410 protein-coding genes, 17 tRNA genes, 3 rRNA genes and 3 pseudogenes (2 of these 433 only partly in view) are annotated in these 456757 nt (G+C 66.1%); 268 read left to right on the top strand and 165 right to left on the bottom strand.

All coding sequences use genetic code 11. The features are described 5' to 3' along the window. The 12 genes from LXM88_RS17355 to upp form a co-directional block, all read right to left on the bottom strand. Positions 1-954, bottom strand: partial view of a PRC-barrel domain-containing protein gene (locus LXM88_RS17355; protein WP_262535273.1) — the 5' portion only. The gene continues 12 nt to the left of window position 1, outside the view; the window shows 954 of its 966 coding nt (coding positions 1-954); its start codon is at positions 952-954; the stop codon falls past the left edge of the window. 424 nt (positions 955-1378) lie between these two features. Continuing rightward, complete coding sequence (locus LXM88_RS17350; RefSeq protein WP_262535271.1) at positions 1379-2623, bottom strand: collagen-like triple helix repeat-containing protein; 1245 nt, start codon at positions 2621-2623, stop codon at positions 1379-1381. 479 nt (positions 2624-3102) lie between these two features. Further along, entirely contained in the window at positions 3103-3438 is a 336-nt protein-coding gene (locus LXM88_RS17345; RefSeq protein WP_034184839.1) for a YggL family protein, read from the bottom strand. A gap of 126 nt (positions 3439-3564) precedes the next feature. Next, positions 3565-5034 carry a ribonuclease G gene (gene rng / locus LXM88_RS17340; RefSeq protein WP_096471419.1) on the bottom strand — a complete coding sequence of 490 codons (1470 nt, stop codon included), beginning with the start codon at positions 5032-5034 and terminating at the stop codon, positions 3565-3567. An 8-nt stretch (positions 5035-5042) separates the two neighbouring features. Continuing rightward, a complete protein-coding gene (locus LXM88_RS17335) occupies positions 5043-5675 on the bottom strand; it encodes a Maf family protein (RefSeq protein WP_047898650.1) in 633 nt (210 codons plus the stop codon). A gap of 51 nt (positions 5676-5726) precedes the next feature. After that, positions 5727-6197 carry a 23S rRNA (pseudouridine(1915)-N(3))-methyltransferase RlmH gene (gene rlmH, locus LXM88_RS17330; RefSeq protein WP_006484265.1) on the bottom strand — a complete coding sequence of 157 codons (471 nt, stop codon included), beginning with the start codon at positions 6195-6197 and terminating at the stop codon, positions 5727-5729. 19 nt (positions 6198-6216) lie between these two features. After that, complete coding sequence (gene rsfS / locus LXM88_RS17325) at positions 6217-6663, bottom strand: ribosome silencing factor (RefSeq protein ID WP_047898649.1); 447 nt, start codon at positions 6661-6663, stop codon at positions 6217-6219. A gap of 4 nt (positions 6664-6667) precedes the next feature. After that, positions 6668-7396: a nicotinate-nucleotide adenylyltransferase gene (locus LXM88_RS17320; protein ID WP_262542866.1), complete on the bottom strand. Its 729-nt coding sequence runs from the start codon at positions 7394-7396 to the stop codon at positions 6668-6670. Positions 7397-7407: 11 nt separating this feature from the next. Then, entirely contained in the window at positions 7408-8331 is a 924-nt protein-coding gene (hemF, locus tag LXM88_RS17315; protein ID WP_262535254.1) for an oxygen-dependent coproporphyrinogen oxidase, read from the bottom strand. A gap of 118 nt (positions 8332-8449) precedes the next feature. Then, entirely contained in the window at positions 8450-9730 is a 1281-nt protein-coding gene (gene purD, locus LXM88_RS17310) for a phosphoribosylamine--glycine ligase (protein ID WP_131946540.1), read from the bottom strand. A 104-nt stretch (positions 9731-9834) separates the two neighbouring features. After that, positions 9835-10563: a YebC/PmpR family DNA-binding transcriptional regulator gene (locus LXM88_RS17305; protein WP_262535237.1), complete on the bottom strand. Its 729-nt coding sequence runs from the start codon at positions 10561-10563 to the stop codon at positions 9835-9837. A 221-nt stretch (positions 10564-10784) separates the two neighbouring features. Then, positions 10785-11435 (bottom strand): uracil phosphoribosyltransferase, encoded by a 651-nt coding sequence (gene upp / locus LXM88_RS17300; protein ID WP_034184848.1) that lies wholly within the window; start codon positions 11433-11435, stop codon positions 10785-10787. 221 nt (positions 11436-11656) lie between these two features. Here upp and LXM88_RS17295 point away from each other — a divergent pair, with 221 nt between their 5' ends. The 16 genes from LXM88_RS17295 to LXM88_RS17220 all read left to right on the top strand — a co-directional run bounded on the left by LXM88_RS17295 (position 11657) and on the right by LXM88_RS17220 (position 29118). Continuing rightward, positions 11657-12436: an SDR family oxidoreductase gene (locus tag LXM88_RS17295; protein ID WP_262535236.1), complete on the top strand. Its 780-nt coding sequence runs from the start codon at positions 11657-11659 to the stop codon at positions 12434-12436. Between the two features lie 53 nt (positions 12437-12489). Continuing rightward, a complete protein-coding gene (locus tag LXM88_RS17290; protein WP_262535234.1) occupies positions 12490-12882 on the top strand; it encodes a methylglyoxal synthase in 393 nt (130 codons plus the stop codon). Positions 12883-13058: 176 nt separating this feature from the next. Continuing rightward, on the top strand, positions 13059-14033 hold the full coding sequence (locus LXM88_RS17285; RefSeq protein WP_262535232.1) for a quinone oxidoreductase family protein: 975 nt from the start codon (positions 13059-13061) through the stop codon (positions 14031-14033). Positions 14034-14331: 298 nt separating this feature from the next. Further along, on the top strand, positions 14332-14424 hold the full coding sequence (gene kdpF / locus LXM88_RS17280; protein ID WP_006752209.1) for a K(+)-transporting ATPase subunit F: 93 nt from the start codon (positions 14332-14334) through the stop codon (positions 14422-14424). After that, entirely contained in the window at positions 14421-16226 is a 1806-nt protein-coding gene (gene kdpA, locus LXM88_RS17275; RefSeq protein WP_262535207.1) for a potassium-transporting ATPase subunit KdpA, read from the top strand. Before kdpF ends, kdpA begins: the two co-directional genes overlap by 4 nt. Before the next feature lie 54 nt (positions 16227-16280). Beyond that, positions 16281-18365 carry a potassium-transporting ATPase subunit KdpB gene (gene kdpB / locus LXM88_RS17270; protein WP_262535205.1) on the top strand — a complete coding sequence of 695 codons (2085 nt, stop codon included), beginning with the start codon at positions 16281-16283 and terminating at the stop codon, positions 18363-18365. 18 nt (positions 18366-18383) lie between these two features. Continuing rightward, positions 18384-18965 carry a potassium-transporting ATPase subunit KdpC gene (kdpC, locus tag LXM88_RS17265; protein ID WP_262535204.1) on the top strand — a complete coding sequence of 194 codons (582 nt, stop codon included), beginning with the start codon at positions 18384-18386 and terminating at the stop codon, positions 18963-18965. A gap of 161 nt (positions 18966-19126) precedes the next feature. Beyond that, complete coding sequence (locus tag LXM88_RS17260; RefSeq protein ID WP_262535203.1) at positions 19127-21970, top strand: DUF4118 domain-containing protein; 2844 nt, start codon at positions 19127-19129, stop codon at positions 21968-21970. After that, positions 21963-22661 (top strand): two-component system response regulator KdpE, encoded by a 699-nt coding sequence (kdpE, locus tag LXM88_RS17255; protein ID WP_027786844.1) that lies wholly within the window; start codon positions 21963-21965, stop codon positions 22659-22661. Before LXM88_RS17260 ends, kdpE begins: the two co-directional genes overlap by 8 nt. Positions 22662-22820: 159 nt before the next feature. Continuing rightward, positions 22821-23102 (top strand): DUF333 domain-containing protein, encoded by a 282-nt coding sequence (locus tag LXM88_RS17250; protein WP_262535196.1) that lies wholly within the window; start codon positions 22821-22823, stop codon positions 23100-23102. Between the two features lie 165 nt (positions 23103-23267). Then, a complete protein-coding gene (gene sugE / locus LXM88_RS17245) occupies positions 23268-23588 on the top strand; it encodes a quaternary ammonium compound efflux SMR transporter SugE (protein WP_006497024.1) in 321 nt (106 codons plus the stop codon). A gap of 395 nt (positions 23589-23983) precedes the next feature. Next, positions 23984-24601 (top strand): DUF4126 domain-containing protein, encoded by a 618-nt coding sequence (locus tag LXM88_RS17240; protein ID WP_048249428.1) that lies wholly within the window; start codon positions 23984-23986, stop codon positions 24599-24601. Positions 24602-24651: 50 nt separating this feature from the next. Further along, a complete protein-coding gene (locus LXM88_RS17235) occupies positions 24652-27213 on the top strand; it encodes an ABC transporter permease (RefSeq protein ID WP_262535179.1) in 2562 nt (853 codons plus the stop codon). Between the two features lie 43 nt (positions 27214-27256). Beyond that, the gene (locus LXM88_RS17230) at positions 27257-27667 is read left to right on the top strand and encodes a group II truncated hemoglobin (protein ID WP_262535178.1); all 411 of its coding nucleotides are present in this window, start codon (positions 27257-27259) and stop codon (positions 27665-27667) included. Between the two features lie 105 nt (positions 27668-27772). Further along, positions 27773-28504 (top strand): alanyl-tRNA editing protein, encoded by a 732-nt coding sequence (locus LXM88_RS17225; protein ID WP_262535177.1) that lies wholly within the window; start codon positions 27773-27775, stop codon positions 28502-28504. After that, complete coding sequence (locus LXM88_RS17220; protein ID WP_262535174.1) at positions 28501-29118, top strand: DUF924 family protein; 618 nt, start codon at positions 28501-28503, stop codon at positions 29116-29118. The genes LXM88_RS17225 and LXM88_RS17220 overlap by 4 nt, the downstream gene beginning before the upstream one ends. 190 nt (positions 29119-29308) lie before the next feature. Here LXM88_RS17220 and LXM88_RS17215 read toward each other — a convergent pair whose 3' ends face one another. The 11 genes from LXM88_RS17215 to LXM88_RS17165 form a co-directional block, all read right to left on the bottom strand. Next, entirely contained in the window at positions 29309-31201 is a 1893-nt protein-coding gene (locus LXM88_RS17215) for an ArnT family glycosyltransferase (protein ID WP_262535173.1), read from the bottom strand. Between the two features lie 226 nt (positions 31202-31427). Then, entirely contained in the window at positions 31428-32189 is a 762-nt protein-coding gene (locus LXM88_RS17210; protein ID WP_175919317.1) for an SDR family oxidoreductase, read from the bottom strand. 22 nt (positions 32190-32211) lie between these two features. Beyond that, a complete protein-coding gene (locus LXM88_RS17205; protein ID WP_262535170.1) occupies positions 32212-32793 on the bottom strand; it encodes a TIGR00730 family Rossman fold protein in 582 nt (193 codons plus the stop codon). After that, a complete protein-coding gene (locus tag LXM88_RS17200) occupies positions 32790-33548 on the bottom strand; it encodes a TetR/AcrR family transcriptional regulator (protein WP_096471400.1) in 759 nt (252 codons plus the stop codon). Before LXM88_RS17200 ends, LXM88_RS17205 begins: the two co-directional genes overlap by 4 nt. A gap of 213 nt (positions 33549-33761) precedes the next feature. Next, a complete protein-coding gene (locus LXM88_RS17195; protein ID WP_262535167.1) occupies positions 33762-34298 on the bottom strand; it encodes a diacylglycerol kinase in 537 nt (178 codons plus the stop codon). Continuing rightward, on the bottom strand, positions 34295-35329 hold the full coding sequence (locus tag LXM88_RS17190; protein WP_262535166.1) for a glycosyltransferase family 4 protein: 1035 nt from the start codon (positions 35327-35329) through the stop codon (positions 34295-34297). The genes LXM88_RS17195 and LXM88_RS17190 overlap by 4 nt, the downstream gene beginning before the upstream one ends. Positions 35330-35358: 29 nt before the next feature. Then, a complete protein-coding gene (locus LXM88_RS17185) occupies positions 35359-36297 on the bottom strand; it encodes a UDP-2,3-diacylglucosamine diphosphatase (protein WP_262535164.1) in 939 nt (312 codons plus the stop codon). A 222-nt stretch (positions 36298-36519) separates the two neighbouring features. Beyond that, the gene (locus LXM88_RS17180; RefSeq protein ID WP_096471397.1) at positions 36520-37026 is read right to left on the bottom strand and encodes an RDD family protein; all 507 of its coding nucleotides are present in this window, start codon (positions 37024-37026) and stop codon (positions 36520-36522) included. Positions 37027-37032: 6 nt separating this feature from the next. Further along, on the bottom strand, positions 37033-37788 hold the full coding sequence (locus LXM88_RS17175; protein WP_262535162.1) for a DUF3106 domain-containing protein: 756 nt from the start codon (positions 37786-37788) through the stop codon (positions 37033-37035). 26 nt (positions 37789-37814) lie between these two features. Next, on the bottom strand, positions 37815-38240 hold the full coding sequence (locus tag LXM88_RS17170; protein ID WP_262535161.1) for a DUF3619 family protein: 426 nt from the start codon (positions 38238-38240) through the stop codon (positions 37815-37817). Next, positions 38237-38800: an RNA polymerase sigma factor gene (locus LXM88_RS17165; protein WP_262542865.1), complete on the bottom strand. Its 564-nt coding sequence runs from the start codon at positions 38798-38800 to the stop codon at positions 38237-38239. The genes LXM88_RS17170 and LXM88_RS17165 overlap by 4 nt, the downstream gene beginning before the upstream one ends. Before the next feature lie 355 nt (positions 38801-39155). On the opposite strand from LXM88_RS17165, the gene LXM88_RS17160 reads away from it, so the two are divergent. From LXM88_RS17160 to LXM88_RS17135, 6 genes are all read left to right on the top strand, one after another. Next, the gene (locus LXM88_RS17160; RefSeq protein WP_262535159.1) at positions 39156-40919 is read left to right on the top strand and encodes an acetolactate synthase 3 catalytic subunit; all 1764 of its coding nucleotides are present in this window, start codon (positions 39156-39158) and stop codon (positions 40917-40919) included. 112 nt (positions 40920-41031) lie between these two features. After that, on the top strand, positions 41032-41523 hold the full coding sequence (gene ilvN, locus LXM88_RS17155) for an acetolactate synthase small subunit (RefSeq protein WP_006750445.1): 492 nt from the start codon (positions 41032-41034) through the stop codon (positions 41521-41523). Between the two features lie 104 nt (positions 41524-41627). Then, positions 41628-42644 carry a ketol-acid reductoisomerase gene (gene ilvC / locus LXM88_RS17150; RefSeq protein ID WP_034184875.1) on the top strand — a complete coding sequence of 339 codons (1017 nt, stop codon included), beginning with the start codon at positions 41628-41630 and terminating at the stop codon, positions 42642-42644. A 127-nt stretch (positions 42645-42771) separates the two neighbouring features. Then, positions 42772-43416 (top strand): phosphatidylserine decarboxylase, encoded by a 645-nt coding sequence (locus tag LXM88_RS17145; protein ID WP_262535153.1) that lies wholly within the window; start codon positions 42772-42774, stop codon positions 43414-43416. Positions 43417-43431: 15 nt separating this feature from the next. Then, a complete protein-coding gene (gene pssA / locus LXM88_RS17140; RefSeq protein ID WP_069747452.1) occupies positions 43432-44304 on the top strand; it encodes a CDP-diacylglycerol--serine O-phosphatidyltransferase in 873 nt (290 codons plus the stop codon). 317 nt (positions 44305-44621) lie between these two features. After that, complete coding sequence (locus LXM88_RS17135; RefSeq protein WP_047898617.1) at positions 44622-46166, top strand: 2-isopropylmalate synthase; 1545 nt, start codon at positions 44622-44624, stop codon at positions 46164-46166. A gap of 72 nt (positions 46167-46238) precedes the next feature. Here LXM88_RS17135 and LXM88_RS17130 read toward each other — a convergent pair whose 3' ends face one another. The 3 genes from LXM88_RS17130 to LXM88_RS17120 form a co-directional block, all read right to left on the bottom strand. Next, positions 46239-47789: a SulP family inorganic anion transporter gene (locus tag LXM88_RS17130; protein WP_262535151.1), complete on the bottom strand. Its 1551-nt coding sequence runs from the start codon at positions 47787-47789 to the stop codon at positions 46239-46241. A 39-nt stretch (positions 47790-47828) separates the two neighbouring features. Continuing rightward, complete coding sequence (locus tag LXM88_RS17125) at positions 47829-48470, bottom strand: carbonic anhydrase (RefSeq protein WP_262535150.1); 642 nt, start codon at positions 48468-48470, stop codon at positions 47829-47831. Positions 48471-48852: 382 nt separating this feature from the next. After that, the gene (locus LXM88_RS17120) at positions 48853-49365 is read right to left on the bottom strand and encodes a hypothetical protein (protein WP_262535149.1); all 513 of its coding nucleotides are present in this window, start codon (positions 49363-49365) and stop codon (positions 48853-48855) included. A 169-nt stretch (positions 49366-49534) separates the two neighbouring features. Between LXM88_RS17120 and LXM88_RS17115 the strand changes: the two genes are divergently transcribed. The 28 genes from LXM88_RS17115 (at position 49535) to LXM88_RS16980 (ending at position 76286) form a co-directional block, all read left to right on the top strand. Further along, positions 49535-50794: a branched-chain amino acid ABC transporter substrate-binding protein gene (locus tag LXM88_RS17115; protein ID WP_262535148.1), complete on the top strand. Its 1260-nt coding sequence runs from the start codon at positions 49535-49537 to the stop codon at positions 50792-50794. 106 nt (positions 50795-50900) lie between these two features. Further along, complete coding sequence (rpsO, locus tag LXM88_RS17110; RefSeq protein ID WP_006398792.1) at positions 50901-51170, top strand: 30S ribosomal protein S15; 270 nt, start codon at positions 50901-50903, stop codon at positions 51168-51170. A 290-nt stretch (positions 51171-51460) separates the two neighbouring features. Beyond that, entirely contained in the window at positions 51461-53608 is a 2148-nt protein-coding gene (gene pnp, locus LXM88_RS17105; protein WP_262535136.1) for a polyribonucleotide nucleotidyltransferase, read from the top strand. A gap of 156 nt (positions 53609-53764) precedes the next feature. After that, a complete protein-coding gene (locus LXM88_RS17100; protein ID WP_262535135.1) occupies positions 53765-54784 on the top strand; it encodes an NAD(P)H-quinone oxidoreductase in 1020 nt (339 codons plus the stop codon). 141 nt (positions 54785-54925) lie between these two features. After that, positions 54926-55681: a triose-phosphate isomerase gene (tpiA, locus tag LXM88_RS17095; RefSeq protein WP_262535133.1), complete on the top strand. Its 756-nt coding sequence runs from the start codon at positions 54926-54928 to the stop codon at positions 55679-55681. Between the two features lie 72 nt (positions 55682-55753). Further along, entirely contained in the window at positions 55754-56131 is a 378-nt protein-coding gene (secG, locus tag LXM88_RS17090) for a preprotein translocase subunit SecG (RefSeq protein WP_047898610.1), read from the top strand. A gap of 111 nt (positions 56132-56242) precedes the next feature. Then, a tRNA-Leu gene (locus LXM88_RS17085) sits at positions 56243-56327 on the top strand. Positions 56328-56480: 153 nt separating this feature from the next. Beyond that, the gene (locus tag LXM88_RS17080) at positions 56481-56840 is read left to right on the top strand and encodes an NADH-quinone oxidoreductase subunit A (RefSeq protein ID WP_006398798.1); all 360 of its coding nucleotides are present in this window, start codon (positions 56481-56483) and stop codon (positions 56838-56840) included. Between the two features lie 62 nt (positions 56841-56902). Then, entirely contained in the window at positions 56903-57382 is a 480-nt protein-coding gene (locus tag LXM88_RS17075) for a NuoB/complex I 20 kDa subunit family protein (protein WP_006398799.1), read from the top strand. Positions 57383-57403: 21 nt separating this feature from the next. After that, a complete protein-coding gene (locus LXM88_RS17070; RefSeq protein ID WP_174381175.1) occupies positions 57404-58006 on the top strand; it encodes an NADH-quinone oxidoreductase subunit C in 603 nt (200 codons plus the stop codon). Positions 58007-58015: 9 nt separating this feature from the next. Then, positions 58016-59269, top strand: a complete 1254-nt coding sequence (locus tag LXM88_RS17065) for an NADH-quinone oxidoreductase subunit D (RefSeq protein ID WP_059688502.1) — start codon at positions 58016-58018, stop codon at positions 59267-59269. 173 nt (positions 59270-59442) lie between these two features. After that, a complete protein-coding gene (gene nuoE / locus LXM88_RS17060) occupies positions 59443-59928 on the top strand; it encodes an NADH-quinone oxidoreductase subunit NuoE (RefSeq protein ID WP_006756903.1) in 486 nt (161 codons plus the stop codon). Beyond that, positions 59925-61235, top strand: coding sequence for an NADH-quinone oxidoreductase subunit NuoF (gene nuoF / locus LXM88_RS17055; RefSeq protein WP_034184889.1), 1311 nt, complete (start codon positions 59925-59927; stop codon positions 61233-61235). The genes nuoE and nuoF overlap by 4 nt, the downstream gene beginning before the upstream one ends. 82 nt (positions 61236-61317) lie before the next feature. Beyond that, positions 61318-63648, top strand: coding sequence for an NADH-quinone oxidoreductase subunit NuoG (nuoG, locus tag LXM88_RS17050; RefSeq protein WP_262535097.1), 2331 nt, complete (start codon positions 61318-61320; stop codon positions 63646-63648). After that, a complete protein-coding gene (nuoH, locus tag LXM88_RS17045; protein ID WP_047898607.1) occupies positions 63649-64716 on the top strand; it encodes an NADH-quinone oxidoreductase subunit NuoH in 1068 nt (355 codons plus the stop codon). It begins immediately after the preceding gene. Positions 64717-64728: 12 nt separating this feature from the next. Next, positions 64729-65217: an NADH-quinone oxidoreductase subunit NuoI gene (nuoI, locus tag LXM88_RS17040; protein WP_009691265.1), complete on the top strand. Its 489-nt coding sequence runs from the start codon at positions 64729-64731 to the stop codon at positions 65215-65217. A gap of 103 nt (positions 65218-65320) precedes the next feature. Next, positions 65321-65971: an NADH-quinone oxidoreductase subunit J gene (locus LXM88_RS17035; protein ID WP_047898606.1), complete on the top strand. Its 651-nt coding sequence runs from the start codon at positions 65321-65323 to the stop codon at positions 65969-65971. A 17-nt stretch (positions 65972-65988) separates the two neighbouring features. Continuing rightward, positions 65989-66294, top strand: a complete 306-nt coding sequence (gene nuoK, locus LXM88_RS17030; RefSeq protein WP_004185739.1) for an NADH-quinone oxidoreductase subunit NuoK — start codon at positions 65989-65991, stop codon at positions 66292-66294. Between the two features lie 17 nt (positions 66295-66311). Further along, entirely contained in the window at positions 66312-68366 is a 2055-nt protein-coding gene (nuoL, locus tag LXM88_RS17025; protein ID WP_262534676.1) for an NADH-quinone oxidoreductase subunit L, read from the top strand. Positions 68367-68384: 18 nt separating this feature from the next. Next, the gene (locus tag LXM88_RS17020) at positions 68385-69875 is read left to right on the top strand and encodes an NADH-quinone oxidoreductase subunit M (protein WP_047898604.1); all 1491 of its coding nucleotides are present in this window, start codon (positions 68385-68387) and stop codon (positions 69873-69875) included. A 39-nt stretch (positions 69876-69914) separates the two neighbouring features. After that, on the top strand, positions 69915-71369 hold the full coding sequence (gene nuoN / locus LXM88_RS17015; RefSeq protein ID WP_262542864.1) for an NADH-quinone oxidoreductase subunit NuoN: 1455 nt from the start codon (positions 69915-69917) through the stop codon (positions 71367-71369). Next, positions 71369-71665, top strand: a complete 297-nt coding sequence (locus tag LXM88_RS17010; RefSeq protein WP_096471383.1) for a DUF2818 family protein — start codon at positions 71369-71371, stop codon at positions 71663-71665. Before nuoN ends, LXM88_RS17010 begins: the two co-directional genes overlap by 1 nt. A 40-nt stretch (positions 71666-71705) precedes the next feature. Continuing rightward, positions 71706-72296, top strand: a complete 591-nt coding sequence (locus LXM88_RS17005; protein ID WP_262534671.1) for an NUDIX domain-containing protein — start codon at positions 71706-71708, stop codon at positions 72294-72296. Between the two features lie 136 nt (positions 72297-72432). After that, positions 72433-72855 carry a DUF1178 family protein gene (locus LXM88_RS17000; protein WP_006478278.1) on the top strand — a complete coding sequence of 141 codons (423 nt, stop codon included), beginning with the start codon at positions 72433-72435 and terminating at the stop codon, positions 72853-72855. Between the two features lie 104 nt (positions 72856-72959). Then, a complete protein-coding gene (locus LXM88_RS16995) occupies positions 72960-74156 on the top strand; it encodes an acyl-CoA dehydrogenase family protein (RefSeq protein ID WP_262534664.1) in 1197 nt (398 codons plus the stop codon). Positions 74157-74181: 25 nt separating this feature from the next. Beyond that, positions 74182-75315: an acyl-CoA dehydrogenase family protein gene (locus tag LXM88_RS16990; RefSeq protein WP_262534663.1), complete on the top strand. Its 1134-nt coding sequence runs from the start codon at positions 74182-74184 to the stop codon at positions 75313-75315. A 36-nt stretch (positions 75316-75351) separates the two neighbouring features. After that, the gene (locus LXM88_RS16985; protein WP_262534662.1) at positions 75352-75813 is read left to right on the top strand and encodes a MaoC family dehydratase; all 462 of its coding nucleotides are present in this window, start codon (positions 75352-75354) and stop codon (positions 75811-75813) included. After that, positions 75810-76286 (top strand): MaoC family dehydratase, encoded by a 477-nt coding sequence (locus LXM88_RS16980; RefSeq protein WP_262534661.1) that lies wholly within the window; start codon positions 75810-75812, stop codon positions 76284-76286. The genes LXM88_RS16985 and LXM88_RS16980 overlap by 4 nt, the downstream gene beginning before the upstream one ends. Before the next feature lie 47 nt (positions 76287-76333). On the opposite strand, the gene LXM88_RS16975 is transcribed toward LXM88_RS16980, so the two are convergent. Both LXM88_RS16975 and LXM88_RS16970 read right to left on the bottom strand, forming a co-directional pair. Next, positions 76334-77026 carry a glutathione binding-like protein gene (locus tag LXM88_RS16975; protein ID WP_262534660.1) on the bottom strand — a complete coding sequence of 231 codons (693 nt, stop codon included), beginning with the start codon at positions 77024-77026 and terminating at the stop codon, positions 76334-76336. 278 nt (positions 77027-77304) lie between these two features. Next, entirely contained in the window at positions 77305-78096 is a 792-nt protein-coding gene (locus LXM88_RS16970) for an oxepin-CoA hydrolase, alternative type (protein WP_262534658.1), read from the bottom strand. 202 nt (positions 78097-78298) lie between these two features. Here LXM88_RS16970 and LXM88_RS16965 point away from each other — a divergent pair, with 202 nt between their 5' ends. Continuing rightward, complete coding sequence (locus tag LXM88_RS16965) at positions 78299-78955, top strand: glutathione S-transferase family protein (protein WP_262534657.1); 657 nt, start codon at positions 78299-78301, stop codon at positions 78953-78955. A 44-nt stretch (positions 78956-78999) separates the two neighbouring features. Here the strand turns inward: LXM88_RS16965 and LXM88_RS16960 are convergent, their stop codons facing one another. Then, a complete protein-coding gene (locus LXM88_RS16960; protein ID WP_262534656.1) occupies positions 79000-80172 on the bottom strand; it encodes a pyridoxal phosphate-dependent aminotransferase in 1173 nt (390 codons plus the stop codon). Positions 80173-80205: 33 nt separating this feature from the next. Next, positions 80206-80703, bottom strand: a complete 498-nt coding sequence (locus tag LXM88_RS16955) for a putative toxin-antitoxin system toxin component, PIN family (protein ID WP_262534655.1) — start codon at positions 80701-80703, stop codon at positions 80206-80208. Between the two features lie 57 nt (positions 80704-80760). Here LXM88_RS16955 and yaaA point away from each other — a divergent pair, with 57 nt between their 5' ends. Together yaaA and LXM88_RS16945 are read left to right on the top strand one after the other, a co-directional pair. Next, positions 80761-81543 carry a peroxide stress protein YaaA gene (yaaA, locus tag LXM88_RS16950; RefSeq protein ID WP_174418245.1) on the top strand — a complete coding sequence of 261 codons (783 nt, stop codon included), beginning with the start codon at positions 80761-80763 and terminating at the stop codon, positions 81541-81543. 186 nt (positions 81544-81729) lie between these two features. Continuing rightward, a complete protein-coding gene (locus LXM88_RS16945) occupies positions 81730-82884 on the top strand; it encodes a M14 family metallopeptidase (protein WP_262534651.1) in 1155 nt (384 codons plus the stop codon). An 82-nt stretch (positions 82885-82966) separates the two neighbouring features. Here the strand turns inward: LXM88_RS16945 and LXM88_RS16940 are convergent, their stop codons facing one another. The 4 genes from LXM88_RS16940 to LXM88_RS16925 all read right to left on the bottom strand — a co-directional run bounded on the left by LXM88_RS16940 (position 82967) and on the right by LXM88_RS16925 (position 86775). Then, positions 82967-83620, bottom strand: coding sequence for a BspC domain-containing protein (locus LXM88_RS16940; protein WP_262534649.1), 654 nt, complete (start codon positions 83618-83620; stop codon positions 82967-82969). A gap of 139 nt (positions 83621-83759) precedes the next feature. Beyond that, positions 83760-84434 (bottom strand): energy-coupling factor ABC transporter permease, encoded by a 675-nt coding sequence (locus tag LXM88_RS16935; protein ID WP_262534647.1) that lies wholly within the window; start codon positions 84432-84434, stop codon positions 83760-83762. Positions 84435-84508: 74 nt separating this feature from the next. Beyond that, positions 84509-85345: a response regulator transcription factor gene (locus LXM88_RS16930; RefSeq protein ID WP_262534645.1), complete on the bottom strand. Its 837-nt coding sequence runs from the start codon at positions 85343-85345 to the stop codon at positions 84509-84511. A gap of 212 nt (positions 85346-85557) precedes the next feature. Beyond that, complete coding sequence (locus LXM88_RS16925) at positions 85558-86775, bottom strand: DUF2863 family protein (RefSeq protein ID WP_047898586.1); 1218 nt, start codon at positions 86773-86775, stop codon at positions 85558-85560. Positions 86776-87341: 566 nt separating this feature from the next. Here LXM88_RS16925 and LXM88_RS16920 point away from each other — a divergent pair. From LXM88_RS16920 to LXM88_RS16885, 8 genes are all read left to right on the top strand, one after another. Next, positions 87342-88872, top strand: a 16S ribosomal RNA gene (locus LXM88_RS16920). A gap of 63 nt (positions 88873-88935) precedes the next feature. After that, a tRNA-Ile gene (locus LXM88_RS16915) sits at positions 88936-89012 on the top strand. A gap of 92 nt (positions 89013-89104) precedes the next feature. Next, positions 89105-89180 (top strand) — tRNA-Ala (locus LXM88_RS16910). Between the two features lie 346 nt (positions 89181-89526). Further along, positions 89527-92407 (top strand): 23S ribosomal RNA (locus tag LXM88_RS16905). Positions 92408-92588: 181 nt separating this feature from the next. Then, positions 92589-92701, top strand: a 5S ribosomal RNA gene (gene rrf / locus LXM88_RS16900). The 16S, 23S and 5S rRNA genes sit together here with 2 tRNA genes alongside, the layout of an rRNA operon. A gap of 258 nt (positions 92702-92959) precedes the next feature. Next, the gene (gene cueR, locus LXM88_RS16895; protein WP_262534643.1) at positions 92960-93364 is read left to right on the top strand and encodes a Cu(I)-responsive transcriptional regulator; all 405 of its coding nucleotides are present in this window, start codon (positions 92960-92962) and stop codon (positions 93362-93364) included. 216 nt (positions 93365-93580) lie between these two features. Then, positions 93581-93727 (top strand): DUF3563 family protein, encoded by a 147-nt coding sequence (locus LXM88_RS16890; RefSeq protein WP_006478295.1) that lies wholly within the window; start codon positions 93581-93583, stop codon positions 93725-93727. 145 nt (positions 93728-93872) lie between these two features. Further along, positions 93873-94208: a hypothetical protein gene (locus tag LXM88_RS16885; protein ID WP_262534544.1), complete on the top strand. Its 336-nt coding sequence runs from the start codon at positions 93873-93875 to the stop codon at positions 94206-94208. A gap of 15 nt (positions 94209-94223) precedes the next feature. On the opposite strand, the gene LXM88_RS16880 is transcribed toward LXM88_RS16885, so the two are convergent. Together LXM88_RS16880 and LXM88_RS16875 are read right to left on the bottom strand one after the other, a co-directional pair. Further along, positions 94224-95069: a 23S rRNA (adenine(2030)-N(6))-methyltransferase RlmJ gene (locus LXM88_RS16880; RefSeq protein ID WP_174382326.1), complete on the bottom strand. Its 846-nt coding sequence runs from the start codon at positions 95067-95069 to the stop codon at positions 94224-94226. A gap of 111 nt (positions 95070-95180) precedes the next feature. Next, on the bottom strand, positions 95181-96152 hold the full coding sequence (locus LXM88_RS16875; protein ID WP_262534538.1) for a potassium channel beta subunit family protein: 972 nt from the start codon (positions 96150-96152) through the stop codon (positions 95181-95183). 164 nt (positions 96153-96316) lie between these two features. On the opposite strand from LXM88_RS16875, the gene LXM88_RS16870 reads away from it, so the two are divergent. After that, a complete protein-coding gene (locus LXM88_RS16870; protein ID WP_262534536.1) occupies positions 96317-97105 on the top strand; it encodes a 3-hydroxybutyrate dehydrogenase in 789 nt (262 codons plus the stop codon). A 122-nt stretch (positions 97106-97227) separates the two neighbouring features. Here LXM88_RS16870 and LXM88_RS16865 read toward each other — a convergent pair whose 3' ends face one another. Further along, entirely contained in the window at positions 97228-98427 is a 1200-nt protein-coding gene (locus tag LXM88_RS16865; protein WP_262534533.1) for an amino acid aminotransferase, read from the bottom strand. Positions 98428-98454: 27 nt separating this feature from the next. After that, positions 98455-98679: a hypothetical protein gene (locus LXM88_RS16860; protein WP_262534531.1), complete on the bottom strand. Its 225-nt coding sequence runs from the start codon at positions 98677-98679 to the stop codon at positions 98455-98457. Here LXM88_RS16860 and uvrB point away from each other — a divergent pair. The 5 genes from uvrB to LXM88_RS16835 all read left to right on the top strand — a co-directional run bounded on the left by uvrB (position 98678) and on the right by LXM88_RS16835 (position 104229). Then, on the top strand, positions 98678-100768 hold the full coding sequence (gene uvrB / locus LXM88_RS16855) for an excinuclease ABC subunit UvrB (RefSeq protein WP_262534528.1): 2091 nt from the start codon (positions 98678-98680) through the stop codon (positions 100766-100768). The two genes, LXM88_RS16860 and uvrB, sit on opposite strands and share 2 nt — an antisense overlap. Before the next feature lie 226 nt (positions 100769-100994). Further along, on the top strand, positions 100995-101546 hold the full coding sequence (locus LXM88_RS16850; protein ID WP_047898578.1) for an iron transporter: 552 nt from the start codon (positions 100995-100997) through the stop codon (positions 101544-101546). A 55-nt stretch (positions 101547-101601) separates the two neighbouring features. Beyond that, complete coding sequence (locus tag LXM88_RS16845) at positions 101602-101934, top strand: cupredoxin domain-containing protein (RefSeq protein WP_047898577.1); 333 nt, start codon at positions 101602-101604, stop codon at positions 101932-101934. A gap of 58 nt (positions 101935-101992) precedes the next feature. Then, complete coding sequence (locus LXM88_RS16840) at positions 101993-102835, top strand: FTR1 family iron permease (protein ID WP_262534517.1); 843 nt, start codon at positions 101993-101995, stop codon at positions 102833-102835. Continuing rightward, on the top strand, positions 102832-104229 hold the full coding sequence (locus LXM88_RS16835; protein ID WP_065499552.1) for a 4Fe-4S binding protein: 1398 nt from the start codon (positions 102832-102834) through the stop codon (positions 104227-104229). Before LXM88_RS16840 ends, LXM88_RS16835 begins: the two co-directional genes overlap by 4 nt. A gap of 312 nt (positions 104230-104541) precedes the next feature. On the opposite strand, the gene hemP is transcribed toward LXM88_RS16835, so the two are convergent. The 3 genes from hemP to LXM88_RS16820 all read right to left on the bottom strand — a co-directional run bounded on the left by hemP (position 104542) and on the right by LXM88_RS16820 (position 106380). Further along, positions 104542-104787 carry a hemin uptake protein HemP gene (gene hemP, locus LXM88_RS16830; protein ID WP_262534513.1) on the bottom strand — a complete coding sequence of 82 codons (246 nt, stop codon included), beginning with the start codon at positions 104785-104787 and terminating at the stop codon, positions 104542-104544. A 137-nt stretch (positions 104788-104924) separates the two neighbouring features. Beyond that, entirely contained in the window at positions 104925-105407 is a 483-nt protein-coding gene (locus LXM88_RS16825; RefSeq protein WP_262534510.1) for an SRPBCC family protein, read from the bottom strand. Between the two features lie 100 nt (positions 105408-105507). Continuing rightward, on the bottom strand, positions 105508-106380 hold the full coding sequence (locus LXM88_RS16820; protein ID WP_262534508.1) for a pirin family protein: 873 nt from the start codon (positions 106378-106380) through the stop codon (positions 105508-105510). 122 nt (positions 106381-106502) lie between these two features. Between LXM88_RS16820 and LXM88_RS16815 the strand changes: the two genes are divergently transcribed. Beyond that, positions 106503-107477: a LysR family transcriptional regulator gene (locus tag LXM88_RS16815; RefSeq protein WP_262534506.1), complete on the top strand. Its 975-nt coding sequence runs from the start codon at positions 106503-106505 to the stop codon at positions 107475-107477. A gap of 354 nt (positions 107478-107831) precedes the next feature. Here LXM88_RS16815 and LXM88_RS16810 read toward each other — a convergent pair whose 3' ends face one another. The 9 genes from LXM88_RS16810 to LXM88_RS16770 all read right to left on the bottom strand — a co-directional run bounded on the left by LXM88_RS16810 (position 107832) and on the right by LXM88_RS16770 (position 115124). Next, positions 107832-108260, bottom strand: coding sequence for an ExbD/TolR family protein (locus LXM88_RS16810; RefSeq protein ID WP_096471355.1), 429 nt, complete (start codon positions 108258-108260; stop codon positions 107832-107834). 13 nt (positions 108261-108273) lie between these two features. Then, positions 108274-109005 carry a MotA/TolQ/ExbB proton channel family protein gene (locus tag LXM88_RS16805; protein WP_262534502.1) on the bottom strand — a complete coding sequence of 244 codons (732 nt, stop codon included), beginning with the start codon at positions 109003-109005 and terminating at the stop codon, positions 108274-108276. 36 nt (positions 109006-109041) lie between these two features. After that, complete coding sequence (locus tag LXM88_RS16800; RefSeq protein WP_262534501.1) at positions 109042-109770, bottom strand: energy transducer TonB; 729 nt, start codon at positions 109768-109770, stop codon at positions 109042-109044. Positions 109771-109988: 218 nt separating this feature from the next. After that, positions 109989-110225, bottom strand: coding sequence for a (2Fe-2S)-binding protein (locus LXM88_RS16795; protein ID WP_039370093.1), 237 nt, complete (start codon positions 110223-110225; stop codon positions 109989-109991). 150 nt (positions 110226-110375) lie between these two features. Further along, a complete protein-coding gene (murI, locus tag LXM88_RS16790; protein WP_262534487.1) occupies positions 110376-111239 on the bottom strand; it encodes a glutamate racemase in 864 nt (287 codons plus the stop codon). A 25-nt stretch (positions 111240-111264) separates the two neighbouring features. Continuing rightward, positions 111265-111741 (bottom strand): bacterioferritin, encoded by a 477-nt coding sequence (gene bfr, locus LXM88_RS16785; protein WP_262534484.1) that lies wholly within the window; start codon positions 111739-111741, stop codon positions 111265-111267. Between the two features lie 193 nt (positions 111742-111934). Beyond that, entirely contained in the window at positions 111935-113458 is a 1524-nt protein-coding gene (locus tag LXM88_RS16780) for a fumarate hydratase (RefSeq protein WP_262534483.1), read from the bottom strand. 35 nt (positions 113459-113493) lie between these two features. After that, positions 113494-114102, bottom strand: a complete 609-nt coding sequence (locus tag LXM88_RS16775; protein ID WP_262534481.1) for a TIGR00645 family protein — start codon at positions 114100-114102, stop codon at positions 113494-113496. Between the two features lie 113 nt (positions 114103-114215). Beyond that, a complete protein-coding gene (locus tag LXM88_RS16770; protein ID WP_262534479.1) occupies positions 114216-115124 on the bottom strand; it encodes a DMT family transporter in 909 nt (302 codons plus the stop codon). A gap of 302 nt (positions 115125-115426) precedes the next feature. On the opposite strand from LXM88_RS16770, the gene acs reads away from it, so the two are divergent. The 3 genes from acs (at position 115427) to LXM88_RS16755 (ending at position 119858) form a co-directional block, all read left to right on the top strand. Next, positions 115427-117409: an acetate--CoA ligase gene (gene acs / locus LXM88_RS16765; protein ID WP_262534477.1), complete on the top strand. Its 1983-nt coding sequence runs from the start codon at positions 115427-115429 to the stop codon at positions 117407-117409. An 85-nt stretch (positions 117410-117494) separates the two neighbouring features. Then, positions 117495-117839, top strand: a complete 345-nt coding sequence (locus tag LXM88_RS16760) for a DUF4212 domain-containing protein (RefSeq protein WP_262534475.1) — start codon at positions 117495-117497, stop codon at positions 117837-117839. 3 nt (positions 117840-117842) lie between these two features. After that, entirely contained in the window at positions 117843-119858 is a 2016-nt protein-coding gene (locus LXM88_RS16755) for a sodium:solute symporter family protein (RefSeq protein WP_262534473.1), read from the top strand. Between the two features lie 311 nt (positions 119859-120169). On the opposite strand, the gene LXM88_RS16750 is transcribed toward LXM88_RS16755, so the two are convergent. Genes LXM88_RS16750 through LXM88_RS16735 form a run of 4 tightly spaced genes read right to left on the bottom strand, consistent with a single transcriptional unit; the run spans position 120170 to position 126430 of the window. After that, positions 120170-120421, bottom strand: a complete 252-nt coding sequence (locus LXM88_RS16750) for a PAAR domain-containing protein (RefSeq protein WP_262534470.1) — start codon at positions 120419-120421, stop codon at positions 120170-120172. 12 nt (positions 120422-120433) lie between these two features. After that, positions 120434-120970 carry a hypothetical protein gene (locus tag LXM88_RS16745; RefSeq protein WP_262534468.1) on the bottom strand — a complete coding sequence of 179 codons (537 nt, stop codon included), beginning with the start codon at positions 120968-120970 and terminating at the stop codon, positions 120434-120436. 9 nt (positions 120971-120979) lie between these two features. Continuing rightward, positions 120980-123862, bottom strand: coding sequence for an SH3 domain-containing protein (locus tag LXM88_RS16740; protein ID WP_262534466.1), 2883 nt, complete (start codon positions 123860-123862; stop codon positions 120980-120982). Between the two features lie 60 nt (positions 123863-123922). Further along, on the bottom strand, positions 123923-126430 hold the full coding sequence (locus LXM88_RS16735) for a type VI secretion system Vgr family protein (protein WP_262534464.1): 2508 nt from the start codon (positions 126428-126430) through the stop codon (positions 123923-123925). 655 nt (positions 126431-127085) lie between these two features. Between LXM88_RS16735 and LXM88_RS16730 the strand changes: the two genes are divergently transcribed. Then, positions 127086-127754: a hypothetical protein gene (locus tag LXM88_RS16730; protein ID WP_262534462.1), complete on the top strand. Its 669-nt coding sequence runs from the start codon at positions 127086-127088 to the stop codon at positions 127752-127754. A gap of 197 nt (positions 127755-127951) precedes the next feature. Here the strand turns inward: LXM88_RS16730 and LXM88_RS16725 are convergent, their stop codons facing one another. Together LXM88_RS16725 and LXM88_RS16720 are read right to left on the bottom strand one after the other, a co-directional pair. Continuing rightward, entirely contained in the window at positions 127952-129349 is a 1398-nt protein-coding gene (locus LXM88_RS16725) for an IS30 family transposase (RefSeq protein ID WP_262534460.1), read from the bottom strand. 246 nt (positions 129350-129595) lie between these two features. Further along, complete coding sequence (locus LXM88_RS16720; protein ID WP_262534457.1) at positions 129596-130294, bottom strand: hypothetical protein; 699 nt, start codon at positions 130292-130294, stop codon at positions 129596-129598. A gap of 865 nt (positions 130295-131159) precedes the next feature. On the opposite strand from LXM88_RS16720, the gene LXM88_RS16715 reads away from it, so the two are divergent. Beyond that, positions 131160-131411 (top strand): hypothetical protein, encoded by a 252-nt coding sequence (locus LXM88_RS16715; protein WP_262534455.1) that lies wholly within the window; start codon positions 131160-131162, stop codon positions 131409-131411. 68 nt (positions 131412-131479) lie between these two features. On the opposite strand, the gene LXM88_RS16710 is transcribed toward LXM88_RS16715, so the two are convergent. Continuing rightward, a tRNA-Ser gene (locus tag LXM88_RS16710) sits at positions 131480-131570 on the bottom strand. 336 nt (positions 131571-131906) lie between these two features. Between LXM88_RS16710 and LXM88_RS16705 the strand changes: the two genes are divergently transcribed. The 8 genes from LXM88_RS16705 to LXM88_RS16670 all read left to right on the top strand — a co-directional run bounded on the left by LXM88_RS16705 (position 131907) and on the right by LXM88_RS16670 (position 138679). Further along, the gene (locus tag LXM88_RS16705; RefSeq protein ID WP_262534453.1) at positions 131907-132536 is read left to right on the top strand and encodes a LysE family translocator; all 630 of its coding nucleotides are present in this window, start codon (positions 131907-131909) and stop codon (positions 132534-132536) included. 45 nt (positions 132537-132581) lie between these two features. Then, on the top strand, positions 132582-132998 hold the full coding sequence (locus tag LXM88_RS16700) for a hypothetical protein (protein ID WP_262534451.1): 417 nt from the start codon (positions 132582-132584) through the stop codon (positions 132996-132998). A 356-nt stretch (positions 132999-133354) separates the two neighbouring features. Next, positions 133355-134443: a toxic anion resistance protein gene (locus LXM88_RS16695; RefSeq protein ID WP_262534449.1), complete on the top strand. Its 1089-nt coding sequence runs from the start codon at positions 133355-133357 to the stop codon at positions 134441-134443. 10 nt (positions 134444-134453) lie between these two features. Continuing rightward, complete coding sequence (locus LXM88_RS16690; protein WP_262534446.1) at positions 134454-135194, top strand: VWA domain-containing protein; 741 nt, start codon at positions 134454-134456, stop codon at positions 135192-135194. 44 nt (positions 135195-135238) lie between these two features. After that, a complete protein-coding gene (locus tag LXM88_RS16685) occupies positions 135239-136255 on the top strand; it encodes a DUF475 domain-containing protein (protein WP_262534444.1) in 1017 nt (338 codons plus the stop codon). Between the two features lie 92 nt (positions 136256-136347). Then, the gene (locus LXM88_RS16680) at positions 136348-137004 is read left to right on the top strand and encodes a TerD family protein (RefSeq protein ID WP_262534442.1); all 657 of its coding nucleotides are present in this window, start codon (positions 136348-136350) and stop codon (positions 137002-137004) included. A 51-nt stretch (positions 137005-137055) separates the two neighbouring features. Next, complete coding sequence (locus LXM88_RS16675; protein WP_262534439.1) at positions 137056-137922, top strand: hypothetical protein; 867 nt, start codon at positions 137056-137058, stop codon at positions 137920-137922. A gap of 136 nt (positions 137923-138058) precedes the next feature. Then, positions 138059-138679 (top strand): HAD family hydrolase, encoded by a 621-nt coding sequence (locus LXM88_RS16670; RefSeq protein ID WP_262534437.1) that lies wholly within the window; start codon positions 138059-138061, stop codon positions 138677-138679. A gap of 24 nt (positions 138680-138703) precedes the next feature. On the opposite strand, the gene LXM88_RS16665 is transcribed toward LXM88_RS16670, so the two are convergent. Continuing rightward, positions 138704-139813: a fatty acid desaturase gene (locus LXM88_RS16665; protein WP_262534436.1), complete on the bottom strand. Its 1110-nt coding sequence runs from the start codon at positions 139811-139813 to the stop codon at positions 138704-138706. Between the two features lie 226 nt (positions 139814-140039). Here LXM88_RS16665 and LXM88_RS16660 point away from each other — a divergent pair, with 226 nt between their 5' ends. After that, the gene (locus LXM88_RS16660) at positions 140040-141077 is read left to right on the top strand and encodes an AraC family transcriptional regulator (protein WP_262534434.1); all 1038 of its coding nucleotides are present in this window, start codon (positions 140040-140042) and stop codon (positions 141075-141077) included. Between the two features lie 45 nt (positions 141078-141122). Here LXM88_RS16660 and LXM88_RS16655 read toward each other — a convergent pair whose 3' ends face one another. The 5 genes from LXM88_RS16655 to cysD all read right to left on the bottom strand — a co-directional run bounded on the left by LXM88_RS16655 (position 141123) and on the right by cysD (position 147952). Continuing rightward, positions 141123-142172, bottom strand: a complete 1050-nt coding sequence (locus LXM88_RS16655) for a lactonase family protein (RefSeq protein ID WP_262534432.1) — start codon at positions 142170-142172, stop codon at positions 141123-141125. Then, positions 142159-143526 carry an MFS transporter gene (locus LXM88_RS16650; RefSeq protein ID WP_262534430.1) on the bottom strand — a complete coding sequence of 456 codons (1368 nt, stop codon included), beginning with the start codon at positions 143524-143526 and terminating at the stop codon, positions 142159-142161. Before LXM88_RS16650 ends, LXM88_RS16655 begins: the two co-directional genes overlap by 14 nt. A 291-nt stretch (positions 143527-143817) precedes the next feature. After that, positions 143818-145005: a helix-turn-helix transcriptional regulator gene (locus LXM88_RS16645; RefSeq protein WP_262534427.1), complete on the bottom strand. Its 1188-nt coding sequence runs from the start codon at positions 145003-145005 to the stop codon at positions 143818-143820. Between the two features lie 131 nt (positions 145006-145136). After that, positions 145137-147056 carry a sulfate adenylyltransferase subunit CysN gene (gene cysN / locus LXM88_RS16640; protein ID WP_262534424.1) on the bottom strand — a complete coding sequence of 640 codons (1920 nt, stop codon included), beginning with the start codon at positions 147054-147056 and terminating at the stop codon, positions 145137-145139. Continuing rightward, entirely contained in the window at positions 147056-147952 is an 897-nt protein-coding gene (gene cysD / locus LXM88_RS16635) for a sulfate adenylyltransferase subunit CysD (RefSeq protein ID WP_262534421.1), read from the bottom strand. Before cysD ends, cysN begins: the two co-directional genes overlap by 1 nt. A 214-nt stretch (positions 147953-148166) precedes the next feature. Between cysD and LXM88_RS16630 the strand changes: the two genes are divergently transcribed. Genes LXM88_RS16630 through LXM88_RS16615 form a run of 4 tightly spaced genes read left to right on the top strand, consistent with a single transcriptional unit; the run spans position 148167 to position 152297 of the window. Further along, positions 148167-149276 (top strand): DUF1214 domain-containing protein, encoded by a 1110-nt coding sequence (locus LXM88_RS16630; protein WP_262534419.1) that lies wholly within the window; start codon positions 148167-148169, stop codon positions 149274-149276. Continuing rightward, complete coding sequence (locus LXM88_RS16625) at positions 149273-150466, top strand: sulfotransferase family protein (protein WP_262534417.1); 1194 nt, start codon at positions 149273-149275, stop codon at positions 150464-150466. The genes LXM88_RS16630 and LXM88_RS16625 overlap by 4 nt, the downstream gene beginning before the upstream one ends. A 41-nt stretch (positions 150467-150507) precedes the next feature. Further along, positions 150508-151299, top strand: coding sequence for an SDR family oxidoreductase (locus LXM88_RS16620; RefSeq protein ID WP_262534414.1), 792 nt, complete (start codon positions 150508-150510; stop codon positions 151297-151299). 17 nt (positions 151300-151316) lie between these two features. Next, entirely contained in the window at positions 151317-152297 is a 981-nt protein-coding gene (locus LXM88_RS16615; protein ID WP_262534412.1) for an acetyltransferase, read from the top strand. Between the two features lie 67 nt (positions 152298-152364). Here LXM88_RS16615 and LXM88_RS16610 read toward each other — a convergent pair whose 3' ends face one another. Continuing rightward, entirely contained in the window at positions 152365-152817 is a 453-nt protein-coding gene (locus tag LXM88_RS16610; RefSeq protein WP_262534410.1) for a nuclear transport factor 2 family protein, read from the bottom strand. A 13-nt stretch (positions 152818-152830) separates the two neighbouring features. Continuing rightward, positions 152831-153310 carry an SRPBCC domain-containing protein gene (locus LXM88_RS16605; protein ID WP_262534408.1) on the bottom strand — a complete coding sequence of 160 codons (480 nt, stop codon included), beginning with the start codon at positions 153308-153310 and terminating at the stop codon, positions 152831-152833. Positions 153311-153757: 447 nt separating this feature from the next. Between LXM88_RS16605 and LXM88_RS16600 the strand changes: the two are divergent. Beyond that, positions 153758-155225: pseudogene (locus LXM88_RS16600) on the top strand (cryptochrome/photolyase family protein). A 30-nt stretch (positions 155226-155255) separates the two neighbouring features. On the opposite strand, the gene LXM88_RS16595 reads toward LXM88_RS16600, so the two are convergent. The 3 genes from LXM88_RS16595 to LXM88_RS16585 all read right to left on the bottom strand — a co-directional run bounded on the left by LXM88_RS16595 (position 155256) and on the right by LXM88_RS16585 (position 157717). Further along, complete coding sequence (locus LXM88_RS16595) at positions 155256-155378, bottom strand: hypothetical protein (protein ID WP_262534406.1); 123 nt, start codon at positions 155376-155378, stop codon at positions 155256-155258. Next, entirely contained in the window at positions 155369-156601 is a 1233-nt protein-coding gene (locus LXM88_RS16590) for an MFS transporter (protein ID WP_262534404.1), read from the bottom strand. The genes LXM88_RS16595 and LXM88_RS16590 overlap by 10 nt, the downstream gene beginning before the upstream one ends. Before the next feature lie 174 nt (positions 156602-156775). Then, positions 156776-157717 (bottom strand): LysR substrate-binding domain-containing protein, encoded by a 942-nt coding sequence (locus LXM88_RS16585; protein ID WP_262534403.1) that lies wholly within the window; start codon positions 157715-157717, stop codon positions 156776-156778. Positions 157718-157893: 176 nt separating this feature from the next. On the opposite strand from LXM88_RS16585, the gene LXM88_RS16580 reads away from it, so the two are divergent. After that, the gene (locus LXM88_RS16580; RefSeq protein ID WP_262534400.1) at positions 157894-158934 is read left to right on the top strand and encodes an alpha/beta hydrolase family protein; all 1041 of its coding nucleotides are present in this window, start codon (positions 157894-157896) and stop codon (positions 158932-158934) included. 181 nt (positions 158935-159115) lie between these two features. Then, positions 159116-159871 carry a 4'-phosphopantetheinyl transferase family protein gene (locus tag LXM88_RS16575; RefSeq protein ID WP_262534397.1) on the top strand — a complete coding sequence of 252 codons (756 nt, stop codon included), beginning with the start codon at positions 159116-159118 and terminating at the stop codon, positions 159869-159871. 21 nt (positions 159872-159892) lie between these two features. Here the strand turns inward: LXM88_RS16575 and LXM88_RS16570 are convergent, their stop codons facing one another. Beyond that, entirely contained in the window at positions 159893-160813 is a 921-nt protein-coding gene (locus tag LXM88_RS16570) for a glutamate/aspartate ABC transporter substrate-binding protein (RefSeq protein WP_262534394.1), read from the bottom strand. Positions 160814-161029: 216 nt separating this feature from the next. Between LXM88_RS16570 and hutH the strand changes: the two genes are divergently transcribed. The 10 genes from hutH (at position 161030) to LXM88_RS16520 (ending at position 173551) form a co-directional block, all read left to right on the top strand. After that, positions 161030-162553, top strand: a complete 1524-nt coding sequence (gene hutH, locus LXM88_RS16565; RefSeq protein WP_129512537.1) for a histidine ammonia-lyase — start codon at positions 161030-161032, stop codon at positions 162551-162553. Between the two features lie 4 nt (positions 162554-162557). Beyond that, the gene (gene hutC / locus LXM88_RS16560; RefSeq protein WP_047898531.1) at positions 162558-163253 is read left to right on the top strand and encodes a histidine utilization repressor; all 696 of its coding nucleotides are present in this window, start codon (positions 162558-162560) and stop codon (positions 163251-163253) included. 39 nt (positions 163254-163292) lie between these two features. Then, the gene (gene hutU, locus LXM88_RS16555) at positions 163293-164981 is read left to right on the top strand and encodes a urocanate hydratase (protein WP_262534389.1); all 1689 of its coding nucleotides are present in this window, start codon (positions 163293-163295) and stop codon (positions 164979-164981) included. A gap of 2 nt (positions 164982-164983) precedes the next feature. Beyond that, positions 164984-165607: a HutD/Ves family protein gene (locus LXM88_RS16550; RefSeq protein WP_262534387.1), complete on the top strand. Its 624-nt coding sequence runs from the start codon at positions 164984-164986 to the stop codon at positions 165605-165607. A gap of 4 nt (positions 165608-165611) precedes the next feature. Beyond that, positions 165612-166835 carry an imidazolonepropionase gene (gene hutI, locus LXM88_RS16545; protein ID WP_262534386.1) on the top strand — a complete coding sequence of 408 codons (1224 nt, stop codon included), beginning with the start codon at positions 165612-165614 and terminating at the stop codon, positions 166833-166835. Positions 166836-166988: 153 nt separating this feature from the next. After that, entirely contained in the window at positions 166989-168365 is a 1377-nt protein-coding gene (locus LXM88_RS16540; protein ID WP_262534383.1) for a formimidoylglutamate deiminase, read from the top strand. A 59-nt stretch (positions 168366-168424) separates the two neighbouring features. Then, complete coding sequence (gene hutG, locus LXM88_RS16535; RefSeq protein WP_262534381.1) at positions 168425-169222, top strand: N-formylglutamate deformylase; 798 nt, start codon at positions 168425-168427, stop codon at positions 169220-169222. A 746-nt stretch (positions 169223-169968) separates the two neighbouring features. Then, positions 169969-170775 (top strand): gamma-glutamyl-gamma-aminobutyrate hydrolase family protein, encoded by an 807-nt coding sequence (locus tag LXM88_RS16530; protein WP_262534379.1) that lies wholly within the window; start codon positions 169969-169971, stop codon positions 170773-170775. A gap of 12 nt (positions 170776-170787) precedes the next feature. After that, a complete protein-coding gene (locus LXM88_RS16525; RefSeq protein ID WP_262534376.1) occupies positions 170788-172125 on the top strand; it encodes a glutamine synthetase family protein in 1338 nt (445 codons plus the stop codon). Between the two features lie 28 nt (positions 172126-172153). Further along, positions 172154-173551, top strand: coding sequence for an aspartate aminotransferase family protein (locus LXM88_RS16520; RefSeq protein WP_262534374.1), 1398 nt, complete (start codon positions 172154-172156; stop codon positions 173549-173551). A 211-nt stretch (positions 173552-173762) separates the two neighbouring features. On the opposite strand, the gene cysC is transcribed toward LXM88_RS16520, so the two are convergent. The 3 genes from cysC to LXM88_RS16505 form a co-directional block, all read right to left on the bottom strand. Further along, positions 173763-174305, bottom strand: coding sequence for an adenylyl-sulfate kinase (cysC, locus tag LXM88_RS16515; protein WP_262534372.1), 543 nt, complete (start codon positions 174303-174305; stop codon positions 173763-173765). A 649-nt stretch (positions 174306-174954) separates the two neighbouring features. Beyond that, positions 174955-175029 (bottom strand) — tRNA-Val (locus LXM88_RS16510). Positions 175030-175111: 82 nt separating this feature from the next. After that, positions 175112-175594, bottom strand: a complete 483-nt coding sequence (locus tag LXM88_RS16505; RefSeq protein ID WP_262534369.1) for an Lrp/AsnC family transcriptional regulator — start codon at positions 175592-175594, stop codon at positions 175112-175114. A 191-nt stretch (positions 175595-175785) separates the two neighbouring features. Between LXM88_RS16505 and LXM88_RS16500 the strand changes: the two genes are divergently transcribed. The 4 genes from LXM88_RS16500 (at position 175786) to LXM88_RS16485 (ending at position 180070) form a co-directional block, all read left to right on the top strand. Then, a complete protein-coding gene (locus tag LXM88_RS16500) occupies positions 175786-177000 on the top strand; it encodes an amino acid aminotransferase (protein WP_262534366.1) in 1215 nt (404 codons plus the stop codon). 31 nt (positions 177001-177031) lie between these two features. Then, the gene (locus tag LXM88_RS16495; RefSeq protein WP_262534365.1) at positions 177032-177442 is read left to right on the top strand and encodes a RidA family protein; all 411 of its coding nucleotides are present in this window, start codon (positions 177032-177034) and stop codon (positions 177440-177442) included. Positions 177443-177489: 47 nt separating this feature from the next. Beyond that, entirely contained in the window at positions 177490-178560 is a 1071-nt protein-coding gene (locus LXM88_RS16490) for a porin (RefSeq protein ID WP_412524109.1), read from the top strand. 91 nt (positions 178561-178651) lie between these two features. Continuing rightward, positions 178652-180070, top strand: coding sequence for an amino acid permease (locus LXM88_RS16485; RefSeq protein WP_262534363.1), 1419 nt, complete (start codon positions 178652-178654; stop codon positions 180068-180070). A gap of 33 nt (positions 180071-180103) precedes the next feature. Here the strand turns inward: LXM88_RS16485 and LXM88_RS16480 are convergent, their stop codons facing one another. Next, positions 180104-181006 (bottom strand): LysR family transcriptional regulator, encoded by a 903-nt coding sequence (locus LXM88_RS16480; RefSeq protein WP_262534361.1) that lies wholly within the window; start codon positions 181004-181006, stop codon positions 180104-180106. A 173-nt stretch (positions 181007-181179) separates the two neighbouring features. Here LXM88_RS16480 and LXM88_RS16475 point away from each other — a divergent pair, with 173 nt between their 5' ends. The 3 genes from LXM88_RS16475 to LXM88_RS16465 all read left to right on the top strand — a co-directional run bounded on the left by LXM88_RS16475 (position 181180) and on the right by LXM88_RS16465 (position 185650). Beyond that, complete coding sequence (locus LXM88_RS16475; protein WP_262534358.1) at positions 181180-182931, top strand: acyl-CoA dehydrogenase family protein; 1752 nt, start codon at positions 181180-181182, stop codon at positions 182929-182931. Then, a complete protein-coding gene (locus LXM88_RS16470) occupies positions 182928-184136 on the top strand; it encodes a CaiB/BaiF CoA transferase family protein (protein ID WP_262534356.1) in 1209 nt (402 codons plus the stop codon). The genes LXM88_RS16475 and LXM88_RS16470 overlap by 4 nt, the downstream gene beginning before the upstream one ends. 101 nt (positions 184137-184237) lie before the next feature. Then, entirely contained in the window at positions 184238-185650 is a 1413-nt protein-coding gene (locus tag LXM88_RS16465) for an MFS transporter (protein ID WP_262534355.1), read from the top strand. A 106-nt stretch (positions 185651-185756) separates the two neighbouring features. Here LXM88_RS16465 and LXM88_RS16460 read toward each other — a convergent pair whose 3' ends face one another. Beyond that, on the bottom strand, positions 185757-186032 hold the full coding sequence (locus LXM88_RS16460; protein ID WP_006478357.1) for an oxidative damage protection protein: 276 nt from the start codon (positions 186030-186032) through the stop codon (positions 185757-185759). A gap of 49 nt (positions 186033-186081) precedes the next feature. Beyond that, entirely contained in the window at positions 186082-187461 is a 1380-nt protein-coding gene (gene argA / locus LXM88_RS16455) for an amino-acid N-acetyltransferase (protein ID WP_262534309.1), read from the bottom strand. A 23-nt stretch (positions 187462-187484) separates the two neighbouring features. Here argA and hrpA point away from each other — a divergent pair, with 23 nt between their 5' ends. The 5 genes from hrpA to LXM88_RS16430 all read left to right on the top strand — a co-directional run bounded on the left by hrpA (position 187485) and on the right by LXM88_RS16430 (position 195599). After that, entirely contained in the window at positions 187485-191687 is a 4203-nt protein-coding gene (gene hrpA, locus LXM88_RS16450; protein WP_262534307.1) for an ATP-dependent RNA helicase HrpA, read from the top strand. Between the two features lie 180 nt (positions 191688-191867). After that, positions 191868-192857: a YVTN family beta-propeller repeat protein gene (locus LXM88_RS16445; RefSeq protein WP_262534305.1), complete on the top strand. Its 990-nt coding sequence runs from the start codon at positions 191868-191870 to the stop codon at positions 192855-192857. 16 nt (positions 192858-192873) lie between these two features. Continuing rightward, positions 192874-193848, top strand: coding sequence for a sterol desaturase family protein (locus LXM88_RS16440; protein WP_262534302.1), 975 nt, complete (start codon positions 192874-192876; stop codon positions 193846-193848). 111 nt (positions 193849-193959) lie between these two features. Next, positions 193960-194787 (top strand): EI24 domain-containing protein, encoded by an 828-nt coding sequence (locus tag LXM88_RS16435; protein WP_262534299.1) that lies wholly within the window; start codon positions 193960-193962, stop codon positions 194785-194787. Next, the gene (locus LXM88_RS16430; protein ID WP_262534297.1) at positions 194784-195599 is read left to right on the top strand and encodes a competence/damage-inducible protein A; all 816 of its coding nucleotides are present in this window, start codon (positions 194784-194786) and stop codon (positions 195597-195599) included. Before LXM88_RS16435 ends, LXM88_RS16430 begins: the two co-directional genes overlap by 4 nt. Before the next feature lie 103 nt (positions 195600-195702). On the opposite strand, the gene LXM88_RS16425 is transcribed toward LXM88_RS16430, so the two are convergent. Further along, positions 195703-196167, bottom strand: coding sequence for a rhodanese-like domain-containing protein (locus LXM88_RS16425; RefSeq protein ID WP_262534296.1), 465 nt, complete (start codon positions 196165-196167; stop codon positions 195703-195705). Between the two features lie 406 nt (positions 196168-196573). Between LXM88_RS16425 and glnA the strand changes: the two genes are divergently transcribed. The 4 genes from glnA (at position 196574) to LXM88_RS16405 (ending at position 203064) form a co-directional block, all read left to right on the top strand. Next, positions 196574-197989 carry a type I glutamate--ammonia ligase gene (gene glnA / locus LXM88_RS16420; protein ID WP_262534294.1) on the top strand — a complete coding sequence of 472 codons (1416 nt, stop codon included), beginning with the start codon at positions 196574-196576 and terminating at the stop codon, positions 197987-197989. A 161-nt stretch (positions 197990-198150) separates the two neighbouring features. Then, the gene (gene glnL, locus LXM88_RS16415; RefSeq protein WP_262534293.1) at positions 198151-199293 is read left to right on the top strand and encodes a nitrogen regulation protein NR(II); all 1143 of its coding nucleotides are present in this window, start codon (positions 198151-198153) and stop codon (positions 199291-199293) included. A 46-nt stretch (positions 199294-199339) separates the two neighbouring features. Beyond that, positions 199340-200857: a nitrogen regulation protein NR(I) gene (ntrC, locus tag LXM88_RS16410; RefSeq protein ID WP_262534291.1), complete on the top strand. Its 1518-nt coding sequence runs from the start codon at positions 199340-199342 to the stop codon at positions 200855-200857. 89 nt (positions 200858-200946) lie between these two features. Further along, positions 200947-203064, top strand: coding sequence for a prolyl oligopeptidase family serine peptidase (locus LXM88_RS16405; protein ID WP_262534289.1), 2118 nt, complete (start codon positions 200947-200949; stop codon positions 203062-203064). A 25-nt stretch (positions 203065-203089) separates the two neighbouring features. Here LXM88_RS16405 and xth read toward each other — a convergent pair whose 3' ends face one another. Next, the gene (gene xth / locus LXM88_RS16400; protein ID WP_262534287.1) at positions 203090-203866 is read right to left on the bottom strand and encodes an exodeoxyribonuclease III; all 777 of its coding nucleotides are present in this window, start codon (positions 203864-203866) and stop codon (positions 203090-203092) included. 183 nt (positions 203867-204049) lie between these two features. Between xth and LXM88_RS16395 the strand changes: the two genes are divergently transcribed. Beyond that, positions 204050-204126 (top strand) — tRNA-Met (locus LXM88_RS16395). Between the two features lie 107 nt (positions 204127-204233). Here the strand turns inward: LXM88_RS16395 and LXM88_RS16390 are convergent. Next, the gene (locus tag LXM88_RS16390; RefSeq protein ID WP_262534284.1) at positions 204234-204926 is read right to left on the bottom strand and encodes an aspartate/glutamate racemase family protein; all 693 of its coding nucleotides are present in this window, start codon (positions 204924-204926) and stop codon (positions 204234-204236) included. Positions 204927-205076: 150 nt separating this feature from the next. On the opposite strand from LXM88_RS16390, the gene dinB reads away from it, so the two are divergent. Continuing rightward, on the top strand, positions 205077-206240 hold the full coding sequence (gene dinB, locus LXM88_RS16385; RefSeq protein ID WP_262534282.1) for a DNA polymerase IV: 1164 nt from the start codon (positions 205077-205079) through the stop codon (positions 206238-206240). 58 nt (positions 206241-206298) lie between these two features. Here dinB and LXM88_RS16380 read toward each other — a convergent pair whose 3' ends face one another. From LXM88_RS16380 to fixL, 4 genes are all read right to left on the bottom strand, one after another. Continuing rightward, a complete protein-coding gene (locus tag LXM88_RS16380; RefSeq protein ID WP_262534279.1) occupies positions 206299-208386 on the bottom strand; it encodes a M3 family metallopeptidase in 2088 nt (695 codons plus the stop codon). Between the two features lie 255 nt (positions 208387-208641). Next, a complete protein-coding gene (gene folD, locus LXM88_RS16375; RefSeq protein ID WP_262534276.1) occupies positions 208642-209502 on the bottom strand; it encodes a bifunctional methylenetetrahydrofolate dehydrogenase/methenyltetrahydrofolate cyclohydrolase FolD in 861 nt (286 codons plus the stop codon). A gap of 227 nt (positions 209503-209729) precedes the next feature. Then, positions 209730-210368 (bottom strand): oxygen response regulator transcription factor FixJ, encoded by a 639-nt coding sequence (gene fixJ / locus LXM88_RS16370; RefSeq protein WP_006493245.1) that lies wholly within the window; start codon positions 210366-210368, stop codon positions 209730-209732. Continuing rightward, a complete protein-coding gene (fixL, locus tag LXM88_RS16365; protein WP_262534078.1) occupies positions 210365-212881 on the bottom strand; it encodes an oxygen sensor histidine kinase FixL in 2517 nt (838 codons plus the stop codon). The genes fixJ and fixL overlap by 4 nt, the downstream gene beginning before the upstream one ends. 273 nt (positions 212882-213154) lie before the next feature. On the opposite strand from fixL, the gene aceE reads away from it, so the two are divergent. The 3 genes from aceE to lpdA all read left to right on the top strand — a co-directional run bounded on the left by aceE (position 213155) and on the right by lpdA (position 219606). Then, the gene (gene aceE, locus LXM88_RS16360; RefSeq protein ID WP_262534076.1) at positions 213155-215851 is read left to right on the top strand and encodes a pyruvate dehydrogenase (acetyl-transferring), homodimeric type; all 2697 of its coding nucleotides are present in this window, start codon (positions 213155-213157) and stop codon (positions 215849-215851) included. A gap of 68 nt (positions 215852-215919) precedes the next feature. After that, positions 215920-217560, top strand: a complete 1641-nt coding sequence (gene aceF, locus LXM88_RS16355; protein WP_262534075.1) for a dihydrolipoyllysine-residue acetyltransferase — start codon at positions 215920-215922, stop codon at positions 217558-217560. A 279-nt stretch (positions 217561-217839) separates the two neighbouring features. Continuing rightward, positions 217840-219606 (top strand): dihydrolipoyl dehydrogenase, encoded by a 1767-nt coding sequence (lpdA, locus tag LXM88_RS16350; protein ID WP_262534072.1) that lies wholly within the window; start codon positions 217840-217842, stop codon positions 219604-219606. A 206-nt stretch (positions 219607-219812) separates the two neighbouring features. Here the strand turns inward: lpdA and LXM88_RS16345 are convergent, their stop codons facing one another. Then, positions 219813-220379 carry a phasin family protein gene (locus LXM88_RS16345; RefSeq protein ID WP_048248776.1) on the bottom strand — a complete coding sequence of 189 codons (567 nt, stop codon included), beginning with the start codon at positions 220377-220379 and terminating at the stop codon, positions 219813-219815. A gap of 653 nt (positions 220380-221032) precedes the next feature. On the opposite strand from LXM88_RS16345, the gene pbpG reads away from it, so the two are divergent. Next, positions 221033-222199, top strand: coding sequence for a D-alanyl-D-alanine endopeptidase (pbpG, locus tag LXM88_RS16340; RefSeq protein ID WP_262534070.1), 1167 nt, complete (start codon positions 221033-221035; stop codon positions 222197-222199). A gap of 105 nt (positions 222200-222304) precedes the next feature. On the opposite strand, the gene LXM88_RS16335 is transcribed toward pbpG, so the two are convergent. Further along, the gene (locus tag LXM88_RS16335; protein ID WP_262534067.1) at positions 222305-223114 is read right to left on the bottom strand and encodes an IclR family transcriptional regulator; all 810 of its coding nucleotides are present in this window, start codon (positions 223112-223114) and stop codon (positions 222305-222307) included. Between the two features lie 183 nt (positions 223115-223297). Here LXM88_RS16335 and LXM88_RS16330 point away from each other — a divergent pair, with 183 nt between their 5' ends. The 12 genes from LXM88_RS16330 (at position 223298) to iscX (ending at position 232422) form a co-directional block, all read left to right on the top strand. After that, a complete protein-coding gene (locus LXM88_RS16330; RefSeq protein WP_262534064.1) occupies positions 223298-224020 on the top strand; it encodes a (Fe-S)-binding protein in 723 nt (240 codons plus the stop codon). Between the two features lie 35 nt (positions 224021-224055). Then, positions 224056-225468, top strand: a complete 1413-nt coding sequence (locus tag LXM88_RS16325) for a lactate utilization protein B (RefSeq protein WP_262534062.1) — start codon at positions 224056-224058, stop codon at positions 225466-225468. A gap of 129 nt (positions 225469-225597) precedes the next feature. Beyond that, positions 225598-225825: a hypothetical protein gene (locus tag LXM88_RS16320; RefSeq protein WP_043190346.1), complete on the top strand. Its 228-nt coding sequence runs from the start codon at positions 225598-225600 to the stop codon at positions 225823-225825. 101 nt (positions 225826-225926) lie between these two features. Beyond that, complete coding sequence (locus LXM88_RS16315; protein WP_262534058.1) at positions 225927-226409, top strand: low molecular weight protein-tyrosine-phosphatase; 483 nt, start codon at positions 225927-225929, stop codon at positions 226407-226409. Positions 226410-226523: 114 nt separating this feature from the next. Beyond that, on the top strand, positions 226524-227063 hold the full coding sequence (gene iscR, locus LXM88_RS16310) for a Fe-S cluster assembly transcriptional regulator IscR (RefSeq protein ID WP_009691731.1): 540 nt from the start codon (positions 226524-226526) through the stop codon (positions 227061-227063). Between the two features lie 65 nt (positions 227064-227128). Continuing rightward, complete coding sequence (locus LXM88_RS16305) at positions 227129-228352, top strand: IscS subfamily cysteine desulfurase (RefSeq protein ID WP_262534041.1); 1224 nt, start codon at positions 227129-227131, stop codon at positions 228350-228352. 68 nt (positions 228353-228420) lie between these two features. Beyond that, positions 228421-228828: a Fe-S cluster assembly scaffold IscU gene (gene iscU, locus LXM88_RS16300; RefSeq protein WP_011352562.1), complete on the top strand. Its 408-nt coding sequence runs from the start codon at positions 228421-228423 to the stop codon at positions 228826-228828. 65 nt (positions 228829-228893) lie between these two features. Then, positions 228894-229217 carry an iron-sulfur cluster assembly protein IscA gene (iscA, locus tag LXM88_RS16295; RefSeq protein WP_011885413.1) on the top strand — a complete coding sequence of 108 codons (324 nt, stop codon included), beginning with the start codon at positions 228894-228896 and terminating at the stop codon, positions 229215-229217. 94 nt (positions 229218-229311) lie between these two features. Further along, positions 229312-229839: a Fe-S protein assembly co-chaperone HscB gene (gene hscB, locus LXM88_RS16290; RefSeq protein ID WP_096473039.1), complete on the top strand. Its 528-nt coding sequence runs from the start codon at positions 229312-229314 to the stop codon at positions 229837-229839. Between the two features lie 54 nt (positions 229840-229893). Beyond that, a complete protein-coding gene (gene hscA / locus LXM88_RS16285) occupies positions 229894-231762 on the top strand; it encodes a Fe-S protein assembly chaperone HscA (protein ID WP_262533983.1) in 1869 nt (622 codons plus the stop codon). A 91-nt stretch (positions 231763-231853) separates the two neighbouring features. Beyond that, entirely contained in the window at positions 231854-232195 is a 342-nt protein-coding gene (fdx, locus tag LXM88_RS16280) for an ISC system 2Fe-2S type ferredoxin (protein WP_047898490.1), read from the top strand. Positions 232196-232212: 17 nt separating this feature from the next. Continuing rightward, positions 232213-232422 carry a Fe-S cluster assembly protein IscX gene (gene iscX, locus LXM88_RS16275; RefSeq protein ID WP_034183561.1) on the top strand — a complete coding sequence of 70 codons (210 nt, stop codon included), beginning with the start codon at positions 232213-232215 and terminating at the stop codon, positions 232420-232422. Between the two features lie 122 nt (positions 232423-232544). Here iscX and LXM88_RS16270 read toward each other — a convergent pair whose 3' ends face one another. From LXM88_RS16270 to LXM88_RS16250, 5 genes are all read right to left on the bottom strand, one after another. Next, a complete protein-coding gene (locus LXM88_RS16270; RefSeq protein ID WP_262533981.1) occupies positions 232545-233285 on the bottom strand; it encodes a glycine zipper 2TM domain-containing protein in 741 nt (246 codons plus the stop codon). Between the two features lie 348 nt (positions 233286-233633). Then, a complete protein-coding gene (gene lysS, locus LXM88_RS16265) occupies positions 233634-235160 on the bottom strand; it encodes a lysine--tRNA ligase (RefSeq protein WP_262533979.1) in 1527 nt (508 codons plus the stop codon). A gap of 83 nt (positions 235161-235243) precedes the next feature. Further along, positions 235244-236348, bottom strand: a protein-coding gene (gene prfB, locus LXM88_RS16260; RefSeq protein WP_262533977.1) for a peptide chain release factor 2 whose coding sequence is annotated in 2 segments (ribosomal slippage) — positions 235244-236266 and positions 236268-236348 — 1104 coding nt in all. Because the reading frame shifts where the segments join, the coding sequence is not laid out codon by codon here. A 153-nt stretch (positions 236349-236501) separates the two neighbouring features. Beyond that, a complete protein-coding gene (gene recJ, locus LXM88_RS16255) occupies positions 236502-238199 on the bottom strand; it encodes a single-stranded-DNA-specific exonuclease RecJ (RefSeq protein WP_262533975.1) in 1698 nt (565 codons plus the stop codon). 14 nt (positions 238200-238213) lie between these two features. Next, a complete protein-coding gene (locus tag LXM88_RS16250) occupies positions 238214-239290 on the bottom strand; it encodes a regulator (RefSeq protein ID WP_262533972.1) in 1077 nt (358 codons plus the stop codon). Positions 239291-239440: 150 nt separating this feature from the next. Here LXM88_RS16250 and LXM88_RS16245 point away from each other — a divergent pair, with 150 nt between their 5' ends. The 9 genes from LXM88_RS16245 to ftsB all read left to right on the top strand — a co-directional run bounded on the left by LXM88_RS16245 (position 239441) and on the right by ftsB (position 250427). Further along, positions 239441-240694, top strand: coding sequence for a lipoprotein-releasing ABC transporter permease subunit (locus tag LXM88_RS16245; protein ID WP_262533970.1), 1254 nt, complete (start codon positions 239441-239443; stop codon positions 240692-240694). Next, positions 240687-241445, top strand: a complete 759-nt coding sequence (gene lolD, locus LXM88_RS16240; protein WP_412524108.1) for a lipoprotein-releasing ABC transporter ATP-binding protein LolD — start codon at positions 240687-240689, stop codon at positions 241443-241445. The genes LXM88_RS16245 and lolD overlap by 8 nt, the downstream gene beginning before the upstream one ends. A 64-nt stretch (positions 241446-241509) precedes the next feature. Beyond that, entirely contained in the window at positions 241510-242298 is a 789-nt protein-coding gene (locus LXM88_RS16235) for a TatD family hydrolase (protein WP_262533966.1), read from the top strand. 57 nt (positions 242299-242355) lie between these two features. After that, the gene (locus LXM88_RS16230) at positions 242356-244839 is read left to right on the top strand and encodes a DNA internalization-related competence protein ComEC/Rec2 (RefSeq protein ID WP_262533963.1); all 2484 of its coding nucleotides are present in this window, start codon (positions 242356-242358) and stop codon (positions 244837-244839) included. Between the two features lie 140 nt (positions 244840-244979). Then, positions 244980-245825: an alpha/beta fold hydrolase gene (locus LXM88_RS16225; RefSeq protein ID WP_262533961.1), complete on the top strand. Its 846-nt coding sequence runs from the start codon at positions 244980-244982 to the stop codon at positions 245823-245825. Positions 245826-246020: 195 nt separating this feature from the next. Then, entirely contained in the window at positions 246021-247679 is a 1659-nt protein-coding gene (locus tag LXM88_RS16220) for a CTP synthase (protein ID WP_262533958.1), read from the top strand. Beyond that, positions 247676-248530: a 3-deoxy-8-phosphooctulonate synthase gene (gene kdsA, locus LXM88_RS16215; RefSeq protein WP_262533955.1), complete on the top strand. Its 855-nt coding sequence runs from the start codon at positions 247676-247678 to the stop codon at positions 248528-248530. Before LXM88_RS16220 ends, kdsA begins: the two co-directional genes overlap by 4 nt. Positions 248531-248636: 106 nt before the next feature. Continuing rightward, positions 248637-249920: a phosphopyruvate hydratase gene (gene eno, locus LXM88_RS16210; RefSeq protein ID WP_011352544.1), complete on the top strand. Its 1284-nt coding sequence runs from the start codon at positions 248637-248639 to the stop codon at positions 249918-249920. An 81-nt stretch (positions 249921-250001) separates the two neighbouring features. Next, positions 250002-250427, top strand: coding sequence for a cell division protein FtsB (gene ftsB / locus LXM88_RS16205; protein WP_262533902.1), 426 nt, complete (start codon positions 250002-250004; stop codon positions 250425-250427). Between the two features lie 86 nt (positions 250428-250513). Here the strand turns inward: ftsB and LXM88_RS16200 are convergent, their stop codons facing one another. From LXM88_RS16200 to LXM88_RS16190, 3 genes are all read right to left on the bottom strand, one after another. Continuing rightward, positions 250514-250864 carry a hypothetical protein gene (locus LXM88_RS16200; protein ID WP_262533901.1) on the bottom strand — a complete coding sequence of 117 codons (351 nt, stop codon included), beginning with the start codon at positions 250862-250864 and terminating at the stop codon, positions 250514-250516. 134 nt (positions 250865-250998) lie between these two features. Then, the gene (gene hslO, locus LXM88_RS16195; RefSeq protein ID WP_262533899.1) at positions 250999-251949 is read right to left on the bottom strand and encodes an Hsp33 family molecular chaperone HslO; all 951 of its coding nucleotides are present in this window, start codon (positions 251947-251949) and stop codon (positions 250999-251001) included. Positions 251950-251973: 24 nt separating this feature from the next. Beyond that, a complete protein-coding gene (locus tag LXM88_RS16190; RefSeq protein ID WP_096471268.1) occupies positions 251974-252498 on the bottom strand; it encodes a gamma carbonic anhydrase family protein in 525 nt (174 codons plus the stop codon). Positions 252499-252641: 143 nt separating this feature from the next. Here LXM88_RS16190 and LXM88_RS16185 point away from each other — a divergent pair, with 143 nt between their 5' ends. From LXM88_RS16185 to LXM88_RS16140, 10 genes are all read left to right on the top strand, one after another. After that, positions 252642-253499 (top strand): ferritin-like domain-containing protein, encoded by an 858-nt coding sequence (locus LXM88_RS16185; protein WP_262533896.1) that lies wholly within the window; start codon positions 252642-252644, stop codon positions 253497-253499. A gap of 213 nt (positions 253500-253712) precedes the next feature. Next, the gene (locus LXM88_RS16180; protein WP_262533893.1) at positions 253713-254603 is read left to right on the top strand and encodes an alpha/beta fold hydrolase; all 891 of its coding nucleotides are present in this window, start codon (positions 253713-253715) and stop codon (positions 254601-254603) included. An 82-nt stretch (positions 254604-254685) separates the two neighbouring features. Next, positions 254686-255516 (top strand): 3',5'-nucleoside bisphosphate phosphatase, encoded by an 831-nt coding sequence (locus LXM88_RS16175; protein WP_262533890.1) that lies wholly within the window; start codon positions 254686-254688, stop codon positions 255514-255516. A gap of 72 nt (positions 255517-255588) precedes the next feature. Beyond that, on the top strand, positions 255589-256221 hold the full coding sequence (locus LXM88_RS16170) for an L-threonylcarbamoyladenylate synthase (protein ID WP_129512480.1): 633 nt from the start codon (positions 255589-255591) through the stop codon (positions 256219-256221). 48 nt (positions 256222-256269) lie between these two features. Further along, the gene (locus LXM88_RS16165) at positions 256270-256932 is read left to right on the top strand and encodes a site-2 protease family protein (RefSeq protein WP_262533885.1); all 663 of its coding nucleotides are present in this window, start codon (positions 256270-256272) and stop codon (positions 256930-256932) included. 8 nt (positions 256933-256940) lie between these two features. Further along, on the top strand, positions 256941-258143 hold the full coding sequence (locus tag LXM88_RS16160) for a tryptophan--tRNA ligase (protein ID WP_262533882.1): 1203 nt from the start codon (positions 256941-256943) through the stop codon (positions 258141-258143). A 9-nt stretch (positions 258144-258152) separates the two neighbouring features. Beyond that, entirely contained in the window at positions 258153-258755 is a 603-nt protein-coding gene (locus LXM88_RS16155) for a class I SAM-dependent methyltransferase (RefSeq protein ID WP_262533879.1), read from the top strand. Between the two features lie 46 nt (positions 258756-258801). Then, positions 258802-259707, top strand: coding sequence for a 4-hydroxy-tetrahydrodipicolinate synthase (dapA, locus tag LXM88_RS16150; protein WP_174380465.1), 906 nt, complete (start codon positions 258802-258804; stop codon positions 259705-259707). A gap of 111 nt (positions 259708-259818) precedes the next feature. Then, complete coding sequence (gene bamC / locus LXM88_RS16145) at positions 259819-260964, top strand: outer membrane protein assembly factor BamC (protein ID WP_262533875.1); 1146 nt, start codon at positions 259819-259821, stop codon at positions 260962-260964. A 4-nt stretch (positions 260965-260968) separates the two neighbouring features. Next, positions 260969-261745 carry an MBL fold metallo-hydrolase gene (locus tag LXM88_RS16140; protein WP_262533872.1) on the top strand — a complete coding sequence of 259 codons (777 nt, stop codon included), beginning with the start codon at positions 260969-260971 and terminating at the stop codon, positions 261743-261745. A 113-nt stretch (positions 261746-261858) separates the two neighbouring features. Here the strand turns inward: LXM88_RS16140 and LXM88_RS16135 are convergent, their stop codons facing one another. Genes LXM88_RS16135 through LXM88_RS16130 form a run of 3 tightly spaced genes read right to left on the bottom strand, consistent with a single transcriptional unit; the run spans position 261859 to position 263574 of the window. Continuing rightward, positions 261859-262122, bottom strand: coding sequence for a hypothetical protein (locus LXM88_RS16135; protein ID WP_034195863.1), 264 nt, complete (start codon positions 262120-262122; stop codon positions 261859-261861). Next, entirely contained in the window at positions 262052-262297 is a 246-nt protein-coding gene (locus LXM88_RS37110) for a hypothetical protein (protein WP_075122947.1), read from the bottom strand. The genes LXM88_RS16135 and LXM88_RS37110 overlap by 71 nt, the downstream gene beginning before the upstream one ends. A 56-nt stretch (positions 262298-262353) precedes the next feature. Then, positions 262354-263574 carry a cupin domain-containing protein gene (locus LXM88_RS16130; RefSeq protein WP_262533870.1) on the bottom strand — a complete coding sequence of 407 codons (1221 nt, stop codon included), beginning with the start codon at positions 263572-263574 and terminating at the stop codon, positions 262354-262356. 32 nt (positions 263575-263606) lie between these two features. Between LXM88_RS16130 and LXM88_RS16125 the strand changes: the two genes are divergently transcribed. After that, positions 263607-264149: an FKBP-type peptidyl-prolyl cis-trans isomerase gene (locus tag LXM88_RS16125; RefSeq protein ID WP_047898466.1), complete on the top strand. Its 543-nt coding sequence runs from the start codon at positions 263607-263609 to the stop codon at positions 264147-264149. On the opposite strand, the gene LXM88_RS16120 is transcribed toward LXM88_RS16125, so the two are convergent. The 4 genes from LXM88_RS16120 to LXM88_RS16105 all read right to left on the bottom strand — a co-directional run bounded on the left by LXM88_RS16120 (position 264129) and on the right by LXM88_RS16105 (position 271162). Beyond that, positions 264129-265400 carry a hypothetical protein gene (locus LXM88_RS16120; protein WP_262533867.1) on the bottom strand — a complete coding sequence of 424 codons (1272 nt, stop codon included), beginning with the start codon at positions 265398-265400 and terminating at the stop codon, positions 264129-264131. The two genes, LXM88_RS16125 and LXM88_RS16120, sit on opposite strands and share 21 nt — an antisense overlap. After that, a complete protein-coding gene (gene mutS / locus LXM88_RS16115; RefSeq protein WP_262533865.1) occupies positions 265381-268038 on the bottom strand; it encodes a DNA mismatch repair protein MutS in 2658 nt (885 codons plus the stop codon). The genes LXM88_RS16120 and mutS overlap by 20 nt, the downstream gene beginning before the upstream one ends. 208 nt (positions 268039-268246) lie before the next feature. Then, positions 268247-269869, bottom strand: coding sequence for an NAD(P)/FAD-dependent oxidoreductase (locus LXM88_RS16110; RefSeq protein ID WP_262533862.1), 1623 nt, complete (start codon positions 269867-269869; stop codon positions 268247-268249). 489 nt (positions 269870-270358) lie between these two features. Next, positions 270359-271162: an inositol monophosphatase family protein gene (locus LXM88_RS16105; RefSeq protein ID WP_047898462.1), complete on the bottom strand. Its 804-nt coding sequence runs from the start codon at positions 271160-271162 to the stop codon at positions 270359-270361. Between the two features lie 280 nt (positions 271163-271442). Here LXM88_RS16105 and LXM88_RS16100 point away from each other — a divergent pair, with 280 nt between their 5' ends. Both LXM88_RS16100 and cysE read left to right on the top strand, forming a co-directional pair. After that, positions 271443-272267 carry an RNA methyltransferase gene (locus LXM88_RS16100; protein WP_262533859.1) on the top strand — a complete coding sequence of 275 codons (825 nt, stop codon included), beginning with the start codon at positions 271443-271445 and terminating at the stop codon, positions 272265-272267. A gap of 291 nt (positions 272268-272558) precedes the next feature. Next, on the top strand, positions 272559-273332 hold the full coding sequence (cysE, locus tag LXM88_RS16095) for a serine O-acetyltransferase (RefSeq protein ID WP_047901015.1): 774 nt from the start codon (positions 272559-272561) through the stop codon (positions 273330-273332). Between the two features lie 52 nt (positions 273333-273384). On the opposite strand, the gene LXM88_RS16090 is transcribed toward cysE, so the two are convergent. The 4 genes from LXM88_RS16090 to LXM88_RS16075 form a co-directional block, all read right to left on the bottom strand. Then, entirely contained in the window at positions 273385-274185 is an 801-nt protein-coding gene (locus LXM88_RS16090) for a UDP-2,3-diacylglucosamine diphosphatase (RefSeq protein WP_262533857.1), read from the bottom strand. Positions 274186-274212: 27 nt separating this feature from the next. Then, positions 274213-274704 (bottom strand): peptidylprolyl isomerase, encoded by a 492-nt coding sequence (locus LXM88_RS16085; protein ID WP_006478428.1) that lies wholly within the window; start codon positions 274702-274704, stop codon positions 274213-274215. An 88-nt stretch (positions 274705-274792) separates the two neighbouring features. Further along, complete coding sequence (locus LXM88_RS16080; RefSeq protein WP_096471249.1) at positions 274793-275368, bottom strand: peptidylprolyl isomerase; 576 nt, start codon at positions 275366-275368, stop codon at positions 274793-274795. A 39-nt stretch (positions 275369-275407) separates the two neighbouring features. Then, a complete protein-coding gene (locus LXM88_RS16075) occupies positions 275408-276133 on the bottom strand; it encodes a tetratricopeptide repeat protein (protein ID WP_262533823.1) in 726 nt (241 codons plus the stop codon). 234 nt (positions 276134-276367) lie between these two features. On the opposite strand from LXM88_RS16075, the gene cysS reads away from it, so the two are divergent. The 7 genes from cysS to LXM88_RS16040 all read left to right on the top strand — a co-directional run bounded on the left by cysS (position 276368) and on the right by LXM88_RS16040 (position 284572). After that, positions 276368-277765 (top strand): cysteine--tRNA ligase, encoded by a 1398-nt coding sequence (cysS, locus tag LXM88_RS16070; protein ID WP_262533820.1) that lies wholly within the window; start codon positions 276368-276370, stop codon positions 277763-277765. A gap of 43 nt (positions 277766-277808) precedes the next feature. Then, positions 277809-278636, top strand: a complete 828-nt coding sequence (locus tag LXM88_RS16065) for a DNA-3-methyladenine glycosylase family protein (protein WP_262533818.1) — start codon at positions 277809-277811, stop codon at positions 278634-278636. 103 nt (positions 278637-278739) lie between these two features. Beyond that, a complete protein-coding gene (locus LXM88_RS16060; protein WP_262533816.1) occupies positions 278740-279711 on the top strand; it encodes an acetyl-CoA carboxylase carboxyltransferase subunit alpha in 972 nt (323 codons plus the stop codon). A gap of 46 nt (positions 279712-279757) precedes the next feature. Beyond that, on the top strand, positions 279758-281179 hold the full coding sequence (gene tilS, locus LXM88_RS16055; protein WP_262533813.1) for a tRNA lysidine(34) synthetase TilS: 1422 nt from the start codon (positions 279758-279760) through the stop codon (positions 281177-281179). Between the two features lie 343 nt (positions 281180-281522). Next, positions 281523-282773 (top strand): aspartate kinase, encoded by a 1251-nt coding sequence (locus tag LXM88_RS16050; RefSeq protein ID WP_262533809.1) that lies wholly within the window; start codon positions 281523-281525, stop codon positions 282771-282773. Between the two features lie 113 nt (positions 282774-282886). Continuing rightward, positions 282887-282980 (top strand) — tRNA-Ser (locus LXM88_RS16045). Between the two features lie 203 nt (positions 282981-283183). Beyond that, complete coding sequence (locus LXM88_RS16040; RefSeq protein ID WP_262533807.1) at positions 283184-284572, top strand: hypothetical protein; 1389 nt, start codon at positions 283184-283186, stop codon at positions 284570-284572. A 265-nt stretch (positions 284573-284837) separates the two neighbouring features. Here the strand turns inward: LXM88_RS16040 and LXM88_RS16035 are convergent, their stop codons facing one another. Then, complete coding sequence (locus tag LXM88_RS16035) at positions 284838-285077, bottom strand: hypothetical protein (RefSeq protein WP_262533806.1); 240 nt, start codon at positions 285075-285077, stop codon at positions 284838-284840. Here LXM88_RS16035 and LXM88_RS16030 point away from each other — a divergent pair. The 11 genes from LXM88_RS16030 (at position 285072) to LXM88_RS15980 (ending at position 298081) form a co-directional block, all read left to right on the top strand. Next, the gene (locus LXM88_RS16030) at positions 285072-286601 is read left to right on the top strand and encodes a complex I subunit 4 family protein (protein WP_262533805.1); all 1530 of its coding nucleotides are present in this window, start codon (positions 285072-285074) and stop codon (positions 286599-286601) included. The genes LXM88_RS16035 and LXM88_RS16030 overlap by 6 nt on opposite strands. Before the next feature lie 270 nt (positions 286602-286871). Next, entirely contained in the window at positions 286872-287759 is an 888-nt protein-coding gene (gene cyoA, locus LXM88_RS16025; RefSeq protein WP_262533802.1) for a ubiquinol oxidase subunit II, read from the top strand. A 3-nt stretch (positions 287760-287762) separates the two neighbouring features. Beyond that, on the top strand, positions 287763-289769 hold the full coding sequence (cyoB, locus tag LXM88_RS16020; RefSeq protein ID WP_262533800.1) for a cytochrome o ubiquinol oxidase subunit I: 2007 nt from the start codon (positions 287763-287765) through the stop codon (positions 289767-289769). Then, positions 289769-290377, top strand: coding sequence for a cytochrome o ubiquinol oxidase subunit III (cyoC, locus tag LXM88_RS16015; RefSeq protein ID WP_048248698.1), 609 nt, complete (start codon positions 289769-289771; stop codon positions 290375-290377). Before cyoB ends, cyoC begins: the two co-directional genes overlap by 1 nt. Then, entirely contained in the window at positions 290378-290710 is a 333-nt protein-coding gene (gene cyoD, locus LXM88_RS16010; RefSeq protein WP_114177420.1) for a cytochrome o ubiquinol oxidase subunit IV, read from the top strand. Between the two features lie 321 nt (positions 290711-291031). After that, positions 291032-291397: a hypothetical protein gene (locus LXM88_RS16005; RefSeq protein WP_262542861.1), complete on the top strand. Its 366-nt coding sequence runs from the start codon at positions 291032-291034 to the stop codon at positions 291395-291397. Between the two features lie 136 nt (positions 291398-291533). Next, a complete protein-coding gene (locus tag LXM88_RS16000) occupies positions 291534-293417 on the top strand; it encodes an extracellular solute-binding protein (protein ID WP_262533795.1) in 1884 nt (627 codons plus the stop codon). Between the two features lie 52 nt (positions 293418-293469). Beyond that, positions 293470-294513, top strand: coding sequence for a microcin C ABC transporter permease YejB (locus LXM88_RS15995; protein ID WP_262533793.1), 1044 nt, complete (start codon positions 293470-293472; stop codon positions 294511-294513). 48 nt (positions 294514-294561) lie between these two features. Then, positions 294562-295659 (top strand): ABC transporter permease, encoded by a 1098-nt coding sequence (locus tag LXM88_RS15990; RefSeq protein WP_262533791.1) that lies wholly within the window; start codon positions 294562-294564, stop codon positions 295657-295659. Then, positions 295656-297278, top strand: coding sequence for an ABC transporter ATP-binding protein (locus tag LXM88_RS15985; RefSeq protein WP_262533789.1), 1623 nt, complete (start codon positions 295656-295658; stop codon positions 297276-297278). Before LXM88_RS15990 ends, LXM88_RS15985 begins: the two co-directional genes overlap by 4 nt. A gap of 128 nt (positions 297279-297406) precedes the next feature. Then, the gene (locus LXM88_RS15980; protein WP_262533787.1) at positions 297407-298081 is read left to right on the top strand and encodes a C40 family peptidase; all 675 of its coding nucleotides are present in this window, start codon (positions 297407-297409) and stop codon (positions 298079-298081) included. A 156-nt stretch (positions 298082-298237) separates the two neighbouring features. Here LXM88_RS15980 and LXM88_RS15975 read toward each other — a convergent pair whose 3' ends face one another. Further along, positions 298238-299164 (bottom strand): patatin-like phospholipase family protein, encoded by a 927-nt coding sequence (locus tag LXM88_RS15975; RefSeq protein WP_047898442.1) that lies wholly within the window; start codon positions 299162-299164, stop codon positions 298238-298240. A gap of 280 nt (positions 299165-299444) precedes the next feature. Between LXM88_RS15975 and gltX the strand changes: the two genes are divergently transcribed. From gltX to LXM88_RS15930, 9 genes are all read left to right on the top strand, one after another. Continuing rightward, complete coding sequence (gene gltX, locus LXM88_RS15970; protein WP_262533784.1) at positions 299445-300854, top strand: glutamate--tRNA ligase; 1410 nt, start codon at positions 299445-299447, stop codon at positions 300852-300854. A gap of 127 nt (positions 300855-300981) precedes the next feature. Next, positions 300982-301057: transfer RNA gene (locus tag LXM88_RS15965), tRNA-Ala, on the top strand. A 140-nt stretch (positions 301058-301197) separates the two neighbouring features. Next, a tRNA-Glu gene (locus LXM88_RS15960) sits at positions 301198-301273 on the top strand. A gap of 78 nt (positions 301274-301351) precedes the next feature. Continuing rightward, positions 301352-301428: transfer RNA gene (locus LXM88_RS15955), tRNA-Asp, on the top strand. 63 nt (positions 301429-301491) lie between these two features. Further along, positions 301492-301567, top strand: a tRNA-Glu gene (locus LXM88_RS15950). A 78-nt stretch (positions 301568-301645) separates the two neighbouring features. Next, positions 301646-301722 (top strand) — tRNA-Asp (locus LXM88_RS15945). A 65-nt stretch (positions 301723-301787) separates the two neighbouring features. Next, positions 301788-301863, top strand: a tRNA-Glu gene (locus LXM88_RS15940). Between the two features lie 73 nt (positions 301864-301936). Further along, a tRNA-Asp gene (locus LXM88_RS15935) sits at positions 301937-302013 on the top strand. Positions 302014-302362: 349 nt separating this feature from the next. Beyond that, complete coding sequence (locus LXM88_RS15930) at positions 302363-302827, top strand: GNAT family N-acetyltransferase (RefSeq protein WP_262533781.1); 465 nt, start codon at positions 302363-302365, stop codon at positions 302825-302827. 26 nt (positions 302828-302853) lie between these two features. Here LXM88_RS15930 and LXM88_RS15925 read toward each other — a convergent pair whose 3' ends face one another. Then, the gene (locus tag LXM88_RS15925; RefSeq protein ID WP_262533779.1) at positions 302854-303732 is read right to left on the bottom strand and encodes an AraC family transcriptional regulator; all 879 of its coding nucleotides are present in this window, start codon (positions 303730-303732) and stop codon (positions 302854-302856) included. Between the two features lie 309 nt (positions 303733-304041). Here LXM88_RS15925 and LXM88_RS15920 point away from each other — a divergent pair, with 309 nt between their 5' ends. Further along, positions 304042-304455 carry a gamma-glutamylcyclotransferase family protein gene (locus LXM88_RS15920; RefSeq protein ID WP_262533777.1) on the top strand — a complete coding sequence of 138 codons (414 nt, stop codon included), beginning with the start codon at positions 304042-304044 and terminating at the stop codon, positions 304453-304455. 125 nt (positions 304456-304580) lie between these two features. Here the strand turns inward: LXM88_RS15920 and aceB are convergent, their stop codons facing one another. Beyond that, a complete protein-coding gene (gene aceB / locus LXM88_RS15915; protein WP_262533774.1) occupies positions 304581-306173 on the bottom strand; it encodes a malate synthase A in 1593 nt (530 codons plus the stop codon). A gap of 67 nt (positions 306174-306240) precedes the next feature. After that, a complete protein-coding gene (locus LXM88_RS15910; protein ID WP_262533771.1) occupies positions 306241-307002 on the bottom strand; it encodes a haloacid dehalogenase type II in 762 nt (253 codons plus the stop codon). 154 nt (positions 307003-307156) lie between these two features. Between LXM88_RS15910 and LXM88_RS15905 the strand changes: the two genes are divergently transcribed. Further along, positions 307157-308062 carry a LysR family transcriptional regulator gene (locus LXM88_RS15905; RefSeq protein WP_047898436.1) on the top strand — a complete coding sequence of 302 codons (906 nt, stop codon included), beginning with the start codon at positions 307157-307159 and terminating at the stop codon, positions 308060-308062. Positions 308063-308221: 159 nt separating this feature from the next. Further along, entirely contained in the window at positions 308222-308656 is a 435-nt protein-coding gene (locus LXM88_RS15900) for a universal stress protein (RefSeq protein WP_047901012.1), read from the top strand. Between the two features lie 222 nt (positions 308657-308878). Here LXM88_RS15900 and aceA read toward each other — a convergent pair whose 3' ends face one another. The 3 genes from aceA to LXM88_RS15885 form a co-directional block, all read right to left on the bottom strand. Beyond that, a complete protein-coding gene (aceA, locus tag LXM88_RS15895; RefSeq protein ID WP_262533765.1) occupies positions 308879-310186 on the bottom strand; it encodes an isocitrate lyase in 1308 nt (435 codons plus the stop codon). Between the two features lie 395 nt (positions 310187-310581). Next, entirely contained in the window at positions 310582-312123 is a 1542-nt protein-coding gene (locus LXM88_RS15890; RefSeq protein ID WP_262533762.1) for a DEAD/DEAH box helicase, read from the bottom strand. 359 nt (positions 312124-312482) lie between these two features. Further along, entirely contained in the window at positions 312483-312752 is a 270-nt protein-coding gene (locus tag LXM88_RS15885) for an acyl-CoA-binding protein (protein WP_262533759.1), read from the bottom strand. Positions 312753-312899: 147 nt separating this feature from the next. On the opposite strand from LXM88_RS15885, the gene tsaB reads away from it, so the two are divergent. Genes tsaB through LXM88_RS15865 form a run of 4 tightly spaced genes read left to right on the top strand, consistent with a single transcriptional unit; the run spans position 312900 to position 316186 of the window. Next, positions 312900-313667, top strand: coding sequence for a tRNA (adenosine(37)-N6)-threonylcarbamoyltransferase complex dimerization subunit type 1 TsaB (gene tsaB / locus LXM88_RS15880; RefSeq protein WP_262533757.1), 768 nt, complete (start codon positions 312900-312902; stop codon positions 313665-313667). Next, positions 313664-314164 (top strand): ribosomal protein S18-alanine N-acetyltransferase, encoded by a 501-nt coding sequence (gene rimI / locus LXM88_RS15875; protein ID WP_262533755.1) that lies wholly within the window; start codon positions 313664-313666, stop codon positions 314162-314164. The genes tsaB and rimI overlap by 4 nt, the downstream gene beginning before the upstream one ends. Further along, positions 314151-315224, top strand: coding sequence for a uracil-DNA glycosylase (locus tag LXM88_RS15870; protein WP_262533753.1), 1074 nt, complete (start codon positions 314151-314153; stop codon positions 315222-315224). Before rimI ends, LXM88_RS15870 begins: the two co-directional genes overlap by 14 nt. Continuing rightward, positions 315221-316186 (top strand): DUF1853 family protein, encoded by a 966-nt coding sequence (locus tag LXM88_RS15865; protein ID WP_262533751.1) that lies wholly within the window; start codon positions 315221-315223, stop codon positions 316184-316186. The genes LXM88_RS15870 and LXM88_RS15865 overlap by 4 nt, the downstream gene beginning before the upstream one ends. Positions 316187-316204: 18 nt before the next feature. Here LXM88_RS15865 and thiD read toward each other — a convergent pair whose 3' ends face one another. Further along, positions 316205-317014, bottom strand: coding sequence for a bifunctional hydroxymethylpyrimidine kinase/phosphomethylpyrimidine kinase (gene thiD / locus LXM88_RS15860; protein WP_262533748.1), 810 nt, complete (start codon positions 317012-317014; stop codon positions 316205-316207). 58 nt (positions 317015-317072) lie between these two features. Beyond that, the gene (gene lplT, locus LXM88_RS15855; protein ID WP_096471222.1) at positions 317073-318380 is read right to left on the bottom strand and encodes a lysophospholipid transporter LplT; all 1308 of its coding nucleotides are present in this window, start codon (positions 318378-318380) and stop codon (positions 317073-317075) included. Between the two features lie 218 nt (positions 318381-318598). On the opposite strand from lplT, the gene alr reads away from it, so the two are divergent. The 3 genes from alr to LXM88_RS15840 all read left to right on the top strand — a co-directional run bounded on the left by alr (position 318599) and on the right by LXM88_RS15840 (position 321470). Then, positions 318599-319669 (top strand): alanine racemase, encoded by a 1071-nt coding sequence (alr, locus tag LXM88_RS15850; RefSeq protein ID WP_262533744.1) that lies wholly within the window; start codon positions 318599-318601, stop codon positions 319667-319669. A gap of 11 nt (positions 319670-319680) precedes the next feature. After that, positions 319681-321057: a DNA repair protein RadA gene (radA, locus tag LXM88_RS15845; RefSeq protein WP_262533742.1), complete on the top strand. Its 1377-nt coding sequence runs from the start codon at positions 319681-319683 to the stop codon at positions 321055-321057. Between the two features lie 146 nt (positions 321058-321203). After that, positions 321204-321470 carry a DUF2866 domain-containing protein gene (locus tag LXM88_RS15840; RefSeq protein WP_262533740.1) on the top strand — a complete coding sequence of 89 codons (267 nt, stop codon included), beginning with the start codon at positions 321204-321206 and terminating at the stop codon, positions 321468-321470. A gap of 164 nt (positions 321471-321634) precedes the next feature. Here LXM88_RS15840 and LXM88_RS15835 read toward each other — a convergent pair whose 3' ends face one another. Then, positions 321635-323566: an ATP-binding cassette domain-containing protein gene (locus LXM88_RS15835; RefSeq protein WP_262533737.1), complete on the bottom strand. Its 1932-nt coding sequence runs from the start codon at positions 323564-323566 to the stop codon at positions 321635-321637. A gap of 136 nt (positions 323567-323702) precedes the next feature. Here LXM88_RS15835 and LXM88_RS15830 point away from each other — a divergent pair, with 136 nt between their 5' ends. Next, on the top strand, positions 323703-324182 hold the full coding sequence (locus tag LXM88_RS15830) for a glutathione peroxidase (protein WP_262533734.1): 480 nt from the start codon (positions 323703-323705) through the stop codon (positions 324180-324182). Positions 324183-324244: 62 nt separating this feature from the next. Here LXM88_RS15830 and cls read toward each other — a convergent pair whose 3' ends face one another. The 6 genes from cls to dapC all read right to left on the bottom strand — a co-directional run bounded on the left by cls (position 324245) and on the right by dapC (position 330428). Then, positions 324245-325693 carry a cardiolipin synthase gene (gene cls / locus LXM88_RS15825; protein WP_262533732.1) on the bottom strand — a complete coding sequence of 483 codons (1449 nt, stop codon included), beginning with the start codon at positions 325691-325693 and terminating at the stop codon, positions 324245-324247. A gap of 112 nt (positions 325694-325805) precedes the next feature. Beyond that, positions 325806-326714: a 50S ribosomal protein L3 N(5)-glutamine methyltransferase gene (prmB, locus tag LXM88_RS15820; RefSeq protein WP_174382554.1), complete on the bottom strand. Its 909-nt coding sequence runs from the start codon at positions 326712-326714 to the stop codon at positions 325806-325808. Positions 326715-326725: 11 nt separating this feature from the next. Then, positions 326726-327865 (bottom strand): succinyl-diaminopimelate desuccinylase, encoded by a 1140-nt coding sequence (gene dapE, locus LXM88_RS15815; protein WP_262533728.1) that lies wholly within the window; start codon positions 327863-327865, stop codon positions 326726-326728. Between the two features lie 90 nt (positions 327866-327955). Further along, positions 327956-328324 (bottom strand): ArsC family reductase, encoded by a 369-nt coding sequence (locus tag LXM88_RS15810; protein WP_096471214.1) that lies wholly within the window; start codon positions 328322-328324, stop codon positions 327956-327958. Then, positions 328324-329151, bottom strand: coding sequence for a 2,3,4,5-tetrahydropyridine-2,6-dicarboxylate N-succinyltransferase (gene dapD / locus LXM88_RS15805; protein ID WP_262533724.1), 828 nt, complete (start codon positions 329149-329151; stop codon positions 328324-328326). Before dapD ends, LXM88_RS15810 begins: the two co-directional genes overlap by 1 nt. A 44-nt stretch (positions 329152-329195) precedes the next feature. Continuing rightward, positions 329196-330428 carry a succinyldiaminopimelate transaminase gene (gene dapC / locus LXM88_RS15800; RefSeq protein WP_262533721.1) on the bottom strand — a complete coding sequence of 411 codons (1233 nt, stop codon included), beginning with the start codon at positions 330426-330428 and terminating at the stop codon, positions 329196-329198. A gap of 159 nt (positions 330429-330587) precedes the next feature. Here dapC and LXM88_RS15795 point away from each other — a divergent pair, with 159 nt between their 5' ends. From LXM88_RS15795 to def, 5 genes are all read left to right on the top strand, one after another. Next, entirely contained in the window at positions 330588-331529 is a 942-nt protein-coding gene (locus LXM88_RS15795; RefSeq protein WP_262533719.1) for a DMT family transporter, read from the top strand. 139 nt (positions 331530-331668) lie between these two features. Beyond that, positions 331669-335181, top strand: coding sequence for a chromosome segregation protein SMC (smc, locus tag LXM88_RS15790; RefSeq protein WP_262533717.1), 3513 nt, complete (start codon positions 331669-331671; stop codon positions 335179-335181). A gap of 85 nt (positions 335182-335266) precedes the next feature. Continuing rightward, entirely contained in the window at positions 335267-336550 is a 1284-nt protein-coding gene (locus LXM88_RS15785) for a cell division protein ZipA C-terminal FtsZ-binding domain-containing protein (protein WP_262533714.1), read from the top strand. Positions 336551-336716: 166 nt separating this feature from the next. Then, entirely contained in the window at positions 336717-338792 is a 2076-nt protein-coding gene (gene ligA / locus LXM88_RS15780; protein ID WP_262533712.1) for an NAD-dependent DNA ligase LigA, read from the top strand. Beyond that, entirely contained in the window at positions 338789-339322 is a 534-nt protein-coding gene (def, locus tag LXM88_RS15775) for a peptide deformylase (RefSeq protein ID WP_262533708.1), read from the top strand. The genes ligA and def overlap by 4 nt, the downstream gene beginning before the upstream one ends. Positions 339323-339428: 106 nt before the next feature. Here the strand turns inward: def and LXM88_RS15770 are convergent, their stop codons facing one another. The 3 genes from LXM88_RS15770 to map are packed head-to-tail and all read right to left on the bottom strand — an operon-like array spanning position 339429 to position 344853. Next, complete coding sequence (locus LXM88_RS15770; RefSeq protein ID WP_262533705.1) at positions 339429-341399, bottom strand: pseudouridine synthase; 1971 nt, start codon at positions 341397-341399, stop codon at positions 339429-339431. Positions 341400-341415: 16 nt separating this feature from the next. Beyond that, complete coding sequence (locus LXM88_RS15765; protein ID WP_262533702.1) at positions 341416-343992, bottom strand: [protein-PII] uridylyltransferase; 2577 nt, start codon at positions 343990-343992, stop codon at positions 341416-341418. A 45-nt stretch (positions 343993-344037) separates the two neighbouring features. Continuing rightward, entirely contained in the window at positions 344038-344853 is an 816-nt protein-coding gene (gene map / locus LXM88_RS15760) for a type I methionyl aminopeptidase (RefSeq protein ID WP_096471205.1), read from the bottom strand. 379 nt (positions 344854-345232) lie between these two features. Here map and rpsB point away from each other — a divergent pair, with 379 nt between their 5' ends. The 16 genes from rpsB (at position 345233) to LXM88_RS15680 (ending at position 361171) form a co-directional block, all read left to right on the top strand. Continuing rightward, on the top strand, positions 345233-345973 hold the full coding sequence (rpsB, locus tag LXM88_RS15755; RefSeq protein WP_011352461.1) for a 30S ribosomal protein S2: 741 nt from the start codon (positions 345233-345235) through the stop codon (positions 345971-345973). 162 nt (positions 345974-346135) lie between these two features. After that, a complete protein-coding gene (tsf, locus tag LXM88_RS15750) occupies positions 346136-347017 on the top strand; it encodes a translation elongation factor Ts (protein WP_034184758.1) in 882 nt (293 codons plus the stop codon). Between the two features lie 156 nt (positions 347018-347173). Beyond that, positions 347174-347887 (top strand): UMP kinase, encoded by a 714-nt coding sequence (pyrH, locus tag LXM88_RS15745; protein ID WP_006402648.1) that lies wholly within the window; start codon positions 347174-347176, stop codon positions 347885-347887. A gap of 91 nt (positions 347888-347978) precedes the next feature. Continuing rightward, positions 347979-348539 (top strand): ribosome recycling factor, encoded by a 561-nt coding sequence (gene frr, locus LXM88_RS15740; RefSeq protein WP_047901007.1) that lies wholly within the window; start codon positions 347979-347981, stop codon positions 348537-348539. Between the two features lie 47 nt (positions 348540-348586). Then, complete coding sequence (uppS, locus tag LXM88_RS15735; protein WP_262533575.1) at positions 348587-349369, top strand: polyprenyl diphosphate synthase; 783 nt, start codon at positions 348587-348589, stop codon at positions 349367-349369. Next, positions 349363-350184, top strand: a complete 822-nt coding sequence (locus LXM88_RS15730; protein ID WP_262533572.1) for a phosphatidate cytidylyltransferase — start codon at positions 349363-349365, stop codon at positions 350182-350184. The genes uppS and LXM88_RS15730 overlap by 7 nt, the downstream gene beginning before the upstream one ends. Positions 350185-350199: 15 nt before the next feature. After that, complete coding sequence (locus LXM88_RS15725) at positions 350200-351396, top strand: 1-deoxy-D-xylulose-5-phosphate reductoisomerase (RefSeq protein WP_262533570.1); 1197 nt, start codon at positions 350200-350202, stop codon at positions 351394-351396. Between the two features lie 11 nt (positions 351397-351407). Beyond that, complete coding sequence (rseP, locus tag LXM88_RS15720; RefSeq protein ID WP_262533568.1) at positions 351408-352793, top strand: RIP metalloprotease RseP; 1386 nt, start codon at positions 351408-351410, stop codon at positions 352791-352793. A 61-nt stretch (positions 352794-352854) separates the two neighbouring features. After that, positions 352855-355164, top strand: coding sequence for an outer membrane protein assembly factor BamA (bamA, locus tag LXM88_RS15715; RefSeq protein WP_047901003.1), 2310 nt, complete (start codon positions 352855-352857; stop codon positions 355162-355164). A 64-nt stretch (positions 355165-355228) separates the two neighbouring features. Further along, the gene (locus LXM88_RS15710; RefSeq protein WP_174390159.1) at positions 355229-355726 is read left to right on the top strand and encodes an OmpH family outer membrane protein; all 498 of its coding nucleotides are present in this window, start codon (positions 355229-355231) and stop codon (positions 355724-355726) included. Positions 355727-355742: 16 nt separating this feature from the next. Beyond that, entirely contained in the window at positions 355743-356852 is a 1110-nt protein-coding gene (lpxD, locus tag LXM88_RS15705; protein WP_262533562.1) for a UDP-3-O-(3-hydroxymyristoyl)glucosamine N-acyltransferase, read from the top strand. Between the two features lie 129 nt (positions 356853-356981). Beyond that, complete coding sequence (fabZ, locus tag LXM88_RS15700) at positions 356982-357449, top strand: 3-hydroxyacyl-ACP dehydratase FabZ (RefSeq protein WP_017331951.1); 468 nt, start codon at positions 356982-356984, stop codon at positions 357447-357449. A gap of 53 nt (positions 357450-357502) precedes the next feature. Next, positions 357503-358291: an acyl-ACP--UDP-N-acetylglucosamine O-acyltransferase gene (gene lpxA, locus LXM88_RS15695; RefSeq protein ID WP_262533550.1), complete on the top strand. Its 789-nt coding sequence runs from the start codon at positions 357503-357505 to the stop codon at positions 358289-358291. A gap of 3 nt (positions 358292-358294) precedes the next feature. Beyond that, on the top strand, positions 358295-359464 hold the full coding sequence (gene lpxB / locus LXM88_RS15690) for a lipid-A-disaccharide synthase (RefSeq protein WP_262533547.1): 1170 nt from the start codon (positions 358295-358297) through the stop codon (positions 359462-359464). Beyond that, a complete protein-coding gene (rnhB, locus tag LXM88_RS15685; RefSeq protein WP_262533545.1) occupies positions 359461-360114 on the top strand; it encodes a ribonuclease HII in 654 nt (217 codons plus the stop codon). The genes lpxB and rnhB overlap by 4 nt, the downstream gene beginning before the upstream one ends. 274 nt (positions 360115-360388) lie before the next feature. Further along, on the top strand, positions 360389-361171 hold the full coding sequence (locus LXM88_RS15680) for a TrmH family RNA methyltransferase (protein ID WP_262533542.1): 783 nt from the start codon (positions 360389-360391) through the stop codon (positions 361169-361171). Positions 361172-361247: 76 nt separating this feature from the next. On the opposite strand, the gene LXM88_RS15675 is transcribed toward LXM88_RS15680, so the two are convergent. Next, positions 361248-362611 (bottom strand): IS3 family transposase gene (locus LXM88_RS15675; RefSeq protein WP_262533540.1). Its coding sequence is split into 2 segments (ribosomal slippage): positions 361248-362134 and positions 362134-362611, totalling 1365 coding nucleotides; the frame shifts between segments, so codons are not numbered across the junction. A 109-nt stretch (positions 362612-362720) separates the two neighbouring features. Continuing rightward, a complete protein-coding gene (ppsR, locus tag LXM88_RS15670) occupies positions 362721-363536 on the bottom strand; it encodes a posphoenolpyruvate synthetase regulatory kinase/phosphorylase PpsR (protein WP_047900996.1) in 816 nt (271 codons plus the stop codon). Positions 363537-363911: 375 nt separating this feature from the next. Between ppsR and ppsA the strand changes: the two genes are divergently transcribed. The 3 genes from ppsA to LXM88_RS15655 all read left to right on the top strand — a co-directional run bounded on the left by ppsA (position 363912) and on the right by LXM88_RS15655 (position 367967). Then, positions 363912-366311: a phosphoenolpyruvate synthase gene (gene ppsA, locus LXM88_RS15665; RefSeq protein ID WP_262533537.1), complete on the top strand. Its 2400-nt coding sequence runs from the start codon at positions 363912-363914 to the stop codon at positions 366309-366311. 252 nt (positions 366312-366563) lie between these two features. Beyond that, positions 366564-366998 carry an NfeD family protein gene (locus LXM88_RS15660; protein ID WP_262533535.1) on the top strand — a complete coding sequence of 145 codons (435 nt, stop codon included), beginning with the start codon at positions 366564-366566 and terminating at the stop codon, positions 366996-366998. A 33-nt stretch (positions 366999-367031) separates the two neighbouring features. After that, entirely contained in the window at positions 367032-367967 is a 936-nt protein-coding gene (locus tag LXM88_RS15655) for an SPFH domain-containing protein (RefSeq protein WP_262533533.1), read from the top strand. A 250-nt stretch (positions 367968-368217) separates the two neighbouring features. Here LXM88_RS15655 and smpB read toward each other — a convergent pair whose 3' ends face one another. Beyond that, on the bottom strand, positions 368218-368664 hold the full coding sequence (smpB, locus tag LXM88_RS15650; RefSeq protein ID WP_006478511.1) for an SsrA-binding protein SmpB: 447 nt from the start codon (positions 368662-368664) through the stop codon (positions 368218-368220). A 98-nt stretch (positions 368665-368762) separates the two neighbouring features. Here smpB and LXM88_RS15645 point away from each other — a divergent pair, with 98 nt between their 5' ends. Next, positions 368763-369200 carry a type II toxin-antitoxin system RatA family toxin gene (locus LXM88_RS15645; protein ID WP_034181130.1) on the top strand — a complete coding sequence of 146 codons (438 nt, stop codon included), beginning with the start codon at positions 368763-368765 and terminating at the stop codon, positions 369198-369200. Positions 369201-369204: 4 nt separating this feature from the next. After that, positions 369205-369528 carry an RnfH family protein gene (locus LXM88_RS15640; RefSeq protein ID WP_262533501.1) on the top strand — a complete coding sequence of 108 codons (324 nt, stop codon included), beginning with the start codon at positions 369205-369207 and terminating at the stop codon, positions 369526-369528. Positions 369529-369582: 54 nt separating this feature from the next. Here LXM88_RS15640 and LXM88_RS15635 read toward each other — a convergent pair whose 3' ends face one another. The 3 genes from LXM88_RS15635 to LXM88_RS15625 form a co-directional block, all read right to left on the bottom strand. After that, a complete protein-coding gene (locus tag LXM88_RS15635; RefSeq protein WP_262533499.1) occupies positions 369583-370566 on the bottom strand; it encodes a DMT family transporter in 984 nt (327 codons plus the stop codon). 175 nt (positions 370567-370741) lie between these two features. After that, positions 370742-371428 carry a Vgb family protein gene (locus tag LXM88_RS15630; RefSeq protein ID WP_262533497.1) on the bottom strand — a complete coding sequence of 229 codons (687 nt, stop codon included), beginning with the start codon at positions 371426-371428 and terminating at the stop codon, positions 370742-370744. A 31-nt stretch (positions 371429-371459) separates the two neighbouring features. Further along, the gene (locus LXM88_RS15625) at positions 371460-372680 is read right to left on the bottom strand and encodes a helix-turn-helix domain-containing protein (RefSeq protein WP_262533494.1); all 1221 of its coding nucleotides are present in this window, start codon (positions 372678-372680) and stop codon (positions 371460-371462) included. Positions 372681-372794: 114 nt separating this feature from the next. Between LXM88_RS15625 and LXM88_RS15620 the strand changes: the two genes are divergently transcribed. After that, a complete protein-coding gene (locus LXM88_RS15620) occupies positions 372795-373559 on the top strand; it encodes a DUF899 domain-containing protein (RefSeq protein WP_262533491.1) in 765 nt (254 codons plus the stop codon). A 30-nt stretch (positions 373560-373589) separates the two neighbouring features. After that, positions 373590-374396, top strand: a complete 807-nt coding sequence (locus LXM88_RS15615) for a DUF2182 domain-containing protein (protein ID WP_262533489.1) — start codon at positions 373590-373592, stop codon at positions 374394-374396. A 67-nt stretch (positions 374397-374463) separates the two neighbouring features. On the opposite strand, the gene LXM88_RS15610 is transcribed toward LXM88_RS15615, so the two are convergent. Then, a complete protein-coding gene (locus LXM88_RS15610) occupies positions 374464-374688 on the bottom strand; it encodes a hypothetical protein (protein ID WP_262533486.1) in 225 nt (74 codons plus the stop codon). On the opposite strand from LXM88_RS15610, the gene guaB reads away from it, so the two are divergent. From guaB to LXM88_RS15585, 4 genes are all read left to right on the top strand, one after another. Next, positions 374687-376147 carry an IMP dehydrogenase gene (guaB, locus tag LXM88_RS15605; RefSeq protein ID WP_034188825.1) on the top strand — a complete coding sequence of 487 codons (1461 nt, stop codon included), beginning with the start codon at positions 374687-374689 and terminating at the stop codon, positions 376145-376147. The two genes, LXM88_RS15610 and guaB, sit on opposite strands and share 2 nt — an antisense overlap. Positions 376148-376153: 6 nt before the next feature. Beyond that, the gene (locus LXM88_RS15600) at positions 376154-376756 is read left to right on the top strand and encodes an alkaline shock response membrane anchor protein AmaP (RefSeq protein ID WP_262533483.1); all 603 of its coding nucleotides are present in this window, start codon (positions 376154-376156) and stop codon (positions 376754-376756) included. A gap of 107 nt (positions 376757-376863) precedes the next feature. After that, positions 376864-378483, top strand: coding sequence for a glutamine-hydrolyzing GMP synthase (gene guaA / locus LXM88_RS15595; protein WP_047900985.1), 1620 nt, complete (start codon positions 376864-376866; stop codon positions 378481-378483). Positions 378484-379222: 739 nt separating this feature from the next. After that, on the top strand, positions 379223-380578 hold the full coding sequence (locus tag LXM88_RS15585; RefSeq protein ID WP_262533479.1) for a glycosyl hydrolase family 18 protein: 1356 nt from the start codon (positions 379223-379225) through the stop codon (positions 380576-380578). A 117-nt stretch (positions 380579-380695) separates the two neighbouring features. Here the strand turns inward: LXM88_RS15585 and LXM88_RS15580 are convergent, their stop codons facing one another. Together LXM88_RS15580 and LXM88_RS15575 are read right to left on the bottom strand one after the other, a co-directional pair. Next, positions 380696-381313, bottom strand: a complete 618-nt coding sequence (locus tag LXM88_RS15580; protein WP_262542859.1) for a 3'-5' exonuclease — start codon at positions 381311-381313, stop codon at positions 380696-380698. 235 nt (positions 381314-381548) lie between these two features. Continuing rightward, positions 381549-382214 carry a DJ-1/PfpI family protein gene (locus tag LXM88_RS15575; RefSeq protein ID WP_262533476.1) on the bottom strand — a complete coding sequence of 222 codons (666 nt, stop codon included), beginning with the start codon at positions 382212-382214 and terminating at the stop codon, positions 381549-381551. A gap of 96 nt (positions 382215-382310) precedes the next feature. Here LXM88_RS15575 and LXM88_RS15570 point away from each other — a divergent pair, with 96 nt between their 5' ends. Continuing rightward, positions 382311-382865, top strand: a complete 555-nt coding sequence (locus tag LXM88_RS15570) for a TetR/AcrR family transcriptional regulator (RefSeq protein WP_262533473.1) — start codon at positions 382311-382313, stop codon at positions 382863-382865. A gap of 128 nt (positions 382866-382993) precedes the next feature. Here LXM88_RS15570 and LXM88_RS15565 read toward each other — a convergent pair whose 3' ends face one another. The 8 genes from LXM88_RS15565 to LXM88_RS15530 all read right to left on the bottom strand — a co-directional run bounded on the left by LXM88_RS15565 (position 382994) and on the right by LXM88_RS15530 (position 388735). Further along, positions 382994-383458: an acetyltransferase gene (locus tag LXM88_RS15565; protein WP_262533470.1), complete on the bottom strand. Its 465-nt coding sequence runs from the start codon at positions 383456-383458 to the stop codon at positions 382994-382996. A gap of 104 nt (positions 383459-383562) precedes the next feature. Beyond that, the gene (locus tag LXM88_RS15560) at positions 383563-384054 is read right to left on the bottom strand and encodes an NUDIX hydrolase (protein WP_262533469.1); all 492 of its coding nucleotides are present in this window, start codon (positions 384052-384054) and stop codon (positions 383563-383565) included. A gap of 48 nt (positions 384055-384102) precedes the next feature. Beyond that, positions 384103-384435 (bottom strand): NAD(P)-binding domain-containing protein, encoded by a 333-nt coding sequence (locus LXM88_RS15555; RefSeq protein ID WP_262533467.1) that lies wholly within the window; start codon positions 384433-384435, stop codon positions 384103-384105. Between the two features lie 97 nt (positions 384436-384532). Next, entirely contained in the window at positions 384533-384820 is a 288-nt protein-coding gene (locus tag LXM88_RS15550) for a DUF971 domain-containing protein (RefSeq protein ID WP_262533466.1), read from the bottom strand. Further along, positions 384817-385812: a HEAT repeat domain-containing protein gene (locus LXM88_RS15545; protein WP_262533463.1), complete on the bottom strand. Its 996-nt coding sequence runs from the start codon at positions 385810-385812 to the stop codon at positions 384817-384819. The genes LXM88_RS15550 and LXM88_RS15545 overlap by 4 nt, the downstream gene beginning before the upstream one ends. A 159-nt stretch (positions 385813-385971) precedes the next feature. Beyond that, the gene (locus tag LXM88_RS15540) at positions 385972-386217 is read right to left on the bottom strand and encodes a 4Fe-4S dicluster domain-containing protein (protein ID WP_262533460.1); all 246 of its coding nucleotides are present in this window, start codon (positions 386215-386217) and stop codon (positions 385972-385974) included. Positions 386218-386228: 11 nt separating this feature from the next. After that, positions 386229-387968, bottom strand: coding sequence for a fumarate reductase/succinate dehydrogenase flavoprotein subunit (locus LXM88_RS15535; protein ID WP_262533458.1), 1740 nt, complete (start codon positions 387966-387968; stop codon positions 386229-386231). Beyond that, a complete protein-coding gene (locus LXM88_RS15530; RefSeq protein WP_262533455.1) occupies positions 387965-388735 on the bottom strand; it encodes a GntR family transcriptional regulator in 771 nt (256 codons plus the stop codon). Before LXM88_RS15530 ends, LXM88_RS15535 begins: the two co-directional genes overlap by 4 nt. Positions 388736-389095: 360 nt before the next feature. Here LXM88_RS15530 and LXM88_RS15525 point away from each other — a divergent pair, with 360 nt between their 5' ends. The 13 genes from LXM88_RS15525 to LXM88_RS15465 all read left to right on the top strand — a co-directional run bounded on the left by LXM88_RS15525 (position 389096) and on the right by LXM88_RS15465 (position 400083). Further along, positions 389096-390307, top strand: coding sequence for an MFS transporter (locus tag LXM88_RS15525; RefSeq protein WP_262533452.1), 1212 nt, complete (start codon positions 389096-389098; stop codon positions 390305-390307). A gap of 280 nt (positions 390308-390587) precedes the next feature. After that, a complete protein-coding gene (locus tag LXM88_RS15520; protein WP_262533450.1) occupies positions 390588-390989 on the top strand; it encodes a DnaJ family domain-containing protein in 402 nt (133 codons plus the stop codon). After that, positions 390986-391594 carry a tRNA adenosine(34) deaminase TadA gene (tadA, locus tag LXM88_RS15515; RefSeq protein WP_262533448.1) on the top strand — a complete coding sequence of 203 codons (609 nt, stop codon included), beginning with the start codon at positions 390986-390988 and terminating at the stop codon, positions 391592-391594. Before LXM88_RS15520 ends, tadA begins: the two co-directional genes overlap by 4 nt. Positions 391595-391693: 99 nt before the next feature. Then, a complete protein-coding gene (gene ldcA / locus LXM88_RS15510; RefSeq protein ID WP_262533445.1) occupies positions 391694-392632 on the top strand; it encodes a muramoyltetrapeptide carboxypeptidase in 939 nt (312 codons plus the stop codon). Between the two features lie 307 nt (positions 392633-392939). Continuing rightward, entirely contained in the window at positions 392940-393644 is a 705-nt protein-coding gene (locus tag LXM88_RS15505) for a GntR family transcriptional regulator (protein ID WP_262533442.1), read from the top strand. Between the two features lie 149 nt (positions 393645-393793). Continuing rightward, positions 393794-395278, top strand: coding sequence for an NCS1 family nucleobase:cation symporter-1 (locus tag LXM88_RS15500; RefSeq protein ID WP_262533439.1), 1485 nt, complete (start codon positions 393794-393796; stop codon positions 395276-395278). 10 nt (positions 395279-395288) lie between these two features. Continuing rightward, entirely contained in the window at positions 395289-396080 is a 792-nt protein-coding gene (locus tag LXM88_RS15495; protein ID WP_262533437.1) for an aspartate/glutamate racemase family protein, read from the top strand. A gap of 148 nt (positions 396081-396228) precedes the next feature. Then, positions 396229-397182, top strand: a complete 954-nt coding sequence (gene puuE / locus LXM88_RS15490) for an allantoinase PuuE (RefSeq protein WP_262533434.1) — start codon at positions 396229-396231, stop codon at positions 397180-397182. After that, the gene (uraD, locus tag LXM88_RS15485) at positions 397179-397700 is read left to right on the top strand and encodes a 2-oxo-4-hydroxy-4-carboxy-5-ureidoimidazoline decarboxylase (protein WP_047900967.1); all 522 of its coding nucleotides are present in this window, start codon (positions 397179-397181) and stop codon (positions 397698-397700) included. Before puuE ends, uraD begins: the two co-directional genes overlap by 4 nt. A gap of 62 nt (positions 397701-397762) precedes the next feature. Continuing rightward, positions 397763-398776: an allantoicase gene (gene alc / locus LXM88_RS15480; RefSeq protein ID WP_262533429.1), complete on the top strand. Its 1014-nt coding sequence runs from the start codon at positions 397763-397765 to the stop codon at positions 398774-398776. Then, the gene (locus LXM88_RS15475; RefSeq protein ID WP_262533428.1) at positions 398773-399285 is read left to right on the top strand and encodes an ureidoglycolate lyase; all 513 of its coding nucleotides are present in this window, start codon (positions 398773-398775) and stop codon (positions 399283-399285) included. The genes alc and LXM88_RS15475 overlap by 4 nt, the downstream gene beginning before the upstream one ends. A gap of 118 nt (positions 399286-399403) precedes the next feature. Next, complete coding sequence (locus LXM88_RS15470) at positions 399404-399601, top strand: hypothetical protein (RefSeq protein ID WP_262533425.1); 198 nt, start codon at positions 399404-399406, stop codon at positions 399599-399601. Positions 399602-399672: 71 nt separating this feature from the next. Then, positions 399673-400083 (top strand): ACT domain-containing protein, encoded by a 411-nt coding sequence (locus LXM88_RS15465; RefSeq protein WP_262533422.1) that lies wholly within the window; start codon positions 399673-399675, stop codon positions 400081-400083. A gap of 91 nt (positions 400084-400174) precedes the next feature. Here the strand turns inward: LXM88_RS15465 and LXM88_RS15460 are convergent, their stop codons facing one another. Further along, on the bottom strand, positions 400175-401368 hold the full coding sequence (locus tag LXM88_RS15460) for a urate hydroxylase PuuD (RefSeq protein WP_174382098.1): 1194 nt from the start codon (positions 401366-401368) through the stop codon (positions 400175-400177). 54 nt (positions 401369-401422) lie between these two features. Beyond that, the gene (gene uraH, locus LXM88_RS15455; RefSeq protein ID WP_262533416.1) at positions 401423-401776 is read right to left on the bottom strand and encodes a hydroxyisourate hydrolase; all 354 of its coding nucleotides are present in this window, start codon (positions 401774-401776) and stop codon (positions 401423-401425) included. A gap of 519 nt (positions 401777-402295) precedes the next feature. Here uraH and LXM88_RS15450 point away from each other — a divergent pair. Beyond that, a complete protein-coding gene (locus LXM88_RS15450) occupies positions 402296-403708 on the top strand; it encodes an 8-oxoguanine deaminase (RefSeq protein ID WP_262533415.1) in 1413 nt (470 codons plus the stop codon). Between the two features lie 96 nt (positions 403709-403804). On the opposite strand, the gene LXM88_RS15445 is transcribed toward LXM88_RS15450, so the two are convergent. Next, positions 403805-404734, bottom strand: a complete 930-nt coding sequence (locus LXM88_RS15445) for a LysR substrate-binding domain-containing protein (protein ID WP_006478550.1) — start codon at positions 404732-404734, stop codon at positions 403805-403807. 222 nt (positions 404735-404956) lie between these two features. Continuing rightward, positions 404957-405166 carry a dodecin gene (locus tag LXM88_RS15440; RefSeq protein WP_021160372.1) on the bottom strand — a complete coding sequence of 70 codons (210 nt, stop codon included), beginning with the start codon at positions 405164-405166 and terminating at the stop codon, positions 404957-404959. A gap of 135 nt (positions 405167-405301) precedes the next feature. Between LXM88_RS15440 and LXM88_RS15435 the strand changes: the two genes are divergently transcribed. Beyond that, positions 405302-406195, top strand: coding sequence for an NAD(P)-dependent oxidoreductase (locus tag LXM88_RS15435; RefSeq protein ID WP_262533390.1), 894 nt, complete (start codon positions 405302-405304; stop codon positions 406193-406195). A 66-nt stretch (positions 406196-406261) separates the two neighbouring features. Here LXM88_RS15435 and LXM88_RS15430 read toward each other — a convergent pair whose 3' ends face one another. The 4 genes from LXM88_RS15430 to LXM88_RS15415 all read right to left on the bottom strand — a co-directional run bounded on the left by LXM88_RS15430 (position 406262) and on the right by LXM88_RS15415 (position 409632). Further along, positions 406262-406708, bottom strand: coding sequence for a hypothetical protein (locus LXM88_RS15430; protein ID WP_027784713.1), 447 nt, complete (start codon positions 406706-406708; stop codon positions 406262-406264). A 338-nt stretch (positions 406709-407046) separates the two neighbouring features. Beyond that, positions 407047-407478, bottom strand: coding sequence for a large conductance mechanosensitive channel protein MscL (mscL, locus tag LXM88_RS15425; RefSeq protein WP_048248527.1), 432 nt, complete (start codon positions 407476-407478; stop codon positions 407047-407049). A gap of 233 nt (positions 407479-407711) precedes the next feature. Next, complete coding sequence (locus LXM88_RS15420) at positions 407712-408872, bottom strand: tetratricopeptide repeat protein (RefSeq protein WP_262533385.1); 1161 nt, start codon at positions 408870-408872, stop codon at positions 407712-407714. A gap of 79 nt (positions 408873-408951) precedes the next feature. Then, the gene (locus LXM88_RS15415) at positions 408952-409632 is read right to left on the bottom strand and encodes a PspA/IM30 family protein (RefSeq protein ID WP_059233905.1); all 681 of its coding nucleotides are present in this window, start codon (positions 409630-409632) and stop codon (positions 408952-408954) included. Between the two features lie 442 nt (positions 409633-410074). Here LXM88_RS15415 and LXM88_RS15410 point away from each other — a divergent pair, with 442 nt between their 5' ends. Beyond that, the gene (locus LXM88_RS15410; protein WP_262533380.1) at positions 410075-412597 is read left to right on the top strand and encodes a penicillin-binding protein 1A; all 2523 of its coding nucleotides are present in this window, start codon (positions 410075-410077) and stop codon (positions 412595-412597) included. Between the two features lie 84 nt (positions 412598-412681). On the opposite strand, the gene LXM88_RS15405 is transcribed toward LXM88_RS15410, so the two are convergent. The 4 genes from LXM88_RS15405 to mfd all read right to left on the bottom strand — a co-directional run bounded on the left by LXM88_RS15405 (position 412682) and on the right by mfd (position 419171). Further along, complete coding sequence (locus LXM88_RS15405; RefSeq protein ID WP_262533377.1) at positions 412682-413152, bottom strand: DUF3574 domain-containing protein; 471 nt, start codon at positions 413150-413152, stop codon at positions 412682-412684. A gap of 154 nt (positions 413153-413306) precedes the next feature. Continuing rightward, entirely contained in the window at positions 413307-414326 is a 1020-nt protein-coding gene (locus LXM88_RS15400) for a threonine/serine dehydratase (RefSeq protein ID WP_262533375.1), read from the bottom strand. A 60-nt stretch (positions 414327-414386) separates the two neighbouring features. Continuing rightward, positions 414387-415607 (bottom strand): acetylornithine deacetylase, encoded by a 1221-nt coding sequence (argE, locus tag LXM88_RS15395; RefSeq protein WP_262533373.1) that lies wholly within the window; start codon positions 415605-415607, stop codon positions 414387-414389. A 93-nt stretch (positions 415608-415700) separates the two neighbouring features. Beyond that, entirely contained in the window at positions 415701-419171 is a 3471-nt protein-coding gene (gene mfd, locus LXM88_RS15390; protein ID WP_262533371.1) for a transcription-repair coupling factor, read from the bottom strand. 107 nt (positions 419172-419278) lie between these two features. On the opposite strand from mfd, the gene ispD reads away from it, so the two are divergent. Both ispD and ispF read left to right on the top strand, forming a co-directional pair. Further along, on the top strand, positions 419279-419989 hold the full coding sequence (gene ispD / locus LXM88_RS15385; RefSeq protein ID WP_047900948.1) for a 2-C-methyl-D-erythritol 4-phosphate cytidylyltransferase: 711 nt from the start codon (positions 419279-419281) through the stop codon (positions 419987-419989). Between the two features lie 28 nt (positions 419990-420017). Continuing rightward, on the top strand, positions 420018-420503 hold the full coding sequence (ispF, locus tag LXM88_RS15380; RefSeq protein ID WP_069745129.1) for a 2-C-methyl-D-erythritol 2,4-cyclodiphosphate synthase: 486 nt from the start codon (positions 420018-420020) through the stop codon (positions 420501-420503). Positions 420504-420661: 158 nt separating this feature from the next. On the opposite strand, the gene LXM88_RS15375 is transcribed toward ispF, so the two are convergent. The 4 genes from LXM88_RS15375 to ompR all read right to left on the bottom strand — a co-directional run bounded on the left by LXM88_RS15375 (position 420662) and on the right by ompR (position 424138). Next, positions 420662-421189, bottom strand: a complete 528-nt coding sequence (locus LXM88_RS15375; RefSeq protein ID WP_262533364.1) for a carboxymuconolactone decarboxylase family protein — start codon at positions 421187-421189, stop codon at positions 420662-420664. Positions 421190-421264: 75 nt separating this feature from the next. Continuing rightward, entirely contained in the window at positions 421265-421813 is a 549-nt protein-coding gene (locus LXM88_RS15370) for a peroxiredoxin (protein ID WP_262533361.1), read from the bottom strand. Positions 421814-422002: 189 nt separating this feature from the next. After that, positions 422003-423364: an ATP-binding protein gene (locus LXM88_RS15365; RefSeq protein ID WP_262533358.1), complete on the bottom strand. Its 1362-nt coding sequence runs from the start codon at positions 423362-423364 to the stop codon at positions 422003-422005. Positions 423365-423403: 39 nt separating this feature from the next. Next, positions 423404-424138, bottom strand: coding sequence for an osmolarity response regulator transcription factor OmpR (ompR, locus tag LXM88_RS15360; RefSeq protein WP_006478565.1), 735 nt, complete (start codon positions 424136-424138; stop codon positions 423404-423406). Positions 424139-424396: 258 nt separating this feature from the next. Between ompR and LXM88_RS15355 the strand changes: the two genes are divergently transcribed. From LXM88_RS15355 to LXM88_RS15345, 3 genes are all read left to right on the top strand, one after another. Beyond that, on the top strand, positions 424397-424675 hold the full coding sequence (locus LXM88_RS15355) for a hypothetical protein (protein WP_262542858.1): 279 nt from the start codon (positions 424397-424399) through the stop codon (positions 424673-424675). A gap of 133 nt (positions 424676-424808) precedes the next feature. Beyond that, positions 424809-426308 carry a DUF1800 domain-containing protein gene (locus LXM88_RS15350; protein ID WP_262532779.1) on the top strand — a complete coding sequence of 500 codons (1500 nt, stop codon included), beginning with the start codon at positions 424809-424811 and terminating at the stop codon, positions 426306-426308. Between the two features lie 67 nt (positions 426309-426375). Then, positions 426376-427596 (top strand): DUF1501 domain-containing protein, encoded by a 1221-nt coding sequence (locus LXM88_RS15345; protein ID WP_262532777.1) that lies wholly within the window; start codon positions 426376-426378, stop codon positions 427594-427596. Positions 427597-427606: 10 nt separating this feature from the next. On the opposite strand, the gene hpnD is transcribed toward LXM88_RS15345, so the two are convergent. Beyond that, entirely contained in the window at positions 427607-428440 is an 834-nt protein-coding gene (hpnD, locus tag LXM88_RS15340; RefSeq protein ID WP_262532775.1) for a presqualene diphosphate synthase HpnD, read from the bottom strand. Positions 428441-428677: 237 nt separating this feature from the next. Between hpnD and LXM88_RS15335 the strand changes: the two genes are divergently transcribed. From LXM88_RS15335 to LXM88_RS15300, 11 genes and pseudogenes are all read left to right on the top strand, one after another. Beyond that, positions 428678-428764, top strand: a tRNA-Leu gene (locus LXM88_RS15335). Between the two features lie 172 nt (positions 428765-428936). Continuing rightward, positions 428937-429230, top strand: a pseudogene (locus tag LXM88_RS15330) (Arm DNA-binding domain-containing protein); the annotation flags it as partial. Positions 429231-429233: 3 nt separating this feature from the next. Further along, positions 429234-429554, top strand: a pseudogene (locus tag LXM88_RS37290) (hypothetical protein); the annotation flags it as partial. Between the two features lie 112 nt (positions 429555-429666). Beyond that, entirely contained in the window at positions 429667-429888 is a 222-nt protein-coding gene (locus LXM88_RS37285) for a hypothetical protein (protein ID WP_412524107.1), read from the top strand. Between the two features lie 26 nt (positions 429889-429914). Beyond that, positions 429915-430061: a hypothetical protein gene (locus LXM88_RS37280; protein ID WP_412524106.1), complete on the top strand. Its 147-nt coding sequence runs from the start codon at positions 429915-429917 to the stop codon at positions 430059-430061. Between the two features lie 6 nt (positions 430062-430067). Next, the gene (locus tag LXM88_RS37275; protein WP_412524105.1) at positions 430068-430565 is read left to right on the top strand and encodes an IS1634 family transposase; all 498 of its coding nucleotides are present in this window, start codon (positions 430068-430070) and stop codon (positions 430563-430565) included. A gap of 604 nt (positions 430566-431169) precedes the next feature. Continuing rightward, positions 431170-432372: an amino acid aminotransferase gene (locus tag LXM88_RS15320; protein WP_262532774.1), complete on the top strand. Its 1203-nt coding sequence runs from the start codon at positions 431170-431172 to the stop codon at positions 432370-432372. 22 nt (positions 432373-432394) lie between these two features. Further along, a complete protein-coding gene (locus tag LXM88_RS15315) occupies positions 432395-433186 on the top strand; it encodes a class II aldolase/adducin family protein (protein ID WP_262532773.1) in 792 nt (263 codons plus the stop codon). 91 nt (positions 433187-433277) lie between these two features. Next, positions 433278-434858, top strand: a complete 1581-nt coding sequence (locus tag LXM88_RS15310; protein ID WP_262532772.1) for a flavin-containing monooxygenase — start codon at positions 433278-433280, stop codon at positions 434856-434858. A 277-nt stretch (positions 434859-435135) separates the two neighbouring features. Continuing rightward, positions 435136-436836: an MFS transporter gene (locus tag LXM88_RS15305; RefSeq protein ID WP_262532770.1), complete on the top strand. Its 1701-nt coding sequence runs from the start codon at positions 435136-435138 to the stop codon at positions 436834-436836. A 329-nt stretch (positions 436837-437165) separates the two neighbouring features. Next, positions 437166-437459 carry a hypothetical protein gene (locus LXM88_RS15300; RefSeq protein ID WP_318654678.1) on the top strand — a complete coding sequence of 98 codons (294 nt, stop codon included), beginning with the start codon at positions 437166-437168 and terminating at the stop codon, positions 437457-437459. 104 nt (positions 437460-437563) lie between these two features. On the opposite strand, the gene LXM88_RS15295 is transcribed toward LXM88_RS15300, so the two are convergent. The 4 genes from LXM88_RS15295 to LXM88_RS15280 all read right to left on the bottom strand — a co-directional run bounded on the left by LXM88_RS15295 (position 437564) and on the right by LXM88_RS15280 (position 441315). After that, on the bottom strand, positions 437564-437794 hold the full coding sequence (locus LXM88_RS15295; protein WP_262532766.1) for a hypothetical protein: 231 nt from the start codon (positions 437792-437794) through the stop codon (positions 437564-437566). A gap of 118 nt (positions 437795-437912) precedes the next feature. After that, a complete protein-coding gene (locus LXM88_RS15290) occupies positions 437913-439022 on the bottom strand; it encodes a class II histone deacetylase (protein WP_262532764.1) in 1110 nt (369 codons plus the stop codon). Positions 439023-439038: 16 nt separating this feature from the next. Further along, the gene (locus LXM88_RS15285) at positions 439039-440247 is read right to left on the bottom strand and encodes an MFS transporter (RefSeq protein WP_262532762.1); all 1209 of its coding nucleotides are present in this window, start codon (positions 440245-440247) and stop codon (positions 439039-439041) included. A 21-nt stretch (positions 440248-440268) separates the two neighbouring features. Then, positions 440269-441315: a porin gene (locus LXM88_RS15280; protein WP_262532760.1), complete on the bottom strand. Its 1047-nt coding sequence runs from the start codon at positions 441313-441315 to the stop codon at positions 440269-440271. A 302-nt stretch (positions 441316-441617) separates the two neighbouring features. Between LXM88_RS15280 and LXM88_RS15275 the strand changes: the two genes are divergently transcribed. Together LXM88_RS15275 and LXM88_RS15270 are read left to right on the top strand one after the other, a co-directional pair. After that, positions 441618-442763, top strand: coding sequence for a helix-turn-helix transcriptional regulator (locus tag LXM88_RS15275; protein ID WP_262532758.1), 1146 nt, complete (start codon positions 441618-441620; stop codon positions 442761-442763). 104 nt (positions 442764-442867) lie between these two features. Next, positions 442868-443866 (top strand): 2-dehydropantoate 2-reductase, encoded by a 999-nt coding sequence (locus LXM88_RS15270; RefSeq protein ID WP_262532756.1) that lies wholly within the window; start codon positions 442868-442870, stop codon positions 443864-443866. Positions 443867-444028: 162 nt separating this feature from the next. On the opposite strand, the gene LXM88_RS15265 is transcribed toward LXM88_RS15270, so the two are convergent. Further along, the gene (locus LXM88_RS15265; protein WP_262532754.1) at positions 444029-444478 is read right to left on the bottom strand and encodes a MarR family winged helix-turn-helix transcriptional regulator; all 450 of its coding nucleotides are present in this window, start codon (positions 444476-444478) and stop codon (positions 444029-444031) included. Positions 444479-444540: 62 nt separating this feature from the next. Beyond that, entirely contained in the window at positions 444541-445686 is a 1146-nt protein-coding gene (locus LXM88_RS15260) for a glycerate kinase (RefSeq protein ID WP_262532752.1), read from the bottom strand. 387 nt (positions 445687-446073) lie between these two features. Between LXM88_RS15260 and tig the strand changes: the two genes are divergently transcribed. From tig to LXM88_RS15225, 7 genes are all read left to right on the top strand, one after another. Continuing rightward, positions 446074-447420 (top strand): trigger factor, encoded by a 1347-nt coding sequence (gene tig, locus LXM88_RS15255; RefSeq protein WP_262532751.1) that lies wholly within the window; start codon positions 446074-446076, stop codon positions 447418-447420. A gap of 140 nt (positions 447421-447560) precedes the next feature. Further along, a complete protein-coding gene (clpP, locus tag LXM88_RS15250; protein WP_010092137.1) occupies positions 447561-448214 on the top strand; it encodes an ATP-dependent Clp endopeptidase proteolytic subunit ClpP in 654 nt (217 codons plus the stop codon). A gap of 164 nt (positions 448215-448378) precedes the next feature. Then, the gene (clpX, locus tag LXM88_RS15245; RefSeq protein ID WP_006489345.1) at positions 448379-449650 is read left to right on the top strand and encodes an ATP-dependent Clp protease ATP-binding subunit ClpX; all 1272 of its coding nucleotides are present in this window, start codon (positions 448379-448381) and stop codon (positions 449648-449650) included. 197 nt (positions 449651-449847) lie between these two features. Further along, positions 449848-452271, top strand: a complete 2424-nt coding sequence (lon, locus tag LXM88_RS15240) for an endopeptidase La (protein WP_262532616.1) — start codon at positions 449848-449850, stop codon at positions 452269-452271. Positions 452272-452477: 206 nt separating this feature from the next. Beyond that, positions 452478-452553: transfer RNA gene (locus LXM88_RS15235), tRNA-Val, on the top strand. A 23-nt stretch (positions 452554-452576) separates the two neighbouring features. Beyond that, positions 452577-452653 (top strand) — tRNA-Asp (locus LXM88_RS15230). A gap of 324 nt (positions 452654-452977) precedes the next feature. Further along, entirely contained in the window at positions 452978-454912 is a 1935-nt protein-coding gene (locus tag LXM88_RS15225; RefSeq protein ID WP_262532613.1) for a SurA N-terminal domain-containing protein, read from the top strand. A 75-nt stretch (positions 454913-454987) separates the two neighbouring features. On the opposite strand, the gene LXM88_RS15220 is transcribed toward LXM88_RS15225, so the two are convergent. Then, positions 454988-455662 (bottom strand): arylesterase, encoded by a 675-nt coding sequence (locus LXM88_RS15220; protein ID WP_262532611.1) that lies wholly within the window; start codon positions 455660-455662, stop codon positions 454988-454990. Here LXM88_RS15220 and LXM88_RS15215 point away from each other — a divergent pair. Beyond that, complete coding sequence (locus tag LXM88_RS15215) at positions 455661-456374, top strand: ABC transporter ATP-binding protein (RefSeq protein WP_047900927.1); 714 nt, start codon at positions 455661-455663, stop codon at positions 456372-456374. The two genes, LXM88_RS15220 and LXM88_RS15215, sit on opposite strands and share 2 nt — an antisense overlap. Before the next feature lie 60 nt (positions 456375-456434). On the opposite strand, the gene pgi is transcribed toward LXM88_RS15215, so the two are convergent. Beyond that, on the bottom strand, positions 456435-456757 hold the 3' end of the coding sequence (gene pgi / locus LXM88_RS15210) for a glucose-6-phosphate isomerase (RefSeq protein WP_262532609.1). It continues 1300 nt past the right edge of the window; 323 of the gene's 1623 nt are visible here — the last part of the coding sequence; its start codon lies beyond the right edge, outside the window; its stop codon occupies positions 456435-456437.

Here is a 456757-nt window from a genome sequence, read left to right as displayed (position 1 = left end):
ACTCGCAGACGAAGCCGGCATCGGGGCGGCAGGGGGCGGCGAGACCGCGACGATCGGCTTGTCGGCCGCGTAGGGCGGCGACGCCTTGATTTGCGCGTCGTTCAGGTCGAGTTGCGGATGCAGCGCCTTGTCGCGCGTGACGAAGCGCAGCGCGGCCCAGTTCGCGGCGATCGAGCGGCGATCGGTATTGACGAGCCCGCCGAGGTCGAGCACGACGGCCTGCGGTTGCGCGGCGCGGTCGATCAGCACGTCGACGATGCGGCCGATCTTCGTGCCGTTCGGGCGCTCGACATCGCTGTCGAGCATCGGCAGCCGCGTCGCGGGCGATGCCGCCGCGGAGCCCGACAGCGGCACGGCCTTCGGGCGCGCGGCGGGCGGCAGGTCGCCCGACGGCACGTCGAGCACGATCGGCTCCTGTTTGCCGCCCGGCGTAAAGCGGAATACGTTCCACGGGAAGACGACCTTGCGGTCGCCAACGCCCATGAAGCCCTGCAGGTTGACGATCATCTCGCGCGGCTTGCCGCTCGCGTCGGTGACCATGTCGACCGCGCGGCCGATCACCTTGCCGTTGCGGCGCGCGACTTCGCTGTCGAGCAGCGCATGGATCTGGGTGCGGTCGAGCGCACGCGTCGCGACGAGCGGCGCAGGCGGCGGGGGCGGCGGCGTAGGCGTTTCCGGGCGCTGCACGGGCTTCGGGCGCGTCACCTCGCGATGCGGCTTCTTCGGCGCTTCCGGTTCTTCCGGCTGTGTCGGCGCCGGCACGGGCGGCATCGTCAGCGGCTCGCCGGCGGTTTCCTCGACGGGCTCGACGAGCGCTTCGCTGATCGGCGCGGGCGGATTCTGGACCGGCAGCAGCCCGCAGCCGGACAGCAGCACGGCGGCGGCGAGAATCGGGAAGACCGTCGACGACGGAAACGACTTGCGGGATGCGGGAAACGGGAGTCCGCCGCTCATTGACACTCACTCCATGGGTCGGGGGCGGCCCGAGGGCACGCGGCTGGCGATGGATGGCGGGTGCGGGCGGCGCACCACGCGAGGTGAGAGTTTAACGTGTCTTGCTTTCAGGACCGATTTCGATGGCCGATTGGAGGCGGACTGTCGGGAAAAGGAAGGGATCGGAGGCGGGGCGGGGGATGCCGAAAGACGGTTGACGATGCGGCCGGGGCCGAGGCAGGGGCTGCGGCTGCGGCTTCGACTTCGACTTCGACTTCGACTTCGACTTCGACTTCGACTTCGACTTCGACTTCGACTTCGACTTCGACTTCGGCATCGGCATCGGCATCGGCATCGGCATCGGCATCGGCATCGGCTTCGGCTTCGGCTTTGGCTTCGGCGCCCGACCGTCGACGACGATGCGGGCGCCGCGCGTGCCGACTGCTTATTTGACCAGCGCGCCGAGCGTCGTCGTCACGGGCGCGAGCACGCCGCCGCCCGTCTTCGAGATCGCGCCGGTGCCGGTGCTGCCCGTCAGTCCCGCGACGGGCGCGCCGCCGGCCGCGCCCGACACCGCTCCCGTCACGGTGCCGACCGCCGACGTGAGCGCGCCTGCCGGGTTGCTGCCGCCCGCCGCGGCACCGAGCGCGCCCGTCGACAGGAGCCCCGTGACCGGCGCGAGCGGATTCGTCGCGGCGCCGCCACCGCCGAGCAGCGTCGTGCCCGCGGTCGCTACCGTGTTGCCGGTCGCCGTCACGACGTTGCCGACGCCGGTCGTCACCGGATTGCCGCCGGTTTTCGCGATCGTCGTGCCGGCGTTCGCGACGCCGTTGCCGATCGTCGTCACGAGGTTCGTGAGCGGCGCGCCGAGCGGCGTGCTCGACGCGACGGTCTGCGTGACCGACCCGACCGTCGACGTGATCGGCGTGATCGCCGAGCTGGCTGCGCCCGTGACCTGCGCGACGGGGCCGCTCGACAGCTGCGTGCCGAGCGTCGCGCCGCCGCCCGCGATCGTATTGCCGAGCATCGTGATCGCGCCGCCGACGGGCGACGTGACGGGCGCGAGTGGTGCCAGCGCCGACCCGCTTGCGCCGAGACTCGACACGACGCCGCCCGTCGCGGCGACCGCGTTGCCGAGGTTCGTGACCACGCCGCCCGTGCTCGCGACCGTCGTGCCGACCGGATTCGACGACGCGCCGAGCTGGCCGAGCCCGGACCCGACGCCGTTGCCGAGCGTCGTGACGGCCGCGCCGGCGTCCTGCACGACGGTGCCGAGCCCTTGCGTGGTCGCCGCGTTCGTGCCCGGCAGCGACTGGCCGGCGATCACCGTGCCGACGCCCGACACGGCGCCGCCCGCGGCCGTCACGATATTGCTCGACGAGTCGATCGTCTGGCCGAGCGCATTGGCCGAGGTGCCGGTGCCTGAGGTGCCGCCGGTGCCCGTGGTGCCCGTGGTGCCACCGGAGCCGCTGCCCGTGCTGCCGACGGTCGAGCCGGTCCCCGACCCGCTGCCGGAGCCGTTGCCGGAGCCGCCGGTCGTGGCCGCGGTATTGCCCGAACCCGATCCGCCGCCGGTGCCCTGGCTCAGCGAGCCGGAGCCGCCGCACGCGGACAGCGACATCAGCGCCGCAACGCCCGCCGCGATCATGATCATTCGGAGTCCTGCTTGATGGGTGTTCGGCGTATTCATGTCGTCCTCGTATCGATAGAAGGGTTGGGTCAGGCGGCCTTCGCGTGCGCCGACGTGTCGTCGCTACGATGGGGAAGCGGCTGGCGCATCGTTGGTTGTCTCCCTGATTGACCTGTCGCCGTGTCGCGTTTTTGCCTGTACCGGAAGCCGGAACACCTGTCGGGCGGGCGGTTTGCATTCTTTCGTATTGCTTGCCGATCGCGCCGGAAAACACCGGATTCCTGGCGATCAGAGTAGGTCCGCCAGCGTGAGACGTCCTTTAACGATCGTTAAATTGAAGTAAGCGTCCGATTCACTGCGGGAATCGGGGTAATCACGGTCGACGCGGCGCGAATCGTGTGAGTCGGTGCCGGTCGCGCCGGTGTCGGGCGACGGGGAAGGGGGAGCGGAAGAGTGTGCGGTGCACGCAGGCGCCGGCCCGGCCCGCCGTCGTGGCGGGCCGGCGCGGGCGCTGCCCGACGCAGGGAGATACCGGGAAGTCAGGCGTCCGGATACCACGCATCGGTGAATTCGCTGACCTTGACGTCGGTCAGTTCCGGCCGTGCGGCCAGCCAGCCGCGCACGATCTCGCGATCGGCGTCGGTCGTCGTGCCGCGCGGCGCGCCCGAAATCACGTAGGCGCCGATGCCTTCGTCCGCGGATGCGACCGTCAGCAGCCCGTTCGCTTCGACGAAGTCGATGAATGCGTCGATCAGTTCGCCGCGTTCGAGGTCGGTCATCTCGTTGCGGTAGTGCGCGGTCGCGTTGAACGCGAGTTCCTGGAATTCGCCGATGTGGAGTTTCTTGCGCTGGCGGCGGTTGTGGCCTTGGCTCATGGTGTGTGGTGAATACGAAAAGGGTAAGTGAAAGGGCGGCGGCGGGCGCTGGCGCGGGATGCGCGAGCGGCCCGGGCGCCGCGTCGAAGCGCCGCGCGGCGGTGCCGGCGGCGGATGGGCGGAACCTTACATCAGCACGATGTCGTACTGCTCCTGGCTCAGGTTCGACTCGACCTGCAGCGACACCGGCTTGCCGATGAAGTCGATCAGCATCGCGAGATGCTGCGACTCCTCGTCGAGGAACAGGTCGATCACCTGCTGCGCGGCGATCACGCGGAATTCGCGCGGGTTGAACTGCCGCGATTCGCGCAGGATCTCGCGCAGGATGTCGTAGCACACGGTGCGCGACGTCTTCACCTGGCCCTTGCCCTGGCAGGTCGGGCACGGCTCGCACAGCACGTGCGCGAGCGATTCGCGCGTGCGCTTGCGCGTCATCTCGACGAGCCCGAGCTGCGAGAAGGTATTGACCGTCACGCGCGTGCGGTCGCGCGACAGCGCCTTCTTCAGCTCGGACAGCACCGCGTCGCGATGCTCGGCGTTCTCCATGTCGATGAAGTCGATGATGATGATCCCGCCGAGGTTGCGCAGCCGCAGCTGCCGCGCAATCGTGTGCGCGGCCTCGAGGTTGGTCTTGAAGATCGTGTCGTCGAAGTTGCGTGCGCCGACGTAGCCGCCGGTGTTCACGTCGATCGTCGTCATCGCCTCCGTCTGGTCGATCATCAGGTAACCGCCCGACTTCAGGTCGACGCGGCGCGACAGCGCGCGCTGGATCTCCGTCTCGATGTTGTACAGGTCGAACAGCGGCCGCTCGCCCGTGTAGTGGTGCAGCTTCGGGCTCACGGCCGGCGTGAACTCGGACGCGAATTCGGACAGGCGCTGGTACGTCTCGCGCGAATCGACCTGGATGCGCGTCGTGTCGTCGTTCGCGAAATCGCGCAGCACGCGCTGCGCGAGATCGAGATCCTGGTACAGCAGGCTCGTCGCCGGCAGCCGCTGCGCAAGCCCCACGATCGTCGCCCACGTCTTGCGCAGGTACGTGACGTCGCCGGCCAGTTCGTCGGAGGTCGCGTCCTCGGCGATCGTGCGCACGATGTAGCCGCCTTTCTCGTCCGGCGGGATCACGGCCGTCAGGCGCGCGCGCACGGCCTCGCGTTCGGCTTCGCTCTCGATCTTCTGCGAGATGCCGATATGCGGCTCCTGCGGCAGGTAGACGAGCGTGCGGCCCGCGATGCTGACCTGCGTCGACAGCCGCGCGCCCTTCGTGCCGATCGGATCCTTGATCACCTGGACCATCAGCGTCTGGCCTTCGAACACGGTCTTCTCGATCGGCTGGTGCGGCGTGTTCGATTGCGGCTCGCCGGCGAGCCGTGGATGCCAGATGTCGGCGACGTGCAGGAATGCCGCGCGCTCGAGGCCGATGTCGATGAACGCCGACTGCATGCCGGGCAGCACGCGCACGACCTTGCCGAGATAGATGTTGCCGACCCGCCCGCGCGACAGCGTGCGCTCGACGTGAAGCTCCTGCACCGCGCCTTGCTGGACGAGTGCGACCCGCGTTTCCTGCGGCGTGAGGTTGATCAGGATTTCTTCGTTCATGGTGGGCTTCAGAAGGCGACACGCGCGGCGCGCAACAGCGCCGCGGTCTCAAAAAGGGGCAGACCCATGATACCCGAATGGGAACCGTCGATCCGCTCGATGAATTCGGCCGCGCGGCCCTGGATCGCGTACGCGCCGGCCTTGCCGAACGGCTCGCCCGTTTCGACGTAGCGTGCGTATGCGTCGCGCGATGCCGCCGCGAAGCGCACCGACGAGCGCGACAGCGCGGGCGGCAGCAGTTCACCGCCGGCATCGATCACGGCGACGGCGGTCAGCACCGCGTGTTCGCGGCCCGCGAGGCGCGTCAGCATCGTGAGTGCGTCATCGGCGTCCGCCGGCTTGCCGAGGATCGCGCCGTCGATCGTGACGGTTGTATCGGCAACCAGCACCGGCGCGGCCGGCTTGCCGCTCGCGACGAGGCGCGCACGCGCGGCTTCGGCCTTCGCGACGGTCACGCGTCGCACGTATGCATCGGCGGCTTCGCCGGGCAGTTCGGCCTCGAGCGCCTCGGCGTCCTCGTCGGGGCGCGGCAGCAGCAGCTCGAAGCGCACGCCGATCTGCTGCAGCAGCTCCTGGCGGCGCGGACTTTGCGAAGCGAGGTAAAGAGTCGGGAAAAGCGCGGGGGACGTGCTGGACGGCATGGTGTCGTTATCTCGGTGAGCGCGCGCGGCGCGCGTCTCGAGGACGACGCGTCATGCGCGGTGGTAGGGGTGATTCTGCGTGATGCTCCACGCACGGTAAAGCTGTTCGGCAAGCAGCACGCGTACCATCCCGTGCGGCAGCGTCATGCTCGAGATGCGCAGCAGCACGTCGGCGCGCGCTTTCAGTTCCGGATCGAGCCCGTCGGCGCCGCCGATCACGAATGCGACGTCGCGGCCGTCCTGCTGCCAGCCGGGCAGCGCCTGCGCGAGCTGCATCGTGGTCCAGTCGCGGCCGCGCTCGTCGAGCGCGACGAGGCGCGCGCCCTTCGGCAGTGCGGCCTCGATCTTCTGCCGCTCGGCCGCCATCACGCTTTCGGCGCTGCGGCCGCCCGAGCGCAGTTCGGGCTTGATCTCGCGCAGCTCGATGCGCAGTTCGGGCGGCATCCGCTTCGTGTATTCGTCGAAGCCGGATGCGATCCAGCCCGGCATCTTGTGGCCGACCGCGAGGATGAAAAGCTTCATCGGGACGATTCGTAACGACTTAGCGGCGGCGGGCGGCCGTCTTGCGCGCCGGGCGGGCCGGTGCTTCTTCCTCGTCGTCCTCGTCTTCGCTTGCGGTGGCGAACCCGTTCTGGCCCTTGCCGCCGCCGAGCTTCATCCGCACGGGCTTGTCGCCCCAGATTTCCTCGAGGTTGTAGTACTGGCGCAGGGCCGGCTGCAGGATGTGCACGATCGCGTCGCCGCAGTCGACGAGCACCCATTCGCCGGTTTCCTCGCCCTCGGAGCTGACGATGTCGCCGCCGGCTTCCTTGACCTTGTCGCGCACGCTCGATGCGAGGGCCTTGGTCTGGCGGTTGGAGGTGCCCGATGCGACGACCACGCGGTCGAACAGTTCGGTCAGGTGGCTGGTGTTGAACACCTTGATGTCTTGCGCCTTGACGTCTTCGAGGGCGTCGACGATCACGCGCTGCAGTTTGCGAATATCCATGGAATCAGGTGTGGTAGAGGCGATGTTGAAGAATATAGGCCCATACGGCGGCCGGCACATGCTCGGCCGACGCGTCGGGCATTTGCGCATGGCGCGCGATGCATTCGCGCAGGTGCGCGCGGATGTCGGTCGCGGCAATGTCGAACGCGAGGGTCGTGTCGATCAGCAGGCGGCCGGCCGGCGTGGCCTTCAGCACGTCGGCGCCCGCCTGCCGCGCGGTGATTTCCTGCGCGACGTCCGGCGGCGCCGCGCCGAGCTCGAAGCCCGGGCGCGTCGACGCGCAGATGTGCGCGTAGTTGAACAGCTTGCGCCAGTCGCGCCACGTATCGAGGCGCACGAGCTGGTCGGCGCCGATCAGCAGCGACAGCGACGCGTCGGGGCCGATCCGCTCGCGCCAGCGCGCCAGCGTGTCGACCGTATAGGTCGGGCCGGCGTGCTCGATCTCGTCGGTCGCGACGGTCACGGTCACGCCCGGCAGCACGAGCGAATCCGCGGCCGCGCGCGTCATCGCGAGCCGATGCTCGGCGGCCGACACGTCGCGTTTCTGGTACGGCTGCCCGGCGGGCAGCAGCACGAGCTCGGTCAGGGCGAGCCGCTCGGCGAACCGGCGCGCGAGCGCGAGGTGGCCGTCGTGGATCGGGTCGAAAGTGCCGCCCAGCAAGCCGATACGACGCGGCAGCGGGGCGGGGCGGGCGGTGGTGTCCAGAAACGCGTCCTTTTCTTGGGGCAGCAGGGCGTGCGGGCTCAGACCCAGTCGCGCGGCACGATGAAGTCGCTGTACAGGCGCGCTTCAGGCGTTCCCGGTTCGGGCTGCCAGTTGTAGCGCCAGTTCGCGACCGGCGGCATCGACATCAGGATCGACTCGGTCCGGCCGCCGCTTTGCAGGCCGAACAGCGTGCCACGGTCGAACACGAGGTTGAATTCGACGTAGCGGCCGCGACGGTAGGCCTGGAAGTCGCGCTCGCGCTCGCCGTACGGCAGGTCGGCGCGGCGCTCGACGATCGGCAGGTAGGCCTGCAGGAACGCGTCGCCGACGCTTTGCATCAGGTCAAACGAGCGTTCGAAACCGGGCTCGGAGAAATCGTCGAAGAAGATCCCGCCGATGCCGCGCATCTCGTTGCGGTGCTTCAGGAAGAAATACTCGTCGCACCATTTCTTGAAGCGCGGGTAGAGCTCGGCGCCGAACGGGTCGAGCGCATCCTTGCAGGTCTGGTGGAAATGCCGCGCGTCGTCCTCGAAACCGTAAACCGGTGTCAGATCCATGCCGCCGCCGAACCAGAACACGGGCTCCTCGCCCGGTTTCGTCGCGATCAGCATCCGCACGTTCATGTGCACGGTCGGGCAGTACGGATTGCGCGGGTGCAGCACGAGCGACACGCCGAGCGCCTCGAAGCCGCGGCCCGCGAGCTGCGGGCGCGCCGCGCTCGCCGACGGCGGCAGCGCGTCGCCCGAGACGTCCGAAAAGCCGATTCCCGCGCGTTCGAACACGCGGCCGCCTTCCAGGATCCGCGTGCAGCCGCCGCCGCGCAGGCGTTCGGCCGGCCCGCGCTGCCATGCGTCGGTCGCGAGCGGCGTGCCGTCGAGCGCGCCGAGCGCGTCGGCGATGCGTGCCTGCAGGCCCTGGAGGTACGTGCGCACCCGCGCCACGTCGTAGGTCGAATCGGTCATGTCTGGACTGGGTGCCCCCGCCCGAAGCGGGGGCCGTAAAAAAGGCTTCTGCCGGGCATTCTATCGAACCCCGGCAGAGGAGCGGACGCGCAGCCTTGCGGCGCGCCCGAAGCGATCGTCACACGCTCTTGCGGTTGAGTGCGCGGAAACCGATGTCGCGGCGGTACTGCATGCCTTCGAAATTGATCTGGTTGATCGTGTCGTACGCATGCTGCTGCGCTTCGCGCACCGAATCGGCGAGGCCGACCACGCACAGCACGCGGCCGCCGGACGTCACGAGCTTGTCGCCGTCGCCGAGCGTCGTGCCCGCATGGAACGTGACGGCCTGTTCGGTCTCGGCCGGAATCCCGTTGATGCGGTCGCCCTTGCGCGGCGCGTCCGGATAACCGTGCGCGGCCAGCACGACGCCGAGCGCGGTGCGGCGGTCCCAGTCGAGCTCGACCGTGTCGAGCGTGCCCGCGATCGCCTGCTCGACGACCTTCGAGAAATCGCTCTTCAGGCGCGCCATGATCGGCTGCGTTTCCGGGTCGCCCATCCGGCAGTTGAACTCGAGCGTGCGCGGATTGCCTTCCTTGTCGATCATCAGGCCCGCATACAGGAAGCCCGTGAAGCGGATGCCGTCCTTCTCCATCCCGCGCACGGTCGGCATGATGATCTCGCGCATCACGCGTGCGTGCATCTGCGGCGTGACGATCGGGGCGGGCGAATACGCGCCCATGCCGCCGGTGTTCGGGCCGCGGTCCTCGTCGAGCAGGCGCTTGTGGTCCTGGCTGGAAGCCAGCGCCAGCGCATGCTTGCCGTCGACCATCACGATGAAGCTCGCTTCCTCGCCGTCGAGGAATTCCTCGATCACGACGCGCGCGCCGGCATCGCCGAGCTTGTTGCCCGACAGCATCATGTCGACGGCGGCGTGCGCCTCTTCGAGCGTCATCGCGACGACGACACCCTTGCCGGCCGCGAGGCCGTCGGCCTTCACGACGATCGGCGCACCCTTCGCGTCGATGTACGCGTGGGCCGCGGCTGCATCGGAGAAGGTTTCGTAGTCGGCCGTCGGGATGCCGTGACGCTTCATGAACGCCTTCGCGAAATCCTTCGAGCTTTCGAGCTGCGCGGCTTCGCGGGTCGGGCCGAACACCTTCAGGCCGCGCGCGCGGAACAGGTTGACGATGCCGGCCGCGAGCGGTGCTTCCGGCCCGACGAGCGTGAACGCGACGCCTTCGCGCTCCGCGAAATCGGCGAGTTCGTCGAGCGACGTGATGTCGACGTTCTTCAGGCGCTCGTCCTGCGCCGTGCCGCCATTGCCGGGTGCGACGTAGACCATCTGGACGCGCGGCGACTGCGCGAGCTTCCACGCCAGCGCATGTTCGCGGCCGCCGGAGCCGACGACGAGTAGTTTCATGGGATTCCCCGCAGACTAGAAAACAGGGCGGCCGGCACGCTCAGGCGCGCCGGCCGCGGATTCGGTCGGGCCGCCGCCGCGACAGGAGCACGGCGGCCGGCATCTCATTCCTCGACGATGACGGCGTTCGTATACACGTCCTGCACGTCGTCGAGGTTCTCGAGCGCGTCCAGGAGCTTCTGCATCTTCGCCGCGTCGTCGCCGGTGAATTCGACTTCGTTCTGCGGCTTCATCGTCACTTCGGCGAGTTCGGCCTTGAAGCCGGCGGCTTCGAGCGCGTCCTTCACCGCCGAGAATGCCTGCCAGTCGCACAGCACTTCGATCGAGCCGTCGTCGTTCGTGTTCACGTCGTTCGCGCCGGCTTCGAGCGCGGCTTCCATCAGCGCGTCTTCCGACGTGCCGGGCGCGAACAGGAACTGGCCGACGTGATCGAACATGAACGCGACCGAGCCGTCGGTGCCCATGTTGCCGCCGAACTTCGAGAACGCGTGGCGGACTTCCGCGACCGTGCGGGTGCGGTTGTCGGTCAGCGTGTCGACGATGATCGCCGCGCCGCTGATGCCGTAGCCTTCGTAACGGATTTCCTCGTAGTTCGCGCCGTCCGCGCCGCCGACGCCGCGATCGATCGCGCGCTTGACGTTGTCCTTCGGCATGTTCGCGTCGGCCGCCTTGTCGACCGCGAGACGCAGGCGCGGGTTCGAACTGACGTCGCCGCCGCCGAGGCGGGCCGCAACCTGGATTTCCTTGATCAGGCGGGTCCAGATCTTGCCGCGCTTCGCGTCGGCCGCTGCCTTCTTATGCTTGATGTTGGCCCATTTCGAATGACCAGCCATACCTTTCTCCGTGCCCGGGCGCGCTGCGCGGGCGATTGTGCCAATGTGTCGTTGAATCGGCGGCCGTTTCGGCGGGCATGAAGCCGCGGGGCCGCGCGTGTCGAGTGGATCGGGATTTTATCACGCGGCGACCGTCGGATCGGGGCCGCCGCGCATGGCCGAACAGCCGGGCAGGCCGCCGCGGGATACCCGACGGCGCGCCGCGCAGCCGCGCAGGCAAGTCAGTTCTTGGTGCCGAACAGGCGGTCGCCCGCGTCGCCGAGGCCCGGCACGATGTACGCGTGCTCGTTCAGGTGCGAGTCGAGCGAAGCCACATACAGCTTCACGTCCGGATGCGCGTCCTGGAACACCTGCACGCCCTCGGGCGCGGCGACGAGCGCGACGAACATGATGTTCGCGGCCGGCACGTTGCGGCGCTTGAGCACGTCGACCGCATGCACGGCCGAATAGCCGGTCGCGACCATCGGGTCGCACAGGATGAAGATGCGGTCCTCGAGATCCGGCAGGCGCACGAGGTACTCGACCGGGCGGTGGTCTTCGGCGCGGTACACGCCGATGTGGCCGACGCGGGCGGACGGGACCAGGTCGAGCAGGCCGTCCGACATCCCGATGCCCGCGCGCAGCACGGGCACGATCGCGAGCTTCTTGCCCGCGATCACGGGCGCGTCGACCTCGACGAGCGGGGTTTCGACCCGTCGGGTCGTGATCGGCAGGTTGCGGGTGATCTCGTAGCCCATCAGCAGCGTGATCTCGCGCAGCAGCTCGCGGAACGTGCGCGTCGACGTGTCCTTGTCGCGCATGTGGGTGAGCTTGTGCTGGATCAGCGGGTGATCGAGGATGAAGAGATTCGGGAAACGGCTGTCCTGTTTCATGACGGGGGCGCCTTGGCGGCAAAAGGGGAACGGGGCGACGGCGGGCGCAACGCGGCCGTCGCTTATGGCCGCAATTTTACCAAGGCGCGTCGCATGATCCGGATATTATCGACGCCTCACGACAATCCGCACGCCGCGCCCGCCCGTTCGCCTGCCCGCCGGCGCGAAACGGGGCCGCACCGGGGGCCGCATCGGCGTGCGTCGCCACCAAGGAATCGACGATGGATCTCGGCATTGCAGGAAAGACCGCGCTCGTGTGCGCGGCAAGCAAGGGCCTCGGGCGCGGCTGCGCGGAAGCGCTGGCCGCCGAGGGCGTGAACCTCGTGATCGTCGCGCGTACGCGTGACACGCTCGAAGCCACCGCCGACGCGATCCGCGCGGCGTCCGGCGTGTCGGTCACGGCGGTCGCGTGCGACATCACGACGCCGGACGGGCGCGCGGCCGCGCTCGCCGCGTGCCCGCAGCCGGACATTCTCGTGAACAACGCGGGCGGCCCGCCGCCGGGCGACTTCCGCGACTTCTCGCACGAAGACTGGATCCGTGCGCTCGAGTCGAACATGCTGACGCCGATCGAGCTGATTCGCGCGACCATCGACGGGATGATCGCGCGCGGCTTCGGCCGGATCGTCAACATCACGAGTTCGGCCGTGAAGGCGCCGATCGACGTGCTCGCGCTGTCGAACGGCGCGCGCTCGGGGCTGACCGGCTTCGTCGCGGGGCTGTCGCGCAAGGTCGCCGGCCAGGGCGTGACGATCAACAGCCTGCTGCCGGGGCTGTTCGACACCGACCGGATCGCGACGACGCTCGCCGCGTCGGCACAGGCGCAGGGCGTGACGGTCGACGAAATGCGCGCGCGGCGCACCAAGGACATTCCGGCCGGCCGCCTCGGCACGCGCGAGGAATTCGGCGCGGCGTGCGCGTTCCTGTGCAGCGTGCATGCCGGCTATATCACCGGGCAGAACTGGCTGCTCGATGGCGGCGCGTATCCGGGCACGTTCTGACGCGCCCCTCGATTCACGATCACGACAACAACCGAACGACGAAGGAACTGGAGATGAGCAAACCCCGCATCGCACTGATTGCGCACGACGCGAAGAAGGACGAGATCGTCGCACTCGCGGGTCAATTCCGCGCGACGCTCGCGCAATGCCGGCTGGTCGCGACGGGCACGACGGGCGGCCGCATCGCGGCCGCGCACGGGCTGGAGGTCGAGCGCAAGCTGTCGGGGCCGCTCGGCGGCGACCTGCAGATCGGCGCGGAACTGGCCGAGGGCCGCATCGACATCGTCGTGTTCCTGCGCGATCCGATGACCGCGCAGCCGCACGACCCCGACATCACCGCGCTCGTGCGCGCGTGCGACGTGCACGACGTGCCGGTCGCGACCAATGTGGCGACCGCGCGGATGCTGCTCGACGATCTGGCGCGGAACATGCAGGACGTTTGCTAGGCGGGGCCGCGCTCGATTGCCCCTGCTGGCGGCAGGGCCATGCATGGACGGCGGCGACGCGCGAGAATCGTGCGTCGCGACGCGCACCTGCCGCCCGGTTTCCGCATGAATCGGCCGGCCTGCGCATCGGCGACCCGGATTTTTCCCTGACCGATTGACAGACGAGGAGCGAAACGATGCCGAAAGCAATCCGATACGACCAGGCAGGCGGCCCGGATGTGATGAAGTGGGTCGATGTCGAGGTCAGCGAGCCGCAGGCGGGCCAGGTCCGCGTCAAGCAGCATGCGGTCGGGCTCAACTATATCGACGTGTATTTCCGCACCGGCCTCTATCCGCAGCCGCTGCCCGCCGGGCTCGGGATGGAGGCGGCCGGCGAGGTGACGGCGGTCGGCGACGACGTGACCGCGTTCAAGCCCGGCGACCGCGTCGCCTATGTGTGGTCGTCGCCCGGCGCGTACGCGCAGGAGCGCGTGCTGCCCGCCGATCGCCTCGTCAAGCTGCCGGACTGCATCAGCTACGACGAAGCGGCGTCGGTGATGCTGCAGGGCCTGACCGCGCACTACCTGCTGCGCCGCACGTATCCGGTCAAGGCCGGCGACACGATCCTGATCCATGCCGCGGCGGGCGGCGTCGGCCTGCTGGTCTGCCAGTGGGCGAAGGCGCTCGGTGCGACCGTGATCGGCACGGTCGGCTCCGACGAGAAGGCCGAACTCGCGAAAGCGCACGGCTGCGACCACCCGATCGTCTACACGCGCGAGAACTTCACGCAGCGTGTGAGGGCAATCACGAACGATGCGCTCGTGCCGGTCGTCTACGATTCGATCGGCAAGGATACCTACGTCGGCTCGCTCGACAGCCTCGCGCCGCTCGGGCTGTTCGTGAGCTTCGGCAACGCGTCGGGCCCGCTGCCGCCGATCGACTCGAAGGAGTTCTCGTCGCGCGGCTCGCTGTTCTTCACGCGCCCGACGCTGTTCTCGTACATCGCGAAGCGCGCCGATCTCGAAGCCGCGGCCGCCGAGCTGTTCGACGTGCTGCTGTCGGGCAAGGTGAAGACGAGCATCAACCAGCGCTATCCGCTCGCGGAAGTCGGCCGCGCGCATGAGGATCTCGAAGCACGCAAGACCACCGGCTCGACGATCCTCGTTCCCTGACCATTCACTTCGTGCCGGCGCCATGCCGGCACGCGCCTTCGCGGGCGGCGCTGCGCCGCCGCCCGTCCTGTCTCCGGTTTCTCCCGCCTCGCGTTTACACGTTTTTTATATCCGCCCCGATACCTTTGACCCGTCCTTTACGTGCGTTCCCATAAGGTTCTAGTCGTCTGACTTCGACGACGGAGAACACAAAAATGGATGGGGTATTTATCGGCGCCCTGGTGCTTTTCACCGCGCTGATCCTCGGTTTGATTGCCGGTTGCGAGAAGCTCGTGCAATACGGTCGCGGGGGGCGAGCATGACCTGGATGCTTTGGCTGGCAGGCGCGTCCACCGCGCTGCTGTTCGCGTATCTCGTCTTTGCGCTGCTGCGCGCGGAGGACATCGAATGAACGCGAACAACCTGTTGCAATCGCTGTTGTTCATCGTCGTGCTGCTGGCGGCGGCCGTTCCGGTCGCGCGCTACCTGACGGCGGTGATGGACGGCAGCTCGCGCGTCGTGCGCGTGTTCGGGCCGCTCGAACGCGCGCTGTACCGCATCGCCGGCGTCGACGCCGGCACCGAGATGAACTGGAAGCAGTACGCGGTCGCGACGATCGCATTCAACGCGCTCGGCGCGCTGTTCCTCTACGGCCTGCTGCGCCTGCAGGGCTTCCTGCCCGGCAACCCGCAGCAGTTCGGCGCGATGACGGTCGACGGCGCGTTCAACACGGCCGTCAGCTTCGTCACCAACACGAACTGGCAGGACTACACACCGGAACAGACCGTCAGCTACCTGGCGCAGATGCTCGGCTTCACCGTGCAGAACTTCCTGTCGGCGGCGACCGGCATCGTCGTCGTGATCGCGCTGATCCGCGGCTTCGCGCGTCATACCGCGCAGACGATCGGCAACTTCTGGGTCGACCTCACGCGCGTGACGATGTACGTGCTCGTGCCGATGTCGATGATCATCGCCGCGCTGCTGATGAGCCAGGGCGTGATCCAGAACATGAAGTCGTACCAGGACGTGCCGGTGCTGCAGGCGAGCACCTATGCGGCGCCGAAGCTCGACGCGCAGGGCAACCCGGTGAAGGACGACAAGGGCAACCCGGTGACGGTGCCGACCCCGCTCACGAAGCAGACGCTCGCGATGGGCCCGGTCGCGTCGCAGGAAGCGATCAAGATGCTCGGCACCAACGGTGGCGGCTTCTTCAACGCGAACTCCGCGCATCCGTACGAGAACCCGACGCCGTTCGCGAACTTTCTGCAGATCTTCTCGATCCTGATCATCCCGGCCGCGCTGTGTCTCGTGTTCGGCCGCATGATCGGCGACCGCCGGCAGGGTATCGCGGTGCTCGCGGCGATGACGGTCGCGTTCGTGGTCGCGGTCGGCGTCGAGGTAAACGCCGAGCAGGGCGGCAACCCGACGCTCGTCGCGCTGCACGTCGACCAGTCGACGAGCGCGCTGCAGCCGGGCGGCAACATGGAAGGCAAGGAAACCCGCTTCGGGATCGCGCAGACCGGCATCTTCACGGTCGCGACGACGGCCGCGTCGTGCGGCGCGGTCGACACGATGCACGATTCGCTGACGCCGCTCGGCGGCCTCGTGCCGATGCTGCTGATGCAGCTCGGCGAGGTGATCTACGGCGGGGTCGGCTCGGGCCTCTACGGGATGCTCGTGTTCGCGCTGCTCGCGGTGTTCGTCGCCGGCCTGATGATCGGCCGCACGCCGGAATACGTCGGCAAGAAGATCGAGTCGTACGAGATGAAGATGGTGTCGATCGTCGTGCTGCTCACGCCGCTGCTGGTGCTGGTCGGCACGTCGATCGCCGTGCTCGCCGATGCGGGCAAGGCCGGCATCGCGAACCCGGGGCCGCACGGCTTCTCGGAAATCCTGTACGCGTTCAGCTCGGCCGCGAACAACAACGGCAGCGCGTTCGCGGGCCTGACGGTCGGCACGCCGTTCTACAACTGGATGACCGCGATCGCGATGTGGTTCGGCCGCTTCGGCACGATCGTGCCGGTGCTGGCGATCGCCGGCTCGCTCGCCGCGAAGAAGCGCATCGCGGCGACGAGCGGCACGCTGCCGACGCACGGTCCGCTGTTCGTCGTGCTGCTGCTCGGCACCGTGCTGCTGGTGGGCGCGCTGACCTACGTGCCGGCGCTTGCGCTCGGCCCTGGCGTCGAGCACCTGATGATGTGGCTGGGCGCGTGATGCGCGCCCGCATGGCGACACATTGAAAAGACTGAAGAGATTGAAGAGATCGCAATGACTCAACATTCCGCAACACGGTCCATGTTCGATCCGGCGCTGCTGCGCCCGGCGATCGTGGACTCGTTCAAGAAACTCACGCCGCGCACGCAGTTCCGCAACCCGGTGATGTTCTGCGTGTACGTCGGCAGCATCCTGACCACAATTCTGTGGATCGCGGCGCTCTCCGGCCAGGCCGAGGCGCCGTCGGGCTTCATCCTCGCGATCGCGCTGTGGCTGTGGTTCACGGTGCTGTTCGCAAACTTCGCCGAAGCGCTCGCCGAAGGGCGCTCGAAGGCGCAGGCCGCATCGCTGCGCAGCGCGAAGAAAGACGTGATGGCGAAGAAGCTCAACGAGCCGCATCCGAAGTCGCCGATCCGTATCACGACCGCAACCGAGCTGCGCAAGGGCGACGTCGTGCTCGTCGAGGCCGGCGACGTGATCCCGGCCGACGGCGAGGTCGTCGACGGCGTCGCGTCCGTCGACGAATCGGCGATCACCGGCGAATCCGCGCCGGTGATCCGCGAATCGGGCGGCGACTTCTCGTCGGTGACGGGCGGCACGCGCGTGCTGTCCGACTGGATCGTCGTGAAGGTCACCGCGAACCCCGGCGAGGCGTTCCTCGACCGGATGATCGCGATGGTCGAAGGCGCGAAGCGCAAGAAGACGCCGAACGAGATCGCGCTGACGATCCTGCTGGTGGCCTTGACGATCGTGATGTTGCTCGCGACCGCGACGCTGCTGCCGTTCTCGATGTTCTCGGTCGAAGCGATGAAAGCCGGCCACGTGGTGACGATCACCGCGCTCGTTGCGCTGCTCGTGTGCCTGATCCCGACGACGATCGGCGGCCTGCTGTCCGCGATCGGCGTGGCGGGGATGAGCCGGATGATGCAGGCGAACGTGATCGCGACGTCGGGCCGCGCGGTGGAAGCGGCCGGCGACGTCGACGTGCTGCTGCTCGACAAGACCGGCACGATCACGCTCGGCAACCGCCAGGCGTCGATGTTCGTGCCCGCGCCGGGCGTGACCGAGGAAGCGCTGGCCGATGCCGCGCAACTGTCGTCGCTCGCCGACGAAACGCCGGAAGGCCGCAGCATCGTCGTGCTCGCGAAGGAGCGCTTCAACATTCGCCAGCGCGACATGGCGCAGCTCCATGCGACGTTCCTCGGCTTCTCCGCGCAGACGCGGATGAGCGGCGTCGACCTTCCGGGCCGCGAAATCCGCAAGGGTGCGGCCGATGCGATCCGCCGCTATGTCGAGACGCACGGCAGCCGCTTCCCGGAAGAAGTGCGCCGCGCGGTCGACGAGGTCGCGCGCCGCGGCAGCACGCCGCTCGTCGTGGCCGACCTGCACGAGGGTGCGGCGCGCGTGCTCGGCGTGATCGAGTTGAAGGACATCGTGAAGGGCGGCATCAAGGAGCGCTTCGCGGAACTGCGCAAGATGGGCATCAAGACCGTGATGGTGACGGGCGACAACCGGCTGACGGCCGCGGCGATCGCGGCGGAAGCGGGTGTCGACGACTTCCTCGCGGAAGCGACGCCGGAAACCAAGCTCGCGACGATCCGCGAGCACCAGGCGGCGGGGCGCCTCGTCGCGATGACGGGCGACGGCACCAACGACGCGCCGGCGCTCGCGCAGGCCGACGTCGCGGTCGCGATGAACACGGGCACGCAGGCCGCGAAGGAAGCGGGCAACATGGTCGACCTCGACTCGAACCCGACGAAGCTGATCGAGATCGTCGAGATCGGCAAGCAGATGCTGATGACGCGCGGCTCGCTGACGACGTTCTCGATCGCGAACGACATCGCGAAGTACTTCGCGATCATCCCGGCCGCGTTCGTGACGACGTACCCGCAGCTGCGCGTGCTCGACATCATGCACCTGACGTCGCCGGCGTCCGCGATCCTGTCGGCGGTGATCTTCAACGCGCTGATCATCGTCGCGCTGATCCCGCTCGCGCTGAAGGGCGTCACGTACCGGCCGCTCGGCGCCGCGTCGCTGCTGCGCCGCAACCTGCTGGTCTACGGCCTCGGCGGCGTGCTGCTGCCGTTCCCGTTCATCAAGCTGATCGACATGACGCTCGCCGCACTCGGCTGGGCCTGAGGCCTTGAAGGAAACATCATGAAAACGTTGATTCGTCCGCTCGTCGTGATCTTTGTCGTGCTTGCCGCCGTGACGGGGCTTGCTTACCCGGCCGTGATGACCGTGTTCGGCCAGGCCGTGTTCCCGTCGCAGGCGAACGGCAGCCTGATCGAGAAGGACGGCAAGGCGGTCGGCTCCGCGCTGATCGGCCAGCAGTTCGATGCGCCGAAGTACTTCTGGGGCCGGCTGTCGGCCACGGCGCCGATGCCGTACAACGCGACCGGTTCCGGCGGCTCGAACCTCGGCCCGCTGAACCCGTCGCTCGCCGACCAGGTGAAGGGGCGCATCGCCGCGCTGCACGATGCCGGCACCGACATGTCGAAGCCGGTGCCGGTCGACCTCGTGACGGCGTCGGCGAGCGGCCTCGATCCGGAGATCACGCCGGCCGCCGCCGCGTACCAGGTCGAGCGTGTCGCGAAGGCGCGCAACCTGGCGCCCGACGCGGTCGCGCAGATCGTCGCCGCGAACACGACGGGCCGCCAGTTCGGCGTGCTCGGCGAATCGCGCGTGAACGTGCTGAAGCTGAACCTCGCGCTCGACGCGGCGCAGGCCGCGCACTGATCGCGCGGCGTCCGGGCTCCCGACAACCGGCGTCCGGCGCGGTCCGATCCGCGCCGGACGCGTATTTCTCGACGGCGCATGCGCCGTCTTTGCCTTTTGCGGCGATTTGGAACAACAATGCTCGTACTCGCGCGCATCCGTGCGCTTCGCTTTCCTGACGCATGAACCGTCCCGATCCAGACCAACTCCTCGACAAGCTGCAGCGAGACGAAGAAAAGCAGCGTCGCGGCCAGCTCAAGATCTTCTTCGGCGCATCGGCCGGCGTCGGCAAGACCTATGCGATGCTGCAGGCCGCGCGCCAGCGCCTGCAGGACGGCGTCGACGTCGTCGTCGGCATCGTCGAGACCCACGGCCGCAGCGAAACCGCCGCGCTGCTCGACGGCCTCGACGTGCTGCCGCTTGCGCGCATCGACTATCGCGGCCGCACGCTCGCCGAATTCGATCTCGATGGCGCGCTGGCGCGCCAGCCGCAACTGATCCTCGTCGACGAACTCGCGCACTCGAACGTGCAGGGTGCACGGCACCTGAAGCGCTGGCAGGACGTCTACGAACTGCTCGACGCGGGCATCGACGTATATACGACCGTCAACGTCCAGCACCTCGAAAGCCTGAACGACGTGGTCGGTGCGATCACCGGCATCCGCGTGTGGGAGACCGTGCCCGACCGCGTGTTCGACGCGGCCGACGAAGTCACGCTCGTCGACCTGCCGGCCGAGGAGCTGCTCGAGCGGATGCGCGACGGCAAGGTCTATCTCGCGCAGCAGGCCGAGCGCGCGGTGCGCAACTTCTTCCGCAAGGGCAACCTGATCGCGCTGCGCGAACTGGCGCTGCGGCGCACGGCCGACCGCGTCGACGCGCAGATGCGCGAATACCGTGCCGACCGTTCGATCCAGCGTATCTGGCAGGCGCGCGAGCGGTTGCTCGTGTGTGTCGGTCCGGGCGCCGAGGCACCGACGCTCGTGCGTGCTGCCGCACGGCTCGCCGCGAGCCTGAAGGCCGACTGGATCGCCGTGTATGTCGAGACGCCGCGCCTGCAGCGGCTGCCCGACGCGCAGCGGCAGCGCACGCTCGACGCGCTGAAGCTCGCGGCCGAGCTCGGCGCGGAAACCGCCACACTCGCCGGCGCCGACGCGGTCGCCGCGCTGATCGGCTATGCGAAGGTGCGCAACGTGTCGAAGATCGTCGCGGGCGGCTCGCCGAAGGTCGGGCTCATGCGCCGCGTCGCGCGGCCGTTCGGCGAGCAGCTTGCCGAACGCGCGGGCGACGTCGACCTGATGCTGATCCGTGCGTCCGCGAGCGACGAGGCGCGCGCGGCGCCGCTCGATCCGCGCGCGCGCGACTGGCGCGATGCGTTCGCGCAGTTCGGCACGCACCGTTCGCCGCCGCGGCACTACGTGTACGCGGCCGCGATCTGCGCGGCGATCACCGTCGTCGCAAACGTCGTGTCCGAGCGGCTCGACCTCACGAACCTCGTGATGCTGTACCTGCTCGGCGTCGTGTTCTCCGCGGTGCGGCTCGGGCGCGGCCCGGGCGTGCTGCAGTCGTTCCTGTCGGTGGCCGCATTCGACTTCTTCTTCGTGCCGCCGCGCATGTCGTTTTCGGTCAGCGACACGCAATACCTGCTGACCTTCTTCGGGATGCTGCTGACGTCGCTCGTGATCAGCCACCTGACGTCGACGCTGACGCGCCAGGCGAGCGTCGCGCAGCGCCGCGAGCGCCGCACCGGCGCGATCTACGCGATGGCGCGCGAGCTGGGCGCGGCGCTGACGACCGAGCAGATCGTCGAAATCGGCAGCCGCCACGTGGGCGAGGTATTCCGCGCGCGCGTCGCGTTCCTGCTGCCCGACAGCGCGGACAAGGTGCGCCAGAAGATCGAGGAGCCCGACGCGGCCGTCACGCTGACGGGCGCCGATCTCGACTGTGACGTCGGCCAGTGGGTGTACGACCAGCAGAAGCCGGCCGGCCGCGGCACCGACACGCTGCCCGCGACGGCCGCGCTGTACCTGCCGCTGAAGGCGCCGATGCGCACGCGCGGCGTGCTCGCGGTCGCGTCGCGCGAGCCGCGCGAACTCGAGGTGCCGGAGCAGCAGCGGATGCTCGACGCGTTCGCCGCGCAGATCGCGCTCGCGCTCGAACGCGTGCACTACGTCGAGATCGCGCGCGACGCGCTCGTCAACATGGAGTCCGAACGGCTGCGCAACTCGCTGCTGTCGGCGATCTCGCACGACCTGCGCACGCCGCTCACGACGATCGTCGGCTTCTCGTCGATGCTCGCGAACGGGCGTGCGGCCGCGCAGGGCGGTGATGCCGCGGCGGCCGAACGCTTTGCGCAGCGCGAGGGCGAGCTCGTCGACGCGATCCACGACGAGGCGCTGCGGATGACGGGCATCGTCACGAACCTGCTCGACATGGCGCGGCTGCAGGCCGGCAGCCTGCAGCTCAAGCGCCAGTGGTCGCTGCTCGAGGAAGCCGTCGGCGCCGCGCTTGCCGCATGCAAGCGCGTGCTCGCGCGCCATCCCGCACGGGTGTCGCTGCCGGCCGACCTGCCGCTGCTGCAGATGGACGCGGTGCTGATGGAGCGCCTGTTCACCAACCTGTTCGAGAACGCGGCGAAATACACGCCGCCCGATACGCCGATCGACATCGGCGCGGAGCGCGTGACCGACGACGGCCTGCCGTTCGTGCGCGTGCACGTCGACGATCACGGCCCGGGCCTGCCGGCCGGCATGGAAACGCGGATCTTCGACAAGTTCACGCGTGGCGAGAAGGAATCGGCGACGCCGGGCATCGGGCTCGGCCTCGCGATCTGCCGCGCGATCGTCGAGGCGCACGGCGGTAAAATCGGCGCGCTCAACCGCACCGCGCCCGACGGCCACGTGACGGGCGCGCGCTTCTGGTTCACGCTGCCGGTCGAGACGCCGCCGGCCGCGCCCGCCGTGCCCGACGACGAATCCGACGTGCCGGGCGCATCGTCCCCATCCGAGTCATTGCCAGACCATGAGTGAACCCAGCCTGACCGTCGTCCTGATCGAGGACGAAAAGCAGATCCGCCGCTTCGTGCGCGCCGCGCTCGAAGAGGAGGACATCGCCGTGTTCGAGGCCGAGACGGGCAAGCAGGGGCTGATCGACGCGGCGACGCGCAAGCCCGATCTCGTGATCGTCGACCTCGGGCTGCCCGACACCGACGGCCTCGACGTGATCCGCGAACTGCGCGGCTGGTCCGAGGTGCCGGTGATCGTGCTGTCGGCGCGCACGCAGGAAGAGGAGAAGGTCGCGGCGCTCGACGCGGGCGCCGACGACTACCTGACCAAGCCGTTCGGCGTGTCCGAGCTGCGCGCGCGGATCCGCGCGCAACTGCGCCGCCGCAACCAGGGCGGCGCGAACGAGTCGCCGAAGGTGAGCTTCGGCACCGTGACCGTCGATCTCGCGCTGCGCCAGGTGTGGCGAGACGGCGAGATCGTGCACCTGACGCCGCTCGAATACCGGCTGCTCGCGACGCTCGTGCGGCACGCGGGGCGTGTGCTCACGCACCGCCAGTTGCTGCGCGACGTGTGGGGGCCGTCGCACGTCGAGAGCCATCACTACCTGCGCATCTACATGGCGCACCTGCGCCAGAAGCTCGAGCGCGACCCGGCGCAGCCCGAGTACATCGTCACCGAAACGGGCGTCGGCTACCGGCTGGTCGGCGCCGCGTGACGGGCGTCGCGCGGCAGCGGCAGCCCCGGCTGGCGTGACGCCGCGCGCCGGCAGGGTTGCGTCGGTGCGACAGTTGCGCGGGCCTGCGCCGGCCTTGCACACCGGCCGCGGATTCCCCGTTATGCTGGCCGTTCCGCGAACAAAATCGAGGAGCGTGCAATGTCCGTCCGTCTGGCCGTCATCTGTGCGCTGGCGCTGACTGCGCCCGGCGCGTTCGCCCAACCGCTGCCGCCGGGGCAACAGCCGCCCGCCCAGGCCGCGCTCGCCAATCCCGCGTCGGTCAACTGCGAGAAGCTCGGCGGTCGCCACGTGATCCGCAGCCTGCCGCGTGGGCAGGTCGGGATGTGCATGTTCAAGGATGGCCGCGCGTGCGAGGAGTGGACGCTGTACCGCGACGACCGCTGCGTCGGCGGCGTCGTGCCGAAGCGCGTGTCGAACTGATGCCGAACTGATCGGGCCCGGCCGATCCTGCCCCGGATCGGCCGCCGCCCATGTGTCGCGTCCTGCGTGTCCGTAAGCCTCTTGTTATACTCGGCGCCGCCCGGGGACGACCCCGGGTCATTCGCTTCAACGGGGACGGCCCCATCCGATACGGAGTACGTCGAGATGGCGTGGGTATGGTTGTTGATTGCCGGTTTGCTGGAAGTGGCCTGGGCCGCCGGCCTGAAATCGTCGGACGGCTTCACGAAGCTCGGTCCGTCGGTGTTTACGATCGTGACGGCGCTGGCCAGCTTCGGGCTGCTCGCGGTCGCGATGCGCCAGTTGCCGCTCGGCACCGCATACGCGGTGTGGACGGGCATCGGCGCGGTCGGCGCGTTCGTGTTCGGCATCGTGATGATGGGCGAGGCGTTGACCGTCGCGCGCGTCGCGAGCGCTGCGCTGATCGTCGCCGGACTGGTCGGCCTCAAGCTGTCGTCGGCCGCCTGACGCCGGGTGCCCGGACGACGGGATCCCGGACGCACTGCGCCCGGGCACCACACTGCGGAATTGCGCCGGCTGCCCGGCAACGCACGTTCCCTTGTTTTGGAAAAAATCATTTGTGGGGCTGACCGCCAGAAGGGCCGGTCGCGGCGTCATGCTCCTCGCGAATACGTCGAGTATTCGCCGCGTCGCATTCCTTGCGCTCGGCCCGTCTGGTGGCCGGCGCAAGCCCGTTATTAGCGGGAACAGGTTCTAACCTGTCTATAATGGAACGCATTCGGGCCTGAATGCCGTTGTGCCGTTCGCGGCATGCGGCGCCGGTCGCCACGCGCCGCGCGGCCGGTCTGACCGACCCGATCCGATCGATCGGCAAAGCGCACGGAAAGTGCAAGGAGAGGGCCATGATCGAAGCCATTTCGCTCGGCGCGGGGCTCGCGTGGGCGAGCGGGCTGCGCCTGTACCTGACGGTGCTGATCGCCGGCGTGCTGGCGCGGGTCGGCTGGCTCCATCTGCCCGACACGCTGGCCGTCCTGATGTCGCCGTGGGTCATCGGCGCCGCGGCCGTGCTCGCCCTCACCGAATTCCTTGCCGACAAGATCCCCGCATTCGACTCGCTGTGGGATGCCGTGCACACCTTCATCCGCATCCCGGCCGGCGCCGTGCTCGCGGCCGGCGCCCTTGGCCATGCCGATCCGACCGTGCTGGCGGTCGCCGGGCTCGCCGGCGGTTCGCTCGCCGGTGCCGCACACGTGGCGAAGGCCGGTACGCGTGCGCTGATCAACCTGTCTCCCGAACCGATTTCGAACTGGGTCGCGTCGTCGACCGAGGACGGCCTCGTGGTCGGCGGGCTCGTGCTCGCGTTCTTCGTCCCGCTCGCGTTCCTCGTGCTGCTCGCGGCCTTCATCGCCGCTTCGGCCTGGGCGCTGCCGCGCCTGTGGCGCGGTGTGTCGGGCGGCTTTCGCGGGATGGCCAACCACATGGTGTCGCGGCTCAACTCGATCGGAGGGAAGCGCGATTGAAGGGGCGGCAACACGCGGCGCAGCCGCCGGCCGGGCAACCCGGCCATGACATGCCCGCGCATGCCGGCCGTTTCGGCTTGCGCGACCTGATCCGCCAGGCCGCACGGATGACCGCGCGCGACTGGCGCGCGGGCGAGCTGACGCTGCTCGTACTCGCGCTGGTGCTCGCGGTCGCGGCACTGACGAGCGTCGGCTTTCTTGCCGACCGGCTGCGCCAGGGGCTCGAGCGCGACGCGCGCCAGATGCTCGGCGCCGATTTCGTCGTGCGCGCCGACCGTCCCGTCGATCCGTCGTTCGACCGTCAGGCTCGTGCACTCGGCCTGCGTACCGCGACGACCGCGATCTTCCCGAGCATGATCGCGTCCGCCGCGGGCGGGCCGGCGACCGACGCTGCGCCTGCGCGCCTCGCGGCCGTGAAGGCCGTGTCGGCAGGGTATCCGCTGCGCGGCGCGGTCGAGATCCTGCCGGCCGGCGCCGCTGCCGCGCACAAGGCGGACGCGATTCCGGCGCCCGGCACCGTGTGGGCCGATCCCGCGCTGCTCGACGCGCTGCACCTGAAGGCGGGCGATACCGTCCGCGTCGGCCTGCGTACGTTCACGGTCGCCGCGTCGATCTCCCGCGAACTCGATCGCGGTTTTTCGTTCGTCAATTTTTCGCCGCGGCTGATGATGCGCGCGGACGAGCTCGCCGCGACGGGGCTCACCGGCTACGGCAGCCGCGTCACGTACCGGCTGCTGGTCGCCGGCGACCAGCAAGCCGTCACGCGCTTCGAAACCTATGCGCACGAGCGCGTCGACGGCGGGAAACTGCGCGGCGTCGGTCTCGAGTCGCTGCAGGAGGGCCAGCCGCAGGTGCGGCAGACGCTGGATCGCGCGCGCCAGTTCCTGACGCTCGTCGCACTGCTGACCGCGCTGCTCGCGGCGGTCGCGATCGCGATGGCCGCGCAGCGCTATATGCGGCGCCATCTCGACGGCTGCGCGACGATGCGCTGCCTCGGCGTGAGCCGCCGCACGCTCGGCGCGCTGTTCGCGCTCGAATTCGTCGGCATCGGGATCGTGTCGGGTGCTGCAGGCGCGGTGCTCGGCTACGGCGGCCACTGGGCATTGCTGGCCGCGCTCGGCGGACTGATCGAGGTCGTGCTGCCGCCGCCGACGCCGTGGCCGGCGCTGATCGGCGTGGGCGCCGCGCTGGTGCTGCTGCTCGGCTTCGCGCTGCCGCCGCTCGTGCCGCTCACGCGCGTGCCGCCGGTGCGCGTGCTGCGCCGCGAGTGGGGCGATGCGTCCCGCACCGCGTGGGCCGCGTATGCGGTTGGAGTCGTATTGTTCGCGGGGCTGCTGATCGCGGCCGCCGGCAACCTGAAGCTCGGCCTGATCGTCGCGGGCGGCTTCGCCGGCGCGCTGGTCGGTTTCGCGCTGGTCGCGCGGCTCGTGCTGTTCGCGGCCGCGCGGGCGGTGCGCAACGCGCGCGTGGCCGCGGGTGTCGGCTGGCGCTATGCGCTCGCGTCGCTGCACCGGCGCGGCACCGCGAGCGCGCTGCAGATCACCGCGCTCGCGCTCGGCCTGATGTGCCTGCTGCTGATCGCGATCACGCGCAACGACCTCGTCGCGGGCTGGCGGCAGTCGACGCCGCCCGATGCGCCGAACCAGTTCCTGATCGACATCCAGCCCGACCAGCGCGACGACGTCGCGGCCTATCTGGTCGCGCATGGCGTGCGCGATGCGGTGCCCGCGCCGATGGTGCGCGGCCGCCTCGTCGCGATCAACGGCAAGCCGGTGAACCCGGACACGTATCCGTCCGACGAGGCGCGCCGGCTCGTCGACCGCGAGTTCAACCTGTCGTACACGACCGAGCTGCCGTCCGACAACCGTGTCGTCGCGGGCGACTGGTTCGGCACCGCGGCCACGCCGCAGATCTCGATCGAGGCCGGACTCGCGAAGATACTGAACGTGAAGCCGGGCGACACGCTGCGCTTCGACGTGACGGGGCTGACGGTCGACGCGCCGATCACGAGCGTGCGCAAGCTCGACTGGGGCACATTCCGCGTCAACTTCTTCGTACTGATGCCGCCGCCGGTGCTGAAGGATTTCCCGGCCGTCTACCTCACGAGCTTCCATCTGCCCGCATCGGACGCCGCGCTGCTCGATCCGCTGATCGCGCGCTACCCGAACCTGACCGCGATCGACGTCGCGCCGATCCTCGCGCAGTTGCAGCGGATGATGCTGCAGGTGGTCGGCGCGGTGCAGTTCCTGTTTGCGTTCACGCTCGCGGCCGGCGTGCTCGTGCTGTACACGGCGCTTGCTGGCTCGCGTGACGAGCGGGTGCGCGAGGCCGCGCTGCTGCGCGCGCTCGGTGCGTCGCGCGCGCAGGTCAACGCGGTGCAGCGCGCGGAGTTCGTCGTGGTCGGCGTGCTGGCCGGCGCGCTGGCGTCGGCGGGCGCGATCGCGGTCGGCTGGGTGCTTGCGTCGCGCGTGTTCGACTTCCAGCTTGCCGTCGATCCGTGGCTCGTGCCGGCCGGCATCGCGGCCGGCATCGCGTGCGCCGGTGCGGCCGGCTGGCTGAGCCTGCATAATGTGTTGCGGCGCCCCGCGCTGCAGTCGCTGCGCGACGCATGAGCGTCGCCGGCGGTCCCGAAGATCCCGTTTTCCGACTATCCGTATGACCGATGTGAATGATGATGCGCCGTCGCAGCCGACGGCGTTCGAGCTCGTGGGCGGCGAAGCCCGCGTGCGCGAGATGGTGGACCGCTTCTACGACCTGATGGACCTCGAACCCGAGTTCGCGCAGATTCGCGCGGTGCACCCGGCGTCGCTCGACGGTTCGCGCGACAAGCTGTTCTGGTTCCTGTGCGGCTGGCTTGGCGGTCCCGACCACTACATCAGCCGGTTCGGCCATCCGCGCCTGCGCGCGCGGCACCTGCCGTTCCCGATCGCGTCGGTCGAGCGCGACCAGTGGCTGCGCTGCATGGCGTGGGCGATGGAGGATGTCGGGCTGCCCGAGCCGCTGCGTGAGCGGCTCATGCATTCGTTTTACGAAACGGCCGACTGGATGCGCAACCGGCCCGGTTGATCGACCGGTACGCTGCTGCCCGTGCGCGGGACGATCTGCGTCTGGGCGCGCACGGCGCGCGGCGCGACACTGGCCGTTTCCCCTCATCGATACGAGGCTCGCCCGATGACGACACAAGCGCTGTTTCGCGAAGACGCTTACCTCACGCAATGCGATGCGGTCGTCGAGGCTGTCGGCGACGACGGCATCCGGCTCGACCGCACCGTGTTCTATCCGCTCGGCGGCGGCCAGGCCGGCGACACCGGCACGCTGACCCTGCCCGACGGCAGCACGATCGAAATTGCCGATACGCGCAAGGCAAAGTTCGACGGCGCGACGCCCGACGACGCCGTGCACGTGCCGGCACCGGGGCAGGAGGCGCGCGTCGCGGCGCTCGTACCCGGCACGCGCGTGGTGGCGGCGATCGACTGGCTGCGCCGTTACCGGCACATGCGCCTGCATACGGCCGCGCACCTGATGTGCGCGGTGCTGCCGTACGCGGTCGACGGCTGCAGCGTGACGGCCGACTACGTGCGGCTCGATTTCGCGACGTCCGAAGCGATCGACCGCGACGACGTCGAGCGGCGCCTCGCCGGCCTGGTCGTCGGCGCGCATCCGGTCACGACCGAATGGATCACCGACGACGAGATGGCCGAGCGCCCCGAACTCGTGCGCACGATGAGCGTAAAGCCGCCGATGGGTCTCGGCCGCGTGCGGCTGCTGCGCATCGAGCAGGTCGATCTGCAGCCGTGCGGCGGCACGCATGTGCGCAACACGTCGGAGATCGGCGACCTGCGCGTCGCGAAACTTGAAAAGAAGAGCGCGCGCACGCGGCGCCTCGTACTGGAGTTTGCATGACGATCGACACCGGGGTGGCGGGCGCGGCGGCGCTGGATCCGCAAGCGCGGGAGATTCTGGATTTCTGGTTCGGCGAGCCGGGTTCGACCGAATTCGGGCGGGAACGCAAGGTCTGGTTCAACGGCGGCGCGGCGTTCGACGACGTGCTGCGCACGCGCTACGGCGCGCTGCTCGACGCCGCGTGCGACGGCGCATGCGATCACTGGGCCAGCTCGCCGTCGGGTGCGCTTGCATTGATCGTCGTGCTCGACCAGTTCTCGCGCAACATCCACCGCGGCACGCCGCGCGCGTTTGCCGCCGATCCGAAGGCCCTCGCGCTCGCACGCCGCGTCGTCGCGGCCGGCTGGGATGCGCAACTGCCGAGCGGCCATCACCGTGCGTTCGCGTACCTGCCGTTCGAACACGACGAATCGGCCGACAGCCAGCGCGAAGCCGTGCGCCTGTGCACGGGCATTCGCAACGAGGCAGGATGCGAGAGCTATCACCGCTTCGCGTTGCGGCATGCGGCCGTGGTCGAGCGCTTCGGCCGCTTTCCGCACCGGAACGCGATTCTCGGCCGGACGTCGACCGATGAGGAGACAGCGTTTCTTCGCGAACCCGGTTCGTCGTTCTGACGATCCGGGCGGTTGCGTGACTGAAGAGGGGAGGCGCGAGCCCGCAGATTCGCGCGGGTGCGCTGGCGGGCGGGGAAACCGGCTGGCGGTGCGCATCGCCCAGCGGTTGCGCACTGCTCAGGCGGCCGGTCTCGACCTTTGCCGGAGATGAATGCAGGCAGGACGGCGCGCCGCGCCGCGCCGCCCTGCGTCATTGCAGGTGCTGCTCGGGCGTGCGCACGTAGACGCGCAGCAGTTCCTCGTTGTCGCCCGGGCGCGCGCCCGTCCAGAACAGTTTCCATTCGCTGCCGGGCGCCGGATCGACGGCCCGCACACCCTGGACGATCATCCACGTGCAGCGTGTCGTCTTCGCGTCGTCGATCGGCGTGTGCTGGATGCCGGAGAAGTAGTACAGCATCGGCGCTTCCGATTCGCCGAGCCCGTGCAGGCTCGCCATGCAGTCGCCGTCGTTCCATTCGAGCGCGAGATGCGCGTTCAGGTCGTCGAACACCGAGCGGTAGCTTTTCGCGACGTCGAGCCACGGCAGCAGCAGCGTGTAGACGAGCCCCCACGCGACGAGCGCGCCGGCGCCCCACGACAGCGCGCCGCGCCAGAGGCCCGTCGTGCGCAGCTTCGGCAGCAGCGTCAGCCAGCCGACCGTCAGTGCGAGCGCACCGACCACGAGCGCGGGCTCGATCGGCATCGTCCAGTCGAGCGGCAGCCAGCGGCCGAGCGGCGCGAGATCCGCGCGCGACGCGGCCGGGTCGGCCATCACTGCCCAGATTGCCCAGGCGAGCGCGGCGGTGGTACCGAACAGCACGCGGCTGAAGTAATCCCACGCGAGATGCAGCGTGCGCGGAATGCGGTCGATCGCCTGCGCGGCGACCAGCGCGAGCGGTGCGAAAAACGGCAGGATGTAGAGCTGGCGCGACGTTGCGGACACTTGCAGCACCGCGAGCCCGATGCCGGTGAACAGCACCGGCAGCGCGATGCGCGGCGTGCGCCAGTCGCGCCACGCACCGCGCGCGAGCGCGACGATCGCGAGCGGCGTGACCGGGAAGCCGACGAGCAGGAACGCACGCAGGATGAAGAACGGCTTGTCGTTTTCCGCACCGAGTTCGGGGACGGAGAAACCGAAGAAACGGCCGACGTTGTTGTCCCAGAACCACGTCATGAACAGCGTCTCGGAGCGCAGGAACAGCGCGGTCGGCCAGATCAGCGCGAACGGCGCGAACACGAGCGCGGCGACGCCGAGCGCGCGCGCGAACGCGCGGGTGCGGCAGGCCGGGTAGAGCGCCAGCGCGCCGGCGAGCGTGGCCGCGAATACGAGCGGCACGAACAGCCCCTTCGTCATCAGCGCGATGCCGACGCCCGCGCCGAAGATCGGCGCAGCCCAGCGGCCCGACGGCCGGACCGGTAGCCCGTGCCGCATCTGCTGCGCGCGCGCGACGTGCTGCATCACGAGTTCGAGCAGCCCGCAGAAGCCCATTGCCGTACCGGCGAACAGCGCGACGTCCGTCATCATGTCGTGCATGTGCTTGATGACGACGAGTGTGCTCGCGCTCAGCACGACGGGACCGATCACGCGCAGGTCGAACCAGCTGTCCGCGCGGCTGGCGACGCGCGCCGAGCGTGCGATGAAGCCGAACGCGAGTGCCGCGAACAGCGCGCTCGCGAGCCGTGCCGCGTCGTGCAGCGGCATCACCCGCTGCAGCAGCCACGCGATGCTGGTCGCGACCCATGCGTAAAGCGGCGGCTTTTCCATGAATGGCAGGCCGGCATTGGTCGGCACGACGAAGTCGCCCGTCTCGAGCATGTGCTGGATGATGCCGAACGTGTAGGTTTCGTCCTGTTTCCACGGGTCGTGGCCGAGCACGCCGGGCAGCACATACGCGCAGACCAGGGCGGCGACGAGCAGCCACGCGCGCCAGCCGAGCAGGAGCGAACGGTCGCGCGTGGTGCTGGTTGCGGTGGTCGCGGCGACGACGGGCGTGCCGGCGGCGTCAAGCGTCGTGGTGAGGTTGGCGTCGGCGGTCGGGTGTGCGTGCGGGGCCGGAGCGGGCACGGACGTGCGTCGCCGGCTCGGCGCTGCGGTTCCAGGCATGGAAAGGATCTCGGGTCGAGTCGAGCCGGTTCGGCGACATGGGCCGGACCGATAAGGGCCACATCAGGGCGGCAAAGAACAGGCATTTATGACGCCTGTCTGAATGCCCGCTAGTAGATCACGGATCTATTACGGATGTTTACTGAAACCGTCACGAAATTGTAGAGATTTGTGGCGCTGTGACGACAGATTGCTTGTCGCGGCGGTTTTGATGTGCCGCGCGCGGTTACCGGCCGCCGCCGACGTCGAGCAGGGCGCCCGTCGTGTAGGACGCCGCGTCGCCGAGCAGCCAGACGATCGCTTCGGCGATCTCCTGCGCTTCGCCCGCGCGGCCGAGCGGCGTTTGCGCGCCGAGGCGGGCCGCACGGCCCGGCTGGCCGCCGCTCGCATGTATTTCGGTCTCGATCAGGCCCGGGCGTACCGCGTTGACGCGCACGCCGTGCGGGCCGAGTTCCTTCGCAAGGCCGATCGTCAGCGAGTCGACCGCGCCTTTCGAGCCCGCGTAGTCGACGTATTCGTTCGGCGAGCCGAGCCGGGATGCGATCGACGAGACGTTGACGATCGCGCCGCCCTGGCCGCCGCGGTCGGTGGACAGCCGGCGCGCGGCTTCGCGCGCGCACAGGTACGCGCCGAGCACGTTGGTGTCGAACATCCGCCGCAGCCGGTCGGCCGGCATGTCGGCGAGCGGCATCGACGGGGCGACGATGCCTGCGTTGTTGACGAGCGCGTCGAGGCGTCCGAATGCGGCCGCGACGGTGTCGAACATCGCGACGACGTCGGCTTCGTTCGCGACGTCGCCCGCGACGACGCAGGCACGGCCGCCCGCGTCGCGGACGGCTTGTGCGGTGAGTTCGGCTGCCGCTGCATCGCGCGCGTAGTTGATGCCGACGTCCCAGCCGCGTTCGGCCGCGAGCACGGCGGTCGCGCGGCCGATGCCGCGGCTCGCGCCGGTGATGAGGACGGCTTTGCGGCCGGACGGTGCGGTCATCGCGTGCGGTTCCCGGGGAGAGTTACTTCGCTGCGTCGGGCGCCCACTTGTCGCGGCCGGGCGGCTGGTAGCGGCGCAGCCGCTCGATCAGTTCGACGGGTTCCGAATCGACGCACAGCGCATCGAAATAGGCCGGCTGCATGAAGCCCTCGTCGACCGTATGGCGCAGCAGCGCGATCAACGGATCGTAGAACGAATCGATGTTGTAGAGCGCGACGGGCTTGCGGTGATAACCGAGCTGCGCCCACGTGTAGACCTCGAACAGCTCCTCGAGCGTGCCGGCACCGCCGGGCATCGCGACGAACGCGTCGGCGAGGTCGGCCATCATTTTCTTGCGGTGGTGCATGTCGGGCACGACGTGCAGTTCCGACAGCCCCGTATGGCCGACTTCCTTGTCGACGAGCAGTTCGGGGATCACGCCGACCGCACGGCCGCCGGCCGCCATCACTTCGTCGGCGATCACGCCCATCAGGCCGACCCGGCCGCCGCCGTACACGAGCGTGATGCCCGCATCGACGAGCGCGCGGCCGAATGCGCGCGCGGCGTCGGCATAGACGGGCCGCACGCCGGGCGACGAGCCGCAGTAAACGCAGACTGCCTTCATTGCTTGGAATCCTTGGCGGGAGCCTGCCCAACGGTGACCGGGCTGTCGGCGGGGCGCGGCGAGCCGTCGCGCGGCGGCAGGTAGTCGGTGAACTGGCGCTTCGGCAGCTTGCCGGAGACCAGGTCGTCGAACAACTGGCGCGAACGGCCGCGCAGGTACGGCGCCATCACGGAGATCACGTGCATGCTGACCTGGTGCAGTTCCTCGCGGATCGCGTCCTGGTCGTTGTACTTGCGCGGATGCATCACGTACTGATACGACAGCCAGTACGTCGAAATAACGGCCATGTTGGTCGCGATGACCTCGATCTCGGCGGGCGTCGCGACCATCTCGGCGTCGGACACGAGCAGCTCGCACATGTCGTGCGCGAAGCGCACCTTGTGGCTGATGATCTGCTTGAAGTGCGTCTCGAGCGTGCGGTTGCGGGCGAGCAGGTCGTTGAGGTCGCGATACAGGAACCGGTAGGTCCACATGAAATCGGCCATGTACTGCAGGTACGACCAGGTTTCGTCGATCGTCGGACGATGATCTTCGGGAAAGCGCAGCCGCCGTTCGATCTGCTGCTCGAACTGCGCGAAGATGCTGTTGATGATGTCGTCCTTGTTGCGGAAATGGTAGTACAGGTTGCCTGGACTGATTTCCATTTCCTCGGCGATCGTCGTGGTCGTGACGTTCGGCTCGCCGATCTCGTTGAAGAGTTTCAACGACAACTCGAGAATCCGTTCGCGGGTGCGGCGGGGAGGTTTCGCTTCCATGTCGTCCGGCCCTGTGTGTGCCGGACTGGCGGGCGCTGCAATCGATGCTGCGTGATTCGTCCGGCGCGGGTTGCTGTTCTATGTCTAGCGGACGATTATAAACCGGGGTTTCGCCACATCGGGCGCATTTCGTGATCGCGGCCCCGCGCGACGGATGGTGCAGCGCCGCACGCGGGCGGTGTGCAACGCGCCCGCAGGCAGCCGCCTGGAAGCCTAGAAGCCGAGCCAGTGCGCGACGACCGGGCCGAGCACGAAGCCCCAGGTCGTCACGCACGCGAACAGCGCGACCGTCACGGCCGCGCTGCCGAGGTCCTTCGCGCGCTTGGAGAGTTCGTGGCGCTCGAGCGAGATGCGGTCGATCGCGGCTTCGACGCTCGAGTTCAGCAGTTCGACGATCAGCACCAGCAGCACCGAGCCGATCAGCAGCGCGCGCGACGCAGCCGGCACCGGCGCGAATGCGCCGATCGGGAGCATCAGCGCGGCGAGCGTGAGCTCCTGGCGAAACGCGCTCTCTTCGCGGATCGCGACACGAAAGCCGTTCAACGAATGCTTGAGTGCGTACCATGCGCGCGTGATGCCGCGGTGGCGCTTGTACGGGTTCGGCGGCAGCGGCGTCAGTTGATCGTCGGGGCCGAGCGGTTCGGACGCGTGCGCGTCCGTGTCGCCATGCGGCTCTTCCTCGTCGAACGGGCGGTGCCGTTGCGGCGTCGCGGCGGGGGGCGGGGTCTTGTCGTTCAGGTCTCGTTTCAAACGGCGGCACCTTCGGCTGGCGAGTACGCGGTCTTCGGCAGCGGCTTCAGATGCGATGCGAACTGCTCGGATGCCGCGCGCCACGAGAAGCGTTCAGCCCACTCGCGCGCGGTCGTGCGTTCGATCTTCAGCGCTTCGAGGCAGGCTTCCTGCAGGTCCTCGTGCATCGCACCCGCGTCGCCGCCGCTGAGCACGTCGATCGGGCCCGTGACGGGATACGCGGCGACCGGCGTGCCGCAGGCGAGCGCCTCGAGCAGCACGAGGCCGAACGTGTCGGTGCGACTCGGGAACACGAACACGTCGGCCGCAGCATACACCTTCGCGAGCTCGGCCTGTGACAGCACGCCGAGATAGTTCGCCTCCGGGTAGCGCGACTTCAGTTCCGCGAGCGCGGGGCCTTCGCCCGCGACCCACTTCGAGCCGGGCAGGTCGAGGCGCAGGAACGCCTCGACGTTCTTTTCGATCGCGACACGGCCCACGTACAGGAAGATCGGCCGCGCGGTGTTGAGCACCTTCGACTCCATCGGGCGGAAGATGTCGAGATCGACGCCGCGCGTCCACAGCACGACGTTCGTGAAGCCGAACTTCTCGAGGTCTTCCTTGACGACCGGCGTCGGCGCCATCACCGCGAGCGACGGGCCGTGGAACCAGTGCAGGAAGCGGTAGGTCGCGGCCAGCGGGATGCCGAAGCGCGCCTGCACGTATTCCGGAAAGCGCGTGTGGTAAGCGGTCGTGTACGGCAGCTTGCGCGAGCGCGCATAGCGTCGCGCGGCGAGGCCGAGCGGGCCTTCGGTCGCAATGTGCAGCGCGTCGGGCCCGAACGCGTCGATCCGTGCGCGCAGCTTGCGGTACGGCAGGATCGACAGGCGGATCTCGGGGTAGGTCGGGCAGGGCACCGTGCGGAATTCCAGCGGCGTCAGCAGTTCGACGCGATGGCCGAGCGCCGTGAGTTCACGCGACGTGCTCTTCAGCGTGCGCACGACGCCGTTGACCTGCGGTTCCCACGCGTCGGTGACGATCATGATCTTCATCGCGGCAATGTCCTGTAAGTAGGGTTGTGTCAGGCAGTGGCCTTGGCCTTGCGCGACGTGGTCTCCGACGGCGCGGTGCGCATCACCGTCCAGTAGACGATCTTCAGTTCGCCTTCCATCGTTTCGACGAGCGCGGACAGGCTTTCGACCCAGTCGCCGTCATTGCAGTACAGCACGCCATCGATATCGCGAATCTCGGCCTTGTGGATGTGGCCGCACACGACGCCGTCGCAGCCGCGGCGGCGCGCCTCGTCGGTCATCACGGTCTCGAACTGCGAGATGAAGTTGACTGCGTTCTTGACCTGGTGCTTCAGGTACTGCGACAGCGACCAGTACTGGAAGCCGAGCCGGCTGCGGATCCGGTTGAACCAGCGGTTCAGCACGAGGATCAGCGTGTACAGCGTGTCGCCGAGGTACGCGAGCCATTTCGCGTGCTGGATCACGCCGTCGAACAGGTCGCCGTGCACGATCCACAAACGTTTGCCCGCGAGCGTCGTGTGGAACGCCTCGCCGCGCACCTGGATGTCGCCGAACGCGAGGTCGCAGAACTGCCGCGCGCCTTCGTCGTGGTTGCCGGGGATGTAGACGACCTGCGTGCCCTTGCGCGCCTTGCGCAGGATCTTCTGCACGACGTCATTGTGTGCCTGCGGCCAGTACCAGCCTTTCTTCAACTGCCAGCCGTCGATGATGTCGCCGACGAGGTACAGGTATTCCGAATCGTTGTGACGCAGGAAGTCGAGCAGGTACGGCGCCTGGCATCCGCTCGAACCGAGGTGGATGTCGGACAGCCAGATGGTGCGGTAGCGATGCGCGGACGGGTCGGGGTCGTCGTGCTGCGTAGTGTGTGCGGCAGGCGGCGCTTGCGACGCCAGGCCATCGGTTGCGGCCGCGCCGGACAGGAAGGCGGTGGCGGTGCGAGCGCCGAGCGGGTGACGGAAGAGGGAGGTCGCAGACGTTTTCTGGCCCATGCATGACTCGCCGGTTGACATTACCGGCATTCCGCCATGCGGGCGTGACTGTGCCGTGACAGTCACGAGACGTTCTTATTACGACCTATGCAGGGTGTTTAGCAGTGAATCAACGGGCGTTGCGTAATCTGCCGCACCGAACGGTCGGCGCTTGTCCGGCAGGCCGTCGGGCGAAGTGGCGGAGGCTTGGGCGGGCTGATTTCGTCTGGTGAATGCAGCGCATCAGCGCGGCATGGCGACGACGCGCGTGCGCGCGATCCGGTCGTGCGGAAACTGGCGGCCGGCATGCAGCCGCGCGGCGCCGGCCCATGCGACGATCCACGCGGCGGTGAGCGCCAGCGTGACCGGCACCGACAGGCCGAGGAGCGGATGCAGTGCGAGCGGCGGCAGGAACCACAGCCAGCCGAGCGCATAGCGGACGAGCGCGTGGCCGGCGCGCAGCGGCCGGCCGCTCGACGATTCGAGCCGCAGCCGCCAGGTCTTCATCGGCAGCGTCTGGCCGCCATGGGTCCAGAACCAGACGAAGTACGCGCCGACGACGAGCGCGATCCACGCGGCGAGCAGGTTGTGATGGACGAGGCCGTTGCGCTGCTGCGTTGCGAGGCTGAACGCGAGCCCCGCGAAGAACACGACGCCGAACAGCAGCACGCCTTCGTACAGCAGCGCGGCGAGGCGTCGCCGCACGGAAGGCGCGGCGGCCGGAGTCTCGGGTGCGCGGGCGTTCGCCACGGCCGCTCAGGAGCCCTTGAACAGCGAAGGCGCGTCGGCGGGCGACACCGGTGCCACCGCAGCGGGCACGGACGCGGCGCCGGCCGTCGACGACGCGGGCACCGGCGACACGGCGACGCCGATCGAGGCGGGCGCCGGTGCGGTGGCCGCACCGCTTGCCGGGTGATCGTGCGAATTGACGAGGCGGCGGACGTCACGGTCGGCGACGGTCGGCGGCGCGCTGACGACGCTCGGCCGACGGCGGCGCTCGGCCGCGGCAAGACGCTCCTTCTGCTCCTCGGGGAGTTGCTGGTAGGCCTTCCACGCGCGCTCGCGCGCCTGTGCGGAAAGCTCCTTCGCGCTCTGGTAGTTCTCGCGTGCGACGCGGCGCTGCTCGGGCGTCATCCGCGCCCATTCGGACATCCGGTCCTGCAGGCGCTTTTGGTCATCCGGCGTCAACTTCGCGAAACGTGATGCGATCTTCAGCCATTTACGCTTGCGGGCGTCGCTGAAGCCGTCCCACTGGTCGGCGAACGGCGCCAGTGCCGCGTGCTGCGCCGGCGTGAGGCGTGCCCACGACAGCGGGCCGTTGGCGGCCGGCAAGGGCAGCGGCGGGAGGTCGGTGGTCAGCCCGGTCGCGGCCGATGCGGGCGCGGCAGGGCTGCTGGCCGTGACGGACGTCGTCGCGGGTGACGGGTGGAATCGCGAATAGGTGGCGACGTAGGAAACGGCGATCGCGATCACGCATCCGAAAAATACGGCCAGGCCGCGCTTCTGACTCACCCGTGCGATCCCCTCGTTATTGTCTGTTAGTGAGCGCGCGAAAGATACGCGTTGAACCCGTGATCGAGATACGCGTTGAGCGGCAGGTCGTCGCTGAGCATCGCCGCGTCGATATCGGCGAGCTCGGCGGTGCGCTGCATGTCTTCCCAGTAGGCGATGCCGATGAGCCCCGCGAGCAGCAGCGCCAGCGGCCACGCGCGCAGCAGGCGGCGCGCAAACGATGCCTGCGGGCGGCTCGTGGGCGCCGGGCCGTAGGCGCCGGCCGCGCCGGCGAAGGCCGGCACGAACACCGGCGCGGTCGCGGGCTCGGGCTTCTTGCGCGCGAGCGCAGCCTGGCGGGCGACGGCCAGCCGATCGGTGGTCGCGGCAGGCAGTTCGGCCGCGCGCTCGTCCAGCGCGCGGCGCACCTTCAGCGCGAATTCGTGTTCTCGATTTGCGGGAGTGGAGCTCATAGCGTGATTCCTTTGGCCTTGAGCGCTTGCGCCAGGGTATGAGTGGCTCGTGAGCAGTGCGTCTTGACGCTGCCTTCGGAGCACCCCATTGCGGCGGCAGTCTCGGCGACATCCATATCTTCCCAATAACGCATCAGGAACGCTTCCCGTTGACGCGTCGGAAGTTTCTGGATTTCTTCGTCGATCAGGGCCAGAACCTGCTCTCTCTCGAGGCGGTGCTCGCTGCTCTCGACGCCCGCGTTGTCGTCCGCGGATTCGAGCGTTTCGAGGGGGTCGAAGTCTTCGTCGTCGGTGTTGTTCAGCGACGAGAAGAGCGTGACCCACGTGTTGCGGACCTTCTGCCGGCGAAACCAGTCGTGGATCGTGTTCTGCAGGATCCGCTGAAAAAGCAGCGGCAGTTCGGCCGCCGGCCGGTCGCCGTATTTCTCGGCCAGCTTGATCATCGCGTCCTGCACGATGTCGAGCGACGCGTCGTCGTCACGCACCGCGTACGCAGCCTGCTTGAACGCGCGCCTTTCGACGCCCGCCAGAAAGTCGGCGAGTTCCTTGTCTGATGCCATTCCGTGAAGGTATGCGCTGCGGACCGCTGCGTGGTGTAAAAGGTCGAAAAATTTCGTAAAACCCGCGGATGCTAACAAATTTTCGCGCTGCTTGGCACCGGATTGGGCGTCGCGCGTTGCGCGCGAGCCGCGGCGGCGGGGTGCCGGGCGACGCGCATGATGCGCTGCGGGATATTTTGCTTGACGACCCAATCGCGACCCGCTATCGTCAACGATTCGCAACATGAAGTGATGGTCTCATTTGAGGCTGGCCCAAGAAGCCCGCCCTTCAAACTGGACGCGCCGCTTGAACCCGAGCCACAAGCCCGGCAGAGAGCACCCGATCAATTTTTTGCCGAAAATTCGAAAGGTCAAAATGAACATGCCCAGCGCGGAATTCTCCACGTCGGAACCCCTTTCCCCTCCCGATAGCGACTCCATCGGCGCCACCGTGCTCATGAAGGCACTGGCCGACGAGAACGTCGAATTCATCTGGGGCTACCCCGGCGGCTCGGTTCTCTATATCTACGACGAGCTTTACAAGCAGGACAAGATTCAGCACGTGCTGGTGCGCCACGAACAGGCGGCCGTGCACGCAGCCGATGCGTATGCGCGTTCCACCGGCAATGTCGGCGTCTGCCTCGTGACGTCGGGCCCCGGCGTCACCAATGCGGTGACCGGCATCGCGACGGCGTACATGGATTCGATCCCGATGGTCGTGATCAGCGGCCAGGTGCCGACTGCCGCGATCGGCCAGGACGCATTCCAGGAATGCGACACCGTCGGCATCACGCGCCCGTGCGTGAAGCACAACTTCCTCGTGAAGGATGTGCGCGACCTCGCTGAAACCGTCAAGAAGGCGTTCTATATCGCCCGCACCGGCCGTCCGGGCCCGGTGCTGATCGACATCCCGAAGGACATCTCGAAGACGCCGTGCGAGTACGAGCCCGTCAAGAGCGTGTCGCTGCGTTCGTACAACCCCGTCACGAAAGGCCATTCGGGCCAGATCCGCAAGGCCGTGTCGCTGCTGCTGACGGCGAAGCGTCCCTACATCTATACGGGTGGCGGCATCATCCTCGCCGACGCGTCGCGCGAACTGAACCAGTTCGCGGACCTGCTCGGCTACCCGGTCACGAACACGCTGATGGGCCTCGGCGGCTATCGCGCGTCGGACAAGAAATTCCTCGGCATGCTCGGCATGCACGGCACCTACGAAGCGAACATGGCGATGCAGCACTGCGACGTGCTGATCGCGATCGGTGCCCGCTTCGACGACCGCGTGATCGGCGATCCGGCGCACTTCGCGTCGCGTCCGCGCAAGATCATCCACATCGACATCGACCCGTCGTCGATCTCGAAGCGCGTGAAGGTCGACATCCCGATCGTCGGCGACGTGAAGGAAGTGCTGAAGGAACTGATCGAGCAGCTGCAGACGGCCGAGCACGGCCCCGACACCGACGCGCTCGCGCAATGGTGGAAGGACATCGAGGGCTGGCGCTCGAAGGACTGCCTGAAGTTCGACCGCGAAAGCGAGATCATCAAGCCGCAGTACGTGGTCGAGAAGGCGTGGGAGCTGACGGACGGCAATGCGTTCGTGTGCTCGGACGTCGGCCAGCACCAGATGTGGGCCGCGCAGTTCTACCGATTCAACAAGCCGCGTCGCTGGATCAACTCCGGCGGCCTCGGCACGATGGGCTTCGGCCTGCCGGCAGCGATGGGCGTCAAGATGGCGCACCCGGACGACGACGTGCTGTGCATCACGGGCGAAGGCTCGATCCAGATGTGCATCCAGGAACTGTCGACCTGCCTGCAGTACGACACGCCCGTGAAGATCATTTCGCTGAACAACCGCTACCTCGGCATGGTTCGCCAGTGGCAGCAGATCGAATACAGCAAGCGCTATTCGCATTCGTACATGGATGCGCTGCCCGATTTCGTGAAGCTCGCCGAAGCGTACGGCCATGTCGGCATGCGGATCGAAAAGACCTCGGATGTGGAGCCGGCGCTGAAGGAAGCGCTGCGCCTGAAGGATCGCACCGTGTTTCTCGACTTCCAGACCGATCCGACCGAAAACGTCTGGCCGATGGTACAGGCCGGCAAGGGCATCACCGAGATGCTGCTCGGATCGGAAGATCTGTAACGGCGCGACGCGCGCTCAGGCCGGATGCGGCCGCCTTCACGAAGGGCGGTGCGGCACGCGGCGGCGCGCGGCGCGAGTGAATCGACACGGACACATTCTGGAAGAAGCGAACATGAGACACATCATTTCCGTCCTGCTGGAGAACGAACCGGGCGCGCTGTCGCGCGTGGTCGGTCTGTTTTCCGCACGCGGCTACAACATCGAAACCTTGACGGTGGCGCCGACCGAAGACCAATCGCTGTCGCGGCTCACCATCGTTTCCATTGGCTCCGACGACGTGATCGAACAGATCACGAAGCATCTGAACCGCCTGATCGAGGTGGTGAAAGTGGTGGACCTGACCGACGGTGCACACATCGAACGCGAGCTGATGCTGATCAAGGTACGTGCAGTGGGCAAGGAGCGCGAAGAAATGAAGCGGATGTCGGACATTTTCCGCGGCCGCATCATCGACGTGACCGAAAAGACCTACACGATCGAATTGACGGGCGCGAGCGACAAGCTCGACGCATTCATCCAGGGGCTGGACGCGAGCGCGATCCTCGAGACCGTGCGTACCGGCAGCTCCGGCATCGGACGCGGCGAGCGCATCCTGAAGGTTTGATGCCGAAATGCCAAAGAGGCACGCCGGGTGCGCCGTCATGTCCCGGCCCGCAGTACTCCATCCGAACGAATTGTTGAATTTTTGAATTAGCGAAGGAACCCATCATGAACGTTTTCTACGACAAAGACGCTGACCTCTCCCTCATCAAGGGCAAGCAAGTCACGATCATCGGCTACGGCTCGCAAGGCCATGCACACGCGCTGAACCTGAAGGAAAGCGGCGTGAACGTGACGGTCGGCCTGCGCAAGGGCGGCGCGTCGTGGAGCAAGGCCGAAAACGCCGGCCTGTCGGTCAAGGAAGTCGCGGAAGCGGTGAAGGGCGCAGACGTCGTGATGATGCTGCTGCCGGACGAGCAGATCGCCGACGTTTACGCGAAGGAAGTGCACGCGAACATCAAGCAGGGCGCGGCGCTGGCATTCGCGCACGGCTTCAACGTCCACTACGGCCAGGTGATCCCGCGCGCCGACCTCGACGTGATCATGATCGCGCCGAAGGCACCGGGCCACACCGTGCGCGGCACGTACTCGCAAGGTGGCGGCGTGCCGCACCTGATCGCGGTTGCGCAGAACAAGTCGGGCGCGGCACGCGACATCGCGCTGTCGTACGCGGCAGCGAACGGCGGCGGCCGTGCGGGCATCATCGAGACGAACTTCCGCGAAGAGACCGAAACCGACCTGTTCGGCGAGCAGGCCGTGCTGTGCGGCGGTACCGTCGAGCTGATCAAGGCCGGCTTCGAGACGCTGGTCGAAGCAGGCTACGCGCCGGAAATGGCGTACTTCGAGTGCCTGCACGAACTGAAGCTGATCGTCGACCTGATCTACGAAGGCGGCATCGCGAACATGAACTACTCGATCTCGAACAACGCCGAGTACGGCGAGTACGTGACGGGCCCGCGCGTCGTCACGGAAGAGACGAAGAAGGCGATGAAGCAGTGCCTGACCGACATCCAGACGGGCGAGTACGCGAAGAGCTTCATTCTCGAGAACAAGGCAGGCGCACCGACGCTGCAGTCGCGCCGTCGCCTGACGGCCGAGCACCAGATCGAGCAGGTCGGTGCGAAGCTGCGTGCGATGATGCCGTGGATCGCGAAGAACAAGCTCGTCGACCAGTCGAAGAACTAAGCACCGCGTGCTGTTCCGGCCCTTCGAGTGGAGGGTCGGCATCAAAAAGCCGTCCGAAGGCAGCAGTGCCCCGGGCGGCTTTTGTTATGCTACGGGCTTTGCAATTCACCGAACACAGAACGAATCCATGAACTATCCTCATCCGATCATCGCGCGCGAAGGCTGGCCGTTCATCGCGATTGCTGCCGTCATCGCGCTGTTGATCCACGCCGTCGGGGGCTTCGGCTTCGCGTGGCCGTTCTGGCTGCTGCTCGCCTTCGTCGTCCAGTTCTTCCGCGATCCGCAGCGCCCGATCCCGGCGCAGCCGAACGCGGTGCTGTGCCCGGCGGACGGCCGCATCGTCGCGGTCGAGACCGCGCAGGATCCGTACGCGAACCGCGAAGCGTTGAAGATCAGCGTGTTCATGAATGTCTTCAACGTCCATTCGCAGCGTTCGCCGGTCGATGGCGCGATCTCGAAGGTCGAGTACTTCCCGGGTGCGTTCCTGAACGCGGCGATCGACAAGGCGTCGACCGAGAACGAGCGCAATGCGGTCGTGATCCAGACGGCGAGCGGCAAGACCGTCACCGCCGTGCAGATCGCAGGCCTCGTCGCCCGCCGGATTCTCTGCTACGTACGCGCCGGCGAGCCGCTGTCGCGCGGCCAGCGCTACGGTTTCATCCGCTTCGGTTCGCGCGTCGACGTGTACCTGCCGATCGGCAGCCGCGCGAAGGTGTCGATCGGCGAGAAGGTCTACGCGTCGTCGACGATCCTCGCCGAGCTCGAACAGTAAGCGGCGGGGCGCACGATGGCCGCATTCAAACCACGTCGGCCGCGCAACGGCTCCGGCCAGACGCCACGCCCGTTCCGCCGCAACAAGGGGATGGCCGCCGATCCGGTACCCATCGAGAGCCGCCGCGCCGCGCGCCAGCGGTTCCTGAAGACGCGCGGCATCTACCTGCTGCCGAACGCGTTCACGACCGCCGCGCTGTTTTGCGGTTTCTTCGCGGTCGTGCAGGCGATGAACGTGCGTTTCGAGATCGCCGCGATCGCGATTTTCGTCGCGATGGTGCTCGACGGGATGGACGGGCGCGTCGCGCGCATGACGCATACGCAGAGCGCGTTCGGCGAGCAGTTCGACAGCCTGTCGGACATGGTGTCGTTCGGCGTCGCACCCGCGCTCGTGATGTACGAGTGGGTGCTGAAGGATCTCGGCCGCTGGGGCTGGCTCGCCGCATTCGTCTACTGCTCGGGCGCCGCGCTGCGCCTCGCGCGCTTCAATACGAACATCGGCGTCGTCGACAAACGCTTCTTCCAGGGGTTGCCGAGCCCGGCCGCCGCCGCGCTGATCGCCGGCTTCGTGTGGCTCGCGACCGACAACCGCGTGCCGATGAAGCTCGGCTGGCTGCCGTGGGTCGCGTTCGTGCTGACGATCTACGCGGGCGTGACGATGGTGTCGAACGCGCCGTTCTACAGTGGCAAGGCGCTTGACGTGCGGCACCGCGTGCCGTTCGCGGCGATCCTGCTCGTCGTCGTCGCGTTCGTGCTCGTGTCGTCCGACCCGCCGCTGATGCTGTTCTGCCTGTTCGTGCTGTACGGGTTGTCCGGCTACGTGTTCTGGGCTTACATGGCGATCCGCGGGCGCGCGAATCCGGCGCGCTCGTCGCAGCGCGATCACTGACCCGACGCGCGATTTGCCCCGAAACGGCGGCCTTGCGGCCGCCGTTTTCATTTGCCCCTTTTTAGAACGGTGCCGCTGGAACCCGGGGTGCCGTCCGATTGCGCGCCCAACGGAATGCCGCTATAGTCTTCGGCATGACTGCATTTTCCCGCCTCTCCCTCCTTCTAGCCGGTGCGCCGCTACGCGCGCTAGCGTCGGCGCGCCTGCCGCGCTGATCGTTCCCGCCCTCCGTCAAGCCTCGTCTGTTGTTGAGCGTCGCCAGCGGTGGCGCGATCTCATTACGTTTGACTTCCGTATAAAGAGCCCTGGAGCCCCCCATGACAGACAAGCTGATCATTTTCGATACGACGTTGCGTGACGGCGAGCAATCGCCCGGCGCGTCGATGACGAAGGAAGAGAAAATCCGCATCGCGAAGCATCTCGAGCGGATGAAGGTCGACGTGATCGAGGCCGGTTTCGCGGCCAGCTCGAACGGCGATTTCGACGCGATCCACACGATCGCCGGTCTCGTGAAGGACAGCACGATCTGCTCGCTGGCCCGGGCCAACGACAAGGACATCCAGCGCGCGGCCGATGCACTGAAGCCGGCCAACAGCTTCCGGATCCACACGTTCATCGCGACGTCGCCGCTGCACATGGAAAAGAAGCTGCGGATGACGCCCGACCAGGTGTTCGAGCAGGCGCGCCTCGCGGTGCGTTTCGCGCGCAAGTTCACCGACAACGTCGAATTTTCGCCGGAAGACGGCAGCCGCTCCGACCTGGACTTCCTGTGCCGCGTGCTGGAAGCCGTGATCGCCGAAGGCGCGACCACGATCAACATCGCCGACACGGTCGGCTACGGCGTGCCGGAACTGTACGGCAACCTCGTGAAGACGCTGCGCGAGCGCATTCCGAACTCGGACAAGGCGATCTTCTCCGTGCACTGCCACAACGATCTCGGGATGGCCGTCGCGAACTCGCTCGCCGGCGTGAAGATCGGCGGTGCGCGTCAGGTCGAATGCACGATCAACGGTCTCGGCGAGCGTGCGGGCAACACGTCGCTCGAGGAAATCGTGATGGCCGTGAAGACCCGCAAGGACTACTTCGGCCTCGACGTCGGCATCGACACGACGCAGATCGTGCCGACGTCGAAGCTCGTGTCGCAGATCACCGGTTTCGTCGTGCAGCCGAACAAGGCCGTGGTCGGCGCGAACGCGTTCGCGCACGCGTCGGGCATCCACCAGGACGGCGTGCTGAAGGCGCGCGACACCTACGAGATCATGCGCGCGGAAGATGTGGGCTGGTCCGCGAACAAGATCGTGCTCGGCAAGCTGTCGGGCCGCAATGCGTTCAAGCAGCGCCTGCAGGAACTCGGCGTGTCGCTCGACAGCGAAGCGGAACTGAACGCCGCGTTCATGCGCTTCAAGGATCTGGCCGACCGCAAGGCCGAGATCTTCGACGAGGACATCATCGCGATCGTGTCCGAGGAATCGGCATTCGCGCACGAGCAGGAACACTTCAAGTTCGTGTCGCTGTCGCAGCGTTCGGAGACGGGCGAGCAGCCGCAGGCGAAAATCGTGTTCGCGGTCGAAGGCAAGGAAGTGACCGGCGAGGCGCGCGGCAACGGTCCGGTCGACGCGACGTTCAACGCGATCGAAGGCGAAGTCGGCAGCGGTTCCGAATTGCTGCTGTACTCGGTGAACGCAATCACGACCGGCACGCAGGCGCAGGGCGAAGTGACCGTCCGGCTGTCGAAGAGCGGGCGGATCGTCAACGGCGTCGGTACCGATCCGGACATCGTCGCCGCGTCCGCCAAGGCGTACATCTCCGCGCTGAACAAGCTGCATTCGAAGGACGACAAGCTCAACCCGCAGCGCTCGTAAGCGCCGCGCGCTGCGCTTGATCGAAACGCCCCGTGCGGCCCTGCGCCGCCGGGGCGTTGTTTCATCTGCCGCTCATTCGGCGGCCGGCGCGCGGAACAGCCAGCGGCGCGTAGCCGCGCGGGGCACCGGGCTGCGTCGGCGGAACTCGACCGCGATCCCGCGCCGCGGCGCATCGGCGACGAACGCGTCGAGCAGTTCGAGCACGTCGTGATCGATGTAGTCGGCGCGCGTCGCGTCGATGATGACCGCTGCCCGGTCCGGAATGTGCCGCAGGTGGTGCTTGACCTGCACCTTGCCGAGAAACGACACGTCCTTGCGGAACGACAGCAGGAAGTGGTCGTCGTGCTGCGCGAGCGTGACGGGGCTCTTCAGGTTCGCGACGGCGACCGCCAGCACGCTGCATGCGAGGCCGAGCGCGATGCCGAACAGCAGGTCGACCGCCAGCACGCCGCCGATCGTCGCGGCGAACGGCACGAACGCGGCCGGCCCTTGCTTCATCACGGAGCGGAACAGCGCCGGTTTCGCGAGCTTGAAACCGGTGTGGATCAGGATCGCGGCGAGGCTCGCGAGCGGGATCAGGTTGATCAGGCCGGTGAGCGCGAACACGCTCGCGAGCAGCAGCATCCCGTGGACGATCGCCGACATCCGGCTCTGCGCGCCCGCATTGACGTTGACCGAGCTGCGCACGATCACCGACGTGATCGGCAGGCCGCCGAACGCGCCCGCGACGAGATTGCCGACGCCCTGGGCCTTCAGCTCCCGGTCGGGCTGGGTCGGCCGGCGCTTCGGATCGATCTGCTCGACCGCTTCGAGGCTCAGCAGCGTCTCGAGGCTCGCGACGACCGCGAGCGTGATCGCGACGCGCCACACGTCCGGATTGACGAGCTGCGCGAAGTTCGGCCCGAGCTCCGCGTGCTTGAGCGATGCCGCGAAGGCCGCGAACGATCCGAGTTCGGGCAACGTTACGCGATGGGCAGCGCCCGGCGCGACCGACGGTGAGACGAAGCCCAGCACGAGTGTGGCGCCGATGCCCAGCACGACGACCGCAAGCGGCGCGGGCACCGAGCGCACCAGCGTGAAGCGGCGCAGCGCCGGCGTGTCCCACGCGACCAGCAGCGCGAGCGACGCGAGCGCGATGGCCGTCGCGGCCCATGCGACCGGCAGGCCCGGCCAGTTCGCAAACGATTGCGCTGCCGAGCCGCCGATGCCGAACGCGAACGGAATCTGCTTCACGATCAGCAGCAGGCCGATCGCGGCGAGCATGCCCTTGATGACGGGCGACGGCACGTACGCGGCGAAGCGGCCGGCGCGCAGCATGCCGAACCCGAACTGCAGCACGCCGGACAGCAGCACCGCGAGCAGGAACGCGGAGAAGCTGCCGAGTTGCGCGATCCCTTCGACGACGATCACGACGAGCCCGGCGGCCGGCCCGCTGACGGACAACGACGAGCCGCTCAGCAGCGCGACGACGATGCCCCCGACGATGCCGGACACGAGCCCGGCGAACGGCTCGACGCCGGACGCATTGGCGATGCCGAGACAGAGCGGCAGTGCGACGAGGAAAACGACGATGCCGGCGACGATGTCGCGCGGCAGGGTGGACAGGCGCTCGTTCAGTTTCATGGTTGGGGCGATTTCATTGGCGTAAGGGGCGGGGGTGAATCAGCCGAGCGCGGCGGCCGTTGCGGCCCGCACGGGTTCGACGTCGGCGGGCAGTGTCGTGTAGCCGGAATCGAGTTCCAGCAGGCGGCCGTCGGCGAGCGAAAAGATCCAGCCGTGCACGAGCGGCGGCCGTTCCCGGCCGCGCACGATCGGCGACGCGCGCAGCAGCCGCACCTGTTCGAGCACGTTCAGCTCGGCGAGGCGGTCGGCGGCGGCCGTGTCGTCGAGCCCGTCGAGCGTGTCGCGATGGCGCCGCGCGAGCGCGCAGAGCGGTGCGATGCGGCGCGCGACGTGCGGCAGCTCGGACGGCGGCGGCAGCAGCGACGCGCGCACGCCGCCGCACCCGTAGTGCCCGCACACGATCACGTGGTCGACCTGCAGTACGCGCACCGCGTACTCGAGCACGCTGGCGGAATTGTCGTCGTCGGGATGGAACAGGTTCGCGATGTTGCGATGAACGAACAGCTCGCCGGGTGCGCAATGCGTGATGGTTTCGGCCGGCACGCGGCTGTCCGAGCAGCCGATCCACAGCACGCGCGGATTCTGGCCGCGCGCGAGCGCGTCGAAAAAGCCGGGCATGTGTTCGCGCGTCTCGCGGGCCCACGCGATGTTGGCAACCAGCATGCTCTTGGGGCGATTCATGAGGACTCCTTTATGACAATGGCAAATAAATTTCGGCCGAAATAGCGCAATAGGAATCTTTCTAAACTGAAAGGTTGAATTTGGACTGATATTAGGGGTATGCCCTAGCATTCCGGGTGGGTTGAAACAAATTGTTTCAAATTGGGTTGGCGTAGTGCATTGCGTGCACCAACCCAACGCATGACATGCACTGCGCCTGCCTGTTTTCACGCAAAGGCCCGCATGACGGGGATTTCAGCGTGCTGCCACCGGAATGTCATCGATCGGAAAAGATTTCCGTCATATTTTCTGAATTAATCGGGTGGCGGAAAAAAGGAAATGGCCATTCACGCAATAATTCGTGAATGGCCATTGTGAAAGTTGCGCGTAAATGCGTAATTGGTCAGAACAGGTTGCGGCGATCGGGATCGTGCAGCGGGTCCGGCGTTTTCTGCGTGATGCGCAGGATGCCCTGCGGATCGAAGTAGAAGCTGTACATCATGTACCAGACGTTGTCCTCGAGATACCGGTACGTCCACACCTCGCGCTTCATCAGCGGGAAGTAGGACGTCTCGACGGGGCGTCCGAAATTGACGAGGACATCGGTCTTCGTCCACTTGCCGATCTCCGCACGATAGAACTCGTTCGGCTGCAGCACCTGGCGCACGTTGACGATCTTGTGGGCCGCGTCGACGTCGGCCGCGACCGTGACCTCGCCCATCGGCTGGGTCGGCCACATCAGGCGCTTGCCGCCGCCGGGCAGGTCGTAGATCTCGCGCGGCGGGCCCATGCGCGCGACGATCGCCGACTCGTCCTGGCCGGCCTGGTATTGCTGCCACGGTTGCGCACAACCGGCCAGCAGCGCGGCGGCACAGGCGAACAGCACCGGCAGGCGCGCGGGAATGCGAATGCGCATGGGGATTCTCCAGAATACGGAAACAAGTCCCGTTGTATCACGGACGGCGAGCGACGGCACATCGTGCAGAAAAAATCGGTCCGGATCGCCGGCGCTGCCGCGCTTGCGGCCGGCAGGGGCGCCGGCCTATGATCCGCGCTTCTCGGGCAGATTGAAGGGCAGGTGGCCGATGCAGGGGTGGAAGCGGTGCGCGCTCGCGTTGAGCGCGGGGTGGATGCTGGTGTCGTCCGCGTTTGCCGGCGGCGAGCCGGTGCGGATCGCGCTGATCGAGGGGATGTCGGGCCCGTTCGCGAATGCGGGCGCGGCAGTCGAGCGCAACCTGCGCTTCGGCGTCGAGCAGGTCAACGCGGCAGGCGGCGTGAAGCTGCGCGACGGCGCGCATCCGCTCGAGCTCGTCGTGCTCGACAGCAAGGGCAGCCCGGAAGAGGCGCTCGTGCAGTTGCGCGCGGCCGCGGACCGGCATATCGGTTTCGTCGCGCAGGGCAACAGTTCGGCCGTCGCGGCCGCGCTCGTCGCGGCGCTCGACAAGCTGAACGCACGCGATCCGGACAACCGGATGCTGTTCCTCAACTATTCGGCCGACGATCCGGCGCTGACCGGCGCACGCTGCAGTTTCTGGCATTTCCGCTTCGACGCGCACGCGGGGATGCGGATGGCCGCGCTCGCGGACGTGATGGCGCGCGACCGCGCGCTGCGCAAGGTCTATCTGCTGAACCAGGACTACAGCTTCGGCCATGACGTCAGCACGCTCGCGCGGCAGGCGCTGGCCGCGCGGCGCCCGGACGTGACGATCGCCGGCGACGAATTCCACCCGATCGGCCGGATCAAGGATTTCTCGCCGTATATCGCGAAGATCCGCGCGAGCGGCGCGGACGCCGTCGTGACCGGCAACTGGGGCAACGACCTCACGCTGCTCGTGAAGGCGGCTCGCGAGCAGGGGCTGAATGCGAAGTTCTATACGTTCTACGGCAACAGCCTCGGCGCGCCGGCCGCGCTCGGCGATGCCGGGGTCGGGCGGGTCGTGGCCGTGGCGGACTGGCACCCGAACGCGGGCGGCGCGAAATCCGACGCGTTCTACCGGGCGTTCCGAACCCGTTTTCCGGCCGCGCAGGACGACTATCCGGTACGGCGGATGAGCCTGATGATCGAGATGCTGGCCGCCGCGATGAACCGCGCGGGGTCGGCCGACCCTGTCGCGGTCGCGCGTGCGCTCGAGGGCCTGTCGTTCGACGACGGTTTCCATGCGTCGCGGATGCGCGCACAGGATCATCAGTTGATCCAGCCCCTTTATGTGATGGAGATGGACAAGGCCGGCACGCCGGGCGTGCGCTTCGACAACGAGGGTTCTGGCTACGGTTTCCGGACGGTGCTCGCGGTGCCGGCGCAGCGCACGGAAATGCCGTCGACCTGTTCGATGACGCGCCCGTGACAGGGGCGGTAGGAACGGTGCGGAGTTGTGTTACAATGCCCGCCGGTTGTAAGTCACGGCACGGCCATTCTTCCGTGTCCGCCTGTTCAGTTAGAAAGGAAATCACATGTCTGTTGCAGATATCAAGAAGTCGGAAGTCGTTGCTCAGTTCGCCCGCGGTACCAACGACACGGGGTCGCCCGAAGTCCAGGTCGCACTGCTGACCGCACGTATCGTCGAACTGACGGGTCACTTCAAGACCCACGCGAAGGATCACCACAGCCGCCGCGGCCTGCTGCGCATGGTTAGCCGCCGCCGCAAGCTGCTCGACTACCTCAAGGGCAAGGATGCCGACCGTTACCGCGCGCTGATCGAGAAGCTGGGTCTGCGTAAGTAATCGAGGCGATTGCCGCCAGCAAGATGCCTGTGTCAGTCCGCTGATACAGGCATTTTGTTTTTGCGCGGTGCGTAGCGTCACACGCACCGCAGGCTGTCCGGCACTTGGCGCCGGATTGCCGGAACGGCTGATGCCGGAGTCGGGATTTGTGTCATTCCAGCGCGTCGCTGCACGAGCGCCGCGCTGGAATGGCATAAAAAACACACCTTGCTCCGGGTGATTCGGTCGCGACGCCGCCGCGCGGGATGGCCGGCGCGGCGAATGAAATGCATGAATTCAAAGGAGCAACCATGTCCATGTTCAACAAGGTCGTGAAGGAATTCCAGTGGGGCCAGCACAAGGTGCGCCTCGAAACCGGTGAAGTCGCCCGCCAGGCAAGCGGCGCCGTGATCGTCGACGTCGAAGACACCGTCGTGCTGGCAACCGTCGTCGGCGCGAAGTCGGCGAAGCCGGGTCAGGACTTCTTCCCGCTGACCGTCGACTACCTCGAAAAGACCTACTCGGCCGGCAAGATCCCGGGCGGCTTCTTCCGCCGCGAAGGCCGTCCGTCGGAGCACGAGACGCTGACGTCGCGCCTGATCGACCGTCCGCTGCGCCCGCTGTTCCCGGAAGGCTTCTACAACGAAGTCCAGGTCGTGATCCACGTGCTGTCCGTGAACCCGGAAATCCCGGCGGACATCCCCGCGCTGATCGGCGCATCGGCTGCGCTCGCCGTGTCGGGCCTGCCGTTCAACGGCCCGGTCGGTGCCGCACGCGTCGCGTACATCGACAACGCCTACGTGCTGAACCCGACGCGTGACCAGATCAAGGCATCGAGCCTCGACCTCGTCGTTGCGGGTACGGAACGCGCGGTGCTGATGGTCGAGTCGGAAGCCGACCAGCTGTCGGAAGACGTGATGCTGGGCGCCGTGGTGTTCGGCCACGAGCAGATGCAAGTGGCGATCGACGCGATCCACGAACTGGTGCGCGAAGGCGGCAAGCCCGAGTGGGACTGGCAGCCGGCGCCGAAGAACGAGGCGCTGATCGCACGCGTGACGGAACTGGCGCAGAACGACCTGCTCGCCGCTTACCAGCTCCGCGACAAGCAGGCTCGCTCGACGAAGCTGAAGGAAGTCTACTCGGCGACTTCGGCGAAGCTCGAGGAAGACGCGCAGGCGGCCGGCACGGCCGCGGCCGACAAGGCTACCGTCGGCAACGTCCTGTTCGACATCGAGGCAAAGATCGTCCGTTCGCAGATCCTGAACGGCGAGCCGCGCATCGACGGCCGCGACACGCGCACCGTGCGCCCGATCGAGATCCGCACCGGCGTGCTGCCGCGCACCCACGGCTCGGCGCTGTTCACGCGTGGCGAAACGCAGGCGCTGGTCGTCGCGACGCTCGGCACGAAGGGTGACGAGCAGATCATCGACGCGCTCGAAGGCGAGTACCGCGAGCGCTTCATGCTCCACTACAACATGCCCCCGTTCGCGACCGGCGAAACGGGCCGCGTCGGCTCGCCGAAGCGCCGCGAAATCGGCCACGGCCGCCTCGCGAAGCGCGCACTGGTCAAGTGCCTGCCGAGCGCCGACGAATTCGGCTACTCGATCCGCGTCGTGTCGGAAATCACCGAGTCGAACGGTTCGTCGTCGATGGCATCGGTGTGCGGCGGCTGCCTCGCGCTGATGGACGCCGGCGTGCCGATGAGGGCGCACGTCGCGGGCATCGCGATGGGCCTGATCCTCGAAGGCAACAAGTTCGCGGTGCTGACCGACATCCTCGGCGACGAAGATCACCTCGGCGACATGGACTTCAAGGTGGCCGGCACGGAGCAAGGCGTGACGGCACTGCAGATGGACATCAAGATCCAGGGCATCACGAAGGAAATCATGCAGGTCGCGCTCGCACAGGCGAAGGAAGGCCGCATGCACATCCTCGGCAAGATGACGTCGGCAGTCTCGGGTGCGAACACGCAACTGTCGGAATTCGCGCCGCGCATGATCACGATCAAGATCAACCCGGAAAAGATCCGCGACGTGATCGGCAAGGGCGGTTCGGTGATCCGCGCGCTGACGGAAGAAACGGGCACGACCATCGACATCTCCGACGACGGCGTCGTGACGATCGCGAGCACGAACAGCGACGGCATGGCCGAAGCGAAGAAGCGCATCGAGAACATCACGGCCGAGATCGAAGTCGGCCAGGTGTACGAAGGCACGGTGCTGAAGCTGCTCGATTTCGGCGCGATCGTGAACCTGCTGCCGGGCAAGGATGGCCTGCTGCACATCTCGGAAATCGTCAACGAGCGTGTGAAGGACATCAACGACTACCTGAAGGAAGGTCAGCAGGTCAAGGTCAAGGTGATCCAGACGGACGAGAAGGGTCGCGTGCGTCTGTCGGCAAAGGCGCTGCTGAATGAAGCAGCGGCGGCGTCGCAGTCGGACACGCCGCCGCAGCAGTAAGCGGACAGGCGGACCAACGGCCGGCAGTGCGAAAGCGCGCCGGCCGTTTTTTCTGTAACATCGTTGTGCGGCGCAGCAGCGCCGGCGAGGCGCCCGTGTCGCGCGTAGCGCGCGTAGGGCGCGCCATCCGATTCCGATCCTGGAGCCACCATCACCATGAAAGCCATCGAAATCACCGAATTCGGCGCACCCGACGTGCTGAAGCTTGCGGAGCGTCCGCGCCCCGAACCGAAGCGCGGCGAGGTGCTGATCAAGGTGGTGGCTTCCGGCGTGAACCGGCCCGACGTATTCCAGCGCAAGGGCGCCTACGCGCCGCCGCCGGGCGCGTCGGATCTGCCGGGCCTCGAGGTCGCGGGCGAGATCGTCGGCGGCGACCTGTCGGATGCCGCGCTGAACCCGTTCGGCCTGAAGCTCGGCGATCGCGTGTGCGCGCTGCTCGCGGGCGGCGGCTATGCCGAGTATGCGGTCGCGCCGCTGCCGCAATGCCTGCCGGTGCCCGACGGGCTCACCGATATCGAGGCCGCGTCGCTGCCCGAAACGTTCTTCACCGTGTGGAGCAACGTGTTCGACCGTGCGCAGCTCGGCGCGGGCGAGGGCGGAGAGCAGGAAACGCTGCTCGTGCAGGGCGGCTCGAGCGGTATCGGCGTGACGGCGATCCAGGTCGCGCACGCGCTCGGTTTTCGCGTGTTCGCGACGGCCGGCACCGCCGACAAGTGCCGTGCGTGCGAGGCGCTCGGCGCGGAGCGCGCAATCAACTACAAGACCGAAGACTTCGTCGAGGTCGTGAAGTCGCTGACGCACGATCGCGGCGTCGACGTGATCCTCGACATGGTGGCGGGCTCGTACGTGCCGCGCGAGCTGTCCGCGCTCGCGGACGGTGGTCGTCTCGTGCTGATCGCGCTGCTCGGCGGCGCGAAGGCCGACGTCAACCTGAGCGAGATCCTGCGGCGCCGGCTGACGGTGACGGGTTCGACGCTGCGGCCGCGTCCGGTCGAGTTCAAGGCACGCATCGCCGCGCAACTGAAGGCGCGCGTGTGGCCGCTGATTGCCGACGGCCGCATCAAGCCGGTGATCTATCGCGTGCTGCCGGCCGCGGATGCCGCCCAGGCGCATGCGCTGATGGAAAGCAGCGAGCACACCGGCAAGATCATGCTCGATTGGGGTACGAACGCGTGAAGGCCCGTGCGGCCGGGCTTGACATGCGCGGTTTGACCGGTTCAAGCCGCGCGCAGTAAAATCGCCGGTTTGCTTCGCCAGATCAAACCTGACGGCCGGTTTCCGGCGCGTTAATGACACAGCGGTGACGAGACAGACACGATGTCGAAACAGAGAACTAAGCGGGTGATCGGCAACTGGAAGATGCACGGCCGGCTGGCCGGCAACCAGGCGTTGCTGAACGAAGTGGTGCAGGGCGCGGGCGCGGTGGCGGCCGAAACGTCGGTCGGCGTGTGCGTGCCGTTCCCGTATCTCGCGCAGGTTCAGGCACAGCTCGACGGCGGCCGTGTCGCCTGGGGCGCGCAGGACGTGTCCGCGCACGAACAGGGCGCGTTCACCGGTGAAGTGGCGGCCGCGATGGTTGCGGAGTTCGGCGCGCGCTATGCGATCGTCGGCCACTCGGAGCGTCGCGCGTATCACGGCGAGCGTAACGAGACGGTCGCGGCGAAGGCGCAGCGTGCGCTCGCGGCCGGCCTCACGCCCGTCGTGTGCGTCGGCGAGACGCTCGACGAGCGCGAGTCGGGCGCGACCGAGCAGGTCGTCGGTGCGCAGCTCGACGCTGTGCTCGCCGTGCTGACGGCCGACGAGGCTGCACGCATCGTCGTCGCGTACGAGCCGGTCTGGGCGATCGGAACGGGCAAGAGCGCGACGTCGGCGCAGGCGCAGGACGTGCATGCGTTCCTGCGTGCGCGTCTCGCGGCGAAGGGTGCGGCAGACGTGTCCGTGCTGTACGGCGGCAGCGTGAAGCCGGACAACGCGGAAGAGCTGTTCTCGCAGCCGGACATCGACGGGGGCCTGATCGGCGGCGCGTCGCTGAAGGCGGAAGATTTCCTGGCGATCTGCCGGGCCGCGCGTTGAGCGGTCCGCGATCGAATTGAACCATGACGGCGGCCGGTCGATCCGGTCGCCCGATCCAATCGGGTGGGTGTGATGCTGTTATTCAAGACGCTGATTATTGTGGTGCAGGTGCTGTCTGCACTCGGTGTGATTGGTCTCGTGCTGCTGCAGCACGGCAAGGGTGCCGACATGGGCGCTGCATTCGGCAGCGGCGCGTCGGGCAGCCTGTTCGGTGCGACGGGCTCGGCGAACTTCCTGTCGCGCACGACGGGCATTCTCGCGACGATCTTCTTCGTCGCGACGCTCGCGCTGACGTACCTCGGTTCATACAAGTCGACGCCGTCGGCAGGCGTGCTCGGCGCGGCAGCGACCGCACCGGCATCGGCGCCTGCAGCGTCGGCACCGGCTGTTGCGGCATCCGCTGCAGCGGGTTCGGCTGCAAGCGCGCCGGGCCAGGATGTCCCGAAATAAAAAGTTAAATTTTTTGCGTTTGTGCGTTGAACAATTCCCGAAGCCGGGTTAGAATTTAATTCTTGAAGCGATTCGCGGGATACAAGCAGCACAACCCGAGTTGCATGCAGTGCCGACGTGGTGAAATTGGTAGACACGCTATCTTGAGGGGGTAGTGGCGAAAGCTGTGCGAGTTCGAGTCTCGCCGTCGGCACCAAAGTTACTCAATGCCAGCCGCTTCTAGTGGCTGGCATTTTTCATTTCTGGGGCGTGCTTGCGGTTGACTTGCGATCGCCTGCACTCCGAAATGATTCCTTCCGCCGGAAGTGGTATTCTCCGGACGCTCAGAACCAACCGATAGAGGATTGCCTTGAACCTCGCAGCCTATTACCCCGTCTTGTTGTTCCTCCTCGTGGGCACTGGTTTAGGTATAGCGCTGGTCAGCATCGGCAAGCTCCTTGGTCCCAACAAGCCGGACGTCGAGAAGAACGCACCGTACGAGTGCGGCTTCGAAGCCTTTGAAGACGCCCGGATGAAATTCGACGTCCGGTATTACCTCGTCGCCATCCTGTTCATCATCTTCGATCTCGAAACCGCATTCCTGTTTCCGTGGGGCGTCGCGCTCCGGGACATCGGCTGGCCGGGTTTCATCGCAATGATGATTTTTCTGCTCGAATTCCTGCTGGGCTTTGCCTATATCTGGAAGAAAGGCGGGCTCGACTGGGAGTGATGGGTTAATCGCCGGTTTGCATGGGCGGCCACGCTCGGTCGCTCGTCTGGAGTGGAAAGCAAATGAGTATCGAAGGGGTCTTGAAGGAAGGGTTTGTCACCACGACGGCTGACAAGCTGATCAACTGGACGCGTACCGGCTCGCTGTGGCCGATGACGTTCGGGCTCGCGTGTTGCGCCGTCGAGATGATGCATGCGGGCGCGGCCCGTTACGATCTGGATCGGTTCGGCGTCGTGTTTCGTCCGAGCCCGCGTCAATCGGACGTGATGATCGTCGCCGGCACGCTCTGCAACAAGATGGCGCCCGCACTGCGCCGCGTGTACGACCAGATGGCCGAGCCGCGCTGGGTGATCTCGATGGGGTCGTGCGCGAACGGCGGTGGTTACTACCACTACTCGTACTCGGTGGTCCGCGGCTGCGACCGGATCGTGCCGGTCGACGTCTACGTGCCGGGCTGTCCGCCCACGGCCGAGGCGCTGGTCTACGGCGTGATCCAGCTTCAGGCGAAGATCCGCCGCACCAATACCATCGCCCGTCAATAAAGCCCCGAGCGTCCCCTCAATATGGCAAGCAAAATCGAGACCCTCAAGGCAAACCTCGAAGCCGCGCTCGGCGCGCGCGTGGTGAGCCTCACCGAAGCAGTCGGTGAACTGACGCTCGTCGTGAAGGCGAGCGATTACCTCGAAGTCGCAAAGACGCTGCGCGACGATCCGAAGCTCCGTTTCGAGCAGCTGATCGACCTGTGCGGCGTCGACTACCAGACCTTCGGCGACGGCGCATACGACGGCCCGCGTTTCGCGGCCGTGTCGCACCTGCTGTCGGTCACGAACAACTGGCGCCTGCGCCTGCGTGCGTTCGCGCCGGACGACGACCTGCCGATCGTGGCATCGCTGGTCGACATCTGGACCTCGGCGAACTGGTACGAGCGCGAAGCGTTCGACCTGTACGGCATCGTGTTCGAAGGCCACCCCGACCTGCGCCGCATCCTCACCGACTACGGCTTCATCGGCCACCCGTTCCGCAAGGACTTCCCGGTGTCCGGTTATGTCGAAATGCGTTACGACCCGGAAGAGAAGCGGGTCGTGTACCAGCCGGTGACGATCGAGCCGCGCGAAATCACGCCGCGCGTGATCCGCGAGGATCGCTATGGCGGTCTGAAACATTAAGGGGGCGTCATGGCAGAAATCAAGAACTACACGCTCAACTTCGGCCCGCAGCACCCGGCAGCGCACGGCGTGCTGCGCCTCGTGCTCGAGCTCGACGGCGAAGTCATCCAGCGTGCCGATCCGCACATCGGTCTGCTGCACCGCGCGACCGAAAAGCTCGCGGAATCCAAGACCTTCATCCAGTCCGTGCCGTACATGGACCGTCTCGACTACGTGTCGATGATGGTCAACGAGCACGGCTATGTGCTCGCGATCGAAAAACTGCTCGGCATCGACGTGCCGGAGCGCGCACAGTACATCCGCGTGCTGTTCGACGAGATCACGCGCGTGCTGAACCACCTGATGTGGATCGGCGCACACGCACTCGACGTCGGCGCGATGGCGGTGTTCCTGTACGCATTCCGCGAACGCGAAGACCTGATGGACGTGTACGAAGCGGTGTCCGGCGCCCGGATGCACGCGGCGTACTACCGTCCGGGCGGCGTCTACCGCGATCTGCCTGACGCAATGCCGCAATACAAGGCGTCGAAGATTCGCAACGAGAAGGCGCTCGCGAGGATGAACGAAGCGCGCAGCGGCTCGGTGCTCGACTTCATCGACGATTTCTTCACGCGTTTCCCGAAGTGCGTCGACGAGTACGAAACGCTGCTCACCGACAACCGGATCTGGAAGCAGCGTCTGGTCGGGATCGGCGTGGTCAGCCCCGAACGTGCGCTGCAGATGGGCCTGACGGGCCCGATGCTGCGCGGCTCGGGCATCGCATGGGATCTGCGCAAGAAGCAGCCGTACGAAGTGTACGATCGCATGGATTTCGACGTGCCGGTCGGCGTGAACGGCGATTGCTACGACCGCTATCTGGTGCGCGTCGAAGAAATGCGCCAGTCGATCCGCATCGCGAAACAGTGTATTGAGTGGCTCCGCAAGAATCAGGGCCCGGTGATGACGGACAATCACAAGGTTGCACCGCCGTCGCGCGTCGGCATGAAGACCAACATGGAAGACTTGATTCACCACTTCAAGCTCTTCACCGAAGGTTTCCATGTGCCGGAAGGCGAAGCGTACGCGGCGGTCGAGCATCCGAAGGGTGAATTCGGCATCTACCTCGTGTCGGACGGCGCCAACAAGCCGTATCGCCTCAAGATTCGCGCACCGGGTTTCGCGCACCTGGCGTCGCTCGACGAAATGGCGCGCGGTCACATGATCGCCGACGCCGTCACGATCATCGGTACGCAGGACATCGTGTTCGGCGAGATCGATCGTTAATGGTTGCGCCGCCCGCGAGAGCGGGCGGCGAGCAGTAAGTCACACGCGATGCGCGCTGAACCGGCGCAGCTTCGCAAGCTGTCAACAGAGTGAGCGCCAGGTCTGCCGTCCATGCACCCCCAGTGTGCGGCAGGTTGTTCGTTCGGTAGGAATTGAAAGAGTCGTGTCTGAAAATGATCTCAGCTGAAGGCCTGAAGGAAATCGATCGAGCGTTGACGAAGTATCCCGCCGATCAGAAACAGTCCGCCGTGATGTCGGCGTTGGCCGTTGCTCAGGAAGAGCACGGCTGGCTGTCGCCCGAACTGATGCAGTTCGTTGCGGACTATCTCGGCATGCCGGCCGTCGCCGTGCAGGAAGTCGCGACGTTCTACACGATGTACGAGCTCAACCCGGTCGGCAAGCACAAGATCACGCTCTGCACGAACCTGCCGTGCCAGCTTGGCCCGCATGGCGGCGCGGAAGCGACTGCCGACTACCTGAAACAGAAGCTGGGCATCGGCTTCGGCGAGACCACGCCCGACGGCAAGTTTACGCTGAAGGAAGGCGAATGCATGGGCTCGTGCGGCGATGCGCCGGTGCTGCTGGTGAACAATCACAGAATGTGCAGCTTCATGAGCCGCGAGAAGATCGACCAGCTGCTTGAGGAGCTCTCGAAATGACGTCCCTCCACGACCGTCACATCAAACCGCTGATCCTCGCTGGTCTGAACGGCGAGAACTGGCATCTCGAAGACTACGTTGCGCGCGGCGGCTACAAGCAGCTGCGCCGGATTCTCGAAGAAAAGATTCCGCCCGAGCAGGTGATCGCCGACGTCAAGGCGTCTGGCCTGCGCGGCCGTGGCGGTGCGGGCTTCCCGACCGGCCTGAAGTGGAGCTTCATGCCGCGCCAGTTCCCGGGGCAGAAGTACCTCGTCTGCAACTCGGACGAAGGCGAGCCGGGCACGTTCAAGGATCGCGACATCCTGCGCTGGAACCCGCACGCGCTGATCGAAGGCATGGCCATCGGCGCGTACGCGATGGGCATCACCGTCGGCTACAACTACATCCACGGCGAAATCTTCGAAGTGTATCGACGCTTCGAGGCCGCGCTCGATGAAGCGCGCGCCGCAGGCTTCCTCGGCGACCACATCATGGGCTCCGAATTCTCGTTCCAGCTGCACGCGCACCACGGTTACGGCGCGTACATCTGCGGCGAGGAAACGGCGCTGCTCGAGTCGCTCGAAGGCAAGAAGGGCCAGCCGCGCTTCAAGCCGCCGTTCCCGGCGAGCTTCGGCGTGTACGGCAAGCCGACCACGATCAACAACACCGAGACGTTCGCCGCGGTGCCGTTCCTGCTGTCCATCGGGCCGCAGAATTACCTCGAGATCGGCAAGCCGAACAACGGCGGCACGAAGATTTTCTCGGTGTCGGGCGACGTCGAGCGTCCGGGCAACTACGAAGTGCCGCTCGGCACGCCGTTCGCGACGCTGATGGAGCTCGCCGGCGGGATGCGCGGCGGCAAGAAGATCAAGGCCGTGATTCCGGGCGGTTCGTCGGCACCGGTGATCCCGGGCGACATCATGATGCAGACCGATCTCGACTACGATTCGATCGCGAAGGCGGGCTCGATGCTCGGTTCCGGCGCGGTGATCGTGATGGACGAGACGCGCTGCATGGTGCGCTCGCTGCTGCGCCTGTCGTACTTCTACTACGAGGAATCGTGCGGCCAGTGCACGCCGTGCCGTGAAGGCACCGGCTGGCTGTATCGCGTCGTGAACCGTATCGAGCACGGCGAAGGTCGCCAGGAAGATCTGGACCTGCTGAACTCGGTTGCCGAGAACATCATGGGCCGCACGATCTGTGCGCTCGGCGATGCGGCGGCGATGCCGGTACGCGGGATGCTCAAGCACTACTGGGACGAATTCGCGTACCACGTCGAGCACAAGCACTGCATGGTCGGCGGCCACGCGCACGCGGCTGCGGCCTGAAGCGAACCCGGTTGCGGAATTTGAGCGCACGGTCGGGCGAAGGCGCGAACGGGCGGAAATAGGTTAAGGACCATTCACCATCATGGTTGAACTTGAAATAGACGGCAAGAAGGTCGAGGTGCCCGAAGGCAGCATGGTGATCCAGGCTGCGCACAAGGCGGATACGTACATTCCTCACTTCTGCTATCACAAGAAACTGTCGGTTGCGGCCAACTGCCGGATGTGTCTCGTCGAAGTCGAGAAGATGCCGAAGGCCGTGCCTGCCTGCGCGACGCCCGTGTCGGCCGGCATGATCGTCCACACGCAGTCCGACAAGGCTGTGAAGGCGCAGCAGTCGGTGATGGAATTCCTCCTCATCAATCACCCGCTCGATTGCCCGATCTGCGATCAGGGCGGCGAATGCCAGCTGCAGGATCTGGCGGTCGGCTACGGCAAGTCGTCGTCGCGCTACTCGGAAGAAAAGCGCGTGGTGTTCCACAAGAACGTGGGCCCGCTGATCTCGATGGAAGAAATGTCGCGCTGCATCCACTGCACGCGCTGCGTCCGCTTCGGCCAGGAAATCGCCGGCGTGATGGAGTTCGGCATGCTGGGCCGCGGCGAGCACTCGGAAATCACGACGTTCGTCGGCAAGACGGTCGACTCCGAGATGTCGGGCAACATGATCGACCTGTGCCCGGTCGGCGCGCTGACCAGCAAGCCGTTCCGCTACAGCGCCCGTACGTGGGAACTGTCGCGCCGCAAGTCGGTGAGCCCGCACGATTCCGTCGGCGCGAACCTCGTCGTGCAGGTGAAGAACAACCGCGTGATGCGCGTGCTGCCGTTCGAGAACGAAGCGATCAACGAATGCTGGATCTCGGACAAGGACCGCTTCTCGTACGAAGGCCTCAACAGCGAAGAGCGCCTGACGAAGCCGATGCTGAAGCAGGGCGGCCAGTGGATCGAAACCGACTGGCAGACCGCGCTCGAATACGTCGCGAAGGGCCTGAAGGGCATCGCCGCGGATCATGGCGCGAACGCGCTGGCGATGCTCGCGAGCGCGCACAGCACCGCTGAAGAGCTGTTCCTCGTGAAGCAGCTCGCCAACGAACTGAAGACGCCGAACGTCGATTTCCGTCTGCGCCAGCAGGATTTCTCGGCACCGGTCCAGGGCGCGCCGTGGCTCGGCCTGCCGATCGCCGACCTGTCGAACGTGGACGCCGCGTTCGTCGTCGGTTCGTTCCTGCGCCGCGACCACCCGCTGTTCGCCGCCCGCCTGCGCCAGGCCGCGAAGAACGGCGCGAAGCTGCACTTCCTGCACGCAACCGGTGACGACGCACTGATCCCGACCGCACAGCGCATCGTCGCCGCGCCGTCGGCATGGCTCGACGAGCTGGCCGGCATCGCCGCGGCCGTCGCGCAACTGCGCGGCGTCGCGCTGCCCGATACGCTCGCAGGCGTCGCGGCATCGCCGGCCGCACAGGCGGTCGCGCAGTCGCTCGCGAACGGCGAACGCCGCGCGGTGCTGCTCGGCAACGTCGCGGTCCGCCATCCGGAATTCGCGAAGCTGCACGCGGTCGCCCAATGGATCGCCGACAACACCGGCGCCACGTTCGGCTTCCTGACGGAAGCGGCGAACACGGTCGGCGCGCACGTCGTCGGCGCGCTGCCGGGCGAAGGCGGCCTGAATGCGCGCGAAGCGTTCGCGCAACCGCGCAAGGGCTACGTGCTGCTGAACGTCGAACCGGAATTCGACACCGCCGATCCGGCGCAGGCGCTTGCCGCGCTGAACCAGGCGGAGATGGTCGTCGTGATGTCGCCGTTCAAGCACGGCCTCGACTACGCCGATGTGCTGCTGCCGGTTGCGCCGTTCACGGAAACGGCCGGCACGTTCGTCAACGCGGAAGGCACCGTGCAGAGCTTCAACGGCGTCGTGCGCCCGCTCGGCGACACGCGTCCGGCGTGGAAGGTGCTGCGCGTGCTCGGCAGCCTGCTCGGCCTGCCGAATTTCGAATACGAGACGGCGGAAGAAGTGCGTGTCGCCGCGCTCGGCGACGCAGGCGTCGCGAGCCGACTGTCGAACCAGACGTCGGTCGCGCCGGCACGAGTCGCGGCGAATGCCGCGAACGGCGGCTTCGAGCGCCTGGCCGATGTACCGATCTATCACGCCGACGCGCTCGTGCGCCGCGCAGGTGCGCTGCACCTGACGGCCGCCGCGAAGGCGGCGAATGCCGCAGCCCTGCCGGCCGCGCTGTTCGACAAGCTGGGCTTGAAGGAAGGCGACGCCGTGCGCGTGCGCCAGGGCGAGCGTGCGGTGCAGTTGCCGGCCGTGCGCGACGCGAATCTTGCGGAGACGGTCGTTCGCGTGTCGGCGGCGACGCTTGCCGGCGCAGCGCTCGGCAGCCTGTCCGGTGAACTGGTGGTGGAGAAGGCGTAAATGAGCTTGTTCGATACGATCAACGCGGGCGGAGCCCAGCTTCTCGGCTTTGCGTGGCCGACGGTGTGGGCAATCGTGCGCATCCTCGTCGTCTCCGTCGTCATCCTGCTGTGCGTCGCGTACCTGATTCTGTGGGAACGCAAGCTGATCGGCTGGATGCACGTGCGTCTCGGTCCGAACCGCGTCGGCCCCGGCGGCTTGCTGCAGCCGATCGCCGACGTGCTGAAGCTGCTGCTGAAGGAAGTCATTCAGCCGAGCGCCGCCAGCCGCTGGCTGTACCTGATCGCGCCGGTCATGACCGTCGTGCCGGCGTTCGCGGTGTGGGCCGTGATCCCGTTCCAGGCCAAGGCCGTGCTCGCGAACATCAACGCGGGCCTGTTGTACGCGATGGCGATCTCGTCGATCGGCGTGTACGCGGTGATTCTCGCGGGCTGGGCGTCGAACTCGAAGTACGCGTTCCTCGGTGCGATGCGCGCCGCGGCGCAGATGGTCTCGTACGAAATCTCGATGGGCTTCGCGCTGGTGCTCGTGCTGATGACGGCCGGCAGCCTGAACATGTCGGAGATCGTCAACTCGCAGCAGCACGGCTTCTTCGCGGGCCACGGCGTGAACTTCCTGTCGTGGAACTGGCTGCCGCTTCTGCCGGCGTTCGTCGTCTACTTCATCTCGGGCATCGCCGAAACGAACCGTCACCCGTTCGACGTGGTGGAAGGGGAGTCGGAGATCGTCGCGGGTCACATGATCGATTACTCGGGCATGGCGTTCGCGCTGTTCTTCCTCGCCGAGTACATCAACATGATCGTGATCTCGGCGCTGGCTGCGACGCTGTTCCTCGGTGGCTGGGATGCACCGTTCGAGTTCCTGTCGTTCATTCCGGGCATCTTCTGGCTGGTGCTGAAGGTCTTCGCACTGCTGTCGGTGTTCATCTGGGTCCGCGCGACGTTCCCGCGCTACCGTTACGACCAGATCATGCGTCTGGGCTGGAAGGTGTTCCTGCCCGTCACGGTGATCTGGGTGGTCGTGGTCGGCTTCTGGATGATGTCGCCGCTCAACATCTGGGTGAAGTAATCGGACGAAATCATGACGGCAATCCAACACTTCTTTAAGACCTTCTTCCTGACCGAGCTGCTGAAGGGGCTCGCGCTGACCGGTCGTTACACGTTCAAGCGCAAGTTCACCGTGCAGTTCCCGGAAGAGAAGACCCCGATCTCGCCGCGTTTCCGCGGGCTGCATGCGCTGCGCCGCTACGAGAACGGCGAAGAGCGCTGCATCGCGTGCAAGCTGTGCGAGGCCGTGTGCCCCGCAATGGCGATCACGATCGAATCGGAAACGCGCGCGGACAACACGCGCCGCACGACGCGCTACGACATCGACCTGACGAAGTGCATCTTCTGCGGTTTCTGCGAAGAGAGCTGCCCGGTCGATTCGATCGTCGAGACGCAGATTCTCGAGTACCACGGCGAAAAGCGCGGCGACCTGTATTTCACGAAGGAAATGCTGCTCGCGGTGGGCGATCGCTACGAGAAGGACATCGCCGCGGCGAAGGCTGCCGACGCGCCGTATCGTTGATTGTGTTTGCAGTGCCGGCCCGAAGCACGGGCCGAGCCGCCGCGACGGGTGCGGGCGTCCCGCAAGCCGCGCCTGACTATGGCCTAACGATGAACCGGTAATCATGGAATTCACGACCGTACTGTTCTACATCTTCGCGCTGCTCCTGGTGGTATCAGGGCTGAAGGTGATCACTTCGCGCAACCCGGTGGCGTCTGCGCTTTTCCTTGTGCTGGCGTTCTTCAATGCCGCCGCGATCTGGATGCTGCTGGAAGCCGAGTTCCTCGCGATCCTGCTGGTGCTGGTGTACGTGGGCGCCGTGATGGTGCTGTTCCTGTTCGTCGTGATGATGCTGGACATCAACATCGATTACCTGCGCCGCGACTTCAAGCGTTTCGTACCGATGGCGACCGTGGTCGGCGCGATCATCGTGATCGAGACTGCGCTGATCCTGTGGCGCGGCTACGGCGACACGCAGACGGTGCATGCGATGGCGACGGGCGAGATGGCCAACTGGTCGAACACGCGACTGATCGGCAAGGTGATCTACACCGACTACATCTTCGCGTTTGAAATCGCCGGCCTCGTGCTGCTGGTCGCGATCATTGCCGCGATCGGGCTGACCGAGCGCAAGGGCAAGGACAGCAAGCGCCAGCGCGTGTCGGATCAGGTCAAGGTGCGCCGCAACGATCGCGTGCGCCTCGTGAAGATGGAAGCGGAAAAGCCGCAGCCGGAAACGGCGCAGAGCGAAGCCGGTACGAGCAACAACGGCTAAGCGGAGGAAAGAAAACCATGTTGACTCTTGCTCACTACCTCGTGCTCGGCGCGATCCTCTTTGCGATCGCGATCGTCGGGATCTTCCTGAACCGCCGCAACATCATCATCATCCTGATGGCGATCGAACTGATGCTGCTGGCGGTGAATACCAACTTCGTCGCGTTCTCGCACTACCTCGGCGATGTGCACGGCCAGATCTTCGTGTTCTTCGTGCTGACGGTCGCCGCAGCGGAAGCCGCGATCGGCCTCGCGATTCTGGTGACCCTGTTCCGTAAGCTCGACACGATCAATGTCGAGGATCTCGATCAGCTCAAAGGTTAATTTCAGGCAACGCTGTTATGTCAACGACACTCAATGAAAACCTGCTGCTGGCGATTCCGCTCGCTCCGCTGGCCGGCTCGCTGATTGCGGGGCTGTTCGGGAACGCAGTCGGGCGCAAGGGCGCACACCGGATCACGATCCTCGGCGTAATGATCGCGTTCCTCCTGTCGGCGAAAGTCTTCGTCGACGTGATGGGCGGCGCGAGCTTCAACGCGACCATCTACGAATGGATGCGGGTCGGCTCGCTGAAGCTCGAAGTCGGCTTCCTCGTCGATTCGATGACCGCGATGATGATGGTCGTCGTGACCTTCGTGTCGCTGATGGTGCACATCTACACGATCGGCTACATGTCGGAAGAAGACGGCTACCAGCGCTTCTTCTCGTACATCTCGCTGTTCACGTTCTCGATGCTGATGCTCGTGATGAGCAACAACTTCCTGCAGCTGTTCTTCGGCTGGGAAGCGGTGGGTCTGGTGTCGTACCTGCTGATCGGCTTCTACTTCACGCGTGAGAGCGCGATCTACGCGAACATGAAGGCGTTCCTCGTGAACCGCGTGGGCGACTTCGGCTTCCTGCTCGGCATCGGCCTGCTGCTCGCATTCGCCGGCTCGATGAACTACGGCGAAGTGTTCGCGAAGCGCGCGGAGCTCGCGAGCCTGCACTTCCCGGGCACCGACTGGGGCCTGCTGACCGTCGCCTGTATCTGCCTGTTCATCGGCGCGATGGGTAAATCGGCACAGTTCCCGCTGCACGTGTGGCTGCCGGACTCGATGGAAGGCCCGACCCCGATCTCGGCGCTGATTCACGCGGCGACGATGGTGACGGCCGGCATCTTCATGGTGTCGCGCATGTCGCCGCTGTTCGAGCTGTCGGACACCGCGCTGTCGTTCGTCACGGTGATCGGCGCGATCACGGCGCTGTTCATGGGCTTCCTCGGCATCATCCAGAACGACATCAAGCGCGTGGTCGCGTATTCGACGCTGTCGCAGCTCGGCTACATGACGGTCGCGCTCGGCGTGTCCGCGTACCCGGTCGCGCTGTTCCACCTGATGACGCACGCGTTCTTCAAGGCGCTGCTGTTCCTCGCCGCGGGCTCGGTGATCATCGGCATGCACCACGACCAGGACATCCGCAACATGGGCGGCCTGCGCAAGTACATGCCGATCACGTGGATCACGTCGCTGATCGGCTCGCTCGCACTGATCGGCACGCCGTTCTTCTCGGGCTTCTACTCGAAGGATTCGATCATCGAGGCCGTGAAGGAATCGCATCTCGCGGGTTCGGGCTTCGCGTACTTCGCAGTGGTCGCGAGCGTGTTCGTCACGGCGCTGTACTCGTTCCGCATGTACTTCCTCGTGTTCCACGGCGAAGAACGCTTCCGCAACCCGAAGCATCCTGAATCGCCGATGGGCATGGCGGCCGCGCACGGTCACGACGATCACGGCCACGGCCATGGTCACGACGACCACGCGCACGAACCGCACGAGACCCCGTGGGTCGTGTGGCTGCCGCTCGTGCTGCTCGCGATTCCGTCGGTCATCGTCGGTGCGATCGCGATCGGCCCGATGCTGTACGGCAGCTTCTTCGAACATGGCGTGGCATTCGACAAGGTGATCTTCATCGGCGAAAACCACCCGGGCCTCGAAGAGCTGGGCAAGGAATTCCACGGCTGGGCCGCGATGGGCCTGCACTCGCTGACGACGCTGCCGTTGTGGCTCGCAATCGCCGGCGTCGTGGTCGCGTGGTTCCTGTACCTGAAGCGTCCTGAGCTGCCTGCCGTGATCCGCCGCGCGTTCGGCCCGATCTACACGCTGCTCGACAACAAGTACTACATGGACAAGATCAACGAGGTGGTGTTTGCCAAGGGCTCGGTCGCGATCGGCCGCGGCCTGTGGAAAGAGGGCGATGTCGTGGTGATCGACGGCCTCGTCAACGGCAGCGCCCGGTTCATCGGCTGGTTCGCCAGCGTGATCCGCTTCCTCCAATCTGGTTACATCTATCACTACGCGTTCGCCATGATCATCGGCATGCTGGGGCTCCTGACCCTGTTTGTAACGCTCGGCGGCAAATAAGGCGAGGGGACAAGAACAATGCACGCTTTTCCGATTCTCAGTACCGCGATCTGGCTGCCGATCGTTTTCGGCCTCCTCGTGCTCGCGGTGGGTAACGACAAAAATCCGGGGCCGGCGCGCTGGCTCGCGCTGATCGGCTCGCTGCTCGGCCTCGCCGTGACGATTCCGCTCGTCACCGGCTTCGACGCGAGCACGGCCGCGCTGCAGTTCGTCGAGCAGTCGACGTGGATCGAGCGCTTCAACATCTCGTATCACCTCGGCGTCGACGGCATCTCGATGTGGTTCGTCGTGCTGACCGCGCTCATCACCGTGATCGTCGTGATCGCGGGCTGGGAAGTGATCACCGAGCACGTGTCGCAGTACCTCGCGGCATTCCTGATCCTGTCCGGGATCATGATCGGCGTGTTCTCGGCGGCCGACGGCCTGCTGTTCTACGTGTTCTTCGAGGCGACCCTGATCCCGATGTACATCATCATCGGCGTGTGGGGCGGCCCGAACCGCGTGTATGCGGCGTTCAAGTTCTTCCTGTACACGCTGGCCGGCTCGCTGCTGATGCTGGTCGCGCTGATCTACCTGTACACGGAGACGCACTCGTTCGACCTCGCGACGTGGCAGAACGCGAAGATCGCGATGACGCCACAGATCCTGCTGTTCATCGCGTTCTTCCTTGCGTTCGCGGTGAAGGTGCCGATGTGGCCGGTGCACACCTGGCTGCCGGACGCGCACGTGGAAGCGCCGACGGGCGGTTCGGTCGTGCTGGCCGCGATCATGCTGAAGCTCGGCGCGTACGGTTTCCTGCGCTTCTCGCTGCCGATCACGCCTGACGCGAGCCACTTCCTGGCGCCGGTCGTGATCACGCTGTCGCTGATCGCAGTGATCTACATCGGCCTCGTCGCGATGGTGCAGGCCGACATGAAGAAGCTGGTCGCGTATTCGTCGATCGCGCACATGGGTTTCGTCACGCTCGGCTTCTTCATCTTCAACCAGCTCGGCGTCGAAGGCGCGATCATCCAGATGATCTCGCACGGCTTCGTGTCGGGCGCGATGTTCCTGTGCATCGGCGTGCTGTACGACCGCGTGCACTCGCGCGAGATCGCCGATTACGGCGGCGTCGTCAACGTGATGCCGAAGTTCGCGGCATTCGCGATGCTGTTCTCGATGGCCAACTGCGGCCTGCCGGGTACGTCGGGTTTCGTCGGCGAGTTCATGGTGATTCTCGCGGCTGTCCAGTACAACTTCTGGATCGCATTCGGCGCGGCATTCACGCTGATCCTCGGCGCTGCATACACGCTGTGGATGTACAAGCGCGTGTACTTCGGCGCGGTCGCGAACGATCACGTCGCCAAGCTGAAGGACATCGGCCGTCGCGAATTCCTGATGCTGGCCGTGCTTGCCGCGTTCACGATGCTGATGGGCCTGTATCCGAAGCCTTTCACGGACGTGATGCACGTTTCCGTGGAAAACCTCCTCTCCCACGTCGCGCAGTCCAAGCTGCCGCTGGCCCAGTAATCGCGAGCGGAGGAACTCAAGATCATGCAAAACGCCCCTATGAATGTCCTGTTGCCTGACGCGCTGGTGATGGCCGCCATCGTCGTCGCATGGCTGAACGACACCTTTACAGGTGCTTCCGGCCGCCGCCTGACCTATCTGATCGCGGTCGTATCGTCGGTCGTCGCCGGCGTGTGGTTCGCGGTGCAGGCACTCGACCCGCAGCAGTACTACTTCTTCTCGAAGATGGTCGTCGTCGACTCGTTCGCGAGCATGATGAAGGCTGTCGTGTCGTTCGGTTTCGCGGTCTCGCTCGTTTATTCGCGCAAGTACCTCGAAGATCGCGACATGTTCCGCGGCGACGTGTTCCTGCTCGGCATGTTCTCGCTGCTCGGGCAGCTGGTCATGGTGTCGGGCAACAACTTCCTGACGCTGTACCTCGGCCTCGAACTGATGTCGCTGTCGCTGTATGCGGTCATCGCGCTGCGCCGCGACGCCCCGCAGTCGAGCGAAGCCGCGATGAAGTACTACGTGCTGGGCGCGCTCGCGTCGGGCTTCGTGCTGTACGGCATCTCGATGCTCTACGGTGCGACCGGCTCGCTCGAGCTGGGCGAGGTGTACAAGGCGGTCGGCGGCAACACCGACGCAGCCGTGCTGATGTTCGGCGTGATCTTCATCGTCGCCGGTATCGCGTTCAAGCTCGGCGCCGTGCCGTTCCATATGTGGGTGCCGGACGTCTACCAGGGCGCACCGACCGCGATGACGCTGTTCGTCGGCGGCGGCCCGAAGGTTGCCGCGTTCGCGTGGGGCCTGCGTTTCCTGGTGATGGGCCTGCTGCCGCTCGCACAGAACTGGCAGACCGCGCTGGTGATCCTCGCCGCGCTGTCGCTGATCGTCGGTAACATCACCGGTATCGTCCAGCGCAACATCAAGCGGATGCTCGCGTACTCGGCGATCTCGAACATGGGCTTCGTGCTGCTCGGCCTGCTGGCGGGCATCGTGAAGGGCGACGCGGCGGCACCGGCGAACGCATACAGCTCGGCGATGTTCTACGCGATCGTCTACCTGATCACGACGCTCGGCTCGTTCGGCGTGGTGATGCTGCTCGCGCGCCGCGACTTCGAAGCGGAAACGATCGACGACTTCAAGGGCCTCAACAAGCGCAGCCCGGTGTTCGCGTTCGTGATGATGGTCATGATGTTCTCGCTGGCAGGCATCCCGCCGACCGTCGGCTTCTACGCGAAGCTCGCCGTGCTCGAGGCAACCGTCAACGCGGGCCTCACGTGGCTGGCCGTGCTGGCCGTGATCACGTCGCTGTTCGGCGCGTTCTATTACCTGCGTATCGTGAAGCTGATGTACTTCGATGCACCGCAGGATTCGACGCCGATCTCGGGCGATATCTGCAAGCGCACGATCCTCGTGCTGAACGGCCTCGCGGTCGTCGTGCTCGGCCTGATCCCGAGCCCGCTGCTGACGGCCTGCCTGCAGGCGATCCGTCACACGCTGCCGCTGTAATGTCGGCAGCCGGCTGGTTTATCGTGCTGTTGGCGCTCGTGTGCGCCAACCTGCCGTTCCTGAACCAACGCCTCTTCGCCGTCGTGCCGTTCGGCACGGCGAAGAAGAGTGCGTGGGTGCGGATCGGCGAGCTGATCGTGCTGTACTTCATCGTCGGCGCGCTCGGCTTCTGGCTCGAGTCGCGCGCCGGCAACCGCTTCGAACAGGGCTGGCAGTTTTACGCGATCACGTTCAGTCTTTTCATCGTGTTCGCGTTTCCCGGCTTCACATTCCAGTATCTCGTCAAACGACGCTGACGGCTTCGGCCGTCCGTCGCGCTCAATCTTGGAGCCGCCGATGGCCGAACTACCCAATCACGACGCCGCACTGACCGAAACCTGCCTCGAAAGCGAGGCGATTTTCGAAGGCTCGTTCCTCAAGCTCAAGCGCGATACCGTTCGCTTGCCGGACGGCAAAAAGGCCACGCGCGAATACGTCCAGCACCCGGGCGCGGTGATGGTGATCCCGCTGTTCGACGACGGCCGCGTGCTGATGGAAAGCCAGTACCGCTACCCGATCGGCAAGGTGATGGCCGAATTCCCGGCCGGCAAGCTCGATCCGAACGAAGGCGCGCTTGCGTGCGCGATACGCGAACTGCGCGAAGAAACGGGTTACACGGCGCGCGAATACGTGTTCCTGGCCCGCATTCATCCGATCATTTCCTATTCGACCGAATTCATCGACCTGTACCTCGCGCGCGGGCTGACGGCCGGCGAGCGCAAGCTCGACGAAGGCGAATTCCTCGAAACCTTCATCGCCACGCAAGCCGACCTGCAGGAATGGGTGCGCACGGGCCAGATCTCCGACGTCAAGACGATCATCGGCACGATGTGGCTCGACAAGGTGCTGTCCGGCACCTGGCCGCTCGGGCCGGTCCTGACGCCCTGAGCGTGGCGTCAGCGGCGGGTGGGGCGCCGCGTTACAATCCAATGACGCGGCGCCTTCGCGTCGCTCGATCGGGATTTAGCACGATCGTTCACAAAAGCGCTTTTTGCGCTACACTCGTCACACGCCCTGATTCAGCATGAAGGTCCTCGATTTACAGTGCCCGCACGGTCATCGGTTCGAAGGCTGGTTCGCTTCCGCCGATGAATTCGAAGCGCAGTTGTCCCGCAAGCTGGTCGAATGTCCGGTGTGCGGGACGACCGAGGTCAACCGTCTGCCGTCGGCGCCGCGCCTGAACCTGTCGGGCGCGACGCAGGCGCAGCCGGCCGATCCGCGTGCGCTGCAGGCGCAGGTGATGCGCGCGCTGCGCGAGGTGCTGGAGAAGACCGAGAACGTGGGCGAGCGCTTCGCCGAGGAAGCGCGGCGCATCCATTACAACGAGGCGCCCGCACGCAGCATCCGTGGCGTCACGACGCCGGAAGATGCGCAATCCTTGGTCGAAGAAGGCATCGACGTGATGCCGCTGCCGATTCCCGCCGCGCTGAAAGAACCGCTGCAATGACGTACGCAGTGGGTCCTTGCCGGGCCGGACGGCCGCGGACTGCGTTTGCATGGGACCGGAGTAACCGCTAAAGCGCTAACTCCGTTCGACAGGAGACACTGCGCATGGATCTGGATTATTCCCCCGCCGACGACGCGTTCCGCGTCGACGTCCGCGCCTGGCTCGAGGCCAACCTGCCTCACGCACTGCGCGCCAAAGTACTCGATCACAAGCGACTCGACCGCGAGGATTTCGCGAGCTGGCACCGGATTCTCGGCCAGCGCGGCTGGTCCGCGCCTGCGTGGCCGGCAGAATACGGCGGCCCCGGCTGGAACGCGACGCAGCGGCACATCTGGGATGAGGAGTGCGCGCGGATCGGTGCGCCGACCGTGCTGCCGTTCGGCGTGTCGATGGTCGCGCCGGTGCTGATGAAATACGGCAGCGAAGCGCAGAAACGCCACTATCTGCCGCGCATTCTCGACGGCTCAGACTGGTGGTGCCAGGGTTACTCGGAGCCGGGTTCCGGGTCCGACCTCGCGTCGTTGCGCACGCGCGCCGAGCGCCACGGCGACCACTACGTCGTCAACGGCCAGAAGACCTGGACGACGCTCGGCCAGTACGCGGACATGATGTTCTGCCTCGTGCGCACCGATCCGGCCGCGAAGAAGCAGGAGGGCATCTCGTTCCTGCTGATCGACATGAAGACGCCCGGCATCACGGTGCGTCCGATCATCACGCTCGACGAAGACCACGAGGTCAACGAGGTGTTCTTCGAGGACGTGAAGGTGCCGGTCGAGAATCTCGTCGGCGACGAGAACCGCGGCTGGACCTACGCCAAATACCTGCTTGGTCATGAGCGCACCGGCATCGCACGTGTCGGCGCGTCGAAGCGCGAACTCGCGTTCCTGAAGCGCGTGGCGTCGAACCAGCGCAAGAACGGCAAGCCGCTGCTCGCCGACCCGGTGTTCGCCGCGAAGGTCGCGGCGCTCGAAGTCGAGCTGATGGCGCTCGAGGTGACGGTGCTGCGCGTCGTCAGCCGCGAGACGAGCGGCAAGGGGCCGGGCCCCGAGGCGTCGATGCTGAAGATCAAGGGCACCGAAGTGCAGCAGGCGCTCACCGAGCTGATGTTCGACGCGATCGGCCCGCTCGCCGCGCCGTTCGACGTACCGTTCCTCAACGGCCAGCGCGAGCACAGCATCGCCGGCGACGACGATGCGGCGCCGCTTGCCGCGTACTACTTCAATTACCGGAAGACGTCGATCTACGGCGGTTCGAACGAGATCCAGAAGAACATCATCGCGCAGATGATTCTGGGTCTGTGATCAGGGAACGGGAGCGGAGACGACCATGGATTTCAGCTTTACCGATGAGCAGCGGCAGTTCGCCGACGCGCTGCGCCGTTATCTCGACGAGCAATACGGTTTCGATGCGCGCCAGTCCATCGTGCACAGCGATACGGGCGTGTCGGACACGCAATGGAGCGCGTTCGTCGAACTGGGGTTGACCGCGTTGCCCGTGCCGGACGCACAGGGCGGTTTCGGCGGCGGCCCGGTCGACATGCTGGTTGTGATGCAGGAGCTCGGCCGCGCGCTCGTGATCGAGCCGTACGGGGCCACGGCGGTCGGCGTCGAGGCATTGCGCATCGCCGGCTCCGGCGCAGGCGACGATGCCGCGCTGCTGGAGGCGGTTGCGCAGGGGCAGAAGCGGCTGGCGGTCGCGTTCCACGAACCGCATGCGTGCTACGACCTGTTCGAACTCGATACGCTTGCACGCGAGCAGGGCGGCATCTACCGGCTGACCGGCACCAAGTCGGTCGTCCAGTACGGCGCACAGGCGCACGCGTGGATCGTGCCTGCGCGCGTCGACGGTGGCGGCATCGGCCTCTTTGTCGTCGAACACGATGCGGCGACCGCGAAGGTGGTCGACTACCGGACGATCGACGGCCAGCGCGCGGCGACGATCGAGTTCAACGAAACGCCGGCCCGACTGCTGACGGGCGGCGCGCGCGACGCGGCGGCGCTCGAGCAGATTGCCGATTACGCAACGTTCCTGCTGTGCGCGGAAGCGGTCGGCGCGCTCGACGAACTGAATCGCGCGACGGTCGAATACACGAAGACGCGCGAACAGTTCGGCGTGCCGATTGCGCGTTTCCAGGCGCTGCAGCACCGGATGGTCGACATGCTGATCCATGCCGAGCAGGCGCGTTCGCTGACCTATCTGGCCGCGGTGCGCTACGCGAGCGGCGATGCCGATGCGCGACGCAAGGCCGTATCGGCCGCCAAAGCGCGCGTCGGCGCGGCAGCACGCTTCGTCGGCCAGCAGGCCGTCCAGTTGCACGGCGGCATGGGTGTGACCAACGAGGTCGCCGCCGCACACCTGTTCAAGCGGCTGTCGATCATCGAGACGACGCTCGGCGACACCGATCATCATCTTGCCCGCATCGCGGCGCTGCCCGATTTCGCGCAGGCCGACGCGGCGTGAATGCGACGCGCGAGTACGCCAACAAGGAGACACAGAGTGGGCATCAGTTACGAAGACCTGGTGGTCGGCAGTACCACCGAAGTGGGCCGCTACACGTTCGAGTCCGACGACATCAAGGCGTTCGCGCAACGCTATGACCCGCAGCCGTTTCACCTCGACGAGGAAGCCGGGAAAGCATCGCATTTCGGCGGGCTCGTCGCGAGCGGCTGGCATACGTGTTCGGTGTTCATGAGCCTGCTCATCAAGAAGCTCGGGTCGGACTCGACCAGCATGGGCTCGCCCGGCATCGACTCGATCCGCTGGCTGAAGCCGGTGCGTTCCGGCGACACGATCACGATGTACCAGAAGGTCCACGACAAGCGTGTTTCGGAGAGCAAGCCCGATCGCGGCATCGTGTCGACGGAGTGGATCGGCGTGAACGGCGGCGGCGAGACGGTGATCACCGTGCACACCAAGGTGATCTTCGGGCTGCGCCATCCGGGAGGCCCGAACGCATGACCGACGTGACATTGCCGCTGATCGCATCGGCGCAGGCGCTGCACGCGCGGGTCGGCGAGGAGTCGCTCGCGAGCGGCTGGGTCGCGATCGACCAGCAACGTGTCGACGGCTTCGCCGACGCGACCGGCGATCATCAATGGATTCACATCGATCCCGAACGCGCGCGGCGCGATTCGCCGTTCGGCGGGCCGATCGCGCACGGGTTCCTGACGCTGTCGCTGATTCCTGCGTTGATGACCGACGCGATGCGCTTCGAGCAGAAGATGGGCGTGAACTACGGACTGAACCGCGTGCGGTTCCTGAAGCCGGTGCCGGTCGGTGCGCGCGTGCGCGCACTGTTCGCGGTGAAGGAAACCGCCGAGGCCGCGCAGGGCGGCGTGCAGGTGACGTGGTCGGTGTCGATGCAGGCTGAACGTACCGACGCGCCGCTGCTGGTCTGTGCGGCGGAATTCATCACGCTGCATTACTTCTGAAGCGCGGTGCGGCATGCACGGATGCCGCACCGCCCGTCACGTGCGTGTCAGTGCTTCGCGTATTGCGTCGCGCCGAACAGCACCTCGCGTGCCTTGTCGTCCTGCAGCGCCTTGCGCATCGACGCGAGCACTTCGACGCCGCGCTGCACGGCTGGTCGTGCGGCGATCGCCTCGTGCCAGCGCTTCACGTTCGGCAGTTCGTCGAGCACGATGCCCTGGTTTTGCCACGAGCGCGTCCACGGGAACGTCGCTATGTCTGCAATCGTGTACGCGTCGCCCGCGAGATATTCGGATTCGCCGAGGCGTTTGTCCATCACGTTGTACAGGCGCTTCGCTTCGTTCGTGTAGCGGTTGACCGCGTACTCGATCTTCTCCGGCGCGTACAGCCGGAAGTGGTGCGCCTGCCCGAGCATCGGGCCGACACCGCCCATCTGGAACATCAGCCACTCGAGCGTCGCATAGCGCGCGGCCGGATCGGTCGGCAGGAACTTGCCGGTCTTCTCCGCGAGGTAGATCAGGATCGCGCCCGATTCGAACAGCGAGATCGGCTTGGCGCCGGGACCTTCCGGATCGACGATCGCCGGGATCTTGTTGTTCGGGCTGATCTTCAGGAATTCGGGCTTGAACTGGTCGCCCGCGCCGATATCGACCGGAAGGGCACGATAGGCGAGGCCCGTTTCCTCGAGCATGATGTGCACCTTGTGGCCGTTCGGGGTCGCCCAGCTATAGACGTCGATCATCGTCAACTCCTTGGTTGCATGCGCGAAAACGGCGCAGGCAGCGCGCCGCGACAGGCGGCCATTAGAGCATGGATCAACGCGGGCTGCTGGCGACGGAAACGTGCGTGCGGAGGTGTACGCACGGCCGAGCGGGAGATCGTCGCCGATGTTGCGCGCGCGTTACGCCGACGTACTTTTCGTGCGTACTGCCACGCAAGTTCCGCCAACACGTGTGCGCGACGTCCGGCGTCCGGCGCCGGTGCGATCGTCGCCGGACGACCCTCGTCGGCCGAGGCGGATCAGCGCTTGTAGCGGGGCTGGCGTTTCTCGAGAAAGGCGGTGATGCCTTCGAGCCCGTCCGCATGATGCAGCGACGCGACGAAATGGTCGCGCTCGGTGCCGAGATGCGGTTCGAGCGGCTGCGTTGTCGCGTCGTCGAGCAGCGACTTGATGCGCGTGAGTGCGTTCGGCGAGATGCCGGCGAGTGCGTCGGCCCATTCCAGCGCGTCGGTCAACGCTGCGCCGGGCACGGCGAGCCGGTTGACCACGCCGAGCGCATGCAGGCGTTCGGCCGCGACCGGCTTGCCTTCGAACAGGATCTCGGCCGCGATCGCACGCGGCAGCGCGCGCGCGAGGAACCACGAACCGCCGCCATCGGGCGTCAGGCCCACGCGCGCGTACGACATCACGAACTTCGCGTCGTGCGCGGCGACGATCAGGTCGCACGCCAGCGCGAGCGAGAAGCCCGCGCCGGCCGCGGCGCCTTCGACCGCCGCGATCACCGGCTTGGTCGATTCGCGAATCGCCGTCACCCATGCGCCGAGCTGATCGATGCTGTCGGCCTGACAGGACGGATCCTTCGAGCGGTTGTCGAGCAGCCGGTTCAGGTTGCCGCCTGCGCAGAAGAAGCGATCTGCGCCCGTCAGCACGACCGCGCGAATCCCGGGATCGCGCTCGGCAGTCGCGAGCGCTTCGACACCGGCCGCGTACATGTCGGGATGCAGCGCGTTGCGCGCGCCGGGATTGGATAGCGTGAGGACGAGCGTCGAATCGCTCTCGGGCGGACGCGAGGCCAGCAGTTCAGCACTCATGCGAGCGTGTCTCCATCGGATGGCGACGCTGCGGCGCCGCGCGTGTCGTGTGGACAGGCAGCACTGCTGCCACAGCGGATGTAATGTTGTCGTGACGAACGCAAAACTTGCTTTAGACTAGCACGAACGTGCTTTTCAGCGCGACGAATCCCGATGCGGCCGGCGTCGTTGCGGCCGCGCTCCCGCAAGGAAGGAGACTCCGATGCTACAGCTGTGCGGTATTCCGTTGTCCAACTATTACAACAAGGTGAAGTTCGTCCTGCTCGAGCACGACATCCCGTTCGAAGAGTCGGTGTGCGGTTTGCCGATCAGCGATCCGGCCCAGCTCGCCGATTCTCCGCTCGGCAAGATTCCGTTCCTGAGGACCGAAGAGGGCGCGCTGTTCGAGTCGCAGGTAATCATCGAGTACCTGGCGGCGCGCTATCCCGAGAAAGCCATTTTTCCGGCGGAGCCGTTCGCGGCGGCGAAGGTGCGCGAACTGGTCGAAACGCTCGAGTTGTATCTCGAATGGATGGCGCGCGAGGTCTATACGGAAGCGTTTTTCGGCGGCAAGGTCAGCGACGGGATGAAGGCGCACGTCGAGAAGCGCCTGCCGCGTGCGATCGATGCGTTCAAGCAGATGACGCAGTTTTCGCCGTATGTGCTCGGCGCGTCGTTCAGCCTCGCGGACATCGCTGCATCGATCCATCTGCCGGTCATCGGGATGGCGACGAAGGCCGTGTTCGGACGCGATTTCCTGCTCGATGCGGGCATCGACTGGAAGGCTCACGCGAAGAAGGTCGGTGAGCGTGCTGCCGCGCAGCGCGTCGCGGCCGAACGCAAGGCGTATGTCGAGGCGACGAGCGCCGCGCGTTCCTGAGCGCGATTCTCCGGCCGGGCGGCGCGTGGCCGCCCGCGCGGGAGTTACAGGCGAGCGAGCCGTTCGAGTGCGGATGCGAGCGTGCTTTCCTGCTTCGCGAAGCAGAAACGTACGACTCCCGATTCGTGCGGCTCGTGATAGAACGCCGACACGGGAATGGCGGCCACGCCGATCTCCGACGTGAGCCACTGCGAGAATTCCGCTTCGGGCAGGTCGCTGATCGCCGAGTAATCGACACACTGGAAGTACGTGCCGGTGCACGGCAGCAGCTTGAAGCGCGTGCGCTCGAGGCCGGCGCGGAAGAAGTCGCGCTTCTTCTGGTAGAAGCCGGCGAGCGACAGGTACGGTGCCGGGTCGCTCAGGTAATCGGCGAGCCCGATCTGCATCGGCGTATTCACCGTGAATACGTTGAACTGGTGGACCTTGCGGAATTCCGCGGTCAGCGCGGCAGGCGCCGCGACATAGCCGACCTTCCAGCCCGTCACGTGATAGGTCTTGCCGAAGCTCGACACGATGAAGCTGCGTGCGGCGAGTTCCGGATAGCGCGCGACGCTCTCGTGGCGCGCGCCGTCGTAGACCATGTGCTCGTAGACCTCATCCGACAGGATCAGCACGTTGGTGCCGCGCACGATCTCTTCGAGCTTGCGCATGTCCGCCTCGCGCCACACGGTACCCGTCGGGTTATGCGGCGTGTTGATCAGGATCATGCGCGTTTTCGGCGTGATCGCGGCTGCGAGACGGTCGAACGGGATCGCGTAGTCGGGCGCCTCCAGCGTGACGAATACCGGCTTGCCGCCTGCGAGTTCGATCGACGGCAGATAGCTGTCATAGGTCGGTTCGACGACGATCACTTCGTCGCCCGGATGCACCGCGCACAGGATTGCCGTCAGTAGCGCCTGCGTCGCGCCGGCAGTCACCGTGATCTCGGTGGCCGGATCGTAGCGCCGGCCGTAGACGTGCGCGATCTTGTCGGCGATCGCTTCGCGCAGCGGTGCGACACCGGCCATCGGCGGATACTGGTTGTGCCCGTTGCGCATCGCGGTCGCGACCGCGTCGACGATGCGCGGATCGCAATCGAAATCCGGGAAGCCCTGGCCGAGGTTCACGGCGCCTTTTTCGGCGGCAAGCGCGCTCATGATCGTGAAGATCGTCGTGCCGACGTTCGGCAGGCGCGAGGGGAAAACGGGAGTCGTGGGCATGTCTGAAGGAGCGTTCATCGATACGGTCGAAATCGGGTGCCGCCGCGTGCGTCAGGCCGGCGTGGCAGTGGTGGTCGGTGCGGCGTCGAGCGCACAGGCCTCGGCAAACGGCGCGGGTTGCGCGATCCGGAAGCCGAAGTCGCGTGCGGTGCGCTTCGCGAGCTTCAGCAGCGCGCGGTCTTTCGAGACGAGCCACTCGGCCTGCGCGGCGCGGGCGAGTTCGAGAAACTTCTGGTCGTCGCGGTCCTTGCACTTCGGCAGCGGCGGCGCGTCGGCGTCGACGGGCGGCGGCTCGACGAGGCTCGCGAGGCGTGCGACGGTCGCGAGCGCGGCGGCCTTGTCGATCGCGCGCGTCTGGAACTGCGGATAATCGAGCACGTACTCGAGTTCGGTCAGGCAGCGGCTGTCGATCACGGCGGCAAGCGCGCCGCGTTCCAGAGCCGCCCGAATCGGGCGCGTAGCGGGGTCGTCGAATACGAGGATGTCGATCCAGACGTTCGAGTCGAGCACGACGCGGTGCGCGGCGAGCGGGGCGAGGGAGCTGGTCATTCGTTACAATCGGTGGTTTTCGTCTGACCGCAAGGCACGGCGTGCCAGCGAGCCTCTATGATAATCGTTCTCTCTCCCGCCAAATCCCTCGACTACGATACGCCCGCGCACGTCCAGTCTTACACGAAGCCTGCATTCGTCGACGACGCGTCCGAGCTGATCGACGGCCTGCGCAAGCTGTCGCCGCAGGATATTGCGACGCTGATGGATATCTCCGATCCGCTCGCGCGCCTGAACTTCCAGCGCTACGCGGACTGGTCGCCGACCTTTACGCCGGCCAATGCGAAACAGGCCGTGCTCGCGTTCAACGGCGACGTCTACGAAGGATTCGACGCGAAATCCCTGTCGTCCGCCGATCTCGACTATGCGCAGCAGCATGTGCGCGTACTGTCGGGCCTGTACGGGCTGCTGCGCCCGCTCGACCTGCTGCAGCCGTACCGGCTCGAGATGGGCACACGCTTCGCGAACGCGCGCGGCAAGGATCTGTACGCGTTCTGGGGCGATCGCATCACGCGGGCGCTGAACGAGCAGCTCGAGACGCGCAGCGGCGCGGCGCGCGTGCTGGTCAACTGCGCGTCGACCGAGTACTTCAAGTCGGTCAAGCCGAAGCTGCTGGCCGCACCCGTCATCACGCCGGTGTTCGAAGACTGGAAGGGCGGCCGCTACAAGATCATCAGCTTCCATGCGAAGCGTGCGCGTGGCCTGATGGCGCGCTTTATCGTCGAGAACCGTATTACCGAGCCGAAGGCGTTGAAGGAATTCGCGACGGAAGGCTATGCGTTCGACGCGGCTGCGTCGAACGATTCGACTTACGTATATCGCCGGCGAGTCGGCGAGTGACCATGCCGGCCGTTCACGAGATGGCCGGCGCATGCATGAGGCCGGGCAGGCGACACACCGCCCGTTCCGGTCGACAGCTTTGCATGGGACCGGAGTAAGTGCTGAAGCACTAACTCCGGTCGACAGCTTTGCATGGGACCGGAGTAAGTGCTGAAGCACTAACTCCGGTCGACACAGGAGAGACAGATGACCCTTTCGATCACCAGCAATTTCGACGCAGGCGCAATCGACGTCGTGTCGTGCGACAGCCCCGATGCGATTCGGCTGCGCGTGCGCGGCGACAGCCGCTCGGAATTCGCGCAGTGGTATTACTACCGCTTGACGGGCGCGCGCGGCGAGCGGTGCGTGATGACGTTCGAGAACGCGGCCGAATGTGCATATCCGTCCGGCTGGCGCAATTACAGCGCGGTGGCGAGCTACGACCGGGTCGACTGGTTCCGCGTGCCGACGACGTTCGACGGCAAGACGATGACCATCGACCATACGCCGGAGTTCGACAGCATCTACTACGCGTATTTCGAACCGTACTCGGAAGAGCGTCACGCCGCATTTCTCGGCGCGGTCCAGCAGTTGCCGCAGGCGAGCGTCGTCGAGCTCGGCCGCACGGTCGAAGGCCGCCCGATGTCGCTGCTGACGCTCGGCACGCCGGAAACCGACGGCGTGCCGAAGAAGAAGGTGTGGATCATCGCGCGCCAGCATCCGGGCGAGACGATGGCCGAGTGGTTCGTCGAAGGCCTCGTCAAGCGGCTGGCCGGATGGGGCGACTGGGCCGGTGATCCGGTCGCGCGCAAGCTCTACGATCGCGCGACGTTCTACATCGTCCCGAACATGAATCCGGACGGCAGCGTGCACGGCAACCTGCGCACCAATGCGGCAGGGGCGAACCTGAACCGCGAATGGATGACGCCCGATGCGGAGCGCAGTCCCGAGGTGCTGGCCGTGCGCGATGCGATCCACGCGATCGGTTGCGACATGTTCTTCGACATTCACGGTGACGAGGATCTGCCGTACGTGTTCGTTGCCGGTTCGGAAATGCTGCCGAGCTTTACCGAGCAGCAGGGCAAGGAGCAGACCGCATTCATCGACGCGTTCAAGGTCGCGAGCCCGGACTTCCAGACCGAGCATGGCTATGCAGCGAGCAAGTACAAGGAGGACGCGCTCAAGCTCGCGTCGAAGTACATCGGCCACCAGTTCGGCTGCCTGTCGCTGACGCTCGAGATGCCGTTCAAGGACAACGCGAACCTGCCCGACGAGCGTGTCGGCTGGAACGGAGAGCGCAGTGCAGCGCTCGGCGCAGCGATGCTGGCCGCGATCCTGGTACACGCCGACACGTTCGCGTAAGCGTATCGTCGTCGCATGAAAAAAGCCGGGGCATCTCTGGATGCCCCGGCTTTTTTGCTTCTGTCGTTGCCGCTGCGTCGGATCAGGACTTCTTCGCGGTTTTCTTCTTCACGGCTTTCGTCTGGCTGCCGGATTTCTTCGTTGCGACGGCCTTCTTGCCGGTGCGGCCCGATGCCTTCGCCTTTGCCTTGCCTCGGTGCGATTTGCCCTTGAACTTCTTCGTCGAGGACGTGGAGCGCTCGACGCGCGGCTTCAGCGGCGGAACGGGGTCGTTCCAGCTGAACGCGAGCATTTGCTGGCCGACATAGCCGCAACGGAATTTCAGCGGTGTCGGGTCGCTGCCGTCGCTGTGGACGCCGAGTCCGTCGACCGTGACGATATTGTCGACCTTCACGCGCTGCTTGCCCTGGTCGAACGAGTCGTTCCACGGCGTGATCGTTGCGTTGCCGCTGTCGAATGTGTTCGGCGCGAAGTCGACGCGGTCGAAGGCCGACGACGTGCTGGCGATGAAGCTGCCGTGCGCCGCACAATCGGCCGCGAGCGGATCGGCATGCATTTCGTTGACGAATTTGTTGATCAGTTCGGAGCGCTGGTCGAGCAGGTCGGCGAATACCGGTGTCGGAAGCGCAAGCGACAGGCCCGCGACACAGGCTGCCAGCTTGCCGAGCGCCCGGAGAATCCGGAGCGAGGCAGGTGAGCTGTCCATCTGGTTATTGGTGAGGAGCGAAAGAGACATCGGGCACGTATAGATGCCCGATGAAGAACAGGAGTTCAATCTTAGCGTAAAAAAGTTGTGCGACAGTAGATGGCCTATTCTCCCGCGCTGCGGAAGATGCCGCTGGCACGTACTGACGATGCCCCGATCCGAATGAATTTCAGGCGCGTGGGCCGCCGAGGCGATAGCGCCGGACGTCGAAGGTCGTGACCCACGCAGGGCGATAGACGGCGATGAGTGCCGTCGCCATGCCGGTGAACCACGCTTCGCCGAGCGCTAGCAGCGCAGTGTTCAACAGATAGCCGGCAGGAATCACGACAGGCACGCCATCCGCGAGGGCGAGCTGGACGCCGGCTGCCGCAGCGGCGACCGCGATGATCGCAATGGCCGGTGACAGGAATCCCTGGCCGATGATGAACGACGCGAGGTTGTGCGGCAGCCGTGCGAGCGCGGCGCGCTGCAGCAACGCCGACACGGCGACAGGCAGCGCACCGTAGATCAGATAGGTCAGGCCGATGCCCTGCCACGGCGCGTCGAAGATGATCGCGGCAACCGCCGTGACGGCGCCCATCGCAATCAGCGCGAGCGTCCAGTCGAACAGCGTGACGAGCAGCGTTGCGCCAAGCAGATGCATGACGATGCCATCATCGAGCCACGCATTCGAGGCCCAGAGGACCGCAATTGCGGTGACGAGCGCGAGCCACACGTGCTGGAGTGTGGCGTCCTGGAGGCGCACGAAGGGACGATTCCAGAGCGCGAGCGCGAGCAGGGCCACGGCGGCGATCCAGCCACCGATGCCAACCCAGAGCGGAAGCGGTGTGAAAAGAAAACCCATGCGTTCATATTACTCGTTGAGCATCAAAGGTGGGAATCCGCACATGTCGACCGTCGCAATATCGAGACTGTCTGCTAGCGCTCGCGCCGGAACCGTGCCCGCGGTTCGGCGGCGAGCGGCAGGTCCTGCGTGCCGGCATGCGCGGCAGGCAACGGGTACGGATGATCGTTCCGTTTCGTGCGCAGTGGAACCGGGCTGCGTTCGCCGATGGGCGGCTTGCGGGCGCGGTTGCGGTTCGCCAGCAGCACTTCGAGGTGCGGCGACAGCCAGCCGTTGTAGATCGCGACCGCGGCGGCGCGGTTGACGGCGCCAAGCTGCTGGAAGATGCTGGCGAGGTGAATTTTCACGGTGCCCTCGCTGATGCCGAGCGTACGGGCAATCATCTTGTTCGTGCTGCCCATGTGGACGAAGCGCATGATCTGCGCTTGCCTCGGCGACAACAGGCCGCTCGGGGGGCGGCGGGGCAGCGCTCCGGCGAGCGTCTGGAAATGAGCCTCGTGGCGCGCCGCAGCGACGGAGGGCAGCAGGCGGAGGGCGATCGGCGGGATGTAGTGCCCGCCCAGCAGCACCATCTCGAGCGCGCGTACGATCAGGTGCGGCCGCGTGGAATGCGGGATTACGCCTGCGACACCATAGTTGAAGAAGCGCTGGATGGCTTCCGGCGAGGCTTCGTCGATCAGCACGGCTGCGGGCGTTGGCGAGCAGGCGCTGCAGAGTGCCTGCAGTTCGCTCAGCCGGCCGACGTCCAGCCAGTCGATCGCGACGAGGTCGAAACGCTGGGTGCGCAGCAGCCGGCGCGCCTGGAATCCATCGGGCGCATCGTTGATGCTGGCGTGACGGTCGATCTGCCGCAACAGGGCCTTCAGTCCGTCACGCCGCTCGGCGTCTGAATTGAGCACCAGGAACCGCATATTCAACCTCCATAAGGGTGAGTCATTGATCTGCTGTCGGGTATGCGTTGGTCCAGATAATGACAAAGACCTTACACGATGTCTGCTTGGCTGAAAGGCTTAGGAAAAGTCCGAAATTTTCGGCGACGGAATATCGGGCAAGAAAAAAGCCGCTCCGGCGGGAACCGGGAGCGGCTTCGGGCGGGCAGGCCGTTCGGGCCTGCTGCGAGAGGTCAGTGGAAGTGCGGCTGGGCAGGCGATGCGTCTTCCGGCATTTCCGCATGGACGATTTCGCCGAGCGGATCTGCGTAGAGCGGTACGCCGCAGTCATCGCAGTATTCGGGTTCGAAGCGGCCCGCGTGCCGGCGGACGTCGGTTACGCCGCATTCCTTCAGCAGGCTCACGATTTCCTCGAGCGGTCCTTCGATCGGCGCCTCGCCCTCGAGTGTCGCGCTGTCGATCGACACGTCGCCGTTTTCACGGCCGTAAAGCGGCCATACGACGCCATAGATCACGTCGTTGCTCGCACGCCGCGTGAAGCCGACACGGTACTCGTCGATACGGCGTTCACCGAAGCCGGCGACCACCGCGCGCAGCTCCTGCGGTGCCGTACCAAGTGTGTCGAAAAGATAACGAATGGCGGTTCGCACCGTGTGTGGACGAATGCGTTCGTCCGCATCGCGGCAGGCGGAGTAGTACGCGTCCGGAAGCAGGCACTCGAACTCGCATCCGGGCAGCGCGATCGACAGATTCGGGCCGCCCTGGGCCGTCCACTGTTCGAGGCACTGACCGCGCTCGATCCGGCTGCCGCTTTCTTCTTCCTGCCAGCGGAACAGCGGCGCACCGGCGGGCGCGGCGACGACGGCGAGCAGGAAGCGCGGGTCGGCCAGGATCGGCGAGGTTTCGGGCAGGTCGCCGAAGCTGAGCTTGGGCGTGTGCTGGCCGATCGCCGCATGTGCGAGCTGCTGGGCAAGGCGGTAGGTCTCGACGTGATGCCGCGGCAACTGGTCGATGCTGTAGAGGAACGGTGCGAGCCCGACGAGCGTGCCGTTCGCAAGGACATGAGCCTGCAGGTGCGTTCGCAGTGCGTCGGCAACGTCGCCCTTGAGCGGGCCTGACGGAATCATGTAGCGCGTCCATGCGAGAACCGGGACGGCAACCAGCAGCGCATCGTATGGCTGGCCGTCGTGCTCGATCACCATCGACTCGCTGTGGGTCTCGGCCATGTCGGCGAGCGCGCCGTAGGCGTCGGGATGATTCTGTTGCAGATGGTCGAGCGCTGCGTCGAGCGTGGTCTGGTTGCCGTTGCGGACTATCTTGGCGAGCAGCGCGTCGAGCTTCGCTTCCCAGAAGCGATCCTCGATGCGGCTACCCGAGGCGAAGAGCGCAAGCGACAGACCAACCAGTTTGTCGGCATCGGGGGGGAGGCGTTTGGCGATTCGCTGGCGCATATTAAAGACGTATGTAGAAAGAGGCGAAGAACCTCATATTCTAGTCCGTTCTTTGCACCATAAGCGGTCTCGTGCCCTGGCATGGCCGGACGGCTGAATTGCGGCTCTTGCAAAAAAGTTTCTTCGAACCCCTTGCGCGATTGCCGCGGGGTGCATAGAATCACGCCTCTTTCGCGCTAACGGAAACGCGGCGCGGAAGAGGGGAAGCGAAGTCGGTGGTGTGCAGCAGTTGCCGCGCACGGCTGGCGCAGGAAGATGGACCCCGCAGTCGCAACGAAGTAGTTAAAAAGTTGTTGACGATCTGCGAAACACGGTTCATAATCTCGCTTCTCTGCTGCTGAAAACGCAGCGCTGCTGAGAAGCACGATGTTCCTCGCAGAAATGCTCTTTAAAAATTAACAGCCGATAAGTGTGGGCGCTTGATGGAAGCGAGCTGATCTTCGGATCAGATAGCGAAAGTATCAAGAGTCTCACACTAAAGTAAGTCAGGTTTATGAAGCAATTCATATTCCTGTCAGCTTTGAGTGAGCGACCGGTTCGAAAGAACCGAAAACAGTAACAGGTTTAAACTGAAGAGTTTGATCCTGGCTCAGATTGAACGCTGGCGGCATGCCTTACACATGCAAGTCGAACGGCAGCACGGGTGCTTGCACCTGGTGGCGAGTGGCGAACGGGTGAGTAATACATCGGAACATGTCCTGTAGTGGGGGATAGCCCGGCGAAAGCCGGATTAATACCGCATACGATCTACGGATGAAAGCGGGGGACCTTCGGGCCTCGCGCTATAGGGTTGGCCGATGGCTGATTAGCTAGTTGGTGGGGTAAAGGCCTACCAAGGCGACGATCAGTAGCTGGTCTGAGAGGACGACCAGCCACACTGGGACTGAGACACGGCCCAGACTCCTACGGGAGGCAGCAGTGGGGAATTTTGGACAATGGGCGAAAGCCTGATCCAGCAATGCCGCGTGTGTGAAGAAGGCCTTCGGGTTGTAAAGCACTTTTGTCCGGAAAGAAATCCTTGGTTCTAATATAGCCGGGGGATGACGGTACCGGAAGAATAAGCACCGGCTAACTACGTGCCAGCAGCCGCGGTAATACGTAGGGTGCGAGCGTTAATCGGAATTACTGGGCGTAAAGCGTGCGCAGGCGGTTTGCTAAGACCGATGTGAAATACCCGGGCTCAACCTGGGAACTGCATTGGTGACTGGCAGGCTAGAGTATGGCAGAGGGGGGTAGAATTCCACGTGTAGCAGTGAAATGCGTAGAGATGTGGAGGAATACCGATGGCGAAGGCAGCCCCCTGGGCCAATACTGACGCTCATGCACGAAAGCGTGGGGAGCAAACAGGATTAGATACCCTGGTAGTCCACGCCCTAAACGATGTCAACTAGTTGTTGGGGATTCATTTCCTTAGTAACGTAGCTAACGCGTGAAGTTGACCGCCTGGGGAGTACGGTCGCAAGATTAAAACTCAAAGGAATTGACGGGGACCCGCACAAGCGGTGGATGATGTGGATTAATTCGATGCAACGCGAAAAACCTTACCTACCCTTGACATGGTCGGAATCCTGCTGAGAGGGGAGTGCTCGAAAGAGAACCGATACACAGGTGCTGCATGGCTGTCGTCAGCTCGTGTCGTGAGATGTTGGGTTAAGTCCCGCAACGAGCGCAACCCTTGTCCTTAGTTGCTACGCAAGAGCACTCTAAGGAGACTGCCGGTGACAAACCGGAGGAAGGTGGGGATGACGTCAAGTCCTCATGGCCCTTATGGGTAGGGCTTCACACGTCATACAATGGTCGGAACAGAGGGTTGCCAACCCGCGAGGGGGAGCTAATCCCAGAAAACCGATCGTAGTCCGGATTGCACTCTGCAACTCGAGTGCATGAAGCTGGAATCGCTAGTAATCGCGGATCAGCATGCCGCGGTGAATACGTTCCCGGGTCTTGTACACACCGCCCGTCACACCATGGGAGTGGGTTTTACCAGAAGTGGCTAGTCTAACCGCAAGGAGGACGGTCACCACGGTAGGATTCATGACTGGGGTGAAGTCGTAACAAGGTAGCCGTATCGGAAGGTGCGGCTGGATCACCTCCTTTCCAGAGCTATCTCGCGAAGTTGAGCGCTCACGCTTATCGGCTGTAAATTAAAGACAGACTCAGGGGTCTGTAGCTCAGTCGGTTAGAGCACCGTCTTGATAAGGCGGGGGTCGTTGGTTCGAATCCAACCAGACCCACCATTGTCTTGTCTGGCGTGTCGATGATCGTTGGCGCTTTAGCGCTTACGAGTACCTCAAGCCGACAGGCTCATACCTGAGAATATTCTGTACATGGGGGCATAGCTCAGCTGGGAGAGCACCTGCTTTGCAAGCAGGGGGTCGTCGGTTCGATCCCGTCTGCCTCCACCAATCTTCAATGGGAAGCGTTTGGATCACACGAAAGTGACGTGTGAGACGAGCATTTGCCATTGGCGATTGAGCCAGTCAGAGTGATACGTAGTACGTATCGGCTGTCGTTCTTTAACAATCTGGAAGAAGTAAGTAATTTGGATAGCGGAAGCGTCTTGAGATGGACGTGGAAACTATCCGGGTTGTGATTGTATCGATGTATCTCAAGATGATTCGGGTCTACTCCCTTCGGGAGTGGGGCCAGCGTAAGCGCTAAAGCGCTAACGCCGGACCGACATCAATTGGAATACGGCACAACGCGAAAACTCAACCTGTAACGACTGTCGGAGAGACAGACTCGTTATAGGGTCAAGCGAACAAGTGCATGTGGTGGATGCCTTGGCGATCACAGGCGATGAAGGACGCGGTAGCCTGCGAAAAGCTACGGGGAGCTGGCAAACGAGCTTTGATCCGTAGATGTCCGAATGGGGAAACCCGGCCCTTTTGGGTCATCCTAGACTGAATACATAGGTCTAGTGAAGCGAACGCGGTGAACTGAAACATCTAAGTAACCGCAGGAAAAGAAATCAACCGAGATTCCCAAAGTAGTGGCGAGCGAAATGGGATGAGCCTTGCACTCTTTATTTATTGTTAGCCGAACGCTCTGGAAAGTGCGGCCATAGCAGGTGATAGCCCTGTAGGCGAAAACAGTATGAAAGAACTAGGTGTGCGACAAGTAGGGCGGGACACGTGAAATCCTGTCTGAAGATGGGGGGACCATCCTCCAAGGCTAAATACTCGTGATCGACCGATAGTGAACCAGTACCGTGAGGGAAAGGCGAAAAGAACCCCGGGAGGGGAGTGAAATAGATCCTGAAACCGCATGCATACAAACAGTCGGAGCCTCGTAAGGGGTGACGGCGTACCTTTTGTATAATGGGTCAGCGACTTACGTTCAGTAGCAAGCTTAACCGTATAGGGCAGGCGTAGCGAAAGCGAGTCCGAATAGGGCGTTCAGTTGCTGGGCGTAGACCCGAAACCAAGTGATCTATCCATGGCCAGGATGAAGGTGCGGTAACACGTACTGGAGGTCCGAACCCACTAACGTTGAAAAGTTAGGGGATGAGCTGTGGATAGGGGTGAAAGGCTAAACAAACTTGGAAATAGCTGGTTCTCTCCGAAAACTATTTAGGTAGTGCCTCGTGTCTCACCTTCGGGGGTAGAGCACTGTCATGGTTGGGGGGTCTATTGCAGATTACCCCGCCATAGCAAACTCCGAATACCGAAGAGTGCAATCACGGGAGACAGACATCGGGTGCTAACGTCCGGTGTCAAGAGGGAAACAACCCAGACCGCCAGCTAAGGTCCCCAAATATAGCTAAGTGGGAAACGAAGTGGGAAGGCTAAAACAGTCAGGAGGTTGGCTTAGAAGCAGCCACCCTTTAAAGAAAGCGTAATAGCTCACTGATCGAGTCGTCCTGCGCGGAAGATGTAACGGGGCTAAGCTATATACCGAAGCTGCGGATGCGAGCTATGCTCGCATGGTAGGAGAGCGTTCCGTAAGCCTGCGAAGGTGCGTTGAAAAGCGTGCTGGAGGTATCGGAAGTGCGAATGCTGACATGAGTAGCGATAAAGGGGGTGAAAGGCCCCCTCGCCGTAAGCCCAAGGTTTCCTACGCAACGTTCATCGGCGTAGGGTGAGTCGGCCCCTAAGGCGAGGCAGAAATGCGTAGCTGATGGGAAGCAGGTCAATATTCCTGCACCATTGTTAGATGCGATGGGGGGACGGATCGCGGAAGGTTGTCCGGGTGTTGGAAGTCCCGGTCGCTGCATTGGAGAAGGCACTTAGGCAAATCCGGGTGCGCAATTCAAGGGTGTGGCGCGAGCTCCTTAGGGAGCGAAGCAATTGGAAGTGGTTCCAAGAAAAGCCTCTAAGCTTCAGTCTAACGATGACCGTACCGCAAACCGACACAGGTGGGCGAGATGAGTATTCTAAGGCGCTTGAGAGAACTCGGGAGAAGGAACTCGGCAAATTGGTACCGTAACTTCGGGATAAGGTACGCCCTTGTAGCTTGACTGGCCTGCGCCAGGAGGGTGAAGGGGTTGCAATAAACTGGTGGCTGCGACTGTTTAATAAAAACACAGCACTCTGCAAACACGAAAGTGGACGTATAGGGTGTGACGCCTGCCCGGTGCCGGAAGATTAAATGATGGGGTGCAAGCTCTTGATTGAAGTCCCGGTAAACGGCGGCCGTAACTATAACGGTCCTAAGGTAGCGAAATTCCTTGTCGGGTAAGTTCCGACCTGCACGAATGGCGTAACGATGGCCACACTGTCTCCTCCCGAGACTCAGCGAAGTTGAAGTGTTTGTGATGATGCAATCTACCCGCGGCTAGACGGAAAGACCCCATGAACCTTTACTGTAGCTTTGCATTGGACTTTGAACCGATCTGTGTAGGATAGGTGGGAGGCTATGAAACCGGAACGCTAGTTTCGGTGGAGCCGTCCTTGAAATACCACCCTGGTTTGTTTGAGGTTCTAACCTTGGCCCGTGATCCGGGTCGGGGACAGTGCATGGTAGGCAGTTTGACTGGGGCGGTCTCCTCCCAAAGCGTAACGGAGGAGTACGAAGGTACGCTAGGTACGGTCGGAAATCGTGCTGATAGTGCAATGGCATAAGCGTGCTTAACTGCGAGACCGACAAGTCGAGCAGGTGCGAAAGCAGGTCATAGTGATCCGGTGGTTCTGTATGGAAGGGCCATCGCTCAACGGATAAAAGGTACTCTGGGATAACAGGCTGATACCGCCCAAGAGTTCATATCGACGGCGGTGTTTGGCACCTCGATGTCGGCTCATCTCATCCTGGGGCTGTAGCCGGTCCCAAGGGTATGGCTGTTCGCCATTTAAAGAGGTACGTGAGCTGGGTTTAAAACGTCGTGAGACAGTTTTGGTCCCTATCTGCCGTGGGCGTTGGATATTTGAAGGGGGCTGCTCCTAGTACGAGAGGACCGGAGTGGGACGAACCTCTGGTGTACCGGTTGTCACGCCAGTGGCATCGCCGGGTAGCTATGTTCGGAAGAGATAACCGCTGAAAGCATCTAAGCGGGAAACTCGCCTTAAGATGAGATATCCCTGGGGACTAGATCCCCTTGAAGGGTCGTTCGAGACCAGGACGTTGATAGGTCAGGTGTGTAAGCGCAGTAATGCGTTCAGCTAACTGATACTAATTGCCCGTAAGGCTTGATCCTATAACAAGTCTGTCTCGATGCCCGTTAGCGCTTCAGCGCTTACGGACATCGAGCGTCGAGTGCAGCGCACTCGACGTACGACGGTTGAGCAACCGCGTACGTGTGAGATACAGCTCACAACTCAAAATTACTGCTTCTTCCCGATTGGTCGTGCTGCGAAGCAGCGCGACAACCCTCTTTGCCTGATGACCATAGCGAGTCGGTCCCACCCCTTCCCATCCCGAACAGGACCGTGAAACGACTCTACGCCGATGATAGTGCGGATTCCCGTGTGAAAGTAGGTAATCGTCAGGCTCCCTAAGCCAGAAACCCCCGCCCGAAAGGCGGGGGTTTTTGCATTTCGGCGGCCGAAATGTCCGCGGGGCAAAGTAACAGTCCAGCGTGCTCTATCATCGCTTCCCACTGGCACAGGCCGGATCAGCCGTCTTCCATCCCTCTACCAGCGCCCACCGCGGAACGAAACCGCGCGATTTGATACGATCGAAATGTCGTCGGCGATTGCGTTCGTCGACGTTCATGTTCGAAACCGGAACTTGATGGAGAGGGCGGGGAATGAATATCGGCGACGCGTCGCGCGAATCCGGAGTCAGCGCAAAAATGATCCGGTACTACGAAGAGGTTGGCCTGCTTGCACCGAGCAAGCGTACTGACGCGGGCTACCGGATCTATGGCACGGACGAAATCCACACCCTGCGCTTTATCCGCCAGGCCCGGCGACTTGGCTTTCTCGTCGAGGACATCCGTAAGCTGCTGATGCTCTGGCAAGACCGCTCCCGCGCCAGCGCCGAGGTGAAGTCGATCGCCCTCGAGCACGTGGCCGAACTCGACAAGCGCATCGCGGAGCTGAGTGACATGCGCGATACGCTGGCGGACCTGGCGGCGCACTGTCACGGTGACGGACGGCCCGAATGCCCGATTTTGGCGCGCCTGGGCGACCCCGTCAGTGAACCAGATTAGTGCGTACACTCAAAGCTGGAAATGGGCGCCCGATCCAACATCTATAAAAATCAATGGGTTACGTGAAATCGACGGCCAGTCATTCCGGATTGGAATGGCTTCCATGCAAGTATTTCACTAGCATCTTGGTGCGGCGCCGTTATAATTCGGGAATACCCTATACGGGAAATCCCTGAATCTCGATTCGCCAGGGGTCCCCCTTCCTTGGAGAACATCATGATCGCCTACATCGTCGAAAAGCTGAGCAACTGGTTCGAATCCGCAGAACGTGAGCGCCGTGAGGCTTACCTCGCCACGTCGTCGGACATCGTCCAGCTCGAAAGCCGCATCCGCTCGCTCGAAACCAACGGCTACTCGCTGTAATCGAGTCACCGTCAGGTGCCGTGTGGCACCGAACGAAAAGCAAGCCCCGTATTGACGGGGCTTTGTTTTTTTGTGCGCCGGATCTGGCGAAATCGCCGACGCGGCGCTATGGTATGGGCCTGCTTTTCTCGTGAAGGACACGATCATGCGTTTGCGTCTCGATGTGCGTCGCCGTGCCCGCGCGCGTCTCGTTCTGGGCGCGGCCGTGCTTGTCCATGGCCTCGCGGCCGGTGCCGCGACTTCGTCCAAACCGCTGGTCCTCGATACGCAACGCGGCATCCAGGACGGCAAGGGCGGGTTGGTGCTGCAGACAGCACCGTTGTCGTCCGAGCCGATCGTCGAACCGGCGGGCATGCGGGCGCCGGCCGGGCAAGCGCCGAACACGTCGGTGCCGCTGTTCGTCGCGCCGTATATCAATGTGCCCGGCTGGGGCGCGCCGCCGGCCAACCAGCCGAGACTTGCGCCGAGGCCGCAGCCGTAACGGCCGGTCGCCGGATCAGTTGCCGCGCTGCTCGATCTGACAGCGGGCGCCGCTGTCCTGTCCGAGCATCTCGACCAGATAGGGCAGTGCCTCGTTCATGCTCTGGGCGAGCGTGTACGGCGGATTCAGGATGAACATCCCGCTGCCGTAGAGGCCCAGTCCATCGTCAGGCGGATTCGATACCGTCAGCGTCAGGTGCAGCCAGTTGTTCGGTTGCAGGCGCTTCAACTGCTCGGGAAAGCGCTGCGATTCCGTCCGCGTGACCTGCGGATACCAGATCGCATAACAGCCCGTCGCGAAACGCTTCAGGCATTCCGTCACGCAGCTAACCGTACGCGCGTAATCCTTCTTGTCCTCGTAGGACGGGTCGATCAGCACGAGTGCGCGTCGCGGCGGCGGCGGCAGCAGCGCCTTGATGCCTTCGAAGCCGTCACCGGCGAAGATCATCGCGCGTCGCCCCGCGTCGCGGAAGTTGTGGCGCAGCACGTCGATTTCCGTCGTGTGCATTTCGAACAGGCGCATCCGGTCCTGCTCGCGCATCGATCGCCATGCGATATACGGGGAACCCGGGTAGAAGCGCAGCTCGCCGTCGTCATTCAGCGCGCGGACTTCGTCCACATAATCGCCCAGCGCTTCCGGCAGGTTCTTGTCGTTCCACAGCCGGCCGATGCCGGTGTCGAATTCTGCCGTCTTTGCCGCGTAGCCGTCGCGCAGCGAATACACGCCGGCACCGGCATGCGTATCGATGTACCAGTACGACTTGTCTTTCTTGTTCAGGTAGCGCAGCAGTTGGACGACGACGGCGTGCTTGAGCACGTCCGCGTGGTTGCCTGCGTGAAAACCGTGACGATAACTGAGCATGGCGGGCTGCCTGAAACAGAAGGTGAATCGATAAAAGCGGTCGATCGGGCGCTGCCGTCAGGCAGGGCGCCGATGCGGCCGCGTATTGTACGCGAGTGGCCGTGAGTCGCCTTATTCGTATGCGTTGCCGACCACCTCCTCGATGCGTTGCTTCACATCCGGCGTCAGCTTCGCGGCGACGTCGAGCGCGCGCATGTTATCGCCGATCTGCTCGATCCGCGATGCACCGGTGATTACCGAACTCACGCGCGGATTCGCGAGCACCCATGCGATCGCGAGCTGGCCGGTGCTGCAACCGAGGTCGGCCGCGATCCCGCCGAGCCGTTCGACGATTTCGTTGCTGGCCTGATCGGTCAACCGGTCGCGCATCCAGTCGTAGCCCTGCAACTGCGCGCGGCTGCCGGGCGGCACGCCGTTGCGGTATTTGCCGGTGAGCAGGCCCGAGGCCAGCGGGCTCCAGGTCGTGAGACCAAGACCGTAGTCGTCGTAGAGCCGCGCATATTCCCGTTCGACCCGCGTGCGGTGGAACAGGTTGTACTGGGGTTGCTCGACGACCGGCTTGTGCAGGTGATGCCGATCGGCGATCTCGAACGCGGCGCGGATCTCGTCGGCGCTCCATTCCGACGTGCCCCAGTACAGCGCCTTGCCGCGCACGATCATGTCGCTCATCGCCCAGACGGTTTCCTCGATCGGCGTGTTCGGATCGGGGCGATGGCAATAGACGAGGTCGACATAGTCGAGCTGCAGGCGGCGCAGCGAGCCGTCGATCGCGTTCAGCAGGTATTTCCGGTTCAGCGTGTGATACTGGTTCGGTGCTTCCGCGAGCCCCCAGAAGAACTTCGTGGACACGATATAGCTGATGCGCGGCCAGTCGAGCGACTTGAGCGCCTGGCCCATGATTTCCTCGGATTTGCCGCCGGCGTACACCTCGGCGTTGTCGAAGAAATTGACACCCGCGTCGCGGGCCGCGGCGAGGCATTCGCGCGCCACTCGCTGGTCGACCTGGTTGCCGTAGGTGACCCACGAGCCGAGCGAGAGCGCGCTGATCTGCAGGCCGGAACGGCCTAGCCGTCGATAGTCCATGCGAATCTCCTGCGTGACGGAACCGACCTTAAGCTTAGACGTTTTGCGCGCGAACGGCGGGGCCGATCGTGCACAATGACGGCTGGCCCGCCGGTACAGTCGCGCGATGCAAGCGGATGCGGCGGGCGCGTGTTTTATCGATCCGATAACGGGAGGAGACGGACATGGCAGCAGATCTGAGCGGCAAGACCGCAGTCGTCACGGGCGCCGCGAGCGGCATCGGCAAGGAAATCGCGCTGGAGCTCGCGAAAGCGGGCGCGGCCGTCGCGATCGCCGACCTGAACCAGGACGGCGCAAATGCGGTCGCCGACGAGATCAACAAGGCAGGCGGCAAGGCGATCGGCGTCGCGATGGACGTGACGAACGAGGAAGCCGTGAACAGCGGCATCGACAAGGTCGCCGAAGCGTTCGGCTCGGTCGACATCCTCGTGTCGAACGCGGGCATCCAGATCGTCAACCCGATCGAGAACTACGCGTTCTCCGACTGGAAGAAGATGCAGGCGATCCACGTCGACGGCGCGTTCCTGACGACGAAGGCCGCGCTCAAGCACATGTACAAGGACGATCGCGGCGGCGTCGTGATCTACATGGGTTCGGTGCATTCGCACGAAGCGTCGCCGCTGAAGTCGGCGTACGTGACGGCCAAGCACGGCCTGCTCGGCCTCGCACGCGTGCTCGCGAAGGAAGGCGCGAAGCACAACGTGCGTTCGCACGTCGTGTGTCCGGGCTTCGTGCGCACGCCGCTGGTGGACAAGCAGATTCCCGAGCAGGCGAAGGAGCTCGGGATCAGCGAAGAGGAAGTGGTGAAGAAGGTGATGCTCGGCAACACGGTCGACGGCGTGTTCACGACGGTGCAGGACGTCGCGCAGACGGTGCTGTTCCTGTCGGCGTTCCCGAGCGCCGCGCTGACGGGCCAGTCGGTCGTCGTCAGCCACGGCTGGTTCATGCAGTAACGCGGGCGCGGGCGGTGTAGCCGCCCGCTGCGCAGGACGGCATAAAAAAACGCGCTCCGGGGAGCGCGTTTTTCATGTCGGCAGGGCGGGGCCGGTGACGGCTGCCGCCCGCTGGCGCCGAGTTACTTCAGCACGGCTGCGACGGCATTGGCGACCACGTCGAGGTTGCGCGTGTTCAGCGCTGCGACGCAGATCCGGCCCGTGCCGACCGCATAGATGCCGAACTCGTCGCGCAGGCGGTCGACTTGCGCCGAGGTCAGGCCCGAATACGAGAACATCCCGCGCTGCGCGTTGATGAAGCTGAAGTCGCGATCGACGCCGCTTGCCTTCAGGCGCTCGACGAGACCGTTGCGCATCGCGCGAATGCGATCGCGCATTTCGCCGAGTTCCTGCACCCACGAAGCGTGCAGTTCCGGCGAGGCGAGCACCGCTGCGACCACCGCGCCGCCATGGGTCGGCGGGTTCGAGTAGTTCGTGCGGATCACGCGCTTCAGTTGCGACAGCACGCGCGTGGCTTCTTCCTTGCTCGACGTGATGATCGACAGCGCGCCGACGCGCTCGCCGTACAGCGAGAACGACTTCGAGAACGACGACGATACGAACGCGTTCAGGTCGGCCGCGGCAAACAGACGCACGGCGGCCGCATCGGCTTCGATGTTCTCGCCGAAGCCCTGGTACGCCATGTCGAGGAACGGCACCAGGTTGCGCGCCTTCACGACGTCGACGACTTGTTGCCATTGCGCTTCGGTCAGGTCCACGCCGGTCGGGTTGTGGCAGCACGCGTGCAGCACGACGACCGTGCCCGCAGCATAGCCGTTCAGCGCCGACAGCATGCCTTCGAAGTTCACGCCGTTGGTGGCGGCGTCGTAATACGGGTACGCGACGACTTCGAAGCCGGCCGCTTCGAACAGCGCGCGGTGGTTTTCCCAGCTCGGATCGCTGATCGCGACCTTCACGTTCGGGTTCACGGTGCGCAGGAAATCGGCGCCGATCTTCAGTGCACCCGTGCCGCCCAGTGCCTGGGCCGTGACCACGCGGCCCGCTGCGATCAGCGGCGAATCGTTGCCGAGCAGCAGCTTCTGCACGGCCGCATCGTAGGCGGCGATCCCGTCGATCGGCAGGTAGCCGCGCGGCAGGCCGGCCTCGACACGCACCTTCTCCGCTTCGCGAACCGCGCGCAGCAGCGGAATCTTGCCTTCTTCGTTCGTGTACACGCCGACGCCGAGGTTGACCTTGGTCGGACGCGTATCGGCGTTGAAGGCTTCGTTCAGGCCCAGGATCGGGTCGCGGGGAGCAAGCTGGACAGCGGAGAAGAGCGACATGATGATTCGGCAGTAGTGAAAAGAGGGTCAGGCTTTCAGCCGGCGGGGCGGGCGCAGCGAACCGCGCGCCAACGGCGCGACGCCGGAAAGCGCAGCAGCCTGATATTGTAGCGAATTCGCGCTGGCGGGGGCGGGCGATTCGGCGGCGAATCGCGATTTCGGGCGGCCGTCGCGCGGCAGGAGCCGACAGCAGATCGCGCGGCCGCGAAGCGCTAGAATGGTTCCTTTGCCCTCGCTCCAGCCGCATTCCATGTCCGAACATCATGCCGAAGCCGGCGACGCGCTCGACGAATCCAAATTCGTTACCTTCGAAGGGTCGCCGTTCCAGCTGTATCAACCGTATCCGCCCGCAGGCGACCAGCCGACCGCGATCGAGACGCTCGTCGAAGGCATCGGCGACGGCCTTGCCTTCCAGACGCTGCTCGGCGTGACGGGTTCGGGCAAGACCTTCACGATGGCGAACACGATCGCGCGGCTCGGCCGCCCGGCGATCGTGTTCGCGCCGAACAAGACGCTCGCGGCACAGCTCTATGCCGAGTTCCGCGAGTTCTTTCCGCGCAACGCGGTCGAGTACTTCGTCTCGTACTACGACTACTACCAGCCTGAGGCGTACGTGCCGCAGCGCGACCTGTTCATCGAGAAGGATTCGTCGATCAACGAGCACATCGAGCAGATGCGGCTGTCGGCGACGAAGAGCCTGATGGAGCGTCGCGACGTGGTGATCGTCGCGACGGTGTCGGCGATCTACGGTATCGGCAACCCGTCCGAATACCATCAGATGATCCTGACGCTGCGCACCGGCGACAAGCTCGGCCAGCGCGACGTGATCGCGCGGCTGATCGCGATGCAGTACACGCGCAACGAGCAGGACTTTCAGCGCGGCACGTTCCGCGTGCGTGGCGACACGATCGACATCTTCCCGGCCGAACACGCGGAAATGGCCGTGCGCGTCGAGCTGTTCGACGACGAGGTCGAGACGCTGCACCTGTTCGACCCGCTGACCGGACGCGTGCGGCAGAAGATTCCGCGCTTCACCGTGTATCCGTCGTCGCACTACGTGACGCCGCGCGACACCGTGATGCGCGCGGTCGAGACGATCAAGGACGAATTGCGCGAACGCCTCGAGTTCTTTCACCGCGACGGCAAGCTCGTCGAGGCGCAGCGCCTCGAGCAGCGCACGCGCTTCGATCTCGAGATGCTGCAGGAGCTCGGCTTCTGCAAGGGCATCGAGAACTACTCGCGGCATTTCTCGGGCGCGGCGCCCGGCGACCCGCCGCCGACGCTTGTCGACTACCTGCCGCCCGATGCGCTGATGCTGCTCGACGAATCGCACGTGCTGATCGGCCAGCTGAACGGCATGTACAACGGCGACCGCGCGCGCAAGGAAAACCTCGTCAATTACGGGTTTCGCCTGCCGTCGGCGCTCGACAACCGGCCGCTCAAGTTCCCCGAGTTCGAACGCAAGATGCGCCAGGTCGTGTTCGTGTCGGCCACGCCGGCCGACTACGAGAAGCGCGTGACGGGGCAGATCGCGGAACAGGTCGTGCGGCCGACGGGGCTCGTCGATCCGGAAATCGAAGTGCGGCCGGCGAGTTCGCAGGTCGACGACGTGCTGACCGAGATCAACGCGCGCGTGAACGCCGGCGAGCGCGTGCTGATCACCGTGCTGACGAAGCGCATGGCCGAGCAACTCACCGAGTTTCTGGCCGACCATGGCGTCAAGGTGCGCTACCTGCACAGCGACATCGACACGGTCGAGCGGGTCGAGATCATCCGCGACCTGCGGCTCGGCACGTTCGACGTGCTGGTCGGGATCAACCTGCTGCGCGAGGGCCTCGACATTCCCGAAGTGTCGCTCGTCGCGATCCTCGATGCGGACAAGGAAGGCTTCCTGCGTGCCGAGCGCTCGCTGATCCAGACGATCGGCCGCGCCGCGCGGAACGTGAACGGCAAGGCGATCCTGTATGCCGACACGATGACCGAGTCGATGAAGCGCGCGATCGGCGAAACCGAGCGGCGCCGCGCGAAGCAGATCGCGCACAACGAGAAAATGGGCATTACGCCGCGCGGCGTCGTGAAGCGCATCAAGGACATCATCGACGGCGTCTACAACGCCGACGAAGCGCGTGCGGAACTGAAGGAGGCGCAGCAGCGCGCGAAATTCGAGGACATGTCGGAAAAGCAGCTCGCGAAGGAAATCAAGCGTCTCGAGAAGCAGATGGCCGACTACGCGAAGAACCTCGAGTTCGAGAAGGCCGCCGCGACGCGTGACCAGCTAGCGCTACTGCGCGAGCGCGTGTTCGGTGCAAACGTCGGCGACCACATCAACGGCGGCCGGTAATTCTTTCCAAACGTCACCAAAACCTGTCAGTAACGGGTCTGTAAGCCTTGTCGGATCAGGGGTTTACACGGTATCCGGTTTGTTCCGGAACAGGTTCGGTGCTAAACTCCGCAATTATTGAGAATTGTTCGCATTAACGTTCTTCATTGCGTTAGTGTTTCCAGCGAGCCGCCCGGCGGCGGCCCGCATGTCGTCAAGATAGTCAGACAAATAACAAGGAGTGTCCATGTTGGGTTCTTCGTTCATCCGCACGACGGTTGCGGTAGCTGCGGCGCTTGCCGCGATGTCGGCCTCGGCTGCCGAATATCCGATCGGCAAGCAGCAGATCCAGGGCGGCATGGAAATCGGCGCGGTGTACCTGCAGCCGATCACGATGGACCCGGAAGGGATGATGCGCAAGGCGTCGGATTCCGACATCCACCTCGAAGCCGACATCCATGCGGTCAAGAACAACCCGACGGGTTTCGCGGAAGGCGACTGGATGCCGTACCTGCAGGTCACGTACAAGCTGACGAAGCAGGGCGACACGAAGTGGAAGGCCGAGGGCGACCTGATGGGCATGGTGGCAAGCGACGGTCCGCACTACGGCGACAACGTGAAGCTGAACGGCCCGGGCAAATATCACCTGACGATGGTCGTCAAGCCGCCGATGCAGTCGGGCCACATGGCATTCGGCCGTCACGTCGACAAGGAAACGGGCGTGGGCGCATGGTTCAAGCCCGTTACGCTCGAATACGACTTCCCGTTCGCCGGCATCGGCAAGAAGGGCGGTTACTGATCGGTGGCATCACGAACGGCGCGCTTCGGCGCGCCGTCGGCGTAGAGAACCCAGAATGAAAATTCCCCAGAAAATCGTTGCCGCAGCCGCTGCGTTGTGGCTTGCGGGCGCGGCATACGCTGCCGATCTGCCGACGTTCAAGCTCGAGATGGCGGACGGCAAGCTGAATCCCGCCCGCATCGAAGTGCCGGCCGGCCAGCGTTTCAAGATCGAGATCAAGAACACCGGCAAGGGCGCCGCCGAGTTCGAGAGCGTGCAACTGCGCAAGGAGAAGGTGCTCGCGCCGGGCGCCGATTCGTTCGTGGTCGTCGCTCCGCTGTCGCCGGGCGAATACAAGTTTTTCGACGATTTCCACCAGCAGGCGCAGGGCGTGATCGTCGCGAAGTAACGCGTTTTATCTGCGCGCGGGCACACCTGTCCGTTGCTCCGCGCGTCAGGAGGTATCGATGGGTCAGATCTTGTTCATCGTCTGGCGGGAGAGCGTCGAAGCGCTGCTCGTCGTCGGCATTCTCTATGCATGGCTGAAAAACGGCGACGACGACGCGCGCCGCGGCCTGCCGTTTCTCTGGGCCGGCGTCGGTGTCGGCTTGCTGATGGCGGTCGGCCTCGGTGCCGCGCTGGTCGGTTTCACCGAAGTGCTGTCCGGCGACGCGCAGGACTATTTCCAGACCGCCATGGTACTGATCGCATGCGTGCTGATCGTGCAGATGGTGCTGTGGATGCGCCGGCACGGCCGCACGCTGAAGCGCGACATGGAGCAATCGCTGCAGCAGAGCACGCGCGATTCGAACTGGTGGGGCGTCGCCGTGCTGGTCGCGCTCGCGATCGCGCGCGAAGGCAGCGAGACGGTGATCTTCCTTTACGGCCTCGGTTTCGGCCAGTCGGGCCACGTCGACGGCAACCAGATGCTCGCGGTCGTGATCGGCCTCGGTCTCGCGTTCCTCACGTTCTACCTGCTGCAGCTCGGCGGCAAGGTCTTCTCGTGGCGGCATTTCTTCCGCGTCACCGAAGTGATGCTGCTGTTCCTCGGCGCAGGCCTGTTCCAGACCGGCGTCGACAAGCTGATCGACAAGGAAATCCTGCCGCTCGGCATTTCGCAGGTGTGGGACACGTCCGCGATCCTCGATGATTCGGGCACGTTCGGCTCGCTCGTCGCGACGCTGACCGGCTATCGCGCACACCCGGCACTGACCAACCTGGTTGCCTATGCGGCGTACTGGGCGGTCATCTGGCTGCTGATGAAGCGCGCGAGCCGTCGTCCGGCCGTTGCCGCAGGCCGCGCGGCATGAGCGTTGTCGCCGCAGCCAAGCCGGGCTGGCTCGCGCAGGCCGGCCAGTGGATGCAGCGCCACGGTGCGCTGATCCGCGGCATCCAGTGGATCGTCGTCGCCGTCTACGCGTTCCTGATCATCGTGCCGGCGGTGTTGCCGCTGCCGGACGATTCCGCGCATCTGTGGAGCAACCTCACGCTGATCGCGCAATTCGCGTTCTGGGGCATCTGGTGGCCGTTCGTGCTGCTGTCGATGGTGATGCTCGGCCGCGTCTGGTGCGGCGTGCTGTGCCCGGAAGGCGCACTCACCGAATACGCGAGCAAGTTCGGCCGCGGTGGCCCGATTCCGCGCTGGATCCGGTGGGGCGGCTGGCCGTTCGTCGCGTTCGGGATCACGACGATCTACGGGCAGATGGTGAGCGTGTACCAGTACCCGCTCGCGGTGCTGTTCGTGCTCGGCGGCTCGACCGTCGGCGCGATCGTGATCGGCGTGCTGTACGGCCGCGAGAAGCGCGTGTGGTGCAAGTACCTGTGCCCGGTCAACGGCGTGTTCGGGCTGCTCGCGCGGCTCGCGCCGATGCGCTACAAGGTCGACGAGGATGCGTGGCGCCGTTCGTACAAGAACGGCGAGCACGGCCATCGCGTGATTCCGATCAACTGCGCGCCGCTCGTGCCGTTGCGCAGCATGAAGGGCGCGGCATCGTGCCATATGTGCGGCCGCTGCAGCGGGCATCGCGACGCGATCTCGCTGTCGTTGCGCTCGCCGTCCGACGAGGTCGTGAACCTCGGCGCGCAGCAGGCGAGCCCGTGGGATACCGCGCTGATCCTGTACGGTCTGCTCGGCGTCGCGATCGGCGCGTTCCACTGGACCGTCAGCCCGTGGTTCGTGCAGATCAAGCAGTGGCTCGCGGGCTGGCTGATCGATCGCGACATCACGTGGCCGCTCGAAACCAACGCGCCGTGGTTCCTGCTGACGCATTATCCGGACCGCAACGACGTGTTCTCCTGGCTCGACGGCGGGCTGATCGTCAGCTACATCGTCGGCACGGGGCTCGTGTACGGCACGGCGCTGCTGGTGCTGCTGGCCGGCGCCACGCTGATGCTCGGCCGCTTCGATCGCGTGCGGCTGCATCATCTCGCGCAGGCGCTGATCCCGATCGCGGGTGCGGGCGTGTTCCTCGGGCTGTCGGCGACGACGCTGTCGTTGCTGCGGGCCGAGCATGTGCCGCTCGGCTGGGCGACCGACGTACGCATCGCGATCCTGGTCGGCGCCAACGCCTGGAGTGCGTGGCTCGCGTGGAAAGTGACCGGGCGCTATGCGGCCTGGCCGCGCCGGCTCGCGGCATTTGCGTGGTTCGCCGTCGGGCTTGCGGTCGTCGACAGCGCATGGTGGTTGATGTTCTGGGGTTTCTGACGCGGTTGTGTGCAGCTTCGGCTGCCGTGCGAAGCCACTGAGCAACAAGCACGGTTCAGCGTTCGGCATGCATTGAGCGACAACGAACACGGGCGGCATGCGTCACGCATTGGCCGCCCAAACAAAAAAGCGACACGTCCTTCGACGTGTCGCTTTTTTTCTTCCTTGTGCGAGAACCAAAAAAGTGGCTTGGCTTGCTGCAACGGCTGCTTGAGTGTGTTTGCACGAAGGGGTCTAGATCTCGCGTGCAAGCCGTTCCGCTGGCTAATGCCCAACACCTCTCAGGGAGGTGGTCCCCACAATACTCTGTCGTTACTTCGTCAGGATCAGCTTGCCGAGCCGTGTGGCGCGCAACTGATAAGTCTCTCCGTTATGCGCGATGCTGATGTGGCTGTGGCCTTGCAGCAGCGAATCGCTGTTGACGACCCGCGTGCCTGCATCGCGGTTGCCGGTGGGCTTCGCCGGCGTCGTGACCGCTGCCGTCTTTTGACGGCTGTTGCCTGCGGTGCCGGTCGTGCGGTGCAAGGTCAGCGTGGTCGGGCGCATGGTGTCGGTCATTCGGTTGATCGGTGACTGTCGATACGATGGAATGAATTCTAAATGATAACTATTCCCATTTACAAAAACTCTTTATCGATCGAAATGGCGGACTTGATAGTTTGAGTCAAAGGGCGGCCCGCAGGCCGCCGCCGGATTCAGTGCAGCGGATCGGGGTCCTTGCGGCCCTGCGCGTATTCGCGGATCAGGCGGACCGTGTCGATATCCGACGTGCGGTACGCTTCCTTGACGATCCCGTGCGTCTGCCGAGCTTCTTCGCTGTCGTCCGAGACGGTCAGCGTCGTGCGGTATTCGAAACGCAGGAACAGTTCGTGGTCGTCGCGCTCCTCGATCGTCATCGTCAGCGACCCGCCGATCTCGCCATCGGCCGCACGGATGTCGTAGCGGACCTGCTGGTTCGGCGTGAACGTGACGTGGTCGCGTACGGTCGCGTGGCCGTAGTGCAGCTCACGTTCGAGCGTCGTTTCCGTCCGTTCGTGGACGACGCAGCTATCGAGGCCGAGCACGAACAGTTGCGGCTGTTCGGCACGCAGCACGAGGCCTTCCCAGAGCTGGTCGCGGGTGAGGGTCGGCACGGCCGGATCGTCGGAGTTGATCTGGATCAGGTGTTCGAAGTTCAAGGGGGCGGATTCCTTCTGGTGGTGGGCGGCCACATGGTTCAAGAAGTTATTGTGACGCAAAACCATCCGTTTCGCGGTACCTGCCGCCCCCGATCGGGCGTCAGGCCTCGATGCGGCCCATGCGGCCGGTCTGGTAGTCGACGACCGCCTGCCGGATCTCTTCCTCGGTATTCATCACGAACGGGCCGTAGCGGACGATCGGCTCGTTGAGCGGCACGCCGCCGATCAGCAGCAGGTCGAGCGGCGTATCGCCGGCGGCGAACGTGACCGTGTCGCCGTCGTCCGCGTAGACGATCATGTGCCGTGCGTCGACAGCCTGCCTGTCGGGCCCGTAGAGGCCCGTTCCGTCGATCGGATAGGCAAACACGCGATAGCCGGCCGGAACGGGCTGCGTGACCGTCGCGCCGGGCTCCAGCGTGAAATGCTGGTAGAGGATCGGTGTGCGTGTCTCGATCGCGGCCCGGACACCGAACGCTTCGCCGGCGATGACGCGCACGCGCGCGCGGCCGTCCGGCGACGTCGCGCTCGGAATACGGTCGGCCGGGATCTCCTGGTAGCGCGGCGCAATCAGCTTGTCGCGGCGCGGCAGGTTGACCCATAGCTGGAAGCCATGGGAGCGGCCGCCCGCCTGCGCGAACGCCGGATCGGGCATCTCGCTGTGCACGACGCCGGAGCCGGCCGTCATCCACTGCACGTCGCCGGGGCCGAGCGTGCCGGCATGGCCGGACGAGTCGCGATGGCAGAAGCGCCCGTCGAGTGCGTAGGTCACGGTCTCGAAGCCGCGATGCGGATGATCGGGCGCGCCCACGGCCTCGCCGGGGGCGTAGTCGACGGGCCCCATTTCGTCGAGCAGCAGGAACGGATCGAAATCCATCAGCAGCCGGGTCGGGAACGGGCGGTGAACCACGAAGCCGCCGCCTTCGGTCGTGCGAAGCGCGGGGTACGTGCGGTCAAGCGAGCGAGCGGTCGTCATCGGGAAGCCCTCGAAATCATCGGAATAGCGTTATTTTTGAAACATAGCGCTATTATATTGGGCGTTTAACCGTTCGATTTGCGGCGGTTCGCAATGGATTGTTCTGAAATTGGAACGATGACATGAGTATCGATGCACACAACCTGAACGACCTGATGTACTTTTCGCAGGTCGTCGAACATGGCGGTTTCTCGGCAGCGGAGCGCGTGCTGGGCATCTCGAAATCGCGCCTGTCGCGGCGCCTGACCGAGCTCGAGGCGGCGCTCGGCGTGCGTCTGCTGCAGCGCTCGACGCGCAAGCTCGCGCTGACCGAGGCGGGGGAGCTGTTTTACCAGCATTGCCAGGCGATGCTGGCCGAAGCGCAGGCCGCGATGAATGCGGTGCAGCAGTTGCGCGCGTCGCCGCGCGGCTCGGTGCGTGTCAGCGTGCCCGTCACGCTGTCGCAGACGATGCTGTCGCGCATCCTGCCCGAATTCCTGCGTCGTTATCCCGAGGTGAAGGTGCACGTTCGTGTGACGAACCGCGTGATCGACCTGTTCGAGGATTCGATCGACGTCGCGCTGCGCGTGCGCTCGGAGCCGCCGCAGAACGCCAACATCGTCGTGCGGCCGCTGTGGCGTACCGAACAGATGCTGGTCGGCGCACCGAGCCTGCTGAGCCAGAATGCGCCGCCGCTGGTGCCGGACGACCTGACTTATTTCGAGACGCTCGATACGCCGAGCGTCGACGGGCGGCACGTATTCAACCTGATCGCGCCGGACGGTACGCGTCACGTGCACGAGCACGACCCGCGGCTCGTGACGGCCGACCTGATGACGATCCGCGAGGCCGTGCTCGATGGCCTCGGCATCGCGGCGCTGCCGGAGATGATGTACGGCAACGCGCTGCGCGCGGGCCAACTGTCGCCCGTGATGCCCGGCTGGACGCTGCCGGTGCCGCAACTGTATGCGGTGTTCGTGTCGCGGCAGGGGATGCCGCCCGCGGTGCGTGCGTTCGTCGACTACCTGGTCGAGAAGCTCGATCACGGCGCATACAAGGAGCAGGGGTGCCCCGAGCGTGTGAAGAAGGAGGCGGCGGCCGATGCTTCGGCGACCTGAACACGTCGCGCACGATGACGCAAATTTGTTTTGTCATTGAAGCGTCGCCGGCAATCGCAAGTTTCAATCGCCGAAACCTTGAATGCGCGGGCGGGCGGGCCTATATTGAAATCCCATTTCGTGAAGGAAGTTCTGAGCGAAATCAGGTGGCCGCATATATTGCGAGCCAGATAGGGCAGAACGCGCAGTCCGTGCAGACCACGGCAGAGTCGCATTTGCGTTGCTCGAGGCGCAACCGATACCGCCAAAGAGCCCGCCGCCCGAAGGCGCCCGCGTGCGCATGAAAAAAGGCCTTCATCTGGCGATGAAGGCCTTTTACTTTGTGTGGCCGGCAACGCGCGAAACGCGCGTGCGTTACTTCGCTTTCGCGCCCGGCTCCGTCACGAAGCCGAGCTTCGTCAGGCCGCCGGCCTGCGCATCCGACATCACTTCGGCCACATGCTCGTATGCAACCTTGCGGTCCGCACGCAGGTGCAACTCCGGCTGCGGCGTGCGTTTCGCCGCTTCCGCGATGCGCGCCTGCAACTGTTCGCGCGTGACCGTGTGGTCGTCCCACAGGATCGTGCCGTCGCCCTGGATCGCGACGTCGACCGTCTGCGGCTTTTCTTCGACGGGCTGGCTGCTGGCGTGCGGCAGGTCGATCTTCACCGCATGCTGCATCGCCGGGATCGTCACGAGGAAAATGATCAGGAGTACGAGCATGACGTCGACGAGCGGCGTCATGTTGATCTCGCTCATCACGGCATCGTCGTCATCGTCGCTGAATCCGGTGTTCATTGCCATGGTTCACCCCGTCTCAGCTGGCGCGCGTCGCGAGACGCAGGCCGTCGCGCGTCGACGACGATGCGAGGCTCGCGCCCGTCACGAAGTATGCGTGCAGGCCGTGCGCGAAGCGGCGCAGCTTGCTGACGACACCCTTGTTCGCGCGGGTCAGTGCGTTGTAGCCGAGCACGGCCGGGATCGCGACGAACAGGCCGAAGGCCGTCATGATCAGCGATTCGCCGACCGGGCCCGCGACCTGGTCGATCGACGTCTGGCCGGTTGCACCGATCACGAGCAGTGCGTGGTAGATCCCCCAGACCGTGCCGAACAGGCCGACGAACGGTGCCGTGCTGCCGATCGACGCGAGGATCGCAAGACCGCTCTGCATGCGCGAGATGCCCTCGTCCATCGTGTCCTTCAGGCAGCGTGTGACCCAGTCCGACACATCCATGCGGTCGTGCAGGTGCGGTTGCGTCTGGTGGTGGTGATCGGCGGCTTCCTTGCCCGACAGCGCGAGCGCGAGGAACGGGTTGTCGTTCGGCGTCGATGCGGCGAGGCCGAGCTTCTTGATGCCGTCGTCGAAATTGTCCGAATGCCAGAACGCCTGTTCGGCATTCTTCGTGAGGCGGTTCAGGCGAATCACGTTCCAGCCCTTGACGACGATCACGATCCACGACAGGACCGACATCACGAGCAGCGTGATCGCAATGGCGCGCGTGACGAAATCACCTTGCGCCCAGACGTGCGCGATACCGTAGCTTTGCATTTTTTTGTTTCCTTTGAATCTACCGAATGAGACGGGTTAATCGTCGAGCGTGAAGTTGAAGGGCAGCGTATGGGCGGCTCGGATCGCCTGGCCGTTCTCGATATACGGCGGACAGGTGCTGGCGCGCGTCGCATCGAGTGCGGCTTCGTCGAGACGCGGGTAGCCGCTGCTCTTCTGCAACTGGACACTCTCGATCTTGCCCGTCACGCCGATGATGAAGTGAACATAGGCCGTGCCCGTTTCGCCTCGGCGGCGCGACATCGACGGATAGGTGGGCTTCACGAAGTTGCAGCTGAGCGCCGTTACGTTCTTCGGCGCGCTGACCTGCATCGTCTCGCGCGCCGGGCCGGGTGCGGTGGCCGGTGCGGCAGGAGCCGGCGCGGCGGGAGCAGGTGTCGGATCGGCGGCTGCCGGTGCAGGTGTCGGCGAAGGCGATTGCGCGACCGGCTGGGGCGTCGGCTTGACCGCCTGCTGCACCGGCTTCGGCTCGACCTTCGGTTTCACGCGCGGCGCGGGCTTCGGCGGCGCGGGCTGCGCCGCCGATTGGACCGCGACCGGCTGCGCAGCGGGCGCAGGCGGGATGAGCTGCGCGGTGATCGACTGGACCTCGATCTCCTTCGGCGGCAGCGCGTTGCGATGGAGCCAGGCGGCCGTCAGCATGATCGCGTGTGCGGCAAGCACACCGGCCGCGACGACGATCACTCTGGGATTCATACGTGGTGCAGCCGGCAAGACGCCGGCAGGAGCGGAATGCGAAGCCTGCATGTTAGTTTGAAAGAACGATGTCGCACCCGGGGCGCGGCGGGTGAATCGGCATCACTTGCGGAAGATCAGCAGCGAGATGCAAACGGTGGTCACGAATCCGATCAGCAATTCCATCACAGGCTCCTTGGCAGGTAAGCCGCTGGCTCGCGCAGACGGTGGCTTGCTGACGGTCAAAACAAAAAATGCGGCCGGGGCCGCATGCGCACGCTCGGCGCCGGTCAGGCGGCCTTGCGTTCGTAGAACGTGACCGGGATCGGGTGAGCGTGATGCTCGACACCGCACCGGCTCGCGCAGACCCCTTGCTCGGCCATGAGGTCGCGTACGGACTCCTCGCACTTGCCGCAGCACGTGGCCACGCCGAGCTCGAACTGGAGTTCATCGAAAGAATTGACGCCCTCTGCGAGGGACGCGCGAATCTTGCGATCGGAAACAGACTTGCACACGCAGACGATCATGATGAGTTGCGATAGCTAACGTTAATGCGAATTATTATCATTAATTTTGCGGACGTTGACAAGCCTGGGTCGGGCTTTTTTTAAGGTCATCGGACCCTTGAAACGGCGGGGGCGGCGGAGCCGCGTCGGGAGAGGGTGTGCCGGCCCGCGTCAGGCGGTCGCGCAGGCGCGCGCGTTCGGCGAGGAAATGGTGACGGATTCGACCGGCGCATCGAGGCCGAGCAGCGTCGACGCGAGTGCCTGCAACTGCCGGCCGTCGCCGGTCGAGCAGAAGCGGGGCGGTGCGACAGGCGTGCCGGCGGGCGCGCGCAGGCCGTGCTGGTCGAGCACGCGCACGAGCTGGCGTGCGATCGCGTCGCTCGTGTCGATGATCGCCATGCGGTCGCCGACAATGTCACGAATCGTTGCGGTGAGGAACGGGTAGTGCGTGCAGCCGAGGACGACCGTATCGGCTCCGTCGTCGAGCATCGGCTGCAGATAGCTGTCGAGCAGAGCGCGCAGCGCGGGCGAGCCCGTGTCGCCGCTCTCGATTGCCTGCACGAGCCCGTGGCCCGGCTGGCAGATGAAGCGGCAGCCGGCGCCATGACGTTCGAGCAGCGCCTGGAAGCGCGCGCTGCGCAGCGTTGCCTGGGTGGCGAGCACGCCGGCGACGCCGCTCGCGGATTGCTGGACGGCCGGCTTGATGCCCGGCTCGACGCCGACGAGCGGGATCGCGAGATGCTCGCGTACCGCCGCGATCGACTGGGCGGTCGCCGTATTGCAGGCGACGACGAGCGCCTTCGCACCCTGCCGGACAAACCACTCGCCGATCGCGAGCGTGCGTTCGGTGATGAATGCGTCGTCGCGTTCGCCGTACGGGATGTAGCGCGTATCGGCCGTATAGACGAACGACTCGCCGGGCAGGTGCGCGCGCACGGCACGCAGCACCGACAGGCCGCCGAGCCCCGAATCGAAGATTCCGACAGGGGCGGCGGCGCGCATCGCGGTAGCGGCTGGCTGGTTCGTCATCGTCATGCGGACGGCGCGGCGGGCGGGGCGATTACTCGGCCGAACCCATCATCGTTTGCTGGTAGTTCTGCAGGCCGACCTTGCCGATCAGGTCGATCTGCGTTTCCAGCCAGTCGATGTGCTCTTCGGTGTCGTCGAGGATCTTTTCGAAGATCTCGCGCGACACGTAGTCGCGAACCGATTCGCAGTAGGCGATCGCTTCCTTGCACGTGGCCTGCGAGATCTGCTCGAGCTTCAGGTCGCACTTCAGGATTTCTTCGGTCTCTTCGCCGACGAGCAGCTTGTGCAGGTCCTGCAGGTTCGGCAGGCCGTCGAGCATGAACACGCGCTCGATCAGCCAGTCGGCGTGCTTCATTTCGCCGATCGACTCGTCGTACTCGTGCTTGCCGAGCTTTTCGAGGCCCCAATGCTTGTACATGCGCGCATGCAGGAAGTACTGGTTGATCGCCGTGAGTTCATTCTTCAGTTGGGCGTTCAGATATTCGATGACTTTCTTGTCGCCTTGCATGGCTGTTCCTTGTTCAGTGGGGCTTCAGAAACCGAACGATAATCGCTCGAACGAGAAAAGCCAAGCCTAGAAGCCTTGCCGGGCCTGCCTTTTGCGTGTAATGAGAATCAGCCTCGAATAACCGGCTGAACGCGATAACGAGAACGAGAAGCAAAAAGGCCGGACTCCCGTCCGGCCTTTCGTGCGATCGCGTTTAAGCGGCTGCGACCGGGATCTTGCCGATCTTCGCCTGCCACTCTTTCGGACCGGTCTGGTGCACCGACGTGCCCGACGAATCGACGGCAACCGTCACCGGCATGTCCTGCACGTCGAACTCGTAGATCGCTTCCATGCCGAGGTCTTCGAACGCGAGCACCTTCGCGCCGCGGATCGCCTTCGACACGAGGTAGGCCGCGCCGCCGACCGCCATCAGGTAGGCCGCCTTGTGCTTCTTGATCGCGTCGATCGCGACCGGGCCGCGCTCGGCCTTGCCGACCATCGAGATCAGGCCCGTTTGCGCGAGCATCGTCTCGGTGAACTTGTCCATGCGGGTGGCCGTCGTCGGGCCGGCCGGGCCGACTACTTCGTCGCGCACCGGGTCGACCGGGCCGACGTAGTAGATCACGCGGTTCGTGAAGTCGACCGGCAGCTTCTCGCCCTTCGCGAGCATGTCGGCGATGCGCTTGTGCGCGGCGTCGCGGCCGGTGAGCATCTTGCCCGACAGCAGCAGCGTCTGGCCCGGCGCCCAGCTCGCGACTTCTTCCGGCGTCAGCGTGTTCAGGTCGACGCGCTTGCTGGTTTCCGTGTTCGGTTCCCACTGGACCTTCGGCCAGGCGTCGAGCGACGGCGCTTCAAGCTTGGCCGGGCCCGAGCCGTCGAGCACGAAGTGCGCGTGGCGCGTGGCCGCGCAGTTCGGGATCAGCGCGACCGGCTTCGATGCCGCGTGCGTCGGCGCTGCCATGATCTTCACGTCGAGCACGGTCGCCAGGCCGCCGAGGCCCTGCGCGCCGATGCCGAGCGCGTTGACCTTCTCGTGCAGCTCGACGCGCAGTTCCTCGACCCAGTCCTGCGGGCCGCGCGCGATGATTTCCTGGATGTCGATCGGCTCCATCAGCGATTCCTTCGCCATCAGCATCGCCTTCTCGGCGGTGCCGCCGATGCCGATCCCGAGCATGCCGGGCGGGCACCAGCCCGCGCCCATCGTCGGGACGGTCTTCAGCACCCAGTCGACGATCGAGTCGGACGGGTTCAGCATCACGAACTTCGACTTGTTCTCCGAGCCGCCGCCCTTCGCCGCGACCTGCACGTCGACCTTGTCGCCCGGCACGATCTCGTAGTGGATCACGGCCGGCGTGTTGTCCTTCGTGTTCTTGCGGGCGCCTTCCGGCGGGTTGACGATCGACGCGCGCAGCACGTTGTCCGGGTGCGTGTAACCGCGGCGCACGCCTTCATTGATCATGTCGGTGAGGCCCATCGTCGCGCCGTCCCAGCGCACGTCCATGCCGACCTTCACGAAGATCGTGACGATGCCGGTGTCCTGGCAGATCGGGCGCTTGCCTTCCGCGCACATGCGGCTGTTCGTGAGGATCTGCGCGATCGCGTCCTTCGCGGCCGGGCTCTCTTCCAGCTCGTACGCGCGGCCGAGGGCCTGGATGTAGTCGAGCGGATGGTAGTAGCTGATGTACTGCAGCGAATCCGCGATGCTCTGGATCAGGTCTTCCTGTTTGATGACGGTCATGGCTGAGACTCTGTGAGGACTGTGGGGAATGCGTTTTATGCGTTGACGGCTACTTCGGCCGGCTTGCGGGACGCGGCCACGGCGGGCGCATGCGTCTCGTGGAAATGGGCGGGATGCGTGTGGGTCGTCAGGCGGTCGACCCACGCCATCACGAGCGCCGATACGAGGAACGACACGTGGATGATCACCTGCCACATGATCGCGTGCGTCGTGTGCTGGTCGGGGTTGATGAAGGTCTTCAGCAGGTGGATCGACGAAATGCTGATCAGCGCCATCGACAGCTTGACCTTCAGCACGCCCGCGTTCACGTGGTCGAGCCATTCGGGCTCGTCGGGGTGGCCCTCGATGCCGAGGCGCGACACGAACGTTTCGTAACCGCCGACGATCACCATGATCAGCAGGTTCGAGATCATCACCACGTCGATCAGGCCGAGCACCGCGAGCATCACGCTGATTTCGTCGAGGCCGGCCGCATGCGACAGCAGATGCCAGACTTCCTTCAGGAACAGGAACACGTAGACGGCCTGCGCGACGATCAGGCCGAGGTACAGCGGAACCTGGAGCCAGCGGCTCATGAAAATCAGGGCGGGAAGCGGGCGAAGCGGGCGACGGGCGGGGCGGCCGGGCGAATGCGGGGCGGACATGATGGCGGTGCGGGCGCGGTGCGCAGGTATCGGGGGTAATCTTGAAAAGGCGCGCTATTGTAACGCGTCGGCCGGCGCGACTGCAGCGACGCGCCGGCACGGCCGGGGACCGATCAGGATGCGGCCGCCGGCACGCGTTTCACGCGCAGGCTCGCGAGCACGATGCCGGCGACGACGCACGCGAGTGCGATGCCGTGCGCCAGCGTCGGGCGCTCGCCGAGGAACACGATCCCGTAAGCGGCCGCGGCGATCGGCAGCACCGCGCTGAACACGCCGGCGAGGCTGCCCGGCACGTGCCGGATGCCCTTCATCCACAGCCAGAACGAGAAGATGCTGGCCGACAGCCCGTACCAGACGACGAGCGCCCACGTGCCGGCCGGCACGCTCGCGTAATCGAAGTGCCACAGCGCGGTCGCACCGAGCGGCAGCATCAGGAGCAGGCCGAACAGGTGCGTGTACGCGCAGATGTCGATCGGCGCGAGCGTCTGCGTGAGCCGGCGCGACAGGATCACGTAGATCGATTCGCAGCACACCGCGCCGAGGATCAGCAGGTTGCCGGTCAGCGAGCCGGATGCGTCGCCGTGGGCGCCGTGCGCTGCCGCGCTGCCGTTGGCGAGGTTGATCGTCACGACGCCGGCGATCGCCAGCGCGATCGACACGAGCGCACGGCCGTTCGGTTTTTCGCGCAGGATCAGCCATGCGAACAGCGCGACGATCGCCGGGATCGTGCTCGTGATGACGCCGGCCGCCACCGCGCTCGTGCGCTGCACGCCGTTGAGCATCAGCAGCGTGAACATGAAGGTGCCGAAGAACGCCTGCAGGAACAGGTTCAGCCATTCGCCGCGCTTGACCTTGCGCATCTTCACGGGGCTGAACAGCGGCCACAGCACGGCGATCGCGATCACGAAGCGCAGCGTGGCGAGGATGGCGACGGGAACGAATGCAACGATGGATTTACCGATACCGACGTTGCTGCCGACGAACAGCATCGACAGGATGAGAAAGAGGGCGTAGCGGTTCAAGCTGGAATCCGGGGGGCGAGTTCAGTTAGGATTGTAGGGTCGCGGTCGTTTCAGCGTAAAGCGCCGCCCGGCGTGCGAAACGGCCATGCCGCGTAAGTGACGGGTAAGTTGGAGCGCTTATCGTGGAAACTGCCGCGCCGCGCGCTCATCGTCGCGCGGCGTGGTGCGGTGCAACATCGCGCGCAGCCTTCGCGGCTGCGTGCGGGTGGTGGGAGACAGCGGCGCATGTGCGCCGGCCAAGATGCGCGGCGCGCACGATCGCGCCGCCATGCAGAGGATTCATGTTCACCAAGGGGTAGTCGATGTCTGCGATTGAATCGGTTCTTCACGAAACCCGCCAGTTTGCGCCGCCCGCGGCGCTCGAGCAGGCGGCGACCATTTCCGGCATGCCGGCCTATCGCGCGCTCGCCGCCGAGGCCGAGCGCGATTACGAAGGCTTCTGGGCGCGTCTCGCGCGCGAGGGCCTCGCGTGGCACAAGCCGTTCACGAACGTGCTCGACGAGAGCAACGCGCCGTTCTACAAGTGGTTCGACGACGGCGAGCTGAACGCGTCGTACAACTGCCTCGACCGTCACGTCGAAGCCGGCAACGGCGAGCGCGTCGCGGTGATCTTCGAAGCCGACGACGGCACCGTCACGCGCGTCACCTATGCCGATCTGCTGGCACGCGTGTCGCGCTTCGCGAACGCGCTGAAGAAGCGCGGGATCGGCAAGGGCGATCGTGTCGTCATCTATATCCCGATGTCGATCGAAGGCATCGTCGCGATGCAGGCCTGCGCACGCATCGGCGCGACGCATTCGGTCGTGTTCGGCGGCTTCTCCGCGAAATCGCTGAACGAGCGGCTCGTCGACGTCGGCGCGGTCGCGCTCATCACGGCCGACGAGCAGGCGCGCGGCGGCAAGACGCTGCCGCTCAAGAGCATCGCCGACGAGGCGATCGCGATGGGCGGCTGCGAGGCGGTGAAGAGCGTGATCGTCTATCGCCGCACCGGCGGCAAGATCGACTGGCATGCGGGCCGCGACCTGTGGATGCACGAGATCGCGGACGGCGAGTCGGATCGCTGCGAGCCGGAATGGGTCGGCGCCGAGCATCCGCTGTTCATCCTGTATACGTCGGGCTCGACCGGCAAGCCGAAGGGCGTGCAGCACAGCACCGGCGGCTACCTGCTGTGGGCCGCGCAGACGATGAAGTGGACCTTCGACTGGAAGCCGACCGACGTGTTCTGGTGCACGGCCGACATCGGCTGGGTCACCGGTCACACGTACATCACGTACGGCCCGCTCGCGTGCGGCGGCACGCAGGTCGTGTTCGAGGGCGTGCCGACCTATCCTGACGCCGGACGCTTCTGGAAGATGATCGGCGACCACAAGGTCACCGTGTTCTACACCGCGCCGACCGCGATTCGTTCGCTGATCAAGGCCGCCGAAGCCGACGACAAGGTCCACCCGAAGAGCCATGACCTGTCGAGCCTGCGCATCATCGGCACGGTCGGCGAGCCGATCAATCCGGAAGCGTGGATGTGGTACCACAAGCACGTCGGCCAGGAACGCTGCCCGATCGTCGATACGTGGTGGCAGACCGAGACGGGCGGCCACATGATCACGCCGCTGCCGGGCGCGACGCCGACTGTGCCCGGTTCGTGCACGCTGCCGCTGCCGGGCATCATGGCCGCGGTGGTCGACGAGACCGGCCAGGACGTGCCGAACGGGCAAGGCGGCATCCTCGTCGTCAAGCGCCCGTGGCCGGCGATGATCCGCACGATCTGGGGCGACCCGGAGCGCTTCAAGAAGAGTTATTACCCGGAAGAACTCGGCGGCACGCTCTATCTCGCCGGCGACGGCACCGTGCGCGACAAGGACACCGGCTACTTCACGATCATGGGCCGCATCGACGACGTGCTGAACGTGTCGGGCCACCGGCTCGGCACGATGGAGATCGAGTCGGCGCTGGTGTCGCACGAGCTCGTGGCCGAGGCGGCGGTGGTCGGCCGTCCGGACGACACGACGGGCGAGGCGGTCGTCGCGTTCGTCGTGCTGAAGCGTTCGCGTCCGGAGGGCGAGGAAGCGGCGGCACTCGCGAAGACGCTGCGCGACTGGGTCGGCAAGCAGATCGGGCCGATCGCGAAGCCGAAGGACATCCGCTTCGGCGACAACCTGCCGAAGACGCGCTCGGGCAAGATCATGCGCCGCCTGCTGCGCTCGCTCGCGAAGGGCGAGGCGATCACGCAGGACACGTCCACGCTCGAGAACCCGGCCATCCTCGATCAGCTCACCGAAGTGCGCTGATCTCACCTGTCGTGCGCCACGCGCGCATGAGCCCCTGCGCGGCAATCCCGATTGTCCGCGCAGGGGCTTTTTGCTAAATAACGGCATGACCGTTCCGACCCGTCCGGCGCCTGTCGCACCGCCGCCCGTTCCCGAACTGCTTGCGCGCGCCCACGCGCGCTACTGGCGTTTCAATGTCGCGTTGATCGCGGTGCTGATGGCGATCGGATTCTCGGTGTCGTTCATCGTGCCGTTCTTCGGGCCCGCGCTCGCCGGGGTCCGGTTCGCCGGCTTCAGCCTGCCGTTCTATGTCGGCGCGCAGGGCGCGATTCTCGTGTATCTCGTGCTGATCGCCGTCTACATCGGCTTGATGCAACGCGCGGACCGTACGCTACGCCGCGCGTACGACGACCATGCGGCGCGCAGCGATCATGCGCATGGCGAGCGCTGATTCATGCTGACGCATCGACTGATACGCGCATACGCGCTCTACACGCTGGGTTTTCTCGGGTTCGTGCTGCTGATGTGGCGGATCGAACGCGCGACCGGCTCCGGCGTCTGGATCGGCTATGTGTTCCTGTTCGTGCCGATCGCCGTGTATGCGGTGATCGGGCTGCTGTCGCGCACGTCCGATCTCGTCGAGTACTACGTGGCCGGGCGGCGCGTGCCGTCGGCGTTCAACGGGATGGCGACGGCGGCCGACTGGCTGTCGGCCGCGTCGTTCATCGGCCTGGCCGGATCGCTGTACTCCACCGGCTACGACGCGCTGGCGTACATGATGGGCTGGACCGGCGGGTTCTGCCTCGTCGCTTTCCTGCTCGCGCCTTATGTGCGCAAGCTCGCGCGCTACACGATTCCCGACTTTCTCGGCACGCGTTTCTCGAGCACGGCCGTGCGCGCGCTGGCGGCCGGCGCGGCGATCCTGTGTTCGTTCGTGTATCTGGTCGCGCAGATCCAGGGGATCGGCTTGATCGCGACGCGCTTCATCGGCGTCGATTTCGCGATCGGCATCTTCTGCGGGCTTGCGGGCATTCTCGTGTGTTCGTTTCTCGGCGGGATGCGCGCGGTCACGTGGACGCAGGTCGCGCAGTACATCATCCTGATCAGCGCGATCCTGATTCCGGTGTCGCTGATCGCGATGAAGAACGGGCTCGGCCCCGTGCCGCAGTTCAATTACGGCAAGCTGATGGAGCGCGTCGCGGCGCGCGAGGCGCAGGTGCGCGACGCGTCCAACGAGCAGAAGGTGCGCGATGCGTATCGTCGGCAAGCGGCGGACGTCCAGACGCGGCTCGACCGGTTGCCGGCATCCTATGCGGACGCGCGTCGGCATCTCGCCGACCAGCTTGCCGACCTGCGGCGCCACAACGGGCCGCTGCGCGAGATCAGCCAGCGCGAGCGCGAGCTGGCCGACTTTCCGCGCGATCCGGCGGCGGCGCGCGTCGCTTGGACGCAGGTGCGAGACGACCTGCTCGCGCGCGCCGAGCCGCCGGTGCCGATGCACGAGCCGTTTCCCGCCGCGAGCGACGACGAGCGCAAGCCGCGCGAGCGGAATTTCCTCGCGCTGCTGCTGTGCCTGTCGCTCGGCACCGCGAGCCTGCCGCACATCCTGACGCGCTACAACACGACCACGTCGGTTGCGTCGGCGCGGCGCTCGGTCGGCTGGACGCTGTTCTTCATCGCGCTGTTCTACCTGAGCGTGCCGGTGCTCGCGGTGCTGATCAAGTACGAGATCCTCGCGAATCTCGTCGGGCGGCCGTTCGCCGAATTGCCGGCGTGGGTCACGCAGTGGCATCACTTCGAGCCGGACCTGATCAGCGTCGTCGAGGTGATTCGCGACGGCATCGTGCACTGGTCGGAAATCCAGATGCAGCCGGACATGGTCGTGCTGGCCGCGCCGGAGATCGCGGGGCTGCCGTATGTCGTGTCGGGGCTGATCGCGGCGGGGGCGCTGGCCGCGGCGCTGTCGACCGCGGATGGCTTGCTGCTGACGATCGCGAACGCACTGTCGCACGACGTCTATTACTGCATGGTCGCGCCGGACGCGTCGAGCCAGCGGCGCGTGACGATCTCGAAGGTGCTGCTGCTCGGCGTCGCGCTGTTCGCGTCGTATGTCGCGTCGCTCAATACGGGGAAGATTCTGTTTCTCGTCGGCGCGGCGTTCTCGCTGGCGGCATCGAGCTTCTTTCCGGTGCTCGTGCTCGGCGTGTTCTGGAAGCGCACGACGACACGCGGCGCGATCGCCGGGATGGTGACGGGGCTCGCGGTGTGCGTGTACTACATCGTGTCGACCTATCCGTTCTTCACGCAGCTGACGGGGTTCGCGGGGCACACGTGGTTCGGGATCGAGCCGATCAGTTCGGGCGTGTTCGGCGTGCCGGCGGGGTTTGTGGTGGCGATTGCGGTGAGTTTGTGCGATCGGCGGCCGGATGAATATACGCGGGCGTTGGTGGATTACATCAGGCATCCGTGAGGTGGGAAGCGGGTGGGGGGGGCAGGCGCCTGAGGCTTGCTCCCGACGGGAAGAAACGTGACCGTTCGCGCACCGAGACCGATATTGACTCAATACGTCGCGCCACTCGCGAGCTAGTCACGAATCTTTGCGAGACGACTATCACCGGATGTCATAAAGACTGCGCCCGTTACCAATTAAAAATCGCGTGCCGTCCAACAACCCGGCACGGGTGCCGGGCCGGGTACGCAGTGCTACATAATTGTGAGCGCTGATTTCGACACGTAACCGAAGATGGTTGTCGACACGGTGCGGCCTGTTCGATCTCAGGATCAAACGAGACTTGAGATCAGGTGGCAGCCGCACGTGGCGCGATGGCCGTGCCGTGCGATCGGAATGCCGTCGTCCGTCATCGACGGATCGCCTTCGACGATGATGTTGGGCGACACGTCGGGATGCTGCGGGCACGACACGCGATCGCCCTTGCGAGCGACGTAGCGGCCGTCAAAGCGCATCGTCGTGGAACCCGTTTCGACCTTGCCGCCGTGATCGGTGTCGTCACCAACGCGGATTAAATTCATCATAGGAAGTCCCGTTTAAGGGTACATATATTCGGTATGATGTCCGACGAATTTGTCGCCAACAAATTCGAAACAGAAATTTCCTTCCTCAAACGATCTGTAGACCAGCATCGCACCACTAATGCATACTTTGTTGCTCTTTATGGAATAGCTGATCTTTCCTTCATCTTTGGCAGCCGGTCGGCCATGCATAAATCCAGAAAATGCATCGATCGGAAGTGGATACACTATCCCAGTTTGAGTGTCGATTGCGACAACTGACCTTTGGTGATAATTTTTGAATTCAGGGTAGGCCAAAAGAATATAGTGCTCGTTAAAGTTCGGTGCTTGCGTTTTGAGTGTATCGTTGTACGTGGCGACGTGCTTGTCGTCGCAAAAATCAACAGGGCTGTACTGGAAGGAACATTTTGTTAAATCTGATGTTGCGTAAGAAATTTTCACGTCTGTGTATGGATGATTTTTTACGCTATCTGTCTTCGGTTGCTTGGCAAAAATTCCAAACGACGAAATTGCGAGGGTGGCCAAAAAAGTCGAAATAAATATTTTTTTCATGTCGATTGCCTATCTTGAATTTTGGATTTCTTCAAGAATTTCTCGTAGTTTTCCAGTAGAGGTCATGCTGGCTTTATTGGCCGCGCCTTCGTTTTGAAAGTAGGTCAGCGTTCCATCTGACAGGACTTTCTCTTTCGTTCCATCTGGATGTTTTTTAACCTTGTTCGTAGGATATCCATTGGGTACAGCGATTGACGCCCACTCTTGGGATGCGGAGAACACGGCATCGTCGATAGTTCCTTTTCCATTTTTTACAAATGCAGACAGTCGGCCGCCGCCAGCCTTGTTAAATAGGTAATCGCGAAACATCCGCTCCTGCATGTCGGCATCGTACTTTTCATCTCCACTCAGAGATAAGCTAGATTTTCCGGCGCTAAGTGTAGGGAAAATGGTTTGGTATTTTCCGGTGGCAAACAATCGATTTGGATTGGTTCCCGGTAGGGGTTCGGTTGCAAGAATTTCGTTGATAGTCTTTCCCGTAACGGGGCCGCCGGGTCCCCCGTGTATGTAAGAATGACCGACATGACCGCCCGGAACATCTTTCGTTCCGGTGTTATAGGCGTCATATCCTCCCTCGCCACTCGCAATAATATCGCCGATCTTCTTTATAAGTTCGTCCAATGCGGTGCTGCTACTTACTTTGAAATTTCCGACGATTCCAATCGGATGGAAATGCCATGGGCTCGGTTCCTTGGGGAAACCTTCTACGCTGGTGACTTGCTCCCACCACTGCAATTTTCCGATCCGCTCGATCTCAGTCTTCCACAGCCACAGCAGCTTCTTCATCAACGGCGACAACGCTTCCCACTTACCCAGCCCACCGCCCCATTCGCTTTCACACCGCACGACGAGGTGGGAGAGGGCTTCTGCCATCCACGGCGTTTCCTGCGCGTGCTTCAACTCCTGCGCTGTCACCTTTCCGTCGTGATTCGCGTCAATCGCCTTCTCGAGCCTTGTGATGAGCGGGCTCGCATTGACCGTTGCGGCGCTCGCCTCGAATTCGGTTTTGCTTTCATCGGCCAGAAATTGCTCGGCGACATGGATGTAGCGCTTGAGCATGTCGATCGGCATGATGCTGCTGTTGTCGATCAGTTCGAAGCCCGGCCAATCCCACGGACCGCACATTTGCACGAGCGGGTGGTCCTGCTCGCACACCCATCCGTTGCGAGTACTTCCATCCTTGGTGCCGATCGTCACGTAGTACCAGCGGCGCCCCTTATCATCTTTCGCGATGCTTCCCGCACCGTTCTTCTCCAGGTCGACGCTCCGGAATACGTCGCGGAAATCTGCGCCGGGCCCCTTCGCGTTTGAGAAGCTCAACGGAAAATCCTTCCAGCCCGGCACGATTGCGGTTGCCGTTGTATTGGCGAGGCTGCTATCGACCCAAACGGGCGCACCGGCGTCGTTGAATACCGGCTTCGTGTGGCGGCCGCCATGTACGGGCGCGGCTGTTTTGGGTTGTACCTTGACCCACTTGCCCTTTGCGTCGGCGGCGAAAGGTACAAGTTTGGTGCCGGGCTGCAGTTTCTGGTCCGGTTCCGGCAGATCGTTTACGAGCCGCGCGCCCGGCGAGATTTCCAGAAATGCTTTGGATGCCGGTAACTGCTTTGCCCGCTCGCGGCTCTTCGCGATGAATGCTTCGAGTTCGGGGCCGGCGAAGACTTCCAGATGCAGCAGTGGCCGGGTTGGCTTCGCTGGCAACAGTTTCGCGTCCGGATAGCGCAGATAGTGGCCGAGCTGGCCGATTACGTCTCCGGCTTTCACCCCATACGGTTGTTTCAGCACAACGACAGTATCCAGTGGCTTCGGGGCGACAATCGGGTCCAGTTCTTTCACGAAGACATACCCGTACGGCGCGTGCGGCGACACCGGCTGGCCGACGACTGCCGCAGCCGGCGTACCAGACTTGATCGCCTTGATCTTCGCCCAGCCCGGGTTCGCCTTTGCCTGTTCGTCCGTGTCTGAGACGGTCAACTCCGCACCTTGCGGCAAGATGCCGAGAATCTTGCTCTTGCCGTTCGGCAGCTCACGGATGCGGAGGCCCGTGACCGGGGGAGGGAGCGATGTTGTGTCTTTCGTGTCTTCTTCCGGTTCGGGCACCTTCTTGAAATCGCTCTGGATGAACTCTCCGAGTACATCGCGATTGATCGTGTCACGCAATGATGGCACGGGCACCTTTGGCAGCGGGACCTCTTGCTTGTCTTTCGCCTTGTCGCCGACCCGATAGTAACGGTCGCCCTCCCAATACGGCATTGGCCCCATGTTCAGCTTGAAGCGGTCGACCTGAGCGACTTTCGCCTGTTCTGCTGCCGACTGGTAGCTGTTCCAGTCCATCGTGTGCATGTACAGGCTGAAGAGCGTCAGCGTCTCGTTCTGCGCCGGTTTGCTTGTACTTGGCGCGGGTATCGGCGTCGCTGCGGCCGTGGACGAGGTCGCCGGTTGCTTAGCGGAATCCTTGGCCGGGTCCGGCTTCGGTGGAGGTGGCGGCGGCAATTGCAGCCGGTGGCGGACCAGCACGAAACCCGTCGAATACAGCGCGTGCCGTCCGTCCTGGTAGTCCTGTTCCGGATACTTGCTATCGAGTCGGTACGCGACGACTTCGCCGTCGGCGATCGCACGGATACCGTCGCCTTGCTTCAGCTGAGCGCTGGTGTTCTGGTCGAAGTGGATGCCGCCGTGCCACATGCCGTTCGCGCCAAGCGGATAGAACCCGTCTTCGGCGGCGGCCAGCGCCTTCATGTAGGTCATGGGGTTAGCCGGGTCGTCCTTGCCGGCAGGCGTGAACGGAAAGGCCCAGTTCAGCGGCGTGTAAGGTGGCGTCGCGGGTGTGCTTGGTGCGGCTGCGGGCTTGGCCGGCGCGGCAGGCTTCGGGGAAGGGTGGCTTTTGCTCATGTTTCTCGGAATCTCTCGTTTCTCGTTTTTCTTGCTGCTCGGACAATGCCCGGCGCTACATTAGCCAGAGAACAGCGAGCCGCGCCCGCCGTCGGTCGAGACCGGCGTTGCTTGCAAAGGATCGCGAATCGTCCCACTCGCACCGCTCGGCTTGTCCCAATTCCCGCATTTTTCCAGAATCTGTCCGGTCGTCACGTTCTCGATCAAACCGCCCTTGATGCTGATGTACGAGCCGCCGGCGCCGATCCACACTTCCTTCGCGGCGGTGAGAATCAACCTCCCGTCTGCGCTTTCGATCTTCACATCCTGCAGACCCACCAGAGAGGCCGGGCCACTTTGAGCCTGAATGTCCACCGGACCCTTCGCCGCAAAAATCTTGATCCCGAGGTTCTGGGCAAACAGGCTGATCTTGTCGAGCACACTTACCAACAACGACTTGCCGGCCGCCAGATTGACGTTCTTGCCGGCCACCATGTTCGTATGCTGATTCGCCGTGACGTGCACCGATTGCTGCGTCGACGCAGCGATGCCTTCGGGGCTCGACAGCAGCATCACCGGCTTCGAAAAGCCGTTCGCATTGCCGGTGCCGCCACCGGCCGTGCGGCCGCCGCTGGTCGAACCTGCGACGGTGCGTTGCGTCGAGTCGGTGAACGACTTCAGCGCGTTCTGGCCGTCTTGGAGGCTTTCGGCGCGATTCGTTTCGCTGGCTTTCGACACGGTTTCGAATACGGCTTCCGCGCCTGCGAGTGGCTCGGTTGCAGCCGTCACGTTCAGCGGCTGCGCGGTAGCCGGCTGTGTCGACACATACAGCCCCTGTTCGGCGCGCACGGCGCCGTGTGCGCCGGACTTCAGGTCGAAACCGCTGCCGAGGAATGCGCCGCGCGTGTTGTCGGACTGCTCGACCAGGTAACCCAAATGTAAGTGAGAGCTGTAGCTCGATGAGTAAAGGTGGACCCGGTTCTGAGCGCTCGAGTCGTCCATCACGAGCTGGTTGAAGCCGTCGCCGCCGTATTCGCGGGACCGTAAGCCGGACAGCAGGCCATGCGTGTGCCATACCGGCATCGTCGCGCCCCCATGCAGCCTCGAGATGATGACGGGGCGATCACAGTCCCCATTTACGAAACCCAAAAGGACCTGATCGTCCTTGCGCAGCGGGAAGTAGCCGCCGCGTTTTGAGCCGGCGTCGGGCATCGCCGCGCGAATCCACGGCGTCGACTTCGTATTGGGAGCATTCCGGCTGTTCGTTGTCCGGACCCGCACGCGGTTGCCTTCATCCGTGTGGATTTCCTCGTCGCTGTCCGTCACGACAATCGCCGTCTGCAGGTGCATCTCCGGCTTCTCATGCTCGAACGGGCTCCGGAACGGCGTGCGGCGACGCTGCGCCTCGATCTCGACCTGGAGGAATCCGACGCCGCCGTCACGGTGACTGACCGCCGCGCCGGCTCCGGCCGCCTGTGCCTGCTCGATCTCGCCACGCAGGCTACGCGGAAACCGCGCGAGTGTGTCGAGGCCGGGCAGGTTATTCTGAATCAGCCAGTCGCTCGCGATGATCGAGATCTCGCGGTCTTCGTCCGGCAGCGTGTCGAAGACCGGGTGTCCCGTCACCTTGAACCAGTAGCCGGGCAATGCGTAGCGCGGACTTCCGACCGCGAAATAGCGCTTCGCCCGCGAGGCCCATTCCTCGGTGCGGATGTTGGCCTGTTGCTGTCCAATGTCCGATGCCGCCCACGTCTGCGAACCGGTATAAAGGTAATCCTCGCCCTGTCCGGGTAGCTCGTCCAGATTTGCCGCGGGTGTACTGACCTGCTTGTCGAGGTCCGGTCGCTTGTAGTCGGCCGTGCCGAGCGTCAGCGTCGCGCTTTGCGCGTCCTGCTGTTCGCTCAATTGCGTCAGCCCGTCGAATTCCTCGTTCGATCCTGCATGGCTGAACTTCATCTCCGATTTCGGCAGTGACGGCCCGAAATACAGGTCGTCCATCATGACGACCTTGTGCGACTTGCCATCCTTCGCGAAATCGAAGCGCGGAAACACGCCGACTTCCTCGAGACTCCGTTGCACGAAATTCCAGTCGGTTTCCCACTGCACACGGTGAGAATACGAGCGCATCGCCGCGCGCAATTCCAGCCCATAGTTGCCGGAAGCCTGCGGATGCTTGTCGAATACGTCGGTGAGAATCTGCCAGCCGCTGGCTTCCTGCCAGTCGCGCCGGTCGCTGCTGAGCTTGAGGAAGCTTAACCAGGAGGCGAAGCGGAGCTGAAAATACGACAGCGCCCCGTCACTTCCCAAGCGGCGAACCTGCTGCACGTAACCGTGAATTGGCAGATAGCCACTGTCCGTCTGCCGAATCCAGAGCGTGACGGATTGCAGCATCAGGGCGCTGAGCTTGATCTTGTCACCGACAACCGACGATGCATCGACGATCACCTCGAAATTGCGCCCGAGCCGCGCGTTGATCTTGACGTACAACGGTACGAGCCAGTCGTCCCCGAGCGGCGTATCGAGTTTGACGATGCGATCGAACTGCGCATAGCCGCCGCGCAGCACCTTCAGCAAGACTTCCCCGCTCATGCGTTCACCCCGTTTCGTGCTGAACGCGTCCGACCGCAACTAAGACAACTAAAAGCCGGAACTGCGTATGTGTCACAATTAAAAATTACAAATAAATAACTTATATATTAAATTAAGCCTTCAGCCGAATGCCGGAGCCGACCAAAGAGGGAGGTCGCGGAATATCGCTCGAATGATCATACCAAAGTCAGTTCGGTACAATAAAGGCGCGGTGACGATTCTTGACGGTTTGCTCGATGCTACCGAAGCACCGATGAAGGGCGTGTCGCCAGCGAAGAAACTCTATCCATCGAGCAGATGACAGAATCCATCTAGACTCACAACTTGCGCACGCCGGGGGACCCCCTCCACGCTGTAGCTCGTGCGGCCGCAAGGCAAAGCCCACAAGGGGTATGCCTTGACAATCTCGACTACTTCGAACACTGTCGTCGCGCAGGGGAACGGGCTCGCCACGAGTTTTTCATTCACGTTTCCTGTGCCGCTCGCCTCCGAGTTAGTCGTCTATTACGCAGACGCGACCGGTAACGTCACGCTTCTCAACCCGGGTAGCTACAGGGTTACCGGTATCGGCTCGGTAGTCGGCGGCGCCGCGCAACGGGTGCGCGTTCGCCGACGATACAATCTCCAGTGACGATTTTCGCCCCTGGGAGTTCGCGTGGAAAACTTTCCGATTACAGCTGCGGAAGGGTGGTTTGATATCAACGGTGTGCCCGATGCCGCTGTTGTCGTTGGGCTGAAGGACAAGCGCGCCCGTCGACTGGCCGATTTGTTTCTGCACAAGGACGATCTCGAGTTCGCCGCCGAATGCCTGGAGCGTATCGCGACTAAGCCGGAGCGCCCGGATCTCGACGATTTCCTGAAAGAGGCACTGTGGCGTACCGCAGTCATTCACTTCTTCAAGTGCTTCGGCGATGGCGCTCGTTTTCGCCTTGCTCGGGACGCCGTGTATAAGACCGAGCCGCCCGAGGCGAAGATTGTTTTCGATCACATGAAGGATCTGCGGAACAAGCATTTCGTGCACGACGAAAACAGCTACCTGCAGTGTCGCCCGACGGCTGTCCTTAATGACGGGTCAAAGCGCTACAAGGTCGAAAAGATCGTCTGCGTGGCGATCCGAAGCGCAACCCTTCATCAGGATTCGTTTACCAATCTGCGCCTTCTGGTAACCAAGGCCTTGGAGTGGGTCGTCGCAGAGTTCGATTCGCTGGCTGACGCGATCACTGCGGAACTTGAGTCACTCGATTATGTAACGCTGGCAGCAATGCCGGCACCGCAGGTGACCATCCCATCTCACGAGGAAGCCGGGGTGACCCGCAAAGCCTAGCCAATCAGAATTTCTCCGGACCGCTGGTGATTTGAGGGAAGACAATGACACGACCCCAAATCCTCGTCCTGCTGTGCCGCATCGAGTGGCGGGACATGTTCGCCGACCTGCGCGCAAACGGAGTGTCGGGCTACCGACATGATGAACGTCATGCTCATCAGCCGCTCGACAGTCCAATCGTGGGAGACTGGGCGCATTCAACCGGTCGTCGCAACACTGCATTTTTGAACGGATTTTAGGTACTCGTCCAGTGCTTCCGCAGGCGTCTTCCAGCCGAGAGTTTTCCGCGGCCTGGTGTTCAGTGTATTGGCAACTGCCTGGATCTCTTGAGCACTCCATCGGGATAGGTCAGTGCCCTTCGGGAAGTATTGTCGTAGAAGGCCATTCGTGTTTTCGTTCGTACCGCGCTGCCATGGACTATGCGGGTCGGCGAAGAAGACTTTCACGCCGGACTCAATCGTGAAGCGGGCGTGATCGGACAGCTCCTTACCGCGATCCCAGGTCAATGATCGCCACAGCTGGGCAGGCAGGTCCGCCACGGTCTTCTTGAGCGCGTTGGCCATCGTGACAGCTCCGTAGCCGGCCAGTGGGGGCCCATTTTTCGTGCGCGGAATCTGCCCATGGCCTTTTTCCCGAGGTAGGTGCACGAGCATTGTGAAACGGCTTGATCTTTCCACCAGTGTCCCAATGGCGGATCGGTTCAGGCCGATGAGCAGGTCGCCTTCCCAATGGCCCGGCACAGCACGATCCTCCGCCTCTGCAGGCCGGCTGGAAATCATCACATCCTCGCTGACATGCGCCCAAGCCTTCGCACGCGCTCTCGCTCGAGGAACGCGCAACGCGCGCCCGGTGCGCAGACAGCCCACCAACTCACGCTTGAGCGCACCGCGCCCTTGAATATAGAGCGCTTGGTAAATCGCTTCGTGAGAGATGCGCATAGATTCATCGTCAGGGAAATCTACCTGCAGTCGATTGGCAATTTGCTCGGGTGACCAGCCGTTGACCCACGTTCGGTCACCGCGATGCGGTTTATTTCGTCCCTTGAACGGCGCCTGCCTCGGTCCGGCAATTTCACGACCATCAGCGTCATATACTTTGCCCTCCAAGCGTTCCTGTACATATTGACGCAGCCGTGCATTAGTCGCCAGCTTCGATGGCTTTGGTCGTTTAGCGAATCGTTCCGCCTTCCACTGCGCGACTGAAGCACGATACTCGAGGTACCCGCCACGGGTCGCAGCATTGCGCGTGAGTTCTCGCGAAACGGTTGATGGACTGCGTCCGATACGGCGAGCGATTTCGCGCACCCCGAGGCCTTGGACAGAAAGCAATGCTATCTCTTCTCGCTCAGCGAACGACAAGTATCGACCCGCAATAGGTTTCGACATGAATAGTGGCATACCGCCACGATAGCGGAACCAGCGCGAACCTACCGCTTGAGACACGCTGACCGCCTCCGCTGCTTTCTCACTTGTAATGCCAGTCGCGATCTGTTGCCAGAACCGACGCTCGATCTCATGTCCAAGTGATGGTGCGCCCGGTGAATACATCGCCTCACGTCCTGTCAACCGATACACCTGCTTCGCACTGCGTCTCATGCAACACCTCCTCGATCAAAGGTGTTGCGACGACCGGTTGAATGCGCCCTGGAAGCGAGCCCGGCTGCGCCATAGCCGCGGCCATCCTGGAGGCGCATCGCCGGTTCTGCGACGTGGAGCGCACGGGGCAGTGAAGACTTGCAGCGCAAGTATTTGGACGTAAGAGCATCGCAAACGCCGGGCATGCTGATTCGTTTCGAGTATGACCCGCAGTTGGGCTGACTGCATGGTGCCCAGCCGCCTCGACTATTCAGCAAACTCGCTTGCCGGTGGCTTCGATCCGGCAAGCAAAACCGCTGCGTTCGGTCCCGGATGCGGGTGTGGACTCCAACCGAAAGCTGGCGACTGAGGCGGAAACGTCTCCGTCACAGTTAATTTAATGCCCGCAGTCGCAAGGACTCTGCGTACTCGTTCAATTTCACTAGACTCGGGTGAGTCGGTGAACGGCGGTCCCATGCCGACCACAAGTCCATGCATAGGGGTTCCAACGTGAAATGAGGCGTACCCGGTATGCCATCCGGCTTCAGTGAAGGCATCTCTGAGCTGTTTCGCATACTCGGAGGCTTCGTTGTCGCTAGCGACGTGTGGCACCCAAATTTTTTGTGGCCCCTCGACTTTGGCAGCCATTATGAGCGCTGCGCGCTGATCGTCGGTGAGATTGCGTGGGGCAGTACGCTCACGCAGCTGTGCCGTTTCGTGCCGGGCGCTCTCCAGTTCAGCTTGCGACGCTCGTTCGCGAATCCGGCCGACGGCAAAGGTGACACACATCGCGAGAGCTGTTACTAGGCTGAGTAGTCCGGCGACCATCGCACTTGCCTGCGCAAAAGTCGCGATGCATGTACAGAATGCCGCAGTAATGGCTATTCCATTGGCGACGCGCCATATCCATTCCGTAACCGCTGGCCGGATACCGCTCTTAAGGTTGAGCGACTTGTCGACTGTCATATTGCTTACTATATTGTGATTTATCGCCACATGTCACCACGGGACGTTACAGAATCGCAACAACTCAGCACGACTAGGTGGTCTCGCAAATCGACTCAGAGTCGAGCGAATGGCGGAGGGCCATGTTCGATGGAGTCTGGCCTGAAGTTTGCCTGTCTTTCGGGAAATTGCAAATTGATATGGATCACGAAGTCAGAATAAAGCACGCCCCCTAGACGGCCGGAATTGTCTAACTTAGTCTAGGTGAATTCGGAAGTGCGTCTTGCCTGCCGCTGGCGGGCTGTGGAGAAGCGCATGGGACACGATCGAGCGTCGTTAGTGAAAGTAACGATCAAACGAGAAGACGGAATGCTCTTTGCAAAGAGTGCAGACCTAGAGGGGCTGTTTGTTTGCGCTGCGACAAACGAACAGCTATCGAAACGACTTATGCAAGCTATTGCGAAGTTGGCCTCCTTTACGTCAGGTGTCGACGTCCGAGTTGACCCGGTCTTGGAGGGGGGCGCCACGGCTAGCGATCGCCCGGTCGATAAATTCATCGTTCACTACGCCACAGCATGAACCCGAACCGCCTTCGTTCGCGTGAGGAGGTGTTTCACGAACTGTCCACCGTGCGGGGATGTCGACGCTTGTTCGATGCCGCGGACGAGCACGGATTCTGGGTAACATCCGACGGTTTTCCATTCGTAGTTCCGGAGTTGGAGCCAGACGAGCAGTGCCCGGAACTCTCATTGAGCGAGATTTTGGATAGACTCGACAGTCGGAACGCGCACGGTACAGGTACCACCGATTCGTAGTACATCAGGGAGGCTAACCAGGTCGCTTGGTGGGATCAGTACGCCGAACAACAATGTGTTGCGGGGAAACGATGACGACCAAATCCTTGGGGATGGTCGGCTACGCGTTTGCCGTATGCATGGTCGTGCTCTACCTGTATGTGCTCGCCCATGACATCTATACGCGTGCCTTTGGACATTTCGCTTTCGACTTCGTTTTCCCACCAGCGGAGGTTGTGTATGCGCTCGGGCTTATTCTCTGTTCAAGCGCCGGCGATTCTCGAGTGTTGTTCGTAGACAACGCACCCAAAGCTGGTTTCCCCGGGCAGTCTCACGGCCACTAGATGACGTGTAGATACCGGCGTGGATAGAAACGAAAAACGGGCCGAGAGGCCCGTCTTTGCTGGTGTCCTGGCGGAGAGAGGGGGATTCGAACCCCCGATAGGCGATTAACCTATACACGCTTTCCAGGCGTGCGACTTAAACCACTCATCCATCTCTCCGGAAGACCGAGAGTATAGCAAACTCTGGCTGCAGCCCGCCACTCCCTTGCACGCCGGTCAGAAATCCATCGTCATCGACAACCACACCGACCGCGGATTGTCCTGCGTCGGCTACCTGCCGATCGTCGACAACCAGTACGACTTGTTTGCGACATTACGCGCGGTCCCGCGCCTGGACCGACGTTGCGCAGCCACCGAGCGGGCATCGGAATGAACGTGCGATCATTGCCCGTCCGCATTCGTCGTAACAAATCGAGCTTGCCGGATTCGACCCGCGTGGCCGACCAAGACCATGCAATCCATCCACACCGCTCCCTTCAGAATGAACGTTACGCCATGTCGCTCTCCGCCTTGCTTGCCTTTGCCCTGATCCTGTCCGTCGGCGTCGCGACGCCCGGCCCGACGGTGTTGCTTGCTATGAGCAACGGCTCGCGGTACGGATTGCGTCACGCGATGATCGGCATGCTCGGCGCCGTCACGGCCGATGTCGTGCTCGTCGCGCTGGTCGGGCTCGGTCTTGGCGTGCTGCTCGACGCGTCGGAAACGGCGTTCGTGACGCTGAAGCTGCTCGGCGCGGCGTGGCTCGCGTATGTCGGCATCCGGATGCTGATGTCGAGCGGCCGTTCCACCGCGACGCAGGAACTCGAGCACCCCACGCCCGATCGCCGGACCGCGTTCCTGAAGAGCTTTTTCGTCGCGATGAGCAACCCGAAGTACTACCTGTTCATGTCCGCGCTGCTGCCGCAGTTCGTCGACCGGTCGCACGCGATCGCGCCGCAATACGCGATCCTCGCGGCGACGATCGTCGCGATCGACGTCGTCGGGATGACCGGCTACGCGCTGCTCGGCGTGCATTCGGTGCGCGTATGGAAAGCGGCCGGGGAGAAGTGGCTGAACCGGGTCAGCGGGTCGCTGCTGCTGATGCTCGCGGGGTATGTCGCGCTGTATCGCAAGACCGCGAACTGACGCGGCGATGCACGGGGAAAGCGGCAGGCTGACGCCGGCGCGGCGATGAAACCGGTCGATCGCTTTACGCTCGAAACGCACGACGGTCCGTACGAATCCTGGCCGTCACGCACGCACGTGCTCGTAGGCGGCGTGCGCGCCGGTCTCGCCGTTTCCGGCTACGTGTTGCTGCGCCAGTTCGAGACGCCGGCCGCGTATCTGCTCGTCACTGACTACGACTGCCCGTTCGAGGAAGCCGTTACGTTCACGCTCGTGTCGAAGGATCCGCTGAAGCTGCGCGCGCAGCGCACGGTCGGCGCGATGTACGCGTCGTGCCATCTGGACGACATTACATGGTCCGACGACCGGCATTTCAGCGCGACGTTCGTTGATATCGACGGGCGCTGGGATTTCACGATTCGTAACCGATCCGTGCCGTTCATCCTGCCTCGGCTCGGCATGCATCGCGTACGGGATCGGTAGTGCGCGATCGGCTGCCGCGAGCGCCTCATGCGTGCGTGCGGGCCGTCTGAAATCCGCCCAAGCCGGCGGTTTCATTTTTCTTTCGCATTGATCAGACCTGTAAGTTTCGACGCGCCCTGAACTTGCGTGGCCCATGCACATGGCGGCAGGAGCGGCAACGTTCGGACATCGCGTCCGCGCGAAACATTACAAAATGAATGGAAATTGAAAGAATTCATTCCCTTGACGCAATGCGCCCGAGCCATTTATTGTCCGTCTGCCGCCCGTGAGAGAGCACGGCGGTTATCGCGGATGCGTGCCTCGCGCGCGCGACGACAACACGTAGCAAAAAGCAGAAAAGGAAACGTGGTAGCCACATGAAGCCGCTATTCGATGACAAGAAATCCGATGCGGTCAGCGATCGTCCTTCCACCCCGTCTTTGACACCCGTCGCAGTGCCTGCCGCAGCCGTCGTGCCGGCAGTACAGCCGACGGAGCACGCGCGCCTGATTACCGTCGACGAGATCGACCAGCTCGGCGCGACGCAGGGCACGCGGATCGCCGCCTTCTCCCAGCAGATTCTCGCGAGCGTCCGCGCGTCGGATGCCGACCGGTTCGGCGACAAGCTCAACGAACTGATCGCGACCGCGAAGGGGCTCGACCCGCGCGGCGCCGACAAGGGCGGGCTGCTCACGCAGGTCACGCGGCTGTTCCGCTCGACCAAGGAGAAGCTGCTGTCGCAGTACGAGTCGGTGAGCAAACGGATGGACACGCTCGTCGTCGAACTCGAGAACCATGCACAGCGCCAGAAGGCCGGCATCGACGAGCTCGAGCGGATGTACAACGACAACTACGCGCTGCACCAGGAGCTCGCGCAGTCGAAGGCGCACGGCGAAACGGCGCTCGCGACGCTGCGCGCGCATCTCGCGGCCGGCCAGCAGCAGGCGGACGACGCGTTCGGCGCGCAGCGCCTGCTCGACGTGAAGCGCAAGGTCGACGCGCTCGAAAGCAAGCTCGACGACCTCGACCGCGCGATGCTGATGTCGAAGCAGCTCGCGCCGCAGATCCGGATGGAGCAGGACCAGAAACGCACGCTGACGTCGAAGTTCATGACGATCAAGACCGTGCTGATCCCCGCGTGGACCAACGCGTTCGCGCTCTACCTCGAGCAGCTCAGCACGAAGCGCGCGGCGGCGCTCGCGAACGCGACGTACGACGCGGCCGACGAGGCGATTCGCGCGCAGGCCGACCTGAATCGCCAGAACGCGCAGGAAGTCGCGAAGCTCGGCCAGCGCCCGGTGATCTCGACCGACACGTTCGAATACGCGCAGCAGCAGCTGTTCGGCGCGTTCGACGACATCACGCAGATCATCGCCGACGGCAAGCGCCAGCGCGAGCAGGATGCGCCGCGCCTGCGCCAGCTCGAACAGGACCTGATCACCCGATTCGCTCCGAAGCACAATTAAGGAACACCGCATGATTACGCTTGAGAAACGCGCGGCGAAGGTCGCGATCGTCCTCGAAAAACGCCAGATCCTGAAGCCGCCCGTCGTGCGCGTCGGCGCGGCGCTCGACATCTCGGGTTCCGCGAAGCCGCTTTACCAGTCGGGCGTGATCCAGGACACGCACGACCGGATCCTCGGCATCGCGCTGAAGTTCGACGACAACGGCGAAGTCGATACGTGGACCTTCACCGAAGGCTACGACCGCCTGCCGACCGCGACGCCGGACAACTACGGCTCGTACATCTCCGATCACGTGCTCGAAGCGCGGATCGACAAGTGGGGCGGCACGCAGTACGCGCCGGTGATGAACGACATCGTCGACTTCTTCTTCCGCGCGCCGGAGCCGAAGCGCGAAGCAAAGCGCGGCTTCCTGAGCCGGCTGTTCGGCGGCGCGGACGAAACACCCGCGCCGGCCGCATCCGCACCGGCGAACGGCCATCTGCCCGCATGGGTGCTGTTCGTCACCGACGGCCAGAACCCGAAGAACGACCGCAAACGCGTGCGCCAGTTGCTGGCCGAGTCGCAGCACTTCCCGGTGTACTGGTCGCTCGTCGGCGTCGGCGATCCGGACGAATTCGGCTTCCTCGCGGAAGTCGCGGACGAGATGCCGAACGTCGGCTTCCTGCATCTCGAATCGCTCGACGTCAGCGACGAACAGATCTACGAACAGTTGATCACGCAGGAATTCTGCGACTGGGTGCGCGCGAAGTAAGCGCAGCCCGCACGCTCATTTTTCAGAACTCGATTACTCCCATCATGTTGAAAGACTTCAAGATCCCGCTGTCGCTCACGGTGCTCGCGCTGATCGCGGCCTATCTCCTCGGCGGCGTGAAGGACATGCTGATCGTCGCGGTCCTGTGTGTGCTCGAAATTTCGCTGTCGCTCGACAACGCGGTCGTCAACGCATCGGTGCTCAAGAACTGGTCGGAGAAGTGGCGCAACCGCTTCATGGTGTTCGGCCTGCCGGTTGCCGTGTTCGGCATGCGGCTCGTGTTCCCGCTGCTGATCGTCGCGGTGATCGGCCACATCGGCCTGTGGGACGCGCTGACGCTCGCGATCGAATCGCCGGAGAAGTACGCGGCGGTGCTGACGTCCGCGCATCACGAGGTGTCGGCGTTCGGCGGCGCTTTCCTGCTGATGGTGTTCTTCAAGTTCATGCTCGACACCGAGAAGGACGAGCACTGGATCGGTTTCCTCGAAGGCCCGATGCGCCATCTCGGCCGCATCACGGCGCTGGAAGTGGCGCTGACGCTCGCGATCGTGATCGTCGCGTCGTTCTACGTGCCGGCGGCCGAGCAGGTCAGCTTCCTGCTCGCGGGCGCGTTCGGCGTGATCGGCTTCGTGATCGCGCACGGCGTCGGCGACCTGGTCGGCGGCGAGGACACCGGCACGCGCGTGGTGCGCGAAGGCGTCGCGGGCTTCATGTATCTCGAAGTGCTCGATTCGTCGTTCAGCTTCGACGGCGTGATCGGTGCGTTCGCGCTGTCGAACAACATCTTCCTGATCGCGCTCGGCCTTGGCGTCGGCGCGGCCTACATCCGGGAGATGACGCTCGTGCTGCTGAAGAAGGGCACGCTCGCGCAATATCGCTTTCTCGAACACGGTGCGTTCTGGGCGATCGGTGCGCTCGCAACGATCATGTTCCTCGGCGTGAAGTTCGAGGTCCCCGAAGTCGTCACGGGCCTGATCGGCGCGGCGATGATCGCGGCGGCCGTGTGGTCGTCGATCGTCGTGCAACGCAAGGAAGAGCGGACCGCGATGGCGGGCAAGTAATACACGCGGCACGGAAACCATCAACGAGGGGCCGCGCAGGGCGGCCCGGCATTGCCGCCGGCGCAAAGGCGGTTCCAGCAGAAGAGGTTCAGATGATCAATTTGTCGAAAGGCGGTCGCGTCAACCTGTCGAAGGAAGCGCCCGGCACGCAGAAATTCCGCATCGGTCTCGGTTGGGACGCGAACGCGACGGACACGGGCACGGATTTCGATCTCGACGTGTCGGTGTTCCTGTGCAAGTACGATGCGCAGACCAACCCGAAGCTGATCTCCGATCAGCACTTCGTGTTCTACAACAGCGAAGTGCGCACGATGGACCGCCAGGAAACCTTCATCCAGCCGGGCGACGATTTCCCGAAGCGCGGGATGCCGGCGTCGAAGTGCATGGGCGTCGTGCATAGCGGCGACAACCGCACGGGCAGCGGCGGCGGCGACGACGAAGTGATCTTCATCGACATGACGAAGCTTGCGGCCGACGTCGAGGAAATCTCGGTGGTCGTGACGATCGACCAGGCCGAAGCGCGCCGCCAGAATTTCGGGCAGGTCCGCAACAGCTATATCCAGATCGCCGACGAGGTGTCGGGCGCGGTGATCGCGAAGTACGCGCTCGAGGAAGACTTCTCGATGGAGACGTCGGTGCAGGTCGGCAGCTTCTATCGCCGCGACGGCCACTTCATGTTCAAGGCGGTCGGCGCCGGCTACAACCGTGGCCTCGGCGACTTCGTGCGCGCGTACGGCGGCGCGGTCTGACTGGCGACAGCCCGGCGTGCGGATAACCGCCGCGCCGGGCAGGATGCAGCGATGACGAATCCGTCCGACGAGCCGAAGCGGCTCGAGTTCGATACGACGCCCGAGCGCACGCCCGGGCGTCTTGCGTTCGACGCGCCGGCTGCTGCTGGTGTGCCTGTCGCGCGTGCGCCGGAGCGACCGGCGCCGCAGGCGCTCGACCTCGGGCCGGCGCCCGAAAAATCCGCGCACACGGCGCCCGCCGATGCGGTCGGACGCGCGGTGTTCGGCGAATCGAACCACCCGCTGCTCGAATCGTGCTTCCGCGCCGCGCAGGGCAGCTTCCCGAATCTCTATCCCGACTATGCGCCGCGCATCGAGCGGCACATCCGGCAACTGGTGCCGCTCAAGCTCGCGACGGTCGCAACGATCGGCGATGGCGCGCTGGAGACGGCGGGCAACCTCGTCGAAGCCGTCGCGGCGACGACGCGCGAATTCAACGAACTCGGCGCGGCCGACATGATGGCCGGCATGCTCGCGCAGGCGACGCGCAAGGCCGGCATGTTCGAACGCTGGTTCGGCGCGGCGGCTGGCCACGTCGACTACCGTGCGGCGCTCGGCGCGCTCAAGCAGTCGCTCAGCTTCTTCCCGCGCCGGACCGAGGAGCTTGCCGCGAAGGTCCGCCATGCGGAAGAAAACCTCGTGGTCGTGCTCGCTGCGCTGAGTGCGGTGGCGGACGTCGTGCGCGTGCCGGACGATGCGGGCGTCGAGCGCACGCTGTTCGACCGCCGCAACATCGTCGGGCAGGCCGTCCAGCAGATCAGGATGCAGCCCGCGCAACTGCGCGGGCTCGACGAGCGCGTGACCGACCTGCTGTCGCGCGCCGACCACCTGATGAACGTCGTGCTGCCGGCGGCGCTGGCGGCGCGGCCGCAGCGCTGAGCGAACGTCACGACGACCACGCGCGCTTCGGCGCTCGTGGTCGTTGCCCGGACCATGCGACGTCGCACCATTTCGCGCGTACTGCCGCGAGTCTGCTATCTTCCCGGGCATCTCATCGCTTTCCCGCCGATTCTCCATGACTGACCGCATCGTCGCCGCATTCGATTTCGACGGCACCATCACGACCACCGACAGCTTCCGCCATTTCGTCCGCTATGCGGTCGGCACGCCGCGCTTCGCGTGGGCCGGGCTGCGCGCGCTGCCGTGGATCGTCGCGATGAAGGCCGGGCTGCTGTCGCGTGGCGACGCGAAGGCGAAGTTCGCGTCGTTCGCGTTCGGGCCGGTGCGCGAGGACGCGCTCGACGCGCAGGCGCGCATGTTCGTCGACACGTACCTGCCGCGCTTCGTGCGTCCGGAAATGCTTGAGCGCATTCGCGAGCATCAGGCGCGCGGGCATGAAGTCGTGCTGGTCAGCGCGTCGCCGTCGCTGTATCTGGAGAAGTGGGCGAAGACGGCCGGCTTCGATGCGGTGCTCGCAACGCGGCTTGCGTTCGAGCGCGGCACGTTCGCCGGGCGGCTCGACGGCGAGAACTGCTGGGGGCCGCAGAAGGTCGTGCGGCTGCGCGGGTGGTGGGGCAACCGGCCGCCGAAGCAGTTGTTCGCGTATGGCGACAGCCGCGGCGACAAGGAAATGGCCGAACTCGCGAACTGGTCGTGGATCCGCGGGCAGGGGGCGATGCCGCCGATCGGCGATTGATGCGGCGCGCTGCCGACGCCGGTATTACGCGTCGGCCTGCGCGTTGCGCGTGCCGTGAGACGAGCGATAAGCACCCCAGCGATTCGCACGCGCAAACGTGCCGACGTCGTTGAAGCGCACGCCCACTTCGCGCAGCGCCGCATGCGCGGTTCGCGCGGTCAGTTGCCGGATATAGAACGGATCGCGCACCACGAAGTGATGGATCGCGTGCGTGCTGCCGAAATTGAAGCAGAACAACTGGAACGGCAGCATCCACCACGGGTTGAGCACCTGCGTCTGCTGGATCACGTTGCGCGAATCGATGTCACCGAAGTAATGCATGTTCGAGCTGACGAAGTTGATGCAGAAGCTGCGCACGAAGTTCGGCCCGAGCCATACCACCGCGAGAAAATCGACGACACTCATCGCACGCTCGACGAGGGCCGGCACCGTCACTGTATGGCCGAACGCATGCAGCGCGAACAGGCCGACGTGATAGACGATGAACGCGTGCCACAGCGCGTAATACACGTGACCGACCGGCATGTACGACGACACCTGCTCGACGCGCAACTGCATGCGCTCGGCCGGATCCTGCACCGGCTGCGCGGCCACATACTGCTTCACCTTGCGGCGCATCGCGGCCGGCCGCAGCACGACGGAGAGCATCCCGTCCGCGATCATCAGCAGGCGCTTCACGCCCCAGCGCTCGCCGTTGGTGATGCCGAATTCCTCCAGATCCGATTCGCCGCCCGACACCTTGTGGTGATGCAGATGCATGCGCCGCCGCGTCCACGGGTTGATCGTGCCGGGCCGCGTGAGCCAGCACAGTGCCATCATCAGGTGATAGGCCCACGGCGTTTTCTTGAAGTACATCAGGTGGATCAGGTCGTGCTCGAGCTCGTGAATCAGCGACGTGACGAACGCGGCGAGCGGCAGCGCGACGTACCACGCGATCGTGCCGCGCGCATACAGCCACGCGATCGCGAGCATCGCGGCGACCGACACGGCCATCACGGTCGCGCCGACGAGGTTCTGGTTGTCGAGCAGCGGAAAGCGCGCGCGGATCGCATCGCTCGCGGCGTTGACCTCGCGGCGTACGTACGCGACCTTGTCTGCGTCGTGGCGAAAGGCGGTTCGTGCAGGTTGGCTCATCGACCGGAATCCGTGCGGAAAGAGTGGGGCGTTATGCCGATGTCACAAGCATAGGCGTGCGCCGCAGCGCACGCGAGGGCCGCCGATGCCAATGGTGGTGTCATTTCGGGCCATGATGGCGGACGCACGGGCGCTCGATGTTGCGCCGCGCGGCTAGAGTGCCGCTGCGGTGTCATTGCGGGCCAGCGACGCTACAATCCGCCGAAACCGCTCCGGAGTCCGCCGCATGGCCCTGTCCGTCCCGGATGCCGCGCGCCAGTTGAACAAGGCGACGGTGTCGTCCGCGTATGCGCTGTTCATGCTGATGCTGGCCGAGGAGCGCGGCATCGATGGCGGCCGTATTCTCGCGGGCTCGGGCGTCGAGCGCGAGCGGCTCGCGCAGCCCGATGCGCGCATCACGCCGCTGCAACAGGCGGCGATCGTGTTCAACCTGCTCGACGCGACGGACGACCCGTCGATCGCGATCGAGATCGGCCTGCGCAGCAGTCTGACGAAAGCGGGGCTGATCGGCTTCGGGCTGATGAGTTGCGCGACGCTCGGCGAGGCGATAGGGCTCGGCATCCGTTACCTGCCGACGCGCGTGCCGTTCTTCTCGGTGCGGCTCGCACAACTCGACGGGATCGTCGACATCGACGTGCTCGAAGCGTTTCCGCTTGGCCGACTTCGTCAGTTCGCAGTCGAGAACTTCCTGGTCGAGACCGCGATCCTGTTCAATTCGCTGCTGTATCCGACGCCGGGGCGCACGCTGCAGTCGCGCGCCGAACTCCACTTCGCATGGCCCGAGCCGCCGTGGTTCGAGCGTTATCGCGCGCGGCTGCCGCGCTGCCATTTCGATGCAAGCGCGAACCGCATCCGCTGCGACGCCGCGCTGCTCGACGAGCCGATCGGCACCGCGAACGCGCAGACCGCGCAGATGATCGTCCAGCAATGCGAGGCAGAACTTGCGCGGCTCGGTTATGCGGAGAGCGTCGTCGAACGCGTGCGCAACCTGCTGATCTGCGGCGATGGCGGATATCCGTCGGTCGACGACGTCGCGCGCGAACTGCATGTATCGGCGCGCACGCTCAAGCGCAAGCTCGCCGAATACGGCGCGACCTATTCGGCACTGCTCGACGAGATCCGGCTGCGCGACGCGCTGCGGCTGCTCGAGGGCACGCGCTTGCCGGTCGACGAGATCGCGGCGCGTGTCGGTTATACGGACCGCGCCAACTTCACGCGCGCGTTCAAGCGCTGGACGGGTGTTGCGCCGAGCGAGCGGCGCTGAGCCTCGGTTCGAACCGGCTGTTGCAGCACGCCCGGCGTTGCTTCGTCAGACGATCGCGACCCAGTTCGCGCCGCGCCCGCCCGGCACGCGCGCGTGCGGCAACAGCGCGCCGTCATCCGGTGCGATCGCATAGACCGACACATGTTCGGACTGCTCGCCGCACGCGACGAGCCAGCGCCCCGACGGATCGATCGCGAACCCGCGCGGCTGTGTCTCGGTGGCCGTCGCGTGCGCGGGCTCGAACGTGCCGTCGGCGGTGCGGCGATAGCAGAGCAGTTGGCTCGACGTGCGTTCGCTGACATACGCGAAACGCTCGTCGGGCGTCAGATGCAGGTCGGCGGCCCACACCGAAGGTTCGGCGGGCGCGGGCGGACGCGCATGGCCTTGCGCAAGCCCGGCGACGGCCGGGTGACGCGCGCTCGCGTGCGCGTCGCCGAGGCGGCCGCTGTCGGGATCGCGCGTGAAGGTGGCGAGCGTGCCCTGGAATTCGCTGACGACAATGAGCGCGCGGCCGTCGCACGCGAATCGCAGGTGACGCGGGCCGAAGCCGGCCGGCACGCGCGACTCGCCGTGTTCGACCAAACGCAGGCCGGCCGCATCCTCGACGAGCGCGAAGCTGAACACGCGGTCCGAGCCGAGCGAACTGACGTACGCGAAACGATTGTCCGGCGACACGATCACCGCATGCGCGTTCGCGATGCCGCCGGCCACCTGCAGCGGCGTACCGTCGCCGTCGCGCACGCGCGCGGCGTCGTAGAGGCTCAGCGAATTCCCGCCGTACGACGCGCCGAGCAGCCAGCGGCCGCTGCGGTCGAGCGACAGGTACGCGTGGCTCGCGTCGATGGCGGTCGTGCCGATGCGCGCGAGCGCGCCGGTGGCCGTGGCGACGCGGAACGCGACGATCGTCGGCTGCTCGCCGCGCGTCGCGACGTAGAGCCGTGCGCGGTCGGCCTGCACGGCGATCGGCATCGCGACGTCGGCGGCCGGGTAGCGGGCGAGCGGTGCGAGCGTGCCGTCGACCGCGAGGGAGAACGTGGCGAGGTCGCCGTCGGCGGCATTCGAGACGACGACGGTCAGGCGGTCAGTGTTCGGCATGGCGGAGCATCGTAGCGTTCGTGAAGGACTCGTCGGCCGGCAGGCCGCGCGGCGGATCGCTGCGCCGGTGCGTGCGCGCGAACAGCGCGGCGACCGCGGCGACGAGGGACGCGATCGCGAGCGCATACAGCCCGCCCGTGATCGAACCCGTATGTTGCTTCAGATAGCCGAAGGCCGTCGGCGCGACGAAGCCGCCGAGGTTGCCGACGGAGTTGATCAGCGCGATCACGGCCGCGACCACGCGCGTGTCGAGATAACCTTGCGGGATCGGCCAGAACAGCGACGACGCGGCCTTGAAGCCCAACGCGGCGAAGCAGATCGACGCGAACGACCACACGGGATCGTGCGACGTCGACGCGAACAGCCCGCATGCGGCGAGCACGAACGCGACTGCGAGCCAGCGTTGCGGATGCTTCCACTTCGACGACAGTACCGCGAAGCCGTACATCGCGCCGATCGCGATCATCCACGGAATCGTGTTGTACAGGCCGACCTGGAAATCGGTGAGGCCGCCCATCTTGCGGATGATCGTCGGCAGCCAGAACGTGGCCGCGTAGATCGTCAGCTGGATCGAGAAGTACAGGAAGCAGAACAGCATGATCTGCGGATCGCGCAGCAGCGCGGTGGCGCGCACGGGTACGTTCGAGCGCACGTCGCGCGCCGCGCGTTCCGCATCGAGCGCCGTTTCGAGCGCCGCGCGTTCGTCGGCCGTGAGCCACGTCGCGTCGCGGATGTGCGATTTCAGCAGCAGCCAGCTCGCGCCGCACAGCACGACCGAGAACAGCCCTTCGATCAGGAACATCCATTGCCAGCCTTCGAGGCCGAAGCCGTGGATCGACAGCAGTGCGCCGGTGACGGGCCCGGACAGTACCGACGCGAACGCGGAGCCGCCGAGGAAGATCGCCATCGCCTTGCCGCGCTCCTGCGGCGGCAGCCATTGCGACAGGTACAGCACGACGCCGGGGAAGAAGCCGGCCTCGGCCGCGCCGAGCAGGAAGCGCAGCACGTAGAACGACGTGTCGTTCCACACGAACGCCATCGCGGCCGCGACGATGCCCCACGTCGCCATGATCCGCGCTAGCCACACGCGTGCGCCGTAGCGCTGCATCAGCAGGTTCGACGGTACCTCGAACAGCGCATATCCGACGAAGAACAGCCCGGCGCCGAGCCCGTACGCGGCCGCGCCGATGCCGATCGACGCTTCGAGATGCCGATCGACGAAACCGACGTTCACGCGGTCGATGTAGTTCGCGATGAACATGATCAGCACGAGCGGCAGCACGTGCCACTTCACTTTCGAGACGGCGGACGCGAGCGGGTCGCGGCCGGGCAGGGCGGGCGAGGGCGGGTTCAACGGTGTCTCCGGTCGGGCGGCGGACGGGGCGGCAGCCCGCGTCGGCGTCTGGGTGGCGGTTTATGTAGTATGTCGTCGTATGACATGTTACGCCTGAGCACGTGTGAAGACGTCGCGGGTTTACCCGGAAATTTCCTAAATATTGGCGAATTTCACAAGATCGATCAGCGAGTCGATCATGTCTGATGACGTATGACGTCAAATGAGATCGCATCGATCACCGGGTGCCCGGCCGCGATCCGCGCCGCGCGTCGGCCGCGCAGGCCGTCCGGCGGCGGCCGTTGCGGCCCGTTACGCCATCGACACGACGCTGTTGAGCAGCGTCTTCACGAGCACGGCCTGCCGCGTCGCGCCCGTTTTCGCGAAGATGCCGCGCAGGTGCGCGCGCGCGGTGTTCTTCGTGATGCCCGTCGCGGTGGCCGCCTCGTCGAGCGTCAGCCCGTCGACGAGCAGCAGCGCGATTTCGGTTTCCATCGGCGTGAGCCGGAACAGCCGGTGCAGCATGTCGCGCGACGTCTGCGGCGACGCCGCCGGATCGCGGACGAACACCGCGACGGCGGGACGGTGCTGGCGGTCCTCGGCGCCGCGGTAGGGCGCGAGCGGGCGCAGCAGCACGCTCAACGGCATCGCGCCGCCGGGGCGCGACAGCGTGGTGGCTTCGATGCGCGCGAGCGCGCCTGCGCGGAAATGCTCGAGCGCGGCCTGCAGCGCCTTTTGCAGCCGGCGCTCGTCGAGCGGGCACGATGCGTGGAGTCGCTCCTGGCGCATGCACAGCCCGTCCTGCTGGTCGATCAGCCGCTCGGCGATGCGGTTGCGCTTGATCACGCGGCCGTCCTCGTCGACGATCGCGGTGCCGACGTCGAGCCGGTCGACGGTGCCTGCATACAGCGCGCGTTCGGCGTCGAGCACGTCGAGCGCCGCGTGCAGCTCGACCGCGCGCTGCAGGTGCGGCAGCAGCGTCGCGACCTGCGCGCGCTCGGCCGCGTCGAAATCGCGGCCGCCGTGCGCGCGGCTCACGAAGAACGCGCACTCGACGCCGCGTTCGCCGCGCAGGTTCGCGCCGAGGATGTAGCGCAGGTCGAGCGGCTGCAGGTACTGCCGGTAGAAGTCGTGCGCGCGCCACGCGGTTTCGCCGAACAGCCGGTCGGCCGTGAAGACCTGGCCGGGCGGGTGGTCGAGAAACGGGCACAGCGCATAGAACTGCTCGCTGTACGACGGCTCGCCGGGCAGCAGCGGGCCGTGCGTCGATGCGTTGATGATGAGCCCGTGCCGCGAGCCGCCCGGATTGCGCAGCACGAGCGTCGTGAAGCTCGCGTCGAGCCGCTCGCGGACCGCTTCGAGAAAGCCGGCCCACGGGGTTGCTTCCGACGGGCCCTGGTAGACGAGCCCGAGCCACGCGCTGAGTTCGCGCGCGGTCCACGCCGCGTCGTCGAAACCGTCGTGCGTGGCCGTATCGCCGGGCGCCAGCGCGATCCGCATGCTCGTGTTCTCCTTGGTCCGGATGAAGTGTTCCCGGACCAGCATACCGGCCGGCCGGCGGCCCGCGTCATCCGAACGGAGTAGGGTGACGCGGGCATGCGGGCAACCGCCGGGCTGCCCGCATGCGGCGCTTACGCCGCGCGTTCGCGCAGCAGGTACGCGACGATGCGGTCCGCCGCCGCTTCCGGCGACTCGGCCACCGTGTCGACGCGCAACTCGGGCTGCGCGGGCGGCTCGTACGGCGAGTCGATGCCCGTGAAGTGCTTCAGCTCGCCGCGTCGCGCCTTCTTGTACAGGCCCTTCGGATCGCGTTCCTCGGCGATCGCGAGCGGCGTGTCGACGAACACTTCGACGAACTCGTCGGGGCCGACCAGCGCACGCGCCATGTCGCGTTCCGCGCGGAACGGCGAGATGAACGACACGAGCGTGATGAGCCCCGCGTCGAGCATCAGCCGCGCGACTTCGGCGACGCGCCGGATGTTCTCCACGCGATCGGCCTCGGTGAAGCCGAGATCGCGATTGAGCCCATGCCGCACGTTGTCGCCGTCGAGCAGGTACGTGTGCCGGCCGAGCGCGTGCAGCCGCTTCTCGACGAGGTTCGCGATCGTCGACTTGCCGGCGCCCGACAGCCCAGTCAGCCACACGATGCGCGGCGTCTGCGCCTTCTGTACCGCACGCGCGTCGCGATCGACGTCGACGGCCTGCCAGTGCACGTTGTGCGCGCGGCGCAGCGCGAAGTGCAGCATCCCGGCGCCGACCGTGTCGTTGGTGAAGCGGTCGATCACGATGAAGCCGCCCGTATGACGGTTCACGTCGTACGGATCGAACGCGACGGGCCGGTCGAAGCTCAGGTTGCACACGCCGATCTCGTTGAGCGCGAGCGTACGCGCGGCGAGATGCTCGCGCGTATTCACGTCGATCTTGTACTTCGGCGTCGCGCAGGTCGCGCCGACCGTCTGCGTGCCGAGCTTCACGAGATACGGGCGGCCGGGCAGCAGCGGCTCGTCGTGCATCCACACGAGCGTCGCCTCGAACTGGTCGGCCACTTCGGGCGGCGCGTCCGCGCACGCGATCACGTCGCCGCGGCTGATGTCGATCTCGTCGGCGAGCGTGAGCGTCACCGCGTCGCCGGCGCGCGCGAGGCCGCTTTCGCCGCTCTGTGTGATCACCGTCGCGACCCGGCTCTCCTTGCCGGACGGCAGCACGCGCACGCGCTCGCCGACGCGGATCTCGCCCGATGCAATGCTGCCCGCGTAGCCGCGGAAGTTCAGGTGAGGGCGGTTGACCCACTGAACCGGCAGCCGGAACGGCTCGTCGCGCGTCACGCGCGCGGCGAGCGGCAGATTGTCGAGATGCTGCATCAGCGTCGGGCCCGCATACCACGGCATCCGCGCGCTCGGCACGATCACGTTGTCGCCGCGCAGCGCCGACATCGGGATGCTGACGATCTCCGCCAGCCCGAGCTCGGCCGCGAACGCGCGATAGTCGGCGTCGATGCGGTCGAACACGGCCTGGTCGTAGTCGACGAGATCCATCTTGTTGATCGCGAGCACGACACGCTTGATGCCGATCAGCGCGACGAGATGGCTGTGGCGGCGCGTCTGCGTGAGCACGCCCTTGCGCGCATCGATCAGGATCACTGCGAGATCGGCGGTCGATGCGCCGGTGATCATGTTGCGCGTGTACTGCTCGTGGCCGGGCGTGTCGGCGACGATGAACTTGCGTCGCGCGGTCGCGAAGAAGCGGTACGCGACGTCGATCGTGATCCCTTGCTCGCGCTCGGCCGACAGGCCATCGACGAGCAGTGCGAAATCGAGTTCGCCGCCCTGCGTGCCGACCTTCTTCGAATCGGCCTCGAGCTGCGTGAGCTGGTCGTCGAACAGCATGTTCGATTCGTAGAGCAGGCGGCCGATCAGCGTGCTCTTGCCGTCGTCGACGCTGCCGCACGTGATGAAGCGCAGCAGGTCCTTGGTTTGCGCGTCGTCGGCGGCGGCGGACGCGGCTGAGTTGCGGCGCGCGAGCGCGTCGGGCGCGGTGAGTACGTGTGCCATCAGAAATATCCCTCCTGTTTCTTCTTTTCCATCGAACCGGCCGAATCGCTGTCGATCAGGCGCCCCTGGCGCTCGGACGTGCGTGTCTCGCGCATCTCCTGCAGGATGTCGTCGAGCGTCGTCGCATCGCTGTCGATCGCGCCCGTCAGCGGATAGCAGCCGAGCGTGCGAAAGCGCACCTTGCGCATCTGCGGCACTTCGCCTTCGCGCAATGGCAAACGTTCGTCGTCGACCATGATCAGCGCGCCGTCCCGTTCGACGACAGGGCGTTCCTTCGCGAAGTAAAGCGGCACGATCGGGATGTCGTGAAGCTGGATGTACTGCCAGATGTCGAGTTCGGTCCAGTTCGAGATCGGGAACACGCGCAGGCTTTCGCCCTTGCGCTTGCGCGCGTTGTACAGCGACCAGAGTTCGGGACGCTGGCGCTTCGGGTCCCAGCGGTGCTGTTCGGAGCGCAGCGACACGATGCGCTCCTTCGCGCGCGATTTCTCCTCGTCGCGGCGCGCACCGCCGAACGCGGCGTCGAAGCCGTAGTGATCGAGCGCCTGCTTGAGCCCCTGCGTCTTCCACACGTCGGTGTGCACGGCCGAGCCATGCGTGAACGGATTGATGTCGTTCGCGACGCCGTCGGGGTTGATGTGCACGCGCAGGTCGAGGCCGAGCCGTGCAGCCGTCTCGTCGCGAAACGCGATCATCTCGCGGAACTTCCAGGTCGTATCGACGTGCAGCAGCGGAAAGGGCGGCTTCGCCGGGTAGAACGCCTTCATCGCGAGATGCAGCATGACCGAGCTGTCCTTGCCGATCGAATACAGCATCACCGGGTTCTCGCTCTCCGCGACCACCTCGCGCATGATGTGGATGCTTTCGGCCTCCAGCCGCTCCAAGTGGGTCAACATCGTTCGTCTCCTTGTTTCATGCCGGCGCCGCGCGACATGTGCGGCGTTTCGTGCATGACGCCAACGGTATCGAGCGAGGGGCATGCCGCTCTTCGTCCGGGTGGACTAAACGGCCGTGCGGCGGCGCAGCGGATCTTTCCTTAGTCCACCCGGACGAAGTGGCGCGCGACGCAGGCGCTTAAGGTGAGCGCTCGACCATCGGCGGAGACGACACATGACGGACGACACACGTGCCACGCAATTGCTTTCGGGCCAGACCTGGGCCGATTTCTGCGACACCCTGAAACGCAGCGGACAGCAGATCCTGCGCGCCGAGGCGCCGGACGATCCGCTGACGCGCGCGGAAGGGTTCCGCTACCTGAGCAGGCTGATGCGCATCGCGCTGGAAATGCACGTCGAGTTCGCGGACGGCGCATGGCCCGGCTTCTTCTCGCCGTCGCACGAGACCGCGAAGATCGGCGCCGACAATCCCGACAACCTGTACCAGTACGCGCGCGTCGACGGACGCTGCGAATATCGCGTGACGGGGCGGCGCGGCACGGTCGCGTACCTGAGCTTCGGCACGCAGAAGGGCGGCTACGAGACCGACGGCAAGATGCTGCAGACTGGCTTTCTCGATGCGAAGCAGCTCGAGATCGCGCCGGACGGCAGCTTCGAGATCGTGCTGAGCGAAACGCCGCGCGCGGGCAACTGGGTGCGCATGGAGTCCGGCACCAACGCGTTGCTGGTGCGCCAGACCTTCCTCGACCGGCGTGCGGAGACGCCCGCGCAACTGAAGATCGAGCGCATCGGCGCGCAGGATCGCCCGGCGCCGCTCGACCCGCTCGTGCTGCAGGGGGGCCTCACGCGCGCCGCGCAGTTCGTCGAGCAAACGTCGAAGCTGTTCGCCGACTGGGCCGCGAGCTACCGGTCGCACGTCAATGCGCTGCCGCCCGCCGACCAGGCGCTGTGCCAGTCGGTCGGCGGCGACCCGAACATCTACTACTACCACTCGTGCTGGTCGCTGGCCGACGACGAAGCGCTCGTGATCGACGTCGACACGGTGCCCGACTGCGATTTCTGGAACGTGCAGCTCAACAACTACTGGATGGAGTCGCTCGACTACCGGCACTTCGACATCTGCGTGAACAAGCACAGCGCGCGGCTGAATGCCGACGGCGGCGTGACGGTGGTCGTCGCGGCAGCGCGGCCGGGCGACGCGAACTGGCTCGATACGGCCGGGCATCGCACGGGCACGATCTGCTGGCGCTGGGTCGGCGCCGCGCAACCCGTGCATCCGCGCACGCGCGTCGTCAAGCTTGCGACGCTGAAGGAGGCCGCATGAACGCGCCGCTCGACCGGATCCGCACGCTGCTCGCCGCCGACGGGCTGATCGCCGAGGCCGTATCGCGCACGGGCGGGCTCACCGCGTTTGGCGACGGGCCGTATCGCGACGCGCTCGACGTGATGTGCGCGTCGCTGATCGACGAAGCGAAGCTGTCCGCGCGCGGCGCGGAGATGATGCGCGAGAAGCTCGTCGGCCAGCTCGTGAACCGGCTCGTCGTCGAGGATTACTTCCGGCGTTTTCCGGAGATCGCGGACATCGCGATCGACGATCCGCTCGTGATCGTCGGCCTGCCTCGCACGGGCACGACGCTGTTGCAGCGGCTGCTGGCGGTCGACCCGCGCTTTCATTCGGCTGCATGGTGGGAAACGCGTTACCCGGCGCCGCTCGCCGGCGAGACGCTCGACGCGCCGGCCGTGCGTATCGCACGCGCGCAGGCCGAGGTCGCGACGATGATCGACTGCATCCCGCAGATCCTGACGATCCATCCGCTCGACGCGATGCTCGCCGACGAGGAGTTCATGCTGATGGAGCACTCGTTCGTGTGTGCGATGGATTCGTACGCGAACGTGCCGCGCTATACGGCATGGCTCGCGCGGCAGGATCTCACGCCGGTCTACACGTACCTGAAGCGGATGCTGCAGTTCCTGCAGTGGCAGAAGGCGCGGCGCGGTGTCGCGCCGGCCGAGCGCTGGCTGCTGAAGACGCCGCAGCACCTGCATGCGCTCGACGTGCTGTGCCGCGTGTTCCCGCGCGCGCGGGTCGTGCTCACGCACCGCGATCCGGCGCAGACGATTCCGTCGATGGCGAGCATGGCGCACACGCTGTGGCAGATGTATGCGGACGATCCGGATCCGCTCGCCGTCGGCGCGCAATGGAACACCGGGATGGCGCGCGCGATCGGCGCGGCGATGGCGGCGCGCGACGCGTTGCCGGCCGACCGGTTCCTCGACGTGCGTTTCGAGGACACCGTAGCGAATCCGCTCGGCGTCGCGGAAGCCGTGTACGCGTTCGCCGGCATGTCGCTCGATGCGCGGCAGCGCGCGGCGATGACGGACTGGATGGCGCGCAACGGCCGCGACAAGCGCGCCGCGCACGACTATTCGATCGCGCGCTTTGGCTTCACCGATGCGCAGCTCGCGCGCGACTTCGCCGCATATCGCGCGCGGCACCTGCGGGCGGCCGGCTGACGGCCGCACCCGCGAGACGAACGACAACCAGGAGACACCCCATGTTGCTGAAGGACAAGATCGTCGTGATTTCCGGGATCGGCCCGGGCCTCGGTGTGAAGCTCGCCGTCGAGGCCGCGCGCGAGGGCGCGCGTGGCGTGGTCGTCGCGGCGCGCACGAAGGAGAAGCTCGACGATGCCGAAGCGCGGATCCGCGCACTCGGCGTCGATTGCGACGTGCTGAAGGTGAAGACCGACATCACGGATCGCGCGCAATGCCGGCAACTCGCGACACAGGCGGTCGAGCGCTTCGGCCGGATCGACGCGCTCGTGAACAGCGCATTCGTGCACGGCACGTTTCCGGAGCCGGTCGAGCAAGCCGATCTCGATGGCTGGCGCGCGGTGTTCGACACCAACGTGTTCGGCACGATGGCGCTCACGCAGGAAGTCGTGCCGCACATGAAGCGCGAGCAGCGCGGCGCGATCGTGATGATCAACACGCAGGCGACCCGCAAGCCTTTTGCAGGGGAAGGCGGCTACGCTGTATCGAAGGGGGCGCTCGCCGTTGCGGCAAAATACCTGGCGCGCGAACTCGGCGTGCACGGCATCCGCGCAAACAGCATCCACATGGGCTGGATGTGGGGCGTGCCGACGCAGACGTATTTCCGGCAGGCAGCGGCCGAATACGGGATGACGGAAGAACAGATCATCGCGCCGATCGCGTCGAACATCGCGCTCGCGAAGCTGCCGACCGACGACGATTGCGCGCGCGCGGCGCTGTTTCTCGCGTCCGACTACGCGAACGCGGTGACGGGCGCGACGCTCGACGCGAACGGCGGCGATTTCATGCCCTGACGATGGAGCAAAGGATCATGCAGGACAACCACGACGCGCGGCATTTTTTCGCGTTCAACGGCGACGCGGACGGCCTGTGCGCGCTTCAACAACTGCGGCTCGCGGAAGGTGTGATCGGCACGCTCGTGACCGGCGTGAAGCGCGACATCAAGCTGCTCGAGCGGATCGATGCACGCGCGGGCGACATCGTCACCGTGCTCGACGTGTCGCACGACCAGAACCGCGACGCGTGCGCGCGGCTGCTGCGCGACGGCGCGACGGTCCGCTATTTCGACCACCACTTCGCGGGCGAGCTGCCCGACGATCCGCGTTTCGGCGCGCATATCGACACGGCGGCCGACGTCTGCACGAGCGCGCTCGTGAACCGCTATCTCGGCGGCCGGCATGTGCGCTGGGCGATCGTCGCGGCCTTCGGCGACGAACTGCCGGCGCTCGGCGACGCGCTCGCACGCGAGCACGGGATCGACGAAGCCGAGCGCTGCACGCTCGCCGAACTCGGGCTCTACCTGAACTACAACGCGTACGGCGATTGCGTCGGCGACCTGCACTTCGATCCGGCGGCGCTCGCCGACGCGATGCTGCCGTGCGTCGATCCGCTCGATTTCGTGCGCGGGACCGCCGTGTTCGCCGCGCTGCGCGACGGCTACCGCGACGACATGGCGCGCGCGTGCGCGCTCGCGCCGCTGCGCGAGGTGCCGGGTGCGACGCTGGTGCGGATGCCTGATCAACCGTGGGCGCGGCGCGCGACGGGGATGCTCGCGAACGAACGGATGCGCAACGCGCCGCATGTGGCGCTCGCGGTGCTGTCGCCGCGCGCCGATGGCGGGCTCGTCGTCAGCGTGCGCGTGCCCGATGGTCGGCCGCTCGGTGCCGACGAGTTCTGCCGCGGCTTTGCGACCGGCGGCGGGCGCAAGCGCGCGGGCGGCATCAACCATCTGCCGGAAACCGAGTTCGACGCATTCGCCGCGCGTTTCGAAGCGGCGTTCCGGCTCGATTGAAGCTGCGCCTCCACGACGCGCGCCGTGCAGCCATCGCACGGCGCGCGTCGTGGCCAGGTCGACCGGATCAGCCGGTCGCGCCCGCGAGCGCGGCCGGCACGTTGTGGCCGTAGCAGCGCTCCTCGACACGCTCGGCGATGCGCCAGCCCTGCGCGGTGCGCACGAACCGGTCGACGTACCACAGCCCGAGAAACATCACCTGCGTGCCGCCGTCCGGCAGCGCGACTTCCATCGGATTGAAGCAGATCGTGCGGCCGCGCGCGGTGTCGCCGTCGAGCCGGATCGACAGGTTGCCGACCATGTGCTGGTACTGCGGAAACTGCGGCAACACGGAGCGCAGCCACGCCTTCACGTCCGGATAACGGCCGGCGATGCCGCCCATCGCGCGATAGTCGATCGCCGCGTCGGGCGTGAAGACGGTATCGAGCGCGTCGAAGTCGCGCGTGTCGATCGCGCTCGAATACGCGACGACCAGCTCGTGGATGTCGTGATGGTCGGACAGCGTTTGCAGATCGGGCATCGGCCGCTCCCGGTCACGCGCTGTTGTGCCGGCGTGCCGCATGCAGCGCTTCCGCGCGCTGCTTCACGTCGCGCGCACACTGGTCGAAGCCCTGTTTCACCCACGCGCCGTGGTTCTGCATGATCGTGTCCGCGTTGACGCCGAGGAACTGGTCGGTCGTGAAGTAGCGGCAGCGCTCCGGGCCGTCGGCGTCGATGTACTGGTCGCGGCGCGCGGCGTCCTTGTTGGCGTCGGTCGGGCGCTGCTCCCACGACAGCAGGCGCTCGGGCTCATAGGCGACGAGGATCTCGCTGACGGGAATCACGGTCTCCGTGCCCGGGATGCGAATCTGCATGTGCACGAAATCGCCGAGCTTGCCGGTCGTTTCGAAGCCGACGCAAAACGTGTTCCATTCGCCGTAGCGCGGGAAGTCGGTCAGCACTTCCCACACGACGGAAGCCGGCGCGTCGATGTCGACGGCGATCGAGGTGACGAGATTCGAGGGTTTGGTCATGGAGGTCTGTCGGGTGAGGCTGCGCGCGCCCGGGTGGCTGGGCGCCGCGGCGGTCGGAAGGATTCGCGCCGGCGTCGGCCGGCGCGCGTGGCGGGTGCGGATCGGTGCGCGCGGTGCCGGTAGCAGCCGGCACGTGCCGCGCATCGCGGGGCACCCGACATCGAGCGTAGGCCGGCGGATGCGGCGAAGAATCGTCGGAATGGACTAAGGCGTTTCACCGGGCGTGCGACGCAGCGTGATTGCCACGACCGTCATCGGTGTCGGCACGTCGAGAGTCAGCACGTCGGCAGGTCGCACGTCCGCACGTTGGCAGGTCGGCAGGTCGCGCGTCCGCACGTCAGCAGGTCGGCACGTCGACACGTCGACACGTCGAGCGTCGAGCGTCGACACCGCGCGGCGCAGCCGCGACAATACGCATCCCATTACGCTTCCCGCATCGAGGTGCCAGTGCCCGCCAAGTCGTCCGTTGCTCCCGCTATCGTCTGGTTCCGCGACGATCTGCGCGTGACCGACCAGCCTGCGCTGACACGCGCGGTCGAATCGGGCCGGCCGCTCGTCTGCGCGTTCGTCGACGACACGGGCGCCGGCGCGGGGCGTCCGCCGGGCGGCGCGGCGCGCTGGTGGCTGCACGGGTCGCTGGCAGGGCTCGACGCCGCGCTCGCGCGTCATGGCGGGCGGTTGCTGCTGTTGCGCGGCGACGCGCAGCGCGAGATCGAGCGCGCCGTGCACGACACGGGCGCGGCGGCCGTGTACTGGAACCGCCGCTATGCACAGCCGCAGCGCGATGCCGATGCGACGCTGAAGGCGTCGCTCAAGGCGCGCGGCGTCGCGGTCGAGAGCAGCAACGGCAGCCTGCTGAACGAGCCATGGGAGGTGTTGACGGGCAGCGGTGCGCCGTACCAGGTGTTCACTGCGTACTGGCGCGCGGCGCGCCGCGACCGCACGGTCGCCGCGCCGCTGCCGGAACCGGAACGGATCGTGTTTCAACCGTGGCCGGAAGCCGTGCGCGACCGCGCGCTGGCGCTCGACGCGCTCGCGTTGCGCTCGCCCGTGCCGGACTGGGCCGGCGGCCTGCGCGACGCGTGGCTTGCGCCCGACGAGGCCGGTGCGCACGAACGGCTCGACGCGTTCCTGACGGCGTCGCTCGCCGGTTATGCGGAGGCGCGCGATCGTCCCGACCGTCCCGCGACGAGCCGGCTGTCGCCGTTCCTGCGCTTCGGCAATGTATCGCCGCGACAGGTGTGGCACGCGGTGCAGGGTGCCGCGAATGCAGGCGGCGCGGCGTATGCGGCGGATGCCGACAAGTTCCTGAGCGAGCTCGGCTGGCGCGAATTCAGCTACGCGCTGCTGTATCACTTCCCGGCGCTCGCGACCGACAACTTCCGCGCGCAATTCGACGCGATGCCGTGGCGTGACGATGCCGCGGCGCTGCGTGCGTGGCAGCGCGGCCGGACCGGCTATCCGCTCGTCGATGCGGGCCTGCGCGAGCTGTGGACGACGGGCTGGATGCACAACCGTGTGCGGATGGTCGTCGCGTCGTTCCTCGTCAAGCACCTGCTGATCGACTGGCGCGCGGGCGAAGCGTGGTTCTGGGACACGCTGGTCGACGCCGACCCCGCGAACAACGCGGCGAGCTGGCAGTGGGTGGCCGGCTGCGGCGCCGTATTTCCGCATCTTCAACCCGGTCGCGCAGGGCCGGAAGTTCGACCCGGACGGCACGTACGTGCGGCGCTGGGTGCCCGAACTCGCGGGCCTCGACACCGCGTCGATCCACGCGCCGTGGGAAGCGTCGCCGCTGCAGCTCGACGCGGCCGGCGTGCGACTCGGCGTCGACTATCCGGCACCGCTCGTCGATCACGCCGCCGCGCGCGCTCGCGCGCTCGATGCGCTGGCCACGTTGCCGAAACGTCGCTGACGGTCTGCCTGCGCGGTGCGGCTTGCCGCGTCAGTTGCAGAACGCGACGTGTTCGAGCAGCGCGTACGCGATGCCCGAATCGAAGTAGGCCGCACCGCACCACGCGACGAACGCGAGCGTGCCGGCCGCCAGCGCCGCGCGGATCATGCCCATGCCGCGTTGCCCGACGCCGGACGCGCGATGCGCGCGTCGTCGATCGGCAGGTGCAGGAGCGCCGCGAGCACGCCGAGCGCGATCGAGCCGATCCACAGCGGCAGGTACGAATGCGTCGCGTCGTACACGATCGCACCGAGCCAGACGCCGAAGAAGCTGCCGAGCTGGTGCCCGAAGAACACGAAGCCGAACAGCGTCGCGATGTAGCGCACGCCGAACACCTGCGAGATCACGCCGTTCGTCAGCGGCACCGTGCCGAGCCACGTGAACCCCATCACGGCCGCGAACACGTAGACGCTCGCGGGCGACAGCGGCGCGGCGACGAACGCGGCCATCGCGAGCGCGCGCACGAGGTACAGCACCGACAGCACGTACTTGCGCCGCAGCAGCCCGCCGAGGTGGCCGCACGCATAGGTGCCGGCCACGTTGGTCAATGCGATCAGCGCGAGCGCGACGCTCGCGTGGCGCGCCGGCAGCCCGTGGTCGAGCAAGTAGGCGGGCAGGTGCGTTGCGATGAACGCGAGCTGGAAGCCGCACGCGAAGAAGCCGGCGTTCAGCAGCCAGAAGCCGCGGTGCGCGAATGCCTCGCGCACCGCTTCGCCGATCGACTGGTCGGGGCCGGCGGCGGCGCCGGCCGCCTGCGCGGGCCGGTCGCGCAGCAGCACGGCGAGCGGCGCGAGCAGCGCCGCGACGAGCGCCAGCGCGACGAACGCGTGCCGCCAGCCGATCCCGCCGATCAGTTCCTGCGCGACGGGCACCATGCAGAACTGGCCGAGCCCGCCGATCGCGCCGGCAACGCCGAGCGCCCAGCCGCGCCGGTCGGGCGGAAACAGGCGGCTCAGCGCGCCGTAGATCGATGCGAACGCCGAGCCCGACAGCGCGATGCCGATCACGAGCCCGGCGCCGACGGTGAATATGCCGGTCGACGCCGCGTGCGCCATCGTGACGAGCCCGGCCGCGTACAACAGCATCCCGGCGACGATCACGCGCACCGAGCCGAAGCGATCGGCGACCATCCCCGTGAACGGCTGCGCGACACCCCAGATCAGGTTCTGCAGCGCCAGTGCGAGCCCGAACGCTTCGCGCGACCAGCCGTGGTCGAGCGATACGGGCGCGAGGAACAGGCCCTGCACGTGGCGGATGCCGAGCGCGGCGCCCATGATCAGGCCGCCCGCCAGCACGGGCAGCCAGCGGCGTCGGACTTCCTGCTCGATCGGGGTCATGCGTGTCTCCGGATGAAGGCGCGCGGCGAAACGGCCGCGCTCGATCCGATTAGACGATCGGGCCCGGCGTCGCTCAAGCGATCATTCGGTCAGGTTGGCATGCGTGAGAGGAATGCGACGGCGTGCGGCCGGGCGACGCGGCAGGTCGTGGTCACGGTCATCCGGAAAGCCGGCTTACGCAGACGCCATGTCGTGCGCATGCATCGCGGCATCGCATTCGGCAGCTTCGACGAGCATCCAGTCGCGCACGTCGGCCACTTCGCGGCGCGGGGCCGGATCGTGCTGGAACAGCCAGTAGCCGTACGCATCGGACAGCGCCTGCGTGTGCGGCCCGAGCACCGCGAGCCGCCCGTCCGCGAGCATCGGCGCGACGAGTGCAAGCCGCCCGAGCGCGACACCCTGGCCCGCGATCGCGGCCTGGATCACCTGGTCGTACTGGTTGAAGCGCAGCACGCCTTTCGGGCGCGCGTCGCCGAGCCCGGCCGCCTGCAGGTGCGTGCGCCACTGCAATTGCGGCTGCGGCGGCCCGTCGAATTCGAGCAGCACATGGTCGGCGATCGCGGCCACGGTCGTGACCGGCCGCGCGGCCAGCGCGGGATGCGCGACCGGCACGACGATCTCGTCGAACAGGTGCAACGCGCCGGCCGGCGCGCGATCGCGCGGGCAATAGCGGATGCCGAGGTCGATGCCTTCGGTGCGCAAATCGAGTACCTTGTCGTTCGCGGCGACGCGCAGGTCGATCTCCGGCAGGCGTGCCTGCAGCCGCCCGAGCCGCGGCAGCAGCCACAGCGCGGTGACGCCGATGCTCGCGGTGATCGTGACGGGCTGGCGCTCGCGCGCGGCGGCGAGCGACGCGACGGTGTCCTGCAGGCTGTGCAGCGCTGCATCCGCGACGCGGAACAGCCGCTCGCCTTCCGGCGTGAACGCGATCTTCCGGTAGCCGCGCTGCAGCAGCGCGACGCCGAGATGCGCTTCGAGCGCGTGCACCTGGCGGCTGACCGCCGACTGCGTGACGCACAGGTCCTGCGCGGCGAGCGTGATGCTCATGCGGCGGCCGACCGCGACGAAACCGCGGACCAGGTCGAGCGACGGGAGACGGACGAGAGGCGTTGACATGCGCGTGACTCATGCGAACGGAGCAGCAAGATTGGTTGAGAACGCGGCACGCGTCAAGTTCAATGGAGGCTGGCCGATGGGCGCGGGCGGCGGCTCGCGGCGGCCCGGATCGCGAAGCATGGGGCCGGAGTAAGCGCTGAAGCGCCAACTCCGGCCGACAGGAGACAGGGGACAGGATGACGATTTCGAACGAAGGAAGCGGGGCGGCGCAGGGCAGTCGTGCGGCGGGCGCATTGCCGCCCGAGCCCGTGACGCTGCGCGCGGCCGACGGTTATGCGTTGCGCGGCCACGTGTGGCGCCATCGCGGCGGCGGCGCGGCGCGGCCCGTGACGGTCGTCAATTGCGCGACGTCGGTGCGCTGCGACTATTACTTCCGTTTCGCGGCCTGGCTGTTCGCGCAGGGGCGCGACGTGCTCGTCTACGACTATCGCGGCATCGGCGGGTCGCGCCCGGCGCAACTCGCGAAGCTGCGCGCGAACTGGCTCGACTGGGGGCGGCTCGATTGCGAAGCCGCGCTGCAATACGCGCGCGATGCGTTTCCGGGCCAGCCGCTCGACGTCGTCGCGCACAGTATCGGCGGCTGCCTGCTCGGGCTCGCGGCGTCGAACGTGCACGTGCGGCATGCGGTGACTGTCGGCGCGCAGTATGCGTACTGGCGCGATTACCTGCCGGCCGAGCGGCGCGGCATGTGGTGGAAGTGGCATGTCGCGATGCCGGCGCTCGCGGCCGTGTTCGGCTATGTGCCCGCGAAGCGGCTCGGCTGGATGGAGGACACGCCGCGCGGTGTCGCGCTGTCGTGGGCGCGTTCGCAGCCGCGTTTCGAGGACGGCTACATCGGCGGCGTGCTCGACGAAGGCGCCGTGAGCCGCGCGGCGTTGCCGGCCCGCTTCGCGGGGCTGTCGGCGCCGATGCTCGCGATCGGCGTCGACGACGACGCGTTCGGCACGGTCGACGCGATCGAGCGGCTGGTCGGCTACTACACGGGCAGCGACGTCTCGCACCTGCGGATCGCGCCGGCCGACGTCGGCGTCGATGCGATCGGGCATTTCGCGTTTTTCCACAGCCGCTTCACCGACACGCTGTGGCCCGTCGCGCTGTACTGGCTGCAACACGGCGTGCTGCCGGCCGATGCGCCGGGCGTCGTGCACGCACTTCATCCGGCGTCGCGCGCCCGGGTGGCGGGTAGCGGCGTGCCGGGCGTGGCCGCGAACGGGTGAAGCGGGGCGGCAGCGCAATGCGGCGCGCGCGGTGCGCTGCCGTGCGCGGCCTTCGAATGTCGCTCGCGAAGAATCCCGCGTTCGGCGCGAGCGCGTCGATACGCGCACGCACCGGTTCGTGCGCCGGCGCGATCGATTAACATCGGACGTTTCATTCCACAGCACAGGCTGCCGCGTGCCGATGTCCATTCCATCCGATTCCGCTGCCCCGGTCGAAACACCCCGTGCGTGGCGCGTGCATGCGCTCGACGTGCCGGCCGCCGCGTCCCGCGCCGGCGTGCGGATCGCGCGCATCGATTTCGACTGGCGCGTGCCGCTGGCGTCGCCCGCCTATGCGGCGCTCAGCGATGACGAGCGGGCGCGGGCCGCACGCTTCTTGCGGCACGAGGATGCGGTGCGCAGCGCCGCGACACGCGCCGCGCTGCGCGACGTGCTCGGCGAGGCTCTCGGTGTCGCGCCGCACGCGGTCGCGATCGTCGTCGACGAATCGGGGCGGCCGTCGCCGGCCCCCGCACATGGCACGACGCTCGATTTCAACGTGTCGCACGCGGGCGATCACGCGCTGCTCGCGTGGGCGCCTGCGGGCCGCGTCGGCGTCGACATCGAATCCTGCCATCGCACGGCCGACTGGCATGCGCTGACACGCGAAGTCTGCGCACCGGCCGAGGCCGCGTATCTCGACGGCCTGCCGCCCGACGCGCGCGCGGACGCATTCATGCGGGTCTGGTCCGCGAAGGAGGCGCTGCTCAAGGCGCTCGGCACCGGCATCGTCGGCGGGCTGCGCGCGTTCGCGGTCGTGCCGCCGCGCGATCCGGCGACCCCCGCGACGACGATCGTCGAGCCGGCCGCGCCCGCCGCCGGCGTCGCGGCGTTCGACGCGGCGTGGGTCGACGCGGCGCCCGGCTACGCGGCGTGCGTCGCGTGGACGCGCGCGTGAGCCGGTGTCAACGAGCGGCGCTTATTCGAGCGGCGTGTCGTTCGGCGCCGCATAGCGCGTCCTGATCACGTCGCTCATCGGGAAGTCGAACGCCAGCCCCTTCGGCGGCACCGGCTTCATGAACCACTTGTCGTACAGCGCGTTGATCTCGCCGCTTTTCATCAGTTGCACGAGCACGCCGTCGACGAGCGCCTTGAACTGCGGATCGTCCTTGCGCAGCATGAACCCGTAGGCTTCCGACGATTGCGGCGTGCCGACGATCTGCCAGTCGCCCGGTTTCGCGGCGAGCTGGCGCGCACCCGCGAGCAGTACGTCGTCCATCATGTACGCGACCGCGCGGCCCGATTCGAGCGTGAGGCGTCCTTCGCCGTAGTCCTTCGCGCTGATGATCTGCATGTTCATCTTCTTTTCCTCGTTCATCTTGCGCAGCAGGCGTTCGGACGTCGTGCCCTGGTTCGTCACGACCGTCTTGCCGGCGAGATCGGGGAAGTCGCGGATGCCCGACGTCGTGCGCGTGAGCAGGCGCGTCGTCGCGACGAAGAACGTGGTCGAGAACGCCACCTGCGCGTGACGCGCGGCGAGGTTGGTCGTCACGCCGCATTCGAGATCGACGGTGCCGTTCTGCACCAGCGGGATGCGGTTCTGCGACGTGACGGGGATGAAGCGCACCTGCAGGTCGGGCTTGCCGGTGCGCGCCTTCACCGCGGCGATCACGCGATCGCACAGGTCCTGCGAGAAGCCGATCACCTTGCCGCTCGCGTCGACGTAGGAGAACGGCACCGACGTCTCGCGATGGCCGATCGAGATCAGGTTGCCCTGCCGGATCTTCTCGAGCGTGCCCGACAGCGGCTCGGCGGCGAGCGACGCGCCGCACGCGAGCGCGCACGTGGCGACGAGCAGGCTGCGGCGGAACAGGGCGGCGAACCGGGGCGGGATGTTCATGACGGGGATCTCCTTGTCGAGTGGTGATCCGTATGTTGCCAAATACAAAATAATTGCAACATATGTTAATGCTCGGGCCCCGCTGGCCGATCCGGTGGGCCGGGCCGGGCATCAGGGAAACTCCTGAGTCGAAATCGGTGAAAAACGGGTTGTCTAGACAAGTTCGGGTGGCTACACTTCAATCCATTCCGAACTTGTCTAGACAGGATTGCTCACATGATTACGTTGACCCCCGGCCACCTGACCCTCCCGCAACTGCGCCAGATCGCACGCGAATCCGTGCAACTGACGCTCGACCCGGCCAGCTTCGCGAAGATCGACGCCGGCGCGAAGGCCGTCGCCGACATCGCCGCGAAGGGCGAGCCGGCCTACGGCATCAACACGGGCTTCGGCCGCCTGGCCAGCACGCACATCCCGCACGACCAGCTCGAGCTGCTGCAGAAGAACCTCGTGCTGTCGCACGCGGTCGGCGTCGGCGCGCCGATGGAGCGTTCGTCGGTGCGCCTGCTGATGGCGCTGAAGCTGTCGAGCCTCGGCCGCGGCCACTCGGGCATCCGTCGCGAAGTGATGGATGCGCTGATCACGCTGTTCAACGCGGACGTGCTGCCGCTGATCCCGGTGAAGGGCTCGGTCGGCGCATCGGGCGACCTCGCGCCGCTCGCGCACATGTCGGCCGTGCTGCTCGGCGTCGGCGAAGTGTTCATCCGCGGCGAGCGCGCGAGCGCGCTCGACGGTCTGCGCGTCGCGGGCCTCGCGCCGCTGACGCTGCAGGCGAAGGAAGGCCTCGCGCTGCTGAACGGCACGCAGGCATCGACCGCGCTGGCGCTCGACAACATGTTCTCGATCGAAGACCTGTACCGCACCGGGCTTGTCGCCGGCGCGCTGTCGGTCGACGCGGCGGCCGGCTCGGTGAAGCCGTTCGATGCGCGCATCCACGAACTGCGCGGCCATCAAGGCCAGATCGATGCGGCAGCGGCCTACCGCGACCTGCTCGAAGGCTCGCCGATCAACCAGTCGCACCGCGACTGCGACAAGGTGCAGGATCCGTACAGCCTGCGCTGCCAGCCGCAGGTGATGGGCGCGTGCCTGGACCAGATGCGCCATGCGGCCAACGTGCTGCTGATCGAGGCGAACGCGGTGTCGGACAACCCGCTGATCTTCCCGGATACCGGCGAAGTGCTGTCGGGCGGCAACTTCCACGCGGAACCCGTCGCGTTCGCGGCCGACAACCTCGCGCTGGCCGCAGCGGAAATCGGCGCGCTGGCCGAGCGCCGCATCGCGCTGCTGATCGACGCGACGCTGTCGGGCCTGCCCCCGTTCCTCGTGCGGGACGGCGGCGTGAACTCGGGCTTCATGATCGCCCACGTGACGGCCGCTGCCCTCGCGTCGGAAAACAAGACGCTCGCGCACCCGGCGTCGGTCGATTCGCTGCCGACTTCCGCGAACCAGGAAGACCACGTGTCGATGGCGACGTTCGCCGCGCGCAAGCTCGCCGACATCGCGGACAACACCAAGCACATCCTCGCGATCGAACTGCTGGCCGCTGCGCAAGGCGTCGACCTGCGCGCGCCGTATCACACGAGCCCGAAGCTGGCGCCCGTGATGGAAACGATCCGCGGCAAGGTCGCGCACTACGAGCTCGACCACTACTTCGCACCGGACATCGCGGCGATCGCGAAGCTCGTCGGCGAGCGTGCGTTCGCGAAGGTTGCACCGTTCTCGTTCGCATCGGAACAGTAAGCCCATGAGCGCGCCGGTCTACCAGGAGATCAAGGATTTCATCCTGGGCCGCATCCACGCCGGCGAGTGGGAGGAGGGCGACCAGGTGCCGTCCGAGAACGAGCTGGCGCGCGAGTTCAAGGTCGCGCGCATGACCGTCAACCGCGCGCTGCGCGAGTTGACGGCCGAGCAGGTGCTCACGCGGATGAAGGGCGCGGGCACCTACGTCGCGCGGCCGAAGTACGAGTCGACGCTGGTGGCGATCCGCAGTATCTCGGAGGAGGTCGGCGCGCGCGGGCATGCGTATCACGCCAGCGTGCTCGGCCTCGACACGATCCGCGCCGACGAGGCGCTCGCCGACGAGATGCAGGTGGCCGTGCGCGCGAAGCTGTTTCATTCGCAGGTGCTGCACTTCGAGAACGACGAGCCGGTGCAGCTCGAAGAACGATGGGTGAATCCGGCGGTCGCGCCGGATTACGCCGAGCAGGATTTCACGAACACGACGCCGAACCTGTACCTGATGCGCGCGGCTCCGCTGCAGCGCGTCGAGTACCGGATCGAAGCGGCGGCCCCGGCGCCGGAGCGGCGCGAGCAGCTGCGGATGGACGACGTCGAGCCGTGTCTGGTTTTACATCGGCGCACCTGGTCGCAGGGCGTCGTCGCCTCGGTGGCGAATCTGTGGCACCCCGGCAGCCGTTATCGCTTCACCGGGCATTTCTGATTCCTATTTGATATTCATTTTCCTTCGGGAGCAGTCGTCATGAACCATCCGAAACACATCGATCCCCGTCTCGATCCGACGCGCACGATCCGCGCGCCGCGCGGCAGCGAGAAAACCTGCAAGACCTGGCTGGCAGAAGCGGCTTACCGGATGATCCAGAACAACCTGGATCCGGAAGTCGCCGAGCATCCGCATGCGCTCGTCGTGTACGGCGGCATCGGCCGCGCGGCGCGCAACTGGGAATGCTACGACCAGATCCTCGCGTCGCTGAAGGATCTCGAAGAGAACGAGACGCTGCTGATTCAATCGGGCAAGCCGGTCGGTGTGTTCCGCACGCACAAGGATGCGCCGCGCGTGCTGCTCGCGAACTCGAACCTCGTGCCGCACTGGGCCAACTGGGATCACTTCCACGAGCTCGACCGCAAGGGCCTGATGATGTACGGCCAGATGACCGCCGGCAGCTGGATCTACATCGGCAGCCAGGGCATCGTGCAGGGCACCTACGAAACGTTCTTCTCGGTCGCGAACCAGCACTTCAACGGCGATCCGTCGGGCCGCTGGATCCTGACGGGCGGCCTCGGCGGGATGGGCGGCGCGCAGCCGCTCGCCGCGACGATGGCAGGCTTCTCGATGATCGCGGTCGAATGCGACGAGACCCGCATCGACTTCCGCCTGAAGACGCGCTACGTCGACAAGAAGGCGACGACGCTCGACGAAGCGCTCGGCATGATCGAGGAGGCGAAGCGCGACGGCAAGCCGGTGTCGATCGGCCTGCTGGGCAACGCGGCCGACGTGTTCGCGGAACTCGTCGAGCGCGGCATTACGCCGGACTGCGTGACCGACCAGACGAGCGCGCACGACCCGATCAACGGCTACCTGCCGCAGGGCTGGACCGTCGCGCAATGGCGCGAAGCGCAGAAGGTCGATCCGCAGAGCATCGTGAAGGTCGCGAAGCAATCGATGGCCGTCCAGGTGCGCGCGATGCTGGCGCTGCAGGAACGCGGCGCGGCGACGCTCGACTACGGCAACAACATTCGCCAGATGGCGCTGGAAATGGGCGTCGAGAACGCGTTCGACTTCCCGGGCTTCGTGCCGGCGTACATCCGCCCGCTGTTCTGCGAAGGCAAGGGCCCGTTCCGCTGGGTCGCGCTGTCCGGCGATCCGGAAGACATCTACAAGACCGACCAGAAGGTGAAGGAGCTGATCCCCGACGATCCGCACCTGCACAACTGGCTCGACATGGCGCGTGAGCGCATCGCGTTCCAGGGCCTGCCGGCACGGATCTGCTGGGTCGGCGTGAAGGATCGCTATCGCCTCGGCCAGGCGTTCAACGAAATGGTGAAGAACGGCGAACTGAAGGCGCCGATCGTGATCGGCCGCGACCACCTCGACACGGGTTCGGTCGCAAGCCCGAACCGCGAGACGGAATCGATGAAGGACGGTTCGGACGCGGTCAGCGACTGGCCGCTGCTGAACGCACTGCTGAATACGGCAGGCGGCGCATCGTGGGTGTCGCTGCACCATGGCGGCGGCGTCGGCATGGGCTTCTCGCAGCACTCGGGCGTCGTGATCGTCGCCGACGGTACGGCTGAAGCGCACGAGCGTCTCGGTCGCGTGCTGCTGAACGACCCGGCGACGGGCGTGATGCGCCATGCGGATGCAGGTTACGAACTCGCGCAGCAGACGGCCCGCGAAGCCGGCCTGAAGCTGCCGATGCTCGGCCGCTGAGCATGACGGCGCTTGCTCAGGCGCCGGCAGACGCGACGCTGGCCGCCGCGCTGATCCGCGCGGCGGATCTCGTCGCGTCGCCGTGGAAGAATGGCGGCGGCGTGACGCGCGAGATCGGCGCTTTTCCTCCCGGCGCCGCGCTCGATGCATTCGCGTGGCGCGTGAGCGTCGCGGACGTCGGCACGGCCGGGCCGTTCTCGCGTTTCGACGGGGTCGACCGCACGCTCGTGCTGCTGTCCGGCGCGGGCATGACGCTTGCCGAAGCGGGCGGTGCACGCCACGTGCTCGATACGCCGCTGGCGCGCGCGGATTTCGCGGGCGAGACGGCGATCGACGCGACGCTGCATGACGGCGCGACGCGCGACTTCAACCTGATGACGCGCCGTTCGGCTGCGCGCGGCGCGCTCGACGTATGGCGCTCGGGTGCGCACCGCATGGAGCGCGCCGATACCGTGCTGCTGTTTTGCGCGGCCGGTGCGGTCGGCGTTGAAATCGACGGCGCGCACTACGCACTGGAAGAAATGGACACGCTGCGGCTCGATGGGCCGCGGCGTGCGTTTGACGTCGTCGTGAGCGGGGGCGGCGCGCTGCTGGCCGTTTCGCTCGCCGTCGGCGAACGAGACTGAACGCATGAAACCGACTGTCTGGCATCACCTGAGGCTGTGTCCGCACGGCCATCCCGACGAGACGATCGACGATGCGGCGATCGCGGTCGACGAAACCGGCACGATCGTCTGGCTCGGCGCGTTGTCCGCGCTGCCGCACGGTTATGCGCACTGGCAGCGCGAGGATCTGCACGGCGCGTGGGTGACGCCGGGCCTCGTCGATTGCCATACGCACCTCGTGTACGGCGGCACGCGTGCCGACGAATTCGCGCAGCGCCTCGCGGGCGTCAGCTACGAGGAAATCGCGCGGCAGGGCGGCGGGATCGTGTCGACGGTGCGCGCGACGCGCGCGGCCGACGAGACGACGCTGTTCGTGCAGGCCGCCGCGCGCCTGCAGCCGCTGCTCGCCGAAGGCGTGACCGCGATCGAGATCAAGTCGGGCTACGGGCTCGACCTCGCGACCGAACGCAAGATGCTGCGCGTCGCGCGCCAGCTCGGCGAGCGCTTCCCGGTCACCGTCTACACGACCTTCCTCGGCGCGCACGCGCTGCCGCCCGAATACGCGGGCCGTGCGGATGCGTACATCGACGAAGTGTGCGAACGGATGCTGCCGGCGCTGGCCGACGAGGGGCTCGTCGACGCGGTCGACGTGTTCTGCGAACGCATCGGCTTTTCGCTCGCGCAGACCGAGCGCGTGTTCGAGGCCGCGACGCGGCGCGGGCTGCCCGTGAAGCTGCATGCGGAGCAACTGTCGAACGCGGGCGGCACGGCGCTTGCCGCGCGCTACCGCGCGCTGTCTGCCGACCACCTCGAATTTCTCGACGAAGCCGGCATCGAGGCGATGAAGGCGGCCGGTACGGTCGCCGTGCTGCTGCCCGGCGCGTACTACTTCATCCGCGAAACGCAATTGCCGCCGATCGCGCTGCTGCGCAAGCACGGCGTGCCGATCGCGCTCGCGACCGATCACAACCCGGGCACGTCGCCGCTCGAATCGCTGCTGCTGACGTTGAACATGGGCTGCACGCTGTTCCGCATGACGGTGCCCGAGGTGCTGCAGGGCGTCACGCGCCATGCGGCCGCGGCGCTCGGCCGCGCGGATCGGCACGGTGCGCTCGAGGTCGGCCGCCAGGCCGACTTCGCCGCATGGTCGGTCGGCTCGCTGTCGGAGCTTGCTTACTGGATCGGCCGGCCGCTGTGCGAGCAGGTCGTGCGCGGCGGCACGACCGTGTTTCGCCGGACGAACGGATAGTTTTGCGTGGGACCGGACCGAGCGCTGAAGCGTGCTGCGGTCCGGTCGACTGCAACGGGGCATGAGCAGGCGCCGATGCGCCGGCCCCTGCCAACCGTGGAATGGGACCAGACCAAACGCTGCGGCGTCGATTCTGGTCGATAAGGAATCGCAATGACCGACACCCTGTTGTTCGCGGACCATGCCTACCTGCCCGATGGCTGGCGCCGCAACGTGCTGCTGCGCTGGGACGCGGCCGGCACGCTGACCGAAGTGACGCCCGACACCGACGCGCCGGCAGGCGTCGCGCGCGCGGCCGGCCCGGTGCTGCCCGGCATGCCGAACCTGCACTCGCATGCGTTCCAGCGCGCGATGGCCGGGCTCACCGAATACCGCGCGAATCCCGCCGACAGCTTCTGGAGCTGGCGCGACCTGATGTACCGATTCGCGCTGAAGATCACGCCCGACGCGCTCGCGGCGATCGCACGCTGGCTGTATGTCGAGATGCTCAAGTGCGGCTACACGTCGGTGTGCGAATTCCACTACGTGCATCATGCGCAGGACGGTTCGCGCTACCCGCAGATCGCGGAACTCGGCACGCGCGTGATCGACGCCGCGCGCTCGGCCGGCATCGGCATCACGATGCTGCCCGTGTCATACCAGTTCGCCGGCTTCGGCAACAAGCCGCCGCGCGACGACCAGCGCCGTTTCATCAACACGCCCGAGGGCCTGCTCGAACTGCTCGACGTCATGCGTCGCGCCGCACCCGAGCATGGCGGTCTGCGCTACGGCGTCGCGCCGCACTCGCTGCGCGCGGTGTCCGAGAACGGGCTGCGTGCGCTGCTCGACGGGCTGCCCGACGACGCGCCCGTGCATATCCATATCGCCGAGCAGACGGCCGAAGTCGACGACTGCGTTCGTGCATACGGCGCACGGCCCGTACAATGGCTGCTCGATCGTTTCGACGTCGATGCGCGCTGGTGCCTCGTGCACGCGACGCACGTCGACGCGGCCGAAACGGCAGCGCTCGCGAAGCGTCGCGCGGTCGCCGGCCTGTGCCTGACGACCGAAGCGAACCTCGGCGACGGCGTGTTCCCGGCGGTCGACTATCTCGCGCAGGGCGGCGTGATCGGCGTCGGCTCGGACAGCCACGCGTCGGTCGACTGGCGCGCCGAGCTGCGCCTGCTCGAATACGGGCAGCGGCTCGTGCACCGCGCGCGCAACGTGCTGGCGAGCGACACGCAGGCGCATGTCGCCGATCGCCTGTTCGATGCGTCGCTCGCAGGCGGCGCGCAGGCCAGCGGGCGGCACGTCGGTGCGCTGCGCGAAGGCTGCCGCGCCGACTGGCTCGTGCTCGATCCCGATCATCCGGCGATCGCCGAACACGGCAGCGCGTCGTGGCTGTCGGGCATCGTGTTCGCCGAGCACGGCGAGACGCCCGTGCTCGACGTCTACACGGGCGGCGAGCGCGTCGTGAGCGGCCGCCGCCATCGCGACGAAGCCGTCGCGTATGCCGACTACCGCGCCGCGCTGGCGCAACTGCTGCGCTGACGCGCGGCAACCGGCGCACGCCGCACGCGTGCGCCGGCAGACTCTTACGGTGATGCGACATGACTGAACAACCGGCTGTATTCACGCTGAAGCAGGGCACGCTGCCGCTGCTGATCTCGATTCCGCACGCAGGCACGCACATCCCCGACGACATTGCCGCGACGATGACGCCCGACGCACGCTTCGTCGACGATTGCGACTGGCATCTCGAACGGCTGTACGGGTTCGCGGCAAGCCTCGGCGCATCGATCCTCGTGCCGTCGCATGCGCGTTACGTCGTCGACCTGAACCGTCCGCCCGACAACGAGAACCTGTATCCGGGGCAGGACACGACGGGGCTCGTGCCGGTCGATACGTTCGACAAGGCGCCGCTGTATCCGGCGAACGCGCTGCCCGGCAACGACGAGATCATGCGTCGCCGCGACCGCTACTGGCGTCCGTATCACGACGCGCTGCAGGGCGAAGTCGCGCGCCTGAAGCGCGAGCACGGCCGCGTGCTCGTGTGGGAAGCGCATTCGATCCGCTCGCACGTGCCGCGCTTCTTCGAAGGCCGCCTGCCGGACTTCAACTTCGGCACGTCGAGCGGCGCGAGCGCCGCGCCGGGCCTCGCGGAGGCGCTGGCCGGGCGCGTGCTCGCGCATGGCGGCTATACGGCCGTCGCGAACGGTCGCTTCAAGGGCGGCTACATCACGCGTCACTACGGCGTGCCCGACACCGGCGTCGAAGCCGTGCAGCTCGAGCTGTCGCAGATCACCTACATGGAAGAGACGCGTCCGTACGCGTACGACGAAGAGCGTGCGGCGCGGATCGTGCCGCTGCTGCAGACGCTCGTCGAAACGGCGCTCGCGCATCGCTGAGCACGGGCCGCCCGCTTGCGGCGGCGCGGCGGAGCAACGGGCGGCAGCCCGCCGGCGTACAGCGTGCGTGCCGGCGCAATGCACGACACGGCATCGATCCCGGCGATCGATGCCGTTTTTTTTCGTCTGATCGATATCGTCATCGGCACCTGAAAATTTGACGCAATTTTTAGGTGATATAAGCTGAATGTCAGGAAGTCGTCACGCGCGCACCGGCGGTGCAGCCGTCGATCATGGCCGCACCGCGCCGGAATCCGTCGCGAGACACCTTGCCGACGTGTCGCCGCGCGGCATTGCCGCATGCGCGTCATCGCGACACGTGTCCTGCATTCATCAGTCAGTCGAGTACGATCGTGAAAGCCGCCAGCCCTTCGATACGCCGGACGCGAAGTCCGTCGGCGGGCGCGCCGCCTCAGGCCGGGCCGATCCGGCATGCTGATCGCGGCACGTGTGCCGCCCCGTTACGCGAGCCTCGTCTCTTCGCCATTTCCCATCGCGGCCTGCGCCGCCTCAATCTCGTGACCGCGCGCGTGTTCAGCGCGGTGCAGTGCGACGGCAGCGCATCGTTGTTGCCCTAGCGTCGTTTTCCGCTTTCGTCCCGGGCCGCACCGCCGGTTGCCGCATCGTCCGCGCGGCAGGATCGCGCATGCCCATGCGTCGCATCGTGGCGCGTGTGTGCGGCGCAACCGCGGACCCTTGTCGTCCCGCGCGCGAACGTGTTGCGCGCGATCATCGGAGAGACGCCCATGCATGCGCGCCCGATCGTAGCCGTCACCGCCGACCGCATCCTGCGCGGTGCGCATCCGAACCACGCGGCGGGCGAGAAGTACCTTGTCGCGCTCGTCGACGGCACCGGCGCGCTTGCGTTCGTGCTGCCCGCGCTCGGCGTGCGCCAGCCGGCCGACGCGATCGTCGCGGCGGTCGACGGGCTGCTGTTTACCGGCAGCTACTCGAACGTCGAGCCGCATCATTACGGCGGTGCCGCGAGTGTGCCCGACACGCTGCACGATCCGGCGCGCGATGCGACCGCGCTGCCGCTGATCCGCGCGGCGATCGACGCGGGCGTGCCGGTGCTCGCGATCTGCCGCGGCATGCAGGAGCTGAACGTCGCGTACGGCGGCACGCTGCATCAGCGGCTGCACGCGACGACCGGCTTCGACGACCATCGCGAGCGGCCGGCCGATCCGCTCGAACGGCAGTACGGCCCCGCGCACGTCGTGCAGCTCGCGCCGGGCGGCCTGCTGCAGCGGGTCGCGCGCGGCGCGCACGAAGCGACGGTCAATTCGCTGCACGACCAGGGCATCGCGCGTCTCGGCGCGGGGCTCGTCGCCGAAGCGAGCGCGCCCGACGGACTGGTCGAGGCCATCAGCGTGCGCGGCGCGCGCGCGTTCGCGCTCGGCGTGCAGTGGCATCCCGAATGGCGCTTCGCGGAACAGCCGCTGTCGCGCGACATCTTCGCGGCATTCGGCGCGGCGTGCCGCGCGCGCATGACGCACCGCATTCATGCGGCCGGCGGCGCGATGCCGTCGCCGGCCGCATCCGACGTCGACTGAACGAGGCCGATCATGCAACCCGAACTGAGCGAATTCCTGCGTCAGCACCGCATCACCGAGGTCGAGGCGATCATTCCCGACATGGCCGGCATCGCACGCGGCAAGATCATTCCGCGCAACAAATTCGAGTCCGGCGAATCGATGCGCCTGCCGCAGGCGGTGATGGTGCAGACCGTCACCGGCGACTATCCGGAGGACGGCTCGCTGACCGGCGTGACCGATCCCGACATGGTGTGCGTGCCCGATCCGTCGACGATCTGCCTGATCCCGTGGGCCGTCGACCCGACCGCGCAGGTGATCCACGACTGCGTGCACTTCGACGGCTCGCCGGTCGAGATCTCGCCGCGCTACGTGCTGCGCCGCGTGCTCGACCTGTACAAGGAGAAGGGCTGGAAACCCGTCGTCGCACCCGAACTCGAGTTCTACCTCGTCGACATGAACGCCGATCCGGACCTGCCGCTGCGTCCGCCGGTCGGCCGTACGGGGCGCGCGGAGACCGGCCGCCAGTCGTATTCGATCGAGGCCGTCAATGAGTTCGATCCGCTGTTCGAGGACATCTACGAGTACTGCGAGATGCAGGGCCTCGATATCGAGACGCTGATCCACGAGGTCGGCGCCGCGCAGATGGAGATCAACTTCGTGCACGGCGACGCGCTGCCGCTGGCCGACCAGGTGTTCCTGTTCAAGCGCACGGTGCGCGAGGCGGCGCTGCGGCACAACATGTATGCAACATTCATGGCCAAGCCGATGGAAGACGAACCCGGTTCCGCGATGCATATCCATCAGAGCCTGGCCGATGTGCACACCGGGCGCAACCTGTTCGCCGACCAGGATGGTGTTGTTTCGCCGCTGTTTCACAGCTATCTCGCGGGGCTGCAGAAGTACACGCCGGCGCTGATGCCGATCTTCGCGCCGTACATCAACTCGTACCGCCGGCTGTCGCGCTTCATGGCCGCGCCGATCAACGTGCAGTGGGGCTACGACAACCGTACGGTCGGCTTCCGCATCCCGCAGTCGAGCCCCGTGGCGCGCCGCATCGAGAACCGGATTCCCGGCGTCGACTGCAACCCGTACCTCGCGTTTGCGGCGACGCTCGCGGCCGGCTATCTCGGGATGACGCAGCAGCTCGCGCCGACCGAGCCGATCGCATCGGACGGCTACGACCTGCCGTACCAGCTGCCGCGCAATCTCGAGGAGGGCATCTCGCTGATGGCTGCATGCGAGCCGCTCGCCGGCATCCTCGGCGACAAGTTCGTGAAGGCCTACCTGGCGCTGAAGGAAACCGAATATGAAGCGTTCTTCCGCGTGATCAGTTCGTGGGAACGCAGGCATCTGCTGCTGCACGTGTGAGCGTGCGGCACGGTTTTACGGAGGAAACATGATCGATCGAAACGAAGCCGTTTCACCGCGACCGGCCGCGCACGCGACCGCCGAATACCGCGCGCTCGACGCCGCGCACCATATCCACCCGTTCTCGGACATGGGCGCGCTGAACCGCGCGGGCAGCCGCGTGATCGTGAAGGCCGACGGCGTCTACCTGTGGGACTCGGACGGCAACAAGGTGATCGACGGGATGGCCGGTCTCTGGTGCGTGAACGTCGGCTACGGCCGCAAGGAACTCGCCGATGCCGCGTATCGCCAGCTGCAGGAACTGCCGTTCTACAACACGTTCTTCAAGACGACGCACCCGCCGGTGATCGAGCTTTCCGCGATGCTCGCGGAAGTGACGCCCGCCGGCTTCAACCACTTCTTCTATTGCAACAGCGGCTCGGAAGGCAACGACACCGTGCTGCGCCTCGTGCACCAATACTGGCGCGTGCAGGGCAAGCCGCAGAAGAAATACGTGATCTCGCGCAGGAACGGCTACCACGGCTCGACGATCGCGGGCGGCACGCTCGGCGGGATGGGCTACATGCACGAGCAGATGCCGTCGAAGGTCGAGCACATCGTGCACATCGACCAGCCGTACTTCTTCGGCGAAGCGCAGCCGGGCGAGACGCCCGAGGCGTTCGGCCTCGCGCGTGCGCAGCAGCTCGAAGCGAAGATCCTCGAACTCGGCGCGGAGAACGTCGCGGCATTCATCGGCGAGCCGTTCCAGGGCGCGGGCGGCGTGATCTTCCCGCCGTCGACGTACTGGCCGGAAATCCAGCGGATCTGCCGCAAGTACGACATCCTGCTGGCCGCCGACGAGGTGATCGGCGGCTTCGGTCGCACCGGCGAATGGTTCGCACACCAGCACTTCGGCTTCGAGCCGGACCTGATCACGATGGCGAAGGGCCTCACGTCGGGTTATGTGCCGATGGGTGCGGTCGGGATTCACGAGCGGGTGGCGCGGCCGATCATCGACAACGGCGAATTCAACCACGGCCTCACGTACTCGGGCCATCCGGTCGCCGCGGCCGTCGCGGTCGCGAACCTGAAGCTGCTGCGCGACGAAGGGATCGTCGAGCGCGTGAAGAACGACATCGGGCCGTATTTCCAGCGCCAGCTGCGCGACGCGCTGGGCGACCATCCGATCGTCGGGGAGATAACGGGAGCGGGGCTGGTCGCCGGCGTTCAGCTTGCGCGCGACCGCGGCCGGCGCGAGCGGTTTGGCGCGGATGTCGATATCGGCACGATCTGCCGCGACTTCTGCTTCAGCGGCAACCTGATCATGCGCGCGACCGGCGACCGGATGCTGCTGTCGCCGCCGCTCGTGATCCGCGAAGCCGAGGTCGACGAGATCGTCGACAAGGCGCGGCGTGCGTTCGACGCGACGGCGGAGCGGGTGGGGTAGTCGCGCAACGATTTACGCGCTGCCGCAATCAATGCGGCAGCGCGGTGCGCCATGTTCGACCGGGATTCAATGAATTCCGGCGGACCGGACCGGCGTGAGGTTCCGGCCGATGCTGCCCGGTGCTCCCGGCACCGGGCGGCCTTGGCGGCAGGCCCGATCGCCGGAAGGCGAGTTGCGCGTTGCCTGGGCGTGAAATAGCGATGGGCCGGGATTACGCGTGCGTGAATCGCTGCCGCTCGAAATCCATGACGAGCGCGACGGAAGACGCGATATCCATCGTTCCCGTTTCAACGATGAGATCGGGAGCGATTGGTATTTCGTATGGATCCGAGATGCCGGTGAATTGCGTCGTCTGACCGGTGATCGCTTTTGCGTAAAGCCGCTTCGGATCACGTGCGGAACACGTTGCAATATCGGTTTTCAAGTAGACCTCGACGAACCGATCCGGGCCGATGATTTGTCGCGCCCGCTGTCGGTCGACCTCGTAAGGCGAGATCAGGGCGACGATTACGGTAAAACCCTGGGCATTGAGCAGTTTCGCGATTTCGGCGGTGCGACGACAGTTCTCGGTACGATCTTCTCGCGTGAAGCCGAGATCGGGAGAAACGCCCGCCCGCAATTCGTCGCCGTCGAGTATGCACGTCGGAATATTGCGCGCGCGCAACCGCCTGGCAATTTCGCGCGAGAGGGTTGACTTGCCGGCGCCGCTCAGACCGGTAAGCCACAGGGTGTAGTCGTTCTTCTCTGGTGCCATGGGTGTGCAATCTCTATCACCAGTTCACCATCGCAAGTCATGATTCCGTGCCCAAATGCGATGCCGATTCGGCTGGCTGTTTATATGGTGAAACGATTCTATGCATCCGGATTTCTACAAATGTTACATAAAAATTACCAAAAATTACGTTGGCAATTTTCTTTCTTTCGCGCTGAAAGTTTGGTAGCGGTTTGAATGAAAGATCTGAACTCTGTGCGGGTGTCGGACGGGTCGATGGCGCCGACCTGACGATGCTTGTTCGGCGAAGAAACAGGGTGTTTTGCGACGGATGAGCGATTTGTCTGACTTGTGTCGCCGATACAAGCTATTGATGTTTGGCGCATTGCGCGGCATCAGTGGCCAAACAATATTTACGAGAGGTCATGCTCGAAGAGAATTTCGATTGGCGGTATCTCGCGATTGTCGGGAAATCGCACGGCTTCATCAAGTTTGCCGGGCCGGCAGTGGTATCCCGCAGGTCCATAAGGGCGCCGGCAATAGAATAGCAGGGAGCCTGCTGATCGAGTTCGAAGCAGGGGATGCGTGCCGGAGAGGAGGGGCGATGCCCTTATCGGGGCGAGCGGGCAGTGAATGCCGGGCACCAAAACGAAAAGGGCCTGCGTCGTGAGACGCAGGCCCTTGAATTCTTTGGTGGGCGGTACTGGGATCGAACCAGTGACCCCTGCCGTGTGAAGGCAGTGCTCTACCGCTGAGCTAACCGCCCAAAGAAGCTGAAATTATGTCAGAGCTTTTGGGGTTCGTAAAGCCCTTTCTGCAAATTTTTTTCAGACCCGCGCAATGATCGGTCAGCCGGCCGTCGATGGCTCGACGAGATCGAGGATCGATCCGTCGCGCTTGAGCGTCGCGAGCACGATGCTCGAATTGATCGACATCACGCCCGCCGCGCGGTGCAGCCGGTTGATCACGAAGTCCGAGTAGTGATCGAGGTCGCGCGCGCGCACCGTCAGCACGTAGTTCGAGCCGCCCGTCACGATCTGCGCCGCGATGACTTCCGGCCACTGCTGGATCGCGTCGACGAACCGGTCGTGCCACTCGGGCACGTCCGGCCGCATCGACACATGCACGAGCGCCTCGAACGCGACGCCGACCTTCTTCGGCTCGATCGTGCAGCGATACCCCGCAATGGCGCCGCGTTCCTCGAGCAGCTTCACGCGCCGCAGGCATGCCGACGGCGACAGTGCGACCGCGTTCGCGAGGTCCTGATTGCTGATGCGTCCGTCACGCTCGAGGTGCCGGAGGATCCGCATGTCGGTTCGATCCAGAGTCATTTCGCAGAATCCGGTGAGTTTTTAGATGGGAGCCGCAGACTCTACTGCAATCGCGCCGGTTCGTCATCGAAAAGTGAAGCTCATTCTATTTCGTCCTCGATAACATGCGCCCCATGCCTCGACTGCACGGCCCGACGCAACGCGATGCCGCCGGCCCTGCCGCCGCCTTCAACCTTCACGGTCATTCCGCCATGTACGAACACATTCCCGCCTATCCGGGCGATCCGATCCTGTCGCTGTTCCAGGCGTTCCAGCAGGATGCGCATCCGCACAAGGTCAACCTGAGCATCGGCCTCTATTACGACGATGCGGGCCGGATTCCGGTGCTGGAAAGCACGCGCATCGCGGCCGGGCGCTTGCGCGACGCCGGCGCGTCGCATACGTATCTGCCGATGGAAGGGCTCGCCGCGTACCGGCAGGGCGTGCAGCGACTCGTGTTCGGCGACGATTGCGCGGCGCTCGCACAAGGGCGCATCGCGACGCTGCAGACGCTCGGCGGATCGGGCGCGATCCGGCTCGGCGCGGAATTCGTGAAGCGCTATTTCCCCGACAGCGCGATCTGGATCAGCGACCCGACGTGGGACAACCACCGCGTGATCTTTTCGGCGGCCGGCCTCGACGTGCACACGTATCCGTACTACGACGAAGCACGCAACGGCATCCGCGTCGACGCGATGCTGGCGACACTCGACGCGTTGCCGGCGCGCAGCGTCGTGCTGCTGCAGCCGTGCTGCCACAACCCGACGGGGCTCGACCTCGACCGCGACGCGTGGCGCGCGGTGATCGACGTGCTCGCGCGGCGCGGGCTGATTCCGTTCCTCGACATGGCGTACCAGGGTTTCGGCGACGGTCTCGCCGACGACGCATGGGCCGTGCGCGCGATCGTCGATGCGGGGCTGCCTGCGATCGTCGGCAACTCGTTCTCGAAGAACTTCTCGCTGTACGGCGAGCGCGTCGGCGGATTGTCGATCGTCTGCGCGAACGCGGGCGAGGCCGCGACGGTGCTGAGCCAGTTGCAGGCCGGCGTGCGCCGCACTTACTCGAGCCCGCCGCTGTTCGGTGCGCAGCTCGTGTCGACCGTGCTGAACGACGACGCGCTGCGCGCGCGCTGGGAAGACGAAGTCGCGCAGGTGCGCACGCGCATCAAGCGGATGCGCGGCGAACTGAAGGCGCGGCTCGATGCGCGCTTGCCGGGCCGCGCGTTCGACGCGCTCGTCGCGCAGCGCGGGATGTTCAGCTACACGGGCATCGCCGCGGCCGACGTCGACCGGCTGCGCGCATCGCACGGCGTCTATCTGCTGCGCTCGGGCCGCCTGTGCATCGCGGGCCTGAACGATGCGAACGTCGACCATGTCGCGAACGCGATCGCCGACGTGCTCGGCGGTGCGTCGCGCCAGGCCGCCTGAGCTTCCCGACCCCGATCCGAAGGAGTACACGATGGCTGAAACGATCCCGGTCGACTTGCCGCAACTCGCGCAACCGTTCTCGTGGGCGACCCGCGCGGGCGGACTGATGTTTACCGGTCACGGGCCGGTCGATGCGTCGGGCGCGATCGTCGGCGACACGATGGCCGAGCAGGCGCGCATCACGCTCGCGAATCTCGCGAAGGCCGTCGCGGCGGCCGGTGCGACGATGGACGATGTCGCGCAGGTGCTCGTCTACCTGTCCGACGTGAAGGCGATGCCCGAATTCGACGCCGAATACCGGCGTCACTTCCGCGAACCGTATCCGAACCGAACGTGCGTCGGCGTGCAGGGGTTCGCGCATCCGGCGATGCGTGTCGAACTCGTCGCGTATGTCGCGCTGCCCGCAGCGCGCACCTGGCAGGAACACCGCGTTGTGCGGTGAGTAGTCACCACGATCATCAAGAAACGACAACAGGACTGGAGGAGAACATGAGGAAGATCTATCGATTCGCACTGCCAATGATGGCGGGCGCGCTCACTGCGAGCGGTGCAATGGCGCAGAGCAGCGTGACGCTGTATGGCATCGTCGACCAGAGCATCCGCTACACGACGCATGCCGACGCGTCGAACGATGCAAGCGTGCAGATGACCAACGGCGCGATCACGAACAGCCGCTGGGGGCTGAAGGGCAGCGAGGCGCTCGGCGGCGGGCTGAAGGCGATCTTCCGGCTCGAGAGCGGCTTCGAGCCGCAGAACGGGCAGCTCGACGGCGCGCTGTTCGGCCGCTACGCGTATGTCGGCGTCGCGAGCGACTGGGGCACCGTGAAGCTCGGCCGCCGGGCGACCGAGGCGTTCAACCTGTTCGGCGATCTCGATCCGCTGACGGTCGGCAACTATACGGCCAACATGTGGCCGTACTTCCTCACGCAAGGCCGCGCGAGCAACGTCGTCAGCTACGACGGCACGTTCGGCGGGCTGAACGTCGGCGCGAGCTACGGCTTCGGCGGCGTCGCGGGCAGCCTCGGCGCGAACGCGTACTGGGGCACGCACGTGTCGTACACGCAGGGCGGCCTGATGGTCGGCGCGACGTACCAGCAGGTGCGCGACCTGAACAGCCGCGCGCAGCAGGCCTGGGGCGCGGGCGCGCGCTACGCGTTCGGCGCGGCGACGCTGTACGCGGGTTATCTCGGCGGCATCGACCGCACGGGCGTGCTCGACCAGGCGCTGCTGAACGCGCCGGGCCGCCAGGTGAGCTACGGTTCGTTCGCGGACAACCCGCGCCGCGACGCGATCTTCTACACGGGCGCGAGCGTCAAGGTCACGCCGGCCGTGTCGGTGACGGGCGTCGCGTATTACGACGACATCCGCAACGTCAACGGCATCGCCGGCAACGGCGGCAAGCGCTATACGGGCGTGCTCGAGGCGGAGTACGCGCTGTCGAAGGCGACCCAGGTCTACGCGACGGTCGACTACAACCGCGTGACCGGCGGCGCGTTCACCGAAATGCCCGGGCGCGGCAACCAGACGGGCGTCGCGGCCGGCCTGCGTCACCTGTTCTGAACCCGCGGCGCGCGGCGGCCGGCCGGTCCGGCGCCGGCCCGCGCGCCGCCGGCGTTTCGACCGGACAATCGCTTTCGAACGAGGTCATTCAATGCAACCTGAAGGGCAATTCCAGCACATCGCGGCGCGCGAACAAGGCCTGCGCCGCACGCTTTCCGCACGGCAGATGGCGATGATCGCGATCGGCGGCGCCATCGGCACCGGTCTCTTTCTCGGCAGCGGCTTCGCGATCGGCTTCGCGGGCCCGAGCGTGCTCGTCAGCTATGCGATCGGCGCATTCATCTCGCTGCTGCTGATGGGCTGTCTCGCCGAGATGACGGTCGCGCACCCGACATCGGGTTCGTTCGGCGCGTACGCCGAACATTACGTGAGTCCGTGGGCCGGGTTTCTCGTGCGCTACGCGTACTGGGCGTGCATCGTGCTCGCGGTCGGCACCGAGGTCACCGCGATCGCGCTGTACATGAAGTACTGGTTCCCCGGCGCGCCGGGCTGGCTGTGGATCGTCGGTTTCTCGGCGCTGCTGGTGTTCGTCAACGCACGCAGCGTCGACGTGTTCGGCGCGGTCGAATACGGCTTCTCGGTCGTGAAGATCGCGGCGATCGTCGGCTTCATCGTGCTCGGCGCGTATGTCGTGTTCGGCAATCCGGGGCTGGTCGGCGACGGCGCGGCGCGCGCGGGCTTCCACCATTACACGGGTCACGGCGGCTTCTTTCCGAAAGGACTGTGGGGGACGTGGGTCGCGGTGATCGTGTCGATCTTCAGCTACCTGAGCATCGAGATGATCGCGGTCGCAGCCGGCGAAGCGGAGGATCCCGAGCGTGCGGTCACGCGTGCGTTCCGCTCGACGATCGTGCGGCTGGTGCTGTTCTACCTCGTCACGCTCGCGCTGATGCTCGCGATCGTCCCGTGGACGGCGGCGGGGCGCGACGAAAGCCCGTTCGTGAAGGTGATGGAGGCGATCCACCTGCCGGGCGCGGCCGGGCTGATCAACTTCGTCGTGCTGGTCGCCGCGCTGTCCGCGATGAACAGCCAGCTCTACATCACGACGCGGATGATGTTCAGCCTGTCGCGCGCGGGGCATGCGCCGAAGGCGCTCGGCGAAGTGAACGCGCGCGGCGTGCCGTTCGGTGCGCTGATGCTGTCGACGCTCGGCATTGCGCTCGCGACGGTGCTGAGCGTGCTGTATCCGGACGCGTCGTTCACGATCATGATGGCGGTGTCGATGTTCGGCGCGCTGTTCACTTGGATGATGATCTTCGTCACGCACTACTGCTTCCGGCGGCGTCGCGCGGCGCTCGGCCTGCCGGCGCCGGCATTCCGGATGCGCGGCTTCCCGCTGCTGACGCTGCTCGGCGCGGGCCTGATGCTCGCGGTGATGGTGACAACCTACTTCACGGCCGAGTTCCACATGACGCTGATCTTCGGCATTCCGTTCCTGATCGCGCTGTCGGTCGTGTACGCGGTGTGGTATCGGCGTGCACGGCCGGTGCTGCAGCCGGAAGCGAAGTAGAGAAGTAGCGAAGGAGCGGCGGCTGCCTCGTGCTCAGCCCGCGAGCGCGGGCAGCGCGTCGATCGACGCGCGCACGTAGTCGGCGAAGCGCAGCGCCACCGGTTCGGCGGTGCCGCTGCGCTTCAGCGCGAGCGTGCGCGATTCGAGCGATGCATCCTTCAGCGGCCGGAACGCGAGCCGGTCGCTTTTCACCTGCTGGAGCACGCGCGGCACCAGCGCGATGCCCATCCCGAACTCGATCATCGACAGGATCGTCTGCCACAGCCGCGCCTCGTGGCGGATCAGCGGGTTGAATCCCGCGTTCACGCACTGCGCGATGATCAGGTCGTGATAGTGCGGCGCCGCTTCGCGCGGAAACAGGATGAACGGTTCCGCCGCGAGCGCGGCGAGCGCGACCTGCCTGCGCCGCGCGAGCGGATGCGCGGCCGGCAGGCAGCAGACGAACGGTTCCGCATAGACGGGCACCGATTCGACCTCGGGCGGGAAGCGGCCCCAGTGCGCATAGCCGAGATCGATCTGGCCGCGCTGGACCGCCTGCACCTGCGCCTGCGTGTTCATCTCGCTCAGCACGACCTCCACGCCCGGGTAGTCGGCCTCGAAGCGCCGCACCGCATCGGGCAGCCCGCGATACAGCATCGAATGGACGAAGCCGATCCGCAGCCGGCCCGCGAGGCCCGACGCGGAACGCACCGTCAGGCGCTCCGCCTCGGCGGCCTGCAGCAGCAGCCGGCGCGCTTCGCCGAGCAGCACCTCGCCCGCGTTGGTCAGCGCGACGGTCTTGTTGGTACGCGAGAAGAGCTGCACGCCGAGCGCATCCTCGAACTTGCGGATGTCGAAACTCAGCGCCGGCTGCGAGATGAACAGGCGTTTTGCCGCGCGCCCGAAATGCAGTTCCTCGGCGACCGCCACGAAGTAGCGCAACTGCCTCAGTTCCATGGTGCCTCCTCCCGGCGTCGGCATCGATAAGCGATATCTATCGTACCGGATAAATCCTGTATTGGACGCTTATCGATCGCGCGCCTACGCTCTGCGGAAGCCTTTGCACAGGACTGGCCGGGTGCCGCGGCGCCCGCTCCGGCCGATCTGCAGGCAACCCAGGAGACGCACGCATGAACGACACCCCCCGCACGCCGGATACCGGCGCATCCAACATCCCCGACAGCCGGGGCATCGATTTCTTCATCGCCGATCCAGACCTCGGCGCGCTGCTGAAGCTGCATCTCGGCGACGCGCCTTATGCCGAACTCGAGCCGCAGCTCCGTGCGCTCGGCGCGCGCGTGTCGGGCGAGCTCGACGAATGGGCGTCGCGCGCGGACAAGCATCCACCCATGCTCGAGCACCGCAACCGGCGCGGCGAGGCCGTGCAGCGGATCGACAAGGATCCCGCGTATGTCGCGCTCGAACGCGTCGCGTATTCGGAGCTCGGGCTCGCGTCGCTGAGCCACCGGCCCGAATCCGTGCCGCCGCTCGTCAAGTACGCGCTGACGTTCCTGTTCGTGCAGGCGGAATTCGGGCTGTGCTGCCCGGTCAGCATGACCGATTCGCTGACGCGCACGCTGCGCCGCTTCGGCGATCCGGCGCTCGTCGCGCGCTACCTGCCGATGCTTGCGTCGCGCGACTTCGACACGCTGTACCAGGGCGCGATGTTCATGACCGAGCAGGCGGCCGGCTCCGACGTCGGCGGCATCGCGACGCGCGCGTCGCGCGACACCGACGCGCACGGCGAGACCGTCTGGCGCCTGACCGGCGACAAGTGGTTCTGCTCGAACGCGGATGCCGATCTCGCGATGGTGCTCGCGCGGCCCGACGGCGCGCCGGACGGCATCAAGGGCCTCGCGCTGTTCCTGCTGCCGAAGACGCTGCCGGACGGCACGCGCAACCGTTACCGGATCGTGCGTTTGAAGGACAAGCTCGGCAGCCGTTCGATGGCGAGCGGCGAGATCGCGCTCGAAGGCGCGCAGGCCTACCTGATCGGCGAGATCGGCCGCGGCTTTCACCAGATGGCCGACATGATCAACATGTCGCGGCTGTCGAACGGCGTGCGCGCGGCCGGGCTGATGCGGCGCGCGCTGAACGAGGCGCTGCACGTCGCCGCGCATCGCGAGGCGTTCGGCCGCAAGCTGATCGAGATGCCGCTGATGCAGCGCCAGTTGATGAAGATGCTGCTGCCGGCCGAGGCCGCGCGCGCGATGTTCATGCAGATCGCGCTGCTGCTGCCGCAGGCCGACGCGGGCGACGAGCAGGCCGCGCGCTGCGTGCGGATCCTGACGCCGCTGATCAAGTTCCGTGCGTGCCGCGATGCGCGCCGCGTGACGGGCGACGCGATGGAAGTGCGCGGCGGCACCGGCTACATCGAGGAGTGGAGCGACGCGCGGGTCGTGCGCGATGCGCATCTCGGCTCGATCTGGGAAGGCACCAGCAACATCGTCGCGCTCGACGTCGCGCGGGCCGCGCAGCGCGAGCACGCGCTCGACGCGCTGCGCGCGTTCCTCGGCGACCGGCTCGGCGCGGCGCCGCTGCCCGACGCGAGCCGCGCGGCGCTGCGGCGCGTTCTCGCGCGCGCATGCGATGCGCTCGAGCGGGTCGCGGCGGAAGGCGACGACGCGCGCGTGCGGCAGGCTGCCTCTGCGCTGTACTACACGAGCGCGGCCGTGCTGATGGCCTGCGAGGGCGTGCGGCTCGCGCCGGATTTCCGGCGCCTCGCGCTCGCGCACCTGATCGTGCGCCACAAGCTGCTGCCGGTCGATCCGCTCGCGCCGGCGTCGCGCGACGACGAATCGGCCGCATTCGACGCGCTGCTGCGCGGCACGCCGATCGCGCTCGACACGGCGCTCGACCTGCTGCCGGAGGTCGAGCGATGAACGCGACGCGTGGCGCACTGGACGGCCTGAAGGTCGTCGACCTGAGCCGCGTGCTCGGCGGCCCGTACTGCACGCAGGCGCTCGCCGACCACGGCGCGACGGTGATCAAGATCGAGCCGCCGGACGGCGACGAAACACGCGGCTGGGGGCCGCCGTTCCTCGGCGATACCGCGTGGTACTTCATGGGCGTCAACCGCAACAAGGAAGGGCTCGCGCTCGACCTGTCGCGCGACGAAGGGCGCGCGATCCTGTGGCGCCTGCTCGACGAGGCCGACGTGCTCGTCGAGAACTTCAAGCCCGGCACGCTCGCGCGCTGGGGGATGGACTATGCGCGCGACCTGCAGCCGCGCTTCCCGCGCCTGATCCACTGCGCGGTGACGGGCTTCGGCGCGGACGGCCCGCTCGGCGGGCTGCCCGGCTACGACGCGGTGATCCAGGCGATGGCGGGGCTGATGAGCGTGAACGGCGAGCGAGACGGCGACGCGACGCGTATCGGCCTGCCGATCGTCGACATGGTCACGGGGCTCAACGCGCTCGCGGGCATCCTGCTGGCGCTCGCGGAGCGCGAGAAGAGCGGGCGCGGGCAGTCGGTCGACATCGCGCTGTACGACTGCGGCGTGTCGCTGCTGCACCCGCACTTGCCGAATTTCTTCGGCTCGGGGCACGTGCCGGCGCGCAGCGGCAACGCGCACCCGAACATCGCACCGTACGACAGCTACCGCACGGCGACCGTGCCGATCTTCGTCGCGGTCGGCAACGACCGGCAGTTCGCGCGGCTCGTCGCACATCTCGGCGCGCCGGAGCTCGCGGCCGATCCGCGCTTCGTCGACAACCGCAGCCGCTGCGCGCACCGGCCCGAGCTGAAGGCCGAACTGGAAGCGCGGCTCGCCGTGCACGCGTGCGAGCCGCTCGCGCGCGACCTGATGGCGGCCGGCGTGCCGTGCGGGCCGGTGCGAACGGTGGCCGACGTCGCGCACGATCCGCATGCGCTGCACCGGAACCTGTTCGTCGAGATCGGTGCGTATCGCGGCACCGCGTCGCCGGTGAAGCTGTCGCGTACGCCGGCCACCTACCGAACGCCGCCGCCCGCGCTTGGCCACGACACGCGCGCGGTGCTCGATCGGCTCGGCGTCGATCGCGCGCTTCAGCAGCAACTGCTCGATGCCGGCGTGCTGAAAACGGCACCCGGCCAGGCGCCCGGCTAGGCGCCGCCAACCGACACAACGCCGCCGGCCGGCGGCGTTATGCCGGCCACCCGGGAAAGGCGCGCGGCAGTCGCGCCCCCGATCACACACTGGAGACATCGATGAGCCGTCCGCAATCCCCGCCCGCCGCGCATCCGCGGCCTGGCCGCGCCGCCTTCGCGGCGTTCGTCGGCACCACGATCGAGTGGTACGACTTCTACATCTACGGCACAGCCGCGGCGCTCGTGTTCGGCAAGGTGTTCTTTTCGAGCACGATGGACCCCGGCGTCGCGACGCTGCTCGCGTTCGTCACGTTCTGGGCCGGCTTCGCCGCGCGGCCGCTCGGCGGGATCGTGTTCGGGCATCTCGGCGATCGCGTCGGCCGCAAGACCGCGCTCGTGATCACGCTGGTGATGATGGGCCTCGCGACGACCGGCATCGGCCTGCTGCCCGGTTACGCGCAGATCGGCGTATGGGCGCCGGCCGGCCTCGTCGTGCTGCGTGTGCTGCAGGGCATCGCGGTCGGCGGCGAGTGGGGCGGCGCGGTGCTGATCGCGAGCGAGAACGCGCCGAAGCACAAGAGCATCCTGTACGCGGCGTTCGCGCAGCAGGGCTCGCCCACCGGCAACCTGCTCGCGACGGCCGCGTTCTTCGCGCTGAGCGCATTGCCGACGCCGTCTTTCCTGATGTGGGGCTGGCGCATTCCGTTCCTGCTGTCGGCCGTGCTCGTGATCATCGGCATGGTGATCCGGCTGAAGCTCGAGGAATCGGTCGACATGCAGCGCGTGCTCGCTCGCAAGCGCACGGTGAAACTGCCGCTGCGCGACGTCGTGCGCGATCACTGGGTGGTCGTGCTGCTCGCGGCCGGCACGCTGCCGGTGATCAACGTCACGTACTTCCGCAGCACGTTCGCGCTGTCGTGGGCGACGAAGGAGCTCGGCTACGCGCAGGGCACGTTCCTCGGCATCCTGTCGATCTCGCTCGTCGTGCAGTTCCTGTTGCAGCCGGTCGGCGCGTGGTTCGTGTCGAAGGTCGACATGCGTCGCGCGATGTGCTGGATCCTGATTCCGGAAATCGTGCTGATGCCGGTGATGTTCCATGCGCTCGCGACGCGCTCGTACTGGGTGGCCGTCGCGGGCATGTGCGTCTCGACGATTCCGTCCGCGATGTTCTACGGCGCGGTCGGCGGCGTGCTCGCACGCGTGTTTCCGGCCAACATCCGCTACACGGGCCTGTCGCTCGCGTATCAGCTGAGCGCGCTCGTCGTCGGCGGCGGCACGCCCGTGCTCGCGCAGGCGATCCTCAACGCGACGGGCAGCATTGTCGGCGTCGCGGTTGCGTCGGGGCTTTACGCGCTCGTGTCGCTCGTCTGCATGCTGGCGCTGCTGAACCGCACCGGGTATCGCGCCGACGAACTGTCGACCGCCGAGCGCACCGATGCCGCGGAATGGGGTACCGAAGGCGGAGGTGTCGAAAACGCGGCCGGCGGGGCGCAGCAGCCGGGCGACGGCGGTGCGTTGAAACCGGCGGGTTGAATCGCACCGATCGCGCGACCCCAAAAGGAAAACGGCACCGTGCGATACACGGTGCCGTTTTTCGGATCACGCGGCCGGCAGGCCGCCGGCTTCGCGCATCACGGCATCAGCCTTCCGTCGGCGGCACGTAGCCGGACGCCTGGTCCGCGCCGTCGCCGAAGAAGTACTTTTCGGTCTGCTTCATCAGGTACTGGCGTGCACGCGGGTCTGCCATGTTCAGGCGGTTTTCGTTGATCAGCATCGTCTGCTGCTTGAGCCAGCCCTGCCATGCTTCCTTCGAGACGCTTTCATAGATGCGCTTGCCGAGTTCGCCCGGCAGCGGCGGGAAATCGAGACCTTCGGCTTCCTTGCCGAGCTTCGCGCATTGAATCATACGGGCCATCGTGTACTTCTCCTGTAATCGGACTGGGGGAGGGCAGTCGTGCCTGCGCTCAGAGCTGCTTCATCAGCACGAGCGACTTGCGCTGCCAGTTATAGAGCTTGCGGCGGTCTTCCGGCAGGTCGTCGACGCTGACCTTGACGAAGCCGCGCTTGAGGAACCAGTGCTCGGTGCGCGTCGTGAGCACGAAGATGTGCGTGAGGCCGCGCGCGCGGGCGCGCTGCTCGATGCGCTTGAGCAGGCGCTCGCCGTCGCCCGAGCCCTGCGCTTCCGGCGCGACCGTCAGGCATGCCATCTCGCCGATCTTCTCCAGCGGATACGGATAGAGCGCCGCGCAGCCGAACAGCACGCCATCGTGCTCGATCACCGAGAAGTGGTCGATGTCGCGCTCGATCTGGTGGCGGCCGCGCCGCACCAGCGTGCCGTCCGTCTCGAGCGGCTCGATCAGCGACAGGATGCCGCCGACGTCGTCCGGCGTCGCTTCGCGCAGGCTCTCGAGGTTCTCGTACGAGATCATCGTGCCGACACCGTCGTGCAGGAACAGTTCCAGCAGCATGCTGCCGTCGAGCGATTGCGGGATCAGGTGCGCACGGGTCACGCCGCCACGGCAAGCGCGGATCGCGTGCTTCAGGAAGAACGCGTCGTCGCCTTGCAGGTCACCGGAATCGAGCAGGTCGGCGGCCGAATCGAGCGACATTTCGCGGATCAGCTCGCCTTGGTCGTCGACGATGCCGGGGCCGTCGGTCAGGAACACGATCTTGTCGGCGCGCAGCGCGATCGCGGCGGCCGACGCGACGTCTTCCATCGACAGGTTGAACGCCTCGCCGGTCGGCGAGAACCCGAGCGGCGACAGCAGCACGAGCTTGCGGCTCGCGAGCGAATGACGGATCGATTCGGCGTCGATCTTGCGCACGATGCCCGTATGCGCGAAATCGACCCCGTCGAGAATCCCCACCGGCCGTGCGGTCACGAAGTTGCCCGACACGACGCTGATGTGCGCGTGCGCCATCGGCGAGTTCGGCAGACCCTGGCTGATCGCGGCCTCGATGTCGAGACGCACTTCGCCGGCGGCTTCCTTCGCGGATTCGAGCGCGCGCGCATCGGTGATGCGCAGGCCGTGCGAAAACTCGGATTCGACACCATGCAGGCTCAGCTGCTCCTCGACCTGCGGGCGCGAGCCGTGCACGAGCACGATCTGGATGCCCATCGCCTGCAGCAGCGCGATGTCGGACACGAGCGCGTTCAGCAGCCCCTGCTGCACCACCTCGCCGCCGAACCCCACGACGAACGTGCTGTTGCGGAACTTGTGGATATAGGGCGCGACGGAGCGCATCCAGTCGACGAACTGCGCGTGGCTGGCGGCCGAATCGTCGGCAGCCGGCGGCGTCGCGGCGCCGGTCTGGGCGGGAGGGAGGTCGGTTTGGGAATTCATGGGCGGGATTATAATGCGCCCCCATGTCGAATGTACCTAAAAGTCCCGCGCCGACGCGGGCCAAAGCGCCGTCGGCCCGGCACCCGGATGGTGCGGCCGATGCGCGCCAGCAGCAGGGCCAGCCGCCGCGCCAGCAGCAGGACAAGCAGGCGGGCCAGCCGCCGCGCGGGCCGCGCGGCGACGAACGCCGCAGCGATGCGCGCCAGCCGGCCGCGGCAACCGATGCAACGCGCGCAGCAGAGGCACGCACCCCGCGCCGCGAGCGTCCGCCGCGCGCCGCCGTCGCCCCGAATCCCGTTCCGCCGATCACGTACCCCGAAAGCCTGCCGGTGTCCGGCAAGCGCGACGAAATCGCGCGCGCGATCGCCGGTCACCAGGTTGTCATCGTCTGCGGCGAAACGGGCTCGGGCAAGACCACGCAGTTGCCGAAGATCTGTCTCGATCTCGGCCGCGGCCTCGGCGCCGGCGGCACGGGCCTGATCGGCCATACGCAGCCGCGGCGTCTCGCCGCGTCGTCGACCGGCCGCCGGATCGCCGAGGAACTCGGCACGCCGTTCGGCGAGGTGGTCGGCTACAAGGTGCGCTTTACCGACAACCTCGCGCCGGGCGCGTCCGTGAAGCTGATGACGGACGGCATCCTGCTCGCCGAGACGCAGACCGACCCGCTGCTGAAGGCGTACGACACGCTGATCATCGACGAGGCGCACGAGCGCAGCCTGAACATCGACTTCCTGCTCGGCTACCTGAAGGAAATCCTGCCGAGGCGGCCGGACCTGAAGCTGATCGTCACGTCCGCGACGATCGACGCCGACCGCTTCGCGCGCCATTTCGGCACCGACGAGCGCCCGGCGCCCGTGATCGAAGTGAGCGGGCGGCTGTATCCGGTCGAGATGCGCTACCGCCCGGTGGCCGAGGATCGCCCGGCCGTGAAGCATGCCGAGGGCACGGCCGGCCGTGACCGCGTGAAGACCGCGCGCGAAGCCGAGCGCGACCTGATGGACGCGATCGTCGACGCGGTCGACGAGCTGTGCCGCGAGGGCCCCGGCGACGTGCTGGTGTTCCTGCCCGGCGAGCGCGAGATCCGCGAGGCGGCCGAGGCGCTGCGCAAGCACCATCCGCCGCACACCGAGATCCTGCCGCTGTTCGCGCGGCTCTCGGCGGCCGACCAGGACAAGGTGTTCAAGGCGTCGAACGCGCGCCGCATCGTGCTCGCGACCAACGTGGCCGAGACGTCGCTGACGGTGCCGGGCATCCGCTACGTCGTCGACACCGGTCTCGCGCGCGTGAAACGCTATTCGTACCGGAACAAGGTCGAGCAACTGCAGGTCGAGTCGATCTCGCAGGCCGCGGCGAACCAGCGCGCGGGCCGCTGCGGCCGCGTGGCCGACGGCGTCTGCATCCGCTTGTACGAGGAAAGCGACTATCAGGCGCGCGTGCGCTTCACCGATCCGGAAATCCTGCGCTCGTCGCTCGCGTCGGTGATCCTGCGGATGAAGTCGCTGCACCTGACCGCGATCGAATCGTTCCCGTTCCTCGAACCGCCGCCCGGCCGCGCGATCGCGGACGGCTACCAGTTGCTCAACGAGCTCGGTGCGGTCGACGACGACAACGCGCTGACGCCGCTCGGCCGCGAACTCGCACGGCTGCCGCTCGACCCGCGCGTGGGACGGATGATTCTTGCCGCGCGCGACCAGCAGTCGCTGCGCGAGGTGCTGATCATCGCGAGCGCGCTGTCGGTGCAGGATCCGCGCGACCGGCCGATCGAAGCGCAGGAGCAGGCCGACCAGGCGCACCGCCGGTTCGCCGACGAGCGTTCCGAATTCCTGCAGTGGCTGAAGATCTGGGCGTGGTTCGAAGAGGCCGTCGCGCACAAGAAGTCGAACCGGCAGCTCATTGACGCGTGCCGGCAGAACTTCCTGTCGCATTTGCGGCTGCGCGAGTGGCGCGATGTCCATTCGCAATTGCTGACTGTCGTGCGCGAACACGGCTGGCGGCTCAACGAAGTCGAGGCGACCTACGAACAGGTCCATCTGGCCCTGTTGACGGGCCTGCTCGGCAACCTGGGCCTGAAGGCCGACGACGATCCGCACTATCTCGGCGCGCGCGGGATCAAGTTCTACCTGTGGCCGGGCTCGGTGCTCGCGAAGAAGGCCGGCCGCTGGGTGATGGCGGCCGAGCTCGTCGAGACGAGCCGGCTGTACGCGCGCTGCCTCGCGAAGATCGAGCCCGAATGGGTCGAGAAGATCGGCGCGCACCTGCTGAAGAAATCGCTGTCGGAGCCGCACTGGGAAAAGCGCCCGGCGCAGGTCAGCGCGTACGAGCGCGCGACGCTGTACGGGCTGCCGATCTATCACCGCCGGCGCGTCGCGTTCGGCAAGCAGGATCCGGCGCGCGCGCGCGAGCTGTTCATCCGCGGCGCGCTGGTCGAAGGCGAGTTCGACACGAAGCTCGCGTTCTTCGCGCACAACCGCAAGCTGCTCGCCGACATCGAGCAGCTCGAGCACAAGTCGCGCCGGCAGGACGTGCTGGTCGACGACGAGCTGATCTACGCGTTCTACGACCAGGCGATTCCGGAAGGGATCCACACGGGCGTCGCGTTCGAGCGCTGGTATCGCGACGAGGTGAAGCAGGGCGGCCAGCCCGAAGACAAGCTGCGGCTGCTGTACCTGTCGCGCGACGACCTGATGCGCCACGAGGCGGCCGGCGTGACGACCGAGCTGTTCCCGAAGCGCGCGACGATGGCCGGCGTCGAGATGGCGCTCACGTACCACTTCGAACCCGGCACGCCGCGCGACGGCGTGACGCTCGCGGTGCCGCTGTACGCGCTGAACCAGGTCGACGCGCGCCGCTGCGAGTGGCTCGTGCCGGGGATGCTGAAGGAAAAGGTGCAACTGCTGCTGAAGTCGCTGCCGCAGAAGCTGCGCCGCCACTGCGTGCCGCTGCCCGAGTACGCGGCCGGCTTCGTCGAGCGGATGGGGCGCGAGCGCTTCGGCGCGGGCGGGCTCGTCGAGGCGCTGATCGCCGACGTGCGCGGCGAGACGCAGGTCGCGATGAAGACGGCCGACTTCAAGCTCGAGACGCTGCCCGCGCATCTGTTCATGAACTTCAAGGTGATCGACGAGCACGGCCGCCAGCTCGCGATGGGGCGCAATCTCGCGCAGCTTCGCCAGGAGCTCGGCGCGCAGGCGCAGCAGCAGTTCCAGAAGATCGCGGCGGCGTCGACGATCTCGCCCGGCGGCGAGGCCGATGCCGGGCCGGCAGCCGGCACGGCGCCGGCGCCGGTCGCCACGGCCGGTGCCGCCGGGCGTGGCGCGAAGGCCGGCAAGGGCGCGGCGCCGCAGACGGCCGCTCCGGCGGAAGCCGGCGCGACGGCGCTGTACGAGAACCTGACGACGTGGAATTTCGGCAAGCTCCCCGAGTTGCTGGAGATCCGCCGGCGCGGCCAGACGCTGTACGGCTACCCGGCGCTCGTCGATCGCGGCACGCATTGCGACGTCGAGGTGTTCGATTCGCCGGAAGAGGCCGCGCGCATCCACCGCGCCGGCCTGCGGCGGCTGTTCGCGCTGCAGCTGAAGGAGCCGATCAAGTTCCTCGAAAAGAACCTGCCGGGCCTGCGCGAGATGGCGATGCAGTACATGTCGCTCGGCACGCAGGACGAGTTGCGCGACCAGTTGATCGACACGGCGCTCGACCGCGCGTGCCTGCAGGATCCGCTGCCCGACGACGACGCGAGCTTCCACGCGCGGCGCGACGAGGGCCGCAGCCGCCTGAACCTGCTCGCGCAGGAAATCGCGCGGCTCGTCGGGCAGATCCTGGCCGAGTACGCGGGGCTCGCGAAGAAACTCGCGCAGGCCAAGCCGTTCGCGCAGGCGCACGCGGATCTGCAGCAGCAGCTCGCCGCGCTGGTCGGCAAGCGCTTCGTGATCGATACGCCTTACGTGCAGCTTGCGCACTTCCCGCGCTACCTGAAGGGCATCGCGCTGCGGATCGACAAGCTGAAGGCCGATTCGGCGCGCGACGCGAAGCAGTCCGCGGACCTGTTGCCGCTCGCCCAGCAGTACCAGCGCGCGGTGTCGCAGCGCGGCGGCGTCGCCGACCCGCGGCTCGCGGAATTCCGCTGGCTGCTCGAGGAACTGCGAATTTCGCTGTTCGCGCAGGAACTGCGCACGCCGATGCCGGTCTCTGTCAAGCGCCTGCACAAGGTCTGGGAGTCGATGCAGCGCTAGCGCAACATCGGTTTTCCGGGTCAGCACCGGCGGCCGGCCCCGGCCGGCCGCACGGCGTATGCCGCGCCGGCCTGTCCGGCCGTTGCGGCGTGCGTCGAAGTGGCGCAACGGCGGTTTACGTCAACCGGCGAGGCTGGTTGAACGTTTTACAATGACGGTTGTTCCACGACGTGAGTCTTCATGCGCACTTTCCTTTCCCTCGGCCGCACGCTCGCGCTGGCCGCCGCCGTGCTGGCGCCCGCCGCACACGCGAATAACGTGATCGTCCTCAATTCGGCCGAAGCGACGCTTTCCCTGATCGACCAGCAGACCCGCGAGGTCGTCGGCACGATGCCGACCGGCAAGGAACCGCACCACCTGATGGCGACGCCCGACAATTCGTCGCTGATCGTCGCGAATTCGGTCTCGAACAGCCTGATGTTCGTCGATCCGAAGACGGGCAAGCTGCAACGCACGGTCGAAGGCATCGAGGATCCGTACCAGCTCGGCTTCTCGCCCGATCACAAGTGGTTCGTGTCGACCGGGCTGCGCCTCGATCGCCTCGACATCTACAGCTACGACGGCCGTGACGTGAAGATCGCGAAGCGCCTGCCGCTCGCGGTGATGCCGAGCCACCTCGCGTTTACGAAGGACAGCAAGACGGTGCTCGTGTCGCTGCAGGTGTCCGGCGAGATCGCGGCGGTCGACCTCGCTACCCAGACGGTCAAGTGGAAGATGCCGGTCGGCAAGGTGCCGGCGGGCCTGTGGCTCACGCCGGACGACAAATTCCTGCTCGTCGGGATGACTGGAGCGGATTACGTCGCGGTCGTCGACTGGCGCAACCAGAAGGTCGTCAAGCAGATCTACACGGGCAAGGGCGCGCACAACTTCCGCTCGCTCGCCGACGGCACGCACGTCGCGATCACGAATCGGGTCGCGAACACGATCAGCATCATCGACGAGAACACGCTCACCAACGTCGGCGACATCACCGGCCTGCTGCCGGGCCCCGACGACATGGAGCTGTCCGCCGACAAGAAGACGTTGTGGGTCACGTTCCGCTTCGCGAAGAAGGTCGGGATCATCGACCTCGCGTCACGCAAGCTGGTGCAGACGATCGCAGTCGGCCGCTCGCCGCACGGCATCTACTTCTACGACCGCGCGCCGTGGAAGGCGGCGAACGGCGCGTGACGGGCGGAGGCGAACGATGCTGCACCTGATCGATGCGTTCGTGTCGGACATCCAGACCTGGCTGTACGTCGATGTCGTGCAGCCGCTCCTCTTCAAGTTCAACCTGATGGACTATGACGAGGACACCTACGACGCGCTGTACTGGGTGATCATCGGCGCGCTGCAGATGGTGCTGATGTTCGCGCTGCTGCGCCCGCTCGAGGCGCTGCTGCCGGTCGAGCGCTGGAAGAACCGCCGCGCGGTGCGCGTCGACGTGATCTACACGGCGATCTCGAAGCTCGGCATCTACACGCTGTTCTTCTTCTTCGCGCTGCAGCCGGTATTCGACAGCTTCCAGGCATGGCTGCGCCTGCACGGCGTCGCGAACGTCAACCTCGACTATCTGTGGCCGGGCGTGACGTCGCAGCCGATCGTCGCGTTCGCGATCTATCTCGTCGTGCTCGACTTCGCCGGCTACTGGTATCACCGCTGGCAGCACAAGTTCGGCATCTGGTGGGAGCTGCACGCCGTGCACCACAGCCAGCGGCAGATGTCGCTGTGGTGCGACGACCGCAACCACCTGCTCGACGACGTGCTGCAGTCGTGCTTTTTTGCGTCGATCGCGCTCGTGATCGGCGTGACGCCGTCGCAGTTCGTCGTGCTGACCGCGTTCACGAACTTCATGCAGAGCATTCAGCACACGAATGCACGGCTGTCGTTCGGCTGGCTCGGCGAGCGCCTGCTCGTCAGCCCGATCTTCCACCGGCGTCACCATGCGGTCGGCTACGGCCACGAAGGCACCAAGTACGGCTGCAACTTCGGCGTGCTGTTCCCGTGGTGGGACATGATGTTCGGCACCGCGTCGTGGAACCGCACGGTCGAGCCGACCGGCATCCGCGAGCAGGTCGAAGGCGTGTCCTACGGCGAAGGCTTCTGGGCGCAGCACGGCCTCGCGTTCGTGCGGATCTTCCGGCGCCTGTTCCCCGCGAAGCGCGGCGCGGCGTCGGCCTGACCCGGCCACACTCCCGTTGAGCGACTCTCCCACGCGGCCCGCATGCGCTTTGGCGCATGCGGGCCGCGTGGTTTATCCTTTCCCCGTTTTTCTCCGTCGATACAGGCTCGCATGAACGATTTGCTGCGTTCCTTCATCCGGGCATTGGCGAGCGCATTGCATCCGCGCATGCTCTGGCTCACCCTGATGCCGTTCCTCGTCTCGGCCGTCCTGTGGGGCGTCTTGCTGTGGTTCTCGTGGCAGACGCTGCTGGACCTCGCGCGCGGCGCGCTCGACGGCTTCGTGCTGACGGCCGCGCTGTATCGCGCGTTCGACATGATCGGCATGTCGCAGCTGCATGCGGTCGTCGCGCCGTTCGTGGTCGTGTCGCTCGCGATCCCGCTGATCGTGCTGACCGTGCTGCTGCTGATTGCGACGATTTCGATGCCGGTCGTGATCAAGCACCTGTCGAACCGGCAGTTCGCGGCGCTCGAGGCGAAGCGGGGCGGCACCTTCTTCGGCAGCGTGTTCAATTCGCTGGGGGCGGCACTGGCCGGCGTGGTCGTGCTCGTCGTCACGATCCCGCTGTGGCTGATCCCGCCGTTCTTCGCGCTGCTGCCGCCGGTGATCTGGGGCTGGCTCACGTACCGCGTGATGACCTACGACGCGCTCGCGCTGCACGCGAGCCGCGACGAGCGCCGTGCGCTCGTGCGGCAGCACCGCTGGCCGCTGATCGGCATCGGCGTCGCGACCGGGCTGCTCGGCACCGTGCCGACCTTCGTGTGGGTATCGTCGGTCTGGATGATGGTGCTGTTTCCGTTCGTCGCAGCGGCCATGATCTGGGTTTACGCTTTCATCCTCGTCTTCTCGGCGCTGTGGTTCGGGCACTATTGCCTGCGCGCGCTGGAGGACCTGCGCGCGAGCGTGCGCGCCACCGCAATCGACATGGGGCAGGCATGAGCATCGGCATCATCATCATCGGCGACGAAATCCTCTCGGGCCGCCGGCAGGACAAGCATCTGGCGAAGGTCATCGAGCTGCTCGGCGCGCGCGGCCTCGCGCTCGACTGGGCCGAATACGTCGGCGACGATCCCGCGCGCATCACGGCGACGCTCGCGCGCGCGATCGCGTCGGGCGACATCGTGTTCTCGACGGGCGGCATCGGCGCGACGCCGGACGACCACACGCGCCAGTGCGCGGCCGCCGCGCTCGGCGTGCCGCTCGAACTGCATCCGGAAGCGAAGGTGCTGATCTCGGAGCGGATCCGGGAAACCCACGGCGATCCGGCCACGCCGGTCGACTTCGATTCGCCGGAGAACCAGCACCGCTTCAACATGGGCGTGTTCCCGGTCGGCGCGACGATCATCCCGAACGGCTATAACCGGATTCCGGGCTTCTCGGTCGGCGATCTGCACTTCGTGCCGGGCTTCCCGGTGATGGCCTGGCCAATGATCGAATGGGTGCTCGATACGAAATACGCCGACCTGCATCACGCGACGCCGCATGCGGAGCGCTCGTTGTACGTGTTCGAACTGCCGGAATCGACGCTCACGCCGTTGATGGAGCGCATCGAGCGCGACTTTCCGGGCGTGCGGGTGTTCAGCCTGCCGAGCGTCGGCGACGCGGAGCGCGGCGGCATCTATGCGCGCCGTCACATCGACCTCGGCGTGAAGGGCGAGCCGGAGGCGGTCGCGGCCGCGTTCGTGAAGCTGCGCGAAGGCGTGCACCTGCTCGGCGGCGACGTCGTCGAGCCCGACACGCCGCGCGCCTGACTCTCCGCACAAAAGCAACGGGCCGCGCAACGCGGCCCGTCATCGGCATGTCATCGCCCGGCTCGACGATGGGGTTGTCGCAACCGGTCGGGAGTGAGCGCCGTCAGGCGCCGATCCACGGCAGTTTGCGGAAGCACCAGCCGTCGACCGTCTTGCGGTGGCCTTCGGCGTCCTTTGCACCCTCGAAGCCTTCGAGCAGGTCGAACGCCTTCGTGAAGCCGGCCTGCGACGACGCGACCGCGGCGAGCTTCGAGCGCGCGGCGCTGCGGCACAGGAACAGTACGGGGGTATCGGGCGCGATGGCCGCTTTCAGTTCGGCGACGAATTCGGCGTTCGGCACGCCGCCCGGGTAGCGCGTCCATTCGAGGTGCAGGTACTGGCCGTCGCCAACGAGCGGGCGGCCGATCCAGTCGAGCTCGGCGCGGGTGCGCACGTCGACGAGGCGCGCCGACGGGTCGAGCTGCAGCAGTTCGAATGCCTCGACCGGCAGCAGTGCGCCGGCGTAGTTGAGCGCGCCTTGTGCGCGGCGTTCGTCGGCCTTCGCGTAAAGCTGGTCGAGCGTACTCATGGCGGGGAGTCTCCTTGTCGTTCAAACAAACATTCTAGCGCGGCGTCGCGGCACGGACGTCCGCATGCGGCACGGTGCACGCACTGCACCCGCTTTCACCAAAAGAGTGCAGAATGACGTGCATGCACCACAATGATTCCGCGAGCGCGGCGCATCGCGATGATTGCACCACTGCGGTGCGATCGGTTGGCGGCCTGAGCGGCACCGGGCCCCGGAATTGCGCAGCACAGCCCCGTCGCGGCGAGCGCCGGCGCGATTCGCGCCGGTCTTGCACAGAGGTGGCACGGAAGCTGCTTTATAGGTTTCGGTCGAATCGGGGCGCGCTGCGCCAAAGCAAGACCCCGATCAGCTCGATAAACGAGGCGGTTCCCAGTCCGCCGGAATTGTTCAATCAGGAGAAGAGGTTATGAGTAAAACCGTCGCCGACGTCATGCAGCTCGTGAAGGACGAGGACGTCAAGTTTGTCGATTTCCGCTTCACGGATACGCGCGGCAAGGAACAGCACGTGTCGGTGCCGGTTTCGGCGTTTGACGAAGACAAGTTCGAAAGCGGTCATGCATTCGACGGTTCGTCGATCGCGGGCTGGAAGGGCATCGAGGCGTCGGACATGCTGCTCATGCCGGACCCGACCGCCGCATTCGTCGACCCGTTCTATGAAGAGTCGACCCTCGTGCTGACCTGCGACGTGGTCGAGCCGGCCGACGGCAAGGGCTACGAGCGCGATCCGCGTTCGCTCGCGAAGCGCGGCGAAGCGTACCTGAAGAGCACGGGCATCGGCGACACGGCCTACTTCGGTCCGGAACCGGAATTCTTCATTTTCGACTCGGTCCAGTGGAACACGGACATGTCGGGCTGCTTCGTGAAGATCAACTCGGAAGAAGCACCGTGGTCGGCAGGCAAGGAATTCGAAGGCGGCAACACGGGCCACCGTCCGGGCACGAAGGGCGGCTACTTCCCGGTCGCGCCGGTCGACACGTTCCAGGACATCCGTTCGGAAATGTGCCTGCTGCTCGAACAGCTCGGCATCCCGGTCGAAGTGCATCACCACGAAGTGGCAGGCCAGGGCCAGAACGAAATCGGCACGAAGTTCTCGACGCTCGTGCAGCGCGCCGACTGGACGCAATGGTCGAAGTACATCATCCATAACGTCGCTCACTCGTACGGCAAGACGGCGACGTTCATGCCGAAGCCGGTCGTCGGCGACAACGGTTCGGGCATGCACGTTCACCAGTCGATCTGGAAGGACGGCCAGAACCTGTTCGCGGGCAACGGCTACGCCGGCCTGTCGGAACTGGCGCTGTTCTACATCGGCGGCATCATCAAGCACGCCCGTGCACTGAACGCGATCACGAACCCGACGACGAACTCGTACAAGCGTCTGGTCCCGCACTTCGAGGCACCGGTCAAGCTGGCCTACTCGGCACGCAACCGTTCGGCATCGATCCGCATTCCGCACGTGTCGAACCCGAAGGGCCGCCGTATCGAAACGCGCTTCCCGGATCCGATGGCGAACCCGTACCTGTGCTTCACGGCGCTGATGATGGCCGGCCTCGACGGGATCCAGAACAAGATCCATCCGGGCGAAGCAGCCGACAAGAACCTGTACGACCTGCCGCCGGAAGAGGATGCAAAGATCCCGACCGTCTGCGCAGGCCTCGACCAGGCACTCGAAGCGCTCGACAAGGATCGCGAGTTCCTGACGCGCGGCGGCGTGTTCACGGACGGCATGCTCGACGCGTACCTCGCGCTGAAGGAGCAGGAGCTGGCGAAGTTCCGCATGACGACGCACCCGATCGAGTTCGAGATGTACTACTCGCTGTAATCGGCGATGGCGCTTCGATTCAGCGCCGATTTGCCGGTTCGTTCCCGTCGCGCAGGCTGCGGCGGGAACGGCGGAGTCTGAAAGGGGACGGCGTCCAGCCGTCCCTTTTTTGTTCCGGTGATTTTCATTTTCTGGCCCGTTGAGGCGCGACAAGCACGCAGATGGTTCTGAAGAATCTGATCAAGGCGAAAACGGGGCAGCCCGAGCGACTGACGGACGACGAGCGGCTCTCGCGGTCGGGCCTGCTTGCGGGGCTGGAAGCGTTGCCGACGGTCGTGATCGTGCTCGACCGCAAGACGCTGCGGATCGCGTTCGCGAACCCGTCGGCGGAGGCGATGCTCGACATCTCGCGCCGGCAGCTCGCGCAGCGGCCGTGGGGCGAGATTTTTCCGAACGCGAACGAGCTCGCGTCGACGATCACCGCGATCGGCGAGGAGCGCTTTCACGCGACGCATCTCGATACCGTGCTCGACAGGCCCGGCCGCGAACCGCTGCACGTGCACGCGATCGTCGGCTTCCTCGAGACCGCGCCCGATTTCGTGCTCGTCGAGCTGTTCGAGAACGAGCGGCAGTCGCGCACCGATCGCGAGGAGCGCATCCACGACCTGACCGCGGTCAACAAGCAACTGATCCGCAACCTCGCGCACGAGATCAAGAACCCGCTCGGCGGAATTCGCGGCGCTGCCCAGCTGCTCGAATTCGAGCTCGGCGAGCGCGAGCGCGGCGAGTTGCGCGAATACACGCAGGTGATCATCAAGGAATCCGACCGCCTGCAGACGCTCGTCGACCGGTTGCTCGAGCCGCACCGGCATCCGCACATCGTCGGCGACGTGAACATTCATGAAGTGTGCGAACGCGTGCGCGCGGTGATGCTCGCGGAATTCCCGCGCGGGCTCACGATCGAGCGCGACTACGACGTGAGCGTGCCGGATTTGCGCGGCGACAAGGAGCAACTGATCCAGGCGCTCCTCAACATCGTGCGCAATGCCGCGCAGGCGCTGCGCGAGCGGATCGCGCAGGGCGACGCGAAGATCGAGTTGCGCACCCGCATCGCGCGCAAGATCACGATCGCGAAGCGCCTGTACAAGCTGGCACTGGACTTGCACGTGATCGACAACGGGCCCGGCATTCCGGAAGAGATCCGCGACCGGATTTTCTACCCGCTCGTGTCCGGGCGCGAAGACGGCAGCGGCCTCGGCCTCACGCTCGCGCAGACGTTCGTGCAGCAGCACGACGGGATGATCGAGGTCGAGAGCCGGCCCGGACGTACCGAATTTCAGATTCTGCTGCCGCTCGACCATTGAGCGGTAACAGCACGATTCACCGGATTCACCCATACCTGACCGACCTATGAAGCCGATCTGGATAGTAGACGACGACCAATCGATCCGCTGGGTGCTTGAAAAGGCACTCGCCCGGGACAGCTTCGCGACGAAGAGCTTCGCGAACGTGCGCGATGCGCTGGCCGCGCTCGACCACGAGACACCGCAGGTGCTCGTGTCCGACATCCGGATGCCGGGCGGCTCGGGCCTCGAGTTGCTGCAGGCGATGCACGAGCGGCTGCCGGGCCTGCCCGTCATCATCATGACCGCGTTCTCCGATCTCGACAGCGCCGTCGCCGCGTTCCAGGGCGGCGCGTTCGAATATCTCGCGAAGCCGTTCGATGTCGACAAGGCGGTCGAGCTGATCCGCCGCGCGGTCGAGGAAAGCCTGCGCGGCGGCGCGCCGCAGGACGAGCGCGTGGCCGAGGCGCCCGAGATGCTCGGCCAGGCGCCCGCAATGCAGGACATGTTCCGCGCGATCGGCCGCCTGTCGCATTCGGCGGCGACCGTGCTGATCACGGGCGAGTCGGGCACCGGCAAGGAGCTCGTCGCACGTGCGCTGCACCGTCACAGCCCGCGCGCGAACGGGCCGTTCATCGCGCTGAACACCGCGGCGATTCCGAAGGACTTGCTCGAATCCGAGCTGTTCGGCCATGAGCGCGGTGCGTTCACCGGCGCGCAGACGACGCGGCAGGGCCGCTTCGAGCAAGCCGAGAACGGCACGCTGTTCCTCGACGAAATCGGCGACATGCCGTTCGACCTGCAGACACGCCTGCTGCGCGTGCTGTCGGACGGGCAGTTCTATCGGGTCGGCGGGCACAACCCGTTGCGCGCGAACGTGCGCGTGATCGCCGCGACGCACCAGAATCTCGAATCGCGCGTGCGACAGGGGCTGTTCCGCGAGGATCTTTATCACCGGCTCAACGTGATCCGGCTGCGCCTGCCGCCGCTGCGCGAACGCAGCGAGGACATCGCGCTGCTCACGCGCCACTTCCTGCAGAAGAGCGCGCGCGATCTCGGCGTCGAGCCGAAGCGCGTGTCCGACGATGCGCTGGCGTACCTGACGTCGCTGGCGTTTCCCGGCAACGTGCGGCAGCTCGAGAACCTCGCGAACTGGCTGACCGTGATGGCGCCCGCGCAGACGGTCGAGATCAAGGATCTGCCGCCCGACCTCGTGCCGGCCGGTGCGCCGGTGGTCGCGACGGGCGACGGTGCGGATGCGCGCGGCAGCGGCGGCGATGCGGCGCTCGCGCAACCGGCGATCGGGGCGGCACCGATGGCGTCCGCGCCTGTCGCGGCCGCGCCGAACGGCGGCGCGCCGGCCGGCTATCCGCTGTGGGAGCACGGGCTGCGCACCGAAGTCGCGCGGCTGTTGCGCGAGAACTCGACCGACGTGATGGACGAGCTCGCGCGCCGCTTCGAAGCGGCCGTGATTCGCGAGGCGCTCGACTTCACGCGCGGCCGCAAGGTCGAGGCTGCGGAGCGGCTCGGCATCGGCCGCAACACGATCACGCGCAAGATCCAGGAACTCCATCTGGAGCCCTGAGCACGATTTGCGGCATGCGCGGGCATCGCGCATGCCGCGATCGGACATAATCGCGGTTTGCCCGTCGTTTCCCAATCCGCCGATCCGCAATGTCCGACTCCTTCCGCTGGCCCGCCGGGGCCGACCCGTTCCGTTTTCTCGAAGCGCTCGACAGCAAGCGCGCCCGCACGTGGGTCGACGAGCAGAACGCGCGCACGCGCGCCGCGCTGCGTGACGACGACGCGTATCGCGCGCTCACGGCGCGTCTTGCCAAAGCGTATCTGCCGCGCGAACGCCCGGTGATTCCGACCCGCTGGCGCGACTGGGCCTACGACCTGTGGCAGGACGATCTCCATCCGAAGGGACTGTGGCGCCGCACGCGCTGGGACGACTGGCGTGCCGGCCAGCCGGTGTGGGAAACGCTGCTCGACGTCGACGCGCTCGGCGCCGAGGAGGGCGAGTCGTGGGTGTTCGAGCAGGACGCGATCCTGTATCCGGACGGCGATCGCGCGCTGCTGTCGCTGTCGCCGGGCGGCGCCGACGCGGTCGTCGTGCGCGAGTTCGATCTCGTCGAACGCCGTTTCGTCGACGGCGGTTTCACGATCGACGAGCCGGGGCATCACACGATCGGCTGGATCGACCGCGACACCGTCTACGTGAGCTGGGATCGCGGCGAAGCGCATGCGACCGCGGCCGGCTATCCCTATGACGCGCGGCGCTGGGTGCGCGGCACGCCGCTTGCGGACGCGCCCGTCGTATTCCGCGGCGAACCCGACGACATCAGCGCGGGTGCGGGGTTCGATCCGATCGATCAGCGCCACGTCGCGTGGCGCAGCGTCGATTTCTTCGACGCGCATGCTTACCGGCTGACGGACGCGGGCGAGTGGGCGCGTTACGACGTGCCGACGCATGTCGAGGTCGGGTTCTGGGAAGGCTGGCTCGTGCTGGAGCCGCGCCTCGACTGGGATTGCGATGGCATGCGCCATGCGGGCGGCTCGCTGCTGGCGATCCGCGAGCAGGCGTTCCTGGCCGGGGCGCGCGAACTCACGACGCTGTTCGCGCCGCAACCGTCGACGTCCGCCTGCACGTGGACGAACACGCGAACGATGCTGATCGCGAGCTGGCTCGACGACGTGCACAACCGCACGATGCTGTGGCAGCCGCGGCAGGCCGACGACGGCACGTGGACGTGGGACGCGCGGCCGTTCGACTGGCCGGGCGACGCGCAGATCGACGTCGAGCCTGTCGAGTCGACGTTGAACGACGAGGTCTACGTCGACGTCGACACCTATCTCGATCCGCCCGAATGCTGGCTGGCCGATCTTGCCGATCGAGCGGCCGATGCGCCGTCGCGCCGCGTGCTGCTGGACCGGCCGCCGGTGCAGTTCGATGCGGCCGGGCTCGTCGTGCGCCGTGCCAGCGCGCGCTCGCGCGACGGCACGGTGGTGCCGTACACGCTGATCGGGCCGCGTGATGCACTTGACGCACTCGATGCGCCCGATGGCGCCGCGCGCGTCGCGCGGCCGTGCCTGCTGTCGGGCTACGGCGGCTTTGCGATCCCGAACCTGCCGGGCTACAGCGATGCATTCGGCATCGGGTGGCTCGAACGCGGCGGCGTCATGGCGTTCGCGCACATCCGCGGCGGCGGCGAGTTCGGGCCGCGCTGGCACGTCGACGCGCAGCGCGAACACCGGCAGCGTTCGTTCGACGACTTCATCGCGGTGGCCGAGGACCTGGTCGCGACCGGCGTGACGAGCGCCGCGCAGCTCGGGATCGAGGGCGGCAGCAACGGCGGGCTGCTGGTCGCCGCGTGCATGATGCAGCGGCCGGAACTGTTCGGGGCGGTGCTGTGCCGCGTGCCGCTGCTCGACATGCGCCGCTATCCGAAGCTGCACGCGGGCGCCGCGTGGCTCGACGAATACGGCGACCCGGACGATCCGCACGAGGGCGCGGCGCTGGCCGCGTATTCGCCGTATCACCGCGTGCGCGAAGGCGTCGCGTATCCGCCGCTACTGTTGACGACGTCGACGCGCGACGACCGCGTGCATCCCGCGCATGCGCGCAAGATGGCCGCGCGCATGCATGCGCTCGGTCACGAACGGGTGTGGTACTGGGAGAACACCGACGGCGGCCACGGCAGTGCCGACGATCTGGAACGCGCCGAATCCGACGCGGCCGAATTCGGGTTCCTGTGGGCCCATCTCGGGCCGGCACCCGCGCGGCGCTGAACGCGCGCGGGCTGCTACTGCACGATCAGCCGACGACTGCGACGACGGGCGTGTGGTCGGACGGCTGTTCCCACGTGCGCGGCGTGCGGTCGACTTCGCACGACGCGCAGGTAGCGGCGAGCGCCGGCGACAGCAGGATGTGGTCGATGCGCAGCCCCGCGTTGCGGCGGAACGCCATCATCCGGTAGTCCCACCACGTGAAGATCTTCTCCGGCTGTTCGAAGCGTCGGAACGCATCGACGAAACCGAGCTCGATCAGCTTCGCGAAGTGCGCGCGCTCCTGCGGCGACACGAGGTTCTGGCCTTCCCATTTCGCGGGATCGTGCACGTCGCGGTCTTCCGGCGCGATGTTGTAGTCGCCGAGCAGCGCGAGCTTCGGGTAGCGCTGCAGCTCGGTGCTCAGCCATGCGTGCAGCGCGTCGAGCCACTGCATCTTGTAGACGAACTTGTCGGAGTCGGGCGCCTGGCCGTTCGGGAAATAGGCGGACACGATGCGCACGCCGTCGACTGTCGCGGCGACCACGCGCTGCTGCGGATCGTCGAAGCCGGGGATGTTGCGCACGACGTCCGCTTCGTCGACGGACAGCGTATCGCGCGCGAGGATCGCGACGCCGTTGTAGGTCTTCTGGCCCGTGAACCAGCTGCGGTAGCCGGCCGCTTCGAGATCGGCGCGCGGGAATTTCTCGTCCGGCAGCTTCAGTTCCTGCAGGCACAGCACGTCGGTGCCGCTTTGCGCGAGCCAGTCGAGCACGTGCTGCTTGCGGACGTTGAGCGAGTTGACGTTCCAGGTGGCGATTTTCATGAACGGGAGTGTGCGTGCGGCGTGAATGCGAAGGCCGCCATCTTACCGCGAGCACGCGGCGCGAACGCGTGCGATGCGCGACGCGGCGGAGGCGTCACGCATCGCTACATGGGGGTGGTGAAAAGAAATTGTGACAAAAGTGTTGACGTGAGTACTTCATCACCCTATAATTTATTTCTCTGACGCGGGGTGGAGCAGTCTGGCAGCTCGTCGGGCTCATAACCCGAAGGTCGTAGGTTCAAATCCTACCCCCGCAACCAAGCACACCAGACGATGTGCAGCGCATATGACCGATGCGCGCTTCGTCGACAGGAACCCGGCCTCGTGCCGGGTTTTTTGTTTTCTGCGCGCGTATCGTTGCGTGTCGCTACTGCGCAGCCCACTCCACGGCCGCCTTCGCATGCAGCGCGGTCGTGTCGAATACCGGCAGCGGCGAATCGTCCGCGCCGATCAGCAGCGTGATTTCCGTGCAGCCGAGGATCACGGCCTGCGCGCCGCGCTTCGCCAGTCCTTCGATGATCGTCACGTACGTCGCGCGCGATTCGGGCGAGATGACGCCGTGACACAGCTCGTCGTAGATGATCCGGTGCACGTCGTCGCGCCCGCGCTCGTCCGGTACGAGCACCTCCATCCCGAACTTCCCGCGCAGCCGTTCCGCATAGAACGGCAACTCCATCGTATAGCGCGTGCCGAGCAGCGCGACGCGCTCGACGCCCGCGTCGCGCAGCGCGGTGCCGGTCGGATCGGCGATGTGCAGGAACGGCAGCGTCACCGCGGCTTCGATCGCGTCGTGCACGCGGTGCATCGTATTGGTCGTCAGCACGACGAGATCGGCGCCGGCCGCTTCGAGCTGCCGCGCGGCGCCGGCCATCCGTTCGCCGAGTGCGGCCCAGTCGTGCGTACGCTGCAGCGCTTCGATCTCCGCGAAATCGACCGTCACCAGCACGCTCTTCGCATTGTGATGCCCGCCATGCAGCGCCTTCGAGTGCCGGTTGATCATCCGGTAGTACTCGGCCGACGATTCCCAGCTCATTCCGCCGATCAGTCCGATCGTCTTCATTCGTCACCTTTGCGTTTCGTGTGTCGCGGCAGACGAGTATAGGTGCCGCTGCCCGCGCCCGGCCGGTACGATCCGTGCAAAGCGGGCCGGTACGGCGCAGCCGGGCCGGGCGGCCGATGGCGGGCGCACGCGACAGTTGAAACCGGCACTGTGTTTTTGTACAGTATCGGCACCGTGAACCCGACCACCATTCCGCCTGCCGATCCGCACGCGCCGCTGCCAGGCGATGCGCTGCCGCGCATGCGCAAGATCATTCATTGCGATTGCGACTGCTTCTACGCATCGGTCGAGATGCGCGACGACCCGTCGCTGCGCAACCGGCCGCTCGCGGTCGGCGGCCGGCCGGACCAGCGCGGCGTGATCGCGACCTGCAACTACGAGGCGCGGCGCTATGGCGTGCATTCGGCGATGTCGTCGGCGCTGGCGATGCGCAAGTGTCCGGACCTGCTGATCCTGCCGTCCGCGATGGACAAGTACCGCGCGGCGTCGCGGCAGATCATGGCGATCTATCGCGACTACACGCCCGACGTCGAGCCGCTGTCGCTCGACGAGGCGTACCTCGACGTCACCGGGTCCGAGCGATGCCAGGGCAGCGCGACGCTGATTGCGCGGGAGATCCGCCAGCGCGTGCACGACACCGTCGGCGTGACGGTGTCGGCCGGCGTCGCGCCGAACAAGTTCATCGCGAAGATCGCCTCCGACTGGAACAAGCCCGACGGCCTGTTCGTCGTGCGGCCGCACGAGATCGACGCGTTCGTCGCGGCGCTGCCGGTGCGCAAGCTGCACGGCGTCGGCAAGGTGACGGCCACGCGGCTCGACCGGCTCGGCATCCAGACCTGCGCGCAATTGCGCGACTGGCCGCTGATCGACCTGCACCGCGAATTCGGCGCGTTCGGGCGGCGGCTCTACGAACTGTCGCGCGGGATCGACGAGCGGCCCGTGCAGGCCGACCAGGAACGCAAGTCGGTCAGCGTCGAGACGACCTATGTGACCGACCTGACGACGCTCGAGCAATGCGCGGACGAAATCCGCCGCCTCGTCGTGCAGCTCGATGCGCGGATCGAGCGTGCGGGCGCAGTGCGCTCGATCCGCAAGCTGTACGTGAAGATCCGCTTCGCCGATTTCCAGCGCACGACGGTCGAGTGCGTGGCCGACGCGACGAATGCCGATACGGCCGTCACGCTGCTCGCGAAGGGGCTGCAGCGGCGCGCGCAGGCCGTGCGGCTGCTCGGCGTCGGCGTGCGCATCGACGAGGACACGGCCGAGCGTCACGGGCAGTTCTCGCTGTTCGACGACGAATCGCCCGCACCATGAAAAAAGGCACCGCCGAAGCGGTGCCTGTCGATGCAGCCCGAGGGGCGGGGCGGCGCGCTCAGTGCGCGGGCGCGGCCATCCCGTTGTGGCGCAGCAGCGCATCGATTTCCGGTTCGCGGCCGCGGAACGCCTTGAACGAATCCATCGCCGGCCGGCTGCCGCCGACCTCGAGGATTTCGCGGCGATAGCGCGTGCCGGTCGCCGCGTCGAGCACGCTGCCGCTCGCGGCGGCCGCTTCCTCGAATGCCGCGTATGCGTCTGCCGACAGCACTTCGGCCCACTTGTAGCTGTAGTAGCCGGCCGCATAACCGCCCGCGAAGATATGGCTGAACGTGTTCGGCCAGCGCGAGAACGCCGCCTGCGGGATCACGTGATAGCGCTCGTTGATTTCGCGCGCGAATGCGGTCACGCCGGTTGCGCCCGCCGGGTCGAAGTCGACGTGCAGCAGCATGTCGAACATCGAGAACACGATCTGGCGCAGCGTGCCGAGCCCGCTCTGGAAATTCTTCGCGGCGATCATCTTGTCGAACAGCTCGCGCGGCAGCGTGGCGCCAGTGTCGACGTGCGACGACATCGACGACAGCACGTCCCATTCCCAGCAGAAGTTTTCCATGAACTGCGACGGCAGCTCGACCGCATCCCATTCGACGCCGTTGATGCCCGACACGCCGAGTTCGTCGACGCGCGTGAGCATGTGATGCAGCCCGTGGCCGAACTCATGGAACAGCGTGATGACTTCGTCGTGCGTGAAGCACGCGGGCTTGCCGCCGACCGGCGCCGAGAAGTTGCAGGTCAGGTAGGCGACCGGCGTCTGCACGGTGCTGCCGCGCTTCGCGCGCGAACGCGCGTCGTCCATCCATGCGCCGCCGCGCTTGCCTTCGCGCGCATACAGGTCGAGATAGAACTGCGCGACGAGCGAGCCGTCGCGATTCTCGACGCGGAAGAAGCGCACGTCCTTGTGCCATACCGGCGCGTCGTCCGGCTTGATCCGCACGCCGAACAGCGTCTCGGTGACGGTGAACAGGCCCTTCAGCACGGCCGGCTCCGGGAAGTACTGCTTGACCTCGTTTTCCGAGAACGCGTAGCGCTGCTCGCGCAGCTTTTCGGCCGCGTACGCGACGTCCCACGGCGCGAGTTCGGCGAGGCCGAGTTCCTTCGCGGCGAACGCGCGCAGTTCGTCCCAGTCCTTGTCCGCGTGCGGGCGCGCGCGCGTCGCGAGGTCCTCGAGGAACGCGATCACCTGCTGCGGCGATTCGGCCATCTTCGGCGCGAGCGACACTTCGGCGAAGTTGCGGTAGCCGAGCATCTGCGCCTCTTCGCGGCGCAGCTTCAGCTCGTCGGCGACGATCGCCGTGTTGTCCCACTCGGCCTTGCCGTCGCCGTACTGCGGGCCCAGTTCCGACGCGCGCGTCGCATACGCGCGGTAGAGCGTCTCGCGCAGCGTGCGGTCGTTCGCGTACTGCAGCACCGGGAAGTACGACGGGAAGTGCAGCGTGAATTTCCAGCCGTCCTTGCCGTCCTTCTGCGCGGCTTCGCGGGCGGCCTCGATCGCGTCGCCGGGCAGGCCGGCCAGCTCGGCCTCGTCCTGCACGAAGTACGCGTACGCGTTAGTCGCGTCGAGCACGTGGTCGGAGAATGCCTTCGACAGCGCGGCCTGCTGTTCCTGCAGTTCCGCGAAGCGCGGCTTCCGGTCCTCCGGCAACTCGGCGCCCGACAGGCGGAAATCGCGCAGCGCGTTGTCGAGGATCTTCTTGCGCTCGGCGGACAACGTCGCGTATTCGGCGCTCGCGGCGATCGCCTTGTACTTCTCGTACAGCGCGAGATTCTGGCCGACGCTCGACCAGAACTCGGTCACGCGCGGCAGGTTCTCGCCGTACGCGGCTCGCAGTTCGGGCGTATCGGCGACCGCGTTCAGATGGCCGACGACACCCCACGCACGGCCGAGCGGCTCCGTCGCCTGCTCGACCGTCTCGACGACGGCGGCCCAGGTCGCCGGCGTCGCGGGCGCGCTCGCGGCGTCGACCGCGCGACCGGCCGCGTCGAGCAGCGTATCGAGCGCGGGCGTCACGTGTTCCGGGCGGATTTCGCCGAAGCGGGGCAGGCCGGTGAAGTCGAGGAGCGGATTGGTGTTGGCGCTGGCGGACATAAGACTCCCTGTCTGTTGCCGGATGAACCGGGATGAAAAGGGTAACGGCGGCTGGGCGCGATGGCGCCCGATACCGACATTATTGGGGCGCATCGTGCGCTTTCCAATCGTTAGTTTCTAACGGCGCGATTGACGCAAGGTCGGATGCGGGGCGGAAAGTCGTCGGGCAACGTGCGGCCGGCGTGGTGATGCCGGCGCGATGCGGCTGGCGAGACGCCGGCGCACGGAACCGCGCGCCGGCTGGACGGGCAGGGGTCAGGCGGCCACGGCGGCGGCGCGCTCGGCGGCTTCGATCGTGTTGATCAGCAGCATCGTGATGGTCATCGGGCCGACGCCGCCCGGCACCGGCGTGATGTGGCCGGCGACTTCCTTCACGCCCGCGAAGTCGACGTCGCCGCACAGCTTGCCCGCGTCGTCGCGGTTCATGCCGACATCGATCACCGTCGCGCCGGGCTTCACCATGTCGGCCGTCAGGATGTTGCGCTTGCCGACCGCGGCGACCACGATGTCGGCCTGCCGCGTGTGCGCGGCGAGGTCGCGCGTCTTGCTGTGGCAGATCGTCACGGTCGCGCCGGCTTCGAGGAGCAGCATCGCCATCGGCTTGCCGACGATGTTCGAGCGGCCGATCACGACCGCGTTCGCGCCCTGCAGCGCGATGTCGTGCGCGGCGAACATCTTCATCACGCCGTACGGCGTGCACGGGCGGAACAGCGGCTTGCCGGTCATCAGCGCGCCGGCGTTCGCGACGTGAAAGCCGTCGACGTCCTTCTCCGGTGCGATCGCCTCGATCACCTTGTGGCTGTCGATGTGCGCGGGCAGCGGCAACTGGACGAGGATGCCGTGGATCTTCGGGTCGCGGTTCAGTGCGTCGATACGCGCGAGCAGGTCGGCTTCCGACAGCGTGGCCGGGTACGTATCCTTCAGCGAGAAGAAACCGTTGTCCTCGCACGCCTTGATCTTGTTGCGCACGTAGACTTCGCTCGCCGGGTTTTCGCCGACGAGGATCACCGCGAGACCGGGCTGGTGGCCGCGTGCGGTCAGGGCGGCGGCGCGTTCGGCGGCCTGCGCGCGCAAGGTCTTCGAAAGGGCGTTGCCGTCGATGAGGAGGGCTGTCATGTGGTGGGTCCTGCCGGGAAGTTGGAATGCGGGCGTACGGCACCTGAAGCGCCGCAGCAAAGCACGCAATTATACCGTTCGCCTGCTGCCGTCCGACAGCGAATCAGCAGGAAGCGTCATGACCGCGGCGCTCGCGCGCCGGGAGGAAAGGCCGCCGCCGCGCGAGTGGGCCGCATCGCGCGGGGCGGCCGGGCCGGGCGGGCAGTGCCGCCGCGGCCGGCGAACGCTCAGGCCTGTTTCTTCGACAGCGCGAGGCGCAGCAGGTCGGCCACCGTGTTGACGTTGAGCTTTTCCATGATGTTCGCGCGGTGCGCTTCGACCGTCTTGATGCTGATGCCGAGGTCGTCGGCGATCTGCTTGTTCAGGCGGCCCGCAATGATCCGTTCGAGCACCTGCTGCTCGCGCGCGGTCAGCTTCGACAGGCGTTCGCTCGCGGCACGCTGTTCCTGGACGCTCTTGCTCTCGCTTCGGGCCTTGTCGAGCATCCGCTCGACGAGCTTGCGCAGCTCCGCTTCGTCGAACGGTTTCTCGATAAAGTCCATCGCACCCTTTTTCATCGTCGAGACGGCCATGGGCACATCGCCGTGACCCGTGACGAAGATGATCGGCAGCGCGGCATTGTCGGCGATCAGGCGTTCCTGCAGTTCGAGACCGCTCATGCCCGACATCCGCACGTCGAGGATCAGGCATGCGATCTGTCCGGCCTGCTGCGCAGGCTGGTACGCATCGAGGAATTGCTCGGCGCTCGAGAAGCATTGCACGCGATAGCCGTTCGCCTCCAGCAGCCAGCGCAGCGAGTCCCGTACGGCCTCGTCGTCGTCGACGACAAAGACGGTTTCCTGAGTGGTGGTGACAGGGCTATTCATAGTTCTCCCGTTACGGTATGTGATGCCGATGCCTCGCGCCCCCCTTGGCCGAGATCAGCGGGTTCCCCAATGGGCAGACTGCAGTGGAACGTCGCGCCGGAAATGCGGCCATCCGGCTCGACGTTGTTGACCACCCACAGACGCCCCCGATGCGATTCGATGATCGAACGGCAGATGTTCAGCCCCATGCCCATGCCATCGGACTTGGTGCTGTAAAACGGTTCGAACAGGCGTTCGGCGGTCGCTTCGTCGACGCCCGGACCCTGGTCGATCACGCGGATGTCGACGAATCCCGCATCGATGTCGGCGACGACGCGGATCACGCCGTCCGCCGACGCCGGCTTCACGTCGGCCATCGCCTCGGCCGCGTTCTTCATCAGGTTCATCAGCACCTGCTCGATCAGCACGGGGTCGACATAAATAATAGGCATTCTTGCGAGGATTTCCGTGACGATCCGGATCCTGCGCTTCCTGGCCTCGATTTCGGCGAGCCCGACCGCGTCGGCGACGATGTCCGCGACGCGCGCCGGCTGGCGCTTCGGCTCGCTGCGCTTCACGAATTCGCGGATCCGCTTGACGATCATCCCCGCGCGCAGCGCCTGCTGCGCGGTCTTTTCCAGCGCGGGCTGCAGCGTCTCGGGCGTGCCGCGGCCGCTCTTGACGAGCGCGAGCGTGCCCGAGCAGTAGTTGTTGATCGCGGCGAGCGGCTGATTCAATTCGTGAGCAATCGACGACGCCATTTCACCCATCGTCATCAATCGGCTCGTGAACTGCAGCTTCTCTTCCTGCTGGTGCGCGAGTTCCTGCGCCTTCTTGCGGGTCGTGATGTCGGTCGCGATCTGCATCTGCGCGAGATGGCCGTCCACCCACTGGATGTACTGGCGGCGCACTTCGAACCACTTCTGGATGCTCTCGACGTACACCTCCTGCGCATCGGCGGTGCTGCTCGTCAGTGCGGCGGCCGGCAGGCCCGCGAACGCGTCGACCATGTCGATCGAGTCGGACGATGCCTGTGCGCGGTCGAAGCCGCCGCCCGACAGCTCGAGATGGCCGTCCGGGCGGATCCCGAACAGGTGGCGGTAGTAGCGGTTCGCGAACAGCAGCTCGGCTTCGTCGGCGGCCAGCACCGACACCGCGGCGTCGAGGCTTTCGAGCACCGTCGTGAAGCGCTCGTGCGCGGCCGCGAGTTCCTCGCGCGCGCGCTTCGGCTCGGTGATGTCGGTCATCGACGACATCCAGCCGGTCTGGCGGCCGGAGCTGTCGATCAGCGGCGATACGTACAGGCGCGCGTGGAACAGCGTGCCGTTCTTGCGCCGCACGCGCAGCTCGAAGCCCGAGCTCGGCGCCTTGCCGCGCAGCGTCATGTCGAGCTGGCGCTGCATTTCCGGGTAGGCGTCGCGCGGCCAGTACGGGAACGGCGCGACCTTGCCGACGAGGTCGCTCTCGTCCCAGCCGGTCATCCGGCAGAACGCGGGGTTCACGTGCGTGATGCGGCCGTGCATGTCGAGCACGCGCATGCCGATCAGCACCGAGTTTTCCATCGCGCGGCGGAAGAACGCTTCCGCGTACAGCGCCTGCTGCGCCTCGAAGCGCTGGCGCGTGTGCTTCCACAGGCTCCAGAGGCTCCACAGCACGAAGCACGACAGCCCCGCGACGAGCCACACGAGCGTGTTGTTGGTCAGGTTCGTGAGCTGCGGGAACGCGTACACGCGCACGGTCAGCCCCTGGCCGGGCGGGTCGAGCGGCAGGTCGTAGTGCGAGTCGCGCGGCAGGCGCGGGCGCGTCGACGTGGACGACAGCTCGTGGTTGTTCGCGTCGGTGATCGAGATCTTGTACTTCGACGACAGCTCCTGCGGGATGTCGTGCTTCAGGATGCCTTCGACCGAGAACACCGCGGCGATCGAGCCGAGGTACTCGCGGTCGCCGCGCATCACGGGCGTCTGCAGCGTGATGAAGCCGTTGCCGAAGTCGTCGTACATCAGCGGCGAATAGGCCTGGCGGCGCGTGCTGCGCGCTTCGTCGTAGGCGCCGCGCACGGCGTCCTGCATCTGCGCGTCGCCGGGCTTCGCGAGCCGCTGGCCGAGCAGCGGCGGATGCACGGTCGGCCAGCGCTGCACGCCGGGCGCCGTGTACCAGTTCAGGTAGAGGATTTCCGGATGCGTCTGCATCACGTCCGCGACGGCCATCTGGAACGCGTTCTGGTCGAGGCGGCCCGACGCGAGATCGCGCGACAGCGCCTGAAGCTGTTCCTGCGCGCCCGTCATCGACAGGCGGATCTGCTGCTGCGCCCACGCGACGTTACGGAAGAGGGTGTCTTCCTGTTGCTGCTGTTCGCGGCGATTGAGGCTCCACAGGATGAGGCTCATCACCACCAGGAACACCAGGATCGACAGCAGCGGCGTCAGCAAATAGGAATTGGACCACCACGGTCCGTGGTGCCAACGGGACGGCTGCGACTCCGCCGGCGGGCCCGACGGTCGCGCCGAGCGTGCGAAAAGCCGATCGGTCAACATGGCAGGATTGTAGCGCAGCGCAATACATGGAAAACCTATACCGCATATGTTGAACGGAAACGGATTTATGCTGCCGGGACGCGCCGCGGAGCCCCGAAACAAGGGTGCAGCGCAGCAATATTCCGTATTGCGAGAAAAGATCTCACAATTCGAAAATTTTGTTGCGCAGGCCCGCGCACGCTCATTACAATCCGCTGGAGCTTGCCCGCAGCCGGTCGCGTCGCGTCGTCTGCACGAGAGCGATCCTCACATTCCAGGACCCAGGAGACGAGAATGTCCGCTGTACCGAACGAAGTGATGAAATATGTCGCCGCCGAACGTGACGACGACCCGCAAGAAACCGTTGAGTGGCTCGAGTCGCTCGATGGCGTGATCTCCTCCGTGGGCACCGGCCGCGCGCACTACCTGATCGAAAAGCAGATCGAATTCGCGCGCATGCACGGCGAACACCTGCCGTTCTCCGCGAATACCCCGTACATCAACACGATCCCGGTCGAAGCCCAGGCGAAGATTCCGGGCGACCAGGATCTCGAGCACCGCATCCGTTCGTACACGCGCTGGAACGCGCTGGCGATGGTGCTGCGCGCGGGCAAGGACACGAACGTCGGCGGCCACATCGCATCGTTCGCATCGGCCGCGACGCTCTATGACGTCGGCTACAACCACTTCTGGCACGCGCCGTCCGAGAACCACGGCGGCGATCTCGTGTTCGTGCAGGGCCACTCGTCACCGGGCGTGTACTCGCGCGCGTTCCTGCTCGGCCGCCTGACCGAGAACCAGCTCGACAACTTCCGCCAGGAAGTCGGCGGCAACGGCATCTCGTCGTATCCGCACCCGTGGCTGATGCCGGACTTCTGGCAGTTCCCGACCGTGTCGATGGGCCTGGGCCCGATCATGGCGATCTACCAGGCACGCTTCATGAAGTACATCGAAGCGCGCGGCATCGCGAAGACGCAGGGCCGCAAGGTGTGGGCGTTCCTCGGCGACGGCGAGACGGACGAACCGGAATCGCTCGGCGCGATCGGGATGGCGAGCCGCGAGAAGCTCGACAACCTCGTGTTCGTGATCAACTGCAACCTGCAGCGTCTCGACGGCCCGGTGCGCGGCAACGGCAAGATCATCCAGGAACTGGAATCGGAATTCCGCGGCGCCGGCTGGAACGTGATCAAGGTCATCTGGGGCAGCCGCTGGGATGCGCTGTTCGCACGCGACAAGACGGGCGCGCTGATGCGCCGCATGATGGAAGTCGTCGACGGCGAATACCAGACGTACAAGTCGGAGTCGGGCGCGTTCGTCCGCGAGCACTTCTTCAACACGCCTGAGCTGAAGGCGCTGGTCGCCGACTGGTCGGACGACGACATCTGGGCGCTGAACCGCGGCGGCCACGATCCGCACAAGATCTACGCGGCGTTCCACGAGGCCAGCAACACGAAGGACGCGCCGACCGTCATCCTCGCGAAGACCATCAAGGGCTACGGGATGGGCGAGTCGGGCCAGGCGATGAACATCACGCACCAGCAGAAGAAGCTGCCGGTCGAGCAACTGAAGAAGTTCCGCGACCAGTTCCGCCTGCCGATCACCGACGAACAGATCGCCGACGTGCCGTACCTGAAGTTCGAGGAAGGCTCGAAGGAACTCGAATACATGCGCAAGCAGCGCATGGACCTCGGCGGCTACCTGCCGCAGCGCCGCGAGAAGGCGACCTCGCTGCCGGTGCCGGCGCTCGACGCGTTCGAGCCGCTCTTGAAGGGCACGGGCGAAGGCCGCGAGATCTCGACGACGATGGCGTTCGTGCGGATCCTGAACATCCTGCTGAAGGACAAGGCGCTCGGCAAGCGCGTCGTGCCGATCGTCCCGGACGAGTCGCGCACGTTCGGCATGGAAGGCCTGTTCCGCCAGATCGGCATCTGGAACCAGCAGGGCCAGAAGTACGTGCCGGAAGATTCCGACCAGCTGATGTTCTACAAGGAATCGGAAACCGGCCAGATCCTGCAGGAAGGCATCAACGAAGCGGGCGGCATGTGCGACTGGATCGCGGCGGCGACGTCGTACTCGACGCACGGCGAGATCATGGTGCCGTTCTACATCTTCTACTCGATGTTCGGCTTCCAGCGGATCGGCGACCTCGCATGGGCCGCGGGCGACATGCGTTCGCGCGGCTTCCTGCTCGGCGGTACCGCGGGCCGCACGACGCTGAACGGCGAAGGCCTGCAGCACGAAGACGGCCACTCGCTCCTGTGGGCGGCATCGGTGCCGAACTGCGTGAGCTACGACCCGACCTTCGGCTACGAACTGGCCGTGATCATCCAGGACGGCCTGCGCCGCATGGTGCAGGACCAGGAAGACGTGTACTACTACATCACGGTGATGAACGAGAACTACGAGCACCCGGCGATCCCGCAGGGCGAGCAAGTGGCGGCCGACATCATCAAGGGCATGTACGCGTTCAGGAAGGCCGACGCCGACAAGAAGGCGCCGCGCGTCCAGCTGCTCGGCGCGGGCACGATCTTCAACGAAGTGATCGCTGCGGCCGACCTGCTGAAGAACGACTGGGGCGTCGCCGCCGACCTGTGGAGCGTGCCGAGCTTCACCGAGCTCGCGCGCGAAGGCCACGAGATCGAGCGCTGGAACCTGCTCCATCCGACCGAGGAGCGTCGCCTGTCGCACGTGCAGAAGTGCCTGAAGGACACGCAGGGCCCGGTCATCGCATCGACCGACTATGTCCGTGCGCTGGTCGACCAGATCCGCGGCCAGATCGATCGCCGCTTCGTCGTGCTGGGCACCGACGGCTACGGCCGTTCGGACACGCGCGAGAACCTGCGCCACTTCTTCGAGGTCGACCGTCACTGGGTCACCGTCGCCGCGCTCAACGCGCTGGCCGACGAAGGCACGATCGAGCGCAAGGTGGTCGCTGACGCGATCGCCAAGTACAACCTCGATCCGTCCAAGCCCAACCCGATGACCGTTTAACGCACACGCCGTGTGATGCCGCGCGCCGCTTCCGCGAGAGGCGCGCGCGGCCATGGAGACAGAAACAGATGAGTCAAGCGATCGAAGTGAAGGTGCCGGATATCGGCGATTACAAGGACGTGCCGGTGATCGAGATCGGCGTGAAGGTCGGCGACACGGTCGAGCCCGAGCAGTCGCTCGTCACGCTCGAGTCGGACAAGGCGACGATGGACGTGCCGAGCCCGGTAGGTGGCGTCGTGAAGGAAATCAAGGTCAAGGTCGGCGATTCCGTGTCGGAAGGCACGCTGATCATCCTGCTCGAAGGCGGCGCTGCCGCACAGCCGAACGGCGCGGCCGCGCCGGCAGCAGCACCGGCTCCGGCGGCAGCGCCGGCCGCGGCTGCACCGGCTGCCGCACCGGCAGCGGCCGTCGGCACGCTCGAAGTGAAGGTGCCCGACATCGGCGACTACAAGGACGTCCCGGTGATCGAGATCGGCGTGAAGGTCGGCGACACGGTCGAGAAGGAGCAGTCGCTCGTCACGCTCGAATCGGACAAGGCGACGATGGACGTGCCGAGCCCGGCTGCCGGCGTCGTGAAGGACATCAAGGTGAAGGTCGGCGATTCGGTGTCGGAAGGCACGCTGATCGTGCTGCTCGAAGCCGCCGGCGCGCCGGCTGCCGCACCGCAGGCGAGCGCACCGGCACCGGCCGCTGCCGCGCCGGCTCCGGCGCCTGCCGCCGCACCCGCGAAGGCTGCACCGGCACCGGCTGCTGCCGCCGCCCCGGCTGCCGCGCCGTCGGGCGAATACCGCGCAAGCCACGCATCGCCGTCGGTACGCAAGTTCGCGCGCGAACTCGGCGTCGAAGTCGCACGCGTGCAGGGTTCGGGTCCGAAGGGCCGCATCACGAAGGAAGACGTCACGGGCTTCGTGAAGGGCGTGATGACGGGCCAGCGCGCAGCGCCGGTCGCAGCAGCCGCGCCGGCAGGCGGCGGCGAGCTGAACCTGCTGCCGTGGCCGAAGGTCGACTTCTCGAAGTTCGGCCCGTTCGAGGCGAAGCCGCTGTCGCGCATCAAGAAGATCTCGGGCGCGAACCTGCATCGCAACTGGGTGATGATCCCGCACGTCACGAACAACGACGAAGCGGACATCACCGAACTCGAGGCGCTGCGCGTCCAGCTGAACAAGGAGCACGAGAAGGCGGGCGTGAAGTTCACGATGCTCGCGTTCGTGATCAAGGCGGTCGTTGCCGCGCTGAAGAAATTCCCGACCTTCAACGCGAGCCTCGACGGCGACAACCTCGTGTTCAAGCAGTACTTCCACGTCGGTTTCGCTGCCGATACGCCGAACGGCCTCGTCGTGCCGGTGATCCGCGATGCGGACAAGAAGGGCCTCGTCGACATCGCGAAGGAAATGAGCGACCTGTCGAAGGCCGCGCGCGACGGCAAGCTGAAGCCGGACCAGATGCAGGGCGGCTGCTTCTCGATCTCGTCGCTCGGCGGGATCGGCGGGACGAACTTCACGCCGATCATCAACGCGCCGGAAGTGGCGATCCTCGGGTTGTCGCGCGGCCAGATGAAGCCGGTGTGGGACGGCAAGCAGTTCGTGCCGCGTCTCATGCTGCCGCTGTCGCTGTCGTATGACCATCGCGTGATCGATGGTGCGGAAGCCGCGCGGTTCAATGCGTATCTCGGCGCGTTGCTCGGCGATTTCCGTCGCATCATTCTTTGATGAGCGGGGAGGTTGCTCGCGGGGGCGTGGGTTTCTTGTCGGTTATCCACGCTTCGTCGTTGAACTGGCTTTCTTGACGGTCTGCCGGCGTCGCCCCTGCGCGGGGCGGCGGTCACTTTTCTTTGTCTTCCAAAGAAAAGTAACCAAAAGAAAGGCGCGTCCTTGGGCGGACGGCAAAGGTGGTTCTGCCCAGGTTCGTGTTCCGTTCTTTCGCGGCCGTCATCGGGTCATCGCGGGTTGCTCCCCCTCTGTCTGCAGCTAATCAAGAAGGGGACAGTAATGAGTCTCATCGAAGTCAAGGTTCCGGATATCGGCGATTTCAGCGGCGTCGATGTCATCGAAGTCAACGTGAAGCCGGGCGACGTGATCGAAAAAGAGCAGACGCTCATCACGCTCGAATCGGACAAAGCCTCCATGGAAGTGCCCAGCGACGTCGCCGGCACCGTCAAGGAAATCAAGGTAAAAGCCGGCGAGAAAGTCTCGCAAGGCACCGTCATCGCCATCGTCGAAGCAGCGGCAGGCGCCGCCGCACCCGCGAAAGCACCCGAACCGGCCAAGCCCGCAGCGGCTGCTCCGGCACCGGCCGCAGCCGCTCCGGTGGCAGCGCCGCAAGCCGGCAGCTACGCCGGCGCAGTCGACATCGAATGCGACATGCTCGTGCTCGGCGCCGGCCCCGGCGGCTATTCGGCCGCGTTCCGCGCAGCCGATCTCGGCATGAAGACGGTGCTCGTCGAACGCTACTCGACGCTCGGCGGCGTGTGCCTGAACGTGGGCTGCATCCCGTCGAAGGCGCTGCTGCACACGGCGCTCGTCGTCGAAGAAGCCGCGGCGCTCGCGTCGCACGGCATCACGTTCGGCAAGCCGCAGGTCGATCTCGACAAGCTGCGCGACTTCAAGGGCGGCGTCGTCAAGAAGCTGACGACGGGCCTCGCCGGCATGGCGAAGGCGCGCAAGGTCGAAGTCGTCACGGGCGTCGGCGCATTCGTCGATCCGTATCACATGGAAGTGCAGGGCGAAAACGGCAAGAAGGTCGTCAGGTTCAAGCAGGCAATCATCGCCGCGGGCTCGCAGGCAGTGAAGCTGCCGTTCATGCCGGAAGACCCGCGCGTCGTCGATTCGACGGGCGCGCTCGAACTGCGCCAGCTGCCGAAGCGCTTGCTCGTGATCGGCGGCGGCATCATCGGCCTCGAAATGGCGACGGTGTACGCGACGCTCGGTGCCGAGATCGACGTCGTCGAAATGATGGACGGCCTGATGATGGGCGCGGACCGCGATCTCGTGAAGGTCTGGGAAAAGTACAACGCGAAGCGCTTCGGCAACGTGATGTTGAAGACCAAGACGGTCGGCGCGGAAGCGAAGGAAGACGGCATCTACGTGAAGTTCGAGGGCGAGAAGGCGCCGGCGGAAGCGCAGCGCTACGACCTCGTGCTCGTCGCGGTGGGCCGCAGCCCGAACGGCAAGAAGATCGGCGCCGACAAGGCAGGCGTCGCCGTCACGGATCGCGGCTTCATCGACGTCGACAAGCAGATGCGCACGAACGTCCCGCACATCTTCGCGATCGGCGACGTCGTCGGCCAGCCGATGCTCGCGCACAAGGCCGTGCATGAGGGCCACGTCGCAGCGGAAGCCGCGCACGGCGAGAAGGCGTATTTCGACGCACTGCAGATCCCGTCGGTGGCGTACACCGATCCGGAAGTGGCGTGGGCCGGCAAGACGGAAGACCAGTGCAAGGCCGAAGGCATCAAGTACGGCAAGGCCGTGTTCCCGTGGGCCGCTTCGGGCCGCGCGATCGCGAACGGCCGCGACGAAGGCTTCACGAAGCTGATCTTCGACGAGGAAACCCATCGCGTGATCGGCGGTGCAATCGTCGGCCTGAACGCGGGCGACCTGATCAGCGAAGTGTGCCTCGCCGTCGAGATGGGCGCGGACGCGGAAGACATCGGCAAGACGATCCATCCGCACCCGACGCTCGGCGAATCGGTCGGCATGGCCGCCGAACTGTACGAAGGCGTCTGTACGGACCTGCCGCCGCAACGCAAGAAGTAACGCGACCGGCACGGCCGGCCATGCGCCGGCCATGAAAGAACGCCGCCGCCCGGGCAAGCCGGGCGGCGGCGTTTTCTTTTGCTCGCGGCCGGCGCGGCGATCGAACGGCTGTTCGAGCGTAGCGAGCGGCTGCCGGTTCGCGCAGTTTCCGGCGCCAGAAACGAAAAAGCCGCGCTGCGCGCGGCTCTTTCAGGAGCAGGGGACGCTTACGCGGCCGGCTTGCTCGTACGACGCGCAGCAGCGGCAGTCGCAGCCTTCGTGGCGACGGCAGCAGCGGCGTTGAAGTTCGTTTCGGCGATCTCGACGGCTTGCTTCGCAGCCTTCTGAACCGTTTCGTACGTGGTGTTCGCAGCGTTCAGTGCCGACTTCAGTGCGGCGACAGCCGTTTCCGAACCGGCCGGGGCGTTCTTCGCGACGTTGTCGACGAGTGCCTGGACCTTCTTGTTCTGCTCTTCGAATTGCGCTTCAGCAACCTTCGCGAACTCGGCTTGCGTCGACGACGCGATTTCGTACAGGTGACGGCCGTACGACAGCACCTTTTCCGCGACCGGCTGCGACAGGCTCGCTTGCAGCGCGATCAGTTCCTGTGCGTCCTTCACCGACAGCAGACGCTGGGCGTTTTCCTGGCCCTCGGCCAGCGTCGACTTCACGACCTGCAGGTTCAATTCGATCAGCTTTTCGACGCCTTCGAACGCCTTGGTCGTCAGACCGAACAGGCTTTCGAGGTTGGCTTTCTGTGCGGCGGCGATTTGCTCGGGGGTCAGCAAGGACATGTCAAGCTCCTGAAAAGCGATCGCGTCGATCGCAGGGTAAGGGGCACTACGAAGGGGAACCTCGGATGCGCGTGCTTTGTGCAACGCAGCAATGAAGCCTATTTTAGGGCAGAGAAAACGGATGTCAAGTATTTTTTGTGCGTTGCACAATCGCGACAAATTATCGATAAAACAACAAGTTATCGCGATCGATCGGAATCGGTTTCACGCGAGTTCCCAAATGGTGCGCACGGCCGCAGGGCAGGCACGGCGCACCATGTTCAAGCACAGGTAAACCTGACAGGCCTGTGGAACGTTATCCTTCTGTTCCTGTCGAAAACGCGCCGTTTCGATGCGCGTGCCGTGGCGACGTGCCGCCGCCACGGTCGACGTCGGAGTGCCTGGCACACCGAGCGCCGGATACGTAGTTTCCCCGCTTTAAATTGCCTCCAAAGTGACGTTATCTCAATTAACCGTGTGGTAATCGGGAGACGGGTGCTGTCGGGCAGCGCATCCCATGGATTTTTTCGATGGGAGCGGGAGGGTCGATTGGTCAGAGGTTGGCCGACCCTTACATTCCGGTTTAACGACGATCGGTAAGTGCCTAATATTGCTCTTTTTTTCAGCTTTAACTACACTTGCGGAAACCTCCCGCCCGCTTTGTCCAGACCCCAATGAAAGCCGAATCGTTTTCACCGCGCAGATTGTTGCAGAGCATGACGCTCGGCACGGCTGTGTCGGTCGCCGTCGCGTTGCTCGCGACGACCGCGTCCGTCGCGCCCGCTGACGCCTTTGCCGCCACTGCGAAGACCCAACAAGCCGCCAAGAAAAAGGCCGCCGCTCCTGCTTCGTCCGCGAAGAAGAAGTCGGTCAAGGCAGCATCCAGCCAATCCGCCAAGGTCGCCGCGGCCGATGCGCCGCGCGCGAAAGCGTCGCGAAAACGCATGACGCTCGCGGCGGGCGTGCACGGCGGCCACCGCGGCGCGATGCGCCAGGTCGCGTTCCAGCCGCGCCGGCAGAGCGTCGGCCAGGCGTTCGGCCTGCACGACACGCCGGACGCGCTCGCGCTGCGTTCGAGCGTCGCGTACGTCGTCGACCAGAATTCCGGCGAGTCGCTGTTCGACAAGAACTCGCAAGCCGTCGTGCCGATCGCGTCGATCTCGAAGTTGATGACCGCGATGGTCGTGCTCGACTCGAAGTCGCCGATGACCGACCAGATCGAAGTCACCGACGAAGACCGCGACTACGAGAAGGGCACCGGCTCGCGCCTGTCGGTCGGCTCGGTGCTGTCGCGCGAAGACATGCTGCATATCGCGCTGATGGCGTCGGAAAACCGCGCGGCCGCCGCGCTGTCGCGTTATTACCCGGGTGGCCGTCCGGCGTTCATCGCCGCGATGAACGCGAAGGCGAAGGCGCTCGGCATGGCCGATACGCATTTCGAGAATTCGACCGGGCTGTCGAGCTCGAACGTGTCGAGCGCGCGCGATCTGGTGAAGATGGTCAATGCCGCGTATCAATACCCGATGATTCGCCAGTTCTCGACCGATCGCAGCTACGAGGTGTACACGGGCAAGCGCAATCTCGCGTACAACAGCACGAACGCGCTGATCCGCGGCAACGGCTCGTGGGACATCGGCCTGCAGAAGACGGGCTTCATCAACGAAGCAGGCGAGTGCCTCGTGATGCAGGCGACGATCCACGGCCGGCCGATGGTGATTGTGCTGCTCGATTCGTTCGGCAAGTATTCGCGTTTCGCCGACGCGGCGCGCCTGCGCAACTGGCTCGATGCCGGCGGCGGCGAGCGCCTGACGGCGGCCAACACGCCGAACGGCGGTACCTGATCGCACCTGCGGCAGTTCGCCGCCCCGTCGATTGGCTGCAAGCAAAAAGCCCCGCGATCGCGGGGCTTTTTTTCGTTCGGGAGAACCGGGGCCGGTGAAGGCGGCTTATGCCTGCCGCTGCAACCCGTCCGCATCCTTCGCGGGCGCCGGCCGGTAGCCGAGCGATTCCGAGATGGTGAGCGCCGTGCGGCTCAACTGGCCGAGCCACGCGTCCTGCAGGCGATCGGCCGGTGCCGACAGCGACAGGCCCGCGACGAGCTTGCCCGAATCGTCGTAGATGCCGGCCGCGATACAGCGCACGCCGAGCTCCAGCTCCTCGTTGTCGCGTGCGCACGATTGCTGGCGGACGATCGTCAGCTCGCGCTCGAGCTTCGCGATATCGGTGATGCTGTTCTGCGTATGGCCGGACAGCCCCGTGCGCGTCGCGTAGGCGCGCACGCGCGACGTTTCGTCGGCCGCCAGGAACAGCTTGCCGACCGACGTGAGGTGCAGCGGCGCGCGTCCGCCGATTGCACGGACGACCTGCATCCCGGAACGCTCCGAATACGCGCGCTCGATATAGACGATCTCGTCGCCCTGGCGCACCGACAGGTTCACGGTCTGCCCGGTGAGGCGGTGCAGCTCGCGCATCGGATTCAGCGCCGCGTCGCGCACCGACAGGCGCGCCTTCACGAGGTTGCCGAGCTCGAGCAGCCGCATGCCGAGGCGGTACGTGCCGGGATCGGAGCGGTCGACGAGACGGCAGGTCACCATGTCGTTGAGGATGCGGTGCGCGGTCGACGGGTGCAGCTCCGTGCGCTGCGCAAGCTCCTTCAGGCTGACTGGGTCGCTGTGCGCGGCGAGCGCGTCCAGCAGCCGCATCATGCGTTCGATCACCTGGATCGACGTTTTTGAATCCGGGGTGGGTTGGCTCATGTCGGGGGAGGAATCGGTTGACGCGTCAAGCGGAGTTGGGCCGATTGTATCTCGTATTGTGAAAAAAGCGAACGCCGTTCGAGGAAGTCCTCGTTTCGCGCAGTGCGGGCTTGCGCGCGCGCCGGCGTTGGTCTTGCCGGCCAAACGGCGGATAATGAGAGCCGTTTTCTCGAAGGAGCACGTATGCGAGTCGGTTTGTTCGTGACCTGCCTGGTCGATCTGATGCGCCCCGAAATCGGTTTCTCGGCGCTCAAGCTGATTCGCGACGCCGGCTACGAGGTGATCGTGCCGCCCGCGCAGACCTGCTGCGGCCAGCCGGCCTACAACTCCGGTGATCGTGCGCTCGCGCGCGATCTCGCGGAAAAGACGCTGCGCGAGTTCGAGCAATTCGATTACGTCGTCGCGCCGTCGGGTTCATGCGGCGGGATGATACGCACGCACTACGGCGACCTGTTCCGCGACGACCCCGAACTGATGGGGCGCTACGCGCGGCTCCAGCCGAAAGTCTACGAACTGACCGATTTCCTCGCGAACGTCGCCAGGGTCTCGCTCGAACCGGGCGAGTTCACCGGGCCCGTTACCTATCACGACTCGTGCTCGGGCCTGCGCGAACTCGGCGTGAAGGCGCAGCCGCGCGCGCTGCTCGCGCAGCGCGGCATCGCGGTCACCGAGATGAAGGACTGCGAGCACTGCTGCGGCTTCGGCGGCACGTTCGCGGTCAAGTACGGCGACATCTCGGCGGCCATCGCGGACGAGAAGTGCGCGAACGTGCGTGCGTCGGGCGCGGGCGCCGTCGTGCTCGGCGATCTCGGCTGCATGCTGAACATCGAAGGGCGGTTGCGCCGCACCGGCGACCGCGACACGCGCGTGCTGCACGTCGCGCAGGTGCTGGCGGGCGACGTCTGACGCCCGGTTCCGCTCACTTTTCCCCCGATACCGCGATGCAAGTCCAATCGATGCATTTCAAGGCGCGCGCCGGCCAGAAGCTGGCCGACCAGCGCCTGCAGCAGAACCTGAAGAAGCTGTCGACGAAGTTCGTGTCCGCGCGCGCCGACGCGATGACCGCGATCGACTTCCCGGCCACGCGCGCCGCGCTCAAGGCGCGCCGCAACCGCGCGCTGGAGAACCTGGACGTGTGGCTCGACGCATTCGAGCGCGAGGCGACGCGGCGCGGCACGACGGTGCTGTTCGCCGAAACGACCGCGGATGCCGCGCGGCTCGTGGCCGACATCGCGCGCCGGCACGACGTGAAGAAGGTCATCAAGACCAAGTCGATGGTGTCCGAGGAAATGCGCCTGAACGCGGTGCTCGCGGAGATGGGCGTGCAGTCGATCGAGACGGATCTCGGCGAATACATCCTGCAGATCAACGACAACGAGCCGCCGAGCCACATCATCGCGCCCGTCGTGCACAAGGACAAGGAAGAGATTGCCGACCTGTTCGCGCGCACGCATCACCGCGAGCGGCTCACCGAGATTCCGGACATGACGCGCGAGGCGCGCGAGGTGCTGCGCCCGCATTTCATGTCGGCCGACATGGGCGTGACGGGCGGCAACTTCGTGATCGCCGAGACGGGCTCGGTCGCGATCGTGACGAACGAAGGGAACGAGGGGATGTGCACGGTGATGCCGCGCGTGCATGTCGCGGTGACGGGCATCGAGAAGGTGCTGCCGACACTCGAAGATCTGGCGACCGCGATGCGCCTGTTGCCGCGCTCGGCGACGGGGCAGAAGACGTCGAACTATTTCTCGCTGCTGACCGGGCCGCGCGGCCCGGGCGACGAGGACGGCCCCGAACACAACTACGTGGTGCTCGTCGACGGCGGTCGCACCGGCCTGATCGGCGGCGAGTTCCAGGAGATGCTGCGCTGCATCCGCTGCGGCGCGTGCATGAACCACTGCCCGGTTTACCAGAAGGTCGGCGGCCATGCGTACGGCTGGGTCTACCCGGGGCCGATGGGGTCGGTGCTGACGCCGAGCTACGTCGGGCTCGAGCGCACGCTCGACCTGCCGCAGGCCGCGACGCTGTGCGGCGAATGCGACAGCGTGTGCCCGGTCGGGATTCCGTTGTCGCACCTGTTGCGCACGCTGCGCGAGAAGCAGGTCGAGCGGCACCTGCGGCCGTGGCGCGAGCGGGCTGCGCTCGCCGCATGGGGCTTCGTCGCGCGGCGGCCGATGCTGTACGCGCTGACGACCAAGCTCGCGGTGCGCGTCCTCGAACGGCTCGGCGGCAGCGGCGGCATGCTGCGGCGCCTGCCGATGATGGGCGGCTGGATGGACACGCGCGACATGCCGACGCCGACCGGGCGCACGTTCCGCGAACTGTACGCGGCATCGCAAAGCCACCTCGGCTGAAGACTGTTCATCCGGCGACAACAGTGCGTTCGCTATTTGTATATTTATCTCGATAGATGCGGTCTATAGAATCCTGTCTGTAGTCCCCGGAATTGGGTTTCGGGGTACGAGGTCAAGGAGGTCCGCATCATGAGAAAGACAATATCGATGTACTGGCCGCTGGCAATCGTCGTCCCGCTGGCTGCGGCTGCCTATCTGCATGCGATGGCCGATGCGCCGTCGCGCGGCCCGCTGGCGGTTCACCAGGCGTCTGCCGAACTGGCGCGCGCGGTGTCGTTCGGTCTGGTCGGCGACGCGGCGAAGCCGCTGCCGGCGGCATCCGGCGACGTCGTGCTCGCCGCGCCGAAGGCGCTGTAATGCACGGCGCCGTCGCTTTGCGCGGCGGCGCGATTTCGGGCGCCTTTGTATAATGGCGCGTTCTGCTCCCACGCGGTCCGCCGCGGCTTTCCGATAGTGCGATGACCCGCGTTGCGATCTGTTTCGTCTGTCTCGGCAACATCTGCCGTTCGCCCACCGCGGAAGGCGTGATGCGTCACCAGGTCGACGCGGCCGCGCTGGCGGATCGGATCGCGATCGATTCGGCCGGCACCGGCGACTGGCATGTGGGCGAGCCGCCCGATACGCGTGCGCAGGTGGCCGCGCGCAGCCGCGGCTACGACCTGTCGACGCTGCGGGCGCGGCAGGTGAGTGCGGTGGATTTCGAGCGTTTCGACCTGCTGCTGGCGATGGACGAAGCGAATCTCGCGGAACTGCATCGCCGCTGCCCGCCGCAGCATCGCGACAAGGTGCGCCTGCTGATGGAATTCGCGCCGGACTCGGTCGAAACCGAAGTGGCCGATCCCTATTTCGGCGGTGCGCAGGGCTTCGAGCAGGTGCTCGATCAGGTCGAACGCGCGTGCGCGGGCCTGCTGGAGACGCTTCGGGCCCGCACGGAGCGCTGATCGCGCGGTATTCAGCGATCTGCGAATACCCTATCAAAGGCATGGATACTTGACTAAATTCGTCAAATATTTATACTTGACCAAAATCGTCAAGATTGCAGTCCCCTAGACACCATGAGACTCACCACCAAAGGCCGTTTCGCCGTCACGGCGATGATTGACTTGGCACTGCGCCAGGAGCAGGGCCCGGTGACGCTTGCAGGCATCAGCCAGCGCCAGCGGATTTCGCTCTCGTATCTCGAACAGCTGTTCGGCAAGCTGCGCAGGCATGAAATCGTCGAATCCGTGCGCGGCCCGGGCGGCGGCTACAACCTCGCGCGTCGCGCGCAGGACGTCACCGTTGCCGACATCATCATCGCGGTCGATGAACCGCTCGACGCCACTCAATGCGGCGGCAAAGGCACGTGCGACGGCTCGAAGCAGCCCGACGGCCATTGCATGACGCACGAGCTGTGGTCGACCCTGAACCAGAAGATGGTCGAATACCTCGACTCCGTGTCGCTGCAGGATCTCGTCGATCAGCAGCGTGCACGCGAGGGCGCACCCGCGGTGCTGCGCGACCGGCGCACGCCGGAGCCCGTCGCCGCACCGGCCGAGCCCGTGCGCACGATGCCGCTTGGCCCCAATTCGGTGTTCAACATCGCGAGTTCGTGAGCGCGAAGGCGCCCGCCATACCCCATAACGCACATAGTCCCTGCACAGAATACCCGGAGCGACAGATGACCCAAGAGACTCTCCACCTGCCCATCTATATGGATTACAGCGCGACGACGCCTGTTGATCCGCGCGTGGTCGACAAGATGGTGCCGTACCTGCGCGAGCAGTTCGGCAACCCGGCGTCGCGCAGCCACGCTTACGGCTGGGATGCAGAGCGTGCGGTCGAGGAAGCGCGCGAGCAGGTGGCCGCGCTCGTGAACGCGGATCCGCGCGAGATCATCTGGACGTCCGGCGCAACGGAATCGGACAACCTCGCGATCAAGGGTGCCGCGAACTTCTACAAGGGCAAGGGCAAGCACATCATCACGGTGAAGACCGAGCACAAGGCCGTGCTCGACACGTGCCGCGAGCTCGAGCGCGACGGTTTCGAAGTCACCTACCTCGACGTGAAGGACGACGGCCTGATCGACCTCGACGCGTTCAAGGCCGCGCTGCGCCCCGACACGATCCTCGTGTCGGTGATGCACGTGAACAACGAGATCGGCGTGATCCAGGACATCGAGACGATCGGTGAAATCTGCCGCGAGAAGGGCATCATCTTCCACGTCGATGCGGCGCAGTCGACCGGCAAGGTCGGGATCGACCTCGCAAAGCTGAAGGTCGACCTGATGTCGTTCTCGGCGCACAAGACCTACGGCCCGAAGGGCATCGGCGCGCTGTACGTGCGCCGCAAGCCGCGCGTGCGCATCGAGGCGCAGATGCACGGCGGCGGCCACGAGCGCGGGATGCGTTCGGGCACGCTGGCGACGCACCAGATCGTCGGCATGGGCGAAGCGTTCCGCATCGCCCGCGAAGAAATGGCGACCGAGAACGAGCGCGTCCGCATGCTGCGCGACAAGCTGCTGCGCGGCCTGTCGCAGATCGAGGAAACGTACGTGAACGGCGACATGGAGCACCGTGTCCCGCACAACCTCAACATCAGTTTCAACTTCGTCGAAGGCGAGTCGCTGATCATGGCGATCAAGGACGTCGCGGTGTCGTCGGGCTCCGCCTGCACGTCGGCGTCGCTGGAGCCGTCGTACGTGCTGCGTGCGCTCGGCCGCAACGACGAACTGGCACACAGCTCGATCCGCTTCACGGTCGGCCGCTTCACGACGGAGCAGGAAGTCGACTTCGTGATCAATCTGCTGAACGGCAAGATCGCGAAGCTGCGCGAACTGTCGCCGCTCTGGGAGATGCACCAGGAAGGCATCGACCTGTCGACGATCGAATGGGCCGCTCACTAAGCGCCACACTGAACATAGCCGCGGGCGGATTCGCGCACGCAGACGTAACGAGTCAAGGAGTCTGAGTCATGTCTTACAGCAACAAGGTTCTGGATCACTACGAAAACCCGCGCAACGTCGGTTCGTTCGCGAAGGACGACGACACGGTCGGCACGGGCATGGTCGGCGCGCCGGCCTGCGGCGACGTGATGAAGCTGCAGATCCGCGTCGGCGCGGACGGCGTGATCGAAGACGCGAAGTTCAAGACCTACGGGTGCGGTTCGGCGATCGCGTCGAGCTCGCTCGTGACCGAATGGGTGAAGGGCAAGACGCTCGACGAAGCACTGTCGATCAAGAACACGCAGATCGCCGAAGAGCTCGCGCTGCCGCCGGTGAAGATTCACTGCTCGATCCTCGCGGAAGACGCGATCAAGGCAGCCGTGGCCGACTACAAGAAGCGCCACGACACGACGGAAGGCGATCAGGCAGCAGCCTGAGCGGCATCGAGCGGCTTCAGAAGGAAACGCGGCGGGCCCCGGTGGCGCGTCGCGGCAAGGACATCATGGCAATTACACTGACCGAAAAAGCAGCACAGCACGTCCAGAAATACCTCGTCCGTCGCGGCAAGGGTGTGGGCCTGCGGCTTGGCGTTCGCACGACCGGGTGCTCGGGGCTCGCGTACAAGCTCGAGTATGTCGACGAGCTGGCTCCCGAGGATCAGGTGTTCGAGAGCCATGGCGTGAAGGTCGTCGTCGATCCGAAGAGCCTCGCGTATATCGACGGCACCGAACTCGATTTCGCCCGCGAAGGCCTGAACGAAGGGTTCAAGTTCAACAACCCGAATGTGAAGGACGAGTGCGGCTGCGGCGAATCGTTCCGCGTGTGACGCGGATCTCCGCGCAATGCGGGCAATAGGCGGCACGGGCCGCCTTTTTAATGTGCGGCGTTTGCCGCGCGACGAACCGGAATTGAACGCGACGATGGTCTCGCTGAAAGACAGCCACTTCGACCTGTTTCACCTGCCGGCGCAATTCGCGCTCGACGAAGCGACGCTCGACGCCGCCTACCGGACGGTGCAGACGCAGGTGCATCCGGACCGCTTCGCGGCGGCCGGCGACGCGCAAAAGCGCATCGCGATGCAATGGGCAACCCGCGCGAACGAGGCGTACCGCACGCTGCGCGATCCGCTGAAGCGCGCGTCCTATCTGCTGTCGCTGCGCGGCGTCGATATCGGTGCGGAAAACAACACCGCGATGGAGCCTGCGTTCCTGATGCAGCAGATGGAGTGGCGCGAGGGCATCGAGGATGCCGCGGCCGCCCGCAACGTCGACGCGCTCGACGCGCTGCTCGCCGAGTTGCGCGACGAGAAGCGCGTGCGCGTCGAACGCCTCGGCACGCTGCTCGACAGCGGCGCCGATCAGGCGGCCGCCGAGGCCGTGCGCCAGTTGATGTTCATCGAACGGGTCGCGTCGGAAGTGGGCACGCAGATCGAGCGCCTCGAAACTTAACCGCGTGCCTTGCGGCACGCGCAGCAAACGGGCCGAGCGCCCGAACGAACCAAGATGGCTTTACTGCAAATTTCCGAACCGGGCATGGCGCCGGCGCCGCACCAGCGGCGACTCGCCGTCGGGATCGATCTCGGCACGACGAACTCGCTCGTCGCGGCCGTGCGCAACAGCGTGGCCGAAGTGCTGCCGGACGAAGCGGGCCGCGTGCTGCTGCCGTCGGTGGTCCGTTATCTCGAGAAGGGCGGCCGCCGCATCGGCCACGAAGCGAAGGAGCAGGCCGCGGCCGATCCGCGCAACACGATCGTGTCGGTCAAGCGCTTCATGGGCCGCGGCAAGGCCGAGGTCGAAGGCGCGGCGAACGCGCCGTACGAATTCGTCGAGGCGCCGGGCATGGTGCAGATCCGGACCGTCGACGGCGTGAAGAGCCCGGTCGAAGTGTCGGCCGAGATTCTCGCGACGCTGCGCTATCGCGCCGAGGATTCGCTCGGCGACGATCTGGTCGGCGCGGTGATCACGGTGCCCGCGTATTTCGACGAAGCGCAGCGCCAGGCGACCAAGGATGCTGCGCGCCTCGCGGGCCTCAACGTGCTGCGCCTGCTGAACGAACCGACGGCCGCGGCGATTGCCTACGGCCTCGACAACGCGGCCGAAGGCCTCTATGCGGTGTACGACCTCGGCGGCGGCACGTTCGACCTGTCGATCCTGAAGCTGACGAAGGGCGTGTTCGAAGTGCTGGCCGCGGGCGGCGATTCCGCGCTCGGCGGCGACGACTTCGATCACGCGCTGTTCGATCACGTGCTCGCGCAGGCCGGCATCGACGCGAAGACGCTCGCACCCGAGGACGTGCGCCTGCTGCTGGACCGTGTGCGCGTGCTGAAGGAGGCGCTGTCGTCCGCGCCGCAGGCGTCGCTCGACGTGACGCTGTCGGGCGGCGCGCACGTCGTGCAGACGATCTCGCACGACACGTTCGCTTCGCTCGTCGAGCCGCTCGTACAGCGCACGCTCACGCCGACCCGCAAGGCGCTGCGCGACGCGCAGGTGACGCCGGCCGACATCAAGGGTGTCGTGCTGGTCGGCGGCGCGACGCGCATGCCGGTAATCCGTGACGCGGTCGCGAAGCATTTCGGCCAGCCGCCGCTCGTGAACCTCGATCCGGACCAGGTCGTCGCGCTCGGCGCGGCGATCCAGGCCGACCTGCTCGCGGGCAATCGCGGCACCGGCGACGACTGGCTGCTGCTCGACGTGATTCCGCTGTCGCTCGGCGTCGAGACGATGGGCGGCCTGGTCGAGAAGATCATTCCGCGCAACTCGACGATTCCGATCGCTCGCGCGCAGGAATTCACGACCTTCAAGGACGGCCAGACCGCGATGGCGATCCACGTCGTGCAGGGCGAGCGCGAGCTCGTCGCCGACTGCCGGTCGCTCGCGCGCTTCGAGCTGCGCGGCATTCCGCCGATGACGGCCGGCGCCGCGCGCATACGCGTGACCTATCAGGTCGACGCGGACGGCCTGCTGTCGGTGTTCGCACGCGAACAACTGTCGGGCGTCGAGGCATCGGTCGTCGTGAAGCCGTCGTACGGCCTCGCCGACGACGATATCGCGAAGATGCTCGAGGACAGCTTCAAGACCGCCGAAATCGACATGCGCTTACGCGCGCTGCGCGAAGCGCAGGTCGAGGCCCAGCGGATGCTCGAGGCGACGCAGGCCGCGCTGGCGGCCGACGCCGAACTGCTCGATGCGGACGAACGTACGCAGATCGACGCGCTCGCCGCGGCGCTGCGCGCGGTTGCGCAGGGCGACGATACGAATGCGATCGAAGCGGCGACCAAGACGCTGGCCGACGGCACCGACGAATTCGCGGCGCGCCGGATGGACAAGAGCATCAAGCGCGCACTGTCGGGCCGCCGGCTCGACGAGATCTGAACTCACGAACTGCGCAGCGGCCGGCGACGACGGCCCGCGCGATAATGAACCGTGCGGCGCCTGTCGCCGCACCCTGACTGACGGAACGGACATGCCTCAACTGGTGGTGCTGCCTCACGTCGAACTGTGCCCGGATGGCGCAGTGATCGACGCGACGCCCGGCAAGAGTATCTGCGACAACCTGCTCGATCACGGGATCGAGATCGAGCATGCATGCGAGAAGTCGTGCGCGTGCACGACGTGCCACGTGGTGATCCGCGAGGGCTTCAACGATCTGACGCCGTCCGAGGAGGACGAGGACGATCTGCTGGACAAGGCGTGGGGCCTCGAGCCGACGTCGCGCCTGTCGTGCCAGGCGATCGTGAACGAAGATTCGGACCTGGTGGTCGAGATTCCGAAGTACTCGATCAACCACGCGAAGGAAAATCACTGACCAACCGGAGGCAGGCGATGAAATGGACCGATTCGCGCGAACTAGCCATTGCGCTGGCGGACAAGTACCCGGACATCGACCCGCAGCGGATCAACTTCGTCGACCTGCGCCAGTGGGTACTTGAACTCGACGGCTTCGACGACGATCCGAAGCATTCCGGCGAGAAGATCCTCGAGGCGATCCAGGCGCACTGGATCGACGAATCGGACTTCGACGACGAAGACTGAGCACGGCGTGCGCCGCACTGGTGCACGCGGCTCCCATGAGAAAACGGCTCGTGAGCGATCGCTCACGAGCCGTTTTCGTTTTCAGGTCGCTTGCCCGCGCACGACACGCGGGCAGGGCGCGCTTACGCGCCGACCAGCGTGCCGTTCTCGATCCGCACGCGCTGGCCCTGGCCGAACGGCGGCGGGTTGTGGTACGTGAACGTACGCGTCGCGCCGCTTTCCATCTGCACTTGCACCTGATAGTCGGTTTCCGCGCGTACCTGCTTCTCGACCTGGTTGCCGGCGAGACCGCCGCCCAGCGCGCCGATGATCGTCATCGCGGTGCGGCCGTTACCGCGGCCGAACTGGTTGCCGAGCAGGCCGCCGGCCGCTGCACCGCCAACGGCGCCGATCCCCGAGCTCTGGCCCGGCGTGCGCGTCTGCGTGATCGCGACGACCGTGCCGCAAGTCTGGCAATAGGTTTGCGCAGGCGCCGACGGCTGTTGCTGTGCGTATTGCGGCGGCTGCGGTGCCGTCGTGTGGCGGCGGTGCGTCGGCGCCGGGCGCGGCGCGGGCTTCGGTTCGGCCTGCGCGATCGCCTTCTGCTGCGCGGCGGCTTGTGCGGCGGCCTGTTCGGCTGCCTGCTGCTGGGCTTGCGCGGCCAGCGCGGCGCTGGCGGCTGCGGCGGTATCGACGGCCGGCTGCGACGCGATCAGCGCGGCCTGGGTCTGGCCGTTCTGTTCGTTGCTGCTGCTGGCCTTCGGGAAGACGCCCGTGATCGCTGCCGTCGCCGCCAGGCTGGCGACGATGACGGCGCCCGCTGCAGTGGCGATCAGCGGGTGGAGGCGTTGCTTTTGCGGCGTGGTCTGATTCTGGTTGTCCATTTTGTTCTCCGATGTCGATCCGGATCGGCATGTCGGCGCCGGGCCGGATCCCACGCTTCGGGATCGAGCAGACTCGGCGTTCCGGCGCCTCGTTCTGGTCCCGTGGTCATGCGTGGTGACGCAAACGGAGTGTCGTCCAGTGGCGAGCGGTGCGCCGTATCAAGGTGTAACGAATTGCAGCGGAGCGCGGGCGATCGTTACCGGGAAAACCCGGGGCAGGCCGTCGCGACGAGGGAATAAAACGGGGCTGGATCGAAAGCCGGCGGACGCCGGCTGGCGGGATTTACGCGTCGTTACAAAGCTGACGCGTGTACGCCGCAGCGCGCGGCGCACACGCGGGTAGGGCTGTCAGTCTTCGCGGCGCAGATGCGGGAACAGCAGCACGTCGCGGATCGTCGGGCTGTCGGTCAGCAGCATCACGAGGCGGTCGATGCCGATCCCGCAGCCGCCGGTCGGGGGCATCCCGTATTCGAGCGCGCGGATGTAGTCGGCGTCGAAGAACATCGCTTCCTCGTCGCCCGCATCCTTCTGCTCGACCTGCTTCTTGAAGCGTGCGGCCTGGTCTTCCGGATCGTTCAGCTCCGAGAAGCCGTTCGCGATCTCGCGGCCGGTCATGAACAGCTCGAAACGCTCGGTGATGCCCGGCACCGTATCCGATGCACGTGCGAGCGGCGACACCTCGATCGGGTAGTCGATGATGAACGTCGGTTCCCAGAGGTGCGCTTCGGCCGTTTCCTCGAACAGCGCGAGCTGCAGTGCGCCGGTGCCCGCGTTCAGGAACGCCGGTTGCGCGACGTCGACGCCGAAGCGCTTCAGTTCGGTGCGCAGGAACGCGTCGTCGGAGAGCTGGCCGTCGGTGTACTGCGGCGCGTACTTCTGGATCGCCTGCGTGATCGTCAGGCGATGGAACGGCTTCGCGAGGTCGAGTTCGCGGCCTTGATACTGGATCGTCGCGGTGCCGAGCGCATCGATCGCCGCCTGGCGGATCAGTTGCTCGGTGAAGTCCATCAGCCAGCGATAGTCGGTGTACGCGGCGTAGAACTCCATCATCGTGAATTCCGGATTGTGGCGCGGCGACACGCCTTCGTTCCGGAAGTTGCGGTTGATCTCGAACACGCGCTCGAAGCCGCCGACGATCAGGCGCTTCAGGTACAGCTCCGGCGCGATGCGCAGGAACATCTGCATGTCGAGCGCGTTGTGATGCGTGACGAACGGCTTCGCGGCCGCGCCGCCCGGGATCGGGTGCAGCATCGGCGTCTCGACTTCCATGAAGTCGGCCGAATCCATGAACTTGCGGATCGACGCGATCGTCTTGGTACGCGCGCGGAACGTGTCGCGCGTTTCCGGCGTGACGATCAGGTCGACGTAGCGCTGGCGGTAGCGCATTTCCTGGTCGGACAGGCCGTGGAACTTGTCCGGCAGCGGACGCAGCGCCTTCGACAGCAGGCGCAGTTCCTTGCACTGGACCGACAGCTCGCCCTTGTTGGTGCGGAACAGCACGCCGCGCGCGGCGACGATGTCGCCGAGGTCCCACTTCTTGAACGCGTCGTAGGTTTCCGCGCCGACGTCGTTCGGCGTCACGAAGAACTGGATCTGGCCCGACCCGTCCTGCACCGTCGCGAAGCTCGCCTTGCCCATCACGCGCTTGAGCATCATGCGGCCGGCGACCGACACCTCGACCGGGTTCGCTTCGAGCGCCGCCTTGTCCGAGTCGGCGAATTTCACCTGCAGATCGGCTGCGTGGTGGGTCGGCCGGAAGTCGTTCGGGTAGGCGACGCCTTGCTCGCGCAACGCGCGCAGCTTCTCGCGGCGCTCGGAAATGATCTGGTTTTCGTCCGCTGCGACGGCGGGCTGCGTTTGAGTCGGTTCGGTCATGATGGTCGGAATTCGGAATGGGTGCGGCAACGCAAACGGGAAGGGCAAGGATGGCGCGACCTGGCCAGGCCGCGCCGCGGCGCTTACACGCCCTGTTTGAGGCTCGCGCTGATGAAGTCGTCGAGATCGCCGTCGAGCACCGCGCGCGTGTTGCTCATTTCGACGTTCGTGCGCAGGTCCTTCACGCGGCTCTGGTCGAGCACGTACGAGCGGATCTGGTGGCCCCAGCCCACATCGGTCTTGCTCGATTCGAGCTTGTCCTGCTCGGCCTGGCGTTTGCGCATCTCGACTTCGTACAGGCGCGACTTCAGCATCGCCATCGCTTCCGCGCGGTTGCGGTGCTGCGAGCGGTCGTTCTGGCACTGCACGACGATGCCGGTCGGCATGTGCGTGATCCGCACCGCGGAGTCGGTCTTGTTGATGTGCTGGCCGCCGGCGCCCGATGCGCGGTACGTGTCGATGCGCAGGTCGGCCGGGTTGATCTCGACTTCGATCGAGTCGTCGATTTCCGGATAGACGAACACCGACGAGAACGACGTGTGGCGGCCGCCCGACGAATCGAACGGCGACTTGCGCACGAGACGGTGGATGCCCGTTTCGGTGCGCAGGAAGCCGTATGCGTATTCGCCCGAGACCTTGACTGTCGCGTTCTTGATGCCGGCGACGTCGCCGTCGGACTCTTCGAGCACTTCGGCCTTGAAGCCCTTGCGTTCGCAATAGCGCAGGTACTGGCGCAGCAGCATCGACGCCCAGTCGCACGCTTCGGTGCCGCCGGCGCCGGCCTGGATGTCGATGAAGCAGTTGTTCGGGTCGGCCGGGTTCGAGAACATCCGGCGGAACTCGATGTCGCCGACGCGCGCTTCGAGTTTCGCGGCGTCGTCTTCCGATGCGACGAGGGTGTCTTCGTCGCCTTCCTCGCGAGCCATCTCGAACAGGTCGAGCGCGTCGCGCAGGTCGCTATCGAGCACCGTCAGCGTCGTGACGACACCGTCGAGCAGCTTCTTCTCGCGACCGAGTGCCTGGGCGTTCTTCGAATCGTTCCAGACGTTCGGGTCTTCGAGTTCCTTGTTGACTTCGATCAGACGCGCAGCTTTGGCGTCGTAGTCAAAGATACCCCCGGAGCTCGCCCGCGCGGTTGCGCAGGTCGAGCAGGGAGCTTTCGATCGCGTTGAGACGTTCCGCTTCCATGATCGCTCGCTATTCTTGCTTCGTAAAAAAGCGGAATTATAGCCGATCGGCGGAGTTGCCCGGTGACGCGAACAGTGCTCGCGCGCGCGCCGCAGCCCCGTTCGGTGCGGCAATGCATGCATCGGCGGGCGCCGCGGGCCGGACGGCCCGCGCTCAGCCGGCCGCGTGCTCGACGATCAACTGGACGCGCGTGACGCCGTTCCACGTGTCGGCGACGAGGCGATACGCGATCAGCGCACTCGCCGGCAGCGGCTCGGTATGGTTGAACCAGATCGCGTTGAGGCGCTGGCGGCCGCGCGCAAGCTGCAGCTTCAGGTGCTTTTCCTTCACGAGCGACTGCGATACGACGTCGAATTCGCCCGAGAAAAGCGGGGCCGGAAAACCTTGCCCCCAGACGGCCTCGTCGAGCAGCCCGACGAACTGCGGCGTGAAGTACGCGTCCTCGAGTTCGCCGTCGGTCTCGATCACGCGGGCGAGCGCATCGTCGGACAGCCATTCGCGCGCGACGGCCTCGAACGCGGCCGCGAAGCGCGGCACGTTCTCGGTGTCGAGCGTGAGGCCGGCCGCCATCGCATGGCCGCCGAACGCGACGATCAGGTCCGGTTCGCGTTTCGACACGAGGTCGAGTGCGTCGCGCAGGTGGAAGCCGGCGATCGACCGGCCCGATCCCTTGACCCGCTTGCCTTCGTCGTCGGCGTGCGCGAACGTGAACGACGGGCGGTGGAATTTTTCCTTGAGCCGCCCGGCGACGATGCCGATCACGCCCTGGTGCCACTCGGGGTTGAACAGCGTGATCGTGCACGCGTCGGCCGGGTCCACGTCGGCGAGATCGGCGAGCGCCTGCTGCTGCATGCCGGCCTCGATCTCGCGGCGCTCGCGGTTCATCACGTCGAGCTGCTGCGCCAGATCCCACGCGCGGCCGATGTCGTCGGTGATCAGGCACTCGATGCCGAGCGACATGTCGGACAGCCGCCCCGCGGCGTTGAGCCTGGGGCCGAGGCCGAAACCGAGATCGAAGCCCGACGCGGTGCGCGCTTCGCGCGCGGCGGCGCGGAACAGCGCGGCGACGCCCGGCTGCATGCGGCCGTTGCGGATGCGCTGCAGCCCTTGTGCGACGAGCACGCGGTTGTTGCCGTCGAGCCGCACGACGTCGGCGACGGTGCCGAGCGCGACGAGGTCGAGCAGGCCGTCGAGGCGCGGCTCGGCTTCCTTGCTTGCGAATGCGCCGCGGCGGCGCAGCTCGGCGCGCAGCGCAAGCAGCACATAGAACATCACGCCGACCCCGGCGAGGTGCTTGCTCGGGAACACGCAGCCGGGCTGGTTCGGGTTGACGATCGCGCGGGCGGCGGGCAGCGCGTCGCCGGGCAGGTGGTGGTCGGTCACGAGCACGTCGATGCCGCGCGCGTTCGCGGCTTCGACACCTGCGACGCTTGCGATCCCGTTGTCGACGGTGATCAGCAGGTCGGGCTTGCGCGCGGCCGCGAGCGCGACGATCTCGGGCGTGAGGCCGTAGCCGTATTCGAAGCGGTTCGGCACCAGGTAGTCGATCTGCGCGCCGAACATCCGCAGGCCGCGCACCGCAACCGCGCACGCGGTCGCGCCGTCGCAGTCGTAGTCGGCGACGACGAGCAGGCGCCGCTTGTCGGCGATCGCGTCGGCAAGCAGCGATGCCGCGTCCGCGCAGCCTTTCAGCTCGGTGGGCGGGACGAGGCGCGCAAGCGCGGTCTCGATGTCGGTCGGGGACTGCACGCCGCGCGACGCGTACAGGCGCGCGAGGACGGGATGCAGGCCGTGGCGCGCGAGCACTTCGGCGTCGGCGGGCGCGACGGGGCGGGTAACGATCCGGGTCATTCGGGGTCTGCTGGTTATTCGAACAGGGAGGCGAGCGCACGGCGGCGCCAGAACTTGCGCAGGTCGCCGCGCGTCGCGTGCAGCGTCACGGAGCTCGTGTCGCCGCACAGCGTGAAGTCGACGCTGGCGAGCGCGCCGTTCTGCAGTGCGGCGAGCGCCGGCGCGAACCAGTCGCGCTCGAGCGCGGCGAGCCCGTCGTGCCAGCGCGCCCAGTCCTGTTCGATGAAGGGGGTGGTCAACGCCGGCAGTTCGACGAGCGTCGCGCCATCGGCGGCCGACAGCGCGCCGAACGTGGCGGGCGGGGTGCCGGCTTCGGCTTGCGCGGCGCGCGCGAGGCCGAGCGCGGCGGACGACGCGGACAGCACGCGCGCGAACGGCTTGCCGACCGGCTTCAGCGTGCCCTGTGCATGGAACCAGATCGAATTGACGGTCGGCAGGCCACGCGCCTCGCGGGCTTCGTTGACCGGATGCTCGAACCACGCCATCTGCACTTCGTTCTGCAGTTTCATCCACATCCGCGAGCGTTCGCCCGTGTGCGCCTCGTGCGGCAGCCAGATCTCGATGTTGCGGCCGCTTGCGCGCAGCGGCGCGGCGCCGGCGAGCCGCGCGAGCTGTTCGCTCGACAGGTACCAGCGCGCGGGGTTCGGCGCTTCGAGTCGCACGCCGAGCTCCTCGATCAGCGGCCGCGCGACCGCGAGCAGCGCCGCCGCGTCGCCGTCGTCGAGCGCGAGGGCCGCCGGGTCGACGAGCACCAGGTGGTCGTGCGCGATTTCGACGTGCACCGGCTCGACGCATGCCCATGCGTGCGCGCCGGGTTCGCCGCCGTCCGCCAGCAACATGTAGGGCGCGAGCGGCGCTTCGTCCGCGGCGTTGCCCCGGGTCGCGCCGAACTGGCGGGCCAGCCAGCGCTCGTGCGGCAGCGTGCGCTGGAAGTCTTCGCCGGCTACGCGCTCGACGAGGCTCGCGCGGGCGAGCAACTTTTCGAGCGCGGGGCTGTCCAGCGTGTGCAGGGACGAGGCCGCATCGGCCGCCGACGGCAGCGCGAACGGAACGAGAAAATGGAGGCGTCGGTCGTGCATGATGGTGCGCATTGTATGGCAAACTGCGCGCGTGATCGGGCCGGCAGACGGCCCGTTCGCGTCCGGCGGCCGTTTTTTGACCGTGCCCTGGCCGGCGGCCGCCGCCGGGCGGCGGTCCGGCCCCGGGGCGCCTCCCCGCCGTAACCAGCAGAAAGGATTCGCTTGAAACTTCCGTACGAATGGCAGATCGGCTGGCGCTATACGCGCGCCGGCAAACGCACGACCGGCAACGGCTTCATTTCCTTCATCGCCCTCGTATCCATGCTCGGGATCGCGCTTGGCGTCGCGGCGCTGATCGTCGTGCTGTCGGTGATGAACGGCTTCCAGAAGGAAGTGCGCGACCGCATGCTGTCGGTGCTCGCGCACGTCGAGGTGTTCTCGCCGACGGGTTCGATGCCCAACTGGCAACTGACCGCGCAGGAAGCGCGCCGCAATCCGTCGGTGGTCGGCGCGGCGCCGTACGTCGACGCGCAGGCGCTGCTCACGCGCCAGGACGCGGTGAGCGGCGTGATGCTGCGCGGCGTCGAGCCGGCGCTCGAGCCGCAGGTGTCGGACATCGGCAAGGACATGAAGGCCGGACAGCTCGGCGCGCTCGTGCCGGGCCAGTTCGGCATCGTGCTCGGCGACGCGCTCGCCGGCAACCTCGGCGTGACGGTCGGCGACAAGGTCACGCTCGTCGCGCCCGAAGGCTCGATCACGCCGGCCGGGATGATGCCGCGCCTGAAGCAGTTCACGGTCGTCGGCGTGTTCGAGTCCGGCCACTACGAATACGACAGCACGCTCGCGATGATCAACATCCGCGATGCCGAGGCGCTGTTCCGGATGGCCGCGCCGACCGGCGTGCGGCTGCGGCTGACCGACATGCAGAAGGCGCCGCAGGTCGCGGTCGAGTTGTCGCATACGCTGTCGGGCAGCCTGTACATCCGCGACTGGACGCAGCAGAACAAGACGTGGTTCTCGGCCGTGCAGATCGAGAAGCGGATGATGTTCATCATCCTGACGCTGATCATCGCGGTGGCCGCGTTCAACCTCGTGTCGTCGCTCGTGATGACGGTGACCAATAAACAGGCCGACATCGCGATCCTGCGCACGCTCGGCGCGCAGCCGGGGTCGATCATGAAGATCTTCGTCGTGCAGGGCGTGACGATCGGCTTCGTCGGCACGGCGTCGGGCGTCGCGCTTGGCTGCCTGATCGCGTGGAGCATCCCGTGGCTGATCCCGATGATCGAGCACCTGTTCGGCGTGCAGTTCCTGCCGCCGTCCGTGTACTTCATCAGCGAACTGCCGTCCGAGCTGGTTGCGAGCGACGTGATCCGGATCGGGCTGATTGCGTTCGTGCTGTCGGCCGTCGCGACGCTCTATCCGAGCTGGCGCGGCGCGAAGGTGAAGCCGGCGGAGGCGCTCCGCTATGAATGACCGCGCGACCGCATTCGCGGATTCAAAACAACACAACAGACAGGATTCGGCAGGTATGCAGGATTACGTGCTTCAGGCGCGCGGGATCACGAAGGCGTTCGTGCAGGGCGGCTTCAATGTGCAGGTGCTCAACAACACCGAGCTGACGGTGCGGCGCGGCGAGAAGCTCGCGGTCGTCGGCGCGTCGGGTTCCGGCAAGAGCACGCTGCTGCACGTGCTGGGCGGGCTCGACGAGCCGAGCGCCGGCGAAGTGTCGCTGCTCGGCAAGCCGTTTACGCAACTCGCCGAGCGCGAGCGCAACGAATTGCGCAACCGCGCGCTCGGCTTCGTCTACCAGTTCCATCACCTGCTGCCCGAGTTCACTGCGCTCGACAACGTCGCGATGCCGCTGCGCATCCGCCGGATGACGACCGAGGACGCGCGTGCGGAGGCCCAGGCGATGCTCGAGCGCGTCGGTCTCGGCCCGCGTGCGAAGCACCGGCCGGGTGAGTTGTCGGGCGGCGAGCGGCAGCGTGTCGCGATCGCGCGCGCGCTGGTCACGAAGCCCGCGTGCGTGCTCGCCGACGAGCCGACCGGCAACCTCGACGGCACCACGGCAGACACGGTGTTCAACCTGATGCTCGAACTGTCCGAGACGCTCGAAACGAGCTTCGTGATCGTCACTCACGATCCCGATCTTGCCGCGCGCTGCGACCGCATCATGCGGTTGCGTGACGGCGTGCTGCACGAGGAGCCGGCGCTGCCGGTGTAAGCGAACGCCCCTGCTCGCGCTGCCGGGTTCGTCCCGGCGCGGTGCAAGGGGACAGGAAACCGTCATGTGGATCGATACGCACTGCCATCTCGACGCCGCCGAGTTCGACGCCGACCGTGAAGCGGTCGCGCAGGCGGCGCGCGCGGCCGGCGTGTCGCGCATCGTGATCCCGAGCATCGGGCGCGACAACTTCACGACAGTGCGCGAACTCGCGCAGCGCACGCCGGGCGCGGCCTACGCGCTCGGCATCCATCCGATGTATACGCCGCACGCGCGCGACGAGGACCTCGACCGGCTGCGCATGGAGATCGAAGCGAGCCTCGACGATCCGCGCTTCGTCGCGATCGGCGAGATCGGCCTCGACTATTTCGTACCGGGGCTCGACGAAGGCCGGCAGCAGTTCTTCTACCAGGGACAGCTCAAGCTGGCGCGCGAATTCGACCTGCCCGTGCTCTGCCACGTGCGCAAGTCGCAGGACCGCGTGCTTGCGGGGCTGCGCCGTTTCAACGTGCGGCGCGGCATCGCGCATGCATTCAACGGCAGTTTCCAGCAGGCCGAAGCGTATCTCGCGCAAGGGCTGCATCTCGGCTTCGGCGGCAACGTGACGTTCACGCGCGCGTTGCAGATCCGCCGGCTTGCTGCGGAATTGCCGCTCGACGCGATCGTCGTCGAGACGGACGCACCCGACATCGCGCCCGAATGGGCGTACAAATCCCGCAACACGCCCGACCAGGTGCCGCGCATCGGCGACGTGCTCGCCGAACTGCGCGGTCTGGACGCCAGTTCACTCGGTCTATCCACTTCGGCCAACGCGCTCGCCGCGCTGCCGCGACTCGCCCTTTCGTCCGCATAATCGTTGCCGGTAGGCGCCGCGTTCGTCAGGGCGGCGCCCGGTCGACGAGGAGGCGGAATGCGCGTGTGGTGGATCGCGTTCGCGCTCGGCGTCGTCGTGCTGCAGCGGCAGGCGGCGTTGCCGGGTGCGATCGCATGGACGATCGGTGCGGTCGTGCTCGCGGGCTGTGCGGTGCTGGGTGCGTGGTGCATGCGCCGCCGGCACACGCGCACGACCGTCGCACTCGGATGGATGCTGTGCGCGCTCGCGGCCTGCGTGGCGGGGTTCGGTTATGCGGCGGCGCGGGCCGAATGGCGGCTGCGCGACGGCTTGCCCGTCGAGTGGGAAGGGCGCGATATCGTCGTCACCGGCGTGATCCGGGGGCTGCCCGTCGTCGACGAGACGGGTGCGCGGCTGCTGCTCGCTGTCGAGTCGAACGATGCGGGGCTGGCCCGTTTTCCGCCATTGATCCGGCTGTCGTTGCGCGCATATGGCACATCCGCGACCCGCGACCCGCTTCCCGACCTGCGTGCCGCGCAGCGCTGGCGCTTCGTCGTGCGCCTGAAGCGCCCGCACGCCGAGGCCAATGCCGGCGTGCGCGACAGCGAGGCGGCGTGGCTCGCCGCCGGCATTCGCGCGATCGGTTATGTCAGCGCGCCGCGGCGGTCGGTATTGCTCGATGCGCACGCATCGGGTTGGCGTGCATCGATCGATCGGCTGCGCGATGCGCTGCGCGCACGCATCGGCGAGACGCTCGATGTCGACGCCGGCCATCGCGGCATCGTCGCCGCGCTCGCGATCGGCGACCAGTCCGGTATCGACGGCGACGACTGGCGCGTGCTGCGCAACACGGGTACGAGCCACCTGGTCGCGATTTCCGGCCTGCACGTCGGGCTGGTTGGCGCGATTGCGGGCGGGCTCGTGTCGATGGTCTGGCGCCGGCTGCGCTGGCGTGCGCGAGCCGCGACGCTCGTGTTGCCGGCGCCGTACGCGGCATCGCTTGCCGCGCTGGCCGCGGCGGCCGGCTATGCGGCGCTGGCAGGCTTCAACGTGCCGGCGCAGCGCGCGTGGTGGATGATCGCGGCCGGCGGCATCGCATATCTGGCCGGGCGCAGCGTACCGACGTCGGCGGTGCTGTGCGCGGCGCTCGGCGGCGTGCTGCTCGCCGATCCGTGGGCCGTGCTGTCGGCCGGGTTCTGGCTGTCGTTCGGGGCGGTCGCCGTGATCCTGTTGACCGTCGCGGGCTGGCGCGCGACGCGTGAGGTCGACGCGGAAGGGGAAGAGCGCGGCGATACGGTCGACCTGTCGAGCCGATTGCGCACGTGGAGCACGCGCGCCGCGCGCCGTATCGCGGAAGCCGTGCGCGTGCAGTACGCGGTTACGATCGGTCTGGCGCCACTGACGGCGGCGTGGTTCGCGCAGATTTCGCTGTCGGGCCCGTTCGGCAATGCGTTCGCGATTCCGTGGGTGAGCACGGTCGTGACGCCGGTCGTGCTGGCCGGCATCGCGCTGCCCGCACCGCTCGATGCGTATGCGTTCCAGCTTGCGCATGCGGCGCTCGAACCGATGATGACGTTGCTCGGGCACCTCGCCGACTGGCCGGCCGGCGTGTTTTGGCTGCGGATGCCCGACTGGCCGGTGCTGGCGCTTGCGTGCGTGGGCGTTGCCTGGGTGCTGATGCCACGCGGCTGGCCGTTGCGCTGGGCGGCGCCGCTCACGTGGCTGCCGCTCGTTGCGCCGGCAGCCGATGCGCCGCCGCCAGGCGGTTTCCGGCTGACCGTGCTCGACGTCGGGCAGGGCGCGTCGGTGCTGGTGGAGACCGCGCGCCGAACCTTGCTGTTCGATGCGGGGCCGGGCGCGGAGTCGACGCATGCCGGTGCGCGGATCGTCGCGCCGGCACTGCGTGCGCGCGGCATCGCGGCGATCGATTCGCTCGTGCTCAGTCACGCGGACGCCGATCACGCGGGCGGCGCACCGGCCGTCTATGCGGCCGCCGACGTGCGCCAGCTGCTGGCCGGCATTCCACCGGACAGCCGGCTGTGGCGCGACGCGACGGCCGCCGGCGTCGCCGACCGGCTGCCGTGCGTGGCCGGGCAGCGCTGGATCTGGGACGGTGTTGTGTTCACGATGCTCTGGCCGTCGGGCGGCCCGGGCCCGGGTGCGTCGAACGGGCAGTCGTGCGTGCTGCGCATCGACGCGGGCGCTACGTCCGCGCTGCTGACCGGCGACATCGAAGCACGCGCCGAACGCCAGCTCGTGGACACCGCGCGCGACGCGCTGGCCGCGCAGATCCTGGTCGTTCCGCACCACGGCAGCCGCACGTCGTCGGTCGAGCCTTTCCTCGATTCGGTCGGGCCGCGCGTCGCGGTATTTCCTGTAGGCTATCGCAATCGCTTCGGGCATCCGCACCGGACCGTCCTCGCACGCTACGAGGCACGCGGGATTCCGCTGCCGCGCACCGATCGCGACGGCGCCGTGCGGTTCGACGTCGCACCGGCCGACGGCGGGTTTGCGTTCGAGCGGTATCGCGACGTACGGCGACGGTACTGGATGGACCGTTGACCGGCGCGAGGGCCGGTCTTATATAAAGAATGCACCGGGCCCGCGCAACGTGCCGAAGCGGCGGCCCGGCAGAATGCAACGCATCGGACGGGAACGAGTGCCAAAGCACTGACTCCCGTCGACAAAGGAGACATCGGCGTTTGAAGGACATCCTCCACTTCTCGCATGCGAACGGCTTTCCGGCGTCGACGTACCGCACGATCTTCGCCGAACTGGCTGACGACTACGAGCTGCGCTACATCGAACGGATCGGCCACGACCGCCGCTACCCGGTGACGCGCGACTGGCCGCATCTCGTCGAGCAGCTGCTCGACGACATCGGCAGCCGCTACGAGCGTCCCGTGTGGCTCGTCGGCCATTCGCTCGGCGGCTACCTGTCGCTGATGGCCGCGCTGAGGAAGCCGCAATGGGTGCGCGGCGTCGTGATGATCGATTCGCCGATCATCGCGGGCTGGCGTGCCGGCGCGTTGCGCGCGAGCCAGTGGGCAGGGCTCGACGAGCGGCTGTCGCCGGCCGCCGCGACGCGCAACCGGCGCACGCACTGGGTGAGCCGCGACGAAGTCTGGCGGCACTTCCGCGAGAAGCCCGCGTTCGCGCGCTGGGACGAACGGATGCTGGCCGACTACATCGACTACGGCATTCCGCAGGCCGGTGCCGACGGCGAGCGCGCGCTCGCGTTCGACCGGCAGGTCGAATACCTGATCTACCGGACGCTGCCGCACACGCTTGGCCCGCGGCTCGCGCACGGCGCGCCGGTGCCGCTCGGTTTTCTCGCCGGCACGCGTTCGCGCGAGGTGCGGCAGGTCGGGCTCGATGCGACGCGCCGTGCGACGCGCGGCCGCGTCGAGTGGCTCGAGGGCAGCCATCTGTTCCCGATGGAGCGGCCGCTCGAGACTGCCCGCGCATTGCAGCGGATGCTGAATTCGCTGAAGGCGGAGGAGGGCGGGGTGTCGCAGGGCGCCGCGCCGCTCGCGAAGCGCGCCTGACGCTGCCGTCCGGCGCCCCGGCATGCGCCGCGGCGCGCGGTTGCGCCGGGCGGCCGGTTCGCCCTCGGCGCGCACGGCGTGCAGGGCCGGCGCGGGTCCGCCCGAAGGGGCGCGATCATCACGTGTCATCCCGGCAATTGCTGAGAAAAGGGCGGGCTTTACGGTATAATCCGTTTTTCCCGCGAGCATCCAGCGATGACCAAATATGTTTTCGTCACCGGCGGCGTAGTTTCTTCCCTTGGCAAGGGTATTGCCGCCGCTTCCCTCGCCGCGATCCTCGAATCGCGCGGTCTGAAAGTCACCCTCCTCAAACTCGATCCGTACATCAACGTCGACCCCGGCACGATGAGCCCGTTCCAGCACGGGGAAGTGTTCGTGACGGAAGACGGGGCGGAGACGGACCTCGACCTCGGCCACTATGAGCGCTTCATCAGCACGAAGATGCGCAAGGCCAACAACTTCACGACCGGCCAGATCTACGAATCGGTGATCCGCAAGGAACGCCGCGGCGACTATCTCGGCAAGACCGTGCAGGTCATTCCGCACATCACGAACGAGATCCAGGCGTTCATCGAGCGCGGGGCCGCATCGGCCACCTGCGGCGAGCCGGATGTCGCGATCGTCGAGATCGGCGGCACGGTCGGCGACATCGAGTCGCTGCCGTTCCTCGAAGCCGCGCGCCAGATGAGCCTGCGCCTCGGCCGCAACAGCGCGTGCTTCGTGCACCTGACGCTGGTGCCGTACGTCGCGACGGCCGGCGAGCTGAAGACGAAGCCGACCCAGCACAGCGTGCAGAAGCTGCGCGAGATCGGCATCCTGCCGCACGTGCTGCTGTGCCGCGCGGATCGCCGCATCCCCGACGACGAATCGAAGAAGATCTCGATGTTCTCGAACGTGCCGGAAGACGCCGTGATCTCGGTGTGGGACGCCGACAGCATCTACAAGATTCCGCAGATGCTGCACGACCAAGGCCTCGACAAGATCATCTGCGACGAGCTGAAGCTGTCGCCGCACGATGCCGACCTGAGCATGTGGTCGGAGCTCGTCGAGAAGCTGGAGAACCCGAAGCACGAAGTGACGATCGGCATGGTCGGCAAGTACGTCGACCTGACCGAGTCGTACAAGTCGCTGATCGAGGCGCTGCGCCACGCGTCGCTGCACACGTCGACCAAGGTCAACATCGAGTACATCGACTCGGAAGAGATCGAGACGAACGGCGTCGACAGTCTGAAGCACCTCGACGCGGTGCTGGTCCCGGGCGGTTTCGGCCGTCGCGGCACCGAAGGCAAGATCGCGGCGATCCGCTATGCGCGCGAGTCGAAGGTGCCGTATCTCGGCATCTGCCTCGGCATGCAGCTCGCGGTGATCGAGTTCGCGCGCGACGTCGTCGGCCTGAAGCAGGCGAACAGCACGGAGTTCGATCCGGACACGCCGGAACGCGTGGTCGCGCTGATCACCGAGTGGTACGACCGCGACGGCAAGGTCGAGACGCGCACCGAGGAATCCGATCTCGGCGGCACGATGCGCCTCGGCTCGCAGCGCTGCCCGATCAAGCCCGGCACGATGGCGGAAGAAATCTATGGCAAGGACGTGAACGAGCGTCATCGCCACCGTTATGAAGTCAATAACCGCTTCGTGCCCCAGCTCGAAAGCGGCGGCCTTATCATCAGCGCGCGTACCCCGAGCGAGGATCTGCCGGAAATGATGGAACTGCCGCGCTCGATGCACCCGTGGTTCGTCGGCGTGCAGTTCCACCCGGAATTCACGTCCACGCCGCGTGACGGTCATCCCCTGTTCAAGTCGTTCGTCGAAGCCGCGCTGGGCAACAAGCAGGCGCGCGGAGTGAAAGCATGAAGCTGTGCGATTTCGAGGTCGGTCTCGACAAGCCTTTTTTCCTGATCGCGGGTACCTGCGTCGTCGAATCGGAGCAAATGACGATCGACACGGCGGGCCGCCTGAAGGAAATCTGCGAGAAGCTGAACGTTCCGTTCATCTACAAGTCGTCGTACGACAAGGCGAATCGCAGCTCGGGCAAGTCGTTTCGCGGCCTCGGAATGGACGAGGGCCTGCGGATCCTGTCCGAGGTGAAGCGCCAGCTCGGCCTGCCGGTGCTGACCGACGTGCATTCGATCGACGAGATCGAGCAGGTCGCGTCGGTCGTCGACGTGCTGCAGACGCCCGCGTTCCTGTGCCGCCAGACCGATTTCATCCAGGCGTGCGCGCGCTCGGGCAAGCCGGTCAACATCAAGAAGGGCCAGTTCCTCGCGCCGCACGACATGAAGAACGTGATCGACAAGGCGCGCGACGCCGCACGTGAAGCGGGGCTGTCGGAAGACCGCTTCATGGCGTGCGAACGCGGCGTCTCGTTCGGCTACAACAATCTCGTGTCGGACATGCGGTCGCTCGCGATCATGCGCGAAACGAACGCGCCGGTCGTATTCGACGCGACCCACTCGGTGCAGTTGCCGGGCGGGCAGGGCACGAGCTCGGGCGGCCAGCGCGAATTCGTGCCCGTGCTCGCGCGTGCGGCGGTCGCGACGGGGGTTGCGGGCCTCTTCATGGAAACGCACCCGAATCCGGCCGAGGCGAAGTCGGACGGCCCGAACGCGGTGCCGCTGAACCGGATGGGCGCGCTGCTGGAGACGCTCGTCACGCTCGACCAGGCGGTGAAGCGCAATCCGTTCCTGGAAAACGATTTCAATTAAAGATCGAATGAACCTTGCGACGGCTTCGCGCGTCAGTAGCGGAAGCGGTTCCGGCACGCACGCCGTCGCAGTTTGAAGAATCCATCGTCATTCTCAGAGGAAACCCATGAGTGCAATCGTAGATATCATCGGCCGCGAGATTCTGGATTCGCGCGGCAACCCCACCGTCGAATGCGACGTGCTGCTCGAATCGGGCACGATGGGCCGCGCGGCGGTGCCGTCGGGCGCGTCCACCGGCTCGCGTGAAGCGATCGAACTGCGCGACGGCGAAGCCGGCCGCTACAACGGCAAGGGCGTGCTGAAGGCAGTCGAGCACATCAACACCGAAATCTCCGAAGCCATCATGGGCCTCGACGCGTCGGAACAGGCGTTCCTCGACAAGACGCTGCTCGAACTGGACGGCACCGACAACAAGTCGCGCCTCGGCGCGAACGCGATGCTGGCCGTGTCGATGGCCGTCGCGAAGGCTGCCGCCGAAGAGGCAGGCCTGCCGCTGTACCGCTACTTCGGCGGTTCGGGCGCGATGCAACTGCCGGTGCCGATGATGAACATCGTCAACGGCGGCGCGCACGCGAACAACAGCCTCGACATCCAGGAATTCATGATCGTCCCGGTCAGCCAGCCGACGTTCCGTGAAGCCCTGCGTTGCGGCGCGGAAGTGTTCCACGCACTGAAGAAGATCCTGAGCGACCGCGGCATGAGCACGGCAGTCGGCGACGAAGGCGGCTTCGCGCCGAACTTCGGCAGCAACGACGAGTGCCTGTCGACGATCCTGCAGGCAATCGAGAAGGCCGGCTACCGTGCGGGCGAAGACGTGCTGCTCGCGCTCGACTGCGCGGCATCCGAGTTCTACCACGACGGCAAGTACCAGCTCGCGGGCGAAGGCCTGCAACTGTCGTCGGCCGAATTCACCGACTACCTCGCGACGCTCGCCGACAAGTTCCCGATCGTGTCGATCGAGGACGGCATGCACGAAAGCGACTGGGAAGGCTGGAAGCTGCTGACCGACCGCCTCGGCAAGAAGGTGCAGCTCGTCGGCGACGACCTGTTCGTCACGAACACGCGCATCCTGAAGGAAGGCATCGAGAAGGGCATCGCGAACTCGATCCTGATCAAGATCAACCAGATTGGTACGCTGACCGAAACGTTCGCGGCGATCGAAATGGCGAAGCGCGCGGGCTATACGGCCGTGATCTCGCACCGCTCGGGCGAAACGGAAGATTCGACGATCGCGGACATCGCGGTCGGCCTGAACGCCGGTCAGATCAAGACGGGTTCGCTGTCGCGCAGCGATCGCATCTCGAAGTACAACCAGCTGCTGCGCATCGAGGAAGATCTCGGCGACATCGCGAGCTACCCGGGCAAATCGGCTTTCTATAACCTGCGCTAACGCGCTAATATCGGGTTCGTCATATCGACGCCGCTCTGTGCACGTGCGCGGAGCGGCGCTTCTTATATCTGCGTCTCTTACATGCGGCTTGTCACTGTCGTCCTGATTGCCTTGCTGGCGCTCATTCAGTACCCCCTATGGTGGGGACACGGCGGCTGGCTGCGGGTGCATGAATTGCGTCAGCAGCTCGGCGACCAGCTCCAGAAGAATGCGGACGAGAAGCTGCGCAACGAGCGGACCGCAGGCGAAGTGCAGGATCTGCAGGGCGGTACCGCGGCCATCGAGGAGCGCGCGCGCTACGAGATGGGCATGGTGAAGGACGGCGAAGTATTCGTGCAGTTCGTGTCGCCGAATGCACCGGCGGTGCCGCTGAACAACACGCCTTCGAACACGTCGACGCGCGGTGCCGTGTCCGCGGCGCCGGTGCGTGTCGTGCCGAATCCGCAGTCGATGGCGAAGCCGTCGCGGCATCATGGCGGCGACAAGGGCAAGGCCGCACATCACTGAGTGCGGCAGTTCGAACCCATTGAAAAAGCGCGGGAAATGCCGCGCTTTTTTATTTCCTGACGGTATTCAATCGGCCGGGCGACTGCTCACCACCACCAGCCCGGGTAGCCGTAGCTGATACCCGTTCCCCAGCGATTCCCCCATCCGCCGTAGTACCCGCCGTAAACCGTCACGGGCGGCGGCGAGTAATAGGCCCACGCGCGCGCGGCCGCTTCGGCCGCCAGCGCGTTGTCCTGTTCGCGCAGCACCTGCCGGTCGATCTCGTCGTAGCGCTTGCGTTCGGCGCTCGACAGCGCGGGCGGCTGGCCGCCCGACGCACCCGGTTCGGGCAGGCGGCTCAGGATCGTGGAGGACGGCGGCGGCATCGCGCAGCCGGCGAGCGCGAGCGTGCCGGCGGCAACGCTCGTCAGGACGAAGGTGCGAAACGGACGATTCATGTGTTTCTCCTGCAGCGCGCCGACGGCGGGAAGCGGCTTGCGCCGAAGGCCGAGCCTCCGGCGCCTGAGCCATGCGCGCGACGCTTGTGCGCATTATGCGCCCGTGCCCGGACAGCGGGCATCGGGCGTGACGCTCAGTGACGCTGGCCGGTCGCCGGCGCGATGCCGGTCTCGACGCCGGGTGCCGCGAACAACTGCGCGACGTCGACGGGATCGAATTCGTAGCGCTGGTTGCAGAACTCGCAGTGGATCTCGACATGGCCGCGCTCGACGATCACGCTGTCGACTTCGTCGCGGCCGAGCATGCGCAGCATCGCACCGACCTTCTCGCGCGAGCATGAGCACTGAAAGCGCGTGCCGGCCGGCTCGAAGTGCTGCACGTTCTCCTGCCAGAACAGCCGGCGGAACACGACTTCCGGTTCGACCTCGAGCAGCTCCTGCGCGGACAGCGTGCCGCCGAGCGTGCAGACGCGCTCCCACGTGTCGAGATCGGTTTCGGCGTTGCGCGGCACGATGCCGCCATCGCCCGGCAGCTTCTGCAGCAGCATGCCGACCGCACGGTCGCGATCGGCCGCGAGCCACAGCCGCGTGTCGAGCTGCTCCGAGTGGTGCATGTAGTGCTCGAGCACCTGCGACACCGATTCGAGCGGGCCGTCGAGGCCGTTCAGCGGCACGATGCCCTGGTACGGCTGCTGGCCCGGCAGCTTGTCGGCCGGGTCGAGCGTGATCACGCAGCGGCCGTGGCCGCTCGCGTTGACGAGCGATGCGAAACTCGTGTCGTCGCCGATCGTCTGTGCCGCGTCGCCGGAGAACTTCGCGGTGGCCCGCATCGTCAGATCCGAACCGCACTGGACGACCAGCATCTGGACCGGCCCGTCGCCGAAGATCTGCATGATCAGGGTGCCGTGGAATTTCAGGTTCGCGGACAGCAGCGCGCATGCGGCCATCATCTCGCCGAGCACCGTGCGCACGGGGGCAGGGTAGTCGCGGCGGGCGAGCACTTCCTGCCACGTATTGCGCAGCGAAACGATCTCGCCGCGCACGGGCGCCGCATTGAACATGAATTTCTGTAACTGGTCGCTCACTCTTCTTCCTTGAAATCGCGCGAATCACCCGATCCGCACGAGTTGCTCCTTGAAATGCGCGCGCCGCTCGACATACGTCTTCGCGTTTGCGCGCAGCCGCGCGATGTCTTCCGCCGACAACTCGCGCACGACTTTCGCCGGTGCGCCGAGAATCAGCGAATTGTCCGGGAACGTCTTGCCTTCCGTCACGACCGCGCCGGCACCAACCAGACAGTTGCGGCCGATGACCGCTCCATTCAAGACCACCGCCTGAATCCCGATCAGCGAACCTTCGCCGATCGTGCAGCCGTGCAGCATCGCCTGGTGCCCGATCGTCACGTTTGCGGCAATCGTCAGCGGAAAACCGGGGTCCGTGTGCAGTACCGCGCCTTCCTGGACATTGCTGCCCGCGCCGACGGCGATCGTCTCGTTGTCGCCGCGTATCGTCGCGCCGAACCAGACGCTCGCGTTTTCCTCGAGCACGACCTTGCCGATGATGGCCGCCGTATCGGCGACGAATACGCTTTCGTGGATCGTCGGGGCCGTATCGCCCAGCTTGTAGATCGTCACGGAGTCTCCTTGTCTCTTCGATGATGGGCGCCGGTAAAATGGCGCGTCCGGTTTGCCCGGCGCATGGCGCCGCGGAACAATCGCATATTGTAAACCGTCGCGTGCATATGCTCCCGCGATGCGCACGCAAGGTGTCCCCGTTTATGAGCATGGAGTCTTCTTCTTTCGGTCAGGCGCCCGCCTGCGTGCGCCGCGCCGCGCTCGATGCGCTGCGTGCGTCCGGGCCTGCCGCCAAGGCCGCGCAGGTGCGTGCGCTGTACGACGCGTTGCTGGCCGGGCAGGCTGCGATCGCGCCGTCGCTCGAACTGTGCGAACCGGTCGATCTGCCCGGGCGCCCGGCGCGTCCGGCGCTCGTCGAGCCGCGTCAGCTCGAGCGACGCAGCATGCGTTCGCCCGAAGGGCGCGCGGTGCTGCTGCACGCGCTCGCCCACATCGAATTCAACGCGATCAATCTGGCGCTCGACGCAGTCTGGCGCTTCGCGGGCCAGCCGGACGCGTTTTATGCGGACTGGCTGAAGGTCGCGGCCGAGGAGGCCTATCACTTCACGCTGCTGTCCGACCGGCTGGCGGCATTCGGGCATGCGTACGGCGATTTTCCCGCGCACAACGGGCTTTGGGAGATGTGCGAGCGGACCAAGGGCGATGTGCTTGCGCGCATGGCGCTCGTGCCGCGCACGCTCGAGGCCCGCGGGCTCGACGCATCGCCGCCGATCCGCGCGCGGCTCGTGCAGGCGGGCGACGATGCGTCGGCCGCGATCCTCGACGTGATCCTGCGCGACGAGGTCGGCCACGTCGCGATCGGCAACCGCTGGTTCCGGCATCTGTGCGACGAAAGCGGCCGCGATCCGGTGCCGGCCTATCGTCAACTCGCCGAGCAATACCATGCGCCGCGGCTGCGCGGCCCGTTCAACTTCGAGGCGCGTCGCGATGCCGGGTTCGAGCAGGCCGAACTCGACGAACTGGCCGCGCAGGACGCAGCGGACGGCAACGCGGCGCGTTAGCCGGATCGCGTTCGGCTGCGTATCGGTTGTCGCCGTACGCGTGCCGCCGGCCGGCCCGCTCGCCCGGCGGATGGCGTTTCCCGGCGGGACGCGCGGCCGGTCCGGCCGACTCTCGCGCCACCGCGCCGCTAGAGCGGTGCCTCGACTGCCGAGCGCCTGAACGGAAGTGTCGCCGCTATAATCGAACGACCATTCTTTTTTCTGGCGGCTGCAATGAGTGCCTCGAGTTCTGTTTCCGATTTCGTCACGGTGCGCGGCGTGAAGCTGCATGTGCGGCGCTGGGGCCGGCCCGATGCGCCGACGCTGTTCATGCTGCACGGCTGGATGGACGTCGCGGCGTCGTTCCAGTTCGTCGTCGACGCACTCGCGGGCGACTGGCAGGTGATCGCACCCGATGCGCGCGGCTTCGGGCTGTCCGACTGGCCGGTCGCACGGCAGGGCGGCGGCCACTACTGGTTTCACGAATACCTGGGCGACCTCGATGCGCTCGTCGACCACTATGCGCCGACCGGCGAAGTCAACCTGGTCGGGCACAGCATGGGCGCGAACGTCGTGTGCCTGTACGCGGGCGCGCGGCCGGAACGCGTGCGGCGCGTGGTCGATCTCGAGGGTTTCGGGCTCGCGCCCGCGCGGGCCGAGCAGGCGCCGCGCCGGCTGCGCGGCTGGCTGGACGAGCTGCGCGAGCCGCCCGCGCTGCGGCCTTACGCGTCCCTCGACGACGTGGCCGCGCGCCTGACCAAGACCAATCCGCGGCTCGACCCGCAGCGCGCCGCATTCCTCGCCGCGCACTGGTCGAAGCGCGGCGACGACGGTCTTTACCACCTGCTGGCCGACCCCGCACACAAGATGCCGGGCCCGCTGCTGTACCGGCTCGACGAGGTGATGGCGACCTGGACGCAGGTGCGCGCGAAGGTGCTGCACGTCGAGGCCGTCAATTCGCCGACGCTTGCGCACCTCGCCGGCGACATCCCGCTGCCGGAATTCAAGGCGCGTTTCAACGCGTTCCCCGACTGGCGCGAAAAGCTCGTCGAAGATGCCGGCCACATGGTGCATCACGACCAGCCCGAGCAGATCGCGGCGCTGATCGAGGCGTTCTGCGCGTAGGCGCGCGGGAGCGGCGGCGGGGCAGGCGGGCGGCGCAATTGCCGCGTTGCAGTAGAATGAAGCCTTACCTGCCATGCCTACAATGAACGCTGATCTCCACTGCCATTCGAATGTTTCCGACGGGTTGCTGTCGCCTGCCGATGTCGCGCGCCGTGCCCATGCCGGCGGCGTGACCCTGTGGGCGCTGACCGACCACGACGAGATCGGCGGCCAGGCGGCGGCGCGCAGCGAGGCGGAAGCGCTCGGCATGCGTTACCTGAGCGGCGTCGAGATTTCGGTCACGTGGGCATCGCGCACCGTGCACATCGTCGGCCTGAACATCGATCCCGCGAACCCGGCGCTCGTCGACGGCCTGTACCGCACGCGCCACGGCCGCGCGGCGCGCGCGCTGGCGATCGGCGCGCAGCTCGAGACGCTCGGCATCCCCGGCGCGTACGAAGGCGCGCTGAAGTTCGTATCGAATCCCGACCTGATCTCGCGCACGCACTTCGCGCGTTTTCTGATCGAAAGCGGCCACGCAGAATCGACGTCCGACGTGTTCGACCGCCTGCTCGGCGACGGCAAGCCCGGGTTCGTCCCGCATCGCTGGGCGACGCTGTCCGACGCGGTCGGGTGGATCCGCGCGGCGGGCGGCGAGGCCGTGGTCGCGCATCCGGGCCGTTATCGCTATACGCCCGTCGAATTCGACGCGTTCTTCGGCGAGTTCATCGATCTGGGCGGCCGCGCGATCGAGGTCGTCACGGGCAGCCACACGCCCGACCAATACCGCGAATACGCGGATGTTGCCCGCCGCTTCGGCTTCGAAGTGTCGCGCGGCTCGGATTTCCATGCGCCGGGCGAAGGCCGCGTCGAGCTCGGCGGCTTGCCGCCGCTGCCGTCCGACCTGACACCGGTCTGGGAGCGCTGGCTCTGACACCGGGCGGCTGCCCGCCGCCCGCGCCGTGACCGGCGCGCGCGCCTGATATCTCCCTCTTTACGTACTTCCATGTCCCAGTTCTTCAGGATTCATCCGGATAATCCGCAGCCGCGCCTGATCAAGCAGGCCGTGGAAATCGTCAGCAAGGGCGGCGTGATCGCGATGCCGACCGATTCGAGCTATGCGCTCGCGTGCCATCTCGACGACAAGGATGCGGTCGAGCGCGTGCGCCGGATTCGCGGCCTCGACGAGAAGCAGCATCTGTCGCTGCTCGTGCGCGACCTGTCGGAGCTCGCCAACTTCGCGATGGTCGACAACCGCCAGTACCGGCAGATCAAGTCGGTGACGCCGGGCCCGTACGTATTCATCCTGCAGGCGACGAAAGAAGTGCCGCGCCGGTTGTCGCACCCGTCGCGCAAGACGATCGGGCTGCGCGTGCCCGATCACGCGATCACGCTCGCGCTGCTGGAATCGCTCGGCCAGCCGCTGCTCGGCACGACGCTGATCCTGCCGCCGGACGACGAACCGCTCAACGATCCCGACGACATCCGTGCGCGGCTCGAGAAGCAGGTCGACCTCGTGATCGACGGCGGCGCGTGCCCGCGCGAGCCGTCGACGGTGATCGACCTGACCGGCGACGAGCCGGAACTCGTACGCGCGGGGCGCGGCGCGCTCGAACCGTTCGGACTCTCGGCCGCGTAAGCGCGCCGTTCCATTCTTGCGCGAGTGCGCTTGTTACAATAACGCGATATGGATGCTTCCCTGATACAGACCATCGCCGTCTACGCGCTGCCCGTGATCTTCGCGATCACGTTGCACGAGGCCGCGCACGGCTACGCCGCCCGCCTGCTCGGCGACAACACCGCCTACGTGATGGGGCGCGTGTCGTTCAATCCGATGCGCCACATCGATCCGATCGGCACGATCGCGATCCCGCTCGCGATGTATTTCCTGACGGGCGGCGCGTTCCTGTTCGGCTATGCGAAGCCGGTGCCGGTTTCGTTCGGCAACCTGCGCGATCCGCGCTGGGGCAGCCTGTGGGTAGCGCTCGCGGGCCCGGCCTGCAACTTCGTGCAGGCGCTGATCTGGGGCCTGCTGACCCTCGTGCTGCCCGCGGTCGGCATCGACGAGCCGTTCTTCACGCGGATGGCGTTTGCCGGCGTCAGCGCGAACCTCGTGCTCGGCGTGCTGAACCTGTTTCCGCTGCCGCCGCTCGACGGCGGCCGTATCCTGGCGGCGCTGCTGCCGCCGAAGCAATCGATCGCGCTGTCGCGCATCGAGCCGTACGGTTTCTTCATCGTCCTCGCGCTGGTCGCGACGGGCGTGCTGACGAACTTCTGGCTGCGCCCGCTCGTCAACGTCGGCTACGCCGTGCTGAGCGCCATCCTGTCTCCATTCGCCTCGCTTCTCTAACGACAATCATGTTCCCAGAACGTATTTTCTCCGGCATGCGACCCACCGGGTCGCTGCACCTCGGTCATTACCACGGCGTGCTGAAAAACTGGGTGAAACTGCAGTCCGAGTACCCGTGCTTCTTCTGCGTCGTCGACTGGCATGCGCTGACGACGCACTACGAGACTCCCGAGGTCATCGAGAAGAACGTGTGGGACGTGCTGATCGACTGGCTGGCGTCCGGCATCGATCCGGCGCAGGCGACGCTGTTCATCCAGAGCAAGGTTCCCGAGCACGCGGAGCTCGCGCTGCTGCTCGGCATGAGCACGCCGCTCGGCTGGCTCGAACGCGTGCCGACCTACAAGGAGCAGATGGAGAAGCTGAAGGACAAGGATCTGTCGACCTACGGCTTCCTCGGCTACCCGGTGCTGATGGCGGCCGACATCCTGCTGTATCGCGGTTCGCTCGTGCCGGTCGGCGAGGATCAGGTGCCGCACGTCGAGATGACGCGCGAGATCGCGCGCCGCTTCAACTACCTGTACGGTCGCGAGCCCGGTTTCGAGGAGAAGGCGCTCGACGCTGCGAAGAAGCTCGGCGGCAAGCGCGCGAAGCTCTATCACGAACTGCGCAACGCGTATCAGCAGGAAGGCGACGACGAGGCGCTCGAACAGGCGCGTGCGATGCTGCAGGAATCCCAGAGCCTTTCGATGAGCGACCGCGAGCGCCTGTTCGGCTATCTCGAAGGCGCGCGCAAGATCATCCTCGTCGAGCCGCAGGCGATGCTGACCGAAGCGTCCCGGATGCCGGGCCTCGACGGGCAGAAGATGTCCAAGTCGTACGGCAACACGATCGGCCTGCGTGAAGACGCCGAGACGATCACGAAGAAGGTCCGCACGATGCCGACCGATCCGGCGCGCGTGCGCCGCACCGATCCGGGCGACCCCGACAAGTGCCCGGTGTGGCAACTGCACCAGGTCTATACGGACGAAGCGACGCACGAGTGGGTGCAGAAGGGCTGCCGCTCGGCGGGCATCGGCTGCCTCGACTGCAAGCAGCCGGTCATCGAAGGCATCCTGCGCGAACAGCAGCCGATGCTCGAGCGCGCGCAGAAGTACATGGACGATCCGTCGCTGCTGCGCGCGATCGTCGCCGACGGTTGCGACAAGGCGCGCAAGTACGCGACGGAAACGATGCGCGACGTGCGCGACGCGATGGGCCTGTCGTACAACTGATCCGACTGCATGAGCGAATCCGTCATCGCCGCCGCGGGCGGCCACGTCGCACAGGCCGAGCCGTCGCGCTGGGTCGCGCAATGGTCGCGGCTCGTGCCGGCCGGCGGCGCGGTGCTTGACGTCGCCGCGGGCGGCGGACGCCATGCGCGCTGGTTCGCGTCGCATGGGCATCCGGTGGTCGCGCTCGACCGCGACCCGGCCGCGCTGGCCGTGTTGCGCTCGATCGCGGGCGTCGATGCCCGCGACGCCGATCTCGAAGGCGCGCCGTGGCCGCTGCCGGCCGGCGAGCGGTTTTCGGCCGTGATCGTCACCCATTATTTGCATCGCCCGCTCTGGCCCCATCTGCTCGATGCGGTGGCCCCGGGCGGCGTGCTCATCTACGAAACTTTCGCGCAAGGAAACGAAACGGTCGGCAAACCGTCCAACCCCGCGTTCCTGCTCGCCCCGGGCGAGCTGCTGGACGCCGTGCACGGCCGCCTGCGGGTGGTCGCGTACGAGGACGGTTTCGTCGCCGCGCCGCGCGAGGCGTTCGTCCAGCGTCTCTGCGCAGTGCGCGAGGGCGCGACCCCGAAGGCGGGGGCGGGAATTCCACGTTACGAACTGCCCGGCTAATCCGCTACAATCTCAACGTTTACCGGTACACAATCAATCGCGTTTCATGGCTAACGGCACCCAAGACGGCATTCAAATCCGCGGCAGCATCCCCGCGATCGTCACCCCGATGCTCGAAGACGGCAGTCTCGACCTGCCGGCGTTTCGCAAACTGATCGACTGGCACATCGCGGAAGGCACCGATGCGCTCGTCGTGGTCGGTACGAGCGGCGAGTCGGCAACGCTCAACGTCGAAGAGCACATCCTGATGATCCGCACGGCGGTCGAGCATGCGGCGAAACGCATTCCGATCATCGCGGGCGCGGGCGGCAACTCGACCGCCGAGGCGATCGAACTGACGAAGCACGCGAAGGCTGTCGGCGCGGATGCGACGCTGCAGGTCGTGCCGTACTACAACAAGCCGACGCAGGAAGGCATGTACCGTCACTTCAAGGCGATCGCCGAAGCGGTCGACCTGCCGGTGATCCTGTACAACGTGCCGGGCCGCACGGTCGCGGACATGGCGAACGAGACGATGCTGCGTCTCGCGCAGGTGCCGGGCATCATCGGCGTGAAGGAAGCGACGGGCAACATCGATCGTGCCGCGCACCTGATCAAGGCTGCGCCGAAGCACTTCGCAATTTACAGCGGCGACGATCCGACGGCGATCGCGCTGATGCTGCTCGGCGGCCACGGCAACATCTCGGTGACGGCGAACGTTGCGCCGCGCGCGATGAGCGAGCTGTGCCGCGCGGCGCTGGCCGGCGACGTGCAGACGGCCCGCGAGCTGCACATGAAGCTGCTGTCGCTGCACAAGAACCTGTTCATCGAGGCGAACCCGATTCCGGTGAAGTGGGCGCTGCAGGCGATGGGCAAGATGCAGGGCGGCATCCGGCTGCCGCTCACCGCGCTCGACGAGCGCTGCCACGATGCCGTGCGTTCGGCCCTCGTCGAGGCCGGCGTTCTCGCCTGATGCCGACGCGGCCGCGCCCTGCGGCCGCCGGCTCGACCCCTGATCAACCCGCACCGGCCGGCTCCGTCCGGCGCCGCTCCTGACGAGCGTTCAAGCAAGACGAAGGATTTCATGAAACGTTTCGCCATTTCCTCTCGCGCCATCCAGATGTCGGTGGTGGCGCTGGCGCTGGGCGCGCTCGCCGGCTGCGATACGCTGAACGACTACCTGGCCCCCGATCGGGTCAACTACAAGAACACCGGTTCGGCGCCGCCGCTCGCGGTGCCGAGCGATCTGAAGCCGGTGCCGACGACCCAGCAGTTCGTCGCGCCGCCGACCAACGCGGGGCTCGGAACGCTGCCGCCGCGGGTCACGACGCAGGCCGGCAACGCGACCGACGGTATCCCGAGCGCGCAGGATCCGCTCGGCATGCACATCGAGCGCGACGGCGATCGCCGCTGGCTCGTCGTCGATGGCCGGACGCCCGAGCAGTTGTGGCCGATCCTGAAGGAGTTCTGGCAGGAGAACGGCTTCTCGCTGAAGACCGATGCGCCGTCGACGGGCATCATGGCCACCGACTGGGCCGAGAACCGCGCGAACATTCCCGACGACTGGTTCCGCCGCACGATCGGCAAGGTCATCGATTTCGCGTACTCGTCCGGCACGCGCGACCGTTTCCGTACGCTCGTGAACCGCACGTCGGACGGCAACACCGACATCTCGATCACGCATAGCGCGATGGAAGAAATGATGGTCGGCCCGCAGGGCGGCACGTCGTCGCGCTGGGAAGAGCGTCCGCGCAACCCGGTGCTCGAAGCCGTGTTCCTGTCGAAGCTGATGCAGAAGTTCGGCCTGACCGACGCGCAGGCGAAGCAGTTGCTGACCGATGCGCGTCCCGCGACGGCGCCGGCGCAGGTCAGCGACACGAGCAGCGGCGGCGCGACGCTGCAACTGGCCGAGTCGTTCGATCGTGCCTGGCTGCGCGTGGGCCTCGCGCTCGACCGTACCAACTTCACGGTCGACAATCGCGACCGCGAGAAGGGCGTGTATACCGTGCGCTATGCGAATTCGATGGAAGAGCTCAAGCGCGACGGCCTGTTCGGCAAGCTGTTCTACGGCGGTCCCGCGGCGGCGAAGCCGGGCAAGGAATTCATGGTCAACGTGCGTGCGCAAGGCAACGGCGGCACGCAGGTCGCGGTGGTCGGCGCAAACGGCCAGGTCGACAACTCGTCGGACGCGCAGCGGATCATTTCGCTGCTGCACGCGCAGTTGAACTGAGCGCGTGCGATTCGCCAGCCTCGGAAGCGGCAGCGAAGGCAACGCGCTGGTCGTCGAGGCCTCGAGCGGCACGACGACCACCCGCGTGCTGCTCGACTGCGGCTTTTCTGCCAAGGAGGTCGAGCGCCGGCTCGGCCGACTGAATCTCGGCATCGATGATCTCGATGCGATCCTCATCACCCATGAACACAGCGACCACGTCGGCAGTGCGCTGACGCTTGCCCGGCGCGCGTCGCTGCCGCTCTACATGAGCTGGGGCACCGCGCGCGCGGTAGGCGCGGACGAGGCCGATGTCGATCTCCACGTGCTGTGGGGCGACGAGACGGCCTCGATAGGCGATCTGGCCGTGATGCCCTATACGGTCCCTCACGATGCGCGGGAACCGCTCCAGTTCGTCTTTATGGACGGCTGCCGCCGGCTCGGCGTGCTGACGGACGTCGGGATGGCCACGCCGCACATTACGGCCGTCCTGAGCGGCTGTGACGCGCTGGTGCTCGAATCCAACCACGACACCGCGATGCTGGCCGCGAGCCGCTATCCGCAATCGCTGAAGGCGCGGATCGGCGGCAACCACGGTCACCTGAGCAATGACGCGGCGGCCGACATTCTCGCGTCGCTTGAGCGCAGCCGCCTCCAGCACCTGGTCGCGGCGCATCTGAGCCAGCAGAACAACCTGCCGGAACTGGCCCGCCAGGCGTTTGCCGGCGTGCTGGGGACGAGCGGGGATGAGGTGGTCGTGGCCACGCAGGACGCGGGGTTCGACTGGCTGATGCTCGGCTGAGCGGGGCAGGGCCGCTGCGGCGGCCCGGTGCGACTGCCGGGCGATCGATCCGGAAACCGCAGACGTAAAAAAACCGGCCCTCGGGCCGGTTTTTTTTCAGCTGATGCTGAGGCTTACTGGCTTGCGCCCGAAGCCGGAGCAGCCGTCGCTGCCGAAGCAGCCGACGCCACTGCAGCAGCAGCGTCGCTCGCAGCAGCCGTTGCCGACGAAGCAGCGGCAGCAGCGTCGCTCGCTGCACCAGCAACTGCCGAAGCAGCCGTCGAAGCAGCAGCAGCCGCGTCGCTTGCAGCCGACGAAGCAGCTTGATCAGCGCTCTTGTTGCAAGCAGCCAGTGCAACAGCAGCCAACAGGGAAGCTACGAGGAGGGATTTCTTCATGATCACGTCCTTTTATGGTTAAAGGTAAGCAACAGCGCGAAACAATACCGGTAATGTGCTCCAACACCGACCTGGGCCGCTGGTGGAGATGCACTTCTAGAGCGTGAATCTTCCCTACGGCTTGGGCGGAAATTATATGCACTTTCCTATCGACCGTCGACAAATGCGGGGTCAATACGTTGTCTTTCCCATACAGAATTTGATCTGTACGGGCATACGGGGCGACTCACACTAATTCCGGTCTCCGACCCGTATCCAGCCCGCACGATACCACTCGTGCAATAAAGCTGTCATCGAGGGAGCCCGGGATAGTGTTACAAACCGTTTCGCCTCCATCTGGCGTTGATTGGCCAGTTCGGGCAGCCATTCGCCGGCTTGCTCGAGCGGTCCTTCCTCGCCATTAATGAAGTACGAGCGCGCGTTATACATCAATGCGGCCCTTCTGTCGAGCGACACACCTCGGCGCGACGCTTGCGCGATGAACGCGGCTTCCGACAGCGGACGCGCCGGCGGGTCGAATACGACGTTCGGCTTGGGCTCGCTCAGGTAGCAGCCGAGGAATTCGGCGACGTCGCGCTTGCGCCAGCGGATGGCGTCGACGATCTCGGCGACGCGCTCGACCATCGCCGGAGGCAGTTGCGCGGGCGTATCGACGGCCGGCTGCTTCGGATCGCGGTAGAGATCGTCGCCGCCCCCGTCGCGCAGGCCGCCGCGCTCCGCGAGGTAGTACAGGAACTGGGCGCCCAGTTCGCCCGCGGACGGGGCCCGGAAGCCGATCGAGCAGGTCATGCATTCGCCTTCGGCGACGCCGTCGTGCGCGATGTGCGGCGGCAGGTACAGCATGTCGCCGGGCTCCAGCACCCATTCGTCGCTCGGCTCGAAGTTTTCGAGGATCTTCAGCGGCACGTCCGGCTGCAGCGACAGGTCCTTCTGCGCACCGACGCGCCAGCGGCGCCGGCCTTCGACTTGCAGCAGGAATACGTCATACGAATCGAAGTGCGGGCCGACGCCGCCGCCGTCGGTCGCATACGAGATCATCAGGTCGTCCAGCCGCGCGTCGGGGACGAAGCGGAAGCGGTCGAGCAGCGCGCGCGCCGCGTCGACGTGCAGGTCGAGCCCCTGCACGAGCAGGGTCCAGGACTTGCGCGTGGCGGCCGGCAGCGAGCCGGGCTCGAACGGGCCGTGCGACAGTTGCCACTTGTTACGAAAATGGGTGATCAGTCGCGATTCCGCGTCATAGTCGGATGCGAGCTCGAACAGCGCATCGCGCGTGACGGGCGACGCAACGCCGGGGATCGCCTGGCGGATCAGGAGCGGCTTTTTCTGCCAGTAATCGCGCATGAATTGCGCGGGCGTGAGACCGCCGAGCAGCGGTGTGGGAAGATCGGAAGGCGGCGCGCCGAGCGGGGCGGCAGCGGCATCCCGCGGTTCGGCTTGAGACCGGTTGCGCATCGTATAATGAGACTTGTATTTGGGAGAATTGGATGAAAATCGCAAAAAACACCGTCGTGTCGGTCACTTACAAGCTGTCGGATGCACAGGGCAATCTGATCGAGGAAAGCGACGAGCCGATGGTCTATCTGCACGGCGGCTATGATGGCACGTTCCCCAAGATCGAGGAACAGCTCGACGGGCAGGAGCCGGGTTACCAGGCGCAGATTCAGCTCGAGCCGCAGGACGCGTTCGGCGACTACGATCCCGAACTCGTGAAGATCGAGCCGCGCGATCGTTTCCCCGAGCCGCTCGAAGTCGGCATGCAGTTCGAAGGCACGCCGGAAGACGGCGACGAGGAAGTCGATTCGCTGATCTATACGGTCACCGACGTCGCCGAAGACAAGGTCGTGCTCGACGGCAATCACCCGCTGGCAGGCATGGCGCTGCGTTTCGCACTCACGGTGAAGGACGTTCGCGAAGCAACCGAAGACGAAATCGAGCACGAGCACGCGCATGGCGCGGAAGGGCTCGAGATCGTCGACGAGGACGAAGACGAAGACGGCGAAGCGCCGTCAGGGCGCACCCTGCACTGAGCTCGCAGGCAGGCCGGGCGCCGGCCCCGATGCAGGGGGCGGTGCCGGCCACGACGCGCCGCCTGGTGCGGCGCCGTCACCCTGCAGCGGCGGCGCGACCGACGACGAGTCGGGCAGCGCCGGCAACGCGGGGATTTCCGGCATCTGCGGCAGCGGGACATCGTCGTGCGGTACGAGCGGCAGCGCGGGCGGCACCGGCAGGTTCTTCGGCACCTCCTGCAGGCTCACGTTGAAGATCGTCTGCCGTGCCGGCGATACGCTCACCTTGACCCACTGATTCACCGGATGGCGCGGTCCGATCGCGACACGCGTCACGTTTCCTACCAGTTCGCCATCGTCGGCCCGCAGCGGGCGATCGATCAGAAAGCCGTTGGCAAGCGGTTCGCCGCTCGCGTGCATCACCAGTATCGGGCCGCGGAACGTCGCCGCCGCCTTCACCAGCGTTCGTTTCAACTCACGAAAGCCGTCACGCACGCGCGGCCGGTTGAAACGCAGCCATGCGAACCGTTCCGAGCGTTCATGGCGTTCGAATTGCGGATCGCCTTCGAAAATCACCACCATTGCACGCGCGTCGCGCCGCTTCGCGTATTCGGCCGCGTGGTCGATCCAGAACCCGTTCGCGATCACGCGATCCTCGAATTCGCCGTTGCGGCCGCCGGCCGTCAGGAAGTGGTTGTTCGGCGCTGGCGCGTTGAGCGCGACATAGACGATGTCGTCGCGCATCCAGCGTGCGTTTTCGCGATACGGCCGGAACCGGGCGATTTCGCTTTCCCGCGTGATCTGCAGTGCGCCGGGGTCCGGCAGCGCCGAATCGGCGAGCAGCGTCTGCCGCAGGAAGTCGAGCCGTTCGACCGGATCGTAGCCGCCGCCGGCCACGGTGTTGCACGTCACCCAGTCATCGTGGCCGGGGATGAATACGAGCGGCACGCGCGCGGCGTCCAGGATCGCGCCGCGCTGCGAATACAGCGCATCGCGGCACGCTTCCTTCGAGCCCTTGAGATCGCCCGCATAGACGACGAAGGCCAGGTTGCGCTCGCGCGCGATCGAATCGAGCAGTCGCTGGGTCGCCGGTTCGTCCGCCGGTACGTTGATGACGCCCGACACGACTGCGAACGAGTAGGGCGCGGTGGCACGCTTCGGCGGCGCTGCCAGCGCGCCTGCCTGCGCGAGCGCGAGCACCGCCGCGCCGAGCGCGACGGCGGCGCGCGCCGGCAGGCGCCGCGGGATGCGCTTACGCGTGCCCGTCGGCATCGTGCGACCGGACCAGCGTGCGCAGTTCGTACAACAGGTCGAGCGCTTCGCGCGGCTTGAGATCGTCGGGATCGATGTCGCGCAGCTTCTCGAGCGCCGGATGCGGCGTGTCGGGCAGCGCAGGCGCGTCCGCGCATTCGAGATCGTCGGCGACCACCGGCTGCGCGCTGAACAGGTCGAGTTGCGGCGTGTGCTGTACCGCCGACTGCTGTTCGAGATAGGCGAGGTGCTTGCGTGCGGCGCGGATCACGGGCGCCGGGACGCCCGCGAGCTGCGCGACCTGCAGGCCGTAGCTCTGGTTCGCCGGGCCTTCGTTGACCGCGTGCAGGAACACGATGCCATGGCCGTGCTCGACGGCCGACAGGTGGACGTTGGCCGCTTGCGGGAATTCGGCCGGCAGTTGCGTCAGCTCGAAGTAGTGCGTCGCGAACAGCGTGTAGCAGGCGTTGTGCGCCAGCAGGTGGCGCGCGATGGCCCACGCGAGCGCGAGGCCGTCGAACGTCGACGTGCCGCGGCCGATCTCGTCCATCAGCACGAGGCTTTGCGGGGTCGCGTCGTTGAGGATCGCCGCGGCCTCGGTCATCTCGACCATGAACGTCGAGCGGCCGCCCGCGAGATCGTCGGCCGCGCCAATGCGCGTGAAGATCCGGTCGATCGGACCGAAGCATGCCGACTTCGCCGGCACGTAGCTGCCGACGTAAGCCATCAGCGCGATCAGCGCGGTCTGCCGCATGAACGTCGACTTACCGCCCATGTTCGGACCGGTGATCAGCAGCAGCTTGCGCTCGGTGCCGAACCGGCAGTCGTTCGCGATGAACTGCTCGACCTGCGCTTCGACGACCGGGTGGCGGCCCTGTTCGATTTCGATGCCGATCTCGTCGGTGAAGGTCGGTGCGACCCAGTCGAGCGCGCGCGCGCGTTCGGCGAAGGCGGCGAGCAGGTCGAGTTCGGCGAGTGCAGACGCGACGCGCTGGCACTCGGGGATGAACGGCAGCAGCGCCTGCAGCACCGTGTCGTACAGCGCGCGCTCACGCGCCAGCGCGCGTTCCTGAGCGGACAGCGCCTTGTCCTCGAAAGTCTTCAGCTCGGGCGTGATGTAGCGCTCGGCGTTCTTCAGCGTCTGGCGGCGCCGGTAGTCGTCGGGCACCTTGTCGGTCTGGCCGCGCGTGACCTCGATGTAGAAGCCGTGCACCTTGTTGTATTCGACGCGCAGGTTCGCGATGCCGGTGCGCGTGCGTTCGCGCGCTTCGAGATCGATCAGGAACTGCCCGCAGTTCTCCGAGATGTCGCGCAACTCGTCGAGCTCGGCGTCGTAGCCGCGCGCGATCACGCCGCCGTCGCGCACCATGGCGGCCGGCTCGGGCGCAATCGCGCTCGTCAGCAGGTCGAGGCATTCGGCGGGCGGCGCGAGTGCTGCGTCGACACGGGTGAGCGCGTCCGCATTCGCGACGATCGCGCTGATGCGCTCGCGCAGCGCCGGCAACGCGGCGAACGTATCGCGCAGGCTCGACAGGTCGCGCGGGCGCGCGGACAGCAGCGCGAGACGCCCGGTGATCCGCTCGACGTCGGCGATCTGGCGCAGTGCGCTGCGCAGCGCATCGAGGCTGGCATTCGCGGGCGCATCGAGCAGCGCGCCGATCGCCTGCTGACGCGACTGCGCGGCGACCGACGCACGCGGCGGGTGATGCAGCCAGTGACGCAGCAGGCGGCTGCCCATCGTCGTGCAGCAGGTGTCGAGCAGCGAGTACAGCGTCGGCGACTCGGTGCCGCGCAGCGTCTCGGTCAGTTCGAGGTTGCGGCGCGTGGCCGGATCGAGCCCGATGTATTCGGTTTCGTTCTCGACCTTCAGGCTGCGCACGTGCCGCAGTTGCTGGCCTTGCGTGGCCGCTGCGTAGAGCAGCAGCGCGCCCGCGGCGCCGCAGGCGCTCGTCAACGAATGCGCACCGAAACCGTCGAGACTCGCGACATCGAGCTGGTCGCACAGGCGTTGCGTGCCCGATGCGATGTCGAAGTGCCACGCAGGCACGCGCTTGGTTGCGCCCGTGCCTGCCGGTACGGCGTCGGTTGCGCCGTCCGCCGTCAGGATTTCGGCCGGCCGGATGCGCTCGAGCGCGGCGCCGAGCTGCTCGGGTTCGATTTCGGCGAGCCGCAGCGCACCACTTGCGAGGTTGAGCCACGCGAGGCCGATGTTGACCGCGACGCCGCGCTTGTTGTGGCCGGTGCACATCGCGAGCAGGTAGACGTCGTTCTTGTCGGACAGCAGCGCGGCATCGGTCAGCGTGCCGGGCGTGACGACGCGCACGACCTTGCGCTCGACGGGGCCTTTCGACGTGGCCGGATCGCCGATCTGCTCGCAGATCGCGACCGATTCGCCCATTTTCACGAGCTTCGCCAGATACTGCTCGACCGCGTGATGCGGCACGCCGGCCATCTTGATCGGCGTGCCGGCTGTGGCGCCGCGCTGCGTGAGGGTCAGGTCGAGCAGGCGCGAGGCCTTTTCCGCATCTTCGAAAAACAGCTCGTAGAAGTCGCCCATCCGGTAGAACACGAGCGTGTCGGGATGGTCGGCCTTGATGCGCAGGTACTGCTGCATCATCGGGGTGTGGCCAGCAAAGGCTTCGGGCGACAGCGTGGTCATAGGTCAGGCATCAGGTTGTTGCTTTGGTTGCCCGAGTTTACCAGTGGCTTCTGCATGCACGCGCGAAGTTCGCCGTTCGGCCAGGTGCCGGAGATCGCGGCCGGCGGCTGCCGGCCCCATCCGATGCGTCCGCCGCGCACTCGGGCGGACCTGCGAAAGCCGGCGTCACCCGGCTCACGGCGCTTCGCGCGCCGATCCTGTCCGAACGTCAGGACGCGTTAGCCGACGTCATGCTGAGCGCCACCGCTTGCGCGACTTCGATGCCGTCGATGGCCGCCGAATAGATGCCGCCCGCATATCCGGCGCCTTCGCCGGCCGGATACAGGCCTTCGACGTTCATGCTCTGGTAGTCGTCCTTGCGTCGAATCCGGATCGGTGACGACGTGCGCGTCTCCACGCCGGTAAGCACCGCGTCGTGCATCGCGAAGCCCGCGATCTTCTTGTCGATCTGCGGCAATGCTTCGCGGATCGCTTCGATCACGTAGTCCGGCAGCGCGGTGCTGAGATCGGTCGGATTCACGCCCGGCTTGTACGACGGCTCCACGGAGCCGAGTGACGTCGACGGCCGGCCCGCGATGAAGTCGCCGACCAGCTGGCCCGGCGCGCGGTAATCGCCGCCGCCGAGTTCGAACGCGCGCTCTTCCCATTTGCGCTGGAACGCGATGCCCGCCAGCGGGCCGCCGGGATAGTCGTCCGGCGTGATGCCGACGACGATGCCCGCATTCGCGTTGCGCTCGGCACGGGAATACTGGCTCATGCCGTTGGTGACCACGCGGCCCGGCTCCGAGGTCGCTGCGACGACCGTGCCGCCGGGACACATGCAGAAGCTGTAGACGGCCCGTCCATTGCTGCAGTGGTGAACCACCTTGTAGTCGGCCGCGCCGAGCTGCTTGTGGCCCGCAAACTTGCCGAAGCGGCTGCGATCGATCAGCCCCTGCGGATGTTCGATGCGGAAACCCAGCGAAAACGGCTTGGCTTCGATATATACGCCGCGATCGTGCAGCATCTGGAAGGTATCGCGCGCGCTGTGGCCCACGGCCAGCACCACGTGGTCGCAGCGGAGCGTTTCGCCGTTCGACAGCGTCAGCGAGCGCACCTTGCCCTGATCGATTTCGATGTCGTCGACGCGGGTTTCGAAGCGCACTTCACCACCCAGTTCATGGATGGATGCGCGCATTTTTTCCACCATGCTGACGAGCCGGAACGTGCCGATGTGCGGCCGGCTCAGATACAGGATGTCTTCCGGTGCGCCCGCCTTGACGAATTCGTCGAGCACCTTGCGGCCATAGTGGTTGGGATCCTTGATCTGGCTGTACAGCTTGCCGTCGGAGAACGTCCCGGCGCCGCCTTCGCCGAACTGCACGTTGGATTCGGGGTTGAGCACGCTCTTGCGCCACAGGCCGAAGGTGTCCTTGGTGCGCTCGCGCACGGCCTTGCCGCGTTCGAGGATGATGGGGCGGAATCCCATCTGCGCGAGGATCAGTCCTGCGAACAGGCCGCACGGCCCCATGCCGATCACGACCGGGCGCAGGAAATCGGCGTGCTCCGGGGCCTTTGCGACGAAGTGGTACGCCATGTCGGGCGTCACGCCGCAATGCGGCTTGCCGGCGAGTTGCTTCAGCGCGGCGGCTTCGTCCTTGACTTCGACGTCGACGATATACGTCAGCTTGATGTCGGAGCGCTTGCGTGCATCGTGCGCGCGGCGGAACACGGTGTAACGGAGGAGCCCGTCTGCCGCCACCCCGAGTTCCGCGAGACGTGCGCGAATCGCGGCTTCGAGCGCGCTTTCGGGATGGTCGAGGGGGAGTTTAACTTCGCTTAGCCGTAACATGGGTACTCGGATGCGGTTGCCACGGAGCCGTGGCGGTGTTGAGACGGGCGGGGGCCGGCATGCGGGTGGCGGCGTCGTTCGCTACGCGGGTTTCCCGGATGCAAACCGTTCATCGCTGGATCAAGCTGTAAAAGGGGCGGCACACCGACCGGGCCCGACAAAGCGGGCAACGCCAGGATCGGAGCGTGAAGCGACCGTTGCGGGGGGAAGATTGTCCACCCCCGAACAATCGGACGGCGAAAGTCGCTCCATCATGGCGGTGCCGGCGAGCGGCTGGTTCGAAAGCCGCGCCAGGCGTGCGTCGCCGCCGGTGTCGTTCATGCCGGCCAACATAGCACATCGATATCGGTGCCACGCAAAAATGCGGCCGCCAGAGGAACAGGGCGGTAGCGACGTGCTGCACAAGCAGCATCGCGTTGCCGACGGCCCGTGCCGCACGAAGCGGACCGGGCTGTCGCAGCGCGCCGCACGGGTGGGCGCGGCCTGCGTTTATTCCGCCGCCGGATGCACGCGGGTGTAGCGATTCAGGATCGGGATCATCTGCGCGTAGATCTTCGGGTTCGCGGCGACGATCTCGTGGCGATGCAGGAAATCGGCATCGCCCGTGTAGTTGCCGACGAGGCCGCCGGCCTCGGTGATCAGCAGGCTGCCCGCCGCCATGTCCCACACGTTGATGCCCTGCTCGAAGAACGCGTCGAGGCGACCGGCCGCGACGTTCGCGAGATCGAGTGCCGCCGCGCCCGGGCGGCGCAGGCCCGTGCAGGCCTGCGTCATTTCGGTGAAGAGGCGTGCGTACGCGTCGAGACCGTCCTTCTCGCGGAACGGGAAGCCCGTACCGACCAGTGCGTCCGACAGGCGGTCGCGGCGGCCGACGCGGATGCGGCGATCGTTCAGGTACGCGCCGCGACCACGCGTGGCCGTGAACAGGTCGTTTTTGTTCGGATCGTAGACGACGGCCTGCGTGACGACGCCCTTGTGCTCGAGCGCGATCGATACGCAGTAGTACGGGAAGCCGTGGATGAAGTTGGTCGTGCCGTCGAGCGGATCGATGATCCACTTGAACTCGGATTCGTTCTCCGATTCGCCCGACTCTTCCGCGAGGATCGCGTGGTCGGGGTAGGCGGTCTTCAGCGTCTCGATGATCGCCTCTTCGGCGGCCTTGTCCACTTCGGTGACGAAGTCGTTCTGCTGCTTCTTGCGGATCTCGATCAGGTCGAGATCGAGGGACGCGCGATTGATGATCTGTCCGGCGCGGCGCGCAGCCTTGACAGCAATATTGAGCATGGGATGCATGAGCCTGGATCCTGTAGCCGGCGGCACGGGCCGCCACGAAGTGGAACAACCGTCCGGAACGGCGCAAGCGTGCCGGGCGAGGTGAGACGCGAATTGACAAAGAGCGGGGTACGACCCGCGCCGCACGGAGTGCGACGCGTAAAGGCATGATTTTACCCGATTTTTGGCGGTTTCAGGCGACCGGAATGGGGGGAAACCCCCACCGTCCGTCCGGACGAGTGGGTTTGCCGGGGCGATGGCGCTACCATACGGCCATTCTGATGAACCGAGTCGTATCGTAGTGGAAACCCCGCAGAACACCGCCGCGCCGTCCGAATCTGGCGCGGCCACATCCCGGCCGCCTTGCGGCGGCTTCACGTCCACCCGCTTCGTGCTCGTCGAGCCGAGCCATCCCGGCAATGTCGGGGCGGCTGCCCGCGCGCTGAAGACGATGGGCTTCTCGCGCCTCGTGCTGGTCGCGCCCCGCGTGCCGCACGTGCAGAGCGACCCCGAGGCGATCGCGATGGCCAGCGGCGCGGACGACGTCCTCGCGTCCGCGCATGTCGTGCCGACGCTCGGCGACGCGCTGTCCGGCGTCCACTGGTCGATCGCGCTGACCGCGCGCACGCGCGAATACGGGCCGCCGCGCTTGGCGCCTCGAGCGGCCGCCACGCAGGCGTGCGCGCAGGTCGGCGCGGGCGACATCGCGCTTGTGTTCGGCAACGAGCGCACCGGCCTCGCGAACGAGCATGTCGAGCAGTGCAGCGCGCTTGCGCACATCCCGGCGAACCCTGCTTACAGCTCGCTGAACCTTGCACAGGCCGTACAGGTGCTCGCGTACGAGTTGCGCGTCGCGTTTCTCGAACAGGCGAGCGAGCCGTCGCCGCAACCGTCGGCCGAGGCCGGCACGCTCGCGCAGAGCGACGAGATCGAGCGGATGTACGTGCACCTCGAGAACGCGCTGATCGCGCTCGATTTCCTCGACCCGCGCAATCCGAAGAAGCTGATGCCGCGGCTGCGGCGCCTGTTTGCGCGCACGGGCCTCGAGCGCGAGGAGGTCAACATCCTGCGCGGCGTCGCGAAGCACATCCTGCTGAAATCGGGCAAGCCCGACGGCGACGCGTAAGCGGCCGGCGCGCCGGCAAGCGGGCGTTCGGGGGCAGCGCTCCGGGAGTGCGCTTTGTCGGCGTTCGGAAACGCCGGGCCCCGAGCGTTTCCGGCCGACCGAACATCCCGCAAACACCGAGACAGCAAGCCTCCCGCCCGAATACCCGCGCGGGCGGCGGGGTGAACGCGCGACCTCGTGCGGCCGTGCGCGACTGGCCCTACAATCGCCGGACGTCATAAGCAAATTACCCGGCGCGATAACGGCCGGTCATTGCCGGCGGTGCGCGCCGGCCTTTTTCCCGATCAGATCATGTTCACGAGACTGCGCGAAGACGTTGCAACGATTCGCGAGCGGGATCCCGCCGCTCGCAGTGCCTGGGAAGTGCTGACCTGTTATCCGGGGCTGCATGCGCTCGTGCTGCACCGTTTCGCGCATGCCTGCTGGCGCGCGAAGCGCTACTGGCTTGCACGTTTCGCGTCGCAGGCCGGACGGTTCCTGACGGGTATCGAAATCCACCCCGGTGCGACGATCGGCCGGCGCGTGTTCATCGATCACGGCATGGGTGTCGTGATCGGCGAGACGGCGATCGTCGGCGACGACTGCACGATCTATCAGGGCGTGACGCTGGGCGGCACGTCGCTCACGCGCGGCGCGAAGCGCCACCCGACGCTCGAGGCCGGCGTGATCGTCGGCGCGGGCGCGAAGGTGCTGGGCGGTTTCACGGTCGGCGCGGGCGCGAAGATCGGCTCGAACGCGGTCGTCGTGAAGCCGGTGCCGGCGGGCGGCACGGCGGTCGGCAATCCGGCGCGCATCGTGATGCCGGCGCAGCCGAAGCCGCAACCGGAACGCGCGGCGTTCTGCGCATACGGGATCACGCCGAACGCCGACGATCCGATGTCGCTCGCGATTCACGGCCTGATCGATCACGCGGCGAAGGAAAGCCGCCGCGTCGACGAGATCGTCGCAGCGCTCGAGCGGCTCGGCACGCATCTGGAAACGCTGCAGGGCGCCGATGCGGCGCGCCTCGACCTGCGCAGGCTGTCGGCGGTGCTGGAAGGAAAGACGGTCGAGCGCCAGGCGTAAGGCGACGTCCACCGCCGGCTGCCGGTCGGTACGACGGCAGCGGCGGGTGGCGTCAGTCGAGCGGCATCGCGTGGATGCCTTCCGCGTCGACGCGCAGGTAGCCGCCGCGCGGCTTGCCGTGGTCGAGATCCCAGTCGGGCAGCACCCAGCGTATGCCGCCCGGTTCGGCGTGGCTCGCCGGGCGGTGCGTGTGGCCGTGAATGATCACGGCCGCGCGGCTCTTCTTGAACAACGCGGCCACGCCTTCGCGCGTGACATCGTAGATCGCCGAAGCGGGGCGCATCCGGCCTGCTTCGCTGTTCGAGCGCATGCGTTGCGCGAGCGCGCGGCGCCAGCGGAGCGGCCACGCGAGAAACAGCCATTGCGCGACGCGGTTGCGCGCGAAGCGCCGGAATACCTGGTAGCCGCGATCGGCCGTGCATTGCGCGTCGCCGTGCGCGAGCACGATGCGCTGGCCGAACGCCATGATCAGCGAAGGGTCGGGCAGCAGCATCGCGCCGGCTGCCTTCATGAAGCGCCGGCCGAGCAGGAAATCGCGGTTGCCGTGCATCACGTAGAGCGCGATCCCGCGTTCCGAGAGCGTGTGCATCAGCGCGGCCATGCGTGCCGCGAACGGATCGTCGTCGAGGATGTCGTCGCCGATCCAGTATTCGAACAGGTCGCCGAGGATGAACACCGAGTCGGCGCTGTCGGCGGTGTATTTCACGAAATGCTCGAACGCGGCGACCGTCTTCGGAATCGCTTCGCTCAGGTGCAGATCGGAGAGAAACAGGAACGGGCGTGCGGCTTGCGCGTATTCGCGCTCGCCCGGCACGCCCGCGGAGACGCTTCGCGGCGGACTCTCCTGCAACATCGAAGTGCCTCCGTTACTTGCTGCGCGTCAGACTACGACGGCCTTCTCGATCACGACGTCGTCGGTCGGCACGTCCTGGTGGAAGCCGGCGTTGCCCGTCTTGACGCCCTTGATCTTGTCGACCACGTCCTGGCCTTCGACGACCTTGCCGAACACCGCGTAGCCCCAGCCCTGCGGCGTCGGCGACGAGTGGTTCAGGAAGTCGTTGTCGTTCACGTTGATGAAGAACTGGGCCGTTGCCGAGTGCGGATCGTTCGTGCGTGCCATCGCGACCGTGTAGTTGTCGTTCTTCAGGCCGTTGTTCGCCTCGTTGTCGATCGGCGCGTCGGTCGGCTTCTGCTTCAGGCCCGGCTCGAAGCCGCCGCCCTGGATCATGAAGCCGTTGATCACGCGATGGAACACGGTGCCGTCGTAGTGGCCCTTCTTCACGTAGTTCAGGAAGTTCTCGACCGTCTTCGGTGCCTTCGCGGCGTCGAGCTCGAGCTTGATCACGCCGTGGTTCGTATGCAGTTCAACCATGATGAATTCCTTCGGTGAGGCGGTTTAAATGGCACGCGGCCGGTCGTGCGACGCGGCCGCGTGAGTCGCCGGACGTGCCGGCAGGTTCTTACTTCGAGACGATGCTGGCCGATTCGATCACGATCGGTTGCGCGGGCACGTCCTGCATCGGGCCGCGCGAGGTCGTCGCCACGCCTTCGATCTTCTTCACGACGTCGAGACCCGACACGACCTTGCCGAACACTGCATAGCCGTTGCCGTCCGGGTTCGGGTAGTCGAGGCCGTTGTTGTCGACCGTGTTGATGAAGAACTGCGCGGTGGCCGAGTTCGGGTCGCTCGTGCGCGCCATCGCGATCGTGCCCGTCAGGTTCTTCAGACCATTGCGGCTCTCGAGCGGGATCGGCGCGCGGGTCGGCTTTTCCTCGAAGTTGGTCTTGTAGCCGCCGCCCTGGATCATGAAGCCCTTGATCACGCGATGGAAGATCGTGCCGTTGTACTGGCCGGCCTTCACGTAATCGAGGAAGTTGGCGACCGATTTCGGCGCCTTCTCCGGGTAGAGCTCGACGCGGATGTCGCCCTGCGAGGTCTTCAGCTGCACCACGGGGTGCGCGGTGGCCGTTTGCGCGAACGCGGGCGCGGTCGCGAGAAGGGCGGCGCCGCCAAGCGCCAGCAACAGACGTTTCATTGCGATCCTCAGGTTGGGAAGGAAAGGGGGCCGCGCCGCTTATTGCGACGGCGGCGCGACGTACGGCGCCGCCAGTGCGCCCGACGGACCGCTGAACTGGAACGTCGGCGACATCGGCAGCGTGGTGGTGCTCACGTTCGCGGCTGCGCGTTCGGAGTAGTCGCGCGTGGCCGGCGTGACCGCTCGGGCATTCGGCGCGGCCTTCGGCGGCGACACGATCTTCTGCAGGTCGGCGAGACGTTGCGCGGTCGCGCCGCTCGTGCGGCCGAGCGATTGCGCACGCTTGTACGATTCGGCCGCGAGGCGCAGGTACAGGTCGCCGAGGTTCTCGTACGCGAGCGAGTAGCTCGGGTTCGATTGCGTCGCCGTGACGAGCGCGGTGCGCGCTTCGTCGTAGCGGCCGTGCTTCGCGTAGAGCGCCGCGAGGTTGTTGTACGGCTCGGGCAGTTCGGGGTACGCCTGCGTGATCGCGACGAACTGCTGGATCGCGTCGTCGTCGCGGTTCAGGCGGGCCAGCACGGTGCCGCGCTTGAACTGCGCCTGCACGTCGTGCGGGTTCGACGCGATGCGCGCGTCGAGTTGCGCGAGCGCCTGCTTCCACTGCTTGCCGGCGATCGACGCGTCGATTTCGGGGGTGCCGTCGGCGGTGGCCGGGGCCTTCTGCGCATGCGCTGCGGGGGCCGCGAACAGCGTCAGCGCGACGCCCATGACGGTGGTCGCTACGAGGGTCGCAGCGCTCGGCGCGCGGCCGCGATGAGGTTTCATAGGCGTAAATCGGAATGTTATACTCCGAGCCATTCTAACAAAACGTCTGCGCGTTCCGGCGAGCCGCAGGCAGTCTTTCTTAGCCTCTCGTGGCCGTCACCGCTGTGCTTGCAGCCTGACCGCCCCATGTGATAGCGAGGACGCTCGGCCTGGCGCCGCAGCAGATGGTCCATCCGTTTCGCATGCTGGGCGAGCCTCGCCAGGGCGGTTTCCTTCGGCTCACGGTTCATCTCTATGGAATCACTGCGCATCTACAACACGCTCGCGCGTGACAAGCAAGTTTTCGTGCCGCGCCAGTCCGGCGAAGTGCGGATGTACGTATGCGGGATCACCGTCTACGACTATTGTCACGTGGGCCACGCGCGCATGCTGGTCGTGTTCGACCTCGTCCAGCGCTGGCTGCGTGCGATCGGCTACCGGGTCACGTACGTGCGCAACATCACCGACATCGACGACAAGATCATCCGCCGCGCGGTCGAGAACGGCGAGACGATCAAGTCGCTGACCGACCGCTTCATCGGCGCGATGCATGAGGATGAAGGTGCGCTCGGCATCCAGCGGCCCGACATCGAGCCGCGCGCGACGCAATTCATTCCGCAGATGCTCGGCATGATCGAGACGCTCGAGACGAACGGCTATGCGTACCAGGCGACCGACGGCGACGTCAATTACTCGGTGCGCAAGTTCGCGAACTACGGGAAGCTGTCGGGCAAGTCGCTCGACGATCTGCGCGCGGGCGAGCGTGTCGCCGCGAACGACGCGAAGGAAGATCCGCTCGATTTCGTGCTGTGGAAGCGCGCAAAGCCGGAAGATCCGGAAGGCGCGTCGTGGGCGTCGAAGTACGGGATGGGCCGCCCGGGCTGGCACATCGAGTGCTCGGCGATGGGCTGCACGCTGCTCGGCGATCATTTCGACATCCATGGCGGCGGACAGGATCTGCAGTTCCCGCACCACGAGAACGAGATCGCACAGAGCGAAGGCGCGACCGGCCAGACGTTCGTCAATTACTGGCTGCACAACGGCTTCGTGCAGGTCGACAACGAGAAGATGTCGAAATCGCTCGGCAACTTCTTCACGATCCGCGAAGTGCTCGAACGATACGACGCCGAAGTCATGCGCTTCTTCATCGTGCGCACGCACTACCGGTCGCCGCTCAATTACAGCGACGTGCATCTCGACGATGCGCGCGCGTCGCTCACGCGCCTCTACACCGCGCTGAAGGATGTCGAGGCCGACACGCTCGCGCTCGACTGGAACGAGTCGCACGCGCAGCGTTTCGCGGCCGCGATGAACGACGACTTCAACACGCCCGTCGCGGTGGCCACGCTGTTCGAGCTGGCGGGCGAGGTGAATCGCACGCGCGACGCATCGCTCGCGCGGCAACTGAAACAGCTGGCAGGCCTGCTCGGCCTGCTGGGCCGCGAACCGCGCGCGTTCCTGCAGCAGGCGTCCGGCGCCGCGCAGGCGGGCGGGTTCGCTGCCGACGAGATCGAAGCGAAGATCGCCGCGCGCGTCGCGGCGAAGCAAGCGAAAGACTATGCCGAAGCGGACCGGATCCGGGCGGAACTGCTCGAGGCCGGCATCGCACTTGAAGACAAACCGGGCGGATCGACCGAATGGCGTCGCGTATGAGCGCGGTGCGTTCCACTGACCGATCCGTCAGGTAGGAGGCAAGATGGCAACGGCCAGAAAAGCGCCGGTCAGGCGCGCGACCCCGGTCGCCGCGCGTCCGGCAGCCAAGCGCGTGCCGGCGGCGAAGGCGGACGCGTCGCGTGCCGCGCCGAACGGCGCGCTCAACGGTCATGCGCAGCCGGCGGCCGCGCTGCCGGCCGCCGACGCGGCCCGCAAGACGCGTGTGTCCGAAGCGGACGGCGAGGAGGTCGTCGTGCGTCCTGCGTACTGGGACAAGGCGTGCGCCGACCTCGTCAAGCGCGACCGGATCCTGAAGAAACTGATTCCGAAGTTCGGTCCCGCGCATCTCGTGAAGCGCGGCGACCCGTTCGTCACGCTCGCGCGCTCGGTCGTCGGCCAGCAGATTTCGGTGCCGTCCGCGCAGTCGCTGTGGGCGCGCATCGAGGATGCCTGTCCGAAACTCGCGCCGCAGCCGGTGATCCGGCTCGGCGCGGACAAGCTGATCGCGTGCGGGCTGTCGAAGCGCAAGACGGAATACATCCTTGATCTTGCGCAACATTTCGTGTCGGGCGCGCTGCACGTCGACAAATGGACGTCGATGGACGACGAGGACGTGATCGCGGAACTCACGCAGATCCGCGGCATCAGCCGCTGGACGGCAGAGATGTTCCTGATCTTCAACTTGTCGCGGCCCGATGTGCTGCCGCTCGACGACCCGGGCCTGATCCGCGCGATCAGCGTCAATTACTTCAGCGGGGAACCCGTCACGCGCAGCGAGGCGCGTGAAGTCGCGGCCAACTGGGAACCGTGGCGCACCGTCGCGACCTGGTACATGTGGCGCAGCCTCGATGCGCCCGACGCCGACGCCTGAGCGTCGGCTATCGGGTTTTAACTATCAATAGTTGAGAGCCGGTTTTGAGTGTCGCCCGCGCGGGTAGAATACGCGCTGCCGCAAGACCCAAGGATTCGAACACATGAAGACCACGTTTCTGGATTTCGAACAGCCGATCGCCGAACTTGAAGCCAAGATCGAAGAGCTGCGATTCGTGCAGGACGACTCGGCTGTCGATATTTCGGAAGAAATCGAGCGGCTGTCGAAGAAAAGCCAGCAACTGACGAAGGACCTCTACGCGAACCTGTCGCCGTGGCAGGTTTCGCAGATCGCACGGCACCCGCAGCGTCCGTACACGCTCGATTACGTTGCGGAACTGTTTACCGATTTTCACGAACTGCACGGCGACCGCGCATTCGCGGACGATCTGTCGATCGTCGGCGGTCTCGCGCGCTTCGGCGGCCATCCGTGCATGGTGATCGGTCACCAGAAGGGCCGCGACACGAAGGAGCGCGCCGCGCGCAACTTCGGGATGCCGCGTCCGGAAGGCTATCGCAAGGCCGAACGCCTGATGCGTCTCGCCGAGAAGTTCGGGCTGCCGATCTTCACGTTCGTCGACACGCCGGGCGCGTACCCGGGCATCGGCGCGGAAGAGCGCGGCCAGTCGGAGGCGATCGGCCGCAACCTGTACGTGATGGCCGAGCTGAAGACGCCGATCATCACGACGGTGATCGGCGAGGGCGGTTCGGGCGGCGCGCTCGCGATCGCCGTGGCCGACACGGTGATGATGCTGCAGTTCTCGACCTACTCGGTGATCTCGCCGGAAGGCTGCGCGTCGATCCTGTGGAAAAGCGCTGCGAAGGCGCCGGAAGCCGCGGAAGCGCTGGGCCTGACCGCGCACCGCCTGAAGGCGCTCGGCCTGATCGACAAGATCATCAACGAGCCGCTCGGCGGCGCGCATCGCGATCCGAAGGGCATGGCGGCGCTGCTGCGCCGCGCGCTCGCCGATTCGCTGCGCCAGTTCCAGGGCATGAGCATCGATGCGGTGCGCGAGCGCCGCCTTGAACGCCTGATGGCCTACGGCAAGTTCAAGGAAACCACGCCGGGCGCATGACCGGCCGCGTGTTCAATCCGCGCGCCGCTGCGCGCGCGCCCCTCTCGTGATCCCACCGACCGAATTCTCCGCCGACCGCGTCGTACTCGACGCGGTCGGCGTTGCGCTTTCCGGCATGCCGTCCGATGCACGCATCGCGATCGCGTACAGCGGCGGCCTCGATTCGACGGTGCTGCTCGACGCGGCCGTGCGGGTCGCGGGCGCATCGCGTTGCGTCGCGCTGCACGTGCATCACGGCCTGAGCGCGAACGCCGACGCGTGGGTCGCGCATGCCGAAGCGGAAGCGGCACGGCTCGGCGTCGAGTTCGAGTCGATGCGCGTCGACGTGCCGCGCGACAGCGGTCTCGGTATCGAGGCGACTGCCCGCGAGCGTCGTTACGCCGCGCTCGACGCGATGTGCGAGCGCCACGGCGCGACCGCGCTGTGGCTCGCGCAGCACGCGGACGACCAGGCCGAGACCGTGCTGCTGCAACTGCTGCGCGGCGCGGGGATCGCGGGGCTCGCCGCCATGGCGCCGCGCTACCGTCCCGACGGCGTGAGTGTCGAGCGCGTGCGTCCGTTGCTGCGATTGTTGCGCGCGCAACTCGAGCGCTATGCGACGCAGCACGCGCTCGGATGGATCGACGACGAATCGAACAGCGACACGCGCTACGCGCGCAATGCGCTGCGCATCGACGTGCTGCCGGTGCTGGCCGTGCATTTCCCGGGCTTTCGCGACGCGCTCGGTCGCGCGGCCCAGCATGCGGCCGCAGCACAGCGGCTGCTCGACGATCTGGCCGAACTGGATTTCGCGGTCGCCGCACGCGATGACGGGCGTGCGCTGTCGCGCGAGTCGCTGGTCACGTTCGACGACACGCGCGGCGCGAACCTGCTGCGCTTCTGGATGCGCCGGCTCGGTTTGCCGGGTGCGTCGGCCGCCCGGCTCGCCAACATGATGAGGCAGTTGCGCGCCGCGCACGACGCGCATGCGCTGCGCGTCGATCACGCGGGGCAGTGCCTGCGGCTCTACCGCGACGTCGTCTACTGGGAAGCGGGCGACAGCGCCGAACCGGCCGACGACGGCACGGGTACGCCGCACCCGGAGGCGGCGCTCGCGTGGGACGGGCAGGAAGTCTGGCACCTGCCGGGATGGCGCGGCACGTTCGTGTTCGCGCCGGCCGACGCGGGCAGCGCCGGCGCGGTGCCGGAGGCGCTGCTGCGCGGCGCACGGCTCGCCGCGCGCGCCCGGGCGGGCGGCGAGCGGATGCGCACGTCGCCGGGCGGCCCGGGCCGGACGCTGAAGAACCTGTTCCAGGAGCGTGGCGTGCCGGCATGGCAGCGCGACGTGCCGCTGCTGTTCGCGGGCGAGCGGCTGATCTACGTGCCGCGGCTGGGCGTGAACTGCGACGGCGAGTTGTTCGACAACGGGCCGTCCGGCGGCGGCGTGTGGCGCCGGATCGAATGGCGTCCCGACCTGCTGATCGCGTAACGGCGGGCAGGCTTCCGGCGGCGCGATGGCGCGCCCATTTTCACCATTCGGTAAACAGCGCCGGAACGCCCGTGGACACGGCGGGCGGCTTGTCAAGCGGGCTTCTATCGGGTACGCTCGGTCGTTTGCTCGGCTCGATTTTTGAGCGATTTGTGCAGGTTTCCCGCGTGACGTACCCGGTTTGCGCGGCCTGATCGGCCTTCCGGGCAAATTCCGTCACGCTTGCGCGTTGCGTCCCAGCCGTCCCCCTCGTCGTCCGTCCACAGCCACAAGCCGCGTGACCGAACGGCAACCCGGCCTGCCCAGCGCGCCCGTGCGGTTTCTCCTCCAGTTCAGAACGACAATGGCACTCATCGTACACAAATACGGCGGCACTTCGATGGGCTCGGTCGAGCGCATCAAGAACGTCGCGAAACGCGTCGCAAAATGGCATCAGGCCGGGCACCAGATGGTGGTCGTGCCTTCGGCGATGTCCGGCGAAACCAACCGTCTGCTCGGTCTTGCGAAAGAGATTTCGAGCCAGCCGAGCCCGCGTGAGCTCGACATGATCGCGTCGACCGGCGAGCAGGTCAGCGTCGGCCTGCTGTCGATCGCGCTGCAGGAAATCGGCGTCGAGGCCGTGAGCTACGCCGGCTGGCAAGTACCGATCAAGACCGACAGCGCGTACACGAAAGCGCGCATCCACTCGATCGACGACGAGCGCGTGAAGGCCGATCTGAATGCAGGCAAGGTCGTGATCATCACGGGCTTCCAGGGCGTCGATCCGGACGGCCACATCACGACGCTGGGCCGCGGCGGCTCGGACACGTCGGCGGTGGCGGTCGCGGCTGCGCTGGGTGCCGAAGAGTGCCTGATCTACACGGACGTCGATGGCGTCTACACGACCGATCCGCGTGTCGTCGAAGAGGCGCGACGCCTCGATCGCGTGACGTTCGAAGAGATGCTGGAGATGGCCAGCCTCGGTTCGAAGGTCCTGCAGATCCGCTCGGTCGAATTCGCCGGCAAATACCAGGTGAAGACGCGCGTGCTGTCGAGCCTGACCGATCCGCTGATTGCGCTCGACGAAGAAATGCGCTCGGGCACCCTGATTACTTTTGAAGAAGACGAGACCATGGAAAAGGCAGTCATTTCCGGCATCGCGTTCCAGCGCGACGAAGCACGCATTGCTGTGATGGGCGTGCCCGACAAGCCGGGCATCGCGTATCAGATCCTCGGCCCGGTCGCCGATGCGAACGTCGACGTCGACATGATCATCCAGAACCAGAGCGTCGAAGGCAAAACCGACTTCACGTTCACGGTCGGCCGCGGCGACTACCAGAAGGCGATGGACATCCTCACCAACCAGGTGAAGGGCCACGTGAACGCCGAGCAGGTGCAGGGCGACCCGAAGGTGTCGAAGGTGTCGGTCGTCGGCGTCGGCATGCGTTCGCACGTGGGCGTCGCGAGCAAGATGTTCCGCACGCTGTCGGAAGAGGGCATCAACATCCAGATGATCTCGACGTCCGAAATCAAGATTTCGGTGCTGATCGACGAGAAATACATGGAGCTGGCCGTCCGCGCGCTGCACAAGGCATTCGAACTCGACCAGGCATGATGAAATTTTCGTGATGCGATGACGAAATTGCATCACGGAAATTGACGCGCGGTTCGAAACCCTATACTATCTCGTTCTCGTCGCACTGCCTCCCTGGTGCGAGCGAAAGTTTGGGAGACGTGGCCGAGAGGTCGAAGGCACTCCCCTGCTAAGGGAGCATCTGGGCCAAAACCTGGATCGAGGGTTCGAATCCCTCCGTCTCCGCCAAAAGCGGTGACAAAGCCCCGCAAGTTCTCGGACTTGCGGGGCTTTTTCTTTTTCCGCTACGTCACGCGCAAGACATTCGATGGCTGCCACCGGATCTCGTTCGCGGACGGGCTCGGTCGGCGCAGCCGATCAGACAATGAGTGCTCGACTTGAGCAGCGGTAATGCGCTACATATCGCGTATCGATTGGCGCGACTCAAGGTGATGCTCTTGGCAAGCCCGCATTCAGTTCTGACTGTTCTCTCTCATCGACCTGTCGACGGACTGGTCGACAACCACGAGCGTTACGCGCGGCAGCACGGCTACCGCCATGCGACGGTCGACGGCATGCACGTGTACGGCGAGCGCCAGCAGGTCCTGCACAAGTACCACGCGATCATCGCGCAGCTCGTCGCGATGGAGCCGGGCGCATTGCTGCTCGTGCTCGATCCGTTCTCCGTCGTGTTCGATCCGCACGCGCTGCCGGATGTCGCGCACGGTTACGACGCAATCGTCACCACGCAAACGTCGAAGTCGGCACTGCCCGCCGCTAGCGGGATGATCTTCCGCAACGTGCCGGACGTGCGCGAGCGGTTGCGCAAGCTGGCGGTCGAACTGGGCAAGTGGGCGATGCATCTTCCGGAGCGGCACCACGCGTGCGAGGCGACGCTGCTCGAGGAGTACTTTCCGCCGCTGCCGTTCGACGTGCCGCTCGCCAATGGCCATTTCGCGTCGGCCCAGACGGTCTGGAGCGACGGGATCGCGATCGATTCGATCGCCGGCGCCCGGCCGCTCGTGGCGCACCAGGCGCCTGAGTGGCGGCAGGTGGAGGGCGTCTGGGTGCCGGCTGCCGACTATGACTTCCGCTATGTGGTGGCGCTCGTCGACGACGCCGAACGGTACCAGCGCGGCGATCCCCCGCACGCGATGGACGACTGGCGTGCCGCGCAGCAGCGAACGCGCGACGCGGAGCGGCATGTGAATCCGCACGCGCGTGTTGCGTTCGTGAGCCTGCATACGTCGCATATCGCCGGCTACGGCGACCTGCACGAAGAGAACTTCGTTCGCTACTGCACTCGGCATGGCTATGCGTACCACGCGTATCGCGAGGCGCCCGCATTCCTGCCGGGCGGCATCGATGCGAACTGGGCGAAGCTGCATCTGATTCGCGAACACCTGCCGCATCACGCGTTCGTGTTCTGGGTCGATGCGGACATCCTCGCGATCGATCAGAGTCAGGCCATCGATGGCTTGATCGACGGCCGCGACTTCGTGATTGGTACCGATCACACGGCCTGGGCGATCAACTCGTGCATGATCGGCGTGCGCAACGTCGCGCCGATGCGCGAACTGGTCGAGCGCATCTGCGCGCGCATCGAGAATTTCGGCGATCGTTCGTCGGTCTACGCGAGCGGCGGCGACCAGCAGGCGATTTATGTGGAACTGCTGCAGTCCGGCATGATCGATGCGCACCATATCGTCGATGCGATGACGCTTGCGTCATCGCCGGTCTATGCGACGCGCGACAGCCGCTTCGTCCATTTTCCCGCGCAACACGGCCACTATCGCGCGGTGACGATGCGCATATGGGACCGTCTGAGTCACCAGCGTTAGCGGCCGGGAGCATGAAGGACAGCGGTGCTTGCGGCGACGCCGATCGGTGGAATGGTCATTCGCCCGACTTGTTTCGAGCAACGCAAATTGAAATAAAAATGAAGGGAATGGTGTAAGGCTGGAGGCGCTGCGCGATCACCATCCAGCGCGGCTTCAATCATCTTGTTCCGGCCCTCGGAAATGATGCGTCGGCGTCAAAATTGCGGCACTGCGTCGATTCTCGCGACGGACCTCACCGCGCAATACAAAAAATTACTCATAAAAATCAGCACTCTGCGTCCGCGCCGAAAATCGATGCGCTGCTGCGCTGCAAAAAATAATCGATCGCCTTATGCTGGTTAACCCGATTGCGCTTGAGCGACATCAAGCTTTGCCTTGATGCCGCTTTACATTTTGCCAACATTGGCGATTCACGAAATCTATCTGTCGATTTGATTTCGTTTCTTTCGTCTCGCCTGTCACCGATGCAGTGCGCGACCTTCCTCAAGGCCTTGTTGACATGCATGATTTCTCCTTCCTGAGCCTGGCTATCTGGGTTCCGATCGTGTTTGGCGCGTGCCTGCTGCGCGCCGGCTCCGACCATCATCCACGCCGCACGCGACTGATCGCGCTCGCCGGCGCGCTGGCTGGGCTAGCGGCTGTCGTCCCGCTGGTCGCCGGTTTCGACGCGCATTCAGCCGCGATGCAGTTCGTCGAAAGCCGCAACTGGCTGGCGGCGTTCAATTCGGGATGGCGGGTCGGCATCGACGGCGCGTCGCTGTGGCTCGTCGTGCTGACCGCATTCACGACGCTCGTGGTGGTGGTCGCGTCGTGGGAGTCGGTCACGGTGCGCGTCGCGCAGTACTACGCGTCGTTCCTGATCCTGTCGGGGCTGATGGTCGGCGTGTTCGTCGCACAGGACGGGCTGCTGTTCTTCATCTTCTTCGAGGCGACGCTGATCCCGCTTTACCTGCTGATCGGCACGTGGGGGCGCGAGCGCCGCGTGTACGCAGCCGTGAAGTTCTTCTTCATTTCGTTCGCCGGCTCGCTGTTGCTGCTGATGGCGATGCTGTACCTGTACGCGCAGTCGCATACGTTCGACATGGCCGTGTGGCGCACGCTGCAGCTCGGTTTCGCACCGCAGTTGCTGGTGTTCCTCGGCTTCTTCGCCGCGTTTGCGGTCAAGGTGCCGATGTGGCCGGTTCACACGTGGCTGAGCGACGTGTACACGGACGGCCCGACGGGCGCCGCGCTGATGCTCGCGATGCTCAAGCTCGGCGGCTACGGGTTCCTGCGCTTCGCGCTGCCGATCACGCCCGACGCAAGCCACTTCTTCGCGCCGGCCGTGATCGCGCTGTCGCTGTTCGCGATCGTCTATGCGAGCCTGATCGCGCTCGCGCAGACCGATCTAGGCAAGCTGCTCGCGTACTCGACGGTCGCGCACATGGGCATCGTCACGCTCGGGCTGTTCCTGTTCAACCGGATCGGCGTCGAAGGCGCGATCGTGCAGCTCGTGTCGTACGGCTTCGTCGCGGGCGCGATGCTGCTGTGCGTGAACGTGCTGGTCGATCGCACGAAGCAGCGCGAGATCGCCGCGTACGGCGGCGTAGCAGGGGTGATGCCGCGTTTCGCGACCTTCACGCTGCTGTTCGCGATGGCCAACGTCGGCCTGCCGGGCACGTCGGGATTCGTCGGCGAGTTCATGGTCATCATGGGCGCGATCCGTTTCAACTTCTGGATCGGCGCAATCGCGGCGCTGACGCTGATCCTCAGCGCGTCGTACACGCTGTGGATGCTCAAGCGCGTGGTGTTCGGCAAGGTCGCGAGCCAGCGGATCGCGAAGCTCGCCGACCTGAACCGTCGCGAGATCGTGATGTTCGCGTCGCTCGCGCTGATCGTGCTGGCGATCGGCATCGATCCGAAACCGTTCACCGACGCGATCGATCCGACCGTCGGCAAGCTGATCGACGAAGCCAGCCATTCGAAGGTGCCGGCAGGGGACGGCCCCGTGCAGCCGCAGCCGTCGTACATGGCATCGACGCACGGCTGAGCGCAGCACGCCGCGCGAACGGGCCGCATCGCACGGCGATGCGGTCGTTGCGCGCACATCGATCGCGGTCCGGCACATGCGACGCCGGGCCCGCTTCCGGCTGCGTGAAATTGCTCCGCGACAATGTGTCTCACGGCAGATCTTGCAATGATGATTTGCCGCATCCACCGGTTTTTCATCGCACCTGCGCGACGTATGATTCGGCCACTTTCGTGGATCGAATGCGCATCGGGCATACGCAAACGGATTCAATGACTCTCGGGCTGTGTGATGAAAACAAGAGCTTCAAGAGGCTGGTCGGCGCTGATATCAATCGGCGCGGCACTGGGCCTGTCAGGCTGTAATTTAGATGTACTAAATCCGAAAGGAAGCGTGGGCGCCGCCGAAAAGGCGCTGATCGCGACGTCCACCTGGGCGATGCTGATCGTCGTCGTGCCGGTGATCCTGCTGACGCTGTGGTTCGCGTGGCGTTACCGCGCGTCGAACCGCAACGCAACCTACGCGCCGAACTGGTCGCACTCGACCGCGATCGAAGTCGTGATCTGGACGGTGCCGACACTGATCATCCTGTTCCTCGGCGTGCTCACGTGGAAGACCACGCACGAGCTCGACCCGTACAAGCCGCTCGAGTCGTCGGTGAAGCCGATCGACGTCGAGGTCGTCGCGCTCGACTGGAAGTGGCTGTTCATCTATCCGGAACTCGGCATCGCGTCGGTCAACCAGCTCGCGATCCCGGTCGGCACGCCGGTGAATTTCCGCATCACGTCGGATTCGGTGATGAACTCGTTCTTCATCCCGCAGCTCGGCGGCCAGGTCTACGCGATGGCCGGCATGCAGACTCGCCTGCACCTGATCGCCGACGAGCCCGGCGACTACGCGGGCACGTCAGCCAACTTCAGCGGCCGCGGCTTCTCCGACATGAAGTTCCGCACGCTCGCCGAGCCGCGCGAACAGTTCGATGCATGGGTGCAGAAGGTGAAGGCGTCGCCGGACCGGCTCGACGCGACCGTGTACGGCACCGTCGCGCAGCCGAGCGAGAAGGCGCCCGTGCGCTACTTCTCGTCGGTCGATCCGCGGCTCTTCCACAACATCATCGCGAAATACAACGATGGCCACGTCCTCGACCTGAAGGACGCCGCCTGCGGCACGAAGGGGTAACGCATGTTCGGCAAACTCACACTCTCGGCGATCCCGTTCGATCAGCCCATCATCATGGTGGCCGGCGCCTTCATGGGGCTGGCCGTGCTGGGCATTCTCGCCGCGCTGACGATCACCGGCCGGTGGAAATGGCTGTGGACGGAATGGCTGACGACGGTCGACCACAAGAAACTCGGCGTGATGTACATCATCGTCGCGCTGATCATGCTGCTGCGCGGCTTCGCCGACGCGATCATGATGCGCATGCAGCTCGCGCTCGCGTACAACGCGCCCGGCTATCTGCCGCCGCACCACTATGACCAGATCTTCACGGCACACGGCGTGATCATGATCTTCTTCATGGCGATGGTGTTCATGGTCGGCCTGATGAACCTGATCGTGCCGCTGCAGATCGGCGCGCGCGACGTCGCATTCCCGTTCATCAACTCGCTGAGCTTCTGGATGACGGCGGTCAGCGCGATCCTGATCAACATCTCGCTCGTGATCGGCGAATTCGCGCAGACGGGCTGGCTCGCGTACCCGCCGCTGTCGGAGCTGCAGTACAGCCCGGGGGTAGGGGTCGACTACTACCTGTGGGCGCTGCAGATCTCGGGCGTCGGCACGCTGCTGACCGGCGTGAACTTCTTCGTGACGATCATCAAGATGCGCGCGCCGGGCATGACGCTGATGAAGATGCCGGTGTTCACGTGGACGGCGCTCTGCACGAATGTGCTGATCATGGCGTCGTTCCCGATCCTGACTGCGACGCTCGCGCTGCTCGGCCTCGACCGTTACCTCGGCATGCACTTCTTCACGAACGAAGCCGGCGGCAACGCGATGCTGTACCTGAACCTGATCTGGGCGTGGGGCCACCCGGAGGTATACATCCTGATCCTGCCGGCGTTCGGCATCTTCTCGGAAGTCATCGCGACGTTCGCGAAGAAGCCGCTGTTCGGCTACAAGACGATGGTGTACGCGACCTGCGCGATCATGGTGCTGTCGTTCCTCGTGTGGCTGCATCACTTCTTCACGATGGGCTCGGGTGCGAACGTGAACGCGTTCTTCGGCATCATGACGATGATCATCGCGATCCCGACCGGCGTGAAGGTGTTCAACTGGCTGTTCACGATGTATCGCGGCCGGATCGAATTCACGACGCCCGTGCTGTGGACGATCGGCTTCATGGTCACGTTCACGCTCGGCGGCATGACCGGCGTGATGATGGCGATTCCCGGCGCGGACTTCGTGCTGCACAACAGCCTGTTCCTGATCGCGCACTTCCATAACGTGATCATCGGCGGCGTGCTGTTCGGCTATCTCGCGGGCTTCAACTACTGGTTCCCGAAGGCGTTCGGCTTCAAGCTGAACGAGAAGCTCGGCAAGGCCGCGTTCTGGTTCTGGCAGGTCGGCTTCTACGTCGCGTTCGTGCCGCTCTATGTGCTCGGCTTCATGGGCATGACGCGCCGGCTCAACCACTACGACAACCCCGCATGGCACCCGTGGCTGCTGGTTGCCGCGTTCGGCGCCGTGTTGATCGCGATCGGCATCGCGTGCCAGTTGCTGCAGCTCGTGGTCAGCATCCGCAATCGCAACCTGCCGGAATACCGCGACACGACGGGCGATCCGTGGGGCGGCCGCACGCTGGAGTGGGCAACCTCGTCGCCGCCGGCCGACTACAACTTCGCGGTGATTCCGCAAGTGCGCACGCTCGACGCGTACGCGGACATGAAGGCGCGCGGCGAAGGCCGGCCGAACCCGGCGTCGATCCGCGACATCCATATGCCGTCGAATACCTGCGCGGGCCTCGTGGTCGCGATCTTCAGCCTGGTGCTCGGCTTCGCGCTGGTGTGGCACATCTGGTGGATGGCGATCGGCGGGCTCGTCGGGATCGTCGCGACGCTGGTGATCTACAGCTCGCGCGATAACGACGGTTATTACATCCCCGCGTCGACGGTGCGGAAGATCGAAGACAAGCAGCCGACCAAGCGCGTGGCCACGCGTGTCGACGACGTGGAACTGGAGGCCAACTGATGTTGCAGAAAACCTTGAGCGCGACCCTGCTCGAGCACGACGACCATCCGCCGTCGCATTCGGTGTTCGGGTTCTGGCTGTACCTGATGACCGACTGCGTGATCTTCGCGGCGCTGTTCGCGACGTTCGCGGTGCTAGGCCACCAGTATGCGGGCGGGCCGACCGCGAAAGACCTGTTCGACATTCCGGGCGTCGCGGTGGAAACCGCCGCGCTGCTGCTGTCGAGCATCACGTACGGTTTCGCGATGCTCGCTGCGTACAAGCAGCGGCGCGGCGCGCTGCTCGCGTGGCTCGCCGTGACGTTCGTGCTCGGCGCGGCGTTTCTCGCGATGGAGCTGCGCGAGTTCTCGCACCTGATCGCGGAAGGCGCCGGCCCGCAGCGCAGCGCGTTCCTGTCGGCGTTCTTCACGCTGGTCGGCACGCACGGGCTGCACGTGACGGCCGGCCTGCTGTGGATGATCGTGCTCGCCGGGCAGATCGTGTTCCGCGGCGGCGACCTGACCGATCGCGACCTGCGGCGCCTGACGTGCCTGAGCCTTTTCTGGCACTTCCTCGACATCGTGTGGATCTGCGTGTTTTCCTTTGTCTATCTCGCGAGCGTGATCTAAATGGCCCATACGCATTCGTCTCAACTCGAAGAAGGGCACGGCAGTGTCGGCGGCTACGTCGCCGGCTTCATCCTGTCGGTGCTGCTCACGGCCGCGTCGTTCGGCCTCGTGATGGGCGGCGTGCTGTCGCCGCATGCGTCGCTGATCGCGCTCGCCGTGCTCGCGTTCGTGCAGATCGTCGTGCACCTCGTGTACTTCCTGCACATGAACGGTTCGTCGGGCCAGCGCTGGAACGTGATGGCATTCAGCTACACGGTGCTGACCGCGGCGATCCTGATCGTCGGCACGCTATGGGTGATGCACAACGTCAGCATGAACATGATGTCGCGCTGAGCGGTGTCGCGGCGCCGGGTTCGATATCCGCGCGCGTTGATGAAGAAAAGGCGGCACAGGTGCCGCCTTTTTGTTTTATTGCAGTGTGCGCCGCGCAAGGCGGTCGACGGCGAGACGACGGTGAGTGCATCGGGGCGCACGAGCGCGAGCCGGACAGGTTTCGGCAGCCGGCGAGGGCAGGGCCGGCGCCGATTGTTACAAGACGTTAGCGCACGCTTCCCGTTGCGATGCCGCGCATCAGTTCTTACAAACGTGAAATATGCGGAGACGACGCTTGCCGTTATAGTCGAATCACACATGACACAACCAGAAGAGGAATCCATGAAGACCTTGCGTGTTGCCTCGCTCTTGACCGGTATGACGGCCTTGCTCGTGTCGGGCGCAGCAATGGCGGGAGTCAATGTCGGGATCAACGTCGGCGTGCCGGCACCGGTTTACGTCGCGCCCGCGCCCGTGTATGTGCCGCCGCCTCCGCCGCCGGTCATCTATCAGCCGGCGCCCGTGTATGCACCTGCACCCGTCTATATGCCGGGGCCGGCGATCGTGATCGGCTGGCATGGAGACCGCTACTGGGACGGCCGTCGCTACTGGGGCCGCGACGACTGGTATCGCCATCATGGCCGCGGCTGGGGCGGCGATCGTGATCGTGGTCACTGGGATAATGGCCGCCACAACGGCTGGCGCTGATCGACACGTGGCGCACGCGTGATGCGTGCGTCCGCTGATGAAGAAACCGCCCGCGTGGCGGTTTTCTTTTGGCTCGAAGGATTGAATGGGTAGAATCGTCCCACGTTACACCCCTCATTCGACCGACAGGGCCTCTATGACGAAGGGTTCGCCCCGGGCCGCCGCTGCGCGCGTCCGCTTCGCCGCGCTGCGTGCCGCAAGGGCCGCCGGCCGCGTTGCCGCGGTGTTTGCGTTGCAGGCTGCGCTGGCCGCGACGGCCGCGCACGCCGCCTACGCCATTGCGCAGTACGGCGAGCCGAAATATCCGCCGGGCTTCAAGCATTTCGACTACGTCAACCCCGATGCGCCGAAGGACGGCACGCTCGTGCTCGCGAACCCGAACCGGCTGACGTCGTTCGACAAGTTCAATCCGTTCACGATGCGAGGCAACCCCGCGCCGGGCATCGACATGCTGTTCGAGAGCCTGACGACGGGCAGCTCGGACGAACCGGCATCCGCGTACGGGCTGCTTGCCGACGATATCGACATCGCGCCCGATCGCCGTTCGGTCACGTTCCACCTGAATCCTCGCGCACGCTTCTCGAACGGCGATCGCGTCACCGCCGACGACGTCAAGTTTTCGTTCGACACGCTGAAGAGCAAGCTGGCCGCGCCGCAGTTCGGCGCGTATTTCGCGGAGATCGCGAAGGCCGTGGCCGTCGACCCGGCCACCGTGCGCTTCGAATTCCGCAGCGCGAATCGCGAGCTGCCGCTGATCGCCGGCGGCGTGCCGGTGTTCTCGCGCAAGTGGGGCTTGCGCGCGGACGGCTCGCGCATCCCGTTCGACCAGCTCGCGTTCGAGCAGCCGATCGGCAGCGGTCCGTACCTGATCGAGCGTTACGACAACGGCCGCACGATCACCTACCGGCGCAATCCCGCGTACTGGGGCGCCGACCTGCCGGTGCGGATCGGCACCCACAACTTCGAGCGGATCGTCTACAAGCTGTACGGCGACGGCGTCGCGAGGCTCGAGGCGTTCAAGGCCGGCGAATACGACGTGCTGGTCGAGTACATCGCGCGCAACTGGACGCGGCGCGACGTCGGCAAGCGCTTCGACAACGGCGAGCTCGTCAAGCGCGAATTCCGCCAGCACAACGGCGCGGGCATGCAGGGCTTCTTCATGAACCTGCGCCGGCCGCTGTTCCGCGACGTGCGGGTGCGCCAGGCGCTCGACCTCGCATTCGACTTCGAATGGCTGAACCGGCAACTGTTCTACAGCGCGTACACGCGTCTCGACAGCTATTTCGCCGACACCGACCTGCAGGCGACCGGCACGCCGGGTGCCGGCGAACTGAAGCTGCTGGAGCCGCTGCGCGCGCAGCTCGATCCGGCCGTGTTCGGCCCGATGGTCACGCAGCCGGCCACGAATCCGCCGGGCTCGCTGCGCGCGAACCTGCTGAAGGCGCGCGAGCTGCTCGCGCAGGCCGGCTGGACCTATCGCGACGGTGCGCTGCGCAATGCGAAGGGCGAGCCGTTCACGTTCGAGATCCTCGACGATGCGGGCGGCGCGATGGAAGGCGTCGTGACCGCGTACCAGCGCAATCTGACGAAGCTCGGCATCGACGCACGCTTTCGTACGGCCGATTACGCGCTGCTGCAAAAGCGGCTCGATGCGTTCGACTACGACATGACGACGATCCGCTTGCCGGGCGTGCAGGTGCCGGGCGCCGAGCAGTACTCGCGTTACGCGAGCAAGTTCGCCGACGAGCCGGGCTCCGACAACATCACCGGGCTGAAGTCGCCGGCCGTCGACGCACTGCTGCACGCGCTCGGCACCGCGCAGTCGCGCGACGAGCTGCTCGACGCGACGCACGCGCTCGACCGCGTGCTGATGCACGGCTACTACGCGGTCCCGCAGTGGTACAGCACGACGCACCGGATCGCGTACAAGCGCACGCTCGCCTATCCGCAGACGCTGCCGCTGTACTATTCGGCCGAGGGCTGGGTCGTGTCGACCTGGTGGGCGAAGCCCGCTCACTGACCCGCGCCGGCCCTTCGTCCAACCCAGCCTACCGATCACGAGTCGACGCCCTATGTGGAGCTACATCCTCAAACGCCTGCTGCTGATGATCCCGACGCTCATCGGCGTGCTGACCCTCACGTTCGCGGTGATCCAGTTCGTGCCGGGCGGCCCGGTCGAGCAGGCCGTGCAGGAATTGCGCAAGGGCGCGACGGAGCAGGGCGCGGTGCCGTTCGGGATGCGTGCACACACCGGCGTCGACGCGCAGCAGCTCGCGCAACTCAAGGCGCTGTACGGTTTCGACAAGCCACCGCTCGAGCGCTACTGGCTGATGCTGAAGCGCTTTGCGCGCTTCGATCTCGGCGACAGCTACTTCCGCCACCAGAGCGTGTGGTCGCTGGTCGTGCAGAAGCTGCCCGTGTCGATCAGCATCGGGCTCTGGACGTTCTTCCTCACGTACCTGATATCGGTGCCGCTCGGCATCGCGAAGGCGGTGCGCAACGGTTCGCCGTTCGATGTCGCGACGAGCCTGGTCGTGCTCGTCGGTTATGCGATCCCGGGCTTCGTGCTCGGCGTGCTGCTGCTCGTGCTCTTCGGCGGCGGCTCGTTCTGGCAGCTCTTTCCGCTGCGCGGGCTCACGTCGGACAATTTCGCCGGGCTGTCGCTCGTCGGCAAGGTGCTCGACTACCTGTGGCACATCGCGCTGCCGATCACGGCGTCGGTCGTCGGCAGCTTCGCGGTCATCACGATGCTCACGAAGAATGCGTTCCTCGACCAGATCCGCCGGCAATACGTGCTGACCGCGCGCGCCAAGGGGCTCTCCGAGCGCAGCGTGCTGTGGAAGCATGTGTTCCGCAACGCGATGCTGCCGCTGATCGTCGGCTTCCCGGCCGCGTTCATCGGCGCGTTCTTCACCGGCAGCCTGCTGATCGAGACGCTGTTCTCGCTCGACGGCCTCGGGCTGCTGTCGTACGAATCGGTCGTGCGGCGCGACTATCCGGTCGTGCTCGGCACGCTGTACCTGTTTACGCTGATCGGGCTCGCGACCAAGCTGATCTCCGACCTCTGCTATGTGTGGGTCGACCCGCGCATTCAATTCGACAACCTGGAGCGCTGACATGAAACAGTCCGTCCGCATGCCCGGCGTTACCGGGCGAGGGTCGCGATGAACCGGGCCGTCGTGTCGTCCCGCATCGACGCCGCGCGTGCGCGTGTGTCGCCGTCGCCCGCGCGCCGCGTGTGGCAGCGCTTCACGCAGCAGCGCCTCGGCTACTGGAGCTTCGTGATCTTCGTCGTCGCCTTTGCCGCGAGCCTCGCGGCGCCGCTGTGGTCGAACGACAAGCCGCTCGTCGTGCGCTACGACGGCCAGTATTACTTCCCGCTGTTCCATGCGTACCCGGAGACGACCTTCGGCGGCGATTTCCCGACGCCGGCCGACTATCTCGATCCGTACGTCCGCAAGCGGCTCGAGGCGCCCGGCAACTTCGTCGTCTACCCGCCGAACCGCTATTACTACGACACGCTGAACTACTTCTCGAGCGTGCCGAACCCGGCGCCGCCGTCGCGCCAGAACTGGCTCGGCACCGACGCGCAGGGGCGCGACCTGCTCGCACGGCTCGTGTACGGGTTCCGCATCTCGGTCGAGTTCGGGCTGATCCTGACCGTGATCGGCACGCTGCTCGGGATCGCCGCCGGTGCCGTGCAGGGCTTCTTCGGCGGACGCATCGACATCGTCGGGCAGCGGCTGATCGAGATCTGGAGCTCGCTGCCCGAGCTGTACCTGCTGATCATCTTCGCGTCGATCTTCGAGCCGAGCTTCCTGCTGCTGATCGTGCTGCTGTCGCTGTTCGGCTGGATCGGGCTGGCCGACTACGTGCGCGCGGAATTCCTGCGCAACCGCACGCAGGACTACGTGCGCGCGGCGCGCGCGATGGGGCTCACGAACTGGCAGATCATCTGGCGCCACGTGCTGCCGAACAGTCTCACGCCGGTGATCACGTTCCTGCCGTTCCGGATGAGCGGCGCGATCCTCGCGCTGACGAGCCTCGATTTCCTCGGGCTCGGCGTGCCGCCGCCGACACCGAGCCTCGGCGAGCTGCTCGCGCAGGGCAAGGGCAACCTCGATGCATGGTGGATCTCGCTGTCGACGTTCGGCGTGCTGGTCGCGACGCTGCTGCTGCTGACCTTCATGGGCGACGCGCTGCGCAACGCGCTCGACACGCGGATCGCCGATTCCGTGCGTGCGGCGGGAGGCCAGCGATGAGCGAAACGGTCGTATCGACGCACGACGAGCCGCTGCTGTCGCTCGAACGTCTGCATGTGCGCTTCGGCGACACGGTCGCGGTGGAGGACGTGACGCTCGCGATCGGCCGCGGCGAACGTGTTGCGCTCGTCGGCGAGTCGGGGTCGGGCAAGAGCGTGACCGCGCTGTCGATCCTGCGGCTGCTGCGCGACGCCGACGTGAGCGGCGCGATCCGCTTCGCGGGGCAGGACCTCGCGGGCAAGAGCGAGCGCGAGATGCGCGGGCTGCGCGGCTCGGACATCGCGATGATCTTCCAGGAGCCGATGACGGCGCTCAACCCGCTGTACACGATCGGCGTGCAGATCGGCGAGACGATCGTGCTGCACGACGGCGTGTCGGCGGTCGAGGCACGCAAGCGCGCGATCGCGCTGCTCGCGCGCACGGGCATCGCGGAACCCGACAAGCGCGTCGACAGCTACCCGCACCAGTTGTCGGGCGGTCAGCGGCAGCGCGCGATGATCGCGATGGCGCTCGCGTGCCGGCCGCGCCTGTTGCTGGCCGACGAGCCGACCACCGCGCTCGACGTGACGATCCGCGCGCAGATCGTCGACCTGCTGCTGGAACTGCAGCGCGAGGAGGCGGAAAAGCGCGGGATGGCGATCCTGCTGATCACGCATGACCTGAATCTGGTGCGCCACTTTGCCGATCGCGTCGCGGTGATGGAGCACGGCCGGCTCGTCGAGAGCGGGCCGGTCGAGCGGATCTTCGCGGAACCCGAGCATCCGTATACGCAGCGGCTGCTGAACAGCCGGCCGCAACGCGCGGTCGCGCCCGTGATGCCGATCGCGCCCGTCGTGCTCGACGCGCGCCACGTGAGCGTGCAGTTCGCGCGCAAGCGGCCGGGCTTCGCGGGCTGGTTCGGCACGGTGCCCGTGACGGCCGTCGCGGACGTGTCGGTGTCGGTGCGGCAGGGCGAGACGCTCGGCATCGTCGGCGAATCGGGGTCCGGGAAATCGACGCTCGCGATGGCGCTGCTCGGGCTGCAGAAGACGGTCGGCGGCGAGATCGAATTCCAGGGGCGCGCGCTGTCGACTTATCGCGGCCGCGAACAGACGGCGCTGCGTTCGAACATGCAGGTCGTCTTTCAGGATCCGTTCAGTTCGCTTTCGCCGCGTCACACGATCGAGCGGATCGTCGGCGAGGGGCTCGAGCTGCATCGCCCCGAAATGACGCCCGATGCGCGCCGCGCAAAGTCGCTCGCGGTGCTGCGCGAAGTCGGCCTCGACCGCACGGTGCTGCACCGTTATCCGCACGAATTCTCGGGCGGGCAGCGCCAGCGGATCGCGATCGCGCGTGCGCTGGTGCTGGAGCCGCGCATCCTGATCCTCGACGAGCCGACTTCCGCGCTCGACGTGTCGATCCAGCAGCAGGTGCTGAAACTGCTCGCGAATTTGCAACAGAAATACAACCTCGGCTATGTGTTCATCAGCCACGACCTCGAGGTGATCGGCGCGATGGCGCACCGCGTCGCGGTGATGCAGGACGGCGCCGTCGTCGAGTCGGGAGACGTGTCCGACATCTTCACCAGACCGTCACATCCTTACACACAAAAGCTGTTGAAAGCGGTCTGGAAAGCGTGATAGGCGTCCAATGGTCTGACCATCTCGATTGTATTTTTTAATTTGTTTTGACAAACGATTACGCGCTGGCTAGTATCGACCGAAATTTTCCGCCAATCAGCTGATTTTTAAGCACATTCCATCGACCAATGCAGCATCGATCCCTGACCCAGGCATGCGCGCGCACCATCGCCGGGCTGTTCATCGGCGCCCTGTTCGCAGCAGCTCCCGGCGCGTTCGCCGACGAAGTCAGCAGTTTTAACCAGAATGTCACGAATTCGACTCAGATCGGGTCGGGTTCCTCCCTCCAGCAGACCAGCGCCCAGCCGTCGAGCGGCGGTGCGAAGTCGTTTCTCGCCGGCATGGCAGGCAAGGCAGGCGACGTCGTCGTCGGCGCGCTGAACATGATCGGCGTGCGTTATCGCTGGGGCGGCAACTCGCCGGATTCGGGCCTCGACTGCAGCGGCTTCGTCCGCTACGTGTTCCAGGACACGCTCGGCATGTCGCTGCCGCGTCGTGCGGAAGAGATGAGCCGCGTCGGCGAGAAGGTGAGCATGAGCAACCTCAAGCCGGGCGACCTCGTGTTCTTCAACACGATGCGCCGCACGTTCTCGCACGTCGGCATCTATATCGGCGACAACAAGTTCGTGCACTCGCCGTCGACGGGCAGCACCGTTCGCGTCGACGATCTCGACAGCGGCTACTGGGAAAAGCGTTTCACCGGCGCGCGCCGGATCGAATCGGAATTCCCGATGAAGGCTGAAGATCTGCGTCAGCGCGTGCGCGCGACGCTCGGCGACGATTCAGCGAACGGCAGCAACTGACGTTCGCCGGTCAGTCGGACCGGATAAAAAAACCCTGTCACCGAAAGGCGGCAGGGTTTTTTGTTTTTGGGGCTCGCGCTGGCGACGACGCGGAAGTCGTTCCGCCGGTCGCGGGGCGGCGGAGCCTGCCGTCGCGTCCCGCGAATGGCGTGCTTGTTACGCGGCAGCCGTGCCGCGCGCCGCCGCGAGCTTGCGCTGCAGTTCCGGCATGATGCGCGCGACGGCTTCCTCGCCCGCGAGGATCGCCGCGTTGCGCTGGTTGAAGTCGCTGCCGCCCATGGCCGCGAGGTTCGGGCGAATCACGACGTCCGCGTATTTGTCGAGTTCGTAGGTCTTGATCGTCTGGCCCATGATCGTGAAGGTCTGCAGCAGCATCTCGATCGGGTTGTTGGTTGCCGCGCCGTCCGGCCGGGCCGAGATGTCGACCGCGATCACGAAGCTCGCGCCCATCTTGCGCGCGTACGACGCGGGCACCGGGCTCACGAGGCCGCCGTCGACGTATTCGCGGTTGCCGATCTTCACCGGTTCGAACACCGACGGCACGCTGCACGACGCGCGTACCGCGAGCCCCGTGTTGCCTTGCTGGAACAGGATCGGCTGGCCGCTCTGCAGATCCGTCGCGACGATGCCGAGCGGTTTCGCCATCTTCTCGATCGGCCGGTTGTTGAGTGTCTTGTTCAGGAAGTTCTGCAGTGCGACACCCTGCAAGAGGCCGCGCGAGCGAAACGGCAGCGCCCAGTCGCTGATCGCCGCCTGGTCCATGTCGAGCGCGATCTTGTTGATCTGCAGCGCGCTCATGCCCGACGCATAGAGTGCGCCGACCACCGAGCCGGCGCTCGTGCCCGCGACGATCTCGATCGGGATGCCGCGCGCCTCGAGCGCCTTCAGCACGCCGATGTGCGAGAAGCCGCGCGCGGCGCCGCCGCCGAGCGCGATGCCGATCTTCACGGGCTTCTCGTTCGGCTGCGCGGGGTTGGATGCGTTGTCGGGGCGGGACTTGCCGCCGAACGACGTACAGGCGGCGAGGCTGGCGGACGCGCACGCGATCGTGAAGTGGCGGCGCGACAGGCGAGGGGACGACATCGAATGGTTCTCCGGCGGCTTGGCGGCGGGTTACACGGCCCGCGGCGGCGATAGGTTCCGAGCGGCCGCGCGGCAGGTTCCGTGCGGCCGGCGCCGCGCCGGTTGGCGGCCGCGGCGCGCACATCATAAAGCAAGCGGCGCGCTTGGCGCGATGTCCGTCGCGAGTATAATTCCGGCTTCTTTTCCGTTCCGGGCGTCGCGGGCCCCGTTGCTGTCCGGGCTGCCGCCGTCGATCCCGCGTCGAATCATTCATGCGCCCCAGGCGTTCGAGTTACCGTTTATGACCCGTCCTGTCCGTACCCGCTTCGCGCCGAGTCCCACCGGCTTCATCCACCTCGGCAACATCCGCTCCGCGCTCTATCCGTGGGCGTTCGCCCGCAAGATGAAGGGCACGTTCGTGCTGCGCATCGAGGATACCGACGTCGAGCGCTCGTCGCAGGAAGCGGTCGATGCGATCCTCGAAGGGATGCAGTGGCTCGGCCTGGATTTCGATGAAGGCCCGATCTACCAGATGCAGCGGATGGACCGCTATCGCGAGGTGCTTGCGCAGATGCTCGAGAAGGGCCTCGCGTACCCGTGCTACATGTCGGCCGAGGAACTCGACGCGCTGCGCGAACGCCAGCGCGAGGCCGGCCTGAAGCCGCGCTACGACGGCACGTGGCGCCCGGAGCCCGGCAAGGTGCTGCCGGAGCCGCCGGCTGGCGTGAAGCCCGTGCTGCGCTTCCGCAATCCGCTGACCGGCACGGTCGTGTGGGAAGACGCGGTGAAGGGGCGCGTCGAGATCTCGAACGAGGAACTCGACGACCTCGTGATCGCGCGCCCGGACGGAACGCCGATCTACAACTTCTGCGTGGTGGTGGACGACATGGACATGGGCATCACGCACGTGATCCGCGGCGACGACCATGTGAACAACACGCCGCGCCAGATCAACATCCTGAATGCGCTCGGCGGCGAAGCGCCCGTCTATGCGCACCTGCCGACCGTGCTGAACGAGCAGGGCGAGAAGATGAGCAAGCGGCACGGCGCGATGAGCGTGATGGCGTATCGCGACGCGGGCTTCCTGCCTGAAGCGGTCGTCAACTATCTTGCACGCCTCGGCTGGTCGCACGGCGACGCGGAAATCTTTTCGCGCGAGCAGTTCGTCGAATGGTTCGATCTCGAGCATCTCGGCAAGTCGCCCGCGCAGTACGACCACAGCAAGCTGAGCTGGCTGAACGCGCATTACATCAAGGAAGCCGACAATGCGCGCCTCGCCGCGCTCGCGAAGCCGTTCCTCGACGCGCTCGGCATCGACGACGCGGCGCTTGCGACGGGCCCGGCGCTCGACGTCGTGGTCGGCCTGATGAAGGATCGCGCGACGACGGTCAAGGAGATCGCGGAAGGCGCCGCGATGTTCTACCGCGTGCCAGCACCGGAAGCCGACGCGCTTGCGCAGCACGTGACCGATGCGGTGCGGCCGGCGCTGGCCGATCTCGTCGTTGCGCTGAAGGCGGCCGACTGGACCAAGGAAGCGGTGTCCGCTGCGCTGAAGGCGACGCTCGGCGCGCACAAGCTGAAGATGCCGCAACTCGCGATGCCGGTGCGCCTGCTGGTGGCGGGCACCACGCATACGCCGTCGATCGATGCGGTGCTCGTGCTGTTCGGCCGCGACGTCGTGGTGTCGCGCATCGAGGCCGCGCTGGCCTGAGTTCGTGCGTGAGCGAAGCTGTCTGCGCGTGAGATCGCGGCAGCTTCGCAAAAAATTTCGCTCGAATCGCAAAAAGGGTATTTACAAGTTCAAAGTCGGTCCATATAATCTCATTTCTGTTCTGCAAGGGGGTATAGCTCAGCTGGGAGAGCGCTTGCATGGCATGCAAGAGGTCAGCGGTTCGATCCCGCTTACCTCCACCAACAGAACAAATTGGATTGATTTGCGAAGCAGCGGTAGTAGTAATAAATGCTTCACAGAATGATCTAAAGCAGTTAGAATTCCGGCCTTCGCTGTTGATGAGAAGTGAATAGCGAAAGTCAGACAGATCTGAAAAGATTATGTCCCCTTCGTCTAGAGGCCTAGGACATCACCCTTTCACGGTGAGTACAGGGGTTCGAATCCCCTAGGGGACGCCAGATTCAGCGGCGTTTCGTAGAAGTGTCGCGAGGCTTGCAGGAACGTAACCGACGTCCTGCGGGTTGGGTAAGAAAGCTGGAGCGGTAGTTCAGTCGGTTAGAATACCGGCCTGTCACGCCGGGGGTCGCGGGTTCGAGTCCCGTCCGCTCCGCCAGAACGAAGCCCGTTCAAGACGTTTTTGAGCGGGCTTTTGCATTAAGGATGTAAGCAGTACGTTGTCCCCTTCGTCTAGAGGCCTAGGACATCACCCTTTCACGGTGAGTACAGGGGTTCGAATCCCCTAGGGGACGCCAGATTCAGCGGCGTTTCGTAGAAGTGTCGCAACGCTTGCAGGGCGTGAACGATGTCCTGCAAGTGGGGTAAGGAAAGCTGGAGCGGTAGTTCAGTTGGTTAGAATACCGGCCTGTCACGCCGGGGGTCGCGGGTTCGAGCCCCGTCCGCTCCGCCAGAACGAAGCCCGTTCAAAGAACGTTTTTGAACGGGCTTTTGCATTAAGGATGTAAGCAGTACGTTGTCCCCTTCGTCTAGAGGCCTAGGACATCACCCTTTCACGGTGAGTACAGGGGTTCGAATCCCCTAGGGGACGCCAGATTTCGGCGTCGTTCGAACAAACGATGCGCCGGCAGGAAGCAACCGACGCCTGCCAGGCAAGCAGCAAGACTGGAGCGGTAGTTCAGTCGGTTAGAATACCGGCCTGTCACGCCGGGGGTCGCGGGTTCGAGTCCCGTCCGCTCCGCCAGAAAATGAAGAAGCCCGCCTTGTGCGGGCTTTTTCATTTGCGTTTCCGGTTGCGCCCGCGTGCGGGCGCGTGACCGCGGAGTGGAGGAAGCCGCCTGCGCGGCTTCCGGCGGGACTCGAAGGGCTGCGCTTGCAAGCGCAGCCGCGGCCTGCGGAATGTAGGCGAGTCCCGTCCGCTCCGCCAAAAATGAAGAAGCCCGCCTCGTGCGGGCTTTTTCATTCGCGTTTCCGGCTGCGCCCGTCGCACACATCGATCCGGGTATCGGGCGCCACACCGCTACGAGAAATTCGCGATTGCATCCGCACGCGACTGCGCTATCGTGGCGGGATGCGTTCTTGATCCCTGCGCGATGCTCGATCCGACCGACCTGCGACTCCTGTATCAGCTCCGGCCCGCGGAGCCCGGCGATTTCCCGTTTGCCGAAGCGCTGACGCACGGCAACATGGGCGGCTACTACAAGCGCCATGGGCTCGTGTGGCGCAGCGACCTGTTCTATGCGAGCTGGCGCGAATCCGAAAACTTCATCCTCGAAGCCGACGGCGAGCGCATCGGCGTGCTGCGCGTGACCGAGGAAGGCGATTCGCTGCATATCCGCGACGTCCAGATCGCGGCCGGCCATCGCGGGCAGGGCGCCGGTACCTACATGCTCGACATGTCGCACCGCTGGGCGCGAGCGCGCGGGCTGCACGAACTGCAGTTGCGTGTGTTCGTCGACAATCCCGCCGCGCGTCTCTATCGGCGCATGGGCTACCAGGTAGCCGGCCCGCGGCTCGCGCAACTCGGCTCGATCCGCCACATGGTGCGGCCGGTCTGAAGGTCTGACGATCCGGAGCGCAGCGGTCAGCGGACGGTGTCGATCGCGTCGTCGTCTGGCGATTCGTCGTCCGCAGTGCGACCTTCCGCGCCGCGGTGCTCGTAGCCGCGCAGCATGAACGCGCGCGGGCTTTCGCCGAATGCGCGGCGGAACATCGCCGAGAACGCGCTCTGGCTCTGGTAGCCGAGTTCGCGCGCGATATGCGACAGCGGGCGCCCCTGGTTCAGCAGCGGGATCGCCCGCGCCAGCAGCGCCTGCTGGCGCCACTGCGAAAAGCTCACGCCCAGTTCCTGCTTGAACAGCCGCGAAATCGTGCGTGTACTCGCGCCGACCTCGCTCGCCCAATGTTCGAGCGATTCCGCATGCGCGGGTTGCGCGAGTACCGATTCGCACAGCATGCGTAGGCGTTTCTCGTCGGGCATCGGCACCGCAAGCGGCAACGGCTCCGCATGGCTCAGCTCGTCGAGCACGAGCCCGCACAGCAGGCGCTCGCGCGCGGTGCTGAGATCGCGGGCATCGAGGGCGACGATCAGTTCGCGCAGCAATCCCGTCACTTCGACCACGCGGCATGCGTCGAGCCCGTCCGGCACGATCGACTCGTCGATATACAGCGTGCGCAAATACGCTTCCTCGACGATCACGACCTCGTGCGTCACGCGCGGCGGCACCCAGATCGCGCGGGACGGCGGCACCATCCACGTCGTGCCGGTCGTCGCGACGCGCAGCACGCCGCGCGACGCGTACGCGAGCTGCGCCCATGCATGCGTGTGCAGCGGGATGCGGCGGCCGGCGTCGACCTGCCGCGCACGCACGCGCATCGGATGGACGGCGGTCGGCGCGAATTCGGGCGGGATGTCGATGACGTCGTATGGGTTCGATACGTCGGCTTGGACGGGCGGATTCATGGACGGTTCGGGCGGCGCGGCGGCGATGCCGTTATTTTAGAAGGTGCCGCGCAAGCGCATGCGGCGGTTTATCTCGCGATCATGCCGTGGTCAAATGAACTTTGTATGGGGCCGGGCGAATTCGGCGTGACTGCCTGGTGCCGTGCGATTGCCGGTCAGAACCATCGGGCCGATCGCGTGGTCTATCGATACGTGCGCGTTTCGCACGCATCGCGTACGAGGTGCGCACGCACTGGCGGTGTGCTCGTCAGCGCGGTCATGCTGACCTGGCACGGCAAGGCAACACACGAATCGAAGAGGAGAACCACGATGCGCTACGTATTCGTCTACGGCACCCTGAGAGCCGGAGAGACCAACGACATCAGTCATGCGGCCGCACGGCACGGAATCGCCGCGCCGACGCTGCTTGGCGCGGTCGCGCTGCCGGGCGAACTGTACGATTTCGGCACGTATCCGGGGATGATCGTCGGGCCGGCCGGCAAGTCGCTGGTCTGGGGCGACGTCTACGAGGTCGACGAGCAGCTCGTTCCCGTGCTCGACGAGATCGAGCGCGTCTATCCGGGCGTCGACACGCTGTTCAAGCCGGAAGAGGTGACCGTCGAGCTCGGCGGTCGCCAGTACGCATGCCTGTATTATCCGGTCGCCGCGCATGTGGCAGACGGGCATCCGCGCATCGCGTCGGGCGACTGGGTCCAGCACCGGCGCGAGCGGGCAGCTGCCTGAGCGTCCGCGCGGCAGCGGGTCTTGCCGCAAAAGAAAAGCGCCCCGCGGGGCGCTTTTTTCATGCGGCGGCCGCGTGCGAACGGCGACGGCGCGTGGCCGGCCGCCGATCGCAGCGGGCAGCTTCGTCAGATTTCCTCGTACAGCGGCAGCGTCAGGAATTCGGTGAAACCTTCCGACGTCGACATCTTCTCGAAGATCGCCGCGGCGCGCTCGTACGGCTGCGTGTTGCCGCCGACCGACCGCTTCACGTTGTCGAGCTCGACCTTCGCGAATTCGCGCACGAGTTCGGCCGTGACCTTGCGGCCATCGTCGAGCACGCCCTTCGGCGAGCGGATCCACTGCCACACCTGCGAACGGGAAATCTCGGCGGTGGCCGCGTCTTCCATCAGGTTGTGGATCGGCACGCAGCCGTTGCCGTCGAGCCACGCACCGAGGTAGTGGATGCCGACGTTGATGTTGTTGCGCAGGCCGGCTTCGGTGATCGGTGCTTCAGGCTGGAAGTCGAGCAGGTTCTTGCCTTCGACCTGCACGTCGTCGCGCTGCTTCGCGATCTGGTTCGGCCGGTCGCCGAGCACCTTGACGAACTCTTCCATCGCGATCGGCACGAGGCCCGGGTGCGCGACCCAGCCGCCGTCGTAGCCGTCGGTCGCGTCGCGCTGCTTGTCCGAGCGCACGCCGCCCATGGCCTTGTCGTTCGCTTCCGGATCGTTCTTGATCGGGATCAGCGCGCTCATCCCGCCGATCGCCGGCGCGTTGCGCTTGTGGCAGGTCTTCAGCAGCAGCAGCGCGTACGCGCGCATGAACGGCACCGTCATCGTGATCTTCGAACGGTCGGCGAGGCAGAACTCGCGGTCGTTCTTGAACTTCTTGATCGCCGAGAAGATGTAGTCCCAGCGGCCGGCGTTCAGGCCCGAGCTGTGCTCGCGCAGTTCGTACAGGATCTCGTCCATCTCGAACGCGGCGAGGATCGTCTCGATCAGCACCGTCGCGCGGATCGTGCCGCGCGGCACGCCGACCGCTTCCTGCGCGGCGACGAAGATGTCGTTCCACAGGCGCGCTTCGAGATGGCTTTCCATCTTCGGCAGGTAGAAGTACGGGCCCGAGCCGCGCGCGATCAGTTCCTTCGCGTTGTGGAACAGGAACAGCGCGAAATCGAAGATGCCGCCGGACACGCGCTGGCCGTCGACCGTCACGTGCTTCTCGTCGAGGTGCCAGCCGCGCGGACGCACGATCAGCGTCGCGACCTTGTCGTTCAGCTGGTACGACTTGCCGTTCTGCTCGAGCGAGATCGTGCGGCGCACCGCGTCCTTCAGGTTGATCTGGCCGTCGATCTGGTTCGTCCAGTTCGGCGCGTTCGAATCCTCGAAGTCCGTCATGTACGAATCGGCGCCCGAGTTCAGCGCGTTGATGATCATCTTGCGCTCGACGGGGCCCGTGATCTCGACGCGGCGGCATTGCAGGTCGGCCGGCAGCGGCGCGACCTTCCAGTCGCCTTCGCGGATCGCCTTGGTATCGGCCAGGAAGTCCGGGCGCTCGCCGGCGTCGAGGCGTTGCGTGCGCTCGACGCGCGCCTGCAGCAGCGCCTGGCGGCGCGGTTCGAACGTGCGGTGCAGCGCTGCGACGAGTGCGAGCGCTTCGGGCGTCAGGATCGCTTCGTAACCCGGCTTGATTTCGCCGGTGATCGTCATGCCTTGCGGCAGCGTGATCGGGGTGCTCATGAGTCTCATCTCCTTGGTCGGTCAGTTGCGGTTTCGGTGAAGGGGGAAGGCGGCAGCGCTGCGAACGTCATGCACCCGGGCCGGGGCGCGTGCGGTTTGCGTGTCTGCCGGACGGAGCCGGGGTGGCGAGGAAGGCGAGCAGGTCGGCCATGCCGGTGCCCGTGCCGTCGGGCGGCGCGCCGAGTTCCTCGGCGGGCGCACCGGTGCGGTTGAGCCAGAACGTCGTGTAGCCGAACCACGCGGCGCCGGCGACGTCCCAGCCGTTCGACGACACGAACACGATGCCGCGCGGGTTCGGCCCGAACGCGGCGGTGCCGAGTGCGTAGACGGCCGGACTCGGCTTGTACGCGCGCACGGTGTCGGCCGACAGCACGCGATCGAACAGCCCGGACATGCCGGCGCTCTTGATCGCGATGTCGAGCATCTGCGGGTTGCCGTTCGACAGGATCGCGAGCGGCGGGCGAGGCTCGAGCGCGCGCAGCTTGCGCAGCGCGGGCACCGTATCGGGATAGGTGGACAGGCACGCGTATTCGTCCATCAGCCGCTTCTCGGCCGCGCTGTTCAGCGCGAGGCCGAGCGCGCGCGCGGCGAACCGCAGCGCGTCGAGCGTGATGTCCCGGAACGGGCGATAGCGGGCGCCGGCCGGATCGGCGAGCGTGCGCAGCTGCGAGTATTCGATTTGCTTGCGTCGCCACAGCTGCGACAAGCGGTCCCCGTGACCGGGAAACATCTGCTCTGCCGCGGCCACGACCGCATGCACGTCAAACAACGTGCCGAATGCGTCGAAGAGGATTGCGTCGGGAGAGGAGAGTGTCGTTGTGGCCGACATAGCCTTGCGCTCCAGTTTCAGAGGTCGATTCGATTCTATTCGTGATCGTAGGTACTAAAAAAGATGCTAATCATCACTTGATCTTTTACTTTCATATACCTAATCTTGGGCGGCTCAAGCTATCTGACGGGCGGCGGTGCCGTCCCTGCGACTCATGGACCGGTTCAAACAGATCGAAACGTTCGCCGCGGTCGCGGCCAAGGGCAGCCTGTCGGCGGCCGCGCACGCGGAAGGCGTCGCGCCGGCGATCATCGGCCGCCGCCTCGACGCGCTCGAGGAGCGGCTCGGCGTCAAGCTGCTGGTGCGCACGACGCGCAAGCTCACGCTGACGTTCGAGGGGTCGGCGTTCCTCGAGGATTGCCAGCGGATCATCAACGACATGCAGAACGCGGAGGCGAGCGTGTCCGCCGGCGGCGTCAAGGCGAGCGGCCACCTGCGCATTTCCGCGCCGGCCGGTTTCGGCCGGCGGCACGTCGCGCCGCTCGTGCCCGAATTCAGCGTCGGGCATCCGGACGTGTCGGTCACGCTCGACCTGTCCGACCGGATGGTCGACCTCGTCAACGAGGGGTTCGATTGCGCGGTGCGGCTCGGTGAGCTGCCCGATTCGTCGCTGGTGTCGCTGAAGCTCGGCGAGAATCGCCGGGTGTGCGTCGCGTCTCCCGCGTATCTCGCGCGGCGCGGCATGCCGCTCACGCTCGCGGAGCTGGCGCGGCACAACTGCCTCGCGCTCGCGGCGAACGCGAACCAGCAACGCGGCTGGGCGTTCCAGGAGGACGACAAGGTCGTGTCGATCCGCGTGAACGGCACGATGGAGTGCTCGGACGGCGCGGTGCTGCACGAATGGTGTCTCGCCGGCCACGGTCTGGCTTGGCGCTCGTGGTGGGAAGTCGGCGAAGACATCGCGGCCGGCCGGCTCGTCAGCGTGCTCGATGCGTTCGCCGCGCCGCCGATCGGCATCCACGCGGTATTTCCGCAGCGCCGGCATCTGCCGCTGCGCGTGCGCCTGTTTCTCGATTACCTGAAGCACACGTACGAGCGGCCCGGTTATTGGGGCGAGTAGGCCGTGAGTGTCCGCGCGTTTCCGATATGAGGGCGAACCCGCTGCCGGTGCCGGTTGCGCGGTTTCGCACACTACAATCGTAACAGGCACGCGCGACGCATCGCGGTCGGCCCGGACGGGATCGCGGCGCGCGGAGTGCGATTGACGAAGGAGGGCGCGATGTTCCGGCACATCCTCGTTCCAACCGACGGTTCCGAACTGTCGCAGAAGGCGATCGACGGCGCGATCGACCTGGCTCGCGCGGTCGGCGCGCGCGTGACGGCCTACGCGTGTCTGCCACAGTATCCGTACTCGCCGTTTTCCGAAGTGATCATCGAGCCGCCCGCCGATTTCCGCGCGCGCAGCGAGCGCGAGGCGCGCGCGCATCTCGACGAGGTCGAATCGGCCGCGACGGCGGCCGGCGTCGTCTGCGACACCTGGACCAGCGTGCATCCGTCGCCGTATCTCGGCATCATCGAGGCGGCCGAACGCGGCGGTTGCGACGTGATCTTCATGGCGTCCCACGGACGTCGCGGGCTCGGCAGCCTGCTGATCGGCAGCGAGACGCAGCGCGTGCTGACCCATACGAAAATTCCGGTGATCGTCTATCGGTAGGGCGGTGCCGGTTGCGGCCGCGCAGGCGGCGGCAGGATCGGCATCGCAGAAAAAGGGCGCGCCGGACGAAAGCCGGCGCGCGTCGTTGCTGGCGGCCCGCGGGCCGCGCGGCCGGTCGCGCGATCTGCATCGCGCGCCTGCCGTCTCCTCCCTGATTGTTGTTCGGTAACCGATGCCGCACCGTCGCGAGACGGGGCGGCATCGGCGTGACGCTTGCGCGCGTTACGCGACCTTCTTGCCGTCGAAGAACTGCTCGTCTTCGGTCGAACCGTGCAGCGCGGTCGTCGATGCTTCGCGCTCGACCGTCTGCGTCACCGCGTCGAAGTAGCCGGTGCCGACTTCGCGCTGGTGCTTGACGGCCGTGAAGCCCTTGTCGGCTGCCGCGAATTCGGCCTGCTGCAGTTCGACGAACGCGCTCATCTGCGTGCGGGCATAGCCGTGCGCGAGGTTGAACATCGAGTAGTTCAGCGCATGGAAGCCGGCCAGCGTGATGAACTGGAACTTGTAGCCCATCGCGCCGAGTTCCTTCTGGAACTTCGCGATCGTCGCGTCGTCGAGGTTCTTCTTCCAGTTGAACGACGGCGAGCAGTTGTACGACAGCAGCTTGCCCGGGAACTGCTGGTGGATCGCTTCCGCGAACTTCTTCGCGTACTCGAGATCCGGCTTGCCGGTTTCGCACCAGATCAGGTCGGCATACGGCGCGTACGCGAGACCGCGCGAGATCGCCTGCCCGAGGCCCGGCTTCGTGCGGAAGAAGCCTTCCACCGTGCGCTCGCCGGTCAGGAACGGCTTGTCGTTGTCGTCGACGTCGGACGTGATCAGGTCGGCCGCTTCCGCGTCGGTCCGTGCGACCAGCACGGTCGGCGTGCCCATCACGTCAGCCGCGAGACGCGCAGCCGACAGCTTCGCAACGGCTTCGCGCGTCGGCACGAGCACCTTGCCGCCCATGTGGCCGCACTTCTTCACCGACGCGAGCTGGTCTTCGAAGTGAACGCCCGATGCGCCGGCCTCGATCATCGCCTTCATCAGTTCGAACGCGTTCAGCACGCCGCCGAAACCGGCTTCCGCGTCCGCGACGATCGGCGCGAAGAAATCGACATAACCTTCGTCGCCCGGGTTCTTGCCTTCCGACCACTGGATCTGGTCGGCGCGCGTCAGCGTGTTGTTGATGCGTTTCACGACGAGCGGCACCGAGTTCGCCGGGTACAGCGACTGGTCCGGGTACATTTCGCCCGCGACGTTCGCATCGCCGGCCACTTGCCAGCCGGACAGGTAGATGGCCTTCAGGCCGGCCTTGACCTGCTGCATCGCCTGGTTGCCGGTCAGCGCGCCGAGTGCGTTGACGAACGGCTCGTTGTTGATGAGGCTCCACAGCTTTTCCGCGCCGCGCTTGGCCAGCGTGTGCTCGATCGGGATCGAGCCGCGCAGGCGGACCACGTCGTCGGCCGAGTAGCCGCGCTTGATGCCCTTCCAGCGCGGATCGGTTTCCCATTGCTGTTGCAGTTCCTGTGCCTGTTGCTGACGCGACATGATGCGCTCCTTGATCCGGTGTGTTGCCTGATGGGTCGAATCCGACGGTGGTGATGCCGTTCTCGAAGCCGGGAGCCGTGCGTCCCGGTTCGCGAAGTCTTGTATAAGAGTCTAGGCAAATCGACCGGCGCGAAACAGAGGCTGTCTCGCGAAGCGCGCAAATTTTTAGGTGTTTTGAATCAATGGCTTGAGGATGTCATTTCGGGATAAGAAATGCTTTTTTCCATCCCGCAATCGTCTGGGTTGTGCCACGCAGCATGATTTTTTACGACGCAAAAAAATTTTCCGCATCGTGAAATGTGGGTCGGGACGAAAAAAAACCGGCGCAGGTGCGCCGGTTGGCTGGATTGGCGGGGGCGCCATCCGTGGGGCGGCCAGCGGCCGCCCGTGCGTGCTTACGATGCGGAATTGCCGCGGCGCGGGCCGCTGCTGCGCTGACCGTCGCGACGCGGGCCGCCGTCACGGCTGCCGCCCGGCTTGCCGCTCCAGCCGCCGCCATTGCCGCCGCCGTAGCTGCGGCCGTTGCCGCCATGACCGCCGCCCGGCTTGCCGCCGAAACGTCGACCGCCGCCGTTACCGCCGCCCGGACGGCCGCGGCCGCCGGTGCCGCCGTTGCGCGGGGGAGCCTTGCGCGGCTCGAAACCTTCGATCACGTTGACCGGCAGCGGCGCGCGCACGAAGCGCTCGATGCGCTTGAGCGCACCCTGTTCGGCGTGGTGCACGAGGCTCACCGCGGTGCCCGAGCGGCCTGCACGGCCCGTACGGCCGATACGGTGCACGTAGTCTTCCGCGAACTTCGGCAGGTCGTAGTTGAACACGTGCGTGATGCCCGGGATGTCGATGCCGCGTGCCGCGACGTCGGTCGCGACCAGCACGCGCACGCGGCGCTCGCGCAGCGCACGGATCGTGCGGTTACGCGCGCCCTGCGGCAGGTCGCCGTGCAGCGCGGCCGATTCGAAGCCTGCGTCGGCAAGACGGCCGGCGAGCTGGTCGGCGTCGATCTTGGTCGCGGTGAAGATGATCGCCTGGTCGAGCGCGTCGTCGCGCAGCAGGTGATCGAGCAGGCGATCCTTGTGGTCGCGGTCGTCGACGTAGTGCACGGTCTGCGCGATGTTCGCGCGCGACTCGAGGCGCTGCTGGATCTCGATGCGCTCGGGATCCTTCAGAAGGCGGCTCGTCAGCGAACCGATCTTGCCGTCGAGCGTGGCCGAGAACAGCATCGTCTGGCGCGACGCGGGCGTCGCGGCGACGATCGTTTCGATGTCGTCGATGAAGCCCATGTCGAGCATGCGGTCGGCTTCGTCGAGCACAAGCATCTTCAGTTCCGACAGGTCGATACGGCCGCGCTCGAGGTGATCGAGCAGGCGGCCCGGCGTGGCGACCAGGATTTCGGGGTTCTTCGCGAGCAGCATCAGCTGCTGGCCGTAGGCGACGCCGCCGAGGATGCTGACCGTGCGCAGGCGCTTCAGGTGCTTGCCGTAGGTCGATGCGGCCGTGGTGACCTGCATCGCGAGTTCACGGGTCGGCGTCAGCACGAGCAGGCCCGGGCGCGCGACGGGTTGCGGGCGGCGCACGCGGCGGTCACCCTGGTTCGGTTCGCGCGGCGCGCGCGGTTGCTGCGCCAGCGTCTTCTGGAGCTGCGCGAAACGTTCGATCGCGGGCAGCATGAATGCGGCCGTCTTGCCCGAACCGGTCGGGCTCGACACCAGCAGGTCGCGGCCGGCGATGCCGGCCGGAATCGCGCGCTGCTGGACCGGCGTCGGCTTCACATAGCCGGCGGCCTCCAGCGCGGAGACGATCTCCGGCGACAACCCGAGCGACGCGAAGCTCGGCTCGTCCGACGCCGGTTCGACCGCGGCCGGTGCGGCGGCGTCGTCGAGACCGAGCGCCTGGTCGGCGATCGCGTTGAGCGGGCTGGAGTTGATGCTCGAAGTCATAACAATCCTTGAAACACAGTGGGTGAAACGTCGGCGCCAATCGCGCATACCCAAGTCGTCGGATTCAGCGAGCAAATCGGGAAACGGGTGCAATCCGCCGAACGGTCGGCGGATGAGGCATTAGAAGCTGTTTTGGGTGCGGCGCGCTTCAGGAGCGGGGCCGCCAGCCTGATAAGTGACGACCGCGAGGGTCGAAGCAGGAGGGGACAGGTTCTAAACCGGATTGGAGCAAAACGCTACGAGGCGTCGGGCCGGAACGGCTTGCGAGCCGAGCGCGGAGGTGACGCAGGCCGCATTATAAAGAGATTTGCTGCGCTGCGCCACTGATTTGATTGCCTATTGCGAAAGAAGCGGTTCGGTCAGGAAGCCGTGCCGTTTTTCAGCGATTCGACGAGCTGGATGTACTGCTGCTTCGCCGCATCCTGCGACGTGCCCTTCAGGGCATCCCATGCGTCGTACTTGTATTTGCCGACGATGTCGGTGAAGCCGGGCTTGTCGCCGTGGGCATCGCCGTCGGTCGCCTGCTTGAAGAGCGCGTACAGGCGCAGCAGGGTCAGGTTGCCCGGCCGTTCCGTCAGTTGCTTGACGTCGACCTGGGCCTGGTCGAATTGGGCGGTGAGTTCGCTCATCGGGTGTCTCCGTAAGGGTTTCAGGTCGGCCGATCTTAACAAGCGGACCGCCGCGCGGGGTCGAGCGATCCTTCCAAACCGCCGCCGGCGCCGAACGCGCGCACAGATCGGGCTCGATCGCCCGTGGGAGCGGGGCGCCGCATTACAATGTCGGCCATGACGCAAACAGTGCTCCTCGCCATCGATACGTCGACCGAATACTGCTCGGTCGCGCTGCTGCGCTCGGCCCATGCCGATGACGCCGTTTCCACCCCGCAAACCTGGGTCCGTCACGAACTGACGGGCGCCGTGTCGAGCACGCGCGTGCTGCCGGCGATCCAGGCGCTTTTCGCCGAATCCGGACTGACGCTCGCCGACTGCGACGCGATCGCGTTCGGCGCGGGCCCCGGTTCGTTCACGGGCCTGCGCACCGCGACCGGCATTACCCAGGGCCTCGCATTCGGGCGCGGGCTGCCGGTCGTGCCGATCGGCACGCTGCTCGCGTGCGCGGAGCACGCGCGGCTGCGCTCGCCCGGCACGACCCGCGTGCTTGCCGCGCTGGACGCGCGGATGGACGAAGCTTACTGGGCGGACTTCGCGTGGGACGACAGCGTCGGTGATTGGCGCACGGTGCATCCGGCGTCGCTCGATGCGCCGGGTGCCGTCGGCGTGCCCGACGCGCCGTTCACGCTCGCGGGCAATGCGGCTGCCGCGTTCGGCACGCAGTTGCCGGCCGCAGCGCGCGCGGCCGTGATCGACGGTGAAGCGTTGCCGCATGCGCTGGCGGTCGCGCATGCCGCGCTGCGCGCATTCCGCGCCGGGCGCACGGTGCCGGCCGATCAGGCCGCGCCCGAATACGTGCGCGACAAGGTCGCGCAGACGACTGCCGAGCGGGTCGCGGCGCGGGCCGCGCAGACGGGCGGGGCGAAGGGATGACGGGTGTATTGCTGAGCGACCGCTATCTGGCGCCGATGACGGATGCCGATCTCGACGAGGTCGTCGCGATCGAGCAGGACGCGTACGAATTTCCGTGGAGCCGCGGCAACTTCGAGGATTCGTTGCGCAACGGCTATCTGGGCGTGTGCCTGCGGCACGTGACCGGTTCGCTGGTCGGCTATTGCGTGCTGATGCCGGTGGTCGACGAGATGCATCTGCTGAACCTGTGCGTCGCGCCGGATGCGCAGCGCGCGGGCGCGGGCCTCGCACTGCTGCGCGAAGCCGTGCGCATATCGCGCGCGGAGCGGCTCGACGGCGTGCTGCTCGAGGTGCGGCCGTCCAATCCGCGTGCGATCCATCTGTACGAGCGTTTCGGCTTCGTGACGATCGGCCGGCGCAAGAACTACTATCCGGCGAAGCATCGCAGCCGGGAGGACGCGATCGTGATGCGTCTGACGCTGAACAAGGACGACGGGGGCACGCATGGCGTGGGCTGAAGCATCGCTCGAGGAAATGGGCCTCGCGCAGATCTGGGTGCGGCGCGGGCAGCGCGCGGACGAAGGGGCGGCAGCCGACGCGCCCGCTGTCGCGCAAACCGCTGCGGCGGATGACGCTTCCGCCGTCGCGGCCGATCGGCCGGTGCGCGCGGTGCGTGCACCGGTGCAAAACGAGGCGCCGCCGGCCGTCGCGCGAGCCGCCGAGGCCTCGCCGGCTCGCGAGTCGGGCGTACCGGCTGCGGGCGTACCGGCTGCGGGCGTACTGGCGTCGCGCATACCGGCTTCGGGCGCACCGGTGCGCCGTGTCGTCGATGGCGATCGCGCGCTCGCGCCGGCGGCTTCCGCCGATGCGATGCCGCCGATGGACGACGCACCGCCTGCCGGAGAAGACGATTTCGCGTGGTTCGACGCGGCGCCGCCGGGCGAACCCGTGCCGGCCGCCGCACCGCGTCCCGCCGAAACGCCGGTTGCGATGCTCGACTGGGATGCGCTGGCCGCGCGCGTGCGCGACTGCACGCACTGCCGGCTCTGCGAGAAGCGGACCAACACCGTGTTCGGTGTCGGCGATCGTGAAGCGGACTGGATGCTGATCGGCGAAGCGCCGGGCGAGAACGAGGACAAGCAGGGCGAGCCGTTCGTCGGCCAGGCCGGCAAGCTGCTCGACAACATGCTGCAGTCGCTGGCGCTCAAGCGCGGCGACAACGTGTACATCGCGAACGTGATCAAGTGCCGGCCGCCCGGCAATCGAAACCCGGAACCGGACGAGGTCGCAAGCTGCGAGCCTTATCTGCAGCGCCAGGTCGCGCTCGTGAAGCCGAAGCTGATCGTCGCGCTCGGGCGCTTCGCCGCGCAGACGTTGCTGAAGACCGACGCCAGCATCGCGTCGCTGCGCGGCCGCGTGCATGCGTACGAAGGCGTGCCGGTGATCGTCACCTACCACCCGGCGTACCTGCTGCGCAGCCTGCAGGACAAGTCGAAGGCGTGGGCCGACCTGTGCCTCGCGCGCGACACGTTCCGGCGCGCAGAGGGTAGCGACGCGAACGGGCCGGCCGGGCAATGACGGCCGGCGCGGCGTTCGCATTCGTCGATACGCTGCGTGACGCCGCGGTTCGCGATCTCGGCTGGCTGCTCGCGAGCCCGAGCCTGCTGACCGCGGCACCCGGTGCGCCGCTCGCGCAACCGTGGCCGGATGCGGCCGGACAGTCGGCCGTCGAGGCATGGCTCGCCGCGCTCGATGCGGAGCCCGAGCCGCTGCACCGCGCGCTCGCCGGGTTGCGGCCCACAAGGCTCGGCCGCTACGCCGAATGCCTGCTCGAGTATTTCCTCACGCACGGACCGTCGCTGCGGCTCGTCGCGGCCAATCTCCCGTTGCGCAGCAACGGCCTGACGCTCGGCGAAGTCGATTTTCTCGTCGATGCGCCGGGCGGGCAGCGCCTGCACTGGGAACTCGCGGTGAAGTGCTATCTGTGCGCGCCGGTGCGCGCCGGCGCGTCGCTCGCCGACTTCGTCGGGCCCAATCTCGTCGACCGGTTCGACCGCAAGCGCCGCCGGCTGCTCGACCACCAGCTTCGGCTCGGCGATCGCGCCGGGTTTGCGCTGCTCGGTTACGGTGCGCCGTCCGACGCACAGATGTTCATCAGGGGCTGGCTGTTCTATCCGCACGGCCTGCCGTTGCCGTCGGTATCCGCCGAAATCTCGCCGGATCACCCGCGCGGTTTCTGGCTGACGCATGCGCAGTGGCCGGCGTGGGCGGCCGCGCAGCGTGCCGGCGTTGCGTGGAGCGTGCTGCCGCGGCTTGCGTGGCTCGCGCCGCGGCGCGTTGCCGGCGGCTCGGGCTTCGAACCCGAACCGCTCACGGCCGCACTCGAACTGCCGCCCGTGCTGGCCGCGCGTCAGGCTCCCGACCTGATCGGCATCCATGAGAAGGGCGGCGATGGCACGTGGCGCGAGACGGCGCGCGGCTTCGTCGTGCCGGACGACTGGCCGGCGCGCGCGCAGGCGTTCGCGGCGCAGGACAACTGACGCCGCGTCACGCGGCGCTTACCACCAGCGATGGAAGTGATGGACAGGGCCGACGCCGTGGCCGACGTCGAGGCGGCCGCTCGCGGCGATCGCGCCGGTCAGGTAGGCCTTCGCTTCGCGCACCGCGCTTTCGAGGTCGGGCTGCTGCGGCAGCAGCGCGGCGATCGCCGACGACAGCGTGCAGCCGGTGCCGTGCGTGTTGCTGACCGGCACGCGCGGGCCGTCGAGCCGCACGGTGCGCGCGGCATCGACGAGCCAGTCGGGGCTCGCGGACGCGTCGGGCAGGTGGCCGCCTTTCATCAGCACGGCGCGCGCGCCCGTCTGCAGCAACGCCCGGCCTTGCCGGACCATGTCGTCTTCCGTGGTCGCGGGTGCGTCGCCGAGCAGCGCGGCCGCTTCGGGCAGGTTCGGCGTGACGACGGTCGCCAGCGGCAGCAGCGCATCGCGCAGCGCGTCGACCGCGTCGGGCGCGAGCAGCGCGTGCGAACTCTTCGAGATCATCACCGTGTCGAGCACGACGAAGCGCGGCGCATGACGGCGCAGTGCATCGGCCACCGCGTGCACGATCGCCGCGTTCGCGAGCATCCCGATCTTGACCGCGTCGATGCGGATGTCGTCGAACACCGCGTCGAGCTGCGCGGTCACGAACGCGGCGTCCGGCGCATGCACGCCGGTCACGCCGCGCGTGTTCTGCGCGGTCAGCGCGGTGATCACGCTCGCGCCATACGCGCCGAGTGCCGAAAACGTCTTCAGGTCGGCCTGGATACCTGCGCCGCCGCCCGAATCGGAGCCGGCGATCGTCAGGATGTTGGGTATCGGGTGCGTCATGATGGCAGCGCGCCGGCTCGAAGACCGGCGCTGGCGGACGGTAACGGGAAGTGTAGCGTCAGTGCCGCGATTCGCCGATCAGCGCGACCGAGTCGAACTGACGCTGGTTCGCCTGGTGGCGCCGCATCACGAGCCACATCGTCAGGCAGACGAACGTGCCGAACAGCACGATCACGACGCCGACCGGCACGTCGAGCCACACGAGCACCGCATACAGGCACAGCATCACGAGCACCGACAGGTTCTCGTTGAAGTTCTGCACCGCGATCGAATGGCCGGCCGACAGCAGCACGTGGCCGCGATGCTGCAGCAGCGCGTTCATCGGCACGACGAAGTAGCCCGACAGTGCGCCGACGCAGATCAGGAAGATGTACGCGACGATCAGGTAGACGGGCATGCGCAGGTGGCCGAAGTGCACGGCCCAGTTCGACGGGAACAGGTCTCGCGTATAGAACGCCATCAGCATCACCGCGATGCCCATGATGATGCCGACCGGCAGCACGGTCAGCGACTTCTTCAGCGGGATCCGGGCGGCGGCGGCGATCGCGCCGGCCGCGACGCCGACCGCGACCACGGCCTGCAGGATCGCGCCTTCCGACAGCGACATGCCGAGCGACACCTCGGCCCACTTCAGCACGATGAACTGCAGCGTCGCACCCGCGCCCCAGAACAGCGTCGTGACCGCCAGCGAGATCTGGCCGAGCTTGTCGCGCCACAGCACCATGAAGCAGTCGGCGAAATCCGTGAGGAGCTTGACCGGGCCGCGTTCCTGCTTCGGATAGCGGGCGCCCGTATCGGGAATGCGCAGGTTGAACAGCGCGGCGATCACGTAGATCGCCATGATGATCGCCATCGCCGCTTCGGCGGGCGTGCCGATCCAGTCGGGCGTGTGCGCGATCACGTGCGATGCGATGTGCGGGCTGATCAGCGCGCCGCCGAGCACGGTGCCGAGGATGATCGAGCTGACGGTCGTGCCTTCGATCCAGCCGTTCGCGGCGACCAGCCGGTCGGCCGGCAGCAGCTCGGTGAGAATTCCGTATTTCGCGGGCGAGTAGGCCGCCGCGCCGAACCCGACGATCCCGTACGCGATTAGCGGGTGGGCGCCGAACAGCATGATCAGGCAGCCGACCACCTTGATCGAGTTGGTGATGAACATCACGCGACCCTTCGGGCGCGAATCCGCGAAAGCACCGACATACGCCGCCAACACCACATAGGACAACACGAAGAACAGCTTCAGCAGCGGTGTCATCCAGTTGGGGGCGTGGAGGTCTTTCAGCAGGGCGATGGCGGCGATGAGAAGCGCATTGTCGGCCAGCGACGAGAAAAACTGCGCGGCCATGATGGTGTAAAAACCTTTTTTCATCTGATGCGATGCTTTCGTCGCTGCGGCAGGGCCGCGTAGGCCGCCTGATATGCGATCGGCTTATTCCGTTCGAAATGGGTTGTGCGCACGGCTTTATAACATGAAAATACGCCAATTCGGACTAGCAAGATTCCCCGATCGTTCCGCAAGTTGTCGGCTTCGGTGCTCAAAAGGCGCGGTAAGCTGATGATTCGCAAGCGTCTTTACGTAAATTTCCCATGCCGCGCCCGATCTCCGCCACCATCCACACCGCCGCTCTCGCGAACAATCTCTCCGTCGTCCGCCGCTTTGCCGGCCCGTCCAAGGTCTGGGCGGTCGTCAAGGCCAACGCGTACGGCCACGGTCTCGCCCGTGCGTTTCCCGGCCTGCGCGGCACCGACGGCTTCGGCCTGCTCGACCTCGACGAGGCCGTGAAGCTGCGCGAGCTCGGCTGGGCCGGCCCGATCCTGCTGCTCGAAGGTTTCTTCCGGTCGACCGACATCGACGTGATCGACCGCTACAGCCTCACGACGACCGTCCACAACGACGAGCAGATGCGGATGCTGGAAACGGCGCGGCTGTCGAAGCCCGTCAACGTGCAGCTCAAGATGAACAGCGGGATGAACCGGCTCGGCTACGTGCCGGAAAAATACCGCGCGGCCTGGGAGCGCGCCCGCGCGTGCCCCGGCATCGGCCAGATCACGTTGATGACCCATTTTTCGGACGCCGACAACGAGCGCGGCGTCGCCGAGCAGCTCGCGACGTTCGAGCGCGGCGCGGAAAACATTGCCGGTGCGCGCAGTCTCGCGAACTCGGCTGCCGTCCTGTGGCACCCGGGTACGCACTTCGACTGGGTGCGGCCGGGGATCGTGCTGTATGGCGCGTCGCCGTCCGGGCTGTCGTCCGATATCGCCGACACCGGGCTGAAGCCGGCGATGACGCTCGCGTCCGAGCTGATCGCGGTACAAACGATCGCGAAGGGCCAGGCCATCGGCTACGGCTCGACTTACTCCGCGCAGGCGCAGATGCGGATCGGCGTCGTCGCGTGCGGCTACGCGGACGGCTATCCGCGTGTCGCACCCGAAGGCACGCCCGTGATCGTCGACGGCATCCGCACGCGGATCGTCGGCCGCGTGTCGATGGACATGATTACCGTCGACCTGACCCCGTGCCCGCAGGCCGGCGTCGGTGCGCGCGTCGAGCTGTGGGGCAATGCACTGCCGATCGACGACGTCGCCCGTCATTGCGGCACGATCGGCTACGAGCTGATGTGCGCGGTCGCCGGCCGCGTGCCGGTGCGCGCGGAATAAGGGCGTCACGCGTGGCCAAACAGAAAACCATCTATGTCTGCAGCGAGTGCGGCGGGCAGTCCCCGAAGTGGCAGGGGCAGTGTCCGTCGTGCCAAGCCTGGAACACGCTCGTCGAATCGGTCCCCGAGACGCCGTCGGCCCACCGTTTCCAGTCGCTCGCGAAGCGGGCGCCCGTGCAGCGGCTCGTCGACATCGAAGCGGCCGATGTGCCGCGCTTCTCGACGGGCATCGGCGAATTCGACCGCGTGCTCGGCGGCGGGCTGGTGCCCGGCGGCGTCGTGCTGATCGGCGGCGACCCGGGCATCGGCAAGTCGACGCTGCTGTTGCAGTCGCTCGCGGACATCGCGAGCGAACGGCGCGCGCTTTATATCAGCGGCGAGGAATCGGCCGCGCAGATCGCGTTGCGCGCGCAACGGCTGGCGCTGCTCGACGGCGGTACGCCGGCGGCCGAGCTGCAACTGCTCGCCGAGATCCAGCTCGAAAAGATCCAGGCCGCGATCGACGCGGAACGGCCGGACGTGGCCGTGATCGACTCGATCCAGACCGTCTATTCGGAGGCGCTCACGTCGGCGCCGGGCTCGGTCGCGCAGGTGCGCGAATGCGCGGCGCAGCTCACGCGCATCGCGAAACAGTCGGGCACCGCGATCATCATGGTCGGGCACGTGACGAAGGAGGGCAACCTGGCCGGCCCGCGCGTGCTCGAGCACATCGTCGACACGGTGCTGTATTTCGAGGGCGACACGCATTCGTCGTTCCGGCTCGTGCGCGCGTTCAAGAACCGCTTCGGCGCGGTCAACGAACTCGGCGTGTTCGCGATGACCGAGCGCGGGCTGCGCGGCGTCGCGAATCCGTCCGCGCTGTTCCTGTCGCAGCACGAGCAGGTCGTGCCCGGCTCGTGCGTGCTCGTCACGCAGGAAGGCACGCGCCCGCTGCTCGTCGAAATCCAGGCGCTGGTCGATACCGCGCACGTGCCGAACCCGCGCCGGCTCGCGGTCGGCCTCGAGCAGAACCGGCTCGCGATGCTGCTCGCGGTGCTGCACCGGCACGCGGGGATCGCGTGCTTCGACCAGGACGTGTTCCTCAATGCAGTCGGCGGCGTGAAGATCACCGAGCCGGCCGCCGACCTCGCGGTGCTGCTCGCGATCCATTCGTCGATGCGCAACAAGGCGCTGCCGAAGGGGTTGTTCGTGTTCGGCGAAGTGGGGCTGGCGGGCGAGATCCGGCCGTCCCCGCGCGGGCAGGAGCGGCTGCGCGAGGCGGCGAAGCTCGGCTTCACGGCCGCGCTGATCCCGAAGGCGAACGCGCCGAAACAGCCGATCGAAGGGCTGAACGTGATGGCCGTCGAGCGGATCGAGCAGGCGATCGACCGCGTGCGCGATCTCGAGTGATCGGCCCGGCAGCCGCGCGGGCTGTGCCTGTCGACGATCTGTCGCGTAATTCGCTGTAAAGAATATGTAGGCTTCTGTAACCCGCCGGACATTGCTTTTCCCTATCCTTTGCCGGATTGTCGAACCGCGCAATGCGAAGGGAACCTATGTTGAAATCGTATGGGGAAGCGCCGGGCGGACGCCTTTACAACCTGCGTGGCTGCCGCGTGTCGGAGCCGATTCGCCAGCCCTGGGGCGGCGGATGCCGGATCGTCGAATGGATCGACGACGAAGGGCGCCTGGCACGCAAGGTCGTGTCCGAGGACGTGACCGAAGCGGAGGTCGCCGCGGCGATCCGGCGGCCGACCGAAGGGCGCCGGTATCTGATGGGTGACGACGAACAGCTGCCGCGCGACACGTTGCCGCGGCGCTGAGCCGCCAGGCGGCTAGCGGTCGGCGAACGACGGCAATGAACAGGCCGGGCCAGTGCGCCCGGCCTTGTTGCATCCGGGCCCTGTGCGGGCCGGATGGTTTGTCGAAGAACCCGCTCGCCGGCACGCCGGGCTGGCGGCACTGGCCGGCGGTACGGCGGCCGCGTTCAGCCGATCTGTTCGAGTTCTTCGTGCGCGACGAGCCAGTCGGCCTCGACCGTTTCGAGACGCGTGTTGACGTCCCCGAGCTTGCGGATCGCGTCGGTCAGCTCCGTCTTGCGCGCGGGCTCGTAGCTTGCCGGATCGGCGACGAACGCGTCGAGGCGCGCCTTCTCCGCGTGCAGTGTCTCCATTTCCTTTTCGAGCTTCGTGATGCGCGTCTGCAGCGGTTTTTTCAACACCGACAGGCGCTGCCGCTCCTCGGCGGCCAGACGTTTCTGGTCCTTGCGGTTCGCCGCGGCACCCGCGCCCGACGAAGCCGCGCTGTCGGCCTTTGCAGCCGCGCGCTGCTCGGCCGCGTGCTGCAGCAGCCAGTCGCGGTAGTCGTCGAGATCGCCGTCGAACGGCTGCAGCCGGTGCTTCGCGACCAGCATGAACTGGTCGGTCGTCGCGCGCAGCAGGTGGCGGTCGTGCGAGACGAGGATCAGCGTGCCTTCGAACTGCGCGAGCGCCATCGTCAGCGCGTGACGCGTTTCGAGATCGAGGTGGTTCGTCGGTTCGTCGAGCAGCAGCAGGTTCGGCTTCTGCCAGATGATCAGCGCGAGCGCGAGGCGCGCTTTCTCGCCGCCCGAGAACGGGCCGACGGCGCTGGTCGCCATATCGCCCGAGAAATTGAAACCGCCGAGGAAGTCGCGCAGTTCCTGCTCGCGCGTGTCGGGTGCGAGCCGCGCAAGATGCGCGAGCGGCGAATCGTCCTCGCGCAGCGTTTCGAGCTGGTGCTGCGCGAAATAGCCGATCGTCAGCCCCTTGCCCTCGCGGACGTCGCCCGACAGCGGCGCGAGCGTGCCGGCCAGCGTCTTGATCAGCGTCGACTTGCCCTGGCCGTTCGCGCCGAGCAGCCCGATGCGCTGCCCGTTCTGGATCGACAGCGCCACACGTTCGACGATCGGGATGTCCGCGCCGTCGTCGGCATGGTAGCCGCAGCGGACGTCTTCCATCACCATCATCGGGTTCGGCGCCGCGTCGGGCGTGCGGAATTCGAACGTGAACGGCGACGCGATGTGCGCGGGCGCGATCAACTCCATCTTCTCGAGCGCCTTCATCCGGCTTTGCGCCTGTTTGGCCTTGGTGGCCTTGGCCTTGAAGCGGTCGACGAAGCTCTGCAGGTGCTCGATCGTCTTCTGCTGCTTTTCGTATGCGTTTTGCTGCAGCGCCAGTTGCTGCGCGCGCAGCACTTCGAATTGCGAGTAGTTGCCGCCGTAACGCTTTACCTGACGGTTTTCCAGGTGCAGCGTGACGTTGCAGATCGAATCGAGGAATTCGCGGTCGTGCGAGATCACGACGAGCGTGCCGGGGTAGCGGTGCAGCCAGTCTTCGAGCCAGACGATCGCGTCGAGGTCGAGGTGGTTGGTCGGTTCGTCGAGCAGCAGCAGGTCGGAGCGGCACATCAGCGCCTGCGCGAGGTTCAGGCGCATGCGCCAGCCGCCGGAGAAGCTGGCGACGGGTTCGCGCGTCTGCGCGAGCGTGAAGCCGAGGCCGAGCAGCAGCGCTTCGGCGCGGGCGGGCGCGGTGTAGCCGTCGGCGTCGGCGAAGGCCGCGTGCGCGTCGGCTTCGGCGGCGCCGTCATGCGCGGCGGACGCGGCGGCGATGCGCGCCTCGATCTCGCGCAGCGCGGCGTCGCCGTCGAGCGTGTAATCGAGCGCCGAGCGGTCGACCGCGGGCGTTTCCTGCGACACATGGGCGATCCGCCACGACGGCGGCATCGCGAAATCGCCGGCGTCCGAGTGCAGCTCGCCGCGCAGGACCGCGAACAGCGTCGACTTGCCGGCGCCATTCGCGCCGATCAGGCCGGCTTTCTCGCCGGGATTGAGTACGAACGAGGTCGACTCGAACAGCGGCTTCGTGCCGCGCGCTAGGCTGAACTGATTGAAACGGATCACGGCGGAAATGACTGGCGAAAACCGCTATTCTAGACTGCGCGCCGCTCGTGCCGGGCATCGGCCGCTCGGCGGATGCCGCAACGGTGCATTTTGGCCTAGACTCCACGTCGAACCGGTTTCGTAAAAGGAGTGCCCGATGTCCACCCTGTATTCGTTCAACGCAGAGACGCTCGCCGGTGCGCCGGTATCGCTCGATGCGTATCGCGGCAAGGTGCTGCTGATCGTCAACACGGCGAGCGAGTGCGGTTTCACGCCGCAATACGCGGGCCTGCAGAAGCTGTACGACCAGTACGCGGCGCGCGGCTTCTTCGTGCTCGGCTTCCCGTGCAACCAGTTCGGCAAGCAGGAGCCCGGCGACGCCGCGCAGATCGGCGCGTTCTGCGAGCGCAATTACGGCGTCTCGTTCCCGATGTTCGGGAAGATCGACGTGAAGGGCGATCATGCGCATCCGCTGTACCGCTACCTGACCGACGAGGCGCCCGGCATTCTCGGCCTCAAGGCGATCAAGTGGAATTTCACGAAATTCCTGGTCGACCGCGACGGGCGCATCGTCAAGCGCTACGCACCGTCGACCAAGCCCGACGAAATCGCCGCGGATATCGACAAGCTGCTGTGACGGCGGCCGGCGGTGTTTGCAGCGCCGGTGCGGATCGCGCGGGCGCTGCAGGCCCCCTGCGGTTACAGGATCGGCGCGAACAGCCGCGCGACGTGCATCGCGATTCGCCGCCATGCGGGCGACCGGCGGTATTCGTTCGCATCGACCTCGTACGCCTGCGCGAAGTCGGCATCGAGCATCGTCTCGACCTCGTCGGCGAATGCGCGGTCGACGGTCAGCACCATGATCTCGAAGTTGAGGCGGAACGAGCGGTTGTCGAGATTCGCGCTGCCGATCGCCGCCGCGATGCGGTCGATCAGAACGACTTTCTGGTGCAGGAAGCCGGGCCGGTAGCGGAACACCTTGACGCCTGCATCGACCAGGTCGCGCGCGTACAGCTTCGACGCCTCGAACACCACGTAGTGATCGCGCCGGCTCGGGATCAGGATGCGCACGTCGACGCCGCGCATCACCGCGAGCTTCAGCGCGGAGATCACGGCTTCGTCGGGCACGAGATACGGCGTGGTGATCCAGACCCGCTCGCGCGCGGCATTGATCGCCTCGACGAAGAACAGCGAGCCGGTTTCCTGCTTGTCGGCCGGCCCCATCGGCACCGCGAGGCAATGCATGGCGTCGCCGGGCTGTGCGGGCGGCGGCAGCGCGAGCGGCGGCAGCTTCTGCGTCGCCCAGTGCCAGTCTTCTGCGAACACGTACTGGATGCTCGCGACCACCGGGCCGCGAATCTCGATGTGCGTGTCGCGCCACGGCGACAGGCGCGGCTTCGCGCCGAGATATTCGACGCCGACGTTGTGGCCGCCGACGAACGCGCGATTGCCGTCGACGACGACGATCTTGCGATGATTGCGGAAGTTGAGCTGGAAGCGGTTCACGAACTTGCGATTGGTCGCGAACGGATGGACCTCGACGCCGCCCCGGCGCAGCGAGTCGACGTAGCTGTGCGGCAGGTCGAAGCTGCCGATGCTGTCGTACAGCAGGCAACAGCGCACGCCGGCCGCCGCGCGCGCCAGCAGCGCGTCGCGCAGCATCTGGCCGAGCGCATCGTCGCGCACGATGAAGAACTGGACGACCACGTAGTCGCGCGCGGCGTCGATCGCCGACAGGATTGCCGAGAACGTCGCGTCGCCGTTCACGAGCGTGCGCACCGAATTGCCGCCGAGGAACGGCATGCCGCCGAGCCGCGTGAGCGCGAGCACGGCGGCCTGGCCGAGCGCGTCGGCGGCCGGCCCGTCGGTCGCGTCTGCCGCGTCGGTACCGAGCCACGGCGAGCGCGGTGTGTGCGTGCGCAACAGTTCCAGCTCGTGGCGCCGTGCATCGACGTAGCCGGAGAACTTGCTGCGGCCGAGGAACAGGTACGGAACGAGCGTCAGGTACGGCATCGCGGCGAGCGAGACGGCCCACGCGATCGCGCCTTGCGACGTGCGCGTGTTCATGACCGCGTGGCACGCCGCGACGATCCCGAGCACGTGGATGGTCAGGATCAGGGTGCCGAGATGTAGCCAGTCGAGGGTCATGGGCGCGTAACGGACTCCTGGGGTCGTGCGGCGCGGCGGCCGCTTACGCGCATCTTACCCAACCGTGCGGCGCAGCGGTGCGCGTTGCCGCACGGAAGGGGCGCCCGGAGGCTCAGGCCTTGCGCGGCAGGTCCGACGCCTGGATCAGGAACACGGTGTCGTCGCCCGCGCTGGTGGGCAGCCACGTGAGTTCGAGGCCGCCGAACGCAGCTTCGACGTGCTCGCGCTCGTTGCCGATCTCGACGACGAGCACGCCGTCGTCGTGCAGCCAGCGGTGTGCTTCGGCGACGATGCGTCGCACGATGTCCATCCCGTCGTCGCCGCCCGCGAGCGCCATTTCCGGCTCGTGCCGGTATTCGGGCGGCAGCGCGGCCATCGACGACGCGTTCACGTACGGCGGGTTCGTCAGGATCACGTCGTAACGCGAGCCGGGGTCGGTACGGAACGCGGGCAGCGGCGCGTAGAGGTCGCCGCGGTGCAGTGCGACGCGGTCTTCGAGGCCGTAGTCGCGTACGTTGATCTCCGCGACTTCGAGTGCCTTGTCGGACAGGTCGACCGCATCGATCTCGGCGTTCGGGAACGCGCTCGCCGCGAGGATCGCGAGGCAGCCGGAGCCCGTGCACAGTTCGAGCACCGCGCCGACCTGCTCGGGATCGGCCACATACGGCTGCAGCCCGTCGTCGAGCAGTTCGCCGATGAACGAGCGCGGCACGATCACACGTTCGTCGACGTAGAAGCGGTGGCCATGCATCCATGCTTCGTGCGTGAGATACGCGGCCGGCACGCGGTCGGTCGCGCGCCGTTCGATCACCGCGAGCACGGCCGCGATTTCGTCGGGCAGCAGCCGCGCGTCGAGGAACGGCTCGAGCGTATCGAGCGGCAGGTCGAGCGTGCGCAGCACGAGGTAGGCCGCTTCGTCGTACGCATTGTCGGAGCCGTGGCCGAACGCGAGCTGCGCCTTCGAGAAGCGCGTGACCGCATAGCGCAGCAGGTCGCGAACAGTTGCAAAAGGTGTCGTCATGCGAGGCTCCATCAGGCGATCAGTTGTTCGAGCACGCGGCGGTACACGTTCTTCAGCGGGTCGACGAAGCGCACTTCGATGTGCTCGTCGATCTTGTGGATGCTGCCGTTCGGCGGGCCGAACTCGATCACCTGCGGGCAGATGCGCGCGATGAAGCGGCCGTCCGACGTGCCGCCGGTGGTCGACAGTTCGGTCGTGATGCCGGTCTCGGTGCGAATCGCGTTTTCGAGCGCGTTCGACAGTTCGCCGCGCGGCGTGAGGAACGGCAGGCCGCTCACCGACCACTTCAGCGTGTATTCGAGGCCGTGCTTGTCGAGGATCGCGTGCACGCGTGCCTGCAGGCCCTCGACCGTGCTGGCGGTCGAAAAACGGAAATTGAACAGCAGGTCGACGTGGCCGGGGATCACGTTGGTCGCGCCGGTGCCGGCGTGCAGGTTCGACACTTGCCAGGTGGTCGGCGGGAAGTATTCGTTGCCTTCGTCCCACTGCTCGACGGCGAGCTCGGCGAGTGCCGGCGCGAGCAGGTGGATCGGGTTCTTCGCGAGGTGCGGATACGCGATGTGGCCCTGCACGCCCTTGACGACCAGTTCGCCCGACATCGACCCGCGGCGGCCGTTCTTGACGACGTCGCCGAGCTCGGCGGTCGACGTCGGCTCGCCGACGATGCAGTAGTCGACGCGTTCGCCGCGGGCCTGCAGCAGTTCGACGACCTTCACGGTGCCGTCGGTGGCCGGGCCTTCCTCGTCGCTCGTGATCAGGAACGCGATCGCGCCGCGGTGGCCGGGATGGGCCGCGACGAATTCCTCGGACGCGACGACGAACGCCGCGAGCGACGTCTTCATGTCGGCCGCGCCGCGGCCGTACAGCTTGCCGTCGCGATGTGCGGGGATGAACGGCGGCGAGGTCCACTGTTCGAGCGGGCCGGTCGGCACGACGTCGGTGTGGCCCGCGAACGCGAGCAGCTTGCCGTCGCGGCCGTCGGTGCCGCGCTTGACGGCCCACAGGTTGGTCACGCCGTGCGACGCGATGGTCTCGCATTCGAAGCCGAGCGCGGTGAGGCGCTCGGTCATGATCTGCTGGCAATGCTGGTCGTCGGGCGTCACGGACGCGCGGGCGATCAGCTGTTCGGTAAGGGCTAGGGTGGCGGACATGGTTCGGACCACTTTCGATAAAAAATGCCGGCACGGTGGCCGGCAGCGACAAGACGTCGGGCTGCGCCGGCGGGCGCAGCGCGGGCGGCCCTATGCGGCAAACAGCGCCGCGTATTGATCGGCCGCGAAGCCGAGCGATTTCACGCGGCCGTTGACGACCAGCACGGGGCGCTTGATGACCGACGGCTTGTGGGTCATCAGCGCGACCGCACCGGTCTTCGTTTCGGCGGCCGCCTTCATCGCGTCGTCCAGGCCGCGCCACGTGGTGCCGCGCTTGTTCACGAGCGCGTCGAGCGACACGTCCTTCAGCCAGTCTTCGATCAGCGGCGCGCTGACGCCGAGCTTCTTGAAATCGTGGAACTCGAATTCGACGCCGTGATCGTCGAGCCACACGCGGGCCTTCTTCACGGTGTCGCAGTTCGGAATGCCGTAGACGACCACGGTGTGCGGCTTCGCCATCAGTCGCCTCGCAGCAGCTCGTTCAGGCCGACCTTCGCGCGGGTCTTCGCGTCGACCTTCTTGACGATCACCGCGCAGTACAGGCTGTGCGAGCCGTCCTTCGACGGCAGGTTGCCGGCAACGACGACCGAGCCGGCCGGGATGCGGCCGTAGCTGACTTCGCCAGTCTCGCGGTCGTAGATCTTCGTGCTCTGGCCGAGGTACACGCCCATCGAGATCACCGAGTTTTCCTCGACGATCACGCCTTCGACGACTTCCGAGCGCGCGCCGATGAAGCAGTTGTCCTCGATGATGACGGGGTTCGCCTGCAGCGGCTCGAGCACGCCGCCGATGCCGACGCCGCCCGACAGGTGCACGTTCTTGCCGATCTGCGCGCACGAACCGACCGTGGCCCACGTGTCGACCATCGTGCCTTCGTCGACGTAGGCGCCGATGTTCGTGTACGACGGCATCAGCACGACGTTCTTCGCGATGAACGAGCCGCGGCGCGCGATGGCCGGCGGGACGACGCGGAAACCGCCCGCGGCGAAGTCTTCAGCCGTGTAGTTCGCGAACTTCGACGGCACCTTGTCGTAGAACTGCGAATAGCCGCCGGCCGGCATCGGCGTGTTGTCCTCCAGGCGGAACGACAGCAGCACGGCCTTCTTCAGCCACTGGTGCACGGTCCAGTTGCCGTCGATTTTCTCGGCGACGCGCAGCGCACCCTTGTCGAGTTGCTCGATCGCGTGCGCGACGGCCTCGCGGACGTCGGCGGGTGCGGCCTTCGGCGACAGCTCGGCGCGGTTGTCCCAGGCGGTATCGATGATTTGCTGAAGTTGTTGCGACATGTTCGTTTTCGCAGGAGATGGATGGAATTGATCGGGATGGACGATTACCGCGCGAGAGAACGGCAGAAATCGACGATGCGTTGCGCGCCCTCGACGCATTCGGGGGTGCCCGCGACGAGCGCGATCCGGATGAAATCGCGGCCCGGGTTGGTACCGTGCGCATCGCGCGCGAGGTACGAGCCGGGCAGAACCGTCACATTATAGTCGGCGTACAGGCGGCGGGCGAACTCGGTGTCCGACAGCCCGGTGCGCGACACGTTGGCCCACAGGTAGAACGCGGCGTCGGGCAGCGTCACGTCGATCACGTCGGCGAGCATCGGCGTGACCGTATTGAACTTCTGCAGGTACAGCGCGCGGTTCTCGCGCACGTGCGCCTCGTCGTTCCACGCGGCGATGCTCGCGTGCTGCCAGACCGGCGACAGCGCCGCGCCGTGGTACGTGCGGTACAGCAGGAATTTCTTCAGCAGCGCCGCGTCGCCGGCGACGAAGCCCGAGCGCATGCCCGGCACGTTCGAGCGCTTCGACAGGCTCGACAGCATCACGAGGCGCTCGAAGCCGCGGCCGAGGCGGTGCGCGGCCTCGAGGCCGCCGAGCGGCGGCGCCGCTTCGTCGAAATAGATCTCCGAATAGCATTCGTCGGACGCGATCACGAAACCGTGGCGGTCGGACAGCGCGAACAATTCGCGCCAGTCGTCGAGCGTCAGCACGGCGCCCGTCGGGTTGCCCGGCGAGCACACGTACAGCAGCTGCGTGCGCGCCCAGACGTCGTCGGGCACGGCCGCGTAGTCGCACGCGAAGTTGCGGGCCGGGTCGCTGTTCGCGAAATAGGGTTCGGCACCGGCCAGTAGCGCCGCGCCTTCGTAAATTTGATAGAAAGGATTCGGACAGAGTACGATCGCCTTCTCGCCGTGCCCGGACGGGCGCGCGTCAATCACGGTTTGCGCGAGCGAGAACAGCGCCTCGCGCGACCCCGACACGGGCAGCACCTGCGTGGCCGGATCGATTGCCGGCAACCCGTAGCGGCGCTCGAGCCAGTGCGCGATCGACGTGCGCAGCGCGTCCGAGCCGGCCGTGGCCGGGTACGACGCGAGGCCGTCGAGCGCGGCCACCACGGCGTCGCGGATCAGCGCCGGAGTCGGGTGCTTGGGCTCGCCGATGCCGAAGCTGATCGGTTTGAGGTCGCCGGAGGGCGTCACGTCCTTGAACAGGGCGCGCAGCTTTTCGAAGGGATAGGGCTGGAGCGAGTCGAGTCGAGGGTTCACGGGCGAAGCGGCCATCGCGGCCGGTTGGAGCGAAAGAAGCGGCGGGCGTGCCGCGCGGCTGCGAACGGGCGCCGACGGCGCGCGGGTCGCAACGAATGATTATAGCGTGACGGAATGCGGTCACGGCCCGCCGGAACGGCGGCCGGGCCGGTGGAATAAAGGGTATCGAAACAAATGAATAATGCGGTACGCGGCAGCCTGCCGACGCTGGCCATCCTGATCGGTGCGTCGGTATGGGGCCTGATCTGGTATCCGCTGCGGATCCTCGCGTCGCTCGGCGTGACGGGCACGCTGGCGAGCGCGCTGACGAGCCTCGTCGCGTTCCTGTTCGTGATCGTCACGCGGCACCGCACGATCGCGACGCTGCGCTGGCACTGGGTGCTGCCGGGCATCGCGGTCACGGCCGGCGTGACGAACCTCGGTTTCGTATGGGGCACGATCCACGGCGAAGTGCTGCGCGTGATGCTGCTGTTCTACCTGACCCCCGCATGGACCGCGATCTACGCGCACTTCCTGCTGCGCGAGCGGTTGACCTGGGCCGGCGCGGGGCTGGCGGCGCTGTCGATCGGCGGCGCGATGCTGATGCTGTGGTCGCCGAAGCTCGGCATGCCGCTGCCGGCCAACCCGGCCGAATGGGCTGGTCTCGCGGCCGGGCTGAGCTTCGCGATGAGCAACGTGCTCGTGATCAAGGCGAGCCGCGAGCTGCCCGGGATGCGCGCGGAGATGCGTACCGCGACGCTGTTCGGCGGCGCGGCGGTGTTCGGCGCGGTCGCGTCGCTGTTCGAAGGGCTGCCGGCCGCGCCGGCGGGCAGCCAGCTCGGCGTCGCCGCGCTGATCGTCGCCGCGATCGGCGTGACGATGGCGGCGAACAACCTGCTCGTGCAATACGGCCTCGCGCGGGTGCCGGCGAACCGCGCGTCGATCATCATGCTGTTCGAGATCGTGATCACCGCGCTGTCGGCGTGGGTGTTCGCGAACGAGCTGCCGACCGCGCGCGAGTGGGCGGGCGGCGTGTGCATCGTGCTGGCGACGCTGCTGTCCAGCCGGGTCCATCGTGCCGCGCCGGCACCGGACAAACCCGGCGACGGTCGGGACGGCGCACGCGCGATGGTATGATGGAAGCCGTTTGCGGGGCCCAACGCTGGATGCGCGCGGCCCCGCTTTTGAATTCCGGGGCGCGTCGCGCGCATGGGCCGTCCGGCCCCGCGCAGCACGGCCCCGTCCGTTTCACACCTTCTTCACATCCGATACCGCCGTGCGTCTGAGCTCGATCAAACTCGCTGGCTTCAAATCCTTCGTCGATCCCACGCATTTCCAGGTTCCGGGCCAGCTTGTCGGCGTGGTGGGCCCGAACGGGTGCGGCAAGTCCAACATCATCGACGCCGTGCGCTGGGTGCTCGGCGAGTCGCGCGCGTCCGAGCTGCGCGGCGAGTCGATGCAGGACGTGATCTTCAACGGCTCGACCGCACGCAAGCCCGGCAGCCGGGCCAGCGTCGAGCTGATCTTCGACAACTCCGACGGCCGCGCGGCCGGGCAGTGGGGCCAGTACGGCGAAATCGCCGTGAAGCGCGTGCTGACGCGCGACGGCACGTCGAGCTACTACATCAACAACCTGCCGGCACGCCGCCGCGATATCCAGGACATCTTCCTCGGCACCGGCCTCGGGCCGCGTGCGTACGCGATCATCGGGCAGGGCATGATCGCGCGGATCATCGAGGCGAAGCCGGAAGAGCTGCGCGTGTTCCTCGAGGAAGCCGCGGGCGTGTCGAAGTACAAGGAACGCCGCCGCGAAACCGAGAACCGCCTGCACGACACGCGCGAGAACCTGACGCGCGTCGAGGACATCGTCCGCGAACTCGGCGCGAACCTCGAGAAGCTCGAGGCGCAGGCCGTCGTCGCGAACAAGTACAAGGAACTCGTCGCCGACGGCGAGGAGAAGCAGCGCCTGTTGTGGCTGCTGCGCAAGAACGAGGCCGCCGGCGAGCAGCAGAAGCAGCAGCGCGCGATCGAACAGGCGCAGATCGACCTCGAGGCGCAGACGGCGAAGCTGCGCGAGGTCGAGTCGCAGCTCGAGACGCTGCGCGTCGCGCATTACGCGGCGAGCGACGCGATGCAGGGTGCGCAGGGTTCGCTGTACGAGGCGAATGCCGAGGTGAGCCGCCTCGAAGCCGAGATCAAGTTCATCGTCGAATCGCGCAATCGCGTGCAGGCGCAGATCGCCGCGCTGAACGCGCAGCGCGAGCAATGGCGCGCGCAGGCCGAGAAGTCGCAGGACGAGCTCGAGGAAGCCGAAGAGGCGCGCGCGATGGCCGACGAGAAGGCCGCGCTCGCCGAGGACAACGCCGCCGCGAAGCACGACGCGCTGCCGGCGCTCGAGGCGAAGTGGCGCGACGCGCAGGCGCAGCTCAACGACGAGCGCGCGCGGATCGCGCAGACCGAACAGTCGCTGAAGCTCGAAGCCGCGCACCAGCGCAACGCCGACCAGCAGCTGCAGCAGCTTCAGCAGCGCCATGAGCGACTGAAGAGCGAAGCGGGCGGGCTCGACGCACCGGACGAGGCGCAGCTCGAGGAGTTGCGCATGCAGCTCGCCGAGCAGGAAGAAATCCTCGCCGAAGCGCAGGCGCGTCTTGCCGACGCGCAGGAGACGGTGCCACGCCTCGATGGTGAACGCCGTGCCGCGCAGGAGCGCGTGCAGGCCGAAGGCGCGCAGATTCACCAGCTCGAAGCGCGCCTCGCCGCACTGAAGCAGCTTCAGGAAAACGTGCAGACGGAAGGCAAGGTACAGCCGTGGCTCGACAAGCACGAGCTCGGCGCGCTGCCGCGCCTGTGGAAGAAGCTGCACGTCGAGGCGGGCTGGGAAGCGGCGCTCGAAGCCGTGCTGCGCGAGCGCCTCGCCGCGCTCGAAGTGTCGAATCTCGACTGGGTGAAGGCGTTCGCGACCGATGCGCCGCCCGCGAAGCTCGCGTTCTACGCACCGCCCGCGGCCGGCGAACCGCCCGCGGCGGTGGCCGGGCTGCGTCCGGTGCTGTCGCTCGTGCGCATCGACGACGCGGGCATTCGCGCGGTGCTGAACGACTGGCTCGGCAACGTCTATGTCGCCGACGACGTCGCGCAGGCGCTTGCGACCCGCACGCAATTGCCGGCAGGCGGTGCGTTCGTCGTCAAGGCCGGCCATATCGTCACGCGCGTCGGCGTGCAGTTGTACGCAGCCGATTCGGAGCAGGCCGGGATGCTGGCCCGCCAGCAGGAAATCGAAAACCTGACGCGCCAGGTGCGTGCGCAGGCGCTGCTCGCCGACGAGGCGCGCACGGCCGCGGTACGCGCGGAAGCCGCGCACACGCAGGCCACGCAGGCGCTCGGCGACGTGCGCGCGCAGGCCGAGCGTGCGACGCAGCGTGTGCACGCGCTGCAGATGGACGTGCTGAAGCTCGCACAGGCACACGAGCGTTATACGCAGCGCAGCACCCAGATCCGCGAGGAACTCGAGGAAATCGGTGCGCAGATCGAAGAACAGCGCGCGCTGCGTGCCGAGTCGGAGGCGAATTTCGAGCGCTTCGACGGCGAACTCGCGGAGCTGCAGGCGCGCTTCGAGGACAACCAGCTCGCGTTCGAATCGCTCGACGAATCGCTGACGCAGGCGCGTCAGGAAGCGCGCGACCTCGAGCGCGGCGCGAACGACGCGCGCTTTGCCGCACGCAACGCGGTGACCCGGATCGACGAGCTCAAGCGCAGCATCCAGGTCGCGCACGAGCAGAGCGAGCGCGTCGCCGCATCGCTGGAAGACGCGCGCGCCGAACTCGAGACGATCAACGAACAGACCGCGCATACGGGCCTGCAGGACGCGCTCGAGATTCGCGCGGTGAAGGAAGAGGCGCTGCAGGCCGCGCGGATCGAGCTCGACGACCTGACCGCGAAGCTGCGCGCGTCGGACGAGCAGCGTCTCGTCGCCGAGCGTTCGCTGCAGCCGCTGCGCGACCGCATTACCGAACTGCAGCTGAAGGAGCAGGCCGCGCGCCTGGCCGTCGAGCAGTTCGCCGAGCAGCTCGCGACGGCAGAAGTCGACGAGGCCGCGCTGCTCGAGAAGCTGACGCCGGACCTGAAGCCGTCGTACCTGCAGGGCGAGGTCACGCGGCTCAACAACGCGATCAACGCGCTCGGCCCGGTGAACATGGCCGCGCTCGACGAGCTGAAGGCTGCGAGCGAGCGCAAGGTGTTCCTCGACGCTCAATCGGCCGACCTGATCGACGCGATCACGACGCTCGAGGACGCGATCCACAAGATCGACCAGGAAACCCGCACGCTGCTGCAGGGGACCTTCGACGAGGTCAACCGCCACTTCAGCGACCTGTTCCCGCGCCTGTTCGGCGGCGGTCAGGCGAAGCTGATCATGACGGGCGACGAGATCCTCGATGCCGGCGTGCAGGTGATGGCGCAGCCGCCCGGCAAGAAGAACGCGACGATTCACCTGCTGTCGGGCGGCGAAAAGGCGCTGACCGCGACCGCGCTGGTGTTCGCGATGTTCCAGTTGAACCCGGCGCCGTTCTGCCTGCTCGACGAGGTCGACGCGCCGCTCGACGACGCGAACACCGAACGTTTCGCGAATCTCGTGCGCGCGATGTCCGACAAGACGCAGTTCCTGTTCATCTCGCACAACAAGATCGCGATGGAGATGGCGCAGCAGCTGATCGGCGTGACGATGCAGGAGCAAGGCGTGTCGCGGATCGTGGCGGTGGACATGGAAACCGCAGCGGGCTTTGCCCAGAATTGACGTTTGACGAAACCGGACCGCGTTCGCGCGGCGCATGGGCGCCCGTTCGCGGTCCCGACGAAAAAGAATTGCTGATGGAGCGTGCATGGACGAGTTGACACTCGGTTTGATCGGCGCGGGCGCCGTCGTGGTGGGCGGCGTCGTGGTCTACAACGCATGGCAGGGCGCGAAGGTGCGGCGCAGGATGCCGCGCCCGATGCCGGAGGAAGCGGCCGAGGCGATGAACCGCCCCGAGCGCGAAGAAGAGTTGCCGTTCATCGAGCCGGTGCGTCAGCCGGTGCGCCGCGAGCCCGCGGCACCGGTCGCGGCGGCCGCGACGCCGGCCGAAGCCGCGCGCGTCGAGCCGACGTTCGGTGGCGCGGCACCGGCCGATATGCCGGCCGATCTGCAGGCCGAGGCAACCGGCGTCGACCTGTCGACCGAGTCGGCCGAACCGGCCGCCGGTGAAACAGCGGCGCCTGCCGCCGTGCACGAAGCGGCCGCCGAACCGGCCGAGCCGGCCGAGCCGGCCGAACCCGTGCTGCCGGCCGCGACGACGATCTCGTCGGCGCCGCCCGCGATCGTCGACCGCCGGATCGACTGCATCGTGCCGATCCGCCTCGCCGGGCCGCTGCCGGGCGACAAGATCCTGCCGGCCGCACAGCGGCTGCGCCGCGCCGGGAGCAAGCCGGTGCACATCGAAGGCAAGCCGGAAGGCGGCCAGTGGGAACTGCTGCAGAACGGCGTGCGCTACGACGAACTGCGCGCGGCCGCGCAGCTCGCGAACCGCAGCGGCGCGCTGAACGAGCTCGAGTTCTCCGAATTCGTGACGGGCGTCCAGCAGTTCGCCGACGCGATCGACGGCGCGCCGGAATTCCCGGACATGATGGAAACGGTGGCGATGGCGCGCGAACTCGACGCGTTTGCCGCGCAGTGCGACGCGCAACTGTCGATCAACGTGATGTCGGACGGCGCGCCGTGGTCGGCGAATTACGTGCAGGCGGTCGCGTCGCAGGACGGGTTGCTGCTGTCGCGCGACGGCACGCGTTTCGTGAAGCTCGACGCGAAGCAGAACCCCGTGTTCATGCTGCAGTTCGGCGACACGAATTTCCTGCGCGACGACCTCACGTACAAGGGCGGCAACATGATCACGCTGGTGCTCGACGTGCCGGTCGCCGAAGAGGACATCCTGCCGTTCCGGCTGATGTGCGATTACGCGAAGTCGCTGTCCGAGCGGATCGGCGCGCGGGTCGTCGACGATTCGCGCCGGCCGCTGCCGGAGTCGACGCTGCTCGCGATCGAGCAGCAGTTGATGAAGCTGTACGCGAAGCTCGAGGAAGCCGGCATTCCGGCCGGTTCGCCGGTCACGCGCCGCCTCTTCAGCCAGTAACGCGATGGCGCGGACGGCGGGCGTCGGCACCGTCGTTCGCCGTTGCGGCGCACGCCTTTTCGTGTGCGCTGCAGCACGTTCATCCGGCGTGCATTGCACGCCCCGCAGCGGCGTCAAACTGAGATAATCGGGCATCCGATTTTCTCAGAGCGAATCTGCCGCCAGCATGGCCCGAACCCAAGCCGAACCGCCAGCCAGCCAGCCCGACGAGCGCGCCGCGTGGCTGCGCGACCAACTCGAGCGGGCGAACTACGCCTACTACGTGCTCGACCAGCCGGATCTGCCCGACGCCGAATACGATCGGCTGTTCCGCGAACTGCAGCAACTCGAAACCGACCATCCCGAACTCGTGACGCCCGATTCGCCGACGCAGCGCGTCGGTGGCGAAGCGGCCGGCGGCTTCACGCCGGTGGTCCACGACGCGCCGATGCTGTCGCTGAACAACGGCTTCGCCGACGAGGACATCGCCGCGTTCGACAAGCGCGTCGCCGATGCGCTCGACAAGACGACCGATCTCGCCGGTTCGGTGACGGAGCCGGTCGAATACGCGTGCGAGCTCAAGTTCGACGGGCTCGCGATTTCGCTGCGCTACGAGCGCGGTGTGTTCGTGCAGGCGTCGACCCGCGGCGACGGCACGACCGGCGAGGACGTGACCGCGAACGTGCGCACGATCCGCTCGATCCCGCTGAAGCTGAAGGGCGACAACGTGCCGGCCGTGCTCGACGTGCGCGGCGAGGTGCTGATGTTCAAGCGCGATTTCGCACGCTTGAACGAACGCCAGCGCGCGGCCGAGCAGCGCGAATTCGCGAACCCGCGCAACGCGGCGGCCGGCAGCCTGCGCCAGCTCGACTCGAAGATCACCGCGCAGCGTCCGCTGTCGTTCTTCGCGTACGGAATCGGCGTGCTCGACGGGATGCCGATGCCCGACACGCACAGCGCGCTGCTCGACTGGTACGAAGCGCTCGGCCTGCCGGTGAACCGCGAGCGCGCGGTCGTGCACGGCGCCGACGGATTGCTCGGCTTCTTCGGCAAGATCGGCGAGAAGCGCGAGTCGCTGCCGTACGACATCGACGGCGTCGTCTACAAGGTCAACCGGCGCGACGAGCAGGAGCGCCTCGGCTTCGTGTCACGCGCGCCGCGCTTCGCGCTCGCGCACAAGTTCCCCGCACAGGAAGCGCTGACGAAGCTCGTCGCGATCGACGTGCAGGTCGGCCGCACCGGCGCGATCACGCCGGTCGCGCGCCTCGAGCCCGTGTTCGTCGGCGGCGCGACCGTGACCAACGCGACGCTGCACAACGAGGACGAGGTGCGCCGCAAGGACATCCGGATCGGCGATACCGTGATCGTGCGACGCGCGGGCGACGTGATCCCCGAGGTGGTCGGCGCGCTGCTCGACCGGCGTCCGGACGATGCGGCCGAATTCGTGATGCCGACCGAATGCCCGGTGTGCGGCTCGAAGATCGAGCGCCTGCCGGACGAGGCGATCGCGCGCTGCACGGGCGGCCTGTTCTGCCCGGCGCAGCGCAAGCAGGCGCTGTGGCACTTCGCGCAGCGCCGCGCGCTCGACATCGACGGGCTCGGCGAGAAGATCATCGACCAGCTCGTCGACCTGAATCTCGTGCGCACGCCGGCCGACCTGTTCAATCTCGGCTTCGCGACGCTCGCCGAGCTCGACCGGTTCGCCGAGAAGTCCGCGCAGAATTTGCTCGATTCGCTCGAGAAGGCGAAACACACGACGCTCGCACGCTTCATCTACGGGCTCGGCATCCGCCATGTCGGCGAATCGACCGCGAAGGATCTCGCGAAGCATTTCGGCTCGCTGACGCCGATCATGGACGCGTCGATCGAGGAACTGCTCGAGGTGAACGACGTCGGGCCGATCGTCGCCGAGTCGCTCCACCAGTTCTTCGCGGAAGAGCACAACCGGACCGTGATCGAGCAGTTGCGCGCGCCGGGCAAGGTGACGTGGGCCGAAGGGCCGCCCGCACCGAAGGCGCCGCAGGGCGTGCTGGCCGGCAAGACCGTCGTGCTGACCGGCACGCTGCCGACGCTCACGCGCGATGCCGCGAAGGAGATGCTCGAAGCGGCGGGCGCGAAAGTGGCCGGTTCGGTATCGAAGAAGACGGATTACGTGGTCGCGGGCGCCGAAGCCGGCAGCAAGCTCGCGAAGGCCGAGGAACTCGGCATCCCCGTGCTGGACGAAGACGGTCTGCACCAACTCCTGGAGGGCAATACGCCATGATTCGCGAGATCCTGAAGATGGGCGATCCGCGCCTGCTCGAAGTCGCCAAACCGGTCGAGCGGTTCGACACACCCGAGTTGCACGAGATCGTCGCGGACATGTTCGAGACGATGCACCACGCGAACGGCGCCGGGCTGGCCGCGCCGCAGATCGGCATCGGGCTGCAGATCATCATCTTCGGCTTCGGCAACAACAACCGCTACCCGGATGCGCCGCCGGTGCCCGAGACCGTGCTGATCAACCCGAAGATCGAATTCATGCCGCCGGACATGGAAGAGGGCTGGGAAGGCTGCCTGTCGGTGCCGGGCATGCGCGGCGTCGTCAGCCGCTATGCGAAGGTGCGCTACAGCGGCTTCGACCAGTTCGGCGCGAAGATCGACCGCGTCGCCGACGGTTTTCACGCTCGCGTGGTCCAGCATGAATACGATCACCTGATCGGCAAGCTGTATCCGATGCGGATCACCGACTTCACGCGCTTCGGCTTCACCGAGGTGTTGTTTCCGGGGCTCGATCCGGCGGCCGACGACTGATCGGCGCGCGGGGCGGCAGGCGTCCGGTTTCGCGTCGCTCGCCGGAAACGAAAAAGCCCGCTTGCGCGGGCTTTTTCGTTGCGTGGCACGTAGGGTGTGCCCGCGGTCAGAACGTCTCGTCGGCCGACAGATAGCGCCATTGCCCCTGCGGCAGTGCGCCGAGCATCACGCGGCCCATCCGCACGCGCTTGAGGCCGATCACTTCGAGGCCGACCAGTTCGCACATGCGGCGGATCTGGCGTTTCTTGCCTTCGCGCAGCACGAAGCGCAGTTGCTCGCCGTTCTGCCAGCTCACCATCGCGGGCTTCAGCGCGACGCCGTCGAGCTCGAGGCCGTGGCGCAGTTTCGCGAGCGATTCCGCCGGGAAGTGCTGGTCGATGTCGAGGAGCCGTTCGCCGAAGCGCACGCGCACCAGGTACTCCTTGTCGATGTCCGACTGCTCGCCGATCAGCTGCTTCGCGATCACGCCGTTCTGCGTCAGCACGAGCAGGCCGGTCGAATCGATGTCGAGCCGGCCGGCCGGCGCGAGCGCGTGCAGGTGCTGCGGCGAGAAGCGCAGCGGCGAATGGTCGCCGCTCCAGTGGTTCCCGCGCGTGATCAGCACGGCCGCGGGCTCATAGCCGTCTTCCGCCTGACCCGACACATAGCCGACCGGCTTGTGCAGCAGGATCGTCACCTGCGCGGCCTGCGCGGCGCTCGCGCGCTCGTCGATCTCGATCTTCTGGTCGGCGCGCACCTTGGTGCCGAGCGTGTCGATGCGTTCGCCGTCGACGAGCACCCAGCCCTTTTCGATCCACTCGTCGGCTTCGCGGCGCGAGCACATGCCGAGCTCGGACATCCGCTTCGACAGGCGCATCAGGCCCGTTTCGTCACCGTAATCGGTGTCGGCCGCCTGGCGCTTGACGGGTTGCGCGGTCTTCAGGCCCGCGCCGGGCGAGCGGCGTTCGCCGTCGCGTGCGGGGCGAGCCGGGCGGTCGCCGAAGCTGCGTTTCGCGCCTTCGCCGGCCGCCTTGTCGCGATAGGGCGCGCGCTTGCCGTCGTCAGCGCCTGCGCGGCGCGGACGTGCATCGTCGTCGCTGCGGCGGGCCGGGCGGTCGGACGGCGTACGGCGGTCGCCGAAGCTGCGCTTTGCGCCTTCGCCGGCCGCCTTGTCGCGATAGGGTGCGCGCTTGACGTCGTCGGCGCCTGCGCGACGCGGACGTGCATCGTCGTCGCTGCGGCGGGCCGGGCGATCGGAGGACGTACGACGCTCGCCGAAGCTGCGCTTTGCGCCTTCGCCAGCTGCCTGGTCGCGATAGGGTGCGCGCTTGCCTTCGTCGGCGCCTGCGCGGCGCGGACGTGCATCGTCGTCTTTGCGACGGGCCGGGCGGTCGGACGACGGACGGCGGTCATCGAAGCTGCGTTTCGCACCTTCGCCGGCTGCTTTGTCGCGATAGGGGGCGCGCGTGCCGCCTTCGGCGCCTGCACGACGCGGCCGTGCATCGTCATCGCCGCGACGGGGCGGTCGGTCGGACGACGTGCGGCGCTCGCCGTAGCTGCGCTTCGCGCCTTCGCCGGCTGCGTTGTCGCGATAAGGCGCACGCGCGCCGCCTTCGGCGCCTGCACGACGCGGCCGTGCATCGTCATCGCTGCGACGGGGCGGGCGATCGGACGACGGACGGCGGTCGCCGTAGCTGCGCTTCGCGCCTTCGCCGGCTGCATTGTCGCGATAGGGCGCGCGTGCGCCGCCTTCGGCACTGGCGCGGCGCGGCCGCGCATCGGCGTCGCTGCGACGGGGCGGGCGCGCGTCGGGCTTGCCCTCAGCGCCGCGATAGCCGCGTTCGGCACCGCCGTCGCGCGGCGCGCGCTTGGCCGTTGCGCGGTCCGCGCCCGGGCGCTCGGCGCCCGCGGCATCGCGCGGCTTGAACGAGCGTTCGCCGCCGGCTGCCGGGGACGCCTTCTTCGGGCGGGCCGGCTTGTCTCCCGCGGGCGGCGCAGCGGGGCGCACCGCCTTGCGGGCGACGAGGCTGCCGGAGCGGACAGGTGCGCGGGTCGGCGATGCCGGCCGCGGATTCTTGACGGTCAATTTGGTGCGCATAAACGCTGGAATTCACTCAGACTGCGATCGCACGCAGCAATTCGGTTTCGAGCTGGATCTGCAGGCGGTTGTCGGACAAGCCGGCGCCTGCGAGCAGGAAGATGTCCTCGACGCGTTCGCCGAGCGTATTGATCCGCGCCGCATGGACGCCGATCCGATGCTCGGCGAGTACGCGCGCGATCGAATAGAGAAGGCCCGGCCGGTCGTTGGCGGACACGGACAGGATGTAGTACTGGCCGCGCTCGTCGGCCCGCAGGTCGACGCGCGGCGTGATCGGAAACGTCCGCGACAGCCTCGACAGGCGGCCCTTGGACGGCTCCGGCAGCGGTGCGGTTTCGGTGAGCCGCGTCGCGAGCTGCTGTTCGACGAGATTCGCGATGTCGCGGTACCGCACGTCGCGTTCGGTCTGCGTGACGATGAAGTTGTCGAGCGCATAACCGTGCCGCGTCGTGCTGACGCGCGCATCGAGCACCGACAGCCCGTTGCGGTCGAAATACGCGCAGATGCCCGCGAACAGGTCGGGGCGGTCCTTCACGTACACGAGCACCTGCAGCGCGTCGCCGATCGGCGACGGCCGCGCGCGGACGATCGCGGTTTCGGCGTTCACGTGCCGGTACAGCACACGCGTCTGCCATGCGATGTCGGCCGCATCGTGACGCAGGAAGAAGCCGACGTCGAGCTGATCCCACAGCGCGCGGTGCGCGTCGTCGGGCACGGTCTCGAGGCGCAGCAGCGCGAGCGCCTGTTCCTGCCGCGACTTCAGCTCGGAGTGTGCGTCGGGGTTCGCGCCGCCGAGCACCGCGAGCGTGACGCGGTACAGATCCTCGAGCAGCTTGCCCTTCCACGTATTCCACACCTTCGGGCTCGTGCCGCGGATATCGGCGACGGTCAGCAGGTAGAGCGCGGTGAGGCGCCGTTCGTTGCCGACGAGTTCGGCGAAGCGCTTGATGACTTCGGGGTCGCTCGTGTCCTGCTTCTGCGCGACCTGGCTCATCGTCAGGTGATGCTGGACGAGCCACACGATCAGCGCCGCGTCGTCGCCGGTGATCCCGTGCTCGCGGCAGAAGCGCCGCGCGTCGGCCATCCCGAGCGTCGAGTGGTCGCCGCCGCGGCCTTTCGCGATGTCGTGGAACAGCGCCGCGACATACAGCACCCACGGGCGCTCGAAGTTGCCGATCAGCTGGCTGCAGAACGGGTATTCGTGCGCATGCTCGGCGACCGCGAAGCGGCGGATGTTGCGCAACACCATCAGGATGTGCTGGTCGACCGTGTACACGTGGTACAGGTCGTGCTGCATCTGGCCGACGATGCGGCGGAAGTTCAGCAGGTAGCGGCCGAGCACGCTCGTCTGGTTCATCAGCCGGAACGCGTGCGTGATCCCTTCGGGCTGCTGCAGGATCCGCATGAACGTGTCGCGGTTCTGCGGATCGCGGCGCCACGCGTTGTTCATGATTTCGCGCGAGTTGTACAGCGCGCGCAGCGTGCGGGCGGACAGGCCCTTCACGCCGCGGGTCGCTTCGTACAGCAGGAACGCTTCGAGGATCGCATCGGGATGGCGTTCGAATACGCCGTCGTCGACGATTTCGAGCATCCCCTGCTTCTCGACGAAGCGGTCGGGCGACAGCACGCGCGTGATGCCGCTCGTCGCGGGGAACAGCTGCGCCTCGATGTTCTGGATCAGGATCGTCGCGAGCTGCGTGACGGCTTTCGCCGCCCAGTAATAGCGGCGCATCAGTTGCTCGCTCGCGCGCTTGGCCTGCGTCGGCTGGTAGCCGAAGCTCTCGGCGGCCTGCGTCTGCAGGTCGAAGACGAGCATGTCCTGGCGGCGGCCGGCAATGACGTGCAGCCGCGCGCGCAGCGTCTTCAGGAAGCCTTCGTTGCGGCGCAGCTCGCGCGCTTCGCGATCGGTGATGAGGCCGCGCGTGTCGAGCTCGCGCCAGCTGCTGCCGAAGCCTGCCGCGCGCGCGATCCACAGGATCGTCTGCAGGTCGCGCAGCCCGCCGGGGCTTTCCTTCACGTTCGGTTCGAGGCTGTACGGCGTGTCCTGGAACTTCGCGTGGCGCTGGCGCATCTCGAGCATCTTCGCGGTGAAGAATGCGCGGGCGTCGAGCGCCTCGTGGTAGCGCACCGTGAAGCGCTCGAACAGCGCGGTGCTGCCGACGATGCGGCGCGCTTCCAGCAGCGAGGTTTGCACCGTGACGTCCTGCGACGCCTCTTCAATGCACTGCGCGACCGTGCGCACGCTGCTGCCGATCTCGAGGCCGAGATCCCACGCCATCCCGATGAAGCGTTCGATGCGCGAGTCGAGCGCCGGGTCGTGCGCATCGGGCAGCAGCACGAGGATGTCGACGTCGGAATAGGGGGCGAGCTCGCCGCGCCCGTAGCCGCCGACGGCGACGAGCGCGAGCGTCGCAGGCAGCCCGCAATCGTCCCACACGCGCTTCAGTGCGTCGTCGGTGAGTTTCGACTGCGCATGCATCAGCGACGCGACGTTCGTCGCGCGGCGAAAGCGCTCGAGCATGTCGGCTTTGGCGGCCTTGAATTCGGCGCGCCGCGACAGCGCTTCGGGCGAGGGGGCGGCGTGAGCGCTCATGGGCGGCCGTTCAGGTGGGGGCGGGGCGGGCTGGCGCGACGGCGCTCAGACTGCGGCGGCCGGTTGCGCGAACACGGGGCGCGCCGGCGTGCCGGCCGACACGGTCAGCACGTCGTAGCCGGTTTCGGTGACGAGCACCGTGTGCTCCCACTGCGCGGACAGGCTGCGGTCGCGCGTCTTGACCGTCCACTGGTCGGGCATCGTGCGGATGTCGCGCTTGCCGGCGTTGATCATCGGCTCGATCGTGAAGATCATCCCGGGCTTCAGCTCGATGCCCGTGCCGGGACGGCCGTAGTGGACGACCTGCGGATCCTCGTGGAACACCGTGCCGATGCCGTGGCCGCAGTATTCGCGCACGACGCTGTAGCCCTGCGCTTCCGCGTGCTTCTGGATCGCATAGCCGATGTCGCCGAGGTGCGCGCCGGGCTTGACCTGGTCGATGCCGAGCCACATGCACTCGTAGGTGGTCTGCACGAGGCGCTTCGCGAGGATCGAGCCCTCGCCGACGATGAACATCCGGCTCGTGTCGCCGAAGTAGCCGTTCTTGATCACGGTGACGTCGATGTTCAGCGCGTCGCCGTTCTTGATCACCTTCTCGCCGGGAATGCCGTGGCAGATCACGTCGTTGACCGAAATGCAGGTGGCCTTCGGGTACGGCGGATAGCCGGGCGGCTGGTAGTTCAGCGGTGCGGGGATCGTGCCCTGTTCGTTGAGCATGAACTCGTGGCAGAGGCGATCGAGTTCGGCGGTCGTGATGCCCGCGACGACGTGCGGCGTGATGAAGTCGAGCACTTCGCTCGCGAGACGGCAGGCGACGCGCATCTCGGCGATGTCGTGTTCGTTTTTGAGCGTAATAGCCATCGAGGTATGCCTGGAATGCGGTGAATTGATGGATTATCGCACCTTATGGCGGGCCTCGCAGCCCCTGCCGGCCGCGCGGATGCGGGTTTTCGCCGATTGTCCGGCCGGCTGCCGCACGGCTAGCGAAAGTGGTGCGCGACTTGAGAGTCGACAAATCGGCGTGCTATACTCTTTGGCTAAGTCGATATCCAAATGCCGAGTTTGCCCCGTCTTGGGGCGGCATCGCGGTGAAAGGCTTGCGGCACGGGCGTTTTGCACGTGTCGAATCGCAAGCCGGCGCAACCAGGGTGCCGATCGCGTGGAATCCGGTTCCTTTCGGGGCAGGTTCGCGCGGCGGTACGGCAGCCGGCTTAAGACCCAACCCTCGTGGAGAATTCACATGGCAGTTACGATGCGCCAAATGCTGGAAGCGGGTGTCCACTTCGGTCACCAGACGCGCTTCTGGAACCCGAAGATGGCACCGTTCATTTTCGGTCACCGCAACAAGATTCACATCATCAACCTCGAAAAGACGCTGCCGATGTTCACGGACGCACAGAAGTACGTGCGCCAGCTGGCAGCGAACCGCGGCACGATCCTGTTCGTCGGCACGAAGCGCCAGTCGCGCGACACGATCGCCCAGGAAGCGCAGCGCGCAGGCATGCCGTACGTCAATGCACGCTGGCTCGGCGGCATGATGACCAACTTCAAGACGCTGAAGGTATCGATCAAGCGCCTGAAGGACATGGAAGCGGCCGTCGAATCGGGCGAAACCGAGAAGATGAGCAAGAAGGAAGCGCTGCTGTTCGAACGTGAAATCGCCAAGCTGCAGAAGTCGATCGGCGGCGTGAAGGACATGGGCGGCATTCCGGACGCGATCTTCGTCGTCGACGTCGGCTACCACAAGATTGCCGTCACCGAAGCGAACAAGCTGGGCGTGCCGGTCATCGCCGTGGTCGATACGAACCACTCGCCGGAAGGTGTGGACTACGTGATCCCGGGCAACGACGACTCGAGCAAGGCAGTCGCGCTGTACGCGGAAGGCGTGGCCGACGCGATCCTCGAAGGCCGTGCTAACGCGGTCAACGAAGTGGTCCAGGCAGCACGCGGCGACGACGAGTACGTCGAGGAAAACGCGTAACTGGCCCCGAGCCGGCGCAAAAAGGGGGCTCTCAACAGGCCCCCTTTTTTTAAGCTTGTGCGCCGGACCTGATCGCGCCGAATCGGCGCGGGTCCGGAAACGAATCTCGGCCGTCCGCGTCCAAGCGGGCGGCGTTGTGAATACAGACTCAAGGAGCGAATGATGGCGGCAATTACCGCAAGCATGGTGGCAGAACTGCGCGCAAAGACCGACGCACCGATGATGGAGTGCAAGAAGGCGCTGACGGAAGCCGACGGCGATCTGGCCAAGGCTGAAGAGCTGCTGCGCGTCAAGCTCGGCAACAAGGCGAGCAAGGCGGCATCGCGCGTGACGGCCGAAGGCGTCGTCGCATCGTTCGTCGGCGGCAACGCAGGCGCGCTGGTCGAACTGAACTGCGAAACCGACTTCGTCGCGAAGAACGACGACTTCCTCGCGTTCTCGAAGACGGTCGCCGAACTCGTCGCGACGCAGAACCCGGCCGACGTGGCCGCGCTGTCGGCGCTGCCGCTCGAGGGCTCGACGGTCGACGCAGTGCGCCTGGCACTGATCGGCAAGATCGGCGAGAACGTGTCGATCCGCCGTTTCGTCCGTTTCGAAACCGCGAACAAGATCGCAACGTACCTGCACGGCGCGCGTATCGGCGTGATCGTCGAGTACACGGGTGCGGAAGAGCAGGTCGGCAAGGACGTCGCGATGCACATCGCGGCAATGAAGCCGGTCGCGCTGTCGTCGGCCGACGTGCCGGCCGAGCTGATCGAGACGGAGCGCCGCGTGGCCGAGCAGAAGGCTGCGGAATCGGGCAAGCCGGCCGAGATCGTCGCGAAGATGGTCGACGGTAGCGTCCAGAAGTACCTGAAGGAAGTGTCGCTGCTGAACCAGACGTTCGTGAAGAACGACAAGCAGACGATCGAGCAGATGCTGAAGGCGGCGGATTCCGCAGTGCAGAAGTTCGCGCTGTTCGTCGTCGGCGAAGGCATCGAGAAGCGCCAGGACGACTTCGCCGCCGAAGTGGCCGCGCAAGTCGCAGCAGCAAAGCAGCAGTAAGCAGTCAGGCAGTATCCGCGGCGGGCGTCCGCTCCGCCGCGGCCGGCGGCGCCGCCGGCCGGCCGGGAAACCCGGTCCGACCGCCGGCGCTTGCCCGAATCAGTATTTCGCCCCTACAGTTCGTGGTTGTCATCCTCTCGTCGCTCGGAAGCCCCTATGTCCAATGCCTATAAACGCGTCCTCCTCAAACTCTCCGGCGAAGCGCTGATGGGCGACGATGCCTTTGGCATCAATCGCGCGACGATCGAACGGATGGTGGCCGATATCGCCGAAGTCGTGCGTCTCGGTACGCAGCTCGCGGTCGTGATCGGAGGCGGTAATATTTTCCGCGGTGTCGCGGGCGGCGCAGCCGGCATGGACCGCGCGACCGCCGACTACATGGGGATGCTCGCGACGATGATGAACGCGCTGGCGCTGCAGGACGCGATGCGCCACGCCGGCATCGAGGCGCGCGTACAGTCCGCGCTGCGGATGGACCAGGTCGTCGAGCCGTACATTCGGCCCCGCGCGATCCGCCAGCTCGAGGAAGGCCGCGTCGTGATCTTCGCGGCAGGCACCGGCAACCCGTTCTTCACGACGGACACCGCCGCGGCCCTGCGCGGTTCGGAAGTGGGCGCCGAGGTCGTACTGAAGGCGACCAAGGTTGATGGCGTATATTCTGCCGATCCGAAGAAGGATCCGTCGGCCACGCGCTACACGACGATCAGCTTCGACGAGGCGATCAGCCGCAACCTGCAGGTGATGGACGCGACGGCGTTTGCGCTGTGCCGCGACCAGAAGCTGCCGATTCGCGTGTTTTCGATCAACAAGCCGGGCGCGCTCAAGCGCATCGTGCTGGGCGAGGACGAAGGTACGCTCGTCCACGTGTAAACTCCCGCGGATGCGGGTCGTCGGCCCAGGTGCGCGTGTCGCGCCGGGCAGCGCCCGCGTTTTTTGAAGGTTTGAAGGTTCGGAGGTTGAAATGAGTGTCGCTGATACCAAGAAGGGCGTCGAGCAGAAGATGCAGCGCTCGATCGATGCATTCAAGAGCGATCTGGCGAAGATCCGTACGGGCCGTGCGCACACCGGCATGCTCGATCACGTGCAGGTCGACTACTACGGGTCGATGGTGCCGATTTCGCAGGTTGCCAACATGACGCTCGTCGACGCACGCACGATCGGCGTGCAGCCGTGGGAAAAGCCGATGGTCGCGAAGGTCGAGAAGGCCATTCGCGAAGCCGATCTCGGCCTGAACCCGGCAACGTCCGGCGACCTGATCCGCGTGCCGATGCCCGCGCTGACGGAAGAGCGCCGCCGCGAGCTGACCAAGGTCGTCAAGAGCGAAGGCGAAACGGCCAAGGTCGCGATCCGCAACCTGCGCCGCGACGCGAACGAAGCGCTCAAGAAGCTCGTGAAGGACAAGGAAATCTCGGAAGACGACGAGCGCCGTGCGAGCGACGACGTGCAGAAGCTGACCGACAAGCACGTTGCCGAAATCGACAAGCTCGTGCAGACCAAGGAAGCCGAGATCATGACGGTTTGACGACCGTCCTCGCGCGCCGCCTTCTTCCCGCAACTGTCTCAACGGCCATGACCTATACCAGCTCTACCGTTCGCGTGCCTGACGTCGGCGTCGTGCCGCGTCACATCGCGATCATCATGGACGGCAACGGCCGTTGGGCCACCGAACGCCGCTTGCCGCGCGTCGCGGGGCATACCCGCGGCGTCGATGCCGTGCGGGCGGTGGTCGAGGGCTGCGCGCGCGCCGGCGTCGAATACCTGACGCTGTTCGCGTTCAGTTCGGAAAACTGGCGCCGGCCGAACGACGAAGTGTCGTTCCTGATGCGGCTCTTCATCACCGCGCTCGAGCGCGAGGTGGGCAAACTGCATGCGAACGGAATCCGCCTGCGTGTCGTCGGCGATCTCGATCGCTTCGAGCCGCGCATCCGCGAACTGATTCGCCGCGCCGAAACCAAGACGGCGCGCAACACCCGTCTTACGCTCACCATCGCTGCCAACTACGGCGGCCGGTGGGACATCCTGCAGGCGACGAAGAAGCTCGTCGAGCAGGCCGTGCGCGAGGGTCGCGAGGTCGAAGTGACCGAGGACGCATTCGCGCCGCACCTGGCGATGGCCTATGCGCCGGAGCCCGATCTCTTCATCCGTACAGGCGGCGAGCAGCGCGTCAGCAACTTCCTGCTGTGGCAGCTCGCGTACGCCGAATTCTATTTCACCGACAAATACTGGCCGGATTTCGACGGCGCGGCGCTGGCCGACGCGATGGCGTCGTATACCGATCGTGAGCGCCGTTTCGGGCGCACGAGCGCGCAGCTCGAACCGCAATCGCAGAACGCCGACTCCCTTTCATGCTGAAAACCCGTGTGATCACGGCGCTCGTGATGCTGGCAGTGCTGCTGCCGGTGACGCTGTTCGCGCCGCTCGCGGCGTTCGGCGCGCTGATCGGCGTCGTGCTCGTGTTTGCCGCGTGGGAATGGGCGCGCCTGCTGAAGCTCGGCGGCGCCGGCCCGGTCGTCTATGCGGTCGTCGCGGCGCTGGCGCTGGCGGCCACCACGCCGTTCGGCATCGATGCCGCTGGATCCCGCCCCCTTTTCATGGCGGCCGGCGTGTTCTGGCTGCTGGTCGGCCCGTTCGCGCTGCGGCGCAAGCCCGAATTCGCGAGCGGTGCCTGGCGGCCGTTCCTGCTGGCGGCCGGGCTGATCGTGTTCGCGGCCTGCTGGCATGCGCTCGTCGCGGCGCGCGCGCAGGGCGTGCCGTTCGTGCTGTCGCTGCTACTCGTCGTCTGGCTGGCCGATATCGGCGCATACTTCGCGGGCAAGGCCTTCGGAAAGCGTAAACTGGCCATTACGATCAGTCCCGGCAAGAGCTGGGAAGGCGCGATCGGCGGCTGGCTTGCGGTGATGGTCGTCGCCGGCGTCGCGATGGCCGCGCATGCGTTCGAGCCGACCCTGTTTTCCGCATTCGCCGTGCGCTACGGAATGCCCGGCGCGTGGGCCGCGCTGACGCTGCTGGTCGCGTACAGCGTGATCGGCGACCTGTTCGAGTCGCTGCTGAAGCGGCAGGCCGGTGTGAAGGATTCGAGCGGACTGCTGCCGGGCCATGGCGGCGTGCTCGACCGTGTCGACGCGCTGCTGCCGGTGCTGCCGCTCGCGATGCTGCTGCTTGGTTAAACCATTATTCCTGTTATGCAAAAACGTCTGACATTGCTCGGTTCCACGGGCTCGATCGGAGACAGCACGCTCGACGTCGTCGCGCGCCATCCCGAACGATTCTCGGTCTACGCGCTGACCGCGCACCGCAACGGCGACAAGCTCGTCGAGCAGTGTCTGCGCTTCGCGCCTGAAGTGGCGGTGGTCGGCGATGCCGCGACAGCTGCACATGTCGACGCGAAACTGCGCGCGGCGGGCAGCAAGACGACCGTGCTGCACGGGCCACAGGCGCTCGTCGACGTGTCGAAGAGCGACGGCTGCGACACGGTGGTCGCCGCGATCGTCGGCGCGGCCGGCCTGGCGCCGAGCCTCGCGGCCGCGCGTGCCGGCAAGCGGATCCTGCTTGCGAACAAGGAAGCGCTCGTGATGTCGGGCGCGATCTTCATGGACGCCGTGCGCGACCATGGCGCGATCCTGCTGCCGGTCGACAGCGAACACAACGCGATCTTCCAGTGCATGCCGCGCGACGCGGCCGAGCACGGCGGGATCTCGAAGATCATCCTGACCGCATCGGGCGGCCCGTTCCGGACACGTGAGCCGGCCACGCTCGTCGACGTGACGCCGGACGAGGCGTGCAAGCATCCGAACTGGGTGATGGGCCGCAAGATCTCGGTCGATTCCGCGACGATGATGAACAAGGGCCTCGAGGTGATCGAGGCGCACTGGATCTTCGGGCTGCCGGGCGACCGGATCGACGTGCTGATCCACCCGCAGAGCGTGATTCACTCGCTCGTGTCGTACCGCGACGGCTCGGTGCTCGCGCAGCTCGGCAACCCCGACATGCGCACGCCGATCGCGCACGCGCTGGCGTTTCCCGATCGCGTCGATGCGGGCGTCGACCAGCTCGATCTCGCGCAGATCGCGCAGTTGTCGTTCGAGAAGCCCGATTACGCGCGCTTCCCGTGCCTCGCGCTCGCGCTGAAGGCGCTTGAGGAAGGCGGCATCGCGAGCGCCGCATTGAACGCGGCGAACGAGGTTGCGGTCGAAGCATTTCTCGAGCGCCGGATCGGCTTCATGGCGATCGCGGCGACGGTCGACGCAGTGCTCAACGCGCTGCCGAACCGTGCGCCCGACGGGCTCGACGATGTCCTGGCGGCGGATGCCGAGGCACGCCGCCTCGCCGCCGCGATTATTGCGAAAGCGCCTGCGCCCCGCGTGGAGCGTACTGTCTGAATGGAGTGCTCATGAACGTGCTGGTCGAACTGATCGCGTTTGCGGTGGCGATCGGGGTGCTGGTCGTCGTGCATGAGTACGGACATTATCGTGTCGCGCGCTGGTGCGGCGTGAAGGTGCTGCGTTTCTCCATCGGCTTCGGCCAGCCCGTTGCGCGCTGGGTCAGCCGCAAGACGGGCACCGAGTGGACGTTGTCCGCGCTGCCGCTCGGCGGCTATGTGAAGATGCTCGACGAGCGCGATCCGGGCCCCGGCGTCAAGCCGGAGGAGCTCGGCCAGGCGTTCAACCGGCAGTCGGTCTACAAGCGCATCGCGATCGTCGCAGCCGGGCCGATTGCGAATTTCCTGTTGGCAATCGTGCTGTTTTCCGTCGTATTTGCCACCGGTGTGACGGAGCAGGCCGCGATCGTCGCGCCGCCGGCCGCCGGCACGGTGGCGGCCCGCGCGGGCTTCGACGGCAGCGAGACGATCGTGTCGATCCGCAACGTGCGCGTAGGCGATGCGCAGGGCGGCGAGTCGGAGCCGGTGCGGTCGTGGTCGGACCTGCGCTGGAAGCTGCTGGCGGCCGCGTTCGATCATCGCGAGGTCGTGCTCGGCGCGCGCGACGGCAGCACGACGTTCGATTTTCGCGTCGACCTTCGCAATGTTCCCGAAAGTCAGCTCGACGACGATTTCATGGCGCACCTGGGCTTCGACACCGGCGGCGGCACGCTGTCGGTCGCATCGGTGCAGCCCGGCAGCGCCGCCGAGCGGGCAGGCCTGAAGGCCGGCGACAAGCTGGTGGCGCTCGACGGCAAGCCGATCGCCGGCGCGTCGCGCTTCATCGATTTCGTCAAGCACCATGCGGGCAAGGCGCTCGACCTGCGGATCGAGCGTGACGGCGTCGCGCAGACCGTATCGATCGTGCCGCAGATGCAGCGCGACGACGAATCGGGGCAGCAGGTCGGCCGCATCGGCGCGGCGCTGTCGATGCACACGCCGTCCGTCGATGTGCGCTACGGGCCGATCGAGAGCCTGCGGCTCGGCGTGCACCGCACGTGGGACATCTCCGTGTATTCGCTGCGGATGTTCGGGCGCATGATTACCGGCAACGCGTCGCTGAAGAACCTGTCCGGCCCCGTGACGATCGCCGACTACGCGGGCAAGAGCGCGCGGCTCGGTCCGTCGGCGTTCCTGTCGTTCCTCGCCCTTGTCAGCATTAGCCTTGGCGTCCTGAACTTGTTGCCGATTCCCGTTTTGGACGGGGGGCATCTGTTATATTATGCGGTTGAAGCCGCGACCGGGAAAGCCGTCTCGGAGCGCTGGCAACTGATTCTGCAAAGAGCCGGGTTGATCTGCATCGTCGCGTTGTCGGCGATCGCGCTGTTCAACGATCTGGCTCGGTTAATCCATTTCTGAAGCGTCAGGCGGCCGCCGCTGGGCAGCCGCCCGATTTGATGCAGCTAAATATTGGGGATGCATGTTGTTCAAACCTCATCGCTTTGTACCTAAGACAGTTGCAGCGGCCGCGCTCGCCGCTCACGGCCTCGCGGCGCATGCAGCGGCACCGTTCGTGGTGCAAGACATCAAGATCGAGGGGCTGCAGCGCGTCGAAGCGGGTTCGGTGTTCGCCTACCTGCCGATCAAGCAGGGCGATACCTTCACGGACGACAAGGCATCCGAAGCAATCCGCGCGCTGTACGCGACGGGCTTTTTCAACGACGTGCGCATCGCCACGCAGGGCAACGTCGTGATCGTGCAGGTGCAGGAGCGTCCGGCCATCGCGTCGATCGACTTCACCGGCACGAAGGAATTCGACAAGGACAACCTGACGAAGGCGCTGCGCGCCGTCGGTCTCGCCGACGGCCGCTACTACGACAAGGCGCTCGTCGACAAGGCGGAGCAGGAGCTCAAGCGTCAGTACCTGACGCGCGGTTTCTATGCGGCCGAAGTCAAGACGACGGTCACGCCGGTCGATGCGAACCGCGTGTCGATCCTGTTCGCGGTGGCCGAAGGCCCGAGCGCGAAGATCCGCCAGATCAACTTCATCGGCAACAAGGCGTTCAGCACCAGCACGCTGCGCGACGAGATGCAGCTTTCGACGCCGAACTGGTTCTCGTGGTACACGAAGAACGACCTGTATTCGAAGGAAAAGCTGACCGGCGACCTCGAAGCCGTGCGCTCGTACTACCTGAACCGCGGCTACCTCGAGTTCAACATCGAGTCGACCCAGGTGTCGATCTCGCCCGACAAGAAGGACATGTACCTGACGGTCACGCTGCACGAAGGCGAGCCGTACACGGTATCGGGCATCAAGCTGTCGGGCAACCTGCTCGATCGCGAGGCCGAACTCAACAAGCTGATCAAGATCAAGCCGGGCGACCGCTTCTCGGCCGAAAAGCTGCAGCAGACGACCAAGTCGATCGTCGACAAGCTCGGTGAATACGGCTATGCATTCGCGGCCGTCAACGCGCAGCCGGACATCGACCAGGCGAACCACAAGGTGAACCTGAACCTCGTCGTCGATCCGAGCCGCCGCGTGTATGTGCGCCGCATCAACGTCGTCGGCAACACGCGTACGCGCGACGAAGTGGTGCGCCGCGAAATGCGCCAGCTCGAAAGCTCGTGGTTCGATTCGAACCGTCTCGCGCTGTCGAAGGACCGCGTGAACCGTCTCGGCTACTTCACCAACGTCGACGTGACGACGGTGCCGGTCGAAGGCACGAACGACCAGGTCGACGTGAACGTGAAGGTCGACGAAAAGCCGACCGGCGCGATCACGCTGGGTGCCGGTTTCTCGTCGACGGACAAGGTCGTGCTGTCGGCTGGCGTGTCGCAGGACAACGTGTTCGGCTCGGGCACCAGCCTGTCGGTGAACGTCAACACCGCGAAGAGCTACCGTACGCTGACCGTCACGCAGGTCGACCCGTACTTCACGGTCGACGGCATCAAGCGGATCACCGACGTCTTCTACCGCACGTACCAGCCGCTCTACTATTCGACGAGCTCGAGCTTCCGGATCATCAGCGCGGGCGGCAACCTGAAGTTCGGCATCCCGTTCTCGGAAGTCGACACCGTCTACTTCGGCGCGGGCTTCGAGCAGAACCGCCTCGACGTCGATTCGAACACGCCGCAGAGCTACCAGGATTACGTGAACGAGTTCGGCCGCGTGTCGAACACGGTGCCGCTGACCGTCGCATGGTCGCGCGACGCACGCGACAGCGCGCTGATCCCGAGCCGCGGCTACTTCACGCAGGCGAACGTCGAATACGGCGTGCCGGTCGGCAAGATCCAGTACTACAAGGCCGACCTGCAGGCGCAGTACTACTATTCGTTCTCGCGCGGCTTCATCCTCGGCATGAACCTGCAGGGCGGCTACGGTAACGGTATCGGCAACCCGTACCCGATCTTCAAGAACTACTACGCGGGCGGTATCGGCTCCGTGCGTGGCTACGAGCCGAGCTCGCTGGGCCCGCGCGACACGAAGACGAACGACCCGATCGGCGGTTCGAAGATGCTGGTCGGCAACATCGAGCTGACGTTCCCGCTGCCGGGCACCGGCTACGACCGCACGCTGCGCGTGTTCACGTTCCTCGACGGCGGTAACGTGTGGGGCAACGCGCCGGGCGGCACGAGTACGGGCGCCAACGGCCTGCGTTACGGCTACGGTGTGGGTCTCGCGTGGATCTCGCCGATCGGCCCGCTGAAGCTGAGCCTCGGCTTCCCGCTGCAGAAGCACGAAGGCGACCAGTACCAGAAATTCCAGTTCCAGATCGGGACGGCGTTCTGACCGAACGCATGACAACAGCAACGAGAGGGTAATTTTGCCAACCGGTAAGTTTTCGAAACGAGTGATGTGCGCGCTGACCGTTGCGCTGGCCCTGGGCGCGGCGACGGTTCACGCACAGGACGTCGCCCGCATCGCGGCGGTCAATTCGGATCGGATCCTGCGCGAGTCAGTGCCCGCGAAGGCGGCGCAGACGAAGCTCGAAGCCGAGTTCGCGAAGCGCGACAAGGATCTGCAGGATCTGGCGGCGCGCCTGAAGTCGATGTCGGATTCGCTCGACAAGAGCGGCACGTCACTGTCGGCGGCCGATCGCGCGCAGAAGCAGCGCGATCTCGCCCAGCTCGATACCGATTTCCAGCGCAAGCAGCGCGAGTTCCGCGAGGACCTGAACCAGCGTCGCAACGAGGAACTGGCGGCGGTGCTGGAGCGGGCGAACAAGGTCATCAAGCAGATCGCCGAGCAGCAGAATTACGATCTGATCGTGCAGGAAGCCGTGTACGTCAGCCCGCGCATCGACATCACCGACAAGGTGCTCAAGGCGCTCGCGTCCGGCTCGACGAACTGAACGGAGCAGACGACGAATGGCATTGACGCTTGAGGAACTCGTAAAGCGGTTCGGCGGCGAGATCGCCGGCGACGCACAGTGCAAGGTGGGCGGGCTGGCACCGCTCGACCAGGCCGGCGCTCACCAACTCGCGTTCCTCGCGAATCCGAAATATCTGTCGCAGGTCGAGTCGACCCGCGCAGGCGCGGTACTGATCGCACCGAAGGATCTGGAAAAGCTGGGCGCGGCCGCTAACGGCCGGATGGCCGGCCCCCGGATGGCCGGCCCCCGCAATTTCATCGTGACGCCGAATCCTTACGCGTACTTCGCGCGCGTCGCGCAGTTGTTCATCGACCTGGCCGCGCCGCCGCGCGCCGCCGGCGTGCATCCGAGCGCGACGATCGATCCGGCCGCGCAGGTCGCCGCGAGCGCGGTGATCGGCCCGCACGTGACGGTCGAGGCCGGCGCGGTGATCGAGGACGGCGTGCAGCTCGACGCGAACGTATTCGTCGGCCGCGGCACGACGATCGGCGCGGGCTCGCACCTTTATCCGAACGCATCGGTGTACCACGGCTGCAAGGTCGGCCCGCGCGCGATCATCCATTCGGGCGCGGTGATCGGCTCCGACGGCTTCGGCTTCGCGCCGGATTTCGTCGGCGACGGCGACGCACGCACCGGCAGCTGGGTCAAGATCCCGCAGGTCGGCGGCGTATCGATCGGCCCGGACGTCGAGATCGGCGCGAACACGACGATCGATCGCGGCGCGATGGCGGATACCGTCATCGAGGAATGCGTGAAGATCGACAACCAGGTGCAGATCGCCCATAACTGCCGGATCGGCGCCTACACGGTGATCGCCGGCAAGGCGGGCATTGCGGGCAGCACGACGATCGGCCGCCACTGCATGATCGGCGGCGCGGCCGGGATCGCCGGCCACGTGACGCTCGGCGACTACGTGATCATCACCGCGAATTCGGGCGTGTCGAAGTCGCTGCCGAAGGCCGGCATCTATACCAGCGCGTTCCCGGCCGTCGACCACGGCGAATGGAACAAGAGCGCCGCGCTCGTGCGCAACCTCGGCAAGCTGCGCGACCGCGTCAAGGCGCTCGAAGCCGCGCTCGCCGCCCAGGGCGGCGCGGACGCCTGAGCGCGCCATGCGAGACCACCAACCGGGCACGGCCAGCGCAACCGGCCCGGTTTGCCAGACTGGGCCGCGGGGCGGCCCGCTTCAGCCTTTGCATCACCACCGCGCAGCCTCTGCGTGAGACGAACCATCATGAGCACTGAAAAAATCAATCTCGACATCCACAAGATCCTCACGCTGCTGCCGCATCGCTACCCGATTCTGCTCGTCGATCGCGTGCTCGAACTCGAGCCGCACAAAGGGATCAAAGCGCTGAAGAACGTGTCGATCAACGAGCCGTTCTTCCAGGGGCACTTCCCGAAGCGGCCGGTGATGCCGGGCGTGCTGATCCTCGAAGCGCTCGCGCAGGCTGCGGCGCTGCTGACCTTCGCGGAAGAGCAGCCGAAGGATCCGGAGAACACGCTGTACTACTTCGTCGGGATCGACGGCGCGCGCTTCAAGCGCGTGGTCGAACCGGGCGACCAACTGATTCTGAACGTGACGTTCGAACGCTACATCCGCGGCATCTGGAAGTTCAAGGCGGTGGCGGAAGTGGACGGCAAGGTGGCGGCGGAAGCCGAACTGATGTGCACGGTCAAGACGACCGACGCGGCGCCCTGAGCGACGCGGCACGCATCGGCAACGCAACACATCACATCGAGAGGCAACGGCGCATGACCAGGATTCATCCCACCGCGATTGTCGAACCGGGCGCGCAAATCGACGAATCGGTCGAGATCGGCCCGTATGCGATCGTCGGCCCGAACGTCACGATCGGCGCGCGCACGACGATCGGCTCGCACAGTGTGATCGAAGGCCACACGACGATCGGCGAGGACAACCGCATCGGCCATTACGCATCGGTCGGCGGCCGTCCGCAGGACATGAAGTACAAGGACGAGCCGACGAAGCTCGTGATCGGCAACCGCAACACGATCCGCGAATTCACGACGATCCACACGGGCACCGTGCAGGACGTCGGCGTGACGACGCTCGGCGACGACAACTGGATCATGGCCTACGTGCACATCGGCCATGACTGCAAGGTCGGCAGCAACGTCATCATGTCGAGCAACGCGCAGATGGCCGGCCACGTCGAGATCGGCGACTGGGCGATCGTCGGCGGGATGTCGGGCGTTCACCAGTTCGTGCGCATCGGTGCGCACTCGATGCTGGGCGGCGCGTCGGCGCTCGTGCAGGACATTCCGCCGTTCGTGATCGCGGCAGGCAACAAGGCCGAGCCGCACGGGATCAACGTCGAAGGGCTGCGCCGGCGCGGCTTCTCGGCCGATGCGATCTCGGCGCTGCGCAGCGCGTACCGTCTGCTGTACAAGAACGGCCTGTCGCTCGAGGAAGCGAAGGTGCAGCTGCTCGAGCTGGCGGAGGCGGGCGGCGACGGCGACGCACCGGTGAAGGCGCTCGTCGAGTTCGTCAACGCGTCGCAACGCGGCATCATCCGCTAAGCGATGCCGCTTCCGACCAATCAGCTCCGGCTCGCGATGGTGGCCGGCGAGCCGTCGGGCGACCTGCTCGCGGCATCGCTGCTCGGCGGGCTGCGCGAGCGGCTGCCCGAATCGGCCCAGTACTACGGGATCGGCGGGCCGCGGATGATCGCGCACGGCTTCGACTCGCACTGGCAGATGGACAAGCTGACCGTGCGCGGCTATGTCGAGGCGCTGGGCCAGATTCCCGAGATCCTGCGGATTCGCGGCGAGCTGAAGCGCCAGCTGCTCGCCGAGCGGCCGGACGCGTTCATCGGCATCGATGCGCCGGATTTCAACTTCAACGTCGAACAGGCCGCGCGCGACGCGGGCATCCCGTCGATCCACTTCGTATGCCCGTCGATCTGGGCATGGCGCGGCGGCCGGATCAAGAAGATCGCGAAGTCCGTCGATCACATGCTGTGCCTGTTCCCGTTCGAGCCGGCGATCCTCGACAAGGCAGGCGTCGCATCGACCTACGTCGGCCATCCGCTGGCCGACGAGATTCCGCTCGAGCCCGATACGCATGGCGCGCGCATCGCGCTGGGCCTGCCCGCGGACGGCCCCGTGATTGCGGTGCTGCCGGGCAGCCGGCGCTCGGAGATCGCGTTGATCGGCCCGACGTTCTTCGCGGCGATGGCGCTGATGCAGCAGCGCGAGCCCGGCGTGCGGTTCGTGATGCCGGCGGCGACGCCCGCGCTGCGCGAGCTGCTGCAGCCGCTCGTCGACGCGCATCCGCAACTCGCGCTGACGATCACCGACGGCCGCTCGCAAGTCGCGATGACGGCCGCCGACGCGATCCTCGTGAAGAGCGGCACCGTCACGCTGGAAGCGGCGCTGCTGAAGAAGCCGATGGTGATCTCGTACAAGGTGCCCTGGCTGACCGGGCAGATCATGCGCCGGCAGGGCTACCTGCCGTATGTCGGCTTGCCGAACATCCTGGCGGGGCGCTTCGTCGTGCCCGAGCTGCTGCAGCATTTCGCGACGCCCGAGGCGCTCGCCGATGCGACGCTCACGCAGTTGCGCGACGACGCGAACCGCCGCACGCTGACCGAAGTGTTTACCGAAATGCATCTTTCGCTGCGGCAGAACACGGCCGCGAAGGCGGCCGAAGCGGTCGTGCGCGTGCTCGAGCAACGCAAGGGGCGCGCATGACGGCAGCACGTGCACCGCGCCGCCGCGCGTCGAGCGACGTGCAGGGCGGCTTCGACTTCAGCCGGCCCGACGAGATCGTCTGCGGCGTCGACGAAGCCGGCCGCGGCCCGCTCGCGGGGCCGGTGGTAGCCGCCGCGGTGATTCTCGATCCGGCACAGCCGATCGACGGGCTCGACGATTCGAAGGCGCTGTCCGCGAAGAAGCGCGACGCGCTGTACGACCTGATCGTCGCGCGTTCACGCGCGTATTGCGTCGCGTCGGCAAGCGTCGACGAAATCGATACGCTGAACATCCTGCACGCGACGATGCTTGCGATGAAGCGCGCCGTCGAGGGCCTGTCGGTCCTGCCGACGCTCGCGCAGATCGACGGCAATCGCTGCCCGACGCTGGCGGTGCGTGCCGAGGCGATCGTCAGCGGCGATGCGCTCGTGCCGAGCATCTCGGCCGCGTCGATCCTCGCGAAGGTCACGCGCGACCGCATGCTCGTCGATCTGCACGAACGCTTCCCGGTATACGGCTTCAACGTGCATGCGGGCTACGGCACCGCGAAACACCTTGCCGCGCTGCGCGAGCACGGCCCGTGCGAAGCGCACCGGCGCACGTTCGCGCCTGTGCGCGCGGCACTCGATCTGAGGGCCTGTTCCCGCTAATAACGGGCTTGCGCTGGCCGCCAGAAGGGCCGAGCGCAAGAAATGGGACGCGGCGAATACCGAGCGTATTCGCAAGGAGCATGACGCCGCGATCGGCCCTTCTGGCGGCCAGCCCCTGGAAAGGGATTTTCTAGTTTCGGGAACGTGCCTTGCCGGCCGCATTGCGGCGTCGCGCGTCGCTTGTTTGGCTCGGCCAAACGGCGCTCCTTGCTTCTTGCACTGCAGCCGGCAAGGCACGTTCGCAAGCCCGTTATTAGCGGGAACAGGCCCTTCAATGAAAAGCATTACTTCCCGCGACAACCCGCTGTACAAGCGCCTGAAGGCGCTCGCGGGTTCGACGCCCCATCAGCGCCGCAGCGGCCACGCGCTGCTCGAAGGGTTCCACCTTGCCAGCGCTTACCTCGACACGGGCGCGACACCCGAGCTGTGCGTGGCGACCGAAGGCGCGCTCGGCCACGCCGAGGCGCAGGCGATCGTCGCGCGCATCGACGCGCAACGTATCGTCACGCTGCCCGACGCGCTGTTCGGGCAGTTGTCGAACGTCGTCAACGGCGTCGGTTTCCTGTTGCTGGTCGACCGGCCGGCGCAACCGCTGCCGGAGCGCGTGACGCATACGTCGGTCGTGCTCGACGGCGTGCAGGACGCCGGCAACGTCGGCTCGATCCTGCGCAGCGCCGCGGCGGCCGGCGTGCGCCACGTGTTCTGTGCGCCGGGCACGGCCTACGCGTGGTCGTCGAAGGTGCTGCGTTCGGGCATGGGCGCGCATTTCCTGCTGTCGATTCACGAGGACGTCGACGCCGCGGTGCTCGCCGAACGCCTCGACGTGCCGGTCGCGCTGACCGATTCGCACGGCGCGCAGGCGCTCTACGACTGCGACCTGTCGGGGCCCGTCGCATGGGTGTTCGGCAACGAGGGCGCCGGCGTATCGGCGTTCTGGCGCGATGCGGCCACGCATCGCGTGACGATTCCGCAGCCGGGCGGGATGGAGTCGCTGAATGTTGCCGCAGCAGCAGCGGTGTGCCTGTTCGAGCAGGTGCGACAGCAGCGGCCTGCGTGATACCGCATGCGTGCATCCCCGCACCACGAAAAAAGGCTGCGTTCGTGAGCTGACCCCGTAAAGTTGGACGGGTAAATTAGGCCGCCAAGGGCTGAGTTCTGTATTGCACGGGACTCAGCCCTTTTAGCTTGAGCTTGATGCGGTCGTGATTGTAATAGCGGATGTAGTCGGCAATGGCGCGACGCAATTGCTGCACGTCTGCGAAGTGTTTCAACCGGAAGCACTCGGATTTGAGTGTGCCGAAGAAGCTTTCCATCGCGGCGTTATCCAAGCAGTTGCCCTTGCGTGACATGCTCTGCGGCATGCCTCGCTCAGCAAGCTGTTCGCAGTATTCTCGCATTTGATAAGCCCAGCCTTGATCCGAATGCAGCATCGGTGCCTCATCAGGTGCCAGTCGCTTGAATGCCTTGTCCAGCATGGCTTTGATCATGGCGAAGTCAGGGCGCTCGCTCATTTGCCAGGCAATGATCTCGCCGTTGTACAAATCCAGAACCGGCGACAGATATAGCTTCTTGCCGCCGACATTGAATTCGGTCACGTCCGTCACCCACTTCTCGTTGGGCCTATTGGCTTCGAATTGGCGGTTGAGTAGATTCGGCGCTATGCGCCCACGCTCTCCCCGATAGGACCGATATTTCTTGGGCCGAACGAGCGACTTCAGACGCAGCACTGACATCAGTCGCTGCACCGTCTTGCGGTTGACCCAAGTGCCCGCTCGACGCAATGCAAGCGTGATCCGGCGATAGCCGTAACGCCCCTTATGCTGGGCGAAGACATCGGCGATCTTCGCCTTGAGCTCGGCGTGACGATCTCCCGCCTTGGTCGCTGCCACTTGGTAATAGAACGTACTACGAGCCAGGCCTGAAACCTTGAGCAAGACGCTTAACGAATGATGCTCACGCAAGGCGTTCACGATTTGCGCGGTTTCTTTGGCTTTGCTTGCTCCTTGGCTCGGAGCAGTTCGTCCAACTTTTTTAGGTACGCCACCTCCGCGCGCAGATACTCATTCTCTTTAAGAAGGTCTTCGCGTGAGCGCTCGTCTGCGGGCACGGCAGTAGGCTGGGCAGGCTGTTTGGGCTTTGACATCTTGGGTGGCCGGCCTTTGCGGCGCGGCATGAGAGCTTCGAAACCACCCTCATGATACTGGCGCTCCCAGCGACTCACGCAGTTGGCTTCGCGCAAATCGAATACCGCGCATGTGCGCTGGTATGACAGCTCATGGCGCCACATGTGTTGCAGCACCGACATCTTGAAGTCAGCGCTGTACGTCTCGTGCTTCTTGCGCAACCCTGCTTTGCCATGCACCCGGAAAGCGCTCACCCAACGCCGCAGTGTTGAATACCCAACTCCGTGCTTCTGGCCGAGCGACTCGCAACTGCCTTCGCCGCTCAGATACGCCTTAACCAACTGTTGCTTGAACGACTGGTCATACTTCGTCATGAAAAAACCCCCCAAGGGTTGGAGTGGTGTCCAACTCTTGGGGGTCAATTCATTCGACGCGGCCTTTTCGTTTCCGGCGGCGGCCAGATGGCCGCAAGCGCACCGGCGCTCAGTACGACTGCCGGTCGAGGCGGATTTCCTGCAGGATCGTCGTCGCGATTTCCTCGATCGACTTGTGCGTCGACGACAGCCACTTGATCCCCTCGCGGCGCATCATCGCTTCGGCCTCGTTGATCTCGTAGCGGCAGTTCTCGGGCGCCGCGTACTTGCTGCCCGGCCGGCGCTCGTTGCGGATCTCCGACAGGCGCTGCGGGTCGATCGACAGCCCGAACAGCTTTTCACGGTGCGCGGAGAGCGCCGACGGCAGCTTGCCGCGCTCGAAGTCTTCCGGAATCAGCGGATAGTTCGCGGCCTTCACGCCATACTGCATCGCGAGATACAGGCTGGTCGGCGTCTTGCCGCTGCGCGACACACCGACGAGGATCACGTCGGCTTCCGACAGGTTGCGGTTCGACTGGCCGTCGTCGTGCGCGAGCGAGAAGTTGATCGCCTCGATCCGCGTCTTGTATTCCTCGGTGTCCGCGTTCTGGTGGCCACGGCCCATCGCGTGGCTCGACTTGAGCTCCAGCTCCTGCTCGAGCGGCTCGACGAAGCGCTGGAACATGTCGAGCACGAGCGCGTTGGAGCGCTTGACGATGTCGTTCGACTCGCTGTCGACGAGCGTCGTGAACACGATCGCGCGGCGGCCGTCGTGCACGGCGGCCTCGTTGATCTTCTCGACGGTCGCATAGGCCTTGTCGAGCGAGTCGACGAACGGCACGCGCACGAGACGGAATTTCTGGTCGAACTGGGAGAGGATCGAATGCGCGAAGGTTTCGGCAGTGATCCCGGTGCCGTCGGAGACGATGAAAACGGTAGGCAGCATGAATCTGGGCGTCGAACGTGAAGGGCGGTTGCGCGGGGGCTGGAGGTGCGCCTCCAGACGCAGTGACAAGGTCGCGCCACATCCGGCAGCCGGCACGGTAGAATAGCGGCAACCTGTTGGATAAGCAATTGCGGGGGCAGGGTGCGAACGGCGCCCGTGGCCTGGCCGCTTGATTCCAAAATTCCCGGCAAGTTTGGCGATTTGTCTGAAAATATCGCCCTTCTGCCGGGATTTTTGCAAATCGGGTCGGAAGATTTTCCGCCGCTGCGATTGTTTATCTAACAGGTTGCGCAAGACGCGCCGCGCCTTTTTGCAAGCGCCCGCGTCCAAGCCCACTTGCGCGATCGAGTATTTTTTTCACACTTAGGGGCTTGTATGACTAACGCAGCAAACGTCGCAAAGGACCAGGCGTATGTAATTCCGTTCGAGCAGTTGCGGATGACCGATGTGGAGATCGTCGGCGGCAAGAATGCGTCGCTCGGCGAGATGATCAGCCAGCTTTCCGAAGCAGGCGTTCGCGTGCCCACCGGTTTCGCCACGACCGCGCTCGCGTTCCGCGATTTCCTCACGCACAACGACCTTACCGACCGCATCGCCAAGCGTCTCGAGTCGCTCGACATCGACGACGTGAAGGCGCTCGCCGAAGCCGGTGCCGAAATCCGCAAGTGGATCGTCGACGCGCCGATGCAGGCGCGCCTCGAGCAGGAAATCCGCGCGCAGTTCGAAGTCCTGAAGAACGGCTCGCCGGGCGAGCTGTCGTTCGCCGTGCGCTCGTCCGCGACCGCGGAAGACCTGCCCGACGCATCGTTCGCCGGCCAGCAGGAGTCGTACCTGAACGTCGTCGGCATCGAAGACGTGCTCGACCGCATGAAGCACGTGTTCGCGTCGCTGTATAACGACCGCGCGATCTCGTACCGCGTGCACAAGGGCTTCACGCACGCCGAGGTCGCACTGTCGGCCGGCGTGCAGCGCATGGTCCGCTCGGACGTCGGCGCCGCCGGCGTGATGTTCACGATCGATACCGAATCGGGCTTCAAGGACGCCGTGTTCATCACGTCGAGCTACGGCCTGGGCGAAACCGTCGTGCAGGGCGCGGTGAACCCGGACGAGTTCTATGTGTTCAAGACGACGCTCGCGCAGGACAAGTACCCGATCATCCGCCGCTCGATCGGCTCGAAGCTGATCAAGATGGAATTCACGCAGCCGGGCGAGCCGGGCCGCGTGAAGACGGTCGACGTGCCGCACGAGCAGCGCAACCGCTACTCGATCACTGATGAAGACGTGATCGAGCTGGCGAAGTACGCGGTCATCATCGAGAAGCACTACCAGCGTCCGATGGACATCGAGTGGGGCAAGGACGGCCGCGACGGCAAGATCTTCATCCTGCAGGCACGCCCGGAAACGGTGAAGAGCCAGGCAACCGGCAAGGCCGAGCAGCGCTTCAAGCTGAAGGGCCAGTCGCAGGTGCTCGCGACGGGCCGTGCGATCGGCCAGAAGATCGGCGCGGGCCCCGTGCGCGTGATCCAGGATCCGTCGGAAATGGAACGCGTGCAGCCGGGCGACGTGCTGGTTGCCGACATGACCGACCCGAACTGGGAGCCGGTGATGAAGCGCGCGGCCGCGATCGTCACGAACCGTGGCGGCCGGACCTGCCACGCGGCGATCATCGCGCGTGAGCTCGGCGTGCCGGCGGTGGTCGGCTGCGGCGACGCGACCGACATCCTGAAGGACGGCGCGCTCGTCACCGTGTCGTGCGCGGAAGGCGACGAAGGCAAGATCTACGACGGCCTGCTCGAGACGGAAGTCACGGAAGTGCAGCGCGGCGAACTGCCGGAAATCCCGGTCAAGATCATGATGAACGTCGGCAACCCGCAGCTCGCGTTCGACTTCTCGCAACTGCCGAACGCCGGCGTGGGCCTCGCGCGTCTCGAGTTCATCATCAACAACAACATCGGCGTACACCCGAAGGCGATTCTCGAGTACCCGAACATCGACCAGGACCTGAAGAAGGCCGTCGAGAGCGTCGCGCGCGGCCACGCGTCGCCGCGTCAGTTCTACGTCGACAAGCTGACGGAAGGTGTCGCGACGATCGGCGCGGCGTTCTATCCGAAGCCCGTGATCGTGCGTCTGTCCGACTTCAAGTCGAACGAGTACAAGAAGCTGATCGGCGGTTCGCGTTACGAGCCGGACGAGGAAAACCCGATGCTGGGCTTCCGCGGCGCATCGCGCTACATCGCCGAAGACTTCGCGCCGGCCTTCGAGATGGAGTGCCGTGCACTGAAGCGCGTGCGCGACGAGATGGGCCTGACCAACGTCGAGATCATGGTGCCGTTCGTGCGTACCGTGAAGCAGGCGGAGCGTGTCGTCGGCCTGCTCGAGAAGTTCGGCCTGAAGCGCGGCGAAAACGGCCTGCGTCTCGTGATGATGTGCGAAGTCCCGACCAACGCGATCCTCGCCGAAGAGTTCCTGCAGCACTTCGACGGTTTCTCGATCGGCTCGAACGACCTCACGCAGCTCACGCTCGGCCTCGACCGCGACTCGGGCATGGAACTGCTGGCAGTCGATTTCGACGAACGCGACCCGGCCGTCAAGTTCCTGCTGAAGCGCGCGATCGATACCTGCCGCAAGATGGGCAAGTACGTCGGCATCTGCGGCCAGGGCCCGTCCGATCACCCGGATTTCGCGCAGTGGCTGACCGATGAAGGCATCGTGTCGATCTCGCTGAACCCGGACACGATCATCGAAACGTGGCAGGCGCTCGCCAACCGGAAGTAACGGTCGGTAATGCCGCTGCGGCGAAAGCGCGGTGCCGCCGCGCCTTCGTTGCAGGCAAAATGCAAGGTTCATGTTATAAACACCCCGGTAAGCACCGGGGTGTTTTTGTTTGTCGGGACGCGCCGGGCCACCCCAAGCGTGCCGACCGCCCCCTCGGGGGGCAGCGAACGTGTCGATCCGGAGTAGCGCTTTAGCGCGTACTCCGGTCCCATGCATCGCCTGTGAGCGTGGGGGCGTTTTCTGGAGACCACAATGATGTCCGGGCATCTGTTCTGGTGGGTCGCGGTGGGCGTGCTGGTCGTGGCCGAGTTGCTGACGGGCACGTTCTATCTGCTGATGATCGCGCTCGGCTTTCTCGCGGGCGGGTTGCTGCAACTGGCCGGTTTCGCGCCGCACGTGCAGTTCGGCGCGGCGGCCGCGGTCGCGATCGTCGCGATGATCGTGCTGCGCCGTTCGGGGCTCGGTCGCAAGCAGAAGCGCGACACGTCGACGAATCCCGACATCAATCTCGATATCGGCGCGACCGTCACGGTCGACGCGTGGCGTGACGGCCGCGCGCGTGTGCAGTATCGCGGCGCCGACTGGGACGTCGAGCTCGCGGACGGCGAGCGCGATGATGCGCGCGTGTATCAGGTGAGCGCCGTGCGCGGCAGCTGTCTCGTGGTTGTGGCGAAACCCGCGGGCTGATCGTCCGCTGATACAACAAGGAGGGAATACTTCATGGATTCGCTGATCATCTGGGTTGTCCTGCTCGTCATCGCGATCGTGATCGTGTCGAAGACGGTGAAGATCGTGCCGCAGCAGCATGCGTGGGTGCTCGAGCGCTTCGGTCGCTATCACGCGACGCTGTCGCCCGGTCTCAATATCGTGCTGCCGTTCGTCGATCGCATCGCGTACCGCCACGTGCTGAAGGAAATTCCGCTCGACGTGCCGAGCCAGATCTGCATCACGCGCGACAACACGCAGCTTCAGGTCGACGGCGTGCTGTATTTCCAGGTGATGGACCCGATGAAGGCGTCGTACGGGTCGAGCAACTTCGTGTTCGCGATCACGCAGCTGTCGCAGACGATGCTGCGCTCGGTGATCGGCAAGCTGGAGCTCGACAAGACTTTCGAGGAGCGCGACTTCATCAACCACAGCATCGTGTCGGCGCTTGACGACGCCGCTGCGAACTGGGGCGTGAAGGTGCTGCGCTACGAGATCAAGGACCTGACGCCGCCGAAGGAAATCCTGCACGCGATGCAGGCGCAGATCACCGCGGAGCGCGAAAAGCGCGCGCTGATCGCCGCATCCGAGGGCCGCAAGCAGGAACAGATCAACCTCGCGTCGGGTGCGCGCGAAGCGGCGATCCAGAAGTCCGAAGGCGAGCGGCAGGCCGCGATCAACCAGGCGCAGGGCGAGGCCGCCGCGATCCTGGCGGTGGCCGAGGCGAACGCGCAGGCGATCCAGAAGATCGCGAGTGCGATCCAGTCGCAGGGCGGGATGGACGCGGTGAACCTGAAGGTCGCCGAGCAGTATGTCGGCGCGTTCTCGAATCTCGCGAAGCAGGGCAATACGCTGATCGTGCCGTCGAACCTGTCGGATCTCGGCAGTGCGGTCGCATCGGCGATGTCGATCGTCAAAAACGCGTCGCCCGCAGCAGGCGGGAAGGGCTGAGCCGGACGGACGCGATCCGCTGGCGGCCGTCGTTTGCGGTCGGCGTGCGGCGAATCGCCGCGCAGCCGCGCCCGGCTGGATGAGGCTTGTGCGGTGTGCGATCGGCGCGTAGCGTCAGCCGAAACCAACGGCGGTGCGTGCCGAATGCCACCGGCCGTGTCCGGACGATCGGCCGGCGCGACTCACATAGCCAAAAGCAACACGGCCCGCTTCGAGCGGGCCGTGTCGTTTGCGATGTGCATCGCGCGCGTCAGGTACCGGCGCGCATGATCCGCGCCTTCTCGCGCTCCCAGTCGCGCTTCTTCTCGGTTTCGCGCTTGTCGTGCAGCTTCTTGCCCTTCGCAAGCGCGATGTCGCACTTCACGCGGCCGCCCTTGTAGTGGAAGTTCAGCGGCACGAGCGTGTAGCCGCGCTGCTCGACCTTGCCGATCAGTTTCTTGATTTCCTCACGGTGCAGCAGCAGCTTGCGCGTGCGAACCGGGTCCGGCTTGATGTGCGTCGAGGCTTCGGGCAGCGGGCTGATATGGGTGCCGATCAGGAAGATCTCGGCGTTCTTCACCACGACGTAGCCTTCCTTGATCTGGCCTCGCCCGGCGCGCAGCGCCTTGACTTCCCAGCCCTCCAGCACGAGCCCCGCCTCGTAGCGTTCCTCGATGTGATAATCGAAGTGCGCTTTCCTGTTGTCGATGATGCTCATGAATGGATTGGGCCAACTCGTTTAAAATCACGATTTTAGCAAAGCGGGGCGAGAATCGCCCGGCTTGCTTTCCCACCTTCAGCGATGCCGCGCGATTTATGGCAGATGTCCAGAAAACCGTATTGATCCGTCATTCGGCGGAACAGATGTTCGACCTCGTCACCGACGTGGCCGATTACCCCAATTTCCTGCCCTGGTGCGGCGGCGTCGAGATTCGCCGTCAGGACGACAGCGGGATGGAAGCGCGCATCGATATCAACTTCAAGGGCATCAAGCAGCATTTTGCGACGCGCAACACGCAGCAGCGTCCGACGCGGATCGACATGGAGTTCACGGACGGCCCGTTCAAGAAGTTCACGGGCTCGTGGCGGTTCACCGCACTGCGCGCCGATGCGTGCAAGATCGAATTCGCGCTGCACTACGAGTTTTCGAGCATCCTGCTCGAGAAGATCATCGGGCCCGTGTTCAGCCACATCGCGAACACGTTCGTCGATTCGTTCGTGAAGCGCGCGGACCAGCGCTACGGGAAGGGGTGACGCGATGCTGTCGATCGAAGTCTGTTATGCGCTGCCGGACCGCCAGACGCTGATTCCGGTGTCGCTGCCGGAAGGCGCGACCGTTCGCTCGGCGATCGACGCGAGCGGCGTGCTCGCGCTGCACCCGGAGATCGACCTCGCTCAGGCGAAGACGGGCGTGCATGGCAAGCTCGCACCGCTCGACGCGCCGCTCGCCGACCACGACCGCGTCGAGATCTACCGCCCGCTGATCGTCGATCCGAAACTGGCGCGCCAGCGGCGCGTCGACAAGACTCGCCGCGCCGGCTCCATCGAGGGCCGCAAGTGGATGCACAAGGACGCGCGCTGACGCGCGCGGTTCCGCTCGTTCCATCTCCATTCGTCTGACCAGACGCCGCGGCGCTCAGTGGGCCGCGAGGTTCGCATCGACCGGTGCGCTGCTTGGCGTATCGCCGCCGGCGGGCGTGTCGCCGTGCTGTCGCACCGAGCCGTACACGCCTGCGAGCAGCAGCACGAGCGCTGCGATCTCGAGTGCGTGCGGCATCCGCTGGTCGTAGACGAACGCGTAAAGCATCGCGAACACGGTTTCGAACACGATCAACTGGCCCGACAGCGTGAGCGGCAACCGCTTCGACGCGGCATTCCACAGCCCGTTGCCGAGCCACGACGCGCCGATCGCGAGCACGAGGTTCAGCAGCCAGAACAGTTGCCAGCGCGACGCCGGGACGGCCGCCTGCACCGTACCGGCCGGCAACGCGAGGATCGCGATCCAGCAGAGCCCGCCGATCAGGCCGGTCACGACGCCCCACAGCACCGACCATTCGTTGCCGCCGAAACGATGATGGCGCTGCAGGTAGCGCGCGTTCGCGACCGCGTACCAGGTCCAGCTCGCGAGCGCGCCGGCCGCGCAGGCGATGCCCGCGAGCTTCTGGCCGAGCGTCGTCGCGTGCGCGGCCTCGGACGTGAACAGGTCGACGTTGATGCAGACGATGCCCGCGATCACCAATGCGAGCGGGACAGCGAGCCGCCGCAGCGGTACGGCGCCGTGGTCGCCGAGACCCGCGAGCGTGACGGTGACGGGCAATACGCCGACGATCAGCGAGCTGGGCGCGATGCCGATCAGGTGCACGGCGCCGGTCAGCAGCATGTAGTACGCGACGTTGCCGACGACCGCGAGCTTCACGAGCGCGACGAGATCTTCGCGGGTCAGCCGCGCGAGCAGCGAGCGGGCGGCCGGCAGTGCGGCCGCGAGCGACACGAGGCCGTACATCGCGTAGCGGCCGGCGCTCAGCAGCAGCGGCGAGAAGTCGGACAGCAGCCGCGGAACGAGAAACACCATGCCCCACAGGGCGCCTGCCAGGACACCATAGACCACACCGCGCCGCATCGACTGCTCCGAATACATGAACGAGCGCGCATCTTAGCGACGCCGGTTCGGCGGCGTCTTGTTCATTCCTGCACTCGGGGCATAGCTGGGCTTTGACGTGCCGCGCGACGGAGCGGCCGCGATCCGTTCCTGATTATCGAGGGTTCGAGAGTTCGCGGCCGCGGTACGTTGCGAATCAGCCGTCGGCCGGATCGGGCGTCGCACCGGCGCCGTCGCCCGACGCCCGCACTCGCGCCGGGCGCCGCACGGTGCGCAGCTTGCCGCTGTTGCCGCCGCCGCAGTAGAAACGGTCGTGGCCGTCGGATTCGAGCCCCGACACGCCGACGCCGGGCGGCATGTCGACTAGCTCGAGCACCTGACCCGTACGCGGATCGATGTGCCGCAGGTCGCTCTGGTCGGCTTCCCAGGTGCCGTGCCACAGCTCGCCGTCGACCCACGTCACGCCGGTGACGAAGCGGTTCGATTCGATCGTGCGCAGCACGGCGCCCGATTCCGGATCGATCTGATGAATCTTTCGTTCGCGGTACTGGCCGACCCACAGCGTGCCTTCGGCCCACGCGAGCCCCGAGTCGGCGCCGCCGCCGGGGGCGGGAATCGTCGCGAGCACGCGGCCCGATTCCGGATCGATCTTCTCGATGCGGTCCTCGACGATCTGGAACAGGTGGCGGCCGTCGAACGCGGTGCCCGCATGCGCGGCAACGTCGAGCGAGCGGACGGTCGTGCCGCGCTCCGGATCGAGCGCATTCAGCTTGTCGCCGGACGCGTACCACACGTGCTGCCCGTCGAACGTGACGCCGTGCACGCCGTCGACGCCCGGAAACGGGCCGTACTCGCGAATGATCTCTGCATGGGAGCGTTTCATGTTCGTCTCCTCGTGGTTCGGTGAGGCCATCCTAATCTCCCGGCAGCGGCGCAGGGAGTAACAAGGTCGTCGCGAATCCGGGCAGCGGCGGCGTCATCCAGCGCCGCGCGCGGCCGCGACCGAGCGCCTGCACCTTGTCCGCTTCGGCAAGCGCGTCGAGCGCGCGCTGCACGGTGCGCTGGCTCGCGCCGAGCGCGAGCGCCAGCGCGGAGCTCGACCACGCTTCGCCGTCGGCGAGGAGCGCGAGCACGGCTGCGTGGCGATCGTCGACCGGGCGCGCGAGTACGACGGTCTCGCGTACGCCGAGCGGTTCGAGCGCGAAGCCGCGCGCCGTTGCGGTGACGTTCGCGAGCGGTCGCAGCACCGCGCGCAGCCGGCCGATCTCGACGCGCAGGCGCGCGCGATGCGATTCGTCCGCATGTTTCGCGCGGAACGCGGCGGCCACGAGCGCGTTTCTCGACACGTCGGCCGGCCATGCCTCGCCGAGCGCACGGGCGAGCACGAACAGCACGGGGCGGCGCGCGAGCGACACGGTCGTGCGCGCGTCGCGCACCGTGTGGCGGCACGCATCGACGACGAGCGCATTCGACGCGAACAGCGTCTCGACTTCGTCGAGTTGTACGAGCCGCGATGTGCCGCGCGTCATGAGTCGCGCGGCCGGCGCATCGAGCACGCGCACCGCGGTGTCGACCTCGGCCGTCAGCGCGGCGATGCCGGCGTCGCGGGCGGCTGTGTGCGCACGGGCAAGCGCCGCACGGGCCGAGTGCGCGCGGATGCGGCGCATCGCGATGCCGGCCGCGATCAGTTCATGGGCGGCGCGCGACGCGGCCGGCAACGGCGCGGGATCGAGCGTCGCGAGCGTCCGTTCGGCATCGTCGATGTGACCGATCAGCAGCAGCCGGCGCACGCCGAGATAGCGCGCATGTGCGGCGTTCGCGCGGTCGCCGTGCGCGTCGAGCGTCGCGCACGCGGCATCGAGCGCGCGCGTCGGCCAGCGGAGGTCGCGCGACGCGAGCGCGATCTCGGCTTCCGCGACGACGCAGCGCGCACGCGCGACGGCTTCCTTCGCGCCGAACGCGCGCGCAGCGCCGCGCACGAGTGCGCGCGCGCGTTCGAAATCGCCGAGCTGCGCCATCGCGATCCCGCGCAGCGCGAGCGCCGGCGCGTCGTCGCGCAGCGCGACGCGGTTCAGCGCGCCGAGCGCGTCACCGGCCGCGAGCGCGCGCGCGGCCGCGGTGATCAGCGAATCCATCCGAATCCCGACACACTTGTCACTCCCTCCGGCCCGATGCCGAGCACTAATCTAGCACCACGAACACGGCGCCGTACGCCGTGCCCGGATACCCATCGGAAGGAGGAACCCGCAATGACGACCCATCTCACCGGAACGCGCGACGAATGGCTGGCCGAGCGCAGGGCGCTGCTCGACGCCGAAAAGGCGCTGACGCGGCAAAGCGACGAACTCGCGCGGCGGCGCCAGGCACTGCCCTGGGTGCGCGTCGACAAGACCTACCGGTTCGACACCGAAGACGGACAGGCGACGCTCGACGACCTGTTTCGCGGCCGTTCGCAACTGCTCGTCTATCACTTCATGTTCGGCCCCGACTACAAGGCCGGTTGCCCGTCGTGCTCGGCGCTTGCGGACGGCTTCGACGGTTTTGCCGTGCATCTGGCGCACCACGACGTGACGCTGGCGGCCGTGTCGCGCGCGCCGCTGGCGAAGCTGCTCGCGTACCGGCAGCGAATGGGGTGGAGCTTCCCGTGGGCGTCGTCGGTCGGCAGCGATTTCAATTTCGACTTCAATGTGTCGTTCACCGAAACGCAGCAGCGAACGGGCGACGTCGAATACAACTACGTGCGATCCGGCCACGCGATGGACATGGACCCGCCGCCGCCGCCCGTCGTGCAGTTCGCGGCGACGTGCGGCACCGACGCGGCCACGTATGCGCGCGACCGGCCGGGGATGAGCGCGTTCGTGCGCGAGGACGGTGCCGTCTATCACACGTATTCGACCTATGCGCGCGGGCTCGACGGGCTGTGGGGGATGTACCAGTGGCTCGATCGCGCACCGCGCGGGCGCAACGAGGCGGGCCCGTGGTGGCGCCGCCACGACGAGTACGCGCGCGGTTGAGCGCGGGCCGGCGACGGGCGGGAGCGTGCGATGACACGGTCGGCAAGCGGCGATACGGGCCGCGATCGGCAGGCATTCGGCGCGGCGGTCGTCGCCGTGTTCGCCGCCGCTGCGATGGCCACACTGGCGCAGCGCGCGGCAATGGACGCGATGGGCGGCGAGCCGATGCCCGGCGGCTGGACGCTCTCGTCGGCGTGGCTGCAGCCATGCGGATGGGGCGCCGGCCGCGCGTTCGCGGCATTCGCCGGCATGTGGGGCACGATGACGGTGACGATGATGCTGCCCGTGCTGGCGCCGACGCTCTGGCGATACCGGCAACGCGTCGGCCCGTTGGCCGCGGCGCGCGCGACCTGGCTGGTCGTCGTCGCGGGCGCCGGGTATTTCGCGGTATGGATGGCGCTCGGCGCAATGGCGTTTCCGCTCGGCAGCGCGCTGACGGCCGCTGCGGCCCGGCTGCCGGCGCTCGCCCGCGCGATGCCGTTCGCGGCCGGCGCGGTCGTGTCGGGTGCGGGCGTGTTGCAGTTCTCGGCGTGGAAGGCGCGCCGGCTGGCGTGCTGCCGGCATGCGGCGGCGGACCCGCACCCGTCTCGGGCGGATGCCGGCGCGGCATGGCGATACGGCGTGCAAGCCGCGATGCGTTGCGGCGCCTGTTGCGGGAACCTGATGGCGGTCGCGCTGGCGGCCGGCATGATGGATCTGCGCGTGATGGCCGCCGTGACGGTCGCGATCGCCGCCGAGCGTCTGGCGCCGGCCGGCGAGCGTGTTGCGCGGCTTGTCGGCGGCATCGCGATCGGGGGCGGCATCGCGATGATCGCGCGTGCGGCCGGGCTGGTGTAAGACCGGGGAGGCGTGTTGCGTGGCGGGCCGATCCGCCGTGTTGCCGGGCCGCGGGTGACCGCGGCCGTCACCGCCGTGTGGCCCGGTTGCGGCAGGCACAGTTGCCGCGGCCCGGCTCGTTGCGCGAATGGCTCGATGCGGCGGTGAAACGAAAGGCGATCGAAAACGAACCGAACGGCGATCCGAACGATTCGGCCCCCGAACGCATGAAAACGGCTAAGCCGTTGTTCGTGTTGTGAAAATTCGCAGCGCTTCGCGTATAATTCGCTTTTGCGCCCATAGGATTTGCCATGCGTCTGATCCAAAAAGCACTCACTTTCGATGACGTGCTCCTCGTTCCCGCCTTCTCCGACGTTCTCCCGCGCGACACCAGCCTCAAGACCAAGCTGACCCGCAACATCTCCCTGAACATGCCGCTCGTGTCCGCCGCGATGGACACGGTCACCGAAGGTCGCCTCGCGATCGCGATGGCGCAGCAGGGTGGTGTCGGTATCGTCCACAAGAACCTCACGCCGGCCGAACAGGCCCGCGAGGTCGCGAAGGTCAAGCGTTTCGAATCGGGCGTCGTCCGCGATCCGATCACGGTGCCGCCGCAAATGAAGGTGCGCGATGTGATCGCGCTGTCGCGCCAGCATGGCATCTCGGGTTTCCCGGTCGTCGAAGGCCCGCAGCTCGTCGGCATCGTCACGAACCGTGACCTGCGTTTCGAAACGCGCCTCGACGAGCCGGTCAAGTCGATCATGACGCCGCGTGAGCGCCTCGTCACGGTCAAGGAAGGCACGCCGCTCGCCGAAGCGAAGGCGCTGATGCACAGCCACCGCCTCGAGCGCGTGCTGGTCGTCAACGACGCGTTCGAACTGCGCGGCCTGATGACCGTCAAGGACATCACGAAGCAGACCGAGCACCCGGACGCGTGCAAGGACGAACACGGCAAGCTGCGCGCCGGCGCGGCGGTCGGCGTCGGTCCGGACAACGAAGAGCGTGTCGAACTGCTGGTGCAGGCCGGCGTCGACGTGATCGTCGTCGATACCGCGCACGGTCACAGCAAGGGCGTGCTCGAGCGCGTCCGCTGGGTCAAGCAGAACTTCCCGCACGTCGAAGTGATCGGCGGCAACATCGCGACGGCCGCCGCCGCGAAGGCGCTCGTCGAATACGGCGCGGACGCGGTCAAGGTCGGTATCGGCCCCGGCTCGATCTGCACGACGCGGATCGTCGCGGGCGTCGGCGTGCCGCAGATCAGCGCGATCGCGAACGTCGCGGACGCGCTGAAGGGCACGGGCGTGCCGTGCATCGCCGACGGCGGCGTGCGCTTCTCGGGCGACGTGTCGAAGGCCCTCGCGGCCGGCGCGAACGCGGTGATGATGGGCAGCATGTTCGCGGGCACCGAAGAGGCGCCGGGCGACGTGTTCCTGTATCAAGGCCGCCAGTACAAGTCGTACCGCGGCATGGGTTCGGTCGGTGCGATGAAGGACGGCGCGGCAGACCGCTACTTCCAGGACAACTCGGCGAACATCGACAAGCTCGTGCCGGAAGGCATCGAAGGCCGTGTCGCGTACAAGGGTTCGGTCAACGCGATCCTGTTCCAGCTGGTCGGCGGCGTGCGCGCGAGCATGGGCTACTGCGGCTGCCGGACGATCGACGAGCTGCACGACAAGGCGGAATTCGTCCAGATCACCGCTGCGGGCATGCGCGAGTCGCACGTGCACGACGTGCAGATCACGAAGGAAGCGCCGAACTACCACGTGGACTGATCGCCGATGAAACCGCTGCTGCGAGCCGTGCTGATCATCGATGCCGTGCTGCTGCTGGCGTTCGGCGTGCTGTTCGTGCTGACGCCCTGGCAGTCGCTGTTCAACGCGCTGCAGCTTGCGAACGTCCAGCCGGCGATGCTCGGCCAGGCGTTCGGCATCGCGTTGCTCGGGCTCGCGTGGCTCGCGTTTCATGCGGCGTTCAACGGCGATCTGACGGCGCCCGTCGCGCGGTCGGTCGGCCATGTGTACTGGCTGACCGGCGCGCTGACGATCGTCTGGTCGCTCGGCACCGGCAGCGGTCCCGCGCTCGCGGCCGCCGGCAGGGTGCTGTCGGTCGTGGCCGGGGGCGTGCTGATCGTGCTCGGCCTCGGCGGCGTGCGGCTCGCATCGGCCGTGCGCCGGCGCGAGAAAGCGCAGGCGCTCGAGGCGCGCGCACCGGCGCAGCGTCCGGCCGAGCCGGCGATGGCGCCCGCGTCGTCGCCCGCACCGCAGCGTGTCGAACCCGTCGTCAGCCGTCCCGCGGCGCCAGCGGCGCCGTCATCGGCCGCATCCAGCCAATCATCGTCAGGCGGCGTCGCACTCGACGAGCGCCCGCCGATGCAGGATTGACCGGCCATGCGTCGCGCGTGCCGCCTGCCGCCCGACGCCGCTGTCCATGCTATTGACGCAGCGCTTGATGCGCTGCTTTTCTTATTCTCTTCATCCCGTCCGCAGCCATGCACGACAAAATCCTGATTCTCGACTTCGGTTCGCAAGTCACCCAACTGATTGCACGGCGCGTGCGTGAAGCGCACGTCTACTGCGAAATCCATCCGAACGATGTGTCCGACGACTTCGTCCGCGAGTTCGCGCCGAAGGCGGTGATCCTGTCGGGCAGCCACGCGAGCACGTACGAAGACCATCAGCTGCGCGCGCCGCAGGCCGTGTGGGATCTCGGCGTGCCGGTGCTCGGCATCTGCTACGGCATGCAGACGATGGCCGTGCAGCTCGGCGGCAAGGTCGAGTGGAGCGACCATCGCGAATTCGGCTATGCGGAAATGCGTGCGCACGGCCACACGCGCCTGCTCGACGGCATCGAGGATTTCACGACGGCCGAAGGCCACGGGATGCTGAAGGTCTGGATGAGCCACGGCGACAAGGTCGCCGAGCTGCCGCCGGGCTTCGCGCTGATGGCGTCGACGCCGAGCTGCCCGATCGCCGGCATGGCCGACGAGGCGCGCGGCTACTACGCGGTGCAGTTCCACCCGGAAGTCACGCACACGGTGAAGGGCCGCCAGATCATCGAGCGCTTCGTGCTGCAGATCGCCGGCGCGAAACCCGACTGGATCATGCGCAACCACATCGAGGAAGCCGTCGCGAAGATTCGCGAGCAGGTCGGTGACGAGGAAGTGATTCTCGGCCTGTCGGGCGGCGTCGATTCGAGCGTCGCGGCCGCGCTGATCCATCGCGCGATCGGCGACCAGCTCACCTGCGTGTTCGTCGACCACGGCCTGCTGCGCCTGAACGAAGGCAAGATGGTGCTCGACATGTTCGAGGGCCGCCTGCATGCGAAGGTCGTGCACGTCGACGCGGCCGATCAGTTCCTCGGCCACCTGGCCGGCGTGACCGATCCGGAAGCGAAGCGCAAGATCATCGGCCGCGAGTTCGTCGAGGTGTTCCAGGCCGAGGCGAAGAAGCTGTCGAAGGCGAAGTGGCTCGCGCAGGGCACGATCTATCCGGACGTGGTCGAATCGGGCGGCACGAAGACGAAGAAGGCGACGACGATCAAGAGCCACCACAACGTCGGTGGCCTGCCGGAAACGCTCGGCCTGAAGCTGCTCGAGCCGCTGCGCGACCTGTTCAAGGACGAAGTGCGCGAGCTGGGTGTCGCGCTCGGCCTGCCGCCGGAGATGGTGTACCGCCATCCGTTCCCGGGCCCGGGCCTCGGCGTGCGGATTCTCGGCGAAGTGAAGCGCGAATACGCGGACCTGCTGCGCCGCGCGGACGCGATCTTCATCGAGGAACTGCGCAACACGACCGCGACCGCACAGGATGCGGCTGCGGGCCTGTGCGGCGAAGCCGATGTCGGGAAGAGCTGGTACGACCTGACGAGCCAGGCGTTCGCGGTGTTTCTGCCGGTGAAGTCGGTCGGCGTGATGGGCGATGGCCGCACGTACGACTACGTGACGTCGCTGCGCGCCGTGCAGACCACCGACTTCATGACCGCACACTGGGCGCACCTGCCGTACGCGCTGCTCGGCCGCGCGTCGAACCGGATCATCAACGAGGTGCGCGGGATCAACCGGGTGGTGTATGACATCTCGGGGAAGCCGCCGGCGACGATCGAGTGGGAGTGAGTCCCATTGCTGTGCATTGTCTGGCGACATTAGGCAAGTACCGGCACTAGATTGACCCAAGCCCGCGATTCCGCGGGCTTTTTCATTCCTGTCGCTGTCGAAAATTCGACCAGTGCCTGCCAATGATTGGCAACACAAAGCACGGTCAAGGAAATCCTTTGCGTGTTACAGGCGACGGCATCGAGATTTTGCTGATGACGCGATTGGGGTGCGCACCGTCGACGGATACCGCATTACTGGGCGGTGAGAAACGTTGACACTCGGCCGCTATGGCCGCGGGGTATCTCGCGGGCGTTGGCGCGGGAAAAACTGCTGGACGCCCGTCGCGCCGTCCGTGAAGGCAAGTCACCCGCTATGGAAAAACAACGGCGGAAGCCGCGCCGCGCCGAGCCGCGTCGAAGACCTTTGGTGAATGTGTCGTCAGCTGGCGTAATGGAGTCAGAATGGCGGATCTGAAAGTGCATTGTTGTGCGCGATAGAAATTGTACCGTCGATTGTTTTATTCATGTAACCAATGTTTTTCCCTGCACGCAATTCGGAAGGTTTTGTCTTTCACCATTTCCTATAATGATTTTCAGCAACGTGGAACGCCTTGGTTCATTGCGTGGCCGTGTCGTCTCTGGGCGTAACTGCATTGCTGATGCACCGCGGTCAATTGGCCGTGGTATTGGGTGGCCTTCAACTGTAGTTGCAGCGTCGCGCGCCACCGCCCAAGAACGCTACGTGACAGGATAGAAAAATGGCAAACCTACAAAACGGCATCAATGCGTGGATTTTCTTGAACGAAGACGAACCGCCACAAACCAGCTACAACAGCCCCACAAGTTGCTATCAGTCGCTCATCAATTGCAAGGTTTACGACAGTGCAAGTTTTCTTGGTATTGCTTTTTTCGAAGTCATCCCCGCCGCGCAGGGCTCTACGATCCAAATGGGCAACGCATCTCATCCGGGCGGTCTGACTAATCAGGATTATTTGAATTTTGTACTCCGCGATGCGCGTCAGGTCAATCCAGGAATTAAATTTCTGGCCACAATGGTGTATTCCGGCGCGAATACTTTGGCAGCGATTTTTTCAGAAGGTGGCGACCCGCAAACACAGGCAGGAAACTTTGCGAAGAATCTGGTGGCGTATCTTAAAGATAATGGAATGAACGGCTTGGATGTCGATTGGGAAGGTGACGTGTCCGATAATATGACGCGATCACAGTTCCAGATCTTGTTTTCTGCAATTCGCATTGAATTTGATCGACAGCCCGTGAAATACTATCTATCATTCACGCCCGCGTGGCCCACCGACACGATTGATTATTCTACCGTCAATAGCCAATTCGATTTCGTCTCTCCTCAATTCTATGACGGCACGCCGCTATCGGCGTTTCTCGATGCCGGAATATCACCGTCCAGGATTGGCTATGGGGCTCAGTTTGAGCCAGGAAATGCAGCCCCGAATGCTAGCGCGCAACAGGTATGGAGCATGGTTTCGGAAGGCTTTTCTTCCGGAGGTGTCCGATATAATTATCAAGATATTTTCATGTGGCGCTTCAATTCTGGAAATTTCCAGTTTGAGCAAGCGCAGTTCATGATTCTTGATCAAATCGGCAATCCGCCCCAAGGCAATACCTTCGACGACACGCCGATTATCAACGCAGCAGGCAATCCCAACCTTACCAGAATGACGATCCGGTCAGGCGACGTGCTCAATGCGATTCAGGCCGTCAATACCGGGACGGGGCCATATAACACCGGCACCCAGGAGACAGGAACCGGAATATTTACCCTGTTGCAACACGGCGGAAACAGTGGGGACGCGAAAATCATCAATATTCCGCTTGATGATCCGATCGTGTCCATTTCCGGCTACACGGGCGTGTGGTATGGCTGGCAATGTGTTTTGCAACTCACATTGACCGGGAAAAGCGGCGCCACTTATGGCCCGTTCGGCAGTATGGCCGGCTCAGCCACCCAGAATCGCTTTGTACAGCCTGCTCCAGCCGGACAAAGCGTGGTTGGCTTTAGTGGGTCTACGGTGACGGTTCCGCTGGCAGGGGGCAGCCAGACCGCAATCATTGCAACGCTGAATGCCGTTTTCGCCTAAGACACCTGATAAAGACTTTTCAGTACCTGCGACAATAATCGCTCACGGCCATGCTACTGCATGGCCTTTTTGCCGTTGTGCGCCTGTCGGCGATCGCTTGCGGCCGTCGGCCGATTCTCACGCGTGCGAGCCCACGAGCGAACGCAGGTACGTCGGCACTTTCGCCTTCGCAGTTGCCTGTACGCGCGCCATGAGCGCGTGATCGATACGATCCAGCCCGTAAGTCCGGGCAATGTCCTGCTGCAGCCGGCACCACAGATGGCTGGCCATCTCGGCATCGACCATCGCCCGGTGCGCACGTCCCGATTTCGGCAACCGCAGCATGTCTGCGAGGCTCGACAGGCGATGGCTCAGTGCGTCCGGGTAAATGCGTCGCGCCACGAGCATCGTGCAGGCAAAGGCATGCTCGGCCGACATTCCGAGAAGCCCGAGTTCCGCCTGCCAGAACCGTTTGTCGAAACCGGCGTTGTGGGCCACGACCGCATGCTTGCCGACGAACGCTGCCGCTTCCTTCATGACTTTCGACGCCGGGGGAGCCGATGCGATCATCTCGTTCGTAATGCCGGTCAGCGCGACGACATCCGACGGTATGCGTCTGCCTGCATTCATCAGGCTCTGGAAACGGTCGACGACTTGTCCGTCCCGGAGGAGGATGACGGCGATTTCGGTCGCACGGTCGCCCATGTTCGGCGAAAGTCCGGTTGTTTCGAAGTCCAGTACCGCAACGGTTTGCATGGTCGAATCCTGTTGCTTCACGCGGTGTCGTTCAGAGAGGCCGAGAGGTTAGCATTTTCAGGCCCGCGACAGACGCATTCAGCCCGGGAAACGACCATCCGTGCGGCGAAAGCCGACTCGATCGATGGCCCGGATCGACCGCGAATGCGTCCCGATCTTCCGTTGGCTCGGCAGGACGCACGACGCTGCAACAGCGTTCTGGCTGCCGGCTATCGACAGCCCATCGATCTACGCGTCATGCCGCAAGCCCGTTTTCGCCGTCGGCGATCCGGATCGGGCCCGTGGCTTGTCCCGCACCCTGCCTGATGCTGAACTCGATCAGATCTTCGTAAATCTCCCGTTGCCCGGCAGGCAGCACGGGCAGCAGCGTCTCGCGCCGCTTGTCCGCATCGAACAGCGATTCCACCAGCCACCCCGTCAGATAGAGCGACGCAAGGCATCCGCCCGCGGTCGCGACGTTGCCATGACACACCAGCGGCTGGTCCATCACTTGCAGCCCGAGTGCCTGCAAACCCTTCCGCGCTTCGGGGTGCGTCGTGGCACGGCGCTGGGGCAGCAGCCCGAGCCGTTCGAGAATGAAGGCGCCGGCGCAGATCGACCCGACAAGCTGGCGTTCGGGATCGAGATCGAACGACGGCAGGAAATCAGGATGGGCGAGCGCGGCCGGTACACCTTCCTTGCCGCTCGAAAACAGGACCGCGTCGGCGCGATTGGCGTCGGCGAGCGGGCCGTGCGTCGGGATGGCCAGGCCATGGGCGGAATGCAGCACCGGCTGCGCACCCAATATCCGGACGCGCCATTCCTTGCTGTTGCGGCCGAGAATGTCCCACATCAGGAACAGGTCGATGTCGGTGAACCGGTCGAATGCGACGAGCGCGATGTCTTTCAAGGCGGACTCCATGCGTAGTGGCACGCTGCTGGAAGCGGCGGCGGCCGTGATAGAGTTCGCAGCCTATCTGTCCATGCCGCACCATACACAGCCTGTATGGCGATGACGATGAGCACACTGACGCGAAACGACTGGATTGCCGCGGGCTTCGACGCCCTCGACGGGGAAGGGTATGCGGGCATTTCGGCCGAAAGCCTTGCGCGACGGCTGAACGTGACCCGCGGATCGTTCTATCACCACTTCCGCCATCGCGAGGATTTCGTCAGGACGCTGCTGACCGCATGGGAGGACGACTACACCGCGCGGATGCTTGCGTATGCGGCGGATAGCCACGGTGCCGGCGACACGCTGGCGCGTTACCTTCGCATTGCCGCCGAGAAACGGCCGGGGCGTGAAATCGCGATTCGCGCATGGGCATTGCACGATCCGCTGGTCGCGGAATTCCAGCAGCGCGTCGACGCGGCGCGGCTCGCGTTTGCGATCGAGACGTCGCGCCGGCTGGTGCGCACGCCGGGTGAGGCCGAGATCGTCGGGCAGGCCGTGCACTTGTGCCTGATCGGCGGACAACAGGCGGGGCTGCGGCGCGATGCCGACCGGTTCAACGGTTTCATGCAGCGCGCTTTTTCAATGGTCGAACGCGTGTTGCCGATGCGTCGTGCATGACGCGCGACGTGGCAGCGTACCGGCACCGCGTGCTGCATGCATGGAGCGAACCCGGTATCAGTCAGGCGCGTTCGCGTGCCCGGTGCGTATGACGTGGAGGGCGGCGCGATATCCCGCGCCGGCCACGGTCATGCGTGCTGCGGCGAAGCGGGCGGTGCCGCGCGATAGCGCAGGTGAATCAGCGGATAGGCTCGCCCTTGTCCATCGAGCGCCGATCGCCCGCAGCGCTCGAAGCCGAGCCGTTCATAGAATCCCGCTGCCGATTCGTTCTGCTCGTTGACGTCGGTCGACAGGTCGGGATGACGCCTGAGCGCATCTTCCACGAGCAGCCGCCCGACACCTGCGCCATGGTGCGCGGGATCGACGAACAGGGCTTCCATGTGACTGCCGTCGAGCAGCATGAAGCCGATCGCGCGGTCGTCCTCGTCTACGGCGAGATCGAGCGGCGCACCGGGCAGGAACGCGACGACTTCGGATTCGATCGCACGACGGTCGTCGTCGCTCAGGAAGTGATGCGTGGCGTCGACCGCGTTGCGCCAGATATCCAGCACGCGTGCGCCGTCGGCCTCGGTGGACTGGCGAATTCTGATCATGGGTTGACCTGTTTTGATTTGTCATTTGAAGGTCGGCGGGTAACCGACCCCGTCACGGCCCCGATCGGGCCGATCGCAAGGGAAGCGGGAAAGACGGCGTTGTTTCAGGTAATGGCCGGATGCCGTGCGTCGCCAAGGGCCGCCGCGCGCTCGATCGCTCGTCGCGCGACGTCGCGAACGCCCGCGCTCATCGGCAGATCATCGCGGTCGAGCTCGGCGAGATCGAACCAGCGCGCGTCGAGCGCATCGTCGCCGGCAGCAGGCGTGCCGCGCAACCATTTGCACAGCACCGCGACCATGACGAAGTGCTGACGCACGTCGCCGCCGGCATCGTAATCGAACGCATCCAGCGCGGTAAAGGCGTCGAGTGCCTCGACGTCGACGGTCGTCTCTTCGGCGATCTCGCGCACGATCGCGTTCGCAATCGATTCCCCCGCTTCGATCTTGCCTCCAGGAAAGCCCCAGCGGCCCGCATCGGGCGGATTGGCGCGGCGTACCAGCAGCACATCGCGCTCCCGCAGGACGATGCCGATCACGGCGGGAACAGGGCGTACGGAGGCGATGACGCCGGTCGGGGAGCGGGGCGAATCGGACATGATGGATCTACGCGCGGGCGTGTTCGAGGGGGGGCGGCCGGTGACGATTCATTGCGCGTCGTGCGTGCGCTGCTCGATCGCGCGGATCACGGCGACCATGTCGTCCGCGCCATGTCCGGCCTGCTCGGTCTCGCCGTAAAGCGCGTGGCAGATGTCGAGCAGCGGCGACGCGATGCCGATGCCGCGCGCGGATTCGGCGACGAGGCGCGCATTCTTCAGCACGTCGGCGTGCTCGGCCACGCGCGCGCCGGCGTCGCGCAGCGCATCGTCGCTGCCGTGCGACCGGCTCCATACGACGAGCGGCGTGCCGGCCCGCGCGAGATTGAGCGCCATCGGCGTGCCCATTACGCCGAGGCCGATGAATCCGGTTTCGGTTTGCATGTTCTGGCTCCCACCGTGGGTGGAGACAATCGTGGGCGTCAGTATCGCAGCGTTTCCGCACGACTGCCATGTCGTCGGCGCACCCGCGGGAGCCACGTCACGGCCGCGCCGTCATATCCGCCAGATACGGCCACGGATAGATGCCGCGCGCATGGCCGTCGCCGAACAGGGCGCGGATGCCGTAGCCGGCCGCTTCGAGGCTGTCCAGCGTCAGGTCGTGCTGCGCATCGACACGACCGCCGTCGAGCCGGATCCTTCGGCATTCCGCACAGGGGCACTCACCGCGCAACCGCGCATAGCCGATACGTTGCGTGCGGCCGTCCGGCCAGCGGAGTGTCAACGTGCGTGCCGGGTGATCGAGCGCGATTTCGATCGGCGAGATCATCGCGACGCCTCGTCGATTTGCCGGATCGCGATTCGCACCGCCTTGCGTACTTCCGGATCGTGATCGTCCAGCGCGTGCGTGAGCGCGGGCAACGTCGCGCGGTCGCGCAATTCACCGAGCGCAAGCGCGGCTTCCTTGCGCAGGTTGCCGATCGCGTGCGACAGCAGCGCGACGACGGCCGGCGCCGCGACTGCATCGCGCAGTTGCCCGAGCGCACGCGCGGCACGCAAGCGCACCTGCCAGTAGTCGTCGTCAAGCGTGGCGACGAGCGGTTCGCGAGCGGCCGTGACGCGCAACTTGCCGAGCGTCGTGGCGGCCTCCTCGCGCACCTGCCATACCGTGTCGCGCAGTGCCGCGAGTAATGCGGCGACGACGGTCGTGTCGCCGGGGGCCGCGAACCCGATCGCACCGACCGCAACGCGGCGTACATCCGCATCGGCGTCGGTCGTCGCGATACATGCGAGCTGTGGCAGTGCGCGCTGATCCTTGAGCCAGCCGAGCACGGCGACCGCCTCAGTGCGCACGGCCGCGGTGTCGGCGTCGAGTGCATGCAGCGCAGGCGCGAACGCATCGGGGGCGCGCAACTCGCGCAGCCCGCGCAGCACGGCGCTGCGCACGAACGGCTCGGGCCGGTCGGCCCAGTTGCACAGCACGGCGCCCGATGCCGCGTCCTTCAGTTCGGACAGGCTCTGCGCGGCAGTGGCGCGCACGCCGTCGTCCGGATCGAGCAGCGCGCGGCACAGCGCATCGACGACGTCGGGCTGTTCCCATGCGCCGAGCACGCGGGCCGCCTCGCTGCGCACGTCGGCCGACGGGTCGTCGCGCAGCGCCGCGACGAACGCAGGCACGAGATCGGGATTCTCGAGATCGGCGAGTTCGAACAACGCGATACGGCGCACGGATGAATCGGGCGCGGCAAGGCGGGCGACGAGTGCGTCAAGATCCGGATCGTGCGTGCCGGGCAGCGAGAAGGTGGAAGAGAAAGCGGTCATGGGCAAAAGGTCGGTTCGATGAAAGGGCTGCGGCTCACGGAACGCGCTGCATGGGCGGCGCGGTATGGCGGCGCGAACCTGGTGAACGCCGGCCCGGCCGTCACGTCGTCGATGCATGGCCCGCGCGGGCGGCACGACGACGATCGGCCGGGCGCCCGGTCAGCGCAGCAGGTAAGGGATCTCGACCTCGACCGCGCCGGTCGGGCAATCGCGCTCGCAGGGCATGCAGTACCAGCATTCGTCGAACTGCATGTAGGCCTTGCCCTTGGTCACGTCGATCGCGAGCAGGTCGAGCGGGCACACGTCGACGCAGACGGTGCAGCCCTTGTCGGCGATGCACAGGGTCTCGTCGATCGTGACGGGCGCGCTGCTGCGCTGGAAGATGTCGTGCGGGGTATGGGACACGGAACGGCTCCTCAAAGAGTGGCCGCGAGCACGGCCGGTTCGCGGATGCGCAACTGCGCATAGGCGCCGCGTTCGTCGTCGGCAAGCGGCACGATGGTCGGTTCGACCGGCCGCTTCTCGCTGCGCATCGCGCCGTCGGCGGCCTTGCGCAGCCAGGTGTGGCAGAACCATTCGGCGTCGTTGCGCTGCGGAAAGTCGACGCGATGGTGGTACAGCCCCCAGCGGCTCTCGGTGCGAAACAGCGACGCACGCGCGGCCATTTCGGCGCAGTCGCGGATCGCGCGCACCTCGGCCGCGCGCATCAGTTCGTGAGGATGACTCGCCTTTATCTCTTCGACATCCTCAGTAATCTCGTCAAAACGTTGCAGCCCGATTTCCATCTTGCGCGTCACCTTCGGCGGTTGCAGATAGTCGTTCACCATGCGGCGCAGCTTGTATTCGACCTGCGCGGGCGCCAGGCCGCGCTCGCGGAACAGCGGGGCGAGTACGCGGGCGCGCTCGGCTTCGACCTGTTCGTCGTCCACCGGTGCATGGTCGCGGCCGGCCACGTAGTCGGCTGCGTTCTGCCCGGCGAACCAGCCGTACGTGAAAGCGCCGAGCATGTAGTTGTGCGGGACGGCGGCCATGTCGCCGGCTGCGTAGAGTCCCGGCACGGTCGTTTCCGCGCGGGCGTTCACGTAGACGCCCGACGCGCTGTGGCCGCTGCAGAAGCCGATCTCGGAGATGTGCATCTCGACCATCTGGTGCCGGTAATCGGTCCCGCGCCCTGCATGGAAGCGACCGCGGCTCGGCCGCTCGTTCGTGTGCAGGATCTGCTCGATGGTCTGGATCGTTTCTTCCGCGAGATGATCGAGCTTCAGGAACACGGGGCCGTTGCCGCTTTGCAGTTCCTGGTAGAACTCCCACATCATCTGGCCGCTCCAGTAATCGCATTCGATGAAGCGCTCGCCCTTGCCGTTCGCGGTGAAGCCGCCGAGCGGGCCCGTCACGTACGCGCATGCGGGGCCGTTGTAGTCCTTGATCAGCGGATTGATCTGGAAGCATTCGAGATTCGCGAGCGCGGCGCCCGCGTGATAGGCCATCGCGTAGCCGTCGCCAGCGTTGGTCGGGTTCTCGTACGTACCCATCAGGTAGCCCGACGCCGGCAGCCCGAGCCGGCCGGCCGCGCCGCAGCAGAGAATCACGGCCTTCGCGCGGATCACGTGGAACTCCGCGGTGCGGCAGTCGAAGCCGAGCACGCCGCTCGCGCGGCCGTGCGAATCGGTCAGCACGCGCGTCGCGACGATCCGGTTCGTGATCGCGATGCGTGCACGTTTCAGTTGCCGGTACAGCACCTTCTTGATGTCGTGTCCTTCCGGCATCGGCAGCACGTACGAGCCCATGTGATGGACCTTCTTCACCGCATAGTCGCCGGTGCCGTCCTTCTCGAACTTCACGCCCCAGCGGTCGAGCTGTTCGATCGTCGCGAAGCTGTGCGTCGCATACGCGTACACGGCTTCCTGGTCGACGATGCCGTCGTTGGCGATCGTGATCTCGCGCGTGTACTGCTCGGGCGTCGCATGTCCGGGGATCACCGCGTTGTTCAGGCCGTCCATCCCCATCGAGATCGCGCCGCTGCGCTTCACGTTGGCCTTTTCGAGCAGCAGCACGCGCAGGGACGGGTCGCGTTCCTTCGCCTTGATCGCCGCCATCGGGCCGGCCGTGCCGCCGCCGACCACGACGACGTCGTATTCGTGCACATGGGTATTCATCGCGGATTCCTTGCAGGTTTGCGCGCCTTCTGCCGGTCGATGCGCAACCGGTACTGGAAGGCGTCGCCGCGGAAGTAGAGATATTCGTAGTCGATCGGCGCGCCCGACGCGTCGTGCGTGAGACGCTCGATGCGCAGCACGGGGCTGCTTTCCTCGACGTGCAGCGCGTCGACGATCTCGTCGTCGGCGAGGATCGCGTCGATCGACACGTCGGCATGACCGAGCGGGATGCCGCAGTCGTTTTCCAGGATCAGGAAGATGTCGCGGGTCGCGAGATCGGCGCCCGCGAGGCGCTTGCCGAGCGCTTCGGGCACCCAGGTCTGCTCGAGCGACACGGGCTCGCGGTTCAGCAGCCGCACGCGATGGATCTCGACGAGCGGCGCGCCCTCCGGCACGTTCAGCTTCGTCGCGAGATGACGGTCGGCCTTCACGGTGCGAAGGCTGCGCAACTGGTTGACGATCTCGTAGCCCATCGACGACATCGCCTCGGCGAAGCCCTGCAGCGACGTCACGTTCTGGAACGCCTTCGGCTTCGACACGAACGTGCCCTTGCCGTGCAGCTTGAACAGCAGGCCTTCCTTCTGCAGGTCGCCGAGCGCCTGGCGCACCGTGATGCGGCTGACGTCGAACATCGCGCAGAGTTCGTGCTCGGACGGCATCCGGCTGTGCGGCGCATAAGTGCCGTCGAGAATGCGCGCGCGCAGCGTGTCCTTGATCTGCACATACAGCGGAGCCGCCGACAGCGGCACGACGTTGGGTGGGGTCATCGATCAACTTGTTATGACAAGATGGTTCGAGTGTAGCCAGCGCGATCGTGCGTCCCAACCAAGCATTTCTGATTTCGACTTTCCGAATCCGGAAAAGCGGGGAGGCTGGCGGTGGGCAGAACGGACGGTCCGGTGTCCGGTGTTCGAACGATCCGCCCCTTGCCAGTCGCGCGGATTGGCAGACAATCAAGAAAATTCGCCGGCGCGTGCGCCGCGCATGTCGATTTCCCGATGTGTCGCCCGTCGTATCCATGTCGACCGGGCTCGCGACAGCGTCGATGCGGCAGCCGGACAGGCCGTCGTGCGGCGCCGCAGGAGCGCGGTTTCCGAGGACTACCGAAACGAGACAGGAGACGCCAAATGCCGGATTCCCGATACCGCTGGGTGATCGTCGCTGCGGGCGGCCTGATGGGCTGCATCGCGATCGGCGCGATGTTTTCGCTGCCGGTGTTCCTGCGCGCGATTGCGCACGACACGGGCTGGTCGATGACCGGCATCTCCGCCGCGATGACGCTCGGCTTCATCGCGATGGCCTTCGCGAGCATGGGGTGGGGCAGCCTGTCGGACCGCATCGGCACGCGCGCGGTCGTCGTGACGGGGGGCGTGCTGCTGTCGGCGAGCCTCGCGCTGGCGAGCCGCGCACCGTCGCTGCTCGCGTTCCAGCTGACCTTCGGTCTTGCCGTCGGCAGTTCGACGGCCGCGATATTCGCGCCGATGATGGCGTGCGTGACGGGCTGGTTCGACACGCACCGCAGCCTCGCGGTGTCGCTCGTGTCGGCCGGCATGGGGATGGCGCCGATGACGATGTCGCCGCTGGCCGCGAGGCTCGTATCGACGCACGACTGGCGCACGTCGATGCTGCTCGTCGCCGCGCTGGCGGCCGTCGTGATGATTCCGGTGTCGCTGCTGGTGCGCCGGGCACCCGCGCTCGACCGCGCGCACGCGGCGCCTCCGCCTGCCGGTGCGCCTGCGGCGATGTCGGTCGCGGATGCACTGCGCTCGCCGCAGTTCATGGTGCTGGTGCTGACCAACTTCTTCTGCTGCGCGACGCACTCGGGCCCGATCTTCCATACGGTCAGCTATGCGGTGACATGCGGGATCCCGCTGATCGTCGCGGTGTCGATCTACAGCGTCGAAGGGCTCGCGGGCATGGGCGGCCGGATCGTGTTCGGCCTGCTCGGCGACCGCGTCGGCGCGAAACGCATGCTGGTGGCCGGGCTGCTCGCGCAGGCACTGGGCGCGCTCGGCTACTACTTCGTGCGCACGCTCGACGGGTTCTACGCGGTCGCGACGCTGTTCGGCTTCATCTATGCGGGCGTGATGCCGCTGTATTCGGTGCTCGCGCGCGAGAACTTCCCGCTGCGGATGATGGGCACCGTGATCGGTGGCTGCGCGATGGCCGGCAGCCTGGGGATGGCGGCGGGCCCGGTCGCCGGCGGCGTGATCGTCGATACGTTCGGCAGCTATGGCTGGCTGTACATCGGTTCGTTCGCGATCGGCCTCGGCGCGTTCCTGATTGCGACGATGTTCCGCCCGTTTGCGAAAGCGCGGCCGGAAACGGCGGCTGCGTAACCGGACATCGGCGGCAGGGCGACCGCCGTTTCGCCGGATTGGCGACACCCGGAACGCATCGTCGCGGATATAAAACAGGGCCCGACACCGCTTGCATTTGCCGGTGTCCATACGGCGCTCCGCCCGCTGCGGCGCAGCAGAGCGGCAAGTGGCGCCGATCGGCACGCATGCATCGCGATTCGGCCCCTAAAAAACGCAATATCGAGCATATATTCGAAGGGCCTGTCATACCCGCGTCACCCTGCTAGAATTCGGCCTGCCGCATTGTTCCAATTGACTGATGAGATTGCTTGACGCCCTGGTCGAACAACGTATCGCCGCCGCCGCCGCGCGGGGCGAGTTCGACGATTTGCCGGGTACCGGCGCGCCGCAAACGCTGGATGACGACCTGCTCGTGCCCGAGGAGGTGCGGGTGGCCAACCGTATCCTGAAGAACGCGGGCTTCGTGCCGCCGGCCGTCGAGCAATTGCGCGCGCTGCGCAACCTGCATGACGAAGTGCAGGCGGTCAGCGACCGTGCCGCGCGCTGCCGGCTGCAGGCGAAGATCCTGGCGCTCGACATGGCGCTCGAATCGCTGCGCGGCGGCCCGATGGTGATGCCGCGCGACTACTGCCGTCGCATCGCGGAACGCCTGTGCGAGCGCGGGCTCGACGAGGTGCCCGCCGAAGCGGGGCCGATGTGACGTCCGACGCGCTGCCCGACGCAGCCCGATCGGCGGCCGACGCGGCCGCTGAACCCGCCGCCCGGTCTCCTGCTCCCGAAGCCGCGCCAGAAGCTGCACCCGTATCGGCGCGCGACCTGCATTTCATGCGGCTCGCGCAAGCCGCCGCGGAAGAGGCGCGCGCGGCCGGCGAAGTGCCGGTCGGCGCGGTGCTCGTGCGCGGCGACGAAGTGATCGCACGAGGCTTCAACCATCCGATCGGCGGACACGACCCGTCGGCCCATGCGGAAATGGCCGCGCTGCGCATGGCCGCGCAAAATCTGCAGAATTACCGGATGCCCGGCTGCGAGCTGTACGTGACGCTCGAGCCGTGCCTGATGTGCGCAGGCGCGATCATGCATGCGCGCATCGCGCGGGTCGTCTACGGCGCCGCCGATCCGAAGACGGGCGCGTGCGGCAGCGTGATCGACGCGTTCGCGAATCCGCAGCTCAACCACCATACCGAAGTGACCGGCGGCGTGCTCGCCGACGAGTGCGGCGCCGCACTGAAGTCGTTCTTCGCCGAGCGCCGTCGCGCGTTGCGCGAGGCACGGCTGGCCCGCGACGCCGAATCCGGCGCGTCATAGTCGCGCCGGCCGTGCCTGTCGCTCCGGGCGCGCACGGTTCCCTGAACCGAAGACGGTTCGGACCCTCTAAGCAGGTTTGACGACCCGACACCTTTCGCCATGTCCTTCCAGCCCGCCGCGTCCTACACCATCCGCCTGCTGGCGCCGTCCGGTTATCCGCACGATCCCGACGCGATCAATCGCGCGCTTGAACGCCTCAGCACCGCGCAGCAACGCATCGAGAACATCGAAGCGACGCAGCGGCGCTTCCAGCGTTTCGGCGGCACCGACGGCGAGCGGGCAGGCGACCTGAACCGCCTCGCCGATCCCGAGCGGCCGCTGCCGGACATCGCGCTCGCGGTGCGCGGCGGCTACGGTGCCGCGCGGATCCTGCACGGGCTCGACTATCGCGGGCTCGAGCGCAGGCTGCGCGACCAGCCGGTTGCGCTCGTCGGCCACAGCGACTTCACGGCGATCCAACTCGCGCTGTACGCGAAGGCGCGCATCAAGACGTTCGGCGGCCCGATGCTGTCCGCCGATTTCGGCGCGGAAACGCCGAGCGATTTCACGATGCAGCACTTCTGGCAGACGCTGACGCAGTCGAGCTCGACGATCATCGCCGAGGCACCGCAGGTGCAGACCGTGAACGTGACGGGCACGCTGTGGGGCGGCAACCTTGCGATCCTCACATCGCTCGTCGGCACGCCGTACATGCCCGACATCGAGGGCGGCATCCTGTTCATCGAGGACGTCAACGAACAGCCGTTCCGGATCGAGCGGATGATCTATCAACTGCACCTGTCGGGGCTGCTCGCGCGCCAGCAGGCGCTCGTGCTCGGCCAGTTCACCGGCGCGCGGACGTTCGAATACGACAACGGCTACGACATGCAGGCGATGATCGACCAGGTGCGCGAGGTGGTCGGCATTCCGGTTGTCACGGGGTTGCAGTTCGGCCACGTGCCCGACCTGCTGACGCTGCCGTTCGGCGCGCAGGCGCAACTGGTCGCGAATGCGCACGGGTTCCGGCTCACGTTGTCGGACTATCCGCATCTCGGCTGAAGCGGGCGCGATCGATCGAAAGGCGGGTTTCCCGCCTTTTTCTTTATGTAAGTGTGCAACTAACGGTCAAAAATCTCGGCGGACGTCGACAGAATCGTCGCCGGTTTTTGCACCAGTTTTGTCAACAATATGTCCGGAAGGGTATACGACGAGAACGGCCTCTGTCATGGCGTCCAGGCTTGATTTGCATGGATTTCGCGCATCCTGCACCGATTGGGGTCGCGTCCGTGCACGCTGGTTGTGCGAAATTCCGGAAAAGAATTGTTGACAATCTTTATGTCCATCCTAGGATGAGGACCATCACACGATGCAGATCATGACCGAGCCCGATTCCCACCCGTCCGGTGCAGCCAGTCCCGAAGCGATCGCCGAGCGGATCCGCACGGCGATCCTCGAGCATCGGCTCGCGCCCGGCGCGAAGCTGACGGAGGCGCAGCTCTGCGACGTGTTCGGCGTGAAGCGCGGGACGATTCGCCAGGCGCTCGCGCAGCTCGCGACCGACAAGCTGGTCGAACTCGAACCGAATCGCGGTGCGTTCGTCGCGAGCCCGACGCTGCAGGACGTGCACGAGGTGTTCGAGATGCGCCGGATCATCGAGCTCGCCGTGGTCGAACGGCTCGCGACCGGGCCCGGCGCGAAGCGGTTGAAGGGCGTCGCCGCGCTGATCGACAAGGAACGCAAGGCGTTCGAGCGGCACGACTTCGCGGCATGGATCCGCCTGTCGGGCGAATTCCATACGGCGCTCGCCACGCTGATGGGCAATGCGACGCTCAGCGAGTGCCTCGAAGGGCTCGTCGCACGCTCGACGCTGATGTCGGCGCTGTACGAATCGCACGGGCGCAGCCCGTGCTCGTGCGACGACCACGACGAGATCCTCGCCGCGCTGGAGACGGGCGATCCGAAGCAGGCGGTGACGCTGATGGCGCGCCACCTGCAGCATGTCGAACTGAAGATGCTGGACCGGCCCGCGCAAGGGCAGGTCGATCTGCGCGAAGTGTTCGGCGGCGCCTGAGCGGCGACGCGAACCCGGCCGCGCGCCACAGAACGAGAGCAATGCAGGCCTGCGGCGTTCGCCGCGGGCCGCTGGTCCGACTCCGGGCAACGATCCGGAGCGATATCGATGACGGTGGAGCGGCCATCCGGCCGCGTCAAGGAGAAGTCATGGCTCAGTTCAGTGTGGCGCACGACAGCGCCTATCCGGCGGAAGAAGGCGGCGAGGGCGGCGACCCGACGCTGCCGGGCGGTTACAGCGAATGTCTGTACAACGAAGATTTGGCACCCCTGAAGAATCAGACATGGGGCTCGTACAACATCTTCGCATTCTGGATGTCGGACGTGCACAGCGTCGGCGGCTACGTGTTCGCGGGCAGCCTGTTCGCGCTCGGGCTGACGAGCTGGCAGGTGCTGATCGCGCTGATCGTCGGGATCGGCATCGTGAACCTGTTGTGCAACCTGATCGCGCGGCCGAGCCAGCAGATCGGCGTGCCGTATCCGGTCGCGTGCCGTGCGACCTTCGGCGTGCTCGGCGCGAACGTGCCGGCCGTGATCCGCGGGCTGATCGCGATCGCGTGGTACGGCATCCAGACCTATCTCGCGTCGAGCGCGCTGGTGATCGTCGTGCTGAAGTTCTTCCCGCAATGGCTGCCGTATGCGGACGTCCACCGTTACGGCTTCCTCGGGCTGTCGGCGGTCGGCTGGGCCGGGTTCATGCTGCTGTGGGTGCTGCAGGCGTTCGTGTTCTGGAACGGCATGGAGACGATCAAGAAGTTCATCGACTTCGCGGGCCCGGCAGTGTATGTCGTGATGTTCATCCTCGCCGGCTACATGGTGTGGCGCGCGGGCTGGCGCAACATCGGCCTCAACCTCGGCGGCGTCAAGTATCACGGCGCGGAAGTGATCCCGGTGATGATCACGGCCGTGTCGCTGGTCGTGTCGTACTTCTCCGGGCCGATGCTGAACTTCGGCGATTTCTCGCGCTACTGCCGTTCGTTCGGCGAAGTGAAGCGCGGCAATTTCTGGGGGCTGCCCGTCAACTTCCTCGCGTTCTCGCTCGTCACGGTGATCACGACGGCCGCGACGCTGCCCGTGTTCGGCGAACTCATCACCGATCCCGTCGAGACGGTCGGCCGCATCGACCATCCGACCGCGGTGATCCTCGGTGCGCTGACGTTCACGATCGCGACGATCGGCATCAACATCGTCGCGAACTTCGTGTCGCCCGCATTCGACTTCTCGAACGTCGCGCCGCGTCTGATCAGCTGGCGCGCGGGTGGGATGCTCGCGGCCGTCGCGTCGATCTTCATCACGCCGTGGAACCTGTTCAACAACCCGGCCGTGATCCACTACACGCTCGACGTGCTCGGCGCGTTCATCGGCCCGCTGTACGGCGTGCTGATCGCCGACTTCTACCTCGTCAAGCGCGGCCGGCTCGTGCGCGACGACCTGTACACGATGTCGGAAAGCGGCACCTACTGGTACACGGGCGGCGTGAACCGCCGCGCGCTCGCCGCGCTGCTGCCGGCCGCGGTGATCGCGGTCGTCTGCGTGATGGTGCCGGGCTGGCAGGGCGTCGCGAACTTCTCGTGGTTCATCGGCGCGGGGCTCGGTTTCGTGTTCTACCGGCTGCTCGTGAGCGCGAAGGCCTGAGGAGCATGCGATGAAGATCCGACTGATCAATCCGAATACGACGCAGCGGATGACCGACGCGATGGGCCGCTGCGCGCGCGACGTCGCGGCCGCGGGTACGGAAATCGTCGCGGTGAGCCCGCCGATGGGGCCGCCGTCGATCGAAGGGTATTACGACGAGGCGCTCGCGACGCCCGGGCTGCTCGCCGAGATCGCGCAGGGCGAGCGCGACGGCTGCGACGCGTACGTGATCGCGTGCTTCGGCGATCCGGGCCTGTACGCGGCGCGCGAGCTCGCGCGCGGGCCGGTGATCGGGATCGCCGAGGCCGCGATGCATGCGGCGAGCGTGCTCGCGCCGGGCTTCTCGGTCGTCACGACGCTCGCGCGGACCTGCGGGATGGCGTGGCACCTGGCTGAACGCTACGGGATGAAGCGGTTCTGCCGCAACGTGCGCGCGACCGACGTCGCGGTGCTCGAGCTCGACCGGCCGGGCTCAGCCGCGCGCCGGATCATCGTCGACGAATGCCGGCGCGCGCTCGACGAGGACGGCGCCGACGCGATCGTGCTCGGTTGCGCGGGGATGGCCGAATTCGCGCACGAGATCGAGCAGCAGATCGGCGCGCCGGTGGTCGAGGGCGTCACGGCGGCCGTCAAGTGGGCCGAGGCGCTCGTTGCGCTGCGCCTCGCGACCGCGAAGCGCGGCGACTACGCGCGGCCGCTGCCGAAGCGCTACGACGGCGCATTCGCCCGCTTCAGCCCGCCGGACGGGGATGTGGCGGAAGCGGCCCCGAATTTGCCGCAACCGCACATACACACCGTCTGACACGCACTATCTGCGCCGCTGTATGGGCGCGTATGGGCGTTTTCGCTACACTGGGCCGTCATCGCATCGGCTTGTGCGGCCGGCCTCCGGCATCCGCGCAGTCGATGCGAACCCATTATTTCAGCCAGCTTTCGTCGCACTTCGAACCATGTCACTCGATCCCAACTATCCTCGCGACCTGATCGGCTACGGCCGCCATCCCGTTCAGGCGAACTGGCCGGGGCGCGCCCGCGTCGCCGTGCAATTCGTGCTGAACTACGAGGAGGGCGGGGAGAATTGCGTGCTGCACGGCGATCCGGGCTCCGAGCAGTTCCTGTCCGAAATCGTCGGCGCGGCCGCGTATCCGGACCGCCACATGAGCATGGAATCGATCTACGAATACGGTTCGCGGGCCGGCGTGTGGCGCATCCTGCGCGAATTCGAGAAACGCGGGTTGCCGCTGACGGTATTCGGCGTCGGCATGGCGATCGAGCGTCATCCGGAGCTCGCGCGCGCGTTCGTCGAGCTCGGCCATGAGATCGCGTGCCACGGCTGGCGCTGGATCCACTACCAGAGCATGACGCCGGAGCTCGAGGCCGAGCACATGCGCCTCGGGATGGAAGCGATCGAGCGCGTGACGGGCGAGCGTCCGCTCGGCTGGTATACCGGCCGCGACAGCCCCAATACGCACCGTCTGGTCGCGGAATACGGCGGCTTCCTGTACGACTCCGACAACTACGGCGACGACCTGCCGTTCTGGATGGACGTCGGCGTGTCGGGCGGCGGCACGTCGCCGCAACTGATCGTGCCGTACACGCTCGACACGAACGACATGCGTTTCGCGACGCCGCAGGGTTTCAACACCGGCGATCACTTCTTCGACTACCTGCGCGACGCGTTCGACGTGCTGTACGCAGAGGGCGACGACGCGCCGAAGATGCTGTCGATCGGCATGCACTGCCGACTGCTCGGCCGGCCGGGCCGGTTCCGCGGGCTGCAGCGGTTCCTCGATCACATCGAGAAGCACGATCGCGTATGGGTGACGCGCCGTGTCGATATCGCGCGTCACTGGCGTGAACATCATCCGTATCAGCCCAATCATCGAAACGAAGGGAAAGCATGAAGGCGATGCGTTACACGTTGAATCAACTGAACACGATGGCGCCGAGCGCATTCGTCGCGGCGCTGTCGGGGATCTTCGAACATTCGCCGTGGGTGGCCGAGGTCGCCGCGGGCGAGCGGCCGTTCGCGAGCATCGATGCGCTGCACAAGACGATGTCGGGCGCGGTGGAAACGGGCGGCGAAGTGCGCCAGCTCGCGCTGATCAACGCTCACCCGGAGCTGGCCGGCAAGGCCGCCGTGCGCGGCGAGCTGACGGCCGAGTCGACGCGCGAGCAGAGCGGCGCGGGCCTCGACCAGTGCACGCAGGAAGAGTTCGACAAGCTGCTGACGCTGAACCGCACGTATCGCGAGAAGTTCGGCTTCCCGTTCATCCTCGCGGTGCGCGGCTATGACCGGCACGGCATCATCGCGAACTTCGAGTCGCGCGTGAATCATTCGCGCACCGAGGAACTGCGCGCGAGCCTCGACCAGATCTACCGGATCGCGCGCTTCCGCCTCGACGACCTGATCGACGCCTGACACCGCAATTCGGCCTGCTGCGCCGCAGCGGCCCGATCGCATCACTGAAACAAGGAAACATCATGGCTGTTCCGCTTCTCGACCCCAACGCTCCCGAATTCACGCGGCGCTACGTGAATCTTGCCGACCCGCGTCTCGGTGCGCAGGCGCTCGAGGCCAGCGACGATTTCTTCGCGCCGAAAGACCGAATGCTGAACCCCGAGCCGGCCGTCTTCATCCCCGGCAAGTACGACGACCACGGCAAGTGGATGGACGGTTGGGAAACGCGCCGCAAGCGCACGACGGGCTTCGACTGGTGCATCGTCAAGCTCGCGCGTCCGGGCGTGATCAAGGGCTTCGACATCGACACGAGCCACTTCACCGGCAACTTCCCGCCGGCCGCGTCGATCGAGGCCGCCTTCGTGGCCGACGGCGCGCCGACGCATGCGACCGAGTGGGTCGAGATCGTGCCGTCGACGACGCTGCAGGGCAACAGCCACCACTACGTCGAAGCGAGCGACGCACGCGCGTTCACGCACCTGCGCGTGAACATCTATCCGGACGGCGGCATCGCGCGCCTGCGCGTGTACGGCCAGCCGCAACTCGACTGGGCCGGCGCGAGCGCGACCGAGCAGTTCGATCTCGCGGCGATGGAAAACGGCGGTTATGTCGTGGCCGCGAACAACCAGCACTTCGGCGTCGCGTCGAACCTGCTGCTGCCGGGCCGCGGCGTGAACATGGGCGACGGCTGGGAAACCCGCCGCCGCCGCGAACCGGGCAACGACTGGGCGATCATCGCGCTCGCGCAGCCGGGCGTGATCCGCAAGATCGAAGTCGATACCGCGTTCTTCAAGGGCAACTACCCGGACCGCTGCTCGATCCAGGCGGCGTATGTGTCGGGCGGCACCGACAGCTCGCTGATCACGCAGTCGATGTTCTGGCCGGTGCTGCTCGGCGAGCAGAAGCTGCAGATGGACAAGCAGCACTACTTCGAACACGGCATCGCGTCGCTCGGCCCCGTCACGCACGTGCGACTGAACATCATTCCGGACGGCGGCGTGTCGCGCCTGCGTCTGTGGGGGACGCTCGACAAATGAAGACGCTGGTTATCGAACCGCTGACCAAGGAAGCGTTCGCGCCGTTCGGCGACGTGATCGAAACGGCAGGGGCGAAGCAGATCCCGATCAACCTCGGCACGACGATCCGTTTTCACGATCTCGCGAAAGTCGACGTGACCGATGAAGACGGCCGCACGCTCGTCAACCTGTTCCGCGGCCAGCCGCGCACGCTGCCGTTCGAAGTGAAGATGCTCGAGCGGCATCCGCTCGGCAGCCAGGCATTCGTGCCGCTGAACGACCAGCCGTACCTTGTCGTCGTGGCGCCAGCCGGCGATCTCGATCCGGCGAGGATCCGCGCGTTCGTGACGAGCGGGTGGCAGGGCGTCAATTATGCGAAGGGCGTGTGGCATCACCCGCTGATCGCGCTCGGCGGCATCAGCGACTTCATCGTCGTCGACCGTGGCGGCGATGGCCTGAACCTCAACGAGCAGGATCTGCAGGAATCGCTGTGGCTCACCGACGAGGCGCTGACCGCGCTGACCGCCTGAGTCGCCGGCGTTTCAGCGCCAGCTTGTCAAAACCCGCGCATGTTGCGCGGGTTTTTTCATGTGCGGCCGTTCATGTGCGACTCAGGTCGCCACAGCCTTGCGCGTGTCGCGCGAACCGTTGCCGCCGCGACGCCGGTTCGCGACCGGCGCATGCTGCGCCATCAGGTCGGCGATCCAGTCGACGAAGACGCGCAGCTTCGCGCTGACGCCCGAGGCGGACTATCACATTGTGTGTCCGGAGCGCACGCAGGACGATCCGCGCATCGTCGCGTTGCGCGGCTGGCTCGCGGACGAAGTGGCAATGGTGCGTGTGTAGTGCGACCGCCGCGCGTGCTATCGTGCCCGCATCGCCAACGCACGACGTCCGGTTCCGGGCGTGTTCTTCCGATGAGCCAACCTGAAAACGACCTCGCCATCCTGCTGCGCACGATGCAACCCGAACTGCATCCGGGCGCGTACGCGTTCGTCTCGCTGCCGACCGATGCAGACGTATCGTTATCCGAAACGATTGCGACATTCCGCGAAGCGGAAGGCCTGACGGTCGTGGTCGGCGAGGAGGTGGCCGTGCGTCGCGGCTGGCCGGTGCTGTTCCGCGCCGCGTGGATCACGCTGACCGTGCATTCCGATCTCGCGGCCGTCGGCCTCACCGCGGCGTTCGCGCGGGCGCTCGGCGCGGCCGGGATCAGTTGCAACGTAATGGCCGCCGCGTACCACGATCACATCTTCGTGCCGTTCGACGACGGCCCGCGCGCGCTCGATGCGCTCGTTGCGCTTCAGCGCGACGCGATGCTCGGTTAGCGGGCGAGGGGTTTCGAACAGGCAAAAAAAACGGGCCCGTTACCGGGCCCGCGAACGGAAAGGATTGCGCCGGCAACCGGCGCACGGCGGCTTACTTGACCGCGCCACCCTCGAACCAGGCGGCGAGCTTCGTCCGCTCGTCGTCGGTCATGTGCGTGACGTTGCCGATCGGCATCGCCTTCAGGCGCACGGCCTGTTCGTAGATACGCTGCGCGTTCTTCGACACTTCGTCCGGCGTGTCGAACATCACGCCCGCGGGGGCGCTGCCCATCAGCGTCGGCTTCGACGAGTGGCACTCGACGCAGCGCTGCTGCAGGATCGGCATGATGTCGTTGATCACGATCTTCGGCGCGTTCGCGGCCTGCGCTTCCGGTGCGACCGGCTTCGGCATCGTCCACACCAGCGCGCCCGACAGCAGCGCGACGCCGCCGATCGGCAGGTACCACAGCTGCTTGCCGCGGTGGCGCATCACGAAGAACTGGCGGATCAGCGCGCCGGCCAGCATGATCAGCACGAGCACGACCCAGTTGAACTTGTTCGTGTACGTCATCGCATAGTGGTTCGACAGCATCGCGAACACGACCGGCAGCGTGAAGTACGTGTTGTGCACCGAGCGCTGCTTGCCGCGCTTGCCGTAGATCGGATTCGGCTCTTCGCCCTTGAGCATCTTGTCGACCATCTTGCGCTGGCCGGGGATGATCACGAAGAACACGTTCGCCGACATGATCGTCGCGAGCATCGCGCCGACGATCAGGTAGGCGGCACGGCCCGCGAAGATGTGGCACGCGAGGTACGCTGCGACGACGACGTAGAGGCCGACGCAAATGCCGAGCACGCGGTCGTTGGTGCCGAGGATGCGGCACAGCGAGTCGTAGACGATCCAGCCGGCTGCGAGGAAGCCGAGCGCGGATGCGACGGCGACCACCGGGCCCATGTCGAGTACGCTCTTGTCGATCAGGTAGGTGTTCGGCGCGAGCAGGTACAGCACGAAGAACAGCGAGAAGCCCGACAGCCAGGTCGTGTATGACGGCCACTTCGACCAGTGCAGGTCATCCGGCATTTCAGGCGGGGCAACCGTGTACTTCTGCATGTTGTAGAAACCGCCGCCGTGGACGTGCCACAGTTCGCCGAACACGCCGCGCTTGCGCTGGTTCGGGTCGGTCGGCGGTTTCAGGCTGTTGTCGAGCGCAACGAAATAGAACGACTCGCCGATCCACGCAATGGCGACGATGACGTGCAGCCATCGCAGCGCGAGGTTCAGCCAGTCGGTGATGAAGCCTTCCATGAAACTCCTCCAGACTCAGATCGTTTGTCTTTGATGTGGGCGCCGATACGGATGTCAGCTGCCGCGATAGGTGCTGTACGACCACGGCGACACGAGCAGCGGCACGTGGTAGTGCGAGCCGGTGTCGGCGATGCCGAAGCGCAGCACGACGCGGTCGACGAAACGGGGTTCGGGCACCTTCACGCCGAGCGACGCGAAGTAGTCGCCGGCATGGAACACGAGTTCGTATTCGCCGGGGGCGAGCGCGGCGCCTTCGAGCAGGGGTTCGTCGCAGCGGCCGTCGCTATTGGTCAGCACGGTCTTGATCGCGCGGCGCGATTCGCCGTCCAGCGCGTAGAGGTCGACCTTGATTGCAGCGCCGGGACGACCGTGCGCCGTATCGAGTACGTGGGTAGTGAGCTTTCCCATTCGTGAGTCCTTGTGTGAATGCGAGGTTCGGCGGCGACTCGATCCATTGACTGTGCGGCGGATCGAGGCTCCACGTCACGTGGCTACATACCCGTCGGCGAGATTGAAGCGAGCGCCGTGCAGGCATTGTAAAAAGGTTCCCCGTGCAAATACGGGCGCGATATCAAAGATAATGCGCCGCGCATGAGCGGCTGTCGACGGCACGCCGACAGGGCTTGCAGCGGGCGTTTCGGGGGGCCGGCGGCAGGGCGGACCAAGCGCGCGCGGCGTACCATATCGGAACCGTGAAGCGCGGTATTCGGGATCGCGCATTGTGCGCCGCGCGTGCTTGGGCGATCCTCCCGCCGTGCGCGTCGGCCGGTGGCCCGCGCGTACCCCGAAGACGGCGAGCACGCCGGGTAACCGGGCCATGGCGTTCGAACGGACGCAGGCACCGGGGCGTGCCGCGAATCAGCGTTCGAACGGCTTTGTGACCGTCCCCAGGATCAGCCCCTGGGGGCAGACCGACGCGGAGAACGCATGAACCTCGAGCAGCACGCCGGCGCACGCGCGCCGAACGCATCCCCATCCCGCCCGAAAACCCTGCTGGTCAAGCACGCCGACGTGCTCGTGACCATGGACGACACGCGCCGCGAGCTGCGCGACGCAGGGCTCTACATCGAAGACAACCGGATCGTCGCGGTCGGCCCGACCGCCGAGCTGCCCGGCACGGCCGACGAAGTGCTCGATCTGCGCGGCCACCTCGTGATCCCGGGGCTCGTGAACACGCACCACCACATGTACCAGAGCCTCACGCGCGCGGTACCGGCTGCGCAGAACGCCGAGCTGTTCGGCTGGCTCACGAACCTGTACCGGATCTGGGCGCACCTGACACCCGAGATGATCGAGGTGTCGACGCTCACCGCGATGGCCGAACTGCTGCAGTCGGGCTGCACGACGTCGAGCGACCACCTGTACATCTACCCGAACGGCAGCCGGCTCGACGACAGCATCGGCGCCGCGCAACGGATCGGCATGCGCTTTCACGCGAGCCGCGGCGCGATGAGCGTCGGCCAGCGCGACGGCGGGCTGCCGCCCGATTCGGTCGTCGAGCGCGAACCCGACATCCTGCGAGACACGCAGCGCTTGATCGAGACCTATCACGACGAAGGCCGTTACGCGATGCTGCGCGTGGTCGTCGCGCCATGCTCGCCGTTCTCGGTGAGCCGCGACCTGATGCGCGATGCCGCCGTGCTCGCGCGCGAGTACGGCGTGTCGCTGCACACGCACCTGGCGGAGAACGTCAACGACATCGCGTACAGCCGCGAGAAGTTCGGGATGACGCCCGCCGAATATGCGGAAGATCTCGGCTGGGTCGGCCACGACGTATGGCATGCGCACTGCGTGCAGCTCGACGATGCGGGCATCGGTTTGTTCGCGCGCACCGGCACGGGTGTTGCGCACTGTCCGTGCTCGAACATGCGGCTCGCGTCGGGTATCGCGCCGGTGAAGAAGATGCGTCTCGCGGGCGTGCCGGTCGGCCTCGGCGTCGACGGCTCCGCGTCGAACGACGGCGCGCAGATGGTCGCGGAAGTGCGGCAGGCGCTGCTGCTGCAGCGGGTCGGCTTCGGGCCCGATGCGATGACTGCGCGCGAAGCGCTCGAGATCGCGACGCTCGGCGGCGCAAAGGTGCTGAACCGCGACGATATCGGCGCGCTCAAGCCCGGCATGGCCGCGGACTTCGCCGCATTCGACCTGCGTCAGCCGCTGTTCGCGGGCGCGCTGCACGATCCGGTCGCGGCGCTCGTGTTCTGTGCGCCGTCGCAGACGGCGTACACGGTGGTGAACGGGAAGGTGGTGGTGCGGGAAGGGCGGCTGGCGACGCTCGATCTGCCGCCCGTCATCGAGCGCCATAACGCGCTTGCGCACTCGCTCGTCGCGGCATCGCGCTGAACGAAGCCTGAAGCGACACGGCGGCCGCCTTGCCGGGCGTGCCGCTGGCCGTCGCCGCGTTGCGCCGCGCCGCGACGGCGCGGGCGGCGCGTGTCGTTACGCCTCGATCAGCGTGCGGGTGGCTTCGGCGACGAGGCTGCGCAGCCAGCGCACTTCGTCGGAGTAGTGGCAGCGCTCGTGCCACAGCTGGTAGTACTGCATCGGCGGGAAGTCGAGCGGCGCCGGCACGACCGACAGCGGCAGGAACTTCGCATAGTGATCGGCGAACAGGCGCGTCGTCGTGAAGATCAGGTCGGACTTCACGAGCACGTACGGCGCGAGGTTGAAGTACGGCAGCGTGACGACCACATGGCGCTTGAGCCGTTCGCGCGCGAGATGCACGTCGATCGCGCCGCGCTGGCCGACCGAGTACGGCGTCGGCGCGAGATGCGGCGCGTTCAGGTACTGGTCGAGCGTGAGCCCGCCGCGTTTCGCGAACGGGTGCGTGTTGCTCATCAGGCAGACGATCTCGTCGACGAACAGGTTCGACAGGTGCAGTTGCTCGGGCGGTTCGGGCCAGTTGCCGACGACGATGTCGAGCTTGCCGTCTTCCAGCGCGAGTTCGTAATCGAACGCGGGGCCGAGCGAGTGAAACTCGAGCGTCGCGTTCGGCGCGGCCAGGCGGAAGCGCTCGACGACGGTCGGCACGAACAGCACGTTCAGGTAGTCGGGGCAGCCGATCCGGTAGCAGCGGATCGACGTGGCCGGGTCGAAGTTGTGCTGCTGGAACTTGATGCGCTCGATTTCACGCAGTGCGTTCTGCACGGGCTCGAGCAGACGCAGCCCGTATTCGGTCGGCACCATGCCGGATTTGCCTCGCACCAGCAGCGGGTCGCCGGTGATGTCGCGCAGTCGCCGCAGCGCGGCGCTGATCGCCGGTTGCGACTGGTTCAGTTTGACGGCCGCGCGCGTGACGCTGCGCTCCATCAACAAGGTGTGCAAGACGCGCAAGAGGTACGTGTCGATCGCCTCGCGTTGCTGACTCATGATATCTCCGGTTTATATGGCTGGGCTGATCGAGGGGTAGGTGGGGTATATCGTTTTTAATATGAAGCGCGGCCAGCGTCAAGAGATGGATACCCGCAGGCACCCGCCGGCCGGGCCTCGACAAGGGGCCCGAACGGGGTTGCAAGCGGGCGCGCGGCGCCGTGCGGAGGCGCGTGCAGCGCGACTCCGGATCGCGGCGCGGCGAGTGATGCGACGGTTGCGTCAGTCGTCGATGCGCATGCCGACCTTCAGCGTGACCTGCCAGTGAACGACCTGGTCGCCTTCGATGTGGCCGCGCGTTTCGGTCACCTGGAACCAGTGGAGGTTGTGCAGCGTCTTGCCCGCTTTCGAGATCGCGTTGCGGATGGCGTCGTCGCTCGATTGCTGCGACGAACCGGTCAGTTCGATCATCTTGTACACGTGGTCGCTCATGATGCGCTCCCTGGGATATCGGCATATATCGTCGGTGCAGGTCGCGGTCCCGAAGCGGCGCCGCGCGTGCCCGGCTTCTTGAGTGATAGGTATGATGGGCGGCAACTGCAACCCATATCGGAGACGAGGAACATCGTGGAAGTCGGATTTTGCGGACCGGGATTGATGGGCGCGCCGATGATTCGGCATTTGCTGGCTGCCGGGCATCGCGTCAGTGTGTGGAATCGCTCGCGCGACAAGGCCGAGGCGCTCGTGAAGGATGGCGCGCAGGTGGTCGGTACGCCGCGCGAACTGGCGGAACGCGTCGATACGGTATTCGTCTGCGTGCTCGACGGTCGTGCGGTCGGCGACGTCGTGTTCGGCGAACACGGGCTGCTTTCCGGCGACGCGGCTGCGCGCCGCCTGCAGCGCATCGTCGATCATTCGAGCATTCCGCCTGCCGCGACGCGCGACTACGCGTCGCGTGCGGCCGCGCTCGGCGTCGGCTGGGTCGATGCGCCGGTGTCGGGCGGCGTGCCGGGCGCGCAGGCCGGCACGCTCGCGGTGATGGCGGGCGGCCGCGCAGCCGATCTCGACGCGGTGCGGCCGCTGATCGGCACGTACGCGTCGCGCATCACGCACATGGGCGACGCGGGCGCGGGCCAGACGGCAAAGCTGTGCAACCAGGCGATCGTCACCGCAACGGTGACCGCGATCGCCGAGGCAGTCGGCCTGGCGCAGGCGAGCGGCATCGACGCCGCGCGGCTGGCCGAGGCGCTGGCCGGCGGCTGGGCCGATTCGGTGCTGCTGCAGACGTTCGTGCCGCGCATGACGTCGGGCGGTCATCCGCCGATCGGCGCACTCGGCACGTTCCAGAAGGATGTCGACGCGATCGCCGACGCGGCGCGCGACACGGGCGCGGTGATGCCGGTGTCGGCGACGGTACAGCAGGTGCTGCGGCTCGGTGCCGCGCAGGGGCTCGCCGGCGCCGATTTCGCCGCGTTCATCGACATCGTGCGGCCCGGCAACGGGCGTCAGCAGGCGGCGTGACGAACAAGCGGGGCGCGTGAATGGCAGATGGGCCGCCCGGAGGCGGCCCATCGTATGACTGGCGGTTCAGCCGAGGGAGCGTGGTGTCGTGTCGCCGGCGTTCTGGCGACCGAGCCCGCCGCGCAGGCTCGCTTTCGTGCCTGCACCAAACTCGGGCAGGATGCGCGCGCGTGCCCGGCTCGCGAATACCAGGAAGCCGAAGCCGTTCGCTTCGTACCAGTACCCGCCGTTTTCGAGGCCGTCCAGCGGCTGTTCGAGTGCGTTGGCGATCGATTCGATGCAGCGCTTGCGCAGCTCGGCGATCGCCGGATAGGGCGGCTGTGCGCCGCGCACGCTGCACAGGAGCACGTCGAGACCGGGCAGCACATGCGCATAGAGGACGGGTTCGTCCTGCGCACGGGCGCGGGCAATCTTGGTGTCGAGCTGGGCGAAAGGTTTCGAGTGGCGCAAAACCGCAAGGAATGACTCCTGGCCATCCTGTTGGGCACGCCGACGTTTTTTCGGGAAGGACATAAACACTCGCCTCAAAAACAATTGCAAGAAATGCGGCACTTTCATGCGACCCACTCCCGGCTATGTACGCCGCATGTCGATCCTTTATAGCACACGAAAATGCTGCATTCGTGCAGTACGACGATCAATGTCTCCCGTCGACCTGCTCGCCCTGATCGACACAGCCAGCGTCTTGGCGCCCGTACTGTCGTTTAGTCTCCATCATAGACCTGCTTTCCCCGCACGTGCATTCGCGCGTCACAAAAAAGTGAGACAGGCCGCATGCGGCGGGCGGTGCACGGCGCGCGCAATAAAAAAGGCCCGCACGGGGCGGGCCTGGCAGGCGGGGCGCCCGGCGCTCAGCGCTGCTTGAGCGAATCGCGGATCTCGCGCAGCAGCACGGTGTCTTCCGGCGTCGCGGCCGGCGCGGCTTCGTCCGGCTTGCGCAGCTTGTTGATGAATTTCACCATCAGGAAAATGATGAACGCGAGGATCACGAAATTGATCGCCACCGTGATGAACGAGCCGTAGCCGAACGCGGCGACGCCGGCGGCCTGCAGGTCCTTGAACGAATCGGGATTACCCTTGAACGTCGGGGGGATGGTGCCGAGCAGAACGAACTTGTTCGAGAAATCCAGGCCGCCGGTCAGCACGCCGATGACCGGCATGATGAGATCTTTCACGATCGAGTCGACGATCTTCGAGAATGCGCCGCCGATGATCACGCCGACGGCGAGATCCATCACGTTGCCCTTGACGGCGAACTCCTTGAATTCCTTGATGATGCTCATGAGCGGCTTTCTCCTGGTTGGGGCAAAGGGAGGCGTGCCGCGACGCGCAGGGATGCATTGCGTCGAATGAGGGTCGGTGGCACGCCGATGGCCGCATGATAGCGAACGCTCCCCATTGCCGGTAGCCCATCTTGAAATGATTGACAAATCCGCGCGTCGGCGCGGCCGGCCATGCAGGGGAGCGTGGCGTGCATTGCGGTGCGTCGTCGGGAACGTCGACGCGCCGCGCAAGGTCAGGTGTTGTCGTCCGTCCAGCCGTCGTCGTTGCTGCCGAGATCGACGTTGCCGCTGCCGCCGTCGCTCCAGTTCGACGCGTCGCCGCGGCCGAGGTCGAAGCCCGGGTCGGTTTCCTGCCGGCGGCGCTCGCCGTCGACGATCACGTCGCGTTCGACCACGCGCTCGCGGCCGCCCGACATCGCCTCGCCGAGCAGCACGCCGGTCAGCAGCCCGCCCATCCCGCCGCCGAAACCGCCGCCGCCTTGCTGGATCACGACAGGCGGTTGCTGTTGCGGGTAGGGCTGCTGCGGATACGGCTGGCCTTGCGCGCCCGTCATGCGATCGGCTTCCTGTGCGTACACGGAGCCGCTGCCGTTCGCCGGTGCCGCGGGTTGCGCGGCCGGATCGGGGCGGCCTTCGACGCGCGCCTTCACGCTCGCATGACGCTGTTCGAGTTCGTCGACCTGATACGGCGGCACCGGATTCTTGCCGTTCGACAGCGTCTCGACGAGCGTGCGCGCGTCGGTCTCGATCGCGTCGAGCTCGCCCATCAGCGCCGTGGCGCCGGGCGCCGTCGACAGCTTCGCGTCGAGTTTCAGCGGACGGATGTCGTTCAGCACGTCGGTCGCACGCTTGAGCTGCGTGCGGCGTTCGTCGTCGGCGCGGCTGTTGTCGGCCGTGCGTGCGCGCCGCAGCGTCCAGCGCAGCACCAGCGCGATTACCGCGACGATCAGCCCGAGGCCGATCCACATGCCGGTCGACGGGCCGTGTTTTTCGGCCGGCGCGACGGCGGGCGCGAGCGACGACTGCAGCGTGCCGGCCTGCGTGGCCGACGGTGCGCCGCCGCCCACGCGCGCGGCGTCGGCGCGAATGCGCGACTCCGTCTGCGCGAAGTGCGACGCGTCGGTGAAGCGCAATTGCGGATCGAGCGACTTCGCACGCTGCAGTTGCGTGAGCGCGTCGGACGCGCGGCCTTCGCGGTCCAGCACCTGCGCATACAGGTAGCGCGCGTGCGCGTTGTTCGGATGGGCGTCGATGACTTGCGACAGCTGCGTGTCGGCTTGTTGCCAGTTGCGCTGCGCGATCGACTGCTCGACCTGCTGCAGCGACGGTACCGCAAACGCGGCGGACGACAGCAACATCAGCGAGAGGCCGAGTGCGGCGAGAGATTTCTTCATGGTCGAACCGGGCTCAGGCGCCCGTCTCCTGACGATCGGTTCGCGCCGCACGCCCGGGCGGGCCGCGGCGCGGTGGCCGTTACTGCGCGGGCGTGTCGAGCTGCTTCTTCAGCGCGGCGAGGCGATCCTCGACCGACGGGCCCTTGTTCAGCGCGGCGAGCTTGTCGTCGAGCGCCTTGCCGCTCGACGTGTCGGCCGAATTGAGGCGCGCGTCCGAGCGGGCGTTCTGCAGCGCGACCTTGTCCTCGAGCTTCTGGAAATCCTCGGACAGGTTCTTGCCGCCGATGCCGCCCAGCGCGCTGGCCGCGACATCCTTCGCCTGCGCGATTTCCTGCTTGGCCTGCAGGATGTTCGAGCGCGCGTTCAGGTCGTTGCGGCGCTGACGCATGTCGGCGATCTGCCCCTTCAGCTTGTCGACCGACGGTTCGAGCGTCGTCAGCTCGGCCGCGAGCGCGTCGCGCTCGGCTTCCGCGTTCGACTGCGCGGCCAGTGCCTCGCGTGCGAGCGCTTCGTCGCCGGACTGCAGCGCGCGCTTCGCGCCGTCTTCGTACTTCTTCACTTTGTCGTCGGCCGCATCGCGCTTGCTGCGCTGGGTCGCGACCTGTGCCTCGATTTCGATCAGCGAATTCTCGGCACGGCCGATGCTGTCGTCGAGCTCCCGCACGATCTGCCGTGCGTCGCGCGACGGATCCTGTACCGAATCGGCCGCATCGTTCAGCAGGCCTTTGATCGTGCGCGAAACAGAGTCGAAAAGCGACATGAAATCCTCCGTGGTTGAAAGGCGCCGCGTGACCGCGGCAATGCCCGCCGCGGGCCGGTTGCGACCCGCGTGAGCCGGCGGATATTACACCACCGGTTCACTTAAATACGGCTTAAACGCGGGAGTTCAAGCGGCTTGCGTATCGGGATGTCGAACCTTTCGCGATTGAAAGAAAATCGGCCGCGCGCGCCATATTGCGTGTTCATGATAGGCCGAGGATGCGGACAATACGTTCCGTAAATCACGGCGTTGCGGGAATTTTTACAAAAAATCGCGAAGGCACCCGGTCGATTTCATTAAAATGCGCTGTCACGTCGCGGGAACGGATCGCCGCGCGGCGGGGTCTGTCGACGTGACAGTCGCATCTCGATGCACCCGCTCTGATCCATCCGCTTGCATTTCCGCATGCGTCCGAGGGCGCCACGACGCCCGCCATTCCGACATGCCAATTATCAAACGACCGCCTTCTCCTTCCGACAGGAACGAACCCCACTACACGCTGCGCCGTTCGCCGTCCGGAGCCTATTACCCGGATGACGACGATCGCGACGATCGCGACGACGGCCGCCGTGCACAGCGCAGCGGCGGCGGGGGTCGTCGCTCGTTCGGCTCGCGCGTCGCGCTGTGGTTCGTCGGCCTGTTCGTCACGCTGGCGATCGTCGGTGCGTTGATCGTCGGCTACGCGCTGGTCGTGATGGCGCCGCAACTGCCGTCGCTCGATGCGCTGACCAATTACCAGCCGAAGGTGCCGCTGCGCGTGTTCACGGCCGATCACGTGCTGATCGGCGAGTTCGGCGAGGAGCGCCGCAGCCTCGTGCGCTTCCAGGACATTCCCGACGTGATGAAGAAGGCCGTGCTCGCGATCGAGGACTACCGCTTCTACGAGCACGGCGGCGTCGACTTCGTCGGCATCCTGCGGGCGGGCGTCGCCGACCTGATGCACGGCGGCGCGCGCCAGGGCGCGAGCACGATCACGATGCAGGTCGCGCGCAACTTCTTCCTGTCGAGCGAGAAGACCTACACGCGCAAGATCTACGAGATGCTGCTCGCGTACAAGATCGAGAAGGCCCTGACGAAGGACCAGATCCTCGAGCTGTACATGAACCAGATCTATCTCGGCCAGCGCTCGTACGGCTTCGCGGCCGCTGCGCGCGTGTACTTCGGCAAGGACCTGAAGGACATCACGCTCGCGGAAGCGGCGATGCTCGCGGGGCTGCCGAAGGCGCCGTCCGCGTATAACCCGGTCGTCAATCCGAAGCGCGCGAAGGTGCGCCAGGAATACATCCTGAAGCGCATGCTCGAGGTCGGCTACATCACGCAGCCGCAGTACGACGCGGCCGTGAAGGAAGAGATCCGCGTGCGCACGCCGGGCAACCAGTACGCGGTGCACGGCGAGTACGTCGCCGAGATGGTGCGGCAGATGATGTACCAGCAGTACAAGGACGAAACCTATTCGCGCGGGCTGACCGTCACGACGACGATCAACTCGGCCGACCAGGAGGCCGCCTACCAGGCCGTGCGTCGCGGCATTCTCGACTACGAGCGCCGCCACGGCTATCGCGGGCCGGAAGCGTCGATCAACCTGCCCGCGGCCGGCGACGACCGCGACGAGGCGATCGACGACGCGCTCGCCGATCACCCGGACAACGGCGACCTGCAGTCGGCGGTCGTGCTGTCGGCGTCGCCGAACGCGGTCGAGGTGCAGTTCGTCGGCGGCGCGACGACGACGATCGGCCCGGCCGGGCTGCGCTTCGTGTCGGCCGCGCTTGGTGCCCGTGCGAACGACGCGCTGCGCATCAAGCCGGGCTCGGTCGTGCGCGTGCTGAAGGACGGCAAGACGGGCTGGCAGGTCGTGCAGCTGCCGCAGGTCGAAGGCGCGCTCGTCGCGATCGCGCCGCAGGATGGCGCGATCCGCTCGCTCGTCGGCGGCTTCGACTTCAACAAGAGCAAGTTCAACCACGTGACGCAGGCATGGCGGCAGCCGGGCTCGTCGTTCAAGCCGTTCATCTATTCGGCTTCGCTCGACAAGGGCATGGGGCCGGCGACGATGATCAACGACGCGCCGCTGTACTTCCCGCCGAGCGTGCCGGGCGGTACCGCGTGGGAGCCGAAGGACGACGACCAGCCGGACGGCCCGATGACGATGCGTACGGGCCTGCAGCGTTCGAAGAACCTCGTGTCGATCCGGATCCTCGCGTCGATCGGCACGCAGTATGCGCAGCAGTACGTGACGCAGCGCTTCGGCTTCGATCCCGCGAAGACGCCGCCTTACCTGCCGATGGCGCTCGGCGCGGGCCTCGTGACGCCGCTGCAGCTTGCGACCGGCTACGCGGTGTTCGCGAACGGCGGCTACAAGGTCGATCCGTACCTGATCGCCGAAGTCGACGACGCGCGCGGCCAGCCGCTGCAGAAATCGCAGCCGGTGATCGCGGGCAGCACGGCGCCGCGCACGATCGAAGGTCGCAACGCGTACGTGATGAACAGCCTGCTGCATTCGGTCGCGACGGCCGGCACGGGCGCGGGTACCAACGCACTGGGCCGCAGCGACCTGCAGGGCAAGACGGGTACGACGAACGACGCGAAGGACGGTTGGTTCGCCGGCTACCAGCAGTCGCTCGTCGCGGTCGCGTGGATGGGCTTCGACCAGCCGAAGAGCCTCGGCAGCCGCGAATTCGGCGCACAGCTCGCGTTGCCGATCTGGGTGAACTACATGCGCACCGCGCTGAACGGCGTGCCGGAGCAGCAGATGCCGATGCCGGATGGCCTGACCTCGCTCGACGGCGAGCTGTTCTACGCCGATCGCACGCCGGGCAACGGCTTCGTCGCGAACGTCGACATCAACCCGGCCGAGAATGCGATCAGCGCGAACGACGCACTCGGCTCGGCCGGCGCGGCAGGGCTTGCGCCGCCGCCCGTCACGGCGCAGGAGAAGCAGCAGATCATGGACATGTTCGAGAACAAGTAAGCGGTACGCCGCTGTTCCGGCATGCGACGGGCGCCTTCGGGCGCCCGTTTTTTTTGCGCGGTGCCGGTAGCGGGTGAAGCGGAATCAGAACGATGCGCACGCCGGCGCGAGCGTCATGCCGACCGATTGCTGCCGGAATCGCTGCACGTACGCTTGCCGGATCGCGGCGAGCCGCGCGCGCGTGTCGGGCGTATCGTCGGCGATGATACGGATCACGAAGCTGTCTTCGCGCGTGATCCCGCCGGTTGTGCGGTCGCGCCACTGGCCGTGTGTGTCCCAGTAGGTGAGCCCGTCGGGGAAGCGTGGCGTGACCGTATCGGCGAGGAACGCCGTGCGTTCCGCATCGGTCACGGGGCCGCGCCCCGCGATGTCGCGCCCGAACAGCAGGTCGGCCTGCAGCATGCGGTTCTCGCCCGACTGCGTGCAGGCCGGCTGCGCGCCGACGACGGGCGAGGGCGGTGCCGCGCAGCCGGCGAGCAGCGCGATCGCCACGGCGCCGACCAGCGGCAGCACGCGGTGTCGCCACGTCGCAGCCCGTGCGTGCAGCGGCCGCATCTGCCCAATCTGCCCATTTCGTGTCGATCGACCTTCGCGCGCGCAAAACGCTGCGCGCTCAACCACTTGCGTGCTTGTTCGGCGGGTTATCAACAGGGCTGTCAACATAATCTGGGGATAACCCTAGGTTTGTCCACTTGCGCCCGGCGCGCGGTCAGTGCTGCAGTTTCGCGTGCGCGAGATGCATGCCGAGCGTGCCGGGGTCGGTGTTCGTGCCCGACAACAGCACGCCCACGCGCTTGCCCTGCAGCGTTTCGCGCAGCGGGCCGAGCAGCGCGGCGAGTGCGGCCGCGCATGCCGGTTCGACCGACAGCTTCAGGTACGAGAACAGGAACAGCATCGCGGCGCGCAGCGCGTCGTCGGACACGGTGACGATGCGGTCGACGTGGCGCCGGCACAGCTGGTAGCTGTATTCCTCGGTATGCGGCGCCATCAGCGAATCGGCGATCGTCTGCATCGCGCTCATCTTGATCGTGTGATTCGCCGCGAAGCTGCGGCTCATCGCGTCGGCGCCTTCCGGCTCGACGCCGTACACGTGCACGCGCGGATTCGCGAGCCGCAGCGCGGTCGCCATGCCGGCCGCGAGCCCGCCGCCGCCGATCGGCACGATCACCGCGTCGAGGTCGGGCGTCTGCGTCGCCCACTCGTAACCGAGCGTCGCGGTGCCGAGGATCGTGTGATAGCCGTTGAACGGATGGATGAAGAAGCGGCCTTCCTCGGCCTCGATCCGCCGCACGAGATCGAACGCCTGCGATGCGCTGCCCGCGAGCACGACTTCCGCGCGGTACTGCTTGCACTGCGCGATGCGCGTCGGGCTCGCGGTATGGAACATCACGACCTTCGCGCTGCTGCCGAGCCGCATCGCCGCATACGCGACGGCCGCTGCATGATTGCCGGCCGATACGCAGGTGACGCCGGCGTTCTTGCGGGCCTCGTCGAGCGCGAGCAGGTTCGTGAATGCGCCGCGCGCCTTGAAGCTGCCGCTCACCTGCAGCAGTTCGAACTTGAAGTTGACGTGCGTGCCCTCGAGGGACGGCAGATCGGCGCGTTCGAACACGGGTGTGCGCGCGACCCAGGGCGACAACGCGAAATGCTGCGCGGCGATTTCGTCGAGCGTCGGAATCGGCTCGCCGTCGATCGTCGTATGGGCAGTGCCGTGTTGGTCAGTCGACATGACGTGGCGGGTGGCGGAGTGGGCCGGCCCGCACACGCGGGCCGGCGTGGCGGGAGGCAGTCAGTGCGCGTCGACCGACATGCTGCGGATGAACTTGCGCAGGAACTGCTCGCAGCTGGCGAGCTGCGCGAGCTCGACATATTCGTTCGGCTTGTGTGCCTGCTCGATGTTGCCGGGCCCGCACACGACGCTCGGGATGCCCGCGCGTTCGAACAGGCCGGCCTCGGTGCCGTACGCGACCTTGCGCTTGTCCTGGTCGGCCGTCAGCGCGCGCACGAGCTGCGTGATCGCGGCCTGTTCGGTCGCGTCGAGCCCGGGCGCCGCGGCGATCTTCGAGAACTTGATCGCGGCATTCGGATGCTCGCGAAGCATCTGCGGCAGCAGCGTTTCCTGCGCATACGCTTCGATGCGCGTGAAGATCTGCTCGGGATCGAGCGTCGGCAGGTTGCGGAACTCGAAGTCGAAGCGGCATTCGGCCGGCACCGTGTTGATCGCGTTGCCGCCCTGGATCGTGCTCGTCTGCGCGGTCGTGAACGGCACGTCGTACAGCTCGTCGAACGGGCCTTCGGCGCGGAAGCGCTCGGCGATGTCGCGGATGTGGCAGATCAGGCGCGCCGCGTACTCGATCGCGTTGAGCCCCTTCGGCGTCAGCGACGAATGCGCCGCGTGGCCGCGCACGCAGCAGCGGTACGCGTTGATGCCCTTGTGCGCGATGATCGGCCGCATGCTGGTCGGCTCGCCGACGATGCAGCCGGACGGTTGCACGCCGCGCTTGACGAGATCGGCGATCATCAGCGGCGCGCCCGCGCAGCCGATTTCCTCGTCGTAGGACAGCGCGAAATGGATCGGCTTCGCGAGCTTCGTCGCCTGCATCTCGGGCAACAGCGCGAGCGCCGTGCCGATGAAGCCCTTCATGTCGCAGGTGCCGCGGCCGTACAGGCGGCCATCGCGGATCTCGGGTGCGAACGGGTTGCTGTCCCATTGCTGGCCGTCGACCGGCACGACGTCGGTATGCCCCGACAGCACGATGCCGCCGTTCGTCGAGCCGTCGTGCGCGGGCACGGTCGCGAACAGGTTTGCCCAGCCTTCGCGCGGATCGTGCGTGATCGTCGATGCGATGCCTTGCGCGGCGAGCGCGTCGCGCACCGTTTCGATCAGGCCGAGATTCGGCACGCGGCTCGTCGTGTCCATCGACACCAGTTGCTTGACCCAGGGCAGGCTGACCAGCGATGCGTCGCCCTGGGTTGCGGCGGACGGCGCCGTCGCGTCGAGAGTGGACATGGCAAAACTCCGTCTGATGAATGGGAAAATCATACTCAAAAACGCGTCGGCCCGCCTTCGCCGGGCGCGATGCAGTGCAGCATCGCCGCCCCGTCAGCGCGCCGCGGCCGCCGCTCCCTGCTTCGGCGCGAGCGCGCGCAGCGTTTCCTTGATCGTCGACACGCGGATCGCGAGATCGGGCGAGCGCGTTTCGATGCGCAGCTTGTCCTGGCCCGCGAGCTTGATGTGCCGGTGCTTCTGCACCATGTCGATGATCCGCATCGGATCGATCGGCGGATTCGGTTCGAACTGCAATCCGATCGCAGCCTCGCTCGCATCGATCTTGACGATGCCGAGCGGCTTCGCGGCGATCCGCAGCCGGTGCGTCTCGACGAGTGCGTGCGCCTGCGGCGGCAGCTTGCCGAAGCGGTCGATCAGTTCCTCCTGGATGCCGTCGATCGCATCGCCGTGCTCGCAGTTCGCGAGACGCTTGTACAGCGACAGCCGCTCCTGCACGTCCGCGCAGTAGTCGGCCGGCAGGATCGCGGGCGCATGCAGGTTGATTTCCGTCGTCGCGGCGAGCGGCGCGGTGAGGTCGGGCTCCTTGCCGTTCTTCAGCGCCTTCACCGCGTCGTTCAGCATGTCCGTGTAAAGCTGGAAGCCGATCTCGTGGATCTCGCCCGACTGCTTGTCGCCGAGCACTTCGCCGGTGCCGCGGATCTCGAGGTCGTGCATCGCGAGATAGAAGCCCGAGCCGAGTTCCTCCATCTGCTGGATGGCCTCGAGCCGGCGCTGCGCCTGCTTGGTCAGCGCCTGCGGATCGTGGACCAGCAGGTACGCATAGGCCTGGTGATGCGAGCGGCCGACGCGGCCGCGCAACTGGTGGAGCTGCGCGAGGCCGAACTTGTCCGACCGGTGCATGATGATCGTGTTCGCGCTCGGCACGTCGATGCCGGTTTCGATGATGGTCGTGCACAGCAGCACGTTCGCGCGCTGCGCGACGAAATCTCGCATCACGCGCTCGAGCTCGCGCTCGTGCATCTGGCCGTGCGCGATCACGATGCGCGCCTCGGGCACGAGCTCCTCGAGCATCGCCTTGCGGTTCTCGATCGTCTCGACCTCGTTGTGCAGGAAATACACCTGGCCGCCGCGCTTCAGCTCGCGCAGCATCGCCTCGCGGATCACGCTTTCTTCCTCGCGGCGCACGAAGGTCTTGATCGCGAGCCGCTTCTGCGGCGCGGTCGCGATCACCGAGAAATCGCGCAGCCCTTCGAGCGCCATCCCGAGCGTGCGCGGAATCGGCGTCGCGGTGAGCGTCAGCACGTCGACTTCCGCGCGCAGCGCCTTCAGCGCTTCCTTCTGGCGCACGCCGAAGCGGTGTTCCTCGTCGATGATCACGAGGCCGAGGCGCTTGAACTGCACGTCCGACGACAGCAGCTTGTGCGTGCCGATCACGATGTCGACGGTGCCTTCGTTGATCTGCGCGATCGCCGTGTTCACTTCCTTCGCGGTCTTGAAGCGCGACAGTTCGACGATCCGCACCGGCCAGTCCGCGAAGCGGTCGACGAAGGTCTGCGTGTGCTGCTCGGCGAGCAGCGTGGTCGGCGACAGCAGCGCGACCTGCTTGCCGCCCAGCACCGCGATGAATGCGGCGCGCAGTGCGACCTCGGTCTTGCCGAAGCCGACGTCGCCGCATACGAGGCGGTCCATCGGCTTGCCGCTCGTCATGTCGCCGATCACGGCCGCGATCGCCGCGGCCTGGTCGGGCGTTTCCTCGAAACCGAAGCTTTCCGCGAATTTCACGTAGTCGCGCGGGTCGAGCGCGAACGCGTGGCCTTCGCGGGCCGCGCGGCGCGCGTACAGGTTCAGCAGCTCGGCGGCCGTGTCGCGGATCTGCTGCGCGGCCTTGCGCTTCGCGCGCTCCCACTGGCCGGAGCCGAGCGCGTGCAGCGGCGCGCTGTCGGGATCGGCGCCGCTGTAGCGCGAGATCACGTGCAATTGCGCGACGGGTACGTAGAGCTTGCTGTCGCCCGAGTATTCGAGATGCAGGAATTCGGTCTCGCCTTCGCCGAGATCCATCGACACGAGGCCCATGTAGCGGCCGATGCCGTGCTGCGCATGGACGACCGGGTCGCCGACCTTCAGCTCCGACAGGTCGCGCACCATCGCGTCGACGTTGCTGGCTTGTTCCTGCCGGCGGCGGCCCGCGCGGCGGCCGAGCGCGCCGTACAGCTCGGTTTCGGTGACGATCGCATAAGCTTCGCCCGGCACCGCGAAACCGTTCGACAGCGGCGCGACGCCGAGCGCGAAGCGTTCGTCGCTCGCGAGCCAGCCCGCGAAGTGGTCGTTCGACGCCGGGCGCAGGTGATGCTCGGCGAGCAGTTGCAGGATGGTTTCGCGGCGGCCGGCCGATTCGACGGTCAGCAGCACGCGCTTGCCCGACGATTCGACGAACGTGCGCAACGATGCGAGCGGATCGTCGGAATGCCGGTCGACGGTGAGCTCGGGCAGCGCCGTTGCCCAGCCGCCGGCCGGTTGCGCGGGCAGCACGACGCGTGCGAACGGCTTTGCGAACGCGAAGAAATCCTCGTCGGACAGGAACAGGCGCTGCGGCTCGAGGATCGGCCGCTCGCGATCGTGCGACAGGAACGCGTGGCGCTGCTTCGTATCGGCCGTGAAGCGGCGGATCGAGGCTTCGAGATCGCCGGTGAACACGAGGTGCGCGTCCTGCGGCAGGTAGTGGAACAGCGTGGCCGTTTCGTCGAAGAACAGCGGCAGGTAATACTCGATGCCGGCCGACGGCACGCCGTTGCCGATGTCCTTGTAGATCGGCGCACGGCTCGGATCGCCTTCGAAAGTCTCGCGCCAGCGGCTGCGGAAGGCCGTGCGCGCGGCTTCGTCGAACGGAAACTCGCGGCCGGGCAGCAGCCGCACGTCACGCACCGGGTACAGGCTGCGCTGCGTGTCAGGGTCGAACGCGCGGATCGAGTCGACCTGGTCGTCGAACAGGTCGATCCGGTACGGCAGCGGCGAGCCCATCGGGTACAGGTCGATCAGCGAGCCGCGCACGCAGTATTCGCCGGGCCGCACGACCTGGCTCACATGCTCGTAGCCGGCCAGCGTGAGCTGCGCCTTCAATTTCGCCTCGTCGAGCCGTTCGCCCTGCGCGAACGCGAACGTGTACGCGGCCATGAACGACGCGGGCGGCATCCGGTACAGCGCGGTGGTCGCGGGCACCAGCAGGATGTCGCAGCGGCCTTCGCCGAGGTCGTGCAGCGTCGCCAGCCGCTCGGACACGAGGTCCTGGTGCGGCGAAAACGTGTCGTAAGGCAGCGTTTCCCAGTCCGGCAGCAGGCGCACGCGCGCATCGGGCGAGAAGTAGCGGATTTCCTGCGAGAGCCGTTGCGCGTCGACCGCGTTCGCACAGATCACCGCGAGGAGCGGCACGTCCTGGCGGTTGTCGGCGAGATAACGGGCGATGGCGAGCGCATCGGCGGAACCGTGCGCGCCGTCGAAGGCGAAACGCTGGCCGGGTTTGACGCGGGCAACGGGCGAGGCGGACGGGGTGGAAGCGTTATCTGGCATAGGGACGGCAGGGGTGGCGTACACGGGCGCAGCGCGGTGCGCCGGTCGAGACGAAAGACCTATTATAAAATCCGCTTCTCGATTTCATCTTTCCGGCGTTTCCTTTCGTGACTCCCCGACTTTTCGCCCTGATTCCCTGTGCCGGCACGGGCAGCCGTTCCGGTTCGGCCGTGCCGAAGCAATATCGCACGCTGGCCGGCCGCGCGCTCCTGCATTACACGCTCGCCGCGTTCGATGCGTGCAGCGAATTCGCGCAGACGCTCGTCGTCCTCGCGCCCGACGATTCCCATTTCGACGCGCGCCGCTTCGCGGGCCTGCGCTTCGCGGTGCGCCGCTGCGGCGGCGGCTCGCGGCAGGCGTCGGTGCTGAACGGGCTGCTCGAGCTGACCGAGTTCGGCGCGACCGACCACGACTGGGTGCTCGTGCACGATGCCGCGCGCCCGGGCATCACGCCGGAGCTGATCCGCACGCTCGTCGCGACGCTGAAGGACGACCCGGTCGGCGGCATCGTCGCGCTGCCGGTGGCCGATACGCTCAAGCGCGTGCCGGCCGGCGGCGACGCGATCGCGCGCACCGAGTCGCGCGACGCGCTGTGGCAGGCGCAGACGCCGCAGATGTTCCGCATCGGCATGCTGCGCGAGGCGATCCTGCGCGCGCAGCGCGAAGGGCACGACCTGACCGACGAAGCGAGCGCGATCGAATGGGCCGGCCATACGCCGCGCGTCGTGCAGGGCAGCCTGCGCAACTTCAAGGTTACGTATCCGGAAGATTTCGCGCTCGCGGAAGCGATCCTCGCACGCCCCGCGAACGCTTCCTGACTTTCACCCCATTTCAATCGGAACACGCATGGATTTCAGAATCGGACAAGGCTACGACGTGCACCAGCTCGTCCCGGGGCGCCCCCTCATCATCGGCGGCGTGACGATTCCGTACGAGCGCGGCCTGCTCGGCCACTCGGACGCGGACGTGCTGCTGCACGCGATCACCGACGCGCTGTTCGGCGCGGCGGCGCTCGGCGACATCGGCCGCCATTTCTCCGACACGGACGCGGCGTTCAAGGGCGCGGACAGCCGCGTGCTGCTGCGCGAGTGCGTCGCCCGGGTCAAGGCGGCCGGCTTCACGATCCAGAACGTCGACAGCACCGTGATCGCGCAGGCGCCGAAGCTCGCGCCGCATATCGACGGGATGCGCGCGAACATCGCGGCCGATCTCGGGCTGCCGCTCGACCGCGTGAACGTGAAGGCGAAGACCAACGAGAAGCTCGGCTATCTCGGCCGCGGCGAGGGCATCGAGGCGCAGGCCGCCGCGCTGCTGGTCAGGCAGGGCGGCTGACGCCCGGTTGTGGCGGCGCGCGGTTCGCACCGCGCGCGGTGCTGCGAAAATGAAAAATGCCACGCATCGGCGTGGCATTTTCGTTTGGAGCGACGGCCGTTCCGGCATGACTGCCGGTCGCGCGGCGAAACCGATCATGCAGCCACTCATGCAGCCATTTACTCGCCTTCGGCGGCGATCACCTGCGCGGCGGCGTTGATCACCGACGCGATGCGGCCGACGTCGCGCAGCTGCGTGACGGTCATCCCTTGCTCGTTCTTCAGCAGCGCATAGTGCGACTTCACGCAGAAGTGGCACTTGCCGACGATCGACGCGGCGAGCGCGTACATCTCGAACTTGCGCTTTTCGACGCCGCCGTGCGTCGCATACGCACCCATCCGCAGCTCGGCGCGCTGCGTCTTCAGGTCGGCGTCGTCGGCCATCTCGACATACGGATACCAGGTGTTGTTCATCCCCATCAGCGCGGCCGCCGTCAGCACGGCGTTCGTCTCTTCGGGCGACAGCACGCCGGCTTCGCGGATCGTCTTCACGAGCACCGTGCTCTTCGCCGCGATCGCCGCCGCCAGCGCGACGCCGACCGCGTCGGTGCCTTCGAGCGACGAGCGCGAGATCGTGCCGTCGAGGTTCAGGCGAATGTCCTTCGCGTAGTCGGGGATGCGCGCCTTAATCGAATCGATGAATTCCATTGATATCTCCTATGAGTTGGCCGTTAAAAAAGCCCGCAGGCAGCACATGCGCCGCGGGCTTCGGTGCATCGACGCTTACAGCGTCGAGCCGCCGACAGCGCGGTTGCACGGGCAGAGTTCGTCCGTTTGCAGGCCATCGAGAATGCGCAGGATTTCGTCCGTGTTGCGGCCGACGTTCAGGTTGTTGATCGAAACGTGCTGGATCGTGTTGTCCGGATCGACGATGAACGTTGCACGCAGGGCCACGCCGGCTTCCTTGTCGCGCACGCCGAGCTGGTCGATCAGCTCGCCCTTGACGTCGCCGAACGAGTAGTGGTTCAGCTTGTTCAGGTCCTTGTGCTCACGGCGCCATGCGAGCTTGACGAATTCGTTGTCCGAGCTGCCGCCGAGCAGGATGGCGTCGCGCTCTTCGAAGTGCTTCGTGAGCTTCGCGAACTCGACGATTTCCGTCGGGCACACGAACGTGAAATCCTTCGGATAGAAGTAGATGATCTTCCACTTGCCCGGGAACGATGCTTCGGTGACGGTCTCGAACGCCGACTGGCCGTTTTCCTCGTGATGATTGAAGCCCGGCTTCGCGGCTACGACGGTGAAAGCTTCGAGTTTATCGCCCACGGTTTTCATGCGGATACTCCTGTATGAGTTGGGAAGAAGACTGAGTCAAGCTACCTCGGTGCTGCAACGACGGTGTGACAGCATGGGGCAGACTATAACACTATTAGTAAAGCGCTTCAATAGATTTTGGCTAACGATCCCCATAGCTTTTGTCAACCGGATCGATAGTGTGAAGCGCGGGAAGCGTGCGCGAGCGCGTCACGCAGTCGCACGCGCCTTGCCGGCGCCGGGGAATTCGAGCGTGACTTCGAGGCCCGCTTCGGGGTTGCGGTTGCGCAGGCGCAGCGCGCCGCGATAACGGCCGACGAGCCGCAGCACGATCGCCATCCCGAGGCCCGTGCCGTCCGCCTTGGTGCGCGCGGTGTCGACGCGATAGAACGGCCGCATCACGAGCGGCAGTTGATCCTCGGGGATGCCGGGGCCTTCGTCGCTCACCGACAGTTCGACGCGCGCATGCGACACGCGCGTCTCGAGCGTGATGCGCGAGATGCCGTCCTGTTTGCTCTGGCCGTACTTGCGCGCGTTCTCGACGAGGTTGCCGATCACGCGGCGCATGTCGGTCTCGTCGGCTTCGATGATTGCGCTCGGCGCGAGCCGTGTGCGGATCTCGACGCCGTCCTCGCCCGACGCGCGCGCGGCGACTTCCTGCGCGATCGACGACAGGTCGACGGGTTCGGGCCTGCGCTGCGACGGGCGCGCATAGTCGATGAAGGCTGCGATGATGCGGTCCATCTGCTCGATATCGTCGACCATCGCGTCCTTGGTCGCCTGGTCGGACGGGCTCATCTCGGTTTCGAGGCGCAGCCGCGCAAGCGGCGTGCGCAGGTCGTGCGAGATGCCCGCCAGCATCAGCGCGCGGTCGGCCTCGAGCTGTTCGAGGTCGCGCACCATCTGGTTGAAGCTGCGGTTGGTCTCGGCCGCGACGCCCATCCCGCGCTCGGGCAGCAGCTCGGGCGTCTGGCCCGAGCCGATCTGGCGCGCGGCGAGCGCGAGCCGCGAGAACGGCCGGTTCACGAGGCTCGTGATGAACGCGGAGCCGAACAGCGACAGCGCGAGCGCGAACAGTCCCCAGCCGGCCCACTGCAGGCCGGTGACGTTGTCGAGCTGGTCGCGGTCGAGCGCGACCCAGTAATCGTCGTCGTCGATCTTGAAGCTGATCCACACGCCGGGAATGTCGTTGACCGATTGAGCGATCACGGTGTCGTCGCCGAGGCGGCTGCGGATGTCGTGCTCGATCAGGCGGTTCAGCGATTCGTCGGGCTGCAGCTTGAACTTGTCGGTTTTCTCGCGCGGGTAAACGCGCACGCCCTCGTTGCTCTCGAGATCCTGCAGCAGCGCGCGCCGCAGATCGGGATCGGAATAGAGCAGGGCGGTGCGCGTGAGCTTCACGACCGCGACGAGCTGCAGCGCGACGCGCTGCGCACGCGGCTCGCGCTCGATCACGCGAAAGCTCTGGAACCACGCGGCGAGACTGACCGAGATCAGCAGCGCGATCAGCAGGAAGGTGCGCCAGAACAGCCCGCCGAACGCGAGCTGCAGGAGGCGCCGGTCAATACGCATGGGACGGGCCGTGGGCGGGCGAAACCGGAAAAGAAAAAATCAGGCGGCGCCGTCCGGAATGAACACGTAGCCGAGGCCCCAGACGGTCTGGATGAAGCGCGGGCTGCCCGGATCCGGTTCGATCAGCTTGCGCAGGCGCGAGATCTGCACGTCGAGGCTGCGGTCGAACACTTCGTATTCACGGCCGCGCGCGAGCTCCATCAGCTTTTCGCGCGACAGCGGCTGGCGCGGATGGCGCGCGAACACCTTCAGCACCGAGAATTCGCCGGTCGTCAGCGGAATTTCCTGGCCGGATTTCGTCAGCGTACGGGTGGCGAGGTTCAGCGAGAACTCGCCGAACTCGAACACCTCGGTGGTTTCCGACGGCGCACCCGGCAGTTCGGCCGGCGCCTGGCGGCGCAGCACCGCATGAATGCGCGCGACGAGTTCGCGCGGGTTGAACGGCTTCGGCAGGTAGTCGTCGGCGCCCATCTCGAGGCCGACGATGCGATCGACGTCCTCGCCCTTTGCGGTGAGCATGATGATCGGCGTGCGGTCGTTGCTGCCGCGCAGGCGGCGGCAGATCGACAGGCCGTCTTCGCCCGGCAGCATCAGGTCGAGCACGAGCAGGTCGAAACGCTCGCGGACCCAGAGCTTGTTCATCGCAGTCGCGTTCTCCGCGACATATACGTTGAAACCCTGCTCGCCGAGATAGCGGCGCAGCAGATCGCGCAGGCGCGGGTCGTCGTCGACGACGAGAATCTTGGAGGGGTTTTTCGTTTCCATGATCGGCATCTTATCGCGAATGGGAATTGGCGCACGGCCGCGCATTTTCGTGCGTTACAGTCAGTTACAAAATTTACCCGTAGTGTCGCGCCGAGTAAAGGCAGGCTATAGAGATTCCTTTACTCGAAGCCGAAATTCGGTAGATACTCCCCTGCACTCCATCTTTCATCTTTGCACACCCGAATTCCGCAGGGTTTTTCAAGTACCAGAGGTAGCCGGTTGCCGCGTGACGAAGGGAACAAATCGACCAAAGAAGCGAGGACGGTCATGCGATCTGCCCGGATTGCACTGATGCTGACGATCGCGCTTGCCGGTCCGTATGCGTCTAACTTCGCGTATGCGCAGCGCCCCGAGCAGGGCGCACCGTCGCGCAAGCTGCCGCGCGGCAAAGCGCCGCAGCCCGATCGTGCCGCCGAGATGCCGGTCCGTTCCGCCGTGCCTCCCGATCTCGAACAGCACCGCCGCGACGGGCACATGACGCCCGAGGAGCGTCACCTTTTGCGCCAGCACATCGAAGACGCCGTTCGCGAGCTGTACAAGCGCTGAAGCGTGCCGTCTTCATCCTGCGCGGAACCCACCGCGCGGAAAAAATTCGTAGCACTTTTTCCGTCAACTTTCGACCGCCGATTGCCGTTGTACCGGCATCCGCACCGCCGGTGCGCTCCGGGAGTCCATGACGATGAAAGCGAACGCTGCCGCACCGGCGCCGTCGCCCGCAATGCAGTCGGCGCTCGACGCCGACGATGCACTGTTTTTCCTGAGCCGCACCGGTTTTTCTCCCGCGCCCGCCGACGTCGCGCGCATCGTCGGCATGACGCGCGCGCAGGTCGTGGCCGACACGCTCGGCAACGTTCGCCGCGAACCCGTCACGGCGTGGCCCGACTGGATCGCCGAGCTGCCGCCGACGCGCGCGCAGCGCCAGGCGCTGACCCCCGACATGCGCCGCGACGAGCAACGCGAGCGCAATGTTCGATACGATGCGTTGCGCGCGACCTGGGTCAACGAGATGGTCGTGACGCCGTCGCCGCTGACCGAGCGCATGACGCTGTTCTGGCACGGGCACTTCACGTCGGGGCAGGACAAGGTGCCTTATCCGCAAACGATGGCCGCGCAGAACGCGCTGTTTCGCCGCGAGGCGCTCGGCAACTTCGGCACGCTGCTGCACGCGGTCGCGAAGGACCCGGCGATGCTGCAGTATCTCGACGGCGCGAGCAATCGCAAGGGGCGCCCGAACGAGAATTTCGCGCGCGAGGTGATGGAGCTGTTCACGCTCGGCGAAGGACACTACACGCAATACGACGTGACCGAAGCCGCGCGTGCGATGACGGGCTGGACGATCGATCCCGATACGCTGCGTTTCGAGGTGCGGCCGGATTTGCACGATGCGGGCGACAAGACGATTCTCGGCGAGACGGGGCAGTTCGACGGCGACGGTTTCGTCGACATCCTGCTGAAGCGGCCCGGCACCGCGCGCTTCATCGTCGGCAAGCTGTGGCGCGAATTCGTGTCCGATACGCCCGACGCGGGCGCGCTCGATGTCGTGGCGGAACGGTTTCGCGCGAGCGGCTACGACATTCGCGCGGCGCTTGCCGCGCTGTGGTCGACCGACGCGTTCTGGGATCCGCGCAACCGCGGCGTGCTCGTCAAGTCGCCGGTCGAATTCGTCGTCGGGTCGGTGCGGCTGTTCGACGTCGCGTACGGCGATCCGCAGATGCTCGCGAACACCGTGCGCACGCTCGGGCAGAACCTGTTCTATCCGCCGAACGTGAAGGGCTGGCCGGGCGGCGCGCTGTGGATCAACAGCACCACGCTGCTCGCGCGCAAGCAGTTCGTCGAGCAACTGTTCCGCGCGACGGAGACGGCCGGCATGCGGCCGCCGGCGCATCCGGTGGCGCCGCCGCCGAATGCGCGTGCGCACGCGATACCGGTGGTCGACCCGGCGTCCGCCGCCGGCATGCGCGGGCCGGCCAAGCCCGCGCGCGCCGGCCTGCGCTTCGATCTCGAACGCTGGCTTGCGCAATATCGCGCGCGGCCGCAGGCGATCGCGGGATTGTCGACCGAGCTTCAGCTCCAGCACGCGGTGCTGCCGGTGTCGCCGGTCGCGGCGATCGACACGGATTCGACCGGCAGCGCGTATCTCGAGGCGCTGCTGATGGATCCGGCCTATCAATTGAAATGATGCAAACGACGACGAATCGGAGCGCCGCTGCGGCAAAGGTGCGGGGCGGCGAACCAAAGGATGCGCGATGAACCGACGTGATTTTCTGACGCTGACGGGCGCCGCTGCTGCGGCGGGCGTGTCGATGTGGCAGTCGCCCGCGCTGGCGGCATCGGGGCCGCAGGCCGGCCGGCAACCGGCGGCCGGGTATGCGAACGTGCTGATCCTCGTCGAGCTGAAGGGCGGCAACGACGGCCTCAACACGGTGGTGCCGTATGCGGACCCGCTGTACTACCAGTTCCGGCGCAGCATCGGCATCAAGCGCGAGCAGGTGCTGCAACTCGACGCACACACCGGGCTGCACCCGTCGCTCGCGCCGCTGATGCCGCTGTGGCGCGACGGGCAGGTCGCGGTCGTGCAGGGCGTCGGCTATCCGCAGCCGAACCTGTCGCATTTCCGCTCGATCGAGATCTGGGATACCGCATCGCGTTCGGACCAGTACCTGCACGAAGGCTGGCTCACGCGCACGTTTGCGCAGGCGCCGGTGCCGCCCGGTTTCGCGGCGGACGGCGTCGTGCTCGGCAGCGCCGAGATGGGGCCGCTCGCGAACGGCGCGCGCGCGATCGCGCTCGTCAATCCCGCGCAGTTCATCCGCGCGGCCCGGCTCGCCGAGCCATCGTCGCTGCGCGAGCAGAACCCGGCACTGGCGCACATCATCGACGTCGAGAACGACATCGTGAAGGCGGCTGATCGGTTGCGCCCGCGCGGCGGGATGCGTGAATTCAAGACGGCGTTTCCGGCCGGCGCGTTCGGCACGTCGGTCAAGACTGCGATGCAGGTGCTGGCCGCATGCGAAGCGTCCGGGCCCGGTGCGCAGGATGGCGTTGCGGTGCTGCGCCTGACGCTCAACGGCTTCGACACGCACCAGAACCAGCCGGGGCAGCAGGCCGGGCTGCTCAAGCAGTTCGCGGAAGGGATGAGCGCGATGCGCGGCGCGCTGCTCGAACTCGGGCGCTGGAACCAGACGCTCGTGATGACGTATGCGGAATTCGGGCGGCGCGTGCGCGAGAACCAGAGCAACGGCACCGATCACGGCACGGCCGCGCCGCATTTCGTGATGGGCGGCCGCGTGGCCGGCGGGCTGTACGGGGCGCCGCCGGCGCTCGGGCGGCTCGACGGCAACGGCAACCTGCCGGTCGCGGTCGATTTCCGCCAGCTCTACGCGACCGTGCTCGGGCCGTGGTGGGGGCTCGATGCGACGCGCGTGCTGCAGCAGCGCTTCGACACGCTGCCGTTGTTGAAGGCGTGATGCGCCGGGTTCAGCGCCGGCGTGCGGCGCGCCACGCGATCCACAGCTTGCGGATCGGCGTCAGCGCGATGCGCTGGTGCAGCACCTGATAGCCGTCGCGCCCGATTTCGTCGAGCAGCGCGCCGGCCAATGCGATCTGCGCGCGCAGCGTGCGCTGCGCGCGGCGTTCCGATGCGGGGATCGCTGCGTCGGCGGCCGCGAGCGCTTCGCGCGCACGCGCCGTCTGGAATTGCAGCAACTCGGTGAAGGCCGGGCTGTAGCGGCGGTTCAGCAGATCGGCCGCGGTTACGTTGTAGCGCTGCAGTTCGTCGATCGGCAGGTAGATGCGGCCGTGGCGCGCGTCGTTGCCGAGTTCCTGCACGAATTGCGCGAGCATCAGCGCGCGGCCGGCGTCCGCGGCCCACGGCTGCGGGTCGGCCGGGTTCGCCGCGCTGGCGCGTGCGACCAGCGACGCGAAGGTGCCGCCGACCTGTGCGATGTAGCGCTGCAGGTTCGCGAAGTCGAGGTAGCGCGCCTGTTCGAGGTCCATCCCGTAGCCGTTGACGAGCGTGCGCAACGTGTCGGCTTCGGCGGCGATCACCGGATGATGCTGCGCGAGCGCCTTCGTGACGGGGTGCGACGGTTGCCCGTCGGCCAGTGCCGCGAGTTCCTTGTGCCACCACGCGAGCTTCGTGTGTCCGACGGTCGGGTCGCTGGTTTCCTTGACGGTTTCCTCGAGTTCGCGGCGCAGCGCGAACAGCGCGGTCAGGCGCGGCTGCGTGGCGAGCGGCGCCTGACGCAACGCGTAGTAGACGCTGGAGCCCGCAGGGGCGGCCTTTTGCTGACAGTAGTCGTCGAAGTTCACGGGCGGAATCGGGTGGGGGCGGGTTCGGGGGACGCGCGGCGGCGCGGTGCCGAAACGTCGAGCGCGGCATTCTAGCACCGCTGCACGACAGGCGCCGGCAGGGCGAGACAAGGTCGCCCGGATCGGGTAGAATCTCGCGCTCGCCTGATCGGGCGTGCCGGTTTTCGGGCCGGTGCGAAGCCCAGGGCGCGTGGAGAACGCATGTTGCGTGCCGCGCGGTCAGGCGACAGAAAATGCGCGTGAGTGGCGAAATTGGTAGACGCACCAGGTTTAGGTCCTGACGCCCGCAAGGGTGTGCCGGTTCGAGTCCGGCCTCACGCACCACATATACTCCCAAGCATTTCCATGTTTGGCCAAAAAGCCCCGTCAGTCAAGCACTTACGGGGCTTTTTGCTACCAGCGTTGCCCATCTTTTCCCATTGACACCCATGAAATCGGGGGGCATCGTAGGGGGCAGTTTTCATGACCTGGGGCATCGAAATGCCCCCATGCTCAAATGCCCCTTACCGATGTCGCCGTCCGTGCGGCCAAGCCTCGCGAAAAGTCCTACAAGCTGGCCGACGGCCAGGGCATGTACCTCGAGATCATGCCGACCGGGTCGAAGTACTGGCGATTGAAGTATCGCATCGACGGCAAGGAGAAACGGATGGCCCTCGGGGTCTATCCGGCCGTGACCCTGCTGGCTGCGCGTAAGGCTCGCGACGAGATCAAGGAACAGCTTCGCGGCGGTCTGGATCCTTCGCACGAGAAGAAACGTGTGAAGTTGCAGCGCAGTCTTGATCGCGCGAACTTCAACCGGCTCCGCGACCCGGAATCGAAGCTCGGCATCGCACGCTGGCTCGAAGGCGCGCTCGTGCCGGGCGTGCCCGCCGAGTCGGTCACGCATCAGCGTTTGCTGCGCACGATGGACACCGTGGTCGAACACGCCGACGCGCTCGACGATGCGTTGGCCGGCCTGCCGCGGCTGTTGATCGATCAGGAGCTTTCGATCGTCTTCTACGATCTGACGACAATCCGCACCGAGGGACATTCGCGGACCGACAACAACGAACTGCGTCAGTTCGGTCTCGCCAAGGAGGGCGATATCGCCCGCCAGGTCATGCTCGGTGTCGTGTAGACGGCTGACGGGCTGCCGATCTACCATGAAGTGTTCGCTGGCAACGCCGCCGAAACCCGGATACTCATCCCCGCCATCAAGAAAGTGCTGGCGCGTTACCCGATCCGGCGTGTCGTGCTGGTTGCCGATCGCGCGCGGCCTGCTGTCGCTGGACAACCTCGAAGCCATCGAGGCGATCCGGGTCAACGGACGGCCGCTCGAGTTCATCCTCGCGGTGCCGGCGTGCCGCTACGGCGACTTCGACGAATTGCTTGCCGAATCCCATGCCCGACTATGTGCCAGCGCTCCCGAGGAATCCTCGACGAGTTCCAGTGGCAAGGCCATCGGCTGATCGTCGCGCATCGGTCGGATAGCGCGATGGAGATGGGGCGGCGTCGCGACGAACGGATCGCCGAACTCGAAACCGCAGTGGCCCGCCTGGCCGGCAAGCTGGACGGACAAGACTGCGGCGGTCGCTACAAGGGCCGGCGGTTCTCCGACAGCGTCGCCAAGGCGCGCTTCTAACAGGTTGTGTGCGAAGCGAAGCTCGCCTCGATCCTGAAGGTCGACCCGCGTTCGGAACTGTTCACCTACGAGACCGACGACCGGGCGCTGGCGCGAATGATGGACGGCAAGCTGCTGCTCGTGACGAACGTCGCGGATCTGACGCCCGTCGAGGTCATCGCGCGCTACAAGTCGCTCGCGGACATCGAGCGCGGCTTCCGGGGGCTGAAGTCCGAGATCGACATCGCGCCGGTGTTCCACCGGCTGCCCCAGCGTATCCGAGTGCACGCGATGATTTGCTTCCTCGCGCTGGTGCTGTACCGGGTGCTGCGCATGCGGTTGAAGGACCGCGACAGCGCCTACTCGCCCGAACGCGCGCTGGAAGTCGTTCGCCGCATTCAGCTTCATCAGGTCACCCTGCATCGCCAGCATACGTCCCAAGGCCTCACCACGGTCAGTCCCGAGCAGAAGGAGTTGTTCGACACCGTCAAGCGGTCCATCCCGACCCTCCGCCACGTCGTGTAGTGACAAAAACGGCACCCCCGCCCCAACAAAATCAATCGCTTACGCGAAAATCTGTCGAACTCGGGCGGCAGATAGATCATCCAGCTCGCCCGGCTCGGTGTCAGACACCTGCTTTGTGACATAGCGCCGGGGAGCTACCGTCAGATTCGCCGGGGGAAACGCTGGACGGGGGCGGTCAAACAGAATCCACGCTCGTTTACGAGATGCATTTATGAAAAATCCTGACCAAATTAGGAAATTTCTTAGTATTGACGGGTTTATTAAGATTTAATGTGTATTTTGTAGAACGTTTAAAAATTGATGCCAGATTGAGTTTGGTTGGAAGTGCAAAAAAGAAAATCAGGAACGGGGCGTCGTTGCATAAATGGGTCGCGACGCAGAAATGGGCTACGTTCTTTTTCAGTCGGTGCAGGCGGCAGAGTTAGGTCATGTGATTGAGCACGTCTACGCGAACGGCGACTCCGGTCGACTGTCTGGCCTGATTTAGGTATACCTCGCGAGCAATGGCGATATCAGTTTCCCCGGGCATATGCCACTTTGTGGTCGTGTGCTCGTTCAGTGGCGCTTGTTGCGCAATGTCGTCGGACACGTCCAAGGAGTTTCCGTGTTTGAACATATCTCCGCTTGCTCGGGTGATCCGATGCTTCGATTAACTGAAGAATTTCAGCAAGATTCGCGACCAAACAAGATAAACTTGGGTATTGGTATCTATGTTGACGCGGTAGGGAAGGTTCCTGTGATGCGAGCTGTACGTGAAGCATCAGCAGCGGCATCACATCAAATGACACCTCGCCCATATCTATCCGCGTACGGAGACACCCAATATCGTGATGTCGTACAGGAGCTCATATTTGGTCGGGATAGCGAGGCGCTCAAGACCAGGCGCGTCGCGACGTTGCAAACCATTGGCGGTTCTGGCGCCCTCAGGGTAGGCGCCGATTTTCTGAAACGCCATTTCCCCGCAGCGGGAATATGGATTAGTAACCCAAGCTGGGAAAAGCATCGCGTCATATTCGAAGCCGCCGGTTTAGCCGTCAATAGCTATCCATATTACGATGTACGTACCGGTGGGCTGCAATTTGAACAGATGCTCGACGCGATTGACATCCTGCCGGAGCGAAGTATCGTGCTGTTGCATGCGTGCTGCCACAATCCGACTGGCATCGATCCGAACGACAGACAATACGCCGAACTTGTTCCAGTATTGCAGCGCCGCCGCGTGATTGCTTTCATCGATTCGGCCTACCAAGGATTTGGAGCGGGGCTTGACGAAGATGCAGAGCTTATACGACTTCTCGAGTCGTCCGGTGTGCCACTAATCGTTGCCAGCTCATTTTCCAAAAATTTTTCCCTGTACGGTGAACGTTGTGGTGCGCTAAGCATCGTGTGTGCAAGTGCCGACGAAGCCGAACGTGTACTCGGACAACTGGTGTCCACGATTCATACAAACTATGGGAACCCACCAACGTACGGTGCACGGCTCGTTGCGGACGTTCTTCACACCCCCCTATTGCGTGTCCTGTGGGAAAGCGAACTCGGCGAGATGAGCGAGCGGATTTGCTTAATGCGGCAGGCTATTCATCAAGACCTCGCGGAACGCATCGGTGATGCGCTGTGTACGCATTACATCGCGCAACGCGGCATGTTTGCCTATACGGGGCTGACCGAGGCGCAGATTGAGAGGCTGCGTCGGGAGCATGCCGTGTATTTGCTAAGTTCGGGACGCATGTGCGTGGCCGGACTGAATCCGAGCAATGTCGGGTACGTTGCGTCTTCGATTGCCGCTGTCGTGGCAGCGGACGCATGAGTGTTAGGAAATGGAGACTCAGATGAATACGATTGGGCAAAATCCAGCGGTATCGTCCGCGCTTGCCGCGATACATCCAGACGAGCGGTATGCGCGAGTGCAACTCGCCGCATGCTACCGCATCTTCGCCATGCTCGGCTGGACAGAGATGATCTACAACCACATCACAGTACGATTGCCTGTGAGCGTCAGTGGCGAGGATCGCCAGTTTCTGATCAATCCGTTCGGACTGCATTACAGTGAGGTCACGGCCAGCAACCTTGTGAAGGTGAACGCGCTTGGGCACATTCTCGACGGCTCACCATATCCGGTCAATCCGGCCGGCTTTACCCTTCATGCCGCGATTCATGCGGGTTTGCCGGACGCACATTGCGTGATGCACACGCATACCACTGCTGGCGTTGCGGTCGCCTGCCTCGAAGGTGGTTTGCAGCAGGCGAGTTTTTACAGTGCGCTGCTGCACGATCGCATTGCCTATCACGACTTCGAGGGGATTACGATTCACCCGGAAGAAGGGCCGCGGCTAGTTGAAAATATTGGAGAGCGGCAAGCTGTAATCCTTCGCAATCACGGGCTGCTTGCCTGGGGTAGGACGCTGCCACAGACCTTCACAATCCTTTGGACACTCAATCGCGCCTGCGAGATTCAGGTAGCAACGCTCGCGATGGGGCAGGCAAGAACCATTGAGAACACTGTGGCAGGTCGTTGCTCGCGCGATGCGCGGCAGTTTGATTCCCACCATGGCGCAGGACAAGACGTCTTCGATGCGTTAGTCCGACAGATCGATGTCGTCGACACCAGTTATCGAGATTGAGCGAGTGGAACAGGATATCGACTGACAACTACACGCCAATTGATGTCGTCTCTCGCACTACAGCTTCTTGCTTCCATGGAGAATCGATCCAATGAAAATCTGTGTGATTGGTGCTGGGCCATCGGGGCTATGCGCAGCTAAGGAAATAAAAGAGAACAATCCTCGCGCAACGGTTGCGATCCTCGAGGAGGCGAGTACCATCGGCGGCGCCTTTTCCCGATCATATAAAGGCCTCACTCTCGTCAATAACCCGCTTCTTATTTCATTTAGCGACTTTCTGGCGGAGGAGTGCGTTGATGATTTACGTATGTGGACAGCCGAAGAATATGTGGGCTACCTCGAACGTTACGCCAAGTCAAATGATCTCATCGATTGCATCAGGTGTGGGAGTCGTGTTACGAATGTCTCGCTTCTGAATTCAGAATGGCAAGTCACATTCTCGAATGGTCACGCATCACACACCCAGGTATTTGATTATATTGTGGTATGTAGCGGCGCGAATGGAAAGCCAAATCCTGTCACATTTAAAAATCAACACCGTTTTCTTGGTAGGGTCGTTCACAGCGATGATATCAAGGATCCCAAAGAGCTGGCGGGACTAAATGTGGTATTTGTTGGCATGGGCGAATCAGGCTCGGATCTGTGCTATATGTCGTCCGAGGTTTCTGCGAGAAGCATCGTTTCAATTCGGCGTCGCCCTGGGTATCTAATCCCGCGCTACCACGATGGTCGTCCAACGGATCTAGACACCTCGCGAATTTACCATTGCTTGCCAAAAAATATCGACGAAAGCTGCTTATCGTTCTTTTTGAAATACAAGCGGAGAATCGAGCGCAACAGCATTTGCTCGCGGGAGGATGTCGCAATCCAGGATCGGGCGGACTATTTGAATGGCGAGCTGTTTGGCGCCGACAATCTCGGCCCTTTCCGACGTACTACAACGAAAAGTTGTGGATTTATTCGTGCTCATCTCGCCGGAGCAGTAGAAATAATGCCGGAGATTGCCGATCTCGATGGCAATCAGGTTCATTTCAGCGATGGTTCTGTCGTACATGCAGATATTATCGTATGTTGTACGGGCTACAAAGGTCGACTTGAATTCTTGCCCGCCGAAATAAGAGAGCACATTCCCTCGTCCAATGAGCTCTACGAGTACATGTTTCTGCCGGATTACATCGACAAGCTAGCATTCGTTGGTTTTGTACGGCCGGGTGTTGGAACTGTTCCGGTTGCCGCGGAATTGCAAAGCAGGTATCTCGGTCTTTTGCTTAGCGGTCGAATTCGATTTCCGAGTCGGGAGGCCATGGTGACGGATATACGACTCCAGCAGGAATCAGCTCGGAGAATTTTCCCGGCAGATTTTGATCGCGTCGGTCACATTATTGATTATTATTCTTACATTTCAAAGGTTGCGAAAAAAATCGGTGTGCGCCCTCGACAATGGGCGCTATTTTTTACTGATGTGCGTCTCTGGTACAAAGTTAATTTTTCATTCTTGTGCCCTGGCATGTTCCGCCTCAGTGGCCCGGGAGCGAAGCCTGACACCGTGAAGAGTGTCCTGCGATCGCTCCCGACGATGCCAAAAAGAGTACTGCTCCTCGAAGGGGTACTCTATGTGCTATGCCACGTTTTGGCGGCCATCGGGTTGCGACGCTTTCGCCCATTGTCATGACCAAGCTGTCCTCGCATGAAGGTCGCGTCGAATGGATTCGAAAGTGATGTACCGCTCTTCGCGCTTCACTGCTTGTTTCCGTAAGCAGACGTGAGACCCCGGCGGGATCTGCGCGGTGCTCCACGAATAGACTGTGCGCCGCCTAAAGTCAAAATGGATCGATTTCGTATTCCACTACGACTAGTGATTCGACGCGTCCGGAGATGCGGCATCGGAAACTCTTGGGGGCGCTGAATCGAACGACCAAGGTCACTTAATCAACGAATTGCCAAAACAAGTGCCGACGTTTCTTAATATCAAAAACGTAATATGGAACATCGCGATGAAAGCACGGAGCTTTGATTTTCACCATCCGATTGCCTTCTGGACAGGCTGCGCCGCCATTAGTAGTGGTGTGCTCGCGCATATGCCGATGTTCTTGATGGGCAGGCACAACGGCTACCAGATGGTTGGTATGGAAATGGATGCCACGATGCTTGGCGGGATGGCGCTCATCTTGCTCGGCACGTTGCTCTCGGGTTACGGCCTGACGCCGCGCGTTGCGAATACGCGCCGGGAGCTGCCAACTGACAAGCCGGCAAAGTTCTATATCGCCGACCACACGCGGCTAAATAACGCGCACTGGAAGCTTTTCGCGGTTCTGATTATCGCGCTTGTCGTCGACGTGCTTAAGCCAGCGACACTTGGTTTCGTGGTTCCAGGCATGATGCGCGAGTACGAAATCAGCAAGGCTAGCGTTAGCGTTCTGGCATTGTTCGCTCTCGCGGGTACCACTATTGGCTCAATTGTGTGGGGGTGGCTAGCCGACGTCTTTGGCCGACGCTCGTCGATTCTGCTCTCGGCGTTGTTGTTTATCGGGACCTCAATCTGCGGCGCAATGCCAACTTTCGAGTGGAACTTGGCGATGTGCTTTCTGATGGGCATGTCGGCAGGCGGTCTATTGCCGATTGCGTTTACGGTGATTGCCGAATCCGTTCCGACCGCACACCGCGGCTGGATGTTGGTTGCGCTGGGTGCGATTGGCACGTCGGGGGGGTATCTGCTGGCGGCGGGATCGGCCGCGTTGCTTGTGCCTGAATTCAGTTGGCGTGCGCTCTGGCTGCTGGGTTTGCCGACCGGACTATTGATCGTGTTCTTGGGGCGCTATATCCCGGAATCGCCACGCTTTCTTGCGGCGGCAGGGTTTGAAAGTGAGATTCGCGCTGTAAGTGGCCGCTTCGCATGTGCTCAAGCGAGCCTGCCTCCTGAATCACCTGCGGCTTTCGCAAATGGTGGCGAGCTCCCAACGAGCAGTCGCGTGCAGCTGTTGCTCGGCAGCCATGCGACCATCACTTGGTGTCTAATTCTCTGTGGTATAGCTTGGGGCATTGTCAATTTTGGCTTTCTGCTTTGGTTGCCGACCAATTTGGATAGCATGGGTATGGATCCTGTCGTGAGCAGATGGCTCCTCACCAACTCTGCATTGCTAGCGCTTCCCGGCACTGCGATTGCAATTTGGCTCTACTATCGTTGGAGCAGTATCAATTCGTTGGTCCTGTTCATCGTGCTTACCGCAGCGGCACTGCTGATGTTTTTCTTGCTAGGTCTCGCGCACGTGCGATCAACGATGGCGATAGCATTAGTCACCGCAGCCATGTTAATGGGTTCGACCGGCGTCATCGCGATGCTTATCCCCTATGCCGCTGAAGTTTATCCGACGTATTCGCGTGGCACGGGCACGGGCTTGATTGCGGCCAGTTCCAAACTCGGTGGCGTCCTCGGTGCTTGCCTGGGAGCTTTGGGAGGGGCGGGGCTCGATCAATTGTTGGCTTCACCAATACTGGTGACAGTGCCGCTAATCGTGGCCGCAATACTGCTGGTTCGCTACGGAGTCGAAACTCGGGGGCGTAGTCTGGAGGATGTCCACAACACGTTCGCGATAGAGGATAGGGCATCGAAGGCGCAGCTTGATCGATTTTCGAACGACAGGGATCGCTAGCCACTGGTGCTGTCAGGTTGTTGCAGAAGCCGGCTTGGGGGCGACCGGAACCATTTCTTTGAGGGCTACGCATTTATTGCGCAAAACCTCACGAGATCGTTTCTGAATAATGGTCATGGAGTCCGGCCTTACGCACCAGAAGTCGGACGCGCACCCGTCAGGGTGACGTTCCCGAAAAAGCGCTGCCGGTCGGCTGACCGCAGCGCTTTTTCGTTTCCGCCCGTTCCTTCCGCGGCATGCGGGCCCGTACGAGTGCACGTGGACATTCGGCCGCGTGTAATATCGGCACCAATATTCCAACACACGGCACAGAACCCGAGGGGCCACCGATGAAGAACACCGCACGCATGTCGATTTCCGTTCTGGCGCTGCTGCTGGCCACGCCGGCATTTGCCGCTACGCCTGCCGACAACGTTGCGTGGAGCGCCAGGCCAGTACAGACGGCCGCATCGTCGTCGGCGTGCTCCGCCTACTCGGGGCGGGTGATGTCGAGCGGCGAACAGATCTCGACGGAAACCGTGCTGAAAGCGCTCGGCACGTCGCTGGCCGGTGCCGCGCTGGGCGCCGTCGCCGGCGGGTATCAGGGCGCAGCCCCCAATCCGTGCCCGCGCCCCGGCCTGTGACCGGCTCGCAAGCGAACCTTGGGAATCGCCGCTTCGACTGAAACAAGCCGGATATCAAGCGCCGCGCGTCGCCCGACCGCGGCGCTTGGTCGTTTCTGGCGCGCCTACTCCCAGAAGCTCCGGATCGCGACCGCCACGATCACCGGCACCGAGAACACCAGCGGGATCGCGAAATATTGCGCTTCGCGATCGACGATCCAGCTATAGATCACCCACGCCGCGCCGATCGCGAACGTGATCAGGCCGACCGCGACGGCGACGATGTTCAGGACCAGCTTCGAAGGCTGGCGGCGCGTTTTGGCATTGTCGTTGTTGTCGCGCGGGGACGATTTCATCGGAGGAGTGCGGCTTCGGGCCGGAACAGGGGTAAAAGCACAGGAAACCCCATCCGCACGGATCGCGCAAGGGCCGGCGCATGCCGGCCCCGTCATGTTCATTCCCGAGCGTTACAAGCTACAACCCGAACGACGCAGCCAGTTCGTCGAGCAGTCCGCGCTGGAACGCGATGAACCGCTCGCCCGGCTGCTGCGCGATCGCGAGGTCGAGCATCGGATCGGCGACGTCGGTGCGAATGCCGGCCAGCGCCTCGACGATCGCGAGCCCGCAGAACGGCACGTACGCTTCCGAATACCCGCCTTCATGAACGATCACGAGCCGGCCGCCGCAATGGCGCTGCGCGGCATCCTTCACCGCATGCGTCATGAACCGGTAGCTGTCGGTATGCAGCTGCATGCGCGCGAGCGGATCGACCGCGCTTGCATCGAGGCCGCTCGCGACGACGATCAGTTCGGGCCGGAAGCGCTCCAGCGCCGGCAGCACGATCCGCTCGAACGCGTAGCGATACGCGTCGTCGCCGCTGCCCGCGAGCAGCGGCACGTTCAGGTTCGCGCCGACACCCGCGCCCTCGCCGCGATCGTCCGCGCCGCTGTAGCCGGGCGGGAAGCAGCGGTCCTGGTGCAGCGAGATCGTCAGCGTGTCCGGATCGTCGTAGTAGATCGACTGCGTACCGTTGCCGTGATGCACGTCCCAGTCGATTACCGCGACGCGTTCGATGCCGTGTTTCGCGCGCGCGGCCTCGATCGCGATCGGGATGTTCGCCAGCATGCAGAAGCCCATCGGGCGGTCGCGCAGGCAGTGATGGCCGGGCGGCCGCGACAGCGAGAACGCATTGGCCGCGCGCTCGCCGACGACCGAGTCGACCGCCGCGATCGCGAGGCCGACCGACAGCGCGGCGATCTCGTAGCTGCCCTTGCCGAACGGCGCGAGATCGCCGAGGTCGCCGCCGTTCGCGTCGCTGAGTGCGCGGAACGCGTCGAGATAGTGCGCCGGGTGAATGCGCAGCAGGTCGGCGGTCGAGGCCGGCTCGGCGCCCCGCAGGTCGAGTTGCGCGGCAAGGCCCGACGCCTGCACGAGCGACAGGAAGCGGCGCTTCGAATCGGGCGATTCCGCGTAGCCCGCACTCGACGGCGGCTGGACCCACCCGCCGACCGGGAAGAACAGCGCGTGCGTGCCGCCGGTGTGCCAGAAAGTGCGTTCGTCGGTGAAGAAGGCAGTTCGATTCATGGATGTGCGTGACCTGTCACGGTTGGGAGGAAACGGAAGCGCGTGCGCGGCGATCGAGATAGCGCAGCGCGGCGAACGAGACAATTGCGACGGCCGTCGCGGCCGCGAACAGCGCGCGCATCGTGCCGCCGGCGTCGAGCATCAGCCCGGCGAGCAGCGGGCCGGCCGCGAGGCCGGCGCCGATCACGAAATTGAGCGTCGCGACGAGGCGGCCCGACGTGTCGATCTGCGCGACGGTCGCGAGGATGAACGGCAGCACGAAGGTCCACGCGAACTTGAACGCGAAGATCGCTGCGCTGTAGCCGCCCGCGTGCCGCATCGCAGCGAGCGCGACGAGCGAGGCCGCGAGCAGCGCGTAGCCCGCGGCCAGCATCGCGCGTCGCGCGAGCCGGCCGCCGGCGCACGACGCGAGCGCCGCGCCGGCGATGCCCATCACGCTCGCGATCGCGAGCACGTTGCCGGTCGACTGCGGATCGAGCCCGGCCTCGGCTGCCGAGCGGCTCGCGAACGTCCACACGCTGCCGATTGCGAGATAGAACGTCAGCACCGCGCCGATTGCGAGCACAACGAAGCTTCGCGGCGTATGCGTCGCCGCACCGCGCGCGGTTTGCGCAGGTGTCGCTCGCGTGCCGAGCGACGCCGGAAAACCACGCGACAGCGGTGCCGCGAGCAGCGCGAGCGCGGCGAGCGCGATGTACAGCGCGCGCAACCCGAACGCGGCGAACACATGCGGCAGCACGAACAGGCCGATCGCGCCCGCGATCAACTGGCCGACCACCCACAGCCCGTACACGCGATCGCTGTTCGTGCTCGTCGCCGCGCTCGTCATGCAGAGCACCATCAGCGAGCCGCCGCCGAGCGCGGTGACGGCACGCAGCGCGAGCAGCGCGGCGAAGCCCGGCATCCACAGCGCGGTCAGCAGGTTGCCCGCACCGAACAGCGCGATCGCGCATCCGGCGACGCGACGCGCGTCGACGCGGCCGAGCCACAGGTACGACGGCACGGTCGCGAGGCTGAACGCGCCGAGTTCGACGAAGAAGTGAGTGCCGATCTGCGACGCAGATAGCCCGAGTTGCGCGGCGAGCTGGCCGGCGACGGCCGGCGCCACGAGCAGCAGCAGCGGCGTGATGGCCGCGAACACGACGAGCGCGGCGAGCGTCGACCGCGCGAACGTCGGCGCGCAGCCGTCGGTCGAGAGTGCGGCATCCGGAGACAGGGTTTTCATGGCGGGATCTCGTTGGAGGAATCAGAACAGGTGGTACATGCCGACCATCGCGCCGAACTGCGACGCGCCGGCGAGCGGCGTCGGGTCGTATTCGTAGACGGTCTGCGAACTCTGGCCGCTGTTGCGCGCATAGCCGAGGTTCACGTACGCGACGGTGCGTTTCGACAGCGCGTACGTGGTACTTGCGATGAACAGCGTCGGATGGCCGATCGCCGGCGTGTGCGAGTCGGTGTGGTAGACGCCCGCGTTCAGGCCGATGCCGTTCGGGCTCACGTAGCGCGCGCCGCCCCAGACGATCGTGCGCGCCGCGTCGAGGTCGCCCGTCAGGCGCTCGACGCCGGCGTAGACGGTGAGCGGCAGTGTCGCGAACGCATAACGCGCGGCGAGCGTGCCGAGTTCGCGGCGGCGCGCCGACGTGTCGTCGGCCGCCGACACGTCGCCGTGCGCCTGATGCAGCACCGCGCTGACCGACAGGCCGTTGCTCGTGTACTGGCCGCCGAGTTCGAGCACGCGTCCGGCACGCGTATTGCCGGCGACGCCGGTCGTCGCGGCGAGCGCCTCGACATCGAAGCCGGCGAACGTCGGCGACTGGTATTTGACCGAGTGGTCGATGAAGTTCGCGTTCATCGGCACGAGCACGCCCTGGCCGCTGTACGACGCGTACCAGAGCGGGTCGTAGAACAGCGTCTTGTCGAACAGCACGCTGAACTGCCGGCCGAGCGTGACGGTGCCGACGGGCCCCGCGATGCCTGCGTACGCGCCGCGAAAGAACGCGTAGCCGGGCGCGGTCGCGGTGCCGTCGTTGACGTTGAGGCCCTGTTCGAGCTTGAACAGCGCACGCCAGCCGCCGCCCAGATCCTCGTTGCCCTTCAGCCCGATCTGCGACGGCAGGATGCCGTAGTTCTGCAACTGCACGGCCGAACGGCGCCCGTCGGCGTGCGTCAGGTATTTCACGCCGGCGTCGAGCGCGCCGTACAGCGTGAGGGTCGACTGCGCGTGCGCGGCGACGCTGCACACGGCGAACGTCGCGGCGGCCGCGGCCGTGCGGATGAAGCGGGATTTCGTCACGTGGAGTTCTCCATACCGTCCTGCATCGGTTTGTCGTTGGTGTTGTCGCGACGCAGTGTCCGCAGCGGGAAAACCTTCGAACAGTCGTGCAGATGAACGCTGCGGAAAACCCGCGGTGCACGGCATGGACGCAGTGCGATGCCGCGGCGCGCCGTGCTGCGGAGCAGCAACGTGCCGCGCACCGTTCAAATGGATGGGGTTGCCGCCGGTTTCGGCACCGTGGCCCGCCAAAAAAGCCGCTGGCTATAATCGGCCGTCTGCGTTGCGTGCATCAGCGGCCCGATCGGGCAGGGGAGCGGAAGGTGAGGATCACGACGGATACCGGGCAGGATCTCGACGCGCTGCGCGACGTGCCGGCCGCCATCGTGCTCGACGAATTCGCGTGGCCGCCGCTGCCTTCGCGTCGCGCCGATTTCGACGGCGTCGCGCGCGGCGACGCAGCGCAGCGGGAACTCGGGCTGATGCTGCTCGACCTCTACGCAGTCGCCGCGCAGTCCGGCATCGGCGAATTCGAATACCGCTTCTTTTCATTGCTGCAGGCGCTCGTGCCGTTCGATGCCGCATGGACGGGAGTCGCGACACATGCGTCCACCGGCCCCGTGATGCACAACAGCTTCCTGTACCGCCTGCCGCACGCGTTCTTCAGCGACTGGAAGCGCGTGCGCGACTGCGACCCGCTCGCGCACCGTACGCTGCGCGGCGCGCACGGACGCGCGGTGCGGCTGTCGGTCGTCGAGCCGGGGCTCGATGCGCGGTTTCGCGACTGGTGCGTGAAGTACGGGCTCGCGCAACTGATGTGCGTGTGTACGCTCGATCGCCGCTTCGGCCTGACGACGTTCATGTCGATCTACCGCCAGGGCCTGAATCGCCCGTTCAGCGACGACGATGCGCGCCGTTTCGAGGAGGTGATTCCGCATCTCGCGGCTGCGCTGACGATCAATCGCGCCGCGCAGCTCACGCGCGAGCGTGGCGATGCGGTGGCCCCGGCGGCGCGCGCGCTGTGCGACAACTTCGGCGTGCTCCATCACGCCGATCACGGTTTCGACGACGTGCTGCGCGCCGAATGGCCGGCGTGGGCCGGCACGCGCGTGCCGGCACCGCTCGTCGCGCACCTGCGGCGCCAGTCGGGCCAGCCGTTCGTCGGCGACGCGCTGCGCATCCAGTGCGTGCCTGTCGCGGGCCTGTTCCAGATCGAGGCGCGGCCGCGCTCGCTGCTCGACCGGTTGAGCCCGCGCGAACTCGCGGCGATCCGTTATTACGGCGCCGGCCGTTCGCACAAGGAAGTCGCGCAACAGATGGCGATCTCGCCGACGACCGTACGCCACTACCTGCGCTGCGCGTACCGCAAGCTCGGCATGCACGACAAGAGCCAGATCGCGGGCGTGCTCGGTGCGACGGGCGGCGCGGCCGACGACGAACCGGTGGAAGCGGGCGGCGAGTCGCGTTGAGTCTGAGCCGCGCGAACGCGCGCGTCGCAAGCTGCCGCGAGAATGGTTGTGCCCGCAACCATTGAGCGTTATGCTCGTCAGCTCCCAGGAGACGGAATTCCATCATGAACGACACGAATTCAGGGTCGGTGCGCGCGGCGGTGGTCGGAGTCGGCGCGATCGGCGGATTGCTCGCGGCTGCGCTGTCGCGGGCCGGCATGACCGTGAGCGCGTACGCACGCGGCGCGACGCTCGACGCGCTGAACACGCACGGCGTGCGCGTGATCGACGAGGCGGGCGTCACGTCGTCGGTGCCGGTGCGCGCGAGCGACGACGCGGCCGCGCTCGGCGTGCAGGACTACGTGGTGATCGCGCTGAAGGCGCAGGCGCTGCCGGCGCTCGCCGAGCGCATTGCGCCGCTGGTCGGGCCCGATACCGTGATCGTCGCGGCGATGAACGGGTTGCCTTGGTGGTTCACGCACGGGCTCGAAGGGCCGGTCGACGGCGTGCCGCTCGACGCGGTCGATCCGGCCGGCGCGGTGTCGGCGGCGCTGCCGCCTGCGCAGGCGATCGGCTGCGTCGTGCACCTGTCGTCGAGCACCGACGCGCCGGGCATCGTGCGTCGCGGGCGCGGCAACCGGCTGATCGTGGGCGCGCCCGATTCGCGGCTCGACACGGCCACCGCGCGCTTCGCCGCGGCGCTCGCGGCGGGCGGGTTCGACGTCGAGTCGACGCCCGCGATCCGGACCGAGATCTGGACGAAGCTGTGGGGCAACATGAACATGAATCCGCTGAGCGCGCTGACGGGGTCGACGGCCGAGCAGTTGCTCGATGATCCGTTCACGCAGGATCTCGCGCTGCGGATGATGGAGGAGGCCACCGCGATCGGCGCGAAGCTCGGCCTGACGACGGGGATGAGCGGGCCCGAGCGGATCGCGGTCACGCGCAAGCTCGGCGCGTTCAAGACGTCGATGCTGCAGGATTTCGAAGCGGGGCGCTCGCTCGAGATCGGGCCGATCCTCGGCGTGTTTCCGGAACTCGGGCGCAAGCTCGATGTGCCGACCCCGTATTGCGACGCCGTACTCGGGCTGTTGCGCCAGCGTGCGGCGAACAGCGGCCTGTAACGCGTGTGTGACGGCTGGATTCGCGCTCGCGTGCCACGCGGCACAGCGCGAACCTTGCGGGGTGCCGCCGCCTGATGCAAAACGGGCCGGCCTGTCGAATTTGTCAGATGAATGCTTCCGGCAGGGCTCGGCCGTCCGGCGACGCCGGGCCCGTCACGCGGCTCAGTCGTCCCGCTCGGTTGCGTGCGCGACGACCTTGTCGAGCAGCCGCTCGAACGTCTGGCGTTCGCTGTCGGACAGGCACGCGAGCAACCCGTCGTTCCACTTGCGCACGATCGGCATGATCTTGCGATGCAGCGCGCGGCCGTCGGCGGTCAGCGCGATCAGCACGATCCGGCCATCCTCGTCGCTCGCGCTGCGCTCGAGCAGCCCCTGGCGCAGCAGCGCTTCGGCCGCGCGGCTCGCCTGGCTCTTGTCGAGATTGGTGTGGCGCGCGAGATCCATGATCGAGAACGGACCGAACGCGCCGACGGCGGCGATCACGCGCGCTTCGGGCAGCGAGATGTCGAGCTTGTGCCGGTACACCTCGCCGATCCCGCGGTCGGATCGCTTCGTGAGCACGTGGAGGCGATAGGTCAGAAACTGATCGAGCCCGGCTTGACGGCCTTTCATGTCGAATCCTGAAGAAAAAGGGCGGGCCCGATTGTTCCTGTATCGCGCGCTCGGGTCAACGGTCAGTGTGCGCCGTATTTCAGGCGCGTCAATTGCTCCGCTTCGTTCGCGAGCAGGTTCGCCGCGTCGCGGATCGCGACGTCGAGCGTGATCGGCCCGGGAGCCGGCGAGAAGCAGCCGGAAAAATGTTCGGACAGGCGCGGCAGCGCGGCCGGATCGACCGCGCCGGACAGCAGCGACGCGGGCACGCCGGCGGCCTGCGCGTGCCGGCACGCGATGAACGGCGCCTTGCCGTGCAGCGTCTGCACGTCGGAGCGGCCTTCGCCGGTGATCAGCCAGTCGGCGCCGGCGAGCGCCGCATCGAGCCCGACCTGCCGCGCGACGACTTCGGCGCCGGCTTCGAACTGCGCGCCGAGCATGTGCAGCGCGAAACCGAGGCCGCCAGCGGCGCCGGCACCGGGCAGGTCGCGAGCGCGCCGATCGAGCGCGGCCTCGAGCAGGTCGGCGAAATGGCCGAGCGCAGCGTCGAGGGTCGCAACCTGCGCGGGCGTCACGCCCTTTTGCGGGCCGAACACGGCGGTCGCGCCGTGCGCGCCCGTCAGCGGGTTGTCGACGTCGGACATGCCGACGAATTCCGTTTCCTTCAGGCGCGGGTCGAGCCCCGACGCATCGATGCGCGCGATGTCGGCGAGCCGCGACGGCACGGGCTCGACCGGCTGGCCGCCCGCGTCGAAGCATTGCAGGCCGAGGCCCGCGAGCAGCCCGGCGCCCGCGTCGTTGGTGCTGCTGCCGCCGAGCGCGACGAAGAAGCGGCGCACGCCGTCGTCGAGCAGCGCGCGGATCGCCTCGCCCATCCCGCGCGTGCTGCGCGCGTCGACCGGTACGCTCATGCCGACCGGGTCCGTAATGCCGACGACCTCGGCCGTCTCGACGATCGCGGTGCGCGCGTCGATCACGCCGACCGCCGCGTCGCGTGCCGCGAGCGACGCGCCGGCCACCCGCAGCGAGCGCCGCGTGCCGCCGCCTGCCAGCATCGCGTCGAGCGTGCCTTCGCCGCCGTCGGCCATCGGGCAGCAGCGCACGACCGCGTCGGGGCGGGCGCGGCGGATGCCGGTGGCGATCGCGTCCGCGACCTGCTCGGCGGAAAGCGAGCCTTTGAACGAATCGGGCGCGATGACGACGACAGGCGCGGACGGGTGTTGCGGCATGGTGTCTCCGGAAGGCGTGATTGGTGTGAAGAATTAATGGGGCGCGACGACGGGGCACCCTCAATCGGAGCTTACAGGATGGCGGGCCCGTGGTGGATACGGCGTTCGGCATAGCGGCGATCCGCGCGCATTGCCGTGCAAGGGGCTGTCGACACGGCGGAGACGCATGCGTGTCGTGCCGAACTGGCGGTGCGAGGAAAATTGTTTGCTAGAATAGTCGATTCTTCCGGCCAAAGCCGTGCTCCGAGCCGCTTGCGCTAGCCATCCGGCGCGTGCAGGGATGGCGTGGCGCTCCGGCGCGGCGTGTATGCGTGTCGCAGTAGCGCCGCAGGCAGGCACGGCAAGGAAAACCCGATTCGCTCGAATAATTTTAGGACGATTGAAGCCATGGCTAACGTTGTTGAGAACCTCGGCAAGCTTGAACGCCGCGTGACGATTTCCCTGCCGAAAGACACGGTGCAGAAGGAAATCGACGCCCGTATCCAGAAACTCGCGAAGAACGTGCGCATGCCGGGTTTCCGCCCGGGCAAGGTGCCGCTGAAGATGGTCGCGCAACAATACGCGGGTCAGGTCGAGGCGGAAGTGCTGAGCGACAAGATCGGCCAGGAATTCTTCACGATCAGCCGCGCGGAAAACCTGCGCGTCGCCGGCCAGCCGAGCTTCGAGCCGAAGCAGGAGCAAGCCGAAGATGCGTACGCGTTCGACGCGACGTTCGAGGTCTACCCGGAAGTGAAGATCGGCGATCTGGCGACGGCTGAAGTCGAGCGCTCGACGACGTCGATCGGCGACGCCGAAATCGACCGCACGCTGGACATCCTGCGCAAGCAGCGCGTGCACTTCCATGCACGCGGCGAAGCCGGCGAGCACGGCGACGGCGGCGCGGACACCGCAGCCAAGAACGGCGACCGCGTGACGGTCGACTTCGTCGGCAAGATCGACGACGTCGCGTTCCAGGGCGGCACGGCCGAAGACTTCCCGTTCGTGCTCGGCGAAGGCCGCATGCTGCCGGAATTCGAAACCGCTGCGCTGGGCCTGAAGGCCGGCGAAGCGCGCACGTTCGACCTGAAGTTCCCGGACGATTACCACGGTGCCGACGTCGCAGGCAAGACCGCGCAATTCACGGTCACGATGAAGAAGATCGAGTGGCCGCACCTGCCGGAAATCGACGGCGAATTCGCGAAGTCGCTCGGCATCGAAGACGGCGACCTCACGAAGATGCGCGGCGAGATCAAGGAAAACCTCGAGCGCGAAGCGAAGCGCCGCACGCAGTCGATCGTCAAGAACCAGGTGATGGATGCGCTGCTGAAGATTTCCGAACTCGACGTGCCGAAGGCGCTGATCGAGCAGGATCAGCAACGTCTCGTCGAAATGGCTCGCCAGGATCTGGCGCAGCGCGGCGTGCCGAACGCGAAGGACGCACCGATCCCGGCCGAGATGTTCGCCGAGCAGGCCGAGCGTCGCGTGAAGCTGGGCCTCGTGCTGGCCGAGCTCGTGAAGTCGAACAGCCTCGAAGCGAAGCCGGAACAGATCCGCGCGGAAGTCGACGAGTTCGCGAAGAGCTACGAAGACCCGAAGGAAGTGGTCCGCTGGTATTATTCGAACCAGCAGCGCCTCGCCGAGATGGAAGCGTTCGTCGTTGAAAGCAACGTCGTCGATTTCGTGCTGGGCAAGGCAAAGGTGACGGACAAGGAAGTGAGCTTCGAGGCACTCGCGAGCGCATCGGCGCAAGCGTAAGTGTCGCTCTAGCGGCGTGCCGGCTGTCGGAGCGACGGCCTGCACGCCGTTTTTACGTCAAGCGCACGGTTGCCATTAATATGGCGATTGAGCGGGCGACTTCCCTCCGTTCAATTTTCCATTCGAACAAGGTTCATTGAATGATCACTCGCGCTGAATTGCTGGACATGCTTGCTTCGAACGCGCCGCAGGGTTTCGAGGCGCAAGCACTGGGGCTGGTGCCGATCGTCGTCGAAACGAGCGGCCGCGGCGAGCGTTCGTACGATATCTACTCGCGTCTCCTGAAGGAGCGCCTGGTGTTCATGGTCGGCGAAGTGAACGACCAGACCGCGAACCTCGTGGTCGCGCAGTTGCTGTTTCTCGAGAGCGAGAATCCCGACAAGGACATCAGCCTGTACATCAACAGCCCGGGCGGGTCGGTGTCGGCCGGCATGGCGATCTACGACACGATGCAGTTCATCAAGCCGGACGTGTCGACGCTGTGCATGGGCCTCGCGGCCAGCATGGGCGCGTTCCTGCTCGCGTCGGGTGCGAAGGGCAAGCGCTTCGCGCTGCCGAACTCGCGCGTGATGATCCACCAGCCGCTCGGCGGCGCACGCGGCCAGGCATCCGACATCGAGATCCAGGCGCGCGAAATCCTCTACCTGAAGGAGCGGCTGAACCAGTTGCTCGCGCAGCACACGGGCCAGGACGTCGAGCGCATCGCGCGCGACACCGACCGTGATAACTTCATGTCGAGCGAGGACGCGAAGGCGTACGGGCTGATCGATCAGGTGCTGCTGAAGCGCCCGTAAACTTAAGTGGGGTGCCGCCCCGATTCGCGCGGCGCCCCTGCTATGTTCCGCACGCCCTGAGCCTCTGCGGCAAGCGCATCCGGCCGGCTCCGGTCGCGCCCTAGGCGCGGTGTTCGGAGCATTCGGCGTATCATGTCATTTACCTGTCCGGAGGCTCTACATTCATGGCGGACAAAAAAGGTTCGAACAGCGAGAAGCTGTTGTATTGCTCGTTTTGCGGGAAGAGCCAGCATGAGGTGAAAAAACTCATCGCGGGCCCGTCGGTGTTCATCTGCGATGAATGTATCGACCTCTGCAACGAGATCATTCGCGACGAGGCGGCTGCCGCCGGCGTCGAGGCCAGCCTGTCGCGGTCGGATCTGCCGAGCCCGCAGGAAATTCGCGACATCCTCGATCAGTACGTGATCGGCCAGGAGCGCGCGAAGAAGATCCTCGCCGTGGCCGTGTACAACCACTACAAGCGCCTGAAGCATCTCGACAAGAAGGACGACGTCGAGCTGTCGAAGAGCAACATCCTGCTGATCGGCCCGACGGGCTCCGGCAAGACGCTGCTCGCGCAGACGCTCGCGCGGTTGCTGAACGTGCCGTTCGTGATCGCCGATGCGACGACGCTGACCGAAGCCGGCTACGTCGGCGAGGACGTCGAGAACATCATCCAGAAGCTGTTGCAGAACTGCAACTACGAGGTCGACAAGGCCCAACGCGGGATCGTCTACATCGACGAAATCGACAAGATCAGCCGCAAGTCGGACAACCCGTCGATCACGCGCGACGTGTCGGGCGAGGGCGTCCAGCAGGCGCTGCTGAAGCTCGTCGAGGGCACGATGGCGTCGGTGCCGCCGCAGGGCGGCCGCAAGCACCCGAACCAGGATTTCATTCAGGTCGACACGACCAACATCCTGTTCATCTGCGGCGGCGCGTTCGACGGTCTCGAAAAGGTGATTACCGATCGCACCGAGAAAACCGGCATCGGCTTCGGCGCGACGGTCAAGAGCAAGCAGGAACGCGACGCGGGCGAAGTGCTGCGCGAAACGGAACCGGAAGACCTGATCAAATTCGGTCTGATCCCCGAATTGATCGGTCGCCTGCCGGTGGTCGCGACGCTCGGCAAGCTCGATGAAGCCGCGCTGATGAAGATCCTGGTCGAACCGAAGAACGCGCTCGTCAAGCAGTATCACAAGCTGTTCGCGATGGAGCGCGTCGAACTGGAGATCCGGCCGGGCGCGCTGCAGGCAGTCGCCCGCAAGGCGATCCGCCGCAAGACCGGCGCGCGCGGTTTGCGTTCGATCATCGAACAGGCGTTGCTCGACGTGATGTACGAGCTGCCGACGATGAAAGGGGTCAGCAAGGTCATCATCGACGAGAACGTCATCGATGGGGACGGCAAGCCTTTGCTGATCTACGAGGACACGCCGAAGGTGGCGGGTTCGAACTGACCGGCTTGCCGACGATGTTCTGCGAAAAAGGCCGTTCATGAGACCGTGGGCGGCTTTTTTTCGTTTATCTTGTGGGTAACTCTGACTCGACACGCGGTGGTTACTTTCTTACCGAATATTTCCCGCACTTGAAGGCTTGCAATTCGTTGTGGCGGCCTCAATTACCGAACAATTGATTCCACTCATGGGGAAATGAAATGTCAGGCACCCAACTTCTCCCGCCGGAACGCATCACGCTCCCGCTGCTGCCGCTGCGGGACGTCGTCGTTTTCCCGCACATGGTGATTCCGCTCTTCGTGGGCCGGCCGAAATCGATCAAGGCCCTCGAAGCAGCGATGGAAGGCGGCAAGCACATCATGCTCGTCGCCCAGAAAACCGCGGCCAAGGACGAACCGACCGAAAAGGACATGTACGAGGTCGGCTGTATCGCCAACATCCTGCAGATGCTGAAGCTGCCGGACGGCACCGTGAAGGTGCTCGTCGAGGGCCTGCAGCGTGCGAAGGCGTTGTCGATCGAAGAACAGGAGACGCAGTTCTCCTGCGAAGTGATGCCGCTCGAGCCGGATCATGCCGACAGCGCTGAAACGGAAGCGCTGCGCCGCGCGATCGTGTCGCAGTTCGACCAGTACGTGAAGCTGAACAAGAAGATCCCGCCGGAGATCCTCACGTCGCTGTCGGGCATCGACGAAGCAGGCCGTCTCGCCGACATGATCGCCGAGCGCCTGCCGCTGAAGCTCGACCAGAAGCAGCACATCCTCGAGATGTTCCCGGTCATCGAGCGCCTCGAGCACCTGCTCGCGCAGCTCGAAGCCGAGATCGACATCCTGCAGGTCGAAAAGCGCATCCGCGGGCGCGTGAAGCGCCAGATGGAAAAGAGCCAGCGCGAGTACTACCTGAACGAGCAGGTCAAGGCGATCCAGAAGGAACTGGGCGAAGGCGAAGAGGGTGCCGATCTCGAGGAACTCGAGAAGCGCATCAACGCCGCGCGCATGCCGAAGGAAGCCAAGAAGAAGGCCGATGCCGAGCTGAAGAAGCTGAAGCTGATGTCGCCGATGTCGGCGGAAGCGACCGTCGTGCGCAACTACATCGACACGCTGATCGGCCTGCCGTGGCGCAAGAAGAGCAAGGTCAACAACGACCTGTCGAACGCCGAGCAGGTGCTCGACGAGGATCACTTCGGCCTCGAGAAGGTCAAGGAACGCATCCTCGAGTATCTCGCGGTGCAACAGCGCGTCGACAAGGTCAAGGCGCCGATCCTGTGCCTCGTCGGGCCCCCGGGCGTCGGCAAGACCTCGCTCGGCCAGTCGATCGCCCGCGCGACGAACCGCAAGTTCGTCCGGATGGCGCTCGGCGGCGTGCGTGACGAAGCCGAGATCCGCGGCCACCGTCGCACGTATATCGGTTCGATGCCGGGCAAGATCCTGCAGAGCCTCACGAAGGTCGGCGTGCGCAATCCGCTCTTCCTGCTCGACGAAGTCGACAAGATGGGTATGGATTTCCGCGGCGATCCGTCGTCGGCGCTGCTCGAAGTGCTCGATCCGGAACAGAACCACACGTTCGCCGACCACTACATCGAGGTCGACTTCGACCTGTCGGACGTGATGTTCGTCGCGACGTCGAACTCGCTGAACATCCCGCCGCCGCTGCTCGACCGGATGGAAGTGATTCGTCTGTCGGGCTACACGGAAGACGAGAAGGTCAGCATCGCGCAGCGTTACCTGCTGCCGAAGCAGAAGAAGAACAACGGGCTGAAGGAAGGCGAGATCGAAGTCGCCGAGCAGGCGATCCGCGACATCATCCGCTACTACACGCGCGAAGCCGGTGTGCGTTCGCTCGAGCGGGAAGTGTCGAAGATCTGCCGCAAGGTCGTGAAGATGCTGCTGCTGAAGAAGGCATCGGGCGCGATCAAGGTCGATGGCGAGAACCTCGATACGTTCCTCGGCGTGCGCAAGTACGACTTCGGCCTCGCGGCGAAGGAAAACCAGGTCGGTCAGGTGACGGGCCTCGCGTGGACGGAAGTCGGCGGCGACCTGCTGACGATCGAAGCCGCGGTGATGCCGGGCAAGGGCAACGTGATCCGCACCGGTTCGCTCGGCGACGTGATGAAGGAGTCGGTCGAGGCTGCGCGTTCGGTCGTGCGCTCGCGTTCGCGCCGTCTGGGCATCAAGGACGAAGCGTTCGAGAAGCAGGACATCCACATCCACGTGCCGGAAGGCGCGACGCCGAAGGACGGTCCGTCCGCCGGCGGTGCGATGACGACCGCGCTGGTGTCGGTGCTGACGGGCATTCCCGTGCGTGCCGATGTCGCGATGACGGGCGAAATCACGTTGCGTGGCGAAGTGCTGCCGATCGGCGGGCTGAAGGAAAAGCTGCTGGCTGCGCATCGCGGCGGCATCAAGCTCGTGCTGATCCCGGAAGAGAACGTGAAGGATCTCGCGGACATTCCGGACAACGTGAAGAACGCGATCGAGATCGTGCCGGTCCGCTGGATCGACAAGGTGCTGGAACTCGCGCTCGAGCGTTCGCCGACTCCGCTGCCGCCGGAAGAAGAAGCGAAGGCAGCGGCGCCGGTCGGCGAGGCGGCGAAGGATGCCGGCTCGACGGAAGTCGTCAAGCACTGAGTGCCTGAACGCCGTCGTTGCTGACGGTTGTTCACGAAACCCGCGGCGTGTCCGCGGGTTTTTTTATGTGTGCAGGAATCGCGAGCGGGCGCGACAGAAAAAAATTCGCATCCAGGCTTGGCAAAATGATCGGGGATGAATTAAACTTGCGGGCTCGCTGGTTGTTGATGCGGAAACGCAGATCGCAGCCAGATCGAATCGGGAACGGGTGCTTAGCTCAGCTGGTAGAGCGGCGCCCTTACAAGGCGTAGGTCGGGGGTTCGAACCCCTCAGCACCCACCAGTTTCCTGATTCAGCCAGACCAAGGAGCGGTAGTTCAGTCGGTTAGAATACCGGCCTGTCACGCCGGGGGTCGCGGGTTCGAGTCCCGTCCGCTCCGCCAAAAAAATGAAAAAGCCCGCCTTGTGCGGGCTTTTTCATTTGTGCGTCCAGTTGTTGCGCCCGATCTCGGGCGCGTGACTGCAGAGCGGAGGAAGCCGCCTGCGCGGCTTCCGGCGGGACTCGAAGGGCTGCGCTTGCAAGCGCAGCCGCGGCCTGCGGGATGTAGGCGAGTCCCGTCCGCTCCGCCAAAAAATGAAAAAGCCCGCCTTGTGCGGGCTTTTTCATTTGCGTTTCCGGTTGCGGCAGCTCGCAGCGCATCTGCTTTTCTCCCGTCCCACCCCGTATGTTGTAATATCGGACGTTTTGTCCAATTTTCCCGTCACGCATGCTCGATTTCTTCCGTAATCACCAGCGCCTGATGATGGCGCTCCTGCTCCTGATCGTATTGCCGGGGCTGGGTTTCGTCGGGATCCAAGGCTTCCGCGGCTTCTTCGACGATAGTGCGAACGCCGCAGCGGTCAACGGGCACAAGATCACGCGGGTCGAATTCGACGGCGCGTTCCGTCAGCAGATCGACCAGGCGCGTCAGGCGCTCGGCGGGCAGTTCGACGTCAAGATGTTCGACACGCCCGAGCATCGCAAGCAGGTGCTCGACGGCCTGATCCAGCAACGCGTGCTGGCCGACGAAACGCAGCGTCTGCACCTGACCGCGTCCGACAATGCGGTGCGCGATGCACTGATGAGCGACCCGATGATCGCGTCGCTGAAGAAGCCCGACGGGTCGATCGACGTCGAGCGTTATGCGCAGCTGCTGTCGTTCCAGGGGATGACGCCCGAGCAGTACCAGGAGCGCGTGCGCTACAGCCTCGCGCTGCAGCAGATTCCGTCCAGCATCGTGTCGAGCGCGTTCACGCCGAAGAGCCTCGCGCAACGCCTGTCCGAACTCGCTGCGCAGCAGCGCGAAGTGCAGGCGCTCGTGCTGAAGACGAGCGACTTCGCATCGAAGGTCCAGCCGACCGACGCGCAGCTCGCCGCGTACTACGACGCGCACAAGCAGAGCTTCGCGACGCCGGAGACCGCGACGATCCAGTACCTCGTCTATTCGCCGGCCGCGGCGGCCGCAGGCGCGCAGCCGACCGATGCTGACGTCAAGAAGTTCTACGACGACAACCCGACGCACTTCCGCACCGAAGCGCAGGTTCGCGTGAGCCACATCTTCATCGCCGCGGCGGGCAGCGCAAGCGCGGCCGACAAGGCGGCAGCGAAGACGAAGGCCGAACAGGTGCTCGCCGACGTGAAGGCGCATCCGGACCAGTTCGCGCAGATCGCGCAGAAGAGCTCGCAGGACGCGCCGTCGGCTGCGAAGGGCGGCGACCTCGGCTTCATCACGCGCGGCTCGACGGCGGGCGGCAAGGCGTTCGACGATGCTGCGTTCGCACTCAAGCAGGGCGACGTGAGCGGTGTCGTGCAGTCGGATCTCGGCTTCCACATCCTGAAGGCGACCGAAGTGAAGCCGGCGGCCGTCAAGCCGTTCGCGGAAGTGAAGGACCAGATCGCGATCGACCTGAAGCAGCAGTACGCATCGAAGGCGTTCACGGACAACGCGGAAGGCTTCACGTCGACCGTCTACGAAAAGGCGAAGACGCTGCAGCCGGCTGCCGACAAGTACAAGCTGACGATCCAGACGGCCAGCGTCACGCCGACGCCGAATCCGCAACTGCCGCCGACGAGCCCGCTGAACAATCCGAAGTTCCTGGCCGCCGTGTTCGCGAACGACTCGGTGAAGAACCAGAACAACACGCAGGCGATCGACGTCGGCAACAACACGCTGATCTCGGCGCGCGTGACCGACTACAAGCCGGCCGCCGTGCCCGCGCTCGCTGCGATCAAGGACGTCGTGCGCCAGAAGGTCGTCGCCGAGCAGGCTGCGGCACTCGCGCAGAAGGACGGTGCGGCGAAGCTCGCCGAGTTGCAGAAGTCGAAGTCGGCCGACGGGTTCACGGCAGTGCAGAAGGTATCGCGCACGCAGTCGCAGGGCCTGACGCCGGCCGCGTTGAGCGCCGTCTACAAGGTCGATGCGAAGACGCTGCCGGCCTATGTCGGGGTCGATCTCGGCGCGGACGGCTACGCGATCTACCGCGTGAACGCGGTGATCCCGGGTACGGCGGTCGATCCGCAGCAACTGGCGGCCGCGCAGCAGCAGATGGCGCAGGTCGACGCGCAAAGCGAAGGCGAAGCGTATCTCGCCGCGCTGCGCGATCGCTCGAAGGTGAAGCTGTACGGGGCGGTGGCCAGCCCGTCGCAGGACGGCAGCAACTGAGCAGCGTTTCGAACGCAACAACAAAAAGCCCCGCGTCGAGCGGGGCTTTTTGTTTTCCGGCGCGGCGGTACGTCGTCAGCCGCGCGGCTTGCCGAGCAGCGGCTTCAGCGCCGGCCAGACGTTGTCGAGCAGAATGCCCTGTGCCTGCTGCGCGGGATGCATCTGGTCGGCCTGGAACATCTCGGGCTTGTTCTCGATGCCGGCCAGCAGGAACGGCACGAGCGGCACGCCGAGATCCTTCGACAACCGCGTATAGACGGCGTGGAACTTCTTCGTGTAGTCGGGGCCGTAATTGGGCGGCACGTACATGCCGACCAGCACGACCTTCGCCTGGGCGCGCCGCGCGCCGGCGATGATGTCGCGCAGGTTCTGCTCGGTCGTCGCGAGCGGCACGCCGCGCAGCGCATCGTTCGAACCGAGCTCGACGACGACGATCGAAGGCTTGAGCCGCTGCAGCACCGCCGGCAGCCGCGCGCGGCCGCCGCTCGTGGTGTCGCCGCTGACGCTGGCGTTCGCGACGCTATAATCGATTCGCTCGGTCGTGAGCCGCTGCCGCAGCAATGCAACCCAGCCCGTGTCGCGCGGCAGCCCGTATTCGGCCGACAGGCTGTCGCCGAGCACGACGATCACCGGCTGGCCCGATGTCGGGGCCGGCGCCGTCACGGCGCGTGCGGGCGCGGTTGCGGCCAGCAGCGTACCCAGCAGCGCGGCGAGCGCCGCGCGTCTTTTCCAGCGAAATGTCGTGTCCATGTTCAAGATTACCGATCCGATCATCGAAGTCCATGACGTGTGCAAGCGGGTCGCCGACGCAACGGGCGAGTTGACGATCCTCGACGGCATCACGCTCGCCGTGCGGCCGGGCAGCAGTCTCGCGATCGTCGGCGCGTCGGGGTCGGGCAAGTCGACGCTGCTCGGCCTGCTTGCGGGGTTGGACAGCGCGACGAGCGGCACGGTTCGCCTGCTCGGCCGCGCGCTCGATCAGCTCGACGAGGACGAGCGCGCCGCGTTGCGCAACGGCGCAGTCGGGTTCGTATTCCAGTCTTTCCAGTTGATGCCGCACCTGACGGCGCTCGAAAACGTGATGCTGCCGCTCGAATTGCGGGGCGGCATCAGCGCGCGCGATGCGGCCGATCGCGCACGGGCGCTGCTCGTGCAGGTCGGTCTCGGCGAACGTACCGCGCATTATCCGAAGCTGCTGTCGGGCGGCGAGCAGCAGCGCGTCGCGCTTGCGCGCGCGTTCGTCACGCGCCCGGCGATCCTGTTCGCCGACGAGCCGACCGGCAGCCTCGACGCGGCGACGGGGCACGCGGTCATCGACCTGATGTTCGAACTGAACCGCACGCACGGCGCCACGCTCGTGCTCGTCACGCACGATGCCGAACTCGCGCGCCGCTGCGCGACGACCGTGACGCTCGACACCGGGCGCATCGTCGAGCCGCACGCGGCGCAGCGCGGCGCCTGAATTTTTCTGCCAGCCGCGCGGGTTGCAGTGCGCGGCTGGCGTGCGCATGACGCCGTCGCGTCAGCGCTTGAGCGCCGCGCGGGCGCGTTCGATCAGCGCCGCGGTCGACGAGTCGTGCTTCGCGGGATCGGCCGACTCGGCCGACAGGTCGGCTTCGACGACCTTGCCGAGAATCTTGCCGAGCTCGACGCCCCACTGATCGAACGGATTGATGTCCCACACGGTCGCCTGCACAAGTACCTTGTGCTCGTAAAGCGCGATCAGCGCGCCGAGCGTGCGCGGCGTCAGCGCATCGACGAGCAGCGTCGTCGTCGGGCGGTTGCCGGGGAACGTCAGGTGCGGCGCGAGCGCTTCCTTGCCGGGCCCGGCGACCTCGCGCGCTT

The organism is Burkholderia sp. S-53 (assembly GCF_025560745.1).
Taxonomy (GTDB): domain Bacteria; phylum Pseudomonadota; class Gammaproteobacteria; order Burkholderiales; family Burkholderiaceae; genus Burkholderia; species Burkholderia pyrrocinia.
Note: the sequence above shows the minus strand (reverse complement) of the source record. Positions and strands in the feature narration are given on the sequence as shown.

What these genes read in the sequence shown, in the direction of transcription:
- LXM88_RS17350 (WP_262535271.1), bottom strand. Translation starts at nt 2,623, where the DNA reads ATGAATACGCCGAACACCCATCAAGCAGGACTCCGAATGATCATGATC.
- LXM88_RS17345 (WP_034184839.1), bottom strand. Translation starts at nt 3,438, where the DNA reads ATGAGCCAAGGCCACAACCGCCGCCAGCGCAAGAAACTCCACATCGGC.
- rng (WP_096471419.1), bottom strand. Translation starts at nt 5,034, where the DNA reads ATGAACGAAGAAATCCTGATCAACCTCACGCCGCAGGAAACGCGGGTC.
- LXM88_RS17335 (WP_047898650.1), bottom strand. Translation starts at nt 5,675, where the DNA reads ATGCCGTCCAGCACGTCCCCCGCGCTTTTCCCGACTCTTTACCTCGCT.
- rlmH (WP_006484265.1), bottom strand. Translation starts at nt 6,197, where the DNA reads ATGAAGCTTTTCATCCTCGCGGTCGGCCACAAGATGCCGGGCTGGATC.
- rsfS (WP_047898649.1), bottom strand. Translation starts at nt 6,663, where the DNA reads ATGGATATTCGCAAACTGCAGCGCGTGATCGTCGACGCCCTCGAAGAC.
- hemF (WP_262535254.1), bottom strand. Translation starts at nt 8,331, where the DNA reads ATGACCGATTCGACCTACGACGTGGCGCGGGTGCGCACGTACCTCCAG.
- purD (WP_131946540.1), bottom strand. Translation starts at nt 9,730, where the DNA reads ATGAAACTACTCGTCGTCGGCTCCGGCGGCCGCGAACATGCGCTGGCG.
- LXM88_RS17305 (WP_262535237.1), bottom strand. Translation starts at nt 10,563, where the DNA reads ATGGCTGGTCATTCGAAATGGGCCAACATCAAGCATAAGAAGGCAGCG.
- upp (WP_034184848.1), bottom strand. Translation starts at nt 11,435, where the DNA reads ATGAAACAGGACAGCCGTTTCCCGAATCTCTTCATCCTCGATCACCCG.
- LXM88_RS17295 (WP_262535236.1), top strand. Translation starts at nt 11,657, where the DNA reads ATGGATCTCGGCATTGCAGGAAAGACCGCGCTCGTGTGCGCGGCAAGC.
- LXM88_RS17290 (WP_262535234.1), top strand. Translation starts at nt 12,490, where the DNA reads ATGAGCAAACCCCGCATCGCACTGATTGCGCACGACGCGAAGAAGGAC.
- LXM88_RS17285 (WP_262535232.1), top strand. Translation starts at nt 13,059, where the DNA reads ATGCCGAAAGCAATCCGATACGACCAGGCAGGCGGCCCGGATGTGATG.
- kdpF (WP_006752209.1), top strand. Translation starts at nt 14,332, where the DNA reads ATGACCTGGATGCTTTGGCTGGCAGGCGCGTCCACCGCGCTGCTGTTC.
- kdpA (WP_262535207.1), top strand. Translation starts at nt 14,421, where the DNA reads ATGAACGCGAACAACCTGTTGCAATCGCTGTTGTTCATCGTCGTGCTG.
- kdpB (WP_262535205.1), top strand. Translation starts at nt 16,281, where the DNA reads ATGACTCAACATTCCGCAACACGGTCCATGTTCGATCCGGCGCTGCTG.
- kdpC (WP_262535204.1), top strand. Translation starts at nt 18,384, where the DNA reads ATGAAAACGTTGATTCGTCCGCTCGTCGTGATCTTTGTCGTGCTTGCC.
- LXM88_RS17260 (WP_262535203.1), top strand. Translation starts at nt 19,127, where the DNA reads ATGAACCGTCCCGATCCAGACCAACTCCTCGACAAGCTGCAGCGAGAC.
- kdpE (WP_027786844.1), top strand. Translation starts at nt 21,963, where the DNA reads ATGAGTGAACCCAGCCTGACCGTCGTCCTGATCGAGGACGAAAAGCAG.
- LXM88_RS17250 (WP_262535196.1), top strand. Translation starts at nt 22,821, where the DNA reads ATGTCCGTCCGTCTGGCCGTCATCTGTGCGCTGGCGCTGACTGCGCCC.
- sugE (WP_006497024.1), top strand. Translation starts at nt 23,268, where the DNA reads ATGGCGTGGGTATGGTTGTTGATTGCCGGTTTGCTGGAAGTGGCCTGG.
- LXM88_RS17240 (WP_048249428.1), top strand. Translation starts at nt 23,984, where the DNA reads ATGATCGAAGCCATTTCGCTCGGCGCGGGGCTCGCGTGGGCGAGCGGG.
- LXM88_RS17235 (WP_262535179.1), top strand. Translation starts at nt 24,652, where the DNA reads ATGCCCGCGCATGCCGGCCGTTTCGGCTTGCGCGACCTGATCCGCCAG.
- LXM88_RS17230 (WP_262535178.1), top strand. Translation starts at nt 27,257, where the DNA reads ATGACCGATGTGAATGATGATGCGCCGTCGCAGCCGACGGCGTTCGAG.
- LXM88_RS17225 (WP_262535177.1), top strand. Translation starts at nt 27,773, where the DNA reads ATGACGACACAAGCGCTGTTTCGCGAAGACGCTTACCTCACGCAATGC.
- LXM88_RS17220 (WP_262535174.1), top strand. Translation starts at nt 28,501, where the DNA reads ATGACGATCGACACCGGGGTGGCGGGCGCGGCGGCGCTGGATCCGCAA.
- LXM88_RS17215 (WP_262535173.1), bottom strand. Translation starts at nt 31,201, where the DNA reads ATGCCTGGAACCGCAGCGCCGAGCCGGCGACGCACGTCCGTGCCCGCT.
- LXM88_RS17210 (WP_175919317.1), bottom strand. Translation starts at nt 32,189, where the DNA reads ATGACCGCACCGTCCGGCCGCAAAGCCGTCCTCATCACCGGCGCGAGC.
- LXM88_RS17205 (WP_262535170.1), bottom strand. Translation starts at nt 32,793, where the DNA reads ATGAAGGCAGTCTGCGTTTACTGCGGCTCGTCGCCCGGCGTGCGGCCC.
- LXM88_RS17200 (WP_096471400.1), bottom strand. Translation starts at nt 33,548, where the DNA reads ATGGAAGCGAAACCTCCCCGCCGCACCCGCGAACGGATTCTCGAGTTG.
- LXM88_RS17190 (WP_262535166.1), bottom strand. Translation starts at nt 35,329, where the DNA reads ATGAAGATCATGATCGTCACCGACGCGTGGGAACCGCAGGTCAACGGC.
- LXM88_RS17185 (WP_262535164.1), bottom strand. Translation starts at nt 36,297, where the DNA reads ATGGGCCAGAAAACGTCTGCGACCTCCCTCTTCCGTCACCCGCTCGGC.
- LXM88_RS17170 (WP_262535161.1), bottom strand. Translation starts at nt 38,240, where the DNA reads ATGAGCTCCACTCCCGCAAATCGAGAACACGAATTCGCGCTGAAGGTG.
- LXM88_RS17165 (WP_262542865.1), bottom strand. Translation starts at nt 38,800, where the DNA reads ATGGCATCAGACAAGGAACTCGCCGACTTTCTGGCGGGCGTCGAAAGG.
- LXM88_RS17160 (WP_262535159.1), top strand. Translation starts at nt 39,156, where the DNA reads ATGAACATGCCCAGCGCGGAATTCTCCACGTCGGAACCCCTTTCCCCT.
- ilvN (WP_006750445.1), top strand. Translation starts at nt 41,032, where the DNA reads ATGAGACACATCATTTCCGTCCTGCTGGAGAACGAACCGGGCGCGCTG.
- ilvC (WP_034184875.1), top strand. Translation starts at nt 41,628, where the DNA reads ATGAACGTTTTCTACGACAAAGACGCTGACCTCTCCCTCATCAAGGGC.
- LXM88_RS17145 (WP_262535153.1), top strand. Translation starts at nt 42,772, where the DNA reads ATGAACTATCCTCATCCGATCATCGCGCGCGAAGGCTGGCCGTTCATC.
- pssA (WP_069747452.1), top strand. Translation starts at nt 43,432, where the DNA reads ATGGCCGCATTCAAACCACGTCGGCCGCGCAACGGCTCCGGCCAGACG.
- LXM88_RS17135 (WP_047898617.1), top strand. Translation starts at nt 44,622, where the DNA reads ATGACAGACAAGCTGATCATTTTCGATACGACGTTGCGTGACGGCGAG.
- LXM88_RS17130 (WP_262535151.1), bottom strand. Translation starts at nt 47,789, where the DNA reads ATGAAACTGAACGAGCGCCTGTCCACCCTGCCGCGCGACATCGTCGCC.
- LXM88_RS17125 (WP_262535150.1), bottom strand. Translation starts at nt 48,470, where the DNA reads ATGAATCGCCCCAAGAGCATGCTGGTTGCCAACATCGCGTGGGCCCGC.
- LXM88_RS17120 (WP_262535149.1), bottom strand. Translation starts at nt 49,365, where the DNA reads ATGCGCATTCGCATTCCCGCGCGCCTGCCGGTGCTGTTCGCCTGTGCC.
- LXM88_RS17115 (WP_262535148.1), top strand. Translation starts at nt 49,535, where the DNA reads ATGCAGGGGTGGAAGCGGTGCGCGCTCGCGTTGAGCGCGGGGTGGATG.
- rpsO (WP_006398792.1), top strand. Translation starts at nt 50,901, where the DNA reads ATGTCTGTTGCAGATATCAAGAAGTCGGAAGTCGTTGCTCAGTTCGCC.
- pnp (WP_262535136.1), top strand. Translation starts at nt 51,461, where the DNA reads ATGTCCATGTTCAACAAGGTCGTGAAGGAATTCCAGTGGGGCCAGCAC.
- LXM88_RS17100 (WP_262535135.1), top strand. Translation starts at nt 53,765, where the DNA reads ATGAAAGCCATCGAAATCACCGAATTCGGCGCACCCGACGTGCTGAAG.
- tpiA (WP_262535133.1), top strand. Translation starts at nt 54,926, where the DNA reads ATGTCGAAACAGAGAACTAAGCGGGTGATCGGCAACTGGAAGATGCAC.
- secG (WP_047898610.1), top strand. Translation starts at nt 55,754, where the DNA reads ATGCTGTTATTCAAGACGCTGATTATTGTGGTGCAGGTGCTGTCTGCA.
- LXM88_RS17075 (WP_006398799.1), top strand. Translation starts at nt 56,903, where the DNA reads ATGAGTATCGAAGGGGTCTTGAAGGAAGGGTTTGTCACCACGACGGCT.
- LXM88_RS17070 (WP_174381175.1), top strand. Translation starts at nt 57,404, where the DNA reads ATGGCAAGCAAAATCGAGACCCTCAAGGCAAACCTCGAAGCCGCGCTC.
- LXM88_RS17065 (WP_059688502.1), top strand. Translation starts at nt 58,016, where the DNA reads ATGGCAGAAATCAAGAACTACACGCTCAACTTCGGCCCGCAGCACCCG.
- nuoE (WP_006756903.1), top strand. Translation starts at nt 59,443, where the DNA reads ATGATCTCAGCTGAAGGCCTGAAGGAAATCGATCGAGCGTTGACGAAG.
- nuoF (WP_034184889.1), top strand. Translation starts at nt 59,925, where the DNA reads ATGACGTCCCTCCACGACCGTCACATCAAACCGCTGATCCTCGCTGGT.
- nuoG (WP_262535097.1), top strand. Translation starts at nt 61,318, where the DNA reads ATGGTTGAACTTGAAATAGACGGCAAGAAGGTCGAGGTGCCCGAAGGC.
- nuoH (WP_047898607.1), top strand. Translation starts at nt 63,649, where the DNA reads ATGAGCTTGTTCGATACGATCAACGCGGGCGGAGCCCAGCTTCTCGGC.
- nuoI (WP_009691265.1), top strand. Translation starts at nt 64,729, where the DNA reads ATGACGGCAATCCAACACTTCTTTAAGACCTTCTTCCTGACCGAGCTG.
- LXM88_RS17035 (WP_047898606.1), top strand. Translation starts at nt 65,321, where the DNA reads ATGGAATTCACGACCGTACTGTTCTACATCTTCGCGCTGCTCCTGGTG.
- nuoK (WP_004185739.1), top strand. Translation starts at nt 65,989, where the DNA reads ATGTTGACTCTTGCTCACTACCTCGTGCTCGGCGCGATCCTCTTTGCG.
- nuoL (WP_262534676.1), top strand. Translation starts at nt 66,312, where the DNA reads ATGTCAACGACACTCAATGAAAACCTGCTGCTGGCGATTCCGCTCGCT.
- LXM88_RS17020 (WP_047898604.1), top strand. Translation starts at nt 68,385, where the DNA reads ATGCACGCTTTTCCGATTCTCAGTACCGCGATCTGGCTGCCGATCGTT.
- nuoN (WP_262542864.1), top strand. Translation starts at nt 69,915, where the DNA reads ATGAATGTCCTGTTGCCTGACGCGCTGGTGATGGCCGCCATCGTCGTC.
- LXM88_RS17010 (WP_096471383.1), top strand. Translation starts at nt 71,369, where the DNA reads ATGTCGGCAGCCGGCTGGTTTATCGTGCTGTTGGCGCTCGTGTGCGCC.
- LXM88_RS17005 (WP_262534671.1), top strand. Translation starts at nt 71,706, where the DNA reads ATGGCCGAACTACCCAATCACGACGCCGCACTGACCGAAACCTGCCTC.
- LXM88_RS17000 (WP_006478278.1), top strand. Translation starts at nt 72,433, where the DNA reads ATGAAGGTCCTCGATTTACAGTGCCCGCACGGTCATCGGTTCGAAGGC.
- LXM88_RS16995 (WP_262534664.1), top strand. Translation starts at nt 72,960, where the DNA reads ATGGATCTGGATTATTCCCCCGCCGACGACGCGTTCCGCGTCGACGTC.
- LXM88_RS16990 (WP_262534663.1), top strand. Translation starts at nt 74,182, where the DNA reads ATGGATTTCAGCTTTACCGATGAGCAGCGGCAGTTCGCCGACGCGCTG.
- LXM88_RS16980 (WP_262534661.1), top strand. Translation starts at nt 75,810, where the DNA reads ATGACCGACGTGACATTGCCGCTGATCGCATCGGCGCAGGCGCTGCAC.
- LXM88_RS16975 (WP_262534660.1), bottom strand. Translation starts at nt 77,026, where the DNA reads ATGATCGACGTCTATAGCTGGGCGACCCCGAACGGCCACAAGGTGCAC.
- LXM88_RS16970 (WP_262534658.1), bottom strand. Translation starts at nt 78,096, where the DNA reads ATGAGTGCTGAACTGCTGGCCTCGCGTCCGCCCGAGAGCGATTCGACG.
- LXM88_RS16965 (WP_262534657.1), top strand. Translation starts at nt 78,299, where the DNA reads ATGCTACAGCTGTGCGGTATTCCGTTGTCCAACTATTACAACAAGGTG.
- LXM88_RS16960 (WP_262534656.1), bottom strand. Translation starts at nt 80,172, where the DNA reads ATGAACGCTCCTTCAGACATGCCCACGACTCCCGTTTTCCCCTCGCGC.
- LXM88_RS16955 (WP_262534655.1), bottom strand. Translation starts at nt 80,703, where the DNA reads ATGACCAGCTCCCTCGCCCCGCTCGCCGCGCACCGCGTCGTGCTCGAC.
- yaaA (WP_174418245.1), top strand. Translation starts at nt 80,761, where the DNA reads ATGATAATCGTTCTCTCTCCCGCCAAATCCCTCGACTACGATACGCCC.
- LXM88_RS16945 (WP_262534651.1), top strand. Translation starts at nt 81,730, where the DNA reads ATGACCCTTTCGATCACCAGCAATTTCGACGCAGGCGCAATCGACGTC.
- LXM88_RS16940 (WP_262534649.1), bottom strand. Translation starts at nt 83,620, where the DNA reads ATGTCTCTTTCGCTCCTCACCAATAACCAGATGGACAGCTCACCTGCC.
- LXM88_RS16935 (WP_262534647.1), bottom strand. Translation starts at nt 84,434, where the DNA reads ATGGGTTTTCTTTTCACACCGCTTCCGCTCTGGGTTGGCATCGGTGGC.
- LXM88_RS16930 (WP_262534645.1), bottom strand. Translation starts at nt 85,345, where the DNA reads ATGCGGTTCCTGGTGCTCAATTCAGACGCCGAGCGGCGTGACGGACTG.
- LXM88_RS16925 (WP_047898586.1), bottom strand. Translation starts at nt 86,775, where the DNA reads ATGCGCCAGCGAATCGCCAAACGCCTCCCCCCCGATGCCGACAAACTG.
- cueR (WP_262534643.1), top strand. Translation starts at nt 92,960, where the DNA reads ATGAATATCGGCGACGCGTCGCGCGAATCCGGAGTCAGCGCAAAAATG.
- LXM88_RS16890 (WP_006478295.1), top strand. Translation starts at nt 93,581, where the DNA reads ATGATCGCCTACATCGTCGAAAAGCTGAGCAACTGGTTCGAATCCGCA.
- LXM88_RS16885 (WP_262534544.1), top strand. Translation starts at nt 93,873, where the DNA reads ATGCGTTTGCGTCTCGATGTGCGTCGCCGTGCCCGCGCGCGTCTCGTT.
- LXM88_RS16880 (WP_174382326.1), bottom strand. Translation starts at nt 95,069, where the DNA reads ATGCTCAGTTATCGTCACGGTTTTCACGCAGGCAACCACGCGGACGTG.
- LXM88_RS16875 (WP_262534538.1), bottom strand. Translation starts at nt 96,152, where the DNA reads ATGGACTATCGACGGCTAGGCCGTTCCGGCCTGCAGATCAGCGCGCTC.
- LXM88_RS16870 (WP_262534536.1), top strand. Translation starts at nt 96,317, where the DNA reads ATGGCAGCAGATCTGAGCGGCAAGACCGCAGTCGTCACGGGCGCCGCG.
- LXM88_RS16865 (WP_262534533.1), bottom strand. Translation starts at nt 98,427, where the DNA reads ATGTCGCTCTTCTCCGCTGTCCAGCTTGCTCCCCGCGACCCGATCCTG.
- uvrB (WP_262534528.1), top strand. Translation starts at nt 98,678, where the DNA reads ATGTCCGAACATCATGCCGAAGCCGGCGACGCGCTCGACGAATCCAAA.
- LXM88_RS16860 (WP_262534531.1), bottom strand. Translation starts at nt 98,679, where the DNA reads ATGGAATGCGGCTGGAGCGAGGGCAAAGGAACCATTCTAGCGCTTCGC.
- LXM88_RS16850 (WP_047898578.1), top strand. Translation starts at nt 100,995, where the DNA reads ATGTTGGGTTCTTCGTTCATCCGCACGACGGTTGCGGTAGCTGCGGCG.
- LXM88_RS16845 (WP_047898577.1), top strand. Translation starts at nt 101,602, where the DNA reads ATGAAAATTCCCCAGAAAATCGTTGCCGCAGCCGCTGCGTTGTGGCTT.
- LXM88_RS16840 (WP_262534517.1), top strand. Translation starts at nt 101,993, where the DNA reads ATGGGTCAGATCTTGTTCATCGTCTGGCGGGAGAGCGTCGAAGCGCTG.
- LXM88_RS16835 (WP_065499552.1), top strand. Translation starts at nt 102,832, where the DNA reads ATGAGCGTTGTCGCCGCAGCCAAGCCGGGCTGGCTCGCGCAGGCCGGC.
- hemP (WP_262534513.1), bottom strand. Translation starts at nt 104,787, where the DNA reads ATGACCGACACCATGCGCCCGACCACGCTGACCTTGCACCGCACGACC.
- LXM88_RS16820 (WP_262534508.1), bottom strand. Translation starts at nt 106,380, where the DNA reads ATGACGACCGCTCGCTCGCTTGACCGCACGTACCCCGCGCTTCGCACG.
- LXM88_RS16815 (WP_262534506.1), top strand. Translation starts at nt 106,503, where the DNA reads ATGAGTATCGATGCACACAACCTGAACGACCTGATGTACTTTTCGCAG.
- LXM88_RS16810 (WP_096471355.1), bottom strand. Translation starts at nt 108,260, where the DNA reads ATGGCAATGAACACCGGATTCAGCGACGATGACGACGATGCCGTGATG.
- LXM88_RS16805 (WP_262534502.1), bottom strand. Translation starts at nt 109,005, where the DNA reads ATGCAAAGCTACGGTATCGCGCACGTCTGGGCGCAAGGTGATTTCGTC.
- LXM88_RS16800 (WP_262534501.1), bottom strand. Translation starts at nt 109,770, where the DNA reads ATGCAGGCTTCGCATTCCGCTCCTGCCGGCGTCTTGCCGGCTGCACCA.
- LXM88_RS16795 (WP_039370093.1), bottom strand. Translation starts at nt 110,225, where the DNA reads ATGATCGTCTGCGTGTGCAAGTCTGTTTCCGATCGCAAGATTCGCGCG.
- murI (WP_262534487.1), bottom strand. Translation starts at nt 111,239, where the DNA reads ATGACGATGACGAACCAGCCAGCCGCTACCGCGATGCGCGCCGCCGCC.
- bfr (WP_262534484.1), bottom strand. Translation starts at nt 111,741, where the DNA reads ATGCAAGGCGACAAGAAAGTCATCGAATATCTGAACGCCCAACTGAAG.
- LXM88_RS16780 (WP_262534483.1), bottom strand. Translation starts at nt 113,458, where the DNA reads ATGACCGTCATCAAACAGGAAGACCTGATCCAGAGCATCGCGGATTCG.
- LXM88_RS16775 (WP_262534481.1), bottom strand. Translation starts at nt 114,102, where the DNA reads ATGTCCGCCCCGCATTCGCCCGGCCGCCCCGCCCGTCGCCCGCTTCGC.
- acs (WP_262534477.1), top strand. Translation starts at nt 115,427, where the DNA reads ATGTCTGCGATTGAATCGGTTCTTCACGAAACCCGCCAGTTTGCGCCG.
- LXM88_RS16760 (WP_262534475.1), top strand. Translation starts at nt 117,495, where the DNA reads ATGACCGTTCCGACCCGTCCGGCGCCTGTCGCACCGCCGCCCGTTCCC.
- LXM88_RS16755 (WP_262534473.1), top strand. Translation starts at nt 117,843, where the DNA reads ATGCTGACGCATCGACTGATACGCGCATACGCGCTCTACACGCTGGGT.
- LXM88_RS16750 (WP_262534470.1), bottom strand. Translation starts at nt 120,421, where the DNA reads ATGATGAATTTAATCCGCGTTGGTGACGACACCGATCACGGCGGCAAG.
- LXM88_RS16745 (WP_262534468.1), bottom strand. Translation starts at nt 120,970, where the DNA reads ATGAAAAAAATATTTATTTCGACTTTTTTGGCCACCCTCGCAATTTCG.
- LXM88_RS16740 (WP_262534466.1), bottom strand. Translation starts at nt 123,862, where the DNA reads ATGAGCAAAAGCCACCCTTCCCCGAAGCCTGCCGCGCCGGCCAAGCCC.
- LXM88_RS16735 (WP_262534464.1), bottom strand. Translation starts at nt 126,430, where the DNA reads ATGAGCGGGGAAGTCTTGCTGAAGGTGCTGCGCGGCGGCTATGCGCAG.
- LXM88_RS16725 (WP_262534460.1), bottom strand. Translation starts at nt 129,349, where the DNA reads ATGAGACGCAGTGCGAAGCAGGTGTATCGGTTGACAGGACGTGAGGCG.
- LXM88_RS16720 (WP_262534457.1), bottom strand. Translation starts at nt 130,294, where the DNA reads ATGACAGTCGACAAGTCGCTCAACCTTAAGAGCGGTATCCGGCCAGCG.
- LXM88_RS16715 (WP_262534455.1), top strand. Translation starts at nt 131,160, where the DNA reads ATGACGACCAAATCCTTGGGGATGGTCGGCTACGCGTTTGCCGTATGC.
- LXM88_RS16705 (WP_262534453.1), top strand. Translation starts at nt 131,907, where the DNA reads ATGTCGCTCTCCGCCTTGCTTGCCTTTGCCCTGATCCTGTCCGTCGGC.
- LXM88_RS16700 (WP_262534451.1), top strand. Translation starts at nt 132,582, where the DNA reads ATGAAACCGGTCGATCGCTTTACGCTCGAAACGCACGACGGTCCGTAC.
- LXM88_RS16695 (WP_262534449.1), top strand. Translation starts at nt 133,355, where the DNA reads ATGAAGCCGCTATTCGATGACAAGAAATCCGATGCGGTCAGCGATCGT.
- LXM88_RS16690 (WP_262534446.1), top strand. Translation starts at nt 134,454, where the DNA reads ATGATTACGCTTGAGAAACGCGCGGCGAAGGTCGCGATCGTCCTCGAA.
- LXM88_RS16685 (WP_262534444.1), top strand. Translation starts at nt 135,239, where the DNA reads ATGTTGAAAGACTTCAAGATCCCGCTGTCGCTCACGGTGCTCGCGCTG.
- LXM88_RS16680 (WP_262534442.1), top strand. Translation starts at nt 136,348, where the DNA reads ATGATCAATTTGTCGAAAGGCGGTCGCGTCAACCTGTCGAAGGAAGCG.
- LXM88_RS16675 (WP_262534439.1), top strand. Translation starts at nt 137,056, where the DNA reads ATGACGAATCCGTCCGACGAGCCGAAGCGGCTCGAGTTCGATACGACG.
- LXM88_RS16670 (WP_262534437.1), top strand. Translation starts at nt 138,059, where the DNA reads ATGACTGACCGCATCGTCGCCGCATTCGATTTCGACGGCACCATCACG.
- LXM88_RS16665 (WP_262534436.1), bottom strand. Translation starts at nt 139,813, where the DNA reads ATGAGCCAACCTGCACGAACCGCCTTTCGCCACGACGCAGACAAGGTC.
- LXM88_RS16660 (WP_262534434.1), top strand. Translation starts at nt 140,040, where the DNA reads ATGGCCCTGTCCGTCCCGGATGCCGCGCGCCAGTTGAACAAGGCGACG.
- LXM88_RS16655 (WP_262534432.1), bottom strand. Translation starts at nt 142,172, where the DNA reads ATGCCGAACACTGACCGCCTGACCGTCGTCGTCTCGAATGCCGCCGAC.
- LXM88_RS16645 (WP_262534427.1), bottom strand. Translation starts at nt 145,005, where the DNA reads ATGCGGATCGCGCTGGCGCCCGGCGATACGGCCACGCACGACGGTTTC.
- cysN (WP_262534424.1), bottom strand. Translation starts at nt 147,056, where the DNA reads ATGGCACACGTACTCACCGCGCCCGACGCGCTCGCGCGCCGCAACTCA.
- cysD (WP_262534421.1), bottom strand. Translation starts at nt 147,952, where the DNA reads ATGTTGACCCACTTGGAGCGGCTGGAGGCCGAAAGCATCCACATCATG.
- LXM88_RS16630 (WP_262534419.1), top strand. Translation starts at nt 148,167, where the DNA reads ATGACGGACGACACACGTGCCACGCAATTGCTTTCGGGCCAGACCTGG.
- LXM88_RS16625 (WP_262534417.1), top strand. Translation starts at nt 149,273, where the DNA reads ATGAACGCGCCGCTCGACCGGATCCGCACGCTGCTCGCCGCCGACGGG.
- LXM88_RS16620 (WP_262534414.1), top strand. Translation starts at nt 150,508, where the DNA reads ATGTTGCTGAAGGACAAGATCGTCGTGATTTCCGGGATCGGCCCGGGC.
- LXM88_RS16615 (WP_262534412.1), top strand. Translation starts at nt 151,317, where the DNA reads ATGCAGGACAACCACGACGCGCGGCATTTTTTCGCGTTCAACGGCGAC.
- LXM88_RS16610 (WP_262534410.1), bottom strand. Translation starts at nt 152,817, where the DNA reads ATGCCCGATCTGCAAACGCTGTCCGACCATCACGACATCCACGAGCTG.
- LXM88_RS16605 (WP_262534408.1), bottom strand. Translation starts at nt 153,310, where the DNA reads ATGACCAAACCCTCGAATCTCGTCACCTCGATCGCCGTCGACATCGAC.
- LXM88_RS16595 (WP_262534406.1), bottom strand. Translation starts at nt 155,378, where the DNA reads ATGGGCATGATCCGCGCGGCGCTGGCGGCCGGCACGCTCGCGTTCGTC.
- LXM88_RS16590 (WP_262534404.1), bottom strand. Translation starts at nt 156,601, where the DNA reads ATGACCCCGATCGAGCAGGAAGTCCGACGCCGCTGGCTGCCCGTGCTG.
- LXM88_RS16585 (WP_262534403.1), bottom strand. Translation starts at nt 157,717, where the DNA reads ATGTCAACGCCTCTCGTCCGTCTCCCGTCGCTCGACCTGGTCCGCGGT.
- LXM88_RS16580 (WP_262534400.1), top strand. Translation starts at nt 157,894, where the DNA reads ATGACGATTTCGAACGAAGGAAGCGGGGCGGCGCAGGGCAGTCGTGCG.
- LXM88_RS16575 (WP_262534397.1), top strand. Translation starts at nt 159,116, where the DNA reads ATGTCCATTCCATCCGATTCCGCTGCCCCGGTCGAAACACCCCGTGCG.
- LXM88_RS16570 (WP_262534394.1), bottom strand. Translation starts at nt 160,813, where the DNA reads ATGAACATCCCGCCCCGGTTCGCCGCCCTGTTCCGCCGCAGCCTGCTC.
- hutH (WP_129512537.1), top strand. Translation starts at nt 161,030, where the DNA reads ATGATTACGTTGACCCCCGGCCACCTGACCCTCCCGCAACTGCGCCAG.
- hutC (WP_047898531.1), top strand. Translation starts at nt 162,558, where the DNA reads ATGAGCGCGCCGGTCTACCAGGAGATCAAGGATTTCATCCTGGGCCGC.
- hutU (WP_262534389.1), top strand. Translation starts at nt 163,293, where the DNA reads ATGAACCATCCGAAACACATCGATCCCCGTCTCGATCCGACGCGCACG.
- LXM88_RS16550 (WP_262534387.1), top strand. Translation starts at nt 164,984, where the DNA reads ATGACGGCGCTTGCTCAGGCGCCGGCAGACGCGACGCTGGCCGCCGCG.
- hutI (WP_262534386.1), top strand. Translation starts at nt 165,612, where the DNA reads ATGAAACCGACTGTCTGGCATCACCTGAGGCTGTGTCCGCACGGCCAT.
- LXM88_RS16540 (WP_262534383.1), top strand. Translation starts at nt 166,989, where the DNA reads ATGACCGACACCCTGTTGTTCGCGGACCATGCCTACCTGCCCGATGGC.
- hutG (WP_262534381.1), top strand. Translation starts at nt 168,425, where the DNA reads ATGACTGAACAACCGGCTGTATTCACGCTGAAGCAGGGCACGCTGCCG.
- LXM88_RS16530 (WP_262534379.1), top strand. Translation starts at nt 169,969, where the DNA reads ATGCATGCGCGCCCGATCGTAGCCGTCACCGCCGACCGCATCCTGCGC.
- LXM88_RS16525 (WP_262534376.1), top strand. Translation starts at nt 170,788, where the DNA reads ATGCAACCCGAACTGAGCGAATTCCTGCGTCAGCACCGCATCACCGAG.
- LXM88_RS16520 (WP_262534374.1), top strand. Translation starts at nt 172,154, where the DNA reads ATGATCGATCGAAACGAAGCCGTTTCACCGCGACCGGCCGCGCACGCG.
- cysC (WP_262534372.1), bottom strand. Translation starts at nt 174,305, where the DNA reads ATGGCACCAGAGAAGAACGACTACACCCTGTGGCTTACCGGTCTGAGC.
- LXM88_RS16505 (WP_262534369.1), bottom strand. Translation starts at nt 175,594, where the DNA reads ATGACTCTGGATCGAACCGACATGCGGATCCTCCGGCACCTCGAGCGT.
- LXM88_RS16500 (WP_262534366.1), top strand. Translation starts at nt 175,786, where the DNA reads ATGTACGAACACATTCCCGCCTATCCGGGCGATCCGATCCTGTCGCTG.
- LXM88_RS16495 (WP_262534365.1), top strand. Translation starts at nt 177,032, where the DNA reads ATGGCTGAAACGATCCCGGTCGACTTGCCGCAACTCGCGCAACCGTTC.
- LXM88_RS16490 (WP_412524109.1), top strand. Translation starts at nt 177,490, where the DNA reads ATGAGGAAGATCTATCGATTCGCACTGCCAATGATGGCGGGCGCGCTC.
- LXM88_RS16485 (WP_262534363.1), top strand. Translation starts at nt 178,652, where the DNA reads ATGCAACCTGAAGGGCAATTCCAGCACATCGCGGCGCGCGAACAAGGC.
- LXM88_RS16480 (WP_262534361.1), bottom strand. Translation starts at nt 181,006, where the DNA reads ATGGAACTGAGGCAGTTGCGCTACTTCGTGGCGGTCGCCGAGGAACTG.
- LXM88_RS16475 (WP_262534358.1), top strand. Translation starts at nt 181,180, where the DNA reads ATGAACGACACCCCCCGCACGCCGGATACCGGCGCATCCAACATCCCC.
- LXM88_RS16470 (WP_262534356.1), top strand. Translation starts at nt 182,928, where the DNA reads ATGAACGCGACGCGTGGCGCACTGGACGGCCTGAAGGTCGTCGACCTG.
- LXM88_RS16465 (WP_262534355.1), top strand. Translation starts at nt 184,238, where the DNA reads ATGAGCCGTCCGCAATCCCCGCCCGCCGCGCATCCGCGGCCTGGCCGC.
- LXM88_RS16460 (WP_006478357.1), bottom strand. Translation starts at nt 186,032, where the DNA reads ATGGCCCGTATGATTCAATGCGCGAAGCTCGGCAAGGAAGCCGAAGGT.
- argA (WP_262534309.1), bottom strand. Translation starts at nt 187,461, where the DNA reads ATGAATTCCCAAACCGACCTCCCTCCCGCCCAGACCGGCGCCGCGACG.
- hrpA (WP_262534307.1), top strand. Translation starts at nt 187,485, where the DNA reads ATGTCGAATGTACCTAAAAGTCCCGCGCCGACGCGGGCCAAAGCGCCG.
- LXM88_RS16445 (WP_262534305.1), top strand. Translation starts at nt 191,868, where the DNA reads ATGCGCACTTTCCTTTCCCTCGGCCGCACGCTCGCGCTGGCCGCCGCC.
- LXM88_RS16440 (WP_262534302.1), top strand. Translation starts at nt 192,874, where the DNA reads ATGCTGCACCTGATCGATGCGTTCGTGTCGGACATCCAGACCTGGCTG.
- LXM88_RS16435 (WP_262534299.1), top strand. Translation starts at nt 193,960, where the DNA reads ATGAACGATTTGCTGCGTTCCTTCATCCGGGCATTGGCGAGCGCATTG.
- LXM88_RS16430 (WP_262534297.1), top strand. Translation starts at nt 194,784, where the DNA reads ATGAGCATCGGCATCATCATCATCGGCGACGAAATCCTCTCGGGCCGC.
- LXM88_RS16425 (WP_262534296.1), bottom strand. Translation starts at nt 196,167, where the DNA reads ATGAGTACGCTCGACCAGCTTTACGCGAAGGCCGACGAACGCCGCGCA.
- glnA (WP_262534294.1), top strand. Translation starts at nt 196,574, where the DNA reads ATGAGTAAAACCGTCGCCGACGTCATGCAGCTCGTGAAGGACGAGGAC.
- glnL (WP_262534293.1), top strand. Translation starts at nt 198,151, where the DNA reads ATGGTTCTGAAGAATCTGATCAAGGCGAAAACGGGGCAGCCCGAGCGA.
- ntrC (WP_262534291.1), top strand. Translation starts at nt 199,340, where the DNA reads ATGAAGCCGATCTGGATAGTAGACGACGACCAATCGATCCGCTGGGTG.
- LXM88_RS16405 (WP_262534289.1), top strand. Translation starts at nt 200,947, where the DNA reads ATGTCCGACTCCTTCCGCTGGCCCGCCGGGGCCGACCCGTTCCGTTTT.
- xth (WP_262534287.1), bottom strand. Translation starts at nt 203,866, where the DNA reads ATGAAAATCGCCACCTGGAACGTCAACTCGCTCAACGTCCGCAAGCAG.
- LXM88_RS16390 (WP_262534284.1), bottom strand. Translation starts at nt 204,926, where the DNA reads ATGAAGACGATCGGACTGATCGGCGGAATGAGCTGGGAATCGTCGGCC.
- LXM88_RS16380 (WP_262534279.1), bottom strand. Translation starts at nt 208,386, where the DNA reads ATGTCCGCCAGCGCCAACACCAATCCGCTCCTCGACTTCACCGGCCTG.
- folD (WP_262534276.1), bottom strand. Translation starts at nt 209,502, where the DNA reads ATGACAGCCCTCCTCATCGACGGCAACGCCCTTTCGAAGACCTTGCGC.
- fixJ (WP_006493245.1), bottom strand. Translation starts at nt 210,368, where the DNA reads ATGAATAGCCCTGTCACCACCACTCAGGAAACCGTCTTTGTCGTCGAC.
- fixL (WP_262534078.1), bottom strand. Translation starts at nt 212,881, where the DNA reads ATGTTGACCGATCGGCTTTTCGCACGCTCGGCGCGACCGTCGGGCCCG.
- aceE (WP_262534076.1), top strand. Translation starts at nt 213,155, where the DNA reads ATGTCCGCTGTACCGAACGAAGTGATGAAATATGTCGCCGCCGAACGT.
- aceF (WP_262534075.1), top strand. Translation starts at nt 215,920, where the DNA reads ATGAGTCAAGCGATCGAAGTGAAGGTGCCGGATATCGGCGATTACAAG.
- lpdA (WP_262534072.1), top strand. Translation starts at nt 217,840, where the DNA reads ATGAGTCTCATCGAAGTCAAGGTTCCGGATATCGGCGATTTCAGCGGC.
- LXM88_RS16345 (WP_048248776.1), bottom strand. Translation starts at nt 220,379, where the DNA reads ATGTCCTTGCTGACCCCCGAGCAAATCGCCGCCGCACAGAAAGCCAAC.
- pbpG (WP_262534070.1), top strand. Translation starts at nt 221,033, where the DNA reads ATGAAAGCCGAATCGTTTTCACCGCGCAGATTGTTGCAGAGCATGACG.
- LXM88_RS16335 (WP_262534067.1), bottom strand. Translation starts at nt 223,114, where the DNA reads ATGAGCCAACCCACCCCGGATTCAAAAACGTCGATCCAGGTGATCGAA.
- LXM88_RS16330 (WP_262534064.1), top strand. Translation starts at nt 223,298, where the DNA reads ATGCGAGTCGGTTTGTTCGTGACCTGCCTGGTCGATCTGATGCGCCCC.
- LXM88_RS16325 (WP_262534062.1), top strand. Translation starts at nt 224,056, where the DNA reads ATGCAAGTCCAATCGATGCATTTCAAGGCGCGCGCCGGCCAGAAGCTG.
- LXM88_RS16320 (WP_043190346.1), top strand. Translation starts at nt 225,598, where the DNA reads ATGAGAAAGACAATATCGATGTACTGGCCGCTGGCAATCGTCGTCCCG.
- LXM88_RS16315 (WP_262534058.1), top strand. Translation starts at nt 225,927, where the DNA reads ATGACCCGCGTTGCGATCTGTTTCGTCTGTCTCGGCAACATCTGCCGT.
- iscR (WP_009691731.1), top strand. Translation starts at nt 226,524, where the DNA reads ATGAGACTCACCACCAAAGGCCGTTTCGCCGTCACGGCGATGATTGAC.
- LXM88_RS16305 (WP_262534041.1), top strand. Translation starts at nt 227,129, where the DNA reads ATGACCCAAGAGACTCTCCACCTGCCCATCTATATGGATTACAGCGCG.
- iscU (WP_011352562.1), top strand. Translation starts at nt 228,421, where the DNA reads ATGTCTTACAGCAACAAGGTTCTGGATCACTACGAAAACCCGCGCAAC.
- iscA (WP_011885413.1), top strand. Translation starts at nt 228,894, where the DNA reads ATGGCAATTACACTGACCGAAAAAGCAGCACAGCACGTCCAGAAATAC.
- hscB (WP_096473039.1), top strand. Translation starts at nt 229,312, where the DNA reads ATGGTCTCGCTGAAAGACAGCCACTTCGACCTGTTTCACCTGCCGGCG.
- hscA (WP_262533983.1), top strand. Translation starts at nt 229,894, where the DNA reads ATGGCTTTACTGCAAATTTCCGAACCGGGCATGGCGCCGGCGCCGCAC.
- fdx (WP_047898490.1), top strand. Translation starts at nt 231,854, where the DNA reads ATGCCTCAACTGGTGGTGCTGCCTCACGTCGAACTGTGCCCGGATGGC.
- iscX (WP_034183561.1), top strand. Translation starts at nt 232,213, where the DNA reads ATGAAATGGACCGATTCGCGCGAACTAGCCATTGCGCTGGCGGACAAG.
- LXM88_RS16270 (WP_262533981.1), bottom strand. Translation starts at nt 233,285, where the DNA reads ATGGACAACCAGAATCAGACCACGCCGCAAAAGCAACGCCTCCACCCG.
- lysS (WP_262533979.1), bottom strand. Translation starts at nt 235,160, where the DNA reads ATGACCGAACCGACTCAAACGCAGCCCGCCGTCGCAGCGGACGAAAAC.
- recJ (WP_262533975.1), bottom strand. Translation starts at nt 238,199, where the DNA reads ATGACCCGGATCGTTACCCGCCCCGTCGCGCCCGCCGACGCCGAAGTG.
- LXM88_RS16250 (WP_262533972.1), bottom strand. Translation starts at nt 239,290, where the DNA reads ATGCGCACCATCATGCACGACCGACGCCTCCATTTTCTCGTTCCGTTC.
- lolD (WP_412524108.1), top strand. Translation starts at nt 240,687, where the DNA reads ATGAATGACCGCGCGACCGCATTCGCGGATTCAAAACAACACAACAGA.
- LXM88_RS16235 (WP_262533966.1), top strand. Translation starts at nt 241,510, where the DNA reads ATGTGGATCGATACGCACTGCCATCTCGACGCCGCCGAGTTCGACGCC.
- LXM88_RS16230 (WP_262533963.1), top strand. Translation starts at nt 242,356, where the DNA reads ATGCGCGTGTGGTGGATCGCGTTCGCGCTCGGCGTCGTCGTGCTGCAG.
- LXM88_RS16220 (WP_262533958.1), top strand. Translation starts at nt 246,021, where the DNA reads ATGACCAAATATGTTTTCGTCACCGGCGGCGTAGTTTCTTCCCTTGGC.
- kdsA (WP_262533955.1), top strand. Translation starts at nt 247,676, where the DNA reads ATGAAGCTGTGCGATTTCGAGGTCGGTCTCGACAAGCCTTTTTTCCTG.
- eno (WP_011352544.1), top strand. Translation starts at nt 248,637, where the DNA reads ATGAGTGCAATCGTAGATATCATCGGCCGCGAGATTCTGGATTCGCGC.
- ftsB (WP_262533902.1), top strand. Translation starts at nt 250,002, where the DNA reads ATGCGGCTTGTCACTGTCGTCCTGATTGCCTTGCTGGCGCTCATTCAG.
- LXM88_RS16200 (WP_262533901.1), bottom strand. Translation starts at nt 250,864, where the DNA reads ATGAATCGTCCGTTTCGCACCTTCGTCCTGACGAGCGTTGCCGCCGGC.
- LXM88_RS16185 (WP_262533896.1), top strand. Translation starts at nt 252,642, where the DNA reads ATGAGCATGGAGTCTTCTTCTTTCGGTCAGGCGCCCGCCTGCGTGCGC.
- LXM88_RS16180 (WP_262533893.1), top strand. Translation starts at nt 253,713, where the DNA reads ATGAGTGCCTCGAGTTCTGTTTCCGATTTCGTCACGGTGCGCGGCGTG.
- LXM88_RS16175 (WP_262533890.1), top strand. Translation starts at nt 254,686, where the DNA reads ATGAACGCTGATCTCCACTGCCATTCGAATGTTTCCGACGGGTTGCTG.
- LXM88_RS16170 (WP_129512480.1), top strand. Translation starts at nt 255,589, where the DNA reads ATGTCCCAGTTCTTCAGGATTCATCCGGATAATCCGCAGCCGCGCCTG.
- LXM88_RS16165 (WP_262533885.1), top strand. Translation starts at nt 256,270, where the DNA reads ATGGATGCTTCCCTGATACAGACCATCGCCGTCTACGCGCTGCCCGTG.
- LXM88_RS16160 (WP_262533882.1), top strand. Translation starts at nt 256,941, where the DNA reads ATGTTCCCAGAACGTATTTTCTCCGGCATGCGACCCACCGGGTCGCTG.
- LXM88_RS16155 (WP_262533879.1), top strand. Translation starts at nt 258,153, where the DNA reads ATGAGCGAATCCGTCATCGCCGCCGCGGGCGGCCACGTCGCACAGGCC.
- dapA (WP_174380465.1), top strand. Translation starts at nt 258,802, where the DNA reads ATGGCTAACGGCACCCAAGACGGCATTCAAATCCGCGGCAGCATCCCC.
- bamC (WP_262533875.1), top strand. Translation starts at nt 259,819, where the DNA reads ATGAAACGTTTCGCCATTTCCTCTCGCGCCATCCAGATGTCGGTGGTG.
- LXM88_RS16135 (WP_034195863.1), bottom strand. Translation starts at nt 262,122, where the DNA reads ATGAAGAAATCCCTCCTCGTAGCTTCCCTGTTGGCTGCTGTTGCACTG.
- LXM88_RS16130 (WP_262533870.1), bottom strand. Translation starts at nt 263,574, where the DNA reads ATGCGCAACCGGTCTCAAGCCGAACCGCGGGATGCCGCTGCCGCCCCG.
- LXM88_RS16125 (WP_047898466.1), top strand. Translation starts at nt 263,607, where the DNA reads ATGAAAATCGCAAAAAACACCGTCGTGTCGGTCACTTACAAGCTGTCG.
- LXM88_RS16120 (WP_262533867.1), bottom strand. Translation starts at nt 265,400, where the DNA reads ATGCCGACGGGCACGCGTAAGCGCATCCCGCGGCGCCTGCCGGCGCGC.
- mutS (WP_262533865.1), bottom strand. Translation starts at nt 268,038, where the DNA reads ATGACCACGCTGTCGCCCGAAGCCTTTGCTGGCCACACCCCGATGATG.
- LXM88_RS16110 (WP_262533862.1), bottom strand. Translation starts at nt 269,869, where the DNA reads ATGTTACGGCTAAGCGAAGTTAAACTCCCCCTCGACCATCCCGAAAGC.
- LXM88_RS16105 (WP_047898462.1), bottom strand. Translation starts at nt 271,162, where the DNA reads ATGCATCCCATGCTCAATATTGCTGTCAAGGCTGCGCGCCGCGCCGGA.
- cysE (WP_047901015.1), top strand. Translation starts at nt 272,559, where the DNA reads ATGTTCACGAGACTGCGCGAAGACGTTGCAACGATTCGCGAGCGGGAT.
- LXM88_RS16090 (WP_262533857.1), bottom strand. Translation starts at nt 274,185, where the DNA reads ATGTTGCAGGAGAGTCCGCCGCGAAGCGTCTCCGCGGGCGTGCCGGGC.
- LXM88_RS16085 (WP_006478428.1), bottom strand. Translation starts at nt 274,704, where the DNA reads ATGGTTGAACTGCATACGAACCACGGCGTGATCAAGCTCGAGCTCGAC.
- LXM88_RS16080 (WP_096471249.1), bottom strand. Translation starts at nt 275,368, where the DNA reads ATGAAACGTCTGTTGCTGGCGCTTGGCGGCGCCGCCCTTCTCGCGACC.
- LXM88_RS16075 (WP_262533823.1), bottom strand. Translation starts at nt 276,133, where the DNA reads ATGAAACCTCATCGCGGCCGCGCGCCGAGCGCTGCGACCCTCGTAGCG.
- cysS (WP_262533820.1), top strand. Translation starts at nt 276,368, where the DNA reads ATGGAATCACTGCGCATCTACAACACGCTCGCGCGTGACAAGCAAGTT.
- LXM88_RS16065 (WP_262533818.1), top strand. Translation starts at nt 277,809, where the DNA reads ATGGCAACGGCCAGAAAAGCGCCGGTCAGGCGCGCGACCCCGGTCGCC.
- LXM88_RS16060 (WP_262533816.1), top strand. Translation starts at nt 278,740, where the DNA reads ATGAAGACCACGTTTCTGGATTTCGAACAGCCGATCGCCGAACTTGAA.
- LXM88_RS16050 (WP_262533809.1), top strand. Translation starts at nt 281,523, where the DNA reads ATGGCACTCATCGTACACAAATACGGCGGCACTTCGATGGGCTCGGTC.
- LXM88_RS16040 (WP_262533807.1), top strand. Translation starts at nt 283,184, where the DNA reads ATGCTCTTGGCAAGCCCGCATTCAGTTCTGACTGTTCTCTCTCATCGA.
- LXM88_RS16030 (WP_262533805.1), top strand. Translation starts at nt 285,072, where the DNA reads ATGCATGATTTCTCCTTCCTGAGCCTGGCTATCTGGGTTCCGATCGTG.
- LXM88_RS16035 (WP_262533806.1), bottom strand. Translation starts at nt 285,077, where the DNA reads ATGCATGTCAACAAGGCCTTGAGGAAGGTCGCGCACTGCATCGGTGAC.
- cyoA (WP_262533802.1), top strand. Translation starts at nt 286,872, where the DNA reads ATGAAAACAAGAGCTTCAAGAGGCTGGTCGGCGCTGATATCAATCGGC.
- cyoB (WP_262533800.1), top strand. Translation starts at nt 287,763, where the DNA reads ATGTTCGGCAAACTCACACTCTCGGCGATCCCGTTCGATCAGCCCATC.
- cyoC (WP_048248698.1), top strand. Translation starts at nt 289,769, where the DNA reads ATGTTGCAGAAAACCTTGAGCGCGACCCTGCTCGAGCACGACGACCAT.
- cyoD (WP_114177420.1), top strand. Translation starts at nt 290,378, where the DNA reads ATGGCCCATACGCATTCGTCTCAACTCGAAGAAGGGCACGGCAGTGTC.
- LXM88_RS16005 (WP_262542861.1), top strand. Translation starts at nt 291,032, where the DNA reads ATGAAGACCTTGCGTGTTGCCTCGCTCTTGACCGGTATGACGGCCTTG.
- LXM88_RS16000 (WP_262533795.1), top strand. Translation starts at nt 291,534, where the DNA reads ATGACGAAGGGTTCGCCCCGGGCCGCCGCTGCGCGCGTCCGCTTCGCC.
- LXM88_RS15995 (WP_262533793.1), top strand. Translation starts at nt 293,470, where the DNA reads ATGTGGAGCTACATCCTCAAACGCCTGCTGCTGATGATCCCGACGCTC.
- LXM88_RS15990 (WP_262533791.1), top strand. Translation starts at nt 294,562, where the DNA reads ATGAACCGGGCCGTCGTGTCGTCCCGCATCGACGCCGCGCGTGCGCGT.
- LXM88_RS15985 (WP_262533789.1), top strand. Translation starts at nt 295,656, where the DNA reads ATGAGCGAAACGGTCGTATCGACGCACGACGAGCCGCTGCTGTCGCTC.
- LXM88_RS15980 (WP_262533787.1), top strand. Translation starts at nt 297,407, where the DNA reads ATGCAGCATCGATCCCTGACCCAGGCATGCGCGCGCACCATCGCCGGG.
- LXM88_RS15975 (WP_047898442.1), bottom strand. Translation starts at nt 299,164, where the DNA reads ATGTCGTCCCCTCGCCTGTCGCGCCGCCACTTCACGATCGCGTGCGCG.
- gltX (WP_262533784.1), top strand. Translation starts at nt 299,445, where the DNA reads ATGACCCGTCCTGTCCGTACCCGCTTCGCGCCGAGTCCCACCGGCTTC.
- LXM88_RS15930 (WP_262533781.1), top strand. Translation starts at nt 302,363, where the DNA reads ATGCTCGATCCGACCGACCTGCGACTCCTGTATCAGCTCCGGCCCGCG.
- LXM88_RS15925 (WP_262533779.1), bottom strand. Translation starts at nt 303,732, where the DNA reads ATGAATCCGCCCGTCCAAGCCGACGTATCGAACCCATACGACGTCATC.
- LXM88_RS15920 (WP_262533777.1), top strand. Translation starts at nt 304,042, where the DNA reads ATGCGCTACGTATTCGTCTACGGCACCCTGAGAGCCGGAGAGACCAAC.
- aceB (WP_262533774.1), bottom strand. Translation starts at nt 306,173, where the DNA reads ATGAGCACCCCGATCACGCTGCCGCAAGGCATGACGATCACCGGCGAA.
- LXM88_RS15910 (WP_262533771.1), bottom strand. Translation starts at nt 307,002, where the DNA reads ATGTCGGCCACAACGACACTCTCCTCTCCCGACGCAATCCTCTTCGAC.
- LXM88_RS15905 (WP_047898436.1), top strand. Translation starts at nt 307,157, where the DNA reads ATGGACCGGTTCAAACAGATCGAAACGTTCGCCGCGGTCGCGGCCAAG.
- LXM88_RS15900 (WP_047901012.1), top strand. Translation starts at nt 308,222, where the DNA reads ATGTTCCGGCACATCCTCGTTCCAACCGACGGTTCCGAACTGTCGCAG.
- aceA (WP_262533765.1), bottom strand. Translation starts at nt 310,186, where the DNA reads ATGTCGCGTCAGCAACAGGCACAGGAACTGCAACAGCAATGGGAAACC.
- LXM88_RS15890 (WP_262533762.1), bottom strand. Translation starts at nt 312,123, where the DNA reads ATGACTTCGAGCATCAACTCCAGCCCGCTCAACGCGATCGCCGACCAG.
- LXM88_RS15885 (WP_262533759.1), bottom strand. Translation starts at nt 312,752, where the DNA reads ATGAGCGAACTCACCGCCCAATTCGACCAGGCCCAGGTCGACGTCAAG.
- tsaB (WP_262533757.1), top strand. Translation starts at nt 312,900, where the DNA reads ATGTCGGCCATGACGCAAACAGTGCTCCTCGCCATCGATACGTCGACC.
- rimI (WP_262533755.1), top strand. Translation starts at nt 313,664, where the DNA reads ATGACGGGTGTATTGCTGAGCGACCGCTATCTGGCGCCGATGACGGAT.
- LXM88_RS15870 (WP_262533753.1), top strand. Translation starts at nt 314,151, where the DNA reads ATGGCGTGGGCTGAAGCATCGCTCGAGGAAATGGGCCTCGCGCAGATC.
- LXM88_RS15865 (WP_262533751.1), top strand. Translation starts at nt 315,221, where the DNA reads ATGACGGCCGGCGCGGCGTTCGCATTCGTCGATACGCTGCGTGACGCC.
- thiD (WP_262533748.1), bottom strand. Translation starts at nt 317,014, where the DNA reads ATGACGCACCCGATACCCAACATCCTGACGATCGCCGGCTCCGATTCG.
- lplT (WP_096471222.1), bottom strand. Translation starts at nt 318,380, where the DNA reads ATGAAAAAAGGTTTTTACACCATCATGGCCGCGCAGTTTTTCTCGTCG.
- alr (WP_262533744.1), top strand. Translation starts at nt 318,599, where the DNA reads ATGCCGCGCCCGATCTCCGCCACCATCCACACCGCCGCTCTCGCGAAC.
- LXM88_RS15840 (WP_262533740.1), top strand. Translation starts at nt 321,204, where the DNA reads ATGTTGAAATCGTATGGGGAAGCGCCGGGCGGACGCCTTTACAACCTG.
- LXM88_RS15830 (WP_262533734.1), top strand. Translation starts at nt 323,703, where the DNA reads ATGTCCACCCTGTATTCGTTCAACGCAGAGACGCTCGCCGGTGCGCCG.
- cls (WP_262533732.1), bottom strand. Translation starts at nt 325,693, where the DNA reads ATGACCCTCGACTGGCTACATCTCGGCACCCTGATCCTGACCATCCAC.
- prmB (WP_174382554.1), bottom strand. Translation starts at nt 326,714, where the DNA reads ATGACGACACCTTTTGCAACTGTTCGCGACCTGCTGCGCTATGCGGTC.
- dapE (WP_262533728.1), bottom strand. Translation starts at nt 327,865, where the DNA reads ATGTCCGCCACCCTAGCCCTTACCGAACAGCTGATCGCCCGCGCGTCC.
- LXM88_RS15810 (WP_096471214.1), bottom strand. Translation starts at nt 328,324, where the DNA reads ATGGCGAAGCCGCACACCGTGGTCGTCTACGGCATTCCGAACTGCGAC.
- dapD (WP_262533724.1), bottom strand. Translation starts at nt 329,151, where the DNA reads ATGTCGCAACAACTTCAGCAAATCATCGATACCGCCTGGGACAACCGC.
- dapC (WP_262533721.1), bottom strand. Translation starts at nt 330,428, where the DNA reads ATGGCCGCTTCGCCCGTGAACCCTCGACTCGACTCGCTCCAGCCCTAT.
- LXM88_RS15795 (WP_262533719.1), top strand. Translation starts at nt 330,588, where the DNA reads ATGAATAATGCGGTACGCGGCAGCCTGCCGACGCTGGCCATCCTGATC.
- LXM88_RS15785 (WP_262533714.1), top strand. Translation starts at nt 335,267, where the DNA reads ATGGACGAGTTGACACTCGGTTTGATCGGCGCGGGCGCCGTCGTGGTG.
- ligA (WP_262533712.1), top strand. Translation starts at nt 336,717, where the DNA reads ATGGCCCGAACCCAAGCCGAACCGCCAGCCAGCCAGCCCGACGAGCGC.
- def (WP_262533708.1), top strand. Translation starts at nt 338,789, where the DNA reads ATGATTCGCGAGATCCTGAAGATGGGCGATCCGCGCCTGCTCGAAGTC.
- LXM88_RS15770 (WP_262533705.1), bottom strand. Translation starts at nt 341,399, where the DNA reads ATGCGCACCAAATTGACCGTCAAGAATCCGCGGCCGGCATCGCCGACC.
- LXM88_RS15765 (WP_262533702.1), bottom strand. Translation starts at nt 343,992, where the DNA reads ATGAGCGCTCACGCCGCCCCCTCGCCCGAAGCGCTGTCGCGGCGCGCC.
- map (WP_096471205.1), bottom strand. Translation starts at nt 344,853, where the DNA reads ATGGCTATTACGCTCAAAAACGAACACGACATCGCCGAGATGCGCGTC.
- rpsB (WP_011352461.1), top strand. Translation starts at nt 345,233, where the DNA reads ATGGCAGTTACGATGCGCCAAATGCTGGAAGCGGGTGTCCACTTCGGT.
- tsf (WP_034184758.1), top strand. Translation starts at nt 346,136, where the DNA reads ATGGCGGCAATTACCGCAAGCATGGTGGCAGAACTGCGCGCAAAGACC.
- pyrH (WP_006402648.1), top strand. Translation starts at nt 347,174, where the DNA reads ATGTCCAATGCCTATAAACGCGTCCTCCTCAAACTCTCCGGCGAAGCG.
- frr (WP_047901007.1), top strand. Translation starts at nt 347,979, where the DNA reads ATGAGTGTCGCTGATACCAAGAAGGGCGTCGAGCAGAAGATGCAGCGC.
- uppS (WP_262533575.1), top strand. Translation starts at nt 348,587, where the DNA reads ATGACCTATACCAGCTCTACCGTTCGCGTGCCTGACGTCGGCGTCGTG.
- LXM88_RS15730 (WP_262533572.1), top strand. Translation starts at nt 349,363, where the DNA reads ATGCTGAAAACCCGTGTGATCACGGCGCTCGTGATGCTGGCAGTGCTG.
- LXM88_RS15725 (WP_262533570.1), top strand. Translation starts at nt 350,200, where the DNA reads ATGCAAAAACGTCTGACATTGCTCGGTTCCACGGGCTCGATCGGAGAC.
- rseP (WP_262533568.1), top strand. Translation starts at nt 351,408, where the DNA reads ATGAACGTGCTGGTCGAACTGATCGCGTTTGCGGTGGCGATCGGGGTG.
- bamA (WP_047901003.1), top strand. Translation starts at nt 352,855, where the DNA reads ATGTTGTTCAAACCTCATCGCTTTGTACCTAAGACAGTTGCAGCGGCC.
- LXM88_RS15710 (WP_174390159.1), top strand. Translation starts at nt 355,229, where the DNA reads ATGTGCGCGCTGACCGTTGCGCTGGCCCTGGGCGCGGCGACGGTTCAC.
- lpxD (WP_262533562.1), top strand. Translation starts at nt 355,743, where the DNA reads ATGGCATTGACGCTTGAGGAACTCGTAAAGCGGTTCGGCGGCGAGATC.
- fabZ (WP_017331951.1), top strand. Translation starts at nt 356,982, where the DNA reads ATGAGCACTGAAAAAATCAATCTCGACATCCACAAGATCCTCACGCTG.
- lpxA (WP_262533550.1), top strand. Translation starts at nt 357,503, where the DNA reads ATGACCAGGATTCATCCCACCGCGATTGTCGAACCGGGCGCGCAAATC.
- lpxB (WP_262533547.1), top strand. Translation starts at nt 358,295, where the DNA reads ATGCCGCTTCCGACCAATCAGCTCCGGCTCGCGATGGTGGCCGGCGAG.
- rnhB (WP_262533545.1), top strand. Translation starts at nt 359,461, where the DNA reads ATGACGGCAGCACGTGCACCGCGCCGCCGCGCGTCGAGCGACGTGCAG.
- LXM88_RS15680 (WP_262533542.1), top strand. Translation starts at nt 360,389, where the DNA reads ATGAAAAGCATTACTTCCCGCGACAACCCGCTGTACAAGCGCCTGAAG.
- ppsR (WP_047900996.1), bottom strand. Translation starts at nt 363,536, where the DNA reads ATGCTGCCTACCGTTTTCATCGTCTCCGACGGCACCGGGATCACTGCC.
- ppsA (WP_262533537.1), top strand. Translation starts at nt 363,912, where the DNA reads ATGACTAACGCAGCAAACGTCGCAAAGGACCAGGCGTATGTAATTCCG.
- LXM88_RS15660 (WP_262533535.1), top strand. Translation starts at nt 366,564, where the DNA reads ATGATGTCCGGGCATCTGTTCTGGTGGGTCGCGGTGGGCGTGCTGGTC.
- LXM88_RS15655 (WP_262533533.1), top strand. Translation starts at nt 367,032, where the DNA reads ATGGATTCGCTGATCATCTGGGTTGTCCTGCTCGTCATCGCGATCGTG.
- smpB (WP_006478511.1), bottom strand. Translation starts at nt 368,664, where the DNA reads ATGAGCATCATCGACAACAGGAAAGCGCACTTCGATTATCACATCGAG.
- LXM88_RS15645 (WP_034181130.1), top strand. Translation starts at nt 368,763, where the DNA reads ATGGCAGATGTCCAGAAAACCGTATTGATCCGTCATTCGGCGGAACAG.
- LXM88_RS15640 (WP_262533501.1), top strand. Translation starts at nt 369,205, where the DNA reads ATGCTGTCGATCGAAGTCTGTTATGCGCTGCCGGACCGCCAGACGCTG.
- LXM88_RS15635 (WP_262533499.1), bottom strand. Translation starts at nt 370,566, where the DNA reads ATGCGGCGCGGTGTGGTCTATGGTGTCCTGGCAGGCGCCCTGTGGGGC.
- LXM88_RS15630 (WP_262533497.1), bottom strand. Translation starts at nt 371,428, where the DNA reads ATGAAACGCTCCCATGCAGAGATCATTCGCGAGTACGGCCCGTTTCCG.
- LXM88_RS15625 (WP_262533494.1), bottom strand. Translation starts at nt 372,680, where the DNA reads ATGGATTCGCTGATCACCGCGGCCGCGCGCGCGCTCGCGGCCGGTGAC.
- LXM88_RS15620 (WP_262533491.1), top strand. Translation starts at nt 372,795, where the DNA reads ATGACGACCCATCTCACCGGAACGCGCGACGAATGGCTGGCCGAGCGC.
- LXM88_RS15615 (WP_262533489.1), top strand. Translation starts at nt 373,590, where the DNA reads ATGACACGGTCGGCAAGCGGCGATACGGGCCGCGATCGGCAGGCATTC.
- guaB (WP_034188825.1), top strand. Translation starts at nt 374,687, where the DNA reads ATGCGTCTGATCCAAAAAGCACTCACTTTCGATGACGTGCTCCTCGTT.
- LXM88_RS15610 (WP_262533486.1), bottom strand. Translation starts at nt 374,688, where the DNA reads ATGGCAAATCCTATGGGCGCAAAAGCGAATTATACGCGAAGCGCTGCG.
- LXM88_RS15600 (WP_262533483.1), top strand. Translation starts at nt 376,154, where the DNA reads ATGAAACCGCTGCTGCGAGCCGTGCTGATCATCGATGCCGTGCTGCTG.
- guaA (WP_047900985.1), top strand. Translation starts at nt 376,864, where the DNA reads ATGCACGACAAAATCCTGATTCTCGACTTCGGTTCGCAAGTCACCCAA.
- LXM88_RS15585 (WP_262533479.1), top strand. Translation starts at nt 379,223, where the DNA reads ATGGCAAACCTACAAAACGGCATCAATGCGTGGATTTTCTTGAACGAA.
- LXM88_RS15580 (WP_262542859.1), bottom strand. Translation starts at nt 381,313, where the DNA reads ATGCAAACCGTTGCGGTACTGGACTTCGAAACAACCGGACTTTCGCCG.
- LXM88_RS15575 (WP_262533476.1), bottom strand. Translation starts at nt 382,214, where the DNA reads ATGGAGTCCGCCTTGAAAGACATCGCGCTCGTCGCATTCGACCGGTTC.
- LXM88_RS15570 (WP_262533473.1), top strand. Translation starts at nt 382,311, where the DNA reads ATGAGCACACTGACGCGAAACGACTGGATTGCCGCGGGCTTCGACGCC.
- LXM88_RS15565 (WP_262533470.1), bottom strand. Translation starts at nt 383,458, where the DNA reads ATGATCAGAATTCGCCAGTCCACCGAGGCCGACGGCGCACGCGTGCTG.
- LXM88_RS15560 (WP_262533469.1), bottom strand. Translation starts at nt 384,054, where the DNA reads ATGTCCGATTCGCCCCGCTCCCCGACCGGCGTCATCGCCTCCGTACGC.
- LXM88_RS15555 (WP_262533467.1), bottom strand. Translation starts at nt 384,435, where the DNA reads ATGCAAACCGAAACCGGATTCATCGGCCTCGGCGTAATGGGCACGCCG.
- LXM88_RS15550 (WP_262533466.1), bottom strand. Translation starts at nt 384,820, where the DNA reads ATGATCTCGCCGATCGAAATCGCGCTCGATCACCCGGCACGCACGTTG.
- LXM88_RS15545 (WP_262533463.1), bottom strand. Translation starts at nt 385,812, where the DNA reads ATGACCGCTTTCTCTTCCACCTTCTCGCTGCCCGGCACGCACGATCCG.
- LXM88_RS15535 (WP_262533458.1), bottom strand. Translation starts at nt 387,968, where the DNA reads ATGAATACCCATGTGCACGAATACGACGTCGTCGTGGTCGGCGGCGGC.
- LXM88_RS15530 (WP_262533455.1), bottom strand. Translation starts at nt 388,735, where the DNA reads ATGACCCCACCCAACGTCGTGCCGCTGTCGGCGGCTCCGCTGTATGTG.
- LXM88_RS15525 (WP_262533452.1), top strand. Translation starts at nt 389,096, where the DNA reads ATGCCGGATTCCCGATACCGCTGGGTGATCGTCGCTGCGGGCGGCCTG.
- LXM88_RS15520 (WP_262533450.1), top strand. Translation starts at nt 390,588, where the DNA reads ATGAGATTGCTTGACGCCCTGGTCGAACAACGTATCGCCGCCGCCGCC.
- ldcA (WP_262533445.1), top strand. Translation starts at nt 391,694, where the DNA reads ATGTCCTTCCAGCCCGCCGCGTCCTACACCATCCGCCTGCTGGCGCCG.
- LXM88_RS15505 (WP_262533442.1), top strand. Translation starts at nt 392,940, where the DNA reads ATGCAGATCATGACCGAGCCCGATTCCCACCCGTCCGGTGCAGCCAGT.
- LXM88_RS15500 (WP_262533439.1), top strand. Translation starts at nt 393,794, where the DNA reads ATGGCTCAGTTCAGTGTGGCGCACGACAGCGCCTATCCGGCGGAAGAA.
- LXM88_RS15495 (WP_262533437.1), top strand. Translation starts at nt 395,289, where the DNA reads ATGAAGATCCGACTGATCAATCCGAATACGACGCAGCGGATGACCGAC.
- puuE (WP_262533434.1), top strand. Translation starts at nt 396,229, where the DNA reads ATGTCACTCGATCCCAACTATCCTCGCGACCTGATCGGCTACGGCCGC.
- uraD (WP_047900967.1), top strand. Translation starts at nt 397,179, where the DNA reads ATGAAGGCGATGCGTTACACGTTGAATCAACTGAACACGATGGCGCCG.
- alc (WP_262533429.1), top strand. Translation starts at nt 397,763, where the DNA reads ATGGCTGTTCCGCTTCTCGACCCCAACGCTCCCGAATTCACGCGGCGC.
- LXM88_RS15475 (WP_262533428.1), top strand. Translation starts at nt 398,773, where the DNA reads ATGAAGACGCTGGTTATCGAACCGCTGACCAAGGAAGCGTTCGCGCCG.
- LXM88_RS15465 (WP_262533422.1), top strand. Translation starts at nt 399,673, where the DNA reads ATGAGCCAACCTGAAAACGACCTCGCCATCCTGCTGCGCACGATGCAA.
- LXM88_RS15460 (WP_174382098.1), bottom strand. Translation starts at nt 401,368, where the DNA reads ATGGAAGGCTTCATCACCGACTGGCTGAACCTCGCGCTGCGATGGCTG.
- uraH (WP_262533416.1), bottom strand. Translation starts at nt 401,776, where the DNA reads ATGGGAAAGCTCACTACCCACGTACTCGATACGGCGCACGGTCGTCCC.
- LXM88_RS15450 (WP_262533415.1), top strand. Translation starts at nt 402,296, where the DNA reads ATGAACCTCGAGCAGCACGCCGGCGCACGCGCGCCGAACGCATCCCCA.
- LXM88_RS15445 (WP_006478550.1), bottom strand. Translation starts at nt 404,734, where the DNA reads ATGAGTCAGCAACGCGAGGCGATCGACACGTACCTCTTGCGCGTCTTG.
- LXM88_RS15440 (WP_021160372.1), bottom strand. Translation starts at nt 405,166, where the DNA reads ATGAGCGACCACGTGTACAAGATGATCGAACTGACCGGTTCGTCGCAG.
- LXM88_RS15430 (WP_027784713.1), bottom strand. Translation starts at nt 406,708, where the DNA reads ATGTCCTTCCCGAAAAAACGTCGGCGTGCCCAACAGGATGGCCAGGAG.
- mscL (WP_048248527.1), bottom strand. Translation starts at nt 407,478, where the DNA reads ATGAGCATCATCAAGGAATTCAAGGAGTTCGCCGTCAAGGGCAACGTG.
- LXM88_RS15420 (WP_262533385.1), bottom strand. Translation starts at nt 408,872, where the DNA reads ATGAAGAAATCTCTCGCCGCACTCGGCCTCTCGCTGATGTTGCTGTCG.
- LXM88_RS15415 (WP_059233905.1), bottom strand. Translation starts at nt 409,632, where the DNA reads ATGTCGCTTTTCGACTCTGTTTCGCGCACGATCAAAGGCCTGCTGAAC.
- LXM88_RS15410 (WP_262533380.1), top strand. Translation starts at nt 410,075, where the DNA reads ATGCCAATTATCAAACGACCGCCTTCTCCTTCCGACAGGAACGAACCC.
- LXM88_RS15405 (WP_262533377.1), bottom strand. Translation starts at nt 413,152, where the DNA reads ATGCGGCCGCTGCACGCACGGGCTGCGACGTGGCGACACCGCGTGCTG.
- LXM88_RS15400 (WP_262533375.1), bottom strand. Translation starts at nt 414,326, where the DNA reads ATGTCGACTGACCAACACGGCACTGCCCATACGACGATCGACGGCGAG.
- argE (WP_262533373.1), bottom strand. Translation starts at nt 415,607, where the DNA reads ATGTCCACTCTCGACGCGACGGCGCCGTCCGCCGCAACCCAGGGCGAC.
- mfd (WP_262533371.1), bottom strand. Translation starts at nt 419,171, where the DNA reads ATGCCAGATAACGCTTCCACCCCGTCCGCCTCGCCCGTTGCCCGCGTC.
- ispF (WP_069745129.1), top strand. Translation starts at nt 420,018, where the DNA reads ATGGATTTCAGAATCGGACAAGGCTACGACGTGCACCAGCTCGTCCCG.
- LXM88_RS15375 (WP_262533364.1), bottom strand. Translation starts at nt 421,189, where the DNA reads ATGGAATTCATCGATTCGATTAAGGCGCGCATCCCCGACTACGCGAAG.
- LXM88_RS15370 (WP_262533361.1), bottom strand. Translation starts at nt 421,813, where the DNA reads ATGAAAACCGTGGGCGATAAACTCGAAGCTTTCACCGTCGTAGCCGCG.
- LXM88_RS15365 (WP_262533358.1), bottom strand. Translation starts at nt 423,364, where the DNA reads ATGCGTATTGACCGGCGCCTCCTGCAGCTCGCGTTCGGCGGGCTGTTC.
- ompR (WP_006478565.1), bottom strand. Translation starts at nt 424,138, where the DNA reads ATGCCGATCATGGAAACGAAAAACCCCTCCAAGATTCTCGTCGTCGAC.
- LXM88_RS15355 (WP_262542858.1), top strand. Translation starts at nt 424,397, where the DNA reads ATGCGATCTGCCCGGATTGCACTGATGCTGACGATCGCGCTTGCCGGT.
- LXM88_RS15350 (WP_262532779.1), top strand. Translation starts at nt 424,809, where the DNA reads ATGAAAGCGAACGCTGCCGCACCGGCGCCGTCGCCCGCAATGCAGTCG.
- LXM88_RS15345 (WP_262532777.1), top strand. Translation starts at nt 426,376, where the DNA reads ATGAACCGACGTGATTTTCTGACGCTGACGGGCGCCGCTGCTGCGGCG.
- LXM88_RS37280 (WP_412524106.1), top strand. Translation starts at nt 429,915, where the DNA reads ATGGAGATGGGGCGGCGTCGCGACGAACGGATCGCCGAACTCGAAACC.
- LXM88_RS15315 (WP_262532773.1), top strand. Translation starts at nt 432,395, where the DNA reads ATGAATACGATTGGGCAAAATCCAGCGGTATCGTCCGCGCTTGCCGCG.
- LXM88_RS15310 (WP_262532772.1), top strand. Translation starts at nt 433,278, where the DNA reads ATGAAAATCTGTGTGATTGGTGCTGGGCCATCGGGGCTATGCGCAGCT.
- LXM88_RS15300 (WP_318654678.1), top strand. Translation starts at nt 437,166, where the DNA reads ATGAAGAACACCGCACGCATGTCGATTTCCGTTCTGGCGCTGCTGCTG.
- LXM88_RS15295 (WP_262532766.1), bottom strand. Translation starts at nt 437,794, where the DNA reads ATGAAATCGTCCCCGCGCGACAACAACGACAATGCCAAAACGCGCCGC.
- LXM88_RS15290 (WP_262532764.1), bottom strand. Translation starts at nt 439,022, where the DNA reads ATGAATCGAACTGCCTTCTTCACCGACGAACGCACTTTCTGGCACACC.
- LXM88_RS15285 (WP_262532762.1), bottom strand. Translation starts at nt 440,247, where the DNA reads ATGAAAACCCTGTCTCCGGATGCCGCACTCTCGACCGACGGCTGCGCG.
- LXM88_RS15270 (WP_262532756.1), top strand. Translation starts at nt 442,868, where the DNA reads ATGAACGACACGAATTCAGGGTCGGTGCGCGCGGCGGTGGTCGGAGTC.
- LXM88_RS15265 (WP_262532754.1), bottom strand. Translation starts at nt 444,478, where the DNA reads ATGAAAGGCCGTCAAGCCGGGCTCGATCAGTTTCTGACCTATCGCCTC.
- LXM88_RS15260 (WP_262532752.1), bottom strand. Translation starts at nt 445,686, where the DNA reads ATGCCGCAACACCCGTCCGCGCCTGTCGTCGTCATCGCGCCCGATTCG.
- tig (WP_262532751.1), top strand. Translation starts at nt 446,074, where the DNA reads ATGGCTAACGTTGTTGAGAACCTCGGCAAGCTTGAACGCCGCGTGACG.
- clpP (WP_010092137.1), top strand. Translation starts at nt 447,561, where the DNA reads ATGATCACTCGCGCTGAATTGCTGGACATGCTTGCTTCGAACGCGCCG.
- clpX (WP_006489345.1), top strand. Translation starts at nt 448,379, where the DNA reads ATGGCGGACAAAAAAGGTTCGAACAGCGAGAAGCTGTTGTATTGCTCG.
- lon (WP_262532616.1), top strand. Translation starts at nt 449,848, where the DNA reads ATGTCAGGCACCCAACTTCTCCCGCCGGAACGCATCACGCTCCCGCTG.
- LXM88_RS15225 (WP_262532613.1), top strand. Translation starts at nt 452,978, where the DNA reads ATGCTCGATTTCTTCCGTAATCACCAGCGCCTGATGATGGCGCTCCTG.
- LXM88_RS15215 (WP_047900927.1), top strand. Translation starts at nt 455,661, where the DNA reads ATGTTCAAGATTACCGATCCGATCATCGAAGTCCATGACGTGTGCAAG.
- LXM88_RS15220 (WP_262532611.1), bottom strand. Translation starts at nt 455,662, where the DNA reads ATGGACACGACATTTCGCTGGAAAAGACGCGCGGCGCTCGCCGCGCTG.